Origin of the sequence: Streptomyces venezuelae (assembly GCF_008642315.1) — a bacterium.
Classification (GTDB): Bacteria; Actinomycetota; Actinomycetes; order Streptomycetales; family Streptomycetaceae; genus Streptomyces; species Streptomyces venezuelae_D.
This window is the reverse complement of record NZ_CP029192.1, coordinates 2,792,229-3,253,601: the sequence shown is the minus strand read 5'-3', so window position 1 is coordinate 3,253,601 and position 461,373 is coordinate 2,792,229. Positions and strand designations below refer to the sequence as shown.

The following is a 461,373-nucleotide window of genomic DNA, read 5'->3' as shown; positions in this document are numbered from 1 at the left end:
TGTGGCCCGCCACTCCCGCCCGCCGTACGCCACCCGCTCGATGTGCAGCGACGAGGAGTGCGCCACGGCCCAGTGCGCCAGCTCCCAGCCGCGCTGCGGGGCCCGGTCGGTCGCCACGGGGGCCGGCACGGGAACCGTCACCGTGCGCCCCCGGACCGCGCCGGGGCGCACCTCGCGGCCGAAGTCGCGGGCCAGAGCGGCCCGCACCTGCGCGGGGCCGCCGGGGTCCGTGTCCGGGCGCCCCTCGCAGCTGAACGCGGCGGGCGCGCGGCCCGTGAGCGCGGCGGCGAGCAGCGCGGCGTCCGGCTCGTGCTTGGCGTACGCCTGCGGGAAGCCGCTGCGCTGCACCCGCTGCGCGGCGACCGTGAGGGGCAGCCGCGAATAGCCGGGGACCTCGGCCAGGTGCTCGTAGAAACGGCCAGCCGAGTACGCCGGGTCCATGATCTGCCGCTCGTTGCCCCAGCCCTGCGAGGGGCGCTGCTGGAACAGGCCGAGCGAGTCCCGGTCCCCGTGCTTGATGTTGCGCAGCCCCGACTCCTGAAGAGCGGTGGCGAGCGCGATGGTCACCGCGCGCTCCGGCATCCCGCGCGAGGTGCCCGCCGCGGCGACCGTCGCCGCGTTCTGCGCCTGCTCGGCCGTGAACGAGTGCGAGGCGCCGTCGCCCTTCCCCGACACCACCGTGCACCGCGGCTCGGGCTTGCCCCCGTACACGTACTGCAACGCCACATAGCCGACGACGGCGAGCAGCACGGCGGCCGCGGCCCCGTGACGGAGGGGACGGCCGCGCCGGACGAGGGTGGGGGGCTCAGGCACGCGTCCAAGGTACTGGAGTCCACCGACAGCCCCGCGCGCCCGCTGGCTTAGGGTCGACGGCATGGCTCACACACCGCTTGACCTCACGCTCGACGCCGCGCAGCTCACCGCGCGACTGGTCGATTTCCCGTCCCCGAGCGGCGAGGAGAAGGCGCTCGCCGACGCCATCGAGACGGCCCTGCGCGCCCTGCCGCACCTCACGGTCGACCGGCACGGCAACAACGTGGTGGCCCGCACCAACCTCGGCCGCGCGGAGCGGGTCATCCTCGCCGGACACATCGACACCGTGCCCATCGCGGACAACGTGCCCTCGCGCCTCGACGAGGACGGCGTCCTGTGGGGCTGCGGCACCTGCGACATGAAGTCGGGCGTCGCCGTCCAGCTGCGCATCGCGCAGACGGTGACCGAGCCCAACCGCGACCTGACCTTCGTCTTCTACGACAACGAAGAGGTCGCCGCCCACCTCAACGGCCTCGGGCACGTCGCCGAGGCCCACCCCGACTGGCTGGCCGGTGACTTCGCCGTCCTCCTCGAACCCACCGACGGACAGGTCGAGGGCGGCTGCCAGGGCACCCTGCGGGTCCTGCTGAAGACCAAGGGCGTACGGGCGCACTCCGCGCGCGCGTGGATGGGCTCCAACGCGATCCACGCGGCCACCCCGATCCTCCGAAAGCTCGCCGCGTACGAGCCGCGCAAGCCGGTCGTGGAGGGCCTGCAGTTCCACGAGGGCCTCAACGCCGTCCGCATCGAGGGCGGCGTCGCCACGAACGTCATCCCCGACGAGTGCACCGTCACCGTCAACTTCCGCTACGCCCCCGACCGCAGCGAGGACGAGGCCCTCGCCTTCGTACGCGACTACTTCGCGGACTGCGGCGTCGACGAGTTCATCGTCGACGACCACACGGGCGCGGCACGCCCCGGCCTCACCCACCCGGCCGCCGCGGCGTTCATGGCGGCCGTCGGCGGCGAGGCGCGCCCCAAGTTCGGCTGGACGGACGTCTCCCGCTTCAGCGCGCTCGGCGTGCCCGCGGTGAACTACAGCCCCGGCGACCCGCTGCTCGCGCACAAGATCGACGAGCGCGTCCAGGCGTCGCTGATTCCGGTGGCGGAGGAGAGGCTGCGGTCCTGGCTGACGTCGTAGCGATGCGTGGAGGTCCCTCGGAGGTAACCCGCGTGGATCTACGCTGTGAGTCACGTACGCAGTCACGTACGCATGGAGGGAGCAGACGATGAGCCATCCCGACAACAGCGCCGAGAGCGCTGCCCGCGGTACCGGTGCCAGGAAACGCCCCGAGGAGCAGCGGCTCGGTCCGGTGCTGCGCCGGCGGGACAAGGTGCAGGCCGGCACCACCGATCAACGTCTCCTCGACTCCGACGGACCCTCCGAATGGGTCCACACGGACCCCTGGAGAGTCCTGCGCATCCAGTCCGAGTTCATCGAGGGCTTCGGCACGCTCGCCGAACTCCCGCCCGCGATCAGCGTGTTCGGCTCGGCGCGCACGGGGGAGGGGACGCCCGAGTACCAGGCGGGCGTCGAGATCGGCAAGGCGCTCGTCGAGGCGGGCTTCGCGGTGATCACGGGCGGCGGGCCCGGCGCCATGCAGGCCGCCAACCAGGGCGCCGTCGAGGCGAAGGGCACGTCGGTCGGCCTCGGCATCGAGCTGCCCTTCGAGCAGGGCCTCAACCCGTACGTCGACATCGGCGTCAACTTCCGCTACTTCTTCGTCCGCAAGACGATGTTCGTGAAGTACGCGCAGGGCTTCGTGGTCCTGCCCGGCGGCCTCGGCACGCTGGACGAGCTCTTCGAAGCGCTCACGCTCGTCCAGACCCGCAAGGTGACGCGCTTCCCGATCGTCCTCTTCGGCTCGCAGTACTGGGGCGGCCTGGTCGACTGGCTGAAGAACACGGTCATCGCCCAGGGCAAGGCCTCGGAGGCCGACCTGCTCCTGTTCCACGTCACGGACGACGTGGAAGAGGCGATCACCTTGGTGACGAAGGAAGTCGGGAAGTAACCCTCTTCGGAGGAGGGGTGCGCAAGCCCTCGGCGGGCGACCGCCGGGGGCCTGTGACCGGCAGTGGTGGCGACCATGACCTCTTCCCGAGCCTCAGGCCAATCCGCGCCGTGCGACGGCGGGTGCCCGATGCCCCGCAATCGTCGCCACCATGTCCAGCACCTGCTTCGTCTCCGCCACCTCGTGCACGCGGTACACCTGCGCGCCCAGCCAGGCCGAGACCGCCGTCGTCGCGAGGGTGCCGAGGACGCGCTCCTTGACCGGCTTGTCGAGGGTCTCGCCCACGAAGTCCTTGTTGGAGAGGGAGACCAGGACGGGCCAGCCCGTGTCCGTCATCTCGCCGAGGCGGCGGGTCGCCTCCAGGCTGTGGCGGGTGTTCTTGCCGAAGTCGTGCCCCGGGTCGATCATCACGGACTCACGGGGCACACCCAGCTCCACCGCGCGCTCGGCCAGGCCGACCGTCACCCGCAGGATGTCCGCCATCACGTCGTCGTACGTGACGCGGTGCGGCCTCGTCCGCGGCTCGGCGCCGCCCGCGTGCGTGCAGACCAGGCCCGCCCCGAACCGCGCGGCGACCTCCGCGAGCTTCGGGTCGACGCCGCCCCACGCGTCGTTGAGCACGTCGGCGCCCGCCTCGCAGACCGCCTCGCCGACGTCGTGCCGCCAGGTGTCGACGCTGATCACCACATCGGGGAACCGCCTGCGCACCTCGGCGACGAAACCGACCGTGCGCCGCGCCTCCTCCTCGGCGCTCACCTCCTCGCCGGGACCCGCCTTGACCCCGCCGATGTCGATGATCGCGGCACCCTCGGCCACGGCCTGCTCCACGCGGGCGAGCGCCGGTTCGTCGCGGAACGTGGCCCCCTGGTCGTAGAAGGAGTCCGGGGTCCGGTTCACGATCGCCATGATCACCGGCTCGTGCGCGTCGAACTCGCGCCTGCCAAGCCTGAGCATCCCCTGTGGCCCTCCTGGGTCCTAGTCGCGGTTCGGCCGCCTGTGACCTTAACTGTCAGAACCACGTGGCACGATCGGACCCTGACAGTTTGAGCACGGGCAGTCGAGCGTGAGGGCCTGAAGAGATGGTCTTGTTCTTGTTCCTGGTCATCGCCCTCCTCGTGGTGGTCGGCGCGGTGACCCTCGCCGTGATCGGCGGCGGGGAGAGCGGCGGGCTGCCCGACGCCGCGCCCGAGCGCTTCACCGATCCGCTCCCCCCGGACCGCCCGCTGCGGCGTGCCGACGTCGACCTGGTGCGCTTCCCGATGACGCTGCGCGGCTACCACATGGGCGAGGTCGACGACGTGCTCGGCCGTCTCGGCGCCGAGCTCGCCGAGCGGGACGCCCGCATCGCCGAGCTGGAGGCCGCCCTGGCCGGCGCGCAGGCCACCGCGGTCGCGGGCCCCGCGCTCCTGAAGGGGCACGAGAAGGACGCGGTCGAGGACACGAAGGGCGACGACCAGTGAGCGACGAGAGAGGCGCGGTCGCGGGCCCGGACGGTGGGCTCCGCTGCCCCTGGGGCCTGTCCACCGAGGACTACGTGACGTATCACGACGAGGAGTGGGGCCGCCCGGTCCGCGGTGACGACGCGCTGTACGAGAGGCTCTGCCTGGAGGCCTTCCAGTCGGGCCTCTCCTGGATCACGATCCTGCGCCGCCGCGAGGGCTTCCGCGCCGCCTTCGCCGACTTCAGGATCGCGTCGGTGGCGGAGTTCACCGACGAGGACCGCGAGCGGCTCCTCGCCGACCCGGGGATCATCCGCAACCGCGCCAAGATCGACGCGACCCTCGCCAACGCGCGCGTGCTCGCCGACTGGCCCGAGGGCGAACTGGACTCCCTGATCTGGTCCTTCGCGCCGGACCCCGCGACCCGGAAGGTCCCGCGGACCCTCGCCGACGTGCCCGCGATCACCGACGAGTCCACCGCCCTGTCCAAGACGCTCAAGAAGCGCGGCATCCGCTTCGTCGGCCCCACCACGGCGTACGCGCTGATGCAGGCCTGCGGCCTGGTCGACGACCACCTCGCGGACTGCGTGGCCCGCGAGGCGTCGTGACGGGCCCGCGGCTCAGCGGCCCAGGTACCTGGGCTTCTCCTTGGCGATGAAGGCCTGGACGGCGATCGCGTGGTCCTCGGACGCGCCCGCCCTGCCCTGCAGCTCGTCCTCCTTGTCGAGGGCCTCGTCCAGGGAGTGGCCCGCCGCGTAGGCCAGGGACTCCTTGAGCGCCGCGTAGGCGAGCGTCGGGCCGTCGGCGAGGGCGCGGGCTACCTGTGCCGCCTCGGTGGCGAGGTCGGCCGCGGGGACGATCTTGTTGGCGATCCCCAGGTCGTACGCCTCCCTCGCGTCGATGTTGCGCGGGAACAGCAGCAGGTCCGCGGCGCGGCCGGGGCCGATCACGCGCGGCAGCGTCCAGGAGACGCCCGAGTCGGCGGTCAGCGCGACACCCGCGAAGGAGGTGTTGAACTTGGCGGTGTCCGCGACCACGCGGTAGTCCGCGGCGAGCGCGAAGCCGAGGCCCGCTCCCGCGGCGACGCCGTTGACGCCCGCCACGACCGGCTTCGGCATGCCGGTCAGCGCCCGGACGATGGGGTTGTAGTGCTCACGGACCGTGCTCATCGTCTGCCCGGTGCCCGCCTCGCGGTCCGCGGCCAGGTTGCCGATGTGCTCCTTGAGGTCCTGGCCCACACAGAAGGCACGGCCCGCGGCGGTGAGCAGCACCGCGCGCACCGCCTCGTCGGCGGCGGCCGCGAGCGCGGCCTCCCGCAGGGCGACCTTGGCCTCCGTGTTCATGGCGTTCATCGCCTCGGGACGGTTGATCGTGATCGTCGCGAGTCCGTCGTGCACCTCGTAGAGCACGCTGTCGGCCATGGTGGCCCCCTCCGCTGGTCCAGTACGTAGGAGCTCAGCATGACGGAGATCATCGGGGTCCGGCATGAGGCCATCGATGTGACCTGCGTCAAAGAAATCCGGGCCCCTGGGGCGTATGGGGCGGCGAAGTATCGCAGCCACATCGCCGAATTGAGTGGTTTTGCGGGCGCGCGTTGCCCAAGCGATGCCGACCGATGTTGGTCATCGGGTCCTGCCATGCGGGATAATGGCCTGGAAGCAATGTGTTCGATGCCGGTGACACCTGGGTTGTCGGCTGCGATGAGCTGGTTTCAGGAAGGGGAACGAGCATGGCGGCCATGAAGCCGCGGACGGGCGACGGCCCGCTCGAGGTGACCAAGGAGGGGCGGGGCATCGTCATGCGCGTTCCGCTCGAAGGCGGCGGACGACTTGTCGTCGAACTGACTCCGGACGAGGCCGACGCGCTCGGCGACGCCCTGAAGAAGGTCGTCGGCTGACGCGGAAGCGCGCTCCATACTTTTCCACTGCCCCGGCATCGTAAAACGATGCCGGGGCAGTGCTTGTACCGGGCCCCTGGGCCTGAGCGATTCCCGGCGGGCCCGGATACTCGGTGGGCAGAACTCCGGGTTTCCCAGGGCCGCGGGCAACTGCTGGTGGGCAGAACCCCGGGCTTCCCAGGGGCGCGGGGAACTGCGCGACCGGCGACAGCGGACCCGCAGGCAAGGAGCGACCGGCCCGGGCCCCCGGTGCCTTTCCGGTGGGCGGAGCCGAGGATCACCCAGGGGCGCGGGGAACTGCGCGACCGGCCACGGCGGACCCGCAGGCAAGGAGCGACCGGCCCGTGGGCCCCGGTGCCTCTCCGGTGAGGCGGAGCCGAGGACTACCCAGGGGCGCGGGGAACTGCGCGACCGGCCACGGCGGACCCGCAGGCAACGGACGGGGGGAACCACGGAAGACCGCTCAGGCCAGCGCAGCGCTACCGCTTGACGGCACAGAGCAGCCCGTCCCCAACGGGCAGCAACGACGGCACCAGATCCGGGCTCTCGCGCACGGTCCGCAGCAGATCGCGCAGGTGCAGAACCTCGACCGGCTGCGGTCCCGAGTCGACGGTCCTGCCGTCCGCGAAGACGCCCTCGAAGCAGACGAGCCCGCCGGGCCGCAGCAGGCGCAACGATTCAGCGAGGTAGTCGAGGGACTCCAGGCGGTCGCCGTCGCAGAAGACGAGGTCGTACCCGCCGTCCGCGAGACGCGGCAGGACGTCGAGGGCGCGGCCCGGGATGAACCGTGCCCGGTTGCCCGCGAAGCCGGCCGCCCGGAAGGCCTGACGGGCGAACTGCTGGCGGTCGGGCTCGGGGTCGACGGTGGTCAGCACGCCGTCGGGCCGCATGCCGTGCAGCAGATGGATGCCCGACACTCCGGTGCCCGTACCGATTTCGGCCACCGCTTTCGCGTCAGCCGTGGCGGCGAGCATGCGCAGCGCGGCGCCGGTGCCGGGGGACACCGAGGGCAGGCCTGCCTCCCGGGCCCGGTCCCGGGCCCAGCGCAGCGCCTCGTCCTCGGCGACAAAGGCGTCGGCGAACGCCCATCCCGTCTGCCGGTTGCCGGTAATGGCCCTCTCCTGTCCCCGTGGTTGCCTGGCCGTGACTGTATCCGTTGGGGGCGGGAACCCGCAGATGGGACCGCGCGTTTATAGGGGGTGGGAGGACAGCGGGGGTAACGGATGGATCAAGACTTGAAGCGGGCGGCTCGCAGGGGCAGGACACCTGCCACGAAGCCCGTACCAAATTCACGTAAAAACGCTTATCCGGAGCTAACGGGCGAGGTGGTTATGGTAGGGGCTCCACTGGACACCACCAGAGCCGACAGGGGAGGTGCGGCTGCGTCCGCGGATCGGGGAGGAGTGCTCCGGCGCTTTCTCGGATTGGCGGGTGAGCCGAAATCCGTGACCGACACCGCTGACCGCATCCGTGCCAACGACTCCGCTCAGACCGCGACCTTTGCCGCTGACGCGGAATCGCAGGCGTGGACTCCGCCCACCTGGGAGGAGATCGTCAGCACGCACAGCGGCCGCGTGTACCGCCTGGCGTACCGCCTGACCGGCAATCAGCACGACGCCGAGGACCTCACCCAAGAGGTCTTCGTCCGTGTCTTCCGGTCCCTCTCGACCTACACCCCCGGCACGTTCGAGGGCTGGCTGCACCGCATCACCACGAACCTCTTCCTGGACATGGTGCGCCGCAAGCAGCGCATCCGGTTCGACGCACTCGGCGACGACGCGGCGGAGCGGCTGCCGAGCCGCGAGCCGTCGCCCCAGCAGGTGTTCAACGACACGCACTTCGACGCGGACGTCCAGCAGGCGCTGGACACCCTCGCGCCCGAGTTCCGTGCGGCCGTCGTCCTCTGCGACATCGAAGGCCTTTCGTACGAGGAGATCGCCGCCACCCTCGGCGTCAAGCTCGGTACGGTCCGCAGCCGTATCCACCGGGGCCGCTCGCAGCTGCGCAAGGCTCTCCAGCACCGGTCTCCCGAGGCTCGCGCCGAGCGCCGTTCGCTCGCGGTCACGGGTGCCGTGGCGCTGGGAGGAGGGGGCGCGACCGCGTGAGTGGATCACGGTCGAATCCTGCCGAACGGCACGTAGCCGAGGCCGAGCAGCATCTGGGGGACCGGCTCGCCGCCCTTGTGGACGGCGAGTTGGGCCATGACGCGCGCGAGCGCGTCCTCGCGCATCTGGCGACCTGTCCGATGTGCAAGACGGAGGCGGACGCGCAGCGCCGCCTGAAGAACGTCTTCGCGCAGGCGGCCCCGCCGCCGCCCACCGAGAGTTTCCTCGCCCGCCTCCAAGGTCTTCCAGGAGGCGGTTCCGGGCCGTCCGGAGGACCCGGGGCCGAAGACGGCTTCGCCACCGGGGCGACCGACTCCGCGGGGCTCCCGCGGAACGGGATCTTCGGCGTGAGCACGGAGCCCTTCGTGGAGTACGTGCCCGCGGGCGCCCACGCCGCGGTGCTGCCCAGCGAGCAGCGCGGCTTCCGCATCCACGAGGTCGCCCGGCGGGCCGAGGCGGAGCGTCCGGCCTGGCGCGGGCGCCGGTTCGCGTTCGCGGCGGCCGGTGCGGTGTCAATGGCGGCGATCGCGCTCGGTGGCGTCACGGTCGGCGTCCCGACCGACTCGGGCGGCGACACCCGCGCGGGTGGCTCCGGCAGCAATGTGACACCGCAGCGCAGTCAGGGTTCCGGCACCGCGGCCACCCCCGACTCCGTGCGCCGTCGCGGCGGCGGCAATCCGCTCTCGGTGCAGGGCCAGCGTCCCGGTGCCCTGAACGCGCCGGTCGCGCCGACGGAGGTCACGGGCCCGCTGCTGCCCGGTGCGCCCACGCAGCCCCTGCGCTCCCGCGATTCCGTGTACGAGCTGACGGCCCCCATGCTCGCGGGCGCCGCCGCCATCTCCCCTCTCATACGTCCGGCGCCGCCCGGCCGTCACACCGCCGCCCTGCCCGGCATCAAGCTGCCGCGGGCGTCGGATGCCGTGATGCCCGGGGACGCGGATCCGGTGCGCGTCGACGCGGTGGCTCCGGGCGCCGGACCGCTGAAAGGCACGTCGCAGGTCCACTGACGCTTCGGCTGACGCGACGGTGCCCTGCGCTTCCGCGCGGGAACCTGGTTGAATCCTCGGTGGGCCGTGCCCGCCGGGGATTCGGCGGTCGCGGGGTTGAGCATGCAAACGGCGTCCGCCGCGGGCCAGTTGTGGGGAGAACATGGACGACGGGAAGCCCACGAAGGCGAACTGGTGGAGCCGCCCGCGGCCGGGCACGCCGGACGAGCCCGCGCCCACGCACCCCGCCGACGCCCCGCCGGACGCTCCGACGCCCCCGGACCGCGCCACCGAGCCCCCGGCCCAGCCGACCGAGGCCCGAACCACACCGCCGACCGAGCGGTCCCCCCTCACCGACTTCCCGCCGACCGAGGCGCCGGTACCGGGCTCTTCGGCGGCGCCGGGCTCGTCCGGCGAGGCTCCCGCCCAGTCGAGCGTGCAGCATCCGGCTGAGCCGTCGCCCCTCACCGACTTCACGCCGGACCGTCCGCAGGCCCCGGGTGCCCCGGCGGCGCAGGACCGCTCCGGTGAAGTTTCCGCCCAGTCGGGCGCCGCCGCGACGTGGACCGAGCCTGGCGGGCAGCCGCAGGTGTCGGGCGGGTCGTCGGTCCCCGGCGAGTATGCGTCCGCCGCCGCCGGGGCCGGCGCGCAGGAGCCCGGAGGCGTGGAGCGGCCGCGGCCCCTGCACGACCCGGATCCGTACAGCACTCCGCCCTACGGCGAGCCGGGCCCCTGGGCGCCCGCGCCTCCCGTGCAGCACCCCGCGGCGACGCCGGCGCACGGCACCCAGCTCCCGCAGCCGCCGCACGGCGGCACCACCCCTCCGCACGGCACGCCGGGGCCTGCTCCGCATCTGCCTCAGCAGCCGCAGCCGCTCCACGGCGGCGCCACGCCCCCGCACGGGACCCCCGGGCCCGGCCCGCACGGGGCCTCGCAGGCCATGTCGGTGCCGGGGCAGCCCGGAGGTGGTCAGGGGGCGCCTCGGCAGGCGTACGACCCCTGGAACGTGCCGCTTCAGCAGGTTGGCTCGTTGCCTCCGGAGACTCGGGAGAAGCGGGAGAAGCGGGGGCGGCGGGTGCTGTTCATCGGGGTGGCCGTCATCGCCCTGCTCTCGGGGCTCATCGGCGGCGCCACCGGTGCGTACCTGGAGCGCAACGGGACCGGTGACGTCGAGCTGCGGCAGGCCGACGCCGAGTCCGCGGACCGGCCCAAGGGCAGTGTCGCCGGCATCGCGTCCGCAACCCTGCCCGGCGTCGTGACGCTGCACGTCAGCGGCGACTCCGCCCAGGGCACCGGCACCGGCTTCGTCCTCGACGGCAAGGGCCACATCCTCACCAACAACCACGTCGTGGAGCCCGCGGGCACCGGCGGCGAGGTCTCCGTGACCTTCAGCGGCGGCGAGACCGCCAAGGCCGAGGTCGTCGGCCGTGACTCCGGCTACGACCTCGCGGTCGTCAAGGTGAGCGGTGTCCGCGGCCTCAAGCCCCTGCCCCTCGGCAACTCCGAGAACGTCCAGGTGGGCGACGCCGTCGTGGCCATCGGCGCCCCCTTCGACCTGGAGAACACGGTCACCTCCGGGATCATCAGCGCCAAGGAGCGGCCCATCACCGCGGGCGGCGAGAAGGGCGACGGCAGCGACATCTCGTACGTGGACGCCCTGCAGACCGACGCGCCGATCAACCCCGGCAACTCCGGCGGCCCCCTCGTCGACTCCAAGGCCCGCGTCATCGGCATCAACAGCGCCATACGCTCCGCGGACGACAGCTCCGAGCCGGGCGGCGGCCAGGCGGGTTCCATCGGCCTCGGCTTCGCCATCCCGATCAACCAGGGCAAGCGTGTCGCCGAAGAGCTGATCAACTTCGGCAAGGCGACGCACCCCGTGATCGGCGTCACACTCGACACGGAGTTCAACGGCGACGGCGCGCGCATAGCCGACAAGGGCAGGAACGGCGGCTCGTCGGTCAACGAGAACGGCCCCGGCGACGAGGCGGGTCTGAAGCCGGGCGACGTCATCACCGAGGTCGACGGCCGCGCCGTGCACTCCAGCGACGAACTGATCGTCAAGGTCCGCGCCCACCGTCCGAAGGACCGCCTCAGGCTGACCGTCGAGCGCGACGGCGACGACCGCGAGGTGACCCTGGTGCTGGGATCGGCCAGCAGCGGCTGAGTGCTGGTGGTGGCCGGGTAAAGGACTGGCCACGTCTGATCCGGGTTGTCGTGCAGCGGCTACCGGACAGACATGAGCGGCGGGTACCGTGGTCACGGTCCGACCCGGACGACGACCTGTTGCCGACGACCTGCTGCGGGCTGAGGACATCGCGGACATCGCGCAAGGAGCTCTAGGTGTTCAATGACATTGGCGCACTCGAGATAGTGACGCTGGTCGTCCTCGCCGTGCTCATCTTCGGTCCGGACAAGCTGCCGAAGCTCATCCAGGACATCTCCCGCACGATCCGCAAGATCCGCGAGTTCTCCGACAGCGCGAAAGCGGACATCCGCGACGAGCTGGGCCCCGAGTTCAAGGACTTCGAGTTCGAGGACCTGAACCCCAAGAAGTTCATCCGCAAGCAGCTCGACAACGACGAGCTCGGGCTCAAGGAGATCCGCAACGGCTTCGACCTGAAGAAGGAGATGAACGAGGTCGCGGACGCCGTGCACGGCCGCGACAGCGACTCCTCCGACACCGGTTCCGGAGCCTCCGCTGCCTCGTCCGGCGGAGCCCGTGTCGACATGCAGAAGAAGTCCGCGGACCCCGCAAAGCAGGTCTCCGACGACCGTCCGCCGTTCGACGCGGACGCCACCTGAGCCCTCGCCTGAACTGCCCCCGCCAACAGGTGTGGCTATCCTGCCTTGTTGTCCGGCGTGAGGACGCCCGAGGGGGGCGGGCCGCTCCGGACCGACGAGAGCGAGGAGGCGGCCGGGTACATGGAGACGACAAGTCGGGTGGGCGCGCAGGCGCCGACCGCGGAAGGCACCGCACCAGAGGTGTCGACCGCCCGGCGCACGGTCGACGGCTACCTGCTGGCGCCCTTCCCCTGGTACGGCCTCGACGAGGCCTTCACGGGGCAGCGCTGGCTGATGCAGGTCGGCGCGACATCGGACGGCGCCGTGGAGCACGGTTCCATCGGACACGGTGACGAGCCGTCGGTCCTGGCCGAGGGCACCCTCGGCAACAGCGACAAGGAGCGTTTCGCGGTCGTGGTGACCGTCGCGGCCAACCCGGTGCGGCGCACCCCGGACGGCACGGGTGTCCTGGAGGCCACGTCGGTCTCCTCGGCGGCGTGGCTCGCCGGGGTCGGCCTGCTGAACTTCACCTGGCCCGGCCAGATGGACCACACCCTGCGCGACGACTGGCTGGACCAGCAGACGGAGACCGCCTGGGTCCTCGCCGACGACCTGGAGGGCTCCGACTGGTCGTCGCTGTCACTGCCGGTCGACGGGGTGCCGACGCCGTTCCACTACCGCGAGTCCGAGTACGGCTGGATCCTCGCGGGCTCCACGAAGGAGGGCGTGCACCTGGGTGCGTACGGGCGTGGCATGAGCGCGTACGGGCTGGGCTTCTCCGTCATCCAGGACATCGGGGCGTACGCCTAGGGCGGCGGGCCGAACGGGAACGGGGGGCGTCGTCGAAGTGACGGCGCCCCCCGTTCCCGTACAACCTTCGTCCGCGGGATCGTCGTGGCCGGTCGCGCAGCTCCCCGCGCCCCTTACGGGGCGCGGCTTGCCGCGGCCCCCTGCGGGGCGCTCCTAGAACTTGTTGCGGGGCGTGATGCCCAGGGTCATGCCTGCCAGGCCGCGCTGGCGGCCGCCCAGCTTGCCCGCGATGGCGCGCAGCGCCGAGCCCGCGGGGGAGTCCGGGTCGGACAGGACGACGGGCTTGCCCTCGTCGCCGCCCTCGCGCAGCCGCACGTCGATCGGGATGGAGCCGAGGACCGGCACCGTCGCGCCCGTCGTCTTCGTGAGGCCCTCGGCGACCTTCTGGCCGCCGCCCGTGCCGAACACGTCGACCATCTCGCCGCAGTGCGGGCAGGGCAGGCCCGACATGTTCTCGACGACGCCGACGATCTTCTGGTGGGTCTGGACGGCGATGGAGCCGGCGCGCTCGGCGACCTCGGCCGCCGCCTGCTGAGGCGTCGTCACGACGAGGATCTCGGCGTTCGGGACGAGCTGCGCGACCGAGATCGCGATGTCGCCCGTGCCCGGCGGCAGGTCGAGGAGCAGCACGTCCAGGTCGCCCCAGAAGACGTCCGCGAGGAACTGCTGGAGCGCGCGGTGCAGCATCGGGCCGCGCCACACGACCGGCGCGTTGCCCGGCGTGAACATGCCGATGGAGATGACCTTCACGCCGTTCGCAGACGGCGGCATGATCATGTTCTCGACCTGGGTGGGCTTGCCGTCGGCGCCCAGCATGCGGGGGACCGAGTGGCCGTAGATGTCGGCGTCGACGACGCCGACCTTCAGGCCGTCGGCGGCCATCGCCGCCGCCAGGTTCACCGTCACCGAGGACTTGCCGACGCCGCCCTTGCCGGACGCGACCGCGTAGACCCGGGTCAGCGAGCCGGGCTTGGCGAAGGGGACCTCGCGCTCGGCGGTGCCGCCGCGCAGCGCCGCCGCCAGCTCCTTGCGCTGCTCGTCGCCCATCACGTCCAGGGTCACGGTGACGTCCGTGACACCCTCGACCGCCGCGACCGCGTCGGTCACGTTCTTGGTGATGGTCTCGCGCATGGGGCAGCCGGAGACCGTCAGGTACACGGTGACCGCTACCGCCCCTTCGGCGGAGATGTCCACCGATTTGACCATCCCCAGTTCGGTGATGGGTCGTTGGATCTCGGGGTCGTTCACCGTCGCCAGTGCCTCGCGCACCGCGTCTTCCGTAGCCATGAGACCGATAGTACGGCGCGGTAACCCTGCCTCGGAAAGGTATGTCAGCGGTCGCCTACATCACTTCCGCGCGAGCGCTCCGACGGGAATACGGCGCGCTGCTCCTCCAGCTCCTTGACCAGGTCCTGGAGCTCGGAGCGGATCCAGTCGCGGGTGGCCACCTCGCCGAGGCCCATGCGCAGCGATGCGATCTCGCGCGTGAGGTACTCGGTGTCCGCGATGGACCGCTCGTTCTGCTTGCGGTCCTGTTCGAGGTTGACGCGGTCGCGGTCGTCCTGGCGGTTCTGCGCGAGGAGGATCAGCGGGGCGGCGTAGGACGCCTGCAGCGACAGCATCAGCGTCAGGAAGATGAACGGATACTGGTCGAAGCGCAGGTGGTCGGGGGCGGCGATGTTCCAGACCACCCACATGATGATGACGACCGTCATCCAGACGATGAACCTGCCGGTGCCCAGGAACCGCGCGATCCGCTCCGAGAGGCGCCCGAAGGCCTCCGGGTCGTAGTCGGGCAGGATCTTGTTGCGCGGGGGCCGTGGCTGGTCCAGCCGGAAGCGCGGGGTCCGCTGCTCGGGACGGTTCTCGCGGTCGCGGTCAGCCGCCATGGCCCGCCCCTTCCTCCTCCAGGTGGAACTCCGTCTCGCGCCAGTCGTCCGGCAGCATGTGGTCGAGCACGTCGTCGACGGTGATCGCGCCGAGCAGCGAGCCGCTCTCGTCGACGACGGGGGCCGCCACCATGTCATACGTCGCGAAGTACCCGGCGACGGCCGGCAGTGTCGTGGCGGGCGCGAGCGGCAGCAGATCGTCGTCCAGGATCGAGCCGACCAGCGTGTACGGGGGATCGCGCAGCAGGCGCTGGAAGTGCACGGTGCCCAGGTACTTGCCGGTCGGCGTCTCGTCCGGCGGGCGGCACACGTACACCTGCGCGGCGAGCGCCGGGGAGAGGTCCTGCTGCCGCACCCGGGCGAGTGCGTCGGCGACCGTCGAGTCGGGCCGCAGCACGATCGGCTCGGTGGTCATCATGCCGCCCGCGGTCCGCTCCTCGTACGCCATCAGGCGTCGCACGTCCGCCGCGTCGCCGGGCTGCATCAGCGTCAGCAGCCGTTCCTTGTCCTCCTCGGGCAGCTCGGCCAGGAGGTCGGCCGCGTCGTCCGGGTCCATGGCCTCCAGGACGTCGGCGGCGCGCTCCTCCTTGAGCTTGCCGAGGATCTCGATCTGGTCGTCCTCGGGGAGCTCCTCCAGGACGTCGGCGAGCCGGTCGTCGTCGAGGGCCGCGGCCACCTCGGTCCGCCGCTTGGGGGAGAGGTGGTGCAGGACGTTGGCGAGGTCGGCGGGGCGCAGCTGCTCGAAGGTGGCCAGGAGGCTCTCCGCGCCCTGCCCGTGCTCCTCCAGGGAGAAGCCGTCCACGGCGGACCAGTCGACGGTGAGCGTCTCGCCCTTGCGCCGGAAGGTGCCGGCCTTGCCCTTCCGCACGAAGACCCGGTCGATCTCCCAGTCGCGGCGCGCGGGCAGCTGCTGAATCGATACGTCGAGGACGGTGACCTCGTCGCCCGTCTCCACGAGCCGCACCCGGCGGTCGAGCATCTCGCCGAGCACGAGCCGCTCGGTGGGCCGCTGCTCGAACCGTCGTACGTTCAGGACGCCGGTGGTGATGACCTGGCCCGACTCGATGCCCGTGACGCGCGTCATCGGCAGGAAGATGCGGCGCCGGGTCGCGAGCTCGACGACGAGCCCGAGGAGCCGGGGCGGGCGTCTGCCGACCCGCAGCATCGCCACCAGATCGCGCACCCGGCCCACCTGGTCGCCGTTCGGGTCGAAGACGGGGGTGCCGGAGAGGTGTGAGACGAAGACTCTGGGGGCACCTGCCGCCATGCGTGCGCCTCCTTCGGGCCGGGGGTTTCATGCCGTTTGATCCGTCAATACGGGCTTCAGGCTAGCCCGTCCCCGTCGGGTGCGCCCCGGCGGAGGGTCCGGAAGGCTGCCGCCGGTCGGCTCGCCCGACACAGGTACGCTGCCGTACTGCCGAAGCCGTAGAGGTCGTCCGTACGAGAGGCAGCGCCACCTTGACCGCTCTTCCCCTGGCCAGCCGCGCCCGCAGGGCAGCGTTCGTGAGCGCGATGTGCGCGGGCCTGGTCGCGGCGGCGACGAGCCTGACGGGCTGCAGCAGCGGCGAGGATCCGGACGCGGGCACCAACGGCGTCGGGAAGCTCTCCGCGTCGAAGATCCAGGGCAAGGCCGACAAGGCGGCCGAGTCGGCGTCGGCGGTCCGGCTCTCCGGCACGGTGGTCAGCAAGAGCCACTCGTACAGCCTGGACATGCGCCTCAAGGGCGAGGGCGGCACCGGATCGGTCACCTCGAAGGGGCGGACGTTCCAGCTGCTGCGGATCGGCGAGCAGCTGTACCTGAAGGCCGACACGGAGTTCTGGACGGGCGGTGGCCAGGCCGACGGGAAGTCCGGGAGGGCCGACGCGACGGCCGCGGCCAAGCTGGACGGCAAGTACGTGAAGGTCCCGCAGGGCGACCCCGCCTACCAGCAGCTGAGCGGCTTCACGGACAAGGACGAGCTCCTCGGCGGCATGCTCACGCTGCACGGCAAGCTCACCGTGGGCGACCGCGGCAAGACGGGCGCACTGCGCAGCATCAAGATCACCGGCGACGAGGGCGCGGGCGGCACGCTCTCCGTCTCCCTGGACGGCAAGCCGTACCCGCTCCGCCTGGACCGCGGCGGCCACGCGGGCACCCTGAAGCTCACCGACTGGAACAAGGACTTCCCGCTGGAGGAGCCGGCCAAGGACGAGATGGTCGACTACGGAAAGCAGCTCCCGACGTCCTGAGGAGGAAGCGAGCCCCGAAGGGGCGGGCTTCCAGGGGCGCGGGGAACTGCGCGACCAGCCACAGCGCTCCCGCAGAGCAAAGCAGCCCCGTCCCTCAACGCCGCTTGCGCCCGAAGAGCAGCCGAGGAAGCCCCCCGGGCAACGCCCCACGCGTAGTGGCCCCCGTCGCCAGCGGCGCAGCCGCGAGAGACCCCGACGGAAGCTCCGTCGTGACAGCACGCGGCGTGAGCCGGACGACCCGACACTGCTCGGCCCACCGCACGGTGACCCGCTCGGCGTCCGGCGCGTTCAACCGCTTCCCCTTGAGCTCCGAGGCCGCCGCCTCCCACTCCTCGGACCCGGCCGAGAGCTCCCGCACGTCCGCGGTCCAGGCGACGACCCGCCCGCCCTTGTCCTTGCTGCGCACGGTCACTTCCGCGGTGCCCCCGTCGACGAGACCGGGCAGGGGCTGCTCGCCGGGCCCGTCGCCGACGAGGTGCACGGCACCCTCGTACCAGACGTGCCAGAGCGCCCGGGCGGGCGAGTCGACGCCCTGGACCCAGATGAGGCCGGACTTCTTCGTGGCCTCCTCGACGAGGGCGCGGTCGAGCAGCGGGTCGGCGGCCGCGGCGGGGTCAGCAGTCATGGCGGCAGCCTACCGAGTGGGGGTCACAGCCAGCCGTTGCGCTTCAGGGTCCGGTGGATCGCGAAGCAGACGCCGCCGATGAGGGCGAGCACCATCGGGTAGCCGTACCGCCAGTGCAGTTCGGGCATGTGCTTGAAGTTCATGCCGTAGACCCCGCAGACGGCCGTCGGGACGGCGATGATCGCCGCCCACGAGGTGATCTTGCGCATGTCCTCGTTCTGCGCGACGGCGGCCTGCGCGAGGTTGGCCTGGAGGATCGAGTTGAGGAGCTCGTCGAAGCCGATGACCTGTTCCTGGACGCGCGTCAGGTGGTCGGCGACGTCACGGAAGTACTTCTGGATGTCGGGGTCGACGAGCCGCATCGGCCGCTCGCTGAGCAGCAGCATCGGGCGCAGGAGCGGGGACACGGCCCGCTTGAACTCCAGGACCTCGCGCTTGAGCTGGTAGATCCGACCGGCGTCGACGCCGCGCGAGCTCCCCTTGCCCTTGCTCGGTGCGGAGAAGACCTCGCTCTCCACGTCGTCGATGTCGTCCTGCATGGCGTCGGCGACCGCGATGTACCCGTCGACGACGTGGTCGGCGATGGTGTGCAGGACGGCGGAGGGGCCCTTGGCGAGCAGCTCCGGGTCCTCCTGGAGGCGGCGGCGCAGGGCGCGCAGCGAGCCGTGGCCGCCGTGCCGGACGGTGATGAAGAAGTCCCGGCCGGTGAAGCACATCACCTCGCCGGTCTCCACGACCTCGCTGGTGGCGGTGAGTTCGGTGTGCTCGACGTAGTGGATGGTCTTGAAGACGGTGAACAGCGTGTCGTCGTACCGCTCCAGCTTGGGTCGCTGGTGGGCGTGGACGGCGTCCTCGACGGCGAGCGGGTGCAGCCCGAACTCGGCCGCGATACCGGCGAATTCGGCCTCGGTCGGCTCGTGCAGGCCGATCCAGGCGAAGCCGCCCCGGCGGCGGACTTCGAGCATCGCCTCGTGCGGGGTGAGGGCGTCGGCGCACTCAAGTCGGCTTCCGTCGCGGTAGACGGCGCAGTCGACGACGGCTGACGCGGCGTCACGGGTGGCGTCGTAGGTGTCGTAGGACGCGGGGGACGAGGGATAGGCGGTGCCGTCCTTGCGCAGCGAGGGGCGGACGGCGGCACGAAGGTCGCGGATCATCGACATGGGCAGGCTCCTTCGAAGGAGGCCGCCGGCGACGGTTGGAACTGCCCGGAATGGGGACGTCCTACTGCGGGGGGTTTGGCACGTCCGCAAAGCGGGAAGCACCGCACCGTCGCGGTGGCAGCTTCGCTACTGACACAGATCAGGGAACTCAGACAGATCAGGTGGGAACGAAGTGCTCTTCCGACGCACACGGCACGAACAGTGCTCGCGGTGCGTGCGTGTGCTCGCGCAGCAGCTACAGGGCTGCGGGAATCACCGGGCGGAAGAGCGGGTGGTACTGCACGGTCGACTTCGGTCCATTGCAGCCCCACCTCCTCCGGCCGGTCCCCCGTAAGGGAAGTCCCATGCGCCCTTCACGCCCGTGGCGCAAAGTCAGTGTCTGTCTGCAGGGCTTGAAAGCGACGCTTCTGCGTGCTGCCCTGAGCCAGCGGCCAACACTATCAGCCGACAGAAGTGTCAAGCCCCCGCTTTGCCCTTACCTGACGAGTTCTATGCTCGCGTCATGGCTGATGTTCTTGCGCTGGTCGAGGCTCGTCTCCGTACTGGCCTGGGGGAACCCGACGCGCGCGCCGCGGTGACCTTCCTCGGGACCGACCGCGTCGAAGTGCTGCGGTTCACGGACGGCGACGTGGTGCGCTACGCCACGCTCGGCATGTCGGCCCAGCCGATGGCCGACCCCACCGCCGCGCTGGCCGACCCGGTCAAGGGCCCGCGCGCCGAGCTGGTGCTCTCGGTGCGCGGGGGGCTCGCCGACACGGACAAGGTGCTGCGTCCGCTCGCGGTCCTCGCCGCCTCGCCGGTGGTCGAGGGGCTGATCGTGGCGCCGGGCGCGTCGCTGGACGTGGGTGAACCGCTCTGGCCGGGCGCGCCGTTCACCTCTGTGCTGGTGGCGGAGTCCGGCGGCCTGGTGGAGGATCTCGCGCTGGACGAGCCGATGGATCCCGTACGGTTCCTGCCGGTGCTCCCCATGACGCCGAACGAGGCGGCGTGGAAGCGGGTGCACGGCGCGGCCGCCCTCCAGGAGCGCTGGCTGAACAGCGGAACGGACCTGCGCGATCCGCTGCGCAAGTCCGTGTCCCTGGACTGAAGTCCGGCCGCTGACACCTCAGTTGGCGAAGACCGTGACGCTGTCCTCGGTCGCGTGCTTCGGTTCCAGTTCCTCCGCCTCGTGGGTGAGGGCGTTCCTGCGCACCCAGACCACGGCCGCGCCGAGCACCGCCGTGACGGCCGCGACCACGAACGGGATGTGGATGTTGCTCCACTCCTCGATCTTCGGCGCGAAGAACGGCGCGGCGGCGGCCGCGAACCACCGGACGAAGTTGTAGCCGGCGCTGGCCACGGGGCGCGGCGCGTCGGACACCCCGAGGGCGAGCTCGGTGTACACGGTGTTGTTCACGCCGATGAAGGCGCCGGACAGGATGGTGCAGACGACGGCGACCGTGTGGTTGCCGTAGCCGAGCACCAGGACGTCGGCGGCGAGCAGGACCAGTGAGCCGCCGAGCACCTTCAGCGAGCCGAAGCGTGCCTGGAGCCGGGGTGCCACGAGCACGGAGAACACCGCGAGGAGCACGCCCCAGGCGAAGAAGACCGCACCCGACTTGTACGGGGACATGTTCAGGACGAACGGCGTGAAGGCCAGCACGGTGAAGAACGTGTAGTTGTAGAAGAAGGCGGAGGCGGCCGCGGAGGCGAGCCCGCCGTGGCCGAGCGCCTTGACCGGGTCGAGCAGGGACGTCTTCCGTGCGGGCTTCGGCTGTTCCTTGAGGAACGCGGTGATGCAGAGGAAGCCGATCGCCATCAGGGCCGCGGTGCCGAAGAACGGGTAGCGCCAGCTGGCGTCGCCGAGCAGCGCGCCGACCAGGGGGCCGCAGGCCATGCCGAGGCCGAGCGCGGACTCGTACAGCAGGATCGCGGCGGCGCTGCCGCCCGCCGCGGCGCCGACGATGACGGCGAGGGCGGTCGAGACGAAGAGCGCGTTGCCGAGTCCCCAGCCCGCCCGGAAGCCGACGAGCTCGCCGACCGATCCGGACGTGCCGGAGAGGGCCGCGAAGACCACGACGAGCGCGAGGCCGAGCAGCAGGGTCTTCTTGCCGCCGATGCGGCTGGAGGCGAAGCCGGTGACGAGCATCGCGACGGCGGTGATCAGGAAGTACGAGGTGAAGAGGAGGGACACCTGGCTCGCGCTCGCGTCCAGGCCCTTGGCGATGGAGGGCAGGATCGGGTCGACGAGTCCGATGCCCATGAAGGCGACGACGGACGCTCCCGCGGTCGCCCAGACGGCCTTCGGCTGCCGCAGCAGACTGCCCGCCCCGGCGTCGAACGGGTCCCCTTCGGCGGGACCCCCTGTGCTGCTGTTCATACAGCCGCTCCTTCGCTGCTTCCGCTGCCTCCACGGAAGTCGTTGACGTATACACATATTAAGTTAGAGAGCCTAATTGATGCAAGCTACACTTAATTTTGCCTGGTGACAGCGCCACCGGACGGGTGATCGTCCTTGACGGAGCGGCGACCGGGGAGGACCGTTGGGCGCTATGAGGGGCGAACCCAGTTGCCCGAAGTGTGGTGGCCGGGTCAGGGCTCCCGGTCTCTTTGCCGACTCCTGGCAGTGCGATGTGCACGGCACGGTGCACCCGCTGCAGCCCGTGATCCCGCCCAGCGTCGAGGCCCTCCAGGTCGTGGTGCACCGCACGCAGGTCCCGGTGTGGATGCCGTGGCCGCTGCCGGTCGGCTGGCTGTTCACGGGCGTGGCCTGCGCGGGCGACGACAGGAGCGGCGGCCGGGCGACGGCCGTGGCCTGCTCGGGCCCCGCGCCGCTCGGCGGCGTCGGTGAGCTGGTGCTCGTCGCCGAGGAGCTCGGCGTCGGACTCGGCGCGCGGTACGCGGGCATCGACGGCCCCGACCCGGGCCCCCGCATGAGCGTCGAGAAGCCGCCGCAGACCAAGCTGCTCGCCGCCGGGCGGCCGACACCGATGTGGCACGTCTCCGGGACGCCGGACGACCGCGCCGTCTTCGCGGGGGAGGCGCGCGGCCTGTGGCTGTGGGCCATCGCGTGGCCGGAGCAGTCGGGCCTGCTCATGTACGACGAGCTGGTCCTCACGGATCTGCGGGACGCGGGCGCGGAGGTGGACCTGCTGCCGTGCGGGGCGCTGTCGCCGCGGCTGCTCACGCCGTGAGGGAGTGACCGCGGGGCAGCGTGCCCCTTCCGGGGCGGCCGGGCCCCGGGGTGAGCGATGCCTCTTCCGGGGCGGCCCGTACGGAGTCCGATCCCCGTTATCCTTGAGCGTCCGCCCTCACCTTGCCGCCCTTGCCGTCCGCCCCGTCAGAACCCTGGAGTCAGCGTCGTGCGCATCGATCTGCACACCCACTCCACCGCCTCCGACGGCACGGACACCCCGGCCGAGCTGGTCCGCAACGCGGCGGCCGCCGGCCTCGACGTCGTCGCGCTGACCGACCACGACACCACCCGGGGATACGCCGAGGCGAAGAAGGCCCTGAGCGAGCTGGGCGAGCTGTCGAAGGGGCTGACCCTGGTGACCGGCGCCGAGCTCTCCTTCAAACTCAACGGCATGGGCCTGCACATGCTGGCCTACCTCTTCGACCCCGAGGAGCCGGAGCTCGCCCGCGAGTGCGAGCTGGTCCGCGACGACCGGGTGCCGCGCGCGAAGGCGATGATCGAGAAGCTGCAGGGGCTCGGCGTGCCGGTCACCTGGGAGCAGGTCGCACGCATCGCGGGCGACGGCTCGGTGGGCCGCCCGCACATCGCCGAGGCGCTCGTCGAGCTGGGTGTCGTGCCCACCGTCTCCGACGCCTTCACCGCCGAGTGGCTCGCCGACGGCGGCCGCGCGTACGCCGACAAGCATGAACTCGACCCCTTCGACGCGATCCGCCTGGTCAAGGCGGCCGGTGGCGTCACCGTCCTCGCGCACCCCGGCGCCAGCAAGCGCGGCAAGGTCGTCCCGGAGAGCGTGATAGCCGACCTCGGGGCAGCGGGCCTGGACGGCATCGAGGTCGACCACATGGACCACACGCCCGAGACCCGCGCCCGGCTGCGCGCCCTCGCGGGGGACCTCGACCTGCTGGTCACCGGGTCCAGCGACTACCACGGCACCCGCAAGACCTGCGTACTCGGCGAGTTCACCACGGACCCCGAGATCTACGGCGAGATCACGCGCCGGGCCACGGGAGCGTTCCCGGTGCCCGGAGCGGGCGGACGCCCCGCCGCCTGACGGCCCGCCCCCGCCCGGGGCCGCCCTCCCCCCTCACTCTCTCTTCACCGCACACCACGACTCCGTGGCGTGCGGCATCTTCGTACGACTCTCCGCAAGGCCATCACTGTGTTCGACGTCGCCGTTTTTGGTTCCCTCTTCCTCACGCTTTTCGTGATCATGGACCCCCCGGGGATCACCCCGATCTTCCTCGGTCTCACCGCGGGCCGCCCCGCCAAGGTGCAGCAGCGGATGGCCTTCCAGGCCGTGTGCGTCGCCTTCGGCGTCATCTCGGTCTTCGGCCTCGTGGGCCACCAGATCCTGAACTACCTGCATGTCTCCGTCCCCGCACTCATGATCGCGGGCGGCCTGCTGCTGCTCCTCATCGCGCTCGACCTGCTCACCGGCAAGACCGACGAGCCGAAGCAGACCAAGGACGTCAACGTTGCGCTGGTCCCGCTGGGCATGCCGCTGCTCGCGGGCCCCGGCGCGATCGTCTCCGTCATCCTCGCCGTGCAGGACGCCGACAGCGTCGGCACGCAGATCTCCGTCTGGGCGGCGATCGTGGCCATGCACGTGGTGCTCTGGCTGGTGATGCGGTACTCGCTGCTGATCATCCGCGTCATCAAGGACGGCGGCGTCGTGCTCGTGACGCGGCTCGCGGGCATGATGCTGTCCGCCATCGCCGTGCAGCAGATCATCAACGGCGTGACGCAGGTGATCAACGGCGGTTAGCGCCGCGACGGGATCATCGGGAGCGGTCCTGCGCTGAGGCTCATGTGCGGCCGCGGCCGGACCTTCGTGTTCGGCACGGGCCGCAGCCGCCAGCGCGACGCGATGGTCGCCAGGGCGATCGTCGCCTCCGTCATGCCGAACACGTCCCCGATGCACTTGCGGCTGCCGGCGCCGAACGGCAGATAGCTGCCGCGCGACACGTCCTTCGTCCGCTCCGGGAGCCACCGGTCGGGGTCGAAGGACTCGGGGTCCTTGAACAGCGCGGGGTTGTGGTGCAGGACGTAGGGGCTGACCAGGATGTCGGAGTTCGGCGGGAGCTCTCGTCCCGCGAGTTCCGTGGCCTCCGTGGTGGTCCGCGTGTAGAGCCAGGCGGGCGGGTAGAGCCGCAGGCTCTCGGTGAACACCCTGCGGCTGTAGTCGAGGTCCGGGATGTCGGCGTAGCCGGCCACCCGGCCGTCGAGCACCTCGTCGAGCTCGGCGTGCAGGGCCGCCTCGACCTTCGGATTCCGCCCGAGGAGGTGGAAGGTCCAGGCGAGGGCGCTGGCCGTCGTCTCGATCCCGGCCAGCAGCAGCGTCATGACCTGGTCGTGGACCTCCTGGTCGTCCAGGCGGCCGCCGGTCTCCGGGTCCTCGGCGGTGAGCAGCGCCGACAGCAGGTCGCCGCGGTCGTCGTCGGTGCGCCGGTAGTCCTCGACGATCTGGTTGATCAGCCGGTGCATGCGGGTCAGCGCCTCGTCGAAGCGGCGGTTGGCCGCGATGGGGAGCTTCGCGAACAGCCCGGTGGGGTCCATCGCCTGCCGGTACGCGCCGTGCACGATGACCGGCAGGCAGTGCTGGATCTCGGCGACCGCCTTGCCCGCGATGTCGGTGGAGAACAGCGCGCGGGCGGTGACCCGGGCGGTCAGCGCCTGCATGGTGTTGCTGATGTCGATGGCCCTGCCCGCCTCCCATGCCCGGGCCTCGACCTCGCTCTCGTACTGCATCACCTCGGCGTACGCGGGGAGCCGCGCGGTGTGGAAGGCGGGCTGCACCAGCCGCCGCTGCCTGCGGTGGTCCGCCCAGTCGGAGGTGATCAGGCCGTTGCCCAGGATCGGGCGGGCCTTCTCCTTCACCGGTCCGCCCGTGTCGTAGACGCGCGCGTTGAGCAGGATCTGCTGGACCAGGTCGGGATGGCAGGGCAGGAAGGCGCGGTTGGGGCCGAGCCGGAGTTCGACCAGGTCGCCGTGGGCCGGCAGCGAGGACAGGAACTCCGTCGGCCTGCGGGCCATCTGTACGGCGTGCCCGATCAGCGGCAGACGTCCCGGCGCGGCGGCGAACCGCCAGTCGTGTGTCGCGGGCTGCTGGTGCGCGGTTCTCGTACCCATGTCTCCTTCATCTCTTCGCCTACGTCGGGGTGCGCCGGCCTCCGGCGCGGGCGGCCGGGCCGCGGGGGACCGGACAGCGAGGGGCGGCTTCCTCAGGACGGCCGGCGCTGTTCGCAGCGCATGGGCAGCGTGCCGGCTTCGAGGGTGGCCTTGGGCTGCGGCTTCAGCGTGCTGCCGGGCACGGGGCGGAGCCGCCACCGGCTGGCGATGGTCGCCACGATGAGGGCGGTCTCGGTGAGCGCGAGCACATCGCCGATGCACTTGTGGCTGCCCGCCCCGAACGGCAGCAGGGCCCCGCGCGGCACGTTCTTCGCGCGCTCGTCCAGCCAGCGGCCGGGGTCGAACTTCTCCGGCTCGGGGAAGAGTTCGGGGTTGTGGTGCATGGCCCAGGCGCTGTACACGACCATGGCGCCCGACGGGATCGGGTGCCCGCCGAGCTCGGTGTCGGCCGACGCCACCCGCATGGACATCCAGGACGGCGGATACAGGCGCAGCGCCTCGGTGATGACCGCGCGGGTGTACTCCAGCTTCGGGAGGTCGTCGAAGACCGGTGAGCGGTCCCCGACGGCGGCGTCGATCTCGGCGTGCACCCGCTCCTCGACCTCGGGGTGCGCGCCCATCAGGTGGAAGACGAAGGCGAGCGTCGAGGCGGTCGTCTCGCTGCCCGCCACCAGGAAGGTGACGACCTGGTCGAGGACCTCCTCGTCCGTCAGACGCTGCCCGGACTCCGGGTGTTCGGCCCGCAGGAGGGTGGAGAGGAGGTCGCCGTGGTCCTCGTCGGACCGGCGGCGCTCACTGATCATCGTCTCGACGATCTCCCGCAGCCGTGTGTTCGACCACGCGTAGCGCCGGTTCTCGGCCGTGGGCAGCTTCTCCTTCAGGCCGAGCGGTGCGACCGTGCGCTTGTAGATGCCCTCGGAGACGGTGAGCAGACACTGCCGCGCCTCCTCGATGGTCGCCGTGTCGACGCTGGTGGAGAAGAGCGTCCTCGCGGCGACCCGCATGAGGAGGGCGTGCATGGCCTCGCCGATGTCCTGCGTCTGCCCGGGCCGCCAAGCGTCGATCGCGGCGCGGGTGTCGTCGCCGACCGCCGCGGTGTAGTCGGCGATCTTGGTCGCGTGGAACGCGGGCTGGATGACGCGCCGTTGGAAGCGGTGGTCGTCGCCGCGGGACACGGAGAGGCTGTTGCCGAGCAGCTGGCGGGCCTTGTCGAAGACGCCGCCCTTGTCGAACACGCGGGGGTTCACCAGCACGTGGTGGACGAGCTCGGGGTGGCAGGCCAGATAGGCGCGGCTCGGGCCGAGCCGGATCTCGACCAGGTCCCCGTGGGCGGGCAGGGAGGCCAGGAAGTCCAGCGGACGGCGCCAGAGCGCGAGCGCGTGCCCCAGGAGGGGGACCGCTCCCGGTGCGGTCCCGAACGACCAGGAGCGTTCCTGTTTGACGGATTCCTTCGCCGTGGTCACGTTTCTCGCTTCCCTACTGAATACGCGAGTTGACGTTGTTCACGGCCGCTTTGTACCGCTTGTTGCTGGTGGTCCACACGAAGTTGCCGTAAACGAGGTCGAACAGGACATCTCGCGTGATGTCGTCGAAGGCGGCTATGCAGCGCAGGTCCTCGATGATGTCGTCGAGCCGGTCCTCGAAGAACCGCTCGAAGTCGCTCTGGTCCGACACGTCGCACAGCCGGAAGCAGTTGGTTATCTGCCCCAGCGACACCTCGCGGTCATAGGAATAGAAGTCGTTGACGATCGCGAGACCGCGTGTCGTCATACGGGCGGCCAGACCCGTCTTCGCGTGTTCGGTGAATTCCGCGTTGCGGTAGATCGGGTACGACATGTTCATCCAGAAGTCGACGCCCACATCAGTGACCCGGAACCTGAAGTACTGCTCCGGGGAAGTGGTGCAGAGCACTTCCTTGATGGGTGAGCCGCGGAACATGTGGTCGCTGGTGATGAAGGCGCGTGCCCCTTCGAGGGCGAATCGGGCGTCTTCCTCGCTGTAGTACTTCTCGCAGATCTTCCGCAGTTCGGGAAAGAAGGCGTCGAAGTCGTGCAGCGCCGGATCCATGTCGTCCCACACGAAGGTGACGCAATTCAGGATGCAGACGGCCTTGAAGGCCTCCATGTCTTTGATGTGGCGGGCGCTCTGCGACCACCGGACGACATCCATGTACGAGATCCAGCGCTCGTCCGAGACCGACTTCCCGAAAGGCGCCACCGCCGTGTTGCAGGCGTCGATGATCTCCCGCAGTTCGGCATCGGTGAGGGGCACCATCTCCGGGCCCCTCCCGATGTACTGCTCGAAAGCCTCCGCGAACTTCGTGGTGCTTTTCTCCCAGTGCCGCATCATGCCGGAGAGTTCGGTCTGCCGGGGTGCGGAAATGTCAGTGGTCATGAGTCCCTCACAATGGCCTTGCGGGTGATCTGCTCAAGGGCGACGGTCGCGTCCGTGGTGAACGGGGCCCGTTCCAGGGCGCGCAGCGCCTGTCGCCTGCGGTCGTCGATCATGCGCTCGATGCCGGCCCGTGCGCCGGTCGCCTCGAAGATGCCGCGCACGACGTCGGCGCCGTCCTCGTCGAGGAGCGGATCGCCGAGCAGCCGGCGAAGCCGGTCCGTCTGCTCGCTGGTCGCGCGGCTGAGCGCGAGCGCGGTCAGGGCGGTGTTCTTGCCCGCCCGAAGGTCGTCGAGCCGGGACTTCCCGGTGACCAGCGGGTCGCCGTACACCCCGAGCAGGTCGTCGCGGAGCTGGAAGGCCTCGCCGAGCGGGAGCGCGTAGTCGCTGAAGGCGGTCAGGACCGCCGGTCCGGCGCCCGCGATGGCCGCACCGATGTGCAAGGGGCGCTCGATGGTGTACTTGGCCGTCTTGTACCGGTAGATGTTCAGCGTGGCGTCGACGTCGTCCGTCAGCCCGCCGGTGGCATGCAGGTCGAGGTACTGACCCAGCATCAACTCGGTGCGCATTTCGCCGATCAGCGGCAGCGCCGCGTCGAGTTGGGTGCGGGTGAGCCCGGCCTTGTGCAGGAGTTCGTCGGACCAGGTGAGGGTGAGATCGCCGAGCAGGACCGCGGCGCTCACACCGAACCATTCGGCGTCGTCCGAACCCCGCGACAGGGCGCGGTGCGCCGCCATCGTGCGGTGAATGGTGGGGCGGCCGCGGCGGGTGTCGCTGTTGTCCATGACGTCGTCATGGATGAGCGCGAAGGCGTGGAACAACTCCAGGCAGGCGGCGACCCGAATGATCGGTTCGACGTCGTCACCGCACCCGATCGCGTGCCAGCCCGTCACGCAGAGAAGGGGGCGGATGCGCTTGCCCCCCGCCAGGAAATCCCCCACCAGCTGCGAGAGATAGGGCAGGTGCGGTTGTGCCGTGGCGTCGTTCTTGGATTCCAGAAAGTCCGTGAGCGTGTCGTCCACTGACGCGAGAATTTTTTCCGCGTCTAAAGCGTCCAACGCGGTTATGGGTACTGTCATTGAGCCAACTTCCCCCGTTCGGCATATTGGAAGGGTTCTCGTTGGAGGGGCGAGGGTGCTGGCGCAGAAGCTCTCCGGCCCTCGGCGAAATCCACGACAAAGAGGAGAGCAGGGCAATACCTTTTACGGGCATGCCTGATGGACCCACGTCGTGGGGCCGCTCTCAATGCTGTCTTTGGTTGCCGATCGTCGGCTACCGCCCGGCCGCCTTACGGTGGCTCATGCGCGGCATGCCCGTACGTGTGTGTGGAAGAGCTCTGGTTGCCACTCGACATTTCCCCCGTCGGAGTCCGGCCAACTCTCTGATGCGCCGCCAGTCTAGGCACAAGATCCGCAGATTCGGAAGGGATCACTTGGGGCGGTCCGGGGGTGGGTGGCGGTCCCACGCAGTCCCTTACCCGGCCCTTACCCGTGGCTCCCGGGCGTCGGGAACATGGTTGCGTGGCGCTGCGGGCTGGGGTACGTTCGGATCACCGTAGTTGATCAATATACCTTGGCAATGTGGCCTCAAATGGCCCGAGTTGCCGAATCGTGTGTCCTCTGTCGACACATCTGCGTGTGCTTTTTGAGCCGGTCTCGAGTGCGGCCGACTTATTCAAGTGCGCTTACGGTTCCTCTTCGTACAGAGGGACAGGTGAGCGTTTTTTCAGGCGTCGGGGGAAGGTGCCTAAATGTCCGTAGTTCCTGCTGCGCTGTCGGACCGAGAGACCGAAAGCGCGATCGCGGTCGTCGGCATCGCCTGCCGGCTGCCCGGGGCGAGCAGCCCGGCCGCGTTCTGGCGGCTCCTCAGCTCCGGTCGGCACGCCGTCACTTCGGTTCCGGCGGGGCGGTGGGGGCGGCGCGCGGGTGCGGAGACGGGCCTAGGCGCGGAGACGGGTGCGGGTACGGGGGCTGGCGTGGGCGCGGCCGGTGACTCCGACGCCGCCGCCATGGAGCACGGTGCCTTCCTCGACGGGCCGGACCTGTTCGACGCCGAGTTCTTCGGGATCTCGCCGCGCGAGGCGGCCGCGATGGACCCGCAGCAGCGCCTCATGCTCGAAATCGGCTGGGAGGCGATCGAGGACGCGGGCCTGCACGCGTCCGACCTGGCGGACCGGCGTACGGGCGTCTTCGTCGGCGCCATCGGCGACGACTACGCCACCCTGCTGCGCCGCCGGGGCGCCGCGGCGGTGACGCACCACACACTGACCGGCCTGAACCGGGGCATGATCGCCAACCGGCTCTCCTACCTGCTGGGCGCCCGCGGCCCGAGCATGGTGATCGACACGGGCCAGTCCTCCTCCCTCGTCGCGGTGCACACCGCCTGCCAGAGCCTGCGCGCCGGCGAGTGCGAGACCGCTCTCGCGGGAGGCCTGCACCTCAACCTCGCCTTCGACAGCACCCTGAGCGTGGCGCGCTTCGGCGGACTCTCCCCCGACGGCCGGTGCTTCGTCCTCGACTCCCGCGCCAACGGGTTCGTCCGGGGCGAGGGCGGCGGCCTGGTCCTGCTCAAGCCGCTCACCCGGGCACTCGCCGACGGCGACCGCATCCACGGCGTGCTGCGCGGCAGCGCCGTGAACAACGACGGCGGCGGGGACACGCTCACCACGCCCAGCCGGTCCGCCCAGGAGGACGTCCTGCGCCGGGCCTGCGCCGCCGCGAGCGTCGCTCCCGAGGAGCTCCAGTACGTCGAACTCCACGGCACCGGCACGGCGGTCGGCGACCCCATCGAGGCGGCGGCACTGGCGCAGACCGTGGCCGGCGCGCATCCCCGGAACCGGCCGCTGCTCGTCGGGTCCGCCAAGACGAACGTCGGGCACCTCGAAGGCGCGGCGGGCATCACCGGACTGATCAAGGTGCTGCTCTCCCTCAAGGCCCGGCAGCTGCCGCCCAGCCTCAACTTCCGGACCGCCAACCCGGCCGTCCCGCTGGACGACTGGAACCTGCGGGTGCAGACGGAACTGTCGCCCTGGCCGCGCCCCGACGTACCGCTGGTCGCGGGGGTGTCGGCGTTCGGGGTGGGCGGGACGAACGCGCATGTGATTGTTTCCGAGGCGCCGGTTTCGTCGGCCGTATCGGCATCGGTCTCGTCGCCGGTTTCGTCGGTCGGCAGTGGGGGAGTCGCCGCTGACCGCACTCTCGACGCGCTGCCCTGGGTGATCTCCGCGCGGACCCCGGACGGGCTGCGGGGTCAGGCGGCGCGGCTGCGTGACGCCGTCGCGGCCGGTGACGCCTCCCGCCAGGACATCGGGTGGTCGCTCGCCGGGCACCGAACCGCCCTGGAACACCGTGCGGCGGTCGTCGCCGACGACCTCGGGGAGTTCCTGTCAGGCCTGGACGCCCTCGCGTCCGGGGAGCCGGCCGGGCACGTGGTCACGGGCACGGCCGGGCTCACCGGCTCGGCCTCCGCCGACGGCGGCGTGGTCTTCGTGTTCCCCGGGCAGGGCGCGCAGTGGGTCGGCATGGCCGCCGAACTCCTGCGTACGTCACCGGTGTTCGCCGAGTCCGTGGAGGAGTGCGCCCGGGCGCTCGCCCCGCACGTCGACTGGGACCTCCGCGACGTACTGAAGGACACCTCGGACGGTGGCGCGCTGCAAAGGGTGGACATCCTGCAGCCCACTCTGTGGGCCGTGATGGTCTCGCTGGCACGGGTGTGGCGCTCCCTCGGCGTGGTCCCCTCCGCGGTCATCGGCCATTCGCAGGGCGAGATCGCCGCGGCGTGCGTCGCCGGTGCGCTGTCGCTGGACGACGCGGCTCTGCTGATCGCCTTAAGGAGCCGGATCGCGGGGCGGCTGACCGACAAGGGCGCGATGGCGTCCATGGACGCACCCGCGGAGCGGGCCGCCGAGTTCCTCGCGGGCCGGGACGACGCGTGGATCGCCGCGGTCAACAGCCCCTCCGCCACCGTGGTGGCGGGCAGCCCGGAGGCGGTGGCCGAGGTCGTGGCGCGGGCGGAGAGCGCCGGCCACCGCACACGTACCGTCGAGAACGCCTACGCCTCGCACACACCGCACGTAGAGGAAATACGTGACGAGCTCCTGCGGCGGGTGGCGTCGATCTCGCCGCGGACCGCCGACGTATCCGTGTACTCGACGGCCGCCGCGGGGCCCCTCCCGGGCGAGACGCTGGACGCCGACTACTGGTACCGCAACCTCCGTGAGACGGTGCGTTTCAAGGACACGATTCAGACCCTCGTCGACGAGGGCAACACCCTCTTCCTCGAGGTCAGCCCGCACCCCGTCCTCACCAACGCCGTGCGGGAGACCGCCCGGGCGGCCAGCGCGGTCGTCGCCACGGCGGGAACGCTGCGCCGGGACAAGGGCGGCAGGCGCCAGCTCCTGACCTCGCTCACCCAGCTCTGGGCCGACGGTGCGGCCGTCGACTGGGCGGCGGTCTTCGACGGCACGGGCGCGCGCCGGACCGACCTGCCCACGTACGCCTTCCAGCGCCGCCGGTACTGGTTCGAGGACGCGGGTCGCGACGACGCGGGATTCCATGACGCGGGCCTCGCCGAGGCGGGTTTCGCCGAGGCGGGGCCCGGCGAGATGGGTTCCCGCGAGGTGGGGCCCGGCGTCACGGGTGACGCGCCCGTACGCGCGGCCACCGTGCCGCCCGCCGACGCCGCCCGTCAGGTACGGGCCCATGTCGCGGCGGTCCTCGGACTCGCCTCGCCCGACGGGCTCGACACGGGACGCAGGTTCAAGGACCTCGGGTTCGACTCGATCATGCTCGGCGAGCTGAGCAACCGGATCAACGCCGCGCTGGGCCTCGGTCTGACCACCGCGACGCTCTTCGACCACCCGACACCGGCCAAGCTCGCCGCGCATGTCACCGCCACCGGCCCAACGGGGGCGTCCACCGTGTCCGCCCCGGCCCCCGCCGGGCGGACCGGGCCCCCGGAGCCGGCCGGTGACGACGACCCCATCGCCATCATCGCGATGAGCTGCCGCCTCCCCGGCGGCGCGGACTCCCCGGAAGCCCTCTGGCAGCTGGTGGCCTCGGAGCGGGACGCGATCTCCGCGTTCCCCGAGGACCGCGGCTGGGACCTGGAGCGACTGCACGGCACCGAAGGACCCGGCAGCAGCTTCGCCCTGGGCGGCGGATTCCTGGACGAGGCCGGCGAGTTCGACGCCAGGTTCTTCGGCATCTCGCCGCGCGAGGCCCTCGCCATGGACCCGCAGCAGCGCCTTCTCCTGGAGACCTCCTGGGAGCTGCTGGAACGGGCCGGCATCGACCCGGCCGCCCTGCGCGACAGCCGGACCGGCGTCTTCGTCGGCACCATGGACCAGGAGTACGGACCCCGCCTGCACGAGGCGCCCGAAGCGCTCGACGGGTACCTGCTCACCGGGAAGACCTCCAGTGTGGCCTCAGGCCGCATCGCGTACTCGCTCGGCCTGACGGGCCCGGCCCTCACGGTGGACACGGCGTGCTCGTCGTCCCTGGTCGCCCTGCACCTGGCGGTGCAGTCGCTGCGCCGCGGCGAGTCCTCGCTCGCCCTGGCCGGCGGCGTGACGGTTCTCAACACCCCTGGCATCTTCACCGAGTTCAGCAGGCAGCGCGGCCTGTCCCGTGACGGCCGCTGCAAGGCGTTCGCCGCCTCGGCGGACGGTACGGGGATGGGTGAGGGCGCCGGCATGCTGCTGGTGGAGCGCCTTTCGGACGCCGAGCGCAACGGGCACCGGGTGCTCGCGGTGATCCGCGGGTCCGCGGTCAACCAGGACGGCGCGTCGAACGGCCTCACGGCGCCCAGTGGCCGTTCCCAGCAGCAGGTCATCCGGGAGGCGTTGGCGGACGCGGGTGTCGCGTCGTCGGACGTGGACGTGGTCGAGGCGCACGGGACGGGTACGGCGCTCGGCGATCCGATCGAGGCGCAGGCGCTGCTGGCGACGTACGGGCAGGATCGTCCGGCGGAGCGGCCGTTGCTGTTGGGTTCGGTGAAGTCGAACATCGGTCATACGCAGGCCGCCGCGGGTGTCGCCGGGGTCATCAAGATGGTGATGGCCATGCAGGAGGGCCTTGTTCCGCGCACCCTGCACGTCGACGAACCGAGTCCTCAGGTGGACTGGGCGTCCGGTGCGGTGGAGCTGGTGACGCGGAGCGAGGCGTGGCCAGAGACGGGGCCGGAGTCGGAGCCCGGCCGGGTGCGGCGGGCCGGAGTGTCGTCGTTCGGCATCAGTGGCACGAACGCGCACGTGATCGTCGAGGGTCCGCCCGCGGTGGAGAAGGCTCCGGTTCCCGCCGGTTCTTCGGTCGTACGCGATCGTGCCGGTGTGGTGCCCTGGCTGGTGTCGGGGCGGTCGGTGGCAGGGCTTCGGGGGCAGGCGGCGCGGCTGGGTGAGTTCATTGCGGCCACCGATGCTTCCCCGGTGGACGTGGGCTGGTCGCTGGCCGTGCGCCGGGCGGCGTTGGAGCACCGTGCGGTGGTGGTGGCCGAGGGCCGGGAGGAGTTCGTGGCGGGGCTGGAGGCCATCGCCGCGGGCGAGCCGTCAGGTGCCGTGGTGAGCGGAACCGCTCCGGGTGGGAGCGATGCGCGCGTCGTGTTCGTCTTCCCTGGTCAGGGGTCGCAGTGGGCCGGTATGGCTGCTGAACTCCTGGACAGTTCGCCCGTGTTCGCGGACTCCGTCGGTCGGTGTGGGGAGGCGCTGTCGGCGTACACGGACTGGTCGTTGCTCGATGTGTTGCGTTCGCGTCCGGGGGTGCCGTCCCTGGAGCGGGTGGATGTGGTGCAGCCCGTGTTGTGGGCTGTGATGGTGTCGTTGGGCGAGTTGTGGCGTTCGCGTGGTGTGGAGCCCGCGGCGGTGGTCGGGCATTCGCAGGGGGAGATCGCTGCGGCGTGTGTGGCGGGTGCGCTGTCGCTGGAGGACGGTGCGCGGATCGTGGCCCTGCGCAGTGCGGTCATCGCGGGTGAGCTCGCGGGCCACGGCGGGATGCTGTCGGTGGCGGCGTCGGCCGCGCGCGTGGCGGAGCTCCTGGGCGACCGGGAGGGCGTGTGGGTGGCCACGGTGAACGGGCCCGCCGCGACGGTGGTGGCCGGTGGTCTGGAGCAGCTCGACCGGGTGGCCGAGGACGCGGAGGCGGCGGGTGTCCGGACGCGTCGTGTCCCCGTCGACTACGCGTCGCACACACCCCATGTGGAGGCGGTACGCGAGCAGTTGACGGAGCTGGCCGCGCCCGTCGCGCCGCGTGCGGGACACATCCCGATGTGGTCGACGGTGACCGGCGACGGCCCGGTCGCGGGTGAGGATCTGGATGCCGCGTACTGGTACCGCAACCTCCGCGAGCAGGTGCGGTTCCACGAGACGATCGACGCCCTGATCGGCGAGGGCCACACCATCTTCGTGGAGGTCAGCGCGCATCCTGTGCTGACGGCGGCGATCGAGGAGGCCGGGCACGCGGCGGACAAGCCGCTGACCGTGACGGGCACGCTGCGCCGCGAGCAGGGTGGCGAACGGCAGTTCCTCACTTCCCTCGCCGCGCTCTGGGTGCGCGGCGTGGCCCCGGACTGGACGACAGTCCTGCCCGTCCCCGACGGTGACCCCGTCGACCTCCCCACCTACGCCTTCCAGCGCAGCCGCTACTGGCTCGCCCCCACCGGCTCCGCGCCCGAGGTCCGGGTCGACCTGCCGGCCGAGCCCGGACCCGAGTCCGGGTCCGATGCGCTGGAGGGATTCCCGCGACGGGTGGCGGAGGCGGCCACCGCCGCACAGCGGAAGCAGGTCGTGCTGAGGGAGGTCTGCCGGCAGGCGGCGGCCGTACTCGGCTGGTCGTCGGCGGACGAGGTGGAGGTCGGACGGGCCTTCCGCGACCTCGGCTTCGACTCGCTGAGCGGCGTCGAACTGCGCAACCGCCTGGTCGCGGCGACGGGCCTCGCCCTCTCGCCCACGGCGGTGTTCGACCACCCGACTCCGGACGCGCTCGCCGAGTACCTGCGGGACGCGATCCTCGGCGTGGACACCACGGCTGCGGCCCCCGGCACGTCCGTCGCGACGTTCGGCGGCTCCGACGAGCCGATCGCGATCGTGTCGACCAGCTGCCGTTTCCCGGGTGGCGTACGGTCCCCGGAGGAACTGTGGGACGTCCTGCTGTCGGACCACGACGTGATCTCCGGCTTCCCGACGGACCGCGGCTGGAACTTCGACGAGCTGTACCACCCCGACACCACACGCCCCGGCAGCTGCTACGTCCACCAGGGCGGGTTCCTGCACGACGCGGGGGAGTTCGACGCGGGCTTCTTCGGCATCTCGCCGCGTGAGGCCGTCGCCATGGATCCGCAGCAGCGGCTGCTCCTGGAGACCTCGTGGGAGTCCCTGGAGCGGGCCGGCATCGACCCGCTGTCGTTGCGCGGCAGCCGGACCGGTGTCTTCGTCGGTGTCGTCCCGCAGGGGTACGGCACGGGCGCGCCCGACGCCAACGGTTCCCTGGGGTACCTCTTCACCGGGTCGGCGGGCAGCGTGACGTCGGGCCGCATCGCCTACTCGCTCGGTCTGACGGGTCCGGCCATCACCGTGGACACGGCGTGCTCGTCGTCCCTGGTCGCCCTGCACCTGGCCGTACGCGCCCTGCGCAACGGCGAGTGCGGGATGGCCCTCGTGGGCGGTGCCAGCGTGATGTCCACGCCCGGGATCTTCACGGAGTTCAGCCACCAGCGCGGACTCGCGCCCGACGGCCGCTGCAAGCCGTTCGCGGCGTCGGCGGACGGCACCGCATGGGCGGAGGGCGCCGGAGTGCTGCTGGTGGAGCGCCTTTCCGACGCCGAGCGCAACGGGCACCAGGTGCTCGCGGTGATCCGCGGCTCGGCGGTCAACCAGGACGGCGCGTCGAACGGCCTGACGGCTCCGAACGGCCCGTCCCAGGAGCGGGTGATCCGGGAGGCGTTGGCCGACGCGGGCCTCGTGTCGACGGACGTGGATGTGGTGGAGGCGCACGGGACGGGTACGGCGCTGGGCGATCCGATCGAGGCGCAGGCGCTGCTGGCGACGTACGGGCAGGGCCGGGATGCCGACCGTCCGTTGCTGCTGGGTTCGGTGAAGTCGAACATCGGTCATACGCAGGCCGCCGCCGGTGTGGCCGGGGTCATCAAGATGGTGCTGGCCATGCAGGCGGGGATCGTCCCCCGGATGCTGCACGTCGACGAGCCGACTCCGCACGTGGACTGGTCCTCGGGTGCGGTGGAGCTGGTGACGCGGAACGCCGCGTGGCCCGAGTCGGACCGGGTCCGACGGGCGGCCGTGTCGTCGTTCGGCGTGAGCGGTACGAACGCGCATGTGATCGTCGAGGGTCCGCCGGTGGTGGAGAAGGCTCCGGTGGCTGTCGAGTCTTCGGTGCCTGTCGAGTCTGCGGTCGTACGCGGTGATGCGGGTGTGGTGCCCTGGCTGGTGTCGGGGCGGTCGGTGGCAGGGCTGCGGGGGCAGGCGGCGCGGCTGGGCGAGTTCGCTGCGGCCACCGATGCTTCCCCGGTGGACGTGGGCTGGTCGCTGGCCCTGTGCCGGGCGGCACTGGAGCACCGTGCGGTGGTGGTGGCCGAGGGCCGGGAGGAGTTCGTGGCGGGGCTGGAGGCCATCGCCGCGGGCGAGCCCTCCGGTGCTGTGGTGAGCGGTGCGGCCCAGGGTGGTTCGGATGCCGGTGTGGTGTTCGTTTTCCCGGGGCAGGGATCGCAGTGGGCCGGTATGGCTGCTGAACTCCTGGACCGCTCACCGGTGTTCGCGGACTCCGTCGGTCGGTGTGGCGAGGCGCTGTCGGCGTACACGGACTGGTCGTTGCTCGATGTGTTGCGTTCGCGTCCGGGGGCGCCGTCCCTGGAGCGGGTCGATGTCGTGCAGCCTGCGCTGTGGGCTGTGATGGTGTCGTTGGGTGAGTTGTGGCGTTCGCGTGGTGTGGAGCCCGCGGCCGTGGTCGGTCACTCGCAGGGGGAGATCGCCGCCGCGTGTGTGGCGGGTGTGCTGTCGTTGGAGGACGGTGCGCGGGTCGTGGCCTTGCGCAGCAAGGTGATCGGTGCACAACTGGCGGGACAGGGCGGCATGGTGTCGCTGGCCCGGCCGGTCGGTCAGGTGACGGAGTTGCTTGCCCCGTGGGACGGCCGGGTCTGTGTGGCGGCTGTCAACGGGCCCGAGGCCACCGTGGTCGCCGGTGACGCGGCCGCGTTGGACGAGCTGATGGACGCGTGCGAGCGCGAGGGCGTTCGAGCCCGGCGCGTACCGGTGGACTACGCCTCCCACTCCCCGCATGTCGAGGCGGTACGCGAGCAGTTGATGGAGGTCGCCGAGCCGGTGGCGGCCGGGGCGGGGTCGGTTCCGATGTACTCGACGGTGACCGGTGGTCTCGTCGCGGGTGACGGGCTGGACGCCGGCTACTGGTACCGCAATCTGCGGGAGCGGGTGCGGTTCCAGGAGACGATCGACGTCCTGATCGGCGAGGGTCACACGACGTTCGTGGAGGTCAGCGCGCATCCTGTGCTGACGGGTGCGATCGAGGAGGCGGGGCACGCGGCGGACCGGCCGTTGACCGTGACGGGTACGCTGCGCCGTGACCACGGCGGCGAACGGCAGTTCCTGACCGCTCTCGCCGCGCTCTGGGTCCATGGCGTGGCGGCCCCGGACTGGACGACAGTCCTGCCCGCCCCCGTCGGCGCCCCCGTCGACCTCCCCACCTACGCCTTCCAGCGCGACCACTACTGGCTCGCCCCCGCCGCCCCGGCGCTCACCACCGCACCGGACACGCACGCCGAGTTCTGGGCCGCCGTGGAGCGCGAGGACCTGGACGAACTGGGGCGGACGCTGGAGTGGGACGGCGACCGTACGGAGCTGCTGGCGGTGCTGCCCGCGCTGTCGGCCTGGCACCGGCGGCACAGCGCCGCGTCCGCTCTGGACTCCTGGCGCTACCGGGAGGACTGGGAGCCGCTGACCGAGCGTGCGGACGCGAGAGTGACCGGGGCCGGTACCGGCGCCGGGCCCGGTGCCTGGCTCGTGGCCGTCGCCCCCGACCAGGTCGGGAGCGCGGTGCACGAGGCGGTCGTCGAGAGACTTCGTACACATGGGGCCACCGTCGAAACGCTCGTGGCGCCCGACGATCCACAGCAGTGGCCGGACACGCTCGCGGCCCGAGCACAGGGCCAGGCCTCGGCAGCGGGTGTGGTCTCACTGCTCGCCCTCGACGAGCGGCCCGACACGGACGCGGCGGCGTCCCCGGGTGAGTTCGGCGGATTCCGGCGGACGCTCCTGCTGATCCAGGCGCTCGCGGCGGCCCAGTTCGCCGCGCCCGTGTGGTGCGTCACGCGGGGAGCCGTATCCGTATCCGTGGACGATGGGGTGACGGCCCCGGCACAAGCGCTGGTGTGGGGCCTCGGACGAGCCGTCGCGCAGGAACTCCCCACCCTGTGGGGCGGTTTGATCGACCTTCCGGAGGAGACGGACCGGCCGACCCTGGACAGGCTGTGCGCGGTCCTGGCGGCCGAGGGCAACGAGGACCAGATCGCGCTCCGCGCCGCGGGGGCGTTCGGGCGCAGGCTCGTCCGCGCCCCGCTCGGCGACATCGGGCGCACCGACTGGAAGCCGGGCAGCGGAACGGTACTGATCACCGGTGGCACCGGAGCGCTCGGAAGCCAGGTCGCCCGCCGCCTCGCGGACCGGGGCGCCGAACACCTGCTGCTCGTCAGCCGACGGGGAAGGGGCGCGCCCGGCGCGGCCGACCTGGAGGCCGAGCTCGTCCGGGCGGGCGCCAGGGTGACGGTGGCGGCGTGCGACATCGCCGACGACGACGCGCTCCGCGAGCTGCTGGCGTCCGTACCGGCCGACTGCCCCCTCACGTCGGTGTTCCACACGGCCGCCGTCCTCGACGACGCGGCCGTCGAGGCCCTGACGCCCGAGCAGGCCGACGGCGTCCTGCGGGTCAAGGCGGGCGCCGCGTGGCGCCTGCACGAACTCACCCTCGACCGGGAGCTGTCCGCCTTCGTCCTGTTCTCCTCCGTGGCCGGCAGCGTCGGCATGGCGGGCCAGGGCAACTACGCGCCGGCGAACGCGTACGTGGACGCGCTGGCCCGTTACCGCCGCTCGCGAGGGCTGACGGCCACCTCCGTGGCGTGGGGCCCGTGGGCGGAGGGCGGCATGGCCGACGCCGACGCGGTGGCCGGGCTCCGGATCAGGCACGGTCTGCCGCTGCTGCCCCCGGAGACGGCGGTGCTCGGTCTGGAAGCGGCCCTGGAACACGGCGAGACGGCGGTCGTCGTCGCCGACATCGACTGGGACCGGTTCATCCACGCGTACACCGCCGTCAGGCCCAGCGGTCTGTTCGACGGGATCCCCGAGGCCCGGCGGGCGCTCGGCGCGGCCGACGACTCGCCCGCCGCGGTGGCCGGTGAGCGTACGGACACCTCACTGCGCGACCGACTGGCCGACGCCGACCCGAGGGAACGCAAGCGGCATCTGCGCGACGCCGTACGCACCCAGGTGGCCGCCGTCCTCGGACACGACTCGGCCCAATCCGTGGGCGCCGGACGGCAGTTCCTGGACCTCGGCCTCGACTCGGTCACCGCCGTGGAGCTCCGCAACCGGCTGGCCGGAATCACCGGGATCCGGCTGCCGGTCACCGTGATCTTCGACCATCCGACGGTGAACGACCTCGTCGCGCACCTCGATGCCGAACTGTTCGAAACGGCCGCCGACGGCACCGACGCCACCGGCACCCCCGACACCCCCGGCACATCCGGTGCCGCGGGTGCCGCCGACCTCACGGCCGCCACCAACGACGAACTCTTCACCTTCATCGAGAAGGAATTCGGGATCTCCTGACCCGCCGAAGTCCGCGCCGCGCCGGCCGTCGCGCTGCCCGACGCGGCACCACTCCTGATCCTGGCCCACCTGCTGACTCACCGCAGACTCACCGCATGGAGCACAAGTAATGGACGACGTCGAGAAGCTCCGCCATTTCCTGACGCGGGTCACCGCCGAACTCCAGGAGACGCGAGCACGACTCCGGGCCGCGGAGGCGGCCGACGGAGAGCCGGTGGCGATCGTCGGGATGAGCTGCCGTTACCCCGGCGGCGTGTCCTCTCCCGAGGCCCTGTGGAACCTGGTGTCGGAGGGCGGGGACGGCATCTCCGGATTCCCCGTCGACCGCGGCTGGGACCTGGCCTCGCTCGTCGACCCCGACGGCGAACGACCCGGCACCTCGTACACGGACCGGGGCGGGTTCCTGCACGACGCGGGCGAGTTCGACGCGGGCTTCTTCGGCATCTCGCCGCGCGAGGCCCTCGCCATGGACCCGCAGCAGCGGCTCCTCCTGGAGACCTCGTGGGAGACGCTGGAGCGCGCCGGCATCGACCCGCTGTCGCTGCGCGGCAGCCGGACCGGCGTCTTCGTCGGCGCCAGCTTCCGCGACTACGGCAGCAGGCTGGCCGCGATCCCCGAGGAGGTCGAGGGCCACGCCATGACCGGCGTCGCCGGAAGCGTCGCGTCGGGCCGCATCGCCTACACCCTCGGTCTGACGGGTCCGGCCCTCACGGTGGACACGGCGTGCTCGTCGTCCCTGGTCGCCCTGCACCTGGCGGTGCAGTCGCTGCGCCGCGGCGAGTCCTCGCTCGCCCTGGCCGGTGGTGTCGCGGTGATGTCCACCCCCGACCTCTTCACCGAGTTCAGCAGGCAGCGGGGGCTGGCCCGCGACGGCCGGTGCAAGGCGTTCTCCGCCGACGCCGACGGCATGGGCGCCTCCGAGGGCGTGGGCATGCTGCTGGTGGAGCGCCTGTCCGACGCCGAGCGCAACGGGCACCAGGTGCTCGCGGTGATCCGCGGCTCGGCGGTCAACCAGGACGGCGCGTCCAACGGCCTGACCGCGCCCAGCGGCCCGGCCCAGCAGCGGGTGATCACGCAGGCGCTGACGAACGCGGGCGTCTCCGCGTCCGACGTGGATGTGGTGGAGGCGCACGGGACGGGTACGGCGCTGGGCGATCCGATCGAGGCGCAGGCGCTGCTGGCGACGTACGGGCAGGGCCGGGATGTCGACCGTCCGTTGCTGCTGGGTTCGGTGAAGTCGAACATCGGTCATACGCAGGCCGCCGCCGGTGTGGCCGGAGTCATCAAGATGGTCCTGGCCATCCGAGCCGGGGTCGTTCCCCGGACCCTGCACGCCGATGAGCCCAGCCCCCACGTGGACTGGTCCTCGGCCGCGGTGGAGCTGGTGACGCGGAACGCCGCGTGGCCCGAGTCGGACCGGGTCCGACGGGCGGCCGTGTCGTCGTTCGGCGTGAGCGGTACGAACGCGCACGTGATCGTCGAGGCTCCGCCTGCGGTGGAGAAGGCTCCGGTGGCTGTCGGGTCTTCGGTGCCTGTCGAGTCTGCGGTCGTACGCGGTGATGCGGGTGTGGTGCCCTGGCTGGTGTCGGGGCGGTCGGTGGCAGGGCTTCGGGGGCAGGCGGCGCGGCTGGGCGAGTTCGCTGCGGCCACCGATGCTGCCCCGGCGGACGTGGGCCGGTCGCTGGCCCTGCGCCGGGCCGCGTTGGAGCACCGTGCGGTCGTGGTGGCTGAGGACCGGGAGGAGTTCGTGGCCGGGCTGGAGGCCATCGCCGCGGGTGAGCCTTCCGGCAACGTCGTCATGGGCACCGCTCCGGACGGGGAGAGCGACGAGGGCGTCGTCTTCGTCTTCCCGGGGCAGGGGTCGCAGTGGACCGGTATGGCCGCCGAACTCCTGGACAGCTCACCGGTGTTCGCGGACTCCGTCGGTCGGTGTGGGGAGGCGCTGTCGGCGTACACGGACTGGTCGTTGCTCGATGTGTTGCGTTCGCGTCCGGGGGCGCCGTCCCTGGAGCGGGTCGATGTCGTGCAGCCTGCGCTGTGGGCTGTGATGGTGTCGTTGGGTGAGCTGTGGCGCTCGCGTGGTGTGGAGCCTGCGGCGGTGGTCGGTCACTCGCAGGGGGAGATCGCCGCCGCGTGTGTGGCGGGTGTGCTGTCGCTGGAGGACGGTGCGCGGATCGTGGCCTTGCGCAGCAAGGTGATCGGTGCACAACTGGCGGGACAGGGCGGCATGGTGTCGCTGGCCCGGCCGGTCGGTCAGGTGACGGAGTTGCTTGCCCCGTGGGACGGCCGGGTCTGTGTGGCGGCTGTCAACGGGCCCGAGGCCACCGTGGTCGCCGGTGACGCGGCGGCGCTGGACGAACTGATGGACGCGTGCGAGCGCGAGGGCGTGCAGGCGCGCCGCATCCCGGTGGACTACGCGTCGCACACACCGCACGTGGAGGCGGTCCGCGAGCAGCTGATGGAGCTGGCCGCGCCCGTCGCGCCGCGTGCGGGGACGGTTCCGATGTACTCGACCGTGACCGGGGGCCCGGTCGCCGGTGAGGACCTCGACGCCGCGCACTGGTACCGCAACCTCCGCGAGCGGGTGCGGTTCCAGGAGACGATCGACGTCCTGATCGGCGAGGGCCACACCACCTTCGTGGAGGTCAGCGCCCACCCGGTGCTGACCTCGGCGATCGAGGAGGCCGGGCACGCGGCGGAGAAGCCGTTGACCGTGACCGGCACGCTGCGCCGCGACCACGGCGGCGAACGGCAGTTCCTCACCGCTCTCGCCGCGCTCTGGGTCCATGGCGTGGCGGCCCCGGACTGGACGACAGCCCTGCCCGCCTCTGTCGGCGCCCCCGTCGACCTCCCGACCTACGCCTTCCAACGCGACCACTACTGGCTCACGTCCGGGGACGTGGGCGACCTGCGGGGCGCCGGCATGTCGGGCACGGGCCACCCGTTGCTCGCGGCCGGAGTGAGTGTGGCGGAGGGCGGCGGTTTCCTGTTCACCGGCCGTCTCTCCACCGGCTCGCAGCCCTGGCTGGCGGACCACGCGGTCCTCGACCGGATCGTGGTGCCGGGGGCCGCCGTGGCGGAACTGCTGCTCCAAGCCGGTCAGTACGCGGGTGCGGACCGGCTCGACGAGCTGGTCCTGCGGTCCCCGCTGGTCGTACCGGCCGATGGTGCCGCCGTCGACATCCAGGTGGGCGTCGACGCCGCCGACGACCACGGCGTCCGAGCCGTACGCCTGCACGCCCGGCCCCACCTTCCGGAGCTCGGCGACGACGCCGCGGCCTGGGACTGCCACGCCACGGGCGCCCTCGCCGCGACACCGCACCGGGACGAGACCGCGGCAACCGAACCCGACGCCGCCCGCGCGGAGTTCGCGACCCAGTGGCCGCCCGCGGGCGCCGCGCCGGTCGGCCTCGACGGGTTCTACGAGCGCCTGGCCGACCACGGCTACGCCTACGGCCCGGTGTTCCAGGGCGTACGTGCCGTGTGGCGGCGCGGCGCCGACGAGATGATCGCCGAGGTCGCGCTGCCGGAGTCCGGTGGCGACGTCGACCGGTTCGGCGTGCACCCTGCGCTGCTGGACGCGGCCCTGCAGACCCGGCTCGTCGAGCTGCTCGACGGGTCGGCGGAGCGGATGCTGCCGTTCTCGTTCTCCGGCGCCCGGATCCACGCCACCGGTGCGACCGCCGCGCGGGTACGGGTGACGCGGACGGGGCCGGACGCCTTCTCGCTGGTGATGGCCGACCTCGCGGGGCTGCCGGTCGTCACGATCGACGAGATCGTCGTCCGCGCGCCGGCCGCCGTCACGTCGTCGGCCGCTCTGCCGCCGGACTCGCTGTTCGAGGTCGACTGGGTGCCGTTGGCGGGCGGTTCGTCCGCTGCGGCCGGGGAGACCGGCGCGGCGGACGCCCCGAAGACCGCCGTACTCGGTGACGGCCTTCCGGAGCTCGACGCGCCCGTGTACGCGGACGTCGCCTCGCTGGCCGACGCCGTCCGCGCGGGCGACGCGGCGCCGCACGCCGTGCTGCTGCCGTGCCCGCCCGCAGGAGACGTGCCCGACGTCCCTGCGGTGGCCCGGGAGCGGCTCGCCACGACGCTCGCGGTCGCGCAGGAGTGGCTGGACCGTGCCGAACTGGACGCCACGAAGCTCGTGTTGGTGACCCGGGGCGCCGCCTCCGTCGGTCCCGGTGAGCGGGGCGACGTGGTGGTGTCGGCGGTACGCGGACTGTGGCGTTCGGTGTGTTCCGAGCACCCGGAGCGGTTCGCGCAGGTCGACATCGACATCGACATCGACGCCGCCGTATCGGCATCGGCGGTGCGGGCTGCGGCCCTCGTGGTCGGGGAGCCCGAGATCGCCGTGCGCGCCGGAGCCCTGTCGGTGCCGCGGCTGGCCCGCGTCCCGTCGTCGGACCCGAAGGTGCTGGCCGTGCCCGACGGGGGCGGGGCCTGGGGTCTGGACCTCGGTGCCGGTGACACGCCGGACGACCTGCGGCTGACCCCGCGCCCGCGGGCCGAGGAACCGCTCGGCCCGGGAGAGGTCCGGGTCGCGGTGCGCGCGACGGGCGTCAACTTCCGTGACGTACTGGTGTCGTTGGGCGTCGTGCCGGACAGGGAAGGCCTGTTCGCCAGTGAGGGCGCGGGCGTCGTGCTGGAGGTCGGCGCCGGGGTCACCGGCCTCGCGCCGGGGGACCGGGTCATGGGTCTGCTGTCCGGGTCGTACGGCGGCCCCGTCGCCGTCGCCGACAGCAGGCTCGTCGTACCGATGCCCCGAGGCTGGTCCTTCGCCCAGGCGGCCGCCGTGCCCGCCGTCTTCCTGACCGCCTCCTACGCGCTGAAGGACCTCGCCCGGGTCGAGGCGGGCGAGTCGCTGCTGGTCCACGCCGCCGCCGGCGGGGTGGGCATGGCGGCCGTACAGCTCGCGCGCCATCTCGGCGTCGAGGTGTACGCCACCGCGAGCGAGCCCAAGTGGCCCGTGCTGCGCGGCACCGGCGTCCCGGCCGCGCGGACGGCGTCGTCGCGCACCCAGGAGTTCGCCGACCGCTTCCTGGCGGAGAGCGGGGGCCGGGGCGTCGACGTCGTACTGAACTGCCTGGCCGGTGAGTTCGTGGACGCCTCCCTGCGACTGCTGCCGGGGGGCGGCCGGTTCATCGAGATGGGCAAGACGGACATCCGTGACGCCGACGCCGTGGCCGCGCGGTGGCCCGGCGTGCGCTACCGGGCGTTCGACCTGGCGGAGGCGGGGGCCGAGCGCCTCGGGGCCATGCTCGCCGAGCTCGCCGAACTCTTCGACCGGGGCGCGCTGTCCCCGCTGCCGGTCACCGCGTGGGACACCCGGGAGGCCCCCGAGGCGTTCCGGCAGCTGAGCCAGGCCCGGCTCACGGGCAAGGCGGTGCTCACCACCCCCACAAGCGCCGCCGGGGCCACCCCCACCAGCACCTCCGCGGCCACCCCCGCAGCCGCCGTCGACGGCACCGTGCTCATCACCGGCGGCACCGGCGTCGTCGGATCGGCGGTCGCCCGACACCTGGCCACCACCGGCACGGCCACCGACCTCGTCCTTGCGGGCCGCCGGGGCGCCGACGCCCCCGGAGCCGCCGCACTCGTCGCGGAGCTGACCGCGTCGGGCGCCTCCGTACGAGTGGTGACGTGCGACGTGTCCGACCGGAGGGCGCTCGGCGCACTCCTCGACGAACTGCCCTCGCTGCGGGGCGTCGTGCACGCGGCGGGCACGGTCGACGACGGCGTGGTGTCCGCGCTGACCCCGGAGCGCCTGGACTCCGTCCTGCGCGCCAAGGCCGACGCGGCCTGGCACCTGCACGAGCTGACCCGCGACCGCGACCTGTCGCTCTTCGTCCTGTTCTCCTCCGCCGCCGGCGTGCTCGGGGCGGCCGGGCAGGGCAACTACGCCGCCGCCAACGCGTTCCTGGACGCGCTCGCCCGGCACCGCCGCACCCAGGGGCTGCCCGCCCACTCGCTCGCGTGGGGCCTGTGGTCCGAACGCAGCGCGCTGACCGGCGACTTGTCGGCCACCGACCTCGACCGGATGCGCCGCACCGGCATACGACCGCTCACCGCCGACCAGGGCCTGGCGCTCTTCGACGCGGCGGTACGCGCGCCGCGCGCCCTGAGCGTGCCCGCCGCACTCGACGTGGCGGCCCTGCGCGAGCAGGGCGACCCGGGACCGCTCCTGCGCGGCCTCGCGCGTACGCCGGTCAGGCGCTCGGCGGTGAACACGGCCGCCGGAGCCGGAGGAGGCGGACTGCGGGAGCGGCTGGCCGGGCTGACCCCGGCGGACCGCGCCCGGACGCTGACCGGACTCGTGCGCGCCCAGGCCGCCGCGGTCCTCGGCCACACGCACGCGGACACCGTCGCCGAGGACCGGGCCTTCAAGGACATGGGGTTCGACTCGCTGACGGCGGTCGAGCTGCGCAACCGCCTCGCCACCGCGACGGGGCTGCGGCTCCCGGTGACCACCGTGTTCGACCACCCGACACCGGCCGCCCTGGCGGCGGCGCTGCTCGCCGGGCTCGTGCCGGAAGGAGCGGACAGCGCCGCGGCCGGCGACGAGATCGGCGGTGCGGCCGCTCCGGAGAGCGTCGACGGTGACGAACCGATCGCCATCGTCGGCATGAGCTGCCGGTTCCCCGGCGGGGTACGGTCGCCCGAGGACCTGTGGCAACTGCTCACCGACGGCCGGGACGCCATGGGCGCGTACCCCGACGACCGGGGCTGGCACGTCGAACTCGGCGACTCCTCGTCGCCCGCGGACCGCTTCGACCGCGTCGGCGGATTCCTGCACGACATGGCCGACTTCGACCCGGAGTTCTTCGGCATGTCGTCGCGCGAGGCGCTGGCGACCGACCCGCAGCAGCGGCTGCTGCTGGAGTCCACGTGGGAGGCGTTCGAACGCGCCGGAATCGACCCCACGACGCTGCGTTCCACGTCGACGGGCGTGTTCGCCGGACTCATCTACCACGACTACGCCGCACGCTTCCCCGAGCCGCTCGACGGATACGAGGGCTACCTCGGCAACGGCAGCGCGGGCAGCGTCGCGTCCGGCCGCATCGCGTACACGCTCGGACTCGAAGGGCCCGCGATCACGGTCGACACCGCCTGCTCGTCGTCGCTCGTCGCGCTGCACCTGGCCGCGCAGGCCCTGCGGCGGGGCGAGTGCACCCTCGCGGTCGCCGGCGGCGCGACGGTGATGTCGACGCCGCGGCCGATGATCGAGTTCAGCCGGGTCGGCGGTCTTGCCCCCGACGGCCGCTCGAAGGCGTTCTCCGCCGACGCCGACGGCATGGGCTTCGCCGAGGGCGTCGGCATGCTGGTGGTGGAGCGGCTCTCCGACGCGCGGCGCAACGGGCACCAGGTCCTCGCGGTGCTCCGCGGCTCCGCGCTCAACCAGGACGGCGCGTCCAACGGCCTGACCGCGCCCAGCGGCCCCGCCCAGCAGCGCGTGATCAGGCGGGCGCTGGCCGACGCGGGCGTCGCGGCCGCCGAGGTCGACGTCGTCGAGGCGCACGGCACGGGCACCTCGCTTGGCGACCCGATCGAGGCGCAGGCCCTCCAGGCGACGTACGGGCAGGACCGCCCCGCCGACCGTCCGGTGCTGCTCGGCTCCGTGAAGTCCAACATCGGGCACACACAGGCGGCGGCGGGCGTGGCCGGAGTCATCAAGATGGTGCTGGCGATGCGCCACGGCGTCGTACCGCGCACCCTGCACGTCGAGCGGCCCGCCGAGCACATCGACTGGACGGCCGGCGCGGTGCGCCTGGCGGAGAAGGACGAGCCGTGGACGCGGGACGGCAGGCCGCGGCGCGGCGCGGTCTCGTCGTTCGGCATCAGCGGCACGAACGCACACGTGGTCCTGGAGGAGGCCCCCACCGAGACCACCGCACGTGCCGAGACCGCCGACCCCGCCGACGGCCACCCCGTCCCGTGGGTGATCTCGGCGAGGAACGCCGACAGCCTCCGTGAGCAGGCCCGAAGGTTGTACGAGCGGGTGAGCGCGGACCCCGCTCCCGCGCCCGCCGACATCGCGCGGTCGCTGCTCTCCACCCGCTCGCTCTTCGACCACCGTGCCGTGGTGGTCGGGCGGACCCGCGAGGAACTGCTGGACCGGCTGGCGGCGGTCGGCCGGGGCGAGCCGGCCACGGGCGCGGTCCGTGGCGTGGCCGCGGGACGGCCCGGGACCGTGTTCGTCTTCCCGGGGCAGGGGTCGCAGTGGCCCGGCATGGCCGCCGACCTCCTGGACACCTCCCCGGTGTTCGCGGACTCCGTCGACCGCTGCGCCAAGGCGCTGTCGGCGCACACCGACTGGTCGGTGCTCGACGTGTTGCGCTCGCGTCCGGGGGCGCCGTCCCTGGAGCGGGTCGACGTCGTGCAGCCCGTGCTGTGGGCCGTAATGGTGTCGCTGGGCGAGCTGTGGCGCTCGTACGGCGTGGAGCCCGCCGCCGTGGTGGGGCACTCGCAGGGCGAGCTGGCCGCCGCATGCGTGGCGGGGGTGCTGTCCGTCGATGACGCCGCCCGGATCGTGGCCCTGCGCAGCAGGCTGATCGGCGGCGAACTGTCCGGCCTCGGCGGCATGGTGTCGCTGGCCCGCCCGGTCGACCGGGTGCCGGAGCTCCTCGCGCCGTGGGGCGAGCGGATCTGCGTGGCCACGGTCAACGGACCCGGCGCCACTGTGGTCGCCGGTGACGCGTCGGCCCTGGACGAGCTGATGGAGGCGTGCGAGCGCGAGGGCGTGCGGGCCCGCCGCATCCCCGTGGACTACGCCTCGCACACCCCGCACGTCGAGGCGGTCCGCGAGCAGTTGATGGAGCTGGCCGCCCCCGTCGTGCCCGCACCCGGCGACGTACCGATGTACTCCGCCGTGACCGGGGAGCCGCTGGACGGCGGCGCGGCCGGAGCCGAGTACTGGTACCGCAACCTGCGCGAGACCGTACGGTTTGACCGCGCGACGCGCGCCGTCGCCGACGCGGGACACCACGTGTTCGTGGAGGTCAGCCCGCATCCGGTCCTGACCAACGCGATCGAGCACACGCTGGAGGAGCGCGCGGACGGCACGGAGGCCGTCGTCACCGGCACGCTGCGACGCGGTGAGGACGGCAGGGAGCAACTGCTCACGGCCCTCGCCGAGGTCTTCGTGAACGGCACCGCCGTGGACTGGTCGCGGACCTTCGAGGGCGGCCGGGCCGTCGACCTGCCGACCTACGCCTTCCGCAGGCAGCGGTACTGGCTGGACGCCCCCGAACACACCGGCGACGCGAGCGGCGTCGGCCTGACGGGGACGGATCACCCGCTGCTGGCGGGCGCCGTCACCCCGGTCGGCAGCGACACCCTCGTGTACACCGGCAGGCTGTCCCGTACGACCCACCCCTGGCTCGCCGACCACTCGGTGCTCGGCACGGTGATCCTGCCCGGCAGCGTCTTCGTCGACTGGGCGCTGTACGCGGGCGGGGCGTCGGGATGTCCCCGGATCACCGAACTCACCGTCGAGGAACCGCTGTTCCTCGGCGCGTCCACCGCCGTGCACGTCCAGGTGGAGGTGGGCACGCCCGACGCGGGCGGACAGCGCGTCCTGACCGTCCACTCCCGCGCGGAGACCACCGGCGCCGACACGGCGTCCGGCTGGACGCGCCACGCCACGGCACTCGCGGCCCCCGGCACCGACACTGGCACCGGAACCGACGGCACCGGCACCGCCGCCTTCGCGGAGCTCTCCGGCGCCTGGCCACCGCCGGACGCCACGGCCGTTCCGCTGGACGGCTTCTACGACGGCCTCGCCGACCGCGGATTCGCGTACGGGCCCGCCTTCCGGGGCCTGCACACCGCCTGGCGGCGCGGCACGGAGATCTTCGCCGAGGTGTCCCTCGGCGACGGGGTGACCCGCACCGCGGAGGGCTTCGCCCTGCACCCCGCGCTCCTCGACGCCTCCCTGCACGCGGCGGGAGCGGCCGACGGCGCCGTCGAAGGCCCGGACGGAGAGGGCGCGGCACAGGTCCGCATCCCGTTCTCCTGGTCCGGGATCCACCTGCACTCGGCGCCCACCACCACGCTCCGCGTGCGCCTGTCGGCAACGGGCCCGGAGACCATCGCCGTCCACCTCGCGGGCAGCATCGGCCAACCGGTTGCGACCGTCGCCGAGTTGAGCCTGCGAGCCGTCGACCGCGCACGGTTCCAGGAGGCGGCGGAGGCCACCGCGGCCCGGCCCGAACCGCGCGAGGTGCCCCGGCGCACGGCCGCGGACAGCGCCGCCGCCCGCCTGGTGAAGGACGCCGCCCCCAAGGAAAGGACCGAACTCCTCGCCCGGCTCATCCGCGATCAGCTCACCGCCGTACTGCGCCACGACGCCACCGACGTCGGCGGGGACGTCACGTTCCTCGACCTGGGGATCGACTCGATCGGGGGCATCACCCTGCGGGACCGTCTCGGCACCCTGCTGGACCTGCGGCTCCCGGCGACGACGACGTTCGAGTACTCCACCACCAGCCAGCTCGCGGGCCGCCTCGCCGAGCTGCTGGAAGCCCGGACGGAGGCGCAAGATGCCTCAGGTGCCGACGAGTCGGGGGCCGGGGGCGAGCAGCAGGACACCGCGCCCGAGGCGGCAGCCGGGCCGACGCCCGAGCCGGCCGCCCCCGCCGCCCCCGCCGCCCCCGCCGAACCCATGGACAGCATCACCGCGCTCTACCACCAGGCGTACGCCCTCGGCAGGACCGGTTCGACGGGCATGGACCTGATCCAGGCGGCGGGCTGGCTCCGTCCTTCCTTCACCGTCGAGGAGGCCGCCGACCACGTACTGCCCCCGGTCCGGATGGCCACCGGCGACGGCAGCAGGACCAAGCTGGTGTGCCTGCCCGCGATCACCGCCACGGCGGGGCCGATCCAGTACGCCATGATGGCGCAGCACTTCGAGGGCAAGCGGGACGTCCTGTCGCTGGTCAACCCCGGCTACGCCGAGGGCGAGCTGGTGGCCGAGACCTTCGACGCCCTGGTCGAGACGCACCTCGTGCAGCTGCGCGAGACCGTGGGAAGCGAGCCGTTCGTCCTGCTCGGGCACTCCATGGGCGGCCTCATCGCCCACACCCTGGCCATGCGGGCCGAGGAGGCGGGCCTGACGCCCGACGCGGTGGTCCTCCTCGACACGTTCCAGGCGACCCACCAGTTCGCGGAGAAGACCACCCTCGCCATGAACGAGGGCCTCGACTCCCGCGAACGGCTTCTCGGCCCGTTCGCCCTGAACGGCGTGAAGCTGACGGCCATGGGCCGCTACAACGCCCTCTTCATGCAGCAGTGCGTGCTGCGGCCCATCAAGGCGCCGACGCTCTTCCTGAGCGCCGCCGAGCCCATGCCGTACCAGGACGAGGGGTTCGAGGACGAGGGCTGGCGGGCGTACTGGCCGCTGCCCCACACGGCCCAGGAAACCCCCGGAGACCACTTCACGATCATGGAACACAACCTGCCGCTGACCACCGGCGCCATCGAGAACTGGCTCGCCGAACGCGGCCTGTGACCCCTTCCCGGGCCACGACGCCCTCAGGGGCCACGACGCTCTCGAAGGCTTCGACACCCTCAGCGACCAGAAGACAGGAAGCACTCTCATGACCATGCCCGCCTTCGACAAGGTGGCCCCGCCCGGCGCGGACTTCGCCTCGGACCCGTACGCGATCTACACCCACCTGCGCGAGCAGGGCCCCGTGCACCGCGTGCCCACGTACGACGCCGGAGACATCTGGCTGATCGTCGGGCACGCGGAGGCCCGCGCCGCCCTGACCGATCCGCGCCTGCGCAACGACATCCGCCACTCGTCCTCCTGGCAGGACGACGGCGGCAACGCCATCGGCCTGAACATGCTGCAGACCGACCCGCCCCACCACACCCGGCTGCGGCGGCTCGTGGCCAGGGAGTTCACCGCCCGCCGCATCGAGGCGCTGCGCCCGCGCATCCAGCGGATCGCCGACGAACTGCTCGACGCCATGCTGCCGCTGGGCGGGGCCGACCTCGTCGAGGCGTTCGCGATGCCGCTGCCGATGGCCGTCATCTGCGAACTCCTCGGCGTCCCCGCCGAGGACCGGGAACAGTTCCAGCGGTGGTCGGGGGAGATCGTCTTCCCCAGCAGCGCCGAAGCCGCCGGTGCCGCCGTCCACGGCATGACCGCCTATCTGGCCGCGCTCATCGAGGGCAAGCGCACCTCGTCCGGCGAGGACCTGCTCAGCGCGCTGGTGCGCACCATGGACGAGGACGGCGACAGCCTCTCGGCGGACGAGATGCTCGGCATGGCGTTCCTGCTGCTCGTCGCCGGACACGAGACCACCGTCAACCTCATCGCGAACGGCACGTGCGCGCTGCTGCGCAATCCGGAGCAGCTCGCCGCGCTGAGATCCGACCCCGCCCTGATCGACGACGCCGTCGAGGAGATGCTCCGCTACGACGGTCCCTCGCACTCCACGGCGCACCGTTTCGCCGCCGAGGACGTGGAGATCGCGGGCTCGGTGATCCCGGCAGGGGACCCCGTGCTCGTCCTCCTCGCGGCGGCCAACCGGGACCCGGAGCGCTTCCCCGAGCCCGACCGCTTCGACATCGGGCGCGACGCGCGCGGCCACCTCGGCTTCAGCCACGGGGTCCACCACTGCCTCGGGGCGCCGCTCGCCCGCCTGGAGGCCACCATCGCCCTGCGCGCCCTGCTGGAGCGCTGCCCCGACCTGGCCCTCGACACGGACCCCGGCACGCTGGCCTGGCGCCCCAGCCTCATGCGCGGGCTCCTCCGCCTGCCGGTGCGCTACGAAAGGAACCCCCAGTGAGTGAGACCGACCCCGCGAAGCTGTTCGACCTCATGAGCCCGCAGTACATGGCGAGCCCGTACGAGGCGTACCGCGTCGCCCGGGAGAGCGCCCCCGTCTGCCCCATGTCGGCGCAGGGGCCGTGGATCGTCACGGGGCGCGACGAGGTGGCCGCCGTACTGACGGACACCGAGCGGTTCACCGCCCGCACCAACACCCACGGCGCGTACGGGTTCACCGACGAGTGCGGGCAGCTCCTGGCCGACTCGGTCTTCTACCGGGTCGCGCCGTTCAACGCCGACCCCGCCGAGCACGGCAGGTTCCGCGCGCTCGTGGACGAGGAGTTCTCCGAGCGCGCCCTGCGGCGCCACGAGCCCGCCGTCCGGGCCGCGGCCCGGACGCTGGTGGACGGCTTCAAGGACACGGGCAGCGTCGATCTGCTCGCCGAGTTCACGCAGCCGCTGCCGCTGACCGTGCTCTGCGACATCATCGGCATCCCGTCCGGGGACCGGGCCACCGTCAAGGGCTGGCTGGGCGACTGGCTGCTCATGCAGGTGCTCCCGCTGCCGCCGGAGGACCAACTCCGGTGCGCGAAGAGCCTGCTGGAGTACGAGGCGTACGTCAGGTCCCTGCTGGCGGACCGGCGGCGGCAGCCGGCCGACGACCTGCTCACCGTGTTCGCCGACGCGGCCGCGCAGAGCGACCCGGTGTGCACCGTCGACGACGCCGTCCTCGGCCTCCTCGTCCTGCTGGCCTCCGGTCACGAGACGGCGACCCACCTCGTCACGAACACCGTCCACCAGCTGCTGCGGGACCGGGCCCAGTGGGAGAAGCTCGTCGCCGACCGGGAGTTGATCCCCGCGGCCGTCGAGGAGGGGCTCCGGTTCACCACCTCGGTGCAGAGCGCGCCCCGCACCGCCACCGAGGACGTGACGCTGGGCGGGGTGGCCGTGCCGGCCGGCGCGAAGGTGCACGCGATGGTCGCCGCGGTGGGGCGCGCCCCCGACACGGCCGAGGACCCGGAGACCTTCCGCGTCGACCGGACGGGCCCGCCGCGCCACTTCGCGTTCGGCCACGGCCCCCACGCCTGCCTCGGCGCGGGCCTGGCGCGGCTGGAGGCCCGCGTCGCCCTGGAAACCCTGGCCGACGCCCTGCCGGACCTGGAACTCGCGTCCGGCTTCGCACCGCAGCACATCCCGGGCGGCCTTGTCATCAACGGCCTGCTGGCCCTCCCGGTCACCTGGACCACGGGCTGACTCCAGCCCGCTCGGACCGCCCCGTTCTCACGTGAGGAAACACCGTGGCAGTGACAGACTTCGAGGACCTGACCGGCCTCGGCCAGGATTTCGTCGACAACCCGTACCCGGTCTACGAGCGGATGCGCGCCCAGGGCCCCGTGCACCGGGTGCGGACCGCCGCGTCGGGTGAGTTCTGGCTCGTCGTGGGCCACGAGGCGGCACGTACCGCACTGGCCGACCCGCGCCTGTCCAACGACATCCGGCACTCGGCCGGATGGCAGGACGACGGGGGCAACTCCATCGGCCTGAACATGGTCCAGACGGACCCGCCGCAGCACACCCGGCTGCGCAAGCTCGTCGCCAAGGACTTCACGCCCCGGCGGATAGCGGAGCTGCGGCCCCGGATCCAGCAGATCGCCGACGAGCTGGTGGATGCCATGCTGCCGCTCGGCAAGGCGGACCTGCTCGAAGCGTTCGCGCTGCCGCTGCCCCTCGCGGTGATCTGCGAACTGCTCGGGGTGCCCGCGGGGGACCGCAAGATGTTCCACGACTGGTATCTGGCGAGCACCGACTTCACCCGGCCCGAGGAGGCCGGGGCCGCCGCGCAGGCGATGACCGGCTATCTCGCCGAGCTCGTCGCCGCCAAGCGGCAGGATCCGGGAGCGGACCTGCTGAGCGCGCTGGCCGGCGGCCTGTCCACGGACGACGACCGGCTCTCCCCGGAGGAGATGCTCGGCATGGCCTTCCTGCTCCTGGTGGCCGGCTACGAGACGGCGGCCAACCTGCTCTCCAGCGGCACGCTCGCCCTGCTGCGCCACCCCGACCAGCTGGCGGCGTTGCGCGCCGACTGGTCGCTCCTGGAGAACGCGGTGGAGGAGATGCTCCGCTACGAGGGAGCGGTGGAGACCACCGCCTTCCGCTACACCAAGGAGCCGGTGGAGATCGGCGGGGTGCGCGTCGACAGCGGTGAGTCGGTGGCCGTGGTGCTGGCCGCCGCCTCGCGCGACCCCAGGAAGTTCGCCGAGCCCGACCGCTTCGACATCCGCAGGGACGCCCGCGGCCACATGGCGTTCGGCTACGGCATCCACCACTGCCTGGGCGCGCCGCTGGCCCGCATGCAGGGCGCGATCGCCTTCCGTACGCTCCTGGAGCGCTGCCCCGGTCTCGCGCTCGACGCGGACCCCGAGACCCTCAGCTGGCGCCCCAGCCTGATGCTGCGCGGGCTGCACCAGCTGCCGGTCACCTTCGGCTGAGTGGCCGAACGCACGAAGGGCCCCCGGTACGGAATCCGTACCGGGGGCCCTTCGACGTCTGCGTTACGAGGCCGTGGTGTCGGCCGGGCGGATGTAGATGCGCTGGCCGATCGCTGCGGCCTGCTGCACGATCCGATTGACGGAGGCGGCGTCCACGACGGTGCTGTCCACGGCCGAGCCGTCGACGTCGTCGAGTCGCATGATTTCGAAGCGCATGAGGCTTCTCCCTTCGTCTGGTCATCCTCCTGCAAGGAGAACTGCTGTGGTGTTGCTCGGTGTCTCTGATGGTGTCAACGAGTTGCCCCCTGCAAACATTCCCTACGCTAAAGAAATTTTTCGGTAACCTAATTACCTGCGAGTAGCGAGAGCGGTTGTGTTCGCTGCGTGACCGGCGGGAGACTGGGACCGATATGAACGACGCCGACCCCAGCGCAGTCGACCCCGGCGCAGTCGACATCAGCGCTCAGCTGGAGCGCGCCAACAGCCTGCTCGAACGCGTCCTCGCCGAGGTGGCCAGGACACCGTCCACGCACGCGATCTTCGTGGACGCCGGGTACCTGTACGCCGCGGCGGGCCGACTCGCCGCCGGGACCGAGGACCGCCGCGCCTTCGACCTCGACGCCGAGGGCCTCATCGAGGCGCTCATCGACAAGGCGCGCACGATCTTCGCGGACAGCCGACTGCTGCGCGTCTACTGGTACGACGGCGCCAGGCGCCGCATCCACACCACCGAGCAGCAGACGATCGCCGAGCTCCCCGACGTCAAGGTCAGGCTCGGCAACCTCAACGCCAACAACCAGCAGAAGGGCGTCGACTCCCTGATCCGCAGCGACCTGGAGTCACTCGCCAGACACCGCGCCATCAGCGACGCGGCGCTCATCGGCGGCGACGAGGACCTCGTCTCGGCCGTCGAGGCGGCGCAGGGGTACGGGGCGCGGGTCCACCTGTGGGGCATCGAGGCATCCGACGGACGCAACCAGGCGGAGGCGCTGCTCTGGGAGGTCGACAGCCAGCGCACGTTCGACCTCGACTTCTTCAAGCCGTACGTGGCGCGGCGCACCGTCGCGACGTACGAGACGGCCACGGCCGCGCACCGCCCCTCCCGCGACGACGTCCGCTTCGTCGGCGCCCAGATCGCCGCCAAGTGGCTCGGGGCACGGGGCCGCGAGGCCCTGGTGGGCCTGCTGCCCGGACACCCCTACCTGCCCGGGTCCGTGGACCAGGACCTCCTGGTCGAGGCGGAGCGGCTGCTCCAGTACTCGCTGCGCGGGCAGTCGGATCTGCGCAGGGCGCTGCGGGACGGGTTCTGGGAGCACCTTCAGGCGCAGTACTGAGCCGTCACCCGGTGCGGCGCCAGAACCCGGCCAGGGCCGCCGCCGTCTCCGCGGGGCGGTCGGTGTTGGGGGAGTGCTCGGCGCCGCGGATCACCGTGCGGTGGGCGTCCAGGCGGCGGGCCATGTCGTCCAGGAGCGGCACGGGCCAGGTGTCGTCGCGCTCGCCCGAGATCACGTGCTTGGGCAGCGGCAGCGCGGCGAGCTCGGACACGCGGTCCGGCTCCGTGGAGAGCTGCCTGCCGGTGGCGATGAGCTGGGCCGGGCTGTGCAGCAGCCAGCGGGCGCGCAGGGCCTCGCCGCTGCCCGCGCCCCCGTCGCCCTCCGCGCCCGTCTCCGCCTCCTGCGGGGGCGGCGGCTCCATGGCCCGCATCGCCTGCCACACCTCGTCCATGGACAGCGCGGCGAGGGCGTCCGCCAGCATCCGGGCACGGGTCCGCTGCTCGGGCACGATCGCGGCGGGGCCCGACGACATCAGCGTGAGGGTGGCGAAGGGGCCGGCGTCGAGCAGGACGGCGGCGCGGGCGATCTGCCCGCCGAGGGAGTGGCCGAGGAGGTGCAGGCGGCCCGCGGAGCCCCCGCCCCTGTCCTCATCCCCCTCCTCGGACAGGGCGGCGGCCTGCGCCAGTACGTCGCGGGCCAGCTCCTCCTGCGCGTACGCCGCCACGTCGTCCGGGCCCGGCGTCTCGTACTGTCCGCGCCCGTCCACGGTCACCGCGCGGTAGCCCGCGGCGGTCAGCGGCTCCAGGAGGGCGATGAAGTCCTCCTTGCTGCCGGTGAACCCGGGAAGCAGGAGCACGGTCCCTCGGCGCCGGACACCGTCCGCCGGAACGGCGTCGAGCACGGCGAAGTCACCCCGCGCGGTGCGGAGGGTCCGTGCGCTCGCGCACGGGGGCGGTACGAAGGTGGGCGGCCTGCTCATGGCCCGAGGCTAACGGGTGGCCTGCGGGGCGCGGCAGCGCGGCTCCCCGTGCGCGACGGTCTCCGCGCGCGACGCGAGAAGGCCCGCCCCCGGGTGGGGGCGGGGCCTTCTACGAGGCGGGTGGCCGGTACGGGACCGTACGGGCCGGAGAGGGCCGGAGGGTCAGCCCTCCGGCGCCTCCACGGCTTCCGCCTTCTTGCGCGTGCGACGGCGCGGAGCCGGGGCGGTCGCCTCGGCCTCGGCCGCCTCCGCCGGGGCGGCAGCGGCCTTGCGCGTACGACGGCGGGGCTTGGGCTCCTCCGTCGCCTGCGCCGGAATCCCGGCCTCGGGGGCGGTTGCCTCCGGAGCCTTGGCCGCGGCCTTGCGGGTGCGGCGCTTGGGCTTCTCGGCCTCGGCGTCGGTCGCGGTGACCTCGGCGGCGGCGGCCTCCGGTGCCTTCTCCGCAGCCTTGCGGGTGCGGCGCTTGGGCTTCTCCTCGACCGGAGTCTCGGCGACGGCCTCGGGTGCCTTGGCGGCGGCCTTGCGGGTGCGACGCTTCGGCTTGTCCTCGGCGGGGGCCTCGGCGACGGCCTCGGGAGCGGCGGCCTCGGGTGCCTTGGCGGTGGTCTTGCGGGTGCGGCGCTTCGGCTTCTCGGCCTCGGCGTCGGTCGCGGTGACCTCGGCGACGGCAGCCTCAGGAGCCTTGTCCGCAACCTTGCGGGTGCGGCGCTTCGGCTTCTCCTCGACCGGAGCCTCGGCGACAGCGGCCTCGGGTGCCTTCTCCGTGGCCTTGCGAGTGCGGCGCTTGGGCTTCTCGGCCTCGGCATCGGTCGCGGTGGCCTCGGGGGCGGTTGCCTCGGGAGCCTTGGCCGCGGCCTTGCGGGTGCGGCGCTTGGGCTTGTCCTCGGCCGGTGCCTCGACGGCGGCCTCGGGAGCTGCGGCCTCGACGGCCTTGTCCGCGGCCTTGCGCGTACGGCGCTTCGGCTTCTCCTCGGCGGGGGCCTCCGCCGAGGCCTCCGTGGTGGCCTCGGGCGTGGCAGCCTCGGGCGCCTTCTCCGCGGCCTTGCGGGTGCGGCGGCGCGGCTTCGTGGCCGGAGCCTCCGCCTCGACGGCGGCCGGCGCGGGCGCCTCCGCCTCGACGACGGTCGCGGTCCCGGCCGTGGCCTGAGCGGTGTCGGACGACGCGCCGGAACGCGTGCGCCGACGGCGACGCGGCGTGCGCGGCTCGGTCGCCTCGGCCACCGGCGCGCTCACCTCGGCGACCGGGGAGCTCGCCTCGACCGCCTGAGCGGCCGGAGCCGACGCGGCGGCTTCGAGCGGGCTTCCGCCACGGGTACGGCGGCGACGACGCGGCGTACGCGCGGCGCGCTCGCCCTCGGCGGCCGCCGGGCCCGAACGGTCCCTGTCACGGTCCCGGTCCCTGTCCCTGTCACGCCCGCGGTCCCGACCGCGGTCACGGTCACGGTCCTGCGTACGACCGCCGGAGCGGCCACCGCGGCCGCGGCCACCGGTCTCGCCGAGGTCCTCGACCTCCTCCGCGCCCAGACCCGCACGGGTCCGCTCGGAGCGGGGCAGCACACCCTTGGTGCCCGCCGGGATGTCCAGGTCCTCGTAGAGGTGCGGGGAGCTGGAGTACGTCTCGACCGGGTCGTTGAACCCGAGGTCGAGCGCCTTGTTGATCAGCTGCCAGCGCGGGATGTCGTCCCAGTCGACCAGCGTGATCGCGATGCCCTTGGCGCCCGCGCGGCCGGTGCGGCCGATGCGGTGCAGGTACGTCTTCTCGTCCTCGGGGGACTGGTAGTTGATGACGTGCGTGACGCCACCGACGTCGATGCCGCGCGCGGCCACGTCCGTGCAGACCAGCACGTCCACCTTGCCGTTGCGGAACGCGCGCAGCGCCTGCTCGCGCGCGCCCTGCCCGAGGTCGCCGTGCACGGCGCCCGAGGCGAAGCCCCGGCGCTCCAGCTGCTCGGCGATGTCGGCGGCCGTCCGCTTCGTACGGCAGAAGATCATCGCGAGTCCGCGGCCCTCGGCCTGGAGGATGCGCGAGACCATCTCGGGCTTGTCCATGTTGTGCGCGCGGTACACGAACTGCTTCGTGTTCGCGACGGTCTGGCCCTCGTCGTCCGGCGCGGTGGCGCGGATGTGCGTGGGCTGCGACATGTACCGCCGCGCGAGGCCGATGACCGCGCCCGGCATGGTCGCCGAGAACAGCATCGTCTGGCGCTTCGCGGGAAGCATGTTGATGATCTTCTCGACGTCGGGCAGGAAGCCCAGGTCGAGCATCTCGTCGGCCTCGTCGAGAACCAGGCACTTGACGTGCTTGAGGTCGAGCTTGCGCTGGCCCGCGAGGTCGAGCAGCCGGCCCGGGGTGCCGACGACCACGTCGACGCCCTTCTTGAGGGCCTCGACCTGCGGTTCGTAGGCCCGGCCGCCGTATATGGCGAGGACGCGGACGTTGCGCGCCTTGCCGGCGGTCAGGAGGTCGTTCGTCACCTGCTGGCACAGCTCGCGCGTGGGAACGACGACGAGGGCCTGCGGCGCCTCGGTCAGCTGCTCCGGCTTCGCACGGCCCGCCTCGACGTCCGCGGGGACGGTCACGCGCTCGAGGATCGGGAGGCCGAAGCCGAGCGTCTTGCCGGTGCCGGTCTTGGCCTGGCCGATGACGTCCGTGCCGGAGAGGGCGACGGGGAGCGTCAGCTCCTGGATGGGAAAGGGGTTGATGATGCCGACGGCTTCGAGGGCCTCGGCCGTCTCGGGAAGGATCCCGAGCTCTCGGAAAGTCGTAGTCAGGGCTATGCCTCTTCTGTGAGACGCGGCGTGAGGCGAACGCTGGGGGTCGTGACCGTGCCACTACCGCCGGCCGCTTGGGGGGCGGGCCGGGGGCGCGGGACCACTGCCGGCGCTCGAGCGCTCTTACCGCTGAGGTTCCCTCCTCGTGCCGCACGCACCTGTGCGTACCGCCCGGAGGGCTGTCGGGTCGGAGCCGATCGGGCCACCGACCGGGCATCCTCATTCGTACGGCCCGTCGAATATTCGGCAGGCGCATTACCACTGTACCGCGTAATCTCGCATGTGTGTCCGGCGAATTGGTCACATGGTCGTCGTCACAGTCACTGACCAGGGCCTTACGCCGTCCGGCAGGCGGGCTATTGTGCGCTTCATGGAGACCCCCGACACCCCTGCAGAATCCGCCCCCGAGCCCACCGGTATCGCCGCCCAGGACTGGGCGAAAGCCGCCACCGAGCCGCAGTACCGCGCCGCTGTCGTGGACCTCCTCGGCGCGCTCGCCTACGGGGAGCTCGCCGCGTTCGAGCGGCTCGCGGAGGACGCGAAGCTCGCGCCGACGCTCGGCGACAAGGCGGAGCTCGCGAAGATGGCGTCGGCCGAGTTTCACCACTTCGAGCAGCTCAGGGACCGGCTCTCGGCGATCGGCGTGGAGCCGACCGACGCGATGGAGCCGTTCGTGGCCGCGCTGGACGGCTTCCACCGGCAGACCGCGCCGTCCGACTGGCTCGAAGGCCTTGTCAAGGCGTACGTCGGCGACTCGATCGCCAGCGACTTCTACCGCGAGGTCGCGGCCCGCCTCGACGGCGACACGCGTGCGCTGGTGCTCGGTGTGCTCGACGACACGGGGCACGCGAGCTTCGCCGTGGAGAAGGTGCGCGCCGCGATCGAGGCGGACCCGCGCGTGGGCGGGCGGCTCGCGCTCTGGGCGCGGCGGCTGATGGGCGAGGCCCTCTCGCAGTCGCAGCGGGTCGTCGCCGACCGGGACGCCCTGTCGACGATGCTGGTCGGCGGCGTCGCCGACGGCTTCGACCTCGCGGAGGTCGGCCGCATGTTCTCCCGCATCACCGAGGCCCACACCAAGCGGATGGCTGCACTGGGCCTGGCAGCGTAAACCCCGTCGTGGGGCGCGTTCTCGGGTGCGGGTGCGTGGGGGCTGGTCGCGCAGTTCCCCGCGCCCCTGAAAACTCCGACCGCCCCCGCACCCCTGGAGGGGCCTCAGGGTGGTGCCGGTGGGTTTGGGGGCGCGGGGAACTGCGCGACCAGCCAAAGGCGGCCCGCAGATGGAGACCGCCCGGCTCCCGCCCCGGGGCCCCGCGGCGGCCCGCCCCTGAGGGGGCGTGTGGTGGTGCGGGCGGGTTTGGGGGCGCGGGGAACTGCGCGATCAGTTGCAGGTGGCCCGCAGGTGGACGCACCCGTGGGGGGAGTTACGCCGTGGCTGAGCGGTGCAGTCTGGTACGGGTGGGGCGGAGGAGCAGGGACAGCAGGGCCACGGAGACCGCTGCCGCTCCCACGAGCGTCGCGGGCGCATGCCCGGAGCCGAGCGCCATGTGGGTGATGAAGGCGCCGATGAGCGCGCCTGCGGGGCCCGTCGAGAGGACCAGGGTACGCGTGGGCAACCGGTGCCCGTAGCGGTGCGCGGCGGCCCAGGCCAGGGCCAGGCCGAGCAGTATGGAGCCGAGTGCTTCCAGAATCACGGTGTGTGCCCTCCCTTGCGGCCGGTGCAAATCGGTCGTAGCCGGTCTACCCCCGGCAGCCGGAACGCAACCATCCAAGATCGGGTGACGTCGCCGTACGCTCGTACAACGCACAGGAACGGCCCGGTGGTTGAGCAACCACCGGGCCGTTCCGTCAGGCTCCACCAGGAGCGTCCTACAGGGCGCTGAAGCCCACCTTGCGCGCGGTGGGCTCACCGAGCTCCACGTACGCGAGGCGGTCGGCCGGAACCAGGACCTTGCGGCCGTGGTCGTCCACGAGGCTCAGCAGCGGCGACTTGCCGGTCAGCGCCTCGGACACCGCGTGCTCGACTTCCTCGGCGCTCTGGCCGCTCTCCAGCACGATCTCGCGGGGCGCGTACTGCACGCCGATCTTGACCTCCACGGCTTTGTCCCTCCGACGGTCAGTCTGTGCGCGGCCGTCCGCGCCGTACCCAGCACACATTAGCCCGGTGAGGGGACGGGAACGGCCGCGGCCGTGCACGCCGTCAGCGAACAGCGGTCAGTGACCCTCGGCGCCGTGCAGCGGGAAGCCCGCGATGCCGCGCCAGGCGAGCGACGTGATCAGCTGGACCGCCTTCTCGCGCGGGACCGTGCTGGAGCTCGCCAGCCAGTACCGCGCGACGACCTGCGAGTACCCGCCGAGTCCCACGGCGAGGAGCATCGCCTCGTCGCGGGGCAGGCCGGTGTCCTCGGCGATGACCTCGCAGATCGCCTCGGCGCACTGCAGGGTGACGCGGTCCACGCGCTCCCGCACGGCCGCCTCGTTGGTCAGGTCCGACTCGAAGACCAGGCGGAACGCGCCGCCCTCGTCCTCCACGTACGCGAAGTAGGCGTCCATCGTCGCGGCGACGCGGAGCTTGTTGTCCGTGGTGGACGCCAGCGCCTTGCGCACCGACTGCAGCAGTGACTCGCAGTGCTGGTCGAGCAGGGCGAGGTAGAGGTCGAGCTTGCCCGGGAAGTGCTGGTAGAGCACGGGCTTGCTGACGCCGGCGCGCTCGGCGATGTCGTCCATCGCCGCCGCGTGGTAGCCCTGCGCGACGAAAACTTCCTGGGCAGCCCCGAGGAGCTGGTTGCGTCGGGCACGGCGCGGCAGGCGTGTGCCCCGCGGGCGTGCCGCCTCTGTCTGCTCGATGGCTGTCACGCCGCCTCCCAAATCGTCCGATGTGCGGTGAGCGCCGCGCCGCCATCGTACTTTTCGGTAACAGCGATGTGCGCGGTACGAGCGCAGAATTTCATGGACTGGACCATCGTTGAAGGGCTGTTCAACGGTGCGTAGCAGGGCAAACACGGGCAGGTCTCGACGAGGCTCAGCGGTAGTCGTCCTCGTCGAGGCTGACGACGCGGGCCTGCTCCGCCAGGTCGGCCTCGTTCGCCGCGGCCGGGTCGGCCTCCTGGAGGGAGTCGTCCCGGCTGGGGGTGAGGTCCGTGTGCTGTTCGGCCGCGTCCGCCTCCGGGGCCTCGACATCGGCCTCGGGTGCGGTGGTCTCCGGCTCGAACGTGTCGGGATCGGTCGGGTCGACACTCATGTGTGGCTCGCTTCCCTCGCGGTACTCGGTGGCCTCGTGCTCGACGGCCTCGTACTCAGTGTGGTGCGAGTGCCCCGTTCTCCCTCAATTCATCGCTCTTCATGACTCTCTCCGCAAGTCTCCACAAGCTGCTTCGAGCGTAGAAGAGTCACGCATGGGGCGCTACGCGGTCCGTGCACAACCTGTGACGGCGAACACGTGAACTACCACGTGATCGTCTCGTAACATTGCCGCATGTCTTCGACCGAGCTGCCCGCCCTGCTGGCCTCCGCCGTCGCCCCCAAGCCGGGTGTCGTGGCGGTCGCGGACGGCGAGCGGCTCGACTCCGTGGCGCTGCCCGGACTGTCCCTGACCGTGCGTTCGCGGCCGTCGACCGGTCCCGGACTGCCGCCCGCGCTGTTCGTGCACGGGCTCGGCGGCTCCTCGCAGAACTGGTCGGCCCTGATGCCGCGGCTGGCGGACGTCGTCGACTGCGAGGCGCTCGACCTGCCGGGTTTTGGGGATTCCCCGCCACCGGACGACGGGGACTACTCCGTCACGGGGCACGCCCGCGCGGTCATCCGCTATCTCGACGCCGCGGGCCGCGGTCCCGTCCACCTCTTCGGGAACTCACTGGGCGGCGCCATCACGACGCGCGTCGCCGCCGTCCGTCCCGACCTGGTCCGGACGCTGACGCTGGTCTCGCCCGCCCTGCCCGAGCTGCGGGTGCAGCGCACGGCGGTGCCGACGGGACTCCTCGCCGTACCGGGCGTCGCCGCCCTCTTCACCCGGCTCACCCGGGAGTGGACGGCCGAGCAGCGGGTGCGCGGCGTCATGGGCCTCTGTTACGGCGACCCCGGCAGGGTCACGCCGGAAGGGTTCACCGCTGCGGTCCACGAGATGGAGCGCAGGCTCCAGCTTCCCTACTTCTGGGACGCGATGGCCCGCACGGCACGCGGCATCGTGAACGCGTACACGCTGGGCGGCCAGCACGGACTGTGGCGGCAGGCCGAGCGGGTGCTCGCGCCGACCCTGCTCGTCTACGGCGGGCGCGATCTGCTCGTCTCCTTCCGCATGGCGCGCAGGGCGGCCGCCGCGTTCCGCGACTCGCGGCTGCTCACGCTGCCCGACGCGGGACACGTCGCGATGATGGAGTACCCCGAGACCGTGGCCACCGGATTCCGTGAACTGCTCGTCGACACGGGCGAGTTGGATGCCGTGGGTCAGGGTGCCGAGCGCGTGGGTTCGGGGAGCTGAGGCGGCGCGTGGGACGTCACAGCCGCCGGGCCCCGGCAGACACGACTGACAACACCAGCACCTCGGGCGCACCACTGTCGCGGAGCGTGGGCCCCCAGCCGGGGCCCGGCACGGGCCGGCGCAGGCGGGGCCGCACGGCGGACGGCGCACGCGCGGAGGGAACGCCCCCACACGGCACCCCCGCCCACGGGACGCCTGCCCACGGGACGCCTGCCCACGGCACTCCCGCCCACGGAACCCCTGCCCACGGCACCCCCACGCACGGAACCCCCGCCCACGGCGTGCCCCGCCCCACCCCGCCGCACGGCGTCCCGCACGTCCGCGGCGGGCACCCGGAGCAGCGGGAGCCCGGCGGCGCCTGGGGCGACACCGACACCAGAGGCGGCGCCACCGGCACGGGCCCCGGCCCCCGCATCGTGACCGGCCCCGGCGTCGTCCCCGGCCCCCGCCAGGATTACGTCGCCGCCTTCCCCGAGGGCCGCGAGGGCCGCGGGCCGGGCGTGCGTCCCCGGGCCCCCCGCGACCCGTACGCATCCGTCACCCAGTGGGACACCGAGGCCGACGGCGGCGACAACGGCAACGGAGACGGCGACCTCGCGGACGGCGCGGACGGCGGCGGCAGGAAGCGCGGCCGCAACCGCACCATGACCGTCGTCGTGGCCGCCGCCGTGACCACCGTGGTCGCCGTGGTCGTCGCGGGGCAGCTGGTCGGCGGGGGCAAGGGCTCGGAGCCGCAGAGCCGTGCGGCCGCGGGCGGCGCGCGGGACACCGAGGACCCCGCGTCCCGCTCGGACCGCCGCCCCACGCCCGCCGAGGTGCAGAAGAAGGCCCCGGAGACGTACGACGACAAAATGAAGAAGACGTACCCGCTGGACGCGAAGCTGAAGGCGTCCGGCGACTTCGACGCGATAGCCGGCTTCGACAAGGCGCCCGGCAAGGGACAGAAGTTCCGCTACCGCGTCGACGTCGAGAAGGGCCTCGGCCTGGACGGGAAACTCTTCGCGGAGGCCGTGCAGAAGACCCTGAACGACGACCGCAGTTGGGCCCACGCGGGCGCCCGCACCTTCGAGCGCATATCGTCGGGCAGGCCCGATTTCGTCATTACGCTCGCGAGCCCGGGGACGACCGGCGTCTGGTGTGCGAAATCCGGCCTGGACACGACCCAGGACAACGTGTCGTGCGATTCGGCGGCGACGGACCGAGTGATGATCAATGCCTATCGCTGGGCGCAGGGCGCGCCCACCTACGGCGACGAGGTCAAGAAGAAGTTCGGCAACGTCATCCACCCGTACCGGCAGATGCTGATCAACCACGAGGTCGGTCACCGGCTCGGCTTCAATCACACGGACTGCACGAAGAGCGGGCAGCTCGCACCCGTCATGCAGCAGCAGACGAAGTTCCTGGAGCACGACGGAATCAAGTGCAAGGCCAACCCCTGGGCCTTTCCCAAGAGTTGAGCCGGGTGATCACCGCCGATGCCCGGCGCCGACCGTACCGCTTTGACATTTGTCGGAAGTTCGTTCATATTTCTCCGCATGTCGAACCGTCACGCCCCTTCGAGCGCCGCCATTGAGCTGGCGCTCCTCGGCGTGACCGCGCTCTGCGTGGCCGACATCCACTGTTGCTGACGCCCGCCCCGGCGAGTGCGTCGCTTTTTCCCGGCTCCTGGCATTTCTGCGCCCGTGTGCCGATTTCTCCCGCGCCTTTCCCGGGGTGAGCTCTGTCGCTCCCTTTTCTCACTCATCCCGAGAGGTCTCTTTCCGATGCGTCAAACGTCCGTCATAGCCCGCCGCGTGGCAGCGGCATCCGTCAGCCTGGTCCTGGCCTCGGGCGCCGTCGCCTGCGCGGGCCCGAAGGACGGCGGCGCCGGGAGCGGCGGCGGCAAGCCCGCCGAGGGCGGCACGCTCACCGTCCTCAACCGCGATCCGCAGACCGACTTCGACCCCGCGCGCCTGTACACCTCCGGCGGCGGCAACATCCCGAGCCTCGTGTTCCGCACGCTGACCACCCGCAACCGCGAGGACGGCGCCAAGGGCACGGAGGTCGTCCCCGACCTCGCCACGGGGCTCGGCAAGCCGAGCAAGAACGCCACCGTGTGGACGTACACCCTGAAGAAGGGGCTCAAGTACGAGGACGGCTCGGCGATCACGACCGCCGACATCAAGTACGGCATCGAGCGGTCGTTCGCGGCCGAACTCTCCGGTGGCGCGCCCTTCTTGCGGGACTGGCTGATCGGGGGCGCCGACTACGAAGGGCCGTACAAGAGCAAGGGCGGCCTGAAGTCGGTGGAGACGCCGGACGAGCGGACGATCGTCTTCCATCTGAACAAGCCCGTGGGCGACTTCGACTACGTGGCCACGCAGACGTCGTTCGCACCCGTGCCGAAGGCCAAGGACAAGGGCACGAAGTACGAGGAGCACCCGGTCTCGTCCGGGCCCTACAAGGTCGTCAGGAACGAGAACGACGGCGAGCGGCTCCGCCTGGAGCGCAACCCGCACTGGTCCGCGAAGAACGACGCCGAGCGCAAGGCCTACCCGGACGTCATCGACGTACGCTCCGGACTCGACTCGTCCGTCATCAACCAGCGGCTCTCCGCGGGCCAGGGCGCCGACGCCGCCGCCGTCACCACCGACACCAACCTCGGCCCGGCCGAGCTCGCCAAGGTCGCCGGTGACAAGGAGCTCTCCTCGCACGTCGGCACCGGCCACTTCGGCTACACGAACTACCTCGCCTTCAACCCGAAGGTGAAGCCCTTCGACGACCCGAAGGTGCGCCAGGCCATCTCGTACGCCGTGGACCGCTCCTCGGTCGTCAACGCGGCGGGCGGCTCCTCGCTCGCCGAGCCCGCCACCACGTTCCTGCCGAACCAGAAGTCGTTCGGATACACGAAGTTCGACCACTTCCCCGCGGGTCCCAGCGGCGACCCGAAGAAGGCCAAGGAGCTCCTGAAGGAAGCCGGTCACAAGGACGGGCTCACCATCACGCTCACGCACTCCAACGCCAAGGACTTCGAGACCAGCCCCGAGATCGCCACCGCCGTCCAGGACGCGCTCAAGAAGGCCGGGATCACCGTCAAGCTGGAGGGCCTGGAGGAGAACGACTACAGCGACAGGACCCACAGCGCCAAGGACGAGCCCGGCCTCTTCCTCGCCCACTGGGGCGCCGACTGGCCGTCCGGCGGTCCCTTCCTCGCCCCGATCTTCGACGGCCGGCAGATCGTGAAGGACGGCGCCAACTTCAACTCCGGCTTCCTCGACGACAAGTCCGTCAACGACGAGATCGACGAGATCAACAAGCTGACCGACCTGAAGGCCGCCGCCGAGCGCTGGGGCGCCCTCGACAAGCAGATCGGTGAGAAGGCGCTGACCGTGCCGCTCTTCCACCCGGTCTACAAGCGCCTGTACGGCAAGGACGTCAAGAACGTCGTCATCAGCGACTGGACCGGTGTCCTGGACGTCTCCCAGGTCGCGGTGGAGTCGTCGTGACCGTCCGCTCCGTCTTCTGGGGGCGGCTGCGCGCACAGCGCGCCGCCCTCGTGGCGGCGGGCGTCGTCGCACTGCTCGTCGTCGTGGCGCTCGCCGCGCCGCTGCTCACCGCGCTGGAGGGGCAGGACCCCACCACGTACCATCCCGACCTCATCGACTCGGCGCGCGGCGGCGTGCCGGTCGGCCCGCTCGGCGGGATCAGCGGCGAGCACTGGCTCGGCGTCGAGCCGCAGACCGGGCGCGACCTCTTCGCCCGCCTCGTGTACGGGGCGCGGGTCTCGCTCGGCGTCGCGCTCGCCGCGACCGTCGTGCAGGTGGTCATCGGGGTGGCGGTCGGGGTGGCCGCCGGGTTCGGCAACCGCTGGGTCGACCAGGTGCTCAGCAGGGCCACCGACGTCATCGTGGCGCTGCCGCTCATGATCTTCGCGCTGGCGCTGATGGCGGTCGTGCCCAGCGGATTCCCGCGGCCCGTGCTCGTCGCGCTCGTCATCGGGCTCGTCGCCTGGGGCGGCCTCGCCAAGATCGTGCGCGCGCAGACCATCACGCTCAAGGAGCTCGACCACGTGGCCGCCGCACGGCTCAGCGGCTGGGGTTCCGTGCGGATCGCCCGCCGCGAACTGCTGCCCGCCCTCGCTGCGCCCGTCATCACCTACGCCGCACTCCTCGTCCCCACCAACATCACCGTCGAGGCCGCGCTCTCCTTCCTCGGCGTGGGCGTGAAGCCGCCCACCGCGTCGTGGGGACAGATGCTCACGTCCGCGGACGTCTGGTACCAGGCGGCGCCGCAGTACCTGCTGTATCCGGCGGGCGCGCTGTTCGTGACCGTGTTCGCCCTCACCGTGCTCGGTGACGGCGTGCGCACGGCGCTCGACCCGCGCGCCACATCACGGCTGCGGATCGGCACCGGCAGGAAGCAGGAGGCCCGCGCATGACCGGCTTCCCCGGATTCCTGCTGCGGCGCTTCATCGGCGCCGCCGTCACGCTCCTCGCCCTCTCCGTCATCATCTACGCGGTCTTCTACACCGCGCCGGGCGACGTCGCCCAGATCACCTGCGGGCCGCGCTGCTCACCCGCACAGGTGCAGCAGGTCGCCGGGCAACTCCGGCTCGACGACCCGCTGTACGTCCGCTACTGGGACTTCCTGCAAGGCATATTCGTCGGCCAGGACTACTCGACGGGTACCGGCACCGAACACTGCGACGCGCCCTGCCTCGGGATCTCCTACCAGAGCGACCAGCAGGTCACCGCGCTGATCACGGCGAAGCTGCCGGTCACCGGGTCCCTCGCGCTGGGCGCGATGGTGCTGTGGCTCGTCCTCGGGGTGGGCGCGGGCGTGCTCTCCGCCTGGCGGCGCGGCCGGATCAGTGAGCGTGTGCTGACCGCCGTCACGCTCGCCGGCACCGCCACGCCCGTCTTCGTGATCGGTCTGCTCCTGATGATCGTGGTCTGCGGTCAGCTCCAGTGGCTGCCCTTCCCGCAGTACGTGCCCTTCGCGGACGATCCGACGCAGTGGGCGTGGAACCTGCTCCTGCCCTGGCTCTCGCTGGCCCTCATCGAGGCCGCCAAGTACGCGCGCCTGACCCGCTCCTCGATGCTGGAGACCCTCGCCGACGACCACGTGCGGACCTTCCGCGCGTACGGCGTGGGGGAGCGGTCGATCGTCGGCAAGCACGCGCTGCGCGGCGCCGTCGCGCCCGTCATCGCGCTGACCGCCAACGACTTCGGGTCGATGTTCGGCGGCGCGGTGCTCAGCGAGACGCTGTTCGGACTGCCCGGACTCGGGCGCGAACTCGTGCACGCGGTCAAGGTCGTCGACCTGCCGGTGGTGGTCGGGATGGTCATGGTCACCGGCTTCTTCGTGGTGCTCGCCAATGCCGTCGCGGACGTGCTGTACGCGGTGGCCGACCGACGGGTGGTGCTGTCATGAGTCTCGTCCACGTCACCGATCTGTCCGTCGAGTTCGCGGCCGGAGTGCGCGCCGTTGACGGGCTCTCCTTCACGCTGGAGAAGGGCGGCGCGCTCGCCCTCGTCGGCGAGTCGGGATCCGGCAAGTCCACCGTGGCGTCCGCGCTGCTCGGCCTCCACCGCGGTACGGGCGCGCACGTCGAAGGGACGGTGCTGGTCGACGGCGTCGACGTACAGGCGGCGTCCGAGGCCGAACTGCGCGGCCTTCGCGGCGGAAAGGCCGCGATGGTCTTCCAGGACCCGCTCTCCTCGCTCGACCCGTACTACGCGGTCGGCGACCAGATCGCCGAGGTGTACCGCGTGCACACCGGAGCGTCCCGGCGGGCGGCACGCGCGCGTGCCGTGGAGGTGCTCGACCGCGTCGGCATCCCCGACGCGGCCCGCCGCTCCCGCGCACGACCGCACGAGTTCAGCGGCGGCATGCGCCAGCGCACGCTCATCGCCATGGCGCTGGCGTGCGAGCCCGCGCTCCTGGTCGCCGACGAGCCGACCACCGCGCTCGACGTCACCGTGCAGGCCCAGATCCTCGACCTGCTGCACACGCTGCGGACCGAGACCGGCATGGGGCTGCTCCTCGTCACGCACGACGTGGGCGTCGCGGCGGAGAGCGCCGACGAGGTCCTGGTCATGCGCGACGGCCGCGCGGTGGAGCACGGCGAGGTGCGCGACATCCTCGGCGCGCCCCGTGAGGCGTACACGCAGGAACTCCTCAAGGCGGTGCCCCGGGTGGACGCTCCGCTCGCGCCGGCCGTCGGGGAGCCGGGCGAGATCGTGCTCGAAGCGGTCGCGCTCCGGCGCGAGTTCGGGCGCGGGAAGCGCGCGGTCACCGCGGTCGACGACGTCTCGCTCACCGTCCGCCGCGGGGAGACCCTCGGCGTGGTCGGCGAGAGCGGCAGCGGCAAGACGACGCTCGGACGCATGCTGGTCGGCCTCCTGGCACCCACCGCGGGGCAGCTCCTCCACGGGGGTGCGGAGAAGCCCGGCGGCCAGGTGGTGCCCGGCGTGCAGATGGTGTTCCAGGACCCCGTCTCCTCGCTCAACCCGCGCCGCTCCGTCGGTGAGTCGATCGCCGACCCGCTGCGCGCCCGGGGGGAGAGCGACTCCTTCGTACGGGGGCGTGCGCGGGAACTCCTGGAGCGCGTCGGTCTCGAACCGGCGCACTACGACCGCTACCCGCACGAGTTCAGCGGCGGACAGCGCCAGCGCGTGGGCATCGCGCGGGCGCTCGCGGCCGAGCCGCGCCTCATCGTGTGCGACGAGCCGGTGTCGGCGCTCGACGTGACGACCCAGGCGCAGGTCATGGACCTGCTCGCCGAACTGCGGCGCGAACTGGGCCTCGCCCTGGTCTTCGTCGCGCACGACCTCGCCGTGGTGCGCCAGGTCAGCGACCGGGTCGCGGTGATGCGGCAGGGGCGGATCGTGGAGCAGGGACCGGTGGCCGAGGTGTACGGGGCGCCCCGTGACCCGTACACGAAACGGCTGCTCGCAGCCGTGCCCGCGCTCGACCCGGAGGCCGCGGCGCGGCGCCGGGCGGCCCGCGAGGAGCTGGCCGCAGCCTGACCGACGGTGACGAAAAGAGGCGCCTGAACCGCTATAGCGCGACAGAACGCTACCGGCGCCGGAAAGTTACTGCCGTTCACCCCTTCTGGTGGCGCGATGGACAACCGTCCGTCGCGCCACCTGCATGACCGCTTACGTTCGTCCCGCTGCGAGCCGCCGGCCAACGGCGGCTCACCGAACGGGAGATCGGGGGTGCGCTCGTGCGCGTCGGACTGCTTACGGAGGGTGGCTATCCGTATGTGAGCGGTGAGGCGAGGCTCTGGTGCGACCGGCTCGTACGGGGGCTCGGGCGGCACGAGTTCGACATCTACGCGCTCAGCCGCAGCGAGCGGCAGGAGGCGCGGGGCTGGGTCGAGCTGCCGCCCCAGGTCGGCAGGGTGCGCACGGCGCCGCTGTGGACCGTCGACGACGAGGCGCTCCGCGCCGCCGGCCCCCGCGGAGGGCGCGGACGCAGGGCGCGGCGGCGGTTCGAGACACACTTCGGGGAGCTCGCGGAAGCCGTCTGCGGAGCCGATCGCGACGCGGTGGCGGACCGTTTCGGCAACGCTCTGTACGGGCTCGCCGAACTCGCCCGCGACGAAGGCGGTCTGGTCGGCGCGCTGCGTTCGGAGTTCGCCGTCCGCGCCCTGGAACGCGCCTGCCACGCGCCGGGTGCGCTGCGCACCGCGCGCACCGCGCGCGTCCCCGACCTGCTCGCCGCCGCCGGCCTGATGGAGCGGGCACTGCGACCGCTCTCCCTCGACTGGTACGGCCCCGACGCACTCGGCGCCGCCGACCTCTGCCACGCCACCTCCGGCGGGCCCGCGGCGCTCCCGGGGCTCCTGGCGAAGCACTTCGCGGGGGTGCCGCTGCTCGTCACCGAGTACGGCGTGCAGCTGCGCGCGCACTACCTCGCGGCGGGCGACACCGACCTGAGCGCGCCGACACGCGCCCTGCTCGCCTCCTTCCACGGCCTCCTCGCCGCGGAGGTCTACCGCGCAGCCACGGTCATCACCCCCGGCAACACCCACGCCCGCCGCTGGCAGGAACGCTGCGGAGCCGACCGCGCCAAGCTCCGTACGGTCCACCCCGGCATGGAGGCGGCCCGCTTCACGGAGATCGGCGAGGGGGGCTACGACGACTTCGCCACCGCCCCCGACACCCTCCTGTGGGTCGGCCGCGTCGAACCCGCCAAGGACCTGATCTCCCTGCTCCACGCGTTCGCGGAGATCCGCGCGCAGGTGCCGGGGGCGCGCCTGCGGATCGTCGGGGCGCCCGCGGAAGGACCCGAGGCGCAGGCCTACCTCGCGCACTGCCGGGCCCTCGCCGCGCAGCTCTTCCCGGACGAGGCGCCGGGCGCGCACGCCATCGGCGACAACCCCGTCTCCTTCGAGGAGATCGGCGGGCCCGACGTGCCCGGCCTCGCCGACGCGTACGCCTGTGCGGGCGTCGTCGTCCTCTCCAGCGTCGTCGAGGGCTTCCCGGTCAGCCTGGTCGAGGCCATGTTCTGCGGACGCGCGACCGTCTCGACGGACGTCGGCGCGGTGGTCGAGGTCATCGGCGGCACGGGACTCGTCGTACCGCCGCGCAACCCGAGGGCGCTCGCGGAGGCGTGCGTGGCACTCCTGCGCGACCCCGAACGGTGCGCGCGCCTCGGCGCGGCGGCGCGGGCGCGGGCTCTCGAACTCTTCACCGTCGAGCAGAACATCGCGGCATTTCGAAGCATCTACCTGGAGATCGTCTCGCACTGCCCCGTCCGCAGGGACGCGGTGGACGAGGCGGGCGAACCGGTGCCGTTCGCGCACCCGGCGGAGGCGTACGTCCCGGGGCGCTGGGCGGTCTCGGTGGGCCCCGCGGCCGGGGCGGAGGTGCCCATGGCGGTGCCGAGGTGGGCCGTGACCGAAGAGGTTCCGGTGGGGGACGGGTTGAAGGGGGCTGCCGTATGAGGGGACATGAGGGTGCGACGGGTGCCGTGGACGCGCCGCGCGCCCCGGAAGGCGCGGGAGGGTGGGACTCGCGGTCGGCGGAACTGCTGGGGACCGGTGCGGTGCTGCCCGATGCCTCCCCCGCGTCTCTGCCCGCTTCTCTGCCCGGAGAGGGGGTGGCCGTGCCCGCCGCCGTGTCCGTGCCCGGCTTCGGTGAGGGCGAGCACGAGGAGTGCGGCGGCGACGACGGCGACAGCGGCTGGGACGCGCGCGGCAAGGGCAGGCACCAGGGCGCCGCGAGCAGCCGGTCGCCGCTCGCCCGCGCCGCCGCCCGCGCCAGGCCGACCGGACCGCCCCGGCGCGGCCCCGCCGACCCGGTGAAGGCCCTCATGCACCGGCACCGCGAGCTGTGCGAGCGCGCCGTCGACCCACTGGAGATCGCGGCGGGCCTTGAGGCGCACGGCGTCACCGACCGGGCGGCCGCTCACTTCCGGCACCGGGACGTCTTCGCGCTGGCCGAGGAGATGTACGCGCGCGTGCCGACGCTCCCGGACGCGCCGACGCCCACGACGGCGAAGGCCAGCCCGCCGCTGTCCGCGCTGTCCGCGCCGTCCGCGCAGCGGGAAGTCCCCTCCGGCTGGGCGCTGTTCGCCCTGCTGCCCGGCGCCGTGTGCGCGGCCGCCGTCGCGGGGGCCGCGCACAGCGAGGGACACGCGCGGCTCGCGGTCGCGGCCGTCGGGGCACTCGCCGTCGCCCTCGCCCTGCGCGTCGCCCTGCGGAAGGGCCCCCTGCACGCCGTCACCCGTCCGATGGGCGCCACGCGCGCGTGGGTGTGCTGGCTCCTCGGCTACGCGCTGCTCGGCGACGGCCTCCTGAACGGCGCCGTCACGGGCGGCCCGGACGGCATCGGCGATCTCGGGGACCCGGCGGCCGCCGCACTCCTCGGCCTCGCGCTCGCCGTCGCGCCCGCGATCTGGTGCGCCCGCCTCTTCGCGGTACGGGCCGGGGCGCGGCTCGCCGCCAGCCGCGGACTCGACGAGTTCGCCTCCTCCGTACGGCCGTTGCTCCTCGGCGTCATCGCGCTGTTCCTGTGCGCACTCGGCGCGCTGCTCGCGGGGGCGTACGCGTTCCTCGGCGACGCGGGCACCGGCCCCGGACACGGCGCCCCCGCCCTCATCGGCGCGTTCGCGCTCGGCGCCCTGCTGCTGCTCGCCCGGCTCCTCGGTGCCCACGGTTTCACCCGCACCCCCGTCCTGCTCCTCGGCAGCGCGGGCTCCTGCGAAGCAGCCGCCCTGGCCCTGGTGTTCGCGGGCCGACTGCCCGGGCTCGACGCCCTCGCCGTCCCCGTCACGGCCGCTGTCGACGCGTGGGGCCCCGGCGTCGTGCCGGCCACCGCGTGCGGCGCCGCTGCCCTCGTCCTCCTCGTCCACGCGGCCAGGACCCTGACCCTGGCCTCGGCCCACGCCGGTTCCGGTGCGGGCCGCTCCTCCGACCACTCTCCCGCGGGGCCGACACCGCGGGCCCACCCCGTGCACCACGGCAACTTCCCGAAGGAGAAACACAGATGACCACCCGCAGCCGTCTCCGCCGCCGAGCGGCCACCCCGGGAGGCGCCCGATGAGGGTGCTGCTGATCGGAGCCAACGGATACCTCGGCCGGTTCGTCGCCGACCGGCTGCTCGCCGACCCGGCCGTGCAGCTCACCGCACTCGGCCGCGGCGACGACTCGGACGTACGGTTCGACCTCGCCAGCGGGAGCCCTGGCGCGCTCACCCGCTTCCTCGACGCCGTCCACCCGGGCGTCGTCATCAACTGCGCCGGTGCCACCCGGGGCGGCGCCCGCGACCTGACCCGGCACAACACCGTCGCCGTCGCCACCATCTGCGAGGCCCTGCGGCGCAGCGGCTGCGGGGCGCGCCTCGTGCAGCTGGGCTGCGGCGCGGAGTACGGGCCGAGCCAGCCGGGATCCTCCACGGCCGAGGACGCGGTGCCGCGGCCCGGCGGGCCGTACGGCGTCAGCAAGCTGGCGGCCACGGAGCTGGTGCTCGGCTCCGGGCTCGACGCCGTGGTGCTGCGCGTCTTCTCGCCCGCGGGGCCCGGCACGCCCGCCGGATCGCCGCTCGGGCGGCTCGCGGAGGCCATGCGGCGCGCGATGCAGGCGGGCGACGGCGAGCTGAAGCTCGGGGGGCTCGGTGTGCAGCGCGACTTCGTCGACGTGCGCGACGTGGCGCGCGCCGTGCACGCCGCCTCGCTCTCCGCGGCGCAGGGAATCGTGAACATCGGCGCCGGGCGCGCCGTACGACTGCGTGACGCGGCCGCCGTCCTGGCCCGCGTCGCGGGGTACGGCGGCGCGCTGCACGAACTCGACCAGGTGCCCGTGCGGGCATCCATGACATCCATCGGCCACCCCCGCGGCGAATCCGAGCACGGGGGGCCGGCCGCGGCCGCGTACCCCTACCCGGACGGGTGCGGGAGCTGGCAGCAGGCCGACGTCCGCACCGCGCGGGACCGGCTCGGCTGGCGGCCCCGCATCAATCTCGAAGAGTCACTCGCCGACATCTGGATGGAGGCCGCATGCCGCATCTGACCAGGACCACGAGGGGTACCGCGAGCACCGAGGTACGCATCGGCTTCGGCATCCCGGGCTTCGCCCACCCCCTGGTCGCCCCCACCGAATGGTCCGAACTCGCCCGGCCCGGCACCCCTTTGAAGTGGGTTGTCCTGAATGTCGCCAACGGTCCGGGGGAGCGTCCTGACCCGCACTGCCTGGAGGCGGCGGGCCGCCTGCGGAACGCGGGTGTCCGTGTGCTCGGCCACCTGGACACGACGTACGGCGCACGGGCCTTCGGGGAGCTGATCTCCGACGCGCACCGCTACCTCGACTGGTACCAGGTCGACGGGTTCTCGCTGGACCGCTGTCCGACCGAGCGGGCCGCGCTGCCCGAGGTGCGCAGGACGGTGGCGACCCTGCGGGCCCTGGTCGGGGACGCGCACATCGTCCTCGGGCACGGGACGCACCCGTATCCCGGGTATGCCGAGACGGGTGACCAGCTGGTGACCTTCGCGGGCCCGTGGAGCGATTACCGCTGGTCGCAGGTTGCCGAGTGGACCGCGGACTATCCGCCCGAACGGTTCTGCCACTTCGTGCACGGCATGCCGCGCGGTCACCTGGAGGAGGCGCTGCGCATCGCCCGATGGCAGGGCGCCTCGACGATCTACTTCACGGACCGCGTCGACGGGGGCGGCGCGGGGGACCCCTGGGAGGCCATGCCCGGTTACTGGGACGAAATCGTCTCGCGTATCGGAACGGGTGTCTCGGAATGAAGAAGGGCGTGGCAGTGTTACTTGCAGAACAACCGTTCCGCATTACCGACCAACGGAGTCCCCGTGTCGCTGCCACCCCTGGTCGAGCCCGCATCCGAGCTCACCGTCGATGAGGTTCGCAGGTACTCCCGCCACCTGATCATCCCCGACGTCGGGATGGACGGGCAGAAGCGGCTGAAGAACGCCAAGGTGCTGTGTGTCGGCGCCGGCGGCCTCGGGTCGCCGGCGCTGATGTACCTGGCCGCGGCGGGTGTCGGCACGCTCGGCATCGTCGAGTTCGACGAGGTCGACGAGTCCAACCTGCAGCGGCAGATCATCCACAGCCAGGCGGACATCGGCCGTTCCAAGGCGGATTCCGCCAAGGACTCGGTCCTCGGCATCAACCCGTACGTGAACGTGATCCTTCACAAGGAGCGGCTCGAGGCCGACAACGTGATGGACATCTTCAGCCAGTACGACCTGATCGTCGACGGCACCGACAACTTCGCGACCCGTTACCTGGTCAACGACGCGTGTGTGCTGCTCAACAAGCCGTACGTCTGGGGTTCCATCTACCGCTTCGACGGGCAGGCGTCCGTCTTCTGGAGCGAGCACGGCCCCTGCTACCGCTGCCTCTACCCGGAGCCCCCGCCGCCCGGCATGGTCCCCTCCTGCGCCGAGGGCGGCGTGCTCGGCGTGCTGTGCGCGTCGATCGGCTCCATCCAGGTCACCGAGGCGATCAAGGTCCTCACGGGCACGGGCGACCCGCTGGTCGGCCGCCTGATGATCTACGACGCCCTGGAGATGCAGTACCGCCAGGTCAAGGTCCGCAAGGACCCCGACTGCGCGGTCTGCGGCGAGAACCCCACCGTCACCGAGCTCATCGACTACGAGGCCTTCTGCGGCGTCGTGTCCGAGGAGGCCCAGGAGGCGGCCGCCGGTTCGACGATCACTCCCAAGCAGCTCAAGGAGTGGATCGACGGCGACGAGAAGATCGAGATCATCGACGTCCGCGAGATCAACGAGTACGAGATCGTCTCGATCCCCGGCGCCAAGCTGATCCCGAAGAACGAGTTCCTCATGGGCACCGCGCTCCAGGACCTCCCACAGGACAAGAAGATCGTCTTGCATTGCAAGACGGGTGTCCGCAGTGCGGAAGTCCTCGCCGTGCTGAAGTCCGCGGGCTTCTCCGACGCGGTGCATGTGGGCGGCGGCGTGATCGGCTGGGTCAACCAGATCGAGCCCGACAAGCCGGTCTACTAGACGTAGCGTCTGAACGGAAAAGGCCCGCACCTCGCACGGTGCGGGCCTTTTCGTGTCCGGTCCGTCAGGTTCGTGTCCGGTCCGTCAGGACGAGCAGACCTTGCCGTCCTTCGGCGCCCTGCCGTCGAGCAGATACGCGTCGATCGTGTCGTCCACGCAGTCGCTGCCCTTGTCGTACGCCCCGTGGCCCTCGCCCTTCCACGTCAGGTGGACGCCTACGTCCTTGCCCAGCTCGTCCGCCATCTTGCGGGCGCCCTCGTACGGGGTGGCCGGGTCGCCGGTGTTGCCGACGACGAGGATCGGGTCGGCGCCGGGCGCGCCGACCTCGGGGGAGTCGTGCAGACCGGCCACAGGCCACTCGTGACACCAGCCCGCCGTGTCCCAGCCGAGGAACTCCCCGAACACCGGCGATATCTCGCGGAACCGGTCCAGGCGCTTCTTCGCCTCCGCCGGAGTGGTCCGCGCCTTGCTGTCCAGGCAGGCGATGGCCCGCTGGGAGTGGCTCTGCGTGCTGTAGCGCCCCGAGGCGTCGCGTTCGTTGTAGGCGTCGGCGAGCTGGAGCAGCGCGGAACCGTCGCCCTTCTCGGCGTCCTCCAGGCCGCGGGTCAGCGCGGGCCAGGTCTGCTTGCTGTAGAGGGTGACCAGGACGCCGGTGTGCGCGAGGGACTCGGTCAGCTTCCGGTCGCCCGAGGTGCGCATCGGCTCGGCGTCCAGGCGCTCGAACAGCTTCCGTATCTTCGCGGAGCCCGCCTTGGGGTCCTGGCCGCGGGATGTGAAGTAGTTGTCCAGGGCGCGCTGGAAGCCGCGCGCCTGGTTCTCCGCGTGGCCGATCGAGTCGGCGCTCGGGTCGACGACCGCGTCGAGGACGAGGCGGCCGACGCGCCGGGGGAACAAGTGGGCGTACGTGCCGCCGAGTTCCGTGCCGTAGGAGACGCCGAAGTAGTGCAGCTTGTCGTCGCCGAGGACCTGGCGCATGACGTCCATGTCGCGGGCCGCGTCGTCCGTCGAGACGTGCCCGACGACGTTCTTCGAGTTCCGCGCGCAGCCCGCGCCGAAGTCCTTCGCGTCCTTGAAGTACGCCTTCTCCTCGGCCGCGGTGTCCGGCGTGAGGTCGACCTTCTCCTCCGCGGCCTGGGTCGCCGCGTCGTCCCGGCAGCGCACGCCCTCGCTCGCCGCCACCCCGCGCGGGTCGAAGCTCACCAGGTCGTACCGCTCGCGCAGCGAGTCGTAGGAGTCGGCGAAGGACGGGAGGCCGGAGACGCCGGAGCCGCCGGGGCCGCCGAAGTTGAAGAGGAGGGAGCCGATGCGGTCGCCCTGGCCCGTGCTCTTGGCGCGGATCAGGGCGATGCCTATGGTCCCGCCGTCCGGCTTGTCGTAGTCCAGCGGGACCTTCAGGGTCGAGCACTGCCACTCGGAGCCGGGCGCGCTGCCGCCCTCGGGCGCCTCGCACCGGCCCCAGTCCAGTTTCTGGGAGGTGAGCGAGGCGGGCAGGGTGGAGGAGGGGTCCGGCTTCGGCTTCGGCTCCGGGCCGGTCGCCGAGGGGCGCTTGCCGTCGTCGCCTCCGTCCCCGTCGTCGGACGAGCCGCATCCGGCGGCCAGACCCGCCACGAGCACGCCTGCTGCGGCCAGGGCCGCGGACCGTACGAAACGCTGCATAGAGGCGCTTCCCCCCTCGGAAGACAGTTCAGGCCATCGTAGGCGGGGCCACTGACACGGGCAGGGCGGGGGGACGGGGCGTCAGGAGCAGACCGTGCCCTCCTTCGGGACCGTCCCTTCCAGCAGATAGCCGTCCACGGCGTTCCGCACGCACTTGTTCTTGCTGTCGTACGCCCCGTGCCCCTGGCCCTTGTAGGTGAGCTCGACGCCGACGCCCTTGCCGAGTGCCTGGGCCATCTTGCGGGCCCCTTCGTACGGCGTGGCCGGGTCACCGGTGTTGCCGATGACGACGATGGGCGGCGCGCCGCCCGCGCTCACGTCGGGGTGGTCGGCCTGGCCCTCGACCGCCCAGTCGGTGCAGCCGACCATGCCCCACGCGAGGTAGTCGCCGAACAGGGGCGACGCCTTCCGGAACTCCGGGAGCCTCTTCTCGACGTACTCCGTGTCGTAACGCGCCTTGTCGTCCGCGCAGTTGATCGAGACGTTGGCGGACTGGATGTTGCTGTACTCGCCGTCCTCGTTGCGCCCGTTCATCGAGTCCGAGAGCGCCATGAGGATCTTGCCGTCGCCTTCGTAGGCCTCTTCGAGGCCCTGGGTCAGATACGGCCAGAAGTCCTTGGAGTACAGGGACTGCGCGATGCCGTTGGTGGCGGCGGTCTGGGTCAGCTCGCGCGGCGGGATGCCGCGGATCGGCTTGCGGTCCAGGTCCTTCAGGAGCTTCGCGATCCGGTCCTTGACGTCCTGCTCGGTGTCGCCGACGGGGCAGTCCGCCTCCTGTGACGTGCAGTCCTTCGCGAAGTTGTCGAGCGCGAGCTGGAAGCCCTTCGCCTGGCCGAGGGAGCCCTGTTCGGCGGTCTCCGTGGGGTCGACGACGGCGTCGAAGACGGCCCGCCCCACCTTCTTGGGGAACAAGTGTGCGTAGACCCCGCCGAGTTCGGTGCCGTAGGAGATGCCGAAGTAGTGCAGCTTGTCGTCGCCGAGCACCTGGCGCATCAGGTCCATGTCGCGGGCGGCGTCGGTGGTGCGGACGTGCGGGAGGGTCTTGCCGGCGTTCTTCTCGCACCCGTTGTTGAACTCGCGGACGTTGTCGACGTGCTTCTTGCGCTCGGCCTCGTCGTCGGGCGTGGAGTCCTGCTGGAAGTACGTGTCGAGTGCGGAGTCGTCCTCGCACCTGATGCCTGCGCTGCGGCCGACGCCGCGCGGGTCGAAACTGACCAGGTCGTAGCGGGTGCGCAGCTTGGCGTAGTCCTCTCCGAAGGCGGGCAGCGTGGTGATGCCCGAGCCGCCGGGGCCGCCGAAGTTGAAGACGAGCGATCCGATGCGGTCGCCCTTGTCGCCGCTCGTCGCCGCCTTGATCAAGGCGATGTCGACCGTGTCGCCCTTGGGCTTCGACCAGTCGAGCGGGGCCTTCATGGTGGCGCACTGCCATTCGGCGCCGCCGGGCAGCGGGGACGGGGCCTCGCCGCCGCCCTCCGCCGCGTCGGGCGCGGGGCAGTCCTTCCAGCTCAGCTTCTGAGCCGACAGATCCTCGTCCTTGGAGTCGTCACTGCCGCCGCACCCCGCGAGGGCGGCGGACAGGAGCAGGGTGGCGGCGGCCAGCGCGGTGGCGCGCGGCGTGGACTGTGTGGGCATGTGCCCATCCTGCGGCGGGTCCTGACGGGGCGCTCGGGGCGCGGGCCGTGTGGGTGAGGAATCGGCCACTTCGTGCGGACGGGGCAGGGCCGTCCGACTCCGTGTCAGCCCTCGGTGAGGTGCCGTGCGGCGGCCGTCCCCGTCGCCACGCACGCGGCGACGCCCACACCCTCGTACGCGGCGCCGCACAGGGCGAGCCCCGGCAGCTTGCCGACCGCCTCACGGACGCGGGCGACGCGCTCGATGTGCCCGACGCCGTACTGCGGCAGACCGCGTTCCCAGCGGGTGACGCGGGCCGCGACGGGCTCCCCGATGGAGCCGAGGGCCTGGTGCAGCTCGATGACGGAGCCGCGGACCAGATGGCGGTCGGGGACGGCGAGGCGGTGCTCCTCGGCGACGCGGCCGATGGAGGTGCGCAGCAGGAAGACGTCGGGCGTCTCCTCGCGCTGCCACCGCCACTTGTTGCTGAGGAACGTGGCCGCCTTGAGGGTGCGTCCGTCGACGGCGGGCACCAGGAAGCCGTTGCCCTCGGGAAACGCCTCCCCGGGGCCGTGGCCCGGCCCGCTGCCGTGCGCCCGGGTGAGGGCCTCCGCGCGCGGGAACGCCAAGGTCACCACGGCGGTGCTGGCGTGCTGGATCGCGCCGAGGTCGGCGTCGGCGAGCGGCGCGTGCGGGCGCAGCAGCTCCGCGGCCTCGTACGCGGGCACGGCGAGGATCACCGCGTCCGCCTCGAGGAGGAGCGGACCGTCGCCCGTGGCGGCCAGGACCCGCCACCGTCCGGCGGGGGTGCGCTGCAGCTCACGCGCGCGGGTGCCGGTGAGCACCCGGGCGCCGCTCGCCGCCGCCACGGCGAGGGGCAGGCGTCCGGTGCCGCCGCGCAGCCCCTGGACGGGGACGGTGCGAGGGGCGTCCGAGCGCGGCAAGGAGCCCCTACCGGACGTACGCATCCGGCGCAGCGCCTCGAGCAGCGGTTCCCCGCGCCCCGCGACCGCCGCCACGCGCGGCAGCACGGCCCGCAGCGAGAGCCGGTCGGGACGGCCCGCGTAGACCCCGCCGAGCAGCGGCTCCACGAGCCGGTCCACGGTCTCCTGGCCGAGCCGGCCGCCGAGGTACTCGGCCACGGACACGTCCTCGGCCATCGGCTCGGCGGGCAGCGTCTCCTCGTGGCGCAGCCTGGCCACGCCCTCGTCGGACAGCAGCCCCGTGCCCACCAGCGCGTCCGGGGAGGTGGGGATGCCCATGACGTGGCCGGGCGGCAGCGGGCGCAGCGCGCCGTTCGACCACAGGGTGGTGGGCGCGGGGGCCGGGTCGCACAGGGCGTCGCCGAGGCCGACCTCCTGCGCCAGGCGCACGGCCTCGGGGCGCAGCGCCATCAGGGACTCGGCGCCCTCGTCGACGGGGACGCCCGCGAGGGTGCCGGTGCGCAGCTTGCCGCCGATGCGGGGGGCACCCTCCAGGACGGTCACTTCGGCCTCGGCGCGCAGCCGCCAGGCGGCGGTCAGTCCGCTGATGCCGCCGCCGACGACGATCACTGAGCGCTTCATACGGTGCTCCCTTCCGAACGGAACCGGGTGTCTCCGGAGAGCAGCTCCCGCAGCTCGTCCTGGTAGGGGAAGCTCCCCGGTTCGTACGCGCACCAGGGGTCGGCGGCGAGCACCCGCCCCGTCGCCCCGTACGCGCGCGAACGGGAGCCTCCGCACACGGTGTTGAACTCGCAGCGTCCGCACGCGCCGCCGAGCAGTGCGGGTTCGCGCAAGGTAGTGAACAGTGCGGAGCCCCGGTAGATGTCGACCAGCGGATGGTGCTTCACGTTGCCCGCCGACAGCGGCAGGAAGCCGCTGGGGTGGACCTCGCCGGTGTGTGACACGAAGACGAAGCCGCGCCCCGAGCCGACGTCCATGGGCGGTCTGCGCACCGCGCGCCGCTTCCCGTCGTGCAGACCGACGGCACGCGCGCGTGCCGTCAGGCGGGCGTACAGGGGCCCCAACTCGGGCTCCTCGCCGTGCCGTTCCAGAAGGGTGCGCTGGAGGGCCACGCGGCGGAAGTGGTGCCCTTCGGTGGTCTTGGTGGCCATCACCGCACCCGTGTCGTACAGGAAGTGCAGGACGTCCTCGACCTCGTCGGGGGTGAGCGAGGCGAGCTGCTCGCCGCGTCCGGTCGGCACGAGCACGAAGCCGCTCCACAGCATCGCGCCCTCCCTGCGCACCAGGGCCGCGATGTCCGCGAGGTCCTCCAGGCTGTCGCGGGTGACGGTGGTGTTGACCTGCACCTTCAGTCCGAGTTCGCGGGCCGTGCGCCAGCCGTCGATGGTCCATTTGAAGACGCCGTCCACGCCACGGAACGCGTCGTGCCGCTCGGCGGTCGACCCGTCGACGCTCAGGGACAGGGCGACGGCGCCCGCGTCGCGCACGGCGGTCAGGTTCGCCCGGTCCAGCGTCGGTGTGCCCGAGGGGGAGACGGCGACGCGCAGTCCGAGCGCCGTTCCGTACGCGACGAGGTCGGTGAGGTCGGGCCGCTGGAACGGGTCGCCGCCGGTGATCACGAAGAGCGGTCCTGGCTTCCCGAAGGCGGCGATCTGGTCCATGAGGCGGCGGGCGTCCGCGCCGTCCAGCTCGCGCGGGTCCCGTGCGGGCTGCGCCTCGGCCCTGCAGTGCAGACAGGCCAGCGGGCACGCGCGCGTGGCCTCCCAGATGACGATGAAGGGGCGCTCGCCGACGTCGTGGCGGGGGCGCCGTACGACGCGGCTCACGAGGCACGCTCCCAGCCGCGCTTCGGACGCCGGCTCGCGAGCTCCCGCGGGTCCCGGGCGCGGTAGACGACGTACGGCCTGAAGACGTACTTGAACGGGGCGCTGACGATGTGCGCGAGCCGCGAGAACGGGATCAGGGCGAACAGCGCGAAGCCGAAGACGACATGCAGCTTGAAGGCGAGCGGCGCGGCGCCCATCAGGTGGTGGTCGGGCTGGAGCGTGAACAGGCTCCGGAACCAGACGGAGATGCCCTCGCGGTAGTTGTAGTCGACCGCTCCGGAGGAGTTCAGGACGGTCGCGACGAGACCGAGCAGCATCGCCCCGAGCAGGACCGTGTACATCAGGTGGTCACTACGGAGGGTGGCTCTGCGGACGGCCGGCACCGTGAAGCGCCGGTACACGAGGATGCCGATGCCGACGGCCGCCGCGACGCCCGCGACCGCGCCGGTGGAGACCGCCACCAGGTGGTACGTGTGGTCGCTGACGCCCACCGCGTCCGTCCAGCTGTCCGGGACCAGCAGCCCGACGACGTGGCCGAGCACCACGAACACCATGCCGAAGTGGAAGAGCGGCGAGCCGATGCGCAGCAGCCGCGACTCCTGCAGCTGCGAGGAGTGCGTGGTCAGGCCGAACCGGTCGTAGCGGGCCCGCCAGACCAGGCCCGCGATCAGGAGGGTGACGGCGACGTAGGGCATGACGCCCCACAGGAGGAGGTCCATCACGCCGGGGTCCTTTCCTGGGCGGCGGATTGCCGGGCGGCGGGCCAGGGGAGGTCCACGCCGGGGCCGAAGGGTTCGAGTCCGACGGTCTCGCGGGGCGGCCCGCTGCGGGCCAGCGCCTTCGCCTCGGCGCGCGTCTTCGGGGAGGGTCCGGGGAGCGTCCCGCAGACCGCTTCGAGCACGCGCGCGTAGGGGGTCTCCGCGTCGGTGACGGCCAGCCGCAGCAGTTCGAGCCCGGCCCGGTGCTCCTCAAGGAGGGCGGTGCCCGCCTCCTCCTCGCGGGCGGCGAACTCCAGCATCACCGGGAGGAAGTCCGGCAGCTCCTGGGAGGCGAACTCCAGGCCGTGCTCGCGGTACACCCGCTTCACGCGCACCAGGGACAGGCCCCGGTTGCGGGTGTCGCCGTCCGACCACCAGGTGAGGTACAGGCAGCGGCGGTTACGGGTGTCGAAGACGTTCGTGTAGTGCGCGGCGAGGTCCAGGGGACGCCTCACGCGCGCGTGGGCGATGAACTCCCGCAACAGGGGGTGGTCGGTCGCTTCGTGGAGGCGGTCCAGATCCGCGTACAGCCGCTCGTCGGGGTAGTGCAGGAGCCGCCCGGCGACGAGCCGGACGACGGCGTCGGGGGTCATGCGGTCCTCCGGGTGGGGCTGAGGTTGAGCATGACGCGCTCCTCGGAGGGGTCGCCCGGGGCGTCGGCGACCGGGCATCCGTCGTCGAGCGGGTGCGTCTGCGCGAGGGCGTCCGCGTCGGCGCGGGCGGCGGTCGGGACCACATAGCGGTCCTCGTACTTGGCGATCGCCAGGAGCCGGAACATGTCCTCCATCTCCTGGCCGGTGAGGCCGACCGCGGAGGCGATGGACTCGTCGCGCTCCTCCCCGAGGTTGATGCGGCGCATGTAGGCGCGCATGGCCGCCATCCGGCGCAGCACCGCGTCCACGGCGTAGGTGTCACCCGCGGTGAGCAGCGCGGCGAGGTACTCCACGGGGATCCGCAGCGCGTCGATCGCTCCGAAGAGGTTGCCCGCGTCCTCCCCGTCGCGGCCCGCGGCGGCCACCGCCTCCACGACCGGGGACAGCGGCGGGACGTACCAGACCATCGGCATGGTGCGGTACTCCGGGTGCAGCGGAAGCGCGACCTGGTACGTCCTGATCAGGTCGTACACGGGGGAGCGGCGGGCCGCGTCGAGCCACTCGTCGGAGATGCCCGAGGCACGGGCGGCGGCTATGACCGCCGGGTCCTCGGGATCGAGGAAGCACTCCAATTGCGCCGGGTAGAGGTCCTGTTCGTCCTCCACGGCGGCGGCCTCGGCGACCTTGTCGGCGTCGTACAGCATGACGCCCAGGTAGCGCATGCGGCCGACGCAGGTCTCCGAGCAGATGGTCGGCATCCCGGCCTCCACGCGCGGGAAGCAGAAGGTGCACTTCTCCGCCTTGCCGGTGGCGTGGTTGAAGTAGACCTTCTTGTAGGGGCAGCCGGTCACGCACATCCGCCAGCCGCGGCACTGGTCCTGGTCGACGAGGACGATGCCGTCCTCCACGCGCTTGTACATCGCTCCGGAGGGGCACGACGAGACGCACGCGGGGTTGAGGCAGTGTTCGCAGATCCGCGGCAGGTAGAACATGAAGCTCTGCTCGAACTCGAACCGGATCCGCTCGCCCACCTCGTCGCGGACCTTCTCGACCAGCGGGTCCTTGGGGCCGTGCTCCGGGGCGCCGCCGAGGTTGTCGTCCCAGTTGGGGCCCCACTCGATGGTGCCGATGGGCTCGCCCGTCACCTGCGAGACGGGCTTGGCGACGGGCATGTCGTCGCCCGCCGGGGCGTCGGTGAGGTTCTTGTACTCGTACGTCCACGGCTGGTAGTAGTCCGAGAGCTCCGGCAGCTCGGGGTTGGCGAAGATCTGGCCGAGCCGCTTGAGGCGCCCTCCGGCCCTCAGCCGCAGCCTGCCGGACCTGGTCCGCTCCCAGCCGCCCTGCCACCGCTCCTGGTCCTCCCAGCGGCGCGGGTAGCCCTGTCCGGGGAGCGTCTCGACGTTGTTGAACCACACGTACTCGGTGCCCTTGCGGTTCGTCCACGCCTGCTTGCAGGTGACCGAACACGTGTGGCAGCCGATGCACTTGTCGAGGTTCATGACCATGGCGACTTGGGTCATGACGCGTCCGATGGTGACTCCGTCACGGGGCATCAGTAGGTGACCTCCTGGTCGCGGCGGCGGATGACCGTCACCTCGTCACGCTGGTTGCCCGTCGGGCCCAGGTAGTTGAACGCCCACGTCAACTGGGCGTAGCCGCCCACCAGATGGGTGGGCTTGAGCATGATCCGGGTGAGGGAGTTGTGGATGCCGCCGCGGCGGCCCGTCTTCTCCGTCTTCGGGACGCCGACGGTCCGTTCCTGGGCGTGGTTCATGTAGACCGTCCCCGGCGGCATCTTGTGGGACACGATCGCGCGGGCCGTGATGACACCGTTGCGGTTCACGGCCTCGATCCACTCGTTGTCGCGCACGCCGATGGCGTCCGCGTCCTGCGGGGACATCCACACCGTCTGTCCGCCGCGGCCGAGCGTCATCATGTAGAGGTTGTCCTGGTACTGCGAGTGGATCGCCCACTTGTTGTGCGGGGTCAGGAACCGCACGGCGACCTCGCGGCCCTCCTTGCCGTCCGTCCGGGAACCCAACTCGGGCTCTCCGTAGAGGCGGTGCATGTTCAGCGGCGGCTTGTAGACGGGGAGCGCCTCGCCGACCTCGTGGAGCCAGTCGTGGTCGAGGAAGAAGTGCTGGCGCCCGGTGAGGGTGTGCCACGGCTTCAGGTGTTCGGTGTTGACGGTGAACGCGGTGTAGCGGCGCCCTCCGGACTCGCTGCCCGACCACTCGGGCGACGTGATCACCGGCACCGGCCGTGCCTGGGTGTCCGCGAAGGTGATCCGCTTGCCCTCGGCCTCGGCGGCCAGGTGTGCCATCTCCGTCCCGACGCGCTTCTCCAGCGTCTCGAAGCCCTGGGTGGCCAGGCGGCCGTTGGAGGTCCCGGAGAGCGACAGGATGGCCTCACAGGCCCGCTGGGCGGTGTCCAGGCGCGGCCTGCCGTCCGCGGTGCCGCCGCGCACGGTGCCGTTCTTCTCCTTCAGGTACGCGACTTCCTCGGCGACGTCGAACGTGACCGCCTTCGTGGTGACGCCGAGCTCGTCGACGAGCGGGCCGAGCGCGGCGAACTTCTCGCCGACCGCTCCGTAGTCGCGCTCCACGACGGCCAGGTTGTACATCGTGCGCCCCGGGACGGGCTCGCACTCGCCCTTCGACCAGTCGAGCGCCACCCCGCCGGGCTGCGCCATCTCACCGCCCGGGGTGTCGTGCTGCAGCGCCGTGGCGACGAGGTCGCGCCGCACGCCCAGGTGCTCGCCCGCCAGCTCGCCGAACCGGCGCGCGACGGCGAGGAACGCGTCGTAGTCGGTGCGCGCCTGCCAGGGCGGGTCCACGGCCGGTGTGAAGGCGTGCAGGAAGGGGTGCATGTCGGTGGACGACAGGTCGTGCTTCTCGTACCAGGTGGCGGCCGGCAGGACGACGTCGGAGAGCAGCGTCGTCGACGTCATCCGGAAGTCGAGGCACAGCAGCAGATCGAGCTTCCCCTCGACGTCCTCGGAGTGCCACTTCACGTCGCGCGGCGCGCAACGCGGCCCGTCGTCGGGGAGGTTGGAGTGCGTGCCGAGCAGATGCTTCAGGAAGTACTCGTTGCCCTTGGAGGACGAGCCGAGCAGGTTCGCCCGCCATACGTTGAGCACGCGCGGCCAGTTGCCCGGCGCGTCGGGGTCCTCGCCCGCGAAGCCCAGCGTGCCCTCCTTCAGCTCCCGCACGGTGTCGGCCACGGGGTCCTCGGTGGCCCCCAGGTCCAGCGGGTTGCGGTCGAAGGTCGGGTACGACGGCATCCAGCCCATGCGCGCGGACGCGGCGAGACAGTCGGCGCCCGTCATCCCCTCGAAACGGCCCTCTCCCAGAGGGGACGCGAGGGACTCGGCGGGGAGGGTGTCGTAGCGCCACTGGTCGGTGTGCAGATAGAACCAGCCCGCGCCGATCATGTGCCGGGGCGGGCGGGCCCAGTCGGAGGCGCTCGCGAGCGTCGCCCAGCCGGTCACCGGGCGGCACTTCTCCTGCCCTACGTAGTGCCCCCAGCCGCCGCCGTTGCGCCCCTGACAGCCGGTGAGCTGGAGCAGGGACAGGAACGCGCGGTAGGTGGTCTCCGCGTGGAACCAGTGGTTGGTCCCCGCGCCCATGAGGATCATGCAGCGCCCTTGTGACGCCTCGGCCGTGTCGGCGAATTCGCGCGCCACGCGCGTGGCCTGCGCGGCCGGCACGGACGTCAGGGTCTCCTGCCAGGCGGGAGTGCCGGGCTGGGAGGCGTCTTCGTAGGAGGCGGGCCACTCGCCGGGCAGCCCCGCGCGCGGGACCCCGTACTGGGCGAGCATCAGGTCGTGGACGGTGGTGACGAGCCGGTCGCCGACGCGGCGCACGGGCACTCCGCGGCGTACGACGCCGCCGTCGCCGTGGGCGCCCTCTTCGAAGCGGGGCAGCGCGATCTCCGCGGTGTCCTCGCCGTACAGCGTCAGCCGGGGCACGGTGTCGCCCAGATCGAGGTTCCAGTCGGGGGTCCCGGACGTGCCCCAGCGGTGGCCGAGGGTGCCGTTGGGGACGGTGAGGTCGCCGCTCGCGTCGTCGATCAGAACGGTCTTCCACCGCGCGTTCTCGGTCTCCTCGCCGATGTCGGCGGCGGTGAGGAACTTGTGCGGCACGAGGCCCTTCTCGGTCTCGTCGAGCGTGACCAGGAAAGGCAGATCCGTGTAGCGGCGTACGTAATTCTGGAAGAACGGCGTCTGCCGTTCGACGAAGAATTCCTTGAGGATGACGTGCCCCATCGCGAGGGCGAGCGCGCCGTCCGTTCCGGGGTGCGGGTGCATCCATTCGTCGGCGAACTTCGTGTTGTCCGCGAAATCGGGCGACACGGTGACGACTTTCTGCCCGCGGTAGCGCGCCTCGGCCATCCAGTGCGCGTCCGGAGTCCGCGTCACCGGCACATTGGAGCCCCACATCATCAAATACGCGGCGTCCCACCAGTCACCCGACTCCGGTACGTCGGTCTGGTCACCGAACACCTGCGGAGAGGCCACGGGGAGATCCGCGTACCAGTCGTAGAAAGAGAGCATCGGGGCGCCGATGAGGGAATGGAAACGGGCGCCCGCGGCGTGCGACGCCATCGACATCGCGGGAATGGGGGAGAATCCCGCGACGCGGTCCGGGCCGTGTTCCTTGATCGTGTGCACGTGCGCCGCCGCGACGATCTCGACGGCCTCGTCCCAACTCGCCCGCACCAGGCCGCCCTTGCCGCGCGCCCGCTGGTAGCGCCTGCGGCGCTCGGGGTCGCCCTGGATGTCGGCCCAGGCGAGCACCGGGTCCTTCAGCCGCGCCTTGGCCTCCCGGTACATCTCCAGAAGCGTTCCGCGCACATGGGGGTAGCGCACGCGCGTGGGTGAATACGTGTACCAGGAGAAAGAGGCTCCGCGCGGACAACCGCGGGGTTCGTATTCGGGACGGTCGGGGTCGACGCTCGGATAGTCCGTGGCCTGCGTCTCCCACGTGATGATGCCGTCCTTGACGTACACCTTCCAGCGGCACGATCCCGTGCAGTTCACGCCGTGCGTGGAATACACGACCTTGTCGTGGCTCCAACGGTCACGGTAGAAGGCTTCCCCGTCCCGGCCTCCGGTGTGCTGCACCCGGTGCAGATCCTCGGAGGTCTCCGCGGTCCGGGTGAAGAAACTCCCGGCCTTCACGAGCGACTCAGCGATGTCTTTCCTCTGCTGCAACGTCACATCTCCTGGCCGTCCCGAAGAAAAGGCCGCACGGCACGTGCCGCCTGCAACGACCCTAAGCCTGGCGGAGGTTGGGAACCCGGGGACGAAGGTCCCGTCAAGGGGTGACCTCTTTCCGGAATTGTTCGGGCCCTGTGCTGAGATGCTGGGACGCATGGGCAGGAAGAAGCGGGGCGCGCTCCGGTCGTGGCTGCCGAACCAGCACGGCGCGTGGGCGATGCTCGCGGTGCCGTTCGCGGTGGGCGTCTTCCTCGGCGACGGGCCGGGCGAAGGCCCCCGGTGGGCGCATCTGCCGCTGTTCGTCGCCTGGTTGGCGGGGTACGTCACCGCCTTCCACGTCCAGCAGTGGCTCCGCCTGCGCCGCCTCTCCCGCAACCCGAGGGCCCCGCGCCGCCACGTGCGCCCCGCCATCGGCTCGGCCGCGGTCTCCGCGGTGTTCGGGGTGCCGCTCCTGTTCGCGTACCCCTGGCTGCTGCTCGCGGCCGCCTGCGCCGCCCCCTTCGTGGCCGTCAACACGTGGTACGCGTGGCGCAACAAGGAGCGGGCCCTGCTGAACGGCCTCGCCGCGGTGGTCCCCGCCTGCGGCATGCTCCTCGTGACGCTGCGGATGGGCGGCGGCGAGCTCTCCGAAGGCTGGCGTCCCGCGCTCGCCTGCCTGCTGTTCTTCGCGGGCACGGTGCCGTACGTGAAGACGATGATCCGCGAGCGCGACTCACGGGCGTACTACCGGGCGTCGGTGGCGTACCACGCCCTCGCCGTCCCCGTCGCGTACGCGCTCGCTCCCTGGCTCGCGGTCCTGTTCGCGGCCTACCTGGTGCGCGCGGCGGTGCTGCCGGGGAAGGGCCTCAGGGTGCCGGTGGTCGGGGCGGTGGAGGTCGTGGGCGCGGCGCTGCTGCTGGCCGCGCTCCTGCTGGTGTTCTGAGAGCTCGCCGGTGTGTGAGAGGGCCTGCTGACCGCGGCGACGGTCAGAGCAGGCCCTTCCTTGTGAGGTGGTTGAAGAACAGCCACCCCGGGAGCACGGGAAGCCACAGCGTGAGCAGCCGGTAGAGGAGCACGGCAGGCGCCGCGACGTCCTTGGGCACGCCCACCGCGATCAGACCGAGGGTCAGCGTCGCCTCGACCGCGCCCACACCGCCGGGCGTCGGCGCCGCCGACCCCAGGGCGTTGCCCGCGAGGAAGACGACCGCGACGCTCGCGAGGCTCAGAGACGTCATCTGTTCGTTGCCGAAGGCCCGCACCGAAGCGTCCAGACAGAGCACGAACATCAGGGTGAGCAGCAGCATCCCGCCGATGCCGGTGAGCAGCTTCTGCGGCCGCTGCAGTACGTCGAGCATGCGCGGCACGACACCGGCGAAAAGCGACCGCACGCGCGTGACGACGAATTTGCGCAGGAACGGGATGGCGGTCACCACGAGGACCAGTACGGCGACCGACAGGAGACCGGCGATGACCGTCCGGGACGGCGTGAACGACGGTGTCTTCTCCGTCCCCGTCAGGTAGCCGAAGATCAGCAGCAGCAGGATGTGCGAACCGAGCCCGAAGAGCTGCGAGGCGCCGACACTCGCCACCGCGAGCCCCGAGCGCACCCCGGACCGCTGCAGGAACCGCGTGTTCAGCGCGACACCGCCGACTGCGGCGGGCGCCACGATCTTCACGAACGACCCGGCGACCTGCGCCGCCACCGCCCGCAGGAACGGCACCCGCTCCGGCACGAAGCCCAGCAGGCTCATCGCGGCCGCGAAGTAGCTCAGCGCGGAGAAGCCGACCGCGGCAGCCACCCAGCCCCACTCGGCCTCCTGGAAGAGGGTGCCGAATTCGACGTGCGTCAGCTGCGAGAGCAGGAAGTAGGCACCGATGGCGCCGGCGATGAAGCTGATCAGCGTGCGCGGCCTGATCCGCTCCAGCTGCGCGGGCTCGACCGGCGCCGTCGGACGGATGAGCAGCACCTGGTGGCGGATCTGGGTGAGCAGGTCCTCCTCGCGCGCCTGATCCAGGGCGTCGTCTATGGCCTGCTTCTCGGCCTGCCGCTCCTGCTTGGCCGCCTGCTTCTCCTGCTTCGATGACGGCTTGTCCGCCCGGCCGTCCTCCGGGACGTCCGCGCGCACGCTCTGCCGGGACTTGCGGGAGGCCTCCAGGACGGCTTCCCGCTCGCGCTGGGACCGTTCCCGGGCCAGCTTGCCCAGCGTGGAGCGGGTGGAGCGGGTGAGGGCGATGGGCTGGAGCAGCGGCAGACAGTCGGCCACCGCGTCGGGCCCGAGGACCTCGACCGCCGCGGCGACGGCGCGCTCGGCACCCACCCGCAGGCCGAGGGCCGTCAGAAGCTGGGCGATGTCGATGCGCAGGACCAGGTCGCCCGCGGCGATCTCGCCGCCCCGCAGATCCGTGAGGATCACCGTGCCGGAACGATCCACCAGGATCGCGTCTCCCGCGAGCCTGCGGTGCGCGATCCGCCGGGACTGCAGGGCCTGCACCTGCCGCCAGGTGTCGCACAGGAGCTCGTCGGTGATGGCCTCGTCCGGCAGGGAGTCCAGGGAGTGGCCGCCCGTGTGCTCGTAGACGAGCATCACGGCGTCGGGGCCGAGCTCGGAGGTGGCGATCAGCTTGGGCGCGTTCGCCCCGGCCGCGATGGCCGCGTACGCGAGGAGGGCCTCCTGCTCCAGCGCCTGCCGCAGGGACTGCAGGCTGCGCCGCTGGGTGATGCCCCGCAGGGTGAGCCTGCGCCAGACGCGGTAGAAGAAGCCCTGCGCCTGCTGTTCGCGGTCGATGACCGTCACGTCGAGTGGAGGGCCGTCCTCCAGAGTGACGAAGTAGCGGCGTCCGCGGTCGCCGTGCTCGCTGTCGGGGGACTCCTCGCGGGAGGCGCTCACGGGGTGGAAGCCGACGTGCCGCAGACCCGCGAGCAGCGTCTGGCCGGTGGGCCGCACGTTGGGCGAGCCGACCGCGTAGAGCGTTCCGTAGGCCACGGCCCAGCCGATGAGCACCGTCAGGATGATCGAGAAGGGTGTCGTGTAGCCGGTGACCAGCATGGTGAACGCGTCGAGCAGCAGCACCACGAACAGCACCAGGCGCCAGCGCGGTCTGCGGGACATGCCGACGGCCGTCATGTACGCGATGACGGGCGCGAGATAGCCGTGCACCGGATCGGTGAACGCGTGGAGGTCCGCGGGGGACGGCTTCGTCAGCGCGTCCTGGATGGAGTCGGGGGCGGCCTTCGCGACCCAGAGGTCGGTGGCGAGCGTCACGCCGTGCGCCAGTACGGCGGCAAGGACACCGTCGGCGATGCGCAGCCCGTCACGTTTGATCAGCCGCTCGATCGCGAACGCCACGGGCACGAGCAGTACGCCGATGCTGGCGACCAGACCCGCGACCTTGATCAACAGGTCGGGCGCCTGGTCCGTGCCCTTGTCGATGTCCTGTTCGAGCCCGGACGTCGTGCCGTGCGCGAACGCGGCGATGGACAGGAGCACGGCGATGGCGAGGACACCGACGAGGAGCCGCATGAGGTCGGACGGGCGGTGCACGCGGGCGGCGAGGAGCGGTTCGTCGCCCTCGACGCGCTCGGCGTGGGCTCCGTCGTCGGCGCAGCCGGGACCGTCGTCGAGGTCGGCCCCGGGGGCTTCGTTGGCGTCGGTCCGCCTGCCGCCGTTCTCGGTCTTCTCGTTCTTCAGGGCGCGCTCACCGGTGTCCAGGTGTGACTCGGACGCAGAGGTGCCCGCCTTCTCATCGGGATGCACGCCCTGCCGCTCCGTTGTCTCTTCTTGATCTCGTATCACCAGTCACCGCCCGCACGATGGTGGCATGTCCAGCCCTTGAAGGGGGGCAGCAGGGGGCAACGCAAGGCTGCGAAGTGGTCACGAAACGACACTTTGCGCCCTGTCGGAGGGGTCGGGCCACGCTGTGTGGCGTGCCTGTCACCGTGTCGGTGGGGTACGGCAGGATGGTCCGGATGAGCGAGTTGCCGGAGTACGCGGAACGGGTCCTGGAGGTTGCGGAACTGATCCCTCCGGGTCGGGTGATGACCTATGGGGACGTTGCCGAGTGGCTTGAGGAGGGCGGTCCGCGACAGGTCGGACGCGTGATGGCCCTCTACGGAGGGGGCGTTCCGTGGTGGCGCGTCGTCCGCTCCGACGGCGTGCTCCTGCCGGGCCACGAACTCCGGGCCCTGGACAGGTACCGGGAGGAGGGCACCCCACTGCGACAGGCCTCGCGCGCCGCCCAGGGACACGTCCCGAAGCTCGACATGCGGCGGGCGCGGTGGGACGGCGCTGCTCCGGACGGTGGCCCGGCCCCGGGCGGCCCGAACCCGGACGGCGACCCGACCTTGGACGGCCCGACTCCGGACGGTGGCCCGACTCCGGACGGCGCGACTCGGGACGGCGCGGCTCCAAAGGATCACATCTGACAGCTTCCGGCATCCGGCGGCCCGACGGGGGACCGGTGGCCCGTACGGGGGAAGGCACGCGTCCTTCGCGCCCACTGGCGTAGCGTCGACAGCACGCATCCCCCTCACCCCGCGGCCACCGTGCGGCCGCTCACAGACCAGCACACCCACCAGGACCGGCGACCCACGTGAGTTCCCCTTCTTCCACTCGGCACATCCGGCACCCGTCGCACCAGCAGGTACGACAGGGGACCCGAGATGGCTACCGACTGGTGCGTACGTCGCCGAACCAGATGGATCCCCCTCGCATGGACGCAGGTCAGCGTCGTGTGGTTGACCACAAGGGGGGGCCGCTGCTGGTCCTCGCGGGACCCGGCACGGGCAAGACCACCACGCTCGTGGAGAGTGTCGCCGCCCGTGTCGCCCGGGGCGTGGACCCCGCGCGGATCCTGGTGCTCACCTTCAGCCGCAAGGCGGCGGTTGAACTGCGGGACCGCATGGCGTTGCGCGTGGGCGCGGCGCGTGTCCCGCAGGCCACGACGTTCCACTCCTTCTGCTACGCCCTGGTCCGCGCCCACCAGGACACCGAACTGTTCGTGGAGCCGCTGCGGCTCCTGTCCGGCCCCGAGCAGGACGTGGCGGTACGTGAACTGCTCGCGGGACAGATCGACCTCGCGAAGGAAGGGCACGGCCACATCCTCTGGCCGGACGAGCTCCGCGCCTGCCTCACCACCCGCGGCTTCGCCGACGAGGTCCGCGCGGTGCTCGCCCGCAGCCGTGAGCTCGGCCTCGGCCCGGACGCGCTGGACGCCTTCGCGCGCCGCAGCGGCCGGCCCGACTGGGGCGCGGCGGCGGCCTTCCTCGCCGAGTACCTGGACGTGCTCGACCTCCAAGGAGTGCTCGACTACGCGGAACTGGTGCACCGCGCGGTGCTGCTCGCGCGCCGCCCCGAGGTGGCGCGGGCGCTCGGCGCGCAGTACGACGCGGTCTTCGTCGACGAGTACCAGGACACCGACCCGGCGCAGGTGCGGCTCCTGCACGCGCTCGCCGGGGGAGGCCGCACGCTCGTCGCGTTCGGCGACCCCGACCAGTCGATCTACACCTTCCGGGGCGCCGACGTGAACGGCATCCTGGAGTTCCCCGACGCCTTCACGCGCGTGGACGGGGCCCCGGCACCGGTCGAGGTCCTCACGACCTCCCGCCGCTCGGGCGCGCGGCTCCTCGCGGCCACACGCCTTCTGACCCGGCGCATGCCGCTGACCCGGCTGCCCGCGGAGAAGGTACGGGTCCACCGGGAGCCGACGCCGGTCAGGGACGGCGGCGCGGTCGAGGTGTACACGTATCCGACGGCCGGCACGGAACTCGACAACATCGCGGACATCCTGCGCCGCGCCCACCTGGAGGACGGCATCCCCTGGGGCGAGATGGCGGTCCTGGTCCGCGCGGGCGCCCGCACGATCCCCGCGGTCCGCCGCAGCCTCAGCGCGGCGGGCGTCCCCCTGGACATCGACGGCGACGACATCGCCCTGCGCCACGAACCGGCGGTGACACCGCTGCTGACGGCGTTGCGGGTGGTGGCGACGGCGGTGGATGCGGAGGACTCGTCCACGACTGCCTATGCGCCGGGTACCGTGCCGGTCGGCGGCGAGGCCTCCGGGGGGGACGGGGGCGAGGGCTACGGTGCTGACGGCGGCGAGGGCTACGGGGCTGACGAGAGTGCGATCGCCGGGGCCGACGGGAGCGCGGCCCCCGGGACTGGTGAGAGTGAGACCTCCGGGACCGACGAGAGGGAGATCTCCGGGGCCCACAAGAGTGAGGCCCCCGGAGTCGAGGGTGACGTCACCGGCTCTGCGGGCGACGCACGCCCATTCACGGGTGACGCCACTGGATCCACGGGCGACGCCACCGGATCCACAGACAACGCACCCCGATCCACGGGTGACGCCACCGGATCCACAGATGACCCGACCGGGTCCGTAGCCGACGCTCCCCGGGAACCCGCAGCCGACGCCCCCCAACAACCCACCGCCGACGCCCCCCAACAACCCACCGCCGACGCTCCCCAAGAACCCACCGCCGACACCCCCCAAGAACCCACCGCCCCCGCCTGGCTCGACACCGAGACCGCGCTCACCCTCCTGACATCCCCCCTCGCCGGCATGGACGCCGCCGACCTGCGCCGCCTCGGCCGCGCCCTGCGCGAGGAGGAGCGCGCGGCGGGCAACCACGTGCCGCCGCCCTCCGACGAACTGCTGGCCCGCGCCCTCGCCGAGCCGGAGCGGCTCGTCGCGCACGACCCGACGTACGCCCGCGGCGCCCAGCGGCTCGGCGCGCTGCTCCGCAAGGCACGTGAGCGCCTCGCGGGCGGCGGCACGGCCGAGGAGGCGCTGTGGGAGCTGTGGGACGGCACGCCCTGGCCCAGGCGCCTGGAACGCACCGCGCGGCGCGGTGGCGCGGCCGGCCGCAACGCCGACCGCGACCTCGACGCCGTGTGCGCCCTGTTCGCGGCCGCGGCCCGCGCGGAGGAGCGCACGGGCGGCCGCGGCGCCCTCAACTTCCTGGAGGAGACCGAGGCCCAGGACATCGCCGCGGACACCCTCACGCGCCGCGCGGCACGCCCCGACGCCGTACGCCTGATGACGGCGCACCGCTCCAAGGGACTGGAGTGGCGGCTCGTCGTGGTCGCGGGCGTACAGGAAGGGCTCTGGCCCGACCTGCGCCGCCGCGGCTCCCTCCTGGAGGCCGACCGCATCGGGCGCGACGGCCTCGCGGAACCCCTCACCCCCGGAGCGCTCCTCTCCGAAGAGCGCCGCCTGTTCTACGTCGCCGCGACGCGCGCGCGGGAACGCCTCGTCGTGACCGCGGTGAAGGCGCCCGCGGAGGACGGCGACCAGCCGTCCCGCTTCCTGACGGAACTCGGCGTCGAGCCCAAGGACATAACGGGCCGCCCGCGCCGCCCCCTGTCCGTCGCGGCGCTCGTCGCCGAGCTGCGCGCGACCACCGTCGACCCGCGCGTCTCGGAGCCCCTGCGCGAGGCGGCGGCCCAGCGCCTGGCCCGTCTCGCCGCGCTCGCCGACACGGACGGCCGCCCGCTCGTGCCGGCCGCGCACCCCTACCGCTGGTGGGGCATGTACGAACCGACGGCGAGCGAGGTGCCGCTGCGGGACCGCGACAAGCCCGTCGTGCTCTCCGGAAGCGCACTCGACCAGCTCGCCAACACGTGCGCCCTGCAGTGGTTCCTGGGCCGCGAGGTGAAGGCGGACGCGCCCGCGACGGCGGCCCAGGGCTTCGGGAACGTGGTGCACGTCCTGGCCGACGAGGTGGCCTCGGGGCGTACGCCCGCCGACCTCGCCGTCCTCATGGAGCGCCTCGACTCCGTATGGGACGCGCTGGCGTTCGACGCGCCCTGGAAGTCGGCGCAGGAGAAGGAGAACGCGCGCGTGGCGCTGGAGCGCTTCCTCCAGTGGCATGTGATGGACCGCGCGAGCCGCACCCCGGTCGCCAGCGAGCACGGCTTCGACGTGACGCTGGAAGCGGGTCCCTACGAAGTACGGGTACGCGGCTCCATGGACCGCGTCGAACAGGACGCCGAAGGCCGTGCCTACGTAGTCGACTTCAAGACCGGCAAGCAGTCCCCGAGCGCCGCCGAGGTCGCCCGCCACCCGCAGCTCGCGGTCTACCAGCTGGCGGTCCGCGAAGGGGCCGCGGACGACCTCTTCGAAGGCGTACGTCCCGAACCGGGCGGCGCCGAACTGGTGCAACTGCGCCAGGGCGCCGCCAAGAAGAACGGCGGCGAAGCACTCCCGAAGGTGCAGGCCCAGGAGGCCCTCTCCGGGGAGTGGATCGGCGACCTGCTCGCGACGGCCGCGGGCAAGGTCCTCGACGAACGCTTCGCACCCACCACAGGCCAGCACTGCACGCACTGCGCCTTCCGCGCGTCGTGCAGCGCACGCCCGGAGGGCCGGCAGGTGGTGGAGTGACAGGGGAGTGATGGCTGAGACATCCGAGATGGCCGAGGCGTCACGGAGACGCCTCGCCCGTGGCGATTGTCACGTCACGCCACCCGGGGGCACAGCACCCCCCGGAGCAATCTAAAGTCTCCGTAAAGACACCCTGTGCACTGGCTGAAAGTGCACCTTTTCGAGGAGATGCGCGTATATGGCAGCCAACCGGAAGCTCCTGGCAGTGGCCGTCGCCTGTGCCGCCGCCGTCATCGGCGTGACGGGCTGCAGCAGCGACGGGGACAAGGACCCCTTCGACGGCATGAGCGCCGACAAGATCGCCGACAAGGCCTCCAAGGCTTCCAAGGACGCCGGCTCCTTCACGATGAAGGGCAAGATGGACCAGAAGGGCGAGGTCAGCAACATCGAGTTCTCCGTCGCCGAGTCCGGCGACTGCAAGGGCACGATGGGCTCGCCGAAGAAGGGCACCGCCGAGTTCCTCGCCACCGGCGACACCTCGTACGTCAAGGCCGACGACAAGTTCTGGGAGTCCCAGGGCGGCGGCAGCACGGCCGAGCTCCTCAAGGGCCGTTGGGTGAAGTCCGCGGGGGAGGGCAAGAGCGTCTGCAACCCGGACGACATGTTCAAGTCCGACAAGCTCAAGGACCTGAAGCGCGAGGACGACGCCGAGGTCGACGGCCAGAAGGCCGCCGTCCTCACCAAGAAGAAGGGCTCCGAGACCACCACGTTCTACGTGGCGATGGAGGGCAAGCCCTACTTCCTGAAGGTCGTGAACAAGGGCAGCGACGAGCCCGGCTCGGTGACCTTCAGCGACTACGGCAAGGACGTCGACGTGAAGGCCCCGCCGGCCGGCGAGGTCGTCGACCCGAAGAAGATCGCCGCCGGTTCCTGATCTCACGCGTCCCATGAGCGGGCGGTGGCCGCCCGCGTCCGGGTCCGTCCCGGATGTCAGTGGCCACCGCTAGCCTCTCTGATGTGTCACCTCGCATCACCGATCCCGAGCAGCTCAAGGAGCTCCTCGGGATCCCCTTCACCCCGGAGCAGACGGCCTGCATCATCGCGCCGCCGGCCCCGCAGGTGATCGTGGCCGGAGCCGGCTCGGGCAAGACGACGGTGATGGCCGCCCGCGTGGTGTGGCTGGTCGGCACCGGACAGGTCGCCCCCGAGCAGGTCCTCGGTCTGACGTTCACGAACAAGGCGGCGGGTGAGCTCGCCGAGCGCGTGCGCCACGCGCTCGTCAAGGCCGGCGTCACCGACCCCGACGCGGTCGACCCGGACAACCCGCCGGGCGAGCCCGTCATCTCCACGTACCACGCGTTCGCGGGCCGCCTCCTGACCGACCACGGCCTGCGCATCGGCCTGGAGCCCACCTCCCGCCTCCTCGCCGACGCCACCCGCTTCCAGCTCGCCGCGCGCGTGCTCCGCGAGGCCCCCGGGCCGTACCCCGCGCTCACCCGCTCCTTCCCCGACCTCGTCAGCGACCTCCTCGCCCTCGACAGTGAGCTCGCCGAGCATTTGGTGCGCCCCGAGAGGCTCCGCGCGTACGACACCGAGCTCCTGCACGTCCTCGACGGCGTGAAGCTCTCCAACGCCGACCTGCGCAAGGCCCCCGAGGCGGCGGCGGCCCGGCTCGAACTGGCCGAGCTCGTCGGTCGCTACCGCGCGGCGAAGCGCTCACGCGACCTCCTCGACTTCGGCGACCAGATCGCCCTCTCCGCGACGCTCGCCGACACCCGCGCGGAGGTCGGCGAGATCCTCCGTGACGAATTCCGCGTCGTCCTCCTCGACGAGTACCAGGACACGTCGGTCGCCCAGCGCATCCTCCTCTCCGGACTCTTCGGCGGCGGCACGGGGCACCCGGTGACCGCGGTCGGCGACCCCTGCCAGGCCATCTACGGCTGGCGCGGTGCCTCGGTCGCGAACCTCGACGACTTCCCCGACCACTTCGCGCACGCCGACGGCCGCCCCGCAGCCCGCCACGCGCTCAGCGAGAACCGCCGCAGCGGCGGCCGCCTCCTGGACCTCGCCAACGGCCTCGCGGAGCCCCTGCGCGCCATGCACGCGGGCGTGGAGGCGCTGCGGCCCGCCCCGGGCGCCGAGCGGGACGGCGTCGTGCGCTGTGCCCTGCTGCGCACGCACGCCGAGGAGATCGACTGGCTCGGCGACTCGATCGCCCACCTCGTCCGCACCGGCAAGGCGCCCGGCGAGATCGCGGTCCTGTGCCGCACGGCCACGGACTTCGCCGAGATCCAGGCCGCCCTCGTCGCCCGCGACATCCCCGTGGAGGTCGTCGGCCTCTCCGGGCTGCTGCACCTCCCGGAGGTCGCCGACCTCGTCGCCGTCTGCGAGGTCCTCCAGGACCCCGGGGCGAACGCATCCCTGGTGCGGCTCCTCACCGGCCCCCGCTGGCGGATCGGCGCCCGCGACCTCGCCCTCCTGGGCCGCCGCGCCCGCCTCCTCGTACGGCCGGGGCACGCCGCCCCCGACGACCCGGACCGCCGCCTCGCCGAAGCCGTCGAGGGGGTCGACCCGGCCGAGGTGATATCGCTCGCGGACGCCCTGGACACCTTCCTGGAGTCACCGCTCGACCCGGACGACGCCTCCGGAGCGGACGACGGCCTGCCCTTCTCGGCGGACGCCCGGGTGCGCTTCGCCCGGCTCGCCGCCGAACTGCGCGAGCTGCGCCGGTCGCTGGCCGACCCGCTGATGGACGTGCTGCACCGCGTGCTCGCCGTGACCGGCCTGGAGGTCGAGCTCTCCGCGTCCCCGGGCGCCCTCGCGGCCCGCCGCCGCGAGACGCTCTCCAACTTCCTGGACGTCGCCGCCTCCTTCGCCGCGAACGACAGCGGCGCGACGCTCCTCGCCTTCCTCGGCTTCCTGCGCACCGCCGCCCAGTACGAGAAGGGCCTCGACAACGCCCTGCCGGGCGGCGAGAACACCGTCAAGGTGCTCACCGCCCACCGGTCCAAGGGCTTGGAGTGGGACGTCGTCGCGGTGCCCGGTCTCGTCAACGGCACCTTCCCGAGCGCGCAGGGACGCGAGAAGTGGACCGCACAGGCCAAGGTCGTCCCGCACGAGCTGCGCGGCGACAGGGCCACGCTGCCCGACGTCGACACGTGGGACGCGAAGGGCATGAAGGCCTTCCACGAGGCGATGAAGGAACACCAGCGCATCGAGGAGCTCCGCCTCGGGTACGTGACGTTCACCCGCCCCCGCTCCCTCCTCCTCGGCTCCGGCCACTGGTGGGGCCCCACCCAGAAGAAGCCGCGCGGCCCCTCCGACTTCCTCCAGGCGCTGTACGACCACTGCGCGGTGGGCCACGGCGAGATCGAGGCCTGGGCCGACGCACCGGCCGAGGACGAGGAGAACCCCGCCCTCCAGGAGGCGACCGCCGACCAGGCGTGGCCGCTCCCGCTGGACGACGCCTCCCTGGCCCGCCGCAGGGCCGCCGCACAGACGGTCCTCGCCCACCTCGACCGTGTGACGGGAGACGGCGCACCGGAGCCCGCCCGCTCCCACGAAGAGGCCCACCCGTCGTCGCACGACGACGTGCCCCCCGCCGACGACCCCGAATGGCCACCCCCTCCCGAGGACGAAGAGGGTCTCTACGAAGAGGGCCCTTACGAAGAGGACTGGGAGTCCCTGGCGACGGAGCGCCCCGCGGTCCCGCACCCCGCGGAGCACCCCGACCCCGCGCCCGCGCACGTGAAGCTCCCCGCACCCCGCCCCGACGCCCGCCCCCACCCCGCCGCGGAGGAACCCCCGCAGGCCCCCGGCCCCTCGCTCACCCCGGAGGAGGCCCGCACCCTGGCCTCCTGGGACCGCGACCTGGACGCCCTGACCGGGGAGCTCCTGCGGGCCCGTGAAGCCGTCAGGGACGTCCCTGTGCCGCCCTCGCTCACCGCGTCCGAGCTGATGCGCCTGGCCGCCGACCCGGACGGCTTCGCACGGGACCTCGCCCGGCCCATGCCGCGCCCGCCGCAGCCCGCGGCCCGCCGCGGCACCCGCTTCCACGCCTGGATCGAGTCGCGCTTCGAAGAGCTCCCGCTGCCGATGCTCTCCCCGGAGGACCTGCCGGGCGGCGCCCCCGACGAGGCCGAGATCGCCGACGAGCGCGACCTCGAAGGCCTCAAGGAAGCCTTCGAACGCACCGAGTACGCCCACCGGGCGCCTCACCGCGTCGAAGTCCCCTTCCAGTTCGTGATCGCGGGCCGCGTCATCAGAGGACGCATCGACGCCGTCTACAAGGAAGGCGACGGCGCCGACGCGTCGTACGAGATCGTCGACTGGAAGACCAGCCGCACCCGCACCGCGGACCCCCTCCAGCTCGCCGTCTACCGGCTCGCCTGGGCCGAGCAGCAGGGTGTCCCCCTGGAGTCGGTCAAGGCCGCCTTCCTCTACGTACGCAGCGGGGAGACCGCACGCCCCAGGAACCTGCCGGGCCGCGCCGAGCTCGAACGCCTCCTCCTGGAGGAACCGGCAGGGGCCCCGGCCGACGAGCCGCGGGACGAGCCCGCCCCGGATGGCGGATAGGCTCGTGACCATGAGCGAGACACCGGACAGCGCCGTCCGCACGTACATCGAGAACCACCGCGCCGCCTTCCTCGACCACCTCTCCGAGTGGCTGCGCATCCCGTCCGTGTCGGCGCAGCCCGACCACGCCGGGGACGTGCGCCGCAGCGCGGACTGGCTCGCCGCGGCCCTCAAGGAGACCGGCTTCCCGACCACGGAGGTCTGGGAGACGCCCGGCGCGCCCGCCGTCTTCGCCGAGTGGCCCTCCGACGACCCGGACGCCCCCACCGTCCTGGTCTACGGCCACCACGACGTCCAGCCCGCCGCCCGCGAGGACGGCTGGGACACCGACCCCTTCGAGCCCGTCGTCCGGGGAAACCGCCTCCACGCGCGCGGAGCGGCCGACGACAAGGGACAGGTGTTCTTCCACACCCTCGGCGTCCGCGCCCACCTCGCCGCCACCGGCCGCACGACGCCCGCGGTCCACCTCAAGCTGCTCGTCGAGGGCGAGGAGGAGTCCGGCTCCCCGAACTTCCGCGCGCTCATCGAGGCTCACAAGGACCGCATCGCCGCCGACGCAGTGATCGTCTCCGATACCGGCATGTGGTCCGAGGACACCCCGACCGTCTGCACGGGCATGCGGGGCCTCGCCGAGTGCGAGATCGCCCTGCACGGCCCCGACCAGGACATCCACTCGGGCTCCTTCGGCGGCGCCGTGCCGAACCCCGCCACCGAGGTCGCCCGCCTCGTCGCCGCCCTTCACGACGAGCACGGGCGCGTGGCGGTCCCCGGCTTCTACGAAGGCATCACGGAACTCACCGACCGCGAGCGCGAGCTCTTCGCCGAGCTGCCCTTCGACGAGGGCCGCTGGCTGCACACCGCCAAGTCGCACGCGACCCACGGTGAGGCGGGACACACCACCCTGGAGCGGATATGGGCCCGCCCCACCGCCGAGGTCAACGGCATCGGCGGCGGCTACCAAGGCGTGGGCAGCAAGACGATCATTCCGTTGTCCGCCCTGGTGAAGCTCTCCTTCCGGCTGGTCGCGGGACAGGACCCGGCCCACGTGGAGCAGGCCGTCCGCACCTGGGCCGCCGACCGCATCCCCGCCGGAATCCGTCACACGGTCACCTTCGGCGGAGCCACCCGCCCGTGCCTGACCCCGCTCGACCACCCCGCCCTGCAGTCCGTCGTCCGCGCGATGGGCCGCGCCTTCGAGCAGAAGATCCGCTTCACGCGCGAGGGCGGCTCGGGACCCGCGGCCGACCTCCAGGACGTCCTCGGGGCGCCCGTGCTCTTCCTCGGCATCTCCGTCCCCTCCGACGGCTGGCACGCGCCGAACGAGAAGGTCGAGATCGATCTGTTGCTCAAGGGCGTCGAGACGACGGCGTACCTCTGGGGCGACCTCGCGGAGAACTGGCGGGATGCACGCTGAGACCCGCGGCGCCACCGAGCACGCCACGCCCCGCACCCCGCCCCGCACATCGCCGCACGTCCTGCCGCACGCCCTGCTGAACCACCCATTCCATCGGGGGAGTTGGAAGCACCTGTGACCACCTGGACCGACCGCACCGCAGACCGGCCCGTCTCGCTGACCGCGCCGAGCGGCATCGACCGCGCCGCGCACCACCGCATGGACGAGGCGTGGCTCGCCGCCGCCTGGAGCCACCCCACCACCCGGGTCTTCGTGGTCTCCGGCGGTCAGGTGCTCATCGACGAGACACCCGAGGGACACACCGAACTGGTGATGACGCCCTCCTTCGAAGCGCCCCTCACCGAGGAGCACCGCTACTTCCTCGGCACGGACGACGACGGCGTCAGCTACTTCGCACTTCAGAAGGACACCCTGCCGGGCCGCATGGACCAGTCGGCGCGCCCCGCCGGACTGCGCGAGGCGGGCCTGCTGCTGCCGCCCCGCGACGCGGGCCTCATGGTGCACGCCGTGGCCCTGGAGAACTGGCAGCGCCTGCACCGCTTCTGCTCGCGCTGCGGCGAGCGCACCGTCATCGCGGCGGCCGGCCACATCCGCCGCTGCCAGGCCTGTGGCGCCGAGCACTACCCCCGCACGGACCCCGCCGTGATCATGGCGGTCAGGGACAGCGAGGACCGCATCCTCCTCGGCCGCCAGGTGCACTGGCCCGAGGGCCGCTTCTCGACGCTCGCGGGCTTCGTCGAGCCGGGGGAGTCCATCGAGCAGTCGGTGCGGCGCGAGGTCTTCGAGGAGGCGGGCGTCACGGTCGGCGACGTCGAGTACGTCGCGAGCCAGCCCTGGCCCTTCCCCTCCAGCCTCATGCTGGGATTCATGGCCGACGCGACCTCCTCCGAGATCAACGTGGACGGCGAGGAGATCCACGAGGCCCGCTGGTTCTCCCGGGAAGACCTGCGGGCCGCATTCGAGTCCGGGGAGGTCCTGCCTCCCTACGGCATCTCGATTGCGGCCCGGCTGATCGAGCTCTGGTACGGGAAGCCCCTGCCGAAGCCGGGGACCGTGGGCTGAGCCCCGCCCGCACCGTGGGTGCCCTGCCTCAGGCCAGCTTCTGCTTGACCTGGGCCAGCGAGGGGTTCGTGAGGGTCGAGCCGTCCGGGAAGAGAACGGTGGGGACCGTCTGGTTTCCGCCGTTCGCCTTCTCGACGAAGGCCGCCGAGTCCGGGTCCTGCTCGATGTTGATCTCGGTGTAGGCGATGCCCTCGCGGTCCATCTGACCCTTGAGGCGGCGGCAGTAGCCGCACCACGTGGTGCTGTACATCGTCACAGTGCCCGGCATGTCTCGTGTGCTCCTTCGTTGCTCGGGGTGCGTCATCGCAATGGGTCGAACGTACGCGACCCGGCCACCATTCCCGCATTAGTACGACCGGCTCCGCCTCCCTGTGGACAACGGGCTCACCCGCCCCCGGAGACCTGGCAAGCTGGCTGGGTGACATCAGCAACGCACTCCACCCTCTTCCCGCAGGTCCCGGACTCTCCCGACGCGGTGCTCGACGGGCTCGACCCGGAGCAGCGCGAGGTCGCCGCCGCTCTGCACGGGCCGGTGTGCGTCCTCGCCGGTGCCGGCACCGGAAAGACACGGGCGATCACCCACCGGATCGCCTATGGAGTGCGGGCCGGCATGCTGCAGCCCGCCAGCGTGCTCGCCGTCACCTTCACCAACCGCGCGGCCGGAGAGATGCGCGGCCGCCTCCGCCAGCTCGGCGCCTCCGGCGTCCAGGCCCGCACCTTCCACTCCGCGGCCCTGCGCCAGCTCCAGTTCTTCTGGCCGAAAGCAGTCGGTGGCCCGCTGCCCCGGATCGTCGACCGCAAGATCAAGCTCGTCGCCGACGCGGCCGCGGCCTGCCGCATCCGCCTGGACCGCAACGAGCTGCGCGACCTCACCAGCGAGATCGAATGGTCCAAGGTCACCCAGACCGTCCCCGCGGACTACGCGGCAGCGGCCGCGAAGTCGGGCCGCGACGTCCCCCGCGACCCGGCCGAGATCGCCCAGCTCTACGCGGCGTACGAAGACCTGAAGCGCGACCGTGCCGTCATCGACTTCGAGGACGTGCTGCTGCTCGCCGTCGGCATCCTCCAGGACCGCCACGACATTGCCGAACAGATCCGCGCCCAGTACCAGCACTTCGTGGTGGACGAGTACCAGGACGTGAGCCCCCTGCAGCAGCGCCTCCTGGAGCTCTGGCTCGGCGACCGCGACAGCCTCTGCGTCGTCGGCGACGCCAGCCAGACGATCTACTCGTTCACCGGAGCCACCCCCGACCACCTGCTGAACTTCCGCACCCGCCACCCGGGGGCCACGGTGGTCAAGCTGGTCCGTGACTACCGCTCGACCCCCCAGGTCGTCCACCTCGCCAACGGCCTGCTCTCCCAGGCCCGCGGCCGCGCCGCCGACCACCGCCTGGAACTGGTCTCGCAGCGCGACGCCGGACCCGAACCGTTCTATACGGAGTACGTGGACGAGCCCGCCGAGGCCGAAGGCGCCGCCCGCCGCATCCGCGCCCTCCTCGCCGACGGCGTCCCCGCCAGCGAGATCGCGGTCCTGTTCCGCACGAACTCGCAGTCGGAGATCTACGAACAGGCGCTCGCCGACGCGAACGTGCCCTACCAGCTGCGGGGCGCCGAGCGCTTCTTCGAGCGCACGGAGGTGCGCGAGGCGGGAGCGGCCCTGCGCGGCGCCGCCCGCTTCGGGGGCAACGACGCGCTCCTGGACGACGTGGTCGACCTGCCCTCGCAGGTGCGGGCCGTGCTCTCCACCAAGGGGTGGACGACCGAGCCCCCGGCGGGGTCCGGGGCGGTGCGTGACCGCTGGGAGTCGCTTGCGGCGCTGGTGCGGCTCGCCGAGGACTTCGCGCGGGCCAGACCGGAGGCGACCCTCGCCGACCTCGTGGCGGAGCTCGACGAGCGGGCGAACGCCCAGCACGCGCCCACCGTCGAGGGCGTCACCCTGGCCTCGCTGCACGCGGCCAAGGGCCTGGAGTGGGACGCCGTGTTCCTCGTGGGCCTCGCCGAAGGCATGATGCCGATCACCTACGCGAAGACGGACGAGCAGATCGAGGAGGAGCGCCGCCTCCTCTATGTGGGAGTGACCCGCGCCCGCGTCCACCTCTCCCTTTCTTGGGCCCTCTCCCGCTCTCCGGGCGGCCGTCCCAGCCGGCGCCCCAGCCGCTTCCTCGACGGACTGCGGCCGGGCTCCGGAGCGGGCGCGGCAGCCCGCGCCGCGGGCGGCGGCCCCGGCGGTGTCGAGCGCGGCAGCGGAGGGACCGCGGGTCCGGCCGCGGGACGACGGCAGCGCAAGAGCCGCACGCCCGCCCGCTGCCGGGTCTGCGGACGGACCCTGACCGAGGCGGGTGAGATGAAGCTCATGCGCTGCGAGGACTGCCCGTCCGACATGGACGAAGGTCTCTACGAACGGTTGCGGGAGTGGCGATCCGGCCAGGCGAGGGAGCTGGGACAGCCCGCCTACTGCGTCTTCACGGACAAAACCTTGATCGCCATCGCGGAGGCGGTGCCCGAGGACGAGGGCGAGCTGGCACGCATCCCCGGCGTCGGCGTCCGCAAGTTCCACCGCTTCGGCGCCGAGGTACTCGCCATCTGTGCAGGTCAGGACCGTGTAAGGGGCGCCGAGGACGAGTGATTCAAACTCGTCGAAAAAATAGTTTGCGCATGCGCAAGGAAGACCCATAGGTTCTTAACACGGAAACAGCGGCTTCTCCGAAGCCGGGGTTCCGTGCTGTACTTGACAGTCCGCAGGACCGGTTCCGGCCGATCCCCTAGACGCCGAGAGGAGGCGAATTCCAGTGATCAGCATCAACGAGAGCTTCATCAGCACCGCGAAAATGACCGATCGCTCGGTCGTCGCTTCCTGCCTGCTCGGCTTCTCGAACCAGGGCACCGGTCTGTCCGGCGGCATCCCCGCCGTCCGTCCGATGTCTCCCTCCCTGCCTCTCGCCGGTCTTCCCGTCCGCGAGGCCAATGAGGGCAATGAGCGACCGACCAAGGCACCGGAAGCAGCAGTAGCGGAGGCACAGGCCAAGGCCTATGCCTTTGCGGCAGCCGGTGCCGGATTCCGGAAGCAGACGACGCAGCACCACACGATGTGGGCCTTCCGTGGGCTCGAACCCTGGAGTGATCCAGTCTGATCCTCGATCAGACCGGCGCCTTCAGGGCCGCGGAACCCCACCCGGGATCCGCGGCCCTTCTGTTTTCCCCAGAACAGGGAGAACGGAGCGAAGGGGCCGACAGCAAGACCCGGTACCAGCCGCCAACCGGCCGACCCAGGCCGGCACGACCAGACGAGGAAAACACCACCGTGCAACTCGAAGCGCACGCCCCGTCCGTACCGCCTTCACAGACGCTCCCCCCGCCCGCACCCACGGAGGACCCGACCTTGACTCCCCTCACCGCGCTCACCGCGCTCGACGACGCCATCGAGAACCTCGGCGTACCCGTCCCCTGCCGTGCCTACGACCCGGAGGTCTTCTTCGCGGAGTCGCCGGCCGACGTCGAGTACGCCAAGTCCCTCTGCCGCACCTGCCCGCTGATGGAGGCCTGCCTCGCGGGCGCCAAGGAGCGGCGTGAGCCGTGGGGTGTCTGGGGCGGCGAGCTGTTCGTCCAGGGCGTCGTCGTTGCCCGCAAGCGGCCCCGTGGTCGCCCGCGCAAGAACCCGGTCGTCGCATGAACACCGCCGGAACCATCGACCGCCCCCTCACGCACGACCCCAAGAAGCAGGCCCCGATGAAGGCAGCCACCAGCGAGCCGGCAGGCACCGCCACCCCAGACTTCCTCACCACCGGCGCGTACGTTCCGCGTCAGAACAGGATCCGAAAGATGCAACTCAGCCCCGAAGCCATGGCTCGTGCGCATATGCACGAACGCCTGCGTGAAGCCGAGGCTCAACGCCCGGCCGAGCGTCTGATGGCGGCCCGCCGCATGCAGCGCCGCGCGGAGCGCGCCTCGCTGCGTGCCCGGCGCGCGCTCGCCATAGCGGTCATGCAGTAAGAACCGCGAAGGCGCTCAGCCACCACCACAGATGAACGCGGGGGACGGTCCGAACGGACCGTCCCCCGCAGTGCGTTGTACGCACCGAACTCTCCCGCGCGGCGATATGGTCGCCGGGTGGAACAGCAGAACCGCAGGCCCTCGGAGCCGGGGCCGGACCCGACGCCGGAGCAGCTCGTGTGCTCCCGCTGCGGCACGATCGCCGAGGGCACGCCGCCGACCTGGACCTGCTCCGTGGAGAACGGCGTCCGTCACTACTTCTGCGATGCCTGCGCCCGGGCCAACATCAGAGCCATCGAAGGACGCCTCGACTCCGACTGGTGGTGAGCCCCCCGGAGGTCAGGCCTTCATCACCGCGCCGCTGTCCTCGACGGCCCCGACCGCTTCGACCGCCACGCCTGCTTCGAGCTCCTCGGCCTCTTCCGACTCCTCGGTCGCTTCCAGCTCCTCGGTCTCCTCCGGCTCCTCCACGAAGCCGGGCAGCCACTCCTCCAGCTCGTCCCGCATCCGCACCGTCGCACCCAGCTGACACAGCACGCCGATCGTGCTGATCGTCACGCGGTGTATCAGCAGATAGGCGGGCGGCAGGTTCAGGTACCGGCCCAACTGGTAGGCGGGGGAGCGGACGTCGGCCAGCCGGGCCGCATGCTTGCGCATCCAGGCGCGGGTGAAGGTGAACTCCTCGACCGCCGTGGGCTCGATGATCGGCACCAGATAGTCGAGCACCGCCTGCGGTTCGAGGTCGACGGACTCCTTGACGAAGTTCTCCTCGCGCAACATGTCGTAGACCGCGTCGGCCTCGCCCTCCAGCGTCATCCGCAGGGACGTCCCGATGGTCGGGGGCAGTCCGTCCGGCAGCCGGTCGACCGTGCCGAAGTCGAGCACCCCGAGGCGATACCCCGCTTTCTCGTCGAACAGCAGCCGGAAGTTGCCGGGGTGCGGGTCGGCGTGCAGCAGGCCCGTGCGGGCGGGACCGGAGAAGAGGAAGCGGGCCAGGAGCTGACCCGCTTGGTCGCGCTGTTCCTCCGTGCCCTCCGCGATCACCTCGGAGAGGGGCGTCCCGTCCATCCACTCCGTCACCAGGACCTGATCGCTCTGGTGCACCACCTGCGGCACCAGCACGTCGGGGTCGTCCGCGAACTCGTCGGCGTGGATCTGCTGGGCCTGGGCCTCCAGGCCGTAGTCCAGCTCTTCCGACACGCGGTCGCGCAGCTCCGCGATGAGCGGCTTGATGTCCATCCCCGGGATCAGCGGTCCCAGCAGTCGGGCGAAGCGGCTGAGCTGGTTGAGGTCGGACAGCAGTGCCTCGCCCGCTCCCGGGTACTGCACCTTGACCGCGACCTCCCGGCCGTCCGTCCAGACGGCCCGGTGCACCTGTCCGATCGACGCCGCGGCGGCGGGCTTGTCCTCGAACTCGAGGAACAGGTCGCGCCAGTCCTCGCCGAGCCGCTCCTCCAGGACGGAGTGCACGGTCCGGCTCGGCATCGGCGGCGCCGCTTCCTGAAGCTTGGTCAGTGCCGCGCGATACGGTCCGGCGATCTCTTCGGGCAGCGCGGACTCGAAGACGGACAGTGCCTGCCCGAACTTCATGGCGCCGCCCTTGAGCTCCCCGAGGACCTTGAACAACTGCTCGGCCGTGCGCTGCTGCAGCTCGCGCCCCACGATCTCCGCCGACTTGCCCCCGATCCGCTTGCCCAGCCCCCAGGTCGCGCGTCCCGCAAAGCCGAGTGGCAGCGCGGCCAATTTGGCGGTACGGGTTACCGCCTTCCGGGGAAGATCAGACATGCGCCCCTCCAATTCCCAGACAGCCGCGCCTTGTCAGGCGGTTACCCGGCCATTGTTGCGTGTGGCTCCTCAGCAGCGGTGAGCCGATCCCCCTTAACGGACACGCCCGCCCCACAAGAGCATGATGGATGCGGCCAAATCGGGCTTGAGAGCCACTCGAATCCTGGAATGGAGGCCGTCTGGCGAACCCCGGCACAGGCCGATGGGCTGCCGTCGAGGAAGGTCAGGGCGTGTCCCGCCGCGAGACCGGCGACCGAGGTCGACAGCGCCAGGTCGCACGCGGGCACGTGGCGCGCGTGACCGGAGCGCCACTGGGCCAGCATCCGCGGCCAGGTGGGATCGCGGTCCGCGCGCTGCCGGAACAGACACTCCGCGCACGCCGTCGCCCCCGGCAGGACCAAGGGGCCGACCACGCCCGTCCCCTCGATCACGCCGGCGTAGAGGTGAGGGGTACCCGAGGCGAGGAGATCGTCGGACGCCGCGGGCAACGGTGCGTACGCATCCAGGCCGTCCCTCGGGGCGATGATCACGAGGGAGAGGTCTGCTCCATCCCCCTCGGAGACGGGCTGCGGGGACTGCCGGGGTCGTCGGGGCGGGCGCCCGGGGGACGCCTGGCGGATCATGCGACGCGCGGCCGTGTCCCTGCGCTCGCCGATCGAGTCGGCGGTCAGCCCGCCCGGCGCGACGTCCCACGGCTGCACCTGTCCGCCGTCCCGCACCTCGACACGCCCGACCCCCGCGCCCGCCAGCAACGAGGCCACCACGGCGCCCACCCGGCCCGCGCCCCGGATCTGCACCCGCGTGGTTCGGCGCGCCGCCACCTTCGCAATCGCATCGCCCGGCCCGGGCGACAGGAGGGACAGCGAGGCCACGTCCCCGCGCAGCCGATCCAGGGTCTCCCCGTGCTCGCGCAGCGCATCGGCGGCCGGGCCGCCCCCGGTCGAGTCGTCGAGCAGACCGGCCCGCGACAGCTCTCCCAGCAGCCGGTCCACGTGCCCGTCCGGCAGCCCCATCCGCCGGCCCTCCTCGCGCAGCAGAGGGACCCCGCGGGTGCCGTCCAGCAAGGTCAGAAAGCTGCCCGTCGCCGTGTCCATCGGGCCGAGCACCAAGGCGTGCGCGGGCGCCACCCCGAACTGCACGGTGCTCAGGTCCCGCCAGCCGCGCCGCAGTGCGGGCTTCAAGATCGGATGCATGGTCGTCCCCCGTCGGCCGCTCGGCGCGGATCCGTCCACCGCGCTCGGTCGAATGCCAGAATGCCCGCCTCACCAAACCCCCGCGTCGCGTTGTCCACAGGCGGTGGGTATTAGTCGTACTAATCAAACAGACGGGGAGCGGAACAGCGCCGAACCGTCCCGGAGGCGGGACTTCCCCCATGCCCAGCGGGTAACGTCGGGGCGTGCCCGCCGACCCGTCCCCTCGCGTCGCTGGGGAGACCTCGGCGCGTCGCGCCGGAGCTCCGCAGCGCAGCACGACCAGCCCGTCGCCGTCCGGCACGGGGACCAGCGCGGTCGAGGTCAGACGGAGCGCCCGCCGCCGCAGAACGGTCTCCGCGTACCGGGAGGGGGACCGCACCGTCGTCCTCATCCCCGCCCGCATGTCCGAGGCGGAGGAGCAGCGCTGGGTCAACGTGATGCTCGACAAGCTCGCGGCCCAGGAGAGCAAGCGGCTCCTCGGTGACGCGGAGCTCGCCGAGCGCGCGGGACAGCTCTCCGACCAGTACTTCGCCGGCCGCGCCAGGCCCGAGTCGGTCCGCTGGGTCACCAACCAGAACACCCGGTGGGGTTCCTGCACCCCGGCCGAGGGCAGCATCCGCCTCTCGCACCGGCTGCAGGGCATGCCCGAGTACGTCGTGGACTACGTCCTCGTCCACGAGCTCGCCCACCTCCTCGTCCCCGGCCACGGCCCCAGCTTCTGGCGCCTCCTGGAGGCCTACCCCCGCACCGAGCGCGCCCGGGGGTACCTCGAAGGGGTGGTCGCGGCCGGTCGCCTGCCGCACCTGCCCGCAGCGCGCGAGGAGTGAACGTCCGCCGGATCCCGCAGTTGTGTAGCGGGTCTGTACCGGCTTGGCCCGCTGTCGGACTTTGCGGTTAGCCTGACGCGACGTATTCACATTCGGGATGGGGGACGGTCGTTACGTATGGCCAGGGAATTCCAACGCGGCCACAAGGCCAAGGTCAGTGACCTCACCGCCGGAACCGATCTGTACGTCGGCGTACAGATCTCGGCGCCGGGACTGACGTTCGACATCAGTTGCTTCGGCCTGGACGCGAGCGAGCGGCTCTCGGACGACCGTTACTTCATCTTCTTCAACCAGCCGAAGTCGCCCGAGGAGTCGATCCAGCTCCTGGGTGCCCAGGCGGGCGACTCCGAGTCCTTCCGGGTCACGCTCGACCGCATCCCGCAGCAGATCCAGCGCCTCTCGTTCACGGCGACGATCGACGGCGCCGGACAGATGTCGCAGGTCGCCTCCGGGTACATCCGCATCGTCGCGGGCGGCGAGGAAGTCGTGCGCTACGCCTTCACGGGCGCGGAGTTCTCCACCGAGCGCGCCGTCATGCTGGGCGACTTCTACCTGAAGGACGTCTGGCGCTTCGCCGCCATCGGACAGGGCTTCGACGGCGGTCTCGAGGCACTCCTGCGCAACTTCGGCGGCGAGGTCGCCGAGGAGGAGCCCGCCGCCCCGCAGCAGCAGGCCGGCGCACCCTCCTTCGCGCCGCCCGCCCAGGCCACCGCGCCGCCCGCGTTCGGCGCCCCGGCCGCCGCCGCGCCGCCGCAGGCACCTGCCCCTGCCCCCGCGCCCGCCCCGGCCCCCGCGCAGCACTTCGCACCGCCGCAGGGTGCCACCCCGCCCCCGGCGCCCGCCCCGGTGGACCCGTCGGTGCACGCGGCGCAGACCGTCGTCGCCCCGCTGAACCAGCCGCCGGGCGGGCCCGTGCCACCCCCGCCGCCCCCCTCGCCGTACGGCCAGCCGGGCCAGCAGCCCCCGCAGCAGCAGCCGCAGTTCGGCCAGATCCCCGGCCAGCAGCAGACACCGCCGCCGCCCCCTGGGTACGGCCAGCAGCCGACCGCCCCGCCGCCCCCCGGCTACGGCCAGCAGCCCCCGGGCGGTCAGTTCCCCGGCCAGCCCGCCGCCCCGCAGGGCGCGGCGCCCCAGGGCGCCGGTGTGTCCGCGGCCCTCCAGAAGTACCGCGAGGCCCCCACCGGCCAGCGTTGGACGCAGCAGAACGAGAAGCTGGTCCGCGTCGACCTCGGCGTCGCCGACCAGCCGATCCTGGCCCGCCAGGGCAGCATGGTGCTGTACCAGGGCAAGGTCGAGTTCAGCTACAAGGGCGCGGGCTTCGCCGGGCGCATCGTGGGCAACGCCACCGGCCAGGAGATGCAGCTGATGCGCTGCTCGGGCCGCGGTCAGGTCTTCCTCGCCGAGGAGGCCACCCACCTGCACCCCATCGAACTCCAGGGCGACGCGATCTGTGTCTCCGCGGAGAACGTCCTCGCCTTCGACGAGAGCCTCCAGCACGAGGTGCGCAGGATCGAGGGCCACGGCATCCCCGGCGGCGCGCTGTTCGTCATGCAGTTCCAGGGCACCGGCACGGTCATCGTGAAGACCCACGGCGTGCCCGTCGTGCTGCCCGTCACGCCGACGACGTTCGCCGACTGCCACGCCGTCGTCGCCTGGTCGGCCGCCGCCCAGGCGATCGTCTCCAGCCAGGTCAGGCTGCGCAGCAACGCGTACGCGGGCTCCACGGGGGAGAGCGTGAACCTCCAGTTCCGTGGCGCGCCCGGCAATTTCATCGTCGTCCAGCCGTACGAGGTCTGAGGGAGCCCGTCATGAATCAGCAACTCGCGGGCTTCGCCCCCGCACCCGTCGCCGCCCGCATGGAGAACCACGGCCACCACATGGTCAAGGTGGCCATGCAGACCGGCAACGACCTCTTCGCGCGCGTGGGCTCGATGGTCGCCTACGAAGGGTTCGTGCAGTACGAGCCTAATCCGCCCGCCGTCCGTCAGGTCGCGCGCGAGTGGATGACCGGCGAGGGCGCGCCCCTGATGAAGTGCTCCGGAGACGGCCTGCTCTACCTCGCCGACTACGGGGCGGATGTCGTCCTCATCAATCTGGCGGGCGACTCCCTCTCGGTGAACGGCACCAACCTGCTCGCCTTCGACGCGTCCCTCCAGTGGGGCGTCGAGCGGGTCAAGGGCATGGCCAAGTTCGCCGGACAGGGCCTGTGGAACATCAAGATCTCCGGCCAGGGCTGGGTCGCGCTGACCTCCCGCGGCACGCCGATCGTCGTCGACTGCGGCCGCGGCGACGACGAGACGTACGTCGACCCGGACGCCCTGATCGCCTGGTCCCCGAACCTCAAGGTGAAGGGCAAGCGCAGCTTCAAGGCCGGCTCCCTCATCGGGCGCGGCAGCGGCGAGGCCTACCAGATGGGCTTCTCCGGAGAGGGCATCGTCGTCGTACAGCCCAGCGAGGACAGCACCGACCGCCTCCGAGCACGGGGCTGAGGGGGAGCAACACACCATGCAGAGCCCACTTTTCGCGCACGCCGAACAGCAGACCCAGGAGCGCTACTCCGTCCAGAACCCGCAGCTGCTGCGGGTCGCCCTGGAGGGGCACGACGACGTCCTGGCCCGCAAGGGCGCGATGGTCGCCTACCAGGGGCTGATCGAGTTCGACGCCGAGTACCAGAGCCAGGGCAACCAGCGGGCCCGCGCGCACACCGGCGAGGGTCTCGACCTGATGCGCTGCCACGGTCAGGGCACGGTCTACTTCGCCAACCTCGCCCAGTACATCCACGTGGTGGATGTCGACCAGGACGGGCTGACCGTGGACAGCAGCTACGTCCTCGCGATGGACTCGTCGCTGACCCACCAGGTCATCGCCGTCGACAGCCAGTACGGCATCTCGGGGTCCGGCAAGTACCAGCTCAACATCACCGGTCGCGGCAAGGTCGCCCTGATGACGTCGGGTCAGCCGCTGATGCTCCAGGTCACGCCGGAGCGGTACGTCAACGCGGACGCCGACGCGGTCGTCGCGTGGTCCAACGGCCTCCGCGTCCAGATGCAGGCCCAGACCCACTCCTCGGGCGTCTGGCGGCGCCGCGGCAACACCGGCGAGGGCTGGGAGCTCAGCTTCATGGGCCAGGGCTACGCACTCGTCCAGCCGAGCGAGATGCTGCCGCCGCAGAACGCGGTCATCGGGCAGGGCGCCCGGGCGCAGTTCGGGATGGGCCAGCAGGGGGCCCGGGGGCAGAACCAGGGCAACGTCTGGAGCTAGGCCCTGTCCGGGCAGGAGTGACCGAGGGGCGCGGGTTTTTCTGCGGGCCGTAGGTGGCTGGTCGCGCAGTTCCCCGCGCCCCTTCGAGAGCCCCTTCGGGGCGCCTCGAAACGGCCCCTACAGGCGTGCCCTCGTTGCCTCCACGAGTCGGACCACCGACTCGTCCGCCACTCCCGCCACCTCGTCGTACGCGAACCAGCGCAGGTCCAGTGACTCGTCGCTGATCGCCTCGACCGCGTCGGCCGGTGCCAGCGCCGCGTACTGCACGTCCAGGTGCTGCGTGCACGGGCCCGGGATCGGGTGCCGGTCCAGGCGGACGGGGCCGCCCGCGAGCAGCGTCAGGCCGGGCACGCCGGACTCCTCCGTGGCCTCGCGCAGCGCCGCGGCGGCGAGCGTCGGGTCGCCCGGCTCGCAGTGGCCGCCCATCTGAAGCCACATCCGCAGCTTCCTGTGCAGGGTCAGCAGGACGCGCCCGCGGGACGCGTCCACGACCAGGGCGCTCGCCGTCACATGGCCGTCCGTGCAGGACTTCCACATTCCGGCGTCGCCGTGCGCTGCCAGGTGGTCCAGATAGGCCTGGCGCAGCTCGGGCTGGTCCTCGTACCCCTTGAGCACGAGGACCGTGTCGTCGTACAGACTCACTTCTCGCCGTCGCCCTTGCCGTCGCCCTCGGTGTCGTCCTCGGAGTCCTTCTTGAGGTCCGGCTTCGCGGCACCGCCGCCCGCCGCCTCGCCGAGCATCTTGTCCAGCTCGGAGAAGTCCAGCTGCTCGCGGTGGACGAAGCCGTCCGGGTCGTCCAGGTCGGAGGCCGTCGGCAGCATGTCCGGGTGCTCCCACAGGCCGTCGCGGCCGTCGACACCGCGCGCGTCCGTGAGCGAGGCCCACAGGCGCGAGGCGTCCCGCAGACGGCGCGGGCGCAGCTCGAGGCCGATCAGCGTGGCGAACGTCTGCTCCGCGGGGCCGCCCGTCGCACGCCGGCGGCGCAGCGTCTCCCGAAGGGCGTCGGCGGACGCCAGACGCGGCTTCGCGGCGGCGTGGACCACCGCGTCCACCCAGCCCTCCACGAGCGCCAGAGCGGTCTCCAGACGGGCCAGCGCGGCCTTCTGGGCCGGGGTGTCCTCCGGCTGGAACATGCCCTGCTGGAGCGCCTCCTGCAGCTGCTCGGGGTTCTGCGGGTCGAGCTGGCCGACGACGTCCTCCAGCTTGGCCGTGTCGACCTTGATCCCGCGCGCGTACCCCTCGACCGCGCCGAACAGGTGCGAGCGCAGCCACGGGACGTGGGCGAAGAGCCGCTGGTGGGCGGCCTCGCGCAGCGCCAGGTACAGCCGGACCTCGTTCTTGTCGACACCGAGGTCCTTGCCGAACGTCTCGATGTTCACCGGCAGCAGCGCTGCCTTGCCCGAGGGGCCGAGCGGCAGACCGATGTCGGTGGAGCCCACGACCTCGCCCGCGAGCACGCCCACGGCCTGGCCGATCTGCTGGCCGAACATGGCTCCGCCCATGGAGCGCATCATGCCGATCAGCGGGCCCGCCATGGCCTGCATCTCCTCGGGCAGCACGTCGCCCATGGCCAGGCCGACGCGCTCGGCGACCGGATCGACGAGCTCCTTCCAGACCGGCAGGGTCGCCTCGACCCACTCGGCCCTGCTCCAGGCCACGGCCGTGCCGGACCCGGACGGCAGCGACGTCGCGTCGTCCAGCCACAGGTCGGCCAGGCGCACGGCCTCCTCGACGGCGGAGCGCTCGGCCGGGCCGACGCTGGCGTCCTTCGTGCCGTCGGCCGTGCCCTGGGACACGGTCTGGCGGGCGATGTCCTTGGCCATGTCCCAGTTCACCGGGCCGCCCTCGTACGAGAGCATCTGGCCGAGCTGCTGGAACGCGGCGCCCAGGTCGTTCGGGTTCATCGAACCGAACATCGCGGCGAACGGGTTGTCACCGCCTCCGGGGCCGCCGGCACCGGCTCCGGGGAAGCCCCCGAAACCGAACGGGTTCGCGGGTCCACCTGCGCCCTGGCCCCCGCGCTGTCCCTCTCCAGGGGATTCCTTCTTCTTGCCCTCGTCGCCGTCTTCCGGCTCCTCCGGCGGAAGGCCGAATCCGAATGGGGTGTCACTCACGGGATTCCTCGGCTCGTCAGGCCGCCGGTTTCGTTCCGACGGCGGCTGCCCTACAACACCACCCAGCGTAGACACCGTGACGGGATCGGGCCTCGGTGCTTCGCCGACTCATGGCCTGCGGCAGGATGGATGCCACCTGGTACGTACGCGTCATTCGCGTACGTACTGAAGACAACCGCTGGAGACGCCCGGTGAGTTCCCCAGATCCACAGGTTCGCGCAGCGCGAAACCCGTCAACCCCGGCGCCCGTCCGGGGGCCCGTAGTCGCCGTCACCGGCGCCGCCTCCGGTGTGGGCGCGCTGCTGACCGAGCGCCTTGCCACATCGGAGGCGATCAAGCAGGTCATCGCGATCGACGAGCGCAGGGGCGACTGCACGCAGGCCCAGTGGCACATCTTGGACGTGCGCGATCCGGCCATCGCGGAGAAGCTGCGCGGCGCGGACGTCGTCGTGCACCTGGCCCTCGATCTCGACCTGGAGACCGACGGCGCGGCCCGTACCGCGTACAACGTACGCGGTACGCAGACCGTGCTGACCGCCGCGGCGGCCGCCGGTGTGCACCGTGTCGTCCTGTGCACCTCGGCGATGGTCTACGGAGCGCTGCCCGACAACGAACTGCCCCTCTCCGAAGACGCCGAACTGCGCGCAACCGCCGAGGCCACCGGAGTCGGTGACCTGCTGGAGGTCGAACGGCTCGCCCGCCGGGCGCCCCGCGCGCACCCCGGCCTCAACGTCACCGTCGTCCGTCCCGCGACGCTGGTCGGCGGCACCGACACGGCCCTCACGCGCTACTTCGAGTCACCCCGGCTCCTGGTCGTCGCCGGTTCACGGCCGGCCTGGCAGTTCTGCCACGTCGAGGACCTGTGCAGCGCTCTGGAGTACGCCGTTCTGGAGAAGGTCGACGGCGAGCTGGCCGTCGGCTGCGAGGGCTGGCTGGAGCAGGAGGAGGTCGAGGAGCTCAGCGGAATCCGGCGCATGGAGCTGCCCTCGACGGTCGCGCTGGGTGCCGCCGCGCGGCTGCACCGCATCGGCCTCACCCCGTCCCCGGCCGGCGACCTGGCGTACACGATGTACCCCTGGGTGGTCAGCGTCAGCAGGCTGCACGACGCCGGGTGGCGTCCCCAGTGGACCAACGAGGAGGTCCTCACGGAACTCCTCGACGAGGTCTCCGGGCGGCGCACCGTGGCCGGCCGACGGCTCGGCCGCAAGGACGCCACGGCCGCCGGCGCGGCGGGCGCGACGGTCGCCCTGCTGGGCGCGGCGGCGGTGGTGCGCAGGGCGCGGAAGGCCCGCAGGAGGATCTGAGGAGGGCGCGGGCCCGCTCGCCACCGGGGCAGGCCCCCGCTCGCCTGTAGGGAGCTCCAAGGCGGGACACGCGCGTGCCGGGCGAAAGGTCTATTCCGTGATGCGCGTGCCGTGCGGCACCATGGCCGCATGGCACGCACCACGATGGACCACCCCGGCGAGCAGGCCGCGCAGGACCCGATCCGCCTCCTCGCGATCCGTGACACCCCGCTCTCCCTGGACGAGGTCTTCCGGGCCGTCGGCGACGACGCGGCGGGCGGCACGGCGCTCTTCGTGGGGACCGTGCGCAACCACGACGGCGGCGCCGACGTCGACGAGCTGGGGTACTCGACCCACCCCACCGCCGAGGCCGAGATGCGCCGGGTGGCCGAGAAGGTCGTCGCCGAGTACCCGGTGCGTGCCCTCGCCGCCGTGCACCGCGTCGGGGACCTCGCCGTCGGGGACCTCGCGGTGGTCGTCGCCGTCTCCTGCCCGCACCGCGCGGAGGCCTTCGACGCCTGCCGCAAGCTGATCGACGACCTCAAGCACGAGGTGCCGATCTGGAAGCACCAGCGCTTCTCCGACGGCAATGAGGAGTGGGTCGGGGCCTGTTGAGACGAGGTCCGCCTTCCGGGGCGTGATGGGCCCGTGCGGCTCCGGTTGCGTAACCGGACCCCTGCCGTGAGCGTTGACCATGCGGATGGTTAATCTGCTGATCAGTCAGTTGAGATGGCTCATGGGGTCGGGAGGTCGACATGGCATCACTCGCGTGGTTGCTGATTCCGCTCCTGGCAGCCGTGGGCGCGGGTCTGTGGGCGAGCTGGGCGGCACGCAACCGCAAGTCCGGCCGGACGGGCGACGTCACCGAACTCAACGGCTACGCCGCGTTCCGCGAGGCGATGGAGAAGTCCCACACAGGGACGTGACCGAGTTCCGGACAGGGACGTGACCTCCCCGTACGGCCCGGCCCCGGGGGTGCCCTCACAGGCAGGTCCCGTACTGTCGTTCCATGCCACGCCGCACCGCGACGATGCTCGCCTCCACCTTGATGCTGATCGCGCTGCTCTGCGCCGGAGTGCTCATCAAAGTGCCGTACTCGGAGATGTCCCCCGGCCCCACGGTGAACACCCTCGGCGACCACGACGGTGAGCCGGTGCTGCAGATCTCCGGGCGCAAGACCTACCCGACGACCGGTCACCTCAACATGACGACGGTCAGGGTCACCAGCGCCGACTACAACATGAACCTCGCGGAGGCCGTCTACGGCTGGCTGGCCCACGACAACATCGTGGTGCCGCACGACACGCTCTACCCGAACGGCAAGACCGAACAGCAGTCCTCACAGGAGAACGCCGAGGAATTCAGCGAGTCCCAGGAGAGCGCCAAGGTCGCGGCCCTCAGGCAGCTGAAGATCCCGGTCAAGTCCCAGGTCATCGTCTCCACCGTCTTCAAGGGCGACCCGGCGGAGGGCAAGCTGCACGCGGGCGACGTCATCAAGAAGGTGGACGGCAAGCCCGTCAAGGAGATGACGGACGTCGCGAAGCTCGTCACCGAGCACAAGCCCGGCGAGCCCGTCACGTTCACGGTCGTGCCGGTCAAGGCCGCGGCGGCCGCCGAGAAGGCCGGCAAGGAGCCGACCCAGACCGACGAGATCAAGATCAAGACGAAGGCCGCGGAGGGCGACCCCGACCGCGCCGTCGTCGGCATCAAGGCGGGCACCGACCACACGTACCCGTTCACGATCGACATCAAGCTGGCCGACGTGGGCGGCCCCAGCGCCGGCCTGATGTTCGCCCTCGGCATCGTCGACAAGCTCACCCCGGACGACCTCACCGGCGGCAACTTCGTGGCCGGCACCGGCACCATCGAGGTGAACGGCAAGGTCGGCCCGATCGGCGGCATCGAGATGAAGACCGTCGGCGCGCGCCAGAAGGGCGCCGAGTACTTCCTCACGCCCAAGGGCAACTGCGCGGCCGCCGCGAGCGACGTCCCCGACGGCCTCACGCTCGTCAAGGTGGACACCATCGCCGACGCCGTGAAGTCCCTGGAGAAGATCCGCAAGGGCGACACGGCCGACCTGCCGAAGTGCACCACGAGCTGAGGCGCACCCCGGCAGCCGGCCGGTACGGCTAGGCGAACGTCGCCGAAAGCGCCTCGGCCAGGCCGGGCACCAGGTCCGAGCCGGTGAGGACCTCGGTCGGCGAGTCCTTCTCGCGCAGCCGCAGCGCGGACTCGCGCGCACCGTCACGGAGCACCGCGACCGTCATGCGGACCTCCTGGCGGTCCGGGTGCTCGGCCACCCACTTCGCGAGCTGCGCGTCGCCGAGGCCGTCGGGGACGGACGCCTCGGCGGACGGCGGCAGCATCATGCGCTCCACCGTGAGGGCGCAGCCAGCCACCGCGTCGGGCCAGGCGATGGTGCCGAGGAATTCGTCCAGCGGCTTGTCGGCGGGAATCTCCTCCTGCTCGATGGGGGTGTAGCCGGCGTGCTCCACGCCGTCGTCGAGGCCGAGCTGGGAGGCGAGGCCGGGTTCCTGGGTGCGCAGTCGCGCCGTGTCGACCAGCGCGAAGAGGCGGGCGGGCCGGTCCCAGCCGAGGCCGGATACGTACTCGTCGATCTCGAGGACCGCCCGAGTGAGGGGGCTCGCTGCCATGGGAGTGTTGGACATGGTCACAATCCTGCCTCGTTAGTCCCGAGAAACGGGAACCGAGTAAAGCGTAGGTAAGTTGCATAGGTGTGGGTCCGCGATCTCGGGGGCCTGACGGACCAACAGCGAATCAACAGCGAACTTCGAGGTGCGCACCTTGGCTTTCCAGATGCCGGACCGCGGCGGAGGCCCGACGGGGCCACGGATCAGAGTGGGCCGACCCTCCCGGCGCGTCCGGACCCTGCTCATGACACTGGGGGTGCTGGCCGTTCTGGCCATGGCCTTCGTCATGTTCTCCGGGTTCTGGACGGACTGGCTGTGGTATCGATCGGTCAACTATTCGTCGGTCTTCACGACGACCCTGTGGACCAAGATCGGCCTGTTCTTCGTCTTCGGCCTGCTCATGGCGGTCGCAGTCGGCGTGAACATCTGGCTGGCGCACCGGCTGCGTCCGCCGCTGAGCGCCATGTCGATGGAGCAGCAGAGCCTCGACCGGTACCGCATGGGGATCGCCCCTTACAAGAAGTGGCTCCTCATCGGAATCACCGCTCTGGTGGGGCTGATCGCGGGCGCGTCCGCCGCGGGACAGTGGCGCACCTGGCTCCTGTGGGTCAACGGCGTGTCCTTCGGTCAGAAGGATCCGCAGTTCCACATGGACGTGTCGTTCTTCGCGTTCGACCTGCCCTGGTACCGCTTCCTGCTCGGCTTCGGCTTCGCGGCGACGGTGCTCTCCCTGGTCGCCGCCGCCCTGACGCACTACCTGTACGGCGGGCTGCGGATCACCAGCCCCGGCGCGCGTGCGACCGCGGCGGCCACCGGGCACCTCTCGGTGCTGCTCGGCGTCTTCGTGTCGCTGAAGGCCATCGCGTACTGGCTCGACCGGTACGGGCTCGCGGTGAAGTCCAGCGACTTCAAGGCGACCGGTAACTGGACGGGCCTGCGGTACGTCGACGCGAACGCGTACCTGCCGGCGAAGACGATCCTGTTCTGCATCGCCGTCATCTGCGCGATCCTCTTCTTCGCGACGCTCTGGCGGCGCACGTGGCAGCTGCCCGTGATCGGCTTCGGCCTCATGGTGCTCTCGGCGATCCTCATCGGCGGGCTCTACCCCGCGATCGTCCAGAAGTTCCAGGTCCAGCCGAACGAGCAGGCCAAGGAAGCCCCGTACATCGAGAAGAACATCGAGGCCACCCGCGACGCCTACGGCATCAACGGCGTGAAGCCCGAGGAGTACAAGGGCGCGGGCAGGGTCGACGAGGACCCGAAGAAGAAGCGCGAGAACGCGGACACGGCGGCCAACTACCGCCTGAACGACCCGAACATCGTCTCGCCGACCTTCCAGCAGCTGGAGCAGGAGCGCAGCTACTACCAGTTCCCGAAGACGCTGGACGTGGACCGCTACAACGGCCAGGACACCATCGTCGGCCTGCGCGAGATCGACGTGAACAAGCTCGACAAGCGCAACTGGATCAACGACCACTTCGCCTACACGCACGGCTACGGAATGGTCGCGGCCAAGGGCACGGAGACGAAGAAGGGCTCCAAGGGCGCCCCGGCGTTCACCGAGTCCGGTCTGCCGACCAACGGCGAGCTCGGTGAGTACGAGCAGCGGATCTACTACGGCGAGAAGACCACCCAGTACTCGATCGTCGGCGGGCCCCAGAAGGAGCTCGACTACGAGGAGAACGGCGGCGGTCAGAAGACGTACAGCTACAAGGGCGACAGCGGCGTCAACCTCTCCAACCCGATCAACCGCGCGGCGTACGCGGTGTCGTTCGGAGAGCCGCAGATCCTCTACTCCGGAGCCATCGGCGACGGTTCGCGGATCCTGTACAACCGCACGCCCAAGGAGCGCGTCGAGGCGGTCGCCCCCTGGCTGACCATCGACGGCGACGTCTACCCGACCGTGGTCGACGGCCGCATCCAGTGGGTCGTCGACGCCTACACCACGAGCAACGGCTATCCGTACGCCTCGCGGACGACGCTCGGCGACACCACGGCGGACTCCCTGTCGCAGGCCGACAGCCAGCGCACGGTGATCGCCCAGCAGAACCAGGTCAACTACATCCGGAACTCGGTGAAGGCGACCGTCGACGCGTACACCGGTGATGTGAAGCTCTACACCTGGGACGACAAGGACCCGGTCCTGAAGACCTGGAAGAAGGCGTTCCCGGGGACCGTCAAGGACAAGAGCGACATCCCGCCGAAGCTCATGGACCACCTGCGCTACCCGCAGGACATGTTCAAGGTGCAGCGCGAACTGCTGACGAAGTACCACGTCACGGACCCCGGCCAGTTCTACAACGCGAGTGACGCCTGGCAGGTGCCGAACGACCCGACGAAGAAGGACGACAGCGCGGTCCCGCCGTACTACCTGTCCATGAAGTCGCCGGGCCAGACGCAGCAGCAGTTCTCCCTGACGACGACGTTCACCCCGAGCGAGCGGCCCAACCTACGGGCGTTCATGACGGTCGACGCCGACGCCAGAAGCAAGAACTACGGCAAGATGCAGCTGCTCAGAGTCCAGGGCGACGTCGACGGCCCGGAACAGGTGCAGAACAAGCTGAACTCCATGACGGAAGTCGGCAACTTCGTCCGAGACATGAAGGGCGCCGACTCCGACGTCCTCTACGGCAATCTGCTGACCGTGCCACTCGACGACGGCTTCCTGTACGTCGAACCCGTCTACGTACAGGGACGCAAGTCGGCGTATCCCCTTCTGAAGAAGGTCGCTGTGTCGTACGGCACGGAGACCGCCTTCGCGGACACCCTCGGTGAGGGCCTGAACCAGGTCTTCAGTACGGAGGGGTCCACCAAGCCACCGGCCGACCAGGACGGCGACGAGCCGACCAAGCCACCGAAGACGAACGATCCGACGGTGCAGGCCGCGCTCGATGACGCCCAGACGGCGTTCGAGGACGGCGAGAAGGCCATGAAGGACGGCGACTGGAAGAAGTACGGCGAGGCGCAGGACCGCCTTCAGGAGGCCCTTGAGCGGGCCGAGGAGGCCTCGCAGAAGGCCACCGAGAAGAGCGACAAGAGCGCCGACAAGAGCGCCGACAAGGGCGCCGACAAGAAGGATGCGGACAAGGACGCAGGTCAGGACGGCGATCAGTCCGGCTAGCGAGCGGTAAAGCACCCCCCTCGCGCCGTGGTACGGTTTGAACACAACGGCGCGGGGTGGAGCAGCTCGGTAGCTCGCTGGGCTCATAACCCAGAGGTCGCAGGTTCAAATCCTGTCCCCGCTACTGCAAGGTGAAGGCCCGGATCCTTACGGATCCGGGCCTTCGTCGTGTGTACCGGTGCCGGTCGTGTGCGGGCGTCCCGTGCGCGTGCGGGTGTCCTATGCCAAGAAATGTGAACGGTGCTCGGTCGGGGGAGAGTTGGGGGATCTGTGTTTGACTTATCTCTCTGTGGGCATGTCGACAAAACGCTGAAGTGACCTCACTGGCTGCGGTATACCAGATGTACCCAGGTTGCAGGTGGTGCGACGATGGACGTTATGGGGGACAAGGCAACTCTGTTGGAGACAGGGCGGTTTGTGCAGCCGGCCGACCGGGAGGATCCCGGGGCGGCCGCCGAGGAGATGCGCCACCGGCTGGCCGCCGAGGCCGGCGACGTGGACGCGATGAGCGTCCTCGGAAGCCTTCTGCTGCGCCGCGGTGATCTCGACGGTGCCGAATCTCTGCTGCGCGCGGCGACCGCCGAGGGCGACCGCGCCGCCGCCAACAACCTCGGAGTCCTCCTGCACCAGCGCGGGTACGCCGACGAGGCCGCCGGCTGGTGGCGGGTCGCCGCCGTCGCCGGGTCCGCCGCGGCCGCGCACGCGCTCGGTCGACACCACCGCGAGCGCGGCGACGAACCCGCCGCCGAGTACTGGCTGCGCCAGTCCGCCGAGCAGGGCCACACCCTCGGGGCGTACGCGCTCGCCGATCTCCTGGAGCACCGCGGCGACGTCGGAGCCGAGCGCTGGCTGCGCGCCGCCGCCGAGCGCGGCCACCGCGAGGCCGCCTACCGCCTCGCCCGCGCGCTGGACCGGCGCGCCGGGGCGGAGCGCCCGGACCGCGCCGAGCGCGCCACGGCCGCGCCCCGACGCCGCCCGGACCGCGCCGACGACGCGGCACGCACGCCCGCCGACGAGGCCGAGCAGTGGTACCGCCAGGCGGCCGCCCGCGGCCACCGCAGGGCCGCGCTGCACCTCGGCGCGATCCTGGAGCGGCGCGGCGAGCTGAAGGAGGCGGGCCGCTGGTACCTCAACTCCGCCAAGGACGGCGAGGCCCGTGCGGCCTGCGCCCTCGGCTTCCTGCTGCGGGACGCGGGCGACGAGGAGAGCGCCGCCGTGTGGTGGCTGAAGGCCGCCCAGGACGGCGACGGCAACGCCGCGAACGCGCTGGGCGCCCTGCACGCCGAGCGGGGCGAGACGCAGACCGCCGAGCGCTGGTACCGCGCCGCGATGGACGCGGGCGACGTGAACGGCGCGTACAACCTCGGGCTGCTCTGCGCCGAGCAGGGCCGCACCGCGCACGCCGACCAGTGGTACCGCCGCGCCGCGTACGCGGGCCACCGCGAGGCGGCCAACGCGCTGGCCGTGCTGCTGCTCCAGGGCGGCGACGCGGCGGGCGCCGAGCCGTGGTTCTCCAAGGCCGCGGAGGCGGGCAGCGTCGATGCCGCGTTCAACCTCGGCATCCTCTACGCCAGCCGCGGCGACGAGGCCGCGGCCCTGCGGTGGTACGAGCGCGCGGCCGCCGACGGGCACACCGACGCCGCCCTCCAGGTCGGCACCGCGCGGCTGCGCGAGGGCGACGAGCAGGAGGCCGAGCGGCACCTGCGGTGCGCGGCGGGCGGCGGCAGCGCCGAAGCGGCGTACCGTCTCGGCACGCTGCTCGACGCGCGGCGCCCTCCTGCCGAGGCGCCGGTCCTCGGCGAGCCCGCGGCGGAGAAGACCGAGTGCGAGGAGTGGTACGAGCGGGCGGCCGAGATGGGCCATCGCCGGGCCCAGGTCCGGGTCGGCATGCTCGCATCGGCCCGCGGCGACGTCGTCGAGGCCGCGCGGTGGTACCGCAAGGCGGCCGAGGCCGGCAGCCGCAACGGCGCGTTCAACCTCGGACTGCTCCTCGCCCGTGAGGGCAGCGAGCCGGAGGCCGCGCTGTGGTGGACCCGGGCCGCCGACGCGGGGCACGGGCGGGCGGCGCTCCGCCTCGCCCTGCTCTACGCCCGGCGCGGGCAGCTCGCGCAGGGGCAGCGGTGGGCCTCGCGCGCGGTCGATCTCGGTCCCGCCGAGGTCGCCGAGCGTGCGGGACGGCTGCGCGAGGCGCTGCGGCAGGAGCTCACCGCGTAGGTCCCGGCGCCCGTAGGGAAACGGATTTGCGCTGGTCGTGGGCCTGACGTAGAGTTGTGTTCACCGACGCGGGGTGGAGCAGCTCGGTAGCTCGCTGGGCTCATAACCCAGAGGTCGCAGGTTCAAATCCTGTCCCCGCTACTGAAGGTTCAGGGCCGGAAACCAATGGGTTTCCGGCCCTGAATTCATTTGTGGCCCACCGCCTCCTCGTACAGCTCGCGGTCCACCGCTCTCTTCTCCGGCACCTTGTCGCCCTTCGAGACGCCCGCCGCGCGGTACGCGTCCTGCAGACGGTCCGTCGTCCCCGCGCGGATCTCCCAGTCCATGCGGAGCGACGGCGTCGCCAGCAGGACCTCTTTGTCCGTGCTGAGCAGTTGGGCGAGCTCCGTCGCGAAGGCCTTGTCGGCCTTGTAGTCGCCCGCGAAGTACGTGTTCACGGTCCGGATGTACGCGCGCAGCAGCGCGACCCCCGCGTCCGGGTCCTTCTTCAGGAGGTTCGGGCCGAAGAGGAGGCCGCCGAGCGGCTCGGCCTGCGGCTGGCCGCCCAGGAACGCGAACCGCTTGTCGCCGTCGACCTTGCGCCACACCGGATCCAGCAGCCAGGCGGCGTCGGTGCCGCCGTTCTGGAGGGCGGTGAGGACGTCCGCGGAGCCGAGCTGCTGGAACTGGATCCTGTCGATGCCGCCGCCGTGCTTCTTGAGCGCCTTGCCCATGGGGTACGCGATGACGGACCCCTTGCCGATCATCGTGCCGAGGGTGCGGCCCGCCATGGGGACGTGGTCCGCGGACTCGCCCTTCTTCAGGCGTACCCACAGGCCGCTCTTGGAGCGGGGGTCGGGGGAGAAGTTGCCCGCCGTCCACTTGATGTCGAACCCGCTGGTGATGCCGTTCATCACGGCGGCCTCCGGGGCGGCCCACTGGGCGTCGACGTCGCCCTTCGCGAGGAGGGGGAGCGCGTCGGGGGTGGGCAGGACCTTCAGGGCGACGTTCAGGCCCTCCTTCTTGAACTCGCCCTTCTCGACGGCCATCTGGAGGGGGGCCACGTACTCGGCGCTCAGGGTGCCGGTGGCGATCGTGAGGTCCCGCTTCTCGTCGAGCGGCTTGGGGGCGGGGGTGCCGGAGGTGCAGCGGGCCGGTTTCCGGTCGGGGGTGAGATCGGCGGGGTCGGTCCAGCTGCCCTTGCCGCAGCCCGCCACCGGGCTGACGGCGCGGGGCTTCGCGGGTGCGGCCGGCGTCGGCTCGTCGTCCTCCTTCGCGCAGCCCGCCGCGGCGAGCAGCGAGCCCGCCACGAGCAGCGCGAGAGCGGTGGTACGGGTGCGCATGGAGCCTCCCGGGGGCAGATTCGTCACGACTGGCTCCGGCCCCGGTCCCGCGGGGCCCACGGCGTGAGCAGCCGGCCCGCGATCCGCACCAGTTCGGAGAAGACGACGCCGAGGACGGCGACACAGACGATGCCGACGAACATCACGTCGTTCTGGAAGAGCGCCCGCGAGTCGAAGATCAGGTGCCCGAGCCCGTCGGCCGCCGCGATCTGCTCCGAGGCGACGATCACCAGGACCGCGACCCCCGCGGCGATCCGCGCGCCGACCAGCACCGCGGGCAGGGACGCGGGCAGCAGGACGTGGCGGAACATCTGCCAGGGCGAGGCGCCGAAGACCTGCCCGGCGTCGCGGTGTCCGGAGGGCACGGCGAGGACCGCCGCCATCGTCGAGATCCAGACGAAGAAGAAGACCGTGGCGGCGACGAGCGCGATCTGCGGGCCCTCGCCGAGGCCGAACATGTTGAGGAAGACGGGCAGCAGCGCCAGCTTGGGAACGACGTACAGGGCGTCGAGCGTGGGCTCCAGGGCGGCTCGTACGACGGAGAGGGAGCCCATCAGGAGGCCGAGCGCGTACCCGGCGACCGTCCCGATCGCGTACCCGGCGAGCACGCGCTTCAGCGTGGCCCAGACGTCCGGCCACAGCTCGCCGTCGGCGGCCCGGTGCCAGCCGTCCTCCAGGATCGTCTGCGGCGCGGGGTAGACACGGTCGTCGATCCAGCCCCGGACGGCGGCCAGCTGCCACAGCAGGACCAGGGCGGCGGGCACGCCCACGGCGAGCGACAGCTCCAGGGCACGTCGGCGGCGATGTGTGCGGACGGGGTGCAGTTCCTGGGGGCCGGGGCGCCGCACCAGGAGGCCCTCGCCCCCGGACGCCCCGGGCGCCTTGTCCGTGACGGCGCTCATGCGGCCGCCCTGACGCCGACCTCGCCCCGAAGGAGCTCCCACAGCTCGCTCTTGAGCGCGGTGAACTCCGGCGCGGAGCGCACCGCACCCGTGCGGGGGCGGGCGAAGGGAGGGCGTCGCTCGGCGATGAAGCGGCCGGGCCCGGCCGACATCACCAGGACGCGGTCGCCGAGAACGATCGCCTCTTCGAGGCTGTGGGTGATGAAAAGGGTGGTGGTTTCCGTGGCCTGCGTGAGGGCCAGCAGCTCATCCTGAAGGATGGTGCGGAGCTGGGCGTCGAGGGCCGCGAAGGGCTCATCCATGAGGAGGATCTCGGGCTCCACCGCCAGGGCGCGGGCGATGGCGACGCGCTGGCGCATGCCGCCGGAGAGGGTGGCGGGATAGGCGTCGGCGAAGGCGGCGAGGCCCATGCGGGTCAGCCACCGTGTGGCGCGGGCGTTCGCCTCGCGGCGCGGGATCTTCTGGATGTCGAGGCCGAAACGCACGTTGGCCTGCACTGTCTTCCAGTCGTAGATGCCGTAGTCCTGGAAGATCATCGCGACCGGACGCCGCGCGGACGTGCGGATGCTCAGCTCGCCGGAGCTGGGCCGCAGCAGGCCGGCGGCGATGCGCAGAAGCGTCGACTTCCCGCAGCCGGAGGGGCCGACCACGCAGGTGAACTCGCCGGGGGCGACGTCCAGGTCGACGGGGCCGAGCGCATGCACCGCTCCGGCGGCCCGGCCGAAGGTTCTGGTCACCGCGCGGGCGCGGAGTTTGGGTGGTGGGAGAGGTGACGGGTGCGGATCTTCCACGGCTTCTCCTTGCGGAGGGCAGGCGGACGGCGGGCGCCGCAGAGAATATGACGGCCCGTCAGATCTTGGAAGGGGTGCGCCACGGACGAGATCGCCGAAGGGCCCGGCGCCGAAATCGGTGCCGGGCCCTTCGTGAGGTGCGGAAAAGTCTCTAAGCCGCCGCGCAGTTCGGGCAGACGCCGCGGTACGTGACCTCGACGTCCTCGACCGTGAAGCCGAAGCGCTCCGAGTCGGGGAGGCTGGCCAGCGGGTTGCCCGTGGGGTGCACGTCACGGATCGCGCCGCAGCGGGCGCAGACCAGGTGCTGGTGGGGGCGGTGCGCGTTCGGGTCGTACCGCTTGGCGCGGCGGTCCGTCGAGACCTCGAGGATCTCGCCGAGGGTCACCAGCTCGCCCAGCGTGTTGTAGACGGTGGCCCGGGAGATCTCGGGCAGCTTGTCCGCGGCGCGGGCATGCACTTCGTCCGCCGTGAGGTGGACGTGGTCCCCGTCGAGGACCTCGGCCACGACGCGTCGCTGCGCCGTCATGCGCCAACCGCGTCCGCGCAGTCGTTCCAACAGGTCACTCATGGAAGCCAGCCTAACAGGCGGGGGACCTAAATCCCGAACGGGTGTGACTTTGGATTGTCGCTTGACTTAGACAAAGTCTATCGTAGGATCGAGTACGGCGAGGCCGAAGGCACGCCATGGGCAGCACGCCAAGGACAGGACTTGCAGGTATGACGCAGGAGGCGCACGTGACGCAGGGACCGCTCACCACGGAGGCCGGCGCGCCGGTCGCCGACAACCAGAACAGTGAGACCGCGGGTCTCGGCGGCCCGGTCCTCGTGCAGGACCAGCTGCTGCTCGAGAAGCTCGCCCACTTCAACCGCGAGCGGATCCCGGAGCGTGTGGTGCACGCCCGTGGCGCCGGTGCGTACGGCACGTTCACGCTCACCCGTGACGTCTCGCAGTGGACGCGCGCCAAGTTCCTCTCCGGGGTCGGCAAGCAGACCGAGACGTTCCTGCGCTTCTCCACCGTGGCCGGCAACCTCGGCGCGGCCGACGCGGTGCGCGACCCGCGCGGCTGGGCGCTGAAGTTCTACACCGAAGAGGGCAACTACGACCTCGTCGGCAACAACACCCCGGTCTTCTTCATCCGGGACGCCATCAAGTTCCCCGACTTCATCCACACCCAGAAGCGGGACCCCTACTCGGGCTCGCAGGAGGCGGACAACGTCTGGGACTTCTGGGGCCTCAGCCCGGAGAGCACCCACCAGGTGACCTGGCTCTTCGGCGACCGCGGCATCCCCGCCTCGTACCGCCACATGGACGGCTTCGGCTCGCACACGTTCCAGTGGAACAACGAGGCCGGCGAGGTCTTCTGGGTCAAGTACCACTTCAAGACCGACCAGGGCATCAAGAACCTCACCCAGGACGAGGCCAACAAGCTCGCCGGTGAGGACCCCGACTCCCACCAGCGCGACCTGCGCGAGTCGATCGAGCGCGGCGAGTTCCCGTCCTGGACCGTGCAGGTGCAGATCATGCCGGCGGCGGACGCGGCGACCTACCGCTTCAACCCGTTCGACCTCACCAAGGTGTGGCCGCACGCGGACTACCCGCCGATCGAGATCGGCAAGCTGGAGCTCAACCGCAACCCGGAGAACGTCTTCGCCGAGGTCGAGCAGAGCATCTTCTCGCCCGCGCACTTCGTGCCCGGCATCGGCCCGTCCCCGGACAAGATGCTCCAGGGCCGTCTCTTCGCGTACGGCGACGCCCACCGCTACCGCGTCGGCATCAACGCCGACCACCTGCCGGTGAACCGCCCGCACGCCACTGAGGCGCGCACCAACTCCCGTGACGGCTTCCTGTACGACGGCCGCCACAAGGGCGCGAAGAACTACGAGCCGAACAGCTTCGGCGGCCCGTTCCAGACGGACCGTGCGCTGTGGCAGCCCACGCCCGTCACCGGTGCCACGGGCAACCACGAGACGCCCCGGCACGCCGAGGACAACGACTTCGTGCAGGCGGGCAACCTCTACCGCCTGATGTCCGAGGACGAGAAGGGCCGTCTGGTCGACAACCTGGCGGGCTTCCTCGCCAAGGTCTCGCGCGAGGACATCGTGGACCGCGCGGTCAACAACTTCCGTCAGGCCGACGGAGACTTCGGCAAGCGGCTGGAGGCCGCGGTCCAGGCCCTGCGCGGCTGACCAGTACCACTTGTCGTAGAGAGACGGCGGGCCGGTTCCCCTTCGGGGGGCCGGCCCGCCGCCGTTCCGTCACCCCGTCAGCTGGGCCGTCGCGCGCCGGTCGGGCGCCCAGCAGCGGATGATGTCGCGCACCGAGACGATGCCCGTGGGTTCGTTTCCCTCCATGACGATCAGATGCCGGAAGCCGCCGTGCGCCATGGCGTCCGCCGCTTCCTCCAGGGTCCACGCCGGGGTGGCGAAGACGACCTCGGTCGTGGTGTGGGTGCCGGCGATCTCGGTGTCCGGACTCTGGCCGAGGGCGAGCGAGTTGAGGACGTCGCGCTCGGTCAGGATGCCGAGCCCGTAGGTGTCGGGGTCGAGGACGACAGCCGCTCCGACGTGGCGCGCTGACATCAGCCTGGCCGCCTGGCGCAGGGTGTGGGTGGGGCCGATGGTCAGGACCACCGTGCTCATGGCGTCGCGGACGAGCATGGGCGTGAGCCACCTCCTTGGCGAAACCGAGGCCTCCCGGTGGGCGAAGGATTGCCTCCGCTACCTGCTGGAGAACGGTTTCACAAGTTCACAAGTGGGGGGACTCATAGAGTCGCAGCCCCGCAGGAGGGCAGCAAGGGGCCGGGCGGGGTGAGTTCACACCCGGCGACGCCCACGACCGCTGCCGCTGGCGACGCCCGCGACCGCTGGTCGCGACTAGTACCGCTGGTTGAGATAGCCGAGCAGTTCGTCGTGGAGCAGGCCGTTCGAGGCCGCCGCGTTGCCGCTGTGCGGGCCGGGCCTGCCGTCGAGGCCGGTGAAGGTACCGCCCGCCTCCGTCACCACGATCGCGGTCGCCGCCATGTCCCACAGCGAGAGCTCAGGCTCCGCGCAGAGGTCGACCGAGCCCTCGGCGACCATCATGTACGGCCAGAAGTCGCCGTATCCGCGCGTGCGCCAGACCGACCGCGTGAGGTCGAGGAAGCCGTCGAGGCGGCCCTGCTCCTCCCAGCCGGAGAGCGAGGAGTACGCCAGCGAGGCGTCTCCGAGCCGGGAGACCTTGGAGACCCGCAGCGGCGTCGCCGAGGTGAGCGACCGGCCCGTGTAGGCGCCGCCGCCCTTCGCGGCCCACCAGCGGCGGCCGAGCGCGGGCGCCGAGACGATGCCGACCACCGGCTGGTAGCCGCCCTCGCCCGCTTCCGTCAGGGCGATCAGGGTGGCCCACACCGGGACGCCGCGTACGTAGTTCTTGGTGCCGTCGATCGGGTCGACCACCCAGCGGCGCGGTCCCGTGCCCTCGACGCCGTACTCCTCGCCGAGGATCGCGTCGCGTGGCCTGGCCCGCTGGAGGTGGCCACGGATCAGCTCCTCGGCGGCCTTGTCGGCCTCGCTCACCGGCGTCATGTCCGGCTTGGTCTCGACCTTCAGGTCGAGGGCCTTGAACCGGTCCATGGTCGCGGCGTCGGCGGCGTCCGCGAGGACGTGGGCGAGACGCAGATCATCGTGGTAGTCGGGCATGGGTGAACAGTATCGATCTCGATCGACACGATCCACAGGGCCGTGTCGCGGGCACCGCTCCCATGCTGCCGGAGCTATTGACAGTGCCGCCGAGCGCGTCAACTCTGGCACGGGAGCCGCTCTGACCCGGAGGCGACGATGCCTGCAGCACGGGAATCCTTACTGGACGCGGCGTACACAGCGCTCGCGCGACGGCCGTGGCCCGGTGTCCGCATGGTCGATGTGGCGGCGACCGCCGGGGTCTCCCGGCAGACCCTCTACAACGAGTTCGGCAGCAAGGACGGCCTCGCCCGTGCCCTGCTGCGGCGCGAGACGGACGGCTATCTCCACGGCGTCGAACGCGCCCTCGCCGAGGAGCGCGAACCCGCCGACCGGCTCGCCGCCGTCGCCGCGTGGACGGTGGGCGCCGCCCGCACCAACGTGCTGGTCCGGGCCGCGCTCACCGGCTGCTGGAGCGAGCGGCTGCCCGCGCCGAGCCGCGCCGCCGGATCGACCTCGTCGGTGCCCGCGCAGCGCCGCGCCGACGCCGGGGTGCCCTCGTCCGGGGAGTTGCTGGCCCTCGTACGGGACCGCACGGTGCTCGCACTCGGCGGCCGGGGCCGCGTCAGGGACCCCGATCTCGCCCGCGCCTGCGAGAGCGCCGTCCGCCTCGCCCTGTCCTACGTCGTCGCGCCCGCCGGAAACGACGACGACCCCGCGGAGGTGGTCCGCGGGGCCATCGGGCGCTGGGTGGCCGCCAAGTAGGCGTACGCGCACGGGGTTCAGTGCGCCGAGCCCGAAAGCTGCAGGCCGATCACGCCGATGATGACGAAGGAGATCGAGACGATCTTCAGCGTGGAGACCAGGTCACCGAGGAAGATCATCCCGTAGATGGCCGTGCCCGCCGCGCCGATGCCCGTCCAGACCGCGTACGCGGGACCCACGTCCAGCTTCCGCAGCGCGAGCGTCAGCAGACCGAAGCTGCCGAGCGCGAAGCAGGCGAACGCGATCGTGGGCCAGAGCCTGGTGAAACCGTGCGACAGCTTGAGACAGACCGCGAAGCCGGTCTCGAGGATCCCCGCGACGATGACCAGCAGCCACGCCATGTCCTTGCCTCCCGTACTCGCCCGCGTCCCGAGGCCGCTTCGTCTGGCTTGAATCCGGCTTGGTGCGATTATGCATTTACCTTTGCCGACAAGGCGCAAACAACGGTGAGGTCAGTCGCCCTCGCGTCGCTCCCGGGTGGCGAGCAGCCTGCGCAGGGAGTACAGGCGAGACGGATCCGCGTGCCCGTCGGCCACCCACGCGTCCAGCGCGCAGTCCTTCTCGTCGTGGGAGCAGCCGCGCGGGCACTCCACCGTCCCCGGCTCCAGATCGGGGAAGGCGAGGATGACGCGCGACGGGTCGACGTGGTTGAGGCCGAACGACCGCACGCCGGGAGTGTCGATCACCCACCCGTCGGAACCCTCCAGGGGGAGCGCGAGGGCGGAGGTGGTCGTGTGCCTGCCGCGGCCCGTGACCGCGTTGACGTGCCCCGTCGTCCGCCGCCGCTCCTGCGGGACCAGCGCGTTGACGAGCGTCGTCTTGCCGACGCCGGAGTGCCCCACGAACGCGGTGACCTTGCCGTCGAGCAGTTCGTGGACGCGCGCGAGCTCCGCGCCGTCGGTGAACTCCTCGCGGCTGGTGACGACATAGGGGATGTCCAGGGAGGCGTACGTCTCCAGGAGCTTGTCGGCGGGCGCCAGGTCCGACTTGGTGAGCACGAGGATCGGCTCCAGACCGCCGTCGTACGCCGCCACGACGCACCGGTCGATCAGGCGCGGCCGCGGCTCGGGGTCGGCGAGGGCCGTGACGATGGCCAGCTGGTCGGCGTTGGCGACGACCACCCGCTCGTACGGGTCGTCGTCGTCCGCGGTGCGCCGCAGGACGGAGGAGCGCTCCGCGATCCGCACGATCCGCGCGAGCGTGTCCTTCTTGCCGGAGAGATCCCCGACGACCGCGACCCTGTCACCCACCACGGCGGCCTTGCGGCCCAGCTCGCGGGCCTTCATCGCCATCACGATCCGGTCGTCGACCAGGACGGTGAGCCGGCCGCGGTCGACGGTGAGGACCATGCCCTCGGCCGCGTCCTCGTGCTTGGGCCTGATGTGGGTGCGGGGGCGGTTGCCCTTGCGGTTGGGGCGGACGCGGATGTCGTCCTCGTCGGGGTTCTTGCCGTAGCGGCGCATGGTTCTCGATCCGCCCGTCAGTTCCCCAGCATCCCGGTCCAGAGGTCGGGGAAGTCCGGGAGCGTCTTCGCCGTCGTCGCGACGTTCTCGATCTGCACGCCGTCCACGGCGAGGCCGATGATCGCGCCCGCGGTCGCCATGCGGTGGTCGTCGTACGTGTGGAAGATGCCGCCGTGCAGCCGGCGCGGCTTGATGTGCAGGCCGTCGGCGGTCTCGGTGACGTCGCCGCCGAGCTCGTTGATCTCCTTGGTGAGCGCGGCCAGGCGGTCCGTCTCGTGCAGACGCAGGTGGGCGACGCCGCGCAGCGTCGAGGGGGAGTCCGCGAGGGCCGCGACCGCCGCGATGCCGGGGGTGAGCTCGCCGACCTCGCTCAGGTCCACGTCGATGCCGTGGACCGACCCGGAGCCGGTGAAGACCAGGCCCTGCTCGGTCAGCTCGCAGGAGCCGCCCATCTCGGTGAAGATCTCGCGCAGCGCGTCGCCGGGCTGCGTGGTGTGCGCCGGCCAGTCGGGGATCGTGACCGTGCCGCCGGTGATCAGGGCGGCGGCCAGGAACGGCTGGGCGTTCGACAGGTCGGGCTCGACGGTCAGGTCGCGGCCGAGCAGGGCGCCGGGGGTGACCCGCCACACGTTCGGCTCGCCGCCCGCCTCGGGGGTGTCGACCTGGGCGCCGACCGAGCGCAGCATGTCGACGGTCATCCGGATGTGCGGCATCGACGGCAGGGCGTCGCCCACGTGCCGGACCTCCACACCCTGGTTGAAGCCCGGGCCCGAGAGCAGCAGGGCGCTCACGAACTGCGAGGACGACGACGCGTCGATCTCGACCCGGCCGCCCTCCAGGGCGCCGCAGCCGTGCACGGTCAGCGGCAGCGCGCCGGGCGCGCCCCGCGTGTCGTCGATGCGGGCGCCGAGCACGCGCAGCGCGTCGATGACGCCGTGCAGGGGACGCTCGTACGAACGGGGGTCGCCGTCGAAGTGGATGGGGCCGTCGGCGAGGGCGGCGACCGGCGGCAGGAACCGCATGACCGTGCCGGCGTTGCCGACGTCGACCGTGGCCGGGCCGTGCAGGCCCGAGGGGATCACGCGCCACGCCTCGCCGGTGCCGTCCTGACCGCCCGCGACGGATGAGCTCGACGACACGGTCTCCTCGATGCCGACGCCCATCGCGCGCAGCGCGCCCGCCATCAGCAGGGTGTCCCGGGAGCGCAGCGGGCGGCGCAGCCAGCCCGGCTCGGCGGCCAGCGCGGCCAGGACCAACGCACGGTTGGTGACCGATTTCGAACCGGGGACGTGGACCGTCGCGGTGACGGCTCCGCTTGCGTGCGGGGCGGGCCAGAGGGCGGTGTGCGCCGGGGTTTCGGTCATGCCCTCACTTTAGTGGCTCGCGGTGACGCCGCTCAGACGTCCAGGAGCCAGCGGGCCCCGCCCATCAGGGAGCAGAGCGAGACGGCGTGGAAGAGGAAGAGCCACATGCCCGCCGGAACGTGCGTGAGCCGGGAGAGCTGGTCCGCGTCCGAGTCGCCCGCGCCCCCGCGCCTGCGCTTGGACTGCAGCTCGAAGGCGGGACGCACACCTCCCAGGAGCAGGAACCACACCACCGCGTACGCGAACGCCGCCTGCACGTCCGTGGTAGCCAGCCAGGAGACCACCAGGAACGTGCCGCCGGTGAGGATCACCGTCAGGGCGCCGTACGCGTTGCGGATCATCACCAGCATCACGACGAGCAGGGCCGTCGCGATCCACAGGAACGCCGTGATGCGTCCCGAGTCGAGCAGCGCCGCGCCGCCGAGGCCGAGCAGCGGGGGAGCGGTGTAGCCGGCGGCCGCGGTGAGGATCATGCCGAGGCCGGTGGGCTTGCCGCGCGAGACGGTCAGGCCGGAGGTGTCCGAGTGCAGCCGGATGCCGTCGAGGCGCCGCCCGGTGAGGAGCGCGACCAGGCCGTGGCCGCCCTCGTGCGCGATGGTGATCGCGTTGCGGGCGAGGCGCCATATGTTGTGCGGCACGACGACCGCGAGGGCCACGACGCCCGCCGCGATCACCAGCCACTGCTCGGGCGCGGCCTGTGTGCCGAAGACGCGGTCCCAGAGGTCGGTCAGGCTGGCGTTGGCGGTGCTTTCCATTTCCAGGGCCATTGGCTGGACCGGCTCCTCTGGTCGTACGGGGTCTGGCAGTCTGGCACGTATGTGCGGACGGTATGCATCCAGTCGTGGGCCCGAGGATCTCGCGGGAATCTTCGAGATCGAGAAGTGGGAGCCGGAGGAGGCGCTCGCCCCCGATTTCAACGTGGCTCCCACGAAGGAGGTCTACGCGGTTCTGGACCGTCCTCTGAAAGACGCCGAGGACCCCTCTCCGGTTCGCCAGCTGCGCACCCTGAAGTGGGGACTCGTGCCGTCCTGGTCCAAGACGCCCGAGGGCGGCGCCCGGATGATCAACGCCCGCGCGGAGACCGTGCACGAGAAGCCCTCCTACAGGCGTGCCTTCACCTCCCGCCGCTGCGTCATCCCGGCCGACGGCTATTACGAGTGGGTGACCGCGCCCGAGGAGCGGCAGCTGGAGGTCGAGGGCAAGAAGAAGCGGCCGCGCAAGCAGCCCTACTTCGTGACGCCCGCCGACGGCTCGGTCTTCGCCATGGCGGGGCTCTACGAATTCTGGCGGGACAAGACCCTGCCCGACGAGCACCCCCTCGCCTGGTGGGTGACGTGCACGGTGATCACCACGGAGGCGGAGACCGCGCCGCTCGCCGTCGCTCCCGACGAGGGCCCGCGCTCGCTCGCGGACATCCACCCGCGCATGCCGCTCATGCTGACGCCGGACCGCTGGGACGCCTGGCTCGACCCGTCCCGCACGGACGTCGAGGACCTGCGCACCCTCCTGGAGCCGCCGCCGCACGGACTGATGCGGGCCTTCCCGGTGTCCACCGCCGTCAGCAACGTCCGCAACAACGGCCCGGAGCTGCTGAAGGAGCTGGACGGCCCCGAAGAGGGCACACTCTTCTGACGTGACCCAGTACGTGACCAAGGACGCACCGAAGAGCGAGATCATCCCGACCGACGCCGGTGAGGCGCGCATCACCTGGCACCCGGCCCCCGCCGGGAGCGCCCGCCTGTTGCTGGCCGTCAGCCACGGCGCGGGCGGCGGCATCGAGGCCCGCGACCTCCAGGCCCTCGCGGCCGCGCTGCCCGCGCACGGCGTGAGCGTCGCCCTCGTCGAGCAGCCCTGGCGCGTCGCGGGCAAGAAGCTCGCGCCCGCGCCGAAGACCCTGGACACGGGGTGGCGCGGCATCTGGCCCGCGCTAAAGAAGCAGGGACTGCCGGTGATCTCGGGCGGCCGCAGCGCCGGTGCCCGTGTCGCCTGTCGCACCGCCACCGAGCTGGGCGCCGCCGCCGTGCTCGCCCTCAGCTTCCCGCTGCACCCCCCGGGCAAGCCCGAGAAGTCCCGCGCCGACGAACTGCTCGGCGCCGGCGTGCCCACGCTCGTCGTGCAGGGCGGCAACGACCCGTTCGGGAAGCCCGCCGAGTTCCCCGACGGCACGTACGAACTGGTGGAGATCCCGTTCGGCGACCACGGATTCGCTGTGCCCAAGCGCGTCGACATCGGGCAGGACGAGGCCGTGAAGCGCATCACGGACGGAGTCATCCGTTGGGCGGGAATGTTGGACGCGTGACCTCTGTTGTGGCGGACAGACGGTAAACGCCGTCGACAGCTGTTCGTACGAGAGGGAGTCCGCCGCATGGGTTCGACCATCTGCCCGAACCGCTCCAGCGCCGCTGACCTGGAGTGGACGGTGCTGAGCGCACCCAAAACCGCATCTATTCGGGCGGCGCGGGGTGCGGGTCGTCGTCTATCCTCCGATTCGAGTGGGGCTGCTTTCGGCCTCACCACGTCGTTGGAGGAGGTGGGTCCGGTCACTGGGACCGACGCAGGGACCGAGCACGGCCAGGCGGAGCAGCCCCGAGAGAGTTCGGAGAAGTCCGAGACGGCCGCGGAGCGCACGGCCCGCTTCGAGCGGGACGCGCTGACGTTCCTCGACCAGATGTACTCGGCGGCGCTGCGCATGACGCGCAACCCGGCGGACGCGGAGGACCTGGTGCAGGAGACGTACGCGAAGGCGTACGCGTCGTTCCACCAGTTCCGCGAGGGCACGAACCTCAAGGCGTGGCTGTACCGCATCCTCACCAACACGTTCATCAACTCGTACCGCAAGAAGCAGCGCGAGCCCCAGCGCAGTGCCGCCGAGGAGATCGAGGACTGGCAGCTGGCACGCGCCGAGTCGCACATGTCCACCGGTCTGCGCTCGGCCGAGTCGCAGGCGCTGGACCACCTGCCCGACACGGACGTGAAGCGGGCGCTGCAGGCGATCCCCGAGGAATTCCGCATCGCCGTCTATCTGGCCGACGTAGAGGGCTTTGCGTACAAGGAGATCGCGGACATTATGGGGACACCCATCGGTACGGTGATGTCCCGACTGCACCGGGGCCGCCGCCAACTGCGCGGCATGCTGGAGGACTACGCCCGTGAGCGCGGGCTCGTCCCGGCGGGTGCCGGGGAGTCGAACGGAACGAAAGGCTCGGGCTCATGAGCTGCGGAGAGCCGCACGAGACTGACTGCAGTGAAGTCCTGGACCATCTCTACGAGTTCCTCGACCACGAGATGCCGGACAGCGACTGCACCAAGTTCGAGACGCACTTCGAGGAGTGCTCTCCGTGCCTGGAGAAGTACGGCCTGGAGCAGGCGGTCAAGAAGCTGGTCAAGCGCTGCTGCGGCCAGGACGACGTACCCGTCGACCTGCGGGCCAAGGTGATGGGCCGCATCGACCTCATCCGCTCCGGGCAGGCCGTGCCCGAGCAGGACATCACGCAGGACACCACGGCTGCATCCGAGGCCTGAGCTCTCGGAAGCTCCGCGCGGCCCGCTCTCCCCTCCCGTCACTCGAACGTGCTAATTAACGACGGCCGGGCGCTGGCAGGGAGAGCGCCGTTCTAGTCTCCGGACCGGAACGGGGAGGAGAACTCCATGCGGTCGGTGCCGGTGCGGGCCCGCGTCTACATCCTGTGCGTCGCCCTGGCCGGCGTGGCCTGTGCCGCGCCCGCCCCCGGCGCGCGCCCCTCCTGGCCCGCCGTCGCACTCCTCGCCGTCCTCTACGCCGGGTGCGAGCAGATCACCCGATGCCGCGTCGTCGGCGGGCACGCTCCGCGCGGGCTCGGCACCTTCTTTCCCGTGCTGCTGGCCGGAGTGTTCCTGCTCCCGCCGTCCGCCGCCGCGCTCGTCGCCGTGCCGGGCGCGCTGCTCGCCCGGATCGACCGGGAGCCCCGGTGGGTGCGTCGGCTGTGGCGCGCCTCCCAACTCGCCCTGGCCGCCTGGGCGTCCGCGCGCGTGTACGCGGTGCTCGGCGGCCCCGCGGCGGGCGCGGGGCCCGACTTCCCGCACGTCCTCGGGCCCGCGGGGGCGGCCGTGCTCGCCTTCTCCGCCGTGCTCACCGTGCTGGACGGCGGCGTCCTCGTGACCGCCGAACGCGTCCCCGCCCGGACCGCCTGGCGCGGGCTCTTCCTGCGCTCGCTCGCGCCCGTCACCGTGCACGGACTGGCCGGCCTGATGATGGCGGTGCTCTGGACCAGTCCGTACGGCCCGGCGGCCGCGCTCCTCGTGCTCCTGCCGATGGGCGTCTCCTGCTGGGCCTTCGCGCAGTACCACCGCGAGCGCGCCGCCCACCAGGCCACCATCCGGGCGCTCGTGCAGGCCGTCGACCTCAAGGACAAGTACACCCGCGGGCACAGCGAGCGCGTCGGCCGCGCCTCCGTGCTGATCGCCCGCGAACTGGGCATGGACGACGACCGCGTCGAGGTCCTCCGGTTCGCCGGGATCCTGCACGACGTCGGCAAACTCGGCGTCCCCACCAGGCTGTTGCGCAAGGACGGACCACTGACGCCGGAGGAGCGGCGCATCATCGAGCTCCATCCCGAGTACGGCCACGAGATGGTGCGCGGCATCGGGTTCCTGGGCGAGGCGCGTGCCGCGATCCTCCACCACCACGAGCGCATGGACGGCGGCGGCTACCCCTACGGCCTCACCGGGCCGCAGATCCCCGAGTGCGCGCGGGTGGTGGCGGTCGCCGACGCCTTCGACGCCATGACGTCCACCCGCTCCTACCGGCGGGCCAGGCCCGTCGAGGCGGCCGTGGCCGAGCTCAACCGGTGCGCGGGCGCGCACTTCGACCCCGTGATGGTCGGCGCGCTCACCCGCGCCCTCGACCGGTACGGATGGCATCCCGAGGTCACGGCGGATGTGCCGGAGCAGGGCGCGCCGGAGCAGGGTGCGCCCGTGCCGCCGCCGGTCCTGCCGTCACCGGCGCCCGCACCCGCGCCCGCCGCCGTGCGCCCGGGGGCCCGGTGAGGCGGCGCTCGCGGCTGCCCGGAGCGGTCGCCTGCCTGGCCGGGCTGCTCGCCTGCGCCTCCCTCGTCTGGACCCTCTGGCACGGCGTGACCGAGGGCCGGGCCGCCCTCGCCTTCGGCGTCCTGATGGCCCTCGGCGAGCTGGCCCGGTGGGGGAGCGGCGGAGACAGGGAGCCCGCCCCGCTCGGCGCCGCGGGGGCCCTCGCGTACGCCCTGCTCGGCGAGAACGCAGGGCACGCCACGCACCACGGGGTGCTGCAGGTGCTCGCCGTGGTCGTCGCGGCCGGCCTCGTCGGCGCGGTGCCGAACGTGGCGCTCGGCCGCGGCCCCACCCTCGACCAGACGGCGCGCCGCGTGCTGACCGTCGGGTTCGCCGCCGCGTGCTTCCAACCCCTCTACAACGCGGGCAAGTTCGGGGAGTGGGTGGGGCACGGGCCGTACTTCGCGTTCGTCATCGTCGCCCTGCTCGTCCTCACCGCGCTCTGCGACGCCGTCCTCGCCGCCGTGACCGCGCACGCCCGCACCCGGTGGCCGTTCGGGCCGCTGCTGCGGGAGGAGCTGCGGGCGATGCTCGGCATCGGCTCCGCCGTCTGCGCGAGCGGCGCCGTGATGGCGCTCGCGGTGGCCGTGGCGGGGCTCTGGGCGCTGCCCGTCTTCAGCCTTCCGCTGCTGCTCACCCAGCTCTCCTTCCGGCGGTACGCGGCGGTGCGCGCCACCTACCGGCAGACCATCGCGTCCCTGGCCAGGGCCACCGAGATCGCCGGATACACCCCGCAGGGCCACGCGCACCGCGTGGCCGGGCTCAGCCGGGCCGTCGGGCGTGACCTCGGTCTCTGCGAGTCGGACCTCACCGTCCTTGAGCACGCGGCGCTCATGCACGACATCGGGCAGCTCTCCCTGGTCGACCCCGTCCCCGAGGGGGCCACCCTCGCGCTCCCCGAGGCGGAGCAGCGCCGAATAGCCCTGCTCGGCGGCGCCGTCGTCCGCCAGACCGGGGTGGACGCCGCCGTCGCCGTCGTCGTGGAGCGGCAGGCCGACCCGTACCGCGAACAGCCGCTCACCGCACGTATTGTGCGGACGGCGAACGCGTACGACGAGATGGCGCGGGGAGAAGGACCCTCAGGGGCGCTGGACGGACCGCTCAAGGCCCTGGAGCGGCTCCGCCTGGCAACGGGCCACGACTACCAGCCGGAGGTCGTGGAGTCCCTGGCGCGCGTCCTGTCGAGGGACGGGCTCACCCATGGCCTTACCTTGCGTCGGGCTGGGTAACCCATGGGTAATGAGCGGCCGTCCGACCGTCCGTGGTTGGATGCGAAGAAGACAGGAAATGGGGCGCACGGGGGTACGGCCCCCGACGCCGCGCCCCGACGACGAGCGACCTACGGAATACGTGGCAGGCGGGAATCAGGCGGGAATCGTGAGGATCTTCGGCAAGGGACGGCACCGGCCCTCCGCCTCATGGCGGCAGGCGACCGACCGCGCGTTCACGCTGATCGGCGACGGCCGGTACGAGGACGCGGGAGCGCTGCTCACGCGTGCGGCGGATCTCGAACCCTGGCTGTCCGAGTCCTGGTTCAACCTGGCGCTGCTGCACAAGTTCCGGCACGACTGGGAGCAGGCGCGGGCCGCCGGGCTGCGCGCCGTCGCGCTCCTTGACCGGTCCGCGGGCGCCCCCGACTGGTGGAACGTCGGCATCGCGGCGACCGCGCTCCAGGACTGGCCGCTGGCCCGCCGCGCCTGGCAGGCGTACGGCCTGCGGGTGCCGGGCGGTGTGGCCGCCTCGGGCGAGCCGACGGGCATGGAGCTGGGCAGCGCGGCCGTGCGGCTCTCCCCGGAGGGGGAGGCCGAGGTCGTGTGGGGCCGCCGTCTGGACCCGGCCCGGATGGAGGTCCTGTCCATTCCGCTGCCGTCCTCCGGGCGCCGCTGGGGCGAGGTCGTGCTGCACGACGGCGTCCCGCACGGCGAGCGGACGACGGGCGACGGGCACTCGTACCCCGTCTTCGACGAGATCGAGCTGTGGGCGCCCTCACCGGTGCCGACGTGGGTGGTCCTCCTGGAGGCCGCCACCGAGGACGACAGGGACGCCCTGGAGCGGCTGGCGGCCGACGCCGGCTTCGCCGCGGAGGACTGGTCGTCGTCCGTGCGGCTGCTCTGCCGGATGTGTTCCGAGTCCCGCATGCCGAGCGACGAGGGCGACGGCGAGCACCTGGACCCGCACGACCACAGCGAGCCGGGCCACCCGGGCCCGCTCGGTCACCGCAGCCCGGGCGCGCTCTGGGTGCCGGAGCGCGAGTGCGGCCTGGCGGCTCCCGCGGGCCTGGTGCGCGGCCTCCTCGACGGCTGGGTGGCGGACAGCCCGGATTCCCGTGACTGGCGGGATCTCGAAGAGGTCTGCTGACACTTCGCCGTAGGCTGTACCGGCACAAACTCTTGAGGGTTTCAAGGAAGGCGTACGGCGGACATGGCGCAGGACACTGAGCAGCAGTACTCGAACGGGGTGCTCCCCGTCGACGACGAGGGCTTCGTCATCGACACCGAGGACTGCGAGGAGCGGGAGACGGCCTACCGCGAGCGCGGCACGTCCCGGCCGATCACGGTCGTCGGCAACCCGGTGCTGCACAAGGAGTGCAAGGACGTCACGGCCTTCGACGACGACCTCGCCAAGCTGGTCGACGACATGTTCGCGACCCAGCGCGTCGCTCAGGGCGTGGGCGTTGCCGCCAACCAGGTCGGCGTCGACCTGAAGGTGTTCGTCTACGACTGCATGGATGACGACGGCGTTCGCCACGTCGGTGTGATCTGCAACCCGGTGCTCCAGGACCTGCCCGCCGACAAGCGCCGCCTGGACGACTCGGGCGAGGGCTGCCTCTCGGTCCCGACCGCGTACGCGCCGCTGGCCCGCCCGGACTACGCCGAGGTGACCGGCCAGGACGCGAAGGGCAACCCCATCAAGGTGCGCGGCACGGGTTACTTCGCGCGCTGCCTCCAGCACGAGACGGACCACCTGCACGGGTACCTGTACATCGACCGCCTCTCCAAGAGGGAGCGCAAGGACGCACTGCGGCAGATGGAAGAAGGCACCCCGCGCTACCCCGTGGTGGACAACGGCTGACTCCCGCGGCGCCCGAGGGGCGCGGGAACCGCGTGACGCGAGCGGCCCCTGGTGCAGGAACTCTCTCCTGACCAGGGGCCGTTGGCGTAGCCGCTCGTGTGTGCGAGCAAAACAAGCTGCCAGTGATCCATATTCAGTCACGTAAGGGGATGTTCTCGGCACCCTGGGGTAGTGAATGGCGCAAATCTGTTCCCTGAACGGTCAGTTGTGGTGCTGAATGGAAAGCGCGGGGATACGCAACGGCGCGCGCCCGGTACGGCGGGAGGGGCGCGTGTCCTCAGGCGGCTGAAAGGGGTTTGTTCGTGCGTGCATATTCCGGGAGCACTTCACATACGCATCCGCACACGCGGCCACGTTCACGCGTGGTATCAGTGCCGCGGGCACTGGCCGTTCCGATGATCGAAGCAGCGTTCCCTCGCCGTCTGCATCCGTATTGGCCAAAGCTTCAGGAGAAGTCCAGGACCTGGCTGCGAGAAATGCGGCTCATGCCTCCGGACAAGGTCGAGCGGTACGCGGACAGCCTCTGCTACACGGATCTGGTGGCGGGGTACTACATTGGCGCGCCCGACGAGTTGTTGACCGCGATAGCGGACCTCAGCAGCTGGTTCTTCGCGTGGGACGACCGGCACGACAGGGACTCCGTGCACGGCCGGGAGGCCCAGTGGCGCCAGCTCTGCCGGGGCCTGCACGCCACGCTCAACGAGCCCCGGCAGTACCGGCACCACAGGGACCCGTTGGTCGCGGGGTTCGCGGACTGCGTGCTGCGTCTGTACTCGTTCCTCGGTCCCAGCTGGAACGCCAGGTTCGCCCGGCACTTCCACCCGGTGATCGACGCGTACGACCAGGAGTTCAGGAACCGGCGCTGCGGCACCGTGCCGACCGTCGAGGCGTACATAGAGCTGCGCCGGCTCACGTTCGCGCACTGGGCGTGGATCGACCTCCTGGAACCCACGGCGCGCCACGAGTTGCCGGACCCGGTGCGCAAGCACCCCGCCTACCGTCGTGCGGCACGGGCGACCCAGGATTTCTCGGCCTGGTACAACGACTTGTGCTCCCTCCCGAAAGAGCTCGCTGGGGACGAACTGCACAATCTCGGGATCAGCCTCATTCAGCACGAGGGAATGACGCTGGAAGAAGCGGTGCGCGAAGTGCACAGGCGTGTCACCGAATGCGTCAAGGAATTCGTCGAAGCAGAGCGCGAAGTACTGCTGTTCGCGGATGAATTGGCGGAAGGCGAAGACGGCGACGCGGAACTCGCGGACGCGGTGAAATCATGCGTCTTCAACATGCGGAACTGGTTCTCGTCCGTCTACTGGTTCCATCACGAATCCGGCCGCTATCGGGTGGACAGCTGGGACGACAGGTCCGTGCCCCCGTATGTGACGGAAGAAGCCCTGGCGGAAAACGAACTGGTAGGTGAGGAATGAGCGTCGAATCCGCGATACCCGCCCCTTCCGCGTCGGGCCCCGGTCCGCTGCGCACCCCGCCCCTCGTCCGCGGCGGCGCCCCGCTCCTCGGCCACGCATGGAACCTGGTGCGCGACCCGCTCGGCTTCCTCTCGGCCCTGCGTGACCATGGAGATCTCGTCAGGATCAGGCTGGGACCCAGGACCGCGTACGTCGTGTGCGATCCGGAACTGGTCGGCGCCATGCTCAAGAACCCCGAGTACATCGTCGGCGGGCCGCTCTGGGACACCCTGGAGGTGCTCCTCGGGAAGGGTGTGGCGACCAGCAACGGCAAGCTGCACCGGCGCCAGCGCCGCATGATGCAGCCCGCGTTCCGGCCCGAGCGCATCGCCGACTACGCCAGGGTGATGGAGGAGGAGGCCCGCGCCACGGCCGCCCGCTGGCAGCCGGGCGCCACCGTCGACGTGAGCGCCGAGATGTTCCGCACGGCCGTGCGCATCGTCTCGCGCTCGCTCCTGGAGGTCGACTCGATACGGGACAAGGCGGACCGGATCGCCGACTCGCTGCACACCGTCTTCGACGGGCTCTACCGCAGGATGGTGCTCTCGGTCGGCCCGCTCCACCGCGTGCCGACCCCCGCCAACCGGCGGTTCGAGAGCGCGCTCGCCGACCTGCACACCCTCGTCGACGAGATCATCGCGGAGCGGCGCGCGACCGGCCCTGGCGCGCCGGACGACCTGCTCGCCGAATTGCTGCGGGCCAGGGACGAGAGCGGGGAGCCCATCGCCGACCAGGAGATCCACGACAACGTGGTTTCGCTCGTCGTGGCGGGCGCGGAGAATGTGGCGTCGACGCTGGCGTGGGCGTTCCATCTCCTGACCGAACACCCGGAGCAGGAAAGGCGGTTGGTTGAAGAGGTAAATTCCGTGGCCCCGGATCGGGCGATCACATTCGGCGATCTCAAGGACCTGCCGCACCTCCGCAATGTCGTGACCGAGGCGATGCGGATACGGCCGGCCGCCTGGATATTCACGCGCCGGTCCGTGGCCGAAACCGATCTGGGCGGCTATTCGATTCCGGCGGACGCCGACATCGTCTACAGCGTGTACGCGATGCAGCGCGACCCGCGTTCCTTCGAGCGGAACCTTGAGTTCGACCCCGACCGGTGGAATCCGGAACGCGCCGCGGACGTACCGGAGTTCGCGATGATGCCGTTCAGCGTCGGCAACAGGAAGTGCCCCGGCGACCACTTCAGCCTGGCAGAACTCGCCCTGATCCTCGGGACGGTGGCCCCGAAGTGGCGGCTGCGGCCCGTCGAGGAGACCGACGCCCGCACCCAGGTCGGCATCACCCTGCACCCCAAGCGGCTCGTCCTGCGGGCCACACCGCGCTGACCCGCCGGTGTGCCCGCCGCCGTCCCGCGGGACGGCGGCGGGCACACCGGGGCGCGTCTAGAACTCGTCGTCGAACGAGACCGAACCCTCGACGGCGACCTGGTAGGCCGAGGGCCGCCGCTCGAAGAAGTTGGTCAGCTCCTGGACGCCCTGGAGCTCCATGAAGGAGAAGGGGTTCTCGGAGCCGTACACCGGGGCGAAGCCCAGGCGCTGCAGGCGCTGGTCGGCGACGCACTGCAGGTACTCGCGCATCGAGTCGGTGTTCATGCCGGGCAGGCCGTCGCCGCACAGGTCGCGGGCGAACTGCAGCTCGGCCTCGACGGCCTCCTTCAGCATGTCCGTGACCTGCTGCTGAAGCGCGTCGTCGAAGAGCTCCGGCTCCTCCTTGCGGACCGTGTCGACCACGTCGAAGGCGAAGCTCATGTGCATCGTCTCGTCGCGGAACACCCAGTTCGTGCCGGTCGCCAGGCCGTGCAGCAGGCCGCGGCTGCGGAACCAGTAGACGTACGCGAAGGCACCGTAGAAGAACAGGCCCTCGATGCACGCGGCGAAGCAGATGAGGTTGAGCAGGAAGCGGCGGCGGTCGGCCTGCGTCTCCAGGCGCTCCAGCTTCTCGACCGAGTCCATCCACTTGAAGCAGAACTCGGCCTTCTCACGGATCGAGGGGATCTCCTCGACCGCGTCGAAGGCCGCCGCGCGGTCCTCCGGGTCGGGCAGGTAGGTGTCGAGCAGCGTCAGATAGAACTGGACGTGCACGGCCTCCTCGAAGAGCTGACGGCTCAGATACAGCCGCGCCTCGGGGGAGTTGATGTGCTTGTACAGGGTGAGCACGAGGTTGTTCGAGACGATCGAGTCGCCGGTCGCGAAGAACGCGACGAGGCGGCCGATCATGTGCTGCTCGCCGGGGCTGAGCTTGGCGAGGTCGGCGACGTCGGAGTGGAGGTCGACCTCCTCGACGGTCCAGGTGTTCTTGATGGCGTCCCGGTAGCGCTCGTAGAAGTCCGGGTAGCGCATGGGACGCAGGGTCAGTTCGAAGCCCGGGTCGAGCAGGTTCTTCTCGGAGTTGGTGGTGCTGGACATTACTGGCAGGCCTCGCAGGACTCGGGGTTTTCCAGGGAGCAGGCGACGGCGTCTTCGGCCGTGACCTGGGCGGGGACGGGAGCGGTGGCCGCGGCGTTCGAGCCGCCGGCGGCGCGGGCGATGCGCGTCGCGGGACGGGAGCGCAGGTAGTACGTGGTCTTCAGGCCGCGCTGCCAGGCGTACGCGTACATCGAGGAGAGCTTGCCGATGGTCGGCGTCTCCAGGAACAGGTTCAGCGACTGCGCCTGGTCGAGGAACGGGGTGCGGTCGGCGGCCATGTCGATCAGGCCGCGCTGCGGGATCTCCCACGCGGTGCGGTACAGCGCGCGGACGTCCGCGGGCACCCAGGCGAGATCCTGCACCGAGCCGTTGGCCTCGCGCAGCGCCTCACGGGTCTTGGCGTCCCACAGACCGAGCCGCTTCAGCTCGTCCACCAGGTAGGCGTTGACCTGGAGGAACTCGCCGGACAGCGTCTCGCGCTTGAACAGGTTGGAGACCTGCGGCTCGATGCACTCGTACACACCGGCGATGGAGGCGATGGTCGCGGTCGGCGCGATGGCGAGCAACAGCGAGTTGCGCATGCCGGTCGCGGCGATGCGCTCCCGCAGCGCCGCCCAGCGCTCCGGCCACGTCAGCTCGACGCCGTAGTGGTCGGGGTGCAGCACACCACGCGCGGTACGGGTCTTCTCCCAGGCCGGGAGCGGTCCGTGGCGCTCGGCGAGGTCGGCGGAGGCCTCGTACGACGCGAGCATGATGCGCTCGGCGATGCGCGTGGAGAGGGCGCGCGCCTCGGGGGAGTCGAAGGCCAGCTTGAGCTGGAAGAAGACGTCCTGCAGGCCCATCGCGCCGAGGCCCACCGGGCGCCACTTGGCGTTGGAGCGCCCGGCCTGCTCGGTCGGGTAGAAGTTGATGTCGACGACGCGGTCGAGGAAGGTGACGGCCGTGCGCACGGTCTCGTCCAGGCGCTCCCAGTCGATGTCGCCGTTCTCGACGAACGCGCCGAGGTTCACCGAGCCGAGGTTGCAGACGGCGGTCTCCCCGTCGTCCGTCACCTCCAGGATCTCCGTGCAGAGGTTGGAGGAGTGGACGGTGTGGCCGCGCTCCGCCGTCTGGTTGGCGGTGCGGTTGGCGGCGTCCTTGAAGGTCATCCAGCCGTTGCCGGTCTGCGCGAGGGTGCGCATCATGCGGCCGTACAGGTCCCGGGCCGACATCTTCTTCTTCGCGAGCCCCGCGGCCTCGGCCTCGCGGTAGGCGGCGTCGAACTCCTCGCCCCACAGGTCGACGAGCTCGGGCACGTCGGAGGGCGAGAACAGCGACCATTCCTGGTCGGCGGCGACCCGGCGCATGAACTCGTCGGGGATCCAGTGCGCCAGGTTCAGGTTGTGCGTGCGGCGCGCGTCCTCACCGGTGTTGTCGCGCAGCTCCAGGAACTCCTCGATGTCGGAGTGCCAGGTCTCCAGGTAGACCGCGGCCGCGCCCTTGCGGCGGCCGCCCTGGTTCACGGCGGCGACCGAGGCGTCCAGCGTCTTCAGGAACGGCACGATGCCGTTGGAGTGCCCGTTCGTGCCGCGGATCAGCGAGCCGCGGGAGCGGATGCGGGAGTACGAGAGTCCGATGCCGCCCGCGTGCTTGGAGAGCCGTGCGACCTGGTGGTAGCGGTCGTAGATGGAGTCGAGCTCGTCCTGCGGGGAGTCGAGGAGGTAGCAGGACGACATCTGCGGGTGGCGGGTGCCCGAGTTGAAGAGGGTCGGCGAGGACGGCAGGTAGTCCAGGCGGCTCATCAGGCCGTACAGCGCGGCGACCTCGTCGAGCGCGCGGGCGCTTCCGTCCTCCGCCAGGCCGGAAGCCACCCGCAGCATGAAGTGCTGCGGGGTCTCGATGACCCGGCGCGTGATCGGGTGGCGCAGCAGGTAGCGGCTGTGCAGGGTGCGCAGGCCGAAGTAGCCGAAGCGGAAGTCGGCGCCGTCGGCGAGCGCGGCGTCCACGAGCGCGTCGAGGCGGGCCGCGTGGGCGCCCACGAAGTCGGCGGTGCGGTCGGCGATCAGGCCTTCGCGGTGGCCGACGGCGATCGACTCGGTGAAGGAGCGCACGCCCTGCGAGGCGGCCTCGGCGGCGATGGAGAGGGTGAGCAGCCGGGCGGCGAGCCGGGAGTACTCCGGGTCCTCCGAGATGAGCCCCGCGGCCGCCTCGGTGGCGAGCTCCCGCAGCTCCGCCTCGTCGGCCCGGGCCGAACGGCCGCGCAGCGCGGCGGCGGCGACCCGGCCGGGGTCGGCGTCGGGGAGATCGGCGGTGAGGTCGGTCAGGGTGCGCAGCAGCGCGATCCCCGGCGCGTCGGTGCCCGCGGTGCTCTCGGCGGTCGGCGGTGACGGCGCTGTCGCAGGTTCGGCAGGCGCGATGGTCACGTGGAGCTCTCCCTCGCTCGGCTCTGGGCCTGGGGAGGGGATGGCACACACGGGCGCACCCGGGCAGGGCGGCGTACCGCGTCCACCGGCCCATTCCACGAGGCCCGGACGGTCGGCACCCGGGCCGGACGGCACGGGTGCACTGCCGGCAGGTCTTCGGACTCCGCGCACGACAAATGCGTACACGTCTACCGTTGCGGGACAGTTCCGGACTTGCACCGGATTCCCCTGCGGCGACAGCGAGCACGAGCATACATCTAGTGCTGGCTCTGAGTGGCAGCCCCATATCTTGTGTCTCTCGCGTCGTCTCTCGCGTCGGGGAGTACGAGAACGGGCCGCCGGATTCCTCCGGCGGCCCGCTCGTCGTACGCAGGGAAGGGTCAGTGCCCGCCCGGCGCCCCCGCCGTGGCCGGCGGCAGTTCCTCGATGACACCGGGGTCGCCGGCGTCCGCCGTGTAGTCCTCCGGAGACGTCTCGTCGATGCCCTCGGGGGCCTTCAGCGCCTTCAGGACGAAGGTCATGACCACGGTCACGACGACGTTCAGGACGAACGCGGTGAGGCCGATGTAGCCGATCTCGCCGATGCCGGGGATCTCGTCGGACGAGCCGCCGAAGTGCTTCTGCGTCGGCGACGCGACGCCGTACGCGGCGACCGTTCCGTAGACCATGCCGACCGCCCAGCCCGCGAGCAGCGCCCAGCGGTGGAACCACCGCGTGAACAGGCCGCCGACCAGGGCGGGCATCGTCTGCAGGATCCAGATGCCGCCGAGGAGCTGGAAGTTGATCGCGACCGTCTTGTCCATGGTCAGGACGAACGCGAGCGCACCCACCTTCACCAGGAGCGAGACCAGCTTGGAGATCCTGGTCTCCTGCGCGGGTGTCGCGTCCGGCTTGATGAAGTCCTTGTAGATGTTCCTCGTGAAGAGGTTCGCGGCCGCGATCGACATGATCGCCGCGGGCACGAGCGCGCCGATGCCGATGGCGGCGAAGGCGACGCCGGTGAACCAGTCGGGGAACATGTCCTCGAACAGCTGGGGGATGGCCAGCTGGCCGTTCTCGACCTTGACCCCGGCCGCGATCGCCATGAAGCCGAGCAGCGCGAGCAGCCCCAGCATCAGCGAGTAGAGGGGCAGGATCGTGGTGTTGCGGCGGATCACGTTGCGGCTCTTGGAGGAGAGCGTCGCCGTGATCGAGTGCGGGTACATGAACAGCGCGAGGGCGGAGCCGAGCGCGAGCGTGGCGTAGGTCCACTGCCCGGCCTCGCCGGGTGCGAGGCCGGCGACGGGCTTGCCCGCCGCCTCGTTCGCCGCGGAGAACTTCTCGTTCGCCGCCGAGAAGATCTCGTCGAATCCGCCGAGCTTGATCGGGATGTAGATGATCGCGACGGCGATGACGAGGTAGATCAGACCGTCCTTCACGAACGCGATCAGCGCGGGCGCGCGCAGCCCCGACGAGTAGGTGTACGCGGCGAGCACCGCGAAGGCGATCAGGAGCGGCAGGTCCTTGATGAACCAGTTGGTGTCCGGGCCGCCGCCGATCCCCATGACGTCGAGGACCGCCTGGATGCCGACCAGTTGGAGCGCGATGTACGGCATCGTGGCGAGGATGCCGGTGACGGCGACCGCCAGCGACAGCCCCTTGGAGCCGAAGCGTCCGCGCACGAAGTCCGAGGTGGTCACATAGCCGTGCTTGTGCGAGACCGACCACAGGCGCGGCAGGAAGGTGAAGATCAGCGGGTAGACGAGGATCGTGTACGGCACGGCGAAGAAGCCGGCCGCGCCCGCCGCGTAGATCGCCGCGGGGACGGCCACGAACGTGTAGGCGGTGTACAGGTCGCCGCCGAGCAGGAACCAGGTGACCCAGGTGCCGAACGAGCGGCCGCCGAGCCCCCATTCGTCGAGGCTCTGCTCGTTCTCGGCCTTGCGCCAGCGGGCCGCGAGGAAGCCCATGACGGTGACGGCGAGGAAGAAGAAGATGAAGACGCCGAGCGCGACGCCGTTGACGCCGCCCGATGCGAGTGTGGTCACTTTCCGGCACCCCCATGGGCCTGCTCGGCCTTGCGGGCGCGCTGGTCACGCTGCCACAGCTTGTACGCGATCATCGTGAGCGCCGTGGAGACGAGCACCCAGAGCATTTGGTACCAGTAGAAGAACGGGATGCCGATGAAGGTCGGGTCGATCTTCGCGTACGACCCCACCCAGAGCATTGCCACGAAGGGCGCGACAAGGCAGGCTGCGATGACCACACGGACCGGCGTCACCACCGGTCTGTTCACTTCAGGCGCATCTGACATATCGCGGCTCCGTTCCCTCACTTATCCCATGCTTAACGTGCGGGAAATCTAAGCCACAGTCTCGCTGTATGGAACCCCTGTCCGGATAACGGACGAGGCAAGTTACCTGCTCAGCAGCAGCGGAACCCCTGGCGCGGGTCCGCCTCCTCCCGTTCCGTCCGCATGCGTTCAAACGCGCGGCGGCTGGGGACGGTTGCCGCCGGATGCTCCTTCCGTACGTGGGCCACATACCGCTCGTACGCCGACTCGTCGGTCAGTTCCCGTACGTACCACCGCATCCAGCGCATGCCGCGCAGCAGCCACGTCACTGCGCCACCTCCCGCCTCTCCTCCCGGGTCGCGATGAGCCCGGCCGGAGCGGTCAACTTCGACTCCACGTACGGTGCTTCGCTCAGCCGCGAGGCCGCGGGGTCGCGGACGTGCTTGATGCACACCCGGGCCGCGTCCAGGATGACGACGACGATGAGCAGCGCGAGCGCCGCCGAAAGGACGCCGTCCACCGTGGAGTTGGTGACGACGGTGTGCATGTCGTCCATCGTCTTGGCGGGCGGCAGGATCCTTCCCTCGTCGATGGCGTCCCGGTAGTTCGCGCGCTGCTGGAAGAAGCCGACGCGCGGGTCGCTGGAGAACACCTTCTGCCAGCTCGCGGTGAGCGTCACCGTCGCGTCCCAGACGAGCGGAACCCCCGTGATCCAGGCCCACTTGAGCCGTCCGGACTTCACGAGCAGCGTGGTGCAGACGGCGAGGGCGACGGCGGCGAGGAGCTGGTTGGCGATGCCGAAGATCGGGAAGAGCTGGTTGATCCCGCCGAGCGGCTCGTGCACGCCGACCCACAGGAAGTAGCCCCACAGACCCGTGACGACGGCGCTCGTGAACACGAGCCCAGGCTTCCAACTCATCCGCCGGAAGGGCTTGTAGAGGTTCCCGAGCATGTCCTGGAGCATGAAGCGGCCCACGCGCGTGCCCGCGTCGAGCGCGGTCAGGATGAACAGCGCCTCGAACATGATCGCGAAGTGGTACCAGAAGGCCCGCATCGAGCCGCCGGTGACCTTCGAGAAGATCTCCGAGACGCCGACCGCGAGCGTGGGCGCGCCGCCGGTGCGCGAGAGCAGCGAGGACTCCTCGACGTTCTTCGCGGCCTGCGCCAGGTCGGCCGGCGAGATCGAGTAGCCGAAGCCGGCGACGGCCTTCGACGCCTCCTGGACGGTGTCGCCGACGACTCCCGCCGGTGCGTTCATCGCGAAGTACAGGCCGGGGTCGATGATCGACGCCGCGACGAGCGCCATCACGGCGACCGACGACTCCATCAGCATGGAGCCGTAGCCGATCATCCGGACCTGCGTCTCCTTCTGGATCATCTTCGGCGTCGTGCCCGAGGAGATCAGCGCGTGGAAGCCGGAGAGGGCTCCGCAGGCGATGGTGATGAAGACGAAGGGGAAGAGCGAGCCCGCGAAGACGGGACCGTCGCCGCGCGAGGCGAAGTCGGTCACCGGGTCCATCTTCAGCGTCGGAAGCGTGACGACGACGCCGAGGGCGAGCAGCACGATCGTGCCGATCTTCATGAAGGTGGAGAGGTAGTCGCGGGGCGCGAGCAGCATCCACACCGGCAGGATCGAGGCGATGAACCCGTACGCCACCAGCCAGATGACCAGCGTCGACGGCGCCAGCGTGAAGGTGTCCGCGAGGGACGACTCGGCGACCCAGCGCCCGCCGACCAGCGCGAGCAGCAGCAGCGCGATGCCGATCAGTGAGACCTCGCTGACCCGCCCCGGTCGCAGTACCCGCAGGTAGAAGCCCATCAGGAGGGCGATCGGGACGGTCATCGCGATGGAGAAGGTGCCCCACGGCGACTCGGCGAGCGCGTTGACGACGACCAGCGCGAGCACCCCGAGCAGGATGATCATGATGGCGAAGGTGGCGAGCAGGGCCGCGGCCCCGCCGACCGGGCCGATCTCCTCGCGCGCCATCTGCCCGAGCGACTTGCCGTCGCGCCGCGTCGAGAAGAACAGCACGACCATGTCCTGCACGGCGCCCGCGAAGATCACGCCGGCGATGATCCAGATGGTGCCGGGCAGGTACCCCATCTGGGCCGCGAGCACCGGCCCCACCAGCGGCCCCGCCCCCGCGATCGCCGCGAAGTGGTGGCCGAGCAGCACCCGGCGGTCGGTCGGGTGGAAGTCGATGCCGTTGTCGAGCCGCTCGGCCGGGGTGGCCCGCTTCTTGTCGACCTTCAGGACCTTGTACGCGATGAACCTGGAGTAGAAGCGGTACGCGACGGCGTACGAGCCGAGGGCCGCCGCCACCATCCAGGCGGCCGACACCTCCTCGTCGCGCGCGAGGGCCAGGACGGTCCAGCCCGCGGCGCCGACCAGCGCGACGAGGGACCAGATGACGATGGATCGGGGGTTCGCTCTGCGCACCGGGTCGTCCTCCCGTTCACCATGCGATGAGGTTCATCGTGCGATGAGCTGCGTCGTGCGGTGACGGGAGGAACGTAGAGCAGCGCGGTGGCCCGCGCCAGACCTCGGACGGGTGTCAGTCCGTGGGTCGCTTGAGGCGCGCGACGAACTTGTAGCGGTCGCCGCGGTAGACCGAGCGCACCCACTCGACCGGCTGGCCGTCGCCGTCCAGCGAGTGGCGGGACAGGAGCAGCATCGGCAGGCCCACGTCGGTGCCGAGCAGGCCCGCCTCGCGCGGGGTCGCCAGGGAGGTCTCGATGGTCTCCTCGGCCTCCGCGAGATGCACGTCGTACACCTCGGCGAGCGCGGTGTAGAGCGAGGTGTACTTCACCAGGGAGCGGCGCAGCGCGGGGAAGCGCTTGGCCGACAGGTGCGTGGTCTCGATGGCCATCGCCTCGCCGTTGGCGAGCCGGAGCCGCTCGATGCGGAGCACGCGGCCGCCCGCGGTGATGTCGAGCAGGTCGGCGAGCCGGTCGTCGGCGGTGATGTACCCGATGTCGAGGAGCTGCGAGGTGGGCTCCAGGCCCTGGGCGCGCATGTCCTCCGTGTACGAGGTGAGTTGCAGCGCCTGCGACACCTTGGGCTTCGCGACGAACGTGCCCTTGCCCTGGATGCGCTCCAGACGGCCCTCGACGACCAGTTCCTGGAGGGCCTGGCGCACGGTGGTGCGGGAGGTGTCGAACTCGGCGGCGAGGGTGCGCTCCGGGGGGACCGGGGTGCCCGGGGGCAGAGTTTCGGTGATGTCCAGCAAATGCCGCTTCAGGCGGTAATACTTGGGCACGCGCGCGGTGCGCCCGACGCTCGGGCCCTCCGGGGACACGTCGATCTCGCCCGCGGTACTGCCCGCCTCACTGCCCATGATCGACCTTCCCGGCTCCTGTGCTGCTGCCGTCACCGGCTCCTCCGTCTGTCGCGGCTCACATCGTGGCACGTACCGGGCCATGGGGGCGCCCCCTGGTCGAGCGAAGTCGAGAGCTTGTGGGAAGACTCCGCCGGCTCAGGTGTCGGTCCGATAACGGACGCGACAGCCCTTCTTATACACCCTTGACACCCCTAAAGGTCTAGGCCAAGCTCCCCGTACTGGTCTACACCATTAAAGACCAGGTTCCAGTCCCACGGGCAGATCTCGGTCCATTTGGTCGCTGCGGGTGGGGGGTTGACTGGCATCCCTTGAGGAGGGTGAACGTGAAGCGCAAGCTCATAGCGGCCATCGGTGTCGCGGGCATGTTGGTCTCGGTCGCGGCCTGCGGCAGTGACGACGACGACAAGAAGGCCGGGGGAGCCGACAGCTTCAAGGGCGAGACCCTGACGCTCTGGGCGATGGACGGTTCGACGCCCGACAAGTGGCAGAAGGACGTCACGGCCGCCTTCGAGAAGAAGACCGGCGCGAAGCTGAAGTTCGAAGTCCAGCAGTGGAACGGTATCCAGCAGAAGCTGACCACGGCCCTCTCCGAGGAGAACCCGCCGGACGTCTTCGAGATCGGCAACACCCAGACCGCCGCGTACGCCAAGACCGGCGGCCTCGCCGAGCTCGGCGACCTCAAGGAGTCCATCGGCGCGGACTGGACCGAGTCGATGAACAAGGCCTCGGTCATCGACGGCAAGCAGTACGCCGCCCCGTGGTTCGTCCTCAACCGCGTCGTGATCTACAACAAGAAGATCTGGGCCGACGCCGGCATCAAGGACACCCCCAAGACGCGCGACGAGTTCCTCAAGGACCTGAAGCAGATCGGCGCCAAGACCGACGCCGAGCCGCTCTACATGCCCGGCCAGTTCTGGTACCACTTCGTCGGCCTGACCATCGGTGAGGGCGCCGAGCTGGTGAAGAAGGACGGCGACAAGTACGTCTCCAACCTGGGCGACCCGAAGGTCGCCAAGGCCATGAAGACGTACCAGGAGTTCCAGAAGCTCTCCAAGGCCCCCAAGAACAAGGACGAGGCCACGCCGCAGCAGGGCGAGGTCTTCGGCAAGGGCAAGACCGGCGCGATGATCGCCATGCCGTGGGAAGCCGCGCTGGCCATCAAGACCGACAAGAAGATCGAGAAGGACATCGGCTACTTCACGATCCCCGGCGCCACGGCGGACAAGCCCGAGGGTGTCTTCCTCGGCGGCTCCAACCTCGCCATCGCCGCGACCAGCAAGAAGCAGGAGCTCGCCAAGGAGTTCCTGAAGATCGCGCTGTCCGACAAGTTCGAGGGCCAGTTCGCCAAGGAAGGCGGCGTGATCCCGAACAAGCAGTCCCTCGAGTCCTCTCTCGCGGGCAACCCGGCCGCCAAGGCCATGACGCCCGCCACGCCCGGCGGCGGCATCACCCCGCTGATCCCGGAGTGGGGCGCGGTGGAGAACCCGCCGAACCCGATCAAGAACTACATGACCGCGGTGCTCAACGGTAAGTCTCCCGAGGCGGCCGCGAAGCAGGTCGAGGGCGAGCTCAACAAGCGCCTGGCGCAGAAGCAGTAAAGACGCGTCCTCTTGCCGGGGGCGGCGGGTGACGTTGACCCCGCTGCCCCCGGCGTACCCATGAGTTCTCCGCGTTCTCCGCGCCGATCCCGGCGCTCTCCGCGCTGACCCCGGCGTTCTCCGCGCCGACCCAGGCGCTCTCCGCGCTGCCCAGAGCGCTTCGCGTTGCCCACGAAAGAGATGGCGAGCATGACCGTGCAGAAGACCGAACGGCCGCCCTCCGGCCCGACGGAGGTGCAGACACCGGACGGCGGTCCACTGTCGGACGGCCCCAAGACATCCTCAAAACGTCTCGCCGGCCTGACGCCCTATCTGCTCCTGGCCCCCGCGATCATCGCCACCCTGCTGCTGCTCGGCTGGCCGTTGGTCAACAACGGGATGCTGTCGTTCCAGAACCTCAACATGAGGCAGTTCATTCTGCACCTCACGGAGTGGAACGGATTCGACAACTACAAGGAAGTCCTCACCGGCGAGGACTTCTGGCGGGTCACCGGCCGCTCGGTCGCCTTCACCGCCGTCAACGTCGTGCTGATCATGATCCTCGGCACGCTGGTGGGACTGCTGCTCGCGCGCCTCGGCCGACGGATGCGCACGTTCCTCCTGCTCGGCCTCGTGCTCGCCTGGGCCATGCCCGTCGTCGCGGCGAGCACGGTCTACCAGTGGCTGTTCGCGCAGCGCTTCGGCGTCATCAACTGGGTGCTCGCCAAGGTCGGCTTCGAGTCGATGGCCGACCACGACTGGCTCGCCACGCAGTACTCGACGTTCTTCGTCGTCCTGCTGCTGATCGTCTGGATGTCCATCCCCTTCGTGGCGATCAACCTGTACGCCGCCACGACCACCATTCCCAAGGAGCTGTACGAGGCCGCGGCCCTGGACGGCGCCGGTGCCTGGAAGCAGTTCACCCAGGTGACGCTCCCGTACCTGCGGCCCTTCCTCTACGCCACGACGTTCCTGGAGATCATCTGGGTCTTCAAGGCGTTCGTGCAGGTCTTCACGATCAACGAGGGCGGCCCCGACCGGCTCACCGAGATCCTTCCCGTCTACGCCTACATCGAGGGCATGGGCAACCAGCACTTCGGCATGGGTGCCGCGATCGCGCTGCTCACCATCGTCATCCTGCTCGCCATCACCTCGTTCTACCTGCGGATCGTGCTCAAGCAAGAGGAGGACGAGCTGTGAAGCGCTCGCTGATGGGCCGGCTGTGGCCCAACCTGGTCGCCGTCGTCATCTTTGTCTTCTGCGTCTTCCCCGTGTACTGGATGTTCGCGACGGCCTTCAAGCCGACCGGCGACATCATCGCCGAGGACCCGGTCTGGTTCCCGACCGACGCCACCCTCGAACACTTCAAGAAGGCGATCGACGCCGACCACTTCTGGACGATGGTCGGCAACTCCGTCACCGTCACGGTCCTCGCGGTGGTCTTCTCGCTCATCATCGGCGTGACCGCGGCGTTCGCCCTCGCCCGCATGCGGTTCAAGGGCCGGCGCGGCTTCATCATCGGCTTCATGCTGGCGCAGATGGCGCCCTGGGAAGTCATGGTCATCGCGATCTACATCATCGTGCGCGACGCGGACATGCTGAACAGCCTGATCCCGCTGACCCTCTTCTACATGGTGATGATCCTGCCCTTCACCCTCCTCACGCTCCGCGGCTTCGTCGCCGCCGTGCCCAAGGAGCTGGAGGAGTCCGCCATGGTCGACGGCTGCACCCGTATGCAGGCCTTCCGCCGGGTGATCCTGCCGCTGCTCGCGCCGGGCCTGATGTCGACCTCGCTCTTCGGCTTCATCACCGCCTGGAACGAGTTCCCGCTGGCCCTCGTGCTCAACAAGGAAGCGGACGCCAAGACCCTCCCGATCTGGCTGTCCAGCTTCCAGACCGCCTTCGGCGACGACTGGGGCGCCACCATGGCCGCCGCCTCCCTCTTCGCCATCCCGATCCTCATCCTCTTCGTCTTCCTGCAGCGCAGGGCCGTGAGCGGCCTGACCGACGGCGCAGTGAAGGGATAACTCCGCACATGACGACACTCACGCACGCCGGTGACACTCTCACCCGCAACGCCCTCGCCGTCCTCCAGCCCGGCTTCGACGGCACCACCACCGTGCCGGACTGGGTACGCCACCGGATCGACGAGGGCCTAGCCTCCGTCAGCCTGTTCGGCCGCAACGTGCAGACCGCGGAGCAGGTCACCGCGCTCACCGCACAGCTGCGCGCCGAACGCGACGACCTCCTGATCGCCATCGACGAGGAGAGCGGCGACGTCACCCGCCTGGAGGTCCGCACCGGCTCCTCCTACCCGGGCAACCACGCGCTCGGCGCCGTCGACGACACCGCGCTGACCCGCGCGGTCGCCGCCGACCTCGGCCGCCGCCTCGCCGCCTGCGGCATCAACTTCAACTGGGCGCCGTCGGCCGACGTCAACGCCAACCCCGACAACCCCGTCATCGGCGTACGCTCCTTCGGCTCGGACCCCGACCTCGTGGCCCGGCACACCGCCGCCTACGTCGAGGGCATGCAGTCGTCGGGCGTCGCCACCTCCGCCAAGCACTTCCCGGGGCACGGCGACACGGCGATCGACTCGCACCACTCCGTGCCGGTCATCGACGTCGACCGGGACGTCCTGAACTCCCGTGACCTCGCGCCGTTCCGCGCGGCCCTCGCCGCCGGCACGCGGGCCGTGATGAGCGCCCACGTCCTGGCCCCGGCCCTGGACCCGGACAACCCCGGCACGCTCTCCCGCCGCATCCTGACCGGGCTGCTCCGCGAGGAGTTCGGCTACGAGGGCCTCATCGTCACCGACGGCATGGACATGCAGGCCATCGCCGGCACGTACGGCTTCGAGCGCGGCTGTGTCCTCGCCATCGCCGCCGGAGCCGACGCGATCTGCACGGGCGGCGGCCCCTCGGACGAGGGGACCGTGCTGCGGCTGCGGGACGCGTTCGTCGCCGCCGTGCGCTCGGGTGAGCTGCCCGAGGAGCGGCTCGCCGACGCGGCCGACCGCGTCCGGGCCCTCGCGGGCTGGGCCGCGGCGTCGAAGGTGTCGGGCGCGGCCGAGCGTTCGGGGGGCGCGCCCGACACCGGCATCGGCCTGATCGGGGCCCGCCGCGCGCTGACGGTCACCCGCGGCGAGACGTACACGGCCCCGGTCACCGAGGCCCCCTACGTCGCCACGTTCTCCCCGCTCCCCAACATCGCCGTCGGCAACGAGACCCCCTGGGGCGTCACCGCCGAGCTGGAGCGCCGCTTCCCCGGCACCGAGTCCGCCACGTACTCCGGCGAAGGCTCGGGCAGCCAGGCCCTCGCGGCGGCGGGCACGCGCCGCATCGTGGCCGTCGTCCGCGACGCACACCGCCACGCCTGGATGGCCGACGCCCTCCAGACCCTCGTCGCGGCCCGGCCCGACACGGTCGTCGTCGAGATGGGCGTCCCCCAGTCCGCCCCGATCGGCGCCCTCCACATCGCGACGCGCGGCGCCGCCCGCGTGTGCGGCGAGGCGGCGGCCGAGGTCATCGTCGGGGGCTGACCACCCGCCGCACGACCGCGCGACACACGAAAGGGGCGCCCCCACCGGGGGCGCCCCTCTCGCGTATCCGCTGTTCCTACAGGCCCTGCCACTCCGGCTTGTTCGCGTACGTGTGCCGGAAGTAGTCCGCCAGCTTCAGCTTGGAGGCTGCGGCCTCGTCCACGACGACCGTGGCGTGCGGGTGCAGCTGCAGCGCGGAGGCGGGCACGACCGAGGCGACAGGCCCCTCCACCGTCGCGGCCACGGCGTCCGCCTTGCCCTCACCCGTGGCGAGCAGCACCAGGTGCCGCGCCTCCAGGATCGTCCCGATCCCCTGGGTGATGACGTGGTGCGGGACCTGCTCGATGTCCCCGTCGAAGAAGCGCGCGTTGTCCACCCGCGTCTGCTCCGTCAGCGTCTTGATGCGCGTACGGGACGCGAGCGACGAGCACGGCTCGTTGAACCCGATGTGCCCGTCCGTGCCGATGCCGAGCAGCTGGAGGTCGACACCGCCGGCCTCGGCGAGCGCCTTGTCGTACGCCACGCACGCCGCCTGCACGTCCTCGGCGCTGCCGTCGGGGCCCATGAAGGAGGTCTCGCTCAGTCCGAGCGGCTCGACGACCTCGCGCAGGACCACGGAGCGGTACGACTCGGGGTGCCCGGCGGGCAGCCCCACGTACTCGTCGAGCTGGCAGATGCGGGCCCGCGAGGCATCCACGGAACCGGCCGCGACCTTGGCCGCCAGGGCTTCGTAGATGGGCAGGGGAGTGGAGCCGGTGGCGACACCGAGCAGGGCGTCAGGCTTACGACGCACCAGGGCGGCCATGGCCTCCGCGATGAGCTCGCCGCCTGCCGTGGCGTCCGGGACGATGACAACTTCCACGCTGGGCCTGCCGATCTGGAGAGGGGCTCGAAAAGTACTGGTGGTATAGACCAATCTAGCAGAGCTGCGCTGCCGAAACAGCAGTGCTGCACAGCCAGAACAGTCGATTCCGCCGCTCTTCGATACATGCTCGACTCTCCGCCCCGCCTCCGCCCGTCGAACCGTGCCCGAGGGCCGGGAACGCCCGGTCACACGCCCAGCGCCGAACCTCCCGTCGCGTCGATGTACTGACCGGTGATCCACCGTGCGTCCTCCGAGGCCACGAAGGAGACGATGTCCGCCACGTCGGCGGGCTGGCCTATCCGGTCGAAGGTCGAATACCCCGCCATCTCCGCGCGCTGGGTCTCGGGGATCCCGTCCATCATCTCGGTCCGGATGATGCCTGGCGCGACCGCGTTCACCGTGATTCCGCGGGGGCCGAGCTCCTGCGCCAGCGTGTGCGTCAGTACGTTCACCGCGCCCTTCGTCATCGAGTACGCCACCGTGACCGGGAACGCGATGCGCGTGACGCCCGACGAGATGTTGATGATCCGGCCGCCGTCGCGCAGCCGGTCGAGCCCCTTCTGGACCACGAAGAACAGCGCCTTCGTGTTCACCGCGAACACGCGGTCGTAGTCCTCTTCCTGGACCTCTCCCACATGGCTGTACAGCCCGATGCCGGCATTGTTCACCAGGATGTCCAGGCCGTCCGCGTGCCGGTCGAACTCGGCCCAGAGTGCCTCGGCGTCGCCCGGCACCCCCAGCTCGGCGCCGAACGCGAAGGCGGAGCCGCCCGCCGCCTCGATCGCCGCCACCGTCTCCTTCGCGGCCACCTCATTGCTGCCGTAGTGCACGGCGACCCGCGCCCCGTCACGGCCCAGGCGCTCGGCGATGCCCCGCCCGATGCCCCGGCTGCCGCCCGTGACCAGCGCGGTCTTCCCCACAAGCCGGCTCGTGTTCGTGTGCACACCCATGACGGGCGCCCCCTCTTTCTCTAGTGGTCGCTACAGAAAGAACGCTACCCCACACCCGTCCCCTTTTTCTAGTGCCCGCTATACAATTCACTCCATGGCGACGAAACAGCGCGGACGCCCCCGCTCCTTCGACCGCGAGACGGCCCTGGAGCAGGCGATCCGCACGTTCTGGGAGAACGGGTACGAGGGGACGTCCGTCTCCGACCTCACCCGGGTCATGGGCATCGGCGCCCCGAGTCTCTACGCGGCCTTCGGCGACAAGCGCACTCTCTTCGACGAAGTCGTGGTGCGGTACGGGGCGACGCACGGAGCCTTCGGCACACGCGCCTTCGACGAGGAGCCGACCGCGCGCGCCGCGGTGTCGCGGATGCTGCACGAGGCCGCGGCCGAGTTCACCGACCCCGGCCACCCCCGCGGCTGCCTCGTCATCACCGCGGCCACCAACTGCACGACGCCGGAGGTGGAAAAGGCCCTGCGGGAGCGCCGGAACGCGAACGTGACGGAGATCGAGTCCCGCATCCGCGCATCCGTCGCCGCCGGGGAGCTGCCCGACCGCACCGACCCCCGGGCCCTCGCGCGTTATACGGCGGCGGTCTTCCAGGGGATGTCGCAACAGGCCAGGGACGGCGCCACCAGGGAAGATCTGGAGGCGGTGGCCGATCTCGCCATGGCGGCGTGGCCGCGGGCCCGGTCCGCCTCCGGTGAAGCCCCGGCGTCGGCTCCGACGATGTGAGAAAGTCGGCTCCGATTGTCGGAGAAAGAGACAACAACAAACATCTGCCGACGCATAGACATAGGAGAATGGTCTAGTCCACAATGCGTGGGTAAAGCCTCCGCCCTCCCCGCACAGGAGAGCGGATCGAGGAACCGGCACTCTCTGCCCTGACCGTGTCGGATCCTCAAGATCGGCTGTTCAGTACCGCACATTCTGGCGGCCGATGCACCTGAAGGGCTGCGGTGCCGTGGGCGGGCTGAGGGTCCCGCCCTGGCGCCGCGGCTCGACGGGAGCCGCCGGACGCGAAAGGTACGCTCCACACGTGCCCTCCATGAACGACCTCGTACGCCAGCACACCGCTCTCGGTGACTCCGATCTCGAGTGGCTGCACCTGCTGGTCTCGGAGTGGCAACTGCTCTCCGACCTCTCCTTCGCCGATCTGGTCCTCTGGGTCCCCACGCTCGACGGCACCCGCTATGTGTCCGTGGCGCAGATGCGGCCCAACACCGGGCCCACCTCCTACCAGGACGACATGGTCGGCCACCTCGTCCCACGCGGCCGCCGGCCCCTCCTGGACGCCGCCCTGGACGAGGGGCGCATCGTGCGCGAGGGCGACCCGGAGTGGCGCGAAGAGGTGCCGGTGCGCGTCGAGTCCATCCCCGTACGCAGGGAGGGGCGCGTCCTCGGCGTCATCGCCCGCAACACCAACCTGCTGACGGTCCGCACGCCGTCCCGGCTCGAGCTGACCTACCTCCAGTCGGCGTCCGACCTCGCGCAGATGATCGCGGCGGGGTCGTTCCCGTTCCCGGGGCAGCAGGTCGACATGGACGCCTCCCCGCGCGTGGGGGACGGTCTGCTGCGGCTCGACGCCGACGGCGTGGTGCAGTACGCGTCGCCGAACGCCCTCTCCGCGTACCACCGCCTCGGTCTGGCCTCCGACCTCGTCGGCCACCACCTGGGCACGGCGACGGCGGAACTCGCCCCGTCCCGCGGTCCGGTGGACGAGGCGCTCGCCAAGGTCGCCAGCGGCTGGGCGCCGCGCGAGTTCGAGATCGAGGGCGGCGACGGCGTGATCCAGCTGCGCGCGATCCCGCTCAAGCCCAAGGGGCCGCGCATCGGTTCGCTGGTCCTCCTCCGCGACGTGACCGAACTCCGCCGCCGGGAGCGGGAGTTGATCACCAAGGACGCGACCATCCGGGAGATCCACCACCGGGTGAAGAACAACCTCCAGACGGTCGCCGCGCTGCTGCGGCTTCAGGCCCGCCGCATCGACTCGGCCAAGGGCCGCGAGGCGCTCGAAGAGGCCGTACGGCGCGTGGGTTCCATCGCCATCGTCCACGAGACGCTCTCCCAGAACCTCGACGAGCGCGTGGAGTTCGACGAGATCGCCGACCGGGTGCTCGCGATGGTCGCCGAGATCTCGCCCGGCAAGGTCACGGGCCGGCGCACCGGCCGCTTCGGAATCCTCGACGCGGAGGTCGCGACGCCGCTGTCGATGGTGCTCACGGAGATCCTGCAGAACGCGCTGGAGCACGGCTTCCGCGAGGGGGACACCGGCACGGTCGAGGTGTCGGCGGTGCGCGGCGGCACCACCAAGGACGCGCGGCTGCTCATCACCGTCCAGGACGACGGGGTCGGTCTGCCCGAGGACTTCGACCCGCACCGCTCCGGAAATCTCGGTCTGCAGATCGTCCGCACCCTGGTCGAGGGGGAGCTGGGCGGCACGTTCGACATGGTCCGGGCGCCGGAGCGCGGCACCCAGGTGCTCCTGGACATCCCGGTCCGCGGCGACAAGTAGCGGGTACAGGCAGCGCGCAAAAGCAGTGAGCCCCGGACCCATGGGTCCGGGGCTCACTGCTCACGTTGCGTTGCGCATCGGGGGTACTGCGCGGCTGCGGCTCGGGGGCGGGAGTTGCGTACGCGCTGTACGCGCCGCCAAGCTCAGGCTCGTGGGGGGTGTGGGCGTCAGGCGCTGGCCTGGCGTGCACGGTTGCGAGCGGCGCGGCGCTTCATTGCGCGGCGCTCGTCCTCGCTGAGGCCACCCCAGACGCCGGAGTCCTGGCCGGACTCGAGCGCCCACTGCAGGCACTGCTCCATGACGGGGCAGCGGCGGCAGACGGCCTTGGCTTCCTCGATCTGCAGCAGCGCAGGACCGGTGTTGCCGATGGGGAAGAAGAGCTCGGGGTCTTCCTCGCGGCAAACGGCGTTGTGACGCCAGTCCATGGCTGCTACCTCTCCTTGGTATTACATGCAGGTTGCTTGTGAATGTGAACGCTTTCACGAATCCCCCCGCACGGGAAGGGCCGACGCCCAGTTGCCTGGTGTGGACCTGTGGTGGAGGAGGGGTTCTGGCTCTCTGTGGGGCCGATGTTGCGGGCCGTCCCGATCGCCATGTAGAGATTCGCAAACCTCGGCGGCGGATACAACCCCTTCAGGAAAGTTTTTTTTGATTCCTCAGTGTCGGCTGGGTCACAGCCGTACTTCCATGGGGTGGACCCTGGTTTAAACGTTCGAGTGAAAGGACTTTAGGCCCTTCTACTCACACAATCACACGCAGTGCACGGCGTACGCCTGTGAACGTCACGCTCGTCCGGAGCCCCAAGTGGTCACCGTCCATCTGAAGGGGCAGAGGAACCTTTGAATGCAAGGTGAAGTCTGTGAGGTCGTGGAGCGTAACCGCGTGCTTACCGTGCGGTCCCCGCTCCGGCGTCGACGTCAGAAGCTGAGTGCCGTACCGGGCCACTGCGGCCGTGGAGAGCTTCTTCAGACCCAGTACGTCCAAAGCCGTGTCGAAGGACGCCTGCGGGGATGCGTACAGAGGGCGATTGCCCAGGTAGGAGTACGGAGAGGTGTTGCAGACTATCGACATCACCAGGTCCGTCACCGGGTCCTCGCCGGGCCGCTCCAGCGTGATCATCCCGTGCCTGCGGTGGGGCTCGTCGATGAACTGGCGCAGCACCTGACGCACGTAGAGCGCATGGGTCGAGCGCCGGCCGAGCTCGCGCTGCTGTTCGACCCTGCCCACCACGCCGCCGTCGAAGCCGAGCCCCGCGCAGAACGTGAACCAGCGCGAGGGCACCGCCTCGTCCTCGGTGCCCGGTGTGCCGCCCGCGATCCCGAGACCCACCGTGCGCTCACTGCCCTCGCGCAAGGCGTCCAGAAGGGCGCCGGTGGCCTCCACGGCGTCGTTGGGCAGCCCGAGGGCGCGCGCGAAGACGTTGGTGGAGCCGCCGGGCACGACGGCAAGGCGGGGCAGGCGGTCCGGATCGGGGCCGTGGTGCAGCAGACCGTTGACGACCTCGTTGACGGTGCCGTCGCCGCCGAGGGCGACGACCAGCTCGATGTCCTTGCTCTCCGCGGCCTGCCGGCCGAGGTCCCTGGCGTGCCCGCGGTACTCGGTGGTGACCGCGTCGAGCTTCATCTCGCTCGCCAGCGCGTGGACCAGCACATCACGCGTACGCGCACTGGTGGTGGTTGCCGCCGGGTTGACCACGAGAAGTGCACGCATGCGAAGCAGACTACCTAGCGCTCTTTACACGGCCTAGACCGAGGTGCCGGGGCCGACGCACCCGGAGCTACCCTGCAGGGGTGAGTAATCAGCGGAAAAGCACCCCCGAAGCCCCGGCGTCGCCCGAGCCGGGCCAGCGACCCGCGCGGGTGACCGCCGCCGCTGCCCTGGTCGCACTGGAGGGGCTCGCCCTCCTCGCCGGGGGCGTCTACATGCTCGCGCTGGGCATCTCCGGATCGTCCGACGACACGCAGCAGGCCTGGACGGGCGGCGTCACGCTGATCGTCCTCGCGCTGCTTCCGCTGCTCGCCGCGCGGGGCCTGCTGAAGCTGCGGCGGTGGAGCCGCGGACCCGCGATCATCACGCAGGTCATGGCGCTTCCGGTGGCCTGGCAGATGCTGCAGGCCGACAGTCTGGCGATCCCGGCCGGCATCGTGCTCGCGCTCTGCGCCGTCGCCTCGCTGGTCTTCCTGGTCAATCCGGCGACGACCGAGGCCCTCGGCATCCAGGGCCCCGGCAACGTCCAGGATCAGAAGTAACGCCGCAGGGTCATCGACGGCGACTACGGAGAGTGGTCACTCCTCGACGAGGAGCTTCTCCCGCAGCTGCGCCAGCGTGCGCGCGAGCAGACGGGAGACGTGCATCTGGGAGATGCCGACCTCCTGCGCGATCTGCGACTGGGTCATGTTGCCGAAGAAGCGCAGCAGCAGGATGCGCTTCTCGCGCGGGGGCAGGTCCTCCAGGAGCGGCTTGAGGGACTCGCGGTACTCGACACCCTCCAGAGCCTCGTCCTCGGCGCCCAGGGTGTCCGCGACGGCCGGGGACTCGTCGTCCGTGTCGGGGACGTCCAGGGACAGCGTCGAGTACGCGTTCGCGGACTCCAGGCCCTCCAGGACCTCCTCCTCGGAGATGGCCAGCTTCTCGGCCAGCTCGTGGACCGTGGGGGAGCGGCCGTGCAGCTGGGACAGCTCGGCCGTCGCCGTCGTCAGCGCGAGACGCAGCTCCTGAAGGCGCCGCGGGACACGGACCGCCCACCCCTTGTCGCGGAAGTGCCGCTTGATCTCGCCGACGACCGTCGGAGTCGCGTACGTGGAGAACTCCACGCCGCGCTCCGGGTCGAAGCGGTCCACGGACTTGATCAGGCCGATCGTGGCGACCTGCGTCAGGTCGTCCAGCGGCTCGCCGCGGTTGCGGAAGCGGCGGGCCAGGTGCTCGACGAGCGGCAGGTGCATGCGGACCAGCTGGTTGCGCAGCTCCGCGTACTCCCGACTGCCGCCGTCCAGGGTGCGCAGCTCGATGAACATCGCGCGTGCGCCGCTGCGGTCCTGCGGATCGTGCCGAACGTGCTCGCTCATGTTTCCCGCCCGTCGCCCGCCGCCCCGGCCGGAGAGCTGCTCGAGCTCGTCCCTGGCGGTCGGCTCTGCCTGCTCCGACACATCGGCCACCCTGAGCGGACCCGACTGGTCCGGCTCCTCCGGGTGCGGTTTGGCCTGCTGTTCGGGGATTCCGGTGGTCATACGGCGCAACCCCTCCCTGCCGCCGGCGGGCCGGCCTCGTGTGCCGCGCTCTTCGTCCCGCACCGGCCCGTCCCCGTCCCTCACGCCGGCCCGGGTCCCGCGCCGCGCTTCTTGTAGAGGCTGATCGAGACGGTGTTGTCCTCGGCGACGGTCGAGTCCACCTGGCCCGCGAGGGCCGACAGCACCGTCCAGGCGAAGGTGTCCCGCTCCGGGGCCCGGCCGTCGGTCGTGGGCGCCGAGACCGTCACCTCCAACGAGTCGTCGACGAGCCGGAAGACGCAGCTGAGCACCGAGCCGGGCACGGCCTGCTGGAGCAGGATCGCGCAGGCCTCGTCGACCGCGATGCGGAGGTCCTCGATCTCGTCGAGCGTGAAGTCCAAGCGCGCTGCCAGACCGGCCGTGGCCGTCCGCAGCACCGACAGGTAGGCACCCGCAGCCGGAAGGCGGACCTCCACGAAGTCCTGATTCCCGGGCTCGCCTGCGATCTGGGACACCCTCACCTCCAAGGTGGTACAAGCACTTTCGGGGTTCCGGGACCGCCGTCGAGCGGTGGTCCGGGCTGCGTCACACGGGTAACGCCCCACGTCGTTCTGCGGTGACGCTACCGCGCTCCCCAGCTCCGTGTCCCGGGGACCCCGGCCTGATGCTGTCACTCATAGTAAGCCTATGAGTACGGACAGTGGCTAGGGGTCGCGCAGGCCCAATTGGAAAGAACGGGCGCCGGGTTGACGTACCCAAACGTCAGACGATCGAACCGTCCACGAAGCACCAGCGCCAGCTCTCCCCCGGCTCGAAGGTCCTCATCACAGGGTGTGAGGTCTCCTTGAAGTGCGCCGTCGCGTGCTGGAAGGGCGAGGAGTCGCAGCAGCCCACGTGCCCGCACTGCAGGCACAGCCGCAACTGGACAGGATGGCTGCCGGCCGCCTGGCATTCGAGACACGTCTCGCTCATCGGGGCGGGCTCGGGGTGCGGCAGCGCTGCGACGTGCGGGCACTCGTTCATGATTGCCAGGTTACGACGGGAACGCGGAGGGCGGAGGGGTCTGCCGATGGACGCATTGCCACTGGTGGCATTGATCGCGGCGAGCGCGGTGGTGGCCGGGGCGGCGCGCAGGACACCGGTGCCCGCGCCGCTGCTCCTGGTCGCCGTGGGGCTCGCCGCCTCGTACCTGCCGGGCGTGCCCGACTACCACCTCGACCCGCACATCGTGCTGCCGCTGATCCTGCCCCCGCTGCTGCACACCGCCGCCCTGGAGAGCTCCTACCTGGACCTGCGGGCCAACATCAGGCCCGTCGCGCTCCTCTCGGTCGGTTACGTCCTGTTCGCCACGGTCGCCGTCGGATGGCTCGCTTATCTGCTCATCCCGGACCTGCCGCTGACCGCCGCGCTCGTCCTCGGCGCCGTGATCGCGCCCCCCGACGCGGTCGCCGCCACGGCCATCGCGCGCAGGGTGGGCCTCCCGTCGAGGATCACCACGATCCTCCAGGGCGAGTCCCTGGTGAACGACGCGACCGCGATCACCGCCTACAAGGTGGCCGTCGCGGCGGCGATCGGCGAGGGCATGAGCTGGGTCGGCGGTGTCCAGGAGTTCCTGGTCGCCGCGGTGGGCGGCGTCGGCGTCGGGCTGCTCCTCATGGTGCCGATCCACTGGCTGCGCACCCACCTCAAGGAGGCGATGCTGCAGAACACGCTGTCGCTGCTCATCCCCTTCGTGGCGTACGCCGCCGCGGAACAGGTGCACGCCTCCGGAGTGCTCGCCGTGGTCGTCGTCGCGCTCTACCTGGGGCACCGGTCCTGGCAGGTCGACTTCGAGACGCGGCTGCAGGAGGCCGCGGTGTGGAAGGTCGTCGCGTTCATCCTGGAGTCGGCGGTCTTCGCGCTGATCGGTTTGCAGCTGCCCGTCGTGCTGAAGGGGCTCGGCGAGTACAGCGTGGGGCAGGCCGTCTGGTACGCGGTCGGGGTCTTCGTCTTCGTCGTGGTGGCGCGCTTCGTGTGGTCGTATCCGGCGACGTACCTGCCGCGCGGGCTCTCGGCGCGGATCAAGGAGCGCGAGGACGACATGGACTGGCGCAGGCCGCTGATCGTCAGCTGGGCCGGCATGCGGGGCGTGGTCTCGCTCGCCATCGCGTTCTCGATCCCGCTCGTGACGGACGACGGCGAGCCGTTCCCCGCGCGCAATCTTGTCCTGTTTCTGACGTTCACCACGGTGATCGGAACGCTCGTCGTGCAGGGACTCTCGCTGCCGTGGCTGATCCGCGTCCTGAAACTGCCGGGCAGGGACGCGCAGGCGCAGACGCTCGCGGAGGCGCAGGCGCAGAACGCCGCCTCGCAGGCCGCGGAGGCCCGGGTGGAGGAACTCATGCGGGACGAGCGCAACAGCCTCCCACGGCCCCTCCAGGACCGTCTGCGCACCGTTCTGGAGCGCCGCCGCAACTCCGTGTGGGAGCGGCTCGGCCAGGCGAACCCGGTGACGGGGGAGTCGGCGGACGACACCTACCGGCGCCTCGCGCGGGAGGCGATCGCCGCGGAGCGCGAGGTGTTCGTGAAGATGCGGGACGAGCGGCGCATCGACGACGAGATGATGCGGACGCTGCTGCGCAAGCTCGACCTGGAAGAGGCGGCCGCGCACCGGGAGATCGAGGACTGACGCCTGCCCGCCGGCCCCGCCTACTCGGAGGGCTCGGGCGCGCCGGTGATGACCGCGGTGAGGCGGGTCCCGGGCCGGAAAGCGCCCTCTTCCGAGAGGACGGTCAGGGCGTACAGCAACTTGGCGACGTAGAGGCGCTCCACCGAGAGGCCGGTCGCGTCCCCGTGCCGGTGCTCGAAGTCCTCGGCGAAGGCGAGGAGTCCGGGCGGGGTGCGGGCGTAGCCGCCCCAGTGGAAGCGTTCGTCCAGGCGCCAGTTGGCGGTCGGTTCGCCGAACGTCCGCCGTTGCAGGGCGGCTATGTCCTCGCCCAGGAAGCCGCCTCTGAGGACCGGTATGCCGAGGGCCCGCCGGTCGGGTCCGACCCCCGCGGCGAGACCCGCCAGGGTGCCGCCGGTGCCGCACGCCACGGCCGCCACGTCGGTGTGCTCGCGCAGCTCCTCGCCGAGCGCCGTGCAGCCCCGCACGGCAAGGGGATTGCTGCCGCCCTCCGGGATCACGTACGCGTCCCGGCAGCCCGTCTCGCGCAGGAGCGCGGCCAGCGTCGCGGGTTCCGCCTTCTTCCGGTACGTCGACCGGTCCACGAAGTGCAGCCGCATCCCGTCGGCCGCGCAGCGGGCCAGGGACGGGTTCAGCGGGCGCCCTGCGAGCTCGTCGCCGCGGACGACGCCGACCGTGGCGAGGCCGAGGAGGCGGCCCGCCGCGGCGGTGGCGCGCAGGTGGTTGGAGTAGGCGCCGCCGAACGTGAGCAGGGTGTCGTGGCCCGTGTCGGCGGCAGACCGCAGGTTCAGGACGAGCTTGCGGTACTTGTTGCCCGGCAGGTCCGGGTGGATCAGGTCGTCCCGTTTGAGCGCGAGCTCCACGCCGTGGCGTCCGAAGCGGTCGTCCTCCACGCGTTGCAGCGGCGACGGCAGCCGGGGGTGCGGGCCGGGCGGGGTGTGGTGCACCCCGCCATTGTCACTTGAGGCGTTCCTCGATGCGCTCCCGCATCGAGTCCATCGTGAAGCCGCGCGGGTCGACCTTGCCGGGCTGCCACTCCAGGTGGCCGATGACCGAACGCTCCGTCCAGCCGTGGTGGCGGCAGATCGCCGCGGAGACCTTCTCGATGGCCTCCAGCTGCTCCTCGGGCCACGGGTCCTCGCCGTCGCCCATGTTCTCGCACTCGAAGCCGTAGAAGTGGCGGTTGCCGTCGGTGTTCGCCTCGTTGTCCGGGGGCAGGCGCTTCTCGGCGATGACCGCGCGGAGCACGTCGTCGTCGCCGAGGCCCGCGTGGTTGGCGCGGCCGTACCCGACGAGGTGGACGCGGCCGTCCTTGGTGATGACGCCGTGGCAGAGCGGGCCGGGGAGCGAGGCGGAACCGTCGCGACAGATCTCCACCGTGCGCTCGCTGCCGGAGGTCACGGTGTGGTGGATGACCACCCCGTGGACGGGCCCCCAGGGGCCCTTGTGGTTGCGGTTGTGATGTTCCCAGTCGCCGACTTCGACGACGGTCACGCCTTCGTCTCGCAGGATGTCGAGGAACCGGCCCGCGGACATGGGTGAGGCCATGGCCGCCTCCTTTGCAAGGCGCGACGGCCGCCGATCGCGGGCCGCCTCGTACGCCCTGCTTGTACCGGAGTTCCGGTGCCCGGACCAGCTGTTCGGAACCGATCCGAGGCCTGTTCGGACACCGTGCGAGCCGATCCGGTCAATTGGCGTGCAGGAAACCGTCTCCGTGGGTCGCGATGTGGGACTCCAGGGCCTGCAGCGCCTGCTGCGTGTCCTGCGAGGAGCCGGTGCCCCTGCGCTCCGCGTAGTACGCCGCGCCGAGCTTCTTCAGGAGGGCGTCGCCCGCGCGCTTCTCCTGGACGTCGTCGATCTTCTGCTTGCCCTGGTTGAGGGCCTGCTGGGCCTGCTCTTTCGCGCGATCCAGGAAGCCTGCCATCGCTCTCTCCTGCCGGTCGGTGCGGGTGGTGCGGTATCGGGTCCAACGGTTTCGCGGATCTTGTGGTTCCCCCGTCCCCGCCGGGGTCGGGCGGGGGTCGTGGCTAGGCGGTGAGTTTGCGCATGAGGCGTACTCCCTCCGACGGCTTCATGTGCGGGAGGTAGGCCTTGCCGATCGCGCGGGTGATGCTGGGGAGGGCCGTCGGGTCCGGGTAGCACATGTACATGGGCCGGTACTCGGGCTGGAACTTCGCCTTGAAGTTGAGCAGCGAACGGAAGCCGTAGACGGGCTCCAGAGCGCGGCCCGCGTGGTCGAGGAGGCGTTGCAGCGCGGCGGGCGGCTCGCCGGTGCCGGAGCGGGCGAGCGGCGCACCGGAGAGGCTGAGGAACTGCGCGCCCTCCTCCTTGAAGCCGAGCGCCGCGGACGCGATCAGGAACTCCATGGAGCCGCGGAACCCGTCGGAGCGGCGCCGCATGAAGTCCAGGGTCCAGCCCACCGGCCGGGCGGCGGCCCCGTCGGCCGCTTCCCGCGCGTCCGGCTGTGCGGAGTCTCCGTAGACCGGCATCCAGCTGGTGACGCCGTGCACGGTGCGGTCCCCGTCGACCGCGACGAGGCAGCGCACGTGCGGGTCGTCGAGCTCGTCGAGGCCGCCGAGCGTGAAGCCCATCTCGGGGAGTCCCTTGTCGGCGACCCACTCCTCGGAGATCGAACGGATCTGGTCGGTGAGCGCGATCGGCGCCCGCGGGAAGGTGTGCCACTCCGCCGTGATCCCCTCCTTCTTGGCCTTGTTCAGGGCGGTGCGGACGTCCTGCCACTTCTTGCCCGTGAAGGCCAGCTCCGGCAGCGGCACCACGGTGTCCTCGGCGACCTGCACAGAGCTCCAGCCCAGCGCGTCCGTGCGGGCCTTGGCGTCCGCCGTCACGCTGTAGAAGCAGGGCGTCAGGGCGTGCCGGTCGCAGTACGCGGCGAAACCCTCGATCGCGTCCCCGCGCGCGGACTCCTCCCCGAACGGGTCGCCCGTGGTGAGCGCGACCGTCGAGTGCACCCGGTAGGCGACCGCCGCCCGGCCGTCCGCCGAGAACCAGTAGCGATTGCCCGGCCACGTCGTCAGATAGGAGAGCGTGGAGCCGCCGTGCGCGGCGAGCAGGGCACGCGCGCGTGCGGCGGCGCCCGGGTCCGGGTGCAGCAGGGGACGCCGGAACGCCACGAAGAGGGCGATCAGGGTGACCACCCAGAAGAGCATGCCGCAGTACTCGTAGAGGGCCAGGGCGGTGCCGCCGACCGGGACGGGGGCCTGTCCCCGGAAGAAGAACGGTTCGTAACTCGGCGGCAGGAACTGCGTCGGCAGGCCCGAGACGAGTCTTGGGAACGTCGCGTCGGGCGTGTACTGGTCGCGCACCGCGTAGCCGACGCCCACGTACGTGCCGCAGGCCAGGAGCAGCGAGCCGCCGACGATCCCCGCGAGCCACGTCACGGTGGCGCGCGAGAGGCCCTGCTCGAAGCGTCTCCGGGTGAACAGGAGCAGCACCAGGACGAGCAGCGGGAGCAGCATCTGCTCGACGACGGCCTGGATCATCGCCGCCTTCTGGTCGGACAGATCGCTGCCCTCCAGGACGTACCGGTCGGGGTGGGAGGCGATGTCGCTCAGGAGGTACGCCATGAGCCCGAGCCACACCAGCTGCGCGGCCACCGAGATCCGCCAGGAGAGCCGCAGGCCCCGCCGCAGCCCTTCGGCGAGCACGAGCAGCAGCAGCGGGATGGCGATCCCCATGAGCATCGCGGGAGAGCCGTAGAAGTGGTCCTGGGCGTGGACGCGGGCGCAGTCGGAGCTGCCCGCGTCCACGCAGGCGTCCGCGATGTCCCGCGCGCTCGGCCCGCCGGACACGTACAGGTCGAGGACGTTGAACGGGCCGAACGAGTCCTTGTAGAGGGTGGCGATGAGCGGGCCGACGGCGGAGGCGGCCACCACCAGGGCCACCAGGACCCGTCCCTCGCCGTGCGAGGCGTGCGGCATCCGTATGCGGTGCGTGTCCCCGTGCGCGAGGGCGCCGAGACCCAGGCCCACCACGACCGCGGACAGGCGCAGCACGCCCTGCAGATGTCCTACGTACAGGACGAGCATCAGTGGGAACACGATCAGGCCCAGCTGGAGCCTGCGCCGCCACAGGGCGTCGAGGCGGTAGCTCAGGAAGGCGCCGACGGCACACGCGCCGATGCCGGGTGTCGCCGTCAGATTCCGGGAGAGGTCGTGCAGCCAGTCCTCGCCCGCCAGCGCGCCCAGCTTGACGATGCCGGTGCCGAGCAGCGAACCCAGCACCTGGCCGAGGAAGAGGACGACACCCGTGCGCACGGAACCCATGCGCTGCTCGGCCGCCGAGCCGAGAAGCAGCAACAGCAGTGTCGAACCGATGTAGTTGCCGATCCCCGGGCACCACAGGATCGAGGTGAGCGGCGTCCACCAGCGGCCGGCGGCGAGCGCGGGCACGCCCACGCCGACGTCGTTCAGGAGCGTGCCGGACGGGCCCGAGCCGAGGCTGCGGGTCAAGGCGCTGACCGACCACAGCGCGACGACGACGAAGACGGTCACCGGTGCGCGGCGGACCGGCTCGAACGCCCGGCCGACGGCGCGCAGCAGGCGCATCGGGCCGTGCTCGCCCGGCGGCGCGAGCGGCGCCGCCGGCTCCCGCTCGCCGGGGTCGGCGGAGGCCGCGGAGGTGGTCATTTCCCGAGCCCACCAGGGAGCGGAGCCCGACACCTCCCGAGTTGGGCCGAACGAGTGGAAAGCCCCTCCTGCCCCGCGGGAGGGTGATCCATTCCCCCTCGTTTGTGTAATGGCGCGGACACGTTCCGTGCTGGAAGGGTGGGGCGCGCAGATGACCGCAGGTATCCGGGAGGGCAAAGCCAATGTCGGTAGGCGAAGAGATCCGTTCCGAGTCGGAGCAGCCGCAGCAGAGTCTCGGCACGTCCGCCGCACGGAATCTGGCCACCACCACCAAGTCCGCGCCACAGATGCAGGAGATCAGCTCACGCTGGCTGCTGCGTACGCTGCCCTGGGTCCAGGTGCAGGGTGGCACGTACCGGGTGAACCGAAGGCTGAGCTACTCGGTCGGTGACGGTCGGGTGACCTTCGTGAAGACGGGCGACCGCGTGCAGGTCATCCCCGCGGAGCTCGGCGAGCTGCCCGTGCTGCGGGACTTCGACGACCAGGAGGTCCTCGGCGAGCTCGCGCAGCGCTGCCAGCAGCGGGAGTTCGCCGCGGGAGAGGTCCTGGCCTCCTTCGGCAGCCCGGCGAACGAGGTGTTCCTGCTCGCGCACGGCCGCGTCGAGAAGGTCGGCACGGGTCCTTACGGGGACGACACCGTCCTCGAAACCCTCGCCGACGGTGCCTACTTCGGCGACCAGGCGCTCGTCGACTCCGAGACGATCTGGGAGTACACCGCGCGTGCGGTCACGGCGTGCACGGTCCTGGCCCTGCCCCGCCAGGACGTCGAGCAGATCGCGGAGCGCAGCGCACCCCTCCGGGACCACCTGGAGCGGCTGCGCGCGCTTCCGGCGCAGCGCACCAACGGCTTCGGCGAGTCCCCCATCGACCTGTCGGCGGGCCACGTCGGCGAAGCCGTGCTCCCCGGCACCTTCGTGGACTACGAATCGGCGCCGCGCGAGTACGAACTGAGCGTCGCCCAGACCGTCCTGCGCGTCCACACGCGCGTGGCCGACCTCTACAACCAGCCGATGAACCAGACCGAGCAGCAGCTGCGGCTGACGGTCGAGGCGCTCAAGGAGCGCCAGGAGCACGAGCTCGTCAACAACCGCGAGTTCGGCCTCCTCCACAACTGTGAGTACGACCAGCGGATCCAGCCGCACGCCGGTGTGCCCAGCCCGGACGACCTGGACGAACTGCTGAGCCGCAGGCGCGGATCCAAGCTCTTCCTCGCGCACCCGCGCGCGATCGCCGCGTTCGGCCGTGAGCTCAACAAGCGCGGACTCGTCCCGGAGACCATCGACATGAGCGGCACCAGGATCCCCACCTGGCGCGGCGTGCCGATCTTCCCGTGCAACAAGATCCCGGTCACCGACGCCAGCACGACATCCATCATCTGCATGCGTACGGGCGAGGAGGAGCAGGGCGTCGTCGGCCTGCACCAGACCGGCATCCCGGACGAGATCGAGCCGAGCCTGTCCGTCCGGTTCATGGGCATCAGCGAGCAGGCGATCATCTCGTACCTGGTGTCGACCTACTATTCGGCCGCGGTGCTCGTGCCCGACGCGCTCGGCGTCCTGGAGAACGTGGAGATCGGTCGCTGGAGTTGACCCCGGGGCTGTGTCCCCGGCCGCGGCACGGGGTACACCCCCTCCGTACGCGCCCACACGCCGAGGAACAGCCACCGTCCGCATCCTTCCCGGGGTGAGTCCATGACGGACGCGACGACGGACACGGCAGGCACGGTGGATACGGCAGGCACGGTGCACGTGGAGGGGCGCATCCTGGAACCCGGCAGGCCCGGCGGGACCGGTGAGGGGCCGGAGGCCGCGGACATCCTGGCGTCGACCCGCAAGCTCGTCGACCCGGAGCTGCGCAGGGCGATCGAGACGCTGCCCGGGTCCCTGCGCAGGGTCGCGCTCTACCACTTCGGGTGGGAGTACGCGGACGGCACACCGGCCGCGGGCAGCGCGGGCAAGGCCATCAGGCCCGCGCTCGTGCTCACCGCGGCGCGGGCACTGGGCGGCGACCCCGCGGGCGCGGTGCGGGCTGCCGCCGCAGTGGAGTTGGTCCACAACTTCACGCTGCTGCACGACGACGTGATGGACCGCGACACCACGCGCAGGCACCGCCCCACCGCGTGGACCGTGTTCGGCGACGCCGACGCCATCCTCACCGGCGACGCCCTGCAGGCGCTGGCGCAGCGGATGCTCGCCGAGGACCCCCACCCGGGGGCCCCGGCGGCCGCCGCCCGCCTCGCCGGCTGCGTCATGGAGCTCTGCGCGGGCCAGCACGCGGACTGCGCGCTGGAACGCCGCGGCCCGGACGAGGTCACGCTCGACGAGTGCCTCGCCACGGCCGAGGCCAAGACGGGGGCGCTGCTCGGCTGCGCCTGCGCGCTCGGGGCGGTGTACGCGGGCGCGGAGCTCGACGAGGTCGACTCGCTCGACGGCTTCGGCCGGGAGGCGGGCCTCGCCTTCCAGCTGATCGACGACGTCATCGGCATCTGGGGCGACCCCCACCGCACCGGCAAACCCGCGGGCGCCGACCTCGCCGCCCGCAAGAAGTCCCTGCCCGTCGTCGCCGCCCTGGCGTCGGGCACACCGGCCGCGGCCGAACTCGCCGAGCTGTACGACAGGCCGCCCGGCGGCACGGAGAGCGCGCCCGAGCACGCGGCGCGGGCGGCCCTGGCCGTCGAGCGGGCGGGCGGCCGCGACTGGGCGCAGGCGCACGCAGCCGACCGGATGTCCCGCGCGATCGGCCAGCTCGCCGTGGCGGTGCCGGACCCGGAGGCGGCCGGCGGGCTGCTGGCGCTCGCGGAGTTCGTGACGCGACGTACGTATTGAACCGCCGAGCCGACCACGTACGCTGCGACCGGCGCGCAGGCGTGCAGAGCGCGCTGACGCGGAGTCGACGGGCGCGCGGTCGTGGCGGACGAACGGACAGGGGCGGGCTGTGGGTGTGGCGATCCGGAGAGCCGGGGCGGACGACCGGGAGGACGTGATCCGACTGCTCGACGCGGCGTTGGTGCACGACCCGGTGAGCAGCTGGGTCTTCCCCGAGGTGGCGCACCGGGTGCGCACGCACCGGGCGCTGATGGGCGCCTTCCTCGACATCGCGCTCGACGAGGGGTACGTCGACATCACCGAGGACGGCGCGGCGGTGGCCCTGTGGTGGTCCGTACCCGCGGGGCCGCACGGGGACGGGGAGGCCGACGACGCGGCGGAAGCGGGGTCAGCGGCGGACGCGGGTGCGGCGGACGGGCCCGCGCTGCTGCGTCGAGCCGTCGACCCGGACAACGAACGGGTCGAGGTGATCGGCAGGCTGACCGAGGCGATCCACCCGACCGACCGCGCGCACGAATACCTGCACCTCATAGCCGTGCACCCCGACCGTCAGGGCGAAGGACTCGGCACGGCTCTCGTCACGGCGGTGCTCGACCGGTGCGACCGCGACGGCCTGCACGCCTACCTGGAGGCCAGCAACGCGCGCAGCCGCGATCTGTACGCGCGCCTCGGCTTCACCTTCATGGGGACGACGCTCGACCTGCCGGACGGGCCGCCCATGTGGCCGATGTGGCGCGCCCCGCGGGCCTGAAGAAGCGCTGGTCGTAGGGCTGCCCAGCGCGCCGGGACCGGAATAACCTGGATGTATGGGCAGCGATGGGCCACAGCCCGGCCCGGCCCCGCAGGACGTGACGGTCTGCGGGGTCTGCGGAGGGCCGGTGGGTACGGCGATCAGGCGGCGCAAGGTGCTCGGGGTGTTCGTCCCCGTGTGGGGGCCCGGTCCGTGCCGCAACACGGAGTGCGAGGCGTGCGTCGTCGAGACGGACGAGAAGCCGGGGGCGGGCGCCAGGCGCTCCCGCACACGGCACGGCAGAAGGCGTGTGCCGCCCGGTGACGGGAGCAAGTGACGCGAGCGAGTAGGGTCCCACGGTTCGGTTGGTGCGGCCGTACGGGAGGGGACCTGGTGAAGGTGCGGTGGGGCGTACTCGCCCTCGTGGGCGTGGTGTTGGCGGGGTGCGGAGCCGGAACCGGCTCGGAGCCGGACGGCATCTCACCGCCCGGTTACGCGAGGGAGCCCGGCGTGCCGCGCGTGAGTACCGCGGCCGACATGCCGGAACTCCCCTTCGAGCAGTACGAGTTCAGCAGCGAGGACGACAGGCGTCTGGGCAGGGCGCGCGACCGGCTGCAGCGGCAGTGCATGCGCGGCTTCGGGTTCGAGGACTTCCCGCTCGACCCCGACACGTGGAGCGGGACCCGCATGGCGTCCGCCTTCAAGACGACGCTGGTGGCCGTGGACCCGTACGGAACGCTCGACCTCGACCGGGCCCGCCGCTGGGGCTACGGCTTGGACCCCGACCGCGCAGAAGCGCTGGAAGCGGACTTCCTGCCGAAGGGGCGGAAGGTGACCCGGCGGGAGCGCCAGGTGCTGTTCGGGCCGGAGGCGGGGGAGGGCGGCCGCTCCGTGGTGAACGGCCGCAAGGTCCCGAAGGGTGGCTGCTCCGGGGAGGCGGCGCGGCACACCGAGGCGGACGTGGCCAACCCGACGCGCATGTGGGGCTACGTACCCCGGCGGACGGAGAGGATCGCCAAGGCCGTCGCCAAGGACGAGCGGGTCCGCAGGGTGTTCCGCGACTGGTCGCGCTGTGTCGAGGACAGAGGCTTCAAGCGGTACGCGAACCCCGTGCAAGCGTCCACCGACAAGGCGTGGACGAAGGGGCGCGACGACGGCAACACCCACCGCACGGAACGCGAGTTGGGCACGGCCGTCGCCGACGTCGAGTGCAACCGGGGGCTGAACGTCACGGGCGTGTGGTGGGCCGTCACCGCCGAGAAGCAGCGCGCAGACCTGCGCCGTGACAAGTCCCGTTACGAAGCCGTGCGCGAGGACCAGGACCGGTTGAGGGCAGCGGTCCGCGAGGCGCTCGGCGAGACGGGATGATGGGCGCATGAGTGAACTCAAGGGGTCCCGGGAGTCGGAATCCGGGTCGGGTCCGGGGTCGGCGTCAGGGTGCGGATCGGGGGCGGTGGCGGCTTCGGACGCGGTGCCGAGGGCCGCTTCAGCGACCCTGCCCGGCGCCGTCGACGTCCGCGCTCTGAGCGCCCTGAGCCAGACGCACCACGGCCGTGCCGCAAGGCCGTTGGGCACGCGCGAGATCGCCGGGCACCTCGTGAAGGTGTACGCGGTCGAGGCGCCGGGTCGGGTCGTCACGGAGCGGGAGGAGGCGTCGGCGCTCCGCGTCGCAGGACCGCATCTGGAGCTCGGCCGCGCCCGTGGCTCGCTGGGGCTCGCCGTGCTCATCGTGCACGCGGGCGGTGACGGCGACTACGTCCTCGTACAGACCTGGATCGAGGCGTCCATGTCGGACCTCGCCGTGTTCCTCGGACCCGCGGGCAAGCCGGACGAGATGCGTCCCGGAAGGGTCGGTCTGGCGCCGTGCGTCTGGGAGGCGGCGGTGATCGCGCATGAGCGGGACGCCTACGTACGGAACGTGCTGGACGGGACGGGGCCGATGGCGGAGCGGCTGGCGGCGTGGGGCGCGGACGTGACGGAAGGGCACGCGCGATGACGATGTCCGGCTCCGCGGCGGCCCCCGTCGGCCGTCCCGAGCGCCCCCTCGTCCGTCCCGCCCGCCGGCCTGCGGGTGACCGGGGACCAGTAGGGGGCCGAGGGAGGTGGCAGGTGGTGCGCGGGCGCGTGATAGACACGGGGCATGACGAGCCGCGGCCGGGCGTTCGACGCCGTACTGACTGATCTCGACGGCGTGATCCGCTTCTACGAGATGGCGGAACTGGAACAGGCGGAGCGTTCGGCGGGTCTGCCGGCGGGCGCCACCGCCGAGATCGCCTTCCGGCCCGAGACCGACATGCCGTTGATGCGCGGCGAGATCACCAAGGAGCGGTGGATCGAGTCGATCGCCGACGGGCTCGCCGACCGGGTGCCCCGGGAGCGCGGGCACGAGCTCGGCACGACGCTCGCCGAGACCAAGTTCCGGGCGGATGACGCCGTGGTGGGGCTGCTGCGGCAGGCGCGTGCGGCCGGGCTGCCCGTCCTGCTCGTCACGAACGCGACGCCCTGGCTCGCCGACGACCTCGCCCTGCTCGGCCTCACGGGGCCGGACGGCTGCCTCGACGACGTGATCAGCAGCGCCGACCTCGGCATCACCAAGCCGGACCGGCGCATGTACGAGACGGCCGCGGAGCGCGCCGGTGTCGCCCCCGCCCGCTGTCTCTTCGTGGACGACCGGCAGGAGAACGTGGACGCCGCCGTCGAGCTCGGCATGACCGGTCTGCTCTACCGCGAACCGGCGGACCTGCGCGCGGCGTTGACCCCGCTGGTCTGACCGAGTCGGCCACCGGGGGCGGCTCGCAACGGCGCGCGCTCCCGCCAGCGCGCGCTCCCTACAGCGCGCGCATAACAACGTGCGCTCTCAACAGTGCGCGCCCTTAACCACAGGTGCCCTCGCCTGAGCCACAGGTGCCCTCACCTACGCGCGTCCTCGACCTACGCGCGTCCTCACCCCCGCGCGCCCTCAGCCATGCTCACCCGCCTGCGATCGAGAGTCACTTGAGGCACCATGGGAAGTAATTGACACTCAGTGTCATGTGGGGCAGTTTGTGCCGCATGAGCAATCAACGTGGCTGGACCGCAGAGCACATCCCCGACCAGAGCAACCGGGTCACCGTCGTCACCGGGGCCAACAGCGGCCTGGGCCTCGCGACCACCCGGGCCTTGGCGCGCAAGGGCGCGCACGTGATTCTCGCCGTGCGCGACGAGGCGAAGGGCCGCGCCGCGGCCGAGCGGCTCACCGCCGAGATCCCGGGCGCCGCCCTTGAGGTGCGGCGGGTCGACCTGGCGGACCTGGACTCCGTCCGGGCCTTCTGCGACGAGCTGCGCGCGGACCACGCGCGCCTGGACGTGCTGATCAACAACGCGGGACTGATGGCGCCGCCGCGGCGTCTCCTCAGCCCGCAGGGCCACGAGGTGCAGTTCGCCACCAACCACCTCGGCCACTTCGCGCTCACCGGGCTGCTGCTCGACCTCCTGGAGGCCGCTGACGACCCCCGGGTGGTGACCGTGAGCTCGCCCAACCACCGCCAGGCGGAGCTCTTCTTCGACGACATCAACGGCGACCGCAAGTACGCGCCGATGGGCCACTACAACCAGTCGAAGCTCGCGAACGCCGTCTTCGGCTGGCAGCTCCACCGCAGGCTGACCGCGGCGGGGAGCCGGGTGCGCAGCCTGCTCGACCACCCGGGCTACACCTCGACCAATCTCCAGACGACGTCACCCGCGGGCATGGTGAAGTTCCTGTTCGGCGGGATGCTGCTGCCGCTCGCCCAGAGCCCGGACCAGGGCGCGCTGCCGACGCTGTTCGCGGCGACGGAACAGGGAGTGACAGGGGGCCAGTTCATCGGCCCCGGCGGCATGGCGGAGTTGCGCGGGGCGCCGAGGACGGTGGAGCTGGCCCCCCGGGCCGCGGACGCGGAGAGCGGCTGCAGGCTGTGGGACCTGTCGGAGGAATTCACCTCCGTACGCTACGCGTTCCGCGCCACCGGCTGACGCATTCCGTCGGTTCTCCTGTTCAATGGACGGATGATCGAGAACGGATCGGCTCAAGTCGCCCTCGCGGCACGGTTCGAGGAGCACAGACCCCGCCTGAACGCGGTGGCGTACCGCATGCTCGGCTCGCTGAGCGAGTCCGAGGACGCGGTGCAGGAGGCGTGGTTCCGGCTGAGCCGCACCGAAGCGGGGCCGGACGCGGGCGAGGTGCGGAACCTGGGCGGCTGGCTGACCACCGTCGTCGGCCGCATCTGCCTCGACCTGCTGCGCACCCGGCAGTCCCGGCGCGAGGACTCCCTCGACGCGTCCGTGCAGGCCCACGGCGAGACCCACGTCCCGGACCCCGTCGTGACCCGCGCCGACATCGCCGACCCCGAACAGGAGGTGCTGCTCGCCGACTCCGTGGGCCTCGCGCTCCTCGTCGTACTGGAGACGCTGGCGCCCGCCGAGCGCCTCGCGTTCGTGCTGCACGACATGTTCGCCGTGCCGTTCGACGACATCGCGCCCATCGTGGAGCGTTCGGCGGCCACGACCCGGCAGCTCGCCAGCCGGGCCCGCCGCCGCGTGCAGGGTTCGACGCCCGCGGCGGAGACCGACGTCGCCAAGCAGCGCGAGGTCGTCGAGGCGTGGATGGCCGCCACGCGTGCCGGCGACTTCGACGCGCTCCTCGAACTCCTCGACCCGGACGTCGTGTTGCGCGCCGACACCGGCGAGCTGTCGTCCGGGCTCTCCAAGGTGGTGCGCGGCGCCGCGGCGGTGGCCGGGCAGGCCGCGATGTTCGCGGCGGTCGCCGCGGACCAGCGCATGGTGTTCATCAACGGCATGCCGGGTCTGGTCGCCCTGCCCGGCGGCGAGCCGGTCTCGCTCGGTGCCCTCACGGTCGTGGACGGCCGGATCGTGGAGATCAACATCATCGCGGACCGCGAGCGGCTGGAGGTCCTGACGCGCCCGCTGAGGGAGGGCTGAGGCGCCCGAGGGGCCACCGGGCAGCGGTGGCGGCGGCGCCCTCCCCTCCGCTGCCGCCGCTTCTGCTGCCGCCGCCGTTGGTCCGGCGCACCACGCGCAGCAGGTAGTCCTTGCGGTGGAGCGGATCGTGGTCGGTCCGCTCGCGCGTCGGGACAGTGCCTCCGCGCACCGGCCGGTAGTGGTCGAAGGCGGACTCCAACTCGCCCTCGCCCCGCGTGAGTCCGGGCAGGAGCTGTTCCAGCGCGTGCACCTGCGCCGCGGGGATGTCTCCGGCCAGCCGGGACGACGCCCCGCTCGTCGTCGGCGTGTGCGGGACGGCGCGCAGCCGGGCGAGCACGGGCAGGACCGCCCCGACCGTGTCGGCCGGCACGTCGAGCCGGAAGCGGTGCATCGGCTCGTGCACCGCCGTGCCCGCCGCCCGCAGCGCGTCCATCAGGACCAGCGGCGTCAGGTGCCGGAAGTCCCCCGCGGTGCTCGACATGCTCTTGTCGAACGTGCCGTGGGCGTGACTCTGCCGGGGCCAGTAGCCGGCGTGCGTCATCGTGACCGTGCAGTCGGGGACGCGCCAGCCGTGTACGCCCTGCTGAAGCGTCTCCCTGACCGTCTCCTCGACGGCACGGAAGAACGCGTACGGCATGGACCCGAGCTCGACCCCCAGCCGGAACTCCACCCCCGCCCCGACCGGCGCGGGCTCCACCCGCAGCCCGACCGTGGCCAGGAACGGATTGGGGTCCGTGTCGATGATCTCGTGGGCCGCGCCCGTACCGATGACCCGCTCCACGCAGATCGTCGTGGTCTCGCGGAACGTCACGTCGAGCCCGTACTCCTCGGCGAGCGTCGCCTGGACGACCTCCTTCTGCACCTCTCCGTAGAGCGAGACGGAGACCTCCTGGCGGACGTCGTCCTGTCGCAGGTCGATCAGCGGATCCTGCTCGGCGAGCTGGGTGAGCGCGAGGTGCAGGGCACCGCGGTCGGCGGCGCGCAGCGGGCTGACGACGGTTTCCAGGGTGGGCGGCGCGAAGTGGTGGGCATCTGCCCGGACTCCTTCTCGCGGTACGCCGATCACGTCCCCGATCCGGACGTCCGCGAGCCCCCGCAACGTACCGATCTGCCCCGCGCGCACCTCGGGCCGCCGCACGTTCGCGCCCTGCTCGAAGACGCCGATGCCGGTGACCTTGGCCGCACCGAGACGGTCGCGCGTGCGGACGGTGCCCGAGAACATGCGGACGTAGGCGATCTTCTCCCCGGCGGCGCCGCGCTCGACCTTGAACACCCTGCCGGACACGGGGCTGTCGGCGTCACCGCGCAGGGCGGGCAGCAACTCCCGCACGCCACGCATCAGTTCGGGGATGCCCGCGCCGGTGGCCGCCGATCCGAAGAACACCGGGTGCACGAGGGCGCGCCGGGTCTGCCGGGCGAGTTCGGTGCGGAGCCGGTCGTACGTGAGGGACGCCGGGTCGTCGACGTACGCGGCGAGGAGCGTGTCGTCGTGCTCGGCGAGGAGCTCGGTGAGCCGCGCGGTGAAGCCGTCGTCCCCCGTGAACGGGACGAAGCGCGCGTCGCGCGTGCCGATGCCGGGGACGGCCCCCATCGGGACGGCATCGGGGGTCAGGCGCTCGGCGATGTGCCGCAGCACGCCCTCGTACCGGGCACCGCGGCGGTCGGTCTTGTTCACGAAGACCAGCGTGGGGATGCGGAGCCGGCGCAGCGTGCGCAGCAGGACGCGGGTCTGCGCCTGGACGCCCTCCACGGCGGAGACCACGAGCACGGCCCCGTCGAGCACGCTGAGCACGCGCTCCACCTCGGCGATGAAGTCCGGGTGGCCGGGGGTGTCGATCAGGTTGACGGTCGTACCGTCGACGGCGAAGGAGACGACGGCGGACTTGATGGTGATGCCGCGCCGCCGTTCCAGGGCGAGCGAATCGGTCTGCGTGTTCCCGTCGTCGACGCGGCCGACCTCGTCGATGACGCCGGCGGCGTGCAGGAACCGCTCGGTCAGGCTGGTCTTACCGGCGTCGATGTGGGCGAGAATGCCCAGGTTCAGGGTGTGCGGAAGGGGTGATTGCACGTACGTCCATGTCCTTTGGAGAAGTGGGATTTCCATTCGCGTGGGACATGCACGAACGCCGCATTTCCTTCTCCTCCGCAGACGACGCCGACCTTCCGCCGACGACTCCAGTCCAACAACAGCCGCCCTCTTGCGGCAACCGATTAACCGCGCCGCCAGGCCGACTGCTCCCACACGGGGGCAGGGGCAGGGGCAGGGGCGAGTGCGGGCGTCGGCGCGGAGACCGCCTCGACCTTGTGGCGGCTCGCCAGGCGCAGGACGAGTGCCGCGTACCCGCAGAGCATCACCACGTCGACGCCCACCGCCATCCAGCCCATGTCCGCCGCCGTCTCGTCGGAGGCCAGCGCGCCGGCGATCGCCGCGGAGACGCCCATCGCCAGCAGGTTGTTGACCACGTGCAGGCCGATCGCCGCCTCAAGTCCGCCCGTCCGGACCGTGAGGACCCCCGCCACGAGTCCGAACACCACGAGGTCCGCGAAGCCCCACGGCGTGCCCCAGCCGTGCGCGGCCGCGAACAGCAGCGCCTGCGGCACGAGCGCCACCCACGGCGTGCGGCACCACGCCCCGACCGCCTGGACGAGCCAGCCCCGGAACACGTACTCCTCCGCCGACGCCTGGAACGGCACCAGCACGCACACCATCGCGAGGCCGAGCAGGAAGTCCGGCCACCCCGCCCACTCCGTCCCGCCGCCGGTACCGTCCGTGCCACCGCCTGCCGACTCGGGCAACAGCAACATGAGCCCCGACGACGCCACGACCAGCGGCAGCGCGATCACGAGGCACCGCCCGAGCCAACTCCACCGGAGCCTGCCCGTCACCGACGACAGCGTGCCCGCCGGACGTCGCTGGGCCCAGCGCGCGGCGAGGAACACCACCGGTGTGAGCAGGGCGAGCGAGAGCAGCGCGCTGCCCGTCTCGCCGATGCCGCCCCAGACGTGGAAGCCGTCCTTGTCGACGGGCCGGTTCAAGACCGCTCCCGCGATCTCACCGACCAGCAGTACCGCGATCGCCGCGACGAGCGCACCGGCGAGCACCAGACCGGTCCCGGCCACGGGGCGCCACCAGCGGTGGCGGCCGGTGGCGTGGGCGAGGCGGTGGTAGGGGAGCGGAGGAACGGGAGGGAGGGGAGGGGTGGGGAAGGGGGGATGGGTGGGGTGAGCAAGGTGTGAGGGGCGAGCGGGGCGAGCTGGGTGTTCGGGATGTTCGGGGGAGGGTGTCGCGGTCATGACCACCAGCATTCCTGCCGCGCCGGGCCGAAACGTCGGCCGCCCGCACGATCACGCTCTCCAACCAGAGATAGAGAACGCACCCCTCCGTATCATCGAGTCCGATATGGAGCGAATACGCAATTGGCTGCTGCCCGTCCTGACGGCGGCCCTGCAACTGGCCTACTGGCCGGGGCGCGCCCTGCGCGAGGACGATCCGGCGGTCGGGGCGGTCCAGCTGGTGGCGGCGCTCACCGCCGCGGCCGCGCTCACTGCGGCGCTCGCCGCACGCCGCAGGCGCCCCGTCGCCGCGGCGCTCGCCGTCGAAGCCGTCCTGATCGCGTGTCTGCCGCTCCCGCAGGACGCGACGCTCGTACACGCGCTGGGCGTACTGATCGCCCTGTACTCGGTCGCCGTGCGGTGTCCCGGGCGGACGGCGGCCGTCGTGGGACCCGTCCTCGCGGTCTGTGAGGCGGGCCGGTCGGTTCTGGTGCTCGAGCCGGGGGTCGAAGCGGCGGGCGAGGCCGCGGTCAACTGCGTGTTGTTCCTGACCGTCGTGGGGCTCGGCCGCAGCCGCCGCCGCTGGCTCGCGGGGCGGCGGACCGCGGCGCGGGATCTGGCGCGGGCCGAGTCCGAGCGGGCGCGGGCCGCGCTCACCGAACGCGAGCGGCTCGCCCGCGAACTGCACGACGTGAGCGCCCACCACCTCACATCCGTGGTCGTCACCGCGGACGCCGCGCTCCGGCTCGGCGACCGCAAGCCCGAGCTGTCGGCTCAGGCGCTTGAGTTCGCGGCGGACACGGGCCGCGAGACGTCGGCGGCGCTGCACCGCCTGGTCGCCCTGATGCGCACGTCGGCGGCGGACGAGGAGAGCCCTCTCGGCGAACGCGTCGCCGAACTCTCCGCAGGCTTCGCGCGCCTGGGCCTGCACCCCGCCGTGCGAGTGGCCCCGGAGGCGGCACCCCTGACGGGCCCCACGGCGGAGGCGGCCTTCGCCATCGTCCGCGAGGCCCTCACGAACGCCCTGCGCTACGCCCCGGGTTCGACGGTACGCATCCACATCCTGGCCGGGACCGCCGACGGCACGGTGGACGTCACCGTGGAGGACGACGGGGCGGCGGGCGGGGTGCCCGGCGGCGTTCCTGCGGCGCGGCAGCGGCTCGGGGGCGGGCGGGGGACCGTCGGGATGCGGGAGCGGGCCACCGCGCTCGGCGGCACGCTCGCGGCGGGGCCGCGTCCGGACGGCGCCGGATGGGCGGTCCGCGCCCACCTGCCGGGCGCGACGAGCCCTCTGCACCGACAGTCCGCACACCACGGCCCCGGCCCCCTGCATCAGCGGGCCCTGCAACAACGGGCCCTGCGCCACCGTGCCCTGCGCGGCCTCGATCTCTCCGACGGGGCCGTCGCGCTCGCCGTCGCCACGCTGCCCGTCTTCGCGGTCGTCGTCGAGGAGCCCACCGCCGTCGCCCTGGCCTGCGGTCCCGCCGTCGCGCACGCGCTTGGGCTGCTGTGGCGGCGCCGCGCGCCCTGGGCGGTGCTCTGCGCGGTCCTCGCCACGGCCTGGCTCGCGCCGCTCGGCCTCGCGTTCGGGCTGCTCTCGCCGGACGTGGCGCTGTGCCTGGTCGTGGCGGGGGCCGTCGCGGAGTGCGTCGCCGTGTACGCGGTGGGCGCGTTCGCGGGTCCGGCGGGTGTCACCTGGCCCGTGATCGGCGCGGCGGCCGCGGGCCTTTCCCTGTCCTGCCTCGCTCTCGCCGCGGCCGACGGCATGGCGCAGCTCGCGGAGGACGGCGGCGGCATCGGGCTCCTGCTGTTCCTCGGCGCCGTCGTCGGCGTGGCGTTCCTGCCGCCGATGGCGGCGTTCTGGGGCCTCGGCGCCGCCGTACGGACCCGGCGCGAACGCGTCAGGGCCTGGGAGGACCACGCGCTCACGGCCACGGTGTGGTCGGCGGTCGCCGAGGCGCACGAGGAGCGGCGCCGCATCGCCGTGGAACTGCGCGGCCAAGTCCTGCGGCACGCCGACGCGGTCGTCGCGCGGGCCGAGGCGGGCGACCTGGGCGGCGTCGCCACGGAGGCGCGGGCGGGCCTGTCCGCGATGCGTGAGCTGCTGGCCGCGCTGAGAGAGGTGACGGCCCCCGGCGACGTACCCGAGCAGCGGCCGCACCCACAGCCGGTGCCGGTGCCTTCCTGACCGCCCGGACCACCCGCTCCCCGACTCCCCGACTCCCTGACTCCCCGAAGAGGCACCCCAGAAGGAGGCCCCCCATCACCACCGAGCACCCGACGGCCGTCACCCCCATCCGGGTGATGGTCGTCGACGACCAGGCCGTCGTGCGCGCCGGATTCGCCGCGATCGTCGACGCGGAACCGGACCTGCAGGTGGTGGCCGAGGCGGCGGACGGCGCCCGTGCCGTGCAGCTCGCGTCCGAGCTCTCCCCCGACGTCGTCCTCATGGACATCCGCATGCCCGGCATGGACGGTCTGACGGCGACCCGCCTGCTCACGACCGCCCCCGCCACCGGGGCGCCGCGCGTCCTCGTCCTGACCACCTTCGACCAGGACGCCCACGTCCACGACGCCCTGCGCGCGGGCGCCTCCGGGTTCCTCCTGAAGGACGCGCTGCCCGAGGAACTCCTCGCGGGCATCCGCATCGTGGCCGCCGGCGAGGCGATGCTCGCCCCCACCGTCACGCGCCGCCTCATCGACGCCTTCGCCGGCACGGTCCCGGCCCCGACGGCCGCCCCGGACCCCGAACTCCTCGCGTCCCTCACGCCCCGCGAGCGCGAGGTCCTGACGCTGGTGGCCGCGGGCCACACGAACGCGGAGCTCGCCGAGGTGCTCGGCGTCACGACCGGCACGGTGAAGTCCCACGTCAACGCGGTGCTGGGCAAACTGGGCCTGCGCGACCGCGTGCAGGCCACGATCCTCGCGTACGACCTGGGCCTGGCCAGGCCCAGGGCCGTCTGAAACGCCGACAGCACCCGGCTCCGCGCGGATGCCGGGTGCTGTCGGTGAACGCGTGAAGAAGCGACGCGGTGCGTCAGGCCTTCTTCGTCTCCCAGAAGATCTTGTCGATCTGGGCGATGTAGTCGAGCGCCTTCTGGCCCGTCGCCGGGTCCGTCGAACCCTTGGCGGCCGAGAGGGCCTTCAGGGTGTCGTTGACCAGCTGGTGCAGCTCCGGGTACTTCTCGAAGTGCGGGGGCTTGAAGTAGTCGCTCCACAGCACCGAGACGTGGTGCTTGGCGAGCTCGGCGCGCTGCTCCTTGATGACGATGGCGCGCGCCTGGAAGTGCGCGTCGTCGTTGGCGGCCATCTTCTCCTGCACGGCCTTGACCGACTCCGCCTCGATGCGGGCCTGGGCCGGGTCGTACACGCCGCAGGGCAGGTCGCAGTGCGCGCTGACCTTCACCTTGGGGGCAAACAGGCGGGTGAGCATGTTGCTGTCCTCCTCGTGATCGTCTTCTCAGGTGGGACATTACTCCGTGAGAGACGGGTTTTCGCGAGGGGCCCCATGGGCTTAGGACAAAAGTCCAGGGTCAGACTGGGACTCGTGGAGGATAGGACCGGGGAGGTGCCGGTGATGCCGGAGCTGTCGCAGGAGAGCGAGCGCGGGAGGCCCCTCGTGCCGTGGGGTGCGGCGGAGGTGACGGGCCCTTCGATGGTGCCGACGCTGCGCCACGGGGACCGGCTGCTTGTGCGGTGGGGGGCGCGGGTGCGTCCGGGTGACGTGGTGATCCTGTGCCATCCCTTCCAGCAGGACCTCCTGGTGGTCAAGCGGGCCAAGGAGCGGCGCGTGGGCGGCTGGTGGGTGCTCGGCGACAATCCGTTCGCGGGCGGGGACAGCACGGACTACGGCGTCGTTCCCGAGGAACTCGTCCTCGGAAAGGTCCGGTTCCGCTACCGTCCGCCCGCGCCGGGCCGCCGTTCGCCGTTCGCGCTGGCGCGCTGGGCGCTGGGCGCGGTGCGGCCCGTGCTCGCCGAGCGCTCCGTCTCCAGGCGCTTGCGGGCGCGGTAGGCCGCGACGTTGGCGCGGGTCGCGCAGCGGTCCGAGCAGTAGCGCCGGGAGCGGTTCGTCGACGTGTCGAGGTAGGCGTTGCGGCACGGCGCCGCCTCGCACAGGCCGAGGCGGTCCACGCCGTGCTCGGTGAGGTGGAAGGCGAGGCCCATCGCGGCGATCGCGGCGTACCCGGCCGTCGCGTTGGAGGGGTGGTCCGCCAGGTGCAGGTGCCAGAGCGGGCGGTCGTCGTCGTCCCGGTGGTCGTGGCCGGAGATCTGCGGGCTGACGGGGAACTCCAGGAGCAGTGAGTTCAGCAGGTCGACCGCGAGGGTCTCGTCGCCGCCGTCGGCCGCCTCGAATACGGCCCGGAGCCTGGCCCGCACGGACCGGAAGCGCGTGACGTCGGAGTCCGTGGCGCGGCGCGCCATCTGCGTGCTCGGCCCGAACAGCTCCCTGATCGCCTCGACGGACGTCAGCGTGTCCTTGTTGCGGCCCGGCTCCTCGCTGTTGACCAGGCGTACGGCGTAGTCCGAGTAATAGGCCAGTTCCACTTGTAGTCCTTACGAGGGCGGGCTAGGGTCATCTCGTCGGCCGGTAATGGCCGATTGCGGTACCAGGGTATTACGGAGTGGAGGGGTTCTGATGACGGAAACGGGGACCGGAACCGAGGCCGGCGCTGCGCTCGGCACCGACTGGCGCGCTTGGCAGGACAGCTGGGACCGGCAGCAGCAGTGGTATCTGCCCGACCGCGAGGAGCGGTTCCGGATCATGCTCGACATGGTCGAGGCCGTGGTCGGAACCGCGCCGCGCATCCTCGATCTCGCGTGCGGTACGGGAAGTATTACGGACCGGCTGCTCAAGAGGTTCCCGGACGCGACGAGCGTCGGCGTCGACCTCGATCCCGCGCTGCTCACCATCGCCGAGGGCACCTTCGCCGGGGACGACCGGGTCACCTTCGTCACCGCCGACCTGAAGGACCCGGACTGGACGGCGTCGCTGCCCCACGACTCGTACGACGCCGTGCTGACCGCCACCGCCCTGCACTGGCTCTTCAGCGAGCCCCTCGCCGTGCTCTACGGCCAGGTCGCCGGCATCGTCCGCGACGGCGGCGTCTTCATGAACGCCGACCACATGCCCGACCCGGCGACCCCGCGCCTGAACGAGGCCGACCGCGCCCAGCGCCACGCCCGGATGGACCGCGCCAAGGCCGAGGGCGCCGTGGACTGGAAGGAGTGGTGGCAGCTCGCCGCCAAGGACCCGGTGCTGGCCGAGCCCACCGCCAGGCGGTTCGAGATCTACGGCGAGCACGCGGACGGGGACACGCCGTCGCCCGAGTGGCACGCGCGGACGCTGCGCGAGGCGGGCTTCGGCGAGGCGCGGACGGTGTGGGCGTCGCCCTCCGACGCGATGGTTCTTGGTCTCAAGTAGCGGAACCTCGGCTGCGGGCCGGTGGGGGGCTTGTCGCGCAGTTCTCCGCGCCCCTGACGGGGCACGCCGAAGGGGCCGGTACGGAATCCGTACCGGCCCCTCCGCGATCGCCCTATCGGCGAAGCGCTACAACACCTTCGACAGGAAGGACTGGGTCCGTTCCTGCTGCGGGTTCGTCAGGACGTCACGCGGGTTGCCGGACTCGACCACCACGCCGCCGTCCATGAAGACGAGGCTGTCGCCGACCTCACGGGCGAAGCCCATCTCGTGCGTGACGACGACCATCGTCATGCCGGTCTCGGCGAGGTCGCGCATCACGTCGAGGACGTCGCCGACCAGCTCGGGGTCGAGCGCCGACGTCGGCTCGTCGAACAGCATCAGCTTCGGGTCCATCGCGAGCGCACGGGCGATCGCCACGCGCTGCTGCTGGCCGCCGGAGAGCTGCGAGGGGTAGTTGCCCGCCTTGTCGGCGAGGCCGACGCGCTCCAGGAGCTGGCCGGCGCGCTCCCGCGCCTCGGCCTTCGCGACACCCTTGACCTGCACCGGCGCCTCCATGACGTTCTCGAGCGCCGTCATGTGCGGGAAGAGGTTGAAGCGCTGGAAGACCATGCCGATGTCACGGCGCTTCAGGGCCACTTCGCTGTCCTTGAGCTCGTACAGCTTGTCCCCCTTCTGCCGGTAGCCGACCAGCTCCCCGTCGACGTACAGCCGACCGGCGTTGATCTTCTCCAGGTGGTTGATGCAGCGCAGGAACGTCGACTTGCCGGAGCCGGACGGGCCGATCAGGCAGAAGACCTCACCCGTCTTGACCTCGAGATCGATGCCCTTGAGGACCTCTACGTTGCCGAAGGACTTGTGGACGCCTTCGGACTTCACCATGGCGGTCATCAGCGGACACCTCCCGCGCGGTTGCCCAGCGACAGCATGTTGGCCTTGATCTTCTGGAAGGGGGTGTCCGGCAGGGTGCGGGACGAGCCACGGGCGTAATACCGCTCGAGGTAGTACTGGCCGACGCTGAGGATCGACGTCATGATCAGGTACCAGCAGGCGGCGAGCAGCAGCGTCTCGACGGTCGCGCCGGACGACGTGCCGATGTCCTGCGCGTACTTGAGGAGCTCGTAGTACTGGACGGCGGCCACCAGGGACGTCGTCTTCAGCATGTTGATGAACTCGTTGCCGGTCGGCGGCACGACGACGCGCATCGCCTGCGGCAGCACCACGCGGCGCAGCGTCTTGTTGTGGCTCATGCCGAGGGCGTGCGCCGCCTCGGTCTGGCCCTCGTCGACCGAGAGCAGACCGGCGCGGCAGATCTCGGCCATGTACGCCGCCTCGTTGAGGCCGAGGCCAAGCAGCGCCGTCAGGAACGGCGTCATGAAGTCCGACCACTCGTCCTTGTAGACCGGACCGAGGTTGATGTAGTCGAAGACGAAGCCGAGGTTGAACCAGACGAAGAGCTGGACCAGGACGGGCGTGCCGCGGAAGAACCAGATGTAGAACCAGGCGATCGACGAGGTCACCGGGTTCTTCGACAGACGCATGACCGAGAGCAGCACACCGCCGACGACGCCGATGAGCATCGAGAGGAAGGTGAGGATCAGCGTCTCGCGGACACCCTTGAGGATGCGCTCGTCGAAGAAGTTGTCGGGGATCGCGCCCCAGTTGATGTCGCCCTGCGAGAAGGCGTAGACGATCGAGGCGAGCACGCCGATCGTGAGGACCGCGGCGACGTAGCGGCCGAAGTGCCGGACCGGGATGGCCTTGATGGCCTCCGCCGGACGGGCCGCGGGGACGTCGTCCTCCGGGCCCTTCTTGGAGATGTCGGTGGTCACGTGAGTGGCCTTTCAGCGACTGGGAGGGAGGGGGAGGGGGTCACTTGCCGCCGTTGATCTCGGCCTTCTCGACCGCGCCGTCCTCGACGCCCCACTTCTTGATGATCTTCTCGTAGTCGCCGTTCTTGATGATCGCGTCGAGGGCCGCCTGGATGGCGTCGCGCAGCTCGGGGTTCTTCTTGGAGACGGCGATGCCGTACGGAGCCGCCTCGACCTGCTCGCCGACCAGCTCGAAGTCCTTGCCGCCGCCCGAGGTCTTCACCGCGTACGCGGCGACGGGGAAGTCGGACGAACCCGCGTCGGCGCCGCCGGAGCGCAGCCGGGTCTGGGCCTGCTGGTCGTTGTCGAACTGCTCGATCGCGATCTTCTTGCCGCCCTTGCACTTCTTCGACTCGGCCTTCGCCAGGTCGTGCGAGACGGTGCCGCGCTGGACGACGATCTTCTTGCCGCAGAGGTCCGCCCAGGTCTTGATTCCCTGGTCGTCGCCCTTCTTGGTGTAGATCGAGACGCCCGCCGTGAAGTAGTCGATGAAGTCGACGCCGTCGCCGACCTTCTTCCCGGTCTCCTCGTCGACGCCCTCCTGGCGGTTCTTCGTGTCGGTCATGGCCGACATCGCGACCTGGTAGCGCTTGGAGCGCAGGCCACCGAGGAGGGTGTCGAAGGTGCCGTTCTCGAACTCGAACTCCACGCCGAGCTGCTTGCCCAGTGCCTCGCCCAGGTCCGGGTCGATGCCGACGGTGCTGCCGGACTTGTCCTTGAACTCGACCGGCGGGTAGGCGATGTCGGACCCGACCTTGATGACGCCCGCGTCGCGGATGTCCTTGGGCAGCTTGTCGGCGAGCGGGGCGTTGCTGACCGAGTCGCTCCCCTTGTCGTTGGTCTGGTCGCCGCAGCCGGAGAGCAGCAGCGAGCCGACGACCGCGATCGTGCCGACCGCGGCAATCCGGGACTTCGCGGACTTGCCGACGGTCCTACGACAAATGGAGCTGGCGGTCATGGTGGGTCCTCCGGCGGATGAGGGAGTTGCCGAGCGGTCGGGCACACACCTTCGGGTGTCGCGACCTCGTGTGATGACGGCATCTTGCCATTCGGACCGTCCGATTCTGGGTGCCGGAGATATCAAAATCGGATAACGGGAGTGCCTCGAAACGCAACATCCCGGTACGGCGGGGGCGGAATGGGGTGGGAGCGAATGGTCGTTAACCAATCGGTATCCGGCGTATCTCGCGATGTGGACCATTGACGCGTGAGTGGGTAACGAAAAGCCCTATTCGGAGAATCGGCAGGAATCGGGCATTCCCCAGTGACACTCGTCCCGGCCTCCAGGGACTTCTGCTGAGCATGCTGCAACCAATGTCACTCGCCCGTGCCCACCGCCTTCAGGTACAAAGGTTGGCTACACCCCTCATCCGGGGCCCAGGGCGCGTGTGCGGCGCGCTCGCGTGTCCGTACCTCCCCCCGCCGACAGGCGGGGAACGGACGCGGTGCCCGCCCACTTCCCAACCGGGAGTGGACACCCTCAACTGATGAATAAGACTTAAGGGGTCAGACAAGTGGCAGCGGAGATCGTCAATCCTCGCAGCGACAGCAGTACGGATCACGAGGGCCCCGCGGGTGCGGCCGAGCCCTTCGATCCGGCGTTTGCGCTGCATCGCGGCGGCAAGATGGCCGTGCAGGCCACCGTGCCGGTCCGCGACAAGGACGACCTGTCCCTGGCGTACACGCCCGGGGTCGCGAAGGTGTGCAGCGCGATCGCGGAGCGTCCGGAACTCGTCCACGACTACACGTGGAAATCGAATGTCGTCGCCGTGGTGACCGACGGGACCGCCGTGCTCGGTCTCGGCGACATCGGCGCCGAGGCCTCCCTCCCCGTGATGGAGGGCAAGGCCATCCTGTTCAAGCAGTTCGGCGGCGTGGACGCGGTGCCGATCGCGCTCGCGACCACGGACGCCGACGAGATCGTCGAGACGGTGGTGCGCCTCGCCCCGTCCTTCGGCGGCGTCAACCTGGAGGACATCTCGGCGCCGCGGTGCTTCGAGATCGAGCGCAAGCTCCAGGAGCGGCTCGACATTCCCGTCTTCCACGACGACCAGCACGGCACGGCCGTCGTGACGCTGGCGGCGCTGCGCAACGCGGCGAAGCTGACCGGGCGCACCCTCGGCGACCTGCGGGCCGTCATCTCCGGCGCCGGCGCGGCCGGTGTCGCCATCGCCAAGTTCCTCCTCGAGGCGGGCCTCGGCGACGTGGCGGTCGCGGACCGCAAGGGCATCGTGAGCCGCGACCGGGACGACCTCACCCCGGTCAAGCGCGAGCTCGCCGAGCTGACGAACAAGGCCGGGATCAGCGGCTCGCTGGAGGCGGCCCTCAAGGGCGCCGACGTGTTCATCGGCGTCTCCGGCGGCACCGTCCCGGAGCCGGCCGTCGCCTCGATGGCGCCGAACGCGTTCGTGTTCGCCATGGCCAACCCGAACCCCGAGGTCCACCCCGACGTCGCGCACAAGTACGCGGCCGTGGTGGCGACCGGCCGCTCGGACTACCCGAACCAGATCAACAACGTGCTGGCCTTCCCCGGCATCTTCGCGGGCGCGCTCCAGGTGCGGGCCTCCCGCATCACCGAGGGCATGAAGATCGCCGCGGCCGACGCCCTCGCGGACGTCGTCGGCGACGAGCTCTCCGCGGACTACGTGATCCCGTCGCCGTTCGACGAGCGCGTCGCTCCGGCCGTGACCGCGGCGGTCGCCGCGGCGGCCCGCGCGGAGGGTGTCGCCCGCGCCTGACCCGGCCCAGTCCGGACCCACGCGAACCGACGCGCCCCCTGCCGCTCCGTGCGGCAGGGGGCGCGGTGCGTGTCACAGCCGTACGTGGTTCCGCCGGGGCGCCCCGCACGCCTAGGGTCGCCTCATGTTCGCTGCCTACGCTGCCCGTATCGACCGTGACCAGCCGCTCGACGGCCTTGAGTTGGGGGAGCGGCCCGCCCCCGAGGCGCGCCCCGGCTGGTCGACCGTGAACGTCAAGGCCGCCTCCCTCAACCACCACGACCTCTGGTCGCTGCGCGGCGTCGGCCTGGGCGAGGACAAGCTGCCCATGATCCTCGGCTGCGACGCCGCGGGGATCGACGAGGACGGGAACGAGGTGGTGCTCCACTCCGTCATCGGGCAGTCGGGGCACGGCGTCGGGCCGCACGAGGGCCGCTCCATCCTCACCGAGAAGTACCAGGGCACTTTCGCCGAGCGCGTGGCCGTCCCCACCTGGAACGTGCTGCCCAAGCCGAAGGAGCTCTCCTTCGCGGAGGCCGCCTGCCTGCCGACCGCGTGGCTGACCGCGTACCGCATGCTGTTCACCAACGCCGGTGTACGGCCCGGCGACTCGGTCCTCGTGCAGGGCGCGGGCGGCGGTGTCGCCACGGCCGCCATCGTCCTCGGCAAGGCGGCGGGCCTGCGGGTCTTCGCGACCAGCCGCGACGAGGCCAAGCGGAAGCGGGCGCTGGAGCTGGGCGCCGTGGAGGCCGTCGAGTCGGGTGCGCGCCTGCCGCAGCGCGTGGACGCGGTCATCGAGACCGTCGGCGCGGCGACCTGGTCCCACTCGGTCAAGTCGCTGAAGCCGGGCGGCTCGCTGGTCATCTCCGGAGCGACCAGCGGCGACCGCCCCTCACACGCGGAGCTCACCCGCATCTTCTTCCTCGAGCTGAAGGTCGTCGGCTCGACGATGGGCACCAAGGACGAGCTGGAGGACCTGCTGGCCTTCTGCGCCACCACGGGTGTGCGGCCCGTGGTCGACGAGATCCTGCCCCTGGACCGGGCCAGGGAAGGCTTCCAGCGCCTGGAGTCGGGCGAGCAGTTCGGGAAGATCGTCCTGGAGGTCTGACCCCCTCAGCCTTCGGGAGTGGGAGCGCGGAGGGCCGCGCCGATGTGTGCCGCCGCCTCCGACAGGTGGCGGCGCGCCTCCCGGAGCTGGGACTCGGTCACGCCGTGGTCCCGGGCCGCGTCCCGGATGTCGTCGCGGAACCGGTCGAGGAGACGGTCCAGGTCACGGCCGGGGTCGCCGGTCGAGTCCTCCTGGGCCCAGTCGGGCGCGTACTCCACGGGGAGGTCCTCGCGGGCGACGCTGAACGTCGGCTCGTGAGCGGTCGGGGCGGTCCCGGGGTCGGTCCGGGCGCCGAACCCCTTGCCGAAGTCCTTGCCGAGCCGCGTCCCGAACTCGCCGAACTCCTTCGCCAGTTCGGTGAGGCCCTCCCGCACGCCCGTCGGCCAGTCGCCGCGCGTGAAGTGGTCCTGCACCTGCTCCTGTACGTGCCTGACGATGCGCTGCGCCTCCGCCTGGGCCTGCCGCGCCTGCGCGTTGGCCTGGTCCTGGGCGTCCTTGGCCTGGCGGCGGGCGCGCTGCGCCTCCTCGCGGGCCCGGCGGCTCTCGTCCTTCGCGCGCCGGGCCTGTTCCTTCCAGCCCTGCTTGGCGCGCTTGAACTCCTCCTTGGTCTGGTGCCAGCCCTCCGAACCGTCCGGGCTGAGCGCCTCCTTGGCGGCGGCCCGCATCTCGCGGCGCAGGTCGCCCGCGGCGCCCTGCACCCCGTCGCGGATCTCGGCGGCGAGCTCGGCGACCGACTCGCGGATCTCCATCTCCAGGTCGGCCAGCTCACCGCTGCGGCCGGCCAGTTCGGCGCGGCCCGCGTCCGTGATGGCGTAGACCTTGCGGCCGCCCTCGGTGGTGTGTGTGACGAGCCCCTCGGCCTCCAGCTTGGCGAGGCGGGGGTAGACGGTGCCGGCGGAGGGTGCGTACAGCCCGTGGAAGCGCTCCTCCAGGAGCCTGATCACTTCGTAGCCATGGCGGGGGGCCTCGTCGAGCAGCTTGAGCAGGTACAGGCGGAGGCGGCCGTGGGCGAACACGGGGGGCATTTCAGAGCACCTTCTTGTCGGTCGGGCCGTCGGTCGGGCCGTGAGGGGGGCCGTCGGTGGGGCCTTCGGCGGAGCCGTCGTTCTCGTCGTCGTACGGATCTTCCTCCATCTGTGGCCTGCGCAGGAGCGCGATGGATCCGGAGACCGTCGTCGCCCTGAGCCGCCCGCGGCCCGCGCCGAGCCGCCCCGTGATCCGCTTGGCGCCCCACTGGCCTCCGACCCGCAGGTCCTCGAAGGCGTTCGAGACGGAACCGCTCGCCGTGTCCACCTCGACCTCCGCGTCCGCGGGGTGGGGGAGCCGGATCGCGATCTCGCCGGAGACGCTCGTCAGGGCGACGTCGGTCGGGGTGCCCGCCGGGTCGAGGTCCACGATCATCGAGCCGCTCACGGAGTCGGCCCGGACGGAGGGGCCCGCCGCCTCGACCACCGTGAGGCCGCCGGACACGGAGTTGAAGCGGAGGTCGCCGGTGACCCCTTGCGCCTCGACGTTGCCGGAGACGGTGTCCGCGCGGACCGCGCCCGCGAGGCCGAGCAGGGTCGTGTCGCCGGTGACGCCCTTCACCTCGGCGCGGCCCTCGATGCCCGAGACCACGGCGCCCGCGCCGACCACGCCCACCTCGACGCGGGTGGCGGCGGGCACGGCCAGGGAGACGACCGCGCTGCGGCGCCAGCCCTTGCGGTCGAGCCACTTGAGGAAGCCCTTCCAGGGCAGGTCCTCGTACGCAACCGTCAGCGTGCCGTCCTCATGGGTCACCCGGAGCGGCGGCCCCTCTATCTCGGTGACCTCCAGACGGGCGGAGCCCTCGTCCGTGCCCACCACGTTCACCGTCCCATTGACGACACGGACGTGGAGTGCGGTCACGGGGGCGTCGAACGTGAGCTTCATGGGCTCGGCGACGGACCACTCCGACATGAGCTGACCTCCTGGGCGGCGAGCCGGACACGACGCGCCATATCGCGTCTTCTGCTACTCACGATATATCGCGGTGTCGGGAAGTCAAGGACTCGTACGAGTGAGCGCAAGCGGAGACCTTTGAACTGATTGCGCTGATTGAGGCGATCTGTCCTAGCGTGGGGCCATGTCGTCCGATGCTTCCTCCTCAGGTGCGCTGCTGCTCTGCCGGGCCGAGCCCGACGTCGTGGAGATCGCGGCCCAGCTGCTCCGTGAGCGCATGCTGCTCGCGGAGGCCGGCCGCGACTGGAGCGTGCTCGTGCCCGAGGGCAAGCCGTGGCTGCACGGCGAAGAACCCGTCGACCGCGTCCTGACCGGATGGGCGACCGCGCTCGCCGTCGGGTCGGCATGGCCCGTCCTCGCCCTGTGGTGGGACGGCGACCGCTCCGGCTACACCCTCGCCTCGGGATTCCGGCGGACGGTCGGGTACGAGTGGCTGGCCAACGGGACGCCCGTGGGGGAGGACGAGGCGATGCGCACGTTCGCGGCGCGGCTCGGCCTCGACCCCGTCCTGGACATGCAGTCCCTGGAGGCGCTGGCCCGCCCCGACACGGATGCGGACGCGCGGGCCAGGATGCTCGGTCTCCTCGCCGTCCTCACCCGCGCGGGCCTCACGCTCCCGCCGGGCCTCGGCCCCTCGGAACCGGCGGACCGCCTGCGTGAGGTGGCCCGCGTCCAGGAAGGCGTGCGCGAGGTCGAGTGGCCCGGATGGCGGGACGCGGTCAGAGCGGAGTTCGGGGCGGTCGAGAAGGGTCCGCTGGGCCCCTGGGTACGCGGGCCCCGGGCGAGGGCCCTGGCGGCCGTCCAGCTCGCCGCGGGCGTCCCGCTCGCGGTGTGGGCCGTACGGCGGCGCAGCGGGGGCTGGGGCGCGGCGGCGGCGCTTCTGATGGCGCAGGGGGCGGCGGGACTCGCGTACGACCGTGTGCGGAGCACGGGTGGGGCTTCGGGTCACGGGCTCTGAGTCCCGGGGCGGGCTCGGATTCGGCGACGAGGACCTCGCGGGCGGCCGTCCGAGCCGCCGCCTCGTCGACGCGATCGTGGCCTACGGAGACGTCGACGCGCTCCACGCGCGCGTGGGACCACCTCGACGCCGGCGCCGACCATGTCTGCGTGCAGGTGCTGACCGCCGACCCCGGCGCCCTGCCCCTGCCGCAGTGGCGGGAGCTCGCCCCCGCCCTCACCGCGTGACTACTCGTCCTCGTCCTCGTCGTCCAGCCGCGCCAGCCACGTCGCCAGGCGCTCGACCGGGACCTCGAAGTCCGGGTTGAGGTCCACGAACGTGCGGAGCTGCTCGGCGAGCCACTCGAAGGTGACCTCCTCCTCGCCGCGCCGCTTCTCCAGCTCCTCGATGCCACGGTCGGTGAAGTACAAGTCAGGCTCCTGATGCGGACGGATCGTTCCACCTCAGGATAGGTGGCACCGGGCGTGCCCCGGAACGCCGGAGGGCCCGGCCCCGAGTCCTGGAACTCGGGGCCGGGCCCACCCGCGTACGACCGTCGAGGGTTACGCCTCGAAGACCTCGCTGATCAGCTGCTCCTGCTCGGCCTGGTGACGCTTGGCCGAACCGACCGCCGGGGACGAGCCGTGCGGCCGCGAGATGCGGCGCAGGCGCTCGCCGTGCGGGATGTCCGCGCCGACCGCCAGGTCCAGGTGGTCGATGAGGTTCAGGGCGATGAAGGGCCATGCGCCCTGGTTCGCCGGCTCCTCCTGCGCCCACAGGTACTTCTCGGCGTTCGGGTACTTGGCGATCTCCGCCTGGAGCTCCGCACCCGGCAGGGGGTACAGGCGCTCGATGCGGATGAGGGCCGTGTCCGTGGCGCCGCGCTTCTGACGCTCGGCCTCCAGGTCGTAGTACAGCTTGCCCGCGCAGAAGACGACCTTGCGGACCGCCGACGGGTCGACGTGGCTGTCGCCGATGACCGGACGGAAGCCGCCCGTCGTGAACTCCTCCGTCTTCGAGGCCGCCGCCTTGAGGCGGAGCATCGACTTCGGCGTGAAGACCACCAGCGGCTTGTGGTGCGGGTTGTGCACCTGCCACCGCAGGAGGTGGAAGTAGTTCGACGGGAGAGTCGGCATCGCGACCGTCATGTTGTTCTGCGCGCACAGCTGGAGGAAGCGCTCGATGCGGGCGGACGAGTGGTCCGGGCCCTGGCCCTCGTAACCGTGCGGCAGGAGCAGCGTGACACCGGAGTGCTGGTTCCACTTCTGCTCGGCGGCGGAGATGTACTCGTCCACCACCGTCTGCGCGCCGTTGACGAAGTCACCGAACTGCGCTTCCCACATGACGAGCGACTCGGGGCGGGCCAGCGAGTAGCCGTACTCGAAGCCCATCACCGCGTACTCGGAGAGCAGCGAGTCGTAGACGTTGTAGCGCGCCTGCTCCTCGGAGAGGTACATCAGCGGCGTGTAGTCCTCGCCCGTCGCGCGGTCGATGAGGACCGCGTGGCGCTGGCCGAACGTGCCGCGGCGGGAGTCCTGGCCCGACAGGCGGACCGGGGTGCCCTCCAGGAGCAGCGAGCCGATGGCGAGGGTCTCGCCCATGCCCCAGTCGATGGTGCCCTCTTCGACCATCGTCGCGCGGCGCTGCAACTGCGGCAGCAGACGCGGGTGGACGGTGACCCGGTCGGGGATGTTGACCTGGGACTCGGCGATCCGCTTGACGACCTCCTGGGAGATCGCGGTCTCGACGTGCACCGGGAACTCGGCCTGCGGCGCGGGCACGTCGGCCTGCGCGGGCTGCGAGACGGCCTCGCGGACCTCGGTGAAGACCTTCTCCAGCTGGCCCTGGAAGTCCTGCAGCGCCTGCTCGGCCTCTTCCAGGGTGATGTCGCCGCGACCGATGAGGGACTCGGTGTAGAGCTTGCGCACCGAGCGCTTCTTGTCGATCAGGTCGTACATCAGCGGCTGCGTGAACGCCGGGTTGTCCGACTCGTTGTGTCCGCGGCGGCGGTAGCAGATGAGGTCGATGACCACATCCTTGTTGAACGCCTGGCGGAACTCGAAGGCGAGGCGGGCGACGCGGACGACGGCCTCGGGGTCGTCGCCGTTCACGTGGAAGATCGGCGCCTCGATCATGCGGGCCACGTCGGTGGCGTACATGGAGGAGCGCGACGACTCCGGGGCGGCGGTGAAGCCGACCTGGTTGTTGATGACGATGTGGACCGTGCCGCCCGTGCGGTAGCCGCGCAGCTGCGACATGTTGAGCGTCTCGGCGACCACACCCTGGCCCGCGAAGGCCGCGTCACCGTGCAGGGCGACGGGCAGGACCGTGAAGTCCGTGCCGCCCTTGTTGATGATGTCCTGCTTGGCGCGGACGATGCCCTCGATGACCGGGTCGACCGTCTCCAGGTGGGACGGGTTCGCGGCCAGCGAGACCTTGATCTGCTCGCCGTCCAGGCCGGTGAAGGTGCCCTCGGCGCCCAGGTGGTACTTCACGTCGCCGGAGCCGTGCATGGACTTGGGGTCCATGTTGCCCTCGAACTCGCGGAAGATCTGGGCGTACGACTTGCCGACGATGTTGGCGAGGACGTTCAGGCGGCCGCGGTGGGCCATGCCGATGACGACCTCGTCCAGGCGCGACTCGGCGGCGCTGTCGAGCACGGCGTCGAGCAGCGGGATGACGGACTCGCCGCCCTCCAGGGAGAAGCGCTTCTGGCCGACGTACTTCGTCTGCAGGAAGGTCTCGAAGGCCTCGGCGGAGTTCAGCCGGCGCAGGATGCGCAGCTGCTCCTCGCGCTCGGGCTTGGTGGCGTGGGTCCGCTCGATGCGGTCCTGCAGCCACTTGCGCTGCTTCGGGTCCTGGATGTGCATGAACTCGACGCCGGTGGTGCGGCAGTACGAGTCGCGCAGCACGCCGAGGACGTCGCGCAGCTTCATCATCGACTTGCCGGCGAAGCCGCCGACCGCGAACTCGCGCTCCAGGTCCCACAGGGTGAGGCCGTGCTCGGTGATGTCCAGGTCGGGGTGCTTGCGCTGCTTGTACTCCAGCGGGTCCGTGTCGGCCATGACGTGGCCGCGGACGCGGTAGGAGTGGATCAGCTCGAAGACGCGGGCGGCCTTCGTGACGTCGTCGTCGTGCGAGGCGTCGATGTCCTTGAGCCAGCGGACCGGCTCGTAGGGGATCCGGAGCGCCTTGAAGATCTCGTCGTAGAAGTCCTGGTCGCCGAGGAGCAGGTTCGCGACGATCCGCAGGAACTCGCCGGAGGCGGCGCCCTGGATGACCCGGTGGTCGTAGGTCGACGTGAGCGTCATGACCTTCGAGATGCCGAGCTTGTTCAGGGTGTCCTGGGAGGTGCCCTGGAACTCCGCGGGGTAGTCCATGGAGCCGACGCCCATGATGACCGACTGGCCGGGCATCAGGCGCGGGACCGAGTGGACGGTGCCGAGGCCGCCGGGGTTGGTCAGGGAGACCGTCACGCCGGTGAAGTCGTCCATGCCCAGCTTGCCGTCGCGGGCGCGGCGGACGATGTCCTCGTAGGCCTGCCAGAACTCGAAGAAGTTCAGGGTCTCGGCCTTCTTGATGCCCGCGACGACCAGCTGGCGGTCGCCGTTGGGCTTCACCAGGTCGATGGCGAGGCCGAAGTTGACGTGCTCCGGCTTGACCAGGGTGGGCTTGCCGTCCTTCTCCTGGAAGGAGTAGTTCATCGACGGCATGGCCTTGATGGCCTGCACCATCGCGTACCCGATGAGGTGCGTGAAGGAGATCTTCCCGCCGCGGGCGCGCTTGAGGTGGTTGTTGATGACGATGCGGTTGTCGAAGAGCAGCTTCACCGGGACCGCGCGGACCGACGTCGCCGTCGGGACCTCGATCGAGGCGTTCATGTTCTTCGCGACCGCGGCGGCGGGGCCGCGCAGCGTCACGAACTCGGGGCCTGCCGGGGCCTCGGCCGACGGCTCCGCCTTGGCGGCGGGCTTGGCGGCCGCGGGCTTGGCGGCGGCGGGCTTCGCGGCGGGAGCCGGAGCGGCGGGAGCCGGAGCGGCGGCCGCGGGCTTCGCGGGGGCGGCCGGTGCCTGCGCCTGGGGAGCGGCGGGGGCGGCCTGGGCCGCGGGCTTCGCCGGAGCGGCGGGCGCGGCAGGGGCGGGAGCAGTGGTGGACGCGGCCCCCGCGGCCGTGTCACCCGCCGGCTTCGCCGGGGCGGCGGCCGCGGAGGCGGCCACTCCTGGCTTGTAGTCGGCGAAGAAGTCCCACCAGGCTCGGTCGACCGAGTTCGGGTCCTGGAGGTACTGCTGGTAGATCTCGTCGACGAGCCACTCGTTGGGACCGAAGGCAGCAGCAGGGTCCTTGCCCTGACCGTCTTGGTCGGTCGAGATGCTCGAGCTACTGGGGGACTGTGACGACACGGCGGTAACCGCCCTCTTCCGCTTCACAAGGTGATGGACAGCGGAAATAAAGGCTACGCCTCCCTGAGCGTGAGGTGCAGACCGGGCCCGGCATCCGTCGCGTAAGTCACACTGGATCCGTGGTTTCGGCGCTGTGAATGGCGGGAAACAAGCGAGGTTCTGCAACGCCAGATGGCCGCGCGGGTACGTCGGTACGACGTCTACGCGCGGCGGCGCCCACCGGGTGCCCCGAAGAGGCCCCCGTGAATCGCTTCGACTCGAACCCTACGTCAACTTCACGCCTCGGGCAGGCCCGGAAGAGTGACCTGGATCCGGCAGCCACGAGGGGATTCGGCCACTCCGATGTGGCCCCCGTGGAGATCGACCGCCCAGCGCGCGATGGCCAGGCCGAGGCCCGTGCCGCCGTCGTTGCCGGAGCCCTTCACGGGGGCTCCGGCGTGGCTGCCGCGGTTGAAGCGCTCGAAGACGCGGTGCCACTCCGACTCCGGGATGCCGGGACCCTCGTCGAGCACCTCCAGGTCCAGGGACTCGGGGTAGAGGCCGCGCCGGGCCCGCACCGTCACGCGCCCGTGCGGCGGGCTGTGCTTGACCGCGTTGTCGATGAGGTTCGCCACGACCTGGTGGAGCCGCTCCGCGTCCGCGTGGGCCGTCAGCTCGGGCGGCGACACGTCGAGGTGCAGATGGACGTCCGTACGCGTGTGGCTGCCGGAGCCCGACGCGATGCCCGCGCGCGCGGAGGCCACCATGTTGGCCTCCTTCAGGACGCCCGACAGATACGGCCACACCTCGAAGCGGCGGGCCTTGAGCGGCACGACGCCGTTGTCCAGGCGGGAGAGGTCGAGGAGCGTCTCGACGAGTCGTCCCAGCCGCTCGGTCTGCTTCAGGGCCGTGCGCATCGTCTCGGGGTCCGCGGCGGAGACGCCGTCGACGACGTTCTCCAGGACGGCACGGAGCGCCGCGATGGGGGTGCGCAGCTCGTGCGAGACGTTGGCGACCAGCTCCTTGCGCTGGGTGTCCTGGGCCTCCAGGTCGTCCGCCATGGCGTTGATCGTGGCGGCCACGTCGCCCAGCTCGTCACGCCGGTCGGCGCCGCGCGCCCGGCGGGTGTAGTCGCCGTGCGAGACGGCGCGGGCCACCGCGTTCATCTCGTCCAGCGGGGCGGTGAGGCTGTGCGCCACGAACTGCGTGATCAGGAGCGTGGCGATCACCGAGAAGACGGTGATGAAGCGCAGCTCGGTCTGGGTCTTCATGGCCACGAGGAGCAGGCCTGTGGTGATGAACACCGAGACGACGACCAGGGCGCCGAGCTTGGTCTTGATCGAGAACGGCCGCAGTCCGCCGAAGGGCCCGTACATCACGTCACGCGCCTCCGCCTCACGGGGTGGGGGTCTCCAGCGCGTATCCCACGCCGTGCACCGTGCGGATCCGCTCGGCACCGATCTTGCGGCGCAGCGCCTTGATGTGGCTGTCGACGGTACGGGTGCCGGACGCGTCGGCCCAGTCCCACACCTCGGCCAGCAGCTGCTCGCGCGACAGGACGGCGCGCGGGGTGTTGGCCAGGCAGACCAGCAGGTCGAACTCCGTGGGTGTCAGGTGGACGTCCTCGCTGCGCACCCGCACTCGGCGCTGGGCGTGGTCGATCTCCAGCTCGCCCAGGCGCAGGATGCCGCTGCGCGGCGTCGTCGCGGCGAGCGCGGCACGCTCGACCCGGCGCAGCAGGACGTGCACGCGGGCCGCGAGCTCGCGCATCGAGAACGGCTTGGTCATGTAGTCGTCCGCGCCGACGCCGAGCCCGACCAGCATGTCCGTCTCGTCGTCACGCGCGGTGAGCATGAGGACCGGGACGGGCCGCTGGGCCTGCACCCGGCGGCACACCTCCAGGCCGTCGAAGCCCGGCAGCATGATGTCGAGAATCAGCAGGTCGGGCTGCCACGCCTGGGCGGTGTCGACCGCCGAGGGACCGTCTCCGGCCGTTTGCACGACGAAACCCTCGGCGCGCAGCCGGGCCGCGATGGCGTCGACGATCGTCGGGTCGTCCTCGACCACCAGCACCCGGCGCTGGGCGCCCGGCATCGCCGTGGCGCCGTTGTGGGAGGTGTGTGTCTGCTCCATCGCCCGCCCCTGACACTGATCGCTTGTGTTCGGTCAGCAGAGTACGGGTCGTGAAGGCACCTCGGCTACGCAGCCCGGACGCCGAGGTGGACCACGTCCGGGACGCCTCGGGCAACGGGGATCTCTTCGGTTCGTACCCCCTGGAATCCGGCATTCCGTAGAGCGTCGTCGAAAGCGGACGAGGGCTGTGCGGACCACACGGCGAGCACTCCGCCGGGGTTCAGACGGGCTTTGCAGGTGGCCAGACCGGCAGGCGAGTAAAGGGAGTTGTTGCCCTCCGTCACCGTCCAGCCGGGGCCGTTGTCGATGTCGAGACAGAGCGCGTCGTAGGACTCCGTGGCTCCGGATACGTAGGAGACGAGGTCGGTGTGAAGAATCTGCACACGTGTGTCGCGGAGTGCCGGACCGGAGAGCTCGGCCAGGGGCCCGTCGTGGTGCCAGTCGATGATCGCCTGCTCGCGCTCGACGACGGCGATGCGTCCCCAGCGGGGGTCCGAGACGGCGTGCGCGAGGGAGAAGCCGACACCGAGGCCGCCGATGAGCAGGGCGGGGGCAGGGCGGTCGTCGAGGGCGTCGCGGGCCGCGTCGACGAGCAGGCGCTCGGAGCGGCCGTCGGAGGTGTCCATCAGGAAACAGCCGTTGGCGATGACCTGCAGCAGCTCACCGTGGCGCCGCAGGACGACCTCGCCGAAAGGACCCTCGCGCCGGTCCAGGACGACGGGGGCGGTGGTGTCGGTGCGCATGGCCCACAGCGTATTTCCGGGGGACGTCTTCGGGCGGGTGGTTTTCGGGGTGCCCGGGGGCGGACGTGCGACGCAGGAGTCACCCGCCTGGTTGACGTGTGAGACGCACCTCACGTGGCGCCCGTCATAGACAGCGCCCGAAAAAAGGGCAAAGGGTGGGGTGGGACGGAAGGAGCGCCACCCCCGTGAACCAGAGCGTGCGACCCGCCGGGGCCGTGTCCGACGCGAAGACGCCGGGCACCCTGAACGGAATACCGCGGCAGCCGACGCCCCGGCCACCCCGAACGGGGGAGAGCCGTGCGGCGAATGCGGTGGACCGTCCCGCCGGTGCGTCCGTACGGCGGCTGCGCCCCTGGCGGATCCTGCCCACGCCCACCGGCACGCCCTTCACCTTCGGGTACGCCCTGGTGCTCGCCGCCACCTCGCTCCTGACCCGGTACGCCGACCCGGACGTCGTGGACTCGCTGCTCCACGGGTCCAGCACCGATGTCGCGCACCTCGCGCAGAGCCCCGTCCTCGTGCTGGTCGCCAGCGCCCTGTGGATCGCGGGCGGCATCACGTCCCCGTACGCGATCGTCTTCCTGCTGGTGCTCACCGCGCTGGAGCGTCGCATCGGTGGGCTGCGCGCCGCCGCCGTCTTCCTCCTCGGGCACGTCGTCGCCACGCTCGCCACGGAGGTCCCGGTCGGCTTCTCGGTCCTCGCGGGCCATCTGCCCGACAGTTCGCTGCACCGGCTCGACTACGGCATCAGCTTCGGAGTCGCCGCGAGCGTCGGCGCGCTCGCGGGACTCCTCACGCCGTGGCTGCGGTGGACCGTACTGGTCTGCTTCGGCGGCATGCTGGTCGACGACCTGATCGCGTTCGCCGACCCGATGACGAACTGGGGACACCTGCTCGCGCTGGCGATCGGCGTCCTCACCTGGCCGCTGCTCAGGCGTCGGTCCGCGGCCGCGGAGCGCGGCGCATCGGCCACAGCGTCGGCCCGCCGTCCGGCAGCCGGGCCTCGCCGAGCACCGTGAAGCCGAAGTGCTCGTACACCGGCAGGTTGGCCGGCTTGGACGACTCCAGGTAGACGGGAAGGCCGGCCTCGTCGGCGCGGGCGAGGCCTGAACGCAGCAGGGCGGATCCGTGGCCCTGCCCCTGGACGGCGGGGTCGGCGCCGAGCACGGCCAGGTACCAGTGCGGCTCCTCGGGCCCGTGTTCCGCGGCGGCGGCCACGGACTCACGGTAGAGCGAGGCCCGGTCGCCCAGGATCTCCGAGAGCTCGGCGAGCGTCTCCGCGTCGGGCAGGGCCTTGTCCTGCGCGCCCGGCGGTACCCAGAAGGAGGCCGCCGCCGAGGTGTGCTCGCAGAGGCCGTGGCGGACGTACTGCCGGGTGAGGAGCGTGGCGAAGTACCGCCCGAGCCCCGCCTCGCGCGCGGCCTCGTCCGGGAAGAACCAGCGCATCATCGGATCGTCGTCGAAGGCCAGGGCCAGCGTGCGGCCGATCGCCGCCGCGTCGTCTGCCGTCGCGGCCGTCGGAGTGGGTCGTGCCGTTTCCTGCGCATCGGGTATCGACATGCGGCTCATTCTGCACTCGATGATCTTGGTTGGCGGAGGCGGGTCCGGGCGGGTGACAGGACGCCATCCGATGATCGCTCACAGCGAACATGCCCCTGGGAACATCTCGGCGCTCACAAGCATTGAGTCGGTACAGCTCAACTTGAATGCCGAAAGGGAGATCATGGCTACTGAGTCCGCCTCGTACATTTCGCTCACTCTGCCTGTGCTGCCGCTCGACGACGAGGTGGTCCTGCCCGGCATGGTGGTCCCGTTCGACCTGTCCGATGCCGAGGTACGGGCCGCGGTGGAGGCCGCACAGGCCGCCGCCCGTTCCGATGGCGACAGCAAGCCGAAGGTGCTGCTTGTTCCGCGCATCGACGGGACGTACGCCGCGACCGGCGTCCTCGGCACCGTCGAGCAGGTCGGACGGCTCTCCGACGGCGACCCCGGCGCCCTCATCCGCGGCCGGAGCCGTGTGCGCATCGGCGCGGGCACGACCGGGCCCGGCGCGGCCCTCTGGGTCGAGGGCACGAAGGTCGACGACGCCGTGCCGGAGCCCCTGCCGGGCGCCGTCACCGAGCTCGTCAAGGAGTACAAGGCGCTCGCCACCAGCTGGCTGAAGAAGCGCGGCGCCTGGCAGGTCGTGGACCGCGTCACACAGATCGACGACGTCGCCGCGCTCGCCGACAACTCCGGGTACTCCCCGTTCCTGACCACCCAGCAGAAGATCCAGCTCCTGGAGACCGAGGACGCGGTCGCCCGCCTCAAGCTCGCCACCGAGCAGCTGCGCGAGCACCTCGCCGAGCAGGACGTCGCCGAGTCCATCGCCAAGGACGTGCAGGAAGGCGTGGACAAGCAGCAGCGCGAGTTCCTGCTGCGGCGCCAGCTCGACGCCGTCCGCAAGGAGCTGCGCGAGATCAACGGCGAGCAGGAAGGTGAGGAGTCCGACGACTACCGTGCCCGCGTCGAGGCCGCCGACCTCCCCGAGAAGGTCCGTGAGGCCGCCCTCAAGGAGGTCGACAAGCTGGAGCGCGCGAGCGACCAGTCGCCCGAGGGCTCCTGGATCCGCACCTGGCTCGACACCGTCCTCGAACTGCCGTGGAACGAGCGCACCGAGGATGAGTACGACATCAAGGGCGCCCAGGAGATCCTGGACGCCGAGCACGCCGGGCTCCAGGACGTGAAGGAGCGCATCACCGAGTACCTCGCGGTGCGCAAGCGCCGCTCGGACCGCGGCCTCGGCGTCGTCGGCGGCCGCCGCGGCGGCGCCGTCCTCGCTCTCGTCGGCCCGCCCGGCGTCGGCAAGACGTCGCTCGGCGAGTCCGTGGCGCACGCCATGGGCCGCAAGTTCGTGCGCGTCGCCCTCGGCGGCGTACGCGACGAGGCGGAGATCCGCGGCCACCGCCGTACGTACGTGGGGGCGCTGCCCGGACGCATCGTGCGGGCCATCAAGGAGGCCGGGTCGATGAACCCCGTGGTGCTCCTCGACGAGATCGACAAGGTCGGCTCGGACTTCCGGGGCGACCCGGCCGCCGCCCTCCTCGAAGTCCTCGACCCGGCCCAGAACCACACCTTCCGCGACCACTACCTGGAAGTGGAACTCGACCTCAGCGACGTCGTCTTCCTCGCCACCGCCAACGTCCTCGAAGCCATCCCCGAGGCCCTGCTCGACCGCATGGAACTCGTCCGCCTCGACGGATACACCGAGGACGAGAAGGTCGTCATCGCCCGCGACCACCTGCTCCCGCGCCAGCTGGAGCGCGCGGGCCTCGACAAGGACGAGGTGGTCCTGGACGAGAGCGCGCTGCGCAAGCTCGCCGGCGAGTACACGCGCGAGGCGGGCGTGCGCAACCTGGAGCGGTCCGTCGCACGGCTGCTCCGCAAGGTCGCGGCCCAGCACGAACTGGGCGACCGCGAGCTGCCCTCCACCGTCAAGGACGACGACCTGCGCGGTCTGATCGGGCGCCCGCGTCACGTGCCGGAGTCCGCACAGGACCCGGCGGAGCGGCGCACCTCGGTGCCGGGCGTGGCGACCGGGCTCGCGGTCACCGGGGCGGGCGGCGACGTGCTGTTCGTGGAGGCCTCGCTCGCGGACCCGGAGACGGGTGCGTCGGGGCTCACGCTCACCGGTCAGCTCGGCGACGTCATGAAGGAGTCGGCGCAGATCGCGCTGAGCTTCCTGCGCTCGCACGGCGCCGAACTGGAGCTGCCGGTCGGCGACCTGAAGGAGCGGGGCGTGCACGTCCACTTCCCCGCGGGCGCCGTGCCGAAGGACGGCCCGAGCGCGGGCGTCACCCTGACGACCGCCCTCGCGTCGCTGCTCAGCGGCCGCCTGGTCCGCACGGACGTGGCGATGACCGGTGAGATCTCGCTGACCGGCCGCGTCCTGCCGATCGGCGGGGTGAAGCAGAAGCTGCTCGCCGCGCACCGCGCCGGGATCACCACGGTGATCATCCCGAAGCGGAACGAGCCGGACCTCGACGATGTCCCGGCCGAGGTCCTGGAGAAGCTCGACGTGCACGCGGTCACGGACGTGCGCCAGGTGCTCGAACTGGCGCTCACGGCGGCCGAGGTGAGGATCCCGGCTGCCGCGTAGGACCGCACGAAGAGACGGCGGCCACCTCCGCACCGGGTGGCCGCCGTCCGTGCGCTCAGCCGTTGGCGAGCGCCACCACCCGGTCGAGGGCGCCGTTGAACTTGTTGTGGTCACCGACCGTCGGGCCCGACGAGGTGTACTGCCACATGGTCTGGAAGCCCCAGCCGGCCGGGAGTTCGCCCGGGCTCGTGTCGTAGCGGGCGATCCAGAGCGGGTTGCTCGCGCCGAAGCCGCTGTAGTTGCCGGTGCACTGCTTCCACCAGCTGGTCGCGGTGTAGATGACGGCGTCGCGGCCGGTGCGCGCCTTGTAGGTGGTCAGGAAGTCACGGATCCAGCTGACCATCGCGGACTGGGACTTGCCGAAGCAGGCCGCGCCGTACGGGTTCCACTCGATGTCGAGCGCGCCCGGCAGCGTCCTGCCGTCGCGCGACCAGCCGCCACCGTTGCTCGCGAAGTAGTTGGCCTGAGTGGCGCCGCTGGAGGTGTCGGGCGTCGCGAAGTGGTACGCGCCGCGGATCATGCCCACGTTGTACGAGCCGTTGTACTGCTGGGTGAAGTAGGGGTTCTTGTACGAGGTGCTCTCGGTGGCCTTGACGTAGGCCCACTTCACCCCGCTGTTCCAGAGCGTCTGCCAGGCGACGTTGCCCTGGTGGCTGCTGACGTCGACGCCCTCGGTCTGGGCGGCGTCACCACCGGACGGGCGGCCACCCTGGCCGTCGTGTTCGATGACGCCCTGGCCGAGGCGGGCGGTGCCGCGCTCGGGGACGTCGTCCGCTCGGGCCGCCGTGGGGAGCGTCAGGAGGAGGGAGAGGGCGGACAGTGCTGCGAGGAGAACCCCCGCCGGCGACAAGCGCGAGCGGCGGGCCGGTCCGGGTCTGTGCACGGGCATGGGCGTGCCTCCGAAGGCCTCGGTGGTGCTCGGTGGGGACCTGTCGACATGCAGTGGTGTGAACATGTCATGTAAAACGCTACGCACGTAGACCGCCGCTAGGGAAGAGGTCCCGAGTTCTGCCGTTGGTCCACTCCTGTGGCGGTGGCACCGGAGCGGCACCGCCCGGACCTTGCGAAATACTGGTCAGACCGCTGCCGCCACGGCCGCGGCGCGAGGGCCTTCGGGCGATAACTTTCAGAGTCGGGAAAGCGGGACATGGGTGCTGCAGAAGAAGGCGTGAAGCCCGGCACGCAGGGCGACGACGGGCGCGAGACCCGGCAGGCGCGGGGAGAGGACCGCGAGTTCCTCTCCCTGGAACGGGAGTTGTCGCTCCTGCTGCGCCGCGCGCGGGCCTCATCGGGCGAGATGGCGCGGCAGGTCCACCCCGACCTGGAGCCCGCCGCGTACGGACTGCTCGTCTGCCTGGACGACTCCGGCCCGCAGCGGGCCACCGACCTCGCCGCCTTCATCGGCGTCGGCAAGGCCACGATGAGCCGCCAGTTGCGGGCCCTGGAGGAGCTCGGCCTCGTCGCACGCGAGCCCGACCCGGCCGACGGCCGCGCCTGGCTCATCCGGCTCACACCCGACGGCCGCACCCGCTTCCGCACGGTGCGCGCCGCCCGCCGCGCCCGTTACGTGCGGCGGCTCGCGAGCTGGGAGCGCACGGAGGTCGCCGAACTCGCCCGGCTGCTCGGCCGCCTGAACGCGAGCGCGGAGAACTGACGACAATCCCGGACCGGGTACGTCACCACTCCGCGTAGACGACCGCCGCGTCGTCGTGGCGCTTTCCGCGCGGGAAGGCCAGGCGGTCCGGATCCGCGCGTTCCAACTCCCGCACCCGGGAGACCAGATGCCGCGGCCCCTGCTTGCGCAGCAGCGCGAAGCAGTCGGCCCAGTCGCCCTCGCGGAAGGTCTCGACCCACCGCCCGGCCCCGTCGGTCAGCGCCGCCACCGCCGTGACGTCAGCCCGCGGCAGCTCGCCGACGACCGCGCGCAGGGCGGCCGAGGGGTCGGACGCGGCCGTGAAGAAGCCGTCCTCCGCGTTGCGCAGCGCCTCGACCGCCGTTCCGTAGGCACGGGCCGCGACGTCCCGTTCGGCGGAGCCGCGCGGCAGGGCGCGCACCTGGTCGCGCAGGGCCTGCACGGTGGGCGGCAGTTCGGCGAGGCGCCGGTCGAGGACGGCCGTCACCTCGCCGTCATTGCCCGCGATGAGGAGCGCCGAGTCGGACAGGACGAGGTGCTCGACGCGCTCCTCGTCCCACCGCACGAGCACCACGGTTGCCTGAGGGGTGCGCGGGTGAGAAAGGTCACAGGTTGAACCATGTGCTTCGGCGGTACGCGTGATGCCTGCCGCCAGGACCTCAGTGAGCGTCATATCCCGGCGTGAAACGGACAGTTCCCCCAGTGCACCGCCCAGACGCGCCGTGAACCAAGGGACGGAATGCGGACAGCCCACCGACCCCTCGGGCGGGGTCACACCATCCAGGAGGACGAGCGATCCGCCCTGTCCGGACGCGGGAAGCGCGACCGACGCGTAGTCCTCGTTGGGGCGTGCGGGGTCACCGGGCTCGGTGGCGAGTTCGATACGCATCCGGCCAGTCTGCACGAGGCCTTCACAGGGTCCACCGGAAGCCGCGAAGGGGTCACGGAGGGCCACGAACGGGCGGTGCGGGCGCCGGATTCGACCGGAATGATCACCTCCGTCAGGGGTGTGGCGGCGCATCCTGCCAAAGCCGGTCGGAGACGTCCAACCGGCGCACCGCGGAGGCCCTCCGGCGGCCGTGCCGGGACTTGCTCGCCAACTCCCCGCCGATGTTCACTCCTTCGGGTGGCCAGGCAGGCGATGCGCGACCGCCACCAACCGGCACTGGAAAGGTCAGGAGCCGTACCGGGGGAGCGCTCGTGTTGACAGGTCGTCACCCGGGCCAAGGGCAGACGAAAACAAGAATGCGAGCACCGGTGCAGAAGATGCGGCCTCGGCGCAAAGGCAAGCAGACGGCCCCGGAAGGGGCCACGCCGGGCGCGACGACTCCAACCGAGCATGTGCCGGAGCGCACGGGCACGGACGCCTCCGTGCCCGAAGCCGCGGCGCCGCCGGTCAACAAGGCGCCCACCGCGCGTGTGCGCAATCGGCTGATCGTCGCGGTCGCGGTCGTGGCCGCCGCCATCGCGGGCGCGGGCGCGCCCGCCGTCCTCGCCGCGTCCGGCGACCTGAACGACACGCAGAACCTGGTCACCCTCGCCGAACAGACCCAGCAGGCGGTCTCCCTCGGCCACTCGCTCGCCGACGAGCGGGACGAGGTCACCACCTTCATCGCCGCCGGACGACCCCAGGACAAGGGCCTCTCCCAGAGCCGCAGCGCCCGCGTGGACCGGCAGATCGACGAGCTCCGCGGCGCCGACGCGCCCGCCGGACTGCGCGGCGACCTCGCCGACATCGCCGCCGTGCGCAGAGCGGCGCTCACCGGCAAGAGCACCGCTCTCGAAGCCCACGAGGCGTACACCAGGGTCATCGCCGAACTGCACGGCCTCACCCGCGACCTGGCCGAGAAGCTGCCCCCCGAGGCCAACCAGGGCGCCCTCGCCCTCTCCGACCTCGACCACGCCGTGGAGCAGGCCGCCGCGGCCCGCGGCCTCCTCCTCGCCGCCCTCGCCCTGCCCCGCCCCACCGGCACCTCCACCGTCGACCCGGTCACCGGCCTGCCGACCACCGTCACCGAGGAGTCGCCGGCCGACGCCAAGCGGCGCGACGAGCTCAGCTCCGCAGCCCAGCGGGCCCGCGTCCGCGAGCTGGCCGCCCTCGCCGACTTCCGCGACGCGGCGAGCGACCCGGCCCGCGCCACGTACGAGTCGACCGTCACCGGCTCCGAGGTCGGCGCCGCCGAGAAGTACCTGGAGCGCCTCACCGACCAGCCGAAGCTCTCCGCGGCCGAGCGGCGCTACGACAGGAAGAAGGTCGACGCCGCGCTCTCCGCCCGCATCGAGACCATGCGCGGCGCCGAGTCCGCGCTCGGCGTCGAGCGCACCAAGCAGCTCGCCCAGCTGCGCGACGACGACGTCACGGCGCTGGAGATCCGGATCGCCCTCGTCGGCGTCTGCCTGCTCGTCGCCGTCGGCGTCGCCATGGGCGCGGCCCGCACGCTGACCCGCCCGCTCGCGGTCCTGCGCCTCGGCTCGGCCCGCCTCGCCACCGAGCCCGCGCCCCAGGAGCCGATCCGCTTCACCGGCCGCGACGACGAGTTCGCCCAGGTCGTACGCTCCGTCAACGCCCTGCACGGCCACGCGGCCGCCCTCACCGAGCGCCTCGCCACCCTCGAATCGGACCGCAAGCACCTCATCGGGCAGCGCCAGTCCATGGCCGACGAGCGCGCGGCGCTGCGCGAGGAGCTCGCCGAGGCCTCCGCGCACCTGGAGCGGGTGCGCCAGTCCATCCACGGCACCTTCGTCAACCTGGCCCTGCGCACGCTCGGCCTGGTGGAGCGCCAGCTCGCCGTCATCGAGCACCTGGAGGACCGCGAGCAGGACCCGGACCGCCTCGCCACGCTCTTCAAGCTCGACCACCTCGCCACCGTCATGCGGCGGCACAGCGAGAACCTCCTGGTCCTCGCCGGCGCGGAACACGGCCACCAGCACCCCGGTGCCGTCCCGCTCGTCGACGTGGTGCGCGCGGCCGTCTCCGAGATCGAGCGGTACGAACGCGTCCGCATCGCCACGCTGCCGCCGCACACGCACGTGGCGGGCTTCGCCGCGGACGACATCAGCCACCTCACCGCCGAACTCCTGGAGAACGCGACCTCGTTCTCGCCGCCGGACTCCTCCGTCGAGGTCTCCGGCTGGCTCCTGGAGAACGGCGAGGTCATGCTCTCCGTCCAGGACGAGGGCATCGGCGTCACCCAGGACCGGATGCGGGAGCTCAACGCCCGCCTCGCGGACTTCGACCCCGACGACGCGTACGACCAGGAGAGCGGGGACGGCCTCGGGCTCGGCCTCTACGTCGTCGCGCGGCTCGCCGCCCGGCACGGGGCGCGGGTGCGGCTGCGGGACCAGAAGCAGGGCGGGGTCGCGGCGGTCGTCGTGCTGCCCGAGGGCATCCTCGCGGACGCGCCCTCGCAGGCCGCGGTGGTCACGCCGCCGCGTGCGGGGGAGCCGCTGACCCATCTGCCGGGGTCGGAGGCCGAGGCCAACTCCAACGTGCTTCCGGGGCGGCTGGCCGGCGCGCCCGGCGAGGACCCGCTGATCGCGGCGGCCGAACGGACCCTGGAGACGGCACTGCCCTCGCCGTCCCCGGAACCGTCCCCCGACGCGGCCCCCGAGCAGTCCGCCGAACCGGCCCCCGAGCAGTCCACCGACTCGGACCCTGAGCAGTCCGCCGAACCGGCCCCCGAGCCGTCCGTCGAACCGGCCGGTGAACCCGCTCCCGAGCCCTCCCCGTCGCCCGAGACGACCATGGAGCTCACGGCGCCTCCCGTACCGGAGGAGACCGAGCCGGAGCCCGAGCACACGGAGCCCGGCCCCGAGCCCGACTCGGCACGGCCCGCGCCCCCCAAGTGGGAGCGCGTCACCGACAAGGGCCTGCCCAAGCGCACCCCGAAGATCACCGCCCCCGCGGCCGCCGCGCCCAAGCCGCGTAGCGGCTCCGTGGACGCCGAGGCACTCCGGCGCCGCCTCGGCAACTTCCACCAGGGCGCGATCAGCGGCCGACGGGACGTGGAGGCCGAGATCTCCGGTGATCACCCGAGTGATGACTCGGGTGATGAAAAGAATGAACGAGCCGCAGACGTAATGGGGGACCCAGTCGAGGAGGCAAGCAGTTGACTGCGCCCATGCGCACGCCCAGTTCTTCCGCCGAACCCGCCACGTACGGCCTGAGCAGGGAAGCACGCAACCTGCACTGGCTCCTGACGAACCTGGTGGAGGAGGTGCCCGGGCTCCTCTCCGTCGCGGTCGTCTCGTCCGACGGGCTGCTCCTGCTCTCCTCCGACCCCGGGCGCAACGCCGAGCGCCCCGCGGAGAAGCCGACGGGCCCCAAGGGGTCGAGCGCCGACCTCGCGACCATCGTGTCCGGGCTCGGCTCCCTCACCATCGGCGCCGCGAAGCTGATGGACGGCGGCGGAGTCAAGCAGACCGTCGTCGCGATGGAGGAGGGCAGCCTCTTCGTCATGGCGATCAGCGACGGCTCGCTGCTCGGCGTGCACGCCACCCCGGACTGCGACATGAGCGTCGTCGCGTACCACATGGCCCTCTTCGTCGGCCGCGCCGGGCACGTCCTCACCCCCGAACTCCGCAGCGAGCTGCGCCAGTCGATGGAGAGTGCCCGATGAGCAGCAGCCGCAGCAGCAAGACGCCGAAGCTGCCGCAGCGGGGCGGCGACCGAAAACCCGCCCGCGTCCGCCCCTACTCGCTGACCGGCGGCCGGACCAGATTCGGGCACGTGCTGCTCGTCGAGACGTTCGTGGCGAGCAACGCCGCGATCGAGGCGCCCGACGAGCGCCTCGAACTGCCCAAGGGCACGCTGTCGAAGGTCATGCCGGAGATGCGGGCGATCGTCGAGATCTGCCGTCGCATGCGCACGGTCGCGGAGATCGCGGCGCTCCTCAAGATGCCGCTCGGCGTGGTCCGCGTGCTGCTCAGCGACCTCGCCGACCAGGGAAAGATCCGGGTGTACGGAACGGGCCACGGCCCGGGTGCGCCCGACCGCGCACTGCTGGAAAGGGTGCTGAGTGGACTCCGCCGTCTCTGAACTCCTCGAGAACGAGGGTCAGTTGCAGGCCTGGCAGACGGACAGGTCACGTGCCCCGATCGCCACGAAGATAGTGGTGGCGGGCGGTTTCGGCGTCGGCAAGACGACACTGGTGACCGCCGTCTCCGAGATCACGCCCCTCCAGACGGAGGCGCTGATGACGCAGGCGAGCGCCGACACCGACGATCTGAGCGGGACCCCGGAGAAGACGACCACGACGGTCGCCATGGACTTCGGCCGCATCACGCTCGACGACGACCTGGTGCTCTACCTCTTCGGTACGCCGGGCCAGCAGCGGTTCTGGTTCATGTGGGACGACCTGGTGCGCGGCGCGATCGGCGCCGTCGTGCTCGCCGACACCCGCCGCCTGTCCGACTGCTTCCCCGCCCTCGACTACTTCGAGAGCTGCGGCCTGCCGTACGTCGTCGCGGTCAACCACTTCGACGGCAGCGAGAAGTTCGAGGTGGCGGACGTGCGCGAGGCCCTGACGGTGCCGCCGCACATACCGGTACTGATCATGGACGCCAGGCAGCGGATCTCGGTCATCGAGTCGCTCCTCGCCCTGGTCGGCCACGCGCTCGACGCCACCCCTGAGTAAGACCCCGAGGAAGTAAGAAGGACCCGCATGCGGAAGATACTCGTCGTCGGAGCCGGCCAGTCCGGACTCCAGATCGCCCTCGGACTCCAGGCACAGGGGTACGAGGTCACCCTCATGTCCAACCGCACCGCGGACGAGATCCGGTCCGGCCGGGTCATGTCCACGCAGTGCATGTTCCACACGGCGCTCCAGCACGAGCGCGACATCCAGGCGAACTTCTGGGAGTCGCAGGCCCCGAGGATCGAGGGCGTCGGCGTCTCGGTCGCGGGCCCCGACGGCGCCCGCGTCATCGACTGGGTCGGCAAGCTCGACGGGTACGCGCAATCCGTCGACCAGCGCGTGAAGATGGCCGGCTGGATGGACACGTTCGCGCAGCGCGGCGGGCAGCTGGTCATCCACGGCGCGGCCGTCGGTGACCTGGACTACTTCTCGCGCACCTACGACCTCGTGCTCGTCTCGGCGGGCAAGGGCGAGCTGGTGTCCATGTTCGAGCGCGACGCCGCCCGCTCGCCGTTCGACGCCCCGCAGCGCGCGCTCTCGGTGGCGTACGTGCACGGCCTCGGCCCGCGCCCCGAGCACCCCGAGTTCGACGCGGTCCGCTGCAACCTCGTGCCCGGTGTCGGCGAGCTCTTCGTCATGCCGACGCTCACCACGTCCGGCCGCGCGGACATCCTCTTCTGGGAGGGCATACCCGGCGGCCCGCTCGACGTCTTCCAGGGCATCAAGGACCCCAGCGAGCACCTGGCGCTCACCCTCGAACTCCTGGAGAAGTTCCTGCCCTGGGAGTACGCGCGCGCCACGAAGGTCGAGCTGACCGACGCGGGCGGCACGCTGGCCGGGCGGTACGCCCCCACCGTGCGCAAGCCGATCGGGCGGCTGCCCAGCGGCGGGCTCGTCCTCGGGGTCGCCGACGTCGTCGTCGCCAACGACCCCATCACCGGCCAGGGCTCCAACTCGGCGTCCAAGTGCGCCGCCTCGTACATCTCCTCCATCGTCGACCACGGCGACAAGCCCTTCGACGCGGAGTGGATGCAGTCGGCCTTCGACCGCTACTGGGAGACGGCGCAGCACGTCACCAAGTGGACGAACGCGATGCTGGGCGCCCCGCCGGAGCACGTCCTGAACATCCTCGGCGCGGCCGGTCAGCTCCAGCCCGTCGCCGACCGGTTCGCCAACGGCTTCAACGACCCGGCCGACTTCGAGAACTTCTTCTTCGACCCGGAGAAGGCCGCCGCCTACCTGGAGTCGGTCGCGCCCGGCGCCTGACTCCTGCCGTACCCGATGTCACTGCCCGAGGTGGCGCCCGCGGGCAGCTTCGGCGGCGTGTACCCGCGCATGGCCCGGCCCCCGGGGTCGGGCCGCACGGCGCCGAGGACCGGGTTCGCCGCGATGGGCGAGACCTTGACACGGGTGCCGGGGCGCGGTGCCTGGACGACCTTGCCGTCGCCCAGGTACACCGCCACGTGCGTGGCCTTCGGGAAGTAGACGACGAGGTCCCCCGGGCGGAGCTTGTTCAGGGGAATGCGGCGCAACTCCTTCCACTGCTCCTGGCTGGTCCGTGGGATCTTGCGGCCCGCGTGCGCCCAGGCCCGCTGGGTCAGCCCCGAGCAGTCGAACGCCTTGGGTCCTTCGGCGCCCCACTTGTAGGGGCGGCCGATCTGCCGCACCGCGTAGTCGACGGCGGTGTCGCCCTGCCGTGACGGCGCCCGTTGCGCCGGGCTGCCGCCGAGGGCGCCGGACGCCAGGAACTTCTCCTGGGCCTGCGCCGTGTCGGCCTCCTCCGCCTGCCGCAGCGCGGCCAGCTGCTCGACGGTCAGCGAGGACAGCAGCCCCTCGACGTCGCGCAGCTGCCCGTCGACCCGGTCCCGCTGCCGCTTCTGCCGGGCGGCCAGGGCGGCCTGGGAGGTGAGGGCCCGCTTCGCGGCTCCCGCGAGATCACCGGCCTTCCGTTCCCCGCCGGTCAGCCGCTCCACTGTGGCGGCGCGGCCCGCGGCGGCCCGCTGCAGCACGTGGCCCTGGTCGAGGGCGCGCTGCGGGTCGCGGGCGAGCAGCAGGCGCATGTACGGGGAGAGGTTGCTGCTTCCCTGGTACTGCTGGCGCGCGAACCGGCCTGCGTCGCTCCGGCTGTCGCGCACGGAGGCGCGGGCCTTCGCCAGCTCGCGGTCCAGGGCGGCGGCGTCGGCCCGCTGCTTCTTCAGCTTCTCCGCGGTGGCGTTGTACGTCTCCGTGGCCTCCTCCGCGGACCGGTACAGCCGCTGAAGCTCCGTCAGGAGCTGGGTGACAGGGCGCTCTTCTGGCCCCGGGGCCTTGGGTGCCGCGTGGGCGGGGGTCGCGGTGGTGCACAGGGCGCCGAGGGCGGCCCCTGTGCAGACCCACCGCAGCAGTGTGTCTGACACGTCATCACCTCCGGTGCGCGGAGGGCTCTCCTGCGCGCAGGGCGAGCATCCGGCGCGTCGGGGGTGCACGCCTCCCGGCGGGGTGCGGTCGGCGCAACGAGGGTCACCCTTGCAGGGGTCGTCGGCGTGGCGATTTGCATCCCCACGGTTTCCGCCTGCGGGCGGGTGGGGGTTGCTCGCGCAGTTCCCCGCGCCCCTGGGTCGTACTTCGTCCCGTGTCCCTGAAGTGACCCCGCGATCAGGCACCCACCGCCCCTGGGCGCCCGGAGGGGCGCTTCAGGGGCGCGGGGAACTGCGCGGCCAGCCCCCACGCTCCCGCAGGGACCCACCGTCCCGGGGGCCCGGGGGCGTCTAGGGGCGCGGGGAACTGCGCGATCAGCCCCCACCCGCCCGCAGGAATCACCCTCCGGGGGCCCCGGGGCTTTTGGGGGCGCGGGGAACTGCGCGGTCAGCCCCCAGCCGGCCGCGGGGGAAAGCCGTCAGCGGGGACCCTGTTTTGACCACGGCCACTTCAGGCCGCTTCCCTTGTCGCCCTCCGGGTCGAACTCGTACCGCCACCTCGCGCCCGCCGAGCGGACACGGCGGTAGACCAGGACGGTCGGAGGGCCGCCCGCGTCGTCGGGCACGGGGACGCGGTAGACCTTCGGGGGGTGTCCGGTCGGGCCGAGGAGGATCGGCAGGACCCGGCCGTCCAGGGGGCCGTCCACGAACGGGGTGTCTTCGCTCTTCACGCCCCCAGTGTCACAGCAGGTGCGCCGCGTCGGCGACCACGGGCAGCACCCGGCGGGCGAGCGCGCCCACGGGCCCCTCGGGCGTCTCCAGGGTCAGCGCCCGGCGGACGACCTCCGCGGTCTGCGGGTCCCGTCCCGCCGTAGCCACGAGCACCGCCATGAACTGCTCGACGAGCATGTCCCGCAGCTCGTCGAGCGGCGGCTGCTTCTCCTCGTCCAGCCAGATCAGGGACGCCGCCTCGACCGCGGTGATCCACATGCGGACGGTCATGCGGAGGCGGGGCCCCGGCTCGGGCACGTCCAGGTGGCTGAGGATGTGCTCCGCGGCGGCCCTGCGCACGCCGTCCACGATGGCGGAGGTCCGCGACGTCTCCACCACGCTGCCGCCCTGCAACAGCGCGCTGAACCCCGTGTCGTGCTGGTCGACGAAGGCCAGGTAGCGGTCGAGGGCGCGCGAGAGGCGCCGCGTGAGGGGGCCCTCCGGCGGCTCGGCGAAGCACTGCTCCAGGTCGTCGGCGGCGGACCGCAGCGCGGCCTCGTACAACTGCTGCTTGCCGCCGGGGAAGTAGCGGTACACGAGCGGCCGCGAGACGCCGGCCGCCTCCGCGACGTCGTCGAGGTTGACCTCCTCGGGCGCGCGGTGCGCGAAGAGGGTGAGCGCGGAGTCCAGGAGCTGCCGCCGCCGCGCCTCGACGCTCAGGCGGCGGTACGCGGGCGTGGTGGCGGCAGGCGAGGTCATGCCTCGCAGCGTAACCCGGGGTGCGTCCCCGTAGGGGCGCGGGGAACCGCGCGACAAGCCACACGAGACCCGCGGCGAAGGACTCAGGCCAACAACCCCGAAGAGCGCCAGAGCCGTCGGCCGACTCCTCGCATCACACCGATGTCGTCCAGGAAGTCCGTGAGCCGCTTCGCGCCCGTCTGCATGACCTCCCTGCGGTGCCCGCTCGCCTGCACCTGCGCGACGGCCTCCCTGCGGTCCAGGCCGACGTTCGTGTAGACCTCGGGGTTCACGAAGGCGAGGGAGAAGACGCGGGCGGCCTCGCCGCAGCTGAGGCGGGTCAGCTGGCGCTCCCACGCGGGGGCGGTCACCATCTGGCGCCGCAGCTCCTCACGCGCGTACCGGACGTGGCGGGCCTCCTCGACGACGTGGATGCGGGTCACCCCGCGCACCAGCGTCTGGACGCGCTCGTCGGGGAACGTGAGGCGCTGCATCCAGTCGAGGATCTCCTCGCCGAGCAGCGTGCAGGCGAACGAGCCGGGGGTGGTGGAGACCGTCTTCAGGACGCGCGCGAGGTTGTGGTTGAGGCGCGTGACGGGGTACGTCGGGGCGCCGCCCTTCTGGATCATCCGCGCGAACATCATGGAGTGCCGGCACTCGTCGGCGATCTCGGTGAGCGCGTACCGCACGTGGTTGCTGGTCACCGACTTGTCGTAGATGTGCCGCACGAGCAGCTGCATCAGGATGATCTCGAACCAGATGCCGAGCGAGGCGAGGGACGCCGCCTCGTGCCGGGCCAGGTCGAACCGCTGCTCCTCGGACATCCGCTTCCACATCGGCGTGCCGTACAGGGAGACGAGCTCCGGCGGCCAGAACCACTTGCCCTCTTCGAGCGGCGCGTCCCAGTCGAGTTCCTTGTCGGGGTCGAAGGAGTGCTTGGCGGACGACTCCAGGAGCCGCAGGGCGACCTGCTCCCGGTCCTTGAGCAGTCCGAGCGCGTCCCGCAGGCCCTCGAGCGAAACGTCTTCCGTCACGGTCGTCATGACTGTTCCTGACTTGTCGCGGGTTACCGGCGGTCATCTCTTATGAGACTGCCTGTCAGCAAGGCCGTCAATCCCTTGCGCACGACTTGTTGACCGCTTGTCCAGTAGCGTGTGAGCCTGCCGTCATGGCGACGCACGAGCTTTACACCAGTCCACCGGACGGGCTCAACTGGCGCGTACCGTCCGCCAGTTCGGCCCGCTTCAGCTGGGAGTACGACGAAGGGCGCGACCGCCTCCTCGCTCTCTACCAGAAGGGCAAGGACAAGCAGTGGGACGGCGCCAAGCGCATCGCGTGGGACCTGGAGGTCGACCCGCTCGACCCCCTCGGCACCCCCGACGAGTCGATGACGCTCTACGGCACACCGCACTGGGCGAAGATGACCGACCGCGACAAGGGTGAGCTGCGCAAGCACTACGCCTCCTGGCAGTTCAGCCAGTTCCTCCACGGCGAGCAGGGCGCGATGGTGTGCGCGGCCCGCATCGTCGAGTCGGTCCCCGACCTGGACGCGAAGTTCTACTCCGCGACCCAGACCATGGACGAGGCGCGGCACGCGGAGATCTACGGCCGCTTCCTGCACGACAAGATCGGCATGCTCTACCCGATCAACGACAACCTCCAGGCGCTGCTCGGCGACACCCTCCGGGACTCCCGCTGGGACATGCCCTACCTCGGCATGCAGGTCCTCATCGAGGGCCTCGCGCTCGCCGCGTTCGGCATGATCCGCGACACCACGGACAAGCCGCTGCCCAAGCAGATCCTCGCGTACGTGATGCAGGACGAGGCCCGGCACGTCGCCTTCGGCAGGATGGCGCTGCGCGACTACTACAAGCAGCTCACCGACGCCGAACTGCGCGAGCGCGAGGAGTTCGTCATCGAGGGCTGCTACCTGATGCGCGACCGGCTGCGCGGTGACGAGGTCCTGGAGAACTTCGGCATCCCCGAGGCGCAGGCCCAGGAGTACAGCGAGCAGTCCGAATTCCTGTCCCTCTTCCGACAGTTGCTCTTCTCCCGCATCGTGCCCTGCGTCAAGGACATCGGGCTGTGGGGCAAGCGCCTGCAAGAGGCCTACGTCGACATGGGCGTCTTCGAGATGGGGAACGCCAACCTCGACCTGCTGATGGCCCAGGACGAGGAGATCGCCGAGAAGCTGGACGCGGAGCGCTTCGCGGCCGAGGAGCACGAGCGGGTGTCGGAGGTGCGGGACGCGATCGCTTCCGGCGAGGCGGAATAGGGCCCGGACGCAGGTCAGTGGGCGCCGATCGCCGCCTCCATCACCGCCTTCGCGATCGGTGCCGCGCTGCCGCCCCCGCTGATGTCCCCGCGGTCCGCCGCCGCGTCCTCCACGACCACGGCGACCGCCACCGACGGCTCCGGGTCGTCGTCCGCCTGCGCCCACGAGATGAACCAGGCGTACGGCGTACCGGAGTTGTCGATGCCGTGCTGCGCGGTACCCGTCTTGCCGCCGACCGTCACGCCGGGGATCGCGGCGTTCGTGCCCGTGCCCTCGTCGACGACCTGCGTCATCATCTCCCGCAGCTGCGCCGCGGTGCCCGGGTTCATCGCCTGTCGCAGGGACTTGGTGCCCGCGGTGTCGACCACGTCCCCGTCCTCGGTCGTCGTGCGGTCCACCAGGTGCGGCGCCTTCACCGACCCGCCGTTCGCCACCGCCGCCGACACCATCGCCATCTGCAACGGCGTCGCCCGGGTGTCGTACTGCCCGATCGCGGAGAGGCCGAGCTGCGCCCGGTCCATGGAGGTGTCGAAGTTGCTGGCCGCGACGGACGAGGGGATTCTCAGTCCCCTGTCGTTGAAGCCGAAGTTCCGGGCCGTGCCGACCATCGGGTCGAGGCCCGTGTCGACGCCGAGCTTCGCGAAGACCGTGTTGCAGGACCACTGGAAGGCGTAGCGCAGGCTGGCGTTCGTGCAGCCGTCGACCTCGTTGGTCAGCTGGGTGCTCGTGCCGGGCAGCGTGTACGGGTTCGGGGACTTGGTCGGCGCGTCCGGGTCCGTCACCGCGCCCGAGTCCAGCGCCGCCGCGGCCGTCACCACCTTGAACGTCGAACCGGGCGGGTACGTCTGCCGGATCGCCCGGTTCAGCATCGGCTTGGTCGCGCCGCTGTTCAGCTCCGCCCAGGTGTCGGCCACCGCCCGGTCGGTCCCCGAGAGCCTCTCGGGGTCGTACGAAGGGGCGCTGACCAGCGCGAGGATCTTCCCGGTCGACGGTTCCAGCGCGGCGACCGCGCCCCGCTTGCCGCCGAGGCCCGCGTACGCCGCCTGCTGCACCGCGGCCTTGATCGTGGTCTCGACCTTGCCACCGGGGTTCTGCGCGCGGGTGATGTCGTTCCACAGGGGGAGCGGGGCGAGCATCGGATCGGTGCCGGAGAGGATGTCGTCCTCGGCGTGCTCCAGGAAGGTCGTGCCGTACACCTGCGAGGCGTAGCCGGTGACGGGCGCGTACAACGGCCCGTTCTTGTACGTCCGTTCGTAGCGGAGCTGCTCGCCGGTGTCCCGGGAGCCGGTCACGGGCCGCCCGTCGACGAGGATGTCGCCGCGCGGCTGCTCGAAGCGGACGATGGCGTTGCGGCGGTTGGCCTCGTTGGCGTCGAGCGAGCCGGCCTGGAAGACCTGGACGCGGGTGGCGTTGACGAGCAGGGCGATGAGCAGCAGCGCGCAGAACGCGGCGGCGTGCCGGATGTACCGCGTCATGTCACTCGGCCTCCGCGGGGGTGGGCACGGGCTGACTGCGGGCCGAGTCGCTGACGCGGATCAGCAGCGCCACCATGATCCAGTTGGTGACGACGGACGAACCGCCCTGCGCGAGGAACGGCATCGCCATGCCCGTCAGCGGGATCAGCCCCATGACGCCGCCCGCGATCACGAACACCTGGAGCGCGAGGATCGAGGCGAGCCCGATCGCGAGCAGCCGCCCGAAGGCGTCGCGCAGGGCCAGCCCCGCACGGAAACCGCGCTCCACGAGCAGGGCGTAGAGCAGGAAGATCGCGCAGAGCCCCGAGAGGCCGAGCTCCTCACCGGCCGTCGCCAGGATGAAGTCGGACTTCGCGGCGAAGCCGATCAGGATGGAGTGCCCGAGCCCGAGCCCGGTGCCGAGCATCCCGCCGGCCGCGAACGCGAAGAGCGACTGCGCGAGTTGGTTCGGTCCGCGGCCCGCGTCGATGGAGGCGAAGGGGTGCAGCCAGTCCTCCACCCGGCTGTGGACGTGCGGTTCCAGCGAGCCGACGGCGAACGCGCCGAGCGCGGCGAGGAGCAGGCCGACCGCGATCCAGCCGATGCGGCCCGTGGCGACGTACAGCAGGATCACGAAGAGCCCGAAGAAGAGCAGCGAGGTGCCGAGGTCGCGCTCCAGGACGAGCACGCCGACGCTGAGCAGCCAGATCGCCACGATGGGGCCGAGCACGCGCCCGGTGGGCAGCTGGAGCCGCTTGAACCGCCACAGGGTGCGGCCGGTGTAGGCGAGGGCGTTGCGGTTGGCCGCGAGGTAGCTGGCGAAGAAGACGGCGAGCAGGATCTTCGCGAACTCGCCGGGCTGGATGGAGAAGCCGCCGATCCTGATCCAGATCCGGGCGCCGTTCACGGCGGGGAAGAAGATCGGCACGATCATCAGGATCAGTGCGGTGACGACGGAGAGGTAGGCGTAGCGCTGCAGCACGCGGTGGTCGCGCAGGAAGAGGACGGCGGCGATGAACAGGCCGACGCCGGCCGTCGACCAGATGAGCTGCGCGGGCGCCGCCTCGTCGTGCGGGGTCTCCAGGTCGAGCCGGTAGATGAGGACCAGGCCCAGGCCGTTGAGGAGGACCGCGATGGGCAGCAGCAGCGGATCGGCGTACGGGGCGCGGAGCCGGACGGCGAGGTGCGCGACGAGTGCGAGCACGCCGAGCCCGGCGCCGTAACCGGCGGCGCCGGGCGGGACGGTGTCGTTCTTGGCGAGGCCGACGGCGCAGTAGCCGTACACGGAGAGCAGGACGGCCACGACGAGCAGGGTGAGTTCGGTGCCGCGGCGCCGGGGGACTCGGACAGCCGGGACCGCTGGGGGTGCGGTGCCCGCGCTGGTTCCGGCCATGCCGGGAACGTAGCAAGCAATTCACCCTGAAGTCCGCTTATGTCGACTATGTCGGCCGGGCGAAGAGAGTCGTCCTCAGCACCAGCGCGGAACCTTGCCGATGTTGGCGATGTAGTGCGCGGCGCCCCAGGCCCAGGTGCCGTCGGTGAGCAGGTACCAGATGTTGTTGTTGACGACGCGGTCGCCTGTGGTCTTGCAGAAGATGGTGACGACCTTGCCGCGCGGCACCGTGCGGATCACCTTGCTGCCGCGGGTCGGAGAGGTGTGGAGCAGGAGTCCGGTCTTGGCGGTGACACGGCCCTTGTAGACGGGCGGGTGGTTGTTGGCGTCGGCCGCGCCGTCGAGGGCGGCGGCCGGGCCTGCGGCGGCGAGCGCCGCGAGGGCGCCGCCGGCGGCGAGTATGCCGAGCCGGACAGTGGTGGAGCGCGGGGACATGGGGCCTCCTCGGGGAAAGGGGAGCGGGGCGGCCGAGGCGGATGCCCACAAGCCGCAATTCACACTAAAAGCGGCACTCCGCACCCTCGCAAGCTCACGTTCCGCCGTGCGGTGTGCCCGTCTCCTCGCCGTCCCCGGCCGTTTCGTACGGCAGCCGCAGCGTCGCCACCGCCCCGCCGTCCGCCGCGTTCGAGAAGGCCAGCCGCGCACCGAGCACGTCCGCCTGGCCCAGCGCGATGGTCAGCCCCAGCCCGTGCCCCTTGCTCGACCCCTTGCTGGTGCCCTCGGTGCGGAAGCGCTGCGGCCCGTGCTCCACGAGGTACTCCGGATAGCCGTCGCCGTGGTCCCGCACGGAGACGACGGGACCGTCCACGGTCACGAGCACCGGCGCCCGCCCGTGCTTGTGCGCGTTGGCCACGAGATTGCCGAGCACCCGCTCCAGGCGCCGCCGGTCGGTGTCCACACACACATCCCGTACGACGACGAGCTCCGTGCCCTCCCCGGAAGAACGCACCACCCGCTCCGCCAGTGGAGCGAGTTGATGGGCGTCCAGATCCACCGCCTCGCTCTTCGCGTCGAGCCGGGAGATCTCCAGGAGGTCCTCGGTCAGCGTGCGCAGCGCGGCGACCCGGTCGCGCACCAGCTCGGTCGGCCGTCCCGGCGGCAGCAGCTCGGCCGCCGCGTGCAGCCCGGTCAGCGGGGTGCGCAGCTCGTGCGCCACGTCCGCGGTGAACCGCTGCTCGCTCAGCAGCTTGCCCTGGAGCGTGGACGCCATGGTGTCCAGGGCCCCGGCGACCGCGGCCACCTCGTCCTGGTGCCGGGGGAAACCCGTGCCGTCGGGCCGGGCGTGCGGGTCCTCCACGCGTGCGTCCAGGTCGCCCCCGCTGATCCGCCGGGCCACCTGCGCCGTCTGGTGCAGCCGCCGGGTCACCCGCGTCACCGCGAACGCGCCGACCAGCAGCGTCGCCCCGATCGCGAGGACCGACGAGCCGAGGATCGCCCGGTCGAGCCCGTCGATGGTGCGGGCGCCCTGCGCGTAGTCGACCTGGACGGCGATGGCGCGGCCCCCGTCGGCGGGCCCCGCCGCCCACATCGTCGGCCGCGACTCGTGGGCGGCGACCATCGTGCCGCGCTGCCCGCTCACCGCGAGGTCGCGCAGGCGCGAGGGCAGGCCCACCGGGTCGACGCCCGCGCCGGGGCCGAGCCGGTCGCCTGCCTCGTACCGCTCGGTGACCTCGTCGAGGCGGGAGAGGGCACGGTCGCGGGCCTGGCCCACGGTCTGGTTGGTCACCGAGACGTGCACGAGCGCGCCGAGCAGCGCCGCGAGCGCACAGCACATGACGGTGATGAAGACGGCGGCCTTCCAGGTGAGGGTCGCCGTCCAGGCGGGGAGCCGCGGCCCGCGCGGCTGACGGCGACTCATCACCCGCCGCTCCCGCTGGGCGTGGGCCGCGCGGAGGGCCGGGGCGTCGAGGACTTCGGCGCCTTCCCCCGGTGCCCCTTCGCGGCTCGGACGATCTCGTCGCTGGTCGGCAGCATCGCCTTCTGGTGCGAGTCCCAGGACCACACCGTGTGGTACTCGTACCCCGCGAGGCTGGAGATGGCGCGGATGATCAGGTCCCGCCCGGCGAGCTCGACGCCGAGCACGGCGTCGCTCATCTCCATGATCTGCGTCAGCTGCCGTTCCTCCTCGGCGTAGACGCGGATGTCGAGGTTGTCGTCGGGCGTGGAGACGCCGACGATCAGGTCGTCCCTGCCGTCGCCGGTCAGGTCGCGGTAGTACGCCTTGAGGACCGGGCACCGCCCCTGCTCGCCCGAACCGTCCTCGGCGCAGTCCTTCAGCCGCTCGACGGTTTCCTTGTACGCCTTGTCGGTGGGTTCGTACGTGCCCGGGTTCTCGGTGAAGTCCGCGCGCACGACGTCGACCGGGTCCACCTTGCGCAGGTCGCCCTGCGGCACCTCGACGCCCTTGACCTTGACCGCCTCTATGGCGCCGTAGTCCTCGGCGGGCACCGAAGGGGAGGGCAGATCGGGCCAGAGGTGCGTGGGCCCCTCGGCGGTCGGTGTCGGGCCGGCGCCCCGCAGCCCGCCGGGATCGCCGCAGCCGCCCGCCAGCAGGACGGCGAGGACGGCGAAGGCGGCTGGCGCGAGCCGGCTGCGTTGCACTGCACTCCTGCCTGCCGCGGGGGCGCGGCCTGTCGTGGCACCAGGCCTGTCGTCACGTCACCATTGTTACGTCACCAGGTCGGCGTAGAGAATGATGTTGTCCGAGCGGTGACCGCCCACGATGGGTCCACCGCAGGTCAGCAGGCGCAACTCCGGTCGGTCGGTCGCCCCGTACACCTTATTGGTGGGGAAGTCCCTCTTGTCGACCTGCTGGATCTCCCGCACCTTGAACGTCGCCGTGCTGCCGTCCGCACGGGGCACCTCGACAGTGTCCCCGACGTGGACCTTCGCGACGTTCTTCAGCAGCGCGGGACCGTTCGCCGTGTCGTAGTGCGCGACGATCACGGCGGGCCCCTTCTCGCCGGGCGTGACCCCGCCGGTCCACCAGCCGGGCTCGTCCGCCTTGTCCACGGGCGGCACGTCGAGCTCCTGGTCGGCGCCCACCCCGAGGTCGAGCATCGACTTGGCGTCGACCCCCGCGGCGGGAATCCGCAGCCCGGTCGGCTTGGACGCCTTCAACGGGGCGACGGCCTGCTTCGCCTGCGCGGTCGCGGCGTTGTGGACCTTCACGTCGGGGGCCGGGTCGCCGTTGCCGCCGCCGCTCTGCCCGCAGGCGATCAGGCCGATGCCGAGGGCGGCGGTGAGGGCTCCGGCGGCGGCGATGCGGGCGGTACGGGCGTTCTGCCGACGGGCTGGCGCGGGTGCGTCGGGCGCGTGGGGCGTGTCGGGCTCGAAGCCGGCGGGGGTGCGGGGGGCCATGTGGGGGCTCCTGTGGTGGAGGGGGGCAGGGGAGGCGCTTGCTCGGCCCGGGGTCAGCCGTCCGAGCGGCCGCGGCGCAGCATCGCGAACCCGAGACCGGCCGCGCCGGCCGCCGCCATGCCGCCACCGGCCACCAGGAACGCGGGGTCCCCGGCGTCGCGCACGCCCTCGGCGCCGGCCTTCACCCCGCCCTTGGGGGCGACGGTCTTGTCGCCGTGCCGGGCGGGCCGCTGCTTCTGGTCGTTCTTCGGCTGCGGGACGACCTTCTGGTCCTTCTTGCCGCCGTCCGTACGGTCCTTGCCGTCGAGGTACGTGATGCCGATGTGCCCGTTGGAGGGGTGCAGCTCGTACTTCACGCCGCCCTGGGTGACCGTGGGATGCGTGGCGGAGAGCGTCGCGATCTCCTTGCCCTTGAGGGAGATCGTCGCCACGTACGCACCGCCGCGGTTCTGGATCTTCGCCCGCGCGCCGTTGCCGAGGGTGACTTCGTAGACCTCGCCCTTCGCGTGCGGCCCGGCCGTCGTCGGGGCGGGTGCGGGCGAGTCGGCGAAGGCGCCCGCGGCCGGCAGGAGCAGCGCCCCGCCGACCAGGGTGGAGACGGCGGCGGTACGGAGGAGGGTGTGGCGGCGGTTGAGGCTCACGGGACGTTCCTTACGGTCGGTCGGCTGATCGCTCCGGCGTGATCGGGTGGACTCGTAAGAAGTTAGATGTCCGCTATTGCGGCAATTCGTCGGCTATGTAACGGCAGCCCATAGCTGTGTGGGCAGTGCCGTTACGGGGCGGGCGGGACTTCACACCCGGACCGGTCGTACTCGGCGCAAAGACGCCCCAACTTCTCCCTGCCGCGACCTGGTTCTTGCCGGGGAGCGTGTGGGCTGTTCCCATGGTCGAGGGGGTGAGGGCTCATGACCGGACTGCGTGTCGTACCGGCCTGGAGGCACGGCCAGGAGCGGTTGTACGTGTACCTCGCGGACGGCAGGAACGTGGCCTGGTACGACCGCGAGGTGTCCCGCGTCAACCTGCTCAGCGAGGAGAGCGAGGAGGACGTCCTCGATGTCCTCGCCCCCTTCCTGACCGGCCAGGTCACCGTGGGTCCGCCGCCCGTACCGACCCCCGCCGAACTGGCCCGTCTCGCCCTCCACCCGGACGACGACCTCGCTCCCAACCGCCCCGGCGAAGCCCTGCGGATCTCCCTCGACCGCGACCCGGCGCCCGCCCGCAGGCTGCGCGCCGACGCCCGCCACCGCGCCCTCGCCGCCGAACAGGCGGTGGGCGATGCCCTGGACGCGCTCGAAGGCGCGGGCTGGCGGGTCCTGCACTCCCTGCCGCTGCCCGGCGACGCCCGGATCCACCACCTGCTGATCGGCCCCGGTGGCCTGTTCTGCGTGGGCACCCTCGCGGTCCGCAAGCAGCGGGTGCGCATCGCCGACCCGATGGTCACGGTCGGCCGCGCCGAGCCGTTCCCCCTCCTGCGCTCGCTCCGCTCGGACGCGGGCCGGGCGTCCTTCGCGCTGACCGCGGAGGTGCGCCCCGTCCTGGTCCTCGCCGGGTCCGGCGCCGCCGACCTGGACGTGGCGGCGCCGCCACGCGACGTGCGGGTGCTGCGCGAGGCGGAGCTGCCGTCGCTGGCCCGCCTCGGAGGGGTGCTGAAACCGGCCGATGTGGAGGCGCTGCACGCGCTGGCCAGGGACCGCCGGACGTGGGAGCGCGTCTGACTACAGGTTGTCCCCCCAGCCTCCCTGGATCATGGTCTGGAAGACCCAGGAGCCGCCGCGCCTGATCAGGATGTCGGCGTAGCGCAGCCGCTGCGTCTCGCCGTTCGCCGTCATCACGGAGTCGGTGAAGACGACGGCCATCGCGGGGGAGAGGAAGACGGGCGTGCGCGTCGACTCGAACGAGATGTCCTCGCTCCCGTCCCCCATGACGTGCGTCATGGTCCCCACGAACTGCTCCCGGTCCCACTGCGCCGCCCGCCCGTCACCGGCGGAGTCGTCGCTGACCAGGTTGAGCGGGAAGACGGCCAGGTCGGCCATCCGCTCGACATCGCGCTTCGCGCTGTGCGCGTCGTACTCGGCGAACCAGGCGGCCAGGCTCGCGCGGTCCTCGTCGGTCGGGACGTATCCGGTGTCGGGAAGAAGGGTCACGCGGGCTCCTCTGGATTGCTGGATTGGTGGCTAATCAACTTTGACTACTGGTGCGACGAGAAAGGTATGCCACGGCGCGGTCGTAGTCAAACTTGATTAGTTGTGACGCCGGTCACCCCGGGAAAATCTGTTGGGGAGGGGCGGTGGTCGCTGATACGTTTCCGACGGCCGTGCGAGAGACCGAGGAGGTGGTACCCGTGAACGTATCGACGTGGGTGCTCTCCTCAGGGGTCACGGTCGGGCGGTAGGTCGTCCGGGAGCGCCGTTCTGCGCATTCCCGAAAGGCACGACCATGCACTTCACTTCTGAGAAGCACCTCGACGGCGGCGTCCTCGAGCGTGAGTTCACCCTCGGCGACGTCCCGGGCATCCTGTGGACGCCCGCGGCCGCCTCGGCGCCGGTTCCGCTCGTCCTGCTCGGCCACCCCGCTCTGGGGCTCCGCAAGATGTACCCGCGACTGGCGGCCAGGGCCCGGCACTGCGCGGCGGACGGTTTCGCCGCGGCCACCATCGAGCTCCCCGGGTGCGGCGACCGGCCCGGCTGGCCCGCCCTCGACCAGGCCCGCGCCGATCTGCGCCGGGCCATGGCGGCGGGCGAGCCCGTCGGCGAAGACGTCGTGGACCGGCTCGTCCTCCCGCTGGTCGACCGGGCGGTCCCGGAATGGCAGGCCGCCCTGGACGCCCTCCTGGCGCTGCCCGGCATCGGCGGCCCGGTCGGATACTCGGGAGGAGTGATCTCCGTGGGCGTCCGGCTCGCGGTGGTCGAGCCGCGCGTCGCGGCCGCCGTCCTGTTCGCCGGGAGCCTCGTCCCCCGCGCCGTGTTCGAGGAGGCCCGTCGGGTCACCATCCCGCTGCACGTCCTGCTGCAGTGGGACGACGAGGGCAACGACCGGCAGGCCTCCCTCGACCTGTTCGACGCCTTCGGCTCCGAGGAGAAGTCCCTGCACGCGAACATGGGCGGGCATACGGGGGTTCCGGAGCACGCGGGAGAGGGGGCGGCGCGGTTCTTCGCGCGGCACCTGAAGCGCGGCTGACCGCGCGGCTCCTCGCGTGCGGCCGCGCGCCGGTGAGGCCGTGAGGTCGTGAGGCCTGGCCGTCAGGGTGGCAGGGGGCGCGCCCGGTCGGGGTCGTCGAGGGACTCGAACAGGTCCCCGTGCTCCGCCAGCCGCGGCGCGATGTCGTCCGCGGCGAAGACCAGCCGGCCGGGCTCGTCGCACGCCTCGACCTCGTCCCAGGTCACGGGGGCGGACACGGTCGGCTCCCGCCGCGCCCGCAGTGTGTAGGGCGCGGCGGTGGTCTTCGCCGCCGCGTTCTGGCTGAAGTCGACGAAGACCTTGCCGGGCCGCAGGCTCCGCGTCATGCGGTGCACGACGAGGCCGGGCAGCTCGCGCTCGGCCGCGACGGCGAGCGACTTTGCGTACGCCGTGACCCGTTCGGAGGAGGTCGGCTCCAGCGGTACGAGGAGATGCAGACCCTTGCTGCCCGACGTCTTCGCGTACACGTCGAAACCGTCGGCGGTCAGTCGCTCCCGCAGCCAGAGCGCCGCCCGGCAGCACTCCACGACCGTGGCGGGCGGCCCCGGATCCAGATCGAAGACCATCCGGTCGGCCCGCGCCGGGGCGTCGGCCCGCCACTGCGGCACGTGGAACTCGGTGACGAGGTTGGCCGCCCACATCAGCGTGGCCAGGTCCTGGACGAGGACCTGCCGTGCGGTCCCCTCGGAGCGGGAGCGCGGCACCTCGGCGGTATGCACCCAGTCGGGGGTGCCCGGCGGCACGTTCTTGGAGAAGAACTGCTGGCCGTCGGGCCCGTCCGGATAGCGCAGGAAGGAGACGGGCCGGTCGCGGAGGTGGGGGAGCAGGGCGTCGGCCGTGGCGGCGTAGTAGTGCAGGACCTCGGCCTTCGTGAAGCCGCTCGCCGGATACAGGACCTTGTCCAGGTTCCTGAGCGCGAGCCGCCGCCCCTCCACCTCTGTGATCGGCGTCATAGGATGAGAGTCCCATATAACGCCCAAAGCGCCACAAACCAGCTCTCAGTGAGGTGTCGGACGTGCGATCCATATGGAACGGTGCGATCTCCTTCGGACTGGTCAGCATCCCGATCAAGCTCGTGAACGCGACCGAGAGCCACTCGGTCTCCTTCCGCCAGATCCACACGGAGGACGGCGGCCGCATCCGCTACCGCAAGGTGTGCGAGCTGGAGGAGCGCGAGGTGCCGACGGCGGAGATCGGCAAGGGGTACGAGGACGCGGACGGCTCGATCATCCCGATCACGGACCAGGACCTGGCCACGCTGCCCATCCCCACCGCCAAGACGATCGAGATCGTCGCCTTCGTCCCGGCCGACCGCATCGACCCGCTCCAGATGGGCGCCGCGTACTACCTCGCGGCGAGCGGCACCCCGGCCGCCAAGCCGTACACGCTGCTGCGCGAGGCGCTCAAGCGGAGCCAGAAGGTCGCCATCGCGAAGTTCGCGCTGCGGGGCCGGGAGCGGCTCGGCATGCTGCGCGTGGTCGACGACGTGATCGCCATGCACGGCCTGCTCTGGCCGGACGAGATCCGCGCGCCCGAAGGGGTGGCCCCCGAGACGGACGTCACCGTGCGGGACGCCGAGCTCGACCTGGCGGACGCGCTGATGGACACCCTCGGCGAGGTCGACATCAACACCCTCCACGACGACTACCGCGAGGCGGTCGAGGAACTGGTCGCCGCCAAGGTCGACGGCGTGACCCCGGCGGAGAGGGCCCCGGCCGGGGACGGCGGCGGCAAGGTCATCGACCTGCTCGCGGCCCTGGAGAACAGCGTCCGCGAGGCGCGCACGGCGCGCACGGCGCGCGGGGAGTCGGCGGAGGTCGCCGAGGTGACGCCGCTCGCCCGCAAGGCGTCCCGTACGACGCCCAAGCAGGTGGGCGGGAAGAAGTCGACGTCGACGGCGGCCACCGCGGCGGCGAAGAAGAAGGCCGCCCCCGCCGCGAAGCAGGCGTCGACCAAGTCGACCGCACGCAAGACGACGGCCAAGAAGACGACGACGGCGAAGTCGGCGGGGACGAAGAAGACGGCGGCGACCAAGAAGTCGACGGCGAAGAAGGCGACGGGGTCGGGGACGGGGTCGGGGAGGCGCAAGGCCTCGGCGTGAGCGTACGGGTGGCGGTACGCGGCCTACGCCGTCGCGCCCCGGCCCGCCGGTGAGGAGGCCACGACCTTCGCGACGTACGGCAGGTGATCGTCGAGGAAGAAGTGGCCCCCGGTCAGTACGTGACAGGAGAAGTCGCCGTGCGTCTCGCTCTCCCAGGCGCGCGCTCCCTCGACCGTGACGCGGGGGTCCGCGTCCCCGGTCAGCGCGACGACCGGGCAGCCGAGCGGGGGCCCGGCGCGGTGGACGTGGGTCTCGAGGAGCCGGTAGTCGGCGCGTACCGGCGGCAGGATGAGCGGCAGCAGTTCGGGGGAGGAGAGGAGCTCGTTCGCGGTGCCGGAGAGCTTGCGCATCTCGTCCACGAGTTCGCGGTCGGACATCTCGTGCACCGGCCGCCCCGTCGTCGTGGGGCGCCACGGCAGCGAAGGGGCCTGCCGCCCGGAGACGAAGAGCACCACGGGCGGCCGCCCCTCGGCCGTCATGCGCCGTGCGGTCTCGAAGGCGAGGATCGCGCCCATGCTGTGTCCGAACAGAGCGACGGGCGTGCCGTCGCCCGGCTCCGACAGCGCGGCGAGCACCGCCTCGACGACGTCGTCCGCGCGCTCGGCGAACGGCTCGCCGTACCGCTCCTGGCGCCCCGGGTACTGCACGACCCTCGGGTCGACGGTGCCGGAGACGGCGGCCGACAGCGCGTGGTAGGCGCTGGCGGAGCCGCCCGCGTGCGGGAAGCAGACGAGGCGGGTCCCGGCGGCGGGCGCGGGGTGGAAGCTGCGTATCCAGTCGCCCACGAGCGCGACCTTCCTTTCGATGGTTCGCTGCCGCGCGGGGCGGCGGTCGTCCTGCAACGGTGGTGGCCAGCATGCCGGAAGGGGGGCGCCGGGTCGAAGGCCGGGGGAGGTCTCGAAGGCCGGGGCGGGCTGCGGACCACGGGCTCCGACCTAGACTGGCGACGCCCGCCGGGACGAGCGGGACGAGCGGAATGAGCGGGACGAGCGGAATGAGCGGGACGAGAAGCGCGAGCGGGGCGTAGGCGGGTGACGGTGGTGGGAGCGGGAGGCCGACGGACGGCGCGGGACGGCGTGGTCCGCCCCGCCGACGGGACGGCCGGCGGCCACGACGACTCGTCCGACCCGCCCCCCGAACTGCTCACGGAAGCGGCCGCCGCCTTCGGTCTGCTCGCCTCGTCCGCCCGGCTGCACATCGTGTGGGCCCTGGCGCAGGGCGAGAGCGATGTGAGCGGCCTCGCCGAGCGGGTGGGCGGCGCGCTGCCCGCCGTGAGCCAGCACCTCACCAAGCTGAAGCTGGCCGGGCTCGTCGGGTCGCGCCGCGAGGGCCGCCGCATGGTGTACTTCGTCGCCGACCCCGACGTCGTGACGGTCGTACGGCTCATGGTCACCCAACTCGCGTCGCGCGCCGAGGCGTCCACCGCCCCGGCCCGTGGACTCCGCGGAACCGGTGCCTGAGGGTCCGGTGTCCGGACCGACCACGCTCCAGGTCCTGCGCTCGCTGGAGACCGGACCACGCGGCCTCACGGAGGACGAGGCCGCCGCGCGCCTGGCCCGGCACGGCCCGAACGTTCCGCCGACCCGGCGCGGAGTGTCCTGGCCGCGTCGTTTCGTACGAGGCCTGCGCGACCCCTTCACCGCGGTCCTGTTCTGCCTGGGCCTCGTCTCGGCCGGCACGGCGGCCTGGGGCACGGCCAGCGTGATCACCGTCCTGGTGGCGGTGAGCTGCGCGCTCCGCGCGACGGGCGAGCACCGGGCCGACCGCGCGATGACGGCTCTGCGCGGCCTGGTGCCGACGACGGCGACGGTCCTGCGCCGCCCGACGCCCGACGAACGGGTGATACCCGATGAACGGGCGATACCCGACGAACGGGCGATACCCGCTCCCCGCGAACTCCCCGCCGAGGAACTGGTCCCCGGCGACATCATCCGGCTCGCTGCCGGGGACGTGATCCCGGCGGACGCGCGGGTGCTCACGGCGACGGCGCTGTTCGTGAACGAGGCACCGCTGACGGGCGAGTCGTCCCCGACCGGCAAAGACCCCTGGACGCCATCGGGGGCGGTGGGCGGCCCGGCCGAGCCCCGACCCGCCCCCCACTTGTGCTTCCAGGGCAGCGGCGTCACCGCGGGCAGCGGTACGGCCGTGGTGACGGCGACGGGACGGCACACGCGGTTCGCCACGACGTACACGGCGCCGGAGGCGCTGTTCGGAGGAGGGCGGGGACGGAGGCGGAGACGTGGTTGGGCACAGGGACGGGGGCAAGGGCTGCGGCCCCGCGCGTTCGACCGCTCCGTGCACGGCATCTCCTGGATACTCGTCCGCTTCATGCTGCTCACGCCCCCATTGGTACTCGTGGCGGACGCGGCACTGCGCGGCCGTGGCCTGGACACACTGCCGTTCGCCGTGGCCGTGGCGGTGGGGCTCACGCCGGAGATGCTGCCGGTCGTCGTGACGGCGTGCCTGGCCCGGGGCGCCGCCCGCCTGGCCCGCTCCCACGGCGTGATCGTCAGACGCCTGCCCGCCCTGCACGACCTCGGCGCCATGGACGTCCTGTGCGTGGACAAGACCGGCACGCTCACGCAGGACCGCCCCGCGGTCGACCGCAGCCTCGACACGGCGGGCCGCGACGCACCCGAGGCGCTGCACTGGGCGGCGGTGAACGCGTGGTGGACCCTGCAACTGGCCGACCCGCCGGCCCCGGACGCGCTGGACGAGGCGATCCTGACGGCACCTGAGTCCCCCGACGGCCCTGCCCCGTCCCCCTACTACGACCACTACGACGACTACGACGGCATCGCAGCCCTGCCCTTCGATCCCGTACGCCGCCTGGCCACCGCGGTCGTCGCGCGGCCCGGCGCACCCCTCGGCGTCCACACGCTGGTGGTCAAGGGCGCCGTGGAGAACGTACTGGAGCTCTGCGTCCTCCCCGACGAGGAGCGTGCCCGCCTCCAGGCCCTCGCGTCCCACCACGCGGCGGAGGGCCTGCGCGTGCTGGCCGTGGCCACGGCGGACCGTCCCGCACGGAGCCGGCGGGACGCCCCTCGACCCGCCTGGCCCCCGGCCGACGTACGCGGACTCGATTTCACCGGCTTCGTCACCTTCCGCGACGCCCCGGACCCGGCGGCCGGCCCCGCCCTGCGCGCGCTCGCCGACCGAGGCGTCACGGTCAAGATCCTCACCGGCGACCACCCGGGCACGGCCGCACGCGTCTGCCGGGATTTGGGCATGGGCCCGCCCCTAGCCCCCGACGCCATCCGCACGGCAGCGGACATAGACGCCCTCCCACCCACCGACACCGCAGCCCTGGCGGAACTGGCGCACCGCACCACGGTCTTCGCGGGCTGCACGCCCGAGCACAAGGCCCGCGTCGTGGCGGCCCTGCGCGCCCACGGCCACACCACGGGCTTCCTCGGCGACGGCGTCAACGACCTGCCGGCCCTGCACGCGGCCGACGTGGGCCTGGCCCCGCACGGCGCGGTGCCGGTGGCGAGGGAGGCGGCGGACGTGGTGCTGCCGCAGCACACCACGACCACGCCTTCCGCGGCGGGCAACGCGTCACACGACTCGTCAGACGACTCGTCGGGCGCCCCGTGCGGCGGCCTGGCGACGATCGACCACGCCGTCACCGCGGGCCGGAGCAGCGGCACGAACATAGCGACGTACCTGCGCGTCACGCTCTCCTCGAACCTCGGCAACGTCATCGCGATGCTCACCGCGGGCCTGCTCCTGCCCTTCCTGCCGATGCTCCCGGCCCAGGTACTGGTCCAGAACCTCTGCTTCGACGCCGCCCAACTCGCCTTCGCCCACGAGCGCCCGGACCCCACCGCCCTGCGCCGCCCCGTCACGCTCCGCCCCCGCGCGTTCCTCCGCCTCATCACGGGCTTCGGTGTGCTCAACGCGGTGGCGGACCTGGCGACCTTCGCGGTCCTCGCGCTCGCGGCGCCGGGCCCGACGGGGACGGAGGACGAGTCGCTGTTCCACGCGGGCTGGTTCACCGAGAACCTGCTCACGCAGGCGCTGGCGATGCTGCTCCTGCGCGGCACGGCGTACGCGACGACGGCCCCGCGCAGGAAGATGACCCCGGTTGCCCGCGCGGCGATGGCCCTGGCGGCCGCAGGCATCCTCCTCCCGCTCTCACCCCTCGGCCCGCCCCTGGGCATGACACCCCTGCCGCCCCTCTACTACGCACTCCTGACCCTGGTCCTGACGCTCTACGCGGCGACACTCACGACAGTTGTACAGTTGCGCAACAAGGCAAGTGTCGCTCGTGGAAGCGGCGGAAGTGGAAGAGGAGGGCCAAGATGATCCGCAATGCCCTGCAGCCCTGGCACCTACTGGTCGTACTGCTCGTGGTCGTCGTGGTGTTCGGCAGCAAGAAGCTCCCGGACGCCGCCCGCTCGGTGGGCAAGTCCCTGCGCATCCTCAAGAGCGAGACGCAGGCGCTGAAGGAGGAGGACGCGCAGCGGGAGAAGCAGCGGGAGCAGCGGAACTCCGCCGACGTCACGTCATGAGGTGGCCCGAATCGCGGAGATGTCGAACTGCAGCCGCACCTTCTCGCTGACCATCGTGCCGCCCGCGGCGAGGCGCTGGTTGTAGACCAGCCCCCAGTCGGTCCGGTCGATGGTGGTGGTGCCGTCGAACCCGACCCGCTCGAAGCCGAAGGGGTCCACGACCGACCCCAGGTAGTCGAGTTGCAGCTCGACGGGACGGGTGACGTCGCGGATGGTCAGGTCCCCGGCCATGCGGAAGGTCTCCCCGCCCTCGTGGACGGTGGAGGTGCTGCGGAACACCATCTCCGGGAAGCGGCGCGCGTCGAAGAAGTCGGTGCCGACGAGGTGCGCGTCCCGCTGCTCCACGCCCGTGTCGACGCTGGCGACCCGGATGACGATCTCGGCCCGCGACGCGGAGGGCCGGTCGCCGTCGAAGTACAGCGTGCTGTCGTAGTCGGCGAAGGCGCCCCGGACGGTCGTCACCATCGCGTGCCGCACGGAGAACCCGACGCGGCTGTGCGGACCGTCGATGGTCCACTGCCCCGTCAGGCCGCGCAGCGCGGAGTCGAGCGCGACACCGCCGCTGGTGGAGGTGTACGCACCGGACGCACCGAGGCCGCCGGCCGACGGCGGCTCGATGGTGGCGGTCTGGCGACGGCTGAAGATGCCCACGGGTTCGTACCCTCCCTCGACGATGATCGCTCCGTGCTATCACGCGGTCCTCGCCCGCCACCTCGCAAGATGGGCGGCCTCGTCCGGGTTCCATGGCGCCGACGGGAAAGATGCACAGGATCGACATGATGTGGATGCACGATCGGACGGCCGCACGTCACGCACGGTCACGACGCGGAGCGGGTGGCGCCGAAGCCCCGGCCAACTGCCTCGTGCCCCCCGTCCGAGCCCCGGCGCCCCCAGGCGGCGTGCCGAAACCAACGGCAAGCGCGCAAACACGTACGCACACACGCCCGTACGCACACACGCACGCACGGCAACACGCGTACGCACCGCGACACCGTCGGCCGACACACCGCCGCATCCCTCATCAGGTGTACGCGCCCCTACGCCCTCCCCCGTTCCTTCGGGCGCAGTGGCGGATACAGGCGGCGAACCCCCGATCTCGCCGCCGCCCCAAAGTCTTCCCGCCCGCTCACCCGACGTCGTTGACCATGGGCGCACTCTTGTTGACCGCCAGCGCACTCCCGTCGCTCAGCAGCGTGCGCGCGCGGACCTCGCTGGGAGTGAGCCCGTACGCGGCCCGGAACGCGCGGGTGAAGACGGCGGGCTGGGTGAACCCCCAGCGGGCCGCGATGGCGCCGACGGGCACGCCGGCGAGGGCGGGATTGGCCAGCGCCCGACGGCACCGCTCGAGGCGCAACTGCCGTATCCAGGAGGACACGGTCAGCCCCTGCTCCTGAAAGAGCCGGTGCAAGTACCGAGTGGAGATGTGATGCGCGGCGGCGATGCTGTCGGGATTGAGGCCGGGATCGCGCAGATGCCGTCGGACATGACTCTGCACCCGCAGCAACAGGGCGCGCGTACGACTCTCGGCAGGTAACGACCGTTCGACGTCCATGTACTGGGCGGCGAGATGCCCCACGAGGTCGACGAGCGTATGGGTGAGCCGGTCGGAAGTGGCGGGCGTATCCCCGAACTGCCCTGGGTCGTCGACGACTTGGCACATGAAGTGGGAAAGCAGAGCCCCGAACCCTTCGCGACCGGACAGGGGCCGCGAGACGAGGTCGGGAAGCCGGTCGGCCGGAAACGGCAGCAGATGCATGGGCAGCGTGGCCACGATGCTACGAGTCGGGGCGCCGCTCTCGTCGTGCCGCCGCATCCACCCCTCGAAGGGCGAGGACGACTCGTACAACAGAAAGTTCCCGGCCCCGAAACGCACGTTCCGCCCGGCCTGCTCGAACCCGCTGAGCCCCTGCAAGGTGAGCGAGACCTGCAAACTCCCGGGATCCCCTCTGCGAATGTGCCGAGCCGTCCGACGCACCTCGGCCGAGGGATACGACATGGTGGTCAGCGTCGCGGCGCCCAGGTCCACGTGATCGACGGCGACGGGGAAATCGTCGGTGAAGTCACTGCGCAACGTCGTGGCGATCGGCGAAGCGGACTTCAGCCCGAACCACCAGTCGAACCGCTCCTGCGGGGGCACGGCTTCACTGGACAGGCACGCTCGAATCATCCTCAACCCTCTCGCTCGTACGCTCGCCCCCTCCGACCCCCTCACCCCACCCAAGCGTGCAACTCCCACCCCCCAAGGGGGAAGGCTCCACCAGGTCTCCCCAACGCACCTACGACACCACCGCAGACCACCGCTCCACCACCCACCCCACCCGACTCCGGGAGCCACCAGGCGAATGCCTTGCCCTGGCCACGAACCTACGCAGCCGGGTCGCTTGTCCGGGCCCCTTCTGCGGCCAGGAGATGCGCGAGGTCGTCGCGCGCGCTGTCGAGTGTGGAGAGCATCTGCGCACGGGTCTCGTCGAAACCGGGACTGACCTCGACCCCGAGGTCTTGTCGCAGCGTGACCCGCAGCAGGTGGACGCCGTCGGACAGCGGGCTGCTGAACCATGCATCGGCCCGCTCGTACGCCTCGTCCAAGTCGGAGCTGAGAGGCAGATGCTTGACGACCGCGTACCCGACCCCAAGAGCCCTGTTAAGAACCGAGGCTACGTCCAGAACGTCCTTGGCCAGTGCCATCTGAGCCTGGGAATACTCGTCCGCCAGGCCTCCTTAGCGCTCTCGAGGAGAGCCGGGTCGACGCTTTCGCCGCGCTTCGCCGCCAAGACGGCGTCCCGGGCGGCGACTCGGTAAGCGCGAGCGGTGGTGTTCAGGCGGGCATAGAGATGCCGGCGGGCTTGCATCGCCTGCTCGTGGCGCTCCTGCTCTCGCTCCACGTCCGCAGACCTCGGCACTCGGCCGCTTCGGACTGCATCTGCCCGCACATACGCGAAGACCCCGGCCTCAGCGTTTCCGCTGGTGACGGGGTCTTTGGGCACCCAATACAAGGTGCCCCCGGCAGGATTCGAACCTGCGCACACGGCTCCGGAGCCCAGGTGAGACCGCAGGGCCATAGCTGCCCTGACCTGCGGCTGAGGCTCCGATCGGGCGAGTGTCGAGCAAGGTCATCACGCCCCTATTACGCGGGTGGCCTGTCGGGCGGCTGGTGCGGGCCGTATCGTCGAAGCATGATCTCGGGTAGCGGCGAGGGAACGGGCAGCAGTGACGCGGAGTTCACGGCGAAGGGCCTGGAGCCTGTCCTCCGGGAGGCATGCGCGACTGCCGGACTCGACTACCGCGGCGCCGAGTTGCTGCGGCTCGGATCGAACGCGGTCTATCGCCTCACGTCGTTACCGGTCATCGTCCGCATCGCGCGTGATCCGGCGGTTGAAGCGGAGATGGCCCGGGCGGTGGGGGTGGCCCGGTGGCTTGAGGAGCAGGACTTCCCGGCCACGCGTGTGCCGGCTTCCATCGCTCAACCGCTCGTCGTCGGTGGCCTGGTGGCCACCTTCTGGCAGAGCGTCCAGGAGACCGAGGAGTACGCGACGGTCGGTGAGCTGGCCGACCTCTTGCGCCGCTTGCACTGGCTCGAAGAGCCTGCGTTTCTGGGCCTGCCGTACTTCGACCCGCTGGCCAAGCTGGCGACGTCGCTCGAAGGGCTCGACGGCATCCCGGGGGAGGACCGAACGTTCCTGGAGGAGCGAGCGGCGAGGCTCGCCAAGGACTACGACCGACTGGACTTCGTCCTTCCCTTCGGCATGATCCACGGTGACGCCAATATCGGGAACATCCTCCGCCACCGGGACGGGCACGCTGTGCTCATCGACCTGGACGGCTTCGCCCTTGCTCCGCGTGAGTGGGACCTGATTCAGACGGCGATCTTCTACGACCGGTACGGCTGGCATACAAAGGCGGAGTACGCCGAGTTCGTACACCGGTACGGCTTCGACCTGATGAACTGGCCGGGTTACGAAACGCTTGCTGACCTGCGTGAGCTGATGATGGTCGGCTGGCTCGGCCACCAAGTCGCGACGAGTGAGCGGTCTGCCGCCGAATTCGCTCGGCGAGTGCACTCTCTCCGCACCGGGGAGGGCCGAGACGAGTGGGGCCCGTTCTGATCCCGCCGAGGCCCGTGCTCAGACACCGGCGTGAACGCCTGAGGCTATCCACAGCCTGTGCTCTGTGACCTGCTCGGTGAACGCTTGGACGTGCGCGCTATCGCCGGCCCCTGCGAGGTTCTGCCGAAACTCGGCCAGGTAGCTGACGCACCGTGCCGACTTGAGCTGCTCGCCCAGGTCGAGCGCATCGACCGCAACGCGACAAGCCTCCTCGACGTCTCCGGCCCGTAGGTGAGCGTCGGCGAGAACCATGGTTGCGAAGAAGTCGCTCCGTACGTGGCTGCCGCTCATTGCGTTCTCGGCATGGGCGACGGCTTGCCGGGCGCTGTTGACGTCACGGAAGCAGTGGGCGGCCTCCGCGGCGAGCTCGGCCTCGTCGAAGTAGCTGATCCATTCGGGCTCGTCGTCGGAGTTCCGGCTCTCCAGCGCTTTCGTGGCGGCACTCAGGGCGGCTTCGCAGGCTCGAATGTCCCCGGTCCGTGCAAGCGCACGGGCCTCCATGGCGTGGAACTGGGCGCGAAGCGTGGGCGTGGCCACAGGAGAGATGCCCATGAGTGCCGCGCGGGCGAGCGTTGCGGCCTGGGTGTAGCGACCGAGGAATGTGGCCTGATGACTCATGGCCGACAGAATGCTTCCGGCGAGCCGACGGTCGTTGGCGTCCTGGGCTAGCCGGAGGGCCTGGAGAAAGTACCGCTGGGCCAGGCCGTGGCGGCAGGCGTCGTACGACATCCAACCAGCAAGAAGCGTTGCTTCCGCCGTGGTGGAGAGCAGCGCTCGGCCGATCTGCTCCGTGTACTGACCGCGCAGGAGTGGCGCGACTTCGGTGCTGAGGTACTGGATCGCCGCATGCCGTGCGTGGTCACCGCCGAACCGGTCGTCCAATTCGGCGAACATGTCCGCCGTGGTCTTGATGGCGGCCACGTCTCCGAGACCAACACGGATTCCATCCCGGCGTTGCCGGGGAATGGCCGGCTCGGGCGCCACCAACCATCGGAGGGACGCTTCGTTCCAAGCGGGCTCGGACGGCTCGGCCTGTAAGAGGGGCTCGTACCGGTTGAGATCCGCACGCCACAGTTGGCTAACTGCTTCGATCGCGTCGTCGGGGCTCGCCGGATAGCTGACGTCCAGAAGAGACGCATCCCGTCCGCTCTCGTGGTTCAACCCGAGTTCGGCCGCACTGAGGTCGTACGCCTCGCAGAGGAGGGGCCCATAGAAGTCGTCCGGAACGCTGTGGCCGTTTTCCCAGCTGGCAACACGCCGCTTGACGCTGGCGTCTGCCGGGAGCTGATGTCCACGGCGCGCCGCAGCGTGACGCAGCTCGCGGACCAATCGCGGCTGACTCCACCCGCGATCCGTACGGGCCTGCCGTAAGCGAACGCTGGTCGATTCCATAGAAGACGTGACCGTCCTCTCCCGGTGAGTGAATTGGTGCGACCACTGGGGCTCACGACTCTGACGCCGTACGACCGAATGTACGCGCGGTTCATGGCCCGATGCTCCAAGTAGTGGCAGATCGACGGTGATTGACCTACGACGGGGGATGACACGTCCACGCGTGATGCGTCATCCCCCGTCACCCCTTGTCATCTGCCCTGACCAGGGTGGTGAACGTGAGTCTGGAGGCAGAGCGGCATTGCGGCCGCGAATGAGACTGACCGAGGTGAGATGACGTGCAGAGGATGACCACCAGAGGCGTCGAATGGCTCTCCGCGGCGGCAGACGATCCGGCCGACTGCCGGGCGACCTGGGCGGACGACCCACGCGCACCGTACGCGCTGGCGGCCGGCCGCTTCTTCGACGTGGTGACGGTCGAACAGCGGGTCGGCATGGAGACCTTCGATCAACTTCTGCACCGGGGACTTCCGTTCGGCCCGGTAGTACTCGACCACAAGGCCCGGCGAGTGGGTTTCCTCCTCGGCTCGCGGAGTCAGGAGACCTTCCTTCACTACCTCGCCCAGGAAGACGGCACGCCCCCCACGTACCGCTACCTGGGTCACGGCTCGGTGGTCGTCGTCCCGGGACCGATGCCTATGAGCGGCGACCGCTACCAGTGGCTCCGGGCGCCGGCTCGACGCCCAATCGCCAACCCGCTACGTCCAGTCGCTTTGGCCACGATGCTGGTTGCCTCCACCGAGCTGCTCATCCGTGTGGACCGGTACGGCGAGCGCTACCCGTCTGAGGCTGCACTCGCCCTCCCCACCTTCGAGGGGACTGCGACCGATGCGGGATGACCCCACCCACCGGCATGACGCTGCCACCTGGTCGCCCCTGGACACCGACGACTGGTACGCCGCGCGTAACGCTGCAACGGCCCTTCGGGATGCTTTGCTCCGCGCCGGCCTGGAGAAGGACTTCCCCTACTTGCGAGCCGACTTGAACGCCTTCGGACATGGCCTGGTCGACCTGGGCCGCGTCTCGCCGCCCACCGCCGAACGTCTGGCGGAACTGCTGCGACTGGCGCTTGCTGCGGGGCTGCGGCGGCTTGAAGAGAGCGGCGACGGAGTTTCTCAGCACCGCGTAGGAGAGGACTGACGTGATGACCGACCGACGGGGAGTCGTCGCCAAGCGCGCTGAAAACCTGATACCTGGTGTGCCCTACGTCCGGGGCTGGGCGCAGGCTCGACGCGGTGCTGACGAGCTGGCCGCACAACTGACCGCTCTCGGCCTGGAGTCGGACTTCCCCGCCCTCACGGCCGACGTGAACGTCTCGGGCGACGGCCTCGTACGCCTCGGCACCATACGGCCTGACGCGGCCATGATGCTGGCGGAACTGATCGCGTCGGGCCTCGCGGCAGAGACGCCGATGCATGCCGAGACCTCAATACTTGAGGCGGAGGACGCCCGCCATACCTCGACGGCTGCCTGACCGGACCGGTCGCGGTCCGAGGAGGCTCCAGCGATTGGCCGGACCGGCCTCGCGCGTCACCGTTCCCGATTGGACGATGCGCGGGGCCTTCTGCTGTACGCGAGTCCTGCTGTCTGTGGTCTGCCGCTCGGCCGGGACCGGCGCCCCAGCGCCGCAGCCCGGACGAACGGCAGACCCCCCACGCTCCGAGGATGGATGCGGGTCTCATGTCGGACTCCAGGCAGCAGAACATCAGCTTGGGAAGTTGCGGGCATCCGGGGCTGGTAGGGCTGCTGAACTGGGCTTTCACCTGGCACCGGGTCTCATCGCCCTCGGTCGCCTTCACCGTGGTTCCCCGCTGTCCCCCGCTCGATCTGGTGTGCTCGTGGTGCGTCGGCCGTGTCCTGGCCTGGCGTCGTCGGCTCGTCTGCTCCGCCGTACAGATCGGCGCGGAGACGCTCCTTGGCCGCTTCAACGCGTGAGCCGTAGTCGGGCATGAAGATCTCGCTCAGCGTCTTGTCTAGCGTTCCGGAGATCGCATAGATGGGCGACCAGACAGCTCGGTCGTGCACGATCCCCTCAAGGTCGTCGGACTGGAACATGACTCGGTAGAGCCAGTCCGACAGCACGAACGCTTGATCGTGCGTGAGGTTGATGGTGATCGCTTCCTCGTCCACGCCCTCAACCTAGCTGCGGGAACTGGCTGTGTCGCGGGCTGGCGCTACCGTGAAGGTCAACACGCTTTCCAACTGTGGTGGTGGGGTGGCGGACATCGTTCAAGGACGTTCACCTGAGTTCATAGGTCACCGTCTGCCGAAGCCGAGACGTTTCCGGGGCTTCGCCCGAACGGCCGTGTACGGGGCTGAATGAGACGGAAACTGAGACGGGCTGGCTAGGCCGTTTCGTTTAGATCATCGGATCGTTGGTCCGGATGTGCCGTTAACTGACGTGCAGTGGGCGCGGATCGAGCCGTTGCTTCCGGACCGGACGCCGATGCGGGGTGGCCGCTGGCGGGATCACCGGGAGGTGATCGACGCGATCGCCTTCAAGTTCCAGACCGGAACCCAGTGGGTGCACCTGCCGGAGAAGTACGGCAACTGGCGAGGCGTCTACAACCGGCTGCGAATGTGGGCCATCGACGGCACCTGGGAGCGCGTCTTCACCGCGCTGATGGCCCAGGCTGACGCTGGCGAGGACCTCGACTGGGCAGTCTCAGTGGACTCCACGATCGTGCGGGCCCACCAGCACGCGGCTGGGGCCCGCAAAAAGGGGCCCCAGCCGGCGAACCCGACGACCACGCCATCGGCCGCTCCCGGGGCGGGCTGACCACCAAGATCCACCTCGCTGCCGATGCCCGCTGCCGACCCCTGGCGTTCGTCCTAACCGCCGGACAGGCGGGCGATGCACCGGCCTTCACCGATGTCATGGCCCGCCTGCGTGTTCCCCGACGACGCGGTCGGCCGCGCACCAGACCGGACGTGGTCCTGGCCGACAAGGCCTATTCCTCCCGGGCGATCCGCGAACACCTGCGCCGGCGCGGCATCCGTGCCGTGATCCCCGTCCCCGCCGACCAGCGCGGCCACCGACTACGGCGCGGCAGCCAAGGAGGCAGACCACCGGCCTTCGACCGCGAGGCCTACAAGCAGCGCAACACCGTCGAACGGTGCATCAACCGCCTCAAGCAATGGCGAGGCATCGCCACCCGCTACGAGAAGACAGCGACCATCTACCTGGCCGGACTCCACATCGCCGGCATCTTCCTCTGGTCCGCACGATGATCCAAACGAAACCGCCTAGCAGCTAGGATCCGGACCTTTCTCACCCTGTTCGGCCGCGCCCATCACGTGCCCCATGACGGTCCGCGTGTACTGCCACAGGGCCGCCAGCAAGTCCGTTACGCCGTGAGGCCGACCATCAGGAGTGACGGCCTGAACCTGAGCCATGATGTTGTATTGACCCTCGACTGACTTAATGCGGCCCTTGGTCCGATACCGGAGTAGCACAGCGCCGTCTTCAAACGGACCAACTACCACCTCCACGTCAGGTGGCACGCTAGCGGCCGCCCCTTCCTCGGTTTCGAACTCGACCGCTGGTGTGTGCCGGATGCTCCGTGGTGCCAGATCGGGCTTGACCTGAAGGTGGTGCTTGGTGGTGTTGTCTAGGTCGCGCAGGACCAACAGAAGGTCCTGATCAAGGCTGCCGCCATGCTCGGGACGCCGGAACGGCTGAACCTGCTCCAGAGCCTGGCTGCACCTGTCGGGCAAGCAAGACAGCGCCTTCTGGCGGCTCTTCCACTCTCTGAGGGTGCCGCAGATGGGGAACATGAGTCCCTTGAGCTGCTTTTCGTCCGTCACACCAGACTGCCGCGCGATGGCCACGATCAGGTTGTCGAGGGCCGCCCGCAGGTGATTGACGGCCTCACCGAATCGGAAGCCCCAATCAGCAAGTGGTGGAGATTGAGATACCTGGAGCCGCAGCTCCCAGCTGAGTCGATCTTCCGCGATGCTGACCCGGACGCCATAAGGGGTGCTAACGCCCCATGCCTGCATGTCGGCCGACAGTGCTACTCCAAGCTGATGCGCGCGCGCCAGGCGGCTAACTTGATCGTTGAAGTCCACTTTATGACCTAACTCCCTTTACCTGGCGCTACCTTACTGTCATCCCTCGGACTGCGCCTAGGAGGTTTGCGGGCAGCGGGTTCTGCAGACCTCAGCTTGGGAAGCTCGGGTTCTTTGGCAGCGGTTGCTGTGCTGACCTGCGGTGGAGTCGTGCTGGAGCCTTGGTCGCACCGGGGTAGCTTCCCGCTGGTTCCCCGCGCGATCTGGCACGCGTACGGCACGGTCCCTTCGCATCGAAGGTCCCTTTGCAGAGCTGGAGCCAAGGAGTGTCTGAGCTTCAGCCGACGACAGTCAGCCACGACTCCGGGTGCGCTGACCGACTACCCACGCGTGTGCCGCGCCGCGCCCCGCCAGCATCAGCCACGCTCTCATGTCGTCGACCAGAGCAAGCCCCGTCGGTAGCAGCGTGGCGGCGGGGCCGTCGGATCAAGCCTTGTCGTACAGGCCGGTCATCGACTGATCGCACGGTACCGTGATAGGTCGGTGACAGTGCGTGTGGAGGAGGGGGCAGGTGCAGCAGCCTGATGCCCGCAACAAGACGATCAACCCCAGCGCGTACAACGCACTGGCCGACGCACTCTGGTTGATCTACTGGAACAAAGATCCCTTTGAGCTGTACGTCCGCGGGATGCTGAAAGATCACAGCGAGCTCCTGCCGCAGCTCAACTTCCAGGCCACCAAGCGCGAAGTCTGCGGCCAGTTGGTCAAACTGCTGCGGGCCAATGAGACCCGGTACCTGGACGTGACCGTGGCGCTCATGCTCGACATTGCCGCCATGGATCGATTTCCGAACCTCGAACGACAGGTCGATAGTGACGTCATGGTGGCCAAGGCCACGGCGGCCGTCGAGGAACTGCGCCGCTGGACTGGCAAGCAGCAGGACATCATCAAGGAACACGAGGAGCACGCAGCGGCCATAGCCGAGAGTGCGAAGAAGGACCAGGACGGCCGGGTCTTCGCCCAAGCTCATGACGACCTGAAGCAACGGTTCATCGTGATGCACGCGGCAACCGACAAGCATCAGCGGGGGACTGACTTCGAGGGCTTCATCAACGAGCTGTTCGCCCTGTACGACTTGGAGCCGCGGGCGGCCTACATCATGGAGTACGAGCAGATCGATGGCGCATTCTCCTTCGACACTGACCACTACGTTCTTGAGGCCAAGTGGTGGAAGGAGCGCATCGGTCGACGGGAGCTGGACGTCTTCAAAGCCAACATCGAGCGCAAGGGCAAGAATACCCTCGGCTTGTACGTCAGCATGAGCGGCTTCACCTCCGATGCCCTGGCGATCTACAGCCTTAGCACGCCGTTCATCACGATGGACGGCGGCGACTTCATGGCTGTGCTGGACCAACGCATCCGCCTCGACAACCTGATGACCCACAAGAGGAAGCACGCCAGCCAGACTGGTCACTGCTATCTGCCCGTCTCCGAGATCTTCTCGAGGATGGAATAACCACGACCGCGCCAGCAGCGGCCTTCCGTTATGGCATCAAGAGCCGGTCCGACGGGCGCACGGAAGCGTGAGGTCGGCGGAGTCTCATGGATAAGGCAAGAGATGTCTTCTTGCCCTGGGTCTTGTCGGGGATCTTGGCGACCTGAGTTTTCGCTGCTCATGGGCCGTGGGCTCGTGCGCCTGGTGTTCGTCGTTGGTCGTTCTTGGCCACTGTTGAGCGGCCTCGGACGGCCCAGGGACGGCCCAGCTTTCGCGCGCTCGACTGACGGTCAGCACCCCCTATGGGTCCCAGCCTCAACCTCAGCCGACGACAGTCAGCCACGATGGTGGGTTGGTCAGCTGATCAGGCGCGCGTATGCGTCGGTGCACCCCCGCTAGCCTCAGCCACGTTGCCCATGTCGTCGACCAGGGCAAGCGTGCGACTGCCGACTCGTGGCCGGAGACGTCAGAATCGTCAGCTTGGAACGCTTGCGTTCTTTCTCTCCTCGACAGACTTGACCAGGCTGCGGGATGTCGTTCCTGACCTAGGCCGTTTCGTTTAGATCATCGGATCGTTGGTCCGGATGTGCCGTTAACTGACGTGCAGTGGGCGCGGATCGAGCCGTTGCTTCCGGACCGGACGCCGATGCGGGGTGGCCGCTGGCGGGATCACCGGGAGGTGATCGACGCGATCGCCTTCAAGTTCCAGACCGGAACCCAGTGGGTGCACCTGCCGGAGAAGTACGGCAACTGGCGAGGCGTCTACAACCGGCTGCGAATGTGGGCCATCGACGGCACCTGGGAGCGCGTCTTCACCGCGCTGATGGCCCAGGCTGACGCTGGCGAGGACCTCGACTGGGCAGTCTCAGTGGACTCCACGATCGTGCGGGCCCACCAGCACGCGGCTGGGGCCCGCAAAAAGGGGCCCCAGCCGGCGAACCCGACGACCACGCCATCGGCCGCTCCCGGGGCGGGCTGACCACCAAGATCCACCTCGCTGCCGATGCCCGCTGCCGACCCCTGGCGTTCGTCCTAACCGCCGGACAGGCGGGCGATGCACCGGCCTTCACCGATGTCATGGCCCGCCTGCGTGTTCCCCGACGACGCGGTCGGCCGCGCACCAGACCGGACGTGGTCCTGGCCGACAAGGCCTATTCCTCCCGGGCGATCCGCGAACACCTGCGCCGGCGCGGCATCCGTGCCGTGATCCCCGTCCCCGCCGACCAGCGCGGCCACCGACTACGGCGCGGCAGCCAAGGAGGCAGACCACCGGCCTTCGACCGCGAGGCCTACAAGCAGCGCAACACCGTCGAACGGTGCATCAACCGCCTCAAGCAATGGCGAGGCATCGCCACCCGCTACGAGAAGACAGCGACCATCTACCTGGCCGGACTCCACATCGCCGGCATCTTCCTCTGGTCCGCACGATGATCCAAACGAAACCGCCTAGCCATTTCCATGCCCTTTCCGTTTGTACCGAGCGCTATGTATCACGGGAGTCGTCCACAGTCGGATCGTGTGGTCGTCGCCGACCGTGGCGAGAAGGGAACCGTCGGGCGAGAACGCACCATCCCAGACCGCCTTCTGGTGGCCAGTGAGAGGTTGGCCGATGGGCCGGCGGGTACCGGGATCCCACAGACGCACCACGCCATCTTCGCTGGCCGTGGCGATTAGGGAGCTGTCAGGGGAAAACGCCAACCACAAGACCTGGCATTGGCCCACGTTGAGCGTGAGGTGGGTGGATCGATTCCACAGCCGTACTGTGTCCTGACTGGCGGTGGCGACAAAGCGACTGTTCGGCGAAAACGCCACATCGCGCACCCTTCCCGGATGGCCGGTGAGTGTTCCGCTGGCGGACTGGCGAGTGATCGGGTTCCAAAGACGTACGGTCCCGTCCTGGCCGGCAGTGGCGAATACGTTGCCGTCAGGTGAGAACGCCACAGCATGAACCGTGCCCTGATGGCCGACAAGCGGCTTGCCTACAGGCTGGTGGATGGTCATGTGCCAGAGCCGCACCGTTACATCCTCGCCCTCGCCAGCAGTGGCGAGGATGCTGCCGTCGGGTGAGAACGCCAGAGCGTGAACCGTGCCCTGATGGCCGACGAGCGGTCCACCTACGGGCTGGCGAGTGGCCGGATTCCACAGCCGTACTGTCCCGTCCTGGCCAGCAGTGGCGAGGATGCCGCCGTCGGGTGAGAACGCCAGAGCGTGAACCGTGCCCTGATGGCCGACGAGCGGTCCACCTACGGGCTGGCGAGTGGCCGGATCCCACAGCCGTGCCGTCCCGTCCTGGCCAGCAGTGGCGAGGATGCTGCCGTCAGGTGAGAACGCCACAGCGTGAACTTGGCCCGTGGATCTTAAAGGGGGCAAGGCCATCATGCTGCCTTCCTGAGCAGCACGCATCACAGCCTTTACCGCAAGGGAATCAACTGGTCGCACTGGGAACGCACGTCGCTCGTACAGCAGGACCGTGCCGTCCTCACCTGAGCTTGCGAGAAAGCTGCCGCCCGAGGAGATGGCTAGACAGTAGGCCTCACCTTGGTGACCAATGAGCGGTTCGCCAATTGGTTCGCGCGTGAAAGGGTTCCACAGGCGCACCGTCCCGTCCTCGCCAGCCGTGGCGAGGAAGCCGTCGGGCGATGAGACCATCGAGAAGACGCGGCCTTGATGGCCTACGAGGGGATCACCTACGGGCTGACCGGTGGCCGGATTCCACAGCCGCACTGTCCCGTCCTCGCTAGCTGTCGCGAGGAGCGAGCCATCTGACAAGAACTCCATTTCCCACACGATGCCTTGGTGGCCAGTGAGGGGTTCACCAACCGGCCGGCCCGTGTCCGGGTCCCACAGCCTCGCTGTCGCATCCTCTCCGGCCGTCGCCAACAGTGTGCTATTGGGCGAGAACTCCGCAATCCAGACCCGATCTTGGTGGCCGGTGAGTGGTTCGCCAAGTAGCTGGCGCGTCGTCGGGTCCCACAATCGAACCGTCCCGTCCTCACCACCAGTGACAAGGAGACGACTGTCGGGTGAAAAGTTCAAACAGTGAGCAGGATTTTCCTGGTCGACGAGAGGTTCACCGAGGGGTTGGTGGGTCGTCGGGTCCCAGAGCCGTACTGTCCCGTCATTGTCGATCGTGGCAATGAAGCGGCCGTCAGGCGAGAATTGCACTCCACAAATGTTGCCTTGATAGCCGCTGAGGGGTTCGCCGACGAGTTGGCGGGTAGCCCAGTCCCAGAACAGAACTGTCCCGTCCTCTTCGCCGACCGTAACTAGGAGGGATCCGTCGGGCGAAAAATCCAGGTCAAGCACACCGGATTGATCACAGTTCAAAGGTTCGTCAATAGGGTGGCCAGTCACTGGGTCCCACAACCACACCGTTCCATCTTCATGGCCGGCCGCGGCAAGCAAGCGCCCGTCGGGCGAGAAAGTAGCTCGCCAGATGGAGCCGGTATGCCCGGTCAAGATTTGGGGGTCAGTAAGCGGGCTCACAGTGTGTATGCAATGAGCGGGAGGCGACAGATTGAAACCCGCCGAGCCCGAAGGAGTCGGTGCGAGCCCACCGTTGGTCACCTGTCGAGTCGTGGCAGAGGGCGCTCCTGCGGTAACTCGTCGATATGCCGTCCTGGCCGCAGTTGTGGCTACCCATCGATCGTGCCATCCATCCAACTCGGCATCGCCGTAACCCGGTGGATCACATTTCTTGCCGAATCTGTCCCATGACAGGAGTGTGCGCACAAGCCACATCAGCCTGTCTCGCCCGGCGTAGCTCCCATTGAGTAGGGCACTCTGCGTGGCGGGCGGCAGGGACACCTTCTCATCAGCGAATAGCTCCAGGGCTCGCTTCTCAATCGTCCGCAGGGACGGGTTTCCTGCTCGCACTTTCAAGGACTTCAGCTGTGCGGCTTGTTCTGCCAGCAAATTCTCGTACGTGGCTGCGCCGCTCTGCGGCTCGTACACCTGTGCCATCTCGCCTGCCCCGTGTCGCGTCGTGGCGAACCAGGCTAGAACACCCACCCCTGTACAGCAGTGGACTTGACTGAACACCTCTGAACGATGGCGGATTGGGGTGATCATTCCATAACAGCCGCTAGCTGTACGGCGATGTTGGTCTGTCGATCAGGCTTCTCCAACTTTGTTCGATCAGGGCAGGTCAGGGCGCCTGTTGATGGACAGTCGAAGCATGACCACTCAGCATTCGGAGTCGTGCGACTCACCGCAGAACCAGCCCACGCCCCCGCCGTTTCTGTCTCTTCACACCGCCGTAGTCCTGCTCACAGCTCTCGTCATTGGCCTGGTCATGGGTTCTTTGTCGGTATTCGCGGGCGGCTCTGTGGCTGCCGCCGTTATCGCAGGCTTGGCCAGCGCCGGTACCAGCGTTCCTGTCCTGCGCACGCTCATCAGATGAGGGGGGGCGCCTTGCTCCGCTTACAGGTACCCGGCCTCATCCTGTCCCCGGCCTCACGGCGTTTAGTGGACCTGTGAGCAGCACGGCACGTTGAAGCCGTGGAGCCAACTGCCCAACTCAACGCACCTCTTCCCCGCCAGCAAGCGGCTGATGTCGTGTGCGCGGCACGGGCGCCGGCCGGGCTGAGCGGGACGGAGGCAGGAGCGCAGGCCCGGCCCGGGGGCCGGGCCGCGCGCGGTGAGCGGAGCGAGCCGCCTTGAACCAGTAGAGAAAGTCTGAGCCAACTGGGCGTCTGCTACAGCCTGAAGGAAAGCTCCAAGTCGTCGCCTGGAAGGTGGAATTCCTCCAGGGCGAGCGGCTTCTCTGTCGCGCTGAGTGTCACGCGGATGATGTGGAGCAGGGGGACGCCTTCGGGGAGCCTGAGCGCCTGGGCCTGGTCCGGGAGTGGCATGCGGGTGCGGATGTACTCCGTGAAGTGGAGTTCGTGGCCCAGGTCTGCGAGTGATGCGTAGAGCTCTGGGGCCGGCGGGGGCGCTTCCTCTTCGTACTTGGTGTCGATCAATACGGAGAACGGCACGTACGTGCGGTGGAGTTGGCGGAGACGGCCGTTGTCGGCGGTCTGCAACGCGTCGTACGTGAACATCGGCTCGCCCGGCGGGATGCGCAACAGGTCGGCAAGCGCGAGCGGGGCATCCGTACGGGTGGCTACGGGGGGTTCGGCGTTGGCCCATCGGATGCCGTCGGCCTCGACGTAGCCTCCATCCGGCGTGCGTCGGATGCCGCGCGGGCGCGTATGGCTGGGGCGGCTCTGGGGTGAGCGGGCGAACGTGCCCCGCCCCATGATGACCTCGACGAGGCCGGATGCTCGCAGCTCGGTGAGGCCCTGACGGACCGTGGGGCGCGTCACGCCGAACTGCTTGGCCAATGTCTCCTCGGAGGGGAGCGGCTGGCCGGCCGGGTAGGTGCCGTTCAGGATGCCTTCGCGCAGGTAGTCGGCGATCTGCCGGTACTTCGGCTGCGTGTTCTGTGGCGGCATGTAGGCCCTCCGTGGCCGTGGTTCCCGATCAGCTGTGCGCCGTCGTAGACGGCTTGTGCGTTGCGGTGAACAGCGTCCCCTATCCCAAGACGGTTGACAACCCGTACTACGGGTGGTCACTCTGGACTCTCAACCCGTACTACGGGTTGTAAAGCAGCCCGGAGGGTCGGCCTTCGGGTGCGATGGATGAGGAGTCCAATCAAGTGGCAAGCCTTCCGATCGACACCGCGAAGTTCACGGGGATCATCTGTGCCGTTCCCCCTGCTCCGCGGATCGCGAACCGTGAGACCGGTCAGCTCCGCGTTGACCGCGACACGGGCAAGACCGTGTACCAGGTAGGCCTGTGCCTGATGTCAGGCGCGTCGGCCGACGTGGTGACCGTGAACGTCCCTGGTGAGCCCAGCGGCGTGCAGCTCGGCATGCCCGTGGCTGTACGGGACTTGGTGGCCACGCCGTGGGAGAACGACGGCCGACACGGCGTCGCCTTCCGCGCGGCGGAGATCCGGCCCCTGAACGCTCCGGCTCCAGCCGGGAAGGGGGCCACGCAGTGATGATGCTGGCCTCCACCGCTTCGGCTGGAACGACCTGGCCGAGCTGGTTCCTGGTGGTGGCCGCAGTGCTGGTGTCGGGCCTGCTCCTCGCAGGCCCGGCCCTGCGCCGCCGCTACCCAGTCGCTTGCTGGCTCCTATTCGGGTTCCCGGTCGCGTGCTGCCGCGTCATCCGCACGTGGCGTCCGCTGATGGCCGGGTGCGGCCTGGCTGTGAGTCGCCGTCCTGCTCTGACGGTCGTGTCGGGGCTCGTCGGCAAGGGGGCGCCTCCGCCTCAGCCGTTGGTGCCCCGGTTCGGGTTCATACGGCCGACTGCCGGCGGCTTCTGGTTGCTGGCGCGTCTTCTTCCTGGCCAGGTGCCGGACGACTTCGTCAAGGCGGCGCCTGCCATGGCTGAAGCCTGGGAGGTCCATGCGGTCCGGGTCCTTTCCCAGAAGCCGGGAACGGTCCGGATCACGGCCTCGGTCACCGATCCGTTGGCGTACCCGCGCATACCGAAGCAGCGGGAGCCCGTTCAGCTTCTCCGCGTTGCGGTCGGTGCGCTGGAGACCGGCGCCGCATGGGTGATCGACCTGCGCCGCATACCGCACTGGCTGATCGTCGGCGCCACCCGGTCCGGGAAGTCCACCCTAATCAACGCGCTCGTGGCGGGCCTGGCGCCGCAACCCGTCGCCCTGGTCGGCGTCGACTGCAAGGGCGGCATGGAACTGTCGCTGTACGAACCGCGGTTATCGGCGCTCGCAACCAACCGTGAGCAAGCCGTCAGGCTCCTGGCCGCGCTGGTCGACCTCACCCTCGACCGCATGACCGTCTGCCGTGCGGCTCGTGCCCGGAACATCTGGGGCCTCCCGGAGCAGGAGCGGCCGGTCCCGGTGGTCGTCATCGTCGACGAGATTGCGGAACTGTTCCTCATCGCGAGCAGGAACGAGAAGGACGAAGCGCACGCGGCCGGTACGGCGCTGATCCGGCTCGCCCAACTCGGCGCGGCGCTCGGCGTCTTCCTCGTCGTCGCCGGCCAACGCGTCGGCTCCGACCTGGGGCCCGGAGTCACGGCCCTACGTGCCCAGCTCGGCGGGCGAGTCTGCCACCGCGTCGCCGACCCCGGCACAGCAGAGATGGCCCTGGGTGACCTCAACCCCGACGCTCTCAAGGCAGCGCAGGCGATCACGCCGGAACAAGCCGGTACCGCTGTGCTGGCCTCCGGCGACGGCTGGGAACGCGCCCGCTCCCACCTGATCACCGAAGCGGACGCGGAAGCCATAGCGGCCGGGTACGCGCACCTCACCCCGCACCTTCCCGAACTGCTGGACGCGAAGTGAAAGGGGTCCACCGTGCTCGTGTCCGTCTCGGCGGTGCTGCTGCTCGGACTGCTCATCTGGTTCCTGCTGCGCATCCGCTACCTGCGCTGGGCCGACCTGCTGCTCTGCTCGGCCTTCGGCTTCCTGCTCGCCCGGACGATGGCCGCGCCCCTCGTGGCCACGGTCCTCGCCGGCCTGGGCGCCTTCCTCGGAGGGCTCCGCTTCTGACCCATCCCGCACGGCCTCAGCTGAACAGCGCCTGCACAACGGGCTCCCGACGGGGCGCGAAGTCGCCAAACCCGACCCCGTCAGGAACCCACTCCATCCGCCACGTGAGTAGTGAAAGGAGCACCCTCACTTTGTCCATCGCGCATCGTCCGCGCAAATCTCCTCCGCTCGAATGCGAGCTGAGGGACAGGGAACAGCCGACCTGCGTCGGACGGGAACAGGTCGTTCTCGTCGGACTCGACGGCTTCGAACGCTGGCTCTGCCCGGCGCACGCCGCCGCCCTCTGGCTCACCGATCCGACGCTTCGCTTCAGTGCCAAGACTCGGCCCCAAGGGATCTCTGCCGTCATGTGGCAGGCGTTCGGCGGGGGTGGTCGTCCATGACCACGTCTTCCCTGACCCTCCCGAAGGACGTCTCCGCGCTGATCGACAGGGCCGGAGAGCCGGGCTTCGAGGCCTGGCGACGCCAGATCATCCGCCTCGGGGGCTGCGCCAACCCGATTCACCTCGTCGGCACCGCCACGGTCGTCGACTCGTCGACTGGCGAGGCCCTCCTCTCGTACGACTCGGACGTCTACGGCGGCCGACTGCTCACCGCCTGCGGCAACCGTCGGGCGACGGTCTGCCCGACGTGCGCCCGCATCTACCAGGCGGACACGTACCAACTGATCCGTGCCGGACTGGTCGGCGGCAAGAACGTGGGGGAGGAAGTCGGTGGCCACCCTCGGGTGTTCGCGACGCTCACCGCTCCTGGCTTCGGCCCGGTCCACACTCGCCGGGAGCGCGACGGCCGCGTGCGGGCTTGCCGACCCCGCAAGTCCGGGGAGCCCTGCCCGCATGGATCGCCCGCCGGGTGCCACGCACGGCACTCGGACGACGACCCGCGGCTCGGGGAACCTTTCTGCCCGCGCTGTTACGACTACGCCGGAGCCGTGCTCTGGCAGGCGCAATCAGGCGGACTCTGGCACCGCTTCGTCCTGGAGCTGCGCCGCGAGATCGCCCGGACGGCTGGAGTCTCCCGCGGGGAGTTCGGCGAGAGCGCCCGGCTGTCGTACGCCAAGGTCGCCGAGTACCAACGGCGCGGACTGGTCCACTTCCATGCCGTCATCCGCCTCGACGGCCCGGAGGGGGCCAACTCGGCTCCGCCAGGCTGGGCCACGACTGCCCTGCTCTTGCAGGCTGTCCGTGGTGCTACCGAGAGGGTGCGGCTCCAGGCTCCCGGACCGGACATTGTCGGCCCGCGTTTGCTGAGGTTCGGAGAGCAGATCGACGTACGCCCTATCTCCGCCTTCGGGGCGGGGGAGCGGCTGACCTCGGCGGCTGTCGCCGGATACATCGCCAAGTACGCGACGAAGGGAGCCGAGACCGCCGGCGCGGTGGACGGTCGTATTCACGGGGCGCGGGACCTGGTCCTGTTACCCGTACGCGCCCACGTGCTCCGCATGATCAGCACGTGCTGGTGGCTCGGTGGCCTGCCGGACTTCGCGCCGCTCGGCTTACGACGCTGGGCGCACATGCTCGGCTACGGCGGCCACTTCTCCAGCAAGTCGCGTCGCTACTCCACCACTCTGACCGCACTCCGGCAGGCTCGCGCAGAGCATCGTGCGGAGGAGCAGCGAACCGCCCTCGGTGTCGGCTCGCGGCCCACGGTCACCGTCGGCGAGTGGCGCTACGCCGGGCGCGGCTACTCGCCGGAAGCGGCACTCCTGGCTGCTTCGGTACGGGAGGGCGGTGCTTCCCGTGGCGCGTGACGCCCGTACGAAATCGGCCGAACTCCTCACCGTTCGGCAGGTGCTCGATGAGCTTGGCGGCATCTCCCGGCGCACCTTCTACCGCTGGCGGGAGCTCCGTATCGCCCCGGCCTGCATACGGCTGCCGAACGGTGAGCTGCGGGTTCGGCGCGACGTGCTCAACGACTGGTTGGAGGAGCGGGCGGAGGGGGTGGCCTCGTGAAGTCGTACAAGGTCTCTGTGTGGAAGTTGTCAGTCAACAAGACCACCAAGAAGCCGACTTACCTCGTGCGCTGGGTGGTTGACGGTCAGCCGTTCAGTGAGTCGCACAAGACGAAGGCGCTGGCCGATCGCTTCCGGGCCAAGCTCGTGCGGGCACTCGACAAGGGCGAGCCGTTCGACACGGTGACGGGCCTCCCCGACTCCCTGCGGGGTGGGAAGGCGGCCCTGTCCTTCCTCGACCTGGCGATCAAGTACGTCGATGCACGGTGGGCGGAGGCATCGGCCAAGCATCGGGACAGCATGACCGATGCCCTGGCGACAGTCATCCCGGTCCTCGTCAAGCCGGGACGGGGGCGGCCGACCCCGGAGGCCTTGCGTCGCGCGCTCCGTTCGTACCTCCTGCCCGTGCCGCGCAGAGACCGGGAGCGGCCAGAAGAGATCGCCTCTGCTGTCCGCTGGATCGAAAAGGCGTCGCTTCCGGTCGGAGAGCTGCAAGAGATCGCCCGTGTCCATGAGCTGATCGACGGACTGGGGCGGAGGCTAGACGGCAAGCCTGCGGCGACGCAGACGTATCGGCGTCGGCGGGCGGTGGTATTCAATGCGCTCGAATACGCGGTGGAGCTGGAGCACCTCACGTCCAACCCGCTGAGCCGGGTACGTCGCAAGCGTGGCAAGCGCGCGGTTCAGGAAGTCGATCGTCGGGTGGTGGTCAATCCGCGGCAGGCTCGGGAGCTGCTGACTGCGCTCACCTATGTGGGCGGCTTCGAGCGGGCAAGCGGCCGACGGCTGCGGGCGTTCTTCGGGTGCCTGTACTACGCGGCCATGCGGCCGGGCGAGGCGCTCGGGCTCCGTCGGTCCGACTGCACCCTTCCGGCGTCCGGCTGGGGACGCATCGAGCTGGCGGAGACGCGCCCCTCGGCGGGGAAGGCGTGGACCGACTCCGGCGAGGCGCATGACCGGCGGGGGCTGAAACAGCGCGCTGATGGCGAGGTGCGCATCGTGCCGATCCCGCCTCCGCTGGTGCGCCTGCTGCGCGAACACTTGAAGGAGTTCGTTACGGCGAAGGACGGCCGGCTGTTCTCCAGCGAGCGGGGCAACGTGATCGCGGCCTCCTCGTACTCGCGTGCGTGGAAGCAGGCGCGGGAACTCGCCCTCGTCCCCGACCAGGTGTCCTCGGTCCTCGCCTTCCGGCCGTACGACCTCCGTCACGCGGGAGTCTCCCAGTGGCTCAACTCCGGTGTCCCGGCCCCGGAGGTCGCCGCTCGCGCGGGCCACTCGGTGGATGTCCTTCTGAAGATCTACGCCAAGTGCATCGACGGTCAGGAGCAGGAGATGAACGACCGGATCATGCAGGGGCTCGGGGAGGACTCAGCGGACTGACACAGCAACCTGGTCCCGTATGAGAGCCCTAGCGCCCTCGTCAGGGAGCCGGTGGCCGTGACGTAGGACGCGAAGGAAGACATGAATACAGGTAGGGGTCCCGGGCCCATATGGTTCCGGGACCCCTACCTGCGTATAGGACCTGGCAGCTCAGAGGCGGCGTGCGATCACGGCCCCGAAGTGGCGGCCTTGCGCCGCTCGTCTTCAATGTCGAGGCGCCGCATCAGGAAGCTGGCGAAGACCAGCATCTCCTCGGCCTCATCGCGGGCGTCCTTCTCGTCTGGCCCGTGCATGCGAGGGTTGCGCAACGCGCCCATCGCGCCCTTGAACAGGAACTGCATGCCGTTCTGCTCGCTCTCCAGCGAGCTTCCTGTGGACCGGGTAACTGTGATCTGAGGGGCCGGTTTACCCAAGGCGATACCCATTAGCCTCTCACCTACCTCGTTGACGCCGACGAGCGTCGCGACTCGGTGCTCCACCGCCTGGAAGGCACTCCTGACCGCGTCGTAGTAGAGACCGACGTTGAATCGTTCGGCTGCGACATCTGCGATCAGCGAATGCAGTGTGCAGGTGACACGCATGGCCTTTGCCGACTCCGACTTCGCGATCGGGACGGCCGCTGTGGTCTTGGGCGCCGGAGCGAGAAGGGGGTCCGGGGTCTTTCGGAAGGGTGTGTTGTCGGACTCAACTCGCGCTGGCCCCAGCACTTGCTCACGGATGCGCCAGTACTCGTCCACTTGGGCCACGTCAGCGAACGGGCGAATGTCTCGGTCGTAGCGCAGCGTCCAGTCGAGATCTTCATGGTTGTGGCTGCCTCCGCGGAAGCAGGGCTCGTGTAGCCCGAGAGCAAAGGCGGCAAACGTGACCTTCTTGTTCAGCGCCACAACATCGACGGGAGCTGCCACAGGCCCCAGGTCGACTAGTCGCAGATCTGGCAGCGCACCGGGCTCCTCGGGCTGATAGTGGGGCTCGATCGAAGCCGCAGTCCGCACCATGGCAAGGAAAACCCGGGTAGCAGGACCGGTACCTGCGCAGTTCGCAGCGCCAGCAACCGTCAGAGACAGCTCCGTCGTGGCCTGCGGAAGCCGCCACAGGTCAGCGTCTACGCCCCGGAGCAGTGCAGGGCACAGCTGTTGCACGGCCTCTTCGAACTTCAGGCCCGATGCGTACAGCTTCCGATCGACGTAATCGAAGGTTGGCCAGCGAAGGGAGGCGGAGAAGTGCTGCCAGACGACGTCGAGAAGGGTGTGGCCATCCTCACCGGTGGGCCGTGGCATCCCCTCCGGCGCGATGGTCCGAACGTTCACGTGCTGCCCCCCCGGTGTCCTAGTTTTGAGCGATGCGCGCAGGCTACTACGGCGCCCCGCCCGGCTGGTTGGGAGTTTCGTTCAGTCGATCAAGAGATTGCCCACCGCGAGCTTCTGCGGAGTGGCGACCGCGGCGCAGTTGTGTACCTACATCGCGTACCGCAGGGCGTGCGGCTGCGAGTCCAACGGATTGTCCCGCGAGCGCCGGGGACTTCAGTCTGTCCACGAATGGTCCACGGAGTAACGCTTAGGGGTCGACGAAACGCCTTTTGACCTGCCGTGAAACCCTTCAAGATCAACACGTCATTACAACGTGATCACTGGCAAACGGCTGCTTTCGGCGGCGTCTGCCTGCGTACGGCTGTACATACGCGAAGACCCCGTTCTCAGCGAAACCGCTGATGGCGGGGTCTTTGGGCACCGTATGAAGGGTGCCCCCGGCAGGATTCGAACCTGCGCACACGGCTCCGGAGGCCGTTGCTCTATCCCCTGAGCTACGGGGGCGTATCAGCGCGGCTTGCGCGGTGACGGGTAGAACCCTACCAGCTCTCCGGGGCTCGCCATGAACAGGTATTTCCCTGCTCCCGGGGCGGGCCGGGGGAGGGGGTGTCCCGGGGTGGAGGGGAGCGGTGGCCGGGCGGGCCGCACGGGGCGGAAGTAGGGAAAACCGGGACGCGGTGGTGGGCGCGGACCTACTCTCGAGTTGTGCCAGGCGTGCCCGGCCGTGTGCTTGTTGTGGACGACAACAAGGTCATCCGGCAGCTGATCAGGGTCAACCTCGAGCTGGAGGGCTACGAGGTCGTGACCGCGGCCGATGGTGTCGAATGCCTGGACGTCGTGCAGCAGGTCCAGCCCGACGTGGTCACCCTCGACGTCGTGATGCCCCGGCTCGACGGGCTGCGGACCGCGGCGCGTCTCCGGTCCGACGCGCGGACTCGTGACCTCCCCATCGTCGTCATCAGCGCGTGCACGCAGTACGAGGTCGAGAGTGGCCTCGATGTGGGTGTCGACGCCTTCTTGGCCAAGCCCTTCGAGCCGAGCGAACTGGTCGGCGTCGTCCGCCAGTTGATCTCGGCGGAGGGGAAAGGGAAGCGGGGCAGTGTGGGGGAGGGGGAGCCGGAGTCTGAGGGGGACGGTGAACCCGAAGCCGGTGGGGAAAGAGTGCGGGAGGGCGTCACGGTCGGGCGTGATCTTGGTCGTGGTGGTGCGGGGAGTGGGGCGTCGGCGGAGCAGTAGCGCGTGGGGTGCTGGGGCGTGGCGTGGCGTAGGTGGCATGGGTGGCGTGTTCGCGAGGTTGCGGGTGTGCCGTGTGCCGTGTGCCGTGCAGGACGGTGACTGAGTCGGTCCCTCGCCCCGCGGCCGAAGCCCCTCGCCCCGCGGTCGGAGCCCTCGGACAGCCCGGCGGCTGTGCAATTGCCTCAAGGGCTTGGCGTTGGCCTCCGCCGACCGCGGGCTCCGCTCGCAGCCCCCGCACGAAGGCCCGCCGCAGACCGAGGCCCGGCCCAGCCGTCGCGCCGCCCCCTCCGTCCACATCCCGGACCATCCCCGAAACCGACTCGCATACCCACCCCCCTCCTCCCATACGCTGGACCCGTGACCCCCGTCGAGCTCTCCCGCACCGTGCTGCGCGCCACGCGTCGTGCCGTCGATGCCGGGGAGCTCAGCGTGGACGTGGCGGCGTCCGTGGAGGCGGGGAGCGTGCGGGTCGAGCGGCCCCGGCCCGGAGGGCGCGGGGACTTCGCCACCAACGTCGCCCTCCAGATCGCCCGCGCCGCCGGACGCGCACCGCGGGACGTCGCCGAGGTGCTCTCGGCGCGACTCGCCGCCGAGCCCGGCATCGCCGGTGTCGACATCACCGGGCCAGGGTTCCTGAACATCACGCTCACGGACGCCCGCGCCCGCGCCGCCGCCCTCGTGCGCGAGATCCACGAGCGCGGCCGCTGCTACGGCCACGTCCACCCCGACACCGGCGACGTCGCCCAGCTCCACGTCCCCCGTGACCTCCGGGCCGCCGTCCTCGCCGACAGCGCCCGCCGCATCCTGCGCTCGCAGGGCGTCCTGGTCCGCGTCACCTGCGACGAGCAGCCCGACCCGGCCCGGGCGGACGCCATCGACGCCCTCGACGTACGCATCGACGCGTACGGTCGGCCCCCCGAACCCCTCCCCACCCTCCGCCCCGTCCCGGCCCCCGCGCCCGCCGACGCCGTCCTCCGCCTCGGCCGCGACGCCGCCCGCTGGGCGCTGCTCCACCCCGCCCCGCACGACCACCCCCGCGTGACCCCGGAGCAAGGCGGCGACGACCACCTCGTACAGCGCGAGAGCAACCCCCTCTTCCGCGTCCGCTACGCCTACGCCCGCACCCGCGCCCTCACCCGCAACGCGGCCGCCCTCGGCTTCGCCGCCGACCCGGACGTCGACATGGAGGCCGACCCGGCGGCCCCCCTGGCCGACGCCCTCCTCACCGCCCTCGGCGACTACCCCGCCACCCTCGCCTCCGCAGCGCGCCACCGCGCCCCGGACCGACTCGCCAGGTACCTCGTCGTCATCGCTGACGCGTTCCTGGCCTTTCAGAGCGCCCCGCAGAGTGCCCCGCAGGAAGCAGCCTTCGCCGTCCTGCCGCGCGGTGACGAGAAACCCTCGGCCGCCCACCGCGCCCGGCTGGCCCTCGCCGAAGCCGCCGGGACGGTGCTCGCCGGTGGCCTGTCCCTGCTCGGCATCAACGCACCCGAATTCCTGTGACATCCGTGAGTGAGCGGCAGAGCGACAGGCGGCACCCCGTGCGGCAGCACATACCGCACGCGGACCTCCCGCCCGCCCCGTCGCCCCGCCCCCGCCACCCGGCCGTCACCCCGTAAGAGACGAGACACCACAGCCATGAGCCGTTCCGCCCACCCCGCAGGTCCCCGCCACGCCGACGTGCTTCCCGAGGGGCACTACAGCGCGCCGCCCGCCGACCTCAACGCGCTGGACCCCAAGGTCTGGTCCCGTACCGTCACCCGTGGCCCCGAAGGGGTCGTGAGCACGGGTGGGATCGAAGTGACGCGGCTCGCCGAGGAGTTCGGTACGCCCGCCTACTTCATCGACGAGGCCGACTTCCGCGCCCGGTGCCAGGCCTGGCGCGACGCCTTCGGCAGCGACGCCGATGTCTTCTACGCCGGGAAGGCGTTCCTGTCGCGTGCCGTCGTGCGGTGGCTGCACGAGGAGGGGCTCAACCTCGACGTGTGCAGCGGGGGCGAGCTCGCCACCGCCCTCGACGCCGGGATGCCCGCCGAGCGCATCGCCTTCCACGGGAACAACAAGACGCCCGACGAGATCGAGCGCGCCGTCGCCGCCGGCGTCGGCCGCATCGTGCTCGACTCCTTCCAGGAGATCGTCCGCGTCGCGCACATCGCCGAGCGGCTCGGCAAGCGGCAGCGCGTGCAGATCCGCGTGACCGTGGGTGTGGAAGCGCACACCCACGAGTTCATCGCCACCGCCCACGAGGATCAGAAGTTCGGCATCGCGCTCGCGGGCGGGCAGGCCGCCGAGGCCGTGCGGCGGGCGCTCAAGCTCGATTCGCTGGAGCTCATCGGGATTCACTCGCACATCGGGTCGCAGATCTTCGACATGGCCGGGTTCGAGGTCTCCGCCCGCCGCGTCGTGCAGCTGCTCGCCGAGGTGCGCGACGAGCACGGCGTCGAGCTGCCCGAGATCGACCTCGGCGGCGGGCTCGGCATCGCCTACACCTCCGACGACGACCCCCGCGAGCCGCACGAGATCGCCACGGCGCTGAACGAGATCGTCACGAGGGAGTGTGCCGCGGCGAAGCTGCGGACGCCCCGCATCTCCGTCGAGCCGGGGCGCGCCATCGTCGGACCCACCGCCTTCACCCTCTACGAGGTCGGGACCATCAAGCCCCTCGAAGGGCTGCGGACGTACGTGTCCGTGGACGGCGGCATGTCCGACAACATCCGCACCGCGCTGTACGACGCCGAATACACCGTCGCGCTCGTCTCCCGCTCCTCCGACGCCGAGCCCGTCCTGGTGCGTGTCGTGGGCAAGCACTGCGAGAGTGGTGACATCGTCGTACGAGATGCTTTCCTTCCTGCGGATCTCGCGCCCGGTGATCTGATCGCCGTGCCCGCGACCGGCGCGTACTGCCGCTCGATGGCGAGCAACTACAACCACGCGCTTCGCCCGCCCGTCGTCGCCGTGCGCGACGGCGAGGCGCGGGTGATCGTCCGGCGTGAGACGGAGGAGGACCTCCTCCGTCTCGACGTCGGCTGACTGACGCATGATGAAATAGGTGTCTCACGATCCGGACGATGGACAGAAAGTCCGTTCCGGTGGGTGAGACTGGTCCCACCGTAGATGTATGAGAAGTGAGGTCGGATGATGCGTACGCGTCCGCTGAAGGTGGCGCTGCTGGGCTGTGGGGTTGTCGGCTCAGAGGTGGCGCGCATCATGACGACGCACGCCGACGACCTCACAGCCAGGATCGGCGCCCCGGTGGAGCTCGCCGGGGTCGCCGTCCGTCGCCCCTCCAAGGTGCGTGAGGGAATCGATCCGTCACTGATCACCACCGACGCGACCGCTCTGGTCAAGCGTGGGGACATCGACGTCATCGTCGAGGTGATCGGGGGGATCGAGCCCGCCCGGACGCTGATCACCACCGCCTTCGAGCACGGTGCCTCCGTCGTCTCCGCGAACAAGGCGCTCATCGCCCAGGACGGCGCCGCGCTGCACGCCGCCGCCGTCGAGCACGGGCGGGATCTGTACTACGAGGCCGCCGTCGCCGGGGCCATCCCGCTGATCCGGCCGCTGCGCGAGTCCCTCGCCGGTGACAAGGTCAACCGCGTCCTCGGCATCGTGAACGGAACCACGAACTTCATCCTCGATGCGATGGACACGACGGGGGCGGGCTATCAGGAGGCCCTCGACGAGGCCACCGCGCTGGGGTACGCCGAGGCCGACCCGACCGCCGACGTCGAGGGCTTCGACGCCGCCGCCAAGGCCGCGATCCTCGCCGGCATCGCCTTCCACACGCGCGTGCGCCTCGACGACGTGTACCGCGAGGGCATGACCGAGGTCACCGCCGCCGACTTCGCCTCCGCGAAACGGATGGGCTGCACCATCAAGCTGCTCGCCATCTGTGAGCGCGCGGCCGACGGTGAATCCGTCACCGCGCGCGTGCATCCGGCGATGATTCCGCTCAGCCATCCGCTGGCATCCGTGCGGGGTGCGTACAACGCCGTCTTCGTCGAGGCGGAGGCCGCGGGACAGCTCATGTTCTACGGGCCCGGCGCCGGTGGCTCGCCCACCGCGTCCGCCGTCCTCGGCGACCTCGTCGCCGTCTGCCGCAACAAGCTCGCCGAGGCCACCGGGCCCGGCGACTCCGCGTACACCCAGCTGCCCGTGAGCTCCATGGGCGAGGTCGTCACGCGCTACCACATCAGCCTCGACGTGGCCGACAAGCCGGGCGTCCTCGCCCAGGTCGCGACGGTCTTCGCCGAGCACGGCGTATCGATCGATACGGTCCGTCAGACGGGCAAGGACGGCGAGGCCTCCCTCGTCGTCGTCACCCACCGCGCGCCCGACGCCGCCCTCAGCGGCACCGTCGAGGCGCTGCGCAATCTCGACACCGTGCGTGGTGTCGCCAGCATCATGCGGGTTGAAGGGGAGTAAGCAGCAATGACCCACCAGTGGCGCGGAATCATCGAGGAGTACCGGGACCGTCTTCCGGTATCCGACACCACGCCGGTCGTGACGCTCCGGGAGGGCGGCACGCCGCTCGTGCCGGCACAGGTGCTCTCCGAGCGCACGGGCTGCGAGGTCCACCTCAAGGTCGAGGGCGCCAACCCCACGGGGTCCTTCAAGGACCGCGGCATGACCATGGCGATCACCAAGGCCAAGGAGGAGGGCGCCAAGGCCGTCATCTGCGCCTCCACCGGCAACACCTCGGCGTCCGCGGCGGCCTACGCCGTACGCGCCGGCATGGTCTGCGCGGTCCTCGTGCCGCAGGGCAAGATCGCGCTCGGCAAGATGGGCCAGGCGCTCGTCTACGGCTCGAAGATCCTCCAGGTCGACGGCAACTTCGACGACTGCTTGAACCTCGCTCGAGCCCTGTCGGAGAACTACCCGGTGGCGCTGGTCAATTCGGTGAACCCGTTCCGCATCGAGGGCCAGAAGACCGGCTCGTTCGAGATCGTCGACGCGCTCGGCGACGCGCCGGACATCCACGTCCTTCCCGTCGGCAACGCCGGCAACATCACGGCCTACTGGAAGGGCTACAAGGAGTACGCGGCCGACGCGGTGTCGACCCGTACCCCCAGGATGTGGGGCTTCCAGGCCTCCGGCTCCGCGCCCATCGTGCGCGGCGAGGTCGTCAAGGACCCCTCGACGATCGCCACCGCGATTCGCATCGGCAACCCCGCGTCGTGGCAGCACGCGCTCGCCGCGCGCGACGAGTCCGGCGGCTTCATCGACGAGGTGACGGACCGTGAGATCCTGCGCGCCTACAAGCTGTTGGCGTCCCAGGAGGGTGTCTTCGTGGAGCCCGCGTCGGCCGCGTCGGTCGCCGGCCTCCTGAAGGCCGCCGAGCAGGGCAAGGTCGACAAGGGCCAGAAGATCGTCTGCACGGTGACGGGCAACGGCCTGAAGGACCCGGACTGGGCCGTCGCGGGTGCTCCGCAGCCGGTCACCGTCCCGGTCGACGCGGCCGCCGCGGCCGAACGCCTCGGCCTCGCGTAACCCAGCGGGCCGACGAAACCCGCGACCCTGTACAGGGGGTGGCACAGGGGGCTTACGACACGCATCGTGCGCCTCCTGTGCGCCCTATGTCGCCACAGAACCTTCCTTCGATAGGCTGTACCGACCCGCCCCGCCGCATATGCCGCGGTGCCGCCGTTGTTCGCGGCCTTCGGGTGTTCCGTACATGTGGCACGTACCGAAAATACGCAGCCTCAAAAACACGCAGCTCAAGGAGAGTCATCGAGCGATGGCCGGTCCCGCGTTCCGCGCCGCCGCCGTCCGGGTGCGCGTCCCCGCCACCAGCGCCAACCTCGGTCCGGGCTTCGACGCCCTGGGCCTGTCGCTGGGTCTGTACGACGACGTCGTCGTCCGGGTGGCCGACTCCGGCCTGAACATCGACATCGCCGGCGAGGGCAGTGAAACCCTCCCGCGCGACGAGTCGCATCTGTTGGTGCGTTCCCTGCGCACCGCCTTCGACCTGCTCGGCGGACAGCCGCGCGGCCTCGAGATCGTCTGCGCCAACCGCATCCCGCACGGCCGGGGCCTCGGCTCGTCGTCCGCCGCCATCTGCGCGGGCATCGTCGCCGCCCGCGCCGTGACCATAGGCGGCGAGGCCAGGCTCGACGACGCCGCGCTGCTCGAGCTGGCCACCGAGATCGAGGGCCACCCCGACAACGTCGCCGCCTGTCTGCTCGGCGGCTTCACGCTCTCCTGGATGGACGGGGGCACCGCCCGCGCGATCAGGATGGAGCCCGTCGATTCCATCGTTCCGGTGGTTTTCGTCCCCGGAAAGCCCGTCCTCACCGAGACGGCCCGCGGCCTGCTGCCGCGCACCGTCCCGCACGTCGACGCGGCCGCCAACGCGGGCCGTGCGGCCCTGCTCGTCGAGGCCCTGACCAGGCGCCCCGAGCTGCTGCTGCCCGCCACCGAGGACCGTCTGCACCAGGAGTACCGCTCTCCCGCCATGCCGGAGAGCGCCGCCCTGGTGGAGCGGCTGCGCGCCGACGGCGTGCCCGCGGTGATCTCCGGCGCGGGACCCACGGTCCTCGCGCTGGCCGAAGACAGTGCGGCCGACAAGGTCGCACGACTGGCGGGAGAGGGCTGGGCGGCCAACCGCCTGGAGCTCGACGCCTCCGGAGCGAGCGTGCTGCCGCTCGCGCCCTGACGCAGTGAACGAAGGGATTCGGGGTGTCCCGATCCTGAGAGGGGGAATGTTTGTTGGATCCGGTAGTGTTAATCTCAAGTCTGCACCCGACCTCACCATGGCGAGGTGCTTTGTGTCCCCGTCCGGGACAACCATTCTTCCGGGAGCCTCCCAAACTGCTTCGTGCCCTGCACTGAGCGGTCCTGAGCACGCTCCGGAACCGGCGTGACCGAGCCGGGTGACACCGCACTTCAGTGGCACCGCACCGGGAATCGCCATCACCAATGAATTCTTCCGCCGCGTTGGCGGACCACCGCCCCGGCACGGTCCACAGAATGCAAGGACCGACCGCCGGACAGCACAACCGGTCGCCGAGCCAGACAGGCCGACGTCCGCTCCAGGGAAGGACCCTTCGTGAGCGACACCACCGATCTGATGGGCGTGACTGCCGACACGCCCGCCACGGACGCCTCCGCGGCGCCTGCCACCGGTGCTTCGGCCGGGTCGAGGCGGCGCCGCGGCACCGGCCTCGAGGGCATGGTGCTGGCGGAACTGCAGCAGGTCGCATCGGGCCTTGGGATCAAGGGCACCGGGCGCATGCGCAAGAGCCAGCTGATCGAGGTCATCAAGGAGGCGCAGGCAGGGGGCGGAGCCCCGGCGAAGAGCGCCGCCTCCTCGGGGGACACCACCGAGACCAAGCCCAAGCGCCGTGCCACCTCGAAGGCCCGCACGGGTGAGGACGCCGAGCCCGCCGCCAAGGCGAGCGCCAAGGCCGCGAACGGCAAGTCCGAGGGCAAGGCCGACAAGGCCGCGGCCCAGCAGCAGATCGACATCCCCGGTCAGCCCGCCGGCGCCCGCGCGAGCGAGGGTGAGCGCGGCGGAGAGGACCAGCCGCCGGCCGAGCGCCGCCGGCGCCGGGCCACCGCGGAGGCGGGCAGCCCGGAGACGGTCGCCGCCGAGGCGAAGGGCGACACCTCGGGCGACGCGTCCGACGACAAGGGCGCCAAGGGCGACAAGGGCAACGACGGCTCCGGCGACAACGGCGGCGAGGGCCGTCGCGAGCGCCGTGACCGGCAGGGCCGCGGCCGTGACCGCGACCGCCGCGGCAACAAGGGCGACGACCAGCAGGGCGGCGGCCGTCAGGACCGCCAGGACCGTCAGCAGCAGGGCGGCGGCGGGCGTCAGGACCGGCAGGACCGTCAGCGGGACAACGGCCCGCGGGCCGACGAGGACGGGGACGACTTCGAGGGCGGGCGTCGCGGACGCCGCGGGCGCTACCGCGACCGCCGTGGCCGTCGTGGCCGCGACGAGCAGGGCTTCGGCAACGAGCCGCAGGTCTCCGAGGACGACGTCCTGATCCCCGTCGCGGGCATCCTGGACATCCTCGACAACTACGCGTTCATCCGTACGTCGGGCTACCTCCCCGGTCCCAACGACGTCTACGTCTCGCTGGCCCAGGTCCGCAAGAACGGTCTGCGCAAGGGCGACCACGTCACCGGCGCGGTCCGGCAGCCCAAGGACGGCGAGCGCCGCGAGAAGTTCAACGCGCTCGTCCGCCTGGACTCCCAGAACGGCATGGCGCCCGAATCCGGGCGCGGGCGACCGGAGTTCAACAAGCTGACGCCCCTCTACCCGCAGGACCGGCTCCGTCTGGAGACCGACCCGGGCGTGCTCACCACCCGCATCATCGACCTCGTCGCGCCCATCGGCAAGGGACAGCGCGGTCTGATCGTGGCCCCGCCGAAGACCGGCAAGACCATGATCATGCAGGCGATCGCCAACGCGATCACGCACAACAACCCCGAGTGCCACCTGATGGTCGTCCTGGTCGACGAGCGTCCGGAAGAGGTCACCGACATGCAGCGGTCGGTGAAGGGCGAGGTCATCTCCTCGACCTTCGACCGCCCCGCCGAGGACCACACCACGGTCGCGGAGCTCGCCATCGAGCGCGCCAAGCGCCTCGTGGAGCTGGGTCACGACGTCGTCGTGCTGCTCGACTCGATCACGCGTCTGGGCCGTGCGTACAACCTCGCCGCCCCGGCCTCCGGCCGCATCCTGTCCGGTGGTGTCGACTCGACGGCCCTCTACCCGCCGAAGCGCTTCTTCGGTGCCGCGCGCAACATCGAGGACGGCGGCTCGCTGACCATCCTCGCCACGGCGCTCGTGGACACCGGCTCGCGCATGGACGAGGTCATCTTCGAGGAGTTCAAGGGCACCGGCAACGCCGAGCTCAAGCTCGACCGGAAGCTCGCCGACAAGCGCATCTTCCCGGCGGTGGACGTCGACGCGTCCGGCACCCGCAAGGAAGAGATCCTGCTCGGCTCCGACGAGCTCGCGATCACCTGGAAGCTGCGTCGCGTGCTGCACGCGCTCGACCAGCAGCAGGCGATCGAGCTGCTCCTGGACAAGATGAAGCAGACGAAGTCGAACGCCGAGTTCCTGCTGCAGATCCAGAAGACGACGCCGACGCCGGGCAACGGCAACGACTAGTCGTCCTCAGCAGTCCACAGGGCCGCCCCGTCACAGCTGTGACGGGGCGGCCCTTTTGGTGCGCGATGCGTCGGATGAGAGACCTTGGCCACACACATAAGAGATTCTCACGGTCACGGGCGGTAGTTCTGTGGCGGAAAAAGCCGCAGGTGAGGCCTGAAATCGTAGGGCGGGGGTACACGGTCGGTCACTGGCGGTGTCGGGGGCGCGCACAATGCGCTGTGCAACCCTTCAAGCGGTTTTGCCGTCTGACTAGTGACGACACACCGATCTGACCCTGAAAGCAGGGGGTAGCCGAGCGACGGGACTGAGGAGCGCATGACCGACGAGAGCAGGGCCGCCGACGCGCCGAAGCGCGGCAAGCGGGGCCGCCGCCGCAAGCCGCGCAGTACGCGCAAGAAGGTGCTCGTCGTCACGGCCTGGACCGCCGCGGGTGTGGCCGTCCTCGGAGGCACCGGCCTCGGCTACGTGTACTTCAAGCTCAACGGCAACATCAAGGGCGTCGACATCAACGCCGCTCTCGGCACCGACCGCCCCCTGGACGTCGACAACGGCTCCCAGGACATCCTCGTCCTCGGCTCCGACTCCCGCTCCGGCGACAACGCCAAGTACGGCAAGGACGAGGGCGCCGCCCGCTCGGACACGGCGATGATCGTCCACGTCTACAAGGGCCACAAGAAGGCCAGCGTCGTCTCCATACCCCGCGACACCCTCATATCCAGGCCCGACTGCACCACCGAGGACGGGAAGACCGAGCCCGGCGGGCAGCGGCAGATGTTCAACACGGCGTACGAGGTCGGGGGCCCCGCCTGCGCCGTCAAGACCGTCGAGAAGATGTCCGGCATCCGGATGGACCACTACGTAGAGGTCGACTTCACGGGCTTCAAGAAGCTCATAGACACCCTCGGCGGCGTCGACATCACCACGAAGAAGGCCATCCACGACAAGGACAGCCACCTCGACCTGGACGCCGGCACCCACACCCTGAACGGCGAGCAGGCCCTCGGCCTGGTCCGCACCCGGCACGGCGTCGGCGACGGCAGCGACCTCGGCCGCATCCAGCTCCAGCAGGCCTTCATCAAGGCCCTCCTCGACCAGGTCAAGGACGTCGGCGTCTTCAGCAACCCGAAGAAGCTGTTCGACCTCGCGGACGATGCGACCAGCGCCGTCACCACCGACTCCGACCTGAACGACGTCAAGTCCCTCGCGAGCTTCGCCAACGGCCTCAAGGGCATCGGTGCGGGCGACATGAAGATGGTCACGCTGCCCATCCAGTACGACCCGAACGACCCCAACCGCGTGCTGCCCCTGGAGAAGGCCGACCAGCAGGTCTGGGACGCGCTCCGGGCCGACAAGCCCATCCCCAAGTCCGCCACGGAGAAGTCCGCGGGCGACAAGGGCGACGCGGGTGACGTGGTCTCCAGCCACTGAGCAGGGCGAAGGACCGCCCGGGCCCCGCCAGGAATAGATCGGCCTCCACCCCGGTTTTGGGAGATACGGCCGGTCCTGGCAGACTGGTACGTCGGCCCCGGTTCACGTACGAGCAATCCGCACGTACGACCCGGCGCCCTCCCGAAACTAGGAGACACCTTGAAGCGCGACATCCACCCCGAGTACGTCGAGACGCAGGTCAGCTGCACCTGTGGCGCGTCGTTCACCACCCGCAGCACGATCTCCAGCGGCACCGTCCGTGCCGAGGTCTGCTCCGAGTGCCACCCGTTCTACACGGGCAAGCAGAAGATCCTCGACACCGGTGGCCGTGTGGCCCGCTTCGAGGCCCGCTTCGGCAAGGCCGGCTCCGCCAAGAAGTAGCGAGCCACTGCGCCGGTCGTCGGCCGCCCTCACGAGGGGGTGGCCGGGACCGGCGCTTTTGCCGTCCCGCAGCCAATTTCGCGGAGAACCACCGCGCAGAAGACCAGGAGCCCCCGATGTTCGAGGCGGTCGAGGAACTGATCGGCGAGCACGCCGATCTCGAACGGAAGCTCGCGGACCCGTCGGTCCACGCCGACCAGGCCAACGCGCGCAAGCTCAACAAGCGCTACGCCGAGCTGACCCCGATCGTCGCGACGTACCGCTCCTGGAAGCAGACCGGGGAGGACATCGAGACCGCGCGCGAGCTCGCGGCCGACGACCCGGACTTCGCCGCCGAGGTCAAGGACCTGGAGCGGCAGCGCGATGAGATCACCGAGAAGCTGCGGCTGCTGCTCGTGCCCCGTGACCCGTCCGACGACAAGGACGTCATCCTGGAGATCAAGGCGGGCGCGGGCGGCGACGAGTCCGCCCTGTTCGCCGGCGACCTCCTGCGCATGTACCTGCGGTACGCGGAGCGCATCGGCTGGAAGACCGAGATCATCGACTCTACCGAGTCCGAGCTCGGCGGCTACAAGGACGTCCAGGTCGCCGTGAAGACCAAGGGCGGCCAGGGCGCGACCGAGCCGGGCCAGGGCGTCTGGGCGCGGCTGAAGTACGAGGGCGGCGTGCACCGTGTGCAGCGCGTGCCCTCCACCGAGTCGCAGGGGCGCATCCACACCTCGGCGGCCGGTGTCCTCGTGACGCCCGAGGCCGAGGAGATCGACGTCGAGATCCACGCCAACGACCTGCGCATCGACGTCTACCGCTCGTCGGGCCCCGGCGGCCAGTCCGTCAACACGACCGACTCCGCGGTCCGCATCACGCACCTGCCCACCGGCGTCGTGGCCTCCTGCCAGAACGAGAAGAGCCAGCTCCAGAACAAGGAGCAGGCGATGCGTATTCTGCGCTCCAGGCTCCTCGCCGCGGCCCAGGAAGAGGCGGAGAGCAAGGCCGCGGACGCCCGCCGCAGCCAGGTCCGCACGGTCGACCGCTCCGAGAAGATCCGTACGTACAACTTCCCGGAAAACCGGATCTCGGACCACCGCGTCGGCTTCAAGGCGTACAACTTGGACCAGGTGCTCGACGGTGAACTCGACCCGGTCATCCAGGCCTGCGTCGACGCCGACTCCGCCGCCAAGCTCGCCGCCGCGTAAGCAAACCCGCTCGTACGACCCGTCCCCGGAGGACCAGCGTGAACCTGCTGCTCGCGGAAGTGGCCCAGGCCACCCAGCGGCTGGCCGACGCCGGCGTGCCCTCGCCGCGCAACGACGCGGAGGAGCTCGCCGCCTTCGTGCACGGCGTGAAGCGGGGCGAGCTGCACTCCGTCAAGGACTCCGACTTCGACGCCCGCTACTGGGAGACGGTCGCGCGCCGCGAGGCCCGCGAACCGTTGCAGCACATCACGGGCCGGGCCTTCTTCCGGTACCTGGAGCTGCAGGTCGGCCCCGGTGTCTTCGTGCCGCGTCCGGAGACCGAGTCCGTCGTCGGGTGGGCCATAGACGCCGTCCGCGCGATGGACGTCGTCGAACCGCTCATCGTCGACCTGTGCACCGGTTCGGGCGCCATCGCCCTCGCCATGGCGCAGGAGGTCCCGCGCTCGCGGGTGCACGCCGTGGAGCTGTCCGAGGACGCCCTGAAATGGACGCGGAAGAACGTCGAGGGGTCCAGGGTCGAACTCGTGCGCGGGGACGCCAGGGAGGCCTTTCCCGAGCTCGACGGACAGGTCGACCTCGTGATCTCCAACCCGCCGTACATCCCGCTCACCGAGTGGGAGTACGTCGCCCCTGAAGCCCGTGACTACGACCCCGAGCTCGCCCTCTTCTCCGGCGAGGACGGCCTGGAACTGATCCGCGGCATCGAGCGCACCGCGCACCGGCTGCTTCGGCCCGGGGGAGTGGTCGTCATCGAGCACGCGGACACCCAGGGCGGCCAGGTCCCGTGGATCTTCACCGAGGAACGCGGCTGGGCCGACGCGGCCGACCACCCCGACCTCAACAACCGCCCGCGCTTCGCCACCGCCCGCAAGGCGATGCCGTGACGACGGCCCCGACGGCCCAGTTCATCAGTGTCAGTTTTTCAGTGAGGAGTCCGGACTAATGGCACGGCGATACGACACCAACGACGCGACCGACCGTACGACCGGTCTGCGCGAGGCCGCGTCCGCCGTCCGCCGCGGCGAACTGGTCGTGCTGCCCACCGACACGGTCTACGGCATCGGCGCCGACGCCTTCTCCCCGGAGGCGTGCTCCGACCTGCTGGACGCCAAGGGCCGCGGCCGCAACATGCCCACGCCCGTCCTGATCGGCTCCCCGAACACGCTGCACGGCCTGGTCACCGACTTCTCCGAGATGGCCTGGGAGCTCGTCGACGCGTTCTGGCCGGGCGCCCTGACCCTCATCGCCAAGCAGCAGCCGTCCCTGCAGTGGGACCTCGGCGACACCCGCGGCACCGTCGCCATCCGCATGCCGCTGCACCCCGTCGCCATCGAGCTGCTCACCGAGGTCGGCCCGATGGCCGTCTCCTCGGCCAACCTGACGGGACACCCCGCCCCCGAGGACTGCGACGCCGCGCAGGAGATGCTCGGCGACTCCGTCTCCGTCTACCTGGACGGCGGCCCGACCCCCGGCATCGTCCCGTCGTCGATCGTCGACGTCACGGGCAAGGTGCCGGTGCTGCTCCGCGCGGGCGCACTCGACGCGGACGAGCTGCGCAAGGTGGTACCCGACCTCGAGGTGGCGAATTGACAGCCCCTGAGACGGGGCGTGGCATAGCGGGCTTCCCGGGCTCTGCGGACTCCTTCCGCATCCTCCACGTCAGTACCGGCAACGTGTGCCGCTCACCCATCACCGAGCGGCTGACCAGACATGCCCTGGCCGACCGCCTCGGCGACCCCCTCACCGGCGGTCTGATCGTGGAGAGCGCGGGCACCTGGGGCCACGAGGGCGCCCCCATGGAGACCAACGCCGAGACGGTCCTCGCCGACTTCGGCGCGGACCCCACCGGCTTCATGGGCCGCGAGCTCCTCGACGACCACGTCATCCGCGCCGACCTGGTGCTGACCGCGACCCGCGACCACCGGGCGCAGGTCATCTCCATGGGGCACTCGGCGGGCCTGCGCACGTTCACGCTCAAGGAGTTCACGCGGCTCGTACGGGCCATAGACATGACGACGCTGCCGGACCCGGACGGCGGAGTGGTGGAGCGGGCCCGCGCCCTGGTGCGGGCCGCCGCCGCGCTGCGCGGCTGGCTCCTCGCGCCGAACGTGGAGGCCGACGAGGTGTACGACCCCTACGGGGCGCCCCTGCCGTTCTTCCGGTCGGTGGGCGACGAGATCAACCAGGCCCTCGACCCCGTGGTGACGGCGCTGACCGGGGTGCCCGCGCACATGTAGCGGCCTACATTGGATCTGAGGTCACCCCCGCAAGGCCCCGGAGCCCACGATGTCGCTCAGCACGGTCAGCACCGCACCCACCGCACCCGCCGCCTACACGGACCTCGAAGGGCTGCGCAGGCAGGACCCCGAGCTGGCCGAGGTCCTCGCCGCGGAAGCCGCCCGGCAGGCCGACGCGCTGCAGCTGATCGCCGCAGAGAACTTCACCTCGCCCGCCGTCCTGACCGCGCTCGGCTCGCCGCTGGCAAACAAGTACGCCGAGGGCTATCCGGGTGCGCGCCACCACGGCGGCTGCGAGCTCGTCGACATCGCCGAGCGGATCGCCGTCGACCGCGCCAAGGCCCTGTTCGGCGCCGAGCACGCCAACGTGCAGCCGCACTCCGGCTCGTCCGCCGTCCTCGCCGCGTACGCCGCGCTGCTGCGGCCCGGCGACACGGTCCTGGCGATGGGCCTGCCGTACGGCGGCCACCTCACGCACGGCTCGCCCGCGAACTTCTCCGGCCGGTGGTTCGACTTCGTCGGGTACGGAGTGGACCCCGAGAGCGGCCTCATTGACTACGACCAGGTGCACGCCCTGGCCCGCTCGCACCGCCCCAAGGCCATCGTCTGCGGCTCGATCTCCTACCCGCGCCACATCGAGTACGCGGCCTTCCGCGAGATCGCCGACGACGTGGGCGCGTACCTCATCGCCGACGCCGCGCACCCCATGGGCCTGATCGCCGGGGGAGCGGCGCCGAACCCGGTCCCGCACGCGGACGTCGTCTGCGCCACGACACACAAGGTCCTGCGCGGCCCGCGAGGCGGCCTCCTGCTGTGCGGGGCGGATCTCGCGGAACGGATCGACCGGGCCGTCTTCCCGTTCACGCAGGGCGGCGCCCAGATGCACACGATCGCCGCCAAGGCCGTGGCGTTCGGCGAGGCGGCCACTCCGGCGTTCACGGGGTACGCCCATCAGGTGGTCCGCAACGCACGCGTCCTGGCCGAAGCGCTGGCCGCCGGCGGCTTCGCCGTCACGACCGGAGGCACGGACACCCATCTGATCCTGGCCGATCCGACCCCCATGGGAGTGGACGCCCACACGGCCCGCGGCCGCCTCGCCGCGTCCGGGATCTTCCTCGACGCCTGCGCGCTGCCGCACGGCGACACCCGCGGCCTGCGCCTCGGCACGGCGGCCGTCACGACCCAGGGCATGGGCGCCGCGGAACAGGCGCGCATCGCGGGACTCCTGGTCGAAGCGGTGCGCGAGGACACGAACGTACGAGACGAGGTACGCGAACTGGTGGGAGGATTTCCGCCGTATCCGGCCTAGCCAGGGGCGGTCGGGTCAGAGGGCGACCAAGAGTCGTGCAACCATCGTCGCTACCCGTAAGTCCCCAACCGTATGCGCGCAAAGCTAGGGTGTGGGGCTGAGATGGCCAGCGAGACCTGTGGGGAAGCCCGTGCGTGAATACCTCCTGACGCTCTGCATCACGGCCGCGGTGACCTACCTGCTGACCGGCCCGGTGCGGAAGTTCGCGATCGTGGCCGGCGCCATGCCGGAGATCCGCGCTCGTGACGTGCACCGGGAGCCCACACCGCGGCTCGGCGGTATCGCGATGTTCTTCGGTCTGTGCGCGGGGCTCCTCGTCGCCGACCACCTGCCGAACCTCAACGCGGTCTTCGAGAACTCCAACGAACCGCGCGCGCTGCTCTCCGGCGCGGCACTGATCTGGCTGATCGGCGTCCTGGACGACAAGTTCGAGATCGACGCGCTGATCAAGCTCGGCGCCCAGATGATCGCCGCGGGCGTGATGGTCATGCAGGGTCTGACGATCCTGTGGATCCCGGTACCCGGCGTCGGCACGGTCTCGCTCACGTCCGGCCAGGGCACGCTGCTCACGGTGGCGCTCGTGGTGATCACCATCAACGCGGTCAACTTCGTCGACGGCCTCGACGGTCTCGCCGCGGGCATGGTGTGCATCGCGTCGGCCGCGTCCTTCATGTACGCCTACCGGATCTGGTACGGCTACGGCATCGAGGCCGCCGCGCCCGCCACGCTCTTCGCGGCGATCCTCATGGGCATGTGCCTCGGCTTCCTGCCGCACAACATGCACCCCGCCCGGATCTTCATGGGCGACTCCGGCTCGATGCTCATCGGGCTCATCCTCGCGGCGGGTGCGATCTCCGTCACCGGTCAGGTCGACCCGGACACGATGAAGCTGAACTTCGGCACCGGACGTGACGCGACGCACGCGATGCTTCCCGTCTTCATCCCGCTCCTGATGCCGCTCACGATCATCGCGATCCCCTTCGCGGACCTGGTCCTCGCGATCGTCCGGCGCACCTGGAACGGCAAGTCGCCCTTCGCCGCCGACCGCGGCCACCTCCACCACCGGCTCCTGGAGATCGGCCACTCGCACAGCCGCGCGGTGCTGATCATGTACTTCTGGTCGGCGCTCATCGCCTTCGGCACCGTCGCGTACTCGGTCCACTCGACGAGCATGTGGATCCTGCTGCTGATCGTCGCGCTCAGCGCGCTCGGCCTCGTCCTGCTCCTGCTGCCGCGCTTCACCCCGCGCACGCCGCGGTGGGCCGAGGCCTTCGTGCCGCCGCGCTACCGTCGCCGCCGTGCCGCTGCCGCCGCGGAACTCGCCGCGCGGGACGCGACGCCGACGGAAGAGGAAGCTCCGGTGCCCGCGGGCGTCAACGGAGCGACCGCGATCGGCGCCCGTTCGCGCTTCGAGGAGCGGCGAGAGGCCGAGTCGTCGCGTTGACGCGCGACGGCAAACTGCCCCATTACCAGACAACTTGACCCTCGGTGTGCACAGACGCGCAGACTCACTCTCATGTGTGACAGTCGGCACACCTAACAGGTAAAGACCTCATCAAATAGTTTGTGATACGGTTCACGAGATCCCGGGATAGAGCCGAAGGACCGTAGTGCGACGGTCCATTGGCCCGAGGGACCCTCTCGACCCGGGTCTACGCTCGTCCATGACGACACCCTGCCCCCATCAGTAAGCGGAGCTGCCGCCATGCCGTCTCAAGACGCCCGAAATCTCCTTCAGTCCGCCGTGCCCACGGCTGCCGTCGGCGCGATCGTCGCCGCGGTCAGCGGTGTCGTTGCCGGTGGCAAGGGGGCGATCGGAGCGGTCGTCGGCACAGTGGTTGTCATTGCCTTCATGGGGCTCGGTCTGTTCGTCCTGCAGAAGACGGCGAAATCGCTTCCACAGCTTTTTCAGGCGATGGGCATGATGCTCTACGTCGCCCAACTCTTGCTGCTCCTCGTCTTCATGGGTCTGTTCAAGGACACCACGCTCTTCAATCCGAGGGCCTTCGCCGCCGCGCTCGTCGCGGCGACCATCGTGTGGATGGCCGCACAGGCGCGTGCGCACATGAAGGCGAAGATCCTTTACGTCGAACCCGACTCCGAAAGCGACTCCTCCAAGAAGGACAAGCCGGAGAAGTCGGGGTCGTCGACGTGAAGGGTAGGGGCGGGATAAATGGCCGTTCGAGATGCTGCTATCGTCCGGTGCCAACTGCGGCACTGCGGGCGCGGGCATCTGAGCTGACGCCTGCACAATCGCGAGGCTCGATGCCTGAATGCCGCTCACACTTCCGAAACACCAGTCCGGTGCCGACCCGCGGCCGCGCGCCGCGCCGACACGACAACGAGGTTGCCGTACCTATGCGTCACGCCGAAGGAGCCCGCGGTGAGTGCTGACCAAACTGAGCTCGCCTTTGACTGGAGCTGTCGGATCATGTCCGACAACGGCTGTGGCTTCCCGGCTCCGGGCCTGCACTCGTTCCTCTTCAAGCCGATGTTCACCGTCGGCGGGTTCGAGTTCAACAAGGTCATGCTGCTCGCCCTGATGACCACGCTCGTCGTCGTCACCTTCTTCTACGTGGCGTTCGGCAAGGCCAAGTTGGTCCCGGGCAAGCTGCAGATGATGGGCGAGGCCGGCTACGACTTCGTACGCCGCGGGATCGTCTACGAGACGATGGGCAAGAAGGACGGCGAGAAGTACGTCCCGCTCATGGTCTCGCTGTTCTTCTTCATCTGGATCATGAACATCTGGTCCGTGATCCCGCTGACCCAGTTCCCGGTCTCGTCGATCATCGCCTACCCGGCGGTGCTCGCGGCGGTCGTCTATCTGGTCTGGGTGCCCCTCACCTTCAAGAAGCACGGCTTCGTGGGCGGCTGGAAGAACATCACCGGTTTCGACAACTCGCTCGGCCCGATCAAGTGGCTCGTGTCGTTCATCGAGTTCTTCTCGAACCTGCTGGTGCGCCCCTTCACGCACGCCGTGCGACTCTTCGCCAACATGTTCGCCGGTCACCTGATGCTGGTGATGTTCACCGTCGCCTCCTGGTACCTGCTGAACAGCTGGATGATTCCGGCCGCCGGTGTCTCCTTCGTGATGACCATGGCGATGATCCTCTTCGAGCTTTTCGTGCAGGCCGTCCAGGCGTACGTCTTCGTACTCCTTGCCTGCTCGTACATCCAGGGCGCTCTGGCCGAGCACCACTGATCGCCCTACGCAACCCCCTAAGCGCCCGGTGGCCAACCCCCACCGGTCCATGAAAGAGAAGGAAGTAACGGCATGTCCGCGACTCTCGAGCTCGCCGCCCTCCAGGGTGACATCAAGGCCCTCGGCTCCATCGGCTACGGCCTCGCGGCCATCGGCCCCGGCATCGGTGTCGGCATTGTCTTCGGTAAGGGCACCGAGGCTCTCGCCCGTCAGCCCGAAGCTGCCGGCCTGATCCGTGCCAACCAGATCCTCGGTTTCGCCTTCTGTGAGGCGCTCGCCCTCATCGGCATCGTCATGCCGTTCGTCTACGGCTCCTGATCGCCCGAGACGATTAGTCCCGTTCGACGAAAGGCAATGATGTGATCGCCAACCTGGTACAGCTGGCGGCCGAGCACGCGGAGGAGCAGAACCCGCTCATTCCGCCCGGTCCCGAGCTGCTCGTCGGCGCCATCGCCTTCGCCATCGTCTTCTTCTTCTTCTGGAAGAAGCTCCTCCCGAACATCAACAAGGTTCTGGAAGAGCGCCGGGAGGCGATCGAAGGCGGTATCGAGAAGGCCGAGGCCGCTCAGACCGAGGCCCAGAGCGTTCTTGAGCAGTACAAGGCTCAGCTCGCCGAGGCCCGGCACGAGGCCGCGCGTCTGCGCCAGGAGGCGCAGGAGCAGGGCGCCACGCTCATCGCCGAGATGCGGGCCGAGGGCCAGCGTCAGCGCGAGGAGATCGTCGCCGCCGGTCACGCGCAGATCGAGGCCGACCGCAAGGCCGCCGCGCAGTCGCTGCGTCAGGACGTGGGCCAGCTGGCCACCGACCTGGCCGGCAAGCTCGTCGGCGAGTCCCTCGAGGACCACGCCCGGCAGAGCCGCACGATCGACCGCTTCCTCGACGAGCTCGAGGAGAAGGCCGAGGCCGCTCGATGACAGCGCACGGAGCTAGCCGCGAGGCCCTGGCCGCCGCGCGCGAGCGCCTCGACGCGCTGACGGACAGCACCTCGGTCGACCCGAAGCAGCTCGCCGACGAGCTCGCCGCGGTCACCGCGCTGTTCAGCCGTGAGGTCTCGCTGCGTCGGGTCCTGACCGACCCGGCGCAGTCGGGCGAGGCCAAGGCCGAGCTCGCGGGACGCCTGCTCTCCGGACAGGTGGGCGGCGCGACCGCCGACCTGGTGGCCGGCATGGTGCGCTCGCGCTGGTCGCAGTCGCGTGACCTCGTGGACGCCCTCGAGGAGCTCGCCGACCTCGCCGACCTGACCGGTGCGCAGAAGTCCGGCGCCCTGGACAACGTCGAGGACGAGCTCTTCCGGTTCAGCCGGATCGTCTCGTCCAACACCGCACTGCGTGCCGCGCTGACCGACCGCGCCGCGACCGGCACGGCCAAGAGCGAGCTGCTGCGCAGCCTGCTCGGCGGCCGCGCCGAGGACGTCACGGAGCGTCTCGTCGAGCGCCTGGTGACCGCGCCGCGTGGACGTAGCCTGGAAGAGGGCATCGTGTCCCTCTCCAAGCTGGCCGCCGACCGCCGCAACCGGATGGTCGCCGTCGTCACTTCCGCCGTTCCGCTCTCGGACCGGCAGAAGGAGCGTCTCGGCGCCGCCCTGGCCAAGGTGTACGGACGTCCGATGCACCTGAACCTCGACGTGGACCCCACGGTCCTCGGCGGGATCACGGTCCAGGTGGGCGACGAGGTCATCAACGGCTCCATCGCGGACCGCATCGAGGAAGCCGGCCGCCGCGTGGCCGGCCAGTAAAGCAACAAAGCACGACCTACGGCCCTAGTTGGGCCGTGCAGAGGATTCCTGGGGGCTGACCCCAGACCCCCCAAGAAAACTTCGGGCCCAACAAGGAGAGCAGGGAACCCAGATGGCGGAGCTCACGATCCGGCCGGAGGAGATCCGGGACGCGCTGGAGAACTTTGTCCAGGCGTACAAGCCGGACGCGGCCTCGCGCGAGGAGGTCGGTACGGTCACCCTTGCCGGCGACGGCATCGCGAAGGTCGAGGGCCTGCCCTCGGCCATGGCCAACGAGCTGCTGAAGTTCGAGGACGGGACCCTCGGTCTCGCGCTGAACCTGGAAGAGCGCGAGATCGGTTCGATCGTCCTCGGTGAGTTCAGCGGTATCGAGGAAGGCCAGTCGGTCACCCGTACCGGCGAGGTGCTGTCGGTCGCCGTGGGCGAGGGCTACCTCGGCCGCGTCGTCGACCCGCTCGGCAACCCGATCGACGGCCTCGGCGAGATCGAGACCAGCGGACGTCGCGCCCTCGAGCTGCAGGCCCCCACGGTCATGCAGCGCAAGTCGGTGCACGAGCCGATGGAGACCGGCTACAAGGCCGTCGACGCGATGACCCCGATCGGCCGCGGCCAGCGTCAGCTGATCATTGGTGACCGCCAGACCGGCAAGACCGCCCTGGCCGTCGACACGATCATCAACCAGCGCGACAACTGGCGCACCGGCGACGTGAACAAGCAGGTGCGCTGCATCTACGTCGCCATCGGTCAGAAGGGCTCCACCATCGCCTCCGTGCGCGGTGCCCTCGAAGAGGCCGGCGCGCTGGAGTACACGACCATCGTCGCCGCCCCGGCGTCCGACCCGGCGGGCTTCAAGTACCTGGCGCCCTACACCGGCTCGGCCATCGGCCAGCAGTGGATGTACGAGGGCAAGCACGTCCTCATCATCTTCGACGACCTCTCGAAGCAGGCCGACGCCTACCGCGCCGTGTCCCTGCTGCTCCGCCGCCCGCCGGGGCGCGAGGCCTACCCGGGTGACGTCTTCTACGTCCACTCGCGTCTGCTCGAGCGCTGCGCGAAGCTCTCGGACGAGCTGGGCAAGGGCTCGATGACGGGTCTGCCGATCGTCGAGACGAAGGCGAACGACGTGTCGGCGTTCATCCCGACCAACGTCATCTCCATCACCGACGGCCAGTGCTTCCTGGAGTCGGACCTCTTCAACGCCGGTCAGCGCCCCGCGCTGAACGTCGGTATCTCCGTCTCCCGTGTCGGTGGTTCCGCCCAGCACAAGGCGATGAAGCAGGTCTCGGGTCGTCTCCGCGTGGACCTCGCCCAGTTCCGTGAGCTCGAGGCGTTCGCCGCCTTCGGTTCCGACCTGGACGCCGCGTCGAAGGCCCAGCTCGAGCGCGGCCAGCGCATGGTCGAGCTGCTCAAGCAGCCGCAGTACGAGCCGATGGCGACCGAGAACCAGGTCGTGTCCGTGTGGGCCGGTACCACCGGTCGCATGGACGACGTGCCGGTCGTCGACATCCGCCGCTTCGAGAGCGAGCTCCTCTCGTACCTGCACCAGAGCGAGAAGGGCCTCATGACCTCCATCAAGGAGGGCGGCAAGATGTCGGACGACACCCTGCAGGCCGTCGGCGACGCCATCGAGAAGTTCAAGAAGCAGTTCAAGACCTCGGACGGGAAGCTTCTCGGCGAGGACGCCCCCGCCGCTGCCAAGTGACGTAAGGAAGGGACCTGACTCATGGGAGCCCAGCTCCGGGTCTACAAGCGTCGCATCCGATCCGTCACCGCGACCAAGAAGATCACCAAGGCGATGGAGATGATCGCCGCCTCGCGTGTCGTCAAGGCGCAGCGCAAGGTGGCGGCCTCCACGCCGTACGCGACCGAGCTCACCCGGGCGGTCACGGCGGTCGGCACTGGTTCGAACACGAAGCACCCGCTGACCACCGAGGCGGAGACGGCGACCCGTACCGCGGTTCTGCTCCTCACGAGCGACCGCGGACTGGCCGGCGCCTTCAACTCCAACGCCATCAAGGCGGCGGAGCGGCTCACCGAGCGCCTCGAGGCCGAGGGCAAGGAGGTCGACACGTACATCGTCGGCCGCCGTGGTCTGGCCCACTACAACTTCCGCGAGCGCAAGGTCGTGGAATCGTGGTCGGGCTTCACCGATGAGCCCACGTACGCGGACGCCAAGAAGGTCGCGGTGCCGCTGATCGAGGCCATCGAGAAGGAGACGGCGGAGGGCGGCGTGGACGAGCTCCACATCGTCTACACCGAGTTCGTCTCGATGATGACGCAGACGGCCATCGACGGTCGACTGCTGCCGCTCAGCCTCGAAGAGGTGGCGGAGGAGTCGAAGTCCGGCAAGGACGAGCTCCTGCCGCTGTACGACTTCGAGCCGTCGGCGGAGGACGTCCTCGACGCCCTGCTGCCGCGGTACGTCGAGAGCCGTATCTACAACGCGATGCTCCAGTCGGCTGCCTCCAAGCACGCCGCCACGCGCCGCGCGATGAAGTCGGCGACCGACAACGCCGGGGATCTGATCAACAGCCTCTCCCGGCTTGCCAACGCGGCCCGCCAGGCCGAAATCACCCAGGAAATCAGCGAGATCGTCGGCGGCACAGCAGCCCTGGCCGACGCGACCGCGGGGAGTGACAAGTAATGACGACCACTGTTGAGACGGCCGTTGCCACGGGCCGCGTCGCCCGGGTCATCGGCCCGGTCGTCGACGTGGAGTTCCCCGTCGACGCGATGCCGGAGATCTACAACGCCCTGCACGTCCAGGTCGACGACCCGGCCACCGAGGGCGCGAAGAAGACGCTGACCCTTGAGGTCGCCCAGCACCTGGGTGACGGCGTGGTCCGCGCGATCTCGATGCAGCCCACCGACGGCCTGGTCCGCCAGGCCCCGGTCACCGACACCGGCAAGGGCATCTCGGTGCCGGTCGGTGACGTGACCAAGGGCCGTGTGTTCAACACCCTCGGTGAGGTGCTGAACGACGACCCGTCCTCGGTCGCCGAGGCCGAGCGCTGGACGATCCACCGCAAGGCCCCGGCCTTCGACCAGCTCGAGTCCAAGACCGAGATGTTCGAGACCGGCCTGAAGGTCGTCGACCTTCTCACCCCGTACGTCAAGGGTGGAAAGATCGGTCTGTTCGGTGGTGCCGGTGTCGGCAAGACCGTTCTGATCCAGGAAATGATCGTCCGTGTGGCCAAGCTGCACGACGGTGTCTCCGTCTTCGCCGGTGTCGGCGAGCGCACCCGTGAGGGCAACGACCTCATGGTCGAGATGGAGGAAGCCGGCGTTCTGGACAAGACCGCGCTGGTCTTCGGCCAGATGGACGAGCCGCCGGGCACGCGTCTCCGTGTCGCCCTGGCCGGTCTGACCATGGCGGAGTACTTCCGCGATGTGCAGAAGCAGGACGTGCTGTTCTTCATCGACAACATCTTCCGCTTCACGCAGGCCGGTTCCGAGGTCTCGACCCTGCTCGGCCGCATGCCCTCCGCGGTGGGTTACCAGCCGAACCTGGCCGACGAGATGGGTCTCCTCCAAGAGCGCATCACGTCGACCCGTGGTCACTCGATCACCTCGATGCAGGCGATCTACGTCCCCGCGGACGACCTGACCGACCCGGCCCCGGCCACCACGTTCGCCCACCTCGACGCGACGACGGTGCTCTCCCGTCCGATCTCGGAGAAGGGCATCTACCCGGCCGTGGACCCGCTGGACTCCACGTCCCGCATCCTGGACCCGCGCTACATCGCGCAGGACCACTACAACTGCGCCATGCGCGTCAAGGGGATCCTCCAGAAGTACAAGGACCTCCAGGACATCATCGCGATCCTCGGTATCGACGAGCTCAGCGAGGAAGACAAGCTCGTCGTCGCCCGTGCCCGTCGCGTGGAGCGCTTCCTGTCGCAGAACACCCACGCCGCCAAGCAGTTCACCGGCGTGGACGGCTCGGACGTGTCCCTCGAGGAGTCGATCGCGGCGTTCAACGCGATCTGCGACGGCGAGTACGACCACTTCCCCGAGCAGGCCTTCTTCATGTGCGGTGGTCTCGAGGACCTCAAGAAGAACGCCAAGGAGCTCGGCGTCTCCTGAGCTCGGTAGCTCGATCCGGAGAGGGGCGGGTCCACCCCGCGCAGGGGCCGTGTCCCGCCCCTCTTCGTACGCCCACTAGAATTTGACCCAACACCCGGCTGAACCGCCGGGTGGTGACCCGAGGAGCCACCCTTGGCTGCTGAGCTGCATGTCGAGCTGGTCGCAGCGGACCGCAGTGTCTGGTCCGGTGAGGCCACCCTGGTCGTCGCGCGCACCACGTCCGGCGACATCGGCGTCATGCCCGGTCACCAGCCGCTGCTCGGTGTGCTGGAATCGGGCCCGGTGACCATTCGTACGAGTGACGGCGGCACGGTCGTGGCCGCTGTCCACGGAGGATTCATCTCCTTCGCGGACGACAAGCTGTCGCTGCTGGCCGAGATCGCGGAGCTGTCCGACGAGATCGACGTCAAGCGTGCGGAGCGGGCGCTGGAGCGCGCGAAGGGCGAGGCCGACGCCTCGGCCGAGCGTCGCGCCGACGTCCGACTGCGTGCGGTGGCGGCGCGCTGACCCCAGCGCGCGGCGTAACGTGACTCAGCCGCGGCCAGGTCCGGGAACAATCCGGACCGGGTCGCGGCTGAGGCAATGCGGGTGCAATGTATTGGTCCGTTGTCGGCCCTTCGGCCGACGGTAGAGGCGAGGAGGTCGGTGCCGATGATCCTCACTCTGCTCGTGTGCGGACTTGCTTTGATCGTGCTGGTGTTGGTGGGGCTCTTCGTCTTCGGCCTGCGGCGCCGGCTCATCCAGCGTTCCGGCGGCACCTTCGACTGCAGCCTGCGGTGGAACGCGCCCGACAAGGGCGACACCTCCGGCAAAGGCTGGGGGTACGGGGTCGCCCGCTACAACGGTGACCGCGTCGAGTGGTTCCGCGTCTTCTCCTACGCTCCCCGGCCGCGCCGGGTTCTCGAGCGCTCGTCCATCGAGGTCGTGGACCGCCGTGCCCCGGACGGTGAGGAGGAGCTGGCCCTGCTCTCCGACGCGATCGTCCTCGGCTGCCTCCACCGCGGCGCCCGCCTGGAACTGGCGATGAGCGAGGACGCCCTGACGGGATTCCTGGCGTGGCTGGAGGCGGCCCCGCCGGGCCAGCGCGTCAATGTGGCCTAGCCAGAGGTCTCGTACCGCATGAAGAAGCCGGGAAGACAAGGGGCGATCTTGTCTTCCCGGCTGCGTACTGGGGACGGTTACTTCAGACCGTCGTTGATCGCGGACACCAACTCCCCGTTGGCCGTGTCACCGCTGAACTCCCAGAAGAACGCACCGCCGAGCTTCTGGTCCTTGGCCCAGGCCATCTTGGACTTGACGGTCGCGGGCGTGTCGTAGGACCACCAGTTCGTGCCGCAGTGGGCGTACGCCGTACCCGCGATCGTGCCGTTGGACGGGCAGGAGTTCCTGAGGACCTTGTAGTCCTCGATGCCCGCCTCGTACGTGCCGGGCGCCGCCCCCGTCGCCGTGCCGCCCGGCTCCTTCTGGGTGACGCCGGTCCAGCCGCGGCCGTAGAAGCCGATGCCGAGCAGGAGCTTGGCCGACGGCACGCCCTTGGCCTTGAGCTTGGATATCGCGGCCGCGGAGTTGAAGCCGTCCTGCGGGATGCCCGGGTAGGACGTGAGCGGGGAGTGCGGGGCCGTCGGGCCCTTCGCCGCCCACGCGCCGAAGAAGTCGTACGTCATCACGTTGTACCAGTCGGCGTACTGCGAGGCGCCGCCGTAGTCGGCCGCGTCGATCTTGCCGCCGCTGGAGCCGTCCGCGGTGATCGCGGCCGTGACGAGGTTCTTGGAGCCGAACTCGTTGCGGAACGCCTGCATCATGGTCTTGAAGACGGCGGGGCCGCTGGTGTCACAGGACAGACCGCACGCGTTCGGGTACTCCCAGTCCAGGTCGATGCCGTCGAAGACGTCGGCCCAGCGCGGGTCCTCGACCAGGTCGTGGCAGGACTTGGCGAAGGCCGCCGGGTTCTTCATGGCGTCGGTGAAGCCGCCGGACCAGGTCCAGCCGCCGAAGGACCAGAGGATCTTGATGTTCGGGTACTTGGCCTTGAGCTTGCGCAGCTGGTTGAAGTTGCCGCGCAGGGGCTGGTCCCAGGTGTCCGCCACGCCGTCCACGGACTGGTCGGCGGTGTACGCCTTGTCGGTCGCCGCGTAGGCGTCGCCCATGGTGCACTTGCCGCCCTGGACGTTGCCGAAGCTGTAGTTGATGTGCGTGATCTTGCCGGCCGAGCCGGAGGACGCGATGTTCTTCGCGTGGTAGCTGCGCTGGTAGACGCCCCACTCGGTGAAGTAGCCGAGCTTGACCTTGTCGCCGGGCTCGGGGTCGGGGCCGCCGCCACCAGTGGTGCGGACCTTGACGGCGTCGCTGGCAGGACCCGTCTGGTCGGCGGTGTCACGGGCCTGGACGCTGTACGAGTAGTCGGTGCCCGCGGTCAGACCGCTGTCGCTGTACGAGGTGCCGGTGACCGTGGCGACCTTCGCTCCGTCGCGCAGGACGTCGTAGTTCTTGACGCCCTTGTCGTCGGTGGCGGCCTTCCAGTCGAGCTTCACACCGGTGTCGGTGATGCCGGACGCGGTCGGGGTGCCGGGGGCGCTCGGCGGGTTGTCGCCGGGGACGCTGCCGCCGTCGCAGCTGCCGCCGTTCAGGGTGCACTTGGAGGGGGCGCCGGGGCCGGTGCCGTTGAACCCGAAGGAGACCGAGGCGCCGGGGGCGAGCGTCCCGTTCCAGCCGAGGTTCTTGCCGGTCCAGCGGGTTCCGGAGTTGGTGACGGTGGCGTCCCAGGCCGAGGTCACCTTCGTGTCGGAGGGGAAGTCCCACTGGACGTTCCAGGAGCTGAGCGTGGTGGTGCCGGTGTTCTTGATCGTCCACTTGCCCTCGAAGCCGCTGCCCCAGTCCTGGGTCTTGGCGTACGTGGCGGTGGCCTCGGGGGCGGCGTCGGGCGCCGCGTCGGCGGGGCCGCCGAGGGCGACGAGGGTGGCGAGCGGGAGAAGCAGGGTCGTCACTCCCGCCACGGCTTTGTGTCTGAATCTGAGTCTCGGGCGAGTGCTGTTCGTCGTGAAGCGCACGAGTGCTCCTCGGGTGAGTTCCGGGGGTCTTAGGGGCTTGGACCCTGCGCCGCCCGTGAGCACGTGGAACACGTGGGGGAGTGCTCACCGCAGTGCGGTGAGAATAGAAAGGTCTGGACCAGCGGTCAAGAGGTCTGAACCATTGGCCGGATCGCGACGGCCCGGCGCCCCCGGTTCCGCTTCAGACGCCCAACTCCTGCGCCAGTACGGCCGCTTGCACCCGGCTACGCAGTTCCAGCTTGCCCAGCATGCGGCTGACGTGCGTCTTCACCGTCGCCTCCGCCATCGTGAGACGGGCCGCGATCTCCGCGTTCGACAGACCCTCACCGATGCAGGAGAGCACCTCGCGTTCGCGCCGCGTGAGGCTCTCCAGGATCGCGGGGTCCGGCGCGTTCTCGTCGCGTACGGCTCTCGTGGGAGCGGCGAACTCGGAGATCAGCCGGCGGGTGACGGCAGGCGCGATCAGGCCCTCGCCGCGCGCGACCGTGCGCACCCCTTCGATGAGGTCCTTCGCCTCCGTGTTCTTCAGGAGGAACCCGGACGCCCCCGCCCGCAGCGCCCCGAACACGTACTCGTCGAGGTCGAAGGTGGTCAGGACGAGCACGTCCGCCAGCTGCTCGGCGACGACCTGCCGGGTCGCCGACACCCCGTCCAGGCGCGGCATCTGTACGTCCATCAGGACCAGGTCGGGGCGGAGCTCGCGGGCGAGCACGACGGCCTGCTCGCCGTCCGCCGCCTCGCCGACGACCTCGATGTCGGACGCGCTGCGCAGGATCAGGACGAGTCCCGCGCGCACTGCCGACTGGTCCTCGGCGACCAGTACCCGGATCATTCCTTGGCTCCTTCGTCCGCCGGTTCGACGGGCAGGGTCGCGAAGACGCTCCACACCTTGCCGTCAGGGGTGCTCTCGGGGCCCGATTCGAAGGTGCCGCCGAGGAGATCGGTGCGCTCGCGCATGCCGACGAGGCCGGCGCCGGAGCCGGGGGCGCGCGGCCCCGAGGGGTCCCCGTACGGGGAGGTCACGCGGACGGTCAGGGCGCGCGGCCGCTGGGTGAGGGTCACGGTGACGAGGCCGGGGGACGCGTGCTTGAGGGCGTTCGTCAGGGACTCCTGCACGATGCGGTACGCCGCGAGCTCGACCGGCGCGGGCAGCTTGGGGCCCTGCGGATCGCGGGCGTCGTCGAGCGTGACGTCCAGGCCGTTGGTGCGGGCGCCCGCGACGAGGGCGGCCAGGCCGTCCAGGGTGGGCGCGGCCGCGGGCTCCAGGTCGCCGGTCTGGTCGCGCAGGATGCCGATGAGCCGGCGCATCTCCGCGAGGCCCTCGACGCTGTTCTCGCGGATGACGGCGAGGGCGTCCTTGCTGGTCTTCGGATCGTCGAGGGAGAGCGCGGCCGTCGAGTGGATGGCGATCGCCGACAGGTGGTTGGCGACCATGTCGTGCAGCTCCCTGGCCATCCTGGCGCGCTCGGCGCCCACGGCCTGGACCCGGTCCATCTCGGCGAGCAGCGCGGTCTGCTCGGCCCGCAGCTTCGCCGCGGCGGTGGCCTCGCGGTGGTTGCGCACCAGGACGCCGGTGGCGGCGGGCGTGAAGGCCACGATGCCGGTCGCGACGCCGAGGAGGACGGCCTGGGGGTCCTGCCACCAGGCGAGGAAGGCCACGGTCATGGCCACCGTGATGACGCCCGACGTGATCGGGATGCGGCGGGCGGCGGCCGGGGAGCCGTACACCACGGCCGCGTACATGATGTCCGTGAACATCAGGATCGACGCGAGGTTGCCCGCCGTGAACTGGTCCGTCACCAGCGCGAACGTGGCCATCACCAGCGCGAACTGAGGCTTGGTGCTGCGCAGCAGTTCGAGCCCCGCAAGGACGAGGAGCGGGAGCAGCGCCCAGGTGCTGCCCAGCGGCCGGTCCGTCTGCGCGTTCAGCCCGAGCGCCCACAGCGCGAGCCCGCACAGCAGGCTGGCCGCGGCGATCTGTACGTCGACGCGTTGCGGGCGGGGCAGGGACAGGGCCATGCCCCCATCCAACACGGCGGACCGGGCATCCTGCCTGGTCCTGGGGGAGGAACCCGGCGCTACATCGAAGGATGCAGTCCCACTTCGTCACTGCCGACGATGATCCGCGGCGACCGGCGGGCGAACCTTGAGGGGTGAACGGGGGAGCGAACGTGAGGAGAGCGCTGTGATCGTCGCGCTGATCATCATCTGCGAGGTCGGTTTCTGGGTCCTGCTGGCCGCCGGGCTCGCCACCCGCTATCTGCTGCGCATGCCGCGCCTGGGCATCGCGATCCTGTTGTGCGAGCCGCTGCTCGAACTCGTGCTCCTGGTGGTGACCGCGCTCGACCTGAAGAACGGCGCCGACCCCAGCTGGAAGCACGGCCTCGCGGCGCTGTACATCGGCTACACCGTGGGGCACGGCCACCGCACCGTGAAGTGGCTCGACGGCCACGCGGCGCACCGCTTCAACGGCACGCCGGTGCCGCGCCCGCCGCGCTACGGCAAGGCCCGCGCCCTGCACGAGGCGAAGGTCTGGTTCGGCTCGGTCATCGGCGCGGCCGTCGCGAGCGGGCTGCTGCTGCTCGCCATGTGGTACGTCGACGACCCCGACCGCACCACCTCGCTGCAGGGCTGGATGTACACGGCGTGGCGCACGGCGGGCATCCACGGTCTGATCGCGCTCAGCTACTCGCTCTTCCCGAAGAAGGCCCCGGCCCCCGAGCGCGAACGCACGCGAGTGTGAGCGCTACCGCTCGCCGCCCGGCACCCACAGCACGTCCCCGACCGCCTTGTTCGCCGTACGCGCGAGGATGAAGAGGAGGTCGGAGAGGCGGTTGAGGTAGGTCGCGGTCAGCGGGTTCATCGTGTCGCCGTGGACCTCGAAGGCCGCCCACGTCGACCGCTCGGCGCGCCGCACCACCGTGCAGGCCTGGTGCAGCAGCGCCGCACCCGGCGTACCCCCTGGCAGGATGAAGCTGCGCAGCTTCTCCAGCTCCTCCAGGAAGCGGTCGCAGTCCCCCTCCAGCTTGTCGATGTAGGACTGCTCGACGCGCAGCGGCGGGTACTTCGGGTCCTCCACGACCGGCGTGGAGAGGTCGGCGCCCACGTCGAAGAGGTCGTTCTGGACGCGTACGAGGACCTTCACCACCTCCGCGTCGAGCTGCCCGAGCGCGATCGCCGAGCCGATGGCCGCGTTGGCCTCGTTGGCGTCGGCGTACGCCGAGATGCGCAGATCGGTCTTGGCGGTGCGGCTCATGTCCCCGAGGGCCGTCGTGCCCCGGTCGCCGGTCCTGGTGTAGATGCGCGTCAGATTGACCATGCGGCCAGCCTAGTTATGCTCCGGCCCGCCTGAAGACACGTGTGCCCACCGTCACGGAGACCAGGACGAAGGCGAGGGCCATCAGGACGCCGTACAGCATGGTCGTGGTCGCGTAGTCGCCCACGTATCCCGCGCGCACCGCGTCGACGAGGTAGCGGAACGGCATGAAGTGGGAGAGGACGTCGAGCCAGGCCGGCGCGAGCGCCATCGGCAGCATCAGGCCGGAGAGCAGCATCGAGGGCATGCTCACCGCGTTGACGGCGGGCCCGAACTCGTGCGGCTTGTCGACCTTCATGGCCAGCGCGTACGACAGCGAGGCGAGACCGGCCGCCAGGAGCCCCACGAACGCGAAGCCGATGAGGATGCCCGCGATCGGCGCCCTGAGCCCCATCGCCAGCGAGGCGAGCACGAGCAGCACCGCCTGGAAGACGAAGAGCGCGGCGTCGCGCAGGATCCGCCCGAGGAGCAGCGCGAGACGGCTCACGGGCGTCACCCGCATCCGCTCCACCACGCCGAACTGCTTCTCGATGATGAGCGCGAACCCGCTGAACGTGGCGCCGAACAGGCCGAGTTGGAGCAGCAGGCCCGGTACGAGCACCTGCCAGGAGTCGCCGTCGGAGCCGAGCGGCAGATCGGTGAGGAGCGGGCCGAAGAGGAGGAGGTAGAGCAGCGGGGTGAGGACGCCGAACAGGATCTGGAACTTGGAGCGCAGGGTCTGCCGGGCGTACCGCCCGAAGATCAGGGCGGTGTCGGCGAGCAGTGCAGGCATGGTGGGGGTCCCGGATGGTGAGGGTCAGACGGCGACGGGGGTCGTATCCTTCGGCGCGATGTCGCGCCCGGTGATGGCGAGGAACGTGTCCTGGAGGGTGGCGTCGATCGAGCCGCCGTACCGGAGCTTGAGTGCGCTCGGTGTGCCCTCGGCGACGACGACGCCCCGGTCGACGACGACCAGACGGTCGGAGAGCGCGTCGGCCTCGTCGAGGTAGTGCGTGGTGAGGAAGACGGTCGTGCCGTGGTCGTCGCGTAGCTTGCGCACCAGCTGCCACAGGTCGGCCCGGCTGCCCGGGTCGAGTCCGGTGGTCGGTTCGTCGAGGAAGAGAACCTCGGGCCGGTGGGTGAGTCCCAGGGCGATGTCGAGCCGCCTGCGCTGGCCGCCGGAGAGTGCCGCGCAGGGCCGCTCCATCAGCTCGGTCAGGCCGAGGTCGTGTGCCAGTTCCTCCGCGCGGGCCGCCGCCTGAGCCTTCGTCAGGCGGTAGAGCCTGCCCTGGGTGACGAGTTCCTCGCGTACGGAGATGCTCAGGTCGACGCCGCCGGACTGGGCGACGTACCCGATCCTCTCGCGGACGCCCTCGGGGTCCTTCGCCAGATCGCGGCCTGCGACGGTGGCGGCGCCGCCGGTGGGCGGGAGCAGCGTGGTCAGCATGCGCAGGGTCGTGGTCTTGCCCGCGCCGTTCGGCCCGAGGAAGCCGAGGATCTCGCCGGGCTCGACGCGCAGGTCGATGCCGCGCACGGCGTCGACGGGGCCGCCCTTGGTCTGGAAGGTCCGGGCGAGCCCGGAGGTGCTGATGATTGCCATGCCGTCCACAAAAACAGAGTCGCTGAAATTTTGCAATGCCTCCAAAATTATGAACCGCCCCAAGTTTGCGTGCACCGCAAAATTTGGGAGTCTCTAGGATGGGGCCATGAGTGAGGGCCTGCGGGAGCGCAAGAAGAGGCAGACGAAGCAGCGGATCTCGGACATCGCGACCGGGCTCTTCCTGGAGCACGGGTTCGTCACCGTGACCATCGCCGAGATCGCGGACGCCGCGGACGTCTCGGTCAACACGGTCTACAACTACTTTCCGGCCAAGGAGGACCTGTTCCTCGACCGGGGCGACGACGTCGTCGACCGCCTCTCCCGGTACGTGCGGGGCCGCCGCGACGGAGAATCCGCCGCCGACGCCGTCCTGCGCGAGCTGCGCGCCGACGTGGAGGGCGTCTCGCCGGCCGTCGGGCTCTTCCCCGGCTGGGCCGACTTCATGAAGGTCATCACCGAGGCGCACGCCCTGCGCTCACGACTCTGGGCGATCCAGCAGGAGGCCCTCGACCGGCTCACGGCCACCCTCGCCGAGGAGACCGGGGCCGCCGATGGCGACCCGCTCCCCGGCCTCGTCGCCGGACAGCTCTCCTGGGTCCACAGCACGCTCATGGCGTGGATCGGCGACGAGATGTCCAAGTGCCGCGAGCCCGCCGAGGTCTCCCGCGAAGCCCTCGCGCTGCTCGACGAGATGGAGGACCTGCTGAGCCGGAAGGTGCTCAACTACGCGCCGCGCGCCGCCGAATGACACGTACCAGTGTGACGTCCGTCATTTGAGACGTGACGCGCATCTCCTTACCACCACAGGCGCGCCCACGGCCGCTAACGTGCGCCGAGAAGGCATACGTGAACAGCGTGCAAGCCAAGCGTGACAAGCGGTAGGGGAGTCGGAACAGTGGCACGGAAGCTCGCCGTCATCGGAGCCGGACTCATGGGGTCCGGCATCGCTCAGGTCTCCGCCCAGGCGGGCTGGGACGTCGTCCTGCGCGACGTCACCGATGAGGCCCTGACCCGCGGCACCGACGGGATCAAGGCGTCGTACGACAAGTTCGTGAGCAAGGGCAAGCTCGCGGCCGAGGACGCGGAGGCCGCGCTCGGACGCATCACGACCACCACCGACCTGGACGCCGTCGCCGACGCGGACATCGTCGTCGAGGCCGTCTTCGAGAAGCTCGAGGTCAAGCACGAGATCTTCCGCACGCTCGACAAGCTCGTGCGCGACGACGCCGTGCTCGCCTCCAACACCTCCGCCATCCCGATCACCAAGATCGCGGCCGTGACGGAGCACCCGGAGCGCGTCGTCGGCGCCCACTTCTTCTCGCCCGTCCCGATGATGCAGCTCTGCGAGCTGGTGCGCGGCTACAAGACCAGCGACGAAACCCTCGCCCGCACCCGTGAGTTCGCCGAGTCCGTCGGCAAGACCTGCATCGTCGTCAACCGCGACGTCGCCGGCTTCGTGACGACCCGGCTCATCTCCGCGCTCGTCGTCGAGGCCGCCAAGCTCTACGAGTCGGGCGTCGCCACCGCCGAGGACATCGACATCGCCTGCAAGCTCGGCTTCGGCCACGCCATGGGGCCGCTCGCGACCGCCGACCTCACGGGCGTCGACATCCTGCTGCACGCCACGAGCAACATCTACACGGAATCCCAGGACGAGAAGTTCGCGCCGCCGGAGCTGATGCGCCGGATGGTTGACGCCGGTGACATCGGGCGCAAGAGCGGGCAAGGGTTCTACAAGCACTGAACCAGCACTGACGTACGCCGTCTGACGCCCCGTCGGACGCTTCGGCGCCCGGCGGGTCACCCCTCGGAGTGAATTCGGTATCGGTTCGCTTACAGACGGCAACTTCCTCGCCCATGCGGCAGTCAGTTGCAGTGACATACGCAGACGCCTTACGTATCGGGCGCCACAGCAGACACAGCACTCACAGCACTCTCGGGGAGCGCATATGCACATCAGGGGCGACCAGGCCCAGCTGGTCGTCGGGGGACGCCTCGACGTACGCAGCGCGGCGGACGCCCGCACGGTCCTGCACTCGGCCGTCGACGACGGCGCCGGCGACCTGGTGCTCGACCTGTCCGAACTCGACTCGTGGGACGCCACGGGCCTCGGCGTCATCATGGGCGCCCACCGCCGTGCCGGACGCTGCGGACGCAGACTCGTCCTGCGCCACGTACCGCCGCAGATGCAGCGCCTCCTCGTGGCGACCCGGCTGCACCGCATCCTCGCCATCGAGGGCGGCATCGGAGTCGAATCGCTCCCCAGAGTTTGACCGCACAATCCTCACGAACCTGTGACGTCTCGGACGGGGCGGTACCCCGCCCTCCCGTAGATACTGAGCAAAGGTCTAGGGTTCGGTGGCCACCGATATACGGACCCGCACGGAGGCGCCGGACCAGAAGCGACAGCGCAGTGTGCACGAAGGCCGGAGGGGGCTCTGCACACCACGCATCTGGGGGGCTAGGACCATGGACCCGATGAACCGGGGATCCGAAGAGTACGGCCACGGCGGCATCGACGACGACGGCTCGGCGCGCTCCGGACGCCCACCGCGCGAACCCTTGACACCCGATTTCGGGCAGCCCGCACCCGCGCTCGCCCGCACCGTCCAGCTCGTCTCCGGCGACTTCCTGCTCACCGTCAACCCCGTCGACGGCAGCGAGATCGAACCCTGCCCGCCCGGTGAACGCCCCGCCGCGCCCGGCAAGCGCTCCGCCGCCGACCGCGCGGAGCTGCGCCGCGCCTCGATGCCGCCCGTGCCGCCGGGGCCCGCACTGCCCAGGCTGCCGCTCCTGGAGCGCCAGGAAGAGCGTGAGCGGCTCGTACGGCTCCTCGCGCGCGGCCGCTCGGTCCGGCTGACCGGACCCGCCGGTTCGGGCCGCACGGCGCTCCTGAGCGCCGTCGCCGACGACTGCGCGGACCTCGCCCCCGACGGCGTCGTCCGCCTCTCCGGCTACCGCAGGACACCCGGCGAGCTGCTCCACGACCTCTTCGCCGCCGTCCACGACGCGCCGCTGCACCGCCCCGAACGCGCCCAGCTCCTCGAGCACGTCCACGAGATCGGCGCGGTCGTCGTCCTCGACGACCTCGAATTCGGCGGCGCCGCCCTCGACGAGCTGCTCGACGCGACACCCGAATGCGCCTTCCTCGTCGCCACCACGCCCGACGTGGCGGCGCCCTCCGCCGACTCCCACCTCGAAGAGGTCTTCCTCGGCGGCCTCGGCCGCGGCGGCGGCCTCGAACTCCTGGAGCGCGCCGTCGGCCGCGTCCTCGACGACGAGGAGGCCAACTGGGCCGGCGACCTGTGGTTCGAGTCCGAGGGCCTGCCGCTGCGCTTCGTCCAGGCCGGTGCCCTGCTCCGCCAGCGCGACCAGCTCCGCGCCGACCCGCACGCCTTCGAGGAGAACGGCTACTTCGTCGACACCCCCGTCGACGCACCCTTCGACGCCGGTTCCGACGAGCACGACGTACCTCTGCCCTCCCTCGCCGACGGCGCCGCGCCCGCGGCGCTGCTCGCCTCACGGCTGAGCCCGTCCGCCCGCGCCACCCTGAAGTTCGCCGTCGCCCTCGGCGGCGAACTGCCGCACCAGGCCCACCTGCCCGCCCTCGTGGGCGACACCCACGCCGACGCGGCCCTCGCCGAGCTCGTCGGCTGCGCCCTGGTCACCCCCGTCGGCGCGCACTACCGCCTCGCCGCCGGGGTCCGCACCCAGCTGGAGGCCGTCGGGTACGCGGAGGAGGCCGCCGAGTACGCCCTGGGCGCCGCCCAGCACTACGCCTGGTGGTCCGGGCACCCCTCCGTCACCCCCGAGCGGGTCGCCGCCGAGGCGGACTCCGTCCAGGCCGCCCTCGCCGCGCTGGTCGCCACCGAGAGCGGCGCGGCCGTGCTGCTCGCCCGCACCGCGGCGCCCGCCTTCGCGGGTGGGCTCGACTGGGGCGCCTGGGAGCGTGCCCTGCGCTCCGGACAGGAAGCGGCACGGAACGCGGGCGAGGTCGCCGAAGAGGCGTACTTCCATCACGAGCTGGGCATCCTCGCGCTCTGCGGCGGACAGCTCGACCGGGCCCGCGCCGAGCTGGAGGCGTCCATAGGCCTGCGCGGCGCGCTCGCCGACAAGCGCGGCATGATCTCCGGGCGCAGGGCCCTCGCGCTGGTCGCCGACCGCTCGGGCGGCGCGCTGCCCGGCGGGCGCACGGCGGCGGGCGAAGAGGTGCCCGACGCGCGCTACGAGGAATCGGCGTCGCCGCCCGGCGGCATCCCCGCCACGTTCACCCCGTCCGCGGCCGCGTTCTCCCGGCCCGCGCCGCCCCCGGAGCCGGAGACGCTCGTCACCAGCAGGGCGACGCCGGCGCCCGGCGCGAGCCCCGCGCCGAGCCGCCGCTCCGTTCTCAGCGGCACCCGCCGCAACCTCGTCGCCGCGGGCGCCGGAGCCCTGCTCGTCGCCGTACTCGGCACCGTCGTCACCCTCGGCGCCACGTCCGACAACAACGATCCGCAGAACGACAAGGTCACCACGGAGCAGTCGGCGAAGGAGGACCGCGACGACGGCGGCCTCACCGCCGACGAGCCGCGGGAGGACTCCACGAACCGCCCCGGCACACCCGGCGAGGACGGCGTCACCGGCACGTCCGACGACCCGACGCCGAGCGACAGCGGCAAGCCCTCGGACAAGCCGAGCGAGAGCGACGAGCCGTCGGGTACGCCGTCAAAGCCCTCGGACAAGCCGACGAAGCCGACCGACAAGCCGACCAAGCCCACGGACAAGCCCACCAAGCCGACCGACAAGCCGACTCCGCCGACCACACCCCCGACGACCCCGCCGACCACTCCGCCCACGACCCCGCCGACGACGCCTCCCGACGAGGAGTCGCCGCCGACCTCGCCCGACAACTCGAACTCGGCGAGCGGCCCGGGGGCCGAGGACAGGATCTGACGGGAGATCTGACGGGGGTCAGAACAGCCGCAGCTTGTCGTCCTCGATGCCGCGCAGCGCGTTGTAGTCGAGGACGGTGCAGCCGATGCCGCGGTCCGTGGCGAGGACGCGCGCCTGCGGCTTGATCTCCTGGGCGGCGAAGATGCCCCTGACGGGCGCCAGGTGCGGGTCGCGGTTCAACAGCTCCAGGTACCGGGTGAGTTGCTCGACGCCGTCGATCTCGCCGCGGCGCTTGATCTCGACGGCGACGGTCTGCCCGTCGGCGTCGCGGCAGAGGATGTCCACCGGGCCGATCGCCGTCATGTATTCGCGGCGGATGAGCGTATATCCGTCACCGAGCGTCTCGATCCGGTCGGCGAGCAGCTCCTGAAGGTGCGCTTCCACGCCGTCCTTGATGAGGCCGGGGTCGACCCCGAGCTCGTGCGACGAGTCGTGGAGGACTTCCTCCATCGTGATGATGAGCTTCTCGCCCGCCTTGTTCACGACGGTCCACACGCCGGCGTCGTCCCCGGACCCCTCCTTCAAGGTGCAGGGCGGAGACATCCAGTTGAGCGGTTTGTAGGCCCTGTCGTCCGCGTGGATCGAGACGCTGCCGTCCGCCTTCACGAGGATCAGACGGGGCGCCGACGGGAGATGGGCGGTGAGCCGGCCCGCGTAGTCCACGGAGCATCGGGCAATGACGAGACGCATGGGGCGCAACGCTACTCGACTCGGGGCGGTGTACGCGATTCGCCCGCCCCGGTCCCGTCACCCCCGCGCTGAAGAGGCGACTTGTCCGTCGATGGACCTGTTCGATCCTGGCCGGTTATGCGCCCAATCTCCTGGTGCCCGCACCGCGCGGTGCCTACCGTAGAAGCTGGAGGTCGTCGTCCGTGCACGCTGCGTAGGCGGGCTCCCATCCCTGTCCGTAGGCCCCCGCTCCCCGGGGGTGCGAGAGGAGAACCCATGTCGCTCGACGTCTCACCGGCACTGTTGGAACAGGCCGAGCGAGGCGAGGTGGACGAAGCAGAATTCGTCGACTGCGTCCGGACCTCCCTGCCTTACGCATGGGAGATGATCAGCTCACTGGTGGCCCAGCTGAAGGTCGACGGCGGCGAGTTCGCCGACAACCAGACCCCGCCGCCGGACGAGCAGGCGCGTGGCCAGTTGCTGCGCGCGCTCGCGAGTGACGCGATTCGCGGTGCTCTGCAGAGGCATTTCGGAGTGCGTCTGGCATTCCAGAACTGTCACCGTGTGGCAGTGTTCCCGCTTGACCCGGCGGTTGACGACCGGCTCGCCCGCTTCACCTCGATCCGGGGCCAGCTGCTCAACCAGTCGCCCGAACTCCGGGACTGCTGACGCCTGTTGCTGCCGCTCCGTACGCGGGAGGTGTTTCAGTCCGGAGCGGCAGCTCCTCAGGCGGACGGCGGAGCCCGGCTCCGCTCGGGTTCTCAGCCGAGCTGGGGCAGCACTTCGGCGCCCAGCCGCCGCACGTTCTCCTCCGTGGCCGCGAGGTCGCCGGACCCCTCCACCAGAAGCGCGAAGCGTGTGATGCCGGTGCGCTCGGCGGTGGCGGCGAGACGGTCGGCGCACACCTGCGGAGTGCCCACGGGGTGCAGCCCGCAGAGCAACTCCGTGTACGCCACCGGGTCGCGCATGGCGCGATGCCTGCCGTCCACGGTCACATGGGCGTCCAGCCCCTGCTTCAGCCACCCCGGCATCGCCTTCTGTAATGCCTCGGCGGCGTCGAGCCGGCGGTCCGCGACCTGTGCGACACCGGCCGATACGTGGGGCGCCGCGGAGACCGTTTCCGGCGGATGCCCCGCAGCACGCGCGTGCCGATTCCACAAGGCCACCATTTCGGCCTTCTCGTCGTCGCCCACATGCATGCCGAGCAGCATGGGCAGACAGCGCTGCGCGGCGAGCCGCACGCTGGACGGCGACGTGCACGCGACGACCACCTCGGGACCGTCGGCGCCCTGGCCGTTCAGTGCCTCCTGCGGGCGCGGCACGACGGCGACCTCCCGGAACGCGAACCGCTCCCCGCTGCCCCCGACACGGGGCTCCCGCAACCAGCGCAGCAGCAGGTCGAGGGATTCGGGGAACCCCTTCTCGTACGCCTCGAGGCCCGCGCCGAACACTTCCAGGTCCACCCAGGGACCGCCGCGGCCGACGCCGAGCGAGAACCGGCCGCCGGTCGTCACGTGCAGCAGCGCCGCCTGCTCGCCGAGCGCCACGGGGTGCGCGGTCGGGAGTACGCTCACGGCAGTGCCGACGCGGATGCGCCGCGTCCGCCCGAGGATCAGCGCCGCGAGGGTCACCGCCGACGGACACGTGCCGTACGGCACGAAGTGGTGCTCGGCGAGCCAGACCGAATCGAGCCCCGCCTCCTCGGCCACCTCGGCGGACCGCACCGCGCGGTGCAGCGCCTCCCCCTGCCCCTGCCCGGGGAACTGGGCGGCCAGAACAAAACTACCTACTCGCATCGAACTCCTGCCTCCTTGGCGCCGACGCAGGCACTCCCCCTACGGGCAACAACGTGTGACACGTGCCAAAGGCACGGCCTGGCGAGAAGATTGTTTGATTTTCCGTGCAGTGGACGGGAATCGGCCCCTCGGAGCGGGCCGGGTACCCCGTGGTGCGGCGCGTAGGCTGGTCACACCCCTGACCGCCGTACAGCCCGTGAGGTGTTTCCGTGTCCCCGCGTCGCAACCGCCCCAAGGGCGCCGGAGAGCCGAGCCGAGCGACATCGACGGGTGCGGAGCCCCCGGGGCGCTACGGCGGCTTCCAGAGCACCGAGAGCTGGCAGGGCGAGGAGTGGAGCGTGCGCCACGTCGCGGGCGCGAGCGCCGCGGGCAAGCGGTACCGCTGCCCGGGCTGCGACCAGGAGATCCCGTCGGGCCTCGCGCACGTGGTGGCCTGGCCCGAGCACTCCGGCGTCGACGAGCGCAGGCACTGGCACAAGGCGTGCTGGAACGCGAAGGACCGCCGCACCACGCGGGTGCAGCGGTCCCGTAACGCGCCGAGGTACTAGCGCCTCGTACGCCTCGTGCCCGTACGGCTATACGTCGCGCTTCTCCAGGAGCGCGAACGCGCCGGCGACGGCGACCAGGGTGACGACGACGAGCAGCGTCAGCTGCGATCCGCCGCTGGCGCCCGTGTCGTCCGCGCCGAAGATCTTGGCGAGGGCCGTGATGGCGTTGTAGTCGTTCATCTTCTCGCCGAGCGGCTGCGTGCTCTCCCAGATCATCAGGAACCCGCCGAGGATCGCGGGCAGCAGCACCACGCCGAGCATCGCCGTGATGGCGCCCGCGGAGTGCCGCAGCATCGAGCCGACGGCGAGCGCGAGCACGCCGAGCAGCGAGACGTACAGGCCGCCCTTGAAGACCGTCCCCGCCCAGGGGAGGTCGCCGGCCTCGGGGCCGCTGTTGGCCGCCGACGCGGCCAGGCCCACCAGGAGGATGGACCCCGCGGACACGACGAAGGCGACCACGAAGAAGATCAGGATCTTCGCGGTGAGGACGCGGTGGCGCTGCGGCGACGCGGTGAACGTCGTACGGATCATGCCCGTGCCGTACTCGGACGAGGTGACGAGCACGCCCAGCGTGATCAGGCAGATCTGCCCCAGCATCAGACCGAAGAAGGCTGGGACCGTGAACGGCATGTCCGCGTAGTCGGCCGGGTCGGTGTTGGCGACGGCGAGCAGGCCGATGCCGATGACCAGGAGCAGGAAGATGCCCAGGGTCCACATCGTGGAGCGGACCGACTTGATCTTCGTCCACTCCGAGGAGAGGGCGTTGCCGAGGTGGGTCTTCTTGACCGGGATCGGCGAGGTGTAGGCGTTCGCCATCGCCTGCTGCCAGGCGGAGGGCGGCGCGGGGGCGGCGGGCGCGGGTGCCATGGGGGCGCCCTGCATCGGGGCCCCCTGCACGGGGGCGCCCGCCTGTGCGTATGCCTGCTGGGGCTGCGCCTGCGGCTGCTGCTGCGGAGTCGGAGGCGTGGTCATCGCTGGTCCTCGCTGTCGCGCTTGGTCATGTCGGGGGCGGGGGCGGGCGCGGCGGCAGGGGCCGCGGGCGCGGCTGCCGGGGCCTGCTGCGGGGGAGCGGCGGCGTACGGGTTCGGCGTCCCGGGCGCGCCCTGCGGCTGCGGCATCGCGAACGGCTGACCGCCGGGCTGGGGCGGCGGCGGGGCGTACCAGCCGGGCTGGCCCTGGCCGGGCACCGGCGGCTGCTGGCCGGGCGGCAGGGCGCCGGGCGGCATCTCCTGCTGGAATCCGGCGCGCTGGTCGACCGTGGAGCGGTAGTCGACGGCGCCCTGCGTCATCCGCATGTACGCCTCCTCCAGCGAGGCCTGGTGCGGGGAGAGCTCCCACAGGCGGACGTCCGCGCCGTGCGCGAGGTCGCTGATGCGGGGGAGCGGCAGGCCCGTGACCCGGAGCGCGCCGTCCTGCTCGGGCAGCACCTGGCCGCCGGCCTCGGTCAGCGCGGCCGTCAGCTTCTCGCGGCCCGCGCTCTCGCCGTCCGGCGTCCGCACCCGCGCGAAGTCCGCGGAGTTGTGCGAGATGAAGTCCTTGACGCTCATGTCGGCGAGCAGCTGGCCGCGGCCGATCACGATCAGGTGCTCGGCCGTGAGGGCCATCTCGCTCATCAGGTGGGACGACACGAAGACCGTGCGTCCCTCGGCCGCGAGCGACTTCATCAGGTTGCGGACCCAGAGGATGCCCTCGGGGTCGAGGCCGTTGACCGGCTCGTCGAAGAGCAGCACCTGCGGGTCGCCGAGGAGCGCCGCCGCGATGCCGAGACGCTGGCCCATGCCGAGCGAGAAGCCCTTGGAGCGCTTCTTCGCCACGTCCTGCAGACCCACGACGCCGAGCACCTCGTCGACCCGGCGGGCCGGGATGCCGGAGAGCTGCGCGAGGCAGAGCAGGTGGTTGCGGGCGTGCCGGCCGCCGTGCACGGCCTTGGCGTCGAGGAGCGCACCGACCTGGCGCGGCGCGTTCGGCAGCTTGCGGTACGGATAGCCGCCGATCGTCACCTGCCCGCTGGTGGGCGCGTCGAGCCCCAGGATCATGCGCATCGTCGTCGACTTGCCGGAGCCGTTCGGCCCGAGGAAGCCGGTGACGGTTCCGGGCCGCACCTGGAAGGAAAGGTTGTACACGGCTGTCTTGGCGCCGTAGCGCTTCGTCAGGCCGACTGCCTCGATCATTCTCCGCACCCATCGAATGGTTCAGGACGTCGGGGCACACGCCCCCGTAAGGGTTAGGAGGATAACGGTGAGCTGACGGTTCCAGCCAAGAGCAAGTAAAACCGGCGCTTCACACGGAAGGGTGGGGCAGCTCAGTCCAGGGCAGCACCCAGCCCTCCTGCGCGAAGAGCAGTGTCCCCCGCGCGCGCAGCTCCGGGTCCGCGGCGGCCCTGCGCACCCAGGTGGCCGCGTCGGGGCCCAGCAGCTCGCGCAGCGGCGCGGACGCGTCGAGCAGCGCGTCCAGGAGCGCCGCCTGGTCGCCGCCGCCGGGCCGGGGGAGGCCGGTGAGCGGGTCGGCGAGGACGCCGCGCGCGCTGACGTAGACGGACGCGCCGGGGAGCCGCTCGCCGGACGGCAGCGTCATGGCGTACGCCTCGCCGGACAGCGGCATCCGCCGGTAATTGGGGAGTTCGGTGGCATCGACCGCGGGCAGCTGTGCGGGATCCAGCCACGAGACGACGAGTGTGCGCTGCTCCCCGGGGCGTGGGTAGGGCGCGGTCGCCACGTACCCGGCCCGGCCGATGTGCGCCGAGCAGCCCACGCCGAGGCCGCGCAGCCGCACGGGCACCATCGGCACGGTGCCGGCGATGCCGAGCCTGCCGAGCTTGTGGGCGAGCTGGCCGGGGGAGGCGTTCGAGCCGACGGCGAGCACGGGGTGACGTCCGGCGACGGGCGGCTGCCCGAGGGCGCCGAGGACGTCGTCGAGGGTGCGGCGGGGCCCACGGGGGCCGTCCACGGTCCACGCGCCGAGTCCGCCGGGGCGGGCGTGCAGCGGCAGCAGCTCGGTCCCGGTCAGCAGGGCGGGCGCGGTGACGGGCGGGCCGGGGTAGGTGAGGGGCTGCAGCGCGGGCACGCCGTCGAGGCCGAGCGCCGCGAGCCCGCGGTCCTGTGCCGTCACACGCCCCCCTGAAGTACCGCTACGCGTCCCGCTTCTTCAGCAGTACGTACCCACCGATCAGCGCGAGCACCACCCACGCCAGCATGATCGCGAGACCGCCCCACGGCCCGTACGGGGTGTCGTCGTCGAGCGGCGACTTGACCTGCATGATCTTGCTTCCGGCCTGGTCGGGCAGGAAGCGGCCGATCTTCTTCGTCGCCGAGACGTTGCCGAGGATGCTGGAGATGAGGAAGAAGAACGGCATCAGGATGCCGAGGGAGAGCATCGGGCTGCGCAGCATCGCCGCGACGCCCATCGAGAACACCGCGATCAGCGTCATGTAGAGCGCGCCGCCGATGACGGCGCGCAGCACGCCGGGGTCGCCGAGGTGCGCCTTGTAGGGCCCGAGCGCCCCTTGGCCCACGAAGAAGGCGAGGAAGCTGGTGACCAGGCCCACCACGAACGCGAGCAGCGTCGCCACGGCGATCTTGCCGAACAGGAAAGTGGCGCGCTGCGGGACCGCCGCGAGCGAGGTGCGGATCATGCCGGTGCTGTACTCGTTCGCGACGACGAGCACTCCGAAGACGATCATCGCGAGCTGGCCGAGGGACATTCCGGCGAAGCTGATGTACGTCGGGTCGAAGGTCAGCCGGTCCTTGGCGTCGAGGCTGTCGTAGTCGTTCTTGGACAGGATGCTGATCAACAGGCCGAGCGCGATCGTGACGACGCAGGCGAGGCCGAGCGTCCAGACGGTCGACGAGACCGAGCGGATCTTGGTCCACTCCGATTTCAGGACTTGTGCCGCGGCCATCGCTCAGCCCTCCTTCCGCTGCTGCCAGCCTTCGCCCCAGCCGCCGGGCGGCGGCGGTTGTGCCGTTCCGCCGTCCGTCCTGCCGTCCGTGTGCGCGTGGTACTCGACCGACTCCGCGGTGAGCTGCATGAAGGCTTCTTCCAGGGAGGCCTGCTGGGGACTGAGTTCGTGGAGGACCAGCTGATGGCTCGCGGCGAGTTCGCCGAGCGCCTCAGCCGGTGTCCCGTCCACTTCGAGGGCGCCGTTGCCCGCCTCGACCGCGGTGACGCCCGCCTCGTGCAGGACGTCGAGGAGGCGTTCGCGCTGCGGGGAGCGGAGCCGGACGTACGACCGGGAGTTCTGCCGGATGAAGTCGGACATCGACGTGTCGGCGAGGAGGCGGCCCTGTCCGATGACGACGAGATGGTCGGCGGTGAGCGCCATCTCGCTCATCAGGTGCGAGGAGACGAAGACCGTCCGCCCTTGCCCGGCAAGGGACTTCATCAGGTTCCTGATCCAGTGGATGCCCTCGGGGTCGAGACCATTGACGGGCTCGTCGAACATCAGGATCTCGGGGTCACCGAGGAGCGCCCCGGCGATGCCGAGGCGCTGGCCCATGCCGAGTGAGAAACCCTTGGCCTTCTTCTTCGCGACGGCGGTCAGGCCGACGGTGTCCAGGACCTCGGAGACGCGGGAGCGCGGGATGCCGTTGCTCTGCGCGAGGCAGAGGAGGTGGTTGAAGGCGCTGCGGCCGCCGTGCATCGCCTTGGCGTCGAGCAGGGCGCCGATGTACTTGAGGGGGTCCTTCAGCTGCGCGTAGTGCCGGCCGTCGATGCGGACGGACCCGGCCGACGGGTTGTCGAGGCCGAGCAGCATGCGCATGGTGGTGGACTTTCCCGCGCCGTTCGGCCCGAGAAAGCCGGTGACCATGCCCGGCCGCACGGTGAAGGTCAGGTTGTTGACGGCCACTTTCTCGCCGTACCGCTTGGTCAGCCCCTCGAGCTCGATCATGCGGCAACGCTAAAACGGGACAAAGCCCCCTGCCACTCGGGTGGCGGGGGGCTTCGCTGTCCTGCTGATGCGCTTCAGCGCGTCTGCTGAGCCGGAACTCCGCGGGAAACGGGCTCGTCGTCGGCAGGAGTACCGGCCGCGGCCACGGCCGCACCGGTCAGCGTCGCCAGCATCTCGCGCACGTTCGTCAGCTGCGCGTTGATGGAGTCGCGACGGTTCGTCAGAGCGGCGAGCTCGCGCTCGGACTCCGAACGGATCCGGTCCGCCTTCGCGTTCGCGTCGGCCACGATGTCCTCGGCCTGGCGCTGCGCGGTCTCCACCGTCTGACGGGCGCGGCGCTCCGCGTCCGTACGCAGCTTCTCGGCCTCCAGGCGGAGCTGCTCCGCGCGGTGCTCGATCTCCGCGAGGCGCTTCTCCGCCTTGGCCTGACGCGAGGCCAGGTCGCGCTCGGACTGCTCACGGCGCTTGGCGAGGTTCGTCTCGAAGTCCGCGGCGGCCTGGGCGGCCTTGGCGCGGGTCTCCTCGAAGAGGGCGTCGGCCTCCTCGCGCTTGGACTGCGCGTCCTTCTGGGCCTCGGCCCGCAGCGCGCTCGCCTCGCCCTTGGCCTTCTCGACGATCCGGACGCCCTCGTCCTCGGCCTTGGCCTTGCGCTCGGCCGCGAACGACTCGGCGTCGTTGCGCACCTGCTGGGCGGCGGACTCGGCGAGCTCGCGGTGCTGCTCGGCGGCGCGCCGGGCCTCCTCGCGCAGGTCCTTCGCCTCCTCCTCGGCGAGGCGGAGGATCTTCTCGACGCGGGCACCGAGACCGGCGTACGACGGCTCGGCGTCGGCAACCTGGGCCTGGGCGTTCTGCGTCTCGAGGTGCAGTTCCTCGATGCGCTTTTCCAGAGCAGTGATACGGGCAAGAGCGCTGTCACGGTCGGAGACGAGCTTGGAGATACGTTCGTCCACCTGAGCGCGGTCGTACCCACGCCGCACAAGCTCGAAGCCGTAGGGGGAAGTGTCGCTCATGGGGTTCCTGTCGAATGAGACCGGTGAGGTGATAGAGGGAATCCTAGGGGTCCAAGCGGCGTGTCATCGAGCAGATGCCCGTTTGATCTGGAGAATGACACCCCTTTTGAGTGGTCAACCGCAGGAGCGCTTGCCAGAGACAGGGCCAAAGGTCCTTTCAGAGCACGGGTGATGCTCCTTGGCTACCCATCCGACTGCTTGCCACTCGAACGAGTCGACCCTGCCGCGGCTCCGGCCTTGACGCCACCCGCGCCCGAACCGCCGCCCTGCCCGGTCTTCGCACCGCCCGACGGGGCCTCGAAAGACTCCAACGCCTCCAGCACGTCCTGGACACGGGAGATCTCCGCATTGATGTCGGCCCGGCGGCGGACGAGGACTTCGAGCTCCTGCTTGCCCTCCTCCACCGTACGCGTCGCCTCGGCCTCCGCCTCGGCCTTGATGCGCTCCGCCTCGCGCGTCAGCTCGCTCTTCTTCGCCTCGGCCTCCTTCAGGAGACCCTCGGCCTTCTTCACGGCGGAGATACGGACCTTGCTCGCCTCGGAGTTGGCGTCGGAGACGAGCTCCTTGGCCTTCGCCTCAGCCTCGGCCAGCTGCTCCTCCGCGGCCTTGACCAGCGCGTCGCAGCGCTCGCCCGCCGACTTCATCGCCTCCGCGGACTCGCGGCGCGCCCGCTCGTGCAGCTCCTCGATCTCGGCCGTCAGACGGTCGCGCTGCTCCTCCGAACGCTCCCTTATGGCGGTCGCGTCGCCACGGGCGCCGACCAGCAGCTCGTCCGCGTCCGTACGCGCCTTCTCCACCAGCGAGTTGCCCTCGACCGTCGCCGCCGCGACCAGCCGCTCGGCCTCCTTGCGGGCCGCGCCCACCATCGTGTCGGCCTGCGCCTCGGCGTCCGTCGTCGCCTTGAGCGCCTTCTCCTGCGCGTCCGCCGTCAGCTTCTCCGCCTCGGAGGCGGCCTCCGTGATGAGCGTGTCGACCTGCTCGGCCGCTTCCTGACGGCGCTTGTTGGCGGCCTGGCGTGCCTCGTCGAGGGTCCGCTCCGCCTCCTCGCGCGCCTCGGACGTGAGCCGCTCGGCCTCCCGCGCCGCCTCCGCCTTGACCCGCTCGGACTCGCCGCGGATCCGCTCGGCGTGCTGCTGCGCGGAGTTGACCGTCTCCGCGGCCTCGGCGCGCAGCCGCTCCGCGTCGCCCGACGCGTCCGAGATGAGCTTCTCGGCCTTCGCCACCGACTCCGCGCGAACCCGCTCCGCCTCGGTCGTCGTCTCGGCCTTGAGTCGCTCCGCCTCCGCGGTGGACTCCGCGCGGACCCGCTCGGCCTCGGTCGTGGACTCGACCCGGACCCGCTCGGCTTCGCCGAGAGCCTCCGTACGGACCCGCTCGGCCTCCGTGGCCGTGTCGGACTGCAGCTTCTCGGCCTCGCTGCGGGCCTCGCCGATCAGCGTGTCGGCCTGGCTCGCGGCGTCGTTGCGGATGCGGTTGGCGTCCTCGCGGGCGTCGGCACGCGTGCGGGACGCGTCCTGCTCGGCCTGCGCGATGGTGTCCGACGCCTCCGTGCGCACCCGCTGGGCGTGCTCCGAGGCGTCCGAACGCATCCGCTCGGCCTCCGCGATGGCCTCCGAAACGGTTCGCTCGGCCAGGGACTTCGCGGCCTCCGACGCCTCCGACGCCTCGCGCCGGGTGCGGTTGGCGTCCTCGGTGGCGCGCTCCCGCTCGGCATAGGCATCGGAGCGGACGCGGTCGGCCTCCTCCTGCGCCTCGGTCCTCGTGCGCTCGGCGGCGTGCTCGGCGGCCGAACGCAGGCCCGCGACCTCCTCCTGCGCCGCCTCGTGCAGGCCGGCGACGGAGTCCCGTACGGACTGGGCGTGCTGCTCGGCGGCCGAGACCATCTCGGTCGCGCGGCGGTCGGCCTCCTCGACCAGACGGATCGCCTCGGCCTGCGCCTCCTCCACGCGCTTGCGGGCGGAGGCGAGGAGCTCCTCGCTCTGCTCGCGGGCCCGCTCGCGCTCCTGGTCGGCCTCCGCGCGGGCGGAACCCAGCGTCTCCTCGGCCTCGCGGCGGCGGCGCGCGGCCTCCTCCTGGGCGGCGGCCAGCTCCTCGGCGGCCTCCGTGCCCACCCGCTCGGCGGCCGCGGCGGCCTCCGCGCGCACGCGGTCCGCGGACTCCTGCGCCTCGGTCTTCAGCCGCTCGGCCTCGGCCGCGGCCTCCGAACGCAGGCGTACGGCGACGTTCTCGCCCTCCGCGCGCGCCTGCGACGCGTCGGCGGCGGCCTCCGTGCGCAGCCGCTCGGCCTCGGTCTCGGCCTGCGACTGGAGCGTGCGGATCCGCTCGGCGGACTCCGTGCGCAGCCGGTCCGTCTCGTCCGCGGCCTCCTTGCGGATGCGCTCGGCCTCCGCGCGGGCGTCGGTCAGCGCCTGCTCGGCGGCGGACAGCCGCTCCTCGGCCTCCGTGTGCAGCCGCGTCAGCTCTTCGGCGGCCTCCGCCTGACGGGCCGCTATGGCCTGCTCGGTCTCCGCGCGCAGCGCCCGCGCGGCCTCCTCGGCCTCCGACTTCGTGGCCTCGGCCTGCTCGGCGGCCTCCTCGCGGTGCCGCTCGGCCTCCGCGCGGGTGCGCTCCAGGGTCTCCTCGGCCTGCGTGCGCAGGGTCGTGGCGCGCTCGACGGCCTCCGCGCGGACCCGCTCGCTCTCGGTGGTCGCCGCCGTGCGCAGCTCGTCGGCGTCGGCCTTCGCCTTCGCGAGGAGCTCCTCGGCGGACTTGGCCGCCTCCTCGATCTGCTGGACCGCCTCGCGCCGCGCCTCGCTGCGGATGCGGTCGCCCTCGGAGGCCGCGTCGGCCCGCAGCTGCTCGGCCTCGCCGCGCAGCCTGCGCGCCTCCTCCTGCAGCTCGACGGTCTTGGCGCGGTACTCCTTGGTGTCGTCCTTCGCCGCGCCCTTGAGCTCCTCGGCGATGTCGTGCGCCTCCGCGCGCAGCCGGTCCGCCTCGGTCTCCGCCTCGGAGCGGATCCGCTCGGCCTGCTCGGTGGCGGCCTTCGTGGTCTCCTTGGCGTCCTTGGACGCCTTGTCGAGGACCTCCTCGGCGGTCCGCGCGGCCTTCGCGAGCTGGCCCGCGGTCTCCTCTGCGGTGATCGTGCGCGCCTTCTCGGCGGCGTCCGCGATCAGCTTCTCGGCCTCCGCGCGGGCGTCGGCGACCAGCTGCTCGGCCTCGGACCTGGTGGCCTCGGCCTCCTTGGTGGCCTCGCCGACGAGACGGGCGACCTGCTCCTTCGCGGTGCGCGTGCGCTGTTCGTTGGCGCCCTCGGCGGCCTGCAGCTGCTTGGTCGCGGTGTCCTTGGCCTCGGCGAGCACCTTCTCGGCCTCGGCGCGGGCCTCGCGCAGCGCCGTCTCGGCCTCGGCCATGCGCTGCTCGGCGGCGCGGTTCGCCTCCGCCGTCTGGCGGCGTGCCTGGTCGGACTCGGCCGCCGTGGTGGAGCGCAGCTGCTCGGCGTGGTCGGTGGCCTCCTGGGCCTGCGTCGACGCGGCGTTCAGGAGGCGCTCGGCGTCCGTTCGGGCCCGGCGCAGGATGGCCTCGGCCTCGGCGCGGGCGGCCTCGGCGTCACCGGCGAGGCGCTGACGGGCCTCCTCGGCGACGCGGGCGGCCTCCGCGCGGGCGGCGGCCAGGGCCTGGTCGGCCTCGGCGCGCGACTCGTCGAGGAGGCGGCGGGCCTGCTGCTCGGTGCGGGCCCTGAGCTGCTCGGCCCAGGCCACGTTCTCGTTGACGTGCGACTCGACGGTCTGTCGGCGCTCGTTCAGCTCCTGGTCGAGCTGCTGGCGCCGCGTCACGGCCTCGGTGTGCAGCTCGGACTGGAGTCTGGCCTGCTGCTCGGCGTGCTCCTGGAGGATGCGCTGGGTCTGCGCCCTGGCGTCGCGCAGCTCGCGCTCGGCGTCGGCGCGCAGCTGTTCGGCCTGGATCTGGGCATTGCGGAGCATCTGCTCGGCCTGATACCCGATGTCCGCGCTGTCGTAGGCAGGGCGGGACGCGAGGTTGCGGCGCGCCTCGTGCAGCTTGGCGCGCAACACCTCGACCTGGTAGCCGAGGTCCTCGGCGTGCTGGACGGCCTTCTCCCGCTCGGTCTTCAGCCGGTCCATCTCGGCCTCGAACCGCGACAGACTGTCGGTCTCAGCCCGCGAGTTCTCTTGGCGTTCGTAGCCCCGCACTGCGCGGTCCCATCCTTCCCCAAGCTCTACGAGCAGGGGATACCCCAACCCTGGTCGCAACTCTCTCCAACGAGCCCCGTTCATCCGCCGAACGAGGCCCCCGGGGGAATGGTGTCAGATCAACAGCGGAGCATGGGCTGCTGCCCCGACGCTCGTCCCCCGAAACCCGGACCCCGGCATGTGGCCGCCCCGACTTCGGACGGCCGCCCCTCACCCTACCGGCCCGGATATACGGAGGTCAGTGCTCCAGGGACTCGGAGGGTGCCGAAGTGACAAGTTCCGTCAGGACTCCGTGACAGTCCTTCGGGTGCAGGAAGGTGATGCGCGACCCCATGGAGCCGATGCGGGGCTCTTCGTAGAGGACGCGTACGCCCTTGTCCTTGATGGCCGCCGCGTCGCCGTCGACGTCCGCGGTGCCGAAGGCGATGTGGTGCACGCCCTCGCCGTTCTTGGCCAGCCACTTGCCGACCGCGGAGTCGTCGCGGGTCGGTTCGAGAAGCTGCAGGTAGGAGGCGCCTCCGTCGCCGGTGTCATTGATCTTCAGCATGGCCTCGCGCACGCCCTGCTCTTCGTTGACCTCGGAGTGGGTCACCTCGAATCCGTACGTCGCGCGGTAGAACTCGACGGTCTTGTCGAGGTCGAAACAGGCGATCCCGATGTGATCGATTCGCGTCAGCATGCTTCAAGTGCAGCGCTTGATGCAGTGATTACGCAACGTGCGCGCGATCACAGTCGCCGCCCGGTGACGGCGGGGGTACTGCTCAGTACATTCAGATAAACCCTCGTTAACTCCTCTCCTCCCAAGGGGTCGTCGCACATGGCAGGAACGACCGGCACCACCTCAGTGATCGTCTCGGGCGCACGAACGCCCATGGGCCGTCTCCTCGGCTCGCTGAAGTCCTTCTCGGGTGCGGATCTGGGGGGCTTCGCGATCAAGGCCGCGCTGGAGCGCGCGGGCATCGGAGGCGACCAGGTCCAGTACGTGATCATGGGCCAGGTGCTCCAGGCCGGGACAGGGCAGATCCCGGCACGCCAGGCCGCCGTGAAGGCGGGCATCCCCATGAACGTCCCCGCACTGACCATCAACAAGGTCTGTCTCTCGGGTCTCGACTCCATCGCACTCGCCGACCAGCTCATCCGCGCCGGCGAGTTCGACATCGTGGTGGCCGGCGGCCAGGAGTCCATGACCAACGCCCCGCACCTGCTCCCCAAGTCCCGCGAGGGCCACAAGTACGGCGCGATCGAAATGATCGACTCCATGGCGCACGACGGCCTGACCGACTCCTTCGACGGCGTCGCGATGGGCGAGTCCACGGAGAAGCACAACACCCGCCTGGGCATCCGCCGCCCGGAGCAGGACGAGGTGGCCGCCCTCTCGCACCAGCGGGCCGCCGCCGCCCAGAAGAACGGCCTGTTCGAGGCCGAGATCACCCCGGTGGAGATCCCGCAGCGCAAGGGTGACCCGGTCCTCTTCGCGCAGGACGAGGGCATCCGCGGCGAGACCACCGTCGAGACCCTCGGCAAGCTGCGCCCGGCCTTCGCCAAGGACGGCACGATCACGGCGGGCACGTCCTCGCAGATCTCCGACGGCGCCGCCGCCGTCGTGGTGATGTCCAAGGCCAAGGCGCAGGAGCTCGGCCTGGCCTGGATCGCCGAGATCGGCGCGCACGGCAACGTGGCGGGCCCCGACAGCTCGCTCCAGTCGCAGCCCTCCAACGCCATCCAGCACGCCCTGAAGAAGGAGGGCCTGGCGGTCGACGACCTCGATCTCATCGAGATCAACGAGGCATTCGCGGCCGTCGCCGTGCAGTCAATGAAGGACCTCGGGGTGTCCTCGGAAAAGGTGAACGTCAACGGCGGCGCCATCGCGCTGGGTCACCCGATCGGGATGTCCGGCGCGCGGCTCGTGCTGCACCTCGCCCTGGAACTGAAGCGCCGGGGCGGTGGCGTGGGTGCGGCCGCGCTGTGCGGTGGCGGCGGTCAGGGCGACGCGCTGATCGTCAAGGTGGCCAGGGCCTAGCCCTCGGCAGGCCGCTGTCGTCTCGTACGTGGTACGTAGTGAACGGAGCTGTGATGCAGGACGTCCCCTCCCTGGTGGCGCAGGCCCGCGAGGGCAGGCCGCGGGCCGTGGCCCGGCTGATCTCACTGGTCGAGGGGGCGTCACCGCAGCTGCGGGAAGTGATGGCGGCGCTTGCCCCGCTCGCCGGCCACGCGTACGTGGTCGGCCTCACGGGGTCCCCCGGTGTCGGCAAGTCGACATCGACGTCCGCGCTCGTGAGCGCCTACCGGCGTACCGGAAAGCGGGTCGGCGTCCTCGCCGTCGACCCGTCGTCCCCCTTCTCCGGCGGCGCGCTCCTCGGCGACCGGGTGCGGATGTCCGACCACGCGTCCGACCCCGGCGTCTACATCCGCTCCATGGCCACGCGCGGTCACCTCGGCGGGCTCGCCTGGGCCGCCCCGCAGGCCATTCGCGTGCTCGACGCCGCGGGCTGCGACGTGATCCTCGTCGAGACGGTCGGCGTCGGACAGTCCGAGGTGGAGATCGCCTCCCAGGCGGACACCTCCGTCGTCCTGCTCGCGCCCGGCATGGGCGACGGCATCCAGGCGGCGAAGGCCGGAATCCTGGAGATCGGCGACGTGTACGTCGTGAACAAGGCGGACCGCGACGGCGCCGACGCGACCGCGCGCGAGCTGAACCACATGCTGGGCCTCGGCGAGTCCCGGGGCCCCGGCGACTGGCGCCCGCCCATCGTGAAGACGGTCGCGGCGCGCGGCGAGGGCGTCGACGAGGTCGTCGAGGCGCTGGAGAAACACCGGGCGTGGATGGAGGAGCGGGGGGTCCTCGGGGAGCGCCGGGTCGCCCGCGCCTCCCGCGAGGTCGAGACGATCGCCGTCACGGCCCTGCGCGAGCGCATCGGCTCGCTCCACGGAGACCTGCGGCTCTCCGCGCTCGGGGAGCGGATCGTGGCGGGGGAGCTCGACCCGTACACGGCCGCGGACGAGCTCGTCGAGGGCCTGACGGAGAGCTGAGACATGCCGCAGGGGCGGCGTCGGTGACGCCGCCCCCGCGGTGGTGTTCCTGTGTGTGTCAGTCGTCGTCCTGGCCGTCGTGGTCGTCGTCGTGGGTGTCCGCGCGGTCGGCCGTGACCTTGCCGCTCTTCAAGTCGACGTTGTATTCGGACTCCGCGCCCCGCTTACCGGTCGTCTCCACGTTCCAGGCGGTCGCCGTGGAGTCGTCGTCCAGGTCCACGGAAGTCACCGTGCCCTTGTCGGCGCCGGCCTTCGCGGCGTCCGCGGCGCCGACGGAGGCGCCCTTCAGGGCGGAGTTCACGCGGGCGGCGTCGGCGGCGTCGTCACCGTCGTCGTCCTTGTCGACCCAGGAGCCGAGGACCTTGCCCGTGCCCGGGTCGACCTCGACGTTGTGCCAGGTCTTGCCCTTCAGGATGTCGACGTCCCAGACCAGGCCGCCGTCCTCGTCGTCGAGCTCGGCGGAGACCGCGGTGCCGGACGTGTCCGCGAGGGCCGCCTCGATGGCGTCGGCGGCGGTCACCTTGGCGGCCTTCGCCTCGGCGGTGTTCTCGGCGGCGTCGTCGCGGTCGTCGTCCTTGCGGTCGTCGTCCCGGCCGTCCTGGTCGTCGCGGTCGTCCTGGTCCTTGCGGTCGTCGTCCTTCAGCTGGACGCTCGACTTGCTCGCGGCGCTGTCGTCGTCACCGCCGGTCGCGAAGGCGGTGGCGGTGCCGCCTCCGATCAGGGCCGCGGCGGCGACGGTGGCGATGACGATGTTGCGCTTCATGAGGGTCCTCCCGAGAAAGTGGGCGGTGTGGGCGGCGGCCCGGGGGCTGCTGCCGTTCGCTTTCGACACGGACCAATCTGGCGGAGCGATCCTGAACGCACGCTGAAGCCGCCTGAAGAACTCTTCAGCTTCGCTCTGCCACCCTGAACGCATGCGCCTGTTGATCGTGGAGGACGAAAAGCGGCTGGCCCTGTCGCTCGCCAAGGGGCTGACCGCCGAGGGCTTCGCCGTGGACGTCGTCCACGACGGCGTCGACGGACTGCACCGGGCGAGCGAGGGCACGTACGACCTGGTGATCCTCGACATCATGCTGCCCGGCATGAACGGCTACCGCGTCTGCTCCACGCTGCGCGCGGCAGGGCACGACGTGCCGATCCTGATGCTCACGGCCAAGGACGGCGAGTACGACGAGGCCGAGGGCCTGGACACCGGCGCGGACGACTACCTCACCAAGCCCTTCTCGTACGTCGTGCTGGTCGCCCGCGTGAAGGCGCTGCTGCGCCGCCGCGGCAACGCGGGGCCCTCCCCGGTCCACACCCTGGGAGACCTGCGGATCGACACGGCGGCGCGCCGGGTCCTGCGCGGTGAGGACGAAGTCACGCTCACGGCGAAGGAGTTCGCGGTCCTGGAGCAGCTGGTCCTGCGCACCGGCGAGGTCGTCTCCAAGGGAGACATCCTGGACCACGTCTGGGACTTCGCGTACGAGGGCGACCCCAACATCGTCGAGGTGTACGTGAGCACGCTGCGGCGCAAGCTCGGCGCGGCCCTCATCAAGACCGTGCGCGGCGCCGGGTACCGCCTGGAGGCACCGCGATGAGCCGGCTGTTCGGATCGGTGCGGGCCCGCGCCACGCTCGGCGCGAGCCTCGTCGTCGCCCTCGCCCTGGTCGCGGCGGGCGCCGCCGTGCTGCTCTCGCTGCGCACCAACCTCACCGACCAGGCGGGCTCCCGGGCCGACTCGGCCGCCCGCAAGGTCGCCTCGCAGCTCCTCACGGTCCGGTCGTTCGGCGACCTGGACCTGCCGGACGACGACGACCAGCCCGTCCAGGTCGTCGACGGCGACGGCAGGCTGGTCGCGGCGACCGAGGACCTGCAGAAGATCAGTGGCACCGGCGTCGACCAGGTGAGGCCCGGCCGCGGGGGAGCGGGGGCGAAGGAGGACGACGGCGACGGCGGGGACGGCGAGGACGAGGAGATCGACGACGACACCAAGTACACCAACGGCTCCGCCACCATCGACGGCGAGAGCGCCGAGTACCGCTTCGCCGCCGTCGAGGTCAGCTCGGCGAAGGGCGACTTCACCGTCCACGCGGGCAGCTCGCTCGCCAGCGAGAAGAGCGCGGTGTCCACGGCGTTGACATCGATGCTGATCGGGCTCCCGCTGCTCCTCGCGGTCGTCGCCGGCGTCACCTGGCTGGTGACGCGGCGCGCCCTGCGCCCGGTGGCCGCGATCACCGCGGAGATGTCCGCGATCACCGCGTCCGAGGACCTCGCGCGCCGCGTGCCCGAGCCGGACACGCACGACGAGATCGCCCGCCTCGCCCGGACCACGAACGAGACGCTCACCGCGCTGCAGACCTCCGTGGAGCGCCAGCGCCGGTTCGTCGCTGACGCCTCGCACGAGCTGCGCAGCCCGATCGCCTCACTGCGCACACAGCTCGAAGTGGGCGCGGCGCACCCCGAGTTGCTGGACGTCGACGGCGCCGTCGAGGACACCGTGCGGCTCCAGGAGCTCGCCGCCGACCTGCTGCTCCTGGCCCGTCTCGACGCGGGGGAGAAGCCGGGGGCGGGCCGCGTCGACCTGGCGGCCTTCGCGCGCGAGGAGCTCTCGCAGCGCACCCGGGACCACGTCGAGGTGCACGCGGACCTGAAGAGCGCCGAAGTCGCGGGCTCGCGCGGCCAGTTGGCGCGGGTGCTCAACAACCTCCTGAACAACGCGCAGCGGCACGCACGCTCCCGCGTCACGGTCACCACCCGGAGCGACGGGGCCTGGGCGGTCCTGGAGGTGGCCGATGACGGCAGCGGCGTGCCGGAGAGCGAGCGGGAGCGGATCTTCGAGCGGTTCGTACGGCTCGACGACGCGCGCACCCGCGACGAGGGCGGGGCCGGTCTGGGCCTCGCCATCGCCCGGGACGTGGCGGTGCGGCACGGCGGCACGCTCAAGGTGCGGGAGGCGCCGTCCGGGGGTGCGCTGTTCGAGCTGCGGCTGCCCAGCCCTCAGTCGTCGGCGGAGTGAGGGGTGAGGCCGGCCGCGGCGGTGCGGATCAGGGTTTGCCGCGCTGGGCGCGCAGGTGCTCCGCGATCGGGGTCAGGGCCTTGCGCAGGTCTTCGAGGGCCTCGTCGGAGATGAGGTCGACGAAGTGCCGCCGCACGGACGCGACATGGTGCGGGGCCACCTTCCGCATGGTCTCCATGCCGTCCTCGGTGAGGACGGTGTAGAGACCTCGCCGGTCGGACTCGCAGTTCTCACGGCGCACCAGGCCCGCGTTCTCCATGCGGGTGATCTGGTGGGAGAGGCGGCTCTTGGACTGCAGGGTGGCGGCGGCAAGGTCGCTCATCCGCATCCGGAGCTCTTCCGACTCGGAGAGATACACGAGAATGTCGTAGTCGTTCATGGTCAGGTTGAACGGCTGAAGGTCCTTTTCGAGCTGATACGTCAGCATCCTGTTGACCTCCACGTGGGTGCGCCAGGCGCACTGTTCCTCGTCGGTCAGCCACTGCGGGGCCGTCTCGGTCTCCATGGAATCGATTCTACCTAAGAAGTTGAAAGGTGAACGAATGGTGGGATGTGACGCGCCTCGCACCACCTGCCTCCAGGAGGGGCACAGGCGTTCGCCGTCACACTCCGCAGACTACCGCTCACAGCCCGAAGCGACGCTGGAGGTCCCCCAGTTGTCCGGGAAGGCGCGGTGCACCCGGCTGCTGACCCGGTTGCCCCACAGTGCCCCGTCCGCCGGGTACGCCCCCCTGTTGGGGCACCTCACCCGATGCCCGTTCGGGCATCAGCGCCTCGCTGGACTGGAGCAGGACCGTGCCGGCGCCCACGAACTCGAACTGGTGCTCCTCGCCGGACGTCCCGCCGATGCCGGTCAGTGCCCGCACGCCTCCGATGACGCCCGTGAGGTACCCGTGGTCGTAGTGATGGCAGGGTGACGGGCAGTCCGCCCACCCCACGAGAGCCTGTGGATCCACGCGGATCGGGGGCTCCATGAAGACCACCGGGCCGTTCGACGCGGCGACGAACTTGCCCGTGCCGATGAGGGTCAGAAAACCCGGAACGATCGATTGCTTCAGCGCGAGAGTTGGCTGAAAAGCGAGGAGGTTGCCGGAGCGAATGGTCAGGTTGCCCTCTTCGAGATCGTACGAATTCACGTCGAAGGCCCGGTCGGCGAGGAGCATCTTGCCCTGGCCGTCCGCCACGACCCAGTCGCTCGCGTGCAGCGGCGAATGAAAACTGGTCCGGACCAGACGGTCCAGGCGGCCGTGCCCGATGCCGTTGAACTCGATCCGTCCGTAGTAGGCGATCATCTTCCCCTTCTGCAGGAACCACTGGTTCCCCTTGAGCTCCACGCAGAAGGTGTAGGGATTCACGCTGTCGTCGCTCGGCAGCGTCATCGGATCGAAGACGGTGGGCGCGCCCGCGGGCGTCGAGACGTTCGGATTCACAGCGTTGGGGTTCACAGCTTCTCCTCCGAAGCCTGGACGTACACCGCGCCGGTCCCCGACAGCTCCAGTTGGAAGGCCTCTCCGGAGCCGCGGCCCACCATGTCGCGCCAGCCGAGCGCCGTGGACAGTTTGTTGCGCACGTCGCCGTGGTGTGCGACATACGCCTGCGGGTCCACGTGGACCGGGCGCTGCGGGGTGATCGGCACCTCGATGACGCCACCGTGCGCCATGACGGCGACCGCGCCGTGGCCCTTCAGGGTCGTGGTGAACAGGCCCTGACCGCTGACCTGGCCGCGCACCATGCCCATCACGCCGCCCTGGGAGCCCAGGAACATCGTGCCCTGCTGGAGCGTGCCGTCGAAGGCGAGCAGGCGGTCCGCCTCCACGAACAGCGTGTCCCCGGAGAGGCCGATCACCTGGATGTGGTGGCCGCCGTGCCCGAACAGGACCGTGCCACTGCCCCCGACGGTCATCAGGGGCGTGGCCTCGCCCGCGACCCGGCGTCCGATCATGGAGGCGAGACCGCCCTGGCCGCCCTGGAGGTTGGGGGTGAAGGAGACCTCCCCCTGATAGGCCAGCATCGCGCCGCGCTGGCTGAAGATCTTGGTGCCCGGCCGCACGGTGGCCTCGATCATCTTCGAGTTGATCTCACGGAAGGGCATGTCACACATCCCCCGCGATCGTCGCCCGCTCGCTGGGCTGGACATAGACCAGGCCGTCGCCCTCGAAGCGGATCTGGAAGGCCTCGCCACCGCCCTCGCCCATGAAGGTGCGGAACGTGACACCGGACTGGAAGCTCTGGCGGACGTCCCCCTGGTGCGCGATGTACGCCCCCGGGTCCACCGTCAGCGGATACTCCCGGGAGACGCGCAGCACCACCGCCGGTCCGTCGGAGACGATCGCCGCCTGGCCGGTGCCCTCGACGGTCGTCGTGAACAGTCCGTTCCCCTGCGTCGCGCCGCGCAGGCCGGTGAAGCTGGTGCCGGTGCGCAGGCCGGCGTCGGTGCAGAGCAGATTGCTCGCCTCGACGAACAGCTTGTCGCCGGTCAGCCGGACGAGATTGATCTCGGTGGCGCGGTCGGCGAACCAGCAGGTGCCGTGCCCCTTCACCTCCATCACCGTCATCTGCTCGCCGGTGACGCGGCGGGTCACCATGCCTCGGATGCCCTCACCGCCGCCGGTCATCTTCTTGAAGGCCATCTGGCCGTCGTACGCGACCATCGAGCCGTTCTTCGCCTTCACGGCGTCGCCCGTCATGTCGACGGCGAGCACTCTGCTCCCTTGGAGCCGGAACGTAGCCACGAATCGACGGTAGCCGCCGCGTACCCACCCAGAACAGGGTGAAGGGCCCTGAGCGAACCCGGAGAACACCCCGATGTCACAATGGGGGTCGCTTGTGCGTCCGTTCACAAGATCGACGCCGCCGAGCCCCGCCCGCTGCCTGCCGTCCGTCCCACCGAAGGTGACCCGTGGACATCAAAACCGCTTCCGCACTCCGCCGCCTCCGCCTGGTCTCCGTGCCCGAGGGCATTTCCTGGATCGTGCTGTTGGTCTGCACGATCATCAAGTACACGGTCTCCGAGGACTTCAACGTGGCGCCGGTGCTCGGCCCGATCCACGGTGTGCTCTTCGTCCTGTACGTGGTCTTCTGGCTCGACGCCTGGAACCGCGCCAAGTGGGACCTCGGGACCGGAGCCCTGTACTTCGCGTTCTCGTTCATCCCCGGCGGCGGCTTCATGGCCGAGCGCAAGCTGAAGCGTGAGGCCGAGGCCGCGGTGATCGCGTCGCGCGCCCGCAAGGAAGGTGTCGTGAACGCATGATCGTCGCCTTCTCCGTGACCCCGCTCGGGGTCGGTGAGGACGTCGGCGAGTACGTCGCCGACGCGGTCCGCGTGGTCCGCGAGTCCGGCCTCCCGAACCGCACCGACGCCATGTTCACGTCCGTCGAGGGCGAGTGGGACGAGGTGATGGACGTCGTCAAGCGCGCCGTCGCCGCCGTGGAGGCGCGTTCGCCCCGGGTCTCCGTCGTCATGAAGGCGGACATCCGCCCCGGCGTGACGGACGGTCTCACGTCGAAGGTGGAGACCGTGGAGCGGCACCTGTCCGCGTAGGCGGGCCGCAGCATCGCATGGAACGCCCCCGCCCTTCTGGGCGGGGGCTTTTCTCTGCCCTCGGACTTGAGCGACTGCTCAAACATAGCTACCTTGTGTTTTGAGCAGTCGCTCAAAATGGCGTTGACGTGGGGGTTTGCCGTGAGTCTGTACATCGAGGCGCGCATACGCGCCGATCTCGACGACCTCTGGGCCCGCACCCAGGAACCCGACCAGCACCGGCGCTGGGACCTCCGCTTCGGCGAGATCGACTACCTGCCGCGCCGGGAGGGCGAGCCCCAGCGCTTCCGGTACGCCACGCGCGTGCTGCCCTTCCTGACCATCGCCGGCACCGGGATCTCCGCGGGCGAGAAGCGGCGCCCGGACGGCACCCGGACCTCCGCTCTGCGCTTCGGGTCCCCGCACCCCCTCTCCCTCCTCGAAGAGGGCAGCGGTTACTGGCGTTACGTACCCGTGGAGGACGGCGACGGCATCCGTTTCCTCACCGGGTACGACTACCGCCCGCGCTGGGGCCGGTTCGGGAAGATCACCGACCGGCTGGTCTTCCGGCCCCTCATGGGCTGGGCGACCGCCTGGTCGTTCGACCGGCTCAGGCTGTGGCTGGAGCGCGGCATCACCCCGGAGCGCGCGCTGCTGAACGCCGTGACGGACTTCGCCGCCCGCGTCCTGTGCGTGACCGCGGCGGTCCTCTTCGCCCCCATGGTGGCCCTGGCGGCCGCCGCCACGATGCTGATGCTGCCGCCGCTGCCCACGACTCCCGCCGCCCGCCGCTGCCGGCGCAAGCCGCCGGTACGCGTGCGTGAGCCGCGCATCCTCGCCGGCCTGGGGCCGCTCACCCCCGGCACCTCGCGCACCCCGCGCACCCCGCGCACCTCTCGCACCCCCCACGCCTCTCGCACCCCGCGCACCAGGACCGAAGGGCAGTACTCGTGACGCAGAACGCCTCGATCTTCCGCACCGTGATGGGTGCCGACTTCCACCGGCTCCACCCGCAGCTCCAGCGGCGCTTCTCCGTCGGCCTCGCGAGCGGCGAGGCCTGTACCGGTCGGGGCGTCATGGACCGGATCTGGCACGGGCGCGGGTTCGTGAAGCCGTTCCTCGCGCTCGGCGGCACCCGCAACATCCTCGTCCCGCGCCAGGGCAGGAACGTGCCCTTCGTCATCGAGAACGTGCCGTACGCCGATACGTACGGCCGTGAGACGGTGACCTTCGTGCGCACCTTCGACCTGCCCGGCGGCCCACGCCGCTTCGACGCCCAAATGGTCCTGAGCCCCAAGGGCGACCGCGTGCTCGACTACCTCGGCACGCACCAGCACCTCGCCAGCGACCTCCACTTCCGCGCGCAGCCCGACGGCTCGCTCCTCATCCGCTCCGGAGAGCACCGCTTCCGCGAGGGCCCCGTGGACTGCCGCGTCCCCTCCCTCATCGGGGGCGACGCGGAGGTCCGCGAGTCCTGGGACGAGGCCGCGGGACGCTTCCGCATCCGGGTCCGGGTCACCAACTCCCGCTTCGGGCCCCTCTTCGGCTACGAGGGTTCCTTCACGGCGACGTACACCGACGTCCGTACGTGCGGAGTCCGCCCGGGGCTGCGGCCGGTCCGTGAGGAGGTGCGCGCGTGAGCGCGGCCAAGGACCCGGCCAAGAGCCTGGAGACCCGTACCAAGCTCCTCGACGGCGCGCTGCGCACCCTCACGGAGCAGGGCATCGCCAAGACGTCCGCACGGAACATCGCGGCGACCGCGGGGGTCAACCAGGCGCTCGTCTTCTACCACTTCGGCTCCGTCGACGAGCTGCTCGCGGCGGCGTGCCGGCACGGTACGGAGCAGCGGGTCTCCCTGTACCGGGAGCGGCTTGCCGAGATCGACTCCCTCGCCGGGCTGCTCGCCTTCGGGCGCGAGATGCACGAGGAGGAGCGCGAGGCGGGGCACGTCGCCGTGCTCGGCCAGCTGCTCGCCGGGTCCCAGACGCAGCCGCGGCTCGCGGTGGCCACGGCGGCGGGGCTCGCCCTCTGGATCGAGGAGATCGAGAAGGTCCTGACCCGGGTGCTGTCGGCTTCGCCGCTCGGGGAGTTCGTGGACGCGGTGGGGCTCGCGCGGGCGGTGGGGGCGTCGTTCGTGGGGATGGAGCTGTACGAAGGGGTGGACGCGGAGGGGGCGGGGCGGGCGCTCGACTCCCTCGAGCAGCTTTCTCTCCTCGTCTCCGCCGTCGAGGATCTTGGGCCGCTGGCCCAGCGGGCGGTTCGGCATCGGCTCCGCAGGGTGCGCGGCTGACCCTGCGGTGGCCTTCTCGGGGTCTCGGCCCCGCGGCAACGTCCTACGGGGTGGGGGCGCCGAGCCCGCCGCTTCGCGGCGGATCACTCCCACCCACCCGCCCGCGACGCCCCGCGAGGCAGAAGCTCCCTGCCCCGTCGGATCCCCTCCACACCGCGACTCTCACCGCAACCCCACCAAAACCGCCCACCATAAAACCGCTCGCACGGAGGAACCCCGTTCGACACGCCGGGGAAAGTCCACTTTTGTGAGGGTATCGGCGGAACTTGGACCACCAGAACCTGGAGGGCGCTGTGCGGCAGCCGGAGGGCTACGACTACGAGACCCACAGCACGCTCGCCGGACCGCTCACCGAGCCGGACGGCGACGAAGGGGCAGGGACGGGGGAGGGGAGCGGGCCGTATCGCGTGCGGTACCGCGCGCTGCTCTCCGGCGAACCGCACCGAATACGCGCCGTCCTGCTCATGAGCCTCGCCCCCCTCCTCACGGGACTTCTCCTCGTCTACCTCGTGTGGCCCACCCACTGGACCGAACGCGAAGGCGGCGACCGGTGGCTGATCGGGCTCGACATCACGATGCTCGTGGCGATCGGGCTGATCGAGCTCTTCATGCTCGTCAACGTCGTGTCGATCGCCCACGCGACGATGGTCGCGAGGGATCCGATTCCGGTGCGGCCGGAGAGCGGCACGCGCGTCGCCTTCCTCACCACGTACGTGCCCGGCAAGGAGCCGTTGAGCATGGTGCGGGCGACCCTCGAAGGCGCCGTCCGGATACACCACCCGGGGCCCCTCGACGTATGGCTCCTCGACGAGGGGGACAGCCCTGAAGCGAAGGCGCTCTGCGAGGAGCTCGGTGTTCGGCACTTCACCCGTAACGGCGTGCCCGAGTGGAACCGGAAGAAGGGGCCGCACAAGACCCGCACCAAGCACGGCAACTACAACGCCTGGCTGGCGATGCACCACGCGGAGTACGACTTCTTCGCCTCCGTCGACACGGATCACGTGCCGCTCCCCAATTTCCTGGAGCGGATGATGGGGTACTTCCGGGACCCGGATGTCGCCTTCGTCGTCGGGCCGCAGGTCTACGGCAACTACACGGCGCCCGTCACCAAAGCCGCCGAATCCCAGCAGTTCCTCTTCCACGCGCTGATCCAGCGCGCCGGAAACCGCTACCGCGCCCCCATGTTCGTGGGCACCAACAACGTCGTGCGCATCAGCGCGCTCACGCAGATCGGCGGCCTCTACGACTCCATCACCGAGGACATGGCCACCGGCTTCGAACTGCACCGGCGCCGCAATCCGGTCACGAAGAAGCACTGGCGGTCGGTGTACACCCCCGACGTGCTGGCCGTGGGGGAAGGACCCGCCTCCTGGACGGACTTCTTCACGCAGCAGATGCGCTGGTCGCGCGGCACGTACGAGACGCTGTTCAAGCAGTACTGGAAAGCGCCGTTCACGATGCCCCCCGGGCGCCTCTTCTCGTACTCCTTGATGCTCGTGTACTACCCCATGACCGCAGTGAACTGGCTGCTGGGCATTCTCAGTTGCGTGCTGTTCCTGTGGTTCGGGGCTTCCGGGACGCAGGTCGCCGCCTCCGTGTGGCTCATGCTCTACAGCGATGCGGCCGCGCTCCAAGTGGGGCTCTATCTGTGGAACCGGCGGCACAACGTGTCCCCGCACGAGCCCGAAGGGTCCGGTGGGCTCGCCGGGATGGCGATGTCGGCGCTCTCCGCGCCCATCTACGCCAAGTCGCTCGGCGCGGCCGTCGTGCGCAGGCCCAGCCGCTTCGTCGTGACCCCCAAGGGCGGCGACGCCAGCCCGGACCGGCTCCTCACCTTCCGGATCCACCTCTTCTGGGCCGTCGTGCTCGCGAGCTCCCTGACCGCCTCCTTCGTCCTCGGCCACACCCACGTGGCGATGCGCACCTGGGCCGTCCTCGCCATGGTCATCTCGCTCGCGCCCGTGTCCATCTGGGCCTACGGCCTCGTCAAGGAGCGCAAGGCCCACCCGCAGACGCAGCGGGCCGCCCTGCGCGGCGAAGTCCCCGCCGAGGGCGAGAAGCCGGAGCCCGCGTTCGCCACCGGTACGTCGACTGGAGGGAACTGACCCATGGCCTACCGGCCCTCGAAGCGCACCAGGAAGACACTCCTCGGAGTCGGCGCGGGCGCCCTGCTCGTCGGGCTGAACGCGCCCGCCGCGCTCTCCTTCGCCGAGGAGAAGTACCACGCGTACAAGATCGCCCAGCCCGGCTACAAGAAGAAGTACGGCTCCTGGAAGCAGGTCAGCATTCCGGAGGAGTTCCGCACCAACGCCATTCACGCCGCGCTGCTCCACACGGGCAAGGTGCTGATCGTCGCGGGGTCCGGCAACGAGCAGAAGAAATTCGACGCGGGGTCCTTTGACACCGTGTTGTGGGATCCGAAGAACGACACGTTCAAGAAGATCCCGACGCCCGAGGACTTCTTCTGCTCCGGGCACGCGCAGCTTCCCGACGGGCGGCTTCTGGTGGCGGGAGGCACCGCGCGCTACGAACTGCTCGACGGCGAGGTGGAGCGGGCCGGCGGCGGTATGCGCGTGAAGAACGAGAATCCCGACAAGCCGGTCGTGTTGAAGAAGGGCACCAAGTTCCGGTCGCCCTCGGGTGTCGAGTACGTCAGCAAGTTCGACGTCGAAGTGCCGAAGGCGAAGCGGGACTTCGAGATCACGTACTCCAAGTCCGGTGTGATGCAGCCCTGGAAGACCAAGGTCAAGGCGAGCGAGGCACGGGTCTTTGTCGAGGCGGTCCAGGACGGCGAGCAGTCGGTCACCGAGAAGTCCGCGCAGTACGAGATCGAGGGACTGACCGGCGACGAGGCCGACAACACGTACGGCATCGCCGAGAAGATCGACATGGAGAAGCAGGACTTCCAGGGGATCAAGGCGGCGTACGAGTTCGACCCCAAGGCGGAGAAGTACATCCCGGTGGAGCCGATGGAGAAGGCCCGCTGGTACCCGACGCTCGTCGGCCTTGAGGACGGCAAGGTGCTCGCGGTCTCCGGGCTCGACGACGTGGGCGTCGTCGACCCGGGCGACAACGAGATCTACGACCCGAAGACGAAGAAGTGGACCGACGGGCCCAAGCGGTACTTCCCGACGTACCCCGCGCTCTTCCTCACCAAGGGCGGCAAGCTCTTCTACCCCGCATCGAACGCCGGTTACGGCCCCGCGGAGAAGGGCCGCGAGCCGGGCCTGTGGGACCTGGACACCAACAAGTTCGAGAAGGTCCCGGGCCTTGAGGACCTCGACCAGACCGAGACGTCGGCGTCCGTGCTGCTGCCGCCCGCCCAGGACCAGAAGGTGATGATCCTCGGCGGCGGGGGCGTGGGCGAGTCGGAGAAGTCGACGCGGCGCACGGCCGTGATCGACCTGAAGGAGGACAACCCGTCCTTCAAGACGGGCCCCCAGCTGCCGCAGGGCACGCGCTACCTGAACAGCGTCCTCATGCCGAACGACTCCGTGTTCACGACGAACGGCGCGTCGGACTACCGGGGACGCAGCGCGAGCAACATCCACAAGGCGCAGTTCTACGACCCGAAGACCAACGCCTTCCAGGAGGCCGCGGCGCCCGAGGTGGGCCGCAACTACCACTCCGAGGCGCTGCTGCTGCCCGACGGCAGGGTCGCCACGTTCGGCTCCGACCCGCTCTACGACAACGAGCAGAACACCAAGCTCGGCCACTTCGAGCAGCGCATGGAGATCTTCACGCCGCCGGCGCTGCACCGGGGCGGCGCGACGCGCCCGGTGCTCGGCGAGGGCCCCGAGGAACTGGGGGCCGACGGCCGCGCGACGTTCCGGATCGACCGTCCCGAGAACATCGCGTCGGCCCGTCTGATGCGGCCGAGCGCGGTGACGCACACGACGGACGTCGAGCAGCGGTCGATCGCGCTGAAGGTCACCAAGGGCCAGGGCGCGCTGACGGTGGACGTGCCGCAGGGCGACGCGGCGCTGGTGCCACCGGGCTGGTACATGCTGTTCGTGACGGACAAGGACGGCACGTCGTCCGAGGCGAAGTGGATCCACGTCGGCCAGGACGGCTGACCGCGGGGCCGCCCGGGCCGCCCGAGGAGCGCCGAGTCGGGCTCAGGCGGCCTTGGCGTTGCGTGCGAGGCCCAGTGCGTAGTCCGGCCACCACTGGCCCGCCGCCGGGCCTCCCCGGCACGGGCCGTCCGAGTCGCCCGGCCGCTTGATCCACAGCACGGCGTCGACGAGCGGGTCGCCCGTGCGGTCGGTCGGCGGTGTGCCGAGGCCGCGTCCCGGCGGGTTGCACCAGGCGTCCTGGCGGTCGCCCGCCAGCGGCCCCCTGCCGTTGCGGCTGGTGTCCATGACGAAGTGCTTGCCGCCGACCGTGGCCGACAGCGTGCGGCCGTACGACTTGATCGTCCCGTCGCTCTGGAAGTTGGAGACGTTGACGGAGAAGCCGTCGGCCTGCGCGATGCCCGCCTTCCGCAGCGGCTCGCCGAGCTTGCCGGGCTCGGTGATCCAGCCGGGGTTCCCCGCGTCGAGGTACACCTTGACCCCCGGCTGCCGCTTCAGCCGCTGGATCGCCTCGGACAGCAGCTGGTAGCGGTCCTCGTGGTACTCGGCCGGGGTGCAGCCGTCCACGATGTGCGGGATCGCGTCGGGTTCGAGGACGACCAGCGCGGGCGCGTCGCCGATCGCACCGGCGAACGTGTCCACCCAGGTCCGGTACTGGTCCGCGCTGCCCGCGCCGCCCGCGGAGTGCTGGCCGCAGTCGCGGTGCGGGATGTTGTACGCGACGAGCACGGCGGTGCGGTTCTCCTTCGCCGCGCCCCGGGTGGCCTGCTCGATGTCGGGCGCCGGGTCGTCGCCCGCGGGCCACACGGCCATGGGCTGCTCGGAGATGCGCCGCAGGGCCTGTGCGTCGCGCGTGCGGCCCTGCTGCTGCCACTGCTCGACCTGGCGTGCGGCGGGGCTGTCCGGGTCGACCCAGAAGGCGCTCTTCGGCGGCCCGGCGGATCCGGTGGCGGCCTCGCGGACGGTGGCCTCCTCCTTCGCGCCGGACGCGGAGTCTGAGGAGCAGCCTGCCGGAAGCCCGAGTGCGGCGAACGCCGTCAGTGCCGTGAACGTGCGGAGCAGCCGGTGCATCCAGCCCCCTTGGGCGGTGGTGACGGTGACGGTCGGTCAGCCCGGCAATCGTTACATAAAGGACTAGTCGTGCTCTTGTGCCACACCGCCCCCGGTGGCGAGGGCGATGCCGAGCGGGGTGCACTCGTAGAACACCTGGTGCCCGTACCGCCGCGAGACCAGCAGCCCGCCGTCCCGCAGCGCCGCCAGATGCGCGGACACGGTCGACGGCGCGAGCCCGAGGCGGCGCGCGAGCTCCGACGTGGTGGCGGGCGCGTCGAGCGCGGCGAGCACGGCGGCGCGCCCGCGCCCGAGGAGCCGTACGAGCGCCGCGGGCGTACGGTCCGACGGCTCAGCCCACAGCCCCGCTATGCCGCGCACCGGGTAGGCGAGCGTCGGCTGCCACGGGGCGTCGAAGCCGCTGACCACGTCCGGCCACGAGAAGACGCTCGGGATCAGGATCAGCCCCTGCCCGGAGAGGTGCCGCACGTGCTCGTCGTACCACTCGACGGTGAGGGTCCCCGCGTCCCACGCCAGGCGCCGGTCCAGCTCCGGAAGCAGCCCGCCGAGACCGACCTCGGCGAGTCGCCGCGAGTGGAAGGCGACATCGGCCTCCAGGAGCGCGCGCAGCCGCGGCCAGTCCGGCTCGATCAGCGCGTGCCAGACCGCCTCCATGACGTCCGCGAGCTCCAGGACCGCCGCCGCCGGATCGGCGAGCAGCGCCCGCCCCTTCGGGGAGTCGGCGGCACCCGGAGTGCAGGCGAGCGCCCGCGCCATGTCCTCCCGCGCGGCCACCGGATCGGAGGCGCGGACCCCCGCGATCTCCTCCTCGAAACGGGCCGCCGGCCCGATCGGCGGCGGGCCGAGGAAGTCGGGGGAGTGCCCGCGCCGCGGCATCAGGAGCCAGAGCGCGGAGAGGTCGAGGTCGCGGGCCGCCTCACGGATCCGGCGCAGCCACCGCGGGTGATAGGCGTGGCGGTCGGGGCGCTTGAGGGTGCGTACGGCCTCCTGCGTCTCCCACAGCGGCGACACCGCGAACCGGCAGCGCAGCAGGTCGTCCTGCCGGAAGTGGATGTGGAACGGCACGCAGTCCGGGTCCCTTGTCGCGGTCTCGGTGGTGGGGGGGGCGAAGATTCGCCCGGGGCCGAAACTCTAGGGCAGCGCGCCCTGCCGCGTGAGGCTGCGCGCATGGCCTCGTCCACCGCACCCGCGACCGGCTACACCCGCGTCTTCGCCGTTCGCGAGTTCCGTGCCGTCTTCGCCGCGCACGCGCTCTCCCTGCTCGGCGTCGTCGTCAGCGAGATCGCGCTGACCGTCCTGGTCTACGGCCTCACCCGATCACCGCTGCTCAGCGCGCTCACCTTCGCCCTCGGCATGCTGCCGTACCTGGTGGGCGGCACGCTGCTGTCCGGCATCGCCGACCGGTGTCCGCCGCGCCTCGTGCTCGTGGTGTGCGACGTGCTGTGCGCCGGGTGCGCGGGCCTCATGGCGCTGCCCGCGACGCCCGTCGCCGGACTGCTCGCGCTGCGCTGCGCCATCGCCCTCGTCGCGCCCGTCTTCAACGGCACGCGCATGGCGACCCTCACCGACATCCTCGGCGACGGGGAACTGTTCGTCCTCGGCCGCTCGCTGCTGCGGATCGTCTCGCAGAGCTCTGTCCTGGTCGGCTTCGGGCTCGGCGGCGTACTCCTCACCGTCGTGTCGCCGCGCGGCGCGCTCACCATCACCGTCTGCACGTTCGCGGCGTCCGCGCTGCTGCTGCGGTGCGGGACGAAGCGGCGGCCCGCGCGCGGGGACAGTGGCGGCGGCGCGCTCGTGCGCTACTCGCTGGGCGGCGCACGGGACGTGCTCGGCGACCGCCGCGTGCGGGCCCTCATGCTGCTCTTCTGGGCGCCGCCCATGTTCATGGTCGTCCCCGAGGCGCTCGCCGCGCCCTACGCGGACCAGGCCGGCATCGGCGTCGCGGGCGTGGGCCTCCTGATGAGCGCCGCGCCGGTGGGCACCATCGCCGGCGAGCTGTACGCCGGGTCCGCGCTCTCCGCGGTCGCGCGCGCCCGCATCGTGCTGCCGCTCGCCGCGCTCACGCTGGTGCCGCTCATCGCGTACGCGCTCACGCCGGGTCTCCTCCCCGCGCTCGTCGCCCTCGCCCTCGCGGGCGCTGGCTCCGCCTACACGCTGGGCCTCGACCGCTGGTTCGTCGACGCCGTCCCCGACGAGCTGCGGGGCCGCGCCATGACGGTGCTCACGGCGGGCCTCATGACGATCCAGGGCCTCGGCATGGCGCTCGCGGGTCTCGCCGCGGAGTTCTTCGCGGTGAGCACGGTCGTCGCGGGCTCGGGCGTCCTGGGCACGGTCTGCTGTCTGCTCCTGGTGGCTCAGGTGCGTTCGACCGAATCGCGAGACGGGGCTGACCGGCATGTGACCGGCGGGTAAGGTCGATGGCGTGCCGAAGCCGCTCAGCCTCCCCTTCGATCCCATCGCCCGCGCCGACGAGCTCTGGAAGCAGCGCTGGGGATCGGTCCCGGCCATGGGTGCGATCACCTCCATCATGCGGGCGCACCAGATCCTGCTAGCCGAGGTCGACGCGGTCGTGAAGCCGTACGGACTGACCTTCGCGCGCTACGAGGCGCTGGTGCTGCTCACGTTCTCGCAGGCCGGCGAGTTGCCGATGTCGAAGATCGGCGAGCGGCTCATGGTGCATCCGACCTCGGTCACGAACACGGTGGACCGCCTGGTCAAGTCCGGCCTGGTCGACAAGCGCCCGAACCCCAACGACGGCCGCGGCACGCTTGCCTCCATCACGGAGAAGGGCCGCGAGGTCGTCGAGGCGGCGACGCGCGAGCTGATGGCGATGGACTTCGGCCTCGGGGTGTACGACGCGGAGGAGTGCGGGGAGATCTTCGCGATGCTCAGGCCGCTGCGGGTCGCGGCGGAGGACTTCGAGGAGAAGTAGGTCCTGGAGCGGGACCGGCCCGTTCCGGTCGGGTCGGGGGCGGCGAAGATCGCGCAAAACGGGCGGTTACGCTCGTAGCCATGAAATCCAGCGTGCTGACCCGCTACCGGGTGATGGCCTACGTCACCGCCGTCATGCTCCTCATCCTGTGCGCCTGCATGGTGGCCAAGTACGGCTTCGACAAGGGCGAGGGTCTGACCCTGGTGGTCTCCCAGGTCCACGGAGTCCTCTACATCATCTACCTGATCTTCGCCTTCGACCTGGGCTCCAAGGCGAAGTGGCCGTTCGGGAAGCTGCTGTGGGTGCTGGTCTCGGGCACGATTCCGACCGCTGCGTTCTTCGTCGAGCGCAAGGTCGTCCGCGAGGTCCAGCCGCTGGTCGACAACGGCTCCCCGGTCATCGCGAAGGCGTAACGCGCGTAACACTTCCCCGCCGTACGGGAACGTACGGCGGTTGGCCATCGACTTTTACTAGGACGTCCTAGTAAATTCGAAGGTATGGACGCTGACGCGATCGAGGAAGGCCGCCGGCGCTGGCAGGCCCGTTACGACAAGGCCCGCAAGCGCGACGCGGACTTCACCACGCTCTCCGGGGACCCGGTCGACCCCGTCTACGGGCCGCGGCCCGGCGACACGTACGACGGGTTCGAGCGGATCGGCTGGCCGGGGGAGTACCCCTTCACGCGCGGGCTCTACCCGACCGGGTACCGCGGCCGGACCTGGACCATCCGCCAGTTCGCGGGCTTCGGCAACGCCGAGCAGACGAACGAGCGCTACAAGATGATCCTGGCCAACGGAGGCGGCGGCCTCTCCGTCGCCTTCGACATGCCGACCCTCATGGGCCGCGACTCCGACGACTCGCGCTCGCTCGGCGAGGTCGGCCACTGCGGTGTCGCCATCGACTCCGCCGCCGACATGGAGGTCCTCTTCAAGGACATCCCGCTCGGCGACGTGACGACGTCGATGACGATCAGCGGCCCCGCGGTACCCGTCTTCTGCATGTACCTGGTCGCCGCCGAGCGCCAGGGCGTCGACCCCGGCGTCCTCAACGGCACGCTCCAGACGGACATCTTCAAGGAGTACATCGCGCAGAAGGAGTGGCTCTTCCAGCCCGAGCCGCATCTGCGCCTCATCGGCGACCTGATGGAGCACTGCGCGCGCGACATTCCCGCGTACAAGCCGCTCTCCGTCTCCGGCTACCACATCCGCGAGGCCGGGGCGACGGCCGCGCAGGAACTCGCGTACACGCTCGCGGACGGCTTCGGGTACGTGGAGCTCGGCCTGTCCCGCGGGCTCGACGTGGACGTCTTCGCGCCCGGCCTCTCCTTCTTCTTCGACGCGCACGTCGACTTCTTCGAGGAGATCGCGAAGTTCCGTGCGGCGCGCCGCATCTGGGCGCGCTGGCTCCGCGAGGAGTACGGGGCGAAGACCGACAAGGCGCAGTGGCTCCGCTTCCACACGCAGACGGCGGGCGTCTCGCTGACGGCCCAGCAGCCGTACAACAACGTGGTCCGCACGGCCGTCGAGGCCCTCGCGGCGGTGCTCGGCGGCACGAACTCCCTCCACACCAACGCGCTGGACGAGACGCTGGCGCTGCCCAGCGAGCAGGCCGCGGAGATCGCACTCCGTACGCAGCAGGTACTGATGGAGGAGACGGGCGTCGCGAACGTCGCCGACCCGCTGGGCGGCTCCTGGTACATCGAGCAGCTCACCGACCGCATCGAGGCCGACGCGGAGAAGATCTTCGAGCAGATCAAGGAGCGGGGGCGTCGGGCGCAGCCGGACGGTCAGCACCCGATCGGCCCGATCACCTCGGGCATCCTCCGTGGCATCGAGGACGGCTGGTTCACCGGCGAGATCGCCGAGTCCGCGTTCCAGTACCAGCGGTCCCTGGAGAAGGGCGACAAGCGGGTCGTCGGCGTCAACTGCCTCGAAGGCTCCGTCACGGGCGACCTGGAGATCCTGCGGGTCAGCCACGAGGTGGAGCGGGAGCAGGTCCGGGAGCTCGGCGGGCGGAAGGCGCGGCGTGACGACGCGCGGGTCCGCTCCTCCCTCGACGCGATGCTCGCGGCCGCGCGGTCCGGGGCCAACATGATTGCCCCCATGCTGGAGGCGGTGCGGGCGGAGGCGACGCTCGGGGAGATCTGCGGAGTGCTTCGCGACGAGTGGGGCGTGTACGTGGAGCCCCCGGGCTTTTAGCCCGGTTCGCCCTCTGGGCGGGGCTGGGGGCTGCCCGTGCGTTGTCTTCCGCGGGCCGGCGGGGGCTGTTCGCGCAGTTCCCCGCGCCCCTGAGGGGGCTGCCCCGTGCGCTGTTTTCCGCGGGCCGGTGGGGGTTGTTCGCGCAGTTCCCCGCGCCCCTGGGCCACCCGGGGGCAGGCTCGTCGGAGGCGTGCCCCGTCAGGGGCGCGGGGAACTGCGCGCGCACCCCCACCCGGCCGCAGGCGGTGCGCCGGGCCGCGGGGCTGGAATTTGTAGGTTTAAGGCCCAGGGGCCCGGGCAGGTGCCGGGCCGGCAAGCGACCCCCCGCCCCAGGAGAATCCGTGAGCTCGACCGGTCACGCCCGCACCGCCGCCCTCGCCATCGGTGCCGCCACCTGCACCGTCCTCGGCGCGCTGCTCGTGGGCGGCTCCGGCGAAGTGAGCGCCAGCCCGCCGCCCGAGCCCAAGGTGCAGGACGACTTCGACTCCCTCGGCCCCGACGTGCGCGCCGCGAAGCTCTCCGACGGGCGGACCGCCCACTACTCCGACACCGGCGAGAAGGACGGCAAGCCCGTCCTCTTCATCGGCGGCACCGGCACCAGCGCCCGCGCCTCGCACATGACGGACTTCTTCCGGACGACCCGCGAGGATCTGGGGCTGCGCCTCATCTCCGTGGAGCGGAACGGTTTTGGTGACACCGAGTTCGACGACAGGCTCGGCAAGGGCGACTTCGCGAAGGACGCCCTCGAAGTCCTCGACAAGCTCGGTGTCGACGACGTGTCCGTCGTCGCGATATCCGGCGGCGGCCCCTACGCCGCCGAGCTCGCCGCCCGTGCCCCCGAGCGGATCGCACAGCTCCACCTCGCCGCCGCCCTGCCGCCCTACGGCACGAAGCCCGAGTACTGCGGTCTCTCCGACGACGCGCTCTCCGACGCCGTCAAGGACCAGATCAAGGACCCGCGCAAGTGGTGGGCCTTCCCCGACGACAGCCCCGTCAAGTCCATCCCCGGCTTCGCCGACACGGCGTACGAGGAAGGGGCACGCACGTACAACCAGCGCGGCCAGCAGGCCGACCCCGCGCCCCAGGTGCACGAGCAGAAGCTGTACTGCGGGCGCCCCGGCCCCGACCTGTCGAAGCTCGACGCCCCCGTCTACCTCTACGGCGGCAAGAAGGACACCACCGTGCCGCCCGCGACGCTGAAGACGTGGCAGCAGGAGCTGCCGGGCACGGCGAAGGTGCGCTCGTACGCCAACTCCGGGCACGACGTGCAGTACCGCCACTGGGACCAGATCCTCGTCGACCTCGCCGGACACGGCGACCGCACCGTGGTCTGCAAGGGCGACCACACGCGCGTGCTCGTCGCCCGCGAGGCCGACCGCCTCGTCGCCAAGGGCAAGGCCACCCTCGGCAGCTGCGCCTGGGAGAAGGACAAGTAGGACGACCTCAGGGCGCCGGCAGCGTCAGCCGGAACAGCGCGCCTCCACCCGGCGCCCGTTCCGCCGTCAGCTCCGCCCCGTGCGCGTGCGCGATCTGGCGGGCCATCGCCAGGCCCAGGCCCGAGCCCGGCAGGGCGCGGGCCTTCTCGGCGCGGTAGAAGCGGTCGAAGACGTGGGGGAGGTCTTCCTCCGCGATGCCCGGGCCGTGGTCGCGCACGGTCAGCTCGGTGCGGGTCAGGGAGATCTCGACCGGGCCGCCCGGCGGGCTGAACTTGGCCGCGTTGTCGACGAGGTTGGTGAGCAGCCGGGACAGGCGTGCCGGTACGCCGGGCAGGTTGAGGTCGGTCGCCTCCGGGGCCACGTGGAGCTCGAAGGAGACCGCCGGCCAGTGGCCGCGGGCCGCGTCGACCGTGTGGGCGGCGAGCGGGGCGAGCCGCACCTCTTCGAGGAGGGGCTGCGGCTCCGCGTCCCTGGCCAGCTCGATCAGGTCGTTCACCAGGCCGGTGACCTCGCGCAGCTGGCGGGCGAGCGCGCCGGACGCCCGGTCGCGCTGTGCGTCCGTCAGACGGTCCGCCCGTGCCAGGAGTTCGGCGTTCGTGCGGAGCGCGGTCAGCGGGGTGCGCAGCTCGTGCGAGGCGTCGGCGACCAGCCTGCGGCGGGCGGCGACGGACTCCTCCAGTTCGGCGAGCATCGTGTTGAAGGTGGTGGCCAGGCGGGTCACCTCGTCCTCGTGGCCCGCGCGGGCCGCCCGGCCGGGCGGCAGCTCGATGCGGTGCCGGGCGTCGCGCGTGGCGGCGATGCGCTCGGCGGTGGCCGTGAGACGGGTGATGGGCGCCAGGCCCGTACGCGAGACCCAGTAGCCGCCGAGGGCCGAGAGCAGCACTCCCGCTCCGCCCACCGCGGCCAGCAGCGACGCGGCCTGGCGGACGCCCCGCTCGGCGATGTCCGAGCGCAGGGCGACCTGCACGGCCTCGCCCTCCTTGCCGAACGTGGTGGTGTACATGCGGCCCGGCCTGCCGCCGGGGAGCGTGATGTTCGCGTAGTAGGGCACATGGCTGCCCTCGGCGACCGCGCGCGTCGCCCCCGACACGGGCAGCAGATACGGCTTCGACGGGTCGTCCGCCGCATCCGCGGGGACGATCTGCGAGCACGCGGGCGCGCCGAGGAACCGGCACTCGCCCGTCATGACGCCGAGACCCTCGGAGCGGTGCTGCTGCGCGATGAGCGTCGCCGACTGGGCGAGGTTCTGGTCGAGCTGCTGGTACAGCTTGAAGCGGATCACGAAGAACGCGGCGGCGCACACCCCGATCGCCACCACGGCCACGGCGGCCGCCGCGACCACCGCGAGGCGGGTCCGCAGCGGCCTGCGGCGCCGCCACCGCGCGCCCAGCCTGCGCCGCGCGCTCACGGGGAGCCCAGCCGGTAGCCGACGCCGTGCACGGTGTGGACGAGGCGCGGCTCACCGCCCGACTCCAGCTTCCGGCGCAGGTAACCCACGTACACGGCGAGCGAGTTGGAGTCCGGGCCGAAGTCCCGGCCCCACACCGCCTGCTGGATCAGCTCGCGCGGCAGCACCTGGCCCGCGTTGCGCAGCAGCAGTTCGAGCAGGACCGCCTCCGTGCGGCTGAACTCGACCCGCCGCCCGCCGCGCCGGCCGGTGCGCGTCGCGGGGTCGAGGACCAGGTCGCCGTACGCGAGGTCGTCGCCGTCGTCCGCGGCCCGTTCCGGCGTCGCCCGCCGCAACAGCGCCCTCACCCGCGCCACCAGCTCGTCCAGCGCGAACGGCTTGACCAGGTAGTCGTCGGCGCCCGCGTCCAGGCCGTCGACGCGCTCACTCACCGAGTCCAGGGCCGTGAGCACCAGGACCGGCGTGCGGTCGCCCGCGGCGCGCAGCTGACGGCAGACCGCGAGGCCGTCCATGACCGGCATCATGACGTCGAGGACCACCAGATCCGGCTGCCAGCGGGCCACCGCGGTCAGCGCGCGGTGGCCGTCCGCCGCGCCCCGCACATGATGTCCCTCGACCGTCAGGGCGTCCTCGACGGCGGCGCGGACCTCGGGGTCGTCGTCGACGACGAGGATGCGGTGCGCCGTCCCGCCCGCGCCCGGCGGGCCGCCCTTGCTGGTCACGCTCGTGAAGCTCATGGTCCAAAGGTGCCAAACGCGGCTCTTAAAACCCTCTTAGACCTGCGCGTGAAGCTCCACTGCCATGCGAACCTCTCTCTCCGTCGTCATCGGCGCGGGCGGCACCGGTGGGCACATCTATCCCGGACTCGCCCTCGCCGACGCGCTGCGCCGGGCCGTACCGGGCGCGGTGATCTCCTTCGTCGGCACCGAACGGGGCCTGGAGACCCGGCTGATACCGGACGCCGGGTACCGCCTGCACACCGTCGACATGATCCCCTTCGACCCGTCGCTCGGCGCCCGCCGCTATCTGCTCCCCGCCGCCCTGATGAAGTCCGGCGCCCAGTGCCGGGCCATCCTGCGCGAGCAGGGCGCGCAGGTCGCCGTCGGCATGGGCGGCTACCCCAGCGCCCCCGTCATCGTCGGCGCCCGCATGGCGGGGCTGCCGAGCCTCATCCACGAGTCCAACGCCGTACCGGGCCGCGCCAACCGGTTCGCCGCCCGGCTCACCCCGAACATCGCCGTCGCCTTCGACCGCAGCCGCGCCCACCTCCCCGGCGGCGAGCGCGCACACACCACAGGCATGCCGATCGCGGCGCCGCTCGCCGCGCTCGACCGGGCCGCGCTGCGCCCGCAGGCCCGGCGTGAGCTCGGCGTGCCGCCGGGCGCCCGCCTGATCCTGTTCAACGGAGGCAGCCTCGGCGCGGCCCGCCTCACGGCGGCGGCGGTCGGCCTCGCGGCGCGGTGGCGCGAGCGCACGGACGTACACCTCCTCATCAAGACCGGACCCGCGGCCCTGGAGGAGACGCGGGCGCGGCTCACCGCCGAGGGCGGTGACGCGGTCGCCCGCGCCGTCCCCTACCTGGACCGCATGGACCTCTCCTACGCCGCCGCCGACCTCGTCGTGTGCCGCGCGGGCTCGGCGACCGTCGCCGAACTCGCCGCCACCGGCGTCCCCGCGGTCCTCGTGCCCTACCCGCACGCGCCCGGCGACCACCAGACCCACAACGCCCGGGTCCTCTCCGACGCCGGCGCGGGCCTCCTCCTGCCCGACGCCGAGACCACCGCGGACCGGCTCGCGCAGCTCGTCGGCCCGCTGCTCGCGGACCCGGTGCGGCTCGCCGCGATGAGTGGCGCCGCCGACCCCGGACCGCACGCCCGCGCCGCCGACCTGCTCGCCGAGCGGGTCCTCCGGCTCGCCCACCACACCCCTCACCTGGAGCACGCATGAGCACCTTTTCCTGGCAGAACCGCACCGTCCTCGTCACCGGCGCCGAGGGTTTCATCGGCTCGACGCTCGTCGACCAGCTCCTCGAAGCGGGCGCGAAGGTCCGCGCGTTCGTGCACTACAAGCCGTACGCGGAGAAGGGCCACCTGGCCCACCTCCTCGGCGACCCGCGGGTCGAGATGATCGCGGGCGACGTGCGGGACGCGGGGCGCGTGATGGACGCGGTCGCCGGGTGCGACACGGTCTTCCACCTCGCCGCGCTGATCGGCATCCCCTACTCGTACGACTCCCCGGGCGCGTACGTCCAGACGAACGTCGTCGGCACCGAGAACGTCGCGGAGGCGTGCCGCAGGCACTCCGTGCGGCGCATGGTGCACACGTCCACGAGCGAGGTGTACGGGACCGCCCTGACGGCGCCGATCAGCGAGGCGCACCCGCTCCAGCCGCAGTCGCCGTACTCCGCGTCGAAGATCGGCGCCGACATGATGGCGCTCTCGCACTGGCACGCGTTCGAGCTGCCGGTGACGGTGGTGCGGCCCTTCAACACGTACGGTCCGCGGCAGTCGGCCCGCGCCGTCATCCCCACGATCCTCGCCCAACTGCACGCGGGCGCGCGGGAGATCAAGCTGGGGTCGCTGACGCCCACGCGGGACTTCACGTACGTGACGGACACGGCGCGCGGCTTCATGGCGATGGCGGTCGCCGACCGGGCGCTCGGTCACGCGGTCAACCTCGGCGTGGGCCGGGAGATCTCCATCGGTGACCTCGCGGAGGCGTTGATCGCGGCGTCGGGGCGGGAGGCGTCCGTGGTCGTCGATCCGGCGCGGCTTCGTCCCTCGGGGAGTGAGGTGGAGCGGCTTCTGTCGGACAACTCCCGGGCGCGGGAGTGGGGCGGGTGGGTTCCTGAGGTCTCCCTCTCGGAGGGGCTCAAGCACACGTCGGCCTGGGTCGCAGAGAACCTTGCCCTGTTCGCGCCTGAGCGGTATCAGGTCTGAGTTGCGGCTGCGGGTCGTGGGGGCTGGTCGCGCAGTTCCCCGCGCCCCTGGCCGAACCGTGCCTCCGTCACCCGCTCAGGGCTGTGCGGCCGCCGCCGCCAAACCCCCCAGGAGCAGGAGCGTGAAGCGGCGGGCCCACTCCTCGTCCACCGGTTCCGCGCTGACCAGGGCGCGGTGGACCACCGCGCCCGCGATCACGTCGAAGATGAGGTCGGCGGTGCGGGACGCCGAGACCGCGTCGGGTTCGGCGGGGAGTTCGCCGCGCTCCTGGGCCCGCTTGCGGCCCGCGAGGACGAGCCGCTTCTGGCGGTCGACGATGGACGCGCGGATGCGGTCCCGCAGGGGCTCGTCCGTCGTGGACTCCGCGACCACCGCCATGAGCGCCGTCTTCGTCTCGGGCCGCCCGAGCAGCACCGCGAACTGCAGGACGACGCCCTCGATGTCCGCGGCGAGGCTGCCCCGGTCGGGCAGTTCGAGCTCGTCGAAGAGTTCCGCCACCGCGTCCACGACCAGTTCGCTCTTGCCCGCCCAGCGCCGGTACAGGGTCGTCTTGGCGACGCCCGCGCGCGTGGCGACGGCGCCCAGCGTCAGCTTGGACCAGCCGAGTTCGACGAGGCCCTGCCGGGTCGCCTCCAGGATCGCGGCGTCGGCGGCCGCGCTGCGCGGGCGGCCGCCGGTGCGGGCGGGAGGCGTGGTGGACGACGTGCGGCTCTGCATGGCGGCGACCATACCGGTCAGTACGGAGCCGTTCGGGGTGGTGAGTGAGGGAGATCACCGGAAGGGGGCTCCCCAGGCCCGGGAGCCGACAGTTACGCTACGACCCGTAGCGAAAGCTACGAGCGACAGACCACACAGCACCGGCCAGGGGTGGGGACCCCGGGCCACCGACCGGTCCGCCGGTCTCCACAGGGACTCGAACCGTGCCGCCCCAGGCCCCCGCATTCCGGCGGAGGGTCACGGACGGGCACGGTTCCCGCACGGCTTGGGGGAGGATGTACTCATGCAGCCACGGAACATGTCCATGAGCGGAGTCGTCGACCTCGCCGCGGTGAAGGCGGCCCAGGAGGCCAAGGCGAAGGCGGAGCAGGCGCGCGCCGAAGCGGCCCGGCAGGGCGGGGGCGCGGCGGGCGCCGCGATCTCCCCGGCCTCCCTCGTCATCGATGTCGACGAGGCGGGCTTCGAGCGCGACGTCCTGCAGCGCTCCACCGAGGTCCCGGTCGTCATCGACTTCTGGGCCGAGTGGTGCGAGCCGTGCAAGCAGCTGGGCCCCCTCCTCGAGCGGCTCGCGCAGGAATACAACGGCCGTTTCCTTCTTGCCAAGATCGACGTCGACGCGAACCAGATGCTGATGCAGCAGTTCGGGGTCCAGGGGATCCCGGCTGTCTTCGCGGTGGTGGCCGGACAGGCCCTGCCCCTTTTCCAGGGTGCCGCCCCCGAGGCGCAGATCCGCCAGACCCTGGACCAGCTCATCCAGGTCGGCGAGGAGCGCTTCGGCCTGACCGGCCTGGTCGTCGACGGCGGTGCCGACGCGCAGGGCGAGCAGGCCCCCGCGGCGCCCGAGGTGCCGGCCGGTCCGTACGACGCCCTGCTCGAAGCGGCCGTGCAGGCGCTGGACGCGGGCGATCTCGCCGGCGCCGTGCAGGCGTACAAGAACGTGCTCAGCGACGACCCCGCCAACACCGAGGCCAAGCTCGGCCTCGCCCAAGCCGATCTGCTCCAGCGCGTGCAGGGCCTGGACGCGCAGGCGGTCCGCAAGGACGCGGCCGAGCGGCCCGCGGACGTGCGGGCGCAGATCGCCGCCGCCGACCTGGACCTGGTGGGCGGTCATGTCGAGGACGCCTTCGGGCGGCTCATCGACACGGTCCGGCGCACGGTCGGCGACGACCGGGACGCCGCGCGGGTGCGGCTGCTCGAACTCTTCGAGGTCGTGGGCGGCGAGGACCCGCGCGTGACGTCGGCGCGGACGGCGCTCGCCCGGGTCCTCTTCTGACCCCGACCCCCACCCCCCCCGGCTGACCTGTCCCTAAACACGGGGCGTTGTGATGCCGGAGTGAAAAGTTGGTTCCCAGGCGTCACAGCGGCCGCACTTTGCCAAAACTTGGCAATTGCGGCCGCTGTTACTCCGAGTAAGACATCGGCTTCCCTCTGCGTGGATACGTCCGATGATGCCCCGTTCTGCGACACCGCTGGGGGCCACCGTCCGTGCCCGACCGATACCGCCCGGTCGCGCTTCGGTTATCCGGCCGTTACTAGCCAGTAACGAACCCCCTTGTGCGGGGGCCGAGAATGCACCACGATCGGCCACGCTCGGTCCGTTGACCCGTAGCCCGAAAGCCAGTCGGGAACGGGCCTTTCGGGTCCCCACCGAGCAGGCCGGTGACGCCGTCGCCGGTCTGGACAGGGGGGTCTCTGCCGTCACCGGCAGGGCCTGTCCGCGAGGTTGTGCGTGATGCGTCAGGCGCGACCAGTGGTTGTCGCTCGGGGGTGATCGCCGGTGAACGTGGTGCGGTTGCGCGCCTCCGATGCGGGCGCTCTCCTTCCCGAGGACGTAGCACTTCTCCCATCCCTGCCCGGCTGAGCCGCCCGAAAGGGAGCAGCCAGGGCCGGAGATGTACGTCCGAGAAGGAGGAAAGTCATGGAATCTGTGGCTCGTGGCGGAACCAGATGGAAGCGGTTCGCCGTGGTCATGGTGCCGAGCGTCGCGGCTACCGCCGCGATAGGCGTCGCCCTCTCGCAGGGTGCGCTCGCGGCATCGTTCAGTGTGTCCGGCCAGTCGTTCAAGGTCTCGGCCGACAAGCTCGACGGCCACGGAATGGTTCAGTACGGCGGCGTTGACGTCGGTGTCGACATGGAGGGCAAGAAGGCCGCCCACCCCGTGTCGGTCTCCGCCTTCAAGAAGGCCGAGATCACCAACATGTGCCAGTCCGTCGTGACGCACATCCCGGTGCTCGGCGACGTCACGCTCCAGCTGAACGCGGGCGGCGGCAAGAAGCCCGTCGAGGCCAAGAACCTGTACATCGACGTGGCGCAGCTCGATGCCGACGCCGAGTTCAGGGACATCAACATCGGTGTCGCTGCCGGGTCCTCCACCAAGGGCCCCGGCATGAAGGGCGGCAAGGAGCAGGCGAACCCCAACGGTTTCGCCCAGGAAGCCGACCGCGCCATCCTGAAGGACATCGAGCAGACGGCCTGGGCCACCAGCGCCGGCACCTTCAAGCTGAGCGGCCTCAACATGAAGCTGCACAAGGGCAAGAAGGAGTGCTTCTAAGCACTCGCTGAGCCCTTGACCCGCCGGTTCGTCAGGGCGGGGAGGGGGCGGCGGCTGGCCGGGCGGGCGGGGAGATCCACTCTCCCGCCCGCCACCACAGAGCTTCACCGAATTCACGTACCGCCGGTTCCAAGGAGCTGTTTTCCCATGAGCGCCAAGTCACCGGGGCCGAACGACCACTTCCTCACCGTCTACCGCAGGAAGTTCCGGGCCTGGCGGGGCTCCCGCCCGTTCTGGGCAGGCCTCCTCACCATCCTTGGCGGCGTGCCGATCGCCTACCTGCCCTACGGCAACATCAAGCTCGGCAACCTGACACTCGCCCTGGCCACGACGGCGGGAGCGGGTTCGCTGATCATCGGCGTACTCCTGATGGTGCTCGGTCTGACCATGTGGTTCCAGGTGCACACGCGCGTCTTCGCGGGTGTCGCGGCGATCCTGCTCGCCCTGGTCTCCCTGGTCGTCTCCAACATCGGCGGCTTCCTCGTCGGCTTCCTGCTCGCACTGATCGGCGGCGCCCTCGGCATCGCCTGGGGTGAGCCCGGGAGCGTGCCCGCCAAGGGCGCGAAGGGCGCGAGGGCCGCGAAGGGGCGTACGGAGAAGGCGTCCGAGCCCGCGGTCGCGGGCGGCCCGAACGGTGTGGACGGTGCGAGCGCTACCGACGATCTGTCAGCAACGAGCCCGGTGGACGGGACGAACGGGAGGCACCGTGCAGGCTGACGAGGTGCACCACGACGACTCCGCGGGGGAGTCCCGTGCGAGATCCGGGCCGCGTCACGCGGCCCCCAGGAAGCCGCTGCTCACCCGTCTGCAGATGCCCGCGGGCAAGGCGATAGCCCTCGCGGCCATGCCGAGTGCGGTGCTCATGGGAATGGGCCTGACGCCCACGCTCGCGCAGGCGAAGCCGGGCGTCCCCAAGAACCCCTTCCGGGACGGCCCGTGTGTCACGGCGCCGGACGACGCTTCCAAGGACCTGGAAAAGGAAGCGAAGGACGCGCAGGACGCCAAGGACGCCGAGGACGCCAAGAAGAAGGCCGAGCAGGACGAGGCGGCCAAGGACGAGGCGGCCAAGGACGAAGCGGCCAAGGACGAGGCAGGCAAGGGCGAGGGGGGCAAGGACTCCACCGAGCCGACGCCCTCCTCCTCCGGCGACAAGGCCGGTACGGACAAGTCCGGTTCCGGCGACGGGGACAAGGACACGGCCGAGGAGCCCGAGCCGGACCCCACGCCCTCCAAGACCAAGAACCCCTGGGACCCGCTGGGTGTGGGCGACGCGCTCAAGGACGTCTTCACGCCCGACAAGCCCGCCGACGAGCCTTCCGACAAGCCCGCCGACGAGAAGTCCCCGGACGCGACGCCGTCCCCCTCCGCCTCGGAGGAGACCAAGTCGCCCGAGGACAAGGCCAAGGCCGAGGACAAGGTCGAGGACACCGTCAAGGACACGACCGACAAGGTCACCAAGCCGGTCGAGGACGGCGCCGACGAGCTCAAGGACAAGGCCGACGAGCTCAAGGACAAGGCCGAGGGCGACGAGTCCGACAAGGCCGAGGAGTCTGAAGAGTCCGCGGACCCCATGGCCCCGGACGCGGACGGCAAGAAGCCGTTCCCGTGCGTGGTCGAGAAGAAGGTCGACGGCGACGCCGAGCAGACACCCGTGCCGATCCCGGACGACCCGTGGCAGCTGGAGGCCAGCTCCCTGCTCCTCAAGGGCCTCGACTACAAGGGCGTCGTGAACCTGACGACGGCCGGCGGCAAGAAGAAGCAGGCGCTGAAGTTCACCGTCGACAACGGCACGGACATCGGCGACCTGCACCAGATCGCCCCCGGCCCCGACGGCTCGAAGTACCACATCAAGGCGGACGAGGGCTCCACGTCCACGATCCGCGACGGGCAGACGATCATGTACACGGAGCGGCTGCAGGGCAACCTGTTCGGCCTGATCCCGATCGTCTTCGACCCCGAGCACCCGCCGCCGCTGAACGTCCCGATCGCCTACTTCACCAAGGTGAAGGTCACGCAGGCCGCTCAGTTCGGCGGCACCCTGACGGTGCCGGGCCTGGAGCAGACGATCGACCGCTAGCAACCGCTCACGAGGACGTGAACGAACGCCGAGGGCGCCCCCTTTCGCAGGGGGCGCCCTCGGCGTCGTACGGCGTCGTACGGGGGAGCGGAGGTCAGTCGCGCTCGCCGCCGCCCAGGTGGTGCACCCGGACCATGTTGGTGGTGCCGGGGACGCCGGGGGGCGAGCCCGCCGTGATGACGACCGTGTCGCCGTCGTTGAAGCGGTTGAGCTTGATCAGCTCGGCGTCGACGAGCTCGACCATCGCGTCGGTGTTGTCGACGTGCGGCACGACGTAGGTGTCCACGCCCCAGCTCAGCGTGAGCTGGTTGCGGGTCGACTCGTCCGTGGTGAACGCCAGGATCGGCTGGGCCGCGCGGTAGCGGGAGAGACGGCGGGCCGTGTCACCGGACTGCGTGAAGGCGATCAGCGCCTCGCCGCCCAGGAAGTCCGCGATCTCGCACGCGGCACGGGCCACCGAGCCGCCCTGCGTACGGGGCTTCTTGCCCGGCACGAGCGGCTGGAGCCCCTTGGAGAGCAGCTCGCCCTCGGCGGCCTGCACGATCTTCGACATCGTCTTGACGGTCTCGATCGGGTACGCGCCGACGCTCGACTCGGCCGACAGCATGACCGCGTCGGCGCCGTCCAGGATGGCGTTGGCGACGTCGGACGCCTCGGCGCGCGTGGGGCGCGAGTTGGTGATCATCGACTCCATCATCTGGGTCGCGACGATCACCGGCTTGGCGTTGCGGCGGCACATCTCCACGAGGCGCTTCTGCACCATCGGGACCTTCTCGAGCGGATACTCGACGGCGAGGTCGCCACGGGCCACCATCACGGCGTCGAACGCCGCGACGACGCCCTCCATGTTGGCGACGGCCTGCGGCTTCTCCACCTTGGCGATGACGGGGACCCGGCGGCCCTCCTCGTCCATCACCTTGTGGACGTCCTTGACGTCGTTGGCGTCGCGCACGAAGGACAGGGCGACCATGTCGCAGCCCATCTTCAGGGCGAAGCGGAGGTCCTCGATGTCCTTCTCCGACAGGGCGGGCACGTTCACGGCCGCGCCGGGCAGGTTGATGCCCTTGTGGTCGGAGATGACACCGCCCTCGACGACGATCGTCTTCACGCGCGGGCCGTCCACCTCGACGACGCGCAGCTCGACGTTGCCGTCGTTGATGAGGACCTGGTCGCCCTTGGAGACGTCCCCGGGCAGACCCTTGTAGGTCGTGCCGCAGATGGACTTGTCGCCGGGGACGTCCTCGGTGGTGATGGTGAACTCGTCACCGCGCACCAGCTCGACGGGACCCTCGGCGAAGGTCTCCAGACGGATCTTCGGGCCTTGCAGGTCGGCGAGGACACCGATGGCACGGCCGGTCTTGGTGGCGGCCGCGCGGACGCGGTCGTACCGCCCCTGGTGCTCGGCGTGCGTGCCGTGGCTGAAGTTGAATCGGGCCACGTTCATGCCGGCCTCGATCAGCGAGACGAGCTGCTCTTCGGAGTCGACGGCGGGGCCCAGCGTGCAGACGATTTTGGAACGGCGCATGGGGCGATCCTATCGGTTTGTTTCGCTACGGAATATTCCGTCTGGTGGAATCTACAAATGGGCGGACGGGCGCTCAGGCGTTGCGGTCACTGACCAATGCATACGTCTGATCGGCGATCTCCAGTTCTTCGTCGGTGGGCACCACGGCGACGGCCACGCGCGCGTACTCCGGCGAAATGAGACGGGCTTCGTCGGAACGTACGGAATTGAGTGCGCCGTCCACCGCGAGACCCAGCTCCTCCAGGCCCGCCACCGCGGCTTCCCGCACCGGAGCGGCGTTCTCGCCGACCCCGGCGGTGAACGCGATGGCGTCCACCCGGCCGAGCACCGCGTAATAAGCGCCGATGTACTTCTTCAAACGGTGGATGTAGATGTCGAAGGCGAGAGCCGCCTCTTCGTCACCGGCGTCTATACGGCGCCTGATCTCCCGCATGTCGTTGTCGCCGCAGAGACCGATCAGACCGCTCTTCTTGTTGAGCAGAATGTCGATCTCGTCGATGGACATTCCGCCGACCCGGGCGAGATGGAAGATCACCGCCGGATCCATGTCACCGGAACGGGTACCCATCACGAGCCCCTCCAGCGGCGTGAGCCCCATGGATGTGTCCACGCACTTCCCGCCCCGCACCGCGCTCGCCGAGGCGCCGTTGCCCAGGTGCAGCACGATGACGTTGACGTCCTCGGGCGCCCTGCCGAGCAGCGCCGCGGTCTTGCGCGAGACGTACGCGTGGGACGTGCCGTGGAAGCCGTAGCGCCGCACGCGGTGCTCGTCGGCGGTCTTCACGTCCATCGCGTAGCGCGCCGCGGACTCCGGCATCGTCGTGTGGAACGCGGTGTCGAAGACGGCGACCTGCGGCAGGTCGGGACGGAGCGCCTGGGCGGTGCGGATGCCGGTGATGTTCGCCGGGTTGTGCAGCGGAGCCACCGGGACCAGGCGCTCGATCTCCTTGAGGACCGCGTCGTCGATCACCGTCGGCTCGGTGAACTTCAGACCGCCGTGCACCACGCGGTGGCCGATCGCGGCGAGCTCGGGGGAGTCCAGGCCGAGCCCGTCCGCGGACAGCTCGTCGGCGACGGCCCGCAGCGCCTGCTCGTGATCGGCTATCGGCTCCTCGCGCTCGCGGGGCTCGGCGCCGCCGCCGGTCAGCGGGGTGTGCTTGAGCCGGGAGGTCTCCTCACCGATCCGCTCGACCAGGCCCACGGCGAGCCGCGAGCTGTCCCGCATGTCGAGGAGCTGGTACTTCACCGACGACGAGCCGGAGTTGAGGACGAGTACGCGCGTGGCGGTCACTGATGGAGGCGCTTTCTGTGGGGGGTGGTCAGGCGGTGGGCGCCTGGGCCTGGGACTGGATCGCCGTGATGGCGACGGTGTTGACGATGTCCTGGACGAGCGCGCCCCGGGACAGGTCGTTGACCGGCTTGCGCAGGCCCTGGAGGACCGGGCCGACGGCGATCGCGCCGGCCGAGCGCTGCACGGCCTTGTACGTGTTGTTGCCGGTGTTCAGGTCGGGGAAGATCAGCACGCTGGCCTGGCCGGCGACGTCCGATCCGGGCAGCTTCGTGGCCGCGACCGACGGCTCCACCGCGGCGTCGTACTGGATCGGGCCCTCGATCTTCAGGTCCGGGCGCTGCTCGCGCACCAGCTCGGTCGCCTCGCGCACCTTGTCGACGTCGGCGCCCGAACCGGACGTGCCCGTCGAGTACGACAGCATCGCGATCCGCGGCTCGACGCCGAACTGCTCGGCGGTGGTCGCCGACTGCACGGCGATGTCCGCGAGCTGCGGGGCGTTCGGGTCCGGGTTGACCGCGCAGTCGCCGTACACGAGGACCTTGTCGGTCAGGCACATGAAGAACACGGAGCTCACGATGGAGGCGTCCGGCTTGGTCTTGATGATCTCGAAGGCCGGGCGGATGGTCGCCGCCGTCGAGTGCACGGAGCCGGACACCATGCCGTCGGCGAGGCCCTCCTGCACCATCAGCGTGCCGAAGTAGTTCACGTCGGCCACCACGTCGTACGCGAGCTCGACGGTGACGCCCTTGTGGGCGCGCAGCTCGGCGTAGGCGGCGGCGAAACGGTCCCGCAGCTCGGAGGTCTGCGGGTCGATGAGCTCGGAGTCGGCGAGGTCCACGCCGAGGTCGGCGGCCTTCTTGCGGATCTGCTCGACCGGGCCGAGCAGGGTCAGGTCGCAGACGCGGCGGCGCAGCAGCACGTCGGCGGCGCGCAGCACCCGCTCCTCGGTGCCCTCGGGCAGCACGACGCGGCGCCGGTCGGCACGGGCCCGCTCCAGGAGCTTGTGCTCGAACATCATCGGCGTGAGGCGGTCGCTGCTGGGCGCCGAGACGCGCTTGAGGAGGTCCGCGGTGTCGACGTACCGCTCGAAGAGACCGAGGGCGGTCTCCGCCTTGCGGGGCGTCGCCGCGTTCAGCTTCCCCTCCAGCGCGAAGAGCTCGGCCGCGGTGGGGAAGGAGCCGCCGGAGACCGCGACGACCGGGGTGCCGGGGGCGAGCCGGTCGGCGAGGGTGAGGATCTCCTGGCCGGGCTGCTCGTTCAGGGTCAGCAGGACGCCGGCGATGGGCGGGGTGCCTGCGCTGTGCGCGGCCAGCGAGCCCACCACGAGGTCGGCGCGGTCGCCGGGGGTCACGACCAGGCAGCCCGGCGTCAGGGCGTTCAGGAAGTTGGGCAGCATGGCGCCGCCGAAGACGAAGTCCAGGGCGTCGCGCGCGAGCCCCGAGTCGTCGCCGAGCAGCACGCGGCCGCCGAGCGCGTGGGTGATCTGCGCGACCGTCGGCGCGGAGAGCGCGGCCTCGTCCGGCAGCACGTAGCAGGGCACGGGGAGGCGGGCGTCGAGGCGCTCGTGGATCTCGTCCCGGTCGGCGGGGGCGACCCGGTTGGTGACCATTGCGAGGACGTCGCAGCCGAGCGAGTCGTACGCGCGGTAGGCGTTGCGCGTCTCGGCGCGCACCGACTCGGCGGTCTGCTTCCGGCCGCCGACCACCGGCAGCACGGAGGCGCCGAACTCGTTGGCGAGCCGTGCGTTCAGCGCGAGCTCGTCCGGCAGCTGGGTGTCGGCGAAATCCGTGCCCAGCACGAGAACGACTTCATAATCCCTCGCGACCCGGTGGAACCGGTCGACGAGTTGCGAGACCAGTTCGTCGGTGCCCTGCTCGGCCTGGAGCGCGGACGCCTCGTGGTAGTCCATGCCGTACACCGACGCGGCGTCCTGCGAGAGCCGGTACCGGGCGCGCAGCAGGTCGAAGAGCCGGTCGGGGCCGTCGTGGACCAGTGGCCGGAAGACGCCCACCCGGTCGACCTGTCGGGTGAGAAGCTCCATGACTCCCAGTTCGACGACCTGGCGGCCGTCGCCCCGGTCGATGCCGGTCACGTACACGCTGCGCGTCACGCGTGCTCTCTCCTTCTTCGAGTTCTTCGAGGTCGGTGGACTCGTCGCCGCCCCGAGTCGGACAAAGTACCCGATATCGCGGCTGTGTCCTCTTGACAATACCTCTGCGGCTGATTAGGTCGCCCGCCGGACGAAAGGCCCGGCGACCCGGTACCAAGGTCCCCGAACGGCCCCTGTCCAAGTCCCCGCCCCGCTGTCGGACACACATCCGTCGGACATCTGTGAGCGGCGACCCCCCTTCGGCCGTGGAACAATCGGACCGGCTCACAAGTACCAGCAGCGAGCAGGAGACACAGCGCGATGCGTATCGGAATTCTCACCGCGGGCGGCGACTGCCCCGGCCTCAACGCAGTGATCCGGTCGGTCGTGCACCGCGCCGTGACGCACCACGGCGACGAGGTCATCGGCTTCGAGGACGGCTACGCGGGCCTGCTCGACGGGCGGTACCGCGCCCTCGACCTGAATGCCGTCAGCGGCATCCTGGCCCGCGGCGGCACCATCCTCGGCTCCTCCCGCCTGGAGCGCGCGCGCTTCCGCGCGGCCTGCGACAACGCCAAGGAGCTCATCGAGCGCAGCGGCTTCGACGCGCTCATCCCGATCGGCGGCGAGGGCACGCTCACGGCCGCCCGCATGCTCTCGGACGCGGGCGTACCGGTCGTCGGCGTCCCCAAGACCATCGACAACGACATCTCCTCCACGGACCGCACCTTCGGCTTCGACACCGCCGTCGGCGTGGCCACGGAGGCGATGGACCGCCTCAAGACCACCGCGGAGTCCCACCAGCGCGTGATGGTCGTGGAGGTCATGGGCCGCCACGCGGGCTGGATCGCCCTGGAGTCCGGCATGGCCGGCGGCGCGCACGGCATCTGCCTGCCCGAGCGCTCCTTCGACCCCGCCGACCTGGTCGCCATGGTCGAGGAGCGGTTCTCGCGCGGCAAGAAGTTCGCGGTGATCTGCGTCGCCGAGGGCGCGCACCCGCAGGACGGCACGATGAACTACGGCAAGGGCGCGATCGACCAGTTCGGCCACGAGCGCTTCCAGGGCATCGGCACGGCGCTCGCGTACGAGCTGGAGTCCCGCCTCGGCAAGGAGGCCAAGCCGGTCATCCTGGGCCACGTCCAGCGCGGCGGCACCCCCACGGCGTACGACCGCGTCCTCGCGACCCGCTTCGGCTGGCACGCGGTGGAGGCGGTGCACCGCGGCGACTACGGCAGGATGACGGCGCTGCGCGGCACGGACATCACGATGGTGCCGCTGGCGGAGGCGACCACGGAGCTGAAGACGGTCCCGAAGGACCGGATGGACGAGACGGAGTCGGTCTTCTAGGGCCTTCCGACACAGGCCCTGGCCGCCTCCCGGTCCCCGGCGGGAGGGGGTCGACCTTCGCCCTTTACCCCCGTCCGCCGCGCACCAGCCCCCAGAAGTGCTCGAGAATCCGCTCCAGGAAGTCCCGCCCGGCTTCCCCGGACGCATCGGAACCGGCCCCTCCGCCCCAGCTCAGGGTCCGGGCCATCCGTGACTGATAGTCCTCGTGCATCTGCCGCAACACGTCCTCGACGTGCCGCTTCTCCAGGGGCAGCAGCTTGCTGACGGGCCGCACGTACCCCTGCCAGCGGGTGCTGACGGCACTGCGGAGCAACTCGGCGAGCTGCTCCGCCCGCCCCGTCACGGTCACGAAGTCGGGCGGCGACAACTGGAGCACCTCGGCGAGGGCGGCGGACTGCCGTTCGTTGCCCCGCCACGTGTCGGTCTCCTCCATCCGCAGATACGCCTGGATCTCCACGCCCGCCCCGCGCGCGACGTCCTCCGGCGCGAGCCCGCGCACGATCCGGTGCTCCCGCAGAGTCCGCGCGGCCCCCATCAGCTCCCCCGGCGAACACCACAGCGTCGCGGCGAGCGCGGTGAGCTCGGCGGACGTGGGCGAGGAGAGCCCGCGCTCCCAGGCGGCGATGGTGTCGGCGGTGACATAGGCGAGCCCGTAACTGGCCCGCATCCCATAGGCGACATGCCCGTGCGCCATCCCGAGCGCTTCCCGAAGACGCCGGGCGGCGGGAAAGTCGAAGGGAGGCGTGGGCTGCGGCGGCTGGGCCCGGTGCGGCGGCTGGCTGGGTTGGCTCGGTTGCACGGGCACACCGTAGGCGCCTGTGGGGGTGGTGACTACGGTGTGTTTCTACGAGGTTGCGGGTTGGTGGGAAGGTACGGGGGTACGGGAGCTCGCCTAGGCGTACGGGTTCTCCGAGAACTCGGGTGCCTCGGACGGGAAGTCCTCCGGGAAGAAGTTGAGCCGCAGGGTTCCGGTCAGGAGATCGAGCAGCACTCCCGCGGAGGATTTCGAGGACGTGGCGAAGAACAGCTGGCCGGCCGAGACGAAGATCGAATCCCACTGTTCCGGATCTCCGGCGGGGATCCACATCAACGCGTCGCCGTTGTCCGTCGTGCCCCACTGCACCAGGTCCTCGGGGTTCACGCCATAGGGCTCCAAGCGCGCCCGGAGGGCACCTGCTTCCTTGCTCCCGAGGATCCTCTGCATCTCTCTGCTGCGGTCACCGATGTCCAGGTTCCTGTTCGCCGCGCCGCAGCCGTAGATCCACAGAAACTCATCGAAACAGCCGACGCCGTAAAGGCGGTTCAGCTCGCGGTGTACCGACGGGACGACGACCTCCGGGCTTCCTGCATCACAGGAGCCCAGGGCGATCGGATCCTCGGGGGGCGGGCAGAGGGCGGTGAGGGCGCGGATGTCGTCATTCATGCGGCACTTCCTACATGTTGCTGAGCCTTCGGCTGAACGACCAGCCGTAGTCGTCGGCGGCTTCGATGAGGACGTGGCTCGGCACCACGCCGCCATTGGCGTACTCGGGGGTGACACTCATGACAACCGTATTGCCACTGTTCCTCACATGGTCGGCGATGATGCCCTCGGCGTCAGAGATCGGCCCGTTGTTCTGCGTGGCGCTCTGAGTGACCAGGTTCCTCATGTCTCGGCCGTCTCCACCGAATTGCTGCCCGATGAGGTGTCCTCGTGAGTGGCCGGCCGCGCCGCCCTGAAAGCCCGGAGTCGCATAGCGTCGACCCCGCCCTGCGGGAGCTCCGATCAGATTGTTCTGAGCATCGATCAGTGTCTGGGGTGTCACTTCGGCATATGCGGGGCCGCGCTGTCCGTTGGCGGCGATCTCGCTGTAGTACGGGGACAGGCCCAGAGGGTCGGCCCAGACATGCGGGTTGTGGACGTAGGCCAAGGCATTGGGAGCCGGTTTGAGGCCGAGCGGGTCCGGTGTCAGATAGCGACCGGACTCCGGGTCGTAGTGCCGGAAACAGTTGTAATGCAGCCCTGTTTCGGGGTCGTGGTATTGGCCGGGGAAGCGCAGGGGCGTATACGCCGTTGCCCCTGCGTTCCAGGAGGTTGTTCCCCAGACGGTACTCCGTGTCCGCCAGGCGATTTCTCCGCTTTCGCCGATGAGTTCGGTGGGGCTGCCGACAAGATCGGTCACGATGGCGAAGAAGCGGGCGTCGATCTCGTCCTGCGGGGCGTCGAGCGCGGCAACACGCTCCCGCTGGGCAACTGGCTGCAGGCCCAGGTGATCCCACGTGACGGAGATGGCGTTCGGCAGCTCCAGGCCGGTCGTTGTCTGCTCGCACAGCGCGAATCCGTCCCAGGTGAATGTCACCTGTTCCAGAACGGTGTGGCCGTCGTCGGCGAGACGCTGCTTCGAGCTGCGACGGCCCAGCGGATCGTACTGATAGTGCCAGTGCGTGCCGTCCGGAGTGGTCGTGGAAACCAGCCGGTCTTCCGCGTCCCATGTGTACCGCCAAATCTCCGGCTTTCGGGAGATCCGGGTTTTCCTGCGCAGAACGATGCGACCCGCTGCGTCATGTTCATAGTGAACATTTCCGGCACCGGTGAGCCGCGTGCCGGAATAGGAGCGGCCGCCCGTGGCCTCGTGTCCCGGGTGCGTGGCAGGCCAGTACGCGTCCACCTGATTGCCTGCGTCGTCGTAGGCGTACCGCTCCAGCCAGTCGCGTCCTTTGACGGACGTGACCCGTCCCGTGGCATCCAGCGTGAAATGCTGCGTGCCGTTCAACTGGTTCTGGACGGTGGTCGGGTAGCCGTCCTGCCGGTATGTGTAGGCGCGTTGCTGGATGCTGCGTCCATCGGCGGCTGTCACGGCCTGGGAGGAGAGAAGACCGAGTTCGTCGAACGTGTGAGTCAGGGTCACGGTGCCGTCGATGTGGCGGCTCAGCTCTCGTCCTGAAGCGTCCCGGTCGAAGCGGATGGAGTGCCCCGAAGCGGTCAGCTCGTTCAGGTTTCCGGCCGCGTCGTATTCCCAGGCGGTGATCGCTCCGGAAGCGGTCGTACGTCGGATTCGACGCCCCAGCTGGTCGTACTCGAGACAGAGCGAGCGGCCGTCGAACGACTCGGAGGTCAGCTGACCGTTGCTGTCGTGCAGGCGGGTGAGAGTGTTCCCGTCCGGGTTTGTGGCGTGTCCGAGCAGGTCGTCGAGCCCGTAGGAGAAGGTGGTGGTCCGCCCGTCGCTCGTCCTGCTGACCACGTGACCAACGGCGTCGTACGCGAAGTGAATCGTCTGGCCGCAGGCGTTGGTGCGGGACGTCAGGCGCCCGGCGGCGTCACGCGTGTAGGCAAGGGTGCGGCCGTCGAAGTCGGTCTCGGAGGTCAGGCGCCCGGCAGCGTCGTAGATGTACTTCCACTTCGCGCCTTGGGGGTTGACGACCTCGGTGAGGCGTAGCTGGGCGTCGTGGGCGAATGTGTAGTGCGCGCCGTCGGGTTCCGTACGAGAGGCCGGCAGGTCGAAGTGCGTGTACGTGAATCGAGAGACTGCTCCTGTGGGGGTGACATAGGAGACGCAGTTCCCCTCACCGTCGTAGTCCCAGGACTCGACGGAGCCGTCGGGAGCAGTGCGCTGCGACAGCTGTCCTTCGGTTGTCCACGTCAGTCGCGTACTCGAGCCTGGACTGTCGGAGATGGTGGCTGGTCTCCCGAAGGCGTCGTAAGTCCAGACCGAGCGGTCGCCACCGGGTTCCGACGTCTCCGTCGGCAGACCCGCTGCGTTGCACTGGACGAACCTTTCATGACCCAAGGTGTCAGTGACTCTGACGAGGTGGCCCGCTTCGTCGTAGGTGTAGCGGGTGACTGCTCCCGAGGGCTCGGTGACGGCGGTGCAATTGCCCCGCTCGTCGTACTCCCGCAGCCAGGTCGAACCGTCCGGCAGTGTGACAGCTGTCGGGTTCGCGGTTGCGTCGTACACGTAGCGCAGGGTCGAGCCGTCCGCACGCGTCAGCGTTTGGGGCAAGCCCGCCGCGGTGTTCGAGACGCGTGTGACGTGACCGAGTTCGTCGGTCCGGGACACCACATGATGGTTGGCGTCGTACGTGGTGCCCACTACCCCGCCCAGCGGGTCGATCTCCGCGATGACCTGGCACCTGTCATTGACGACGAACCGGGACACGGCACCCTGTGCCGTCGTCAGGCTGGTGACGCGGCAGTCGGGCCATCGTGGGTCGGTTCCGTCGTAGGAGAGCGTGACCGCAAGGTGGCCGGCTTCACCACCTTCCGCCGTACATCGATCGCGTTCGTCGTACGCGTATGAGTAGCTCCTGTCGTTGCGGTCGGTCCACGAAGTGACACGAAGCCGCTCGTCATACGTGAACCGCAGGGCCAGACCGGAGGAGTTGACGTCCTCCGCGAGGTTGCCCTGCTCGTCATATCCGAAGCGCTTCACCATTACATCGCCACCGTCGGAAGCGGCGTTGCCGAGTCCGAGCGAAGTGACGCGGCCGCCTTCGACCTCCACCTTCAGGTGGTAGCCCCCGGAGTGCCGGAGCCCGGTGGGCCTGCCGTACTCGTCATAGTCGTAGGAAATGCTGTTGCCGTTGCGGTCCGTCGTGAGTTCCAGGCGAGCCAAGCCGTCAACGGGGGAGCCGAAGTGATGGCCCAGTCCGTCGAGGGGATTCTCGACGCGGTATCCGCCGTTGCTCAGTCGACTCAAGGGCCAACGCGGCCCGGATTTCGGGAGAGCCGGTGGATCTCCCGCTCGAAGGACCGGATAGGTGAGCAAGAGGCCGTCCTCGGTGACGAAAACGATCCCTTCCTCGTCGACTTCCAGTCGCTGATCGACGGTGGAGGCCCACGTGGGGCCGAACCACCATCCCGCACGGTAGTCCGAGGCGACACGACGTCTGAAGGTCAACGGCAGAGCACCTGGCAGGGTGATGTCGATCTGCGGCAGAAACATGCCGCCCGTGGCCATGTCGACCGGGTCACTGCCCCGGGAGCGAACGACGTTCCTCGCGCGGTCGAACGCTCCCCTGCCGCTGTCCGCCAGCATGTTCTTGGCATTCTTGCCCAGGCCTTTCACCCCCTGGGCCATGCCCTTGAGACCCATGGCCTTGAGCCCCTTGAGGCCCTTGCCGAGTTTCGCGGCGGTCGTCAGGCCCTTCATGCCGGGTACGCAGTCCAGGGCGGCGAAGGCGACGTCCAGGAGGCCCGCTTGGCCTTTCGCGTATTTGTTGAGCGTGTCCGCGAGGACGATCACCGCTGCCACGATGACGATGGCGGCGAGGATGGGCCCGCCGATGATCATCGCGATGATGCCGACGACGGCGACGACGACCTTGCAGACGGCGACGATGGTGTCCCAGTTGTCGGAGACCCAGTCGCCGATCTCCTCCCACCACTTGCGGTTGGGGATACCCGCATCCGACGCCTCGTCGATCTTCTTCTTCGCGGTGCCCGCGGCCTCCTCGCGCATCTTGCGCGCGTCGGCCGCCATCTTCTTCGCCGCTTCCAGAGCGCTCTTGGCGGAGTCGACGTCGCCCTGGGCGGACTTCTGGGCCTTCTCGGCGGAGTGCGCGTTGCGGGTGGCGGCCTTGACCTTGTCCTCGTCCGGCTTGGGCACGTCCTTGCCGCCGCCGGGCTTGTCCTTGTACTTGTCGGCTTCCTTGCCGGCCCGCTCCACCCACGAATCGGCGGAGGAAAGACGGGACTTGGCGGACGACAGATCGGCCTGCGCCTCGCGGCCCTTGACCAGGGCCTTGTCGGCCAAGGTCTGGGCGCGCTCCAGCTCCGGCCAGTACGCGGACAGCGCGTCACCCGCCATCTCGTAGGACTTGCGGAGCTTCTTCAGCTTGTCCGGGGCGTCCTCGAACTTCTCCGTGAACGCGTCCGCGGTCTTGCCCACCCACTTCAGGATGGCCTCGTCGCCCGCCATCCCTTTGATGTCCCGCAGGACTTTTCCCACGTCATCGGCGAAGTCGTGCAGGTTCTTGGCCAGCGACCGCACCCGGTGCGGGTCCCCCGGCGTCGGATCCTTCTCCAGATCAAGCACATGCCAGTCCGACGGACGATGGCTTCCCATACGACTTCCCCCGCCCCCGCTGCCTCGCTCGTAACCGTACGCACGAGCGAAGCTATCGAATGAGGCCGCGTTACGTGAAGCTGGTAATGGGGGCCGTGGGGTTGATGGCCAGGCGGCGAGGAGTGTGTCCACAGCGACTCAGGTTGCAGGGCCGTCATGTGGGTGGCTGTTGGTGTACTTCTTGCTGACCTTGCCGATCTCCGTCCAGTGGTCTTCGTCGCGGCGGTCGAACCATACGGGGCGTTGTCTCGCCGAGCGGCGCTTCTCGAAGCTGACCTCTGCCTGGACGCCGTTGACGGAGACCTGTTGGAGCTCGCGGTCCAGGGTGTGGCGGAGGGACGTGGGTGCGGTGTCGTCCTCGGGGAGCGCGGTCAGTGCCTTGGCCAGGGCCAGTGCGCCGTCGTACAGCTCCTCGTTGCCGCGTGCCGGGAGGTTGTCGTCGGGCTCGGCCGCATAGTTGCGTACACGGATGACGCCGTCGGGGAGCGCTCTGTCCCTCTTCTCCTCGGCCGACCGGTCCTCCGAGTCCGCGCAGGTGCCCTCCTGGTCGCCCTGGCCGATCACCGGGCCCTCGAAGCCGCCGGACCGGAGCCTGTCCGCCCATACGTCGACCGGAGTGCCGGTCGGCACTACGACCGCGTCCGCCCCTGCCTCCGCGACCAGAGAGGGGATCTGCGATGTCTTCACCTTGTCGGGTGTCACGTCCAGGGCCTCGACGGAGACGCCGTTTCTGCGGAGTGCCGTGCCGATGCCGTCCTCGCGGTTCACCCAGAGCTTGTCCTCGGCGACGAGCACCCGGCGTGCGTCGGTCTGCGAGTGGAGGTAGCGGGCGATCGCCTCGCCCTGCCGCGCGTCGTCCGCGGGGATCGCGAACGCGCCCCCGGCGTGCGCGTATTCGTGGCAGGTGCTGATCTCCGGCAGGAACGCCTCGTCCGTGTCGTGCACCCACGAGAAGTCGACGGTGTCGCCGATGACGGCGAGCATGTCCGGGTGTTCCGCCAGCAGCTCGCGGCTGCTCACGTCCGGGTTCGCGGTGACGGGGACGAAGCGGAAGCGGCTTCCGTCGTGCTTGTCGCCGAGTGTTTCCGCGAAGGCTGACTCGACCGTGCGCAGCTGCTGCGTCGTGAACTGTCTGTACTCCGACTTCGCGTACGTGTCCGGGGCGCCGCCGTCCGCCGAGGGTTCGCCCACGTGCCGGTAGCTGTGGGCCACGCCGATCTCGAGGGTGGCCTCGCCGGGGCTCGGGTCGGGCGTCGCGAGGGCGCGTATGCCCAGGCCCGCCGGGATGCCGAGGGCGAGGAGCAGCGCGGCGGGGAGGAGCAGGCGGCGGCGGGCGCGGCGAGCGGGGGCCGGGCTGACGGACACGGCGGTCGTGGCCTTGGCCTTGGACGTGGCCGCCGTCGTGGCCGTGGTCGTGGTCGAGCAGTGCTTTGTGACCTCGTCCTGGATGGTCGGCGGAGTGTCGTCCTTCTGGAGTTGCGGCAGCGTGGGGAGGGCACTCGTCGACGTCTCCAGACGGGCGAGCGTCGTCGCCGCGTCCGGCGGGCGGTCCGCCGGGTCCTTGGCCAGCAGGTCCAGGATCAGGTGTGCCAGCGGCCGCGGCACCTCGGGGCGCGCCGCGCTCGGGCGCAGCGGCGCGTCGTTGATGTGGTTGTGCATGACGCCCGCCGCCGAGCCCGTGAACGGGGGCCTGCCGACGAGGAGTTCGTAGAGTACGCAGCCCAGCGCGTACAGGTCGGTGCGGGCGTCGCCCGGCTCCTGGCGGAACCGTTCCGGAGCCAGATACGGCACGCTTCCGAACGGCAGTTGCCCGGTTCGTGTGAGGCGCGTGTCCCCGGCCGCGCGCTCCACGAACGTCGCGATGCCGAAGTCGACGACCTTCGCGGTGCCGTCCGGCGCGACCATCACGTTGCCCGGCTTGATGTCCCGGTGCACGATGCCCGCCGCGTGCGCCACCTCCAGAGCGCGGCACACGTCCGCCGCCCAGCGCAGCGCGTCCGCCACGGGCACCCGGACGCTCTCGCGCAGCACCTGGTCCAGCGATCGCCCCTGCACGAGGGCCATCACCAGGTACGGGATGCCGTCGTCCTCACCGTGGTCGTGGACGGCGACGATGTACGGGCTGTCCAGGGAGGCGGCGGCGCGGGCCTCCTGCCGGAAGCGGGCCAGGAGTTCCCGCCGCTCGTCCTCGGACGCGGCAGGACCCGGTACGAGGAGCTTGACCGCGACCTCGCGGCCGAGGCGCGTGTCGCGTGCGCGCCAGACCTCGCCCATGCCGCCCGCGCCGATCGGCGCGAGCAGCTCGTAACGGCCGTCGAGCAACCGCCCCCGCACCGTGCTGCCTCCCCCTCGTGGAACTCGTGGAACTCGTGGAACTCGTGGAACCGTGTCGTCAGCGGTTGATGGACTGGATCTCCTCCACCACCACGTCCTGCTCCGCGCCGAACTCGCCCTCGGGCAGTTCCTGTTCCTCAGTCACGCCCGTGCCCGTCCAGTGGATCTTCCACGTGACCGTGGCCTTCAGCGGGTACGAGCCGTCGCCCGACGAGCGCAGGTACTTCACGCCGCAGGGCGGGGTCTCCTTGGACTTGCCCTTCGCGTACGGCGTGCCGATCTTGTCGCCCACCAGGTCGCAGACGCCGTTCTCCGGGTACGTCTCCGCGTCCGCCGTGCCCGGGTCGATCTTCAGGGAGACGGGCACGGCGGTCGTCGTGGCCTCGATGTCGAGCACGTCGACCCTGGCGGTCACGGACACCGGCTTGAACTCCGCGGCGTCCAGCCACGCCCATGTCGGCAGGTTGACCTTCGTGGCGCCCTCGGGCGCGAGGGACACCTTCGTGCCGGGTACGCGGATCTCGGCGTAGGCGAGCTTCGCGAGGATCTCCGCGTCGATCGCCTCGGGGGCGTCCGCGGGCGGCGGGTCGCCCTGGTCGACCCAGAACGTCTCCTTCGTGCACTTGTCCCAGCCGGGCGGGTAGGTCTTGTTGGGGAACGCCGTCCACCAGTAGCCCTTGCCGGCCTTGTCCAGGTTGAAGTTCTTGTACGGCTTGCCCTTGACGTAGCGCTCCTGCTGTTCGAGGTCCCACTCGTGCCCCGTGGAGTCCACGGCCCAGACCGCCTCACGCTCCTTCTTGAACTGGGCGGGGGTGTACGTCGGGCCGTACCAGCAGGGCGGCGGGCTGTAGGCGCCCGTGGGGGCGATCGCGCCGGACTTGGGGCCCGAGCCGTTCTTGGAACGGTCGTAGGAGATGCCGCCCGCGGAGGCGATCAGGGTTCCGTCGCCGCCCTCCTCGGTGGGGCCCTTGGCGTCGCCGTTGGTGCTCCCGCCGTGGCCGGTGCCCGCCGAGGCGGGGCCGGGCAGGAGCAGCACGGCGGCCATTGCCACCGCTCCGGCCGCGATCAGTGGTGTCCTGCTCGTCCTTGTCATGGCTGACATGTGGCGTTCCCCCGGTCTGATGTGGTCGTCTCGGTGACCCAGACGCCCTGTTCGTTCACGCGCAGTCGGCTGCTGTACAGCACGAAGTCGTCCTTGGACGGAGCCTGCGCCTTCGCCGTCTTGCCCGTCTTGAGGCTCTTGTTGTGCGCCTTCCGCTGGTCCTCGCAGTAGACGAGGCCCGCCGTCTTGCCGCCCGTGACATCGACCCGGGCGTTGAAGTACCGCTTGACGCCGGTGATGCGGTCCTTGTAGTCGACGTACTCCTGCACGAACTTCTGGCTCCCGGCCGCCGCGTTCCCCTCGGAGTAGAAGCGGTACGCCTTGTGCAGCGGTTCCTGCTCGGCGATGGCCATGTCGACGGCCTGCACGTACTGCTCCGTGTCGGCCAGGACCGCGTCCTTGGTCTTGTCGCCCGTCCTGGACCAGTCGAACTTGTACGTCAGGTCCGACGGCAGCTCGATCTTCGGGCGCCGTACCTCCGCCCCCGCCTCCCCTGACTCGTCCGCCGATGGCGACTTCTCGTCGCCCTGGTCCGCGCCGGCGATCTTGTCGTCGGCCTTCGGCTTGTCGTCGTCGCTGCCGCAGGACGTCAGAAGCAGCGCTGCGGAGGCCGCGAGCGCGGCCGTCGCGAGGCGGAGAGGGCGGGGCACGGTTCGACTCCTGGCTGGTGGGGGCTGATGGGTCACGCGGCGTGGCTGGTGGGGGAGGCGCGAGCTCAGCACGCTAGTGCGGTCCCAGGCCCGATACCAGGGAGATGTGTGACCACGAAAGGGGCGAGGAGGAACGTATCGCCGCGAACTCGTGTCACAGTTTCGTGTCCGTCGTAAGACCGGATCGCGTCAGCCCGAGCCGGGCCCCCGCCGGGCGCCGCCGTCAGCCCTTCACCGCGCCGCCCAGCGCGAACCCGCCCCCCAGCTTCCGCGAGACGAGGACGTACAGCAGGATCACCGGCGTCGAGTAGAGGATCGAGAACGCGGCCAGCTGGCCGTACACCACCGTCCCCTTGTTGCCGAAGAAGTCGTTGATGCTGACCGACGCCGGCATCTGCTCCGGCGTGAGCAGCAGCATGAAGGGGACGAAGAAGTTGCCCCACATCATGACGAACGAGAAGACCGTCACCACGGCCACGCCGGGGCCCATCAGGGGCAGCACGATCCGCAGCAGGGACTGGAAGGACGACGCGCCGTCCGTCCACGCCGCCTCCTCCAGCTCCTTCGGGACGCCGTCCATGAAGTTCTTCATCAGCCAGATGGCGAAGGGGAGTTGGGACGCGGCGAAGAAGAAGATCGTGCCCTGCATCGTGTCGATCAGGTCGACCTGCACGAACAGCGCGTACACCGGAACCATGATCGCTGTGATCGGCAGGCTCGTCGCGAACAGGATCGTCAGCATGAAGGGGCGGTTCAGGCGGGAGCGGTAGCGGGAGAGGGGGTAGGCCGCGAGGGCCGCGCAGACGACCGTGAGCAGCGTGCCGCCGCCGCAGAGCAGGAGGCTGTTGAGGAGGGGGGTGAAGGTGATCTCGGGGGTGAGGACCTGGTCGTAGTTGTCGAGGGTGAGGCTGTCGGGGAGCCGTACCCTCAGGTCCGCCTTCGGGTCGAGGGAGGAGAGGACCACCCAGGCGAGGGGGAGGATGAACGCCGCCGCGACGACCAGCAGGCCCGCGTCGGCGGCGAGGCGGTGCGACGCGCGGCGGGAACGCGGCGTACGGGCCGAACGCGGAGTGCGGGTCGAACGGGCGGCGCGGGTCGAACGCGGGTCGTGCGTGAGCGACTTGACGGGCACTCAGACCTCCGTACGGAGCAGACGCATGTAGACGACGGAGAAGAGCGAGCCGACGAGGAGCAGCAGCAGGGCCACGGCCGTGCCGTAGCCGATCATGCTCTTCTGGAAGGCCTGCTCGTACATGAAGAGCGGGAGGGTCTGGCTGTCGTTTCCCGGGCCGCCGCGCGTCATCACCCAGATCAGACCGAAGACGGAGAGCGTCTGCAGGGTGTTGAGCATGAGGTTCGTGCCGATCGAGCGGCGGATCATCGGCAGCGTGATGTGCCACATGCGGCGCCAGCCACCGGCACCGTCGACCTCCGCGGCCTCGGTGATCTCCTTGGGGATCTCGTTGAGGGCGGCGGAGTACACGAGCATCGAGAACGCCGTGCCCCGCCAGACGTTCGCGAACGACACCGCGAGGATCGGCAGGGTGAACAGCCAGTTCTGGGAGGGGAGATGGAGGAAGTCGAGGACGGCGTTCAGGGTGCCCTCGCGGCGGAAGAACGCGTAGAGGAGAAAGCCGGCGACGACCTCCGGCAGCACCCACGCCGTGACGACGATCGCGCCTGTGAGGGTGCGGACCGGCTTGGACGCGCGCTGCATGAGGGTGGCGAGGGCCAGGCCCAGCGTGTTCTGGCCGACGATCGAGGAGAGGAACGTGAAGACGAGGGTGAGCCAGACCGCGTTGAGGAACCGCTCGTCGCCGAACGCCTCGCGGAAGTTGTCGAGCCCCACGAAGCTCGACTCGGCCTGGCCGGTGAGCTGGAGGTCGGTGAAGGCGATGTACGCGCAGTAGCCGATCGGGCCCGCGAGGAACAGCGCGAGCAGGATGACGGCGGGGGAGACGGGCAGGGCCCGGAGCAGGCCGCGGCGGGCGCGGGCCCTTGGGCCGGGGGGCTCGGCGGCCGGGGGCGTGGAGCGCGGGCCCGGCGGTGACGTCTTGGCGACGCCGCCGGGGCCCGCGGACGGTGCGGGGGATGCGGTGGTCACGTGCGGGCGCTCACTCTCCGGTGCCGGCGGGCACCAATTCTTCGGTGGGTGCGGGCGCTCACTCTCCGGTGCGGGCAGGCACCGATTCTTCGGTGGGTGCGGGCGCTCACTCCTGGGTGCGGGCAGGCATCGATGCGGGCGGCGGTACCGGCGTACCCGGCGCGCTACTTCTCGATGACCTGGCCGTCCGTCGCCGAGTCGACCTCCTCGTCGTACCCGCTCGCGGCGTCCTCCACCGAGCTGTCGCCCGTCGTCACCGACTCCATCGCCTCCTGGATCGCCGTGGAGACCTTCGGGTACTCGGGGTACGCGGGCCGGTAGTACGTCGAGGCGACCAGGTCCGTGAAGAACTTGATGCCGGGCTGCGCCTTCACGTACGTGGGGTCGGCCGCGACGTCCTTGCGGACCGCGATGCCGGAGTTGGCGATGTACCACTTCTTGGCGTTCGCCTTGGTCTGCATCGTCTCGATGAACTTGAAGGCGAGGTCGGGGTTGTCGGCCTTGGCGGGGATCGCCCAGGTCCAGCCGCCGGACATGCTCACCTTGCCGGGCGCCTGCCCGTTCTGCGTCGGCATCGCGGCGAGGCCGAGCTTCTTCGACCACTCGGGCCACTCGTGGCCCGCGCCCTTGCCCCAGTCCTGCGGCAGCCACGAGCCGTCGAGGTTGATGGCCAGCTTGTCCTCGGGCAGCAGCTCGCCCCGCACACGCGTGGCGAAGTTCGGGTCGAGGGCGTCCGAGACGTCCGGGCCGAGCTTCTCGTCGTAGACGGTCTCCACGAACTTCAGGGAGTCCTTGAAGCCCTTGCTGCCCGTGACCCACTTCTTCGCCGCCGGGTCGTAGAGGGGGTCCTTGCCCGTGCCGTACGCGAGCATCTGGAAGCCCTGCATGGTGGCCGCCTCACCGGCCGGTTTGCCCGTGTACACGTTGAGCGGCGTGACGCCGGGGACCTTCTTCTTCACCGTGCGGGCCGCTGCCAGGACGTCGTCCCACGTCTTGGGCTGCCAGTCGGCAGGCAGGCCCGCCTTCTTGAAGATGCCCTTGCTGAACCAGAGGCCGCGGGTGTCCGTGCCGTCCGGCACGCCGTACGTCTTGCCGTCGGCCGCCTTCGCCGCCGTCTTGGCCGTGCCGATGAACTGGTCCCAGTCCTTCCACTTGGCCAGGTAGGTGTCGAGGGGCTTCAAGTACCCGCTGGTGATGTCCGAGTTGATGAGGAACGTGTCCTCGTAGACCAGGTCGGGGGCGGTCTTGGGGGAGCGCAGCATCTGCTGCAGCTTCGTGTAGTACTCGGAGTCCGGCGCCTTGATCGGCACCAGCTTGACCTTCTTGCCCGGGTTCTCCTTCTCGAACTGCTTCTTGATGTCCTCCAGATAGGTGTCCATGACCCTGATCTGGTTGTCCGTGGACTGCTTGAAGGAGATCTTCACGGTGTCGGGGTCGTCGCCGGAGCCGCCGCCGCACGCGGTGAGGGTGCCGGCGGCGAGCAGGGTGGAGGCGGCGAGGAGCAGTGGGGTGGTGGTGGGGCGCACGGGCACGACCTCCTACTGGCCGACGCGGCGGGGCTGCCACGTGGGTTGCCCGGTGAACGTAAGGGCGTGTTCGGAGCAAGGTCAATGCCTCTGCGGGCGCTGTGCGTTGTTGCTCGTCACCACCGTGACAACGTTGTTGTCGGGCGTACGTTGGTGAGGCCTCCGGGGTGGGAAGTGCGGAGCGCCGTGCGGGGATGTGGAGGGGTTCAGTCGTTCGGCGTAAGCCAGCGGTAGACCAGTTCGGGGCGGCCGACGTGGCCGTACTGGGGGCTGCGGGCCGCGCGGGCCGTGTCGACGAGGTGTTCCAGGTAGCGGCGGGCGGTGATGCGGGAGAGGCCCGCGGTCTGGGCGGCGGCGGTGGCGGTGAGGCCGTCGGGGGCGTCGCGCAAGGTGCGGATGACGCGTTCGAGGGTGGGGCCGCTGAGTCCCTTCGGCAGGGCGGCGGGGCCCGGCGCGCGCAGGGTGGCGAGCGCGCGGTCCACCTCGTCCTGGCCGGTGGCCTCGCCCTCCGCGGCGGCGGTGCGGAACTCCGCGTACCGGGTGAGGCGGTCGCGGAGCGTCGCGAAGGTGAACGGCTTCAGGACGTACTGGACGACGCCGAGGGAGACGCCCTCCCGGACGACCGCGAGATCCCGGGCCGACGTCACCGCGATGACGTCCGTGGGGTGACCGGCGGCACGCAGGGAGCGGGCCAGCTGGAGGCCGTGGCCGTCGGGCAGGTGCAGGTCCAGGAGGATCAGGTCGACCGGGGTGCGGTCGAGGGTGCGGCGGGCCTCGGCGGCGGAGTGGGCGGGGCGGTCGATGGCCTCGAAGCCGGGCACCCTGTTGACGTAGAGGACGTGGGCGTCGGCCGCGACGGGATCGTCCTCGACCACGAGTACGCGGATCACCGGTCGCCTCCGTCAGGGTCTCTGTCACCCGGGACCGGGCGGACAGCGGCAGCGGCCCGGCCCTCCGCGGCAGCGGGGTGGACCTCGGTCGGGTCCGGCGTCAGGGTCACCTCGAACTCCGCGCCGCCCTCCGCGGATTCTCGTACCGTCAGCGTGCCGCCGTTGCGGGTGACCGTCTGATGGACCAGGGCCAGGCCGAGGCCGCGGCCCGTCGCCGCCTTCGTCGACCAGCCGCGTTCGAAGACCGCGTCCCGCTGTGCGGGGTCGACGCCGGGCCCCGTGTCCGAGACGCGCAGCAGGAGCCCCGTCGCGTCGGCCCGCGCCGTCACCGTGACCCGCGCGGCGTGCGACCCCTGCGCCGCGTCGACCGCGTTGTCGATGAGGTTGCCGAGGACCGTCACCAGGTCACGGGCGGGCAGGGACGCCGGGAGCATGCCGTCGTCGATGCTGCTGTCGTCGGAGACGACGAGCTCCACCCCCTGCTCGTTGGCCTGCGCCGCCTTGCCGAGGAGGAGGGCGGCGAGGACGGGTTCGCTGACCGCGGCCACCACCTGGTCGGTCAGCGCCTGCGCCAGCTCCAGCTCGGCCGTGGCGAAGTCGACGGCCTCGTCCGCGCGGCCCAGCTCGATGAGGGACACCACCGTGTGGAGCCGGTTCGCCGCCTCGTGGGCCTGCGAGCGCAGCGCCCGCGTGAAGCCGCGCTCGGAGTCCAGCTCCCCGGTGAGCGCCTGCAGCTCGGTGTGGTCGCGCAGGGTCACCACCGTGCCGCGGCGCTCGCCGCCCGACACGGGGGAGGTGTTGACGACCACCACGCGGTCGGCGGTCAGATGCAGCTCGTCGACCCGCGGCTCGGCCGCGAGCAGCGCGCCCGTGAGCGGGGCGGGGAGCCCGAGCTCGGAGACGTTCCGGCCGATCACCGGCCCGCCCGCCACTCCGAGGAGCTCGCGGCCGCCGTCGTTGATGAGGGCGATGCGCCGCTGCCCGTCCAGCATCAGCAGCCCCTCGCGCACGGCGTGCAGCGCGGCCTCGTGGTAGTCGTGCATGCGGCTCAGCTCGCCGGCGTTCATGCCGTGCGTACTGCGGCGCAGGCGCGCGTTGATGACGTACGTGCCGATCCCGCCGAGCACGAGCGCCGCGGCCGCCACCCCGATCAGCGCGAGGAGCTGGCCGCGGGCCTTCGCGGTGATCTCCTCGATGGTGATGCCGGCGCTGACCAGGCCGACGATGCGCCCTTCCCCGGCGGCCGGACCGTCCCAGATGGGGGTGACGACGCGTACGGAGGGGCCCAGCGTGCCGGTGTACGTCTCCGCGAAGGTCCGGCCGAGGAGCGCGTCCGCCCGGTGGCCGAGGAAACGCTCGCCGATGCGGCGCTCGTCGGGGTGCGTCCAGCGGATGCCGCTCGGGTCCATGATCGTCACGAAGTCGACGCCCGTGTCGTGCTGCACCCGTGTCGCGTACGGCTGCAGTTCCTTCGACGGATCGCTGCCGCGGACCGCCTCCCGTACGGAGGGGGAGTCCGCGACCGCCCGCGCCGCCGCGGTCGCCTGGCGGCGGGCGCCTTCCTCGGCCTGGTGCTTGTCGCTCAGGTACGTGAAGAGCGCGCATCCGGCGACCACCGCCGTGACCAGCACGATCTGCATCGCGAAGAGCTGGCCCGCAAGGCTGCGGGGGAGCCTGCGCGGGCGGGTGGGGCGGGTGCGGGACATGGTGCCAGTCTGCCTTCTCGTACAAGTGGTCGTATAAGTGCGAACTAAATGAACGCAAGGGTGACCGCCCTCACAGGCCGGGAGATAGTCACCGGGATCCCCGGGGCGCGAGCGGTGCACCGGGATGCGAGCCCGCCACCCGGGACGGGGTGCCGGACGCGCAGGCCGTGAGCCGATCGCAGAGAACGTGAGCCGCACGTACCGAAGGCACCGGAGCAAGGCACACCGGCACACCGGCACCACCGGCACACCGGCACCACACGCACCACAGGCATCACAACGCCGACGACGTCGTTCAAGGAGGGCCCCGTGACCACCACGGCCGACCCACAAGCGCAGCCCGCCGCCAAGCGGGACCGCACGCACTACCTCTACATCGCCGTCATCGGCGCCGTGCTGCTCGGCATCGCCGTCGGCTTCATCTGGCCGGACTTCGCCAAGGAGCTGAAGCCGGTCGGCACCGGATTCGTCGACCTGATCAAGATGATGATCTCGCCGATCATCTTCTGCACGATCGTTCTCGGCGTCGGTTCCGTCCGCAAGGCCGCGAAGGTCGGCAAGGTCGGCGGTCTCGCGCTCGGCTACTTCATCGCCATGTCCGCCGTCGCGCTCGCCATCGGCCTCATCGTCGGCAACATCCTGCACCCGGGCTCGGGCATGGACATCACCGAGTCCGAGAAGGGCGCGGGCCACAAGGCGGCCGACGAGGCGGACAAGGGCCTCGTCGACTTCGTGCTCGGCATCATCCCCAAGACCTTCGTCTCCGCCTTCACCCAGGGCGAGGTGCTCCAGACCCTGCTGGTGGCGCTGCTCGTGGGCTTCGCGCTGCAGGCCATGGGCCGCTCCGGCGAGCCCGTGCTGCGCGGCATCGAGCACATCCAGAAGCTGGTCTTCCGGGTCCTCGGCATGATCATGTGGGCCGCCCCGGTCGGCGCGTTCGGCGCGATGGCCGCCGTCATCGGCGAGACGGGCCTCGACGCGCTCAAGGCGCTCGCCACGATCATGATCGGGTTCTACGTCACCTGCGTCCTGTTCATCGTCGTCGTACTCGGCACGCTGGTGCGGCTCGTGACCGGCGTCAACCTGTTCAAGCTGCTCAAGTACCTGGGCCGCGAGTTCCTGCTCATCCTCTCCACCTCGTCCTCCGAGTCCGCGCTGCCGCGGCTCATCGCGAAGATGGAGCACCTGGGAGTCAGCCGCCCCGTCGTCGGCATCACGGTCCCGACCGGCTACTCCTTCAACCTCGACGGCACGATGATCTACCTGACCATGGCCTCGCTCTTCATCGCCGACGCCATGGACCAGCCGCTCGGCATCGGCGAGCAGATCTCCCTGCTGCTCTTCATGATGATCGCGTCCAAGGGCGCGGCGGGCGTCTCCGGCTCCGGCATCGCCGTCCTCGCGAGCGGCCTCCAGTCGCACAAGCCCGCACTGGTCGACGGAGTCGGCCTGATCATCGGCGTCGACCGCTTCATGAGCGAGGCCCGCGCCCTCACCAACTTCGCGGGCAACGCGGTCGCCACGCTCCTCATCGGCACCTGGACCAAGGAGGTCGACAAGGAGCGGGTCACGGCGGTGCTGGCCGGACAACTCCCCTTCGACGAGCGTACGTTGGTGGACGACGGCCACGGGCCGTCCGCCGTCGAGGACGCCGAGCGCGGGCGCGGCACGGACACCGTGCCGGAAGCGCGGGACGACGGCAAGGAGCCGGTGAAGGTGTAGTTCACCGGCCCGGCCGTGTGAAGGGGCCCCCGAATCCCTCCTCCAAGGGGGCCGCCGGCGCCGCCCGCGACGTACGAGAGCTTCCTCCTCGTGCGCCGTGGGCGGCGCTTTTCGCTGCCCGGTACGGGGGCGTCGGCGCTGCGCTCAGTCCAGCCCCGCGATGATCTCCCGCGCCCGCTCCGAGGGAACGCCCGCCGACATGAGTGCCGTCGACGCGGCGGCGCGGCCCGCGTCCTTCGGGTCGAGGAGGCCGTCGTTCACTGCCTCCATCAGGCCGAAGAGCTGCTGTTCGTGGACGTATGCGAGAGCGGCGGGCGGCAGGGACGACGTGAAGGCGCCCTGGGCGAGGCCGAGGCGCAGGACGTTGACGCACTCGTCGCGGACCGGGGCGAGGCGCTGTCTGATGCCCTCCATCGCGACGCTGCGCTGCGCGAGGCCGACGAGCAGGCGGTAGCCGTCGGCGATTTCCCAGACGGCGACCATCGAGTGGGCGAGCGACTCGGCCGGGTCGTCCGAGCGGGCGCGTCCGGAGGCGTGGGCCGCCGCGACCGCCTCGACCGCGCCGTCGATGAGGGCGCCGACCAGGGCCTCCCGGCTGGGGAAGTGGCCGTAGACCGTCCTGCGCACGACGCCGGCCGTGCGGGCGATCTGGTCCATGGAGGCGTCCGGATCGCGCAGCAGTTCGGCGAGTGCCACCTCCAGGATGCGGCGGCGGTTGGCGTCGGCTCGGCTCATGGGCTCCATTGTGCACGCGCGTTCAGGAGGGTCCAGGAGGAGAGTTCCCGCCCGTTTTGCACAGCCCTGTGCAGTGGCGTAAGTTGCACACTCGTGTGTAATTGCACAGTGCTGTGCAAGGTCACCGGACAAGTACGTATAAGAACCATGGAAGGGTGAGGCTTCGGTGGCTCTACTCATGAACCGACCGGTCGAGGAGATGAAGCAGCCGTACGCGCGCCGCTGGTGGGCGCTGCTCGTGCTCTGCCTGAGTCTCCTGATCATCGTGATGGCGAACACGGCACTGACCGTCGCCGCCCCCGACATGACCAAGGACCTCGGGCTCTCCAGCTCCGACCTGCAGTGGGTCATCGACGGCTACACCGTCCCGTACGCCGCGCTGATGCTGCTGCTCGGCGCGATCGGCGACAAGTACAGCCGCCGCGGCGCACTCGTGCTCGGCCTCGTCGTCTTCGGCGCCGGATCGGTCGCGGGCTCGCTCGTCGACAGCTCGGGCGGCGTCATCGCGGCCCGCGCGGTGATGGGCTTCGGCGCGGCGATGATCATGCCCGCCACCCTCTCGCTGCTCGCCGCGACCTTCCCGCGCGCGGAGCGGGCCAAGGCGATCGTGCTGTGGACCGCCACGGCCGGTCTCGCGATCGCGGCCGGGCCGCTCGTCGCGGGCGCGCTCCTCGAGGACCACGGCTGGGCGTCGACCTTCCTGATCAACGTGCCGATCGCCGCGATCGCCATCGTCGGCGCGCTGCTCCTCGTACCGCCGTCCAAGGCGGGCCACTCGAACCGCATCGACTACGTCGGCGGTCTGCTCTCGGTCATCTGGACCGGCGCGCTCGTCTACATGATCATCCAGGGTCCGCACTTCGGCTGGGACGCCAAGGCGATCTCGGCGGCCGTCGTCGCGGGCGTGGGCCTGGTGGCGTTCGTCGGCTGGGAGCTCCGCCACCCGCACCCCATCCTGAACGTCCGCCGCTTCCTCGACCGCCGCTTCTCCGGCTCGAACCTCGCGGTCGCGCTGTTCTTCCTCGCGGTCTTCGGCGCGTTCTACTACCTCACGCAGCACCTGCAGTTCGTCCTCGGCTACAACCCGCTGGAGACGGGCGTGCGCATGCTGCCGCTCGCGGGCGCGGTCTTCGTCGGCTCGGCGCTCACGGGCTATCTGACCCCGCGCATCGGCATGAAGATCACGGTGTCGGCGGGCATGGTCGCGGGCACGGTGGCGCTCGCGCTCCTGACGCGCGTCGACGCCTCGTCCTCGTACGGTGACTTCGTCGCCCCGCTGATCATCCTGGGCCTCGCCATCGGCCTCGCCCTCTCGCCCTGCACCGACGCCATCATGGGCGCGTTCCCCGAGTCCGAACTCGGCGTCGGCGGCGCGGTCAACGACACGTCCCTGGAGCTCGGCGGCTCGCTCGGCATCGCCATCCTCGGCTCGGTCCTCGCCAGTTCGTACTCCTCGAAGCTGAGCGACGCGGCGGCCGCCTCCGGCACGAAGCTGCCCGACGGCACGCTGGAGACCGCGCAGGACTCCGTCGGCGCGGGCTACGCGGTCGCCCAGGGCATCGGCGACAAGGCGCACGAAGTCGCCGGGCAGGCCGCGAAGGCGACCTCGCCGGAGCAGGCCGCCCAGCTGAAGGGCCAGGCCGAGCAGCTCGCGCAGGGCGCTCACAAGATGGCGGACTCGGTCGGCTCCGCGTTCTCGGATTCCGTGGCGCACACGAGCCTCGTGGGTGCGGTGATCCTCGGTGTCGGCACGGTCCTCGTGGCGGCGCTGCTGCCGAGGAAGTCCGCCTCGACCGCGGATGCGGCCGTAGCGGAGGGCGCCGACGCGGACGAGGGCGTACGGGAGCGGGAGCCCCAGCGGTAATTGCACGCAGGTTTCAGCGGTAGCGGCGCCGGGGGGCGCCGCTACCGCTATTCGTGCGCTCGGATGCCGATGAGCCGGACGCGGTCGCCGCACAATCGGGTCATGTCGTCGACATCGGACGTCAGCATGGCCACCGGACCCGGCTGGCGCAGCGCCAGCTCGGCCACGGTCGCGTCGATCGCGTACTTGTGGCCGTGCAGCCCTGCGGCCTTGAGCAGTTCCGCGGACGCTTTCGCGGCGCCCTCGGTCACCGGCTCGACCTTGACGCGAGAGAGCGCCCAGTGGAGTCGAGGCATGTCCAACCGCGCGTGGCCGACTTCCACGATGGTGTTGGCGCCGACGACGAAATCGGCGCCCATGGCGTGGAAGACCTGGAACATCGCGAGGATCTTGCGGTCCTGAGCGATCCAGGCGGAGAGCCCCTCGGAGTCCAGGACAACGGTCTCGACGTGCTTGATCACGCCGCGCTCGCCGAGCCGTCGGCGTCCGCCGTGCCGAAGATGCGGCCGCGGGCCTCGGCCAGCTCCTCCTCGGTGAACGCCCCGAGCTCTTCCTGGTGATGCCGCAGGTCGGCGCCGAGCAGCTGGTGCCGCAGCTGACGTGCCACTGCCTCGGCGACGTATCCGGAGACGTTGTCGGTGAGCTTCCGCAGTTCGGCGACCTGATCGGTCGGCAGTGTCACCGTGATGCGTGTCGTGTCGGCCATGCTCCGAGCATACTGCGGTATGCGCGCCCTCGGGCAGTTCTGGAGGAGGGTGCTCCAGGAATGGCTGGGCCGAAACCCGAGGCCGCCGAACCCGGTTCCCCTCAACCGTTGACACCACTCCATCTGAAGTACTACGTTCTGACCACTTCACTCGTAGTGCAACAGTCGACGTGGCTCGCCGCCACGGCCAAGGCCAAGGAGCCCGTATGCGAAAGCTCGTCTACTTCATCGCCGTCAGCCTCGACGGATTCATCGCAGGACCCGACGGCGCCGACCCCACGGGCCCCGACGGCTTCTGGCCGGTCGCCCAGGACTACGTGCAGCACCTGTCCGAGACGTACCCCGAGACGTTGCCCGCCCCCGCCAGGGAGGCCTTCGGCATCACCGGCGAGGGGGCCCACTTCGACACCGTCCTCGAAGGCCGCAGGACCTACGCGATCGGCCTGGACGCCGGACTGACCAACGCCTACCCCCACCTCCGCCACTACGTGTTCAGCCGCACCCTCACCGAGAGCCCCGACCCGGGCGTCGAGCTGGTTGCCACCGACCCGGTCGAGAAGGTGCGGGAGCTCAAGAAGGAGGACGGCAAGGACATCTGGCTGTGCGGCGGCGGCGAACTCGCCGGAGTGCTGCGCGGCGAGATCGACCGGCTCGTCGTCAAGATCGGCCCCCTGACGCTGGGTTCGGGCACGCCTCTGTTCGCGCAGAAGACCGCGTTCGACCCGGTGGTGTACGAGCGCAGCGACGCCGTGCTCCTCGACAGCGGCACGATCTTCGTGACGTACGACAAGAAGGCCTAGCTTCGTGACGTACGACAGGAAGGCCTAGCTTCGTGTCGTACGACAGGAAGGCCTAGCTTCGTGTCGTACGACAGGAAGGCCTAGGCGGCGCCGAGTACGTGGCCCGCACCCGCCGCCGCCCCCAGCAGCACCTCCACCAACTCGTCGGGGACCGAGAGCATCGGCCAGTGACCCGTCGCCATGTCGAAGAACGTGGCGCGCGGGTCGGCCAGGTGCTGGACCAGCGGCAGGCCCGACGCGACCAGGGACTCCAGCGACGCGATGTCCATCGAGCCGCCGGTCGTGCAGAAGATCCCGGTGGTCGGGAGCGCGGCCACGGCCTTCGAGACGCGGAGCTTCTGGGCGTACGGGCCCGCCGGCGCCGGGGAGGCGAGGCGCGCGAGCCGGGCCAGCCCGTCGTCGGACACCCCCGCCAGGTTCCCGTGCTCCCGCCACTCCTCCGGTGACGGCGCCGGGATCCGCCAGCCGTCCTCCGCCCGCTCCTGCTGGGACAGCGTCCGGTCCCTGGCCGGGCCGTCCGGCATCTGCTCGCGCACCTGGTCGATCATGGAGTAGCCGTCCTGCGGCATGGGGGAGTCCAGGTACACCAGCCGTGCGATGCGGTCCGCGCGGCGGTCGGCGGCGCCCACGGACGGGTAGATGCCGTAGCAGTAGCCGACGAGGACCACCTCGGGCGCGTCGATGTGGTCGATCAGCTGCGTGACGTCCTCGATGTGCGTGTCGAGGTCGACCCCCGGCCCTGCCAGATGACGGCGGTCGCCCAGACCCGTGAGCGTCGCCGCATGCACGTCCGCGCCCGCCGCCCGCAGCCCCGCGGCCACCTCCCGCCACAGCCAGCCACCCGTGTACCCGCCCGACACCAGCACGAACGTCGCGGTCATGGTTCCTCCTCGTACGGTCACAGCGGGCGCGGGACCGCCCCGCGCCCGCCGGTACGGTAGGAACTCCCCCTGAGGGAGGTTCAAGCCGTGACGCCCGAAGACAAGCAGCACGACGACCTGTGGAGCATCGGACAGCTCGCCGAACGAGCCGGCGTCACCGTCAAGACCGTCCGCTTCTACTCCGACCGCGGCCTGCTCCCCGAAGCCGCCCGCAGCGGCGGCGGCCACCGGCGCTACGGCCCCGACGCCCTCGACCGGCTCCGCCTCATCCGCTCCCTGCGCACACTCGACCTCCCCGTCCCCGACGTGAGCCGTGTCCTGGGCCATGAGGGCCATGCGGACCAGGAGGGCGTGCTGGAGGACGTCATCGCCGGGCAGTTGAAGGACGTCGGGTCCCGGCTCACCGCGCTGCGCTGGCGTGAGGCGGCGCTGCAACTCCTCACCGACTGCACGGTCGAGGAGCGTGCCGAACGGCTCCGCCTCGTGGGCGCCGTGACCACGCCGCCCGGGACCGCCGCGCTCGCCCGGTTCTGGCGGTGCTGGCTGCCCGCGCGGCTGCCGTCCCGGGTGGTCGCGGCCGTCGTCGACCGGGCCGTGCCCGTACCGCCCGACGCCCCGACCCCAGCCCAAGTCCTCGCCTTCGCACGGTTGCAGGACTTCGTCACCGCGCCCTGCTTCGTCTCGGGGCCCCGGGCGGGCACGGATTACGGTCAGCCCGAGGTGCACTCGTCCGGCAAGGGGTACCGGCCCGCCGTGCTCTACGAAGGGCTGCCCGAGGCCTTCGAGCTGGCCGCGCCGGACGTGCGGGCGGGCCGCGCCCCGCGCGAGGGCGAGGCCCTGGACTGCTTCGTCGCCGTCCACGCCGCGGCGCTGGGCCGCCGCGACACCCCGGACTTCCGCCGCACGCTGCACCGGATGCTCGCGGCGGAACCCCGCATCGACCGCTACTGGCAGCTGGCGGCCGAGGTGGCGACCGCGCCCGCCGGGTCCCCGCAGCCGACCCCGGGCAGCACCGACAACTGGCTCCGCGCCGCGCTGAGTTCGTACGGTACGGAGGACACCTACGGTCGTGTCCACACCCCCACGTAGTCCACCAGCATCGCGTGCCCGGGCCGTGTCGCCGCCGTCGGTGTCGCCCGGCCCGCGACGCCGTCCGGGAAGCCGCCGCCCATCGCCACGTTCAGGAGGATGAAGTAGCCCTGGTGGGACGTCATGTCGTTCCACGTCTTCGTGGAGAAGCGGTTCTGGCTCAGGGTGTGGAACTGCTGCCCGTCGACGTACCAGCGCAGCTGGTTGGGGGTCACCGAGCGGTCCCACTCGAAGCGGTACGTGTGGAACGCCGACTGGCAGGCCGCGCCGGGGCAGGCGCGGCTCGCGCCGAGGCCCTGGGTCTCGTTGCAGTCCCCGCCCGGGTTCACGCCGCAGTGCAGCACGCCCCAGACGGCGTTGATGCCGTTCACGTTCTCCATGACGTCGAACTCGCCTATGGAGGGCCAGTTCTGGTAGTTGCCCTTGTAGGGGGAGCCGAGGGCCCAGAACGCGGGCCAGTAGCCGAGCGCCGCGTCACCCGTGACGTCCGGCATCCGGATGCGGCCCTCGATGGCCAGCGTGCCGCCCGCCGGCGCCTTGAAGTTGCTGCGCTTCGTCTCGATCCGCGCCGACGTCCACTTGCCCGAGGCGTTCTTGCGCGGTGTGATCCGCAGGTTGCCCGTCCCGTCGAGGCTCAGGTTGTCACGGGAGTTCGTGTACTCCTGGATCTCACCGGTACCCCAATTGCCCGGCCCGCCCGGGTAGTTGTGTCCGAGATCGACCTGCCAGTCCTTGGCGGAGGGACCGCTGCCCGCCGCGCCGTTGAAGTCGTCGCTCCATTTCAGGGACCAGCCGGGCCGGGGCGGCGGCACGTCACCGCTCGCCGTGCCGGGCAGCAGCAGCGCGCCGAGCAGGCCCGCGGTCGCGAGTGCGGCCAGGACGGGGGTTCTGTGGGGCATCGGCATCGTGCACCTCCGTGGGGGTGGGCGACAGCGCTGGGTCCAACGCTGTCTGAGAGCGCTCTCAGAACCGTGCTGCTGGTTTTGTAGTTGTGGCCGGGCGGCCCGTCAATGGGTGGGTTGCGTCAACTTCCCGAAGACGTGCGGCAGGTGCCGGTCCCTGCCTCGTCAGGGAAAACCGCTGGCCTTGACGCCCACGTCAAGGATTACCTTCGACGCATGCGAATCGGCGAGCTCGCGGCGCGCGCGGGGACGACCACGCGGACGCTGCGCTACTACGAGTCCCGGGGGCTGCTCCCCGCACGGCGGACCGGCAACGGCTACCGCACCTACGACGAGGACGACGTTCGGCTCCTGGAGCAGATCAGGACGCTTCAGGACTTCGGGTTCGACCTGGAGGAGACCAGGCCCTTCGTGGAGTGTCTGCGCTCCGGCCATCCGGAGGGCGACTCCTGCCCGGCGTCGCTCGCCGTCTACCGCCGCAAGCTCACCGAACTCGACGCGCTGATCGGCGAGTTGAGCGCGGTGCGCGATCAGGTCGGAGCGCAGCTCGCGCGCGCCGAGGCCGCCCTGCCCGGCGGCCCGGAGCCGCGGTGCGAACTCACGGGATGACGGACGAGGGACGAGGAGAGTGGGCAAGTGAAGGCAGCAGGCGTGGCCGAGGTGACCGACGCGGATTTCGAGGGGGAGGTGCTGCGGGAGGCGGACCGCCCCGTGCTCGTGGAGTTCACGGCGGACTGGTGCGGGCCGTGCCGGCAGCTGGCGCCGGTCCTCAGTGAGCTGGCGCGCGAGGAGGCGGAGCGCCTGAAGATCGTGCAGCTGGACGTGGACCGCAGCCCGGAGACGGCGATCGCGTACAAGGTGCTCTCGGCACCGACCATGATCGTGTTCCGTGGCGGCGAGCCGGTCCTGCAGATGGTGGGCGCGCGGGCCAAGCGCAAGCTCCTCGCGGATCTGGCCGACGTGCTCTGAGGCGACGCGCTCCGAGGAGAAACAAAAGAAATACCCCGGGCGAATTGACGTCCGGGGTATTTCTCTGCGTATATTGGATTCTTTCGCGAAGCTCTGCACATTAGGACAGCGCGGCTCCGCGAGAAGTTCAATAAGAGCACTGTAACTGGCGAGGGGCTGAATTGTCAACCGAGGAATTGCGTGAAGAGCAGCAATTCGTCTCCGGGCTGTACGCGCGCCTGGACGCGCTGCGCGAGGAGGCCGAGTCCGCCGTGCGGGCGTCGTTGTCGCAGGTCGGCAATGGTCTGCAGGCGCGTCTCGAGCGGGACGTCCTGGTCGCGGAGCGGTCCGGGCTGCTCGCCGCCTTCGACGCGGGAGAGAACGGTCTATGCTTCGGGAGGCTCGAATTCCGCGACGGCCGTGATCACCACATCGGACGCATCGGAATCCGCGCGTCCGACATCGAGCGCACCCCGCTCGTGATCGATTGGCGTGCCGATGTCGCGCGCCCCTTCTATCTCGCGACGGGCCACACGCCGATGGGCCTGCGCAGACGCCGGCACATCACCACCAAGGGCCGCGAGGTCACCGCCCTGCACGACGAGCTCCTCGACCTGAGCGACACGACCCGCACGGGCCACGAGGGCGCCGACGCCGACGAGGTGCTGCTCGCCGCCCTCGACTCGGCCCGCACCGGACGCATGCACGACATCGTGCAGACCATCCAGGCCGAGCAGGACCGCATCATCCGCGCTCCGCACCGCGGCGTCCTCGTCGTCGAGGGCGGCCCCGGCACCGGCAAGACCGTCGTGGCGCTGCACCGGGCCGCGTTCCTGCTCTACGCCCACCGCGAGCTGCTCGCCAAGCGCGCGGTCCTGATCGTCGGCCCCAACCCGGCGTTCCTCGGCTACATCGGCGAGGTCCTGCCCGCCCTCGGCGAGACCGGCGTGCTGCTCTCCACGGTCGGCGAGCTCTTCCCCGGCGTGACCGCGACCGGCACCGACACCCCCGAGGCGGCCGAGATCAAGGGCCGCGCGGAGATGGCGGACGTCCTCGCCGCGGCCGTCCGCGACCGGCAGCGCACCCCCGAGCCGGGCGAGCCCATCGTCATCGAGCACGACGACGGCGACCTGATCCTGGACTGGACGATCGCCGACCAGGCCCGCGAGGCGGCCCGCGCCGCGGACGTGCCGCACAACCTCGGCCGCCCGCACTTCGCCTTCCGTGTCATCGACGAGCTGACCGCGCAGCTCGCCGAGCGCATCGGCCACGACCCGTACGGCGGCCCGAACTTCCTGGGCCCCGACGACATCGCCCAGCTCGGCAAGGGCGTCGCGGCCAGCGCCGAGGTGCACGCCGCCATCGAGGAGCTGTGGCCGACGCTCACCCCGCAGCGCTTCCTCGCCGAGTACCTGGAGGAGCCGACCGGGCTCGACGAGCGGGACGCCGCCGCCGTCCGCAGGCCGTACGACGCGCCCTGGACCGCCGCCGACGTCCCGCTCCTCGACGAGGCCGCCGAACTGCTCGGCCACGACGACAGCGCCGCGCGGGCCGCGTCCGAGGCGGAGCGGGCCAAGCAGATCGCCTACGCGCAGGGCGTGCTCGACGTGTCGCGTGCCTCCCGGACGTACGAGTTCGAGGACAAGGACGAGGACGACGCCGAGGTCCTGCTCGCGCACAACATCATCGACGCGGAGCGGATGGCGGAGCGCCAGGAGGAGGCCGACCACCGCAGCGCCGCCGAGCGCGCGGCCGCCGACCGCACCTGGGCGTTCGGGCACATCATCGTCGACGAGGCGCAGGAGCTCTCCGCCATGGCGTGGCGGCTCCTCATGCGGCGCTGCCCGACCCGCTCCATGACGCTCGTCGGCGACCCGGCGCAGACCGCGGAGGCGGGCGGCTGCGGCTCGTGGGACAGCATCCTCGCCCCGTACGTCGAGGAACGCTGGGAGTACACCCGGCTCGGCGTGAACTACCGCACGCCCGTGGAGATCATGGACGTGGCGGCGGAGGTGCCGCGCATGGAGCGGCCCGACTTCATGCCGCCGAGCTCGGTGCGGTCCACGGGCGTACGCCCCTGGGTGCGCCGCACCGACGACCTCGCGGCCTCCGTGGCCGACGCGGTCGCCGCCGAGGCCCGGGACGAGGGCCGCCTGGCGGTGATCGCCCCGCGCGAGCTCCACACGGAGCTCGCCGCACACCTGCCCGGGGTGACGGCCGGGCAGGCCCCGGACCTGACGCGGCCGGTCGTGCTGATCGACCCGCGTCAGGCGAAGGGCCTGGAGTTCGACACCGTCCTGGTCGTGGAGCCCGAGCGGTACGGGACGAGCGACCTGTACGTGGCCCTGACCCGGGCCACCCAGCGCCTCGGCGTCCTGTACACGGACGAGCTGCCCGTCGCGCTCAAACAGGTCGAAGCCACACCGTAGCCAGCGGCGGCAGGGTCAGGTGCAGGGACACGGGGCGGCCGTGGGACGGGGTCGGGGCGGGCTTCAGCGGGTCGGGGGTGGTGACGTCGCCGCCGCCGAAGCGGGCCTCGTCCGTGTTCAGGACCTCCTGCCACGCGGCGAACTCGTCCGGCACGCCCAGGCGGTAGCCGTGCCGGACGACCGGTGAGAAGTTCGAGACGGCGAGCAGCGGCCGCCCCTCGCTCCCCGCGCCGTCCTCGGCGGGATACCGGAGGAAGGCGAAGACGTTGTCCTCCGCCGCGTCGCCGTCCACCCAGGCGAAACCGCCCGGGTCCGTGTCGCGCTGCCACAGAGCGCCCTCGCGCCGGTAGACCGTGTTCAGCTCGCGGACCAGGTCCCGCATGCCCCGGTGGTCGGCCTCCGCGCCGTACGCCGGGTCGAGCAGCCACCAGTCAGGACCGTGGCTCTCCGACCACTCGGCGCCCTGCGCGAACTCCTGCCCCATGAAGAGGAGTTGCTTGCCCGGATGGGCCCACATGAAGCCCAGGTAGGCGCGCTGGGTGGCACGCTGCTGCCACCAGTCGCCCGGCATCTTCGACACCAACGACCTTTTGCCGTGGACGACTTCGTCGTGCGAGATCGGCAGGACGTAGTTCTCGCTGTACGCGTACACCATCGAGAACGTCATCTCGTTGTGGTGGTACTTGCGGTGCACCGGCTCCTTGGACACATAGCCGAGGGAGTCGTGCATCCAGCCCATGTTCCACTTCAGGCCGAAGCCGAGCCCGCCGAAGCCCCCGGGGCCCTGGTGGTGCGTGGCCCGCGTGACGCCGTCCCAGGCCGTGGACTCCTCGGCGATGGTGACGACGCCGGGGGAGCGGCGGTAGACGGTGGCGTTCATCTCCTGGAGGAAGGCGACGGCGTCGAGGTTCTCGCGCCCGCCGTGCGCGTTCGGCGTCCACTGGCCGTCCTCGCGCGAGTAGTCGAGGTAGAGCATCGAGGCCACGGCGTCCACGCGCAGGCCGTCGATGTGGAACTCCTCGCACCAGTAACTGGCGTTGGCGACCAGGAAGTTGCGCACCTCCTTGCGGCCGTAGTCGAACTCCAGCGTGCCCCAGTCGGGGTGCGCGGACCGGGCCGGGTCCTCGTGCTCGTACAGCGGGCGGCCGTCGAACTCGGCGAGCGCCCAGTCGTCGCGCGGGAAGTGCGCGGGCACCCAGTCCATGAGGACGCCGATCCCCGCCCGGTGCAGCGCGTCGACGAGGAACTTGAAGTCGTCGGGCGTGCCGAGGCGGGCGGTCGGCGCGTAGAAGCCGGTCACCTGATAGCCCCAGGACCCGCCGAAGGGATGCTCGGCGACGGGCATCAGCTCGACGTGCGTGAACCCGAGGTCGGCGACGTAGGCGGGCAGTTGCTCGGCGAGCTGGCGGTACGTCAGGCCCGGCCGCCACGAGGCGAGATGCACCTCGTACACCGAGAAGGGCGCCTCGTGGGCGGGCACCTCCGCGCGCCGGTCGAGCCACTCCTGGTCATGCCACTCGTGGCGCGACTCGTGCACCACCGAGGAGTTCGCGGGCGGCGCCTCCGTGCGGCGGGCCAGCGGGTCGGCGCGCTGGGTCGTGGAGCCGTCGGGCCGGGTGATCTCGAACTTGTACAGCTCGCCCTCGCCGACGGACGGCACGAACAGCTCCCACACGCCGCTGCCGCCCAGCGAACGCATCGGGAACCCGAGCCCGTCCCAGAAGTTGAAGCCCCCGACGATCCGCACCCCGCGCGCGTTGGGCGCCCACACCGTGAACCGCGTCCCGGTGGCGCCCTGATGCGTCATGAGCCGTGCGCCGAGCGCTTCCCACAGCCGCTCGTGCCGCCCCTCCCCGATCAGGTGCAGATCGAACTCGCCGAGCGAGGGCAGGAAGGAGTACGCGTCGTGGATCTCAAGATCCGTGTCCTCGTACGTGACGTGGAGCCGGTAGTCCTCGGGCACGGCCCGCAGCGGGAGCACCGCGGAGAAGAAGCCGTCGCCGTCGTCGCGCAGCTCGGCACGGAGCCCGTCGGCGACGACGGCGACCGCCTTCGCGTACGGGCGCAGCGCCCGGAAGGCCGTGCCGCCGGGCACGGAGTGCGCGCCGAGGACGCCGTGCGGGTCGTGGTGGGTACCGCTCAGGAGCCGGACGCGGTCGCTCTCGGGGACGGGGGAGTCGGTGACGGCGGGTTCGGTCGGCTCGGCGGGTGCGGCGGGCTCGGTGACGGGAGGCTTGGCGGCGGGGGGCTTCTTCGCGCTCCTGGTGGTCTTCGCGGGCTTCGCGGCGGGCTTCGAGGGCTGCGCGGTCTTCGCCGCCTTCGGGGTCTTCCCGGTCGTCGCACGCTTCGGGGCCGGAGTGGCCGGTGGGGTGGGGGCGGCGGCTTCGTCGGACGGTTTGCGGGGGCGCGGGCACACGGGAGAGGCCTCCTCCAAAGGAGTGGTCAGTGGGCTTCGTCGGCGGGGCCGTCCTCGGCGAGGCGGCGGACCGCGGCCAGCGGGACCGGCAGCCAGTCGGGGCGGTGGCGCGCCTCGTACAGGACTTCGTAGACCGCCTTGTCGGTCTCGTGGGCGCGCAGCAGCACGGGATCCGTGCGCGGGTCGCGGCCCGCCACCTCCGCGTACCCCGCGCAGTACGCGGCCCGGCACTCCTCGGCCCACTCGGGCGACCAGGTGCCGTGGGACGCGGCGTAGTCGAAGGAGCGCAGCATGCCCGCCACGTCGCGGGCCGGCGGCTGGGGGAGGCGGCGCTCGGCGAGCGGCCGCGCGGGTTCGCCCTCGAAGTCTATGAGCGACCACTGGCCGTCGGGGGAGCGCAGGCACTGCCCGAGGTGCAGGTCGCCGTGGACGCGCTGGGCCGTCCACGCCTGCCCCTCGCCGCCGAGGTCGGCGAGCGCCTCGAAGGCGGTGAGCAGCCCGGGTGCGTGGGGCCGCAGCGCGGGAACGGCCTGTGCCGCCGCGGTGAGGCGCTCGGCCATGGCGTCGGCGACCAGCTCCACCTGCGCCCGGCCCAGCGTGACGGTGGGCAGCGCGGTCGCGAGGGCCGCGTGGACCTCCGCGGTGGCGCGGCCGAGCGCCCGTGCCTCGCCGGTGAAGGGCTCACCCTTGTCGCGCATCCGCAGGGCGAGCTCCCAGCCGTCGTCGGCCCCGGCCAGATACGGCTGGAGCACCCCGAGGCCGCAGCTCTCCTCGGGCGCGGACGCCCCCGTCTCCAGGTCGGCGAGGAACCACGCGGCGGGAGCGGGCACCCGCGCGCAGCCCTCCTTTGCGAGCCGCAGCGGCAGTTCGAGGTCCGGGTTGAGGCCGGGCACGACGCGGCGGAACAGCTTGAGGATGAACGTATCTCCGTACACGAGCGAGGAGTTGGACTGTTCGGAGGTGAGCAGGCGCGGGGCGAGGCCCGAGGGGATCTCGACGCCCATGTCGCGCTCGAAGCGGAGGACTCCGTGGCGCCCCGGTATCCGGAGCCGTTCCAGGAGCAGTCCGGTGAGCCGCGGGTCGTGCAGCGCGTCGTACACGGTGTGGCCGGTGAGCGGGCCCTCGGTGACGTGCCCGATCATCGCGGGGGCCAGGTGCGGGGGGAGCGTGCGCCGCACCCCGAGGAGCAACTGGTAGCAGTCGGTGGGGCGTTCGGCGTGAGCTCCGTCGAGTCCCGCGTCCTGCGCGGACATCATCGGCTGGCGGACCCGTAGGAGGAGATGGAGCAGGCCGGAGGGTGAGCTGCGCGGCAGGAGCTCGGTCGCCGTCACCGCTTCCAGGGCGGTGACGGGGCGGCCCTTGCCGGCGAACCACCGCTGCCGGGGCAGCCACGCGCGCAGCAGCGGGTCGAGCGAGGCGAGCAGCGCCGAGGCGTGCACACCGGGGCGTATGGCGGCTTCCGACATGGCGTCGCGTCCTTTCCGCGTTCGCGGACGAGGCAGGGTGCGGGAGTGCCGGTGGTGCGGCTGGGGGTGCCGGTCGTTGCGTAGGAGTGCCCAGGGCGGGGCGGTGGAAACCGCCCCGCGAGGCGTCGCGCTGCCGGAGCCTACGCCGGTTCCTTGCGCAACCGGAACCAGTAGAACCCGTGTCCCGCGAGGGTCAGGAGGTACGGGAGCTCACCGATGGCCGGAAAGCGCACCCCGCCGATGAGCTCGACGGGATGGCGTCCCGCGAAGGTCTGGAGATCCAGTTCGGTGGGCTGGGCGAAGCGCGAGAAGTTGTGCACGCACAGCACCAGGTCGTCGCCCTCGTCCTCGTCGGTCTCGCTCGACGGCGCCTCCCGCAGGAAGGCGAGCACGGCCGGGTTTGAGGAGGGGAGTTCGGTGTACGAGCCCAGTCCGAACGCCGGGTTCTGCTTGCGGATCTCGATCATGCGGCGCGTCCAGTGGAGCAGGGAGGACGGGGAGGACATGGAGGCTTCGACGTTGGTGACCTGGTAGCCGTAGACGGGGTCCATGATCGTGGGCAGGTAGAGGCGTCCGGGGTCGCTGGAGGAGAAGCCCGCGTTGCGGTCGGGGGTCCACTGCATGGGGGTGCGCACCGCGTCGCGGTCGCCGAGCCAGATGTTGTCGCCCATGCCGATCTCGTCGCCGTAGTAGAGGATCGGCGAGCCGGGCAGGGACAGCAGGAGTGCGGTGAAGAGTTCGATCTGGTTGCGGTCGTTGTCCAGGAGCGGGGCGAGGCGCCGGCGGATGCCGATGTTGGCGCGCATGCGCGGGTCCTTGGCGTACTCCGCGTACATGTAGTCGCGTTCTTCGTCGGTGACCATTTCCAGGGTCAGCTCGTCGTGGTTGCGCAGGAAGATGCCCCACTGGCAGCCGGAGGGGATGGCGGGGGTCTTGGCGAGGATTTCCGAGACGGGGTAGCGGGATTCACGGCGTACGGCCATGAAGATGCGGGGCATGACGGGGAAGTGGAACGCCATGTGGCATTCGTCCCCGCCTTTTTCGAAGTCGCCGAAATAGTCGACGACGTCCTCGGGCCACTGATTGGCCTCGGCAAGAAGAACCGTGTCCGGATAGTGTGCGTCGATTTCGGCGCGGACGCGTTGCAGGAAGGAATGGGAGCGGGGCAGGTTCTCGCAGTTGGTGCCTTCTTCGGCGAAGAGGTAGGGGACGGCGTCGAGGCGGAAGCCGTCGATGCCGAGGTCGAGCCAGAAGCGCAGGGCGGAGATGATTTCTTCCTGGACGGCGGGGTTCTCGTAGTTGAGGTCGGGTTGGTGGGAGAAGAAGCGGTGCCAGAAGTACTGCTTGCGGACGGGGTCGAAGGTCCAGTTGGAGGCTTCGGTGTCGACGAAGATGATGCGGGCGTCCTGGTACTGCTTGTCGTCGTCGGCCCAGACGTAGTAGTCGCCGTAGGGGCCTTCGGGGTCGGTGCGCGAGGCCTGGAACCACGGGTGCTGGTCGCTGGTGTGGTTCATGACGAAGTCGATGATGACGCGCATGCCGCGTTGGTGGGCGGAGTCGACGAATTCGACGAAGTCGGCGAGGTCGCCGAATTCGGGGAGGACGGCGGTGTAGTCGGAGACGTCGTAGCCGCCGTCGCGGAGGGGGGATTTGAAGAAGGGAGGCAGCCAGAGGCAGTCGACGCCGAGCCATTGGAGGTAGTCGAGTTTGGCGGTGATGCCTTTGAGGTCGCCGATGCCGTCGCCGTTGCTGTCCTGGAAGGAGCGGACGAGGACTTCGTAGAAGACGGCGCGTTTGAACCATTCGGGGTCGCGGTCCTTGGCCGGTGTGTCCTCGAAGGTGTCCTGGACGGGCTCGTTGACGATCATGGTGTGGGTGACCCTCCGATCAACGGTGAGAGGACGGTCGCAGGACCGTGAAGAGGTGCGCGGGCGCGCGGCCGGGTTCCAGGCGCACGTAGTTGGCCCTGCCCCAGTGGTAGGTCTCGCCGGTGAGCTCGTCGCGCACCGGCACGGACTCGTGCCAGTCGAGGCCGAGTTGCGGCATGTTCAACGAGACCGTGGCCTCCTGGGTGTGGTGAGGGTCGAGGTTGGCGACCACCAGAACAATGTTCGAACCGTGCTCGCCGACGGCCGATTTCGAGTACGCGATCACCGCCTCCTGATCGGTCTCGTGGAAGTGCAGGTCGCGGAGTTGCCGCAGCGCGGGGCTGGCGCGCCGGATGCGGTTGAGCGCGGTGATCAGCGGGGCGATCGTGTCTCCTCTTCGCGCTGCCGACGCCCAGTCCCGTGGCCTGAGTTGGTACTTCTCCGAGTCCAGATACTCCTCGCTTCCGCGCCGGACGGCGGTGTTCTCGCACAACTCGAATCCGCTGTAGACACCCCACGTCGGCGACAGCGTCGCGGCGAGCACGGCGCGCACCGCGAAGGCGGGGCGGCCCCCTTCCTGCAGGTAGGCGTGGAGGATGTCGGGGGTGTTCACGAAGAAGTTGGGACGCAGGAAATGCGCGGTCTCCCGCGACAACTCGGTGAGGTAGTCGGTGAGTTCGTCCTTTCCGTTACGCCAGGTGAAGTAGGTGTAGGACTGCTGGAAGCCGATGGCCGCGAGGGTCCGCATCATCGCGGGCCGTGTGAACGCCTCGGCGAGGAAGACGACGTCGGGGTCGGTGCCGTTGATGTCCGCGAGCACCCGCTCCCAGAACACGACGGGCTTGGTGTGCGGGTTGTCGACGCGGAAGACGCGTACGCCGTGGCCCATCCAGAACCGCAGCAGCCGTACGGTCTCCGCGATCAGCCCCGGCAGGTCCTTGTCGAAGGCCAGCGGGTAGATGTCCTGGTACTTCTTCGGCGGGTTCTCGGCGTACGCGATGGTGCCGTCCGCCCTGCGGCGGAACCAGTCGGGGTGCTTCTCCACCCACGGGTGGTCGGGGGAGCACTGGAGCGCGAAGTCCAGGGCGACTTCGAGGCCGAGATCGGTGGCGCGGCGCACGAACGCGTCGAAGTCGTCGAGCGTTCCGAGGTCCGGATGGACGGCGTCGTGTCCGCCCTCGGGTGATCCGATGGCCCACGGAACCCCCACGTCGTCGGGGCCCACCGACAGGGAGTTGTTGGGCCCCTTGCGGTAGGTGGTGCCGATGGGGTGGATCGGCGGCAGGTACACCACGTCGAAGCCCATCTCGGCGATGGCGGGCAGCCGCGCGGCGGCGGTGCGGAAGTTTCCGGGGACGGGTGGCGCCCCCGCCTCGACGACGGCGCCCTCCGAGCGCGGGAAGAACTCGTACCAGGACCCGAAGAGGGCCCGGCGCCGTTCGACGAGGAGCGGCAACTCCTCGGATGCCGTGACGAGTTCGCGCAGCGGATGCCGGTCCAGGATCGCCCGCACCTCGGGGGTGAGGGCGGCAGCAAGACGGGCCGCCGGTGAGCGGCCCGTGTCGCGCAGTGCGTCGGCGGCGCCGAGGACGTCGGCCCGCTGGCCCCCGGGTATGCCGGCGGCGGCGCGCTCGTGGAGCCGGGCGCCCTCCTCCAGCATCAGATCCGTGTCGATGCCCGCGGGTACCTTGATCTGCGCGTGGTGGCGCCAGGTCGTCATCGGATCGCCCCACGCCTCCACGGCGAAGGTCCAGCGTCCTTCGGCGTCCGGCGTCACGTCGGCGCCCCACCGGTCGGTGCCCGGTGCGAGTTCCCGCATGGGGGTCCACGGTCCTGGGCGCCCCCGGGGGTCGCGCAGGACGACGTTGGCGGCGACCGCTTCGTGTCCTTCGCGGAAGACGGTGGCGGTGACCTGGAACGTTTCTCCCGGCACCGCCTTCGCGGGTTTTCGCCCGCCGTGGACGGCGGGGCCCACGTCCAGGACGGGAATGGTGGGGTGCGTGGGCGAGCTCGGCGGGGTTGAGCCTAGAGGCATGTCTGACCGCTCCTGTCCGCTGCACGGATACGGGGTCCTGAGAAAGCTCCACGGTGCGTGCCGGCCGGTGGGCCGAGTGCGTACCGAGGGAGCCTTCCCACACCCTTCGGGTGGGCAATCCGGCGCTTTGTTAACTACTAGTGCGTAAGGGCGCATGCAAGACCGGCCTCGCCATGAATGGCAAGAGCGGACCGAATTCGCATATGCCGTATGGCTTGTTGAACCGTGCGCATATGCCCGGCGCGGAGAGAACGCGCGGCGCGACGGGGCGGTACGCGCGCCGCCGCCGGCCGAGGCAGAGGTCCGAAAACCGCCGGTGTGCGACGCGCCCACAGGGTCGTATGGGGGCATGACCACTGATTCGGACGCCTCGACCATGACGGATTCCGTACGGGTGCTGACCGCCATGTACGCGGCGGAGGAGAAGTACCTGGCGGCGGGCGGCCCGGGGCGCGCCTCCTTCGACCTGCTCGCCCCGTACTTCTCGCCGGATGTCGTCCTCCACCAGGCGGAAGGCCTGCCCTACCGAGGGGTGTGGCGCGGCCACGACGGCATGGCGCGGTTCTTCCTCGCGATGAGCGAGACGTGGGAGGCCTTCACCATCACGCGTCAGGAGTTCCTCGCCACGGGGCCGACGGCGGTCGTACGGAGCGACATCCGCGCCCGCGCCCGCGCGAGGGCCCGCGCACTCGCCTTCCCCCTCCTTCAGACCATCGAGGTACGGGCAGGTCGGATCACGGAGGTCCGGCCGTTCTACTGGGACACGGCCGAGATCGCGGAGGCGTGTCGGGGACACGTCGGGTAAGGTCGCGCTCTTCGGCAGGCCGTGCACCTGGTGTACGGCCTGGTCGTACCTCCGATGTACGGAATGGCGGAGGTCGGGCACTTCCTGGCGAACGGCGCATGGCAGGAGTGGCCGGCCGAACAGGCCGCCGCCGTCGGGGAGTTCCTGCGCGCCTGGTGGACGTGGACCCTCACGCAGCCGGACCCGCCCGAGCCCGCACACGAGATCTTCGCACTGTGCACCGAGGCGTCCGGCACGCCGGAGCCGTGGCTCGGCATAGGGGAGCGGCTCGCGGGACCCGTGCCCGACCGCCACCTGGCCCTCGCCGTCACGGAGTGGGAGTACGAGCTGCTCGGCGACACCAGTCCTTGGACGGAGCGGGAGGAGGACGAACGGAAGCGGAAGAAGCTCTCCGCCTGGCTCGTCCGCCACGCCCCGGCCCGCCTGCGCGCCCACGGGGCGTCCGAGGACCTCCTGCACCGCGTACGGATCCTCGGCCTGGAGCTCCACTCCCGGTGGGACGACCCGTACTGGCCGGGGCACCGCTACGCCTGAACCCCGTGACCGGCCCGGCGGTCCCGCGCCCGGGCCGGGGGCGCCGCCTCGCCGCCTCTCGCGCGCTCGTCCGCGCGCCGTGGTTCCCGAGGGCCGGTCACCGCTACCGTCGACGCGTAGGTCGATCTGTAACGCATTCCCCGCTAGAGGTGGAGTCGCTGTGAAGGCCATCCGTCGATTCACCGTACGTCCCGTCCTTCCCGAACCCCTCGGCCGGCTCTCCGAGCTGGCCCGCAATCTGCGCTGGTCCTGGCATCCGCGCACCCGTGACCTGTTCGAGTCCGTCGACCCCCGGCTGTGGGAGGCTTCCGGCTGCGACCCCGTGCGGCTCCTCGGGGAGGTGCCGCCCGCCCGGCTCGACGAGCTCGCGCGCGACGAGGACTTCCTGCGGCGGCTCGGCGAGGCGGCCGACGACCTCCGCGCGTACGTGGAAGGGGAGCGCTGGTACCAGGAGCAGTCCGGCGGCGAAGGGCCGCTGCCGCGCGCCGTCGCCTACTTCTCGCCCGAGTTCGGCATCACGGCCGCCCTGCCCCAGTACTCCGGCGGTCTCGGCATCCTCGCCGGAGACCACCTGAAGGCCGCGAGCGACCTCGGCGTGCCGCTCGTCGGCGTCGGACTGCTCTACCGGCACGGCTACTTCCGCCAGTCGCTGTCCCACGACGCCTGGCAGCAGGAGCACTACCCCGTCCTCGACCCCAACGAGCTCCCCCTCGCCCTGCTGCGCGAGACCGACGGCGCCCCCGCCATCGTGGCGCTCGCCCTGCCCGGCGGCCGGTCGCTGCGCGCCCACGTCTGGCAGGCGCAGGTCGGCCGCGTCCCGCTGCTCCTGCTCGACTCCGACGTCGAGGAGAACGACCCCGGCGAGCGCGACGTCACCGACCGGCTCTACGGCGGCGGCAGCGAGCACCGGCTGCTCCAGGAGATGCTGCTCGGCATCGGCGGGGTGCGGGCCGTCCGCGCGTACTGCCGGCTCACCGGACACCCCGAACCCGAGGTCTTCCACACGAACGAGGGCCACGCCGGATTCCTCGGCCTCGAACGCATCCACGAACTCGCCCACCAGGGAGTCGGCTTCGACGCGGCGCTCGAGAGCGTGCGCGCCGGCACCGTCTTCACCACCCACACGCCCGTGCCCGCCGGCATCGACCGCTTCGACCGAGAGCTGGTCGCCCACCACTTCGGGCCCGGCGCCGAGCTGCCCCGCATCGACGCGGGGAACGTCCTGCGGCTCGGCATGGAGACGTACCCGGGAGGCGAGCCCAACCTCTTCAACATGGCGGTCATGGGCCTGCGGCTCGGCAGCCGCGCCAACGGGGTCAGCACCCTGCACGGCTCGGTGAGCCGCGAGATGTTCGCGGGCCTGTGGCCGGGCTTCGACGCCCAGGAGGTGCCGATCGCCTCCATCACCAACGGCGTGCACGCCCCGACCTGGGTGGCCCCCGAGGTCTTCCGGCTCGGCGCCCGGCAGATCGGCGAACGGCGCACCGAGGACGCGCTCTCCGTCGGCGACTCCGACCGGTGGGACGCGGTGGCCGACATCCAGGACGCCGACATCTGGGAGCTCCGCCGCACCCTGCGCGAGCAGCTGGTGGAGGAGGTCAGGCGGCGCCTGTACGACTCGTGGCGCCAGCGCGGCGCCGCCACCGCCGAGCTGGGCTGGATCGACGGCGTCCTCGACCCGGGCGCCCTCACCGTCGGCTTCGCCCGCCGCGTCCCCTCGTACAAACGCCTCACGCTCATGCTGCGCGACCGCGACCGGCTGATGGAGCTCCTGCGCCATCCGGAGCGGCCCGTGCAGATCGTCGTCGCGGGCAAGGCGCACCCGGCGGACGACGGCGGCAAGCGGCTCATCCAGGAGCTGGTCAGGTTCACCGACGACCCGCGGGTGCGCCGGCACATCGTGTTCCTGCCGGACTACGGCATGGCGATGGCGCAGAAGCTCTATCCGGGCTGCGACGTGTGGCTGAACAATCCGCTCCGGCCGCTGGAGGCGTGCGGGACGTCCGGGATGAAGGCGGCCCTGAACGGCTGCCTCAACCTCTCCGTCCTCGACGGCTGGTGGGACGAGTGGTTCGAGCCTGACTTCGGCTGGGCCATTCCCACGGCGGACGGCGCCGCCACCGACGACGACCGCCGCGACGACCTGGAGGCCGCCGCGCTCTACGACCTCCTGGAGCGCCGCATCGCGCCCCGCTTCTACGAACAGGGCCCCGGCGGCCTGCCCGACCGCTGGATCGAGATGGTCCGCAGGACCCTGACCCGGCTCGGCCCGAAGGTCCTCGCGGGCCGCATGGTGCGCGAGTACGTGGAGCAGCTGTACGCGCCCGCCGCCCGCGCCCACCGCGCGCTCGACGCCACCGCCGCGGGCGAACTCGCCGCCTGGAAGGCGCGCGTCCGGGCCGCCTGGCCGCGGGTCGCCGTCGACCACGTCGAGGCGTCGGCGAGCGGCGCCACCGCCGAACTGGGCGCCACGCTCTCCCTCCGGGTGCGGGTCCACCTCGGCGAACTGACCCCGGACGACGTGGAGGTACAGGCCGTCGCGGGCCGCGTCGACCCGGAGGACCACCTCACCGATCCGTCCCCGATGCCGCTGAAGCCGGTCAGCGGTCCGGACGTGGAGGGGCGCCGGGTGTACGAGGGGCCGCTCGCCCTGGACCGCACGGGCCCCTTCGGCTACACGGTCCGCATCCTGCCCGCCCACCGACTGCTCTCCGGCGGGGCGGCGGAGTTGGGGCTCGTTGCGGTTCCCTCGGAGGCCACGGGGGAGGAGGCGGGGGTTCTGATGCGGTGAGACATGATGCAGTCATGACCGGTTTCAACCTCGCGGGCACCTCGGCCCCCTGGGTCGTCTTCGTCCCCCAGGGATCCGATGAGGTACGGCGACAGCTGGCCGCCCTGGAAGACCAGGGCGGTCGCGTCCACCGCTTCGCCGCGTCCGACCTCACGACCGAGCAGGGTGTCTGCCAGGCATTCGCCGAGACGCTCCAGTTCCCCGGATACTTCGGGCGGAACTGGGATGCCGTGGTGGACTGCCTGGACGATCTGTGCGGGGCGGTCACCGGGGGCCACGTCGGGATGGCGGGCGTCATCACCGGAGTGGACGACCGGCTGCTCGACGCGGAGCATTTCCCCGACTTCGTGTCGGTCCTCTGCCAGGCGGCGGACCGGGCCAACTCCGCGGTGGACCTCGACGGGTTCCCTCTGGACCGGCCCGCCGTCTCCGAGCATTTCGTTTTCGAGTGCGGTGAGTTCAGCGGCTTCGGTCGCGCGGCGCAGGAGAAGGTCGCTCGCAGAGTGGAGCAACCCGACCTTGTCGTCATGCGGGGCGACGGGTTCGTGGGAGCCGCTCTTGATCCGCAGGAGTGGCATTGAGCAGCGATGCGGGCCCGGACGCCCACCCCCGGACGTCCGCGTCCCTCCGCGTCGTCTCGGTGCTCGCGTCCTCACCGCGCCGCGACCGGGACCGGGACCGGGCGTTCGTGGCCGCGGTCCTGCGCGACCCCGATGTCGGCGGGGCCAAGACGGTGGTGGTCGCCCTCGTGGATGCGATCGCGGGTGAGGCGGCCGGCCCTGATGAGTTTCGGCAGTGGGCGGACTGGGTGCTGCCGGAGATCGAGCGGCTCGATGTCGAGTCGTGCCGCGAGTTCATCCGGCGGCGCGTCGACGACTGGCTTTTGTGTCTGTCCGTCGAGGACGGCCACGTACCCACACCGGCCGAGTTGGCGGAGGCCACCGACTGGATGCAGCGCCACCTCGCCGAGTTTTCGAGGTCGCCGGCCGTGCTCGCCGTCGTCGCCGAGTCGGCCCGCACCAGGAAGACGCGGAACATCGCCGAGAACCGGGCCAGCAGCCGCGAGCTCAGGGCGGAGTGAACGGCAGGCGGAGCGAACGGAAGGCGGTGTGCACGGAAAAGCGGCACCCGGGGGGAGGAAGGTGCCCCCGGGTGCCGCTCGTTGCGGTGACCGCTTACTTGACCGCGACGCCCGTCCACGCCGCGCCCACGGCCTTGACCTCGGCCGAGTCCGCGCCGTACAGGTCCGTCGCCGCCTTCACGGTGCCCTCGCGGGCCGCCTTGTAGTCGGTCGTCGACGTGAAGTACGTCGTCAGGGCCTTGAACCAGATCTTCTCGGCCTTGTCGCGGCCGATGCCCTCGACCTTGGAGCCGTCGGCGGTCGGGGAGTCGTACTTGACGCCGTTGATCTCCTTCGCGCCGCTGCCCTCGGACAGCAGGTAGAAGAAGTGGTTGGCGATGCCCGAGGAGTAGTGGACGTCGACGTTGCCCGCGTCCGCGCTCCAGCTGTCCAGGGACTGGCCGTCCTTGGAGGGCTTGTCCATGTAGCGCAGCGGGGAGCCGTCGCCGTTGATGTCGATCTCTTCGCCGATGAGGTAGTCGCCGATGTCCTCGGGGCTCTTGGCGTTGAACTCGACGGAGGAGCCGAAGATGTCGGAGGTGGCCTCGTTCAGGCCGCCGGACTCTCCGCTGTACTCCATGTTGCCGGTCGCCGAGGTGACGCCGTGCGACATCTCGTGGGCCGCGACGTCGATCGAGGTGAGGGGCTTCTTGTTGCCCTCGCCGTCGCCGTACGTCATGCAGAAGCAGCTGTCGTCCCAGAAGGCGTTGACGTACGAGTCGCCGTAGTGGACACGGGAGGTCGCGCCCTTGCCGTCGCCCTTGATGCCCTCGCGGCCGTGCACGTTCTTGTAGTAGTCCCAGGTGACCTGGGCGCCGTAGGCGGCGTCGACGGCCGCGGTCTGGGCGTCGTCCGGCTTGCCGTTGCCCCACGTGTCGTCGTCGTCCGTGAAGAGCTTGCCCTCGCCCTGGCCGTTCTCCAGGTTGAAGGTGGAGTGGCCGCCGCGGCTGTCGTCGGTCAGGTCGAAGCCGTTGCTGCCCTTCTTGGAGCCGATCTCGACCTTGCCGCTGTACTGGCTGTTGCCGGTGCCGTTCTCGATGGCCTGACGCTCGAAGAGCTTCTTGCCGGTCGAGGCGTCGGTGATGACGTGCAGTCTGCTGGGCGTGCCGTCCTTCTGCACGCCGGTGACGACGGTCTCGTACGCGAGGACGGGCTTGCCCTCGGCGGCCCAGATCACCTTGCGCGGCGACTGCGCGTCGGCCTTGGCGGTCTTGGCCTTGGCGGCGGTCGACTCGGCCGACTTGGCGACGGAGGACTTGCCGAGCTTCGCGTCGGTGGAGGCGACCTTCACCGTGGCCTCGGTGGCCTTCGTGACGCTCTTGACCTTGCCGCTCTTGGCGGTGTGCACGACGAGGTCGCCGCCGAGGACGGGCAGGCCGTCGTAGGTGCGCTCGTAGCGGGTGTGCGTGGTGCCGTCGGCGTCCTTGACGACGTCACGGACGACCAGCTTCTCCTTGGCGCCGAGGCCGATCCTGTCGGCGGTGGCGGCCGTGTCCGCGCTCGCGTCCTTGAGGAGGTCCGCGCGGGCCGTCTTCGAGAGGGCGACGGGTGCGCCGGACGCGGAGACGGGCTGCGCGGAGGCGCCGGTGGTCAGGCCGGCGGCGAGCAGCGCTCCGGCGGCGACCGCGGTCGAGATCGCCAGCATCGAACGCTTACGGGATATGTGGGGGGTCACGCAGGCTCCTTCTGTGGGGGAGTCCGGACGGTGTGGGGTTCGTCCGGACATGAAAGATGCGGTGCGGGTGTGACTCGTGTGTGGTGCGAGGGAAGAGTGTCATTCGAGCCAGGTACATGTCATCCCTTGATCGCATGTTGGCCGGAAATAGTTCGTTGAGCGAGAGGCGAAGTACGCATTGCGAACAGCGTGTGAACGGCACGCGGGCAGCAAAAAGCGCGCCGCCCCGGGGAGTTGAATCACCCGGGGCGGCGCCGTCTGCGGAGGCCTTGAATGGCCTACATGGTCTTACAGGGCTTACTTGGGCTCACTTGGACCTGCTCGGGCTTACGGGAAGGTGACCTTCCAGCTGTTGATGTAGCCCGTGTCCTGCCGCGCGACGTCCTGGACGCGCAGCTTCCAGGTGCCGTTGGCCACCTCGGACGAGGCGTTGACCGTGTAGGTCTCCTTGACGTTGTCGGCCGAGTCGGAGGAACTGGCCGGCTTCAGCGGGTAGACCGTCCCGTCGGGGGCGAGCAGGTCGACCTTCAGGTCACCGCGCCACGTGTGCACGATGTCGACGCCGACCTTGAGCGCGCTCGGCGCGTTGCCGGTGCGGCCGGTGACGTTGACGGACGAGGTCACCGCGGCGCCGGCGTCCGGAATGGCGACGTCCGTGGTGTTCTCGAAGGAGGTGCCCGGAGGCTCCTCGCCGCCCGGCCGGCTGCCGACGTTCACGGCCGCCCAGGCGTGGGCGACGGCCTTGTACTCGTTGCTGGTGGTGCCGTACAGCTCACCGGCCGCCGCGAGCGTCCCGGTGCGGGCCGCCGCGTAGTTGGTGGTCGTGGTGAACTTCGTGGTGAGCGCCTTGAACCAGATCAGCGAGGCCTTGTCGCGGCCGATGCCGGTCACCGGCAGGCCGTCGGAGGTCGGCGAGTCGTACTGGACGCCGTTGATCTCCTTCTTGCCGCTGCCCTCGCTCAGCAGGTAGTAGAAGTGGTTGGCGACACCGGACGAGTAGTGCACGTCGATGTTGCCGATGCCCGAGTACCAGGCGTCCTTGGACGCGCCGTCCTTGCTCGGCTTGTCCATGTAGCGCAGCGGGGTGCCGTCGCCGTTGATGTCGATCTTCTCGCCGACGAGGTAGTCGCCCTTGTCCTGCGCGTTGTTGGCGTTGAACTCCACGGCCGCCGCGAAGATGTCGGACGTCGCCTCGTTCAGGCCGCCGGACTCGCCGCTGTACGTCATGTTGCCGGTCGCCGCCGTCACGCCGTGCGTCATCTCGTGGGCCGCCACGTCGATGGACGTCAGCGGCTTGGCGTTGCCCGAGCCGTCGCCGTACGTCATGCAGAAGCAGGAGTCCTGCCAGAATGCGTTGACGTAGTTGTTGCCGTAGTGGACCCGGGAGTACGCGCCGACACCGTCACCGCGGATGCCGCTGCGGCCGTGCACGTTCTTGTAGTAGTCCCAGGTGAGCTGCGCGCCGTAGGCGGCGTCCGCACCCGCGGTCTCCACGTTGGAGGGCTGCCCGTTGCCCCAGATGTCGTCGGGGCCGGAGAAGAGCGTGCCGGTGCCCGAGGAGCCGTGGTTCAGGTTGTACGTCTTGTGGTTGCCGCGACCCGAGTCGGTCAGGTTGTACGTGGAGCCCGACTGGACGGAGCCGACCGTCACCTGGCCGCTGTACTGCGTGTTGCCCGTGCCGTTCTCGACGCCCTGCCACTGGAAGAGCTTCTTGCCGGTGGCGGCGTCCGTGATGACGTGCAGCTCGTTCGGGGTGCCGTCGTGCTGCAGCCCGCCGACCACGGTCTCGTACGCGAGAGTCGGTGTGCCCTTGGCCATCCACACGACCTTGCGCGGCGCCCGGTCCGCGTCGGTCTTCTTCGAACCCGCGGCCTTCGCCGCGCCGAGGGCCTGCTTCTCGGCGGCCGACGCCTTGATGTCGGCGCTCGTGTCGACGCCCTTGAGCTGCGCCTTCGCGGCCTTGGTGACGCTCTCGGTCTTCCCGGACTTCGCCGTGTCGACCACGAGGTCGCCGCCGAGGACGGGCAGCCCGTCGTAGGTGCGCTCGTAGCGCGTGTGGACGGTCCCGTCACGGTCCTTGGTGACGTCGCGGACGACCAGCTTCTCCTTGGCGCCGAGGCCCAGGTCCTCGGCGGTGTCCGCCTTGGTGGCGTTGGCGTCGCGTATGAGCTCCGCGCGCTGGGCGGGGGAGAGCTTGGCGGCCAGGGCGCCGGGGTCGACCTTGCCGAGCTTCTGGGCCGCGGCGGGGTTCGCCTTGACGGCCGGGTCGTCGGCCGAGGCGGGGCCCGCCTGAACTGCCACGGCCAGGAGTGCGGCGACGGCGGAGAGGGCACCGGCGGCGGTCGCACGGGTGCGGACCGAACGAGTGCGGGGGGTGTGTCTGTGGGAGGTGTTTCTCAACACGGACTCCTTCTGCGCGGCCGCGGGATGCGCGGCCAGAGCTACCGGGCGGTTGGGTCGCCGTCCGGGCAGAGCAAGGCGGAACGCAGAACTGGGCGGTGCACAACGGGTGTTGCGTGAAGAGAAACCGTCGCCTTGTTGAAAGCCGTGCGGCGGTCGAGGGGAAGAGTGGCACCGGAGACCACCTGTTGTCAGGTGCGCATCAGTAGTTGGCCGGAATCAGTCCGTTGGCCGGTGGCGCGCGTTCGCTATCCGGAGTCGTGGCCGACGGCCTCCCGTGGACGTCCGGCAAGCGTGCGGCGCCCGAAAGAGTGCACGTCACGCTCGCACGGGGGTGCAGTGCGGAACCCTGTTCGAGAGCGGCGCGCGATGCGGCGACCGTCGGCGCGTGGCTGTATTTCGCTGGTGGTCCAGTCCTGTGTCGCGTGGGGCGGAGAACACGAGATATCCGCATTGCCGCCGATTGGTCCCAGGGCAGGTCGTCAGTTCTCGCGGGCCTCGGGCCCCTGGCGCGGGTCGATCCACAACGCCTCGCCCGTCGCGCAGAGTTCACCTCGCGCCGTCGTCACCGCCGCGCCCATCGTGTGCTTGCGGCCCGCCGAAGAGATCGGCCAGGCATACGTGATGTGGTCCTCGCCCGCGACCACGGGACGCAGCAGGGTCGCCGTGAGCGAGGCCGTCACCGCGCCCGGACGGAGGCCGCCGACGTGCACGCCCGCCCAGGCCGTCGGGCAGTCGAGGACGGCCCACAGCAGCTCGGCGCGCATCAGTCCCCGGGCGTCCGCGAAGGCCGGGTGCGCCGTCCACGCCGTCGCCACCACGTCACGGCCGGGCACGGGCATGCAGCACTGCCGCAGCCCCCGGCCCGGCGGGCGCGGCCCGCAGCCGAAGCAGTCGACCACGGTGCCGTCCGCGCCGAGCCCGGTCGGCCCCGCCGTGCGGAACGCCTCCGCAGCCGCGGTCGCCTCGTCCCAGGACGGCGCGTCCGGCGCGCCGGAGACGGGCAGGTCGGGAACGGGCCTCGCCGTCGCGAGGACGGCGCCCGCCTCGCCCGACAACTGGGCTCCCCCGTCGGGGAGTTCGGTCATCCTCACCGGTGCGGACACCGGGGTCGCGGCACGGAAGTCCACCCGGACCGTGCCGGCCCGCGCGCGGGCGGCGAGCAGCCCGGCCACGTACCCGCCGAAGGCGACGCCCGGGTACCCCTGGTGGCTCGCGGGAACGGTGAGCACCTCGCCGGCTTCCGCCCGGCCCACCCGTACGTCCGTACTCTCGTCGTGGCTCATGACGTCAGCTCACCACACTCTCGCGCCAGGCCCGGTGCAGCTCCGCGAACGCCCCGGTGCCCGCGATGAGTTCGTCGGGCGTGCCGTCCTCCACGACGCGACCGTGCTCCATGACCAGGACCCGGTCGGCGATCTCCACCGTGGAGAGGCGGTGGGCGATGACCACGGCCGTGCGGCCGCGCAGCACCGTGTGCATGGCGCGCTGCACCGCCCGCTCGCCGGGGATGTCCAGGGAACTCGTCGCCTCGTCGAGGATCAGCACCGCGGGGTCGGCGAGCAGGGCGCGGGCGAAGGCGACCAGCTGCCGCTGGCCCGCGGAGATACGGCCGCCCCGTTTGCGTACGTCCGTGTCGTAGCCGTCGGGCAGCGACACGATGAAGTCGTGGGCGCCGATGGCCCTCGCCGCGCGCTCGATGTCCTCGCGGGTGGCGTCCGGGCGGCCGATCGCGATGTTCTCCGCGACGGTCCCGGAGAACAGGAACGCCTCCTGCGTCACCATGACGACCCCGCGCCGCAGCTCGGCGAGGGCGAGTTCGCGCAGGTCGACGCCGTCCAGGAGTACGCCGCCCTCCGTCGGGTCGTAGAAGCGGGCGAGCAGCTTCGCCAGCGTCGACTTGCCCGCGCCCGTCGAGCCGACCACCGCCACGGTCTGCCCCGCGGGCAGCGTGAGGTCGAAGCGGGGCAGGACCTCGCCGCCCGTGCGGTAGGCGAACCGGACGCCCTCGAAACGGACCTCGCGCCCCGGATGATCGGACTCCAGGACCGGCAGCGGGCGCGCCGCGGACGCGTCGGGCTCGGGCACGGTCGGGGTCTGGGCCAGCAGCCCCGCGACCTTCTCCAGGGAGGCGGCCGCCGACTGGTAGGAGTTGAGGAACATGCCGAGCCGGTCGATCGGGTCGTACAGGCGCCGCAGGTACAGCACGGCAGCGGCCAGCACGCCGAGCGCGAGCCCGCCGTCCGCGACCCGGTGGGCGCCCCACAGCACGATCGCGGCCACCGCGGTGTTGGCGACGAGCCGCGAGCCGACGACATAGCGGGCCATCTCCAGCATCGCGTCGCCGTTGGTCCGCTCGTGCCGGCGGTTCAGCACGCCGAACTCCGCGTCGTTGGCCCGCTCCCTGCGGAAGGCACGCACCGGCCGGATGCCGTTCATGGTCTCCGCGAACTTCACGATGACGGCGGCGATCGCGGTCGACCGGTGGCGGAACATGACGCCGGCGCGCCGCTGGTAGAGGCGGATGAGCAGGTACAGCGGGATGAAGGAGGCGACCGCCACCGCGCCGAGGCCCAGGTCGAGCCAGAGCAGCATCGCCGAGATGTAGACGAAGGACAGGATGACGGTGAGGAGCTCCTGCAGGCCCTCGTTGAGCAGCTCGCGCAGCGACTCGACGTCGGTGGTGGAGCGGGAGATGAGCCGTCCCGAGGTGTACCGCTCGTGGAAGTCGACGCTCAGCGCCTGCGCGTGCCGGAAGATGCGGCCGCGCAGATCGAGCAGGACGTCCTGGTTGACGCGTGCGGAGGCGATGATGAACGCGTACTGGAGGGCGCCGGACGCGGCCGCGCAGCACAGGTAGCCGGTGGCGACGGCGATCAGCGGGCCGTAGTCGTCGGCGCGCACGGCGGGGACGCCGCGGTCGATGGCGTACGCGACGAGCAGCGGCCCCGCCTGCACGACGGCCTGCTGCAGGAGCAGCAGCACGGCGGCGAACACGGCGCGCCCGCGCAGCGGTGAGAGCAGCGACAGCAGCAGGGCGCGGGTGGCGCCCGGGGGAGCGGGCAGCTCGTCCTTGTCGAACGGGTCGTCGTGCGCGGCGGACGGGGGGCCGGGGAGATCGGGTTCGTCGTCGCCCTCGGGTTCGAAGGGCTTCTCCCGTACGGATGCGGGCACGGTCATCGGGCGGCCTCCTCGGCGGGGTGTCCGGTGGTGGGGCCGGGTGCGGGGCCTGTGGGTGCGGGGTCTGTGTGCGCGGGTGTGGGAGTGGGAGCGGAGGTCGAGGCAGGCGGCGGTTCCGTTGCGTTCTCCGCCCTCGACGCGTTCTCAGCCCCCGATGCGTTCCCCGTCCCCGACGCGTTCTCAGCCCCCGACATCAGCCACGCGTACTCAGCGTTGTCCCGCAGCAGTTCCTGGTGCGTGCCGACCGCGGCGACCCGGCCGCCCGACAGCAGGGCCACCCGGTCGGCGAGCAGCACCGTGGACGGCCGGTGGGCGACGACGAGCGCGGTCGTGTCCGCGAGGACCCTCCGCAGAGCCGCCTCCACCAGCGCCTCCGTGTGGACGTCGAGCGCGGACAGCGGGTCGTCGAGGACCAGGAAGCGGGGATTGCCCACCACCGCGCGGGCCAGGGCGAGACGCTGCCGCTGACCGCCGGAGAGGCTCAGGCCCTGCTCGCCGACCTGCGTGCCGGTGCCTTGGGGCAGCGCGTGCGCGAAGCCGGCCTGCGCCACGTCGAGCGCGCGGCCCAGCTCGGCGTCGCCCGCGTCCTCCCCGGCGCCCATCAGCACGTTCTCGCCGACCGTGGCGGAGAACAGGGTGGGCTCCTCGAAGGCGACGGCCACGAGGGTCCGCAGGTGCGCGCGGTCCATCGCGGTGATGTCCTCGCCGTCGAGGGTGATGCGCCCGCCTGTCACCTCGTGCAGCCGGGGCACCAGCGCGGTGAGCGTCGTCTTGCCGCTGCCGGTCGCACCGACGAGCGCCATGGTCTCGCCGCGACGTACGTGCAGGTCGACGCGGGAGAGCACGGCGGGGGCGTCCGCCGCGGCGTCCGGATACCTGAACTCGACGTCGCAGAACCGAAGCCCGTCGTCCGCAGTCCCCTCGGCCGGCCCCCTCCGTGCGACGCCCCCCGCGGCACAATCCTGCGTCCCGCCCTCCGGCTCCGCGTCCATCACCTCGAAGTACCGCTCCGTGGCCGTCGCCGACTCCTGGCTCATCGCGAGCAGGAAACCGATCGACTCCACGGGCCAGCGCAGAGCGAGTGCCGTCGACAAGAAGGCGACCAGCGTGCCGGCCGAGAGGCCGCCGTCCGCGACCCGCACCGTGCCGAGCACCAGCGCCGCCCCGATGGCGATCTCCGGCAGCGTCACGATCACGGCCCAGATCGCGGCGAGCAGCCGCGCCTTGACCATCTCGGTGCCGCGCAGCGTGTGCGACAGTTCCCGGAACGCGCGCGCCTGGCTGCGGTGGCGGCCGAAGCCCTTGATGATGCGGATGCCGAGCACGCTCTCCTCGACGACCGTCGTCAGATCGCCGACCTGGTCCTGCGCCTGCCGCGCCACGGCGGCGTACTTCCCCTCGAAGTACGCCGTCGCGATGACCATCGGCACCACGGGGGCGAGCAGCACGAGCCCGAGCGCGAAGTCCTGCCCCAGCAGGATGATCACCCCGACCACGATGGTCGCCCCGTTGACCAGCAGGAACGTCAGCGGGAAGGCGAGGAACATACGCAGCAGCATCAGGTCGGTCGTGCCGCGCGACAGCAACTGGCCGGACGCCCACCGGTCGTGGAAGGCCACGGGAAGCCGTTGCAGATGGCGGAAGAGGTCCGCCCGCATCGCTGCCTCCACGCTCGCGAGCGGCCGGGCGACCAGCCACCGCCGCAGTCCGAACAGCAGCGCCTCGGTGACCCCGAGCAGGAGCAGCAGCAGGGCCCCCAGCCACACCCCCGTCGGGTCCCGGTCGGCCACCGGGCCGTCCACCATCCACTTCAGCACGAGGGGGAAGACGAGCCCCGTGCAGGAGGCGATGATCGCGACAACCGCCGCGATGATCAGGCGAGTTCGGACCGGGCGCACGTACGGCCAGAGGCGCAGCAGCGTCCGTACGGCGGACCGATCCTTGGCAGGGGCATCTGATTTCGGCATCAGGAGCGAGCCTACGGATCGCCACTGACAGAGCCCACCGAGTTTTGGACGGTACGCGCTACTGCGCTGGACCTAGGGCTTGTGGGCACGCCAGGGGTACGCAAGTGCTACTTCCCGAGGCCGACGCCGGGCCGCGGTCACTCCCACGACGGAGCTGACACCTCGTCACCGCTGGTGACGCCCTTGATCGCGCCGCTGCCTAGCGTGGATTCCGTGATCGCGACCGCCCCGGCGGCAGCCCGGGCCCCGGTCGCCCTCACCCCCGCCACGCCGCCACCCCTTCACCCCTTCACGCCCCCGGAGCTCCGTCATGCCCACGCTCAGACCAGCGCTCGGCACGACCGGCCCCGCCGCCCTCACGCTCCTGCTCGGCCTGTGGGGCATCACCCGTGAGGACAGCATGTGGCGCGACGAGGCGGCCACATGGGAGGCCGCCCACAGGTCGCTGCCCGAACTCGCGCACCTGCTGGACCGCATCGACGTCGTCCACGGCGCCTACTACCTGTTCATGCACGGCGTCTTCGCCTTCCTCGGTGACAGCCTCCTCGCCCTGCGCCTGCCTTCCGTCCTCGCCATGGCGGGCGCCGCCGCCGCGCTCGCCGCGACCGCGCGCCGCCTGTCCGGACCCCGCGCGGGCCTCGCCGCCGGCACGGCCTTCGCCCTCATGCCGAGCACCCAGCACTACGCACAGGAGGGACGCTCGTACGCCCTGGTGGCGGCCGCCGTGGCGGTGGCGACGCTGATCCTCGTGACCCTGATGGACGGTCGCCGGGGACGGGGCCCGACCGCACGCCTGTGGGCCGCGTACACGACCGCCCTGCTCGTCGCCGCGCTGCTCAACTGGTTCTCGCTGCTCGCACTGCCGGCCCATGCGGCGACCGTCCTCCTCGCACACCGGCGCGGCGCGACCCGGCTCCCGTCCCGCTGGCTCGCGGCGGCCTCGGTGGTCGTCGTCGGCGCGCTGCCGCTCGTCCTGGCCAGCCGCTGCCAGGCCCGACAGGTCGCCTGGATACGCCCGCTCACCTGGTCGACCGCGCTCGCGCCGCTGCCTCTCCTGGCCGTGGGGCTGCTCTGCGCCCGCCTGTCGCGACGGCGCGCGGGGACCGCGGCGGCGCCCCGTACCGCCTCGGCCGCCCCCGTGGTGCCGGTCGTCTCCGTCGGCCTGCCCCTCCTCGCGTTCCCCGTCGTCACCCTGCTGCTCGTCTCCCTGGTCAGACCGCTCTACATCGACCGCTACGTCCTCTACGCCGACCTCGGGCTCGGCCTGCTCATCGGCGCCGCGCTCGCCGGCGTCGTACGCTCCCGGCGTCTCCTGACCGCACTCGTCCTGGCCGCATCCGCCGCCCTGCTCCCGCTCCAGCTCGACCTGCGCACCCCGCAGAGCCGCGTCGACGACGTCCTCGCGCCCGCCGAGACGGTGGCCAGGACCTCCCGGCCGGGGGACGGCGTCCTCTTCATCCCGTCCTGGCGGCGCGACACCGCCGAGGTCTCGCCCGGCTCCTTCACCGGCCTCGACGACCTGGCGCTAGCCGAGAGTCCCGCCGCCTCCGGCTCGCTCCAGGGCAGGGAAACCGCGCCCGCGCACATACGCAGAGCGATGCTGCGCAAGCACCGCATCCTGGTCGTCGCGGACGCCGACGACCACCCCGGCGGCGGGCGCGACGCCGTCAAGCGCCGGGTCCTGGTCGAGCACTTCACCCGCTGCACGGACACCGAGGTGCGCGGCCGCCGCGTCCAGGGGTACGAGCGCGGGCCGCGCTGCGCCGCGCCGCCCGGGGTCGTAGCCCCGCATCAACCGATCGGCTGATGCCGCCCCGAGCGCGACGGGCGATGCCGACGCCCCCGCCCACCGGGGATTCTCGACGCAGTATCCCGAAGATCTCGCCTTCCTCGACGGCGAAGGAGACGTCGTCGACGACGGTGCGCCTGCCGTAGGCCTTCTTGAGTCCGTGGACTTCGATGAGGGGCATCCGCGACGCCGGTGCGTCCCGGCGCCGTCCTCGGCGCGCAGATGAGCGTCTACGGCACCGCCGCCGTGGCCTCGGCGCTGATCTCCCCGACGGTCGGCCGCCTCGCCTTCGACGTGACCCTGCCGCGTCAGCTCCTCGGTTACCTGCTCGCCCTGGTCCTCGCCGTCCTGTGCGGGCTCGCCCTCGGCGCCCTCATCTCCGCGCTCGCCCGCACCACGAAGGCCGCGTCCGCGATCGGCTCCGCCGTCTTCTTCCCGATGATGTTCAGCGCGGGCGTCTGGCTGCCGGTGCAGGCGATGCCCGACACGCTCGCCCGCATCGTGGAGTTCGCCCCGCTCGGCGCCGCCGCCCAGGCACTCTCCGAGGCGGCGGCGGGCGACTGGCCCGGCTGGAGCCACCTGGGCGTTCTCGCGCTGTGGACCGTGCTTCTGTCGGCGGGGGCCTCGCGTTGGTTCCGCTGGGAGTGACGGACCACACTTGGCCCGTGAGCAAGAGCACGAGTACGAGCACGGCGGACGCCGCGGAACTGATCGAACAGCGCTGGGGCATGTTCCACCGCTGGGGGCCCTACACGCTGCTCGGCTTCGGCCTCCTCATGGCCATCCCCACGAGTGAAGTCGTCGGCATGGACCGCGGCGACTGGTACACGGCCGGGGCCATGGTGGCGACGGGCGTCCTGCTCCAGCTGTGGTGGGGAGCGACCCTCCACGCGCGCCCCGGCCCGACGCCCGCCTCCGCCCTCTATTACGTGCTGCGCTGGGCCGCCGCCTTCGTGCTCTCCTGGCTCAACCCGTTCTTCGCGTTCTACGCCGTCGTCGGCTACTTCGGCACCGAACGCATGCTGCCCCCGCGCCTCGTGAGGCTCGGCCGCTTCGCCACCGCCGTCACCATGGCGGGCTCCCAGTCCGGCGGCATGCCCCCGGAGGACGAGCTCGGCTGGGTCGTCTTCGGCGGGCTGCTCGCGGTGAACATCGCCCTGCTCATCGTCTTCGCCCACCTCGCAGACCAGGAGGACCGGCGCGCCCGCGACGCCGCCGTCACCATCACCGAGCTTGAGCGCACCGACACCGCACTCCAGCAGGCCATGGACGAGAACGCCGCGCTGCACGCCCAGCTCCTCGTGCAGGCGAGGGAGGCGGGCGTCGCCGACGAGCGGCGCAGGCTCGCCGCCGAGATCCACGACACCATCGCGCAGGGCCTCACCGGCATCATCGCCCAGCTCCAGGTCGTCTCGGGCGCCCGTGACGAGAAGCTGGCCCGCGAGCACCTGGACCGGGCCGCCGACCTCGCCCGGCACAGCCTCGGCGAGGCCCGCCGCTCCGTCCACAACCTGTCACTCGCGCCCCTGGAACACGACCGGCTCCCCGAAGCACTCGACATGACGGGCGCCCAGTGGGCGCAACGCACCGGCATACGCGCCCACTTCACCGTCACCGGCACCGCCGAACCCCTGCACGACGAGATCGAGGCCACCCTCCTGCGCATCGTCCAGGAGGCCCCCTCCAACACCGCCCGGCACGCGGAAGCGGCCCGCCTCGGCGTCACCCTCTCCTTCATGGGCGACGAGGTCACCCTCGACGTGCGCGACCGGCTATCTGCTCAAGGACGCCCCGCGCGACGAACTGTTCACCGCGGTCCGCGCCGCCGCCGAAGGGCGCACCGTCCTCTCGCCGGCCGTCGCCTCCCGCCTCGTCTCACGCGTGCGTGCCCCCGGAAACGAGCCGCTGAGCACCCGTGAGAGGGAGGTGCTCGCGCTCGTCGCCAGGGGCACGTCGAACCGTGGGATCGCCGCGGAACTCTTCATCAGCGAGGCCACGGTCAAGACGCATCTCACCCACATCTACGGCAAGCTCGGCGTCAAGGACCGTGCCGCGGCCGTCGCGACGGCGTACGACCGCGGCATCCTCGGCGCCTGACCGACGGGCCCGCGCCCGCTACGCCTGCTGCCAGAGCGCCGGCGTGTTCGGCGGCTCCCAGCCCGGCTGCGCCTGGTGACCCTGGAGGCAGCGGTAGGTGGATCCGCCGTACGTGACGGAGTCACCGGCCGCGTACACCTTGCCCGCGGCCCACGTGCCGCCCGGCTCCGGCTCGCCGGGACCCGGGTCCTCGCCGCCGCCGGTGGTCTTCAGCGTCAGGGCGAACCGCTGCAGCAGCGGGTTGATCGGCTGGTGGTACGTCGTACCGCCGCTGGAGCAGTTGCCCGAGCCGCCGGACGTGACGCCCTGCGCCTGGCTCCCCGATATGTAGGAGCCGCCCGAGTCGCCGGGCTCCGCGCAGACCGTCGTCCGCGTCACGCCGCTGATGGTGCCCTCGGGGTAGGTGACGCTCGTGTTGTGCTGCGAGATGGTGCCGCAGTGCCACCCCGTAGTGGAGCCCGACCGGCAGATCGACGCACCCACCGGGGACTGGGTAGAGCCCCCGACGCCGACCCGCTGGCCGCCCTGGCCCTTCACGTACGGGGTGGCGGTCCACTGCGTGTTCGTGGCGACCCAGGCCATGTCGTTCCCGGGGAAGACGGACGCCTGGAACGTGCCCTGGGCCACCTGGTTGTAGCCGGTGGTCGCGGTGCCCGCGCGCCCGCAGTGACCGGCCGTCGCGAAGCCCTGCTGGGTGCCCTTGGTGACGGGGAAGCCGATGGAGCAGCGGCCACCCATGTAGTACGCCTCGCCGCCCACCAGGTCGTAGAACGGCCGCGGCCGCTCCGCGGTCCTCTCCACGCGTACGAGGGAGGCGTCGACGCCCGCCGCCCGGACGAGGGACTTCGCGGCGGACGTCTTCACGGCCCGCACCACGACCGTGTTGGAGCGCACGTCGACGTACCAGACCGGCGCGTCGCGCGTCGCCGCCTTCTTCGCCGCGCGGTCGAGACGGGCCTTGGCCGCGTCCAGCTCCGCGACCGAGTGACCGACGACCTCGGCGCGTGCGCCCCGCGCCTCGATCCTCGGGACGTCGGCGGCGTCGGTGGTCGCCACGGTGAGTCGCGCGGAGGTGGCGCCGTGCACCCACGCGCCCGCGAAGTCACGGCCGAGCGCGTTCCGCAGGGCTCCCGCGACGGCGCCGGCCTCGGCCTCGTTGACCAGACGGGCCTCGGCCTGCGCCGACGTGAGGCCGAGGTCGCGCTGCATGGCCTTCAAGACTCCGGGAGAGGTCTTGTCGACGGCGGCGCTCTCGGCGGGGGAGAGCCGGGAGGAGGACGGGGAGGAAGGGGAAGCGGGGGAGGAGGGGGAAGCGGACGCGGCGCCGGGCAGACCGGCGAGGACCAGCGCACCGGCGGCGGTGACCGCGGCACACGCGGCGGCGACGCGTCTGTGATGGGTGGTGGGGAGCATACGAGTCTCCTCGTGGTGCGAGGACGAGCGGGGATCGCCCACACGGTAGAACCCTCAACAGCCCCCACACAGCTGTCATTCGACCCCGTACACCGGCGTTATGGACAGCCGGTGAACCCGGCGGGTCACGGAGACGGCGGCGACGGTGCCGAGAGCCACGCCGTGTAGCTGTCACTGCGCGCCGCCGCCTCCGCGTGCGCCGCCCGCGCCTGCGCGAAGACCGCCGCCGCCGTGTCGTGGGCGGGAGCCGCCGGATGCCAGCCGAGCAGATGGCGCCAGTACAGCGGCGCCCCCACCAGCGGCCTCGTCACCAGACCCGGCGTCGGCGGGAACGTCGCCCGGCAGAGCCCCACCGCCCGCCCCACCTGCACCAGATGCACGCACGACGCGACATCCGTCTCGTACACCCGCGACGGCGTGAACCCCGCCCGCGCGCACGCCGCCGAGAAACAGTCCGCGAAACAGCCGTCGCCCGGCACGTCCGTCCACGCCTCGTCCGCGAGCCGCGCCAGGTCGATCTCCTGGACGTCGGCCAGCGGATGGGAGGTGGGCAGCATGACGAAGACGGGGTCACGGGCCACCTCACGCCACACGAGGAGGTCGCTCTCCGGCGGCGTGCTCGCCCCGCACGTACCGACCAGCGCGAAGTCGAGGCGGCCCTCCGCCGTGCGGGACGCGAGCTCCCGCTCCGACCACGAGGTGTGCGTCGACACCGGCACCCCCGGGTACGCCGCGGCGAGCCGGTCCACCAGCGCCCCGAGCAGCGGCCCGTGGATGCCGCCGAGCCGGAACCCCGCCCCGCCCTCCCACGCCCGCACGAACCGCTGGGCCTCCTCCCGCAGCCCGCTCATCGCGGGCAGGACCACCCGGGCCCGCGCGAGCACGAACTCGCCGAGCGCCGTGGCCCGCACCCCGTGCCGCCCCCGCTCGAAGAGCGGGCCGCCGAGGGCCCGCTCGATCCTCTTCAACTGCGCGCTCAGGGCGGGCTGGGCGAGCCCGAGCGCGGTGGCGGCCTTGGTCAGGCTGCCCGCGTCGGCGATCGCCCGGATCGTCTTGAGGTGCCGCAACTCCAGGTCCATAAGGCGAGCTTGGGGTCACCCAAGAGCAGGGGCAAGACTCAGGTCCGGACCAAGTGCGCGCATGTGCGGGCCCGCGACCGCGCCGGCGTCAGGTGGTCACCCGCAGCAGCATCACCGACCTCCCCGGCACCGTCACCGACTCGCCCGCCCGGTGCACCGTGCCGGGCGGTGCGGCCTGCTCCTCCAGTGACGTGTCCACCACCACCTCGTACGCCGCGGCCCACGGCGGACCCGGCAGCACGAACGCCGTCGGCTCCCCGTCCGCGTGCAGCACCGCGAGGAAGCTCTCGTCGACGACCGGCGCGCCCCGCGCGTCCCGGCCGGGTATGTCGCGCCCCGACAGGTACATGCCGAGCGTCGTCCTCGGCGCGTACCAGTCCGCCTCCGTCATCTCCCCGCCGCCCGCCGTGAACCACGCCAGGTCCCGCAGCCCGTCCGCGGAGTGCGCGCGCCCGGAGAAGAACGCCCTCCTGCGCAGCACCGGATGACGGTGCCTCAGCTCGATGAGGCGGGACGTGAGCGCGAACAGGTCGCGCCAGCCCGGCTCGTCCCTGAGCCCCCAGTCGACCCAGCTGATCTCGTTGTCCTGGCAGTACGCGTTGTTGGAGCCGCCCTGCGTGCGGCCCATCTCGTCGCCAGCGACCAGCATCGGCACACCGGTGGACAGCAGCAGCGTCGTCATCAGGTTCCGCAGCTGGCGGCGGCGCAGCGCCGTGACATCCGCGTCGTCGCTCTCGCCCTCGGCACCGCAGTTCCACGCCCGGTTGTCGTCGGAGCCGTCCCGGTTGCCCTCGCCGTTGGCCTCGTTGTGCTTCCGCTCGTAACTCACCAGGTCCCGCAGCGTGAAACCGTCGTGCGCCGTCACGAAGTTCACCGACGCGTACGGCCTGCGCCCGCCCCACGCGTACAGATCGCTCGACCCGGACAGCCGGTACCCCAGATCCCGTACGTCCGGCAGCGCGCCCCGCCAGAAGTCCCGCACCGCACCCCGGTAGCGGTCGTTCCACTCCGTCCACAGCGGCGGGAAGGCCCCCACCTGATAGCCGCCGGACCCCACGTCCCACGGCTCGGCGATCAGCTTCACGCGCCGCAGCACCGGATCCTGCGCGATCACCGCGAGGAACGGCGACAGCATGTCGACGTCGTGGAAGGAGCGCGCGAGCGCCGCCGCCAGATCGAACCGGAACCCGTCCACCCCCATCTCCGACACCCAGTACCGCAGCGAGTCGGTGATCAGCCGCAGCACGTGCGGCTGGACGACCTGGAGGGTGTTCCCGCAGCCCGTGTAGTCCGCGTACCGCCGCGCGTCGTTCTGCTGCAGCCGGTAGTAGCCGCGGTTGTCGATGCCCTTCAGGGACAGCATCGGGCCGAGCTCCCCGGCCTCCGCCGTGTGGTTGTAGACCACGTCCAGGATGACCTCGATCCCGGCCTGGTGCAGCGCCCGCACCATCCGCCGGAACTCGCCGACCTGCTCCCCGCGCGTCCCGGACGCCGCGTAGGCCGCGTGCGGCGCGAAGTAGCCGATCGAGTTGTAGCCCCAGTAGTTGCGCAGGCCCCGCCGCAGCAGGTGGTCCTCGTGCGCGAACTGATGCACCGGAAGGAGCTCGACCGCCGTCACCCCGAGCCGCACGAGGTGGTCGAGCGCGGCCGGGTGCGCCAACCCCGCGTACGTACCGCGCAATTCCTCGGGAATCCCCGGATGGAGCTTCGTGAAGCCGCGCACGTGCAGTTCGTAGATGACCGAGTCCGCCCACGGCGTCTTCGGCCTGCGGTCGTCGGTCCACTCGTCGTCCGGCGCGTCGTCGTGCACGACCACGCCCTTGGGGACGTACGGCGCCGAGTCACGGTCGTCGCGGACCGTGTCCGCCACATGCTGTTGCGGCCAGTCCCGCACGTGCCCGTACACCTCCGCGGGCAGCGAGCCGTAGTCGAGACCGGGGCCGCCGTCCACCGCGCGCGCGTACGGATCCAGGAGCAGCTTCGCCGGATTCCAGCGGGCACCCGTCCACGGGTCCCAGCGGCCGTGCACGCGGTAGCCGTACCGCTGCCCCGGCCGCACGCCCGGCACGAAACCGTGCCATATCTCGTGCGTCAGCTCGGTCAGCGGGCAGCGCGTCTCCACCTGCCCGTCGTCGAACAGACAGAGCTCCACCGCCTCCGCCCCGCCCGCCCACAGCGCGAAGTTGGTGCCCGCGACCCCGTCGGGCCCGACCCGGAAGCGGGCCCCGAGCGGCGTCGGCGCCCCCGGCCACACGGGCCGCGTCGGCGCCGCGCGGAGCGCCGCCCTTCTGCTGCCGTTCACCGTCGGCGCGGGCCGCTCCGTCGTGCCGCGCCCCATCGCCCGCGCCTGCTGCACTGCCCCTTGCTCGGGTGCGCTCGTCACCTGTCGGCCTCCCGCGGCTCCGTCGGTCGACGCGCGAAGAAGGGCGTGCGGCGTCCCGGCCGCGGCTCCCCATACGTCGTCCTCCCCATGGTTCTGCCCACCGCACGCGTCGCACTCACGTTTCCCCGGCAGGGGGACGGTCGTTGGGACCCACGTGAGACAGGATGCGAGGCGCGCACGGCGCGCAGGGGCCGCGCTGGCCGCGGTACTGACATGGGCGGGGCTGCTGGCGGGCTGTTCCTCCGGCGGGGTCGACGGGCTGATGGGGAAGCCCCGCTCGCCGGCGGACGCGATCCGGGTGTCACCCGACGACGACAGCAAGGGGGTCAAGGCGGACGAACGTCTGGAGGTGACGGTGCCCGACGGGCGCCTGGAGTCGGTGAAGGTCGTCCGGACGCAGGACGCACAGGAGTTCGACGTACCGGGCCGCATCGACGAGGACGGCATGACGTGGCGCCCCCTCGACCGCGGGCCGCTGGCGCTCGCCGCCATGTACGAGGTCGACGCCGTCGCCATGGACGGCCACGGCCGCCGCTCCGCCCGGCACACCACCTTCCGTACGTACGTCCCCGACGAGCGCTTCATCGGATACGTGGCACCGGAGAACCGCGCCACCGTCGGCACCGGCATGATCGTCTCCCTTGAGTTCAACCGGGAGGTCGAGAACCGCGAGGCGGTCCAGCGTGCCATCCACGTCACCGCGCACCCGGACGTCGACATCCGCCCGCACTGGTTCGGCAAGAGCCGGGTGGACTTCCGCCCCGAGAAGTACTGGAAGCCCGGCACGAAGGTCACCGTCGCCCTGCGTCTGCGCGACGTCCAGGCGGCCCCCGGGGTCTACGGCCTCCAGGACAAGAGCTTCACCTTCACCGTCGGCCGCGACCAGCAGTCCCTGGTCGACGCCGCCGAGCACACCATGGAGGTGCGCAGGGACGGCGAGGTGCTCTCCACCGTGCCGATCACCGCGGGCGCTCCCAAGACCACCACGTACAACGGGAAGATGGTGGTGACGGAGATGCTGGAGGTGACCCGCATGAACAGCCGCACCGTCGGCTTCGGCGGCGAGTACGACATCCCCGACGTCCCGCACGCCATGCGCCTCACGACCTCGGGCACCTTCCTGCACGGCAACTACTGGTCGCCGGACGCCCCCGGCAACACCAATGTCAGCCACGGCTGCGTGGGCCTGCGCGATGTGAAGGGCGGCAGCTCACGGACGCCCGCGGGCTGGTTCTTCGACCGGAGCCTCATCGGGGACGTCGTCGAAGTGATCAACAGCAATGACAAGAAAGTCGCTCCTGACAACGGTCTCGGCGGCTGGAACATGGAATGGAAGGACTGGGTGAAGAACGCCTGATCCTCCGGGTGATCGCCAGGTGACCGGCTCGGAACCACCAGGTGATCTTGGTCCGCCCGCACCCAAGGGGCAGTTGGAACTGAACGGTGACATTGGCGGGGACTGTTCCCCGGGAACCGTGTGGTTATCTAACGCTTGCGCGTGTCCGAAACGCGCAGGTGCACTGGGGTGCGGGCCTGGATCAGGCCGTGCGAGGGGAGACGAGATCGTGAACGGGCGACCGATATCGGGGACGTCGGTTGGCGCGCGCAAGCGCGCTCGGCGGCGGGGCGCCGGAACAGCGAGGACACTGACGGCGGTGGCGTCCGGGGCGACGCTGCTGTTCGTCGCGGCGTGCGGCGGGGGTTCGGACGCGGGCGGCGGTGACGGCAAGGACAAGGCGGACAAGAACGCCCCCTCGGCGGCGGTCGTCACGATAGCCCCCAAGGACGGCGCGGACGCGGTGGCCACCAGTGGCGCACTGAAGATAGCCGCAGCCAAGGGCAAGCTGTCCGAGGTCAAGGTGGAGGACAACAAGGGCAATCCGGTGCCCGGCAAGATCACGTCGGGCGGGACCAGCTGGACGCCGGCCCACCACCTCGCGGCCGCCACCAAGTACAAGGTCCACGCCGTGGCCAAGGACTCCGAGGGCCGCGCGTCCGCCAAGGACACCGTCTTCACGACACTGACCCCGAAGAACACCTTCATCGGGCAGTTCACTCCGGAGGACGGCTCGAAGGTCGGCGTCGGAATGCCGTTCTCGGTCAACTTCACGCGCGGCATCACCGACCCGGACGCGGTCGAGAAGGCCGTCGAGATCAAGACCGAGCCGTCCGTGCCGGTCGAGGGCCACTGGTTCGGCAACGACCGCCTGGACTTCCGCCCGGAGAAATACTGGAAGGCCGGCACGAAGGTCACCGTCAAGCTCAACCTCGACGGCGTCGAGGGCCGCCCGGGTGTCTACGGCAAGCAGGCCAAGACCCTGAAGTTCACCATCGGCCGCAGCCAGGTCTCCACGGTCGACGCCAAGACGCACCACATGAAGGTCGTCCGCGACGGTGAGCAGATCAAGAAGATCCCGATCACGGCGGGCGCCCCCGGCACCACCACGTACAACGGCGAGATGGTCATCAGCGAGAAGCTGCAGGTGACCCGGATGAACGGCGAGACCGTCGGCTTCGGCGGCGAGTACGACATCAAGGACGTCCCGCACGCCATGCGCCTGTCGACCTCCGGCACGTTCCTCCACGGCAACTACTGGTCGGGCGGCGCCTTCGGCAACACCAACGCCAGCCACGGCTGCATAGGCCTGAGCGACGTGCGCGGCGGCTACAGCAAGAAGACGCCCGCCGGATGGTTCTTCGAGAACTCGCTCATCGGCGACGTCGTCGTGGTGAAGAACTCCGCGGACAAGAAGATCCAGCCGGACAACGGTCTCAACGGCTGGAACATGTCGTGGGAGGAGTGGAAGGCGTAGGCCCGCCTGCACCCTTCCGTACCGGGCCCGGCGCACTGTGACCAAGTGCACCGGGCCCGGTGTCGTTAGTCCCCGTTAACCTGCTGCCATGACTGCAACCCTCGAAGTCGCCGAAGGCGTCGGCACGATCCGGCTCGACCGTCCCCCGATGAACGCCCTGGACATCGCGACCCAGGACCGCCTCAAGGAGCTCGCCGAGGAGGCGGCGCGGCGCGACGACGTGCGCGCCGTCGTGATCTACGGCGGCGAGAAGGTGTTCGCGGCGGGCGCGGACATCAAGGAGATGCAGGACATGGACCACGCGGCCATGATCGTGCGTTCCGGGGCCCTCCAGGAGTCCTTCACCGCCGTCGCACGCATCCCCAAGCCCGTCGTCGCCGCCGTCACCGGCTACGCGCTGGGCGGCGGCTGCGAGCTCGCCCTCTGCGCCGACTTCCGCATCGCCGCGGACAACGCCAAGCTCGGCCAGCCGGAGATCCTGCTCGGGGTCATCCCCGGCGCGGGCGGCACCCAGCGCCTGGCCCGGCTCGTCGGCCCGTCCAAGGCCAAGGACCTCATCTTCACCGGCCGCCACGTGAAGGCCGACGAGGCGCTCGCCATGGGCCTGGTTGACCGCGTCGTGCCCGCCGTCGAGGTGTACGAGCAGGCGCACGCGTGGGCCGCACGCCTCGCGCGGGGCCCGGCCGTCGCGCTGCGCGCCGCCAAGGAGTCGATCGACGCGGGCCTGGAGACGGACATCGACACGGGCCTCGCCATCGAACGGACGTGGTTCGCAGGCCTGTTCGCGACCGAGGACCGCGAGCGGGGCATGCGGAGCTTCGTCGAGGAGGGCCCGGGCAAGGCGAAGTTCGTCTGAACTGGTCCGAGTGTGCGCCAAGTTGAAGAGGCGTCAGCGGCGGGGTCGCTCGATGGGGCGGATTATGGACGACTTAACTGAGCCTTAAGTACACCCGTCGAAAAGCTTTGAGTGATCATGCGTAAGCGGGAAGTCATCGCAGGTCACGCCTGCTGAAATGGCTATTGAATGCCATAGGCATATGTCAAGCGCGCCCCCCGGAATGGATGGTTCCGGGGGGCTTATTCCGCCGGAACGGCCACGGAGAGCGCTCCGGGCGGCCATGATGGGGGCATGGCGGGGCTGGAGGGTGACGAACGGCCGCGGCGGCACGGCAGTGCGACCGCGGCGCGCTGGTCGCCGGCGGTTGAGGACGAACACGCGCTGAAGGCGCTCGAGTTGTTCGGCAATCCCACGGACGCGGAGGTCCCGCTGCCGTCGCGCCCGGAGTCCGCCGCCATCGCGCGCCGCCTCGCCCAGGTCGTGGTCCTGCGCCACTGGGGGCTCTCCCCGAAGCTCACCGAGGACGTCGTCCTCCTCGTCTCCGAACTCGTCGGGAACGCCGTGCGGCACACCGGCGCCCGCGTCTTCGGCCTGCGCATGCAGCGGCGGCGCGGCTGGATCCGGGTCGAGGTCCGCGATCCGTCGCGCGGGCTGCCCTGTCTGCTCCCCGTCCACGAGATGGACCTGAGCGGCCGCGGCCTCTTCCTCGTCGACAAGCTCTCGGACCGGTGGGGCGTGGATCTGCTGCCGCGCGGCAAGACGACGTGGTTCGAGATGCGGGCGGCCGACCGCTGATACGCGAAAGCCCCCGGCTGCCGTGGTCGGCGCGAGGGGGCCTTCGTGAAGCGGCGTGGACAGTGGGGTGTGGTCCACGGCCGCCGAGACGACCTGAGCCCGGGTCAATGGGGGTCGTGTCTCCGACTATGGCAGACGGGCGTCCCCGATCCAAAGTCTCGTAAGGGATGAAATACGGGCAAACCATAACAGTTTAGAGGTGAATCCTTGGTGAGATGGGACACCTGCCTGGTAAACGCTGGTTAAGTGGAGGCTGTGGCAGGCGATAAGCAAGGGGCGACAGGGGGGTCGCCCGCACGGGGATCCGACCCGTAACACCGCCGAAGCGGGCAATCAGCATCTTTTCCATGTTTTTCCCATTAAATGGTCCGGTGATCGAGACCGACCGCCGCAGAGCCCTGCGCGCGGGCGCCGGCCTGGTCGCCGCGGGCGCGCTCACCACCGGGTGCGCCGCGACCGGCCCCGCCGCCCCCGCACGCGACCGCCCGCCCGCCACCACGACCCCCCGCCCGGCCAGGCCCGCCCCGGCCGCCGCCCCCGCACCCCGCCGCTTCCCCGGGGCGCCCGGCCAGATCGGCCACGGCCCCCGCACCCGCCCCCAGGTCGCCCTCACCTTCCACGGCCAGGGTGACCCCGCCACCGCGAAGGCACTCCTCGCCCAGGCGGAGCAGGCCGGCGCGAAGATCACCGTGCTCGCCGTCGGCAGCTGGCTCGACGCACATCCCGACCTGGCGCGCCGCATCCTCGACGGCGGCCACGACCTGGGCAACCACACCCACCACCACCTCGACATCAACGCCATGTCCGAGGCCGAGGCCCACGCCGAGATCACCGGCTGCGCGGACCGCCTGCGCCGTCTCACCGGCTCCATCGGCACCTGGTTCCGCCCCTCGCGCGCCCGGACGGCGACCCCCCTCGTCGAACGCCTCGCCCACCGCGCGGGCTACCCGCACGTCCTCTCGTACGACGTCGACTCCCTCGACTTCACGTCACCGGGCGCCCCCGCCGTGACCCGCACCGTCGCGGGCGAGATCCGCGAGGGATCCGTCGTGAGCCTGCACTTCGGGTACGCGGACACGGTCGCCGCCCTGCCCGCCGTCCTGGAAGAACTGGAACGCCGCGGCCTGCGCGCGGTCACGACCACGGAGCTGCTGACCTGATGCCCCTGATCCCGAACGAGACGTTCACCGCCACCAAACGCACCGCGGCCGTGCTCGCCGCCGGCGCCGTCCTCGCCGCCCTCGCGGGCTGCGGCAGCGGCAAGGGCGACACCGAAGCCCTCGGCACCGAAGGCGTCCGCAAGCCCGCCAGGCCGAAGGCGGCACCCGGCCTGCCCGGCATGCCGCCGGTGCTCGACCCCAAGGACGCGTACGCCGCCGACCGGCCCAACGCGCTCCAGCCCGTGGCCAAGAAGTTCCTGCAGCGCGTCTACGTCCCCAACACCGAGTCCAACACGGTGTCGGTCATCGACCCGAAGAAGTTCGAGGTCATCGAGACCATCAAGGTCGGCAACCAGCCGCAGCACGTCGTCCCCTCCTGGGACATGAAGACGCTCTGGGTCAACAACGACCTCGGCGACAGCCTCACCGCCATCGACCCGGTCACCGGCAGGACGGGCCGTACGGTCGAGGTCTCCGACCCGTACAACCTCTACTTCACGCCGAACGGCAAGCACGCGATCGTCATGGCGTCCATGGACCGCGAACTCGTCTTCCGCGACCCGAAGACCATGAACCGCGACAAGACCGTCCCCGTCACCTGCGCCGGCGTCAACCACGCCGACTTCTCCATGGACGGCCGCTACTTCATCGTGTCCTGCGAGTTCTCCGGCGAACTCCTCAAGGTCGACACGGAGAAGATGGAGGTCGTCGGCCAGCAGAAGATCCCCTTCAAGGGCGCCATGCCGCAGGACGTGAAGATGTCGCCCGACGGCAAGACGTTCTACATCGCCGACATGATGGCGCACGGCATGTGGGTCCTGGACGGCGACAAGTTCACGGAACCGAAGCTGATGCGCACGGGCAGGGGCTGCCACGGCCTGTACGTCAGCCGCGACTCCAAGGAGATGTACATCTCCAACCGGGGCGAGGGAACCATCTCCGTCTTCGACTTCCCGAAGAACAGGCTCACCAAGAAGTGGAAGCTCCCGGACGGCGGCAGCCCCGACATGGGAGGTGTCTCGGCGGACGGCAACACCCTCTGGCTGTCGGGGCGTTACGACTCCGAGGTGTACGCCATCGACACCCGGACCGGAGTCCAGCTGGCCCGCATCCCGGTCGGCAACGGACCGCACGGCCTCGCGGTGTACCCACAGCCGGGCCGCTACTCCCTCGGGCACACCGGGATCTTCCGTTGAACAGTTGATGGTTGACGGTTGGCCCTTGCTGACAGCGGGCACCAAACGGGCAGTTCAGGAACTGCCTAGCGCCCAATCTGGAGGCGCCCGTGATCCGTGGCATCGACGTCAGCTCCCACCAGTCGACCTTCGACACGGACGGTCTCTCCTTCGTCTTCATAAAGGCGACGGAGGGCCGTTCGTACATCAACCCGAAACTGTCCGCCCAGACGAAGCGCGCCCGAGACGGCGGCTGCGTGGTCGGCTACTACCACTTCCTGTGGCCGGGCAACATCACGGCCCAGGCGGAGTACTTCGTGAGCAAGGCCCCGGAGAAGGCGGGGGACCTGCTGGCGGTGGACTGGGAGTGGACGGGGAACCATACGGCTGCCTCGAACGCGGAGAAGGACCGCTTCATCCGTGAGGTGAAACGCCTGCGGCCGTCGCACCGGGTCATGCTCTACGCGAACCGTGATTTCTGGTTGAACCGGGACACCACGTCCTACGCGGGCGACGGACTGTGGATCGCCGACTACGTCAGCGCGGGCAAGCCCCGCATCCAGGCGAAGTGGAAGATCCACCAGTACACGTCGACACCGCTGGACAAGAACGTGGCCGACTTCGCGAGCGAGGACGCGCTGCGGGAGTGGGCCACGCCCTGAGTGGTGTGCCAGGAGGGCGCGTCTGTCAGGCGCGCCACTCCGCCGTACGCTCCCGTGACGCCGCGTCCAGCGCCTTCTGGATCTCGTCCGCTCCACCGGCGTTCCCGTACACGGGAGTTCCGGGCTGCTGACGCCAGGAGTCGTCCTGGCCGCCGTTGTCCACGGTGTCAAAGCCGAGCTCGTCGATCAGGTCGCGCACGATCTTCTTGGCGGCCTCGTCGTCGCCGGACACGGGCAGGGCGACCCGGCCCGCGGCGCCCTGAGGCAGGGGCTTGTCGAGGATGTCCTGCGCGTACGTGCCGTTGAAGGCCTTGATGACGGGGTGGCCGATCTGCCGCTCCGTCCACCGGCTCTCGGTCAGACCGTCCTCGATCTCGGCGATGCGCCCGTCGCGCTGCTGCGGATAGTAGTTGCCGGTGTCGATGACGGCGACGTTTTCGGCTGCGCCGTCGAGGAAGCCGGCCGGCAGGTCGGGGACTGCCTTGAGCGGGATGGTCACGACGACGACCTGCGCGTCGCGCGCGGCTTCACCGACGGTGACGGGCTTCGCGCCGGTCTCCTCGGCGAGGGCGGTCAGCGTGTGGGGGCCGCGCGAGTTGGCGACGGAGACGTCGTGGCCGAGGGCGGTGAGGCGGCGGGTGAGGTTGCCGCCGATGTTGCCCGCTCCGATGATGCCGATCTTCATGACTGACTGCCTTTCCGAGGCGAGGAGGCGAGGTGCCGAGCTCGTAACGGAGGGAACCTCCGGATCGGCGGGGATATTCCGGCGGCGTGCAGAATGATTGCGTCGTAATGGCTACGTAGGTCGTGACGGCTACGTATTACGTATCGAGGGAAAGCGAGCAGCGGCCGATGAGCTTGGCGCAGCCCGGGACGTCCCGTCGTGCCCTTCTGCTCGCCGCGGCGCTGCTGCCGCTCCCGGCGTGCGGTTCCGGTGACGGCCCCGCGCCGCGGAAGTCCACCGCGGGCCCGCCCTCGACCCCCGCAGCCGATCCCTCCCGCCTCGCCTCCCGTTTTACCGCGCTGGAGCGCAAGCACGGTGGCCGCCTCGGGGTGTACGCCCTGGCGACCGGCACGGGCGCCACGCTGACCCACCGCGCGGACGAACGGTTCGCGTTCTGCTCCACGTTCAAGACGCTGGCCGCGGCGGCCGTCGTGCACCACCGCCCCCTCGATCAACTCGACAAGCGCGTCACGTACACCGCCGCCGACGTCGACTCCATCTCGCCCGTCACCGAGAAGCACATCGCGACCGGCATGACGGTCGGGGAACTGTGCGACGCCGCGATCCGGTACAGCGACGGCACGGCGGGCAACCTGCTGATGCGCGAGATCGGCGGCCCGGCAGGGCTGACGGACTACCTGCGGGGGCTCGGGGACAAGGTCAGCCGCATGGACGACCACGAACCCGAGCTGAACGACGTGCCGCCGGGGGATCCGCGCGACACGACCACGCCGCGGGCCGTCGCCGCCGACTACCGCGCCCTGGTCCTCGGCGCCGCGCTGCCCGACGCGAAGCGGGCCCTCCTGGCGGGGTGGCTCGGGCGCAATGCCACGGAGGTGGGGGCGCGGCGGATCCGGGCGGGCGTGCCGAAGGGGTGGCGGGTCGCGGACAAGACCGGCACGGGCAACTGGGGGAGGGCCAACGACATCGCCGTGGTCCGGCCGCCGGACGCGGACCCCCTCGTACTCGCCGTCATGACGGACCGTCCCGGCCGCGACACCCCGCCCGTGAACGCGTTCATCGCGGAGGCCGCGAAGCTGGTCGTCGCCGAGCTGACGTAGGCGGCCGGGCGTCGGAAAACCGGTGAAGCCGCGCCGACGGAGACCATTACCGTGCTGCCGACCTCATCTCCCGGGAAAAGGACGTGCCGTTGTACACCGTGTGAGACACCCCGAGCGCTGATCGGTCGCGCGTCGCGCGTCGCGCGTCGCGCCCTGCGCGCCGCGCTGCTCCTGCGCGAGGGGCGCACGCTCGCCTCCGGCACGGTGGCCGACGTGCTCACGAGCGACCAGGTCGGCAAGTGTTCCGACCATCCCGTGCGGCTGGAGCGCAGGGACGGCCGGTGGAGCGTGCGCGCCCGCCGCTGAGGGCGTGTGAGACGCGAAGGGCCCGGCACACATGTGTGCCGGGCCCTTCCGCCGCGTCGGCTCGCGCCGACCCGTCGACTACTTGTTCAGGCTCGCCCAGAACTCGTCGAAAGAGAGACGCTTGTCCGCGTCGGTGTCCTTCGTGCCGATCACGGCCTCGGCCACCGCCTCGGTCTGGTAGAAGTCGCCCATCCTGGCCATGGCGCTCTTCCACTCCGCCGCCGTGATGAAGCCGTCGCCGTCCGCGTCGAACTGCTCGAACGTCTTGCGCGCTTCCTCGATGTCCGCCACCGGATCCACCCCTTCTTGGTGCACTACTGACGGGGGTTAGGGTAACGGCCGCGCCGGGGCCCGCCGACAACGAGTACGCCCCATGGCCAGCACTTCCGTCCGTGTCCCAACCGTGACCTTTCTCCATATCTTGTTCACGAACTGAGATCCCGGCCCGCGTCGCGCACGAGGCGGGTGCGGTACAACGTCACCGGGAGGCCGCGCGCCTCCGTGAGGGGGCGTGGGCTGTGGTGGAGATGGTCGAAGGCGCGGCGGGGCCCGCGGGGCGGGCGCCGTTCGTGGGCAGGGGTGCGGAGCTCGGCCGCCTCGAAGCGCTCCTCGACGACCTGAGGGCGGGCGTCGTCGACGTGGTCGGGGACCCGGGGATCGGCAAGAGCAGGCTCCTGACGGAGTTCGCGGCGCTGGCCCGGGCCCGGGGTGTGACCGTGCTGCGGGGGAGGGGGTCGGAGCGGGCCAGGGGGCGTCCGTTGCGGCCGTTCACGGACGCCTTCACCGAACTCGACCCGCGCGCACGCCGTGCGTTCCCCTCGCTGGACGGGCTGCCCGCGGTCGTGCGGGGGGAGTGCGGCGACGGGTGTCCGGCCGCGGTGGCGGGCCTCGGCCCGGGTGCGGTGTCGGGCGCGGTGTCAGGCGCGGACCTCTTCGATCTGTGCCGGGTCACCGCGGCGGCGCTCGGCGGTGTCGGCGGGCGCGGCCTCGTCGTCGTACTCGACGATCTGCACTGGGCGGACGAGGCGACCGTCGAGCTCGTCGACCATCTCGTACGCCACCCCGTGCGCGCCCCGTTCCTGCTGGCTGTCGGCCGGCGTGAACGGCAGACCCCGGCCGCGCTGTCCGCCGCCCTCACGCGCGGGCTCGACTCCGGAGTCGTCCTGCGGACCGCCCTCGGACCGCTGGGCGCCGACGAGTTGATCGACGGGCTCGCCGCCGGAGTGCCGCGGGAGCGGGCCGTCGAGATGTACGAGGCGAGCCAGGGCAGTCCGCTGTACTTCCTCGCCCTCCTCCACGGCGACCGCTCGGCGGCCTTCCACGACGAACTCGCCGTGCTGCCCCGCCTGGAGCGGGCCGCCATGGACGCGGTCGCGGTGCTCGGCGAGCACGCCAACACGGACCGGATCGCCGCCGTGACGGGGGCCGACCCCTTCGACCTCATCGCCGCGTTGCGGGTGCTGGTCGACCGTGACCTGCTCAGATCGGACCGCCGCGCGCGCTGCCTCACCCCACGCCACCCGCTCCTGCGCGCCTGGATACGCGAGACCGTCGACCCCTGGCGCCGCCTCGAACTGCACCGCGCGGCCGCCGTCGAGCTCACCCGGACCGGCGCGCCGCTCCTCGACCGCGCCCACCACGTGGAGGAGTCCCTCTCCCGCTGGGACCCCAAGGCGGCGGCCGTCCTGACCGAAGCCGCGGAACAGGCCGTCGCCACGGCCCCCGCCGACAGCGCGCGGCTCCTCGGCGTGGTCCTCCGCGTCCTGCCCGACACGCCCGAACACCACATCACACGCAGCGAGTTGATGCTCAAGCGGGCGACCGCGCTCGGCATGACCGGCGCCGTCAGGGAGAGCAGGGACCTCCTCCACCGGCTCATCGCGACGCACCGCCCCGCCCCGGAAGGGCCGGAGGGGGCGGAGGGCGGGGACGCGCTGCGGACGTCCGCCGTCGTGCAGTGCGCCTTCATGGAGCGCACCCTCGGCCGGTACGCGGCAGCCCGCGCCCTGCTCCGCCGCGAACTCGACCGGCGCCCGGGGCCGCCGCCCGCCCAGCGCACCGGTCTGGTCGTCGAGTGGGGCAACCGCGCCCTGTTCGCCACGCGCTACCCCGAGGCCCGCGACGAGGTGGCCGGGGCCCTGGCCGACGCCCGGCTCCGCGGCGACGAGCTCGGCGCCGCGGAGGCCCTGACGCTGGCGGCGCTGGGGGAGGCGTACGAGGGGAACACGCAGGCGGCGCGCGAGTACGCCGCCGAGGCCGCCGCGCTCACCGACGTCACGACCGACGCCGACCTCGCCGGACAGTGCGAGTCGCTGGTGCGTCTGGCCTGGAGCGAGGTGTTCCTGGACGACTGCGCCGCCGCGCAGCGCCACGCCGAACGCGGCGTCGAGATCGCCCGGCGCACCGGCCGGCCCTTCGCGCTGGCCCAGCTGCTGCTCACCGGCGCGTACGCCCGCTTCACCACGGGACGCCTGCACACGGCGCTGGAGTGGGCCGACGAGGCCGTCTCGGTCGCCGGCTCGCTGGGCGGCGCCGAACTCCTCGGCATGAGCCGGGCCGTACGCGCCCTCATCCTCATGCAGACGCGTCCGGCGGGCGACCCGGACGTGCTGGCCGCGGCCGAGGAGGCAGCGGCGACGGTGGGCGCGGTGGAGGGCTGGTGGGCGACGGTGTCCCGGAGTCTTCTCGCGTACGCGGTGCTGGGCGCGGGCGACCCGTACCGGGTGCGGGAGGTCCTGCTGGACGCGGGCGGCGACGGCGACCTGTCCCGCGTACAGCCCTCGATGCGGCCCAACTTCTTCGAGCTGCTCGTCACCGCGTCGCTGGCCACCGGCGACGTGGCGGACGCGGAACGCTGGGCGTCCCACGCGCTCGCGCTGGCGGACCGGCTCGGCCTGCCCGTCCAGCGGGGCGCGGCCCTGCGCGCCGTCGGACTCGTCGCGGCCCAGCGAGGCGAACTGGCGCGGGCCGCAGCGGCGTTCACGGAGTCGGCGCACGAGAGCGCGCGGGCCGGGGCGGTGCTGCGCGAGGCCCAGAGCCTGCTGCTCGGCGCCCCCTTCGCGGCCGCCACGGGCGACCCCGCCCGGGCCGCCGCCATGTCCCGTCGCGGCCTCCGCCTCGCCGAGGAGGGCGGCGCCCGCCTGATCCTGGACATGGCGGCGCGGGCGCGCCGGGGCCGGGAAGAGGGAGCGGGAGCAGGGGCGGGGTCGGGGGAGGGCGCGCGGCCGGGCCGGGGCGGTACGGGCCCGGGGGTGACGCGGGACGGCGCGGCCGCACATGGCTCCGGCGGCCCGCCGCCCGCCGACCCGACGGCCCGCACCCCCCTCCCGGGCCCGCGCGCCGACGTCCCGCCCTTGCCGTCCGGCCCGTTCGCCTCCCTGACGCCGCGCGAGCGCGAGATAGCCGCGCTGGTCGCCGAGGGCCTCACCAACCAGGCCGTCGCCGACCGGCTCTGCCTCAGCACCCGCACGGTCGAGAGCCATGTGGGCCGGGTGTACCGCAAGACGGGCGTCACCTCGCGCGCGGCCCTGGCCTCGCTGGTGACGCGGTGCGCGGCCGGGCCGCCGCAGGGCGGGGGAGAGTAGGGAGCGGCCCTTCACTCCGGCGGTGTGCGGCCCGCCCCGGCCAGCAGGTCGCACTCCTCGGCGAGGGACGCCAGCGTGCCGTCCGGGTCCGGGCGTGCGCGTACCGCGGCGGCCAGGGCGCGGGCGCGGGTCGCCGCCTCCTCGCGGCGATCCAGGACGAATTCCAGGCGTACGGCGAGGAGTTCGGTGGGGTGGAGGTCCGCCAGACCCGGGCCGCCGCACGCGCGCAGCGCCTCGATCGCCCGTTCCGTGTGGCCGAGTGCGGTCGCGAAGGCGCGTACGTTGGCCGCGCACTGCTCCGGGGTGCCCCACCCGGCCAGCGGTGGGCCGTCTGCGTGTTCCATCGCCAGGCGCGCCAACTGGGCGTGGGTGCGGCCCAGTTCCACGTGCAGCTCGGTGCGCTCCGGGTCCTGTTCGGCCTCCTCGGCGCGGCGCAGGTTCGTGTCCAGGGCCTCCGCCATGACGGTGTCGGCCGCGGCGAGTCCGTGAGCGGCCAGGGTCTCCCACGCCCTGGCCCGCTGCGCCCGGACCAGGGCGCCGTGCTCGCCGAGGGCGCGCCACAGTTCCTCGGCCCGCGCGTAGGCCCGCCCGGCCTCCGCCGGCTGCCCGGCCCGGCTGAGCGCCCGCGCCGCCTGCTGGGTGAGGGATGCCTCCTCGTGCCGGCCGCCGGGAGAGGCGCGGGTGAGCTCGGCGGCACGCATGAACTGGACCGCCGCCAGCGCTGGTTGGTGCGTGCGGAGGTGGCTTCGGGCCAGCCAGGTGTGCGCCTGGGCGCGGTCGGCCGGCTCGTGGTCGTCCCCGAGGTCGGGCAGTACGGACTCCAGGACCTCGACGGCCTCCTCGTGACGGCCTGCCTCGCAGTGCAGCCCGCCGAGGCGCAGCCGGGCCAGCGCGCCGATGTGCGGGCTTCCGCCGGGCAGCCCCGCGAAGTGCGCGGCGTCGGTCAGGAGCCGTTCCGCCCGCGGACCCGTCCCGTCGGCCCAGTCGTCGGAGGGCGTCAGGGACTCCGCGAGCGTCAGGCACAGGCGGGCCCGGTCCAGCGGGGACAGCGTCGATGCGGAGTCGTGGTGCGGTGCTGGCGCGGGCCGAGCCGTCCGGATGTGCAACGGCAGGCCGTCCACGAGTGGTTGCGCGGCCATGCGGGCCCGTGCTCCCTCCGAGACCGTGGTCGTGCCGTTGCGCCGGTCGAAGCGGGCGGCCAGGCCGAGGGCCGCGTCCCGGGTGTGGTCCAGAAGCGCCGCCGCCGTCCACGCGCGGCCCGGCGGCCCCGGCACCTGACGCTCGGCGTGGCCCGTCTCCACCGCACGGCGCATCAGCAGCGCGGCGCCGACCAGCCACTCCAGGTGGTCGAGCGGGTCGCCCGTGTCGGCCCAGCGCCGGCCCTGCTCGCCGAGGATTCGCAGGCCGCTCGGCTCGTTGCCGGTGAGCGCGCAGAACTCGACGTGCAGCCCGACGACGGGACCGAACGCCTCGTCGGAGCGGACCATCCGGTAGCCGCGCAGATGGTGGTCGCGTGCCCGGTCCGTACGGCCGGTGCGGACCAGCGGCAACAGGGACCGGGCGAGGGTCTCGTGCGGCTCGCGGTGGCAGCTGTGGGTGCCGCCCAGGACGGGTCCCCACCCGTCGAGGGCCGCCAGGTCGTCGCCCAGGTCCAGCTGCCGCAGACCCTCCGTCGCGTACTCGCAGGCCAGACAGTCGGCCATGTCGTCCCGCACGGCCGCCGTCCACGCGGCGTACGCCCGCGTGGCGCGGGCCCTGTCGCCCAGGTGCCGCGCGAGCCTGAACTCGGCGCCGTGCACGGCCCGTTCGGAGTACCCCGCCGCGCGGTAGCGGCGCCGCATCCGGGTCAGCCACCCCTCGGCCTCGGCGAGCGGGACGTCGGGCTGCTGCCGCGCGTCGGTCACCACCCACTTGAACATCCAGTGCAGACGCCGGACGTCGTCCTCGCCGAAGTCCGCCGGGTTCTCGTCGTACAGGCGCAGCAGCCGCCGGAACGGTACGAACGTCCGCGCGCACTCGCCGCCGAAGCTGTACGAGTGGACGAGGAGCGTCAGCGCCGCCACGAGCAGCGGGCGGTCGCCGGTGGCGGCGGCCGCGTCGGCGAGCTCTTCGGCGCGGGCGGTGCGTGCCCTCCCGTACGGCTCCGCGTCCAGCCGGAGGATGTCGCCGAGGAGCTCGTGGTGCTCGGGGAGCTCGGGGGGTTCGGGGCTTCTGCGGCGCTCCTGGCGGGCGCGGGCGTGAAGGTTCCTGGTCGCGCCCTGCGGGCCCATGTGCGGTTCCTAGTTCGGATGATCCGGGGGCCGGGGCGGGTGCGTGATGCGGCACGGCTCCCCCTGGATGCGCAGGGTCTCAGGACACGGGTGGTCCCGGCATCCGTAGAACTACGCAACCGGCTACGCAAACCGACGGCACCGGCCGAACCGGCCGACGGTCACCCGTACAGCGAACGCCCTCCCGGGCTGTCGCCCGTGAAGCGCTGACCCGCGGCGATCTCGTCGCCGATCACCCACCAGGCGGTCTCGTCGTCCCGGAAGGGGAGCGGGTCGACGCGGCTCGTCTCCTCCCGGATGCGCGCGACCTCGCGCTCAAGACGCTCGAAGCCCGCCTCCTCGCTGTCGTCGCCGAAGGTGAACTCGTCGAGCAGACGCTGGAAGCTGACCGTGACGTGCACGAGGGACGAGACGTCCGCGTGGAGCTCCCGCGCGGTCTCCTCGTCGAGATCGAAGGCGTACACCTTCCCGGAAGCGGGGTCGAGGGCCAGATGCGCGTTGAGCAGCCAGCCGATGACGGGCCAGACGCCCGCCGCCTCCCCGGCGTCCTCCCGTCCTTCGTAACCCTCGATGCCCTCGACGTCGACGACGTCACGGACGAGCGGCAGTGCCCCGGAGGCCTCGTCGGGCTCCCGCAGATGAAGCGTCCCGGTGGGGGCGCCGACCGACTGGAGGAGGCGGGCACCCCGTGTGTCCGCGGCGGAGGCGGGAAACGCGGACACGGGCAGCGTCACGAGGCGGTCCTCGCCGAAGATGCCGGTGACCGCGGAGCGGGTGACGTCGAAAAGCACTGCCGGAACTCCGAACTCGACGGCGCGACCCTGGCGCCGGACGACTCATGGCGGAAGGGGCACGGTGGTGCTCCCCTCCCGCCATGGTCCCCGACGCGCCTCCTACCTCCGCGGGCGGCCCTTCTTCCCCGCCGCGCAGCTCTCGCCCACCGTGAACTGGGACCCCGGCTCGATCAGGACGTCGCCGTCCGCCGAGTCCGTGATGGTCACGTCGCAGAGCGCCGCGTTGCCGCGGGCCCCGCCGTGGGCGCGTATGCCGGCGCCGTTGTTGGACTTCGAGATCTTCACGTTGCTGATCTTCACGTCGGGTGTGGCGCCGCCGCCCGACTTGAACTGGATGCCGTCGTACGTCGAGTCGTGGATGTCGGTGTCCCGGATGGTCACGCCGGGGATGCTCTGCCCCTGGGCGAAGAGGGTGATGGCGCCGAACTCCTGCTGCTCGCCCCAGAACGCGCCGCCCGTGCGGTACAGGCCGTTGTTCGCGATCAGTGTCCGACCGGAGAAGGGCAGCGGGTCGTGGTCGGTGGCGAGCATGATGCCGGGGTAGTTCATCGTGTCGGAGACCAGATTGTTCTCGATCGTGTTGCCGTAGCCGCCGTAGACCGCGATTCCGTTGGCGCGCCAGGGGAGCTGGACCGTGTTGCCGGTGAAGGTGTTGTCGTGGCCGATGTCCTTCGACTGGTCCTTCACGTACTTGTTGGCCCATACGGCCAGCGCGTCGTCCCCGGTGTTGCGGAACGAGGAGTCGGACACGGTGGAGTTCCGGGTGCCGTTGGAGAAGTTCACGCCGTCCGCGTAGGTGTTGCGGATGCGCATGCCGCTGAACTCCAGGCCGTCGCCCGGGTTCCACAGGTCGGGGATGTTGCCGTAGTCGCGGCCGACCCAGGCGGCGACGTTGGCGTGTTCGATCCAGACGTTCTCGATCTTCGTGTTCCTGCCGAAGCGGCCGTTGAGTCCGACCCCGCCCTCCTGGCCGCCGTCGCCGCCGCGGATCGTGCCCGAGCCGAAGATGGCGAGGTCGGAGATCCGGGTGTTGTCGTCGATGTCGAAGCCGAAGTTGCCCTCGTGCGGATGGTTGATGCCGCCCGCCTCGTGGGGCGGGGTCAGCGTGTACAGCTGGGAGTGCCACATGCCCGCGCCGCGGATCGTGACATCGCGGATGCCGACCTGGTTGTACGGGGTGCCGGGGTACTTCGGGTCGACGGTGAGGATCTTCTGTTCCTGGCGCCACCGCCCGGCCGGGATCCACACGCAGTCGATCTCGCCCTTCTGGTCGGCGGTCACGGCCGCCTGGATGGCCTTGGTGTCGTCCTCGCCGTCGTCGGGCTTCGCCCCGTACTCGGTGATGGAGGTGCACTCGGCAGGTTTGGCGGCGGGCGGCGCGACCTGCTCCAGGTCGATCAGGTCGACGACGTAGAACGCGGCGTCGTCACCGGCGTCGCGCTGCAGCCGGAACTTCGTGCCCTGCGGATACGTGTCCTTGAGCAGGGCGTGCGACTCGTCGAAGAGCCGTCGTGCGTCGCCGCCCGGGCGGTTGGTCAACCCCTCCGGGTCGTCGGTGTTCCCGTACAGCCAGCTGTGCTTGGAGGACAGCGTCACCTTCTGCACGAACTCGCCGTCGGCGTACAGGCTGAGTGTCTTGTCCTGACCGCCGCCGCCCGGGGCGTCCGGTATGGAGTTGCGTACGACGATCGAGTTGGTGGAGTTCTCCGAGGTGAACTCGACGTACTGGCCGGTCGACGTGAGCCGGACCGCCTTGCGGCCCGAGGACTCCGTGGCGAAATTGGTGTGGCCGAAGGGGCGGGTGGGCTCGGCCTCCAGGAGGGTCCCGTCGTACGTGCCGTCCTCCGCCTCGTACTCGGTGTACGGCAGGTTCGCGCCGCGGGCGGCGGCGGTGGCTCTGTCGGTCGTGGTGGCCCCGTGTGCCGTGACGGGCAGGAGGCCCGCCGACGCGAGGCCGAGGCCCAGCGCGGCGGCGAGCAAGCGTGTGGTGCGCATGACAGTCCCTTCGGTGGTGGGGGGACGGGATGGGTGCGGCTCTGTGTGTGGGGGGAGGTGTGCGGTCCGGCCGCGGGCGCTCAGGCCCGCAGCCAGACCGCGGTGTCCTGCGGCAACCGCCCCCGCGGGGACAAGGGGCCGCTGGCCAGCAGGAGTTCGGCGTCCGCGGGCAGCGCCGCGTCGTCGGATCCGAAGTTGACCAGACAGATCAGCGTGGCGCCGTCCCGCTCACAGGTGCGCGCGAAGGACAGCACGCCCGGCTCGTCGGCGCGCAGCCGGCGCAGCGGCCCCGCGTCGGCGAAGGAGCGCCGCAGCCGCAGCGCCGTCCGGTACAGGGAGAGCATCGAGCCGGGGTCGTGGACCTGGAGCTCGGTCGCGTACGCGGACCAGTCCCGCGGCACCGGAAGCCAGCTCCGCTCCGGGGCGCCGTCCCAGGGCAGCGGCACCCGGCAGCCGTCCCGCCCCGGGTCGAGGCCGCCGGACCGCGCGTGCATCGGGTCCTGGATGCGGTCAACGGGGATCTCCGCCTCCGGCAGCCCGAGCTCCTCGCCCTGGTAGAGGTAGAGGGAGCCGGGCAGCGCCAGGGTGAGGAGGGCCGCGGCCCGCGCCCTGCGGGTGCCGAGGTCCAGGTCGGTGGGGACGCCGAACCGTTTCCTTTCGAAGGCGAAGCCGGTGTCGTCCGCCCGCCCGTACCGCGTGACCGTGCGGGTCACGTCGTGGTTGGCGAGGACCCAGGTGGCGGGGGCGCCGACCGGGGCGTGCGTGGTCAGGGTCAGGTCGATCGACTCCCACAGCTGCGCCGGGTCCCACGGCCGGGACAGGAAGTCGAAGTTGAAGGCGGTGTGCAGCTCGTCCGGGCGCAGGTAGCGGGCGAAGCGCTCCGCGTCCGGCAGCCAGATCTCACCGATCAGCGCGGCACCGTACTCGTCGGCGATCCGCCGCCAGGAGCGGTAGATGTCGTGCAGCTCCGGCTGGTCGTGGAAGGGGTGCGGGCGGTCCCGGTCCATGGAGGGCAGTCCTTCCGCCTTGGCGAGGAGCGCCGCGGAGTCGATGCGGACGCCCGCGGCGCCGCGCTCGAACCAGAAGCGCAGCACGTCCTCGTGCTCCCGCCGGACCTTCGGGTGGCTCCAGTTGAGGTCGGGCTGCTCGGGCGCGAACAGGTGGAGGTACCACTCGCCGTCCTCCGTGCGGGACCACGGCACCCCGCCGAACTCGCCCACCCAGTCGTTGGGCGGCTCGTCCGAGTACGGCCGGAAGTGGAACAGCTCCCGCTCCGGGGAGCCGGGCCCCGCCGCCAGCGCCGCCTTGAACCACTCGTGCTGGTCGGACACGTGGTTCGGCACGACGTCCACGATGCAGCGCAGGTCCAGCTCCCGGGCCTCGGCGATGAGTTTCTCGGCCTCGCCGAGGCTGCCGAACGCCGGGTCGATGGTGCGGTAGTCCGCGACGTCGTAGCCGCCGTCGGCGAGCGGCGACAGGTACCAGGGGGTGAACCACAGGGCGTCCACGCCCAGTTCGGCCAGATAGGGGAGGCGGGAGCGGACCCCGGCGAGGTCGCCGGTGCCGTCGCCGTTCCCGTCCGCGAAGGAACGGACGTACACCTGATAGATGGCAGCGCTGCGCCACCACTCCGTGCTGGGCAAGGGGAGTCCTTTCGTACGAACCGGAGCAGACCGTGGTGCGGTCTCCGCGCGCTCAGCCCTTGAGGCTGCCGGCGCCGAGCCCGGCGATGATGTGGCGCTGGAAGACCAGGAAGAGCGCGACCAGCGGCAGGGACGCCATGACGAGCCCGGCCACCAGACTGTTGAGCGGGGTGTCCTGGGCCACGCGCTGGAGGAACACGCTCAGCGGTTGCTGTGCCGGGTCGGGCAGCACGAGCAGCGGCCAGAGGAAGTCCTTCCACGCCGTGACGATGGAGAGGATGGAGACCACGGCGATGATCGGCCGGGCCAGCGGGAGCACCACGCGCCACATGGTCGTCACGGGCCCCGCGCCGTCGACCTTCGCCGCGTCGAGGAGCTCGTCGGGGATCCGGTCGAAGAAGTTCTTCAGGATGTAGATGTTGAAGGCGTTGGCGGCGGCGGGGAGCCACACCGCGCTGGGACTGTTGATCAGGTTGCGGTTGAACAGCGGGACGTCCACGACGGTGAGGTAGACCGGCACGAGGAGCGCGGTGGCGGGCATCATCAGCGTCACGAGCATCAGGCCGAGCACCACGTTCCCGAACCGCGGGCGCAGCTTGGACAGGGCGTAGGCGGCGGGGATCTGCACCGCGAGCTGCACCAGCCACGCCCCGCCGGCCAGGACGACCGTGTTGAGGAAGTAGCGGGAGAGGTCCATCTCCCGCCATGCCTTCGTGTAGTTCTCGGGGTGCCAGCTCTCGGGCACGTAGGTGGGCGGGTTCTGCGCCAGCTCGGTGGACGACTTCATGGCGCCGGTCGCCGCCCAGTACAGCGGCACGATGAAGGCGACCGTGAAGAGGACGAGGGCGACGGTGAGGACCGACCAGTAGATGAGCCGTCCCTTGCGCGTCCTGAGGACGGCGGGGCGGACGAGGGTGCGCGTCGAGGCGGACATCGCTCACTCCTTGGCGGCGCGGGTGACCCGCAGATAGAGGGCGGAGAACACGCCCAGGGCGATCAGGAGCAGCAGGCTCAGCGCGCTGGCGGTGCCGAAGTCGTTGTAGACGAAGGCGTACCGGTAGACGAGGAACATCACGGTCACCGTGGAGTCCTCGGGGCCGCCACCCGTCATCACGTACGGCTCGGTGAACACCTGCATCGTCGCGACGATCTGGAGCAGCAGCAGGACGAGCAGCACGAACCGGGTCTGCGGGATCGTGACGTGGCGCAGCCGCTGCCACACGCCCGCGCCGTCCAGCTCCGCCGCCTCGTACAGCTCGCCGGGGATGGTCTGGAGCGCGGCAAGGTAGATGAGGGTGGTGGTGCCCATGTTGGCCCAGGTCGAGACGATGACCAGGGAGATCAGTGAGGTGGACGAGGAGTCGAGCCACGCCGATGTCGGCAGGTGCAGGGTGCGGAGGATCTCGTTCAACAGGCCGGGGCCCGGGTCGTAGAACCACTTCCACATCAGCGCCACCACGACCGGCGGCAGCATGACGGGCAGATAGACGAGGACCCGGAAGTACGCCCGCGCGTGCCGGAACTCGTTGAGGAGCACCGCCGTCAGGAACGGCACGGCGAAGCCGAGGACCAGCGCGTACAGGGTGAACAGGCCGGTGTTCCGCCAGGCCGTGAGGAACAGCGGATCGTTGAGGAGCTTCTCGAAGTTGCTGGTGCCGTTCCAGGTGTTGCCGGTGGCGAAGTTGACGTCCTGGAAGCCGAGGAGCACGTTGCGGATGATCGGCCACCACGAGAACAGCGCGAAGATCACCACGGCCGCGCTCAGGAACCCGTACGCCGTCAGGTGCTCGCGCAGCGCGCGGCGGCGGGCCTCCCGCGGTCTGCGGGGTGCGGGGGAGGGGGCCGGCGCGAGGGCCGTGTCCCGGGTCGGGGTCTTCAGCGACATGCTCATCAGGAGGCGTCGTAGATCGCGTTGACCTTGTTCTCGGCGTCGTCGAGCAGGGCGTCGATGTCGGCGTCCTTCTTGGTGAGGACGGACTGCATCGCCGAGTCGAGGATCGCGTAGACCTCCTGGGCCTTGGGCGGTTCGATCACGCCGGGCACCTTGGGCGCGGAGTCCATGAACGCCTGGTAGTTGCCGGTCGGCATGTTCGCCTTGTCCTGCTTGGCCTTCTCGATCCGGTCGCGGACGGGGCCCTCGAAGACGTCGGGGACGGTGGGCATCGGGATGCCGACGGGGAGCTTCGCGTCCGCGTAGTCGGCGACGTTCTTCTCGATGACGTCGGGGTTGAGGTAGCGCCACTGGATCCACTTGACGCCGGCCTTGATCTTCGCCGGGGACGCCTTGGGGTTGAACATGTAGCCCTCGCCGCCGAGCAGCGTGGCCTTCGCGTCCGGTACGGGGGCGAGCGCGTAGTCCGCGTACTTCCCGCCGAACTGCTTGGCGATGACGGTGATGTTGTCCGCGGCCGCGACGTACATGCCGAGCTTGCCGGAGCCCATCATCCGCTGGACGTCCTCGACCTGGAGCAGCTGCTTGCTGCCCATGGAGTCGTCCTTCCAGCGCATGTCGTACAGGTCCTGGAAGGTGGCTTTGCCCTCAGGGGTGTTGAAGGCGGCCTTCCACTTCCCGCCGCTCTCCTCGGCGATCCGGCCGCCGCGTGAGTACAGCTCCGCCGTGTAGTGCCAGCCGCCCTGGTTGTTCTTGGAGAAGTCGGCGTAGCCCACGGTGTTGTCGCCGAGCGCGGCGATCTTCTTGGCGGCCTTGCGGACGTCCGCCCAGGTCTTCGGTGCCTGGTCGGGGTCGAGGCCGGCCTTCTCGAACAGGGCGCGGTTGTAGATGAGTCCCATCGAGTAGTTCGACGTCGGCAGGCCGTACTGCCTTCCCTCGTCGTCCTGGAAGATCTTCATCAGCGGGTCCTGGAGGTCGCCGCGGCGCGGCATGTCCTTGACGGCGTCCGTGATGTCCGCGGCCTGCTTCTTCTCGATCAGGGACCGGGTGTCGGTGAAGTAGACGTAGAAGACGTCCTCCAACTTGCCGCCGGCGAGCTTCGCGTTGAAGGTCTTCGGGTCCATGAAGCCCTCGTGGGGCACGATGTCGATGTCCGGGTTGGCCTTCTCGAACTGCCGCACGTGCTTGTCGTAGAGCTTGCGCTCGAAGGCCTGGGTCGTGGGCGGCTGCCCGTTGACGTCGAGCTTCACCTTGCCGCCGGAATCCGACTCGGCGCCGTCGCTGCTCGTGCCGCAAGCGGTGAGCGCGATCAGCGCGAGAACGGTCGCGGTGGCGAGCGAGAGTGTTCGGCTGCTCGTGGATGTCATCGGGAGACCCCCTCCGGGTCGTGCTGTACGTCCGTGCTGCGGGTGCCGGGTGGTGCGGCGCATACATAACCATCGGCGCAACCGGGCACGCAAGAACTTGAACGGAGATTGCAAAAATTGGATAGCAAGGTGGAGGACTGTCAGACGTGGGGTGTCACGACTTCCGCTTCGCCTGTAGTCAATTCGACAGTTCTCTGCAATTCTCCCACTGCTTCACGCCAAAAGCTGCGTGCTCGACAGTGAGGGAGCCACACACGTCATGAAACGCATCAGAGACGCACAGGCCCGAAGACCACGCAGGTGGTGGCGGCCCTTCGCCGCCGCTCTCACCGCGACGCTGCTCCTCCTCGGCCTGCCCGCCCTGCCCGCCGCGGCGGCGGGCGGCCCCGACCTGGCCGCGGGCAAGCCGGCCAAGGCGAGCAGCGCCAAGGCGGAGTACGGCGCCGCCCACATCACCGACGGCAACGCGGGCACGTACTGGGAGAGTGCGTCGTCCGACCTGCCCCAGTGGGTGCAGGTCGACCTCGGCCGCGGCACCCGCGTCGACGAGGTCGTCCTCAAGCTGCCCCCGGCCTGGGAGGCCCGCAAGCAGACGCTGTCCGTGCAGGGCAGCGCCGACGGCAGCGGCTTCGACACCCTCGCCGCGTCCGGGGCCCGCTCCTTCGAGCCCGGCTCCGGCAACACGGTGACGGTCCGCTTCCCTTCGGCGCAGACCCGTTTCGTACGGGTGCACATCACCGCCAACACCGGCTGGCCCGCCGCCCAGCTCGCCGAGCTGCAGGTGCACGCGGCCGCCGACGCCTCCGTGAACCTGGCGCTCGGCAAGACCCTCAAGGCGAGCAGCCACACCCAGGACTACGCCGCAGCCAACGCCAACGACGGCAACCGCGCCACGTACTGGGAGAGCGAGAACGGCAGGCTTCCGCAGTGGGTCCAGGCCGACCTCGGCTCCTCGGCGCGGATCGACGAGGTGGTCCTGCGCGTGCCCGAGGGATGGGGCGACCGCCGCCAGACCCTGAAGGTCCAGGGCAGCACGGACGGCTCGGACTTCACCGACCTGGCCGCGTCCAAGGAGTACGCCTTCACCGCGGCCTCGGAGCACTCCGCGACCCTCGCCCTCGACACCGTCACCACGCGGTACGTCCGCGTCCTGATCACCGCCAACACCGCGCAGCCCGCGGGCCAGCTGTCCGAGCTGGAGATCTACGGCCCGGCGGGCGGCGACACGCAGGCGCCCACCGCGCCGAAGAACCTCGCCCTCACCGAACCGGAGCCGGGCCGGATCAAGCTCGCCTGGGACGCCTCCGACGACGACAAGGGCGTGACCGCGTACGACGTGTACGCCAACGGGGAGCTGCTCACCAGCGTCGCCGGTGACGTGCGCACGTACACCGACACGCGGTCGGCGGGCGCCACCGTCACGTACTACGTGCGCGCCCGCGACGCCGCGGGCAACGCCTCACCCAACAGCAACTCCGTCACCCGCAAGGGCGACTCGGGCGACACCCAGGCACCGACCGCGCCCACGAACCTCACGATCGGCCAGCCCTCCAGCGGTGAGATCAAGCTGACATGGGGTGCGTCGGACGACAACGTGAAGGTCACGGCGTACGACGTGTACGCGGACGGCAAGCTCCTGAAGTCCGTGGCCGGCGACGTGACGACGTACACCGACACCCGTTCCGCGAGCGTCACCGTCTCCTATACGGTCCGGGCCCGCGACGCCGCCGGGAACGTCTCGGCGCACAGCAACACCGTGACGCGCCCCGGCGGCGGCAACAAGAACCTGGCCGAGGGCAAGCCGATCACGGCCTCCTCGGTGATCCACACCTTCGTCGCCGAGAACGCCAACGACGGCCAGACGTCCACCTACTGGGAGGGCGCCGCGGGCAGCTACCCCAACACCCTCACCGTCAAGCTCGGCGCCAACGCCGACGTCGACGCGGTCGTCGTCAAGCTGAACCCGGACGCCGGGTGGGGCGCCCGCACCCAGAAGGTGCAGGTCCTCGGCCGGGAGCAGAAGGCCTCCGACTTCACGTCGCTGGTGGCGGAGAAGGAGTACTCCTTCAGCCCGTCCGGCAACCAGAACACCGTCACCATTCCGGTGTCGGCGAAGGTCGCCGACGTGCGTCTGCGGTTCACCGCGAACAGCGGCGCCACCGCCGGGCAGGTCGCCGAGTTCCAGGTCATGGGCGCCCCGGCGGCCAACCCCGACCTGGAGATCACCAAGCTGGCGTACGCCCCCGAGGCGCCGACCGAGACCGACGAGCTGACCCTGACCGCGACCGTGCGCAACCGCGGCACCGAGGCCTCGACGGCCACCGACGCCGTCTTCCGTCTCGGCGGCGACAAGGCGGGCACGGCGTCCGTGGGCGCGCTCGCCGCGGGCGAGTCGACGACGGTGAGCGCCAGGACCGGCGCGCGCGACGCGGGCTCGTACCCCTTCAGCGCGGAGGTGGACACCAAGAACGAGGTGATCGAACAGGACGAGGGCAACAACACCTACACCGGCCCGAGCCCGCTGGTGGTCAAGCCGGTCGACTCGTCCGACCTGGTGGCGTCCCCCGTGAGCTGGACGCCGTCCGCGCCCTCCAAGGGCAAGGAGGTCACCTTCAGTGTCGCGGTCAAGAACCAGGGCACCAAGGCGTCCGCATCGGGCGCGCACGGCATCAAGGTCGTCCTCCAGGATGACAAGGGCGCCACAGTGAAGACCCTGACCGGCGAGCACAACGGCGTGATCGGCGCGGGCGACACCACGGCCCCGGTCAAGCTCGGCACCTGGACCGCTGGCGACGGCCGCTTCACGATCAGGACCGTCATCGCCGACGACGCCAACGAACTGCCGGTCAAGCGCGAGAACAACACGACCACCCACTCCCTGTTCGTCGGCCGGGGTGCCGACATGCCCTACGACACCTACGAGGCGGAGGACGGCGTCCTCGCGGGCGGCGCGAAGACCGTCGGCCCCAACCGCACCGTCGGCGACCTCGCCGGTGAGGCGTCCGGCCGCAAGGCCGTCACGCTGAACTCGACCGGCGAGTCCGTGGAGTTCACCGCCAAGCAGGACACCAACACCCTGGTCACCCGCTTCTCCATCCCGGACGCCCCGGGCGGCGGCGGCACCCAGGCGACCCTGAACATCTACGTGGACGGCGTCTTCAGGAAGGCCATCGACCTCACCTCCAAGTACGCCTGGCTGTACGGGGACGAGGCATCGCCCGGCAACTCGCCGGGAGCCGGCCCCGCCCGGCACATCTACGACGAGGCGCACGTCATGCTCGACGGGACGGTGAAGGCCGGCAGCAAGATCAAGCTCCAGAAGGACAGCGCCAACACCTCGCGCTACGCCATCGACTTCGTCGACCTGGAGCAGGTCACCGCGAAGGCCAACCCCGACCCGGCCGCCTACACCGTGCCCGCCGGGTTCACCCACCAGGACGTGCAGAACGCCCTGGACAAGGTCCGCATGGACACCAGCGGAAAGCTGACGGGCGTCTACCTGCCGCCCGGCGACTACGAGCCGAGCAACAAGTTCCAGGTCTACGGCAAGGCCGTCCAGGTCGTCGGCGCCGGCCCCTGGTTCACCCGCTTCCACGCCCCGAGGAGCCAGGACAACACGGACGTCGGATTCCGTGCCGAGGCGAGCGCCAAGGGCTCGTCCTTCTCCGGCTTCGCCTACTTCGGCAACTACACGTCCCGCATCGACGGCCCCGGCAAGGTCTTCGACTTCCAGAACGTCTCCGACATCACCATCGACGACATCTGGAACGAGCACATGGTGTGCCTCTACTGGGGCGCCAACACGGACCGCATGACCATCAAGAACTCGCGGATCCGCGACATGTTCGCCGACGGCATCAACATGACCAACGGCAGTACGGACAACCTGGTCGCCAACAACGAGGCGCGGGCCACGGGCGACGACAGCTTCGCCCTCTTCTCCGCCATCGACGCGGGCGGCGCGGACATGAAGAACAACGTCTACGAGAACCTGACCTCGCTCCTGACCTGGCGCGCGGCGGGCTTCGCGGTCTACGGCGGCTACAACAACACCTTCCGCAACAGCCGCATCGCCGACACCCTCGTCTACTCCGGGATCACCATCTCCTCGCTGGACTTCGGCTACCCGATGAACGGCTTCGGGAAGGACCCGACCACGTTCGAGAACATCACGGTCGAACGGGCCGGCGGCACCTTCTGGAAGGGCCAGGACTTCCCGGCCATCTGGGCGTTCTCCGCGTCGAAGGTCTTCCAGGGGATCCGCGTGAACAACGTCGACATCGTCGACCCGACGTTCCACGGGGTGATGTTCCAGACGAAGTACACGGGCAGCCAGCCCGAGTTCCCGGTCAAGGACACGATCTTCACGGATGTGTCGATCACGGGAGCGCCGATCGGCATCTACGTCAACGAGATGCCGGAGGCGGGTCAGGGGCCCGCCGTCGGTGAAGCCACCTTCGTACGGCCCAAGTTGAGCGGCAACGGGCAGGACATCAAGAACGACACGTCCACGTTCAAGCTCACCATGCAGCCCTGACCTGCGGAGGAGGCATACACGTGCGCGGCCGTCCGGATTCCGGGCGGCCGTTTACGTAACTGGCTTGCAGGCCTTGCGCTATTCTTGCGGCCATGACGCGACGACTTGCTCAAGTTGCGAAGAAGGTGGGGGTCAGCGAGGCGACGGTCAGCCGTGTCCTCAACGACAAGCCCGGCGTCTCCGCCGCGACCCGACAGTCCGTGCTGACGGCCCTGGACGTCCTCGGCTACGAGCGGCCCACCCAGCTGCGCGGCGAGCGCGCCCGGCTCGTCGGCCTCGTGCTCCCCGAGCTCCAGAACCCGATCTTCCCCGCGTTCGCCGAGGTCATCGGGGGCGCCCTCGCGCAGCAGGGCCTCACACCCGTGCTCTGCACGCAGACCAGGGGCGGCGTCTCCGAGGCCGACTACGTGGACCTGCTGCTCCAGCAGCACGTCTCCGGCGTCGTCTTCGCCGGCGGCCTCTTCGCGGAGGCCGACGCGCCCCACGACCACTACCGGCGCCTGGCCGAGCGCAACATCCCCGTCGTCCTGATCAACGCGTCGATCGAAGGCCTCGACTTCCCCTGCGTCGCGTGTGACGACGCCGTCGCCGTCGAGCAGGCCTGGCGCCACCTCGCCTCGCTCGGCCACGAACGGATCGGCCTCGTCCTCGGCCCGGCCGACCACGTGCCCTCGCGCCGCAAGCTCGTCGCCGCCCGCGACATCGCCGCGGCCGCGGGCATGGAGCTGCCCGACGCGTTCGTCGAGCGGTCGATCTTCTCCCTGGAGGGCGGTCAGGCGGCCGCCGCGCGCCTCATGGAGCGCGGCGTCACCGGCATCGTCTGCGGCAGCGACCCGCTCGCCCTCGGCGCCGTCCGGGCCGCCCGCCGCAAGGGCCTCTCCGTCCCCGCCGACGTCTCCGTCGTCGGCTACGACGACTCGGCCTTCATGACCTGCACCGAGCCGCCCCTCTCGACCGTGCGCCAGCCCATCGAGGCGATGGGCCGCGCCGCCGTCGACCTGCTGTGCGCGCAGATCCGGGGCACCCAGGCCCACCCCGGCGAGCTCCTCTTCGAGCCGGAGCTCGTCGTCCGCGGCTCGACGGCTCAGCTGCTCGGCACTCGCTGATTCAGCACTCGATGATGTTCACCGCGAGACCGCCCCGCGCGGTCTCCTTGTACTTGACGCTCATGTCGGCGCCCGTGTCCTTCATCGTCTTGATGACCTTGTCGAGGGACACCTTGTGGGAGCCGTCGCCGCGCATCGCCATCTTCGCGGCGGTGACGGCCTTGACCGCCGCCATGCCGTTGCGCTCGATGCACGGGATCTGAACGAGCCCGCCGACCGGGTCGCAGGTCAGGCCCAGGTTGTGCTCCATGCCGATCTCCGCGGCGTTCTCCACCTTGGAGGGGGAGCCGCCCATGACCTCGGCGAGCGCGCCCGCCGCCATCGAGCAGGCGGAGCCGACCTCGCCCTGGCAGCCGACCTCGGCGCCGGAGATCGAGGCGTTCTCCTTGAAGAGCATGCCGATCGCGCCGGCCGCCAGCAGGAAGCGGACCACGCCGTCCTCGTCGGCGCCGGGCACGAAGTTCATGTAGTAGTGCAGGACCGCCGGGATGATGCCCGCCGCGCCGTTCGTGGGGGCCGTGACCACGCGGCCGCCCGCGGCGTTCTCCTCGTTCACCGCCATCGCGTAGAGCGTGATCCACTCCATGGCGCGGGCCTGCGGCTCGCCCTCGGCGCGCAGCTGCCTGGCCGAGTTCGCGGCGCGGCGGCGCACCTTCAGGCCGCCCGGCAGGATGCCCTCGCGGGACATGCCGCGCGAGACGCAGGCCTGCATGACGCCCCAGATGTCGAGCAGACCCGCACGGATCTCCTCCTCGGTGCGCCACGCCTTCTCGTTCTCCAGCATCAGCGCGGAGATGGACAGGCCCGTCTCCTCCGTGAGGCGGAGCAGCTCGTCGCCGGTGCGGAAGGGGTGCCGCAGGACGGTGTCGTCCGGCACGATCGGGTTCTCGCCCGCGACAGCGTCCTCGTCGACCACGAAACCGCCGCCCACGGAGTAGTACGTCTTCTCCAGGACGAGGCCGCCCTCACGGTCGTACGCGAAGATCGTCATGCCGTTGGCGTGGTACGGCAGGGCCTTGCGGCGGTGCAGGATCAGGTCCTCGTCGAAATCGAAGTCGATCTCGTGCATGCCGAGGAGGTTGATGCGGCCGCCGCTCCTGATCTCCTCGACGCGGTCGTCGGCGCTCTCCACGTTCACGGTGCGGGGCGACTCGCCCTCCAGGCCGAGCAGCACGGCCTTCGGGGTGCCGTGGCCGTGGCCCGTCGCGCCGAGCGAGCCGTACAGCTCCGCCCGTATCGCCGTCGTGTGGGCCATGAGGCCCTCGTTCTTGAGGCGGCTCGCGAACATGCGGGCCGCGCGCATGGGACCGACCGTGTGGGAGCTGGACGGGCCGATGCCGATCGAGAACAGGTCGAAGACCGAGATGGCCACGGAAAACTCCAAGGGTGGTTGGTAGACGCCGTTGTCTGCCGGGGTGATGCAGAAGTACAAGGCGGTGCGGGAACTACTGGGCGGTGCGGGACGTGGTGCGGGGCACCTCGCTCACTCTCCAGTGTGCGGGGTGCCCCGATGTTTCGTACGTACGAACAAAAGCGTACAAACAGAGGGTACGAAACTACTTCAGGCCGGGGTACAAGGGGTGCTTGTCGGCCAGAGCGGTCACACGGGTCTTGAGGGACGCCGCGTCGAAGCCCGGCTTGAGGGCCTCGGCGATGATGTCGGCGACCTCGCGGAAGTCGTCCGCGTCGAACCCGCGGGTCGCGAGCGCGGGCGTGCCGATCCGCAGGCCCGAGGTGACCATCGGGGGGCGCGGGTCGTTCGGGACCGCGTTGCGGTTGACCGTGATGCCGACCTCGTGGAGGCGGTCCTCGGCCTGCTGGCCGTCGAGCTCGGAGTTGCGCAGGTCCACCAGGACCAGGTGCACGTCCGTGCCGCCGGACAGGACGTCGACGCCGACGGCCTTCGCGTCGTCCTGCACCAGGCGCTCGGCCAGGATGCGGGCGCCGTCCAGGGTGCGCTGCTGGCGCTCCTTGAAGTCGTCGGAGGCGGCGACCTTGAAGGAGACGGCCTTGGCCGCGATCACGTGCTCCAGCGGACCGCCCTGGAAGCCGGGGAAGACCGCGCTGTTCAGCTTCTTCGCGAACTCCTTGCTGCGGGCCAGGATGATGCCGCCGCGCGGGCCGCCGAGCGTCTTGTGCGTGGTGGAGGTGACCACGTCCGCGTGGGGCACCGGGTTCGGGTGCAGGCCCGCGGCGACGAGACCGGCGAAGTGCGCCATGTCGACCCACAGGTACGCGCCGACCTCGTCGGCGATCCGGCGGAACTCGGCGAAGTCCAGGTGGCGCGGGTAGGCCGACCAGCCCGCGATGATCACCTTCGGGTTGTTCTCCTTGGCCAGGCGCTCGACCTCGGCCATGTCGACCAGACCGGCCTCGTCGACGTGGTAGGCGACCACGTTGAACTGCTTGCCGGAGAAGTTCAGGCGCATGCCGTGGGTGAGGTGGCCGCCGTGCGCCAGGTCCAGGCCGAGGATCGTGTCGCCGGGCTGGGCGATCGCGAAGAGGGCGGCCTGGTTGGCGGAGGCGCCGGAGTGCGGCTGCACGTTCGCGTACTCGGCGCCGAACAGGTCCTTGACCCGGTCGATCGCGATCTGCTCGGCGACGTCGACGTGCTCGCAGCCGCCGTAGTAGCGGCGGCCGGGGTAGCCCTCGGCGTACTTGTTGGTCAGGACCGAGCCCTGGGCCTCCATGACCGCGACCGGAGCGAAGTTCTCCGAGGCGATCATTTCCAGGGTCGACTGCTGGCGGTGGACCTCGGCGTCGACGGCGGCGGCGACGTCCGGGTCCAGCTCGTGGAGGGGGGTGTTCAGAAGCGACATCACACGATCCCTATCGGTATGGGTCAGCCGGCGGTGAAGGCGGTGTACTCATCGGCGGAGAGCAGGTCGTCCGGCTCACCGTCGATGCGCACCTTGAACAGCCAACCGCCCTCGAACGGGGCGGAGTTGACCAGCGACGGGTCGTCCACGACGTCCTGGTTGGCGGCGACGATCTCGCCGGTCACCGGGGCGTAGAGGTCGCTGACCGACTTGGTCGACTCCAGCTCGCCGCAGGACTCGCCCGCGGTCACCGTGTCACCGACCTCGGGGAGCTGGGCGAAGACGACGTCACCGAGCGCGTTGGCCGCGTGCTCGGTGATGCCGACGGTCGCCACGCCGTCCTCGGTGGCCGAGAGCCACTCGTGCTCCTTGCTGTAGCGAAGCTGCTGGGGGTTGCTCATGACCTGAATTCTCCTGTACGCGGGTGGGTGCTGCGGAACGGGGAAGATGTGCGGGGGGTCACTTCTGGCGCTTGTAGAACGGCAGCGCCACGACCTCGTAGGGCTCGTGGGTGCCGCGGATGTCCACGCCGACGCCCTCGGTGCCGGGAGTGGCGTGCTCGGCGTCCACGTACGCCATCGCGATCGGCTTGCCCAGCGTCGGCGACGGGGCGCCCGAGGTGACCTCGCCGATCACCTTGCCGTCCGCGACCACCGGGAAACCGGCGCGCGGGACGCGGCGGCCCTCGGCGATCAGACCGACCAGCTTGCGCGGCGGTGCGGTCTCGGCGCGCTCGGCGGCGGCCGCGAGCGCGGCACGCCCGAGGAAGGAGTCCGAATGGCTGGTCTTCTCGAACTTCACGACCCGGCCGAGGCCCGCGTCGAACGGCGTGAGACCGGCGGTCAGCTCGTGCCCGTAAAGCGGCATGCCCGCCTCCAGGCGCAGCGTGTCACGGCAGGAGAGGCCGGCCGGGACCATGCCGACGGGCGTGCCCGCCTCCATCAGCGCGCCCCACAGCTTCTCCGCGTCACCGGGGGAGACGAACAGCTCGAAACCGTCCTCGCCGGTGTAGCCCGTGCGGGCGATCAGGGCGGCGACGCCCGCGACGGTGCCGGGCAGGCCCGCGTAGTACTTCAGGCCGTCCAGGTCCGCGTCCGTGAGGGACTTCAGGATGCCGGGGGACTCGGGGCCCTGGACGGCGAGCAGCGCGTACGCCTCGCGGTCGTCGCGGACCTCGACGTCGAACTCCTCGGCGCGGTTGCTCAGCTCGTTCAGGACGTTCTGGGCGTTGGAGGCGTTGGCCACGACCATGTACTCGGGGGCGTCGGGCTCGCCGAGCCGGTAGACGATCAGGTCGTCGAGGATGCCGCCGTCCTCGGCGACGATCATGGTGTAGCGGGCGCGGCCGACGCCGATGGAGCCGATGTTGCCGACCAGCGCGAAGTTCAGGAAGTCCACGGCCTCGGGGCCGCTGACGGTGATCTCGCCCATGTGCGACAGGTCGAAGAGGCCCGCCTTGGTGCGCACGGCGTTGTGCTCGTCGCGCTCGCTGGCGTACCGCAGCGGCATGTCCCAGCCCGCGAAGTCGGTCATGGTCGCGCCGAGCGCACGGTGCACGGCGTCGAGGGCGGTCAGACGGGGGGCAGTGCTCATGAAGGGAACTCCCAGGGCATGACGGGCGAGGTCGATCCTCCCCATCTGTCATCGGAACCTGAGAGGTTCGCCGGAAGTGTCTCGTCCAGTGAGACGCCGGCTTGCACCTTGGGTGGGACCGCCGGGGCGGCCCGCTTTTCAGATGTGCCTCGCCCGCGCGGTACGGGGCCTGAGAGATTCAAGGGAGGGGCTTGCTCCTTCGGCGCCCCGGGTACCCAGCTCAGTGCTGGTTCCGGGGACTCTCCCGCGCGGATTCGAACGGCCTGTATGGAGTTGGCGCGCACATCATTGCACGCGACTCTGTCCAGGGGGACCCGTGCCCGGCAGCGGGTTCCGTCACGGGTCCCGTCACTCCGGAACGCTCTTGTGTCGCATTACCTTCTCTTTACACTTGGTGGGGAAGCAGTACGTGACCGCTATGGGGAGGCCGATCACGGTGCGCAGCAGGACGAGTCTCTATGCCACTTCCACGGGGGTGGCGCTGCCCAAGGTGCTGCCCAAGGTGCTGCCCAAGGCGCTGTCGAAGGCGCTGCCCGAGCAGGCCCTGGCCCCGGCCGCGGAGAGCTGCGGCCGGCTCCCCGTCGCCGTCGTCCGCGACCTGCGGCAGCGGGCCGGCCACGGCCCGCGCCGCCTCACGTTCGGCGAGGGCGACCTGATCGTCGTCTCCGGGCTGCCCGGCGGCGGAAAATCGACCCTCATGCGGCAGGCCGTCACCGGCCCGCGCATCGACTCCCAGGACACCCGCGACCGCTGGTCCCGCCGCATGCCGAGGCTGCTGCCCTACGCGGCGTACCGCCCCCTGGTCCGCCTCGCGCACTACGCATCGCTGCGCCGCGCCCTGCGCTCCGGGGCGAGTGTCGTCGTGCACGACTGCGGCACCCAGGCCTGGGTGCGCCGCTGGCTCGCCCGTGAGGCGGCCCGCCGCGGCACGGCCCTGCACCTCCTGGTGCTCGACGTCCCGGTGGACACCGCGCTGCGCGGCCAGCACGAGCGCGGCCGCGGCGTCTCCCGGTACGCGTTCGCACGCCACCGCAGGACGGTCGGCCGCCTCGTCGCCGCCACCGAGCGCGGCGAGCTGCCCCGCGGCTGCCGCTCCGCGGTGCTCCTCGACCGCGCGGCCGCGCAGGACCTCCGGGTGATCGCCTTCGACCGGTGAGCGGGCCCGGCGTTAGGGTTCGAGCCGCAGGCAGAGCGGTCGCGAGCAGGGGTTGGACAGATGGACTTTCCGGCGCAGGCACATGCCCATCCGTACGGCGGATGGCCGGGCAACGAACTGGAGGAGGTCCTCGCGGCCTCACTGGGCGCCCCCGGGTCGGCGGGCGGCCGCATCGTCGAGGTGCTCGGCCGCAGCCACCTCTGGATACCGCTGCCGAACGGCGGCGGCCCCGACAGCGGCACCCTGGACCTGCCGACCCTGGAGATCGAAGGACAGGCGTACGTCCCCGTCTTCACCTCCGAGCAGCAGTTCCGCCAGGCGCTCGGCGACGCGGCGGACCGGATGGGCGTCACCGTGGCACCCGCCGTGGAGTTCGCCCGCGGCCTGCCCCCGCAGCTGGGCATCGCGCTGAACCCCGACGGCACCGTCGGCGTCCCGCTGCCGCCGCAGGCCGTCGCCGAGCTCTGCAGGACCGGCCGCACCGAACTGGACGGCCCGAGCACCGGCGGCCGGGTCCGCCTCTTCGAACCGGACTGGCAGGACGACCCGGTCGACTTCCTCACCGCGGCGGGCCGCGAGTTCGAGGCCGCGGGCGTCGTCCTCACCGCGCGCCGCTGTCTGGCCGCCGTGGAGACGGACGACCCGACGCTGTTCGTCGGCGTCGAGCTGTCCACCTGGGACGGCGACGCGCGCGACCTCCCCATGGAGGCGCTCGGCAGGGCGCTCGGGCAGGTGCCGGTCCCCTGGCCGGTGAACCTGGTGCTGCTCGACGTGGCACAGGACCCGGTCGGCGACTGGCTGCGCGCGAAGGTACGGCCGTTCTACCACCGCGTCGCCGCTTAAGCTGGTTGCATTCCTCAGGTCTTGCACGGGGCCGCCGAGGGTCACGGAGTTCGTCACGAAGGGGCGGTTACGGGTGAGTGCGTCGGGCACGGCCGCGGGCGATGGGGCCTCCCCTGGGCGAGCGGAGTCGAGAGCTCGGGGAAAGTTCGAGCAGTTGCTGCGCCAGGTGACGCCGGGGCGTTACGACGCGTACGAGGCACTGCTGCGCGCGCTCGCCGCCGACCAGGTGTGGATGCTGCTCTGGCACGGCCAGGCCGGCTCTCCCGACGCCCAGTACGGCAACATGGAAGTGGAGGGGCTCGGCTACGCACCGTGTGTGACCTCCGCCCAGGAGCTCTCCGCCAGCGGCTGGAACCGTAGCTACGAGGTGGTGCGGGGCATCGACATCGCCCGCACCCTCTACCCCGACCACTACGGCATCTGGCTGAACCCGCACGCCCCCGGCGGCGGCGTCGGCATCCCCTGGCTGGATCTGCGCCGCATCGCCACGGGCCTGGACCTGCTGCCCGCCGGCCCGCTCAGGCTCACCGAGCCGAGCATCGAAATCCCCCAGTTCTACGCCCTGTTGACGCAGAACGCCCACCGCACCCCCGTCGTCCGCTCGCTGCGCCGCGCGTGGGTGCAGCCCGCCCTCGGGGCGCCTTATCTGGCCATCGGCCTCGACGTGTACGACACGTCGCCGCCGTCGGTCGACGCGGTGCGCACGATGATGCGCCAGTCCATCCCCGCCGTCCCCGAGGGCCTGCCCGTCTCGACGGTCGCGATGTCCGACGATTACGACCCGGTCGCGATGTGGCTACGGGCCAACGCCAGGCCGTTCTACGACCGCGAGGCCCAGGCGGCCCCCGCCCCCGCGGGCGGATACGGCTACCCCGCGCAGTACTGAGCGACGGGAACCGGCCACCGAACAGCCACGACGGACGTGATGTCCGTTGTGGTGCAGGTGGGGCCCTATGGGGTCCCGTGCCGCCTTGCGACCCAACTGCCCCGTGTTCGCCCCTCGTTCACTCGCGTCCGGATAACGGAACACCTCGATCAGCATCACGGTTGCGCATCCTTTCCCCGTCAAGTCTGGTAACAGATCGCGACGTGGATGAAGACTCCCGCTCCAGGGGCCTCCGCCCCTTTCGTACGACGGACTGATCACGTCGCTACAGCGGCAAGTGCGGGCCGGTCACCACCGGTTGAGAGGGGTCCCTGCCACGATGACGGCACCATTGCATGACACACCTGCGGACGCGGACCCGACCCAGGACGTCGCCCCCGCAGTTGATGCAGGGGTGAAAAAGGTCGAGGGTCGGTCCCTCAAGCAGATCGCCTGGAACCGCCTGAAGCGGGACAAGGTCGCCCTGGCGGGCGGCATCACCGTGCTGCTCCTGGTGCTGGTCGCCATCTTCGCGCCCCTGATCGTGAACCTGCTGGGCCACGACCCCAACGGCTTCCACCAGGACCAGCTCGACGAGCTGACCGGCCTCCCCAAGGGCGCCCTCGGCGGCGTCAGCGGCGACTTCCTCTTCGGAGTCGAGCCCAACAAGGGCCGCGACGTCTTCAGCCGCATCGTCTACGGCGCGCGGATCTCGCTCCTCGTGGCGTTCCTCGCGGCCATCGTGGCCGTGGCGCTCGGCACCCTCTTCGGGATCATCGCCGGCTACTTCGGCGGCTGGATCGACGCCCTGATCAGCCGCGTGATGGACGTGCTGCTCTCGTTCCCGCAGCTGCTCTTCATCATCTCGCTGGTCTCCGTGCTCCCCGACGACCTGCTCGGCCTGCAGGGCACCAGCGTGCGCGTCGCGATCCTCGTCATGGTCATCGGCTTCTTCGGCTGGCCGTACGTCGGGCGCATCGTCCGCGGCCAGACGCTCTCGCTCCGTGAGCGCGAGTACGTGGAGGCGGCCCGCAGTCTCGGCGGCGGCAAGCGGCACATCCTGTTCCGCGAACTGCTCCCCAACCTGGTCGCCCCCATCACCGTCTACGCGACGCTGATGATCCCGACCAACATCCTCACGGAGGCGGCCCTCAGCTTCCTCGGCGCCGGCGTCAAGCCGCCGACGGCCTCGTGGGGCGGCATGCTGCGCGACGCGCTCAAGACGTACGAGCACGACCCGATGTTCATGGTCTTCCCGGGCGTCACGATCTTCATCACCGTCCTGGCCTTCAACCTCTTCGGCGACGGGCTGCGTGACGCGCTCGACCCGAAGGGGACGCGCTAGAAGGTCCCAACTGGCTTGCCCCTGCCGCATGTCAGGTGGCTCTAACCATGGTTCTCCGGCAGCACAAGGCCAGGGACCGCGATCTCGGAGGTTACGAGAAAATGCCCACAGGTTCCACGAAACGACGGCTCACCAGCGGTGCGGCCCTCGTCGTCGCGGCGCTGGTGACCACCACGGCGTGCGGCGGCGGTGACGGTGGCGACAGCGACTCGAAGGGTGCCGGCTACAACGCGGCGCTGAACAAGATCGCCAACCCTTCGAAGAAGAAGGGAGGCACGCTGAAGATGGTCGGCAAGCAGGACCTGGACTCCGCCGACCCGCAGCGCGCCTACTACGGCATGACGTGGGACTTCATGCGCTTCTACACCCGGCAGCTGGTGACCTACGACACCAAGCCGGGCAAGGCGGGCACGAAGCTGGTCCCGGACCTCGCCACCTCCACGGCGAAGATCTCCGACGACGGCAAGACCTACACGTACAAGCTGCGTGACGGCCTCACGTGGGAGGACGGCTCCAAGCTGACCTCCAAGGACGTCAAGTACGGCATCGAGCGCGCCTGGGCGACGGACACCATCACCGGTGGCCCCGGCTACATCCGCCAGACGCTCGACCCCAAGACGAAGTACAAGGGTCCCTACAAGGACAAGGGCGGCCTCGACGCGATCGAGACCCCCGACGACCAGACGATCATCTTCAAGCTGCCCAAGCGCAACGGTGACTTCGAGCAGTTCCTGGCCATGCCCACCGGTTCGCCGGTGAAGGAGGCCAAGGACACGAAGGCCAAGTACACGCAGCGACCGTTCTCCTCGGGGCCGTACAAGTTCCAGGAGTACAAGTCCAACAAGAAGATCGTTCTGGTCCGCAACGACAAGTGGAAGAAGTCCTCGGACCCGATCCGCGCCGCGCTGCCCGACAAGATCGACGTGACGATCTCCGCCAACCAGGAGGAGAACGACAAGAAGCTGATGGAGGGGGACTTCGACCTCGACATCAACGGCACGGGCATGACCCAGTCCGGCCGCGTCAGCGCCGTCACGGACCACCGCGGCAACGTCGACAACATGCACACGTCCTTCGTGCGCTACGTCGCGCTGATCCACAACGCCAAGCCGTTCGACAACGTGCACTGCCGCAAGGCCGTGTTCTACGCGACCGACTTCGCGAGCATCCAGCAGACCCGCGGCGGCAAGGTCGCGGCCGGTGACATCGCCAACAGCACCTTCCCGGTGGCGATCCCCGGCTACAGCAAGTACGACCCGTACGGGGTGCTGGAGCGCAAGGGCAAGCCCGACGTCGCCAAGGCCAAGGACGAGCTGAAGCAGTGCGGCAAGCCGAGCGGCTTCACCACCAAGCTCACCGCCCGCAGCAACAACCCGGGTGAGGTCGACGCCGCCGAGGCGCTGCAGCAGGCCCTCGACAAGGTCGGCATCAAGGTCCAGGTCGACTCCCTCGACGGCGCCGACACCTCCAGCATCACCGGCTCGCCCTCCGTCGTGAAGAAGCGCGGCTACGGCATGACGATGAGCGGCTGGGGCCCGGACTTCCCGTCCGGCCAGGGCTATGCGCAGCCGCTGTTCGACAGCCGCTTCCTGAACCCGACCGGTAACTACAACGAGTCGCAGATCAAGGACAAGAAGGTCGACGCGCTCTTCGACAAGGCGATCGCGGAGACCGACCCGGCCGCGGCGGGCGAGGTCTACAAGGAGCTCGACAAGAAGATCCTCGACCAGGCCGACTGGATGCCGTTCCTCTACGAGAAGAACATCACCTGGCGCGGGTCGCGGCTGACCAACGCCTACATGTCCGACGGCTACAACGGTCGTTACGACTACGCCTCGCTCGGCGTCGTCAAGTAACACCCGTAGCGTCACGCAACTCCCGCAAGGGAAGCAGTAGTTGTTCGTTCCACCGCCGCCGAATCCCGCCAGTCCGAAGGGCAGGTGATGGCCCCGGGCGGTGGCCGGGACTCCTCACAAGGGGGTCCCGGCCCCCGCCGGGCCGCGCACAGTGCTTGCTTATCTCATCCGGCGCCTGATCGCCGTAATCATCATGGTGCTGGTCGTACTGCTCGCGACCTTCACCGTCTTCTTCATGCTGCCCAAGTGGGCGGGACAGGACATCGCAGTCCTCTTCGCCGGCAAGGCCACCGGAGCCGAGCAGATCGAAGGCATCCGGACCAAACTGGGACTCGACGACCCGCTGCTCGTGCAGTTCTGGGACTTCGTCAAGGGCATCCCGATGGGGCGCGACTACGTCAACGGCAGTGACGTCACGCACTGCCCGGCGCCCTGCTTCGGCTACTCCTTCCGTACCGAGGCCCCCGTCTGGGAGACCCTCAAGGAAGCCCTGCCCGTCACCCTCGCGCTCGCCGCCGGTGCCTGTGTCCTCTGGCTCGCCGCCGGTGTCGCCACCGGTGTCGTCTCCGCGCTCAAGCGGGGCACGTTCTGGGACCGCTCCGCGATGACCATCGCCCTCGGCGGTGTCTCGCTCCCCGTCTTCTTCACCGGCATGATCGCGATGGGCATCTTCGTCCACCAGCTCGGGTGGGTGAAGATCGCGGACAGCCTCAGTACCGACGACTCGGCGGGCGTCTGGCTCCAGACGATGATCCTGCCCTGGATCGTCCTGGCCTTCCTCAACGCCGCGATGTACGCCCGCCTCACGAGAGCGACCATGCTCGAAGTGCTCGGCGAGGACTACATCCGCACCGCCCGCGCCAAGGGGCTCGGCGAGGCCACCGTCATCCGCAAGCACGCGCTGCGCTCCGCGATGACCCCGATCCTCACCGTCTTCGGACTCGACCTCGGCGTGCTCCTCGGCGGCGCCGTGCTCACCGAGTCCACGTTCAACCTGCCGGGGCTCGGCCTCGAAGCGGTCAGGGCCATCAGCAGCAAGGACCTGCCCGTCATTCTCGGCGTGACCCTGTTTGCGGCGCTCGCGATCGCCGTGGCCAACCTCGTCGTCGACCTTATGTACGCCGTCATCGACCCGCGAGTGAGGCTGGGATGACCGAACTGTCCAAGAGCGGAGCAGCGGTGGGCGAGCCCGTCGCCGGCTCGCCCGCTCCCTCCGCCTTCCTCGAGGTGCGCGACCTCAAGGTGCACTTCCCGACCGACGACGGCCTGGTCAAGTCCGTCGACGGGCTCAGCTTCCAGCTGGAGAAGGGCAAGACCCTCGGCATCGTGGGCGAGTCGGGATCCGGCAAGTCGGTCACCTCGCTGGGCATCCTCGGCCTGCACACCGCCGGTCAGTACGGCTCCCGCAGGGCGCAGCTCTCCGGCGAGATCTGGCTGGACGGCACCGAGCTGCTGAGCGCCCCGGCCGACGAGGTGCGCAAGCTGCGCGGCCGCGAGATGGCGATGATCTTCCAGGACCCGCTCTCCGCGCTGCACCCGTACTACACCATCGGCAAGCAGATCACCGAGGCGTACCGGGTCCACAACGACGTCGACAAGAAGACCGCGCGCAAGCGTGCGATCGAGATGCTCGACCGGGTCGGCATCCCGCAGCCGGACAAGCGCGTCGACTCCTACCCGCACGAGTTCTCCGGCGGCATGCGCCAGCGCGCAATGATCGCCATGGCGCTGGTGAACAACCCCGAGCTGCTCATCGCGGACGAGCCCACCACCGCCCTGGACGTGACCGTCCAGGCGCAGATCCTCGACCTCATCCGGGACCTGCAGAAGGAGTTCGGCTCCGCCGTCATCATGATCACGCACGACCTGGGCGTGGTCGCCGAGATGGCGGACGAGCTCCTGGTCATGTACGGCGGCCGGTGTGTCGAGCGCGGCAGCGCCGAGAAGGTCTTCTACGAACCGCAGCACCCCTACACCTGGGGCCTGCTCGGCTCGATGCCCCGCATCGACCGCGAGGAGACCGAGCGGCTCATCCCGGTCAAGGGCTCCCCGCCCAGCCTGATCAACCTGCCGAGCGGCTGCGCCTTCAACCCGCGCTGCCCCTACGCGGACATCCCCAAGGACCAGATCACCCGCACCGAACGCCCCGAGCTGCGTCTGGTGGCGGACGGGCACTACTCCGCCTGCCACATGTCGCAGGAGGAGCGCACCCGGATCTGGACCGAAGAGATTGCGCCGAAGCTGTGAACGATGACGTGAAGGGCCAGGAGATGACGATCCCGGCGCAGACGCAGAGCTCGCCCGAGCCGCTGCTCAAGGTCGACGGCCTGGTGAAGCACTTCCCCATCAAGAAGGGGCTGCTCCAGCGCCAGGTGGCGGCGGTCCAGGCGGT

General features: G+C 70.9%; 382 protein-coding genes, 3 tRNA genes, 6 pseudogenes and 2 riboswitches (2 of these 393 running past the window's edge). Of the genes and pseudogenes, 215 read left to right on the top strand and 176 right to left on the bottom strand.

Annotated elements, in window-relative coordinates; translation table 11 throughout:
- Positions 1-813: the 5' portion of a heavy metal transporter gene (locus DEJ48_RS13620; protein ID WP_190537380.1), read on the bottom strand. 99 nt of this gene lie to the left of the window's left edge; only the first 813 of its 912 coding nucleotides appear in the window; the start codon lies at positions 811-813; its stop codon lies beyond the left edge, outside the window.
- Between the two features lie 61 nt (positions 814-874).
- Between DEJ48_RS13620 and dapE the strand changes: the two genes are divergently transcribed.
- Positions 875-1,954, top strand: a complete 1,080-nt coding sequence (gene dapE, locus DEJ48_RS13615) for a succinyl-diaminopimelate desuccinylase (protein ID WP_150216371.1) — start codon at positions 875-877, stop codon at positions 1,952-1,954.
- A gap of 88 nt (positions 1,955-2,042) precedes the next feature.
- Complete coding sequence (locus DEJ48_RS13610) at positions 2,043-2,825, top strand: TIGR00730 family Rossman fold protein (RefSeq protein WP_150216370.1); 783 nt, start codon at positions 2,043-2,045, stop codon at positions 2,823-2,825.
- Between the two features lie 93 nt (positions 2,826-2,918).
- On the opposite strand, the gene folP is transcribed toward DEJ48_RS13610, so the two are convergent.
- On the bottom strand, positions 2,919-3,779 hold the full coding sequence (gene folP / locus DEJ48_RS13605) for a dihydropteroate synthase (protein ID WP_150216369.1): 861 nt from the start codon (positions 3,777-3,779) through the stop codon (positions 2,919-2,921).
- A 125-nt stretch (positions 3,780-3,904) separates the two neighbouring features.
- Here folP and DEJ48_RS13600 point away from each other — a divergent pair, with 125 nt between their 5' ends.
- Positions 3,905-4,285 (top strand): DivIVA domain-containing protein, encoded by a 381-nt coding sequence (locus DEJ48_RS13600; protein ID WP_150216368.1) that lies wholly within the window; start codon positions 3,905-3,907, stop codon positions 4,283-4,285.
- Positions 4,282-4,872 carry a DNA-3-methyladenine glycosylase I gene (locus tag DEJ48_RS13595; RefSeq protein ID WP_150216367.1) on the top strand — a complete coding sequence of 197 codons (591 nt, stop codon included), beginning with the start codon at positions 4,282-4,284 and terminating at the stop codon, positions 4,870-4,872. Before DEJ48_RS13600 ends, DEJ48_RS13595 begins: the two co-directional genes overlap by 4 nt.
- 12 nt (positions 4,873-4,884) lie before the next feature.
- Here the strand turns inward: DEJ48_RS13595 and DEJ48_RS13590 are convergent, their stop codons facing one another.
- The gene (locus DEJ48_RS13590) at positions 4,885-5,685 is read right to left on the bottom strand and encodes an enoyl-CoA hydratase/isomerase family protein (RefSeq protein WP_150216366.1); all 801 of its coding nucleotides are present in this window, start codon (positions 5,683-5,685) and stop codon (positions 4,885-4,887) included.
- Positions 5,686-5,724: 39 nt separating this feature from the next.
- Here DEJ48_RS13590 and DEJ48_RS13585 point away from each other — a divergent pair, with 39 nt between their 5' ends.
- On the top strand, positions 5,725-6,006 hold the full coding sequence (locus DEJ48_RS13585) for a hypothetical protein (protein WP_150216365.1): 282 nt from the start codon (positions 5,725-5,727) through the stop codon (positions 6,004-6,006).
- Positions 5,994-6,161, top strand: a complete 168-nt coding sequence (locus tag DEJ48_RS13580) for a DUF3117 domain-containing protein (RefSeq protein WP_003966491.1) — start codon at positions 5,994-5,996, stop codon at positions 6,159-6,161. Before DEJ48_RS13585 ends, DEJ48_RS13580 begins: the two co-directional genes overlap by 13 nt.
- A gap of 479 nt (positions 6,162-6,640) precedes the next feature.
- Here the strand turns inward: DEJ48_RS13580 and DEJ48_RS13575 are convergent, their stop codons facing one another.
- Complete coding sequence (locus tag DEJ48_RS13575) at positions 6,641-7,339, bottom strand: O-methyltransferase (protein WP_150216364.1); 699 nt, start codon at positions 7,337-7,339, stop codon at positions 6,641-6,643.
- A 153-nt stretch (positions 7,340-7,492) separates the two neighbouring features.
- Between DEJ48_RS13575 and sigE the strand changes: the two genes are divergently transcribed.
- The 5 genes from sigE to DEJ48_RS13550 all read left to right on the top strand — a co-directional run bounded on the left by sigE (position 7,493) and on the right by DEJ48_RS13550 (position 12,846).
- Positions 7,493-8,266 carry an RNA polymerase sigma factor SigE gene (sigE, locus tag DEJ48_RS13570; RefSeq protein ID WP_190329429.1) on the top strand — a complete coding sequence of 258 codons (774 nt, stop codon included), beginning with the start codon at positions 7,493-7,495 and terminating at the stop codon, positions 8,264-8,266.
- Positions 8,267-8,343: 77 nt separating this feature from the next.
- On the top strand, positions 8,344-9,273 hold the full coding sequence (locus DEJ48_RS13565; protein WP_223832469.1) for a zf-HC2 domain-containing protein: 930 nt from the start codon (positions 8,344-8,346) through the stop codon (positions 9,271-9,273).
- A gap of 142 nt (positions 9,274-9,415) precedes the next feature.
- The gene (locus DEJ48_RS13560) at positions 9,416-11,419 is read left to right on the top strand and encodes a S1C family serine protease (protein WP_150216362.1); all 2,004 of its coding nucleotides are present in this window, start codon (positions 9,416-9,418) and stop codon (positions 11,417-11,419) included.
- 176 nt (positions 11,420-11,595) lie between these two features.
- Positions 11,596-12,057: a sec-independent translocase gene (locus DEJ48_RS13555; RefSeq protein ID WP_150216361.1), complete on the top strand. Its 462-nt coding sequence runs from the start codon at positions 11,596-11,598 to the stop codon at positions 12,055-12,057.
- A 120-nt stretch (positions 12,058-12,177) separates the two neighbouring features.
- Positions 12,178-12,846: a hypothetical protein gene (locus tag DEJ48_RS13550; protein WP_190537377.1), complete on the top strand. Its 669-nt coding sequence runs from the start codon at positions 12,178-12,180 to the stop codon at positions 12,844-12,846.
- Between the two features lie 153 nt (positions 12,847-12,999).
- Here the strand turns inward: DEJ48_RS13550 and DEJ48_RS13545 are convergent, their stop codons facing one another.
- Genes DEJ48_RS13545 through DEJ48_RS13535 form a run of 3 tightly spaced genes read right to left on the bottom strand, consistent with a single transcriptional unit; the run spans position 13,000 to position 16,002 of the window.
- Positions 13,000-14,133: an Mrp/NBP35 family ATP-binding protein gene (locus DEJ48_RS13545; RefSeq protein WP_150216359.1), complete on the bottom strand. Its 1,134-nt coding sequence runs from the start codon at positions 14,131-14,133 to the stop codon at positions 13,000-13,002.
- Between the two features lie 44 nt (positions 14,134-14,177).
- The gene (locus DEJ48_RS13540) at positions 14,178-14,735 is read right to left on the bottom strand and encodes a DUF1003 domain-containing protein (protein ID WP_150216358.1); all 558 of its coding nucleotides are present in this window, start codon (positions 14,733-14,735) and stop codon (positions 14,178-14,180) included.
- Complete coding sequence (locus DEJ48_RS13535) at positions 14,725-16,002, bottom strand: magnesium transporter MgtE N-terminal domain-containing protein (RefSeq protein ID WP_150216357.1); 1,278 nt, start codon at positions 16,000-16,002, stop codon at positions 14,725-14,727. Before DEJ48_RS13535 ends, DEJ48_RS13540 begins: the two co-directional genes overlap by 11 nt.
- Before the next feature lie 191 nt (positions 16,003-16,193).
- On the opposite strand from DEJ48_RS13535, the gene DEJ48_RS13530 reads away from it, so the two are divergent.
- Entirely contained in the window at positions 16,194-16,964 is a 771-nt protein-coding gene (locus DEJ48_RS13530) for a hypothetical protein (protein ID WP_150216356.1), read from the top strand.
- Between the two features lie 94 nt (positions 16,965-17,058).
- Here the strand turns inward: DEJ48_RS13530 and DEJ48_RS13525 are convergent, their stop codons facing one another.
- On the bottom strand, positions 17,059-17,589 hold the full coding sequence (locus tag DEJ48_RS13525; protein WP_150216355.1) for a hypothetical protein: 531 nt from the start codon (positions 17,587-17,589) through the stop codon (positions 17,059-17,061).
- Positions 17,590-17,612: 23 nt separating this feature from the next.
- A complete protein-coding gene (locus tag DEJ48_RS13520) occupies positions 17,613-18,749 on the bottom strand; it encodes a magnesium and cobalt transport protein CorA (protein WP_150216354.1) in 1,137 nt (378 codons plus the stop codon).
- Between the two features lie 502 nt (positions 18,750-19,251).
- Here DEJ48_RS13520 and DEJ48_RS13515 point away from each other — a divergent pair.
- Positions 19,252-19,836: a suppressor of fused domain protein gene (locus DEJ48_RS13515; RefSeq protein ID WP_150216353.1), complete on the top strand. Its 585-nt coding sequence runs from the start codon at positions 19,252-19,254 to the stop codon at positions 19,834-19,836.
- 18 nt (positions 19,837-19,854) lie between these two features.
- Here DEJ48_RS13515 and DEJ48_RS13510 read toward each other — a convergent pair whose 3' ends face one another.
- A complete protein-coding gene (locus tag DEJ48_RS13510; RefSeq protein ID WP_150216352.1) occupies positions 19,855-21,108 on the bottom strand; it encodes an MFS transporter in 1,254 nt (417 codons plus the stop codon).
- A 172-nt stretch (positions 21,109-21,280) separates the two neighbouring features.
- On the opposite strand from DEJ48_RS13510, the gene DEJ48_RS13505 reads away from it, so the two are divergent.
- The 3 genes from DEJ48_RS13505 (at position 21,281) to DEJ48_RS13495 (ending at position 23,689) form a co-directional block, all read left to right on the top strand.
- On the top strand, positions 21,281-21,922 hold the full coding sequence (locus DEJ48_RS13505) for a DUF6758 family protein (RefSeq protein WP_150216351.1): 642 nt from the start codon (positions 21,281-21,283) through the stop codon (positions 21,920-21,922).
- A gap of 168 nt (positions 21,923-22,090) precedes the next feature.
- Positions 22,091-22,975 carry a PHP domain-containing protein gene (locus tag DEJ48_RS13500; protein ID WP_150216350.1) on the top strand — a complete coding sequence of 295 codons (885 nt, stop codon included), beginning with the start codon at positions 22,091-22,093 and terminating at the stop codon, positions 22,973-22,975.
- Between the two features lie 108 nt (positions 22,976-23,083).
- Positions 23,084-23,689 (top strand): MarC family protein, encoded by a 606-nt coding sequence (locus DEJ48_RS13495; RefSeq protein WP_150221161.1) that lies wholly within the window; start codon positions 23,084-23,086, stop codon positions 23,687-23,689.
- On the opposite strand, the gene DEJ48_RS13490 is transcribed toward DEJ48_RS13495, so the two are convergent.
- The 4 genes from DEJ48_RS13490 to DEJ48_RS13475 form a co-directional block, all read right to left on the bottom strand.
- Positions 23,686-25,053: a cytochrome P450 gene (locus tag DEJ48_RS13490; protein ID WP_150216349.1), complete on the bottom strand. Its 1,368-nt coding sequence runs from the start codon at positions 25,051-25,053 to the stop codon at positions 23,686-23,688. The two genes, DEJ48_RS13495 and DEJ48_RS13490, sit on opposite strands and share 4 nt — an antisense overlap.
- 92 nt (positions 25,054-25,145) lie before the next feature.
- Positions 25,146-26,516, bottom strand: a complete 1,371-nt coding sequence (locus tag DEJ48_RS13485) for a cytochrome P450 (protein ID WP_150216348.1) — start codon at positions 26,514-26,516, stop codon at positions 25,146-25,148.
- Positions 26,517-26,529: 13 nt separating this feature from the next.
- On the bottom strand, positions 26,530-27,447 hold the full coding sequence (locus DEJ48_RS13480) for a terpene synthase family protein (RefSeq protein WP_150216347.1): 918 nt from the start codon (positions 27,445-27,447) through the stop codon (positions 26,530-26,532).
- Positions 27,444-28,466, bottom strand: a complete 1,023-nt coding sequence (locus DEJ48_RS13475) for a polyprenyl synthetase family protein (protein WP_223832030.1) — start codon at positions 28,464-28,466, stop codon at positions 27,444-27,446. Before DEJ48_RS13475 ends, DEJ48_RS13480 begins: the two co-directional genes overlap by 4 nt.
- 728 nt (positions 28,467-29,194) lie before the next feature.
- Here DEJ48_RS13475 and DEJ48_RS41060 point away from each other — a divergent pair.
- The 6 genes and pseudogenes from DEJ48_RS41060 to DEJ48_RS13430 all read left to right on the top strand — a co-directional run.
- Positions 29,195-32,272, top strand: a pseudogene (locus DEJ48_RS41060) (type I polyketide synthase); the annotation flags it as partial.
- Between the two features lie 90 nt (positions 32,273-32,362).
- Positions 32,363-40,285 (top strand): type I polyketide synthase, encoded by a 7,923-nt coding sequence (locus tag DEJ48_RS13470; RefSeq protein WP_411757535.1) that lies wholly within the window; start codon positions 32,363-32,365, stop codon positions 40,283-40,285.
- 109 nt (positions 40,286-40,394) lie between these two features.
- Complete coding sequence (locus DEJ48_RS40315; protein WP_223832029.1) at positions 40,395-51,794, top strand: type I polyketide synthase; 11,400 nt, start codon at positions 40,395-40,397, stop codon at positions 51,792-51,794.
- Between the two features lie 88 nt (positions 51,795-51,882).
- Positions 51,883-53,082, top strand: coding sequence for a cytochrome P450 family protein (locus DEJ48_RS13440; RefSeq protein ID WP_150216344.1), 1,200 nt, complete (start codon positions 51,883-51,885; stop codon positions 53,080-53,082).
- Positions 53,079-54,317, top strand: coding sequence for a cytochrome P450 (locus DEJ48_RS13435; RefSeq protein ID WP_150216343.1), 1,239 nt, complete (start codon positions 53,079-53,081; stop codon positions 54,315-54,317). The genes DEJ48_RS13440 and DEJ48_RS13435 overlap by 4 nt, the downstream gene beginning before the upstream one ends.
- Before the next feature lie 44 nt (positions 54,318-54,361).
- On the top strand, positions 54,362-55,552 hold the full coding sequence (locus DEJ48_RS13430) for a cytochrome P450 family protein (protein WP_150216342.1): 1,191 nt from the start codon (positions 54,362-54,364) through the stop codon (positions 55,550-55,552).
- Positions 55,553-55,615: 63 nt separating this feature from the next.
- Here DEJ48_RS13430 and DEJ48_RS39705 read toward each other — a convergent pair whose 3' ends face one another.
- Entirely contained in the window at positions 55,616-55,768 is a 153-nt protein-coding gene (locus DEJ48_RS39705; protein WP_165283191.1) for a hypothetical protein, read from the bottom strand.
- A gap of 194 nt (positions 55,769-55,962) precedes the next feature.
- Between DEJ48_RS39705 and DEJ48_RS13425 the strand changes: the two genes are divergently transcribed.
- Entirely contained in the window at positions 55,963-56,886 is a 924-nt protein-coding gene (locus tag DEJ48_RS13425) for an NYN domain-containing protein (RefSeq protein WP_150216341.1), read from the top strand.
- 4 nt (positions 56,887-56,890) lie between these two features.
- Here DEJ48_RS13425 and DEJ48_RS13420 read toward each other — a convergent pair whose 3' ends face one another.
- Both DEJ48_RS13420 and DEJ48_RS13415 read right to left on the bottom strand, forming a co-directional pair.
- Positions 56,891-57,805, bottom strand: coding sequence for an alpha/beta fold hydrolase (locus tag DEJ48_RS13420; RefSeq protein ID WP_150216340.1), 915 nt, complete (start codon positions 57,803-57,805; stop codon positions 56,891-56,893).
- A 162-nt stretch (positions 57,806-57,967) separates the two neighbouring features.
- Complete coding sequence (locus DEJ48_RS13415) at positions 57,968-60,484, bottom strand: DEAD/DEAH box helicase (RefSeq protein WP_150216339.1); 2,517 nt, start codon at positions 60,482-60,484, stop codon at positions 57,968-57,970.
- A gap of 454 nt (positions 60,485-60,938) precedes the next feature.
- Between DEJ48_RS13415 and DEJ48_RS13410 the strand changes: the two genes are divergently transcribed.
- Entirely contained in the window at positions 60,939-61,685 is a 747-nt protein-coding gene (locus DEJ48_RS13410; RefSeq protein WP_150216338.1) for a ferritin-like fold-containing protein, read from the top strand.
- Between the two features lie 313 nt (positions 61,686-61,998).
- Here DEJ48_RS13410 and DEJ48_RS13405 read toward each other — a convergent pair whose 3' ends face one another.
- The 4 genes from DEJ48_RS13405 to DEJ48_RS13390 form a co-directional block, all read right to left on the bottom strand.
- Complete coding sequence (locus DEJ48_RS13405) at positions 61,999-62,268, bottom strand: hypothetical protein (protein WP_150216337.1); 270 nt, start codon at positions 62,266-62,268, stop codon at positions 61,999-62,001.
- Positions 62,269-62,443: 175 nt separating this feature from the next.
- A complete protein-coding gene (locus DEJ48_RS13400; protein WP_055565193.1) occupies positions 62,444-62,671 on the bottom strand; it encodes a DUF3107 domain-containing protein in 228 nt (75 codons plus the stop codon).
- 117 nt (positions 62,672-62,788) lie between these two features.
- Entirely contained in the window at positions 62,789-63,430 is a 642-nt protein-coding gene (locus tag DEJ48_RS13395; protein WP_150216336.1) for a TetR/AcrR family transcriptional regulator, read from the bottom strand.
- A gap of 166 nt (positions 63,431-63,596) precedes the next feature.
- A complete protein-coding gene (locus DEJ48_RS13390) occupies positions 63,597-63,815 on the bottom strand; it encodes a hypothetical protein (RefSeq protein ID WP_150216335.1) in 219 nt (72 codons plus the stop codon).
- 234 nt (positions 63,816-64,049) lie between these two features.
- Here DEJ48_RS13390 and DEJ48_RS13385 point away from each other — a divergent pair, with 234 nt between their 5' ends.
- The 12 genes from DEJ48_RS13385 to moeZ all read left to right on the top strand — a co-directional run bounded on the left by DEJ48_RS13385 (position 64,050) and on the right by moeZ (position 78,530).
- A complete protein-coding gene (locus tag DEJ48_RS13385; RefSeq protein WP_150216334.1) occupies positions 64,050-65,051 on the top strand; it encodes an alpha/beta fold hydrolase in 1,002 nt (333 codons plus the stop codon).
- A gap of 281 nt (positions 65,052-65,332) precedes the next feature.
- A complete protein-coding gene (locus DEJ48_RS13380) occupies positions 65,333-66,508 on the top strand; it encodes a DUF3152 domain-containing protein (RefSeq protein WP_411757450.1) in 1,176 nt (391 codons plus the stop codon).
- Between the two features lie 78 nt (positions 66,509-66,586).
- On the top strand, positions 66,587-66,679 hold the full coding sequence (locus tag DEJ48_RS40950) for an Ms4533A family Cys-rich leader peptide (protein WP_317850838.1): 93 nt from the start codon (positions 66,587-66,589) through the stop codon (positions 66,677-66,679).
- 135 nt (positions 66,680-66,814) lie between these two features.
- Positions 66,815-68,536, top strand: coding sequence for an ABC transporter substrate-binding protein (locus tag DEJ48_RS13375; RefSeq protein ID WP_150216332.1), 1,722 nt, complete (start codon positions 66,815-66,817; stop codon positions 68,534-68,536).
- Positions 68,533-69,468, top strand: a complete 936-nt coding sequence (locus DEJ48_RS13370; protein ID WP_223832028.1) for an ABC transporter permease — start codon at positions 68,533-68,535, stop codon at positions 69,466-69,468. Before DEJ48_RS13375 ends, DEJ48_RS13370 begins: the two co-directional genes overlap by 4 nt.
- Positions 69,465-70,463 carry an ABC transporter permease gene (locus tag DEJ48_RS13365; protein ID WP_150216330.1) on the top strand — a complete coding sequence of 333 codons (999 nt, stop codon included), beginning with the start codon at positions 69,465-69,467 and terminating at the stop codon, positions 70,461-70,463. Before DEJ48_RS13370 ends, DEJ48_RS13365 begins: the two co-directional genes overlap by 4 nt.
- Positions 70,460-72,061 (top strand): dipeptide ABC transporter ATP-binding protein, encoded by a 1,602-nt coding sequence (locus DEJ48_RS13360; RefSeq protein WP_150216329.1) that lies wholly within the window; start codon positions 70,460-70,462, stop codon positions 72,059-72,061. The genes DEJ48_RS13365 and DEJ48_RS13360 overlap by 4 nt, the downstream gene beginning before the upstream one ends.
- Positions 72,062-72,261: 200 nt before the next feature.
- Positions 72,262-73,986, top strand: a complete 1,725-nt coding sequence (locus DEJ48_RS13355; protein ID WP_150216328.1) for a DUF3492 domain-containing protein — start codon at positions 72,262-72,264, stop codon at positions 73,984-73,986.
- A complete protein-coding gene (locus DEJ48_RS13350) occupies positions 73,983-75,533 on the top strand; it encodes a hypothetical protein (RefSeq protein WP_223832027.1) in 1,551 nt (516 codons plus the stop codon). Before DEJ48_RS13355 ends, DEJ48_RS13350 begins: the two co-directional genes overlap by 4 nt.
- A 49-nt stretch (positions 75,534-75,582) precedes the next feature.
- Complete coding sequence (locus DEJ48_RS13345; RefSeq protein ID WP_150216327.1) at positions 75,583-76,551, top strand: NAD-dependent epimerase/dehydratase family protein; 969 nt, start codon at positions 75,583-75,585, stop codon at positions 76,549-76,551.
- Entirely contained in the window at positions 76,539-77,288 is a 750-nt protein-coding gene (locus tag DEJ48_RS13340; protein ID WP_150216326.1) for a spherulation-specific family 4 protein, read from the top strand. Before DEJ48_RS13345 ends, DEJ48_RS13340 begins: the two co-directional genes overlap by 13 nt.
- A gap of 63 nt (positions 77,289-77,351) precedes the next feature.
- The gene (gene moeZ, locus DEJ48_RS13335; protein ID WP_150216325.1) at positions 77,352-78,530 is read left to right on the top strand and encodes an adenylyltransferase/sulfurtransferase MoeZ; all 1,179 of its coding nucleotides are present in this window, start codon (positions 77,352-77,354) and stop codon (positions 78,528-78,530) included.
- 84 nt (positions 78,531-78,614) lie between these two features.
- Here the strand turns inward: moeZ and DEJ48_RS13330 are convergent, their stop codons facing one another.
- The 8 genes from DEJ48_RS13330 to DEJ48_RS13295 all read right to left on the bottom strand — a co-directional run bounded on the left by DEJ48_RS13330 (position 78,615) and on the right by DEJ48_RS13295 (position 91,133).
- Entirely contained in the window at positions 78,615-80,186 is a 1,572-nt protein-coding gene (locus tag DEJ48_RS13330; RefSeq protein WP_150216324.1) for an alpha/beta hydrolase, read from the bottom strand.
- 81 nt (positions 80,187-80,267) lie between these two features.
- The gene (locus tag DEJ48_RS13325) at positions 80,268-81,818 is read right to left on the bottom strand and encodes an alpha/beta hydrolase (protein ID WP_150216323.1); all 1,551 of its coding nucleotides are present in this window, start codon (positions 81,816-81,818) and stop codon (positions 80,268-80,270) included.
- 104 nt (positions 81,819-81,922) lie between these two features.
- A complete protein-coding gene (hemG, locus tag DEJ48_RS13320) occupies positions 81,923-83,362 on the bottom strand; it encodes a protoporphyrinogen oxidase (RefSeq protein WP_223832026.1) in 1,440 nt (479 codons plus the stop codon).
- Positions 83,359-84,567 (bottom strand): TIGR04053 family radical SAM/SPASM domain-containing protein, encoded by a 1,209-nt coding sequence (locus DEJ48_RS13315; protein ID WP_223832025.1) that lies wholly within the window; start codon positions 84,565-84,567, stop codon positions 83,359-83,361. Before DEJ48_RS13315 ends, hemG begins: the two co-directional genes overlap by 4 nt.
- Positions 84,564-85,286 carry a respiratory nitrate reductase subunit gamma gene (gene narI / locus DEJ48_RS13310; protein ID WP_150221158.1) on the bottom strand — a complete coding sequence of 241 codons (723 nt, stop codon included), beginning with the start codon at positions 85,284-85,286 and terminating at the stop codon, positions 84,564-84,566. The genes DEJ48_RS13315 and narI overlap by 4 nt, the downstream gene beginning before the upstream one ends.
- Positions 85,286-85,918, bottom strand: coding sequence for a nitrate reductase molybdenum cofactor assembly chaperone (gene narJ / locus DEJ48_RS13305; protein ID WP_150216321.1), 633 nt, complete (start codon positions 85,916-85,918; stop codon positions 85,286-85,288). Before narJ ends, narI begins: the two co-directional genes overlap by 1 nt.
- The gene (gene narH, locus DEJ48_RS13300; protein WP_150216320.1) at positions 85,915-87,471 is read right to left on the bottom strand and encodes a nitrate reductase subunit beta; all 1,557 of its coding nucleotides are present in this window, start codon (positions 87,469-87,471) and stop codon (positions 85,915-85,917) included. The genes narJ and narH overlap by 4 nt, the downstream gene beginning before the upstream one ends.
- Positions 87,471-91,133, bottom strand: coding sequence for a nitrate reductase subunit alpha (locus DEJ48_RS13295; RefSeq protein ID WP_223832024.1), 3,663 nt, complete (start codon positions 91,131-91,133; stop codon positions 87,471-87,473). The genes narH and DEJ48_RS13295 overlap by 1 nt, the downstream gene beginning before the upstream one ends.
- Before the next feature lie 160 nt (positions 91,134-91,293).
- Here DEJ48_RS13295 and DEJ48_RS13290 point away from each other — a divergent pair, with 160 nt between their 5' ends.
- The gene (locus DEJ48_RS13290; RefSeq protein ID WP_223832023.1) at positions 91,294-92,061 is read left to right on the top strand and encodes a YwiC-like family protein; all 768 of its coding nucleotides are present in this window, start codon (positions 91,294-91,296) and stop codon (positions 92,059-92,061) included.
- A 43-nt stretch (positions 92,062-92,104) separates the two neighbouring features.
- Here the strand turns inward: DEJ48_RS13290 and DEJ48_RS13285 are convergent, their stop codons facing one another.
- On the bottom strand, positions 92,105-94,873 hold the full coding sequence (locus DEJ48_RS13285; protein WP_411757449.1) for a lysylphosphatidylglycerol synthase domain-containing protein: 2,769 nt from the start codon (positions 94,871-94,873) through the stop codon (positions 92,105-92,107).
- Positions 94,874-95,076: 203 nt separating this feature from the next.
- Here DEJ48_RS13285 and DEJ48_RS13280 point away from each other — a divergent pair, with 203 nt between their 5' ends.
- From DEJ48_RS13280 to nudC, 6 genes are all read left to right on the top strand, one after another.
- Positions 95,077-95,541: an MGMT family protein gene (locus DEJ48_RS13280; RefSeq protein WP_223832468.1), complete on the top strand. Its 465-nt coding sequence runs from the start codon at positions 95,077-95,079 to the stop codon at positions 95,539-95,541.
- 272 nt (positions 95,542-95,813) lie between these two features.
- On the top strand, positions 95,814-99,500 hold the full coding sequence (locus tag DEJ48_RS13270; RefSeq protein ID WP_150216315.1) for an ATP-dependent DNA helicase: 3,687 nt from the start codon (positions 95,814-95,816) through the stop codon (positions 99,498-99,500).
- A gap of 178 nt (positions 99,501-99,678) precedes the next feature.
- Positions 99,679-100,374 (top strand): hypothetical protein, encoded by a 696-nt coding sequence (locus tag DEJ48_RS13265; protein ID WP_150216314.1) that lies wholly within the window; start codon positions 99,679-99,681, stop codon positions 100,372-100,374.
- Positions 100,375-100,457: 83 nt separating this feature from the next.
- A complete protein-coding gene (locus DEJ48_RS13260; protein ID WP_190537374.1) occupies positions 100,458-104,015 on the top strand; it encodes an ATP-dependent helicase in 3,558 nt (1,185 codons plus the stop codon).
- A gap of 10 nt (positions 104,016-104,025) precedes the next feature.
- On the top strand, positions 104,026-105,429 hold the full coding sequence (locus DEJ48_RS13255; RefSeq protein ID WP_150216312.1) for a dipeptidase: 1,404 nt from the start codon (positions 104,026-104,028) through the stop codon (positions 105,427-105,429).
- Positions 105,430-105,543: 114 nt separating this feature from the next.
- On the top strand, positions 105,544-106,491 hold the full coding sequence (gene nudC, locus DEJ48_RS13250) for an NAD(+) diphosphatase (RefSeq protein ID WP_190537372.1): 948 nt from the start codon (positions 105,544-105,546) through the stop codon (positions 106,489-106,491).
- Between the two features lie 28 nt (positions 106,492-106,519).
- Here the strand turns inward: nudC and DEJ48_RS13245 are convergent, their stop codons facing one another.
- Positions 106,520-106,759: a mycoredoxin gene (locus tag DEJ48_RS13245; protein ID WP_150172002.1), complete on the bottom strand. Its 240-nt coding sequence runs from the start codon at positions 106,757-106,759 to the stop codon at positions 106,520-106,522.
- Between the two features lie 69 nt (positions 106,760-106,828).
- Here DEJ48_RS13245 and DEJ48_RS13240 point away from each other — a divergent pair, with 69 nt between their 5' ends.
- The 5 genes from DEJ48_RS13240 to DEJ48_RS13220 all read left to right on the top strand — a co-directional run bounded on the left by DEJ48_RS13240 (position 106,829) and on the right by DEJ48_RS13220 (position 110,808).
- Positions 106,829-109,117 carry an ATP-dependent DNA helicase UvrD2 gene (locus tag DEJ48_RS13240; protein ID WP_317850955.1) on the top strand — a complete coding sequence of 763 codons (2,289 nt, stop codon included), beginning with the start codon at positions 106,829-106,831 and terminating at the stop codon, positions 109,115-109,117.
- A gap of 163 nt (positions 109,118-109,280) precedes the next feature.
- Complete coding sequence (locus DEJ48_RS13235) at positions 109,281-109,622, top strand: hypothetical protein (RefSeq protein WP_150216310.1); 342 nt, start codon at positions 109,281-109,283, stop codon at positions 109,620-109,622.
- A 170-nt stretch (positions 109,623-109,792) separates the two neighbouring features.
- Positions 109,793-110,161: a WhiB family transcriptional regulator gene (locus DEJ48_RS13230; RefSeq protein ID WP_055565619.1), complete on the top strand. Its 369-nt coding sequence runs from the start codon at positions 109,793-109,795 to the stop codon at positions 110,159-110,161.
- On the top strand, positions 110,158-110,481 hold the full coding sequence (locus tag DEJ48_RS13225; protein ID WP_150216309.1) for a hypothetical protein: 324 nt from the start codon (positions 110,158-110,160) through the stop codon (positions 110,479-110,481). The genes DEJ48_RS13230 and DEJ48_RS13225 overlap by 4 nt, the downstream gene beginning before the upstream one ends.
- Before the next feature lie 117 nt (positions 110,482-110,598).
- Entirely contained in the window at positions 110,599-110,808 is a 210-nt protein-coding gene (locus tag DEJ48_RS13220; protein WP_150216308.1) for a hypothetical protein, read from the top strand.
- A 12-nt stretch (positions 110,809-110,820) separates the two neighbouring features.
- Here DEJ48_RS13220 and DEJ48_RS13215 read toward each other — a convergent pair whose 3' ends face one another.
- Both DEJ48_RS13215 and DEJ48_RS13210 read right to left on the bottom strand, forming a co-directional pair.
- Positions 110,821-112,266 (bottom strand): ABC1 kinase family protein, encoded by a 1,446-nt coding sequence (locus DEJ48_RS13215; protein ID WP_150216307.1) that lies wholly within the window; start codon positions 112,264-112,266, stop codon positions 110,821-110,823.
- A gap of 41 nt (positions 112,267-112,307) precedes the next feature.
- Positions 112,308-113,459 (bottom strand): ThiF family adenylyltransferase, encoded by a 1,152-nt coding sequence (locus tag DEJ48_RS13210; RefSeq protein ID WP_150216306.1) that lies wholly within the window; start codon positions 113,457-113,459, stop codon positions 112,308-112,310.
- A gap of 203 nt (positions 113,460-113,662) precedes the next feature.
- Here DEJ48_RS13210 and DEJ48_RS13205 point away from each other — a divergent pair, with 203 nt between their 5' ends.
- From DEJ48_RS13205 to DEJ48_RS13190, 4 genes are all read left to right on the top strand, one after another.
- Positions 113,663-114,286 (top strand): M48 family metallopeptidase, encoded by a 624-nt coding sequence (locus DEJ48_RS13205; protein ID WP_150216305.1) that lies wholly within the window; start codon positions 113,663-113,665, stop codon positions 114,284-114,286.
- 117 nt (positions 114,287-114,403) lie between these two features.
- Positions 114,404-116,083: a TerD family protein gene (locus tag DEJ48_RS13200; protein WP_150216304.1), complete on the top strand. Its 1,680-nt coding sequence runs from the start codon at positions 114,404-114,406 to the stop codon at positions 116,081-116,083.
- A gap of 11 nt (positions 116,084-116,094) precedes the next feature.
- Positions 116,095-116,775, top strand: coding sequence for an AIM24 family protein (locus DEJ48_RS13195; RefSeq protein ID WP_150216303.1), 681 nt, complete (start codon positions 116,095-116,097; stop codon positions 116,773-116,775).
- Positions 116,776-116,791: 16 nt separating this feature from the next.
- The gene (locus DEJ48_RS13190; protein WP_150216302.1) at positions 116,792-117,547 is read left to right on the top strand and encodes an AIM24 family protein; all 756 of its coding nucleotides are present in this window, start codon (positions 116,792-116,794) and stop codon (positions 117,545-117,547) included.
- Between the two features lie 117 nt (positions 117,548-117,664).
- On the opposite strand, the gene DEJ48_RS13185 is transcribed toward DEJ48_RS13190, so the two are convergent.
- The gene (locus tag DEJ48_RS13185) at positions 117,665-118,189 is read right to left on the bottom strand and encodes an NUDIX hydrolase (RefSeq protein ID WP_150216301.1); all 525 of its coding nucleotides are present in this window, start codon (positions 118,187-118,189) and stop codon (positions 117,665-117,667) included.
- Positions 118,186-119,661 (bottom strand): zinc-dependent metalloprotease, encoded by a 1,476-nt coding sequence (locus tag DEJ48_RS13180; RefSeq protein WP_150216300.1) that lies wholly within the window; start codon positions 119,659-119,661, stop codon positions 118,186-118,188. Before DEJ48_RS13180 ends, DEJ48_RS13185 begins: the two co-directional genes overlap by 4 nt.
- Before the next feature lie 191 nt (positions 119,662-119,852).
- On the opposite strand from DEJ48_RS13180, the gene DEJ48_RS13175 reads away from it, so the two are divergent.
- The 4 genes from DEJ48_RS13175 (at position 119,853) to DEJ48_RS13165 (ending at position 123,045) form a co-directional block, all read left to right on the top strand.
- Positions 119,853-120,965, top strand: a complete 1,113-nt coding sequence (locus tag DEJ48_RS13175) for an SDR family oxidoreductase (protein ID WP_150216299.1) — start codon at positions 119,853-119,855, stop codon at positions 120,963-120,965.
- A gap of 129 nt (positions 120,966-121,094) precedes the next feature.
- Complete coding sequence (locus tag DEJ48_RS13170) at positions 121,095-121,559, top strand: molybdenum cofactor biosynthesis protein MoaE (RefSeq protein WP_150216298.1); 465 nt, start codon at positions 121,095-121,097, stop codon at positions 121,557-121,559.
- A gap of 140 nt (positions 121,560-121,699) precedes the next feature.
- Positions 121,700-121,870 (top strand): hypothetical protein, encoded by a 171-nt coding sequence (locus tag DEJ48_RS39700; RefSeq protein WP_190329437.1) that lies wholly within the window; start codon positions 121,700-121,702, stop codon positions 121,868-121,870.
- Positions 121,871-121,953: 83 nt separating this feature from the next.
- Positions 121,954-123,045 carry a PDZ domain-containing protein gene (locus DEJ48_RS13165; protein ID WP_150216297.1) on the top strand — a complete coding sequence of 364 codons (1,092 nt, stop codon included), beginning with the start codon at positions 121,954-121,956 and terminating at the stop codon, positions 123,043-123,045.
- A gap of 28 nt (positions 123,046-123,073) precedes the next feature.
- On the opposite strand, the gene DEJ48_RS13160 is transcribed toward DEJ48_RS13165, so the two are convergent.
- A complete protein-coding gene (locus DEJ48_RS13160; RefSeq protein ID WP_150186111.1) occupies positions 123,074-123,613 on the bottom strand; it encodes a PPA1309 family protein in 540 nt (179 codons plus the stop codon).
- Between the two features lie 148 nt (positions 123,614-123,761).
- Here DEJ48_RS13160 and DEJ48_RS13155 point away from each other — a divergent pair, with 148 nt between their 5' ends.
- The 4 genes from DEJ48_RS13155 to DEJ48_RS13140 all read left to right on the top strand — a co-directional run bounded on the left by DEJ48_RS13155 (position 123,762) and on the right by DEJ48_RS13140 (position 129,071).
- Positions 123,762-126,716, top strand: coding sequence for a UPF0182 family protein (locus DEJ48_RS13155; RefSeq protein WP_150221157.1), 2,955 nt, complete (start codon positions 123,762-123,764; stop codon positions 126,714-126,716).
- Positions 126,717-126,766: 50 nt separating this feature from the next.
- A tRNA-Met gene (locus DEJ48_RS13150) sits at positions 126,767-126,840 on the top strand.
- A gap of 245 nt (positions 126,841-127,085) precedes the next feature.
- The gene (locus tag DEJ48_RS13145) at positions 127,086-128,930 is read left to right on the top strand and encodes a tetratricopeptide repeat protein (RefSeq protein WP_150216296.1); all 1,845 of its coding nucleotides are present in this window, start codon (positions 127,086-127,088) and stop codon (positions 128,928-128,930) included.
- Positions 128,931-128,997: 67 nt separating this feature from the next.
- A tRNA-Met gene (locus DEJ48_RS13140) sits at positions 128,998-129,071 on the top strand.
- Between the two features lie 44 nt (positions 129,072-129,115).
- Here DEJ48_RS13140 and DEJ48_RS13135 read toward each other — a convergent pair.
- The 4 genes from DEJ48_RS13135 to DEJ48_RS13120 all read right to left on the bottom strand — a co-directional run bounded on the left by DEJ48_RS13135 (position 129,116) and on the right by DEJ48_RS13120 (position 132,513).
- Positions 129,116-130,252 carry an ABC transporter substrate-binding protein gene (locus DEJ48_RS13135; protein ID WP_150216295.1) on the bottom strand — a complete coding sequence of 379 codons (1,137 nt, stop codon included), beginning with the start codon at positions 130,250-130,252 and terminating at the stop codon, positions 129,116-129,118.
- Between the two features lie 23 nt (positions 130,253-130,275).
- Complete coding sequence (locus DEJ48_RS13130; RefSeq protein ID WP_150216294.1) at positions 130,276-131,154, bottom strand: ABC transporter permease; 879 nt, start codon at positions 131,152-131,154, stop codon at positions 130,276-130,278.
- Positions 131,151-131,945, bottom strand: coding sequence for an ABC transporter ATP-binding protein (locus tag DEJ48_RS13125; RefSeq protein ID WP_150216293.1), 795 nt, complete (start codon positions 131,943-131,945; stop codon positions 131,151-131,153). Before DEJ48_RS13125 ends, DEJ48_RS13130 begins: the two co-directional genes overlap by 4 nt.
- A gap of 151 nt (positions 131,946-132,096) precedes the next feature.
- Positions 132,097-132,513 (bottom strand): Fur family transcriptional regulator, encoded by a 417-nt coding sequence (locus DEJ48_RS13120; RefSeq protein WP_150216292.1) that lies wholly within the window; start codon positions 132,511-132,513, stop codon positions 132,097-132,099.
- 149 nt (positions 132,514-132,662) lie between these two features.
- On the opposite strand from DEJ48_RS13120, the gene DEJ48_RS13115 reads away from it, so the two are divergent.
- Positions 132,663-134,132 carry a catalase gene (locus DEJ48_RS13115; RefSeq protein WP_150216291.1) on the top strand — a complete coding sequence of 490 codons (1,470 nt, stop codon included), beginning with the start codon at positions 132,663-132,665 and terminating at the stop codon, positions 134,130-134,132.
- A 69-nt stretch (positions 134,133-134,201) separates the two neighbouring features.
- Here DEJ48_RS13115 and DEJ48_RS13110 read toward each other — a convergent pair whose 3' ends face one another.
- Positions 134,202-134,603, bottom strand: a complete 402-nt coding sequence (locus DEJ48_RS13110; protein ID WP_150216290.1) for a cyclic nucleotide-binding/CBS domain-containing protein — start codon at positions 134,601-134,603, stop codon at positions 134,202-134,204.
- A 216-nt stretch (positions 134,604-134,819) separates the two neighbouring features.
- On the bottom strand, positions 134,820-135,620 hold the full coding sequence (gene hisN, locus DEJ48_RS13105) for a histidinol-phosphatase (protein WP_150216289.1): 801 nt from the start codon (positions 135,618-135,620) through the stop codon (positions 134,820-134,822).
- 138 nt (positions 135,621-135,758) lie between these two features.
- Here hisN and DEJ48_RS13100 point away from each other — a divergent pair, with 138 nt between their 5' ends.
- Positions 135,759-136,364: a TetR/AcrR family transcriptional regulator gene (locus DEJ48_RS13100; RefSeq protein WP_150216288.1), complete on the top strand. Its 606-nt coding sequence runs from the start codon at positions 135,759-135,761 to the stop codon at positions 136,362-136,364.
- Between the two features lie 17 nt (positions 136,365-136,381).
- On the opposite strand, the gene DEJ48_RS13095 is transcribed toward DEJ48_RS13100, so the two are convergent.
- The 4 genes from DEJ48_RS13095 to DEJ48_RS13080 all read right to left on the bottom strand — a co-directional run bounded on the left by DEJ48_RS13095 (position 136,382) and on the right by DEJ48_RS13080 (position 139,946).
- Positions 136,382-136,705, bottom strand: coding sequence for a DMT family transporter (locus DEJ48_RS13095; protein WP_150186121.1), 324 nt, complete (start codon positions 136,703-136,705; stop codon positions 136,382-136,384).
- 111 nt (positions 136,706-136,816) lie between these two features.
- Complete coding sequence (gene rsgA, locus DEJ48_RS13090; protein ID WP_150216287.1) at positions 136,817-137,827, bottom strand: ribosome small subunit-dependent GTPase A; 1,011 nt, start codon at positions 137,825-137,827, stop codon at positions 136,817-136,819.
- A 17-nt stretch (positions 137,828-137,844) separates the two neighbouring features.
- Positions 137,845-139,191: a 3-phosphoshikimate 1-carboxyvinyltransferase gene (aroA, locus tag DEJ48_RS13085; protein ID WP_150216286.1), complete on the bottom strand. Its 1,347-nt coding sequence runs from the start codon at positions 139,189-139,191 to the stop codon at positions 137,845-137,847.
- A 32-nt stretch (positions 139,192-139,223) separates the two neighbouring features.
- The gene (locus DEJ48_RS13080; RefSeq protein ID WP_150221156.1) at positions 139,224-139,946 is read right to left on the bottom strand and encodes a M50 family metallopeptidase; all 723 of its coding nucleotides are present in this window, start codon (positions 139,944-139,946) and stop codon (positions 139,224-139,226) included.
- A 61-nt stretch (positions 139,947-140,007) separates the two neighbouring features.
- On the opposite strand from DEJ48_RS13080, the gene DEJ48_RS13075 reads away from it, so the two are divergent.
- The 10 genes from DEJ48_RS13075 to DEJ48_RS13030 all read left to right on the top strand — a co-directional run bounded on the left by DEJ48_RS13075 (position 140,008) and on the right by DEJ48_RS13030 (position 150,127).
- Positions 140,008-140,823, top strand: coding sequence for an SOS response-associated peptidase (locus DEJ48_RS13075; protein ID WP_150216285.1), 816 nt, complete (start codon positions 140,008-140,010; stop codon positions 140,821-140,823).
- Between the two features lies 1 nt (position 140,824).
- On the top strand, positions 140,825-141,490 hold the full coding sequence (locus DEJ48_RS13070) for an alpha/beta family hydrolase (protein WP_223832021.1): 666 nt from the start codon (positions 140,825-140,827) through the stop codon (positions 141,488-141,490).
- Positions 141,491-141,721: 231 nt separating this feature from the next.
- Positions 141,722-142,405 (top strand): sigma-70 family RNA polymerase sigma factor, encoded by a 684-nt coding sequence (locus tag DEJ48_RS13065; RefSeq protein WP_055563701.1) that lies wholly within the window; start codon positions 141,722-141,724, stop codon positions 142,403-142,405.
- Entirely contained in the window at positions 142,402-142,713 is a 312-nt protein-coding gene (gene rsrA / locus DEJ48_RS13060) for a mycothiol system anti-sigma-R factor (RefSeq protein WP_150216284.1), read from the top strand. Before DEJ48_RS13065 ends, rsrA begins: the two co-directional genes overlap by 4 nt.
- 126 nt (positions 142,714-142,839) lie before the next feature.
- The gene (locus DEJ48_RS13055) at positions 142,840-144,216 is read left to right on the top strand and encodes an HD-GYP domain-containing protein (RefSeq protein WP_150216283.1); all 1,377 of its coding nucleotides are present in this window, start codon (positions 142,840-142,842) and stop codon (positions 144,214-144,216) included.
- Entirely contained in the window at positions 144,213-145,484 is a 1,272-nt protein-coding gene (locus DEJ48_RS13050) for an HD-GYP domain-containing protein (RefSeq protein WP_223832020.1), read from the top strand. Before DEJ48_RS13055 ends, DEJ48_RS13050 begins: the two co-directional genes overlap by 4 nt.
- A 148-nt stretch (positions 145,485-145,632) precedes the next feature.
- The gene (locus tag DEJ48_RS13045) at positions 145,633-146,613 is read left to right on the top strand and encodes a tetratricopeptide repeat protein (RefSeq protein ID WP_150216282.1); all 981 of its coding nucleotides are present in this window, start codon (positions 145,633-145,635) and stop codon (positions 146,611-146,613) included.
- Positions 146,614-146,676: 63 nt separating this feature from the next.
- The gene (gene def / locus DEJ48_RS13040; RefSeq protein ID WP_150216281.1) at positions 146,677-147,327 is read left to right on the top strand and encodes a peptide deformylase; all 651 of its coding nucleotides are present in this window, start codon (positions 146,677-146,679) and stop codon (positions 147,325-147,327) included.
- 395 nt (positions 147,328-147,722) lie between these two features.
- A complete protein-coding gene (locus DEJ48_RS13035; RefSeq protein ID WP_223832467.1) occupies positions 147,723-148,754 on the top strand; it encodes a terpene synthase family protein in 1,032 nt (343 codons plus the stop codon).
- Positions 148,751-150,127, top strand: a complete 1,377-nt coding sequence (locus DEJ48_RS13030; protein WP_150216280.1) for a cytochrome P450 — start codon at positions 148,751-148,753, stop codon at positions 150,125-150,127. Before DEJ48_RS13035 ends, DEJ48_RS13030 begins: the two co-directional genes overlap by 4 nt.
- 57 nt (positions 150,128-150,184) lie before the next feature.
- Here the strand turns inward: DEJ48_RS13030 and DEJ48_RS13025 are convergent, their stop codons facing one another.
- From DEJ48_RS13025 to DEJ48_RS12995, 7 genes are all read right to left on the bottom strand, one after another.
- A complete protein-coding gene (locus DEJ48_RS13025) occupies positions 150,185-151,207 on the bottom strand; it encodes a ribonucleotide-diphosphate reductase subunit beta (RefSeq protein WP_055563708.1) in 1,023 nt (340 codons plus the stop codon).
- Complete coding sequence (locus tag DEJ48_RS13020; protein ID WP_150216279.1) at positions 151,207-153,609, bottom strand: ribonucleoside-diphosphate reductase subunit alpha; 2,403 nt, start codon at positions 153,607-153,609, stop codon at positions 151,207-151,209. The genes DEJ48_RS13025 and DEJ48_RS13020 overlap by 1 nt, the downstream gene beginning before the upstream one ends.
- A gap of 129 nt (positions 153,610-153,738) precedes the next feature.
- A riboswitch (cobalamin riboswitch) is annotated at positions 153,739-153,875 on the bottom strand.
- 114 nt (positions 153,876-153,989) lie between these two features.
- Positions 153,990-155,636, bottom strand: coding sequence for a monocarboxylate uptake permease MctP (gene mctP, locus DEJ48_RS13015; RefSeq protein ID WP_150216278.1), 1,647 nt, complete (start codon positions 155,634-155,636; stop codon positions 153,990-153,992).
- Positions 155,633-155,902: a DUF3311 domain-containing protein gene (locus DEJ48_RS13010; protein ID WP_190537368.1), complete on the bottom strand. Its 270-nt coding sequence runs from the start codon at positions 155,900-155,902 to the stop codon at positions 155,633-155,635. The genes mctP and DEJ48_RS13010 overlap by 4 nt, the downstream gene beginning before the upstream one ends.
- A 110-nt stretch (positions 155,903-156,012) precedes the next feature.
- Complete coding sequence (locus tag DEJ48_RS13005) at positions 156,013-156,189, bottom strand: YbdD/YjiX family protein (RefSeq protein WP_150221151.1); 177 nt, start codon at positions 156,187-156,189, stop codon at positions 156,013-156,015.
- A 17-nt stretch (positions 156,190-156,206) separates the two neighbouring features.
- Positions 156,207-158,321 (bottom strand): carbon starvation CstA family protein, encoded by a 2,115-nt coding sequence (locus tag DEJ48_RS13000; protein WP_150216277.1) that lies wholly within the window; start codon positions 158,319-158,321, stop codon positions 156,207-156,209.
- A gap of 115 nt (positions 158,322-158,436) precedes the next feature.
- Positions 158,437-159,219, bottom strand: a complete 783-nt coding sequence (locus DEJ48_RS12995; RefSeq protein WP_202456271.1) for a GntR family transcriptional regulator — start codon at positions 159,217-159,219, stop codon at positions 158,437-158,439.
- Between the two features lie 326 nt (positions 159,220-159,545).
- Here DEJ48_RS12995 and DEJ48_RS12990 point away from each other — a divergent pair, with 326 nt between their 5' ends.
- From DEJ48_RS12990 to DEJ48_RS12975, 4 genes are all read left to right on the top strand, one after another.
- On the top strand, positions 159,546-160,820 hold the full coding sequence (locus tag DEJ48_RS12990) for an extracellular solute-binding protein (protein WP_150216276.1): 1,275 nt from the start codon (positions 159,546-159,548) through the stop codon (positions 160,818-160,820).
- 189 nt (positions 160,821-161,009) lie between these two features.
- Complete coding sequence (locus tag DEJ48_RS12985; protein ID WP_150216275.1) at positions 161,010-161,999, top strand: carbohydrate ABC transporter permease; 990 nt, start codon at positions 161,010-161,012, stop codon at positions 161,997-161,999.
- Positions 161,996-162,826, top strand: coding sequence for a carbohydrate ABC transporter permease (locus DEJ48_RS12980; RefSeq protein WP_150216274.1), 831 nt, complete (start codon positions 161,996-161,998; stop codon positions 162,824-162,826). Before DEJ48_RS12985 ends, DEJ48_RS12980 begins: the two co-directional genes overlap by 4 nt.
- A gap of 8 nt (positions 162,827-162,834) precedes the next feature.
- A complete protein-coding gene (locus DEJ48_RS12975; protein ID WP_150216273.1) occupies positions 162,835-164,340 on the top strand; it encodes a glycoside hydrolase family 3 protein in 1,506 nt (501 codons plus the stop codon).
- Positions 164,341-164,416: 76 nt separating this feature from the next.
- Here the strand turns inward: DEJ48_RS12975 and nagB are convergent, their stop codons facing one another.
- Both nagB and DEJ48_RS12965 read right to left on the bottom strand, forming a co-directional pair.
- Positions 164,417-165,202, bottom strand: a complete 786-nt coding sequence (gene nagB / locus DEJ48_RS12970; protein WP_150216272.1) for a glucosamine-6-phosphate deaminase — start codon at positions 165,200-165,202, stop codon at positions 164,417-164,419.
- A gap of 188 nt (positions 165,203-165,390) precedes the next feature.
- Entirely contained in the window at positions 165,391-166,155 is a 765-nt protein-coding gene (locus DEJ48_RS12965) for an SDR family oxidoreductase (RefSeq protein WP_150216271.1), read from the bottom strand.
- A gap of 94 nt (positions 166,156-166,249) precedes the next feature.
- Between DEJ48_RS12965 and DEJ48_RS12960 the strand changes: the two genes are divergently transcribed.
- Positions 166,250-166,888, top strand: a complete 639-nt coding sequence (locus tag DEJ48_RS12960) for a TetR/AcrR family transcriptional regulator (RefSeq protein ID WP_150216270.1) — start codon at positions 166,250-166,252, stop codon at positions 166,886-166,888.
- 313 nt (positions 166,889-167,201) lie between these two features.
- Complete coding sequence (locus DEJ48_RS12955) at positions 167,202-168,668, top strand: sensor histidine kinase (protein WP_190537982.1); 1,467 nt, start codon at positions 167,202-167,204, stop codon at positions 168,666-168,668.
- Positions 168,669-168,835: 167 nt separating this feature from the next.
- Here the strand turns inward: DEJ48_RS12955 and DEJ48_RS12950 are convergent, their stop codons facing one another.
- Both DEJ48_RS12950 and DEJ48_RS12945 read right to left on the bottom strand, forming a co-directional pair.
- Positions 168,836-169,093: a WhiB family transcriptional regulator gene (locus DEJ48_RS12950; protein ID WP_016639615.1), complete on the bottom strand. Its 258-nt coding sequence runs from the start codon at positions 169,091-169,093 to the stop codon at positions 168,836-168,838.
- Between the two features lie 316 nt (positions 169,094-169,409).
- Positions 169,410-170,378: a diacylglycerol/lipid kinase family protein gene (locus tag DEJ48_RS12945; protein WP_055563721.1), complete on the bottom strand. Its 969-nt coding sequence runs from the start codon at positions 170,376-170,378 to the stop codon at positions 169,410-169,412.
- Positions 170,379-170,458: 80 nt separating this feature from the next.
- On the opposite strand from DEJ48_RS12945, the gene DEJ48_RS12940 reads away from it, so the two are divergent.
- Positions 170,459-170,917, top strand: a complete 459-nt coding sequence (locus DEJ48_RS12940; protein WP_150216268.1) for a hypothetical protein — start codon at positions 170,459-170,461, stop codon at positions 170,915-170,917.
- 36 nt (positions 170,918-170,953) lie between these two features.
- Here DEJ48_RS12940 and DEJ48_RS12935 read toward each other — a convergent pair whose 3' ends face one another.
- From DEJ48_RS12935 to DEJ48_RS12925, 3 genes are all read right to left on the bottom strand, one after another.
- Positions 170,954-171,979, bottom strand: a complete 1,026-nt coding sequence (locus DEJ48_RS12935) for an RNA polymerase sigma factor SigF (RefSeq protein WP_150216267.1) — start codon at positions 171,977-171,979, stop codon at positions 170,954-170,956.
- Positions 171,976-172,389, bottom strand: coding sequence for an anti-sigma regulatory factor (locus DEJ48_RS12930; protein ID WP_030780840.1), 414 nt, complete (start codon positions 172,387-172,389; stop codon positions 171,976-171,978). The genes DEJ48_RS12935 and DEJ48_RS12930 overlap by 4 nt, the downstream gene beginning before the upstream one ends.
- 247 nt (positions 172,390-172,636) lie before the next feature.
- On the bottom strand, positions 172,637-172,897 hold the full coding sequence (locus tag DEJ48_RS12925; RefSeq protein ID WP_150216266.1) for a UBP-type zinc finger domain-containing protein: 261 nt from the start codon (positions 172,895-172,897) through the stop codon (positions 172,637-172,639).
- Positions 172,898-172,943: 46 nt separating this feature from the next.
- Here DEJ48_RS12925 and DEJ48_RS12920 point away from each other — a divergent pair, with 46 nt between their 5' ends.
- A complete protein-coding gene (locus DEJ48_RS12920) occupies positions 172,944-174,542 on the top strand; it encodes a Na+/H+ antiporter (RefSeq protein WP_150216265.1) in 1,599 nt (532 codons plus the stop codon).
- Between the two features lie 20 nt (positions 174,543-174,562).
- Here DEJ48_RS12920 and DEJ48_RS12915 read toward each other — a convergent pair whose 3' ends face one another.
- The 4 genes from DEJ48_RS12915 to DEJ48_RS12900 form a co-directional block, all read right to left on the bottom strand.
- Positions 174,563-175,486 carry a 1-aminocyclopropane-1-carboxylate deaminase/D-cysteine desulfhydrase gene (locus DEJ48_RS12915; RefSeq protein WP_150216264.1) on the bottom strand — a complete coding sequence of 308 codons (924 nt, stop codon included), beginning with the start codon at positions 175,484-175,486 and terminating at the stop codon, positions 174,563-174,565.
- A gap of 10 nt (positions 175,487-175,496) precedes the next feature.
- Entirely contained in the window at positions 175,497-176,087 is a 591-nt protein-coding gene (locus DEJ48_RS12910; RefSeq protein ID WP_150216263.1) for an N-acetylmuramoyl-L-alanine amidase, read from the bottom strand.
- A gap of 139 nt (positions 176,088-176,226) precedes the next feature.
- Positions 176,227-176,463 (bottom strand): hypothetical protein, encoded by a 237-nt coding sequence (locus DEJ48_RS12905; RefSeq protein ID WP_150216262.1) that lies wholly within the window; start codon positions 176,461-176,463, stop codon positions 176,227-176,229.
- 103 nt (positions 176,464-176,566) lie between these two features.
- Positions 176,567-179,185, bottom strand: a complete 2,619-nt coding sequence (locus DEJ48_RS12900; protein WP_150216261.1) for a bifunctional lysylphosphatidylglycerol flippase/synthetase MprF — start codon at positions 179,183-179,185, stop codon at positions 176,567-176,569.
- Between the two features lie 182 nt (positions 179,186-179,367).
- On the opposite strand from DEJ48_RS12900, the gene DEJ48_RS12895 reads away from it, so the two are divergent.
- From DEJ48_RS12895 to DEJ48_RS12855, 9 genes are all read left to right on the top strand, one after another.
- Positions 179,368-180,774: a family 2B encapsulin nanocompartment shell protein gene (locus DEJ48_RS12895; RefSeq protein ID WP_150216260.1), complete on the top strand. Its 1,407-nt coding sequence runs from the start codon at positions 179,368-179,370 to the stop codon at positions 180,772-180,774.
- Between the two features lie 102 nt (positions 180,775-180,876).
- Positions 180,877-182,010 (top strand): family 2 encapsulin nanocompartment cargo protein polyprenyl transferase, encoded by a 1,134-nt coding sequence (locus DEJ48_RS12890; RefSeq protein ID WP_150216259.1) that lies wholly within the window; start codon positions 180,877-180,879, stop codon positions 182,008-182,010.
- A 109-nt stretch (positions 182,011-182,119) separates the two neighbouring features.
- Positions 182,120-182,761, top strand: coding sequence for a GNAT family N-acetyltransferase (locus DEJ48_RS12885; RefSeq protein ID WP_150216258.1), 642 nt, complete (start codon positions 182,120-182,122; stop codon positions 182,759-182,761).
- Positions 182,762-182,816: 55 nt separating this feature from the next.
- Positions 182,817-183,077 (top strand): hypothetical protein, encoded by a 261-nt coding sequence (locus DEJ48_RS12880; RefSeq protein ID WP_150216257.1) that lies wholly within the window; start codon positions 182,817-182,819, stop codon positions 183,075-183,077.
- 56 nt (positions 183,078-183,133) lie between these two features.
- Positions 183,134-184,108, top strand: coding sequence for a hypothetical protein (locus tag DEJ48_RS12875; protein WP_150216256.1), 975 nt, complete (start codon positions 183,134-183,136; stop codon positions 184,106-184,108).
- 7 nt (positions 184,109-184,115) lie between these two features.
- Positions 184,116-184,736, top strand: coding sequence for a hypothetical protein (locus tag DEJ48_RS12870; protein ID WP_223832019.1), 621 nt, complete (start codon positions 184,116-184,118; stop codon positions 184,734-184,736).
- A 144-nt stretch (positions 184,737-184,880) separates the two neighbouring features.
- On the top strand, positions 184,881-185,510 hold the full coding sequence (locus DEJ48_RS12865; protein ID WP_150216255.1) for an HAD-IA family hydrolase: 630 nt from the start codon (positions 184,881-184,883) through the stop codon (positions 185,508-185,510).
- A gap of 281 nt (positions 185,511-185,791) precedes the next feature.
- A complete protein-coding gene (locus DEJ48_RS12860; RefSeq protein ID WP_150216254.1) occupies positions 185,792-186,730 on the top strand; it encodes an oxidoreductase in 939 nt (312 codons plus the stop codon).
- A 33-nt stretch (positions 186,731-186,763) separates the two neighbouring features.
- Positions 186,764-187,696 (top strand): sigma-70 family RNA polymerase sigma factor, encoded by a 933-nt coding sequence (locus DEJ48_RS12855; RefSeq protein ID WP_150216253.1) that lies wholly within the window; start codon positions 186,764-186,766, stop codon positions 187,694-187,696.
- Here the strand turns inward: DEJ48_RS12855 and DEJ48_RS12850 are convergent.
- Positions 187,641-189,764, bottom strand: a complete 2,124-nt coding sequence (locus DEJ48_RS12850; RefSeq protein WP_223832018.1) for an elongation factor G — start codon at positions 189,762-189,764, stop codon at positions 187,641-187,643. The genes DEJ48_RS12855 and DEJ48_RS12850 overlap by 56 nt on opposite strands.
- 143 nt (positions 189,765-189,907) lie before the next feature.
- Positions 189,908-190,816, bottom strand: a complete 909-nt coding sequence (locus DEJ48_RS12845; protein WP_223832017.1) for a CPBP family intramembrane glutamic endopeptidase — start codon at positions 190,814-190,816, stop codon at positions 189,908-189,910.
- A gap of 280 nt (positions 190,817-191,096) precedes the next feature.
- Between DEJ48_RS12845 and DEJ48_RS12840 the strand changes: the two genes are divergently transcribed.
- Positions 191,097-193,157, top strand: coding sequence for a histidine kinase (locus DEJ48_RS12840; RefSeq protein ID WP_150216250.1), 2,061 nt, complete (start codon positions 191,097-191,099; stop codon positions 193,155-193,157).
- 116 nt (positions 193,158-193,273) lie between these two features.
- Positions 193,274-193,933 carry a response regulator gene (locus DEJ48_RS12835; RefSeq protein ID WP_150216249.1) on the top strand — a complete coding sequence of 220 codons (660 nt, stop codon included), beginning with the start codon at positions 193,274-193,276 and terminating at the stop codon, positions 193,931-193,933.
- Positions 193,934-194,006: 73 nt separating this feature from the next.
- Here DEJ48_RS12835 and sodN read toward each other — a convergent pair whose 3' ends face one another.
- Positions 194,007-194,402, bottom strand: coding sequence for a superoxide dismutase, Ni (gene sodN / locus DEJ48_RS12830; RefSeq protein WP_150216248.1), 396 nt, complete (start codon positions 194,400-194,402; stop codon positions 194,007-194,009).
- 144 nt (positions 194,403-194,546) lie between these two features.
- Between sodN and sodX the strand changes: the two genes are divergently transcribed.
- On the top strand, positions 194,547-194,981 hold the full coding sequence (gene sodX, locus DEJ48_RS12825) for a nickel-type superoxide dismutase maturation protease (RefSeq protein ID WP_150221148.1): 435 nt from the start codon (positions 194,547-194,549) through the stop codon (positions 194,979-194,981).
- Here the strand turns inward: sodX and DEJ48_RS12820 are convergent.
- Positions 194,864-195,514 carry a CGNR zinc finger domain-containing protein gene (locus DEJ48_RS12820; RefSeq protein ID WP_150216247.1) on the bottom strand — a complete coding sequence of 217 codons (651 nt, stop codon included), beginning with the start codon at positions 195,512-195,514 and terminating at the stop codon, positions 194,864-194,866. The two genes, sodX and DEJ48_RS12820, sit on opposite strands and share 118 nt — an antisense overlap.
- A gap of 91 nt (positions 195,515-195,605) precedes the next feature.
- Here DEJ48_RS12820 and DEJ48_RS12815 point away from each other — a divergent pair, with 91 nt between their 5' ends.
- Entirely contained in the window at positions 195,606-196,391 is a 786-nt protein-coding gene (locus DEJ48_RS12815; RefSeq protein WP_150216246.1) for a class I SAM-dependent methyltransferase, read from the top strand.
- Positions 196,392-196,517: 126 nt separating this feature from the next.
- Here the strand turns inward: DEJ48_RS12815 and DEJ48_RS12810 are convergent, their stop codons facing one another.
- The 3 genes from DEJ48_RS12810 to DEJ48_RS12800 are packed head-to-tail and all read right to left on the bottom strand — an operon-like array spanning position 196,518 to position 199,217.
- Positions 196,518-197,279: an amino acid ABC transporter ATP-binding protein gene (locus DEJ48_RS12810; RefSeq protein ID WP_150172160.1), complete on the bottom strand. Its 762-nt coding sequence runs from the start codon at positions 197,277-197,279 to the stop codon at positions 196,518-196,520.
- The gene (locus DEJ48_RS12805) at positions 197,279-198,220 is read right to left on the bottom strand and encodes an amino acid ABC transporter permease (protein ID WP_150216245.1); all 942 of its coding nucleotides are present in this window, start codon (positions 198,218-198,220) and stop codon (positions 197,279-197,281) included. Before DEJ48_RS12805 ends, DEJ48_RS12810 begins: the two co-directional genes overlap by 1 nt.
- A 40-nt stretch (positions 198,221-198,260) precedes the next feature.
- Positions 198,261-199,217, bottom strand: a complete 957-nt coding sequence (locus DEJ48_RS12800; RefSeq protein WP_150216244.1) for an ABC transporter substrate-binding protein — start codon at positions 199,215-199,217, stop codon at positions 198,261-198,263.
- Positions 199,218-199,773: 556 nt separating this feature from the next.
- Between DEJ48_RS12800 and DEJ48_RS12795 the strand changes: the two genes are divergently transcribed.
- On the top strand, positions 199,774-200,997 hold the full coding sequence (locus DEJ48_RS12795; protein ID WP_150216243.1) for an NADP-dependent malic enzyme: 1,224 nt from the start codon (positions 199,774-199,776) through the stop codon (positions 200,995-200,997).
- A gap of 124 nt (positions 200,998-201,121) precedes the next feature.
- A complete protein-coding gene (locus tag DEJ48_RS12790) occupies positions 201,122-202,084 on the top strand; it encodes a zinc-binding dehydrogenase (RefSeq protein WP_150216242.1) in 963 nt (320 codons plus the stop codon).
- Positions 202,085-202,089: 5 nt separating this feature from the next.
- Here the strand turns inward: DEJ48_RS12790 and DEJ48_RS12785 are convergent, their stop codons facing one another.
- Together DEJ48_RS12785 and DEJ48_RS12780 are read right to left on the bottom strand one after the other, a co-directional pair.
- Positions 202,090-203,109 (bottom strand): PadR family transcriptional regulator, encoded by a 1,020-nt coding sequence (locus tag DEJ48_RS12785; RefSeq protein ID WP_150216241.1) that lies wholly within the window; start codon positions 203,107-203,109, stop codon positions 202,090-202,092.
- Position 203,110: 1 nt separating this feature from the next.
- On the bottom strand, positions 203,111-204,022 hold the full coding sequence (locus tag DEJ48_RS12780; RefSeq protein ID WP_150216240.1) for a DUF4097 family beta strand repeat-containing protein: 912 nt from the start codon (positions 204,020-204,022) through the stop codon (positions 203,111-203,113).
- 166 nt (positions 204,023-204,188) lie between these two features.
- Here DEJ48_RS12780 and DEJ48_RS12775 point away from each other — a divergent pair, with 166 nt between their 5' ends.
- The gene (locus DEJ48_RS12775) at positions 204,189-205,022 is read left to right on the top strand and encodes a hypothetical protein (protein WP_150216239.1); all 834 of its coding nucleotides are present in this window, start codon (positions 204,189-204,191) and stop codon (positions 205,020-205,022) included.
- 13 nt (positions 205,023-205,035) lie between these two features.
- Positions 205,036-205,249, top strand: a pseudogene (locus DEJ48_RS40310) (LLM class F420-dependent oxidoreductase); the annotation flags it as partial.
- Here DEJ48_RS40310 and DEJ48_RS12765 read toward each other — a convergent pair.
- The 5 genes from DEJ48_RS12765 to DEJ48_RS12745 all read right to left on the bottom strand — a co-directional run bounded on the left by DEJ48_RS12765 (position 205,250) and on the right by DEJ48_RS12745 (position 212,256).
- Complete coding sequence (locus tag DEJ48_RS12765; protein ID WP_003961784.1) at positions 205,250-205,432, bottom strand: DUF6104 family protein; 183 nt, start codon at positions 205,430-205,432, stop codon at positions 205,250-205,252.
- A 132-nt stretch (positions 205,433-205,564) separates the two neighbouring features.
- A complete protein-coding gene (locus DEJ48_RS12760) occupies positions 205,565-209,401 on the bottom strand; it encodes a multifunctional oxoglutarate decarboxylase/oxoglutarate dehydrogenase thiamine pyrophosphate-binding subunit/dihydrolipoyllysine-residue succinyltransferase subunit (RefSeq protein WP_150216238.1) in 3,837 nt (1,278 codons plus the stop codon).
- 275 nt (positions 209,402-209,676) lie between these two features.
- On the bottom strand, positions 209,677-210,756 hold the full coding sequence (locus DEJ48_RS12755) for a sensor histidine kinase (protein WP_150221147.1): 1,080 nt from the start codon (positions 210,754-210,756) through the stop codon (positions 209,677-209,679).
- A 19-nt stretch (positions 210,757-210,775) separates the two neighbouring features.
- Complete coding sequence (locus DEJ48_RS12750; RefSeq protein ID WP_055568825.1) at positions 210,776-211,513, bottom strand: response regulator transcription factor; 738 nt, start codon at positions 211,511-211,513, stop codon at positions 210,776-210,778.
- A gap of 65 nt (positions 211,514-211,578) precedes the next feature.
- Positions 211,579-212,256: a spermidine synthase gene (locus tag DEJ48_RS12745; protein ID WP_150216237.1), complete on the bottom strand. Its 678-nt coding sequence runs from the start codon at positions 212,254-212,256 to the stop codon at positions 211,579-211,581.
- 185 nt (positions 212,257-212,441) lie between these two features.
- Here DEJ48_RS12745 and DEJ48_RS12740 point away from each other — a divergent pair, with 185 nt between their 5' ends.
- The gene (locus DEJ48_RS12740) at positions 212,442-213,275 is read left to right on the top strand and encodes a rhomboid-like protein (protein ID WP_411757448.1); all 834 of its coding nucleotides are present in this window, start codon (positions 212,442-212,444) and stop codon (positions 213,273-213,275) included.
- Here the strand turns inward: DEJ48_RS12740 and DEJ48_RS12735 are convergent.
- On the bottom strand, positions 213,187-213,816 hold the full coding sequence (locus DEJ48_RS12735; protein ID WP_411757447.1) for a GNAT family N-acetyltransferase: 630 nt from the start codon (positions 213,814-213,816) through the stop codon (positions 213,187-213,189). The genes DEJ48_RS12740 and DEJ48_RS12735 overlap by 89 nt on opposite strands.
- A gap of 163 nt (positions 213,817-213,979) precedes the next feature.
- Between DEJ48_RS12735 and lon the strand changes: the two genes are divergently transcribed.
- A complete protein-coding gene (lon, locus tag DEJ48_RS12730) occupies positions 213,980-216,394 on the top strand; it encodes an endopeptidase La (RefSeq protein WP_150216235.1) in 2,415 nt (804 codons plus the stop codon).
- A gap of 55 nt (positions 216,395-216,449) precedes the next feature.
- Here lon and DEJ48_RS12725 read toward each other — a convergent pair whose 3' ends face one another.
- Positions 216,450-217,283, bottom strand: a complete 834-nt coding sequence (locus DEJ48_RS12725; RefSeq protein WP_150216234.1) for a lysozyme — start codon at positions 217,281-217,283, stop codon at positions 216,450-216,452.
- A gap of 258 nt (positions 217,284-217,541) precedes the next feature.
- On the opposite strand from DEJ48_RS12725, the gene DEJ48_RS12720 reads away from it, so the two are divergent.
- Positions 217,542-218,048, top strand: a complete 507-nt coding sequence (locus tag DEJ48_RS12720) for a MarR family winged helix-turn-helix transcriptional regulator (protein ID WP_150216233.1) — start codon at positions 217,542-217,544, stop codon at positions 218,046-218,048.
- 22 nt (positions 218,049-218,070) lie between these two features.
- Here DEJ48_RS12720 and DEJ48_RS12715 read toward each other — a convergent pair whose 3' ends face one another.
- The gene (locus DEJ48_RS12715) at positions 218,071-218,916 is read right to left on the bottom strand and encodes a protein phosphatase 2C domain-containing protein (protein WP_190537366.1); all 846 of its coding nucleotides are present in this window, start codon (positions 218,914-218,916) and stop codon (positions 218,071-218,073) included.
- Between the two features lie 356 nt (positions 218,917-219,272).
- On the opposite strand from DEJ48_RS12715, the gene DEJ48_RS12710 reads away from it, so the two are divergent.
- The 5 genes from DEJ48_RS12710 to DEJ48_RS12690 are packed head-to-tail and all read left to right on the top strand — an operon-like array spanning position 219,273 to position 224,929.
- Entirely contained in the window at positions 219,273-222,140 is a 2,868-nt protein-coding gene (locus DEJ48_RS12710) for a nitrate- and nitrite sensing domain-containing protein (RefSeq protein WP_150216232.1), read from the top strand.
- Positions 222,141-222,148: 8 nt separating this feature from the next.
- The gene (locus DEJ48_RS12705) at positions 222,149-222,646 is read left to right on the top strand and encodes a roadblock/LC7 domain-containing protein (protein ID WP_150172192.1); all 498 of its coding nucleotides are present in this window, start codon (positions 222,149-222,151) and stop codon (positions 222,644-222,646) included.
- Positions 222,643-223,065, top strand: coding sequence for a DUF742 domain-containing protein (locus DEJ48_RS12700; RefSeq protein ID WP_150216231.1), 423 nt, complete (start codon positions 222,643-222,645; stop codon positions 223,063-223,065). Before DEJ48_RS12705 ends, DEJ48_RS12700 begins: the two co-directional genes overlap by 4 nt.
- Positions 223,046-223,663 (top strand): GTP-binding protein, encoded by a 618-nt coding sequence (locus DEJ48_RS12695; RefSeq protein ID WP_150216230.1) that lies wholly within the window; start codon positions 223,046-223,048, stop codon positions 223,661-223,663. The genes DEJ48_RS12700 and DEJ48_RS12695 overlap by 20 nt, the downstream gene beginning before the upstream one ends.
- 27 nt (positions 223,664-223,690) lie before the next feature.
- Positions 223,691-224,929, top strand: coding sequence for a styrene monooxygenase/indole monooxygenase family protein (locus tag DEJ48_RS12690; protein ID WP_150216229.1), 1,239 nt, complete (start codon positions 223,691-223,693; stop codon positions 224,927-224,929).
- Here DEJ48_RS12690 and DEJ48_RS12685 read toward each other — a convergent pair.
- The 4 genes from DEJ48_RS12685 to DEJ48_RS12670 form a co-directional block, all read right to left on the bottom strand.
- Entirely contained in the window at positions 224,899-226,059 is a 1,161-nt protein-coding gene (locus tag DEJ48_RS12685; RefSeq protein WP_223832016.1) for an NlpC/P60 family protein, read from the bottom strand. The two genes, DEJ48_RS12690 and DEJ48_RS12685, sit on opposite strands and share 31 nt — an antisense overlap.
- Positions 226,060-226,538: 479 nt before the next feature.
- Positions 226,539-226,790, bottom strand: coding sequence for a hypothetical protein (locus tag DEJ48_RS12680; protein ID WP_150216228.1), 252 nt, complete (start codon positions 226,788-226,790; stop codon positions 226,539-226,541).
- Between the two features lie 10 nt (positions 226,791-226,800).
- Positions 226,801-227,529: a TetR/AcrR family transcriptional regulator gene (locus DEJ48_RS12675; protein ID WP_150216227.1), complete on the bottom strand. Its 729-nt coding sequence runs from the start codon at positions 227,527-227,529 to the stop codon at positions 226,801-226,803.
- An 83-nt stretch (positions 227,530-227,612) separates the two neighbouring features.
- Positions 227,613-228,551, bottom strand: coding sequence for an AurF N-oxygenase family protein (locus DEJ48_RS12670; RefSeq protein ID WP_150216226.1), 939 nt, complete (start codon positions 228,549-228,551; stop codon positions 227,613-227,615).
- A 125-nt stretch (positions 228,552-228,676) separates the two neighbouring features.
- Here DEJ48_RS12670 and DEJ48_RS12665 point away from each other — a divergent pair, with 125 nt between their 5' ends.
- Complete coding sequence (locus DEJ48_RS12665; protein WP_150216225.1) at positions 228,677-229,783, top strand: ferritin-like domain-containing protein; 1,107 nt, start codon at positions 228,677-228,679, stop codon at positions 229,781-229,783.
- Positions 229,784-229,797: 14 nt separating this feature from the next.
- Here the strand turns inward: DEJ48_RS12665 and DEJ48_RS12660 are convergent, their stop codons facing one another.
- The 7 genes from DEJ48_RS12660 to DEJ48_RS12630 all read right to left on the bottom strand — a co-directional run bounded on the left by DEJ48_RS12660 (position 229,798) and on the right by DEJ48_RS12630 (position 236,631).
- Positions 229,798-231,258, bottom strand: a complete 1,461-nt coding sequence (locus DEJ48_RS12660) for a peptidoglycan D,D-transpeptidase FtsI family protein (protein WP_150216224.1) — start codon at positions 231,256-231,258, stop codon at positions 229,798-229,800.
- Position 231,259: 1 nt separating this feature from the next.
- Positions 231,260-232,630, bottom strand: a complete 1,371-nt coding sequence (locus DEJ48_RS12655; RefSeq protein ID WP_150216223.1) for an FtsW/RodA/SpoVE family cell cycle protein — start codon at positions 232,628-232,630, stop codon at positions 231,260-231,262.
- A gap of 75 nt (positions 232,631-232,705) precedes the next feature.
- Entirely contained in the window at positions 232,706-233,065 is a 360-nt protein-coding gene (locus DEJ48_RS12650) for an SH3 domain-containing protein (protein ID WP_150216222.1), read from the bottom strand.
- Positions 233,066-233,159: 94 nt separating this feature from the next.
- Complete coding sequence (locus DEJ48_RS12645; protein WP_150216221.1) at positions 233,160-234,488, bottom strand: sensor histidine kinase; 1,329 nt, start codon at positions 234,486-234,488, stop codon at positions 233,160-233,162.
- On the bottom strand, positions 234,488-235,231 hold the full coding sequence (locus tag DEJ48_RS12640; RefSeq protein ID WP_150216220.1) for a hypothetical protein: 744 nt from the start codon (positions 235,229-235,231) through the stop codon (positions 234,488-234,490). Before DEJ48_RS12640 ends, DEJ48_RS12645 begins: the two co-directional genes overlap by 1 nt.
- A 66-nt stretch (positions 235,232-235,297) precedes the next feature.
- Positions 235,298-235,990, bottom strand: a complete 693-nt coding sequence (locus tag DEJ48_RS12635) for a class F sortase (protein WP_150216219.1) — start codon at positions 235,988-235,990, stop codon at positions 235,298-235,300.
- 53 nt (positions 235,991-236,043) lie between these two features.
- Positions 236,044-236,631, bottom strand: a complete 588-nt coding sequence (locus DEJ48_RS12630; protein ID WP_150216218.1) for a hypothetical protein — start codon at positions 236,629-236,631, stop codon at positions 236,044-236,046.
- Positions 236,632-236,895: 264 nt separating this feature from the next.
- Between DEJ48_RS12630 and DEJ48_RS12625 the strand changes: the two genes are divergently transcribed.
- Positions 236,896-237,705, top strand: a complete 810-nt coding sequence (locus DEJ48_RS12625) for a nuclease-related domain-containing protein (RefSeq protein ID WP_150216217.1) — start codon at positions 236,896-236,898, stop codon at positions 237,703-237,705.
- On the opposite strand, the gene DEJ48_RS12620 is transcribed toward DEJ48_RS12625, so the two are convergent.
- Entirely contained in the window at positions 237,706-238,134 is a 429-nt protein-coding gene (locus DEJ48_RS12620) for a DUF4440 domain-containing protein (RefSeq protein WP_150216216.1), read from the bottom strand.
- A gap of 292 nt (positions 238,135-238,426) precedes the next feature.
- Here DEJ48_RS12620 and DEJ48_RS12615 point away from each other — a divergent pair, with 292 nt between their 5' ends.
- A complete protein-coding gene (locus DEJ48_RS12615) occupies positions 238,427-239,167 on the top strand; it encodes an alpha/beta hydrolase (protein WP_150216215.1) in 741 nt (246 codons plus the stop codon).
- A gap of 62 nt (positions 239,168-239,229) precedes the next feature.
- Here DEJ48_RS12615 and ligD read toward each other — a convergent pair whose 3' ends face one another.
- On the bottom strand, positions 239,230-240,120 hold the full coding sequence (ligD, locus tag DEJ48_RS12610; protein ID WP_150216214.1) for a non-homologous end-joining DNA ligase: 891 nt from the start codon (positions 240,118-240,120) through the stop codon (positions 239,230-239,232).
- A 62-nt stretch (positions 240,121-240,182) separates the two neighbouring features.
- Here ligD and DEJ48_RS12605 point away from each other — a divergent pair, with 62 nt between their 5' ends.
- Positions 240,183-241,268, top strand: coding sequence for a Ku protein (locus tag DEJ48_RS12605; RefSeq protein WP_190537364.1), 1,086 nt, complete (start codon positions 240,183-240,185; stop codon positions 241,266-241,268).
- Positions 241,269-241,291: 23 nt separating this feature from the next.
- Here the strand turns inward: DEJ48_RS12605 and DEJ48_RS12600 are convergent, their stop codons facing one another.
- Positions 241,292-242,053: a thioesterase II family protein gene (locus tag DEJ48_RS12600; protein ID WP_223832015.1), complete on the bottom strand. Its 762-nt coding sequence runs from the start codon at positions 242,051-242,053 to the stop codon at positions 241,292-241,294.
- 291 nt (positions 242,054-242,344) lie between these two features.
- On the opposite strand from DEJ48_RS12600, the gene DEJ48_RS12595 reads away from it, so the two are divergent.
- Genes DEJ48_RS12595 through tatA form a run of 3 tightly spaced genes read left to right on the top strand, consistent with a single transcriptional unit; the run spans position 242,345 to position 245,782 of the window.
- Complete coding sequence (locus tag DEJ48_RS12595; RefSeq protein WP_150221142.1) at positions 242,345-242,728, top strand: ArsR/SmtB family transcription factor; 384 nt, start codon at positions 242,345-242,347, stop codon at positions 242,726-242,728.
- Positions 242,703-245,576: a cation-translocating P-type ATPase gene (locus DEJ48_RS12590; protein ID WP_150216212.1), complete on the top strand. Its 2,874-nt coding sequence runs from the start codon at positions 242,703-242,705 to the stop codon at positions 245,574-245,576. Before DEJ48_RS12595 ends, DEJ48_RS12590 begins: the two co-directional genes overlap by 26 nt.
- A complete protein-coding gene (gene tatA, locus DEJ48_RS12585) occupies positions 245,573-245,782 on the top strand; it encodes a Sec-independent protein translocase subunit TatA (protein WP_150216211.1) in 210 nt (69 codons plus the stop codon). Before DEJ48_RS12590 ends, tatA begins: the two co-directional genes overlap by 4 nt.
- Here tatA and DEJ48_RS12580 read toward each other — a convergent pair.
- The 3 genes from DEJ48_RS12580 to DEJ48_RS39695 all read right to left on the bottom strand — a co-directional run bounded on the left by DEJ48_RS12580 (position 245,777) and on the right by DEJ48_RS39695 (position 248,467).
- Positions 245,777-246,433, bottom strand: coding sequence for a YceI family protein (locus DEJ48_RS12580; protein ID WP_150216210.1), 657 nt, complete (start codon positions 246,431-246,433; stop codon positions 245,777-245,779). The two genes, tatA and DEJ48_RS12580, sit on opposite strands and share 6 nt — an antisense overlap.
- A gap of 475 nt (positions 246,434-246,908) precedes the next feature.
- Positions 246,909-247,919: a helix-turn-helix domain-containing protein gene (locus tag DEJ48_RS12575; RefSeq protein WP_223832014.1), complete on the bottom strand. Its 1,011-nt coding sequence runs from the start codon at positions 247,917-247,919 to the stop codon at positions 246,909-246,911.
- A 227-nt stretch (positions 247,920-248,146) separates the two neighbouring features.
- A complete protein-coding gene (locus DEJ48_RS39695; RefSeq protein WP_190537362.1) occupies positions 248,147-248,467 on the bottom strand; it encodes a hypothetical protein in 321 nt (106 codons plus the stop codon).
- Between the two features lie 488 nt (positions 248,468-248,955).
- Here DEJ48_RS39695 and DEJ48_RS12565 point away from each other — a divergent pair, with 488 nt between their 5' ends.
- Positions 248,956-249,885, top strand: a complete 930-nt coding sequence (locus DEJ48_RS12565; RefSeq protein WP_150216208.1) for an aminoglycoside phosphotransferase family protein — start codon at positions 248,956-248,958, stop codon at positions 249,883-249,885.
- An 18-nt stretch (positions 249,886-249,903) separates the two neighbouring features.
- Here DEJ48_RS12565 and DEJ48_RS12560 read toward each other — a convergent pair whose 3' ends face one another.
- Positions 249,904-251,277 (bottom strand): hypothetical protein, encoded by a 1,374-nt coding sequence (locus DEJ48_RS12560; protein ID WP_150216207.1) that lies wholly within the window; start codon positions 251,275-251,277, stop codon positions 249,904-249,906.
- A 287-nt stretch (positions 251,278-251,564) separates the two neighbouring features.
- Between DEJ48_RS12560 and DEJ48_RS12555 the strand changes: the two genes are divergently transcribed.
- From DEJ48_RS12555 to DEJ48_RS12545, 3 genes are read left to right on the top strand one after another with little or no spacing between them, the layout of a single operon-like run.
- Positions 251,565-252,116 (top strand): bifunctional DNA primase/polymerase, encoded by a 552-nt coding sequence (locus DEJ48_RS12555; protein WP_150221141.1) that lies wholly within the window; start codon positions 251,565-251,567, stop codon positions 252,114-252,116.
- The gene (locus tag DEJ48_RS12550) at positions 252,106-252,417 is read left to right on the top strand and encodes a hypothetical protein (RefSeq protein ID WP_150216206.1); all 312 of its coding nucleotides are present in this window, start codon (positions 252,106-252,108) and stop codon (positions 252,415-252,417) included. Before DEJ48_RS12555 ends, DEJ48_RS12550 begins: the two co-directional genes overlap by 11 nt.
- Positions 252,418-252,421: 4 nt before the next feature.
- Positions 252,422-252,751: a hypothetical protein gene (locus DEJ48_RS12545; RefSeq protein ID WP_223832012.1), complete on the top strand. Its 330-nt coding sequence runs from the start codon at positions 252,422-252,424 to the stop codon at positions 252,749-252,751.
- 302 nt (positions 252,752-253,053) lie between these two features.
- Here DEJ48_RS12545 and DEJ48_RS12540 read toward each other — a convergent pair whose 3' ends face one another.
- A complete protein-coding gene (locus tag DEJ48_RS12540) occupies positions 253,054-253,407 on the bottom strand; it encodes a hypothetical protein (RefSeq protein ID WP_150216205.1) in 354 nt (117 codons plus the stop codon).
- A 256-nt stretch (positions 253,408-253,663) separates the two neighbouring features.
- Here DEJ48_RS12540 and DEJ48_RS12535 point away from each other — a divergent pair.
- Positions 253,664-254,508, top strand: a protein-coding gene (locus tag DEJ48_RS12535; RefSeq protein ID WP_411757446.1) for an IS5 family transposase whose coding sequence is annotated in 2 segments (ribosomal slippage) — positions 253,664-254,003 and positions 254,003-254,508 — 846 coding nt in all. Because the reading frame shifts where the segments join, the coding sequence is not laid out codon by codon here.
- A gap of 15 nt (positions 254,509-254,523) precedes the next feature.
- Here DEJ48_RS12535 and DEJ48_RS12530 read toward each other — a convergent pair.
- Positions 254,524-255,348 carry a hypothetical protein gene (locus DEJ48_RS12530; protein ID WP_150216204.1) on the bottom strand — a complete coding sequence of 275 codons (825 nt, stop codon included), beginning with the start codon at positions 255,346-255,348 and terminating at the stop codon, positions 254,524-254,526.
- Between the two features lie 511 nt (positions 255,349-255,859).
- Here DEJ48_RS12530 and DEJ48_RS12525 point away from each other — a divergent pair.
- The gene (locus tag DEJ48_RS12525) at positions 255,860-256,804 is read left to right on the top strand and encodes a restriction endonuclease (protein ID WP_150216203.1); all 945 of its coding nucleotides are present in this window, start codon (positions 255,860-255,862) and stop codon (positions 256,802-256,804) included.
- 565 nt (positions 256,805-257,369) lie between these two features.
- Positions 257,370-258,214 (top strand): IS5 family transposase gene (locus tag DEJ48_RS12520; protein WP_411757446.1). Its coding sequence is split into 2 segments (ribosomal slippage): positions 257,370-257,709 and positions 257,709-258,214, totalling 846 coding nucleotides; the frame shifts between segments, so codons are not numbered across the junction.
- A 15-nt stretch (positions 258,215-258,229) separates the two neighbouring features.
- Here DEJ48_RS12520 and DEJ48_RS12515 read toward each other — a convergent pair.
- The 3 genes and pseudogenes from DEJ48_RS12515 to DEJ48_RS12505 form a co-directional block, all read right to left on the bottom strand.
- Positions 258,230-260,089, bottom strand: a complete 1,860-nt coding sequence (locus DEJ48_RS12515; protein ID WP_263399441.1) for a WD40 repeat domain-containing protein — start codon at positions 260,087-260,089, stop codon at positions 258,230-258,232.
- A 63-nt stretch (positions 260,090-260,152) separates the two neighbouring features.
- Positions 260,153-260,524: pseudogene (locus DEJ48_RS41055) on the bottom strand (hypothetical protein); the annotation flags it as partial.
- Between the two features lie 956 nt (positions 260,525-261,480).
- Positions 261,481-262,221, bottom strand: coding sequence for a GntR family transcriptional regulator (locus DEJ48_RS12505; RefSeq protein ID WP_150216200.1), 741 nt, complete (start codon positions 262,219-262,221; stop codon positions 261,481-261,483).
- Between the two features lie 203 nt (positions 262,222-262,424).
- Here DEJ48_RS12505 and DEJ48_RS12500 point away from each other — a divergent pair, with 203 nt between their 5' ends.
- The 6 genes from DEJ48_RS12500 (at position 262,425) to DEJ48_RS12470 (ending at position 267,626) form a co-directional block, all read left to right on the top strand.
- On the top strand, positions 262,425-262,772 hold the full coding sequence (locus DEJ48_RS12500) for a hypothetical protein (protein ID WP_150216199.1): 348 nt from the start codon (positions 262,425-262,427) through the stop codon (positions 262,770-262,772).
- A gap of 2 nt (positions 262,773-262,774) precedes the next feature.
- Positions 262,775-264,088, top strand: a complete 1,314-nt coding sequence (locus tag DEJ48_RS12495; RefSeq protein ID WP_411757534.1) for an FtsK/SpoIIIE domain-containing protein — start codon at positions 262,775-262,777, stop codon at positions 264,086-264,088.
- A 12-nt stretch (positions 264,089-264,100) separates the two neighbouring features.
- A complete protein-coding gene (locus DEJ48_RS12490; protein ID WP_150216197.1) occupies positions 264,101-264,295 on the top strand; it encodes a hypothetical protein in 195 nt (64 codons plus the stop codon).
- Positions 264,296-264,674: 379 nt separating this feature from the next.
- Positions 264,675-266,045 carry a replication initiator gene (locus DEJ48_RS12480; protein WP_150216195.1) on the top strand — a complete coding sequence of 457 codons (1,371 nt, stop codon included), beginning with the start codon at positions 264,675-264,677 and terminating at the stop codon, positions 266,043-266,045.
- Positions 266,035-266,247: a helix-turn-helix transcriptional regulator gene (locus DEJ48_RS12475; RefSeq protein WP_150216194.1), complete on the top strand. Its 213-nt coding sequence runs from the start codon at positions 266,035-266,037 to the stop codon at positions 266,245-266,247. Before DEJ48_RS12480 ends, DEJ48_RS12475 begins: the two co-directional genes overlap by 11 nt.
- Entirely contained in the window at positions 266,244-267,626 is a 1,383-nt protein-coding gene (locus tag DEJ48_RS12470; protein WP_150216193.1) for a tyrosine-type recombinase/integrase, read from the top strand. Before DEJ48_RS12475 ends, DEJ48_RS12470 begins: the two co-directional genes overlap by 4 nt.
- 167 nt (positions 267,627-267,793) lie before the next feature.
- Here DEJ48_RS12470 and DEJ48_RS40305 read toward each other — a convergent pair whose 3' ends face one another.
- Positions 267,794-268,933: a TIGR02391 family protein gene (locus DEJ48_RS40305; protein ID WP_223832011.1), complete on the bottom strand. Its 1,140-nt coding sequence runs from the start codon at positions 268,931-268,933 to the stop codon at positions 267,794-267,796.
- Between the two features lie 432 nt (positions 268,934-269,365).
- Positions 269,366-269,437, bottom strand: a tRNA-Arg gene (locus DEJ48_RS12460).
- Positions 269,438-269,638: 201 nt separating this feature from the next.
- On the opposite strand from DEJ48_RS12460, the gene DEJ48_RS12455 reads away from it, so the two are divergent.
- The 25 genes from DEJ48_RS12455 to DEJ48_RS12335 all read left to right on the top strand — a co-directional run bounded on the left by DEJ48_RS12455 (position 269,639) and on the right by DEJ48_RS12335 (position 295,971).
- A complete protein-coding gene (locus DEJ48_RS12455) occupies positions 269,639-270,169 on the top strand; it encodes a response regulator (protein WP_150216192.1) in 531 nt (176 codons plus the stop codon).
- 357 nt (positions 270,170-270,526) lie between these two features.
- The gene (gene nrtL, locus DEJ48_RS12450; RefSeq protein ID WP_150216191.1) at positions 270,527-271,672 is read left to right on the top strand and encodes an ArgS-related anticodon-binding protein NrtL; all 1,146 of its coding nucleotides are present in this window, start codon (positions 270,527-270,529) and stop codon (positions 271,670-271,672) included.
- A gap of 135 nt (positions 271,673-271,807) precedes the next feature.
- Positions 271,808-273,199: a diaminopimelate decarboxylase gene (lysA, locus tag DEJ48_RS12445; RefSeq protein ID WP_150216190.1), complete on the top strand. Its 1,392-nt coding sequence runs from the start codon at positions 271,808-271,810 to the stop codon at positions 273,197-273,199.
- Between the two features lie 105 nt (positions 273,200-273,304).
- Positions 273,305-274,597: a homoserine dehydrogenase gene (locus tag DEJ48_RS12440; protein WP_190329442.1), complete on the top strand. Its 1,293-nt coding sequence runs from the start codon at positions 273,305-273,307 to the stop codon at positions 274,595-274,597.
- A gap of 6 nt (positions 274,598-274,603) precedes the next feature.
- Positions 274,604-275,662, top strand: a complete 1,059-nt coding sequence (gene thrC, locus DEJ48_RS12435) for a threonine synthase (protein WP_150216189.1) — start codon at positions 274,604-274,606, stop codon at positions 275,660-275,662.
- A gap of 247 nt (positions 275,663-275,909) precedes the next feature.
- Positions 275,910-276,827 (top strand): homoserine kinase, encoded by a 918-nt coding sequence (gene thrB, locus DEJ48_RS12430; protein WP_150186226.1) that lies wholly within the window; start codon positions 275,910-275,912, stop codon positions 276,825-276,827.
- A 393-nt stretch (positions 276,828-277,220) separates the two neighbouring features.
- Positions 277,221-279,296, top strand: coding sequence for a transcription termination factor Rho (gene rho / locus DEJ48_RS12425; RefSeq protein ID WP_150216188.1), 2,076 nt, complete (start codon positions 277,221-277,223; stop codon positions 279,294-279,296).
- A gap of 318 nt (positions 279,297-279,614) precedes the next feature.
- Positions 279,615-280,727 (top strand): LCP family protein, encoded by a 1,113-nt coding sequence (locus tag DEJ48_RS12420; RefSeq protein ID WP_150216187.1) that lies wholly within the window; start codon positions 279,615-279,617, stop codon positions 280,725-280,727.
- A gap of 159 nt (positions 280,728-280,886) precedes the next feature.
- Positions 280,887-281,108, top strand: coding sequence for a 50S ribosomal protein L31 (gene rpmE, locus DEJ48_RS12415; protein ID WP_055564417.1), 222 nt, complete (start codon positions 280,887-280,889; stop codon positions 281,106-281,108).
- A gap of 116 nt (positions 281,109-281,224) precedes the next feature.
- Positions 281,225-282,301: a peptide chain release factor 1 gene (prfA, locus tag DEJ48_RS12410; protein WP_150216186.1), complete on the top strand. Its 1,077-nt coding sequence runs from the start codon at positions 281,225-281,227 to the stop codon at positions 282,299-282,301.
- Between the two features lie 38 nt (positions 282,302-282,339).
- Positions 282,340-283,185, top strand: coding sequence for a peptide chain release factor N(5)-glutamine methyltransferase (gene prmC / locus DEJ48_RS12405; RefSeq protein WP_150186230.1), 846 nt, complete (start codon positions 282,340-282,342; stop codon positions 283,183-283,185).
- Positions 283,186-283,243: 58 nt separating this feature from the next.
- On the top strand, positions 283,244-283,891 hold the full coding sequence (locus tag DEJ48_RS12400; RefSeq protein ID WP_150216185.1) for an L-threonylcarbamoyladenylate synthase: 648 nt from the start codon (positions 283,244-283,246) through the stop codon (positions 283,889-283,891).
- A complete protein-coding gene (locus tag DEJ48_RS12395; protein WP_150186231.1) occupies positions 283,888-284,538 on the top strand; it encodes a protein-tyrosine-phosphatase in 651 nt (216 codons plus the stop codon). The genes DEJ48_RS12400 and DEJ48_RS12395 overlap by 4 nt, the downstream gene beginning before the upstream one ends.
- A gap of 49 nt (positions 284,539-284,587) precedes the next feature.
- Positions 284,588-285,847: a serine hydroxymethyltransferase gene (gene glyA, locus DEJ48_RS12390; RefSeq protein ID WP_150216184.1), complete on the top strand. Its 1,260-nt coding sequence runs from the start codon at positions 284,588-284,590 to the stop codon at positions 285,845-285,847.
- 130 nt (positions 285,848-285,977) lie between these two features.
- Complete coding sequence (locus tag DEJ48_RS12385) at positions 285,978-287,291, top strand: MraY family glycosyltransferase (RefSeq protein ID WP_150216183.1); 1,314 nt, start codon at positions 285,978-285,980, stop codon at positions 287,289-287,291.
- Positions 287,292-287,552: 261 nt separating this feature from the next.
- Positions 287,553-288,002, top strand: coding sequence for a hypothetical protein (locus DEJ48_RS12380; protein ID WP_150216182.1), 450 nt, complete (start codon positions 287,553-287,555; stop codon positions 288,000-288,002).
- A 276-nt stretch (positions 288,003-288,278) separates the two neighbouring features.
- Positions 288,279-289,049, top strand: a complete 771-nt coding sequence (gene atpB / locus DEJ48_RS12375; RefSeq protein WP_150221139.1) for a F0F1 ATP synthase subunit A — start codon at positions 288,279-288,281, stop codon at positions 289,047-289,049.
- 72 nt (positions 289,050-289,121) lie between these two features.
- Positions 289,122-289,367 (top strand): ATP synthase F0 subunit C, encoded by a 246-nt coding sequence (gene atpE / locus DEJ48_RS12370; protein ID WP_016643250.1) that lies wholly within the window; start codon positions 289,122-289,124, stop codon positions 289,365-289,367.
- Between the two features lie 41 nt (positions 289,368-289,408).
- The gene (locus DEJ48_RS12365) at positions 289,409-289,963 is read left to right on the top strand and encodes a F0F1 ATP synthase subunit B (RefSeq protein ID WP_150216181.1); all 555 of its coding nucleotides are present in this window, start codon (positions 289,409-289,411) and stop codon (positions 289,961-289,963) included.
- Entirely contained in the window at positions 289,960-290,784 is an 825-nt protein-coding gene (locus tag DEJ48_RS12360) for a F0F1 ATP synthase subunit delta (protein ID WP_150216180.1), read from the top strand. Before DEJ48_RS12365 ends, DEJ48_RS12360 begins: the two co-directional genes overlap by 4 nt.
- A gap of 112 nt (positions 290,785-290,896) precedes the next feature.
- A complete protein-coding gene (gene atpA, locus DEJ48_RS12355) occupies positions 290,897-292,486 on the top strand; it encodes a F0F1 ATP synthase subunit alpha (RefSeq protein ID WP_150216179.1) in 1,590 nt (529 codons plus the stop codon).
- Between the two features lie 21 nt (positions 292,487-292,507).
- Positions 292,508-293,428 (top strand): F0F1 ATP synthase subunit gamma, encoded by a 921-nt coding sequence (locus DEJ48_RS12350; protein WP_150216178.1) that lies wholly within the window; start codon positions 292,508-292,510, stop codon positions 293,426-293,428.
- Entirely contained in the window at positions 293,428-294,870 is a 1,443-nt protein-coding gene (atpD, locus tag DEJ48_RS12345) for a F0F1 ATP synthase subunit beta (protein ID WP_150216177.1), read from the top strand. The genes DEJ48_RS12350 and atpD overlap by 1 nt, the downstream gene beginning before the upstream one ends.
- A 132-nt stretch (positions 294,871-295,002) precedes the next feature.
- On the top strand, positions 295,003-295,377 hold the full coding sequence (locus DEJ48_RS12340) for a F0F1 ATP synthase subunit epsilon (protein ID WP_150216176.1): 375 nt from the start codon (positions 295,003-295,005) through the stop codon (positions 295,375-295,377).
- A 144-nt stretch (positions 295,378-295,521) separates the two neighbouring features.
- Complete coding sequence (locus DEJ48_RS12335; protein ID WP_150216175.1) at positions 295,522-295,971, top strand: DUF2550 domain-containing protein; 450 nt, start codon at positions 295,522-295,524, stop codon at positions 295,969-295,971.
- A 77-nt stretch (positions 295,972-296,048) separates the two neighbouring features.
- Here the strand turns inward: DEJ48_RS12335 and DEJ48_RS12330 are convergent, their stop codons facing one another.
- The 3 genes from DEJ48_RS12330 to DEJ48_RS12320 all read right to left on the bottom strand — a co-directional run bounded on the left by DEJ48_RS12330 (position 296,049) and on the right by DEJ48_RS12320 (position 299,936).
- Complete coding sequence (locus tag DEJ48_RS12330; RefSeq protein WP_150216174.1) at positions 296,049-297,917, bottom strand: glycoside hydrolase family 18 chitinase; 1,869 nt, start codon at positions 297,915-297,917, stop codon at positions 296,049-296,051.
- A gap of 181 nt (positions 297,918-298,098) precedes the next feature.
- Complete coding sequence (locus DEJ48_RS12325; RefSeq protein ID WP_150216173.1) at positions 298,099-298,749, bottom strand: response regulator; 651 nt, start codon at positions 298,747-298,749, stop codon at positions 298,099-298,101.
- The gene (locus tag DEJ48_RS12320) at positions 298,746-299,936 is read right to left on the bottom strand and encodes a sensor histidine kinase (protein WP_150216172.1); all 1,191 of its coding nucleotides are present in this window, start codon (positions 299,934-299,936) and stop codon (positions 298,746-298,748) included. Before DEJ48_RS12320 ends, DEJ48_RS12325 begins: the two co-directional genes overlap by 4 nt.
- A gap of 166 nt (positions 299,937-300,102) precedes the next feature.
- Between DEJ48_RS12320 and DEJ48_RS12315 the strand changes: the two genes are divergently transcribed.
- The gene (locus DEJ48_RS12315) at positions 300,103-300,660 is read left to right on the top strand and encodes a hypothetical protein (protein WP_150216171.1); all 558 of its coding nucleotides are present in this window, start codon (positions 300,103-300,105) and stop codon (positions 300,658-300,660) included.
- Between the two features lie 3 nt (positions 300,661-300,663).
- Here the strand turns inward: DEJ48_RS12315 and DEJ48_RS12310 are convergent, their stop codons facing one another.
- Genes DEJ48_RS12310 through DEJ48_RS12300 form a run of 3 tightly spaced genes read right to left on the bottom strand, consistent with a single transcriptional unit; the run spans position 300,664 to position 302,812 of the window.
- Positions 300,664-301,236, bottom strand: a complete 573-nt coding sequence (locus DEJ48_RS12310) for a cob(I)yrinic acid a,c-diamide adenosyltransferase (RefSeq protein WP_150216170.1) — start codon at positions 301,234-301,236, stop codon at positions 300,664-300,666.
- 13 nt (positions 301,237-301,249) lie between these two features.
- Positions 301,250-302,005 carry an ABC transporter permease gene (locus DEJ48_RS12305; protein WP_150216169.1) on the bottom strand — a complete coding sequence of 252 codons (756 nt, stop codon included), beginning with the start codon at positions 302,003-302,005 and terminating at the stop codon, positions 301,250-301,252.
- 24 nt (positions 302,006-302,029) lie between these two features.
- A complete protein-coding gene (locus DEJ48_RS12300; RefSeq protein ID WP_150216168.1) occupies positions 302,030-302,812 on the bottom strand; it encodes an ABC transporter ATP-binding protein in 783 nt (260 codons plus the stop codon).
- A gap of 106 nt (positions 302,813-302,918) precedes the next feature.
- Here DEJ48_RS12300 and DEJ48_RS12295 point away from each other — a divergent pair, with 106 nt between their 5' ends.
- From DEJ48_RS12295 to DEJ48_RS12280, 4 genes are all read left to right on the top strand, one after another.
- The gene (locus DEJ48_RS12295; RefSeq protein WP_150216167.1) at positions 302,919-303,560 is read left to right on the top strand and encodes a TetR/AcrR family transcriptional regulator; all 642 of its coding nucleotides are present in this window, start codon (positions 302,919-302,921) and stop codon (positions 303,558-303,560) included.
- Between the two features lie 147 nt (positions 303,561-303,707).
- On the top strand, positions 303,708-304,556 hold the full coding sequence (locus DEJ48_RS12290) for a 3-hydroxyacyl-CoA dehydrogenase family protein (RefSeq protein ID WP_150216166.1): 849 nt from the start codon (positions 303,708-303,710) through the stop codon (positions 304,554-304,556).
- A gap of 205 nt (positions 304,557-304,761) precedes the next feature.
- A complete protein-coding gene (locus tag DEJ48_RS12285; RefSeq protein WP_055696792.1) occupies positions 304,762-305,085 on the top strand; it encodes an STAS domain-containing protein in 324 nt (107 codons plus the stop codon).
- A 196-nt stretch (positions 305,086-305,281) separates the two neighbouring features.
- A complete protein-coding gene (locus DEJ48_RS12280; protein WP_190537356.1) occupies positions 305,282-307,744 on the top strand; it encodes an ATP-binding protein in 2,463 nt (820 codons plus the stop codon).
- 18 nt (positions 307,745-307,762) lie between these two features.
- Here DEJ48_RS12280 and nucS read toward each other — a convergent pair whose 3' ends face one another.
- Complete coding sequence (gene nucS, locus DEJ48_RS12275) at positions 307,763-308,434, bottom strand: endonuclease NucS (RefSeq protein WP_150216165.1); 672 nt, start codon at positions 308,432-308,434, stop codon at positions 307,763-307,765.
- Positions 308,435-308,689: 255 nt separating this feature from the next.
- Between nucS and DEJ48_RS12270 the strand changes: the two genes are divergently transcribed.
- Positions 308,690-309,082, top strand: a complete 393-nt coding sequence (locus tag DEJ48_RS12270) for an SCO5389 family protein (protein WP_150172297.1) — start codon at positions 308,690-308,692, stop codon at positions 309,080-309,082.
- A gap of 92 nt (positions 309,083-309,174) precedes the next feature.
- Here the strand turns inward: DEJ48_RS12270 and DEJ48_RS12265 are convergent, their stop codons facing one another.
- Positions 309,175-310,209: an LLM class flavin-dependent oxidoreductase gene (locus DEJ48_RS12265; RefSeq protein WP_150216164.1), complete on the bottom strand. Its 1,035-nt coding sequence runs from the start codon at positions 310,207-310,209 to the stop codon at positions 309,175-309,177.
- A 209-nt stretch (positions 310,210-310,418) separates the two neighbouring features.
- On the opposite strand from DEJ48_RS12265, the gene DEJ48_RS12260 reads away from it, so the two are divergent.
- A complete protein-coding gene (locus DEJ48_RS12260; protein ID WP_150216163.1) occupies positions 310,419-310,757 on the top strand; it encodes an ATP/GTP-binding protein in 339 nt (112 codons plus the stop codon).
- Between the two features lie 27 nt (positions 310,758-310,784).
- On the opposite strand, the gene DEJ48_RS12255 is transcribed toward DEJ48_RS12260, so the two are convergent.
- The 8 genes from DEJ48_RS12255 to mce all read right to left on the bottom strand — a co-directional run bounded on the left by DEJ48_RS12255 (position 310,785) and on the right by mce (position 321,521).
- Positions 310,785-311,624: an ABC transporter permease gene (locus DEJ48_RS12255; RefSeq protein ID WP_411757533.1), complete on the bottom strand. Its 840-nt coding sequence runs from the start codon at positions 311,622-311,624 to the stop codon at positions 310,785-310,787.
- Positions 311,625-311,725: 101 nt separating this feature from the next.
- The gene (locus DEJ48_RS12250; protein ID WP_150216162.1) at positions 311,726-312,928 is read right to left on the bottom strand and encodes an ABC transporter ATP-binding protein; all 1,203 of its coding nucleotides are present in this window, start codon (positions 312,926-312,928) and stop codon (positions 311,726-311,728) included.
- 109 nt (positions 312,929-313,037) lie between these two features.
- Positions 313,038-313,865, bottom strand: coding sequence for a hypothetical protein (locus DEJ48_RS12245; protein ID WP_150216161.1), 828 nt, complete (start codon positions 313,863-313,865; stop codon positions 313,038-313,040).
- 19 nt (positions 313,866-313,884) lie between these two features.
- The gene (locus DEJ48_RS12240) at positions 313,885-314,655 is read right to left on the bottom strand and encodes an ABC transporter permease (RefSeq protein WP_150216160.1); all 771 of its coding nucleotides are present in this window, start codon (positions 314,653-314,655) and stop codon (positions 313,885-313,887) included.
- A gap of 3 nt (positions 314,656-314,658) precedes the next feature.
- The gene (locus tag DEJ48_RS12235; RefSeq protein WP_150216159.1) at positions 314,659-315,645 is read right to left on the bottom strand and encodes an ABC transporter ATP-binding protein; all 987 of its coding nucleotides are present in this window, start codon (positions 315,643-315,645) and stop codon (positions 314,659-314,661) included.
- Positions 315,646-315,719: 74 nt separating this feature from the next.
- A complete protein-coding gene (locus DEJ48_RS12230) occupies positions 315,720-316,655 on the bottom strand; it encodes a cellulose-binding protein (RefSeq protein ID WP_150216158.1) in 936 nt (311 codons plus the stop codon).
- Positions 316,656-316,837: 182 nt separating this feature from the next.
- Complete coding sequence (scy, locus tag DEJ48_RS12225; protein ID WP_150216157.1) at positions 316,838-320,842, bottom strand: polarized growth protein Scy; 4,005 nt, start codon at positions 320,840-320,842, stop codon at positions 316,838-316,840.
- 238 nt (positions 320,843-321,080) lie between these two features.
- Positions 321,081-321,521 carry a methylmalonyl-CoA epimerase gene (gene mce, locus DEJ48_RS12220; RefSeq protein ID WP_150216156.1) on the bottom strand — a complete coding sequence of 147 codons (441 nt, stop codon included), beginning with the start codon at positions 321,519-321,521 and terminating at the stop codon, positions 321,081-321,083.
- A 138-nt stretch (positions 321,522-321,659) separates the two neighbouring features.
- Between mce and DEJ48_RS12215 the strand changes: the two genes are divergently transcribed.
- Together DEJ48_RS12215 and meaB are read left to right on the top strand one after the other, a co-directional pair.
- Positions 321,660-322,862, top strand: a complete 1,203-nt coding sequence (locus tag DEJ48_RS12215; RefSeq protein WP_150216155.1) for an acetyl-CoA C-acetyltransferase — start codon at positions 321,660-321,662, stop codon at positions 322,860-322,862.
- Positions 322,863-322,915: 53 nt separating this feature from the next.
- Positions 322,916-323,872 (top strand): methylmalonyl Co-A mutase-associated GTPase MeaB, encoded by a 957-nt coding sequence (meaB, locus tag DEJ48_RS12210; RefSeq protein WP_150216154.1) that lies wholly within the window; start codon positions 322,916-322,918, stop codon positions 323,870-323,872.
- Positions 323,873-323,930: 58 nt separating this feature from the next.
- On the opposite strand, the gene DEJ48_RS12205 is transcribed toward meaB, so the two are convergent.
- Positions 323,931-324,635, bottom strand: a complete 705-nt coding sequence (locus DEJ48_RS12205; RefSeq protein WP_150216153.1) for a PepSY domain-containing protein — start codon at positions 324,633-324,635, stop codon at positions 323,931-323,933.
- 151 nt (positions 324,636-324,786) lie between these two features.
- On the opposite strand from DEJ48_RS12205, the gene DEJ48_RS12200 reads away from it, so the two are divergent.
- Together DEJ48_RS12200 and DEJ48_RS12195 are read left to right on the top strand one after the other, a co-directional pair.
- Complete coding sequence (locus tag DEJ48_RS12200; protein WP_150216152.1) at positions 324,787-325,452, top strand: response regulator transcription factor; 666 nt, start codon at positions 324,787-324,789, stop codon at positions 325,450-325,452.
- The gene (locus DEJ48_RS12195) at positions 325,449-326,870 is read left to right on the top strand and encodes a sensor histidine kinase (protein WP_150216151.1); all 1,422 of its coding nucleotides are present in this window, start codon (positions 325,449-325,451) and stop codon (positions 326,868-326,870) included. The genes DEJ48_RS12200 and DEJ48_RS12195 overlap by 4 nt, the downstream gene beginning before the upstream one ends.
- Before the next feature lie 28 nt (positions 326,871-326,898).
- Here the strand turns inward: DEJ48_RS12195 and DEJ48_RS12190 are convergent, their stop codons facing one another.
- The 4 genes from DEJ48_RS12190 to DEJ48_RS12175 form a co-directional block, all read right to left on the bottom strand.
- Positions 326,899-327,375 carry a MarR family winged helix-turn-helix transcriptional regulator gene (locus DEJ48_RS12190; protein ID WP_150216150.1) on the bottom strand — a complete coding sequence of 159 codons (477 nt, stop codon included), beginning with the start codon at positions 327,373-327,375 and terminating at the stop codon, positions 326,899-326,901.
- A 118-nt stretch (positions 327,376-327,493) separates the two neighbouring features.
- Positions 327,494-328,249 carry an AIM24 family protein gene (locus DEJ48_RS12185; RefSeq protein WP_150221137.1) on the bottom strand — a complete coding sequence of 252 codons (756 nt, stop codon included), beginning with the start codon at positions 328,247-328,249 and terminating at the stop codon, positions 327,494-327,496.
- Between the two features lie 62 nt (positions 328,250-328,311).
- Positions 328,312-328,962 (bottom strand): AIM24 family protein, encoded by a 651-nt coding sequence (locus DEJ48_RS12180; protein WP_150216149.1) that lies wholly within the window; start codon positions 328,960-328,962, stop codon positions 328,312-328,314.
- A gap of 1 nt (position 328,963) precedes the next feature.
- Positions 328,964-329,602, bottom strand: a complete 639-nt coding sequence (locus DEJ48_RS12175) for an AIM24 family protein (protein ID WP_150216148.1) — start codon at positions 329,600-329,602, stop codon at positions 328,964-328,966.
- Positions 329,603-329,769: 167 nt separating this feature from the next.
- Here DEJ48_RS12175 and DEJ48_RS12170 point away from each other — a divergent pair, with 167 nt between their 5' ends.
- The 7 genes from DEJ48_RS12170 to DEJ48_RS12140 all read left to right on the top strand — a co-directional run bounded on the left by DEJ48_RS12170 (position 329,770) and on the right by DEJ48_RS12140 (position 336,755).
- Positions 329,770-330,120, top strand: coding sequence for a DUF3817 domain-containing protein (locus DEJ48_RS12170; RefSeq protein WP_150216147.1), 351 nt, complete (start codon positions 329,770-329,772; stop codon positions 330,118-330,120).
- Complete coding sequence (locus DEJ48_RS12165) at positions 330,117-330,410, top strand: MTH1187 family thiamine-binding protein (protein WP_150186265.1); 294 nt, start codon at positions 330,117-330,119, stop codon at positions 330,408-330,410. Before DEJ48_RS12170 ends, DEJ48_RS12165 begins: the two co-directional genes overlap by 4 nt.
- Before the next feature lie 141 nt (positions 330,411-330,551).
- Positions 330,552-331,343, top strand: coding sequence for a hypothetical protein (locus tag DEJ48_RS12160; protein WP_223832009.1), 792 nt, complete (start codon positions 330,552-330,554; stop codon positions 331,341-331,343).
- A gap of 29 nt (positions 331,344-331,372) precedes the next feature.
- On the top strand, positions 331,373-332,029 hold the full coding sequence (locus DEJ48_RS12155) for a DUF4166 domain-containing protein (RefSeq protein WP_150221136.1): 657 nt from the start codon (positions 331,373-331,375) through the stop codon (positions 332,027-332,029).
- Positions 332,026-332,679, top strand: a complete 654-nt coding sequence (locus tag DEJ48_RS12150; RefSeq protein ID WP_150216146.1) for a TetR/AcrR family transcriptional regulator — start codon at positions 332,026-332,028, stop codon at positions 332,677-332,679. Before DEJ48_RS12155 ends, DEJ48_RS12150 begins: the two co-directional genes overlap by 4 nt.
- A gap of 266 nt (positions 332,680-332,945) precedes the next feature.
- On the top strand, positions 332,946-334,784 hold the full coding sequence (locus DEJ48_RS12145) for a glycosyltransferase family 2 protein (RefSeq protein WP_223832008.1): 1,839 nt from the start codon (positions 332,946-332,948) through the stop codon (positions 334,782-334,784).
- Positions 334,785-334,787: 3 nt separating this feature from the next.
- Positions 334,788-336,755: a kelch motif-containing protein gene (locus DEJ48_RS12140; RefSeq protein ID WP_150216145.1), complete on the top strand. Its 1,968-nt coding sequence runs from the start codon at positions 334,788-334,790 to the stop codon at positions 336,753-336,755.
- Between the two features lie 42 nt (positions 336,756-336,797).
- Here DEJ48_RS12140 and DEJ48_RS12135 read toward each other — a convergent pair whose 3' ends face one another.
- Positions 336,798-337,823, bottom strand: coding sequence for a glycoside hydrolase family 6 protein (locus DEJ48_RS12135; protein WP_150216144.1), 1,026 nt, complete (start codon positions 337,821-337,823; stop codon positions 336,798-336,800).
- Between the two features lie 63 nt (positions 337,824-337,886).
- The gene (locus DEJ48_RS12130) at positions 337,887-338,888 is read right to left on the bottom strand and encodes an ArsR/SmtB family transcription factor (RefSeq protein ID WP_150216143.1); all 1,002 of its coding nucleotides are present in this window, start codon (positions 338,886-338,888) and stop codon (positions 337,887-337,889) included.
- A 102-nt stretch (positions 338,889-338,990) separates the two neighbouring features.
- Here DEJ48_RS12130 and DEJ48_RS12125 point away from each other — a divergent pair, with 102 nt between their 5' ends.
- The 5 genes from DEJ48_RS12125 (at position 338,991) to DEJ48_RS12105 (ending at position 344,389) form a co-directional block, all read left to right on the top strand.
- Positions 338,991-340,235 carry an MFS transporter gene (locus DEJ48_RS12125; RefSeq protein WP_150216142.1) on the top strand — a complete coding sequence of 415 codons (1,245 nt, stop codon included), beginning with the start codon at positions 338,991-338,993 and terminating at the stop codon, positions 340,233-340,235.
- Between the two features lie 10 nt (positions 340,236-340,245).
- Positions 340,246-340,755 carry a MarR family winged helix-turn-helix transcriptional regulator gene (locus DEJ48_RS12120; RefSeq protein ID WP_055564582.1) on the top strand — a complete coding sequence of 170 codons (510 nt, stop codon included), beginning with the start codon at positions 340,246-340,248 and terminating at the stop codon, positions 340,753-340,755.
- Positions 340,756-340,835: 80 nt separating this feature from the next.
- Entirely contained in the window at positions 340,836-341,168 is a 333-nt protein-coding gene (locus DEJ48_RS12115) for a DUF3817 domain-containing protein (RefSeq protein WP_150216141.1), read from the top strand.
- 84 nt (positions 341,169-341,252) lie between these two features.
- Positions 341,253-342,953, top strand: coding sequence for a methylmalonyl-CoA mutase (locus DEJ48_RS12110; protein WP_150216140.1), 1,701 nt, complete (start codon positions 341,253-341,255; stop codon positions 342,951-342,953).
- Between the two features lie 341 nt (positions 342,954-343,294).
- A complete protein-coding gene (locus tag DEJ48_RS12105) occupies positions 343,295-344,389 on the top strand; it encodes an alpha/beta hydrolase (protein ID WP_317850912.1) in 1,095 nt (364 codons plus the stop codon).
- A 7-nt stretch (positions 344,390-344,396) separates the two neighbouring features.
- On the opposite strand, the gene DEJ48_RS12100 is transcribed toward DEJ48_RS12105, so the two are convergent.
- Together DEJ48_RS12100 and DEJ48_RS12095 are read right to left on the bottom strand one after the other, a co-directional pair.
- A complete protein-coding gene (locus tag DEJ48_RS12100; protein ID WP_150216139.1) occupies positions 344,397-345,797 on the bottom strand; it encodes a sensor histidine kinase in 1,401 nt (466 codons plus the stop codon).
- Positions 345,794-346,534 carry a response regulator transcription factor gene (locus tag DEJ48_RS12095; RefSeq protein ID WP_150216138.1) on the bottom strand — a complete coding sequence of 247 codons (741 nt, stop codon included), beginning with the start codon at positions 346,532-346,534 and terminating at the stop codon, positions 345,794-345,796. The genes DEJ48_RS12100 and DEJ48_RS12095 overlap by 4 nt, the downstream gene beginning before the upstream one ends.
- Positions 346,535-346,598: 64 nt before the next feature.
- Between DEJ48_RS12095 and DEJ48_RS12090 the strand changes: the two genes are divergently transcribed.
- Both DEJ48_RS12090 and DEJ48_RS12085 read left to right on the top strand, forming a co-directional pair.
- Positions 346,599-347,744 (top strand): UDP-N-acetylglucosamine--N-acetylmuramyl-(pentapeptide) pyrophosphoryl-undecaprenol N-acetylglucosamine transferase, encoded by a 1,146-nt coding sequence (locus DEJ48_RS12090; RefSeq protein WP_150216137.1) that lies wholly within the window; start codon positions 346,599-346,601, stop codon positions 347,742-347,744.
- Positions 347,741-348,736 (top strand): SDR family NAD(P)-dependent oxidoreductase, encoded by a 996-nt coding sequence (locus tag DEJ48_RS12085; RefSeq protein WP_150216136.1) that lies wholly within the window; start codon positions 347,741-347,743, stop codon positions 348,734-348,736. The genes DEJ48_RS12090 and DEJ48_RS12085 overlap by 4 nt, the downstream gene beginning before the upstream one ends.
- Before the next feature lie 75 nt (positions 348,737-348,811).
- Here DEJ48_RS12085 and DEJ48_RS12080 read toward each other — a convergent pair whose 3' ends face one another.
- On the bottom strand, positions 348,812-349,453 hold the full coding sequence (locus DEJ48_RS12080) for a TetR/AcrR family transcriptional regulator (RefSeq protein ID WP_150216135.1): 642 nt from the start codon (positions 349,451-349,453) through the stop codon (positions 348,812-348,814).
- A gap of 283 nt (positions 349,454-349,736) precedes the next feature.
- On the opposite strand from DEJ48_RS12080, the gene DEJ48_RS12075 reads away from it, so the two are divergent.
- The 4 genes from DEJ48_RS12075 to DEJ48_RS39690 all read left to right on the top strand — a co-directional run bounded on the left by DEJ48_RS12075 (position 349,737) and on the right by DEJ48_RS39690 (position 354,081).
- On the top strand, positions 349,737-350,726 hold the full coding sequence (locus DEJ48_RS12075) for a tetratricopeptide repeat protein (protein WP_150216134.1): 990 nt from the start codon (positions 349,737-349,739) through the stop codon (positions 350,724-350,726).
- Between the two features lie 645 nt (positions 350,727-351,371).
- A complete protein-coding gene (locus DEJ48_RS12065; RefSeq protein WP_150216133.1) occupies positions 351,372-352,004 on the top strand; it encodes a DUF6230 family protein in 633 nt (210 codons plus the stop codon).
- A gap of 147 nt (positions 352,005-352,151) precedes the next feature.
- Positions 352,152-352,721, top strand: a complete 570-nt coding sequence (locus DEJ48_RS12060) for a DUF6114 domain-containing protein (RefSeq protein WP_150216132.1) — start codon at positions 352,152-352,154, stop codon at positions 352,719-352,721.
- A complete protein-coding gene (locus DEJ48_RS39690; RefSeq protein ID WP_190537354.1) occupies positions 352,711-354,081 on the top strand; it encodes a hypothetical protein in 1,371 nt (456 codons plus the stop codon). The genes DEJ48_RS12060 and DEJ48_RS39690 overlap by 11 nt, the downstream gene beginning before the upstream one ends.
- 94 nt (positions 354,082-354,175) lie before the next feature.
- Here DEJ48_RS39690 and pyk read toward each other — a convergent pair whose 3' ends face one another.
- The 3 genes from pyk to pta form a co-directional block, all read right to left on the bottom strand.
- Positions 354,176-355,606: a pyruvate kinase gene (gene pyk, locus DEJ48_RS12050; RefSeq protein WP_150216131.1), complete on the bottom strand. Its 1,431-nt coding sequence runs from the start codon at positions 355,604-355,606 to the stop codon at positions 354,176-354,178.
- Between the two features lie 73 nt (positions 355,607-355,679).
- The gene (locus tag DEJ48_RS12045; protein ID WP_150216130.1) at positions 355,680-356,897 is read right to left on the bottom strand and encodes an acetate kinase; all 1,218 of its coding nucleotides are present in this window, start codon (positions 356,895-356,897) and stop codon (positions 355,680-355,682) included.
- 28 nt (positions 356,898-356,925) lie between these two features.
- Positions 356,926-359,007: a phosphate acetyltransferase gene (pta, locus tag DEJ48_RS12040; protein ID WP_150216129.1), complete on the bottom strand. Its 2,082-nt coding sequence runs from the start codon at positions 359,005-359,007 to the stop codon at positions 356,926-356,928.
- 300 nt (positions 359,008-359,307) lie between these two features.
- Between pta and DEJ48_RS12035 the strand changes: the two genes are divergently transcribed.
- Complete coding sequence (locus DEJ48_RS12035) at positions 359,308-360,333, top strand: ATP-dependent 6-phosphofructokinase (protein WP_150216128.1); 1,026 nt, start codon at positions 359,308-359,310, stop codon at positions 360,331-360,333.
- A gap of 64 nt (positions 360,334-360,397) precedes the next feature.
- On the opposite strand, the gene DEJ48_RS12030 is transcribed toward DEJ48_RS12035, so the two are convergent.
- The 11 genes from DEJ48_RS12030 to DEJ48_RS11980 all read right to left on the bottom strand — a co-directional run bounded on the left by DEJ48_RS12030 (position 360,398) and on the right by DEJ48_RS11980 (position 376,689).
- Positions 360,398-361,027 carry an XRE family transcriptional regulator gene (locus DEJ48_RS12030; protein ID WP_411757532.1) on the bottom strand — a complete coding sequence of 210 codons (630 nt, stop codon included), beginning with the start codon at positions 361,025-361,027 and terminating at the stop codon, positions 360,398-360,400.
- A 198-nt stretch (positions 361,028-361,225) separates the two neighbouring features.
- On the bottom strand, positions 361,226-361,756 hold the full coding sequence (locus DEJ48_RS12025) for a hypothetical protein (protein WP_150216126.1): 531 nt from the start codon (positions 361,754-361,756) through the stop codon (positions 361,226-361,228).
- A 10-nt stretch (positions 361,757-361,766) separates the two neighbouring features.
- A complete protein-coding gene (locus tag DEJ48_RS12020; protein WP_150216125.1) occupies positions 361,767-366,377 on the bottom strand; it encodes an RHS repeat-associated core domain-containing protein in 4,611 nt (1,536 codons plus the stop codon).
- A gap of 138 nt (positions 366,378-366,515) precedes the next feature.
- Entirely contained in the window at positions 366,516-368,711 is a 2,196-nt protein-coding gene (locus DEJ48_RS12015) for a serine/threonine-protein kinase (protein WP_150216124.1), read from the bottom strand.
- A gap of 58 nt (positions 368,712-368,769) precedes the next feature.
- Positions 368,770-369,813 carry a hypothetical protein gene (locus DEJ48_RS12010; protein ID WP_223832007.1) on the bottom strand — a complete coding sequence of 348 codons (1,044 nt, stop codon included), beginning with the start codon at positions 369,811-369,813 and terminating at the stop codon, positions 368,770-368,772.
- Positions 369,801-370,463: a hypothetical protein gene (locus DEJ48_RS12005; protein WP_150216123.1), complete on the bottom strand. Its 663-nt coding sequence runs from the start codon at positions 370,461-370,463 to the stop codon at positions 369,801-369,803. The genes DEJ48_RS12010 and DEJ48_RS12005 overlap by 13 nt, the downstream gene beginning before the upstream one ends.
- Before the next feature lie 223 nt (positions 370,464-370,686).
- Entirely contained in the window at positions 370,687-371,469 is a 783-nt protein-coding gene (locus DEJ48_RS12000) for a carbohydrate ABC transporter permease (protein WP_223832461.1), read from the bottom strand.
- Between the two features lie 126 nt (positions 371,470-371,595).
- A complete protein-coding gene (locus DEJ48_RS11995) occupies positions 371,596-372,441 on the bottom strand; it encodes a carbohydrate ABC transporter permease (RefSeq protein ID WP_223832460.1) in 846 nt (281 codons plus the stop codon).
- 290 nt (positions 372,442-372,731) lie between these two features.
- Positions 372,732-374,099: an extracellular solute-binding protein gene (locus tag DEJ48_RS11990; protein ID WP_190537351.1), complete on the bottom strand. Its 1,368-nt coding sequence runs from the start codon at positions 374,097-374,099 to the stop codon at positions 372,732-372,734.
- A gap of 200 nt (positions 374,100-374,299) precedes the next feature.
- The gene (locus DEJ48_RS11985) at positions 374,300-374,983 is read right to left on the bottom strand and encodes a response regulator (RefSeq protein WP_150216119.1); all 684 of its coding nucleotides are present in this window, start codon (positions 374,981-374,983) and stop codon (positions 374,300-374,302) included.
- Positions 374,980-376,689, bottom strand: coding sequence for a sensor histidine kinase (locus tag DEJ48_RS11980; protein ID WP_223832006.1), 1,710 nt, complete (start codon positions 376,687-376,689; stop codon positions 374,980-374,982). The genes DEJ48_RS11985 and DEJ48_RS11980 overlap by 4 nt, the downstream gene beginning before the upstream one ends.
- A gap of 309 nt (positions 376,690-376,998) precedes the next feature.
- Between DEJ48_RS11980 and DEJ48_RS11975 the strand changes: the two genes are divergently transcribed.
- A complete protein-coding gene (locus tag DEJ48_RS11975) occupies positions 376,999-378,411 on the top strand; it encodes a cation:dicarboxylate symporter family transporter (RefSeq protein WP_150216118.1) in 1,413 nt (470 codons plus the stop codon).
- Between the two features lie 144 nt (positions 378,412-378,555).
- Here the strand turns inward: DEJ48_RS11975 and DEJ48_RS11970 are convergent, their stop codons facing one another.
- Complete coding sequence (locus DEJ48_RS11970) at positions 378,556-379,155, bottom strand: TetR/AcrR family transcriptional regulator (RefSeq protein WP_150216117.1); 600 nt, start codon at positions 379,153-379,155, stop codon at positions 378,556-378,558.
- Positions 379,156-379,324: 169 nt separating this feature from the next.
- On the opposite strand from DEJ48_RS11970, the gene DEJ48_RS11965 reads away from it, so the two are divergent.
- Positions 379,325-381,010 carry an MFS transporter gene (locus tag DEJ48_RS11965; protein WP_150216116.1) on the top strand — a complete coding sequence of 562 codons (1,686 nt, stop codon included), beginning with the start codon at positions 379,325-379,327 and terminating at the stop codon, positions 381,008-381,010.
- 47 nt (positions 381,011-381,057) lie between these two features.
- Here DEJ48_RS11965 and DEJ48_RS11960 read toward each other — a convergent pair whose 3' ends face one another.
- Positions 381,058-381,471 carry a DNA-binding protein gene (locus tag DEJ48_RS11960; protein ID WP_150216115.1) on the bottom strand — a complete coding sequence of 138 codons (414 nt, stop codon included), beginning with the start codon at positions 381,469-381,471 and terminating at the stop codon, positions 381,058-381,060.
- Positions 381,468-381,716: a type II toxin-antitoxin system CcdA family antitoxin gene (locus tag DEJ48_RS11955; RefSeq protein ID WP_150216114.1), complete on the bottom strand. Its 249-nt coding sequence runs from the start codon at positions 381,714-381,716 to the stop codon at positions 381,468-381,470. Before DEJ48_RS11955 ends, DEJ48_RS11960 begins: the two co-directional genes overlap by 4 nt.
- A gap of 206 nt (positions 381,717-381,922) precedes the next feature.
- Here DEJ48_RS11955 and DEJ48_RS11950 point away from each other — a divergent pair, with 206 nt between their 5' ends.
- Entirely contained in the window at positions 381,923-382,516 is a 594-nt protein-coding gene (locus DEJ48_RS11950; protein WP_150216113.1) for a dihydrofolate reductase family protein, read from the top strand.
- A gap of 80 nt (positions 382,517-382,596) precedes the next feature.
- Here the strand turns inward: DEJ48_RS11950 and DEJ48_RS11945 are convergent, their stop codons facing one another.
- Positions 382,597-383,397 carry an alpha/beta fold hydrolase gene (locus tag DEJ48_RS11945; protein WP_150216112.1) on the bottom strand — a complete coding sequence of 267 codons (801 nt, stop codon included), beginning with the start codon at positions 383,395-383,397 and terminating at the stop codon, positions 382,597-382,599.
- A gap of 87 nt (positions 383,398-383,484) precedes the next feature.
- Here DEJ48_RS11945 and DEJ48_RS11940 point away from each other — a divergent pair, with 87 nt between their 5' ends.
- Positions 383,485-384,486, top strand: a complete 1,002-nt coding sequence (locus DEJ48_RS11940; RefSeq protein WP_223832004.1) for a MerR family transcriptional regulator — start codon at positions 383,485-383,487, stop codon at positions 384,484-384,486.
- On the opposite strand, the pseudogene DEJ48_RS11935 reads toward DEJ48_RS11940, so the two are convergent.
- Positions 384,465-385,391: pseudogene (locus DEJ48_RS11935) on the bottom strand (glycoside hydrolase family 16 protein); the annotation flags it as partial. The gene DEJ48_RS11940 and the pseudogene DEJ48_RS11935 overlap by 22 nt on opposite strands.
- A 213-nt stretch (positions 385,392-385,604) precedes the next feature.
- Here DEJ48_RS11935 and DEJ48_RS11930 point away from each other — a divergent pair.
- The 3 genes from DEJ48_RS11930 (at position 385,605) to DEJ48_RS11920 (ending at position 388,765) form a co-directional block, all read left to right on the top strand.
- Positions 385,605-385,997, top strand: a complete 393-nt coding sequence (locus DEJ48_RS11930) for a MerR family transcriptional regulator (protein WP_150216110.1) — start codon at positions 385,605-385,607, stop codon at positions 385,995-385,997.
- Positions 385,998-386,024: 27 nt separating this feature from the next.
- Positions 386,025-386,357: a thioredoxin family protein gene (locus DEJ48_RS11925; protein WP_317850911.1), complete on the top strand. Its 333-nt coding sequence runs from the start codon at positions 386,025-386,027 to the stop codon at positions 386,355-386,357.
- A gap of 161 nt (positions 386,358-386,518) precedes the next feature.
- Positions 386,519-388,765, top strand: a complete 2,247-nt coding sequence (locus tag DEJ48_RS11920; RefSeq protein WP_150216109.1) for a HelD family protein — start codon at positions 386,519-386,521, stop codon at positions 388,763-388,765.
- On the opposite strand, the gene glgB is transcribed toward DEJ48_RS11920, so the two are convergent.
- The 4 genes and pseudogenes from glgB to DEJ48_RS11900 all read right to left on the bottom strand — a co-directional run bounded on the left by glgB (position 388,740) and on the right by DEJ48_RS11900 (position 396,550).
- A complete protein-coding gene (gene glgB, locus DEJ48_RS11915) occupies positions 388,740-391,181 on the bottom strand; it encodes a 1,4-alpha-glucan branching enzyme (protein WP_150216108.1) in 2,442 nt (813 codons plus the stop codon). The two genes, DEJ48_RS11920 and glgB, sit on opposite strands and share 26 nt — an antisense overlap.
- Positions 391,182-391,207: 26 nt before the next feature.
- Positions 391,208-392,647, bottom strand: coding sequence for a maltokinase N-terminal cap-like domain-containing protein (locus tag DEJ48_RS11910; protein WP_150216107.1), 1,440 nt, complete (start codon positions 392,645-392,647; stop codon positions 391,208-391,210).
- Positions 392,648-392,787: 140 nt separating this feature from the next.
- A complete protein-coding gene (treS, locus tag DEJ48_RS11905) occupies positions 392,788-394,515 on the bottom strand; it encodes a maltose alpha-D-glucosyltransferase (protein ID WP_150216106.1) in 1,728 nt (575 codons plus the stop codon).
- Positions 394,512-396,550: pseudogene (locus tag DEJ48_RS11900) on the bottom strand (alpha-1,4-glucan--maltose-1-phosphate maltosyltransferase). Before DEJ48_RS11900 ends, treS begins: the two are co-directional and overlap by 4 nt.
- A gap of 349 nt (positions 396,551-396,899) precedes the next feature.
- On the opposite strand from DEJ48_RS11900, the gene DEJ48_RS11895 reads away from it, so the two are divergent.
- From DEJ48_RS11895 to DEJ48_RS11875, 5 genes are all read left to right on the top strand, one after another.
- Positions 396,900-397,355 (top strand): nuclear transport factor 2 family protein, encoded by a 456-nt coding sequence (locus tag DEJ48_RS11895; protein WP_150216104.1) that lies wholly within the window; start codon positions 396,900-396,902, stop codon positions 397,353-397,355.
- Positions 397,356-397,418: 63 nt separating this feature from the next.
- Positions 397,419-397,889 carry a hypothetical protein gene (locus tag DEJ48_RS11890; RefSeq protein WP_150216103.1) on the top strand — a complete coding sequence of 157 codons (471 nt, stop codon included), beginning with the start codon at positions 397,419-397,421 and terminating at the stop codon, positions 397,887-397,889.
- Positions 397,890-398,049: 160 nt separating this feature from the next.
- The gene (gene glgP / locus DEJ48_RS11885; RefSeq protein WP_150216102.1) at positions 398,050-400,680 is read left to right on the top strand and encodes an alpha-glucan family phosphorylase; all 2,631 of its coding nucleotides are present in this window, start codon (positions 398,050-398,052) and stop codon (positions 400,678-400,680) included.
- A gap of 14 nt (positions 400,681-400,694) precedes the next feature.
- Positions 400,695-401,261 carry a barstar family protein gene (locus DEJ48_RS11880; RefSeq protein WP_150216101.1) on the top strand — a complete coding sequence of 189 codons (567 nt, stop codon included), beginning with the start codon at positions 400,695-400,697 and terminating at the stop codon, positions 401,259-401,261.
- Positions 401,258-401,761, top strand: coding sequence for a hypothetical protein (locus DEJ48_RS11875; RefSeq protein ID WP_150216100.1), 504 nt, complete (start codon positions 401,258-401,260; stop codon positions 401,759-401,761). The genes DEJ48_RS11880 and DEJ48_RS11875 overlap by 4 nt, the downstream gene beginning before the upstream one ends.
- Before the next feature lie 94 nt (positions 401,762-401,855).
- Here the strand turns inward: DEJ48_RS11875 and DEJ48_RS11870 are convergent, their stop codons facing one another.
- The 5 genes from DEJ48_RS11870 to DEJ48_RS11850 all read right to left on the bottom strand — a co-directional run bounded on the left by DEJ48_RS11870 (position 401,856) and on the right by DEJ48_RS11850 (position 411,022).
- Positions 401,856-403,475: a M4 family metallopeptidase gene (locus tag DEJ48_RS11870; RefSeq protein ID WP_150216099.1), complete on the bottom strand. Its 1,620-nt coding sequence runs from the start codon at positions 403,473-403,475 to the stop codon at positions 401,856-401,858.
- Positions 403,476-403,802: 327 nt separating this feature from the next.
- Positions 403,803-405,878 carry a M4 family metallopeptidase gene (locus tag DEJ48_RS11865; RefSeq protein ID WP_190537348.1) on the bottom strand — a complete coding sequence of 692 codons (2,076 nt, stop codon included), beginning with the start codon at positions 405,876-405,878 and terminating at the stop codon, positions 403,803-403,805.
- A gap of 479 nt (positions 405,879-406,357) precedes the next feature.
- On the bottom strand, positions 406,358-407,161 hold the full coding sequence (locus DEJ48_RS11860) for a PaaI family thioesterase (RefSeq protein WP_150216097.1): 804 nt from the start codon (positions 407,159-407,161) through the stop codon (positions 406,358-406,360).
- A 4-nt stretch (positions 407,162-407,165) separates the two neighbouring features.
- The gene (locus DEJ48_RS11855) at positions 407,166-409,055 is read right to left on the bottom strand and encodes an ABC transporter ATP-binding protein (RefSeq protein ID WP_150216096.1); all 1,890 of its coding nucleotides are present in this window, start codon (positions 409,053-409,055) and stop codon (positions 407,166-407,168) included.
- Positions 409,052-411,022 (bottom strand): ABC transporter ATP-binding protein, encoded by a 1,971-nt coding sequence (locus DEJ48_RS11850; protein ID WP_150216095.1) that lies wholly within the window; start codon positions 411,020-411,022, stop codon positions 409,052-409,054. Before DEJ48_RS11850 ends, DEJ48_RS11855 begins: the two co-directional genes overlap by 4 nt.
- Positions 411,023-411,332: 310 nt before the next feature.
- Here DEJ48_RS11850 and DEJ48_RS11845 point away from each other — a divergent pair, with 310 nt between their 5' ends.
- The 4 genes and pseudogenes from DEJ48_RS11845 (at position 411,333) to DEJ48_RS40295 (ending at position 414,908) form a co-directional block, all read left to right on the top strand.
- Positions 411,333-412,829: a glycosyltransferase family 39 protein gene (locus tag DEJ48_RS11845; RefSeq protein WP_150216094.1), complete on the top strand. Its 1,497-nt coding sequence runs from the start codon at positions 411,333-411,335 to the stop codon at positions 412,827-412,829.
- A 162-nt stretch (positions 412,830-412,991) separates the two neighbouring features.
- Positions 412,992-413,459 (top strand): annotated as a pseudogene (locus DEJ48_RS11835) (ABC transporter permease); the annotation flags it as partial.
- Positions 413,460-413,539: 80 nt separating this feature from the next.
- Positions 413,540-414,730 carry a sensor histidine kinase gene (locus tag DEJ48_RS11830; RefSeq protein ID WP_150221128.1) on the top strand — a complete coding sequence of 397 codons (1,191 nt, stop codon included), beginning with the start codon at positions 413,540-413,542 and terminating at the stop codon, positions 414,728-414,730.
- Positions 414,693-414,908 carry a response regulator transcription factor gene (locus tag DEJ48_RS40295; protein WP_150216093.1) on the top strand — a complete coding sequence of 72 codons (216 nt, stop codon included), beginning with the start codon at positions 414,693-414,695 and terminating at the stop codon, positions 414,906-414,908. Before DEJ48_RS11830 ends, DEJ48_RS40295 begins: the two co-directional genes overlap by 38 nt.
- Before the next feature lie 18 nt (positions 414,909-414,926).
- Here DEJ48_RS40295 and DEJ48_RS11820 read toward each other — a convergent pair whose 3' ends face one another.
- The 3 genes from DEJ48_RS11820 to glgX form a co-directional block, all read right to left on the bottom strand.
- Positions 414,927-416,321 (bottom strand): alpha-lytic protease prodomain-containing protein, encoded by a 1,395-nt coding sequence (locus tag DEJ48_RS11820; protein ID WP_150216092.1) that lies wholly within the window; start codon positions 416,319-416,321, stop codon positions 414,927-414,929.
- A 125-nt stretch (positions 416,322-416,446) separates the two neighbouring features.
- Positions 416,447-417,400 (bottom strand): LysR family transcriptional regulator, encoded by a 954-nt coding sequence (locus DEJ48_RS11815; protein WP_150216091.1) that lies wholly within the window; start codon positions 417,398-417,400, stop codon positions 416,447-416,449.
- Positions 417,401-417,488: 88 nt separating this feature from the next.
- The gene (gene glgX / locus DEJ48_RS11810) at positions 417,489-419,783 is read right to left on the bottom strand and encodes a glycogen debranching protein GlgX (RefSeq protein WP_190537346.1); all 2,295 of its coding nucleotides are present in this window, start codon (positions 419,781-419,783) and stop codon (positions 417,489-417,491) included.
- Between the two features lie 154 nt (positions 419,784-419,937).
- Here glgX and DEJ48_RS11805 point away from each other — a divergent pair, with 154 nt between their 5' ends.
- The 7 genes from DEJ48_RS11805 to DEJ48_RS11775 all read left to right on the top strand — a co-directional run bounded on the left by DEJ48_RS11805 (position 419,938) and on the right by DEJ48_RS11775 (position 427,226).
- Entirely contained in the window at positions 419,938-421,140 is a 1,203-nt protein-coding gene (locus tag DEJ48_RS11805; RefSeq protein ID WP_223832003.1) for an Ig-like domain-containing protein, read from the top strand.
- A 208-nt stretch (positions 421,141-421,348) separates the two neighbouring features.
- Positions 421,349-422,596: an Ig-like domain-containing protein gene (locus DEJ48_RS11800; RefSeq protein WP_150216090.1), complete on the top strand. Its 1,248-nt coding sequence runs from the start codon at positions 421,349-421,351 to the stop codon at positions 422,594-422,596.
- Positions 422,597-422,684: 88 nt separating this feature from the next.
- Complete coding sequence (locus tag DEJ48_RS11795; RefSeq protein WP_150216089.1) at positions 422,685-423,452, top strand: enoyl-CoA hydratase/isomerase family protein; 768 nt, start codon at positions 422,685-422,687, stop codon at positions 423,450-423,452.
- Positions 423,453-423,725: 273 nt separating this feature from the next.
- Positions 423,726-424,229, top strand: coding sequence for an ATP-binding protein (locus tag DEJ48_RS11790; protein ID WP_150186326.1), 504 nt, complete (start codon positions 423,726-423,728; stop codon positions 424,227-424,229).
- Between the two features lie 371 nt (positions 424,230-424,600).
- A complete protein-coding gene (locus tag DEJ48_RS11785; RefSeq protein ID WP_223832002.1) occupies positions 424,601-425,389 on the top strand; it encodes a polysaccharide deacetylase family protein in 789 nt (262 codons plus the stop codon).
- Positions 425,389-426,585, top strand: coding sequence for a YncE family protein (locus tag DEJ48_RS11780; RefSeq protein ID WP_150216087.1), 1,197 nt, complete (start codon positions 425,389-425,391; stop codon positions 426,583-426,585). The genes DEJ48_RS11785 and DEJ48_RS11780 overlap by 1 nt, the downstream gene beginning before the upstream one ends.
- A gap of 89 nt (positions 426,586-426,674) precedes the next feature.
- Positions 426,675-427,226 (top strand): glycoside hydrolase family 25 protein, encoded by a 552-nt coding sequence (locus tag DEJ48_RS11775; protein WP_150216086.1) that lies wholly within the window; start codon positions 426,675-426,677, stop codon positions 427,224-427,226.
- A 25-nt stretch (positions 427,227-427,251) separates the two neighbouring features.
- Here the strand turns inward: DEJ48_RS11775 and DEJ48_RS11770 are convergent, their stop codons facing one another.
- Positions 427,252-427,986, bottom strand: coding sequence for an NADPH-dependent F420 reductase (locus DEJ48_RS11770; protein ID WP_223832459.1), 735 nt, complete (start codon positions 427,984-427,986; stop codon positions 427,252-427,254).
- 92 nt (positions 427,987-428,078) lie between these two features.
- Here DEJ48_RS11770 and bla point away from each other — a divergent pair, with 92 nt between their 5' ends.
- The gene (gene bla / locus DEJ48_RS11765) at positions 428,079-429,011 is read left to right on the top strand and encodes a class A beta-lactamase (protein ID WP_150216084.1); all 933 of its coding nucleotides are present in this window, start codon (positions 428,079-428,081) and stop codon (positions 429,009-429,011) included.
- 384 nt (positions 429,012-429,395) lie between these two features.
- Here the strand turns inward: bla and DEJ48_RS11755 are convergent, their stop codons facing one another.
- Positions 429,396-429,608, bottom strand: a complete 213-nt coding sequence (locus tag DEJ48_RS11755) for an EF-hand domain-containing protein (RefSeq protein ID WP_150172461.1) — start codon at positions 429,606-429,608, stop codon at positions 429,396-429,398.
- A 236-nt stretch (positions 429,609-429,844) separates the two neighbouring features.
- Here DEJ48_RS11755 and DEJ48_RS11750 point away from each other — a divergent pair, with 236 nt between their 5' ends.
- Positions 429,845-432,901, top strand: coding sequence for a helix-turn-helix transcriptional regulator (locus tag DEJ48_RS11750; RefSeq protein WP_150221125.1), 3,057 nt, complete (start codon positions 429,845-429,847; stop codon positions 432,899-432,901).
- Between the two features lie 11 nt (positions 432,902-432,912).
- Here the strand turns inward: DEJ48_RS11750 and DEJ48_RS11745 are convergent, their stop codons facing one another.
- From DEJ48_RS11745 to DEJ48_RS11715, 7 genes are all read right to left on the bottom strand, one after another.
- Positions 432,913-435,171, bottom strand: a complete 2,259-nt coding sequence (locus DEJ48_RS11745; RefSeq protein WP_150216083.1) for a hypothetical protein — start codon at positions 435,169-435,171, stop codon at positions 432,913-432,915.
- Between the two features lie 161 nt (positions 435,172-435,332).
- Positions 435,333-435,962, bottom strand: a complete 630-nt coding sequence (locus DEJ48_RS11740; RefSeq protein ID WP_150216082.1) for an SUKH-4 family immunity protein — start codon at positions 435,960-435,962, stop codon at positions 435,333-435,335.
- Between the two features lie 102 nt (positions 435,963-436,064).
- A complete protein-coding gene (locus DEJ48_RS11735) occupies positions 436,065-437,945 on the bottom strand; it encodes a right-handed parallel beta-helix repeat-containing protein (protein WP_411757531.1) in 1,881 nt (626 codons plus the stop codon).
- Between the two features lie 95 nt (positions 437,946-438,040).
- Positions 438,041-439,603 carry a glycoside hydrolase family 13 protein gene (locus DEJ48_RS11730; protein WP_150216080.1) on the bottom strand — a complete coding sequence of 521 codons (1,563 nt, stop codon included), beginning with the start codon at positions 439,601-439,603 and terminating at the stop codon, positions 438,041-438,043.
- Between the two features lie 52 nt (positions 439,604-439,655).
- A complete protein-coding gene (locus tag DEJ48_RS11725; protein ID WP_150216079.1) occupies positions 439,656-440,537 on the bottom strand; it encodes a carbohydrate ABC transporter permease in 882 nt (293 codons plus the stop codon).
- A gap of 3 nt (positions 440,538-440,540) precedes the next feature.
- Positions 440,541-441,488 carry a carbohydrate ABC transporter permease gene (locus DEJ48_RS11720; protein WP_190537973.1) on the bottom strand — a complete coding sequence of 316 codons (948 nt, stop codon included), beginning with the start codon at positions 441,486-441,488 and terminating at the stop codon, positions 440,541-440,543.
- Between the two features lie 5 nt (positions 441,489-441,493).
- Entirely contained in the window at positions 441,494-442,861 is a 1,368-nt protein-coding gene (locus DEJ48_RS11715; RefSeq protein ID WP_150216077.1) for an ABC transporter substrate-binding protein, read from the bottom strand.
- Between the two features lie 259 nt (positions 442,862-443,120).
- Between DEJ48_RS11715 and DEJ48_RS11710 the strand changes: the two genes are divergently transcribed.
- Both DEJ48_RS11710 and DEJ48_RS11705 read left to right on the top strand, forming a co-directional pair.
- Positions 443,121-447,398 (top strand): discoidin domain-containing protein, encoded by a 4,278-nt coding sequence (locus DEJ48_RS11710; protein WP_150216076.1) that lies wholly within the window; start codon positions 443,121-443,123, stop codon positions 447,396-447,398.
- Positions 447,399-447,490: 92 nt separating this feature from the next.
- Positions 447,491-448,504 carry a LacI family DNA-binding transcriptional regulator gene (locus DEJ48_RS11705; RefSeq protein WP_150216075.1) on the top strand — a complete coding sequence of 338 codons (1,014 nt, stop codon included), beginning with the start codon at positions 447,491-447,493 and terminating at the stop codon, positions 448,502-448,504.
- Between the two features lies 1 nt (position 448,505).
- Here DEJ48_RS11705 and DEJ48_RS11700 read toward each other — a convergent pair whose 3' ends face one another.
- The 4 genes from DEJ48_RS11700 to gcvT all read right to left on the bottom strand — a co-directional run bounded on the left by DEJ48_RS11700 (position 448,506) and on the right by gcvT (position 452,916).
- Complete coding sequence (locus DEJ48_RS11700) at positions 448,506-449,876, bottom strand: L-serine ammonia-lyase (protein WP_150221124.1); 1,371 nt, start codon at positions 449,874-449,876, stop codon at positions 448,506-448,508.
- Positions 449,877-450,060: 184 nt separating this feature from the next.
- Positions 450,061-451,323, bottom strand: coding sequence for a serine hydroxymethyltransferase (glyA, locus tag DEJ48_RS11695; RefSeq protein ID WP_150216074.1), 1,263 nt, complete (start codon positions 451,321-451,323; stop codon positions 450,061-450,063).
- A 23-nt stretch (positions 451,324-451,346) separates the two neighbouring features.
- A complete protein-coding gene (gene gcvH, locus DEJ48_RS11690) occupies positions 451,347-451,724 on the bottom strand; it encodes a glycine cleavage system protein GcvH (protein ID WP_055567109.1) in 378 nt (125 codons plus the stop codon).
- Between the two features lie 58 nt (positions 451,725-451,782).
- Positions 451,783-452,916 carry a glycine cleavage system aminomethyltransferase GcvT gene (gene gcvT, locus DEJ48_RS11685; protein WP_150216073.1) on the bottom strand — a complete coding sequence of 378 codons (1,134 nt, stop codon included), beginning with the start codon at positions 452,914-452,916 and terminating at the stop codon, positions 451,783-451,785.
- A gap of 148 nt (positions 452,917-453,064) precedes the next feature.
- Positions 453,065-453,173, bottom strand: a riboswitch (glycine riboswitch).
- A 161-nt stretch (positions 453,174-453,334) separates the two neighbouring features.
- On the opposite strand from gcvT, the gene DEJ48_RS11680 reads away from it, so the two are divergent.
- The 8 genes from DEJ48_RS11680 to DEJ48_RS11645 form a co-directional block, all read left to right on the top strand.
- Positions 453,335-454,072 carry an AAA family ATPase gene (locus DEJ48_RS11680; protein ID WP_190537969.1) on the top strand — a complete coding sequence of 246 codons (738 nt, stop codon included), beginning with the start codon at positions 453,335-453,337 and terminating at the stop codon, positions 454,070-454,072.
- Positions 454,073-454,132: 60 nt separating this feature from the next.
- Positions 454,133-454,915, top strand: a complete 783-nt coding sequence (locus DEJ48_RS11675; protein ID WP_150216072.1) for an enhanced serine sensitivity protein SseB — start codon at positions 454,133-454,135, stop codon at positions 454,913-454,915.
- Between the two features lie 73 nt (positions 454,916-454,988).
- The gene (locus DEJ48_RS11670) at positions 454,989-455,801 is read left to right on the top strand and encodes an enhanced serine sensitivity protein SseB C-terminal domain-containing protein (protein WP_150216071.1); all 813 of its coding nucleotides are present in this window, start codon (positions 454,989-454,991) and stop codon (positions 455,799-455,801) included.
- Between the two features lie 319 nt (positions 455,802-456,120).
- On the top strand, positions 456,121-457,125 hold the full coding sequence (locus DEJ48_RS11665; RefSeq protein WP_150216070.1) for an ABC transporter permease: 1,005 nt from the start codon (positions 456,121-456,123) through the stop codon (positions 457,123-457,125).
- 101 nt (positions 457,126-457,226) lie between these two features.
- On the top strand, positions 457,227-458,981 hold the full coding sequence (locus DEJ48_RS11660; protein WP_150216069.1) for an ABC transporter substrate-binding protein: 1,755 nt from the start codon (positions 457,227-457,229) through the stop codon (positions 458,979-458,981).
- A gap of 151 nt (positions 458,982-459,132) precedes the next feature.
- Positions 459,133-460,134 (top strand): ABC transporter permease, encoded by a 1,002-nt coding sequence (locus tag DEJ48_RS11655; RefSeq protein ID WP_150216068.1) that lies wholly within the window; start codon positions 459,133-459,135, stop codon positions 460,132-460,134.
- Positions 460,131-461,228 (top strand): ABC transporter ATP-binding protein, encoded by a 1,098-nt coding sequence (locus DEJ48_RS11650; protein ID WP_150216067.1) that lies wholly within the window; start codon positions 460,131-460,133, stop codon positions 461,226-461,228. Before DEJ48_RS11655 ends, DEJ48_RS11650 begins: the two co-directional genes overlap by 4 nt.
- A 23-nt stretch (positions 461,229-461,251) precedes the next feature.
- A protein-coding gene (locus DEJ48_RS11645) for an ABC transporter ATP-binding protein (protein WP_150221122.1) crosses the window boundary here: on the top strand, positions 461,252-461,373 show its beginning. It continues 1,054 nt past the right edge of the window; the window shows 122 of its 1,176 coding nt (coding positions 1-122); the start codon lies at positions 461,252-461,254; its stop codon lies off the right edge, out of view.

Coding starts and splice junctions, on each gene's coding strand:
- dapE (WP_150216371.1), top strand. CDS start 875: ATGGCTCACACACCGCTTGACCTCACGCTCGACGCCGCGCAGCTCACC.
- DEJ48_RS13610 (WP_150216370.1), top strand. CDS start 2,043: ATGAGCCATCCCGACAACAGCGCCGAGAGCGCTGCCCGCGGTACCGGT.
- folP (WP_150216369.1), bottom strand. CDS start 3,779: ATGCTCAGGCTTGGCAGGCGCGAGTTCGACGCGCACGAGCCGGTGATC.
- DEJ48_RS13600 (WP_150216368.1), top strand. CDS start 3,905: ATGGTCTTGTTCTTGTTCCTGGTCATCGCCCTCCTCGTGGTGGTCGGC.
- DEJ48_RS13590 (WP_150216366.1), bottom strand. CDS start 5,685: ATGGCCGACAGCGTGCTCTACGAGGTGCACGACGGACTCGCGACGATC.
- DEJ48_RS13585 (WP_150216365.1), top strand. CDS start 5,725: ATGACGGAGATCATCGGGGTCCGGCATGAGGCCATCGATGTGACCTGC.
- DEJ48_RS13580 (WP_003966491.1), top strand. CDS start 5,994: ATGGCGGCCATGAAGCCGCGGACGGGCGACGGCCCGCTCGAGGTGACC.
- sigE (WP_190329429.1), top strand. CDS start 7,493: ATGGTAGGGGCTCCACTGGACACCACCAGAGCCGACAGGGGAGGTGCG.
- DEJ48_RS13560 (WP_150216362.1), top strand. CDS start 9,416: ATGGACGACGGGAAGCCCACGAAGGCGAACTGGTGGAGCCGCCCGCGG.
- DEJ48_RS13550 (WP_190537377.1), top strand. CDS start 12,178: ATGGAGACGACAAGTCGGGTGGGCGCGCAGGCGCCGACCGCGGAAGGC.
- DEJ48_RS13545 (WP_150216359.1), bottom strand. CDS start 14,133: ATGGCTACGGAAGACGCGGTGCGCGAGGCACTGGCGACGGTGAACGAC.
- DEJ48_RS13540 (WP_150216358.1), bottom strand. CDS start 14,735: ATGGCGGCTGACCGCGACCGCGAGAACCGTCCCGAGCAGCGGACCCCG.
- DEJ48_RS13535 (WP_150216357.1), bottom strand. CDS start 16,002: ATGGCGGCAGGTGCCCCCAGAGTCTTCGTCTCACACCTCTCCGGCACC.
- DEJ48_RS13525 (WP_150216355.1), bottom strand. CDS start 17,589: ATGACTGCTGACCCCGCCGCGGCCGCCGACCCGCTGCTCGACCGCGCC.
- DEJ48_RS13520 (WP_150216354.1), bottom strand. CDS start 18,749: ATGTCGATGATCCGCGACCTTCGTGCCGCCGTCCGCCCCTCGCTGCGC.
- DEJ48_RS13515 (WP_150216353.1), top strand. CDS start 19,252: ATGGCTGATGTTCTTGCGCTGGTCGAGGCTCGTCTCCGTACTGGCCTG.
- DEJ48_RS13510 (WP_150216352.1), bottom strand. CDS start 21,108: ATGAACAGCAGCACAGGGGGTCCCGCCGAAGGGGACCCGTTCGACGCC.
- DEJ48_RS13505 (WP_150216351.1), top strand. CDS start 21,281: ATGAGGGGCGAACCCAGTTGCCCGAAGTGTGGTGGCCGGGTCAGGGCT.
- DEJ48_RS13490 (WP_150216349.1), bottom strand. CDS start 25,053: ATGGGTACGAGAACCGCGCACCAGCAGCCCGCGACACACGACTGGCGG.
- DEJ48_RS13480 (WP_150216347.1), bottom strand. CDS start 27,447: ATGACCACTGACATTTCCGCACCCCGGCAGACCGAACTCTCCGGCATG.
- DEJ48_RS40315 (WP_223832029.1), top strand. CDS start 40,395: ATGGACGACGTCGAGAAGCTCCGCCATTTCCTGACGCGGGTCACCGCC.
- DEJ48_RS13440 (WP_150216344.1), top strand. CDS start 51,883: ATGACCATGCCCGCCTTCGACAAGGTGGCCCCGCCCGGCGCGGACTTC.
- DEJ48_RS39705 (WP_165283191.1), bottom strand. CDS start 55,768: ATGCGCTTCGAAATCATGCGACTCGACGACGTCGACGGCTCGGCCGTG.
- DEJ48_RS13425 (WP_150216341.1), top strand. CDS start 55,963: ATGAACGACGCCGACCCCAGCGCAGTCGACCCCGGCGCAGTCGACATC.
- DEJ48_RS13420 (WP_150216340.1), bottom strand. CDS start 57,805: ATGAGCAGGCCGCCCACCTTCGTACCGCCCCCGTGCGCGAGCGCACGG.
- DEJ48_RS13390 (WP_150216335.1), bottom strand. CDS start 63,815: ATGAGTGTCGACCCGACCGATCCCGACACGTTCGAGCCGGAGACCACC.
- DEJ48_RS13385 (WP_150216334.1), top strand. CDS start 64,050: ATGTCTTCGACCGAGCTGCCCGCCCTGCTGGCCTCCGCCGTCGCCCCC.
- DEJ48_RS40950 (WP_317850838.1), top strand. CDS start 66,587: ATGTCGAACCGTCACGCCCCTTCGAGCGCCGCCATTGAGCTGGCGCTC.
- DEJ48_RS13375 (WP_150216332.1), top strand. CDS start 66,815: ATGCGTCAAACGTCCGTCATAGCCCGCCGCGTGGCAGCGGCATCCGTC.
- DEJ48_RS13365 (WP_150216330.1), top strand. CDS start 69,465: ATGACCGGCTTCCCCGGATTCCTGCTGCGGCGCTTCATCGGCGCCGCC.
- DEJ48_RS13360 (WP_150216329.1), top strand. CDS start 70,460: ATGAGTCTCGTCCACGTCACCGATCTGTCCGTCGAGTTCGCGGCCGGA.
- DEJ48_RS13350 (WP_223832027.1), top strand. CDS start 73,983: ATGAGGGGACATGAGGGTGCGACGGGTGCCGTGGACGCGCCGCGCGCC.
- DEJ48_RS13345 (WP_150216327.1), top strand. CDS start 75,583: ATGAGGGTGCTGCTGATCGGAGCCAACGGATACCTCGGCCGGTTCGTC.
- DEJ48_RS13340 (WP_150216326.1), top strand. CDS start 76,539: ATGCCGCATCTGACCAGGACCACGAGGGGTACCGCGAGCACCGAGGTA.
- DEJ48_RS13330 (WP_150216324.1), bottom strand. CDS start 80,186: ATGCAGCGTTTCGTACGGTCCGCGGCCCTGGCCGCAGCAGGCGTGCTC.
- DEJ48_RS13325 (WP_150216323.1), bottom strand. CDS start 81,818: ATGCCCACACAGTCCACGCCGCGCGCCACCGCGCTGGCCGCCGCCACC.
- hemG (WP_223832026.1), bottom strand. CDS start 83,362: ATGAAGCGCTCAGTGATCGTCGTCGGCGGCGGCATCAGCGGACTGACC.
- narI (WP_150221158.1), bottom strand. CDS start 85,286: ATGGACCTCCTCCTGTGGGGCGTCATGCCCTACGTCGCCGTCACCCTC.
- narJ (WP_150216321.1), bottom strand. CDS start 85,918: ATGACCCCCGACGCCGTCGTCCGGCTCGTCGCCGGGCGGCTCCTGCAC.
- narH (WP_150216320.1), bottom strand. CDS start 87,471: ATGCCCCGTGACGGAGTCACCATCGGACGCGTCATGACCCAAGTCGCC.
- DEJ48_RS13290 (WP_223832023.1), top strand. CDS start 91,294: ATGGGCAGGAAGAAGCGGGGCGCGCTCCGGTCGTGGCTGCCGAACCAG.
- DEJ48_RS13280 (WP_223832468.1), top strand. CDS start 95,077: ATGGTCCGGATGAGCGAGTTGCCGGAGTACGCGGAACGGGTCCTGGAG.
- DEJ48_RS13270 (WP_150216315.1), top strand. CDS start 95,814: ATGGATCCCCCTCGCATGGACGCAGGTCAGCGTCGTGTGGTTGACCAC.
- DEJ48_RS13265 (WP_150216314.1), top strand. CDS start 99,679: ATGGCAGCCAACCGGAAGCTCCTGGCAGTGGCCGTCGCCTGTGCCGCC.
- DEJ48_RS13255 (WP_150216312.1), top strand. CDS start 104,026: ATGAGCGAGACACCGGACAGCGCCGTCCGCACGTACATCGAGAACCAC.
- DEJ48_RS13245 (WP_150172002.1), bottom strand. CDS start 106,759: ATGCCGGGCACTGTGACGATGTACAGCACCACGTGGTGCGGCTACTGC.
- DEJ48_RS13225 (WP_150216309.1), top strand. CDS start 110,158: ATGAACACCGCCGGAACCATCGACCGCCCCCTCACGCACGACCCCAAG.
- DEJ48_RS13215 (WP_150216307.1), bottom strand. CDS start 112,266: ATGTCTGATCTTCCCCGGAAGGCGGTAACCCGTACCGCCAAATTGGCC.
- DEJ48_RS13210 (WP_150216306.1), bottom strand. CDS start 113,459: ATGCATCCGATCTTGAAGCCCGCACTGCGGCGCGGCTGGCGGGACCTG.
- DEJ48_RS13200 (WP_150216304.1), top strand. CDS start 114,404: ATGGCCAGGGAATTCCAACGCGGCCACAAGGCCAAGGTCAGTGACCTC.
- DEJ48_RS13195 (WP_150216303.1), top strand. CDS start 116,095: ATGAATCAGCAACTCGCGGGCTTCGCCCCCGCACCCGTCGCCGCCCGC.
- DEJ48_RS13190 (WP_150216302.1), top strand. CDS start 116,792: ATGCAGAGCCCACTTTTCGCGCACGCCGAACAGCAGACCCAGGAGCGC.
- DEJ48_RS13170 (WP_150216298.1), top strand. CDS start 121,095: ATGGCACGCACCACGATGGACCACCCCGGCGAGCAGGCCGCGCAGGAC.
- DEJ48_RS39700 (WP_190329437.1), top strand. CDS start 121,700: ATGGCATCACTCGCGTGGTTGCTGATTCCGCTCCTGGCAGCCGTGGGC.
- DEJ48_RS13165 (WP_150216297.1), top strand. CDS start 121,954: ATGCCACGCCGCACCGCGACGATGCTCGCCTCCACCTTGATGCTGATC.
- DEJ48_RS13160 (WP_150186111.1), bottom strand. CDS start 123,613: ATGTCCAACACTCCCATGGCAGCGAGCCCCCTCACTCGGGCGGTCCTC.
- DEJ48_RS13155 (WP_150221157.1), top strand. CDS start 123,762: ATGCCGGACCGCGGCGGAGGCCCGACGGGGCCACGGATCAGAGTGGGC.
- DEJ48_RS13145 (WP_150216296.1), top strand. CDS start 127,086: ATGGACGTTATGGGGGACAAGGCAACTCTGTTGGAGACAGGGCGGTTT.
- DEJ48_RS13135 (WP_150216295.1), bottom strand. CDS start 130,252: ATGCGCACCCGTACCACCGCTCTCGCGCTGCTCGTGGCGGGCTCGCTG.
- DEJ48_RS13130 (WP_150216294.1), bottom strand. CDS start 131,154: ATGAGCGCCGTCACGGACAAGGCGCCCGGGGCGTCCGGGGGCGAGGGC.
- DEJ48_RS13120 (WP_150216292.1), bottom strand. CDS start 132,513: ATGAGTGACCTGTTGGAACGACTGCGCGGACGCGGTTGGCGCATGACG.
- DEJ48_RS13115 (WP_150216291.1), top strand. CDS start 132,663: ATGACGCAGGAGGCGCACGTGACGCAGGGACCGCTCACCACGGAGGCC.
- DEJ48_RS13110 (WP_150216290.1), bottom strand. CDS start 134,603: ATGCTCGTCCGCGACGCCATGAGCACGGTGGTCCTGACCATCGGCCCC.
- hisN (WP_150216289.1), bottom strand. CDS start 135,620: ATGCCCGACTACCACGATGATCTGCGTCTCGCCCACGTCCTCGCGGAC.
- DEJ48_RS13100 (WP_150216288.1), top strand. CDS start 135,759: ATGCCTGCAGCACGGGAATCCTTACTGGACGCGGCGTACACAGCGCTC.
- DEJ48_RS13095 (WP_150186121.1), bottom strand. CDS start 136,705: ATGGCGTGGCTGCTGGTCATCGTCGCGGGGATCCTCGAGACCGGCTTC.
- rsgA (WP_150216287.1), bottom strand. CDS start 137,827: ATGCGCCGCTACGGCAAGAACCCCGACGAGGACGACATCCGCGTCCGC.
- aroA (WP_150216286.1), bottom strand. CDS start 139,191: ATGACCGAAACCCCGGCGCACACCGCCCTCTGGCCCGCCCCGCACGCA.
- DEJ48_RS13080 (WP_150221156.1), bottom strand. CDS start 139,946: ATGGAAAGCACCGCCAACGCCAGCCTGACCGACCTCTGGGACCGCGTC.
- DEJ48_RS13075 (WP_150216285.1), top strand. CDS start 140,008: ATGTGCGGACGGTATGCATCCAGTCGTGGGCCCGAGGATCTCGCGGGA.
- rsrA (WP_150216284.1), top strand. CDS start 142,402: ATGAGCTGCGGAGAGCCGCACGAGACTGACTGCAGTGAAGTCCTGGAC.
- DEJ48_RS13055 (WP_150216283.1), top strand. CDS start 142,840: ATGCGGTCGGTGCCGGTGCGGGCCCGCGTCTACATCCTGTGCGTCGCC.
- def (WP_150216281.1), top strand. CDS start 146,677: ATGGCGCAGGACACTGAGCAGCAGTACTCGAACGGGGTGCTCCCCGTC.
- DEJ48_RS13035 (WP_223832467.1), top strand. CDS start 147,723: ATGATCGAAGCAGCGTTCCCTCGCCGTCTGCATCCGTATTGGCCAAAG.
- DEJ48_RS13030 (WP_150216280.1), top strand. CDS start 148,751: ATGAGCGTCGAATCCGCGATACCCGCCCCTTCCGCGTCGGGCCCCGGT.
- DEJ48_RS13025 (WP_055563708.1), bottom strand. CDS start 151,207: ATGTCCAGCACCACCAACTCCGAGAAGAACCTGCTCGACCCGGGCTTC.
- DEJ48_RS13010 (WP_190537368.1), bottom strand. CDS start 155,902: ATGTCAGATGCGCCTGAAGTGAACAGACCGGTGGTGACGCCGGTCCGT.
- DEJ48_RS13005 (WP_150221151.1), bottom strand. CDS start 156,189: ATGCGCTGGATGCGGTGGTACGTACGGGAACTGACCGACGAGTCGGCG.
- DEJ48_RS12995 (WP_202456271.1), bottom strand. CDS start 159,219: ATGGGCAGTGAGGCGGGCAGTACCGCGGGCGAGATCGACGTGTCCCCG.
- DEJ48_RS12985 (WP_150216275.1), top strand. CDS start 161,010: ATGACCGTGCAGAAGACCGAACGGCCGCCCTCCGGCCCGACGGAGGTG.
- DEJ48_RS12975 (WP_150216273.1), top strand. CDS start 162,835: ATGACGACACTCACGCACGCCGGTGACACTCTCACCCGCAACGCCCTC.
- DEJ48_RS12965 (WP_150216271.1), bottom strand. CDS start 166,155: ATGGGTGTGCACACGAACACGAGCCGGCTTGTGGGGAAGACCGCGCTG.
- DEJ48_RS12960 (WP_150216270.1), top strand. CDS start 166,250: ATGGCGACGAAACAGCGCGGACGCCCCCGCTCCTTCGACCGCGAGACG.
- DEJ48_RS12955 (WP_190537982.1), top strand. CDS start 167,202: ATGAACGACCTCGTACGCCAGCACACCGCTCTCGGTGACTCCGATCTC.
- DEJ48_RS12950 (WP_016639615.1), bottom strand. CDS start 169,093: ATGGACTGGCGTCACAACGCCGTTTGCCGCGAGGAAGACCCCGAGCTC.
- DEJ48_RS12945 (WP_055563721.1), bottom strand. CDS start 170,378: ATGCGTGCACTTCTCGTGGTCAACCCGGCGGCAACCACCACCAGTGCG.
- DEJ48_RS12925 (WP_150216266.1), bottom strand. CDS start 172,897: ATGAACGAGTGCCCGCACGTCGCAGCGCTGCCGCACCCCGAGCCCGCC.
- DEJ48_RS12920 (WP_150216265.1), top strand. CDS start 172,944: ATGGACGCATTGCCACTGGTGGCATTGATCGCGGCGAGCGCGGTGGTG.
- DEJ48_RS12910 (WP_150216263.1), bottom strand. CDS start 176,087: ATGGCCTCACCCATGTCCGCGGGCCGGTTCCTCGACATCCTGCGAGAC.
- DEJ48_RS12905 (WP_150216262.1), bottom strand. CDS start 176,463: ATGGCAGGCTTCCTGGATCGCGCGAAAGAGCAGGCCCAGCAGGCCCTC.
- DEJ48_RS12900 (WP_150216261.1), bottom strand. CDS start 179,185: ATGACCACCTCCGCGGCCTCCGCCGACCCCGGCGAGCGGGAGCCGGCG.
- DEJ48_RS12895 (WP_150216260.1), top strand. CDS start 179,368: ATGTCGGTAGGCGAAGAGATCCGTTCCGAGTCGGAGCAGCCGCAGCAG.
- DEJ48_RS12890 (WP_150216259.1), top strand. CDS start 180,877: ATGACGGACGCGACGACGGACACGGCAGGCACGGTGGATACGGCAGGC.
- DEJ48_RS12880 (WP_150216257.1), top strand. CDS start 182,817: ATGGGCAGCGATGGGCCACAGCCCGGCCCGGCCCCGCAGGACGTGACG.
- DEJ48_RS12870 (WP_223832019.1), top strand. CDS start 184,116: ATGAGTGAACTCAAGGGGTCCCGGGAGTCGGAATCCGGGTCGGGTCCG.
- DEJ48_RS12865 (WP_150216255.1), top strand. CDS start 184,881: ATGACGAGCCGCGGCCGGGCGTTCGACGCCGTACTGACTGATCTCGAC.
- DEJ48_RS12860 (WP_150216254.1), top strand. CDS start 185,792: ATGAGCAATCAACGTGGCTGGACCGCAGAGCACATCCCCGACCAGAGC.
- DEJ48_RS12855 (WP_150216253.1), top strand. CDS start 186,764: ATGATCGAGAACGGATCGGCTCAAGTCGCCCTCGCGGCACGGTTCGAG.
- DEJ48_RS12840 (WP_150216250.1), top strand. CDS start 191,097: ATGGAGCGAATACGCAATTGGCTGCTGCCCGTCCTGACGGCGGCCCTG.
- DEJ48_RS12835 (WP_150216249.1), top strand. CDS start 193,274: ATGGTCGTCGACGACCAGGCCGTCGTGCGCGCCGGATTCGCCGCGATC.
- sodN (WP_150216248.1), bottom strand. CDS start 194,402: ATGCTCACCCGCCTGTTTGCCCCCAAGGTGAAGGTCAGCGCGCACTGC.
- sodX (WP_150221148.1), top strand. CDS start 194,547: ATGCCGGAGCTGTCGCAGGAGAGCGAGCGCGGGAGGCCCCTCGTGCCG.
- DEJ48_RS12815 (WP_150216246.1), top strand. CDS start 195,606: ATGACGGAAACGGGGACCGGAACCGAGGCCGGCGCTGCGCTCGGCACC.
- DEJ48_RS12810 (WP_150172160.1), bottom strand. CDS start 197,279: ATGACCGCCATGGTGAAGTCCGAAGGCGTCCACAAGTCCTTCGGCAAC.
- DEJ48_RS12800 (WP_150216244.1), bottom strand. CDS start 199,217: ATGACCGCCAGCTCCATTTGTCGTAGGACCGTCGGCAAGTCCGCGAAG.
- DEJ48_RS12790 (WP_150216242.1), top strand. CDS start 201,122: ATGTTCGCTGCCTACGCTGCCCGTATCGACCGTGACCAGCCGCTCGAC.
- DEJ48_RS12785 (WP_150216241.1), bottom strand. CDS start 203,109: ATGCCCCCCGTGTTCGCCCACGGCCGCCTCCGCCTGTACCTGCTCAAG.
- DEJ48_RS12780 (WP_150216240.1), bottom strand. CDS start 204,022: ATGTCGGAGTGGTCCGTCGCCGAGCCCATGAAGCTCACGTTCGACGCC.
- DEJ48_RS12775 (WP_150216239.1), top strand. CDS start 204,189: ATGTCGTCCGATGCTTCCTCCTCAGGTGCGCTGCTGCTCTGCCGGGCC.
- DEJ48_RS12755 (WP_150221147.1), bottom strand. CDS start 210,756: ATGTACGGGCCCTTCGGCGGACTGCGGCCGTTCTCGATCAAGACCAAG.
- DEJ48_RS12750 (WP_055568825.1), bottom strand. CDS start 211,513: ATGGAGCAGACACACACCTCCCACAACGGCGCCACGGCGATGCCGGGC.
- DEJ48_RS12745 (WP_150216237.1), bottom strand. CDS start 212,256: ATGCGCACCGACACCACCGCCCCCGTCGTCCTGGACCGGCGCGAGGGT.
- DEJ48_RS12735 (WP_411757447.1), bottom strand. CDS start 213,816: ATGTCGATACCCGATGCGCAGGAAACGGCACGACCCACTCCGACGGCC.
- lon (WP_150216235.1), top strand. CDS start 213,980: ATGGCTACTGAGTCCGCCTCGTACATTTCGCTCACTCTGCCTGTGCTG.
- DEJ48_RS12725 (WP_150216234.1), bottom strand. CDS start 217,283: ATGCCCGTGCACAGACCCGGACCGGCCCGCCGCTCGCGCTTGTCGCCG.
- DEJ48_RS12720 (WP_150216233.1), top strand. CDS start 217,542: ATGGGTGCTGCAGAAGAAGGCGTGAAGCCCGGCACGCAGGGCGACGAC.
- DEJ48_RS12715 (WP_190537366.1), bottom strand. CDS start 218,916: ATGCGTATCGAACTCGCCACCGAGCCCGGTGACCCCGCACGCCCCAAC.
- DEJ48_RS12710 (WP_150216232.1), top strand. CDS start 219,273: ATGCGAGCACCGGTGCAGAAGATGCGGCCTCGGCGCAAAGGCAAGCAG.
- DEJ48_RS12705 (WP_150172192.1), top strand. CDS start 222,149: ATGCGCACGCCCAGTTCTTCCGCCGAACCCGCCACGTACGGCCTGAGC.
- DEJ48_RS12700 (WP_150216231.1), top strand. CDS start 222,643: ATGAGCAGCAGCCGCAGCAGCAAGACGCCGAAGCTGCCGCAGCGGGGC.
- DEJ48_RS12690 (WP_150216229.1), top strand. CDS start 223,691: ATGCGGAAGATACTCGTCGTCGGAGCCGGCCAGTCCGGACTCCAGATC.
- DEJ48_RS12675 (WP_150216227.1), bottom strand. CDS start 227,529: ATGACCTCGCCTGCCGCCACCACGCCCGCGTACCGCCGCCTGAGCGTC.
- DEJ48_RS12670 (WP_150216226.1), bottom strand. CDS start 228,551: ATGACGACCGTGACGGAAGACGTTTCGCTCGAGGGCCTGCGGGACGCG.
- DEJ48_RS12665 (WP_150216225.1), top strand. CDS start 228,677: ATGGCGACGCACGAGCTTTACACCAGTCCACCGGACGGGCTCAACTGG.
- DEJ48_RS12660 (WP_150216224.1), bottom strand. CDS start 231,258: ATGACGCGGTACATCCGGCACGCCGCCGCGTTCTGCGCGCTGCTGCTC.
- DEJ48_RS12655 (WP_150216223.1), bottom strand. CDS start 232,630: ATGGCCGGAACCAGCGCGGGCACCGCACCCCCAGCGGTCCCGGCTGTC.
- DEJ48_RS12650 (WP_150216222.1), bottom strand. CDS start 233,065: ATGTCCCCGCGCTCCACCACTGTCCGGCTCGGCATACTCGCCGCCGGC.
- DEJ48_RS12645 (WP_150216221.1), bottom strand. CDS start 234,488: ATGAGTCGCCGTCAGCCGCGCGGGCCGCGGCTCCCCGCCTGGACGGCG.
- DEJ48_RS12635 (WP_150216219.1), bottom strand. CDS start 235,990: ATGGCCCCCCGCACCCCCGCCGGCTTCGAGCCCGACACGCCCCACGCG.
- DEJ48_RS12625 (WP_150216217.1), top strand. CDS start 236,896: ATGACCGGACTGCGTGTCGTACCGGCCTGGAGGCACGGCCAGGAGCGG.
- DEJ48_RS12615 (WP_150216215.1), top strand. CDS start 238,427: ATGCACTTCACTTCTGAGAAGCACCTCGACGGCGGCGTCCTCGAGCGT.
- ligD (WP_150216214.1), bottom strand. CDS start 240,120: ATGACGCCGATCACAGAGGTGGAGGGGCGGCGGCTCGCGCTCAGGAAC.
- tatA (WP_150216211.1), top strand. CDS start 245,573: ATGATCCGCAATGCCCTGCAGCCCTGGCACCTACTGGTCGTACTGCTC.
- DEJ48_RS39695 (WP_190537362.1), bottom strand. CDS start 248,467: ATGGCACTGGCCAAGGACGTTCTGGACGTAGCCTCGGTTCTTAACAGG.
- DEJ48_RS12565 (WP_150216208.1), top strand. CDS start 248,956: ATGATCTCGGGTAGCGGCGAGGGAACGGGCAGCAGTGACGCGGAGTTC.
- DEJ48_RS12560 (WP_150216207.1), bottom strand. CDS start 251,277: ATGGAATCGACCAGCGTTCGCTTACGGCAGGCCCGTACGGATCGCGGG.
- DEJ48_RS12555 (WP_150221141.1), top strand. CDS start 251,565: ATGACCACCAGAGGCGTCGAATGGCTCTCCGCGGCGGCAGACGATCCG.
- DEJ48_RS12550 (WP_150216206.1), top strand. CDS start 252,106: ATGCGGGATGACCCCACCCACCGGCATGACGCTGCCACCTGGTCGCCC.
- DEJ48_RS12545 (WP_223832012.1), top strand. CDS start 252,422: ATGACCGACCGACGGGGAGTCGTCGCCAAGCGCGCTGAAAACCTGATA.
- DEJ48_RS12505 (WP_150216200.1), bottom strand. CDS start 262,221: ATGCCGCCACAGAACACGCAGCCGAAGTACCGGCAGATCGCCGACTAC.
- DEJ48_RS12495 (WP_411757534.1), top strand. CDS start 262,775: ATGCTGGCCTCCACCGCTTCGGCTGGAACGACCTGGCCGAGCTGGTTC.
- DEJ48_RS12480 (WP_150216195.1), top strand. CDS start 264,675: ATGACCACGTCTTCCCTGACCCTCCCGAAGGACGTCTCCGCGCTGATC.
- lysA (WP_150216190.1), top strand. CDS start 271,808: ATGAGCCGTTCCGCCCACCCCGCAGGTCCCCGCCACGCCGACGTGCTT.
- DEJ48_RS12440 (WP_190329442.1), top strand. CDS start 273,305: ATGATGCGTACGCGTCCGCTGAAGGTGGCGCTGCTGGGCTGTGGGGTT.
- thrC (WP_150216189.1), top strand. CDS start 274,604: ATGACCCACCAGTGGCGCGGAATCATCGAGGAGTACCGGGACCGTCTT.
- thrB (WP_150186226.1), top strand. CDS start 275,910: ATGGCCGGTCCCGCGTTCCGCGCCGCCGCCGTCCGGGTGCGCGTCCCC.
- DEJ48_RS12420 (WP_150216187.1), top strand. CDS start 279,615: ATGACCGACGAGAGCAGGGCCGCCGACGCGCCGAAGCGCGGCAAGCGG.
- prfA (WP_150216186.1), top strand. CDS start 281,225: ATGTTCGAGGCGGTCGAGGAACTGATCGGCGAGCACGCCGATCTCGAA.
- DEJ48_RS12400 (WP_150216185.1), top strand. CDS start 283,244: ATGGCACGGCGATACGACACCAACGACGCGACCGACCGTACGACCGGT.
- glyA (WP_150216184.1), top strand. CDS start 284,588: ATGTCGCTCAGCACGGTCAGCACCGCACCCACCGCACCCGCCGCCTAC.
- DEJ48_RS12380 (WP_150216182.1), top strand. CDS start 287,553: ATGCCGTCTCAAGACGCCCGAAATCTCCTTCAGTCCGCCGTGCCCACG.
- atpB (WP_150221139.1), top strand. CDS start 288,279: ATGTCCGACAACGGCTGTGGCTTCCCGGCTCCGGGCCTGCACTCGTTC.
- atpE (WP_016643250.1), top strand. CDS start 289,122: ATGTCCGCGACTCTCGAGCTCGCCGCCCTCCAGGGTGACATCAAGGCC.
- DEJ48_RS12360 (WP_150216180.1), top strand. CDS start 289,960: ATGACAGCGCACGGAGCTAGCCGCGAGGCCCTGGCCGCCGCGCGCGAG.
- atpA (WP_150216179.1), top strand. CDS start 290,897: ATGGCGGAGCTCACGATCCGGCCGGAGGAGATCCGGGACGCGCTGGAG.
- DEJ48_RS12350 (WP_150216178.1), top strand. CDS start 292,508: ATGGGAGCCCAGCTCCGGGTCTACAAGCGTCGCATCCGATCCGTCACC.
- atpD (WP_150216177.1), top strand. CDS start 293,428: ATGACGACCACTGTTGAGACGGCCGTTGCCACGGGCCGCGTCGCCCGG.
- DEJ48_RS12335 (WP_150216175.1), top strand. CDS start 295,522: ATGATCCTCACTCTGCTCGTGTGCGGACTTGCTTTGATCGTGCTGGTG.
- DEJ48_RS12325 (WP_150216173.1), bottom strand. CDS start 298,749: ATGATCCGGGTACTGGTCGCCGAGGACCAGTCGGCAGTGCGCGCGGGA.
- DEJ48_RS12320 (WP_150216172.1), bottom strand. CDS start 299,936: ATGGCCCTGTCCCTGCCCCGCCCGCAACGCGTCGACGTACAGATCGCC.
- DEJ48_RS12310 (WP_150216170.1), bottom strand. CDS start 301,236: ATGGTCAATCTGACGCGCATCTACACCAGGACCGGCGACCGGGGCACG.
- DEJ48_RS12305 (WP_150216169.1), bottom strand. CDS start 302,005: ATGCCTGCACTGCTCGCCGACACCGCCCTGATCTTCGGGCGGTACGCC.
- DEJ48_RS12300 (WP_150216168.1), bottom strand. CDS start 302,812: ATGGCAATCATCAGCACCTCCGGGCTCGCCCGGACCTTCCAGACCAAG.
- DEJ48_RS12295 (WP_150216167.1), top strand. CDS start 302,919: ATGAGTGAGGGCCTGCGGGAGCGCAAGAAGAGGCAGACGAAGCAGCGG.
- DEJ48_RS12285 (WP_055696792.1), top strand. CDS start 304,762: ATGCACATCAGGGGCGACCAGGCCCAGCTGGTCGTCGGGGGACGCCTC.
- DEJ48_RS12280 (WP_190537356.1), top strand. CDS start 305,282: ATGGACCCGATGAACCGGGGATCCGAAGAGTACGGCCACGGCGGCATC.
- nucS (WP_150216165.1), bottom strand. CDS start 308,434: ATGCGTCTCGTCATTGCCCGATGCTCCGTGGACTACGCGGGCCGGCTC.
- DEJ48_RS12270 (WP_150172297.1), top strand. CDS start 308,690: ATGTCGCTCGACGTCTCACCGGCACTGTTGGAACAGGCCGAGCGAGGC.
- DEJ48_RS12265 (WP_150216164.1), bottom strand. CDS start 310,209: ATGCGAGTAGGTAGTTTTGTTCTGGCCGCCCAGTTCCCCGGGCAGGGG.
- DEJ48_RS12255 (WP_411757533.1), bottom strand. CDS start 311,624: ATGGCACCCGCGCCCGCCGCCCCCGCGCCGCCCTCCGCCTGGCAGCAG.
- DEJ48_RS12250 (WP_150216162.1), bottom strand. CDS start 312,928: ATGATCGAGGCAGTCGGCCTGACGAAGCGCTACGGCGCCAAGACAGCC.
- DEJ48_RS12240 (WP_150216160.1), bottom strand. CDS start 314,655: ATGGCCGCGGCACAAGTCCTGAAATCGGAGTGGACCAAGATCCGCTCG.
- DEJ48_RS12235 (WP_150216159.1), bottom strand. CDS start 315,645: ATGATCGAGCTCGAGGGGCTGACCAAGCGGTACGGCGAGAAAGTGGCC.
- DEJ48_RS12230 (WP_150216158.1), bottom strand. CDS start 316,655: ATGAGCGACACTTCCCCCTACGGCTTCGAGCTTGTGCGGCGTGGGTAC.
- mce (WP_150216156.1), bottom strand. CDS start 321,521: ATGCTGACGCGAATCGATCACATCGGGATCGCCTGTTTCGACCTCGAC.
- DEJ48_RS12215 (WP_150216155.1), top strand. CDS start 321,660: ATGGCAGGAACGACCGGCACCACCTCAGTGATCGTCTCGGGCGCACGA.
- meaB (WP_150216154.1), top strand. CDS start 322,916: ATGCAGGACGTCCCCTCCCTGGTGGCGCAGGCCCGCGAGGGCAGGCCG.
- DEJ48_RS12205 (WP_150216153.1), bottom strand. CDS start 324,635: ATGAAGCGCAACATCGTCATCGCCACCGTCGCCGCCGCGGCCCTGATC.
- DEJ48_RS12200 (WP_150216152.1), top strand. CDS start 324,787: ATGCGCCTGTTGATCGTGGAGGACGAAAAGCGGCTGGCCCTGTCGCTC.
- DEJ48_RS12195 (WP_150216151.1), top strand. CDS start 325,449: ATGAGCCGGCTGTTCGGATCGGTGCGGGCCCGCGCCACGCTCGGCGCG.
- DEJ48_RS12190 (WP_150216150.1), bottom strand. CDS start 327,375: ATGGAGACCGAGACGGCCCCGCAGTGGCTGACCGACGAGGAACAGTGC.
- DEJ48_RS12185 (WP_150221137.1), bottom strand. CDS start 328,249: ATGACGCTGCCGAGCGACGACAGCGTGAATCCCTACACCTTCTGCGTG.
- DEJ48_RS12180 (WP_150216149.1), bottom strand. CDS start 328,962: ATGCCCTTCCGTGAGATCAACTCGAAGATGATCGAGGCCACCGTGCGG.
- DEJ48_RS12165 (WP_150186265.1), top strand. CDS start 330,117: ATGATCGTCGCCTTCTCCGTGACCCCGCTCGGGGTCGGTGAGGACGTC.
- DEJ48_RS12155 (WP_150221136.1), top strand. CDS start 331,373: ATGGGTGCCGACTTCCACCGGCTCCACCCGCAGCTCCAGCGGCGCTTC.
- DEJ48_RS12140 (WP_150216145.1), top strand. CDS start 334,788: ATGGCCTACCGGCCCTCGAAGCGCACCAGGAAGACACTCCTCGGAGTC.
- DEJ48_RS12135 (WP_150216144.1), bottom strand. CDS start 337,823: ATGCACCGGCTGCTCCGCACGTTCACGGCACTGACGGCGTTCGCCGCA.
- DEJ48_RS12125 (WP_150216142.1), top strand. CDS start 338,991: ATGGCCTCGTCCACCGCACCCGCGACCGGCTACACCCGCGTCTTCGCC.
- DEJ48_RS12115 (WP_150216141.1), top strand. CDS start 340,836: ATGAAATCCAGCGTGCTGACCCGCTACCGGGTGATGGCCTACGTCACC.
- DEJ48_RS12110 (WP_150216140.1), top strand. CDS start 341,253: ATGGACGCTGACGCGATCGAGGAAGGCCGCCGGCGCTGGCAGGCCCGT.
- DEJ48_RS12095 (WP_150216138.1), bottom strand. CDS start 346,534: ATGAGCTTCACGAGCGTGACCAGCAAGGGCGGCCCGCCGGGCGCGGGC.
- DEJ48_RS12090 (WP_150216137.1), top strand. CDS start 346,599: ATGCGAACCTCTCTCTCCGTCGTCATCGGCGCGGGCGGCACCGGTGGG.
- DEJ48_RS12085 (WP_150216136.1), top strand. CDS start 347,741: ATGAGCACCTTTTCCTGGCAGAACCGCACCGTCCTCGTCACCGGCGCC.
- DEJ48_RS12080 (WP_150216135.1), bottom strand. CDS start 349,453: ATGCAGAGCCGCACGTCGTCCACCACGCCTCCCGCCCGCACCGGCGGC.
- DEJ48_RS12075 (WP_150216134.1), top strand. CDS start 349,737: ATGCAGCCACGGAACATGTCCATGAGCGGAGTCGTCGACCTCGCCGCG.
- DEJ48_RS12065 (WP_150216133.1), top strand. CDS start 351,372: ATGGAATCTGTGGCTCGTGGCGGAACCAGATGGAAGCGGTTCGCCGTG.
- DEJ48_RS12060 (WP_150216132.1), top strand. CDS start 352,152: ATGAGCGCCAAGTCACCGGGGCCGAACGACCACTTCCTCACCGTCTAC.
- pyk (WP_150216131.1), bottom strand. CDS start 355,606: ATGCGCCGTTCCAAAATCGTCTGCACGCTGGGCCCCGCCGTCGACTCC.
- DEJ48_RS12035 (WP_150216128.1), top strand. CDS start 359,308: ATGCGTATCGGAATTCTCACCGCGGGCGGCGACTGCCCCGGCCTCAAC.
- DEJ48_RS12030 (WP_411757532.1), bottom strand. CDS start 361,027: ATGGCGCACGGGCATGTCGCCTATGGGATGCGGGCCAGTTACGGGCTC.
- DEJ48_RS12025 (WP_150216126.1), bottom strand. CDS start 361,756: ATGAATGACGACATCCGCGCCCTCACCGCCCTCTGCCCGCCCCCCGAG.
- DEJ48_RS12020 (WP_150216125.1), bottom strand. CDS start 366,377: ATGGGAAGCCATCGTCCGTCGGACTGGCATGTGCTTGATCTGGAGAAG.
- DEJ48_RS12010 (WP_223832007.1), bottom strand. CDS start 369,813: ATGTCAGCCATGACAAGGACGAGCAGGACACCACTGATCGCGGCCGGA.
- DEJ48_RS11980 (WP_223832006.1), bottom strand. CDS start 376,689: ATGTCCCGCACCCGCCCCACCCGCCCGCGCAGGCTCCCCCGCAGCCTT.
- DEJ48_RS11970 (WP_150216117.1), bottom strand. CDS start 379,155: ATGGAGCCCATGAGCCGAGCCGACGCCAACCGCCGCCGCATCCTGGAG.
- DEJ48_RS11965 (WP_150216116.1), top strand. CDS start 379,325: ATGAACCGACCGGTCGAGGAGATGAAGCAGCCGTACGCGCGCCGCTGG.
- DEJ48_RS11955 (WP_150216114.1), bottom strand. CDS start 381,716: ATGGCCGACACGACACGCATCACGGTGACACTGCCGACCGATCAGGTC.
- DEJ48_RS11950 (WP_150216113.1), top strand. CDS start 381,923: ATGCGAAAGCTCGTCTACTTCATCGCCGTCAGCCTCGACGGATTCATC.
- DEJ48_RS11945 (WP_150216112.1), bottom strand. CDS start 383,397: ATGACCGCGACGTTCGTGCTGGTGTCGGGCGGGTACACGGGTGGCTGG.
- DEJ48_RS11930 (WP_150216110.1), top strand. CDS start 385,605: ATGCGAATCGGCGAGCTCGCGGCGCGCGCGGGGACGACCACGCGGACG.
- DEJ48_RS11910 (WP_150216107.1), bottom strand. CDS start 392,647: ATGTCGGAAGCCGCCATACGCCCCGGTGTGCACGCCTCGGCGCTGCTC.
- treS (WP_150216106.1), bottom strand. CDS start 394,515: ATGATCGTCAACGAGCCCGTCCAGGACACCTTCGAGGACACACCGGCC.
- DEJ48_RS11895 (WP_150216104.1), top strand. CDS start 396,900: ATGACCACTGATTCGGACGCCTCGACCATGACGGATTCCGTACGGGTG.
- DEJ48_RS11890 (WP_150216103.1), top strand. CDS start 397,419: ATGGCGGAGGTCGGGCACTTCCTGGCGAACGGCGCATGGCAGGAGTGG.
- DEJ48_RS11880 (WP_150216101.1), top strand. CDS start 400,695: ATGACCGGTTTCAACCTCGCGGGCACCTCGGCCCCCTGGGTCGTCTTC.
- DEJ48_RS11860 (WP_150216097.1), bottom strand. CDS start 407,161: ATGAGCCACGACGAGAGTACGGACGTACGGGTGGGCCGGGCGGAAGCC.
- DEJ48_RS11855 (WP_150216096.1), bottom strand. CDS start 409,055: ATGACCGTGCCCGCATCCGTACGGGAGAAGCCCTTCGAACCCGAGGGC.
- DEJ48_RS11850 (WP_150216095.1), bottom strand. CDS start 411,022: ATGCCGAAATCAGATGCCCCTGCCAAGGATCGGTCCGCCGTACGGACG.
- DEJ48_RS11845 (WP_150216094.1), top strand. CDS start 411,333: ATGCCCACGCTCAGACCAGCGCTCGGCACGACCGGCCCCGCCGCCCTC.
- DEJ48_RS11830 (WP_150221128.1), top strand. CDS start 413,540: ATGTTCCACCGCTGGGGGCCCTACACGCTGCTCGGCTTCGGCCTCCTC.
- DEJ48_RS11820 (WP_150216092.1), bottom strand. CDS start 416,321: ATGCTCCCCACCACCCATCACAGACGCGTCGCCGCCGCGTGTGCCGCG.
- DEJ48_RS11815 (WP_150216091.1), bottom strand. CDS start 417,400: ATGGACCTGGAGTTGCGGCACCTCAAGACGATCCGGGCGATCGCCGAC.
- DEJ48_RS11795 (WP_150216089.1), top strand. CDS start 422,685: ATGACTGCAACCCTCGAAGTCGCCGAAGGCGTCGGCACGATCCGGCTC.
- DEJ48_RS11790 (WP_150186326.1), top strand. CDS start 423,726: ATGGCGGGGCTGGAGGGTGACGAACGGCCGCGGCGGCACGGCAGTGCG.
- DEJ48_RS11780 (WP_150216087.1), top strand. CDS start 425,389: ATGCCCCTGATCCCGAACGAGACGTTCACCGCCACCAAACGCACCGCG.
- bla (WP_150216084.1), top strand. CDS start 428,079: ATGAGCTTGGCGCAGCCCGGGACGTCCCGTCGTGCCCTTCTGCTCGCC.
- DEJ48_RS11750 (WP_150221125.1), top strand. CDS start 429,845: ATGGTCGAAGGCGCGGCGGGGCCCGCGGGGCGGGCGCCGTTCGTGGGC.
- DEJ48_RS11745 (WP_150216083.1), bottom strand. CDS start 435,171: ATGGGCCCGCAGGGCGCGACCAGGAACCTTCACGCCCGCGCCCGCCAG.
- DEJ48_RS11725 (WP_150216079.1), bottom strand. CDS start 440,537: ATGTCCGCCTCGACGCGCACCCTCGTCCGCCCCGCCGTCCTCAGGACG.
- DEJ48_RS11720 (WP_190537973.1), bottom strand. CDS start 441,488: ATGTCGCTGAAGACCCCGACCCGGGACACGGCCCTCGCGCCGGCCCCC.
- DEJ48_RS11715 (WP_150216077.1), bottom strand. CDS start 442,861: ATGACATCCACGAGCAGCCGAACACTCTCGCTCGCCACCGCGACCGTT.
- DEJ48_RS11710 (WP_150216076.1), top strand. CDS start 443,121: ATGAAACGCATCAGAGACGCACAGGCCCGAAGACCACGCAGGTGGTGG.
- DEJ48_RS11705 (WP_150216075.1), top strand. CDS start 447,491: ATGACGCGACGACTTGCTCAAGTTGCGAAGAAGGTGGGGGTCAGCGAG.
- glyA (WP_150216074.1), bottom strand. CDS start 451,323: ATGTCGCTTCTGAACACCCCCCTCCACGAGCTGGACCCGGACGTCGCC.
- gcvH (WP_055567109.1), bottom strand. CDS start 451,724: ATGAGCAACCCCCAGCAGCTTCGCTACAGCAAGGAGCACGAGTGGCTC.
- gcvT (WP_150216073.1), bottom strand. CDS start 452,916: ATGAGCACTGCCCCCCGTCTGACCGCCCTCGACGCCGTGCACCGTGCG.
- DEJ48_RS11680 (WP_190537969.1), top strand. CDS start 453,335: ATGGGGAGGCCGATCACGGTGCGCAGCAGGACGAGTCTCTATGCCACT.
- DEJ48_RS11675 (WP_150216072.1), top strand. CDS start 454,133: ATGGACTTTCCGGCGCAGGCACATGCCCATCCGTACGGCGGATGGCCG.
- DEJ48_RS11665 (WP_150216070.1), top strand. CDS start 456,121: ATGACGGCACCATTGCATGACACACCTGCGGACGCGGACCCGACCCAG.
- DEJ48_RS11660 (WP_150216069.1), top strand. CDS start 457,227: ATGCCCACAGGTTCCACGAAACGACGGCTCACCAGCGGTGCGGCCCTC.
- DEJ48_RS11650 (WP_150216067.1), top strand. CDS start 460,131: ATGACCGAACTGTCCAAGAGCGGAGCAGCGGTGGGCGAGCCCGTCGCC.